The following is a 461373-nucleotide window of genomic DNA, read 5'->3' as shown; positions in this document are numbered from 1 at the left end:
CATCCCGCTACCCGCATGCTCTTCATACGGCTTGGCCATAAAGGTGGCGTGCATTTTGTGTTTCTCGGCCACCAGTCGCACCAGACGTTTCAGCGCCAGCGCATCGTCGCAGGCGTCGAGCACGTTATCGGTGTGATAAAGGTTGATTTCAAACTGGCCGGGGGAGGCTTCAGCCACCGCGCCGTCGGCGGGGATCATCTGCAGACGCGCCAGATCGTCGATATCGGTCAGCACATCGGCAAAGTGGTTAAGGTTATCAACGGAGTAAACCTGGCTTTGCATGTTGCGATCGTCGGTGCCCGGGGCGCACGGCGGCTGGAGATAGCCCTCTGAATCACGCTGACGATCGAGTAAATAGAACTCCAGCTCTACCGCTACCACGGGGAACAGGCCGCGCTGGCGCAGTTTCTGCCAGAGCCGGTTAAGCACGTTCCGCGGCTCAACGTCAAAGGGAGCGCCATCTTCATCAAGCATGGTCAGCATCATCTGGCCGATAAATTCCGGATCGGCTGCCGACGGGGTTAAGGTGCCGGGCACCGGTACGCAGGTGCGATCCGGTTCGCCGAGCTCCTGGCCTAACCCCGCCTCTTCAACAACGTTGCCCAGAATGTCCATCGCGAATACCGATGCCGGGAAGTAGCACCCCTTCTCTACTTTACGCAGCCCGGTGACCGGAATGCGTTTGCCGCGAAAGCAGCCGTTGAGGTCCGTTAACAGCACATCGACATACTGCGTGTTCGGGTAACGTTCCAGATACTGCGTCACTTCGCGCGCAAACGCGCTACTTCGTCTCTCTTCGGACTGCTGAACAAAGTTCTCAACTTCTACGATATTGGTTTCCATGATTCACCGCCGTTGCTTTGGATGACGATCTGCGACTCGACCGTTAAATATAATGTCCACTCTTCGACTCTGGATGCAAACAATTTGTTTGTCAAATGTTAAATTGAGTTTGCAAGAAGGTTATTCCACTGCTAGATTGAGAAAATATTGAACGGAATTGCACAACATGGAATCGTTTGGCAATAATTTAGTCCAAAACGTGAGGTCGATCATGGGCAATATATTTGACAAGCCGGTTATTGGTGTCGTGATGTGTAGGAACAGGCTTAAGGGTCATTTGACCCAGACTCTGCAAGAGAAGTACCTGAATGCCGTATTGAATGCCGGCGGATTGCCAATCGCCCTTCCCCATGCGCTGGCGGAGCCTGAACTGCTGAACGCGCTATTACCGAAACTTGACGGCATCTTTTTGCCAGGAAGCCCCAGCAATGTGCAGCCGCACCTCTATGGTGAAAACGGCGATGAGCCTGACGCCGATCCCGGGCGTGATCTTCTGAGCATGGCGCTAATCGCCGCCGGGCTCGAAAGGCGCATCCCCATTTTCGCCATCTGCCGGGGTTTACAGGAATTAGTTGTCGCCACCGGCGGGACTCTGTATCGTCGCCTGTGCGATCACGCTGAGTTCCTGGAACATCGTGAAGATTCGGAGCTCCCGGTGGAGCAGCAGTACGCGCCATCACATGAAGTCCAGGTCCTGGAGGGGGGATTGCTGTCTCAGTTAATACCAGGTTGCAACACGTTTTGGGTTAACTCCTTACACGGTCAGGGCGCAAAAACCCTTGGCCCGCTGTTGCGCGTGGAAGCGCGGGCACAGGATGGGCTGGTGGAGGCCGTCAGCGTTCACAACCATCCGTTCGCCCTCGGCGTGCAGTGGCACCCGGAATGGAACAGTAGCGAATACGCCCTGTCGCGTTTGTTGCTTGAAGGTTTTATCACCGCGTGTCAGAACCACCTCGCTGAAAAACAGCGACTCTGACCACTACTGTTAAGGAAATGCCATTATGAGCGATGACGGCCTGGCGCCGGGTAAACGTCTGTCGGAGATCCGCCAACAGCTGGGTCTTTCGCAGCGTCGTGCCGCCGAACTGTCTGGATTAACGCATAGCGCCATCAGCACCATCGAGCAGGACAAAGTCAGTCCTGCCATCAGCACCCTGCAAAAGCTGCTGAAAGTTTATGGGCTGTCGCTCTCCGAGTTCTTTGCCGAACCGGAAAAACCTGACGAACCACAGGTGGTTATCAATCAGGACGAGCTGATTGAGATCGGGAGTCAGGGGGTATCAATGAAACTGATTCACAACGGAAACCCGAACCGTACGCTGGCGATGATATTTGAAACCTATCAGCCAGGCACCACGACCGGGGAGAGGATTAAGCACCAGGGTGAAGAGATTGGGACAATACTGGAAGGTGAAGTGATGCTGACTATCAACGGTCAAACGTATCACCTCGTTGAAGGACAAAGCTATGCCATTAACACCGGCATACCGCACAGCTTCAGCAACACCTCGGCAGGCATTTGCCGCATCATTAGCGCCCACACGCCAACGACATTCTAATTAATACCGGCCTGAGTTTCTCAGGCCTTCTTAAAAACGCGAATTAACAGGGGATATCCCTGGAGCGTCGTGCAGCCTGATTTTGCCTGAAGACGATGAGTAAGGTTATTTATCCGATTGAAATATAAGGGGTAGCTATGAACTTTCAGAATCTGAAATATTGGCGGGAGAAAGCCAGTCATTATTCGCCGGAGACGCGTTTATTTATTAACGGCGAATATTGCGCCGCCGCCGATAACGACACCTTTATTACGCTTGACCCGGCGGGGCAGCGACCGCTTGCTAAAGTCGCCCGCGGCAATAAGGCCGATGTCGATAGCGCGGTGAAAGCCGCCCGGGCGGTGTTTGAGCGCGGCGACTGGTCGCAGGCGTCGCCTGCGCAACGCAAAGCGGTACTGAATATGCTCGCCGATTTAATGGAACAGCATCACGAGGAGCTGGCGCTGCTGGAAACGCTCGATACCGGCAAGCCTGTTCGCCATAGCCTGCGTGATGATATTCCTGGCGCGACCCGCGCCATCCGCTGGTACGCCGAAGCCATTGATAAGGTGTATGGCGAAGTCGCCAGCACCTCGGTAAACGACCTGGCGCTGATCGTCCGCGAACCGGTGGGCGTTGTCGCCGCCGTGGTGCCGTGGAACTTCCCGCTGCTGCTGGCCTGCTGGAAACTCGGCCCGGCGCTGGCGGCGGGCAACAGCGTTATCCTGAAACCGTCGGAGAAATCGCCGCTGACGGCGATCCGCCTGGCGGGGCTGGCGAAAGAGGCCGGGCTGCCGGACGGCGTGCTCAACGTCATCAGCGGGTATGGCCACGAAGCGGGCCAGGCGCTGTCGCAGCACCCGGACGTCGACGTCATCACCTTTACCGGCTCCACCCGCACCGGCAAGCAGCTGCTTAAGGACGCGGGCGACAGCAACATGAAGCGCGTCTGGCTGGAAGCGGGCGGCAAAAGCGCCAACATTGTGTTCGCCGACTGCCCGGACCTGCAAAAAGCCGCCGCCACCACCGCAGCCGGGATCTTCTACAACCAGGGCCAGGTCTGTATCGCCGGTACGCGCCTGCTGCTGGAAGAGAGCATTGCCGATGAGTTTATCGCGCTGCTGAAAGAACAGGCGAAAAGCTGGCAGCCGGGCAACCCGCTCGACCCGGCGACGACGATGGGGACGCTTATCGATAGCGCCCACGCCGATACCGTCCACGGTTTTATCCGCGACGGCGAAACCCAGGGAACCCTGGTGCTGGACGGCCGCAGCCACGTGCATCCGGCCGCCATCGGCCCGACCATTTTTGTCGATACCGCCCCGCAGGCGCGCGTCGGCCGCGACGAAATTTTCGGCCCGGTGCTGGTCATTACCCGCTTTAACAGCGAAGCCGAGGCGCTGGCGCTGGCTAACGACAGCGACTACGGCCTCGGCGCCGCGGTCTGGACCCGGGACCTCTCCCGCGCGCACCGCATGAGCCGCCGCCTGAAGGCCGGGTCGGTCTTCGTCAACAACTACAACGACGGCGACATGACCGTACCGTTCGGCGGCTATAAGCAAAGCGGCAACGGTCGCGATAAGTCCTTGCACGCGCTGGAAAAATTTAGCGAACTGAAAACCATCTGGATTGCCCTGGAGCCTTAATCATGACTGAACATACCACCAGTTATTACGCCGCGAGCGCCAATCAGTACGAACCGTTTCCTGTCCTTACCGAATCGGTCACCTGCGATGTGTGCGTGGTCGGCGGCGGCTATACCGGGCTCTCCTCCGCGCTGCACCTGGCCGAGCTCGGCTATGACGTCGTGCTGCTGGAGTCGGCGCGCATCGGTTTTGGCGCCAGCGGACGCAACGGCGGACAGCTGGTTAACTCCTACAGCCGCGATATCGACGTCATTGAAAGCAGCTACGGCCCGGACGCCGCCCGAATGCTCGGCAGCATGATGTTTGAAGGCGGCAACATTATTCGCGAGCGCATCCAGCGCTACCAGATTGAGTGCGACTACCGCCCGGGCGGGCTGTTTGTGGCGCTGAACCACAAGCAGATGGAGACCCTGGAAGAGCAAAAGGCCAACTGGGAGCGCTACGGCAACACCCAGCTTGAGCTGCTGGACAGCAGCGAGATCCGCCGCGAAGTCAGCAGCGACCGCTACGTCGGCGCCCTGCTCGACCACAGCGGCGGCCATATCCACCCGCTGAACCTCGCCATCGGCGAAGCGAACGCCATTCGTCTCAACGGCGGGCGCGTTTTTGAGCAGTCGCCGGTCACCCGCATTCAGCACACCACACCGGCGGTGGTAAGCACGGCGAAGGGCCAGGTCACCGCGCGCTACGTGATCGTCGCGGGCAATGCCTACCTCGGCGATAAGGTCGAGCCGGAGCTGGCCAAACGCAGTATGCCGTGCGGCACGCAGGTGCTGACCACCGCGCCGCTCTCCGCCGAGGTGGCCCGTTCGCTGATCCCGCGAAACTACTGCGTGGAGGACTGCAACTATCTGCTGGATTACTACCGCCTGACCGGCGATAACCGCCTGCTGTACGGCGGCGGCGTGGTCTACGGCGCCCGTGACCCGGACGATATCGAGCGCCTGATTATGCCGAAGCTGCTGAAGACTTTCCCGCAGCTGAAAGGGGTGAAGATTGATTACCGCTGGACGGGCAATTTCCTGCTGACGCTGTCGCGCATGCCGCAGTTCGGCCGCCTCGACACCAACATTTATTACATGCAGGGCTACAGCGGCCACGGGGTGACCTGTACCCACCTGGCCGGACGGCTGATTTCCGAACTGCTGCGCGGCGACGCCGAGCGTTTCGACGCCTTTGCCAACCTGCCGCACTACCCGTTCCCGGGTGGCCGCAGCCTGCGCATTCCGTTTACCGCGATGGGCGCGGCTTACTACAGTTTACGCGATCGTCTTGGGGTTTAACGTCTTCTGGTAATAAACCCGACGCACAGGGCGATCCCCCCTGTGCGTTTTTTTATTCCCGTTTGACCCGCGGATATTTCCACAGCCAGCGTCCGCTGACCATCCGCCAGTAGAACAGCGCGCCGCGCACCGCCCAGTCGAGAACCATCCCGAGCCACACCCCGACCACGCCCATCCCCAGCATGATGCCGAGCACGTAGCCCGCCACCACCCGACAGCCCCACATGCTGAACATCGACACCCACATGGCGAACCGCGCGTCGCGCGCGCCCTTCAGCCCGGAAGGCAGCACCCACGACGCCGCCCAGATAGGCATAAACGCCGCGTTAAGCCACAGCAGTACTTTGACTACCTCTTTCACGTTCTCCTCGTGGGTATAGAACGAGGCAAACAGCCCGGCGAGCGGCGCGGTGCCCCAGGCGATGATCGTCAGGATGATGGTCGACATCCAGAACACATGGCGCAGTTGCCGCTCCGCCTGGCCTATCTGACCTTTCCCCAGCCGCTTGCCGGTGATGATGGTCGACGCCGACCCGAGCGCGTTGCCCGGCAGGTTGATCAGCGACGCCACCGAGAAAGCGATAAAGTTGCCGGCGATCACGTCGGTTCCCATTCCGGCGACGAACATCTGCGTCAGCAGCTTACCGCCGTTAAACAGCACCGACTCAATGCTTGCCGGAATGCCGATGCCCATCACCTCCCAGATGATGGCGACGTTAAGCGGCTTGAGATAGCTTTTCAGCGGGATGCGCAGCGCCGGGTTAAAGCCGACGGTCAGCACGAACAGAATCGCCGCCGCACCGATGTAGCGGGAGATGGTCAGCCCCAGCCCGGCGCCGATAAACCCGAGGCCGGGCCAGGAAAACGCGCCGTAAATCAGGACGCTGCTGATAATAATGTTGAGGATGTTCATCCCGCCGTTGATCAGCAGCGGTATTTTCGTGTTGCCGGCGCCGCGCAGCGCCCCGCTGCCGATAAGCGCGATGGCCGCCGCCGGGTAGCTCAGCACCGTCAGCTCAAGATAGCTGAGCGCCAGCGCTTTGACGTTCGCCGTGGCGTCCCCCGCCACTACGTCAATGATTTCCCGGCCAAAGTAGTGGATAACGGCGGCGAGGATCACCGCGAAAATCGTCATGATAACCAGCGACTGCCGGGCCGCCGACCTCGCCCGCCGCCTGTCGCGCCTGCCGAGGCTGAAGGCCACCACCACCGTCGTTCCGAGATCAATCGCCGCGAAAAACGCCATCACCACCATGTTGAAGCTGTCCGCCAGCCCGACCCCGGCCATCGCCTCCGCGCCGAGCCAGCTGACGAGGAAAGTGCTCAGCACCCCCATCAGCAGTACGCAGGTATTCTCCATAAAGATGGGTACGGCAAGCGGGGTGATTTCACGCCAGAAAAGAACACGATAGCTTTTGCGTTTTCGATACCAGGGCGTGCGGGCGACGGCCTGACGGACAGCGGCGGAGACGTTCAAGGGGTACCTTAGGAAAAAAGTTGAAACCACATTTCAAATAATGATTGAGAAACCGGGATACTGCAAAACCTTTTTCCTGAATAATTGTGCTTAAATACAACAAATTGTTGACAGAAACGTCAGTCGCGCGCGAAGGCAAGAAATGAGGTTTGACAAAATTTTTTTCGCCGCTAAGATAAGCCTCCACACGATTCCTCTGTAGTTCAGTCGGTAGAACGGCGGACTGTTAATCCGTATGTCACTGGTTCGAGTCCAGTCAGAGGAGCCACATTCTGAAAAGCCTGCTTTCGAGCAGGCTTTTTGCTTTTCCGTATTCCGGAACCAACGACCGTCAGGTCAGGATGGTCGCCAGTCTTGCCAGCACGTCGTTGATGATCCCGTCAGGCAGACGCTCAAGCCGCTTACCGTGTCTGGCCGCCATATCAATGGTTCTCGGCTGATCGCAGCGAATGACGCCCGTTGTTTTCGTTCCCGCCCCATCCAGAGACACGGCGAACCCCGCAGTACGGGCAAAGTTCCCACCCGTTGTTATCGGAAGAACCACGGGTAACCGCGTGATTTGGTTAAACGCAGCCGGAGAAACGATAAGCACCGGGCGTTTTCCGCTTTGCTCATGTCCGGCGGTAGGATCAAGCGAAACGAGCCAGACCTCTCCTCTCTCCATTTACAGAAGCTCCCTCCCGGCGGCAGGCGAGTCAACCCATTCTCGCTCTTCATCGCTGATTTCAGCCTGCGGATCGCACTGCGCCAGCAGCTCCGCCAGCGAATACTGAGGCCGCTTTTGCGGTTCAATAATGATGCGACCATTATCAATGGTCATGCCGACTTCGCTGTCTGCCGACAGCGCCAGCGTTTTCAGCACGGCGGGCGGGACGGCCAGCATGACGGATCCGCCGACCTTTTTCAGGCGAGTGGTATACATAGAGCACCTCCAAATATTATATTTTAATATAACATCAACAGCGGTTGGTGCGCAATTTTTGGTCAGACTCATGGTGGCTGGTTTCCTTAGCGTAACGACGCGTGAAGCATTTCGTACAGTCGGGAGCGTAATGTGCGACAAAGAAAGCCGATAATAGAAAGCTGCCTTTGCGGTTCAAAGGAATATGACGGTTTGGATAGACAAAATGCGGCGCAGCTTCCGTATTCGGAGTGCGCCGGAGGGATATCAGCTATAGCTGGAAAACCAGTCTGATTGCATCATATCTACACCTCGCCGATAGATTTCACGCCGTCGGTAGTACGCAGCCAGCGCGGGGCTTTCAGCCCTTCGACAAAGTACCAGACCAGCTCACACAACAATCCAGTCAGGGTTTGTTCTGTCTTCGGCTCCATCGCGCGTTCCATCAAGAGCTGGAGCAACGCGAGGCTGTATTCGCACAACAAATCAGGCTCGGGATCAACGTGTTGCGGCGCAGCGGGAGGTGTGTCAACGGTCAGGCTTTCCATCAGATGCGGTGGGATGGGATCGTTGAGCGTGGGTTGCAGCAGCGCAAGGCTGGCGTGCAGCCGCCCGCAGAGCGCCAGCCGCAGCGCGGGTTCGTCGGTTTCTATCAGGGCTTCAGCGAAGCGGGCGCAGTAGTCGGCAAGGACGGTGAAGTCCGTGGCGGCGCTGAAGGGAACGGACAATAAATCGAGTAAATCGCAGTCAGGGGTGAGGATTGTAGCCACAGGGCAACCTCCACTAAGTGGTATTTGAATACCGCCAGCGGAGAGGTCAATCTCACGGGTGGCGGAACCGGACGGGGTTGACCTTACCGGCCTTAGTGACACCGGCGCGTCTTGCGACGCCCCCGCCCGGCCCGCCATTGAGGTGCAGCCGTGCGCACGACACAAAAAAAAGCGCAGACGCGCCATTGTGTCGTCACTAAGAGGTTCAGGAGGTCAAGCCCGACGCCTGATTTTGCAGGCGCGGGGGAAGGATACTGCGATTGGGGATGAGCGGCAAGGGGTGTTTGTGTACGACGGCCATTACGATTTACGGCTTGTTTCACCTCATGAATTTTCCAGCAGATTTATCCCTTCATTTTTTATGTCTTTGTTTTATTATCGAACTGTTCATAAAATAAGAACCAGCAGCAATAACGCCAGTGCATTCGCACTGCATTCATTATACGAAGGTGGAACTTGTCTGATACGAATCTGAACGGTCCCGCAAATGGTGGGGGAGCAGCAACCAGTGGCGGTATTTTATTTGAGCAAAAACTGGGCGCTCACTTTGCTGCTCAGATACTGTCTGGTAGCCGACTGGATGCACGATTAGGATTGGGCGAGGCTTCTCCCGTCTGGCTGCGTTTTGAAACCGAAGCGCCGGTTGACGATATATTGGTCGCCACATCCGCAGAGGGTTTTATCGCTGTTCAGGCGAAAACAACGCTTTCACTTTCAGATGATAAAGCAAGTCCTTTTTACCGGACTGTGGAGCAGTTTGTCCGGCACTGGCTAACATGCCGGGATGGTAATGGTTCTCTGGAATGGAACCGGCCTCTTGATTCCAGTAAAGATCGTCTGGTTTTAGCCGTAAGTACCAGAGCACCAGCTTCAATTCGGGAAGATCTTCCTGCTGCCTTATCTCTTTTTTCTCAGCACGGCTGCGGAGCAATGAATCAACAGCAGGTAAAGGTGTTCAGCATTTTTGAGAACTGTATTTCCACGGTCTGGAACAGCATAACGTCTGATCCCCAGCCTCCTCATCTTGCTTCTGAACTTTGCCGCCTGGTTGTTGTTTTGATTGTAGATGCGGGAAATATGACGTCACCGGCCTGTTTACAGCTTGCTCAGAGTCTTGCTGAAGGTTCAGATGCAGCGACAGCATTCAGTATTTTTACCGACATTTGCGGAGAAATGATGTCCCGTCGCGGCGGCGGCGATCTGTCAGTATTTCGCAACGGACTTGCGGGAAAAGGGATCAAACTCGCTGCGTCTCCTCGATACAAGAATGATATTGCCCGACTACAGCAGCATTCTCAGGAGATTGCTGATTCCCTTAACCGATATGAGGCCATTGAAAGTCAGATAGGTCAACCCGTTACCCTTCGCAGAGAATGCCAGAGTGACGTTGAGCAAGCCGTACAGTCAGGTTCACTATTGATCATTGGTGAACCGGGGGCCGGTAAAAGCGGAGTGTTGAATGCGCTGGCCCGCAACCTGCGCAATCGCGGGGACGATGTTCTTGAACTGGCAGTCGATCACTATTCGGTTGAGTCACTCGAAGGACTGAGCCGTGAGCTCCGGCTTGACCATAGCCTGACGGATGTACTGGAAGCATGGGATGGCACTTCTGACGGCTGGCTGATTATTGATGCACTGGATGCGACCCGTGGAGGCAAAGGTGAGGCCGTTTTTCGTCCTCTGATTGAACAAGTACTGAATCAAAAGGGGCGATGGCGTGTTATTGCCTCTATTCGCAGTTTCGATTTACGTATGGGAAGGAAACTTCGCGATCTGTTTAAAGGTCATCCTCCAGTGGCCGAACGTGCCGATATGCAGTTTTCTTCGGTTCGCCATATTGTTATTCCACCACGCTGGTCAGATAAGGAATTCAGCCGGTTACTGGAACAATCAGCGGCGCTGGCAACAGCACTGGGTCAAACTTCTGACAGGCTTCACGATTTAGCGAAAGTACCGTTTAATACACGATTGCTGGCAGACCTGGTTTCGCAATATGCGGATATTAATCTGAGTCGTATTTCATCCCAGAGCGAATTATTAAAACTCTACTGGCAGTACCGCGTTGATCAATATGGGCTGAATGCCCAACAGTGTCTTAAGGTACTGGTTGATCACATGATTGGTACGCGTTCACTCAGGGCACCCTCCCTGTTGACGGAAGCGGATGCTGACATGATTGATACACTCTCTCGTGAAGGCGTTGTCGTCAGGGATGCTAACGATCGCTGGGTGCAGTTTCGTCATCATCTGCTCTTTGACTATGCAGCGGCAAAAGTTTCATTCGATCCCGACGCACTCATTGCGGGAACCTTGCGTTTCCCTAAACAGCAGGCGCAGGGATTGATGCTTTCTCCCGCATTGGGTTTTGTGCTTCAGGAAATTTGGGATTATGACGAAAATCATCACAGTTTCTGGCAGGCTGTAAGTCATCTGGTTAATGATAACGATGGCGATCCGATTATCCGTAGTTCAACAGGCCGGATTGCGGCTGAATATCCTGTTGCACAAAACGACCTGCTCTGGCTTGCTGAACGTGTGGCAATGGACGATCAGAACGTTATTTCCACGCTCGGCCATCTCTGCGGTGCTCTGGCAATACGATTTGAAGATGAAAAAGAAGTGGCCCTACTTCCATGGGTACATCTGGTATCGGCTTTAACGCCTGAAATCGATAAGGTTGCCGAGACGTTGCGATTTTTGCTGCACCCGCTGACTAAGCGGGTGACTGCTCCTGATTTACGCAATATGCTGGGTACAGCCAGTCGAACAGTGCTTTCTTATGGCTTTAAGCAGAGTGAGCCGGGCTATTTTGTCAGAAGTGCTATCCCCTACGTTGCAGATACGATCAATACCGATGTTGATGCATCTTGTTGTTTACTGGAACAGATTATTTCCGTCGAACGTCTCCAGCATTTTGGTTCAGAAGAAGTTCCTGTACTCTGTTACAATATCAAAAAAATAGCAGATCGTGCGCCTGCGTTTGTTGCCAAAGTATTCGGGTTTGTCTATAGCTACGATGTCACCGAAGAACGGGAAACAACGCTGGGAAACAGTCGAATTCTGCCTCTGAGATCAAATGCCCGACAGGACTATGAATCGGCACGCTATTCACTCGGTGAGTATTTCTCCCGTTTTCTCGAACAACACCCCGATCAGGCTATTGATGCCGCCGTCAGTGCTTTAAATGGATATGTTGCCCGGCGTCATCCTGTCGATTCCCCTGTGATGCTTTTATCCATTTCCGGGAATGATATATCTCTTAAAGCCGATCACAGCCACATCTGGGCGTACAATCCTACAGGCGAACACGCGCATGACGGAGAAGTACTGGTTAAGAAACTATTTCAGCATTTGAAAAGTACGACTGAAGCAGACGTGTTAGTTCTCGCACAACTTATTCGTCAAAAAGCCTCACTGGCAATCTTCTGGGCCAGGCTCTTTCTGGCAGCAAATGAACGTAATGATAGCCTAGTTGATTTTCTCTGGTCCATTGCAGCGCAGGAAGCGTTTATCCGGAACGAAGATACTCGTAAAGATGCTATCGATTTGGTCAGCAAAGGAATTGCCCGGCGTCCAGTGGAGGAACGGCAAATGCTGGAGAATACAGCATTCCAGTATAATTTCTCTGGCTATATTTACCCGGAAGAAGCAAAGGAACGACTGTTATATCGCCTGTTCAACGCGATTGGCGCAGATAATCTTTCTACTGAAGCAGCCCGGGAATTTCTGAAAAATACGCGGGGGGATAATGACACATCAGGCAATAAAAGACTTTTCGATGTTTCCCCGGTCAGTGTTAGTACGGATATACCTTATGATTTTATCGAAGGTTTGGATCGAAATGAACCAGCCAATGCTATGCTTATCAATGCTGTCAAAACAACAAAAGCTGCGCTGGGGCTAACAGCGAATAATACACTTTCGTCTGAATTATTGCTGGAAGATGTTTTTGGCATTCTCGAGCAGCTTCGCGAACAGCTCAACTCTGCAAGTATTCATCCCTATGTACGCACAACCGCAGAGGATGTTATTGTTCAGGCCTGCTCAGCTGTTGTTGGACAAAAATTATTACCGCTTGTAAATGCTAACCGGGCAGATGAACTAACCTCTCATTTTTTGGCTCTATTACATATGACCTCGCGTGCAATATCTCCAACGGTCAATGAAGATACCGAGGATGATTTTGCAAACAGCGTCAGTTGGGGCTCTCCTGCACCGAGGATTGATGCTGCACAAGTTTTTCTGGATGTTATTCCTTTACGTCCCGATTTGTACGACCGACTGAAACCTGATATCGAAAGGGTACTGATTGACCCTCACCCGGCCGTTCGCCTTCAGGCATCAATACGCCTGTTACGGTTGTGGGATATTGATCCAGATGGCGTATGGCGCTATCTGAATGAACGCGTGGAGCAGGAAATCAATACCGGCATAATAGAGCATATGGTTGGGTATGGGATAAGATATCTGTTATATACCGACCCGATGCGCTCTTTCTGCCTTATTCAGAAACTGCTGGGACGCTTTAGTCACGATCCTGAACGTCAGAAACGTATTCGCAAGATAGTTAGCATCGATCTGGTAATTCTCTGGGTAAACCATGAAAACAGAGAAGCACACGATATTCTTCAGTGCTGGATCGCCGCTCCCACTGTTTATAGTGATGAGCTTAATCAAATCTTGTTTACATTAAGGGATAGATTCGTTCTTGGTTTTGCCGAACAGAGTACGCAGAAGGATATCGGAATCAGACGCCGGGCGTTAGATATGGCCTATAGCATCATTGATGCTGCCGGGAAAAAACTGGAAGAGTACGTCCCACGTACTGACCTGACAGAGACTAACCAGGAAGAAGTAAGACGCTGTTTTGCAATTATAGATGGAGCATGTCTACAACTTCGCTTTGCTTGTGAAGGAAAACATAATCCTGCCAAGCCATTAGTAGAACATGAAGAACTTAAGCAATTTATAAACGAAACTGAATTGCACATGCGGCGCATTGGTGATTGCAGCACGCCACAGACCATTTACTACCTTCTGGAATTGCTTGAAACACTGGTTCCTGTCGATCCAGCCAAGTGTTTTGATCTGATGGCTCATGCATTACATCACGGAACAAAATTTGGTTTCCAGAATGAGCATATGGGGATGGTACAACTGGTAAAAATGATGGGTGTCTTTCTTGCTGACTATAAAACTATTTTTGAAGATGAGCACCGACGCGCCCGCTTGATAGAAAGTCTGGATATTTTTATGGATGCTGGCTGGCCCGCTGCCAGACGTCTGCTTTACCGGTTACCGGAATTGATCCAATGAACGAGCAGCAACTGCGTAACTCGTTTAAGCATGCTCTGAGTAACTTAATTAATGAAGTCACTCAGAGTATTGATAGTGGGGAGTCTGACCCCTATGAAAAATCACGTGCCGATACATTACATGAGCATAACACTCGCATTCTATTTTTCGATCGTCTAATGACGCTTCTGGGTTGGAGTTTGGGCCCGAAAGGTAATGTGGCTGAAGAAGTAAGAATAAAAGCAGAAACTATGCGCTTCATGGATTATGTTGGTCTAAACGAAGATACTAAAGCACCTTTAATTATTTTTGAGGCAAAGGCGTGGGATAAACCTTTTGTTTCTGCACGAAAATCTGAAGAAAGATCTACAGATGACGATCTTATAGTTGCTGCAATCCGTCATATCCTTAATGATGGACCAGATAATGAATCACCTGTATTAAATCAATGGCACGACTATCTTAAACAAGTTATGGGTTATGTCCGTACCATGAAAACAGAATATAATCATGATACTCCTTGTGCCGTTCTGTCTAGTGGGAAATGGACTGTTATATTTACAAACCCTGTTTTAACATTTGTTAACGGAAGAGTAAGTACAAGTAATATTAAAATATTTAGACTTGAAACATACAATAACGATGCTGATATTTTATTTGATCTTCTGCACCATTCGGTTTTAGCGAATGACATTCCTTTTCTTTCACGGCCTACACAAATAAGAGAATATCTTGAAATTGATTCAATTACAGCTACATTTTATGGTTTACATGTTCATTATGAAGAAACAGGGAGCAAGTTTTTTGGCCCTAAACCAAGAGTGTTAATTTATCCAATATTAATTCTCCAACGGATGGATGGTGTTTTTGCATTCATATCAAATCATGGGAAAAATAGCCCTCTTGAATATACGAGAAATAACGACTCACATCCAGAAAACCTTACAGAACATTTAGATTCTATTATCTCCTGTATTGATGAACTTCATCATAACTGTGAAAAAGAATTAAACAGTAAATTAACAATTCAACCTGTTGAAGATTTCCCCGGTTTTCCATCAACATCCTCTATGAATCACTCACTGCTAATGGTGAAACCCATAAAAAATGCCCCTAACGCATGGTTCGTAGTTACTGGAACAGAAAAGCATTACCTACGTAATACAACAATAATCAAGTCATGTCGTTTTCACGCATGGGCGGACTGCCATGCTGAAGGCTGCGCCAATGGGACATCAGCCATTAGCATTCGCTCAACAGACCCTCGGGTTATCTTTATCGACAAGGAAATACACCACTGTGCTAACCAAACGGTATACGATCGTAAGAAGAAAAATTGTCATATTCTGTCGATAGATGAAAGGGTCTGCTGTCAAACATGCAACTACTTTAACTTGTGCTGGACACAGGCAGAGCAAGATAAATTGCCTTGTGGAAAATAATGGTGTTTATACGCATCTGTCGTGCCAACCAAATTCACCCAAGATATAAAATATTAATAGTGAAGGAGGAGTCCATAATGTTACCACTTGATAAAAAAATCACTTAAAAGAACCCGTTCCTATTACAATTATAAATGACGACTCTTTACAAGACCCGATTTTTCATCCGGGATGATCCTAGAAGCCTTGCATGGAAATGCTGATAACAATACAGCATCGCAATATCAAGGTATTCTATCAGTTTGGAGAAATATGATAGGTTATTTTAATAAGTCGCAAAGTGAACATGGATATGTTCAGAAGCTTCAATTAAAATCTGGAATTTGCGAACTAAAAACTCTATTAGATATACTCCCTCAGATGCAAAAAATAATTGCTAGCCATCCAATATATGACAAAGGTGGTTTAAGGCCATATATATCAATTACACAATCGGAATTAGATGAAGCAGGAATATTTTATAAAAAGATAAACATTGAAAAAAACAAAACAGCAAACAACATTCAAAAAAACAAGAAATAATACAGGTTCTCATTTCTCTGATGCACAAATTGCTAGGACAATTTCTAGCAAAAAGATGGATAAGCGTTCATCCAGAGATGAAAATATCTGACCCTGACCCGAAATCCTGCGCCATTCAGAAACAGAATTCCGGCATGATCTACACTCCCTGAACGGAGGTGGTGCCGATGAAAAAATCACGATTCACCGAAGAGCAGATTGTCTTTGCCCTGAAGCAGGCTGAACTGGGGACGTCCGTGCCGGACGTCTGTCGCAAACTGGGCATCTCCGATGCCACGTTTTACACCTGGCGCAAGAAATACGGTGGAATTTCCCCTTCGGAGCTGAAGCATATGCGGCAGCTTGAGGAAGAGAACCTCAGGCTGAAGAAGCTGGTTGCTGATCTCAGCCTCGACAAAGCCATGCTGCAGGATGTACTGGCAAAAAAGAACTGACGCTGGCACGCCTGCGTGAATGGGTCCGGGACCTGCAGGCACGCTACGGGGCCAGCGAGCGGCAGGTCTGTTTTGCGCTACGGATCAGCCGCAGCTCTTTCCGCTACCGTTCTGTGGCGGCAGACGACAGCGCGATCCGCCTTCGTATCAGGGAGATCACCGAAACCCGGGTCCACTATGGCTACCGCAGGGTTCACGTCATGCTCAGGCGGGAGGGCTGGCGGGATAATCATAAACGCATTTACCGGCTCTACCGCGAGCAGGGCCTGTCCCTGCGTCTCAAACGCCCACGCCGGAATAAATCGGCCCAGCGGCGACAACCCCAGCCTCAGGGGCTGTATCCGAATCATGTCTGGGGCATGGATTTTGTTTCTGACGCCCTATTTGACGGGCGTCGGTTACGCCTGCTGACGGTCATTGACCTCTACACGCGCGAATGTCTGGGGATCTGCGTGGGCCAGAATCTGCGCTCAACGGAGGTTGCCGAAATGCTGAACATCATTGCGCTCAGACGGCCCTTACCGCAGTTACTGAAAACCGATAACGGCTCTGAATTTGCAGGGAAAATGCTGGACAAATGGGTGTATGAACGAGGGATCCGAATAGACTTCTCACGGCCGGGAACACCGACGGACAATGCCACGGTGGAGTCGTTCAACGGCAGGCTGCGACAGGAATGTCTGAACGAGAACTGGTTCATGTCCCTGGAGGACGCACGGTGCAAAATCGAGGCCTGGCGCATACACTATAACCAGAGGCGTCCCCATTCTGCGCTGGGATGGATGACCCCGTCCGAATTTGCAGAAAAATCTGTCGGTTGCCAGAATATGCAGCCAACATGAAGCCGGTTATTCCTGATTATGACTGGAGCATATTCGGGGTCAGGATCATATGAAGACATTACTAACATCGGGGTGTACTAATCAACGGGGAGCAGGTCAATCATGGAATGAAGTTATTCTTTTATGGCAGTCATTAGAATTAAATAATTTCATAAATCTGATCACATCTATACACATTTAGATTTCATTAATATTCTACCAATCTATGAATGGTATCGATATGAAGAAAATGGAACAGTAAGAACCCATGTACCTCACATCGGGATAATTGATGAATCAGGCAAAGAAATTATCTGCATATTGCGTGAAAACATGCGAATAACATTATCAATAGACTTATCTAAGTGACCTTTGTAGAAGGTGGTCAGTCTGGCGGTCTTGACAAATTCGTTTTTTGTTTTAGTTTACCAATCAGCCAGCTAATGGCTACCGCGATCTCACTCAGAGGAGCCACATTCTGAAAAGCCTGCTTTCGAGCAGGCTTTTTGCTTTTCACTGCCATATCCATGTCTATCTCTCCCCTTTTGTGAAAACTAACCTCGCGTACTAACGCCTGCAGATATGCCGCCTTTACCCTGAGTAAGGCTGTTCTGCGCAAAAAGCGAATGCTATGCTGCAAGCAGCTCTCGCTGTCTGGATTGTCAGCGACGATTCAGAGAGCGCTATCGTAAAATTCTCTTTTTGTAACAGGTAACCCCGGCAATGGCTCTGATCCCCAAAAACTACGCGCGGCTGGAAAGCGGCTACCGCGAGAAAGCACTAAAAATCTATCCATGGGTATGCGGGCGCTGCTCGCGAGAGTTTGTTTATTCAAACCTGCGTGAGTTAACGGTTCACCATATCGATCACGACCATACCAATAACCCGGAAGATGGCAGTAACTGGGAGCTGTTGTGCCTGTTTTGCCATGACCACGAGCACTCGAAGTACACGGAGGCCGACCAGTACGGCACCACCGTAGTGGCCGGGGAAGATGCGCAAAAAGATGTTGGCGCCGCAACCTATAATCCCTTTGCCGACCTGAAGTCGATGCTGAATAAGAAGAAGTAGTATCAGGCGTTGCCCGGCACGGGAGATGGGCAATTAACAGCGAAAAGGTGTCTGAGTAAAATATGACAAATAAACAGTTTTACCCGATCGGTACGCCGGGGCAGCCCTGGACTGAACGAGAGAAGCAGCTGTGGCAACAGAGTCAGACGCGTTCGCGGAGCTATAAGAACGATGTCCTCGACGTACTCGAACAGCTAAAACACCGCTATGAGATCGTTCAATATGGCGAGCTGCGCTACGGTGACGATCGCTATCCGCTGATGGCCGCGAAATCAAAAAACTGGGACGATAATCTGCCCGTCGCGCTCATTACCGGCGGCGTTCACGGTTATGAAACCAGCGGCGTTATGGGCGCGCTGAGTTTTTTAACGGAATGCCGCAGTGAGTACGAGGGTAAATTAAATTTACTTGTCGCCCCCTGCGTCAGCCCGTGGGCATATGAACGCATCGCCCGGTGGAACTACGATGCGGTTGATCCTAACCGGCAATTTTTCGCGCAAGGCAAGGCGGAAGAGTCCCGGGCGCTGATGAAGTTCACCGCGCCGCTGAAAGGCCAGTTTGCGGTTCACGTCGATTTGCATGAAACGACGGATACGGACGAAAGTGAATTTAGCCCGGCCCTCGCGGCCAGAGACGGGCTGCAGCCTGAGCCGACGCGTGTCCCTGACGGCTTCTACCTGGTCAGCGACGAGCAGAATTCAAGGCTGGACTTCCAGAGCGCCATCATAGCCGCCGTTGCGCACGTGACGCATATTGCCCCTGCGGAAGAGGACGGCACCATGCTGGGTTTTCCCGTCGTGAGCCCCGGCATTGTTGAGTATGACAATAACGCCTGGCATTTATGCTCGACGATGACCGGCGCGCCGTTTACGACAACCACTGAAGTTTATCCCGATAGCGCTGAAACCACCCCGGAAGACTGTATAAGAGCCCAGGTTGTCACCGTCCGCCGGGCTATTGATTTCGCTTTATCGAACTGATCCATCAGACCGGGCTTCTTCGCCCGGCCTGCCTTTTCGCGGGCTTTCTTCCTTCAGTGCGCCCGGTTCAGTGCGTCGTCATCGCCGTCCGGCCTTTCGCCTCCTGCAGCGCCATCCGCAGATGTTCGTTATTGTCAGCCAGCAGATCCCGCGCGTGCCAGGCGTCCAGCCCGGTCAGCAGCATCAGGATGGCGGTACGGCAGCTGTGGTTGCAGCTTTCCAGCGCCCGCTTCGCCTCGGCGCGCGGGCACTGCGCGGCCTCCATCACGATGGCAATTTGCCGCTCCGCCCAGTGGGTATCCGCCGCGTTAATATCGACCCGCAGGTTGCTGTAGACGCGGCCGGTGCGCACGGCTAAGGCGGTGGAGAGCATATTGAGGATCTGCCGCTGCGCCAGCCGCGCTTTCGGGTTGGCGAACCCGACCACCACTTCCGGCCCGGTCTGCGGCGCGATGACGATATCCGCGAGCTGCGCCACCTCGCTGGCGGCGTTTTGCGTAATCGTCGCCACCGTCGCGCCAAGCGACCCGGCGTAACGCAGCGCGCCCCATACCCACGGGGTTTTTCCGCTGACGGAAAGCCCCAGCAGCATGTCGTTGCTGTTGAAATCGAGAGTTTGCAGGTCGTTGATACCGCGCTCATAGTCGCTGGCCGCCGCCTCGCGCGCCTGTAGCAGCGCGTCGGCGCCGCCGGCAATCAGGCCAATCACCGCGTGGTGCGCTTCCGGGGCATATTCGCATGCGGCCTGCATCGCCGCGCGCCCGGAGGCGCCGGCGCCGACGATAACCAGACGTCCGCCCCGGCTAAGGGTGGCGATCGCGTTGTCGACTAAGCGGGTGATGTCCGGCAGGCAGACGGCAATGGCATCGGCGATCGCCCTGTCGTCTTGCAGGATCGTCGCCAGCATATCTTCAGTGGAGAGTTTGTCGATATTCTCCGTACAGGTATTACGTCGTTCCATCATTGAACCGGTAGCTTTACTGCTCATACAAACCTCCATTTATGTGCTTCCTTACATACTATAAGGTTATCCAGCGTCGCCTCCTGCGAGTAAGGTCACGCTTCATCGCCTGAATGGTTAGTTTTCCTGTCATTACGTGGCTTTATGAAACGCCCCTCATCTGCGATAATCAGCGCTTCCGCCGTTACACTCCGGGATCGTCATGAACGTTTTATCGCCCGCTCGTAAGCGCCCAATGAAACTCAGCACCACGGTGACGCTTATGATCTGCAGTGTGATCGGCACTGTACTGCTGCTGATGTTTACCCTGTGGTTCTCGCAAATCAGCAACGCCACCCGCGATGGCGTTAAAGACATGGCGCTGGCGGTGGCACGAACCCTCGCGGATAACCCTGAAATTAAGCGCGGCCTGACCCTGCCGCCGGACAGCAACATCATTCAGCCGCTGGCGCTGGCCGTCGCCAAACGCAACCACCTGCTGTTTGTGGTGGTGACCGATATCAACGGCAACCGCTATTCCCATCCCAACAGCCAGCTTATCGGCCTGCACTACATCGGCGATGACATCAACCCGACGCTAAAAGGCAAAGAAAACGTCGCCATTAACCACGGCATGCTCGGATATGCGCTGCGCGTCTACACCCCGGTGTTTAACGATAAGCGCCAGCAAATCGGCGTGGTCGCTATCGGCATTGCGCTGACCAAAGTCAACGATGAGCTCGCCCGCAGCCGCATCGATGTGCTGCTCACCATTTTGTTCAGCGCTCTGGTGTGCGCCGCAGGCACCTGGAGCCTGGTGCGGGTACTTAAGCGCGCGCTGCTGGGGCTGGAGCCGCACGAAATCTCGGCAAAGCTCAAACAGCGCCAGGCCATGCTGCACTCGTTAAAAGAGGGCGTGATCGCCGTGGACCAGAACGGCCAGGTCACGCTGATTAATCCGGCGGCGAAAAAAATGCTGCAATCGTCCGACAGCGATGAGACGGACGATGGTCCGCTGCTGGCCGAGCTCAAAGAGGTCCTGCAGCGCGATGAACCCATCTACGATCGCGAGATCAGCTGTAACGGGCTACTGCTTATCAGCAACACCGTGCCGATTCACTGGCAGGGCGTCATCGTCGGGGCGATCAGCACGTTCCGTGATAAAACCGAGGTCAGCCAGCTGCTGCAGCGGCTGGACGGTATGGTGAACTACGTCGATGCGCTGCGCACCACTTCGCACGAGTTCATGAACAAACTGCACGTGATCCTCGGCCTGCTGAATATGAAAAGCTATGACAAACTGGAAGAGTATGTGCTGCAAACCGCGCAGAACTACCAGACGGATATCGGCGCAATTCAGCAGCAGATCAAATCGCCGGTAGTGGCAGGCTTTTTGTTAGGCAAGATTCACCGCGCTCAGGAGCTGGGCTTTACCCTGACGCTGGCGGAAGAGAGCCGGGTGCCGGACAACCCCAGTGAGAAGCAGGTCACCGTGCTGGTCACCGCGCTGGGCAACTTAATAGAAAACGCGCTGGACGCCATGCGCGGGCAGCCGGAGGGTGAGGTCAGCGTACTGCTGCACTACCATAACGGCTGGCTGAGCGGCGAAGTCAGCGACGACGGGCCGGGTATCGCGCAGGTCAATATCGACGCCATCTTTGCTAAAGGCTTCTCAACGAAGGGCGATAACCGCGGCGTTGGGCTGTTCCTGGCGCGCCAGCAGCTGAGCGCGCTGGGCGGCAGCATCAGCGTTGAATCCGAGCCTGGCGTGTATACCCAATTTTTTGTTCATCTTCCCTGGGATAGTAAAAGGACGACGGCGTGATAAATGTACTGATTGTTGATGATGATGCCATGGTAGCCGAGCTTAACCGCATGTACGTCGCCAGAGTGCCTGGCTTTCGCTGCTGCGGTACGGCCTCTACCCTGCATCAGGCCAGGGAAATGGTTAACAACCCGCTGCTTGAGATTAACCTGGTGCTGCTGGATGTTTATATGCAGCAGGACAGCGGGCTGGATCTGCTGCCGACGATCCGCGCCAGCGGGCGGCCAATCGACGTCATCATGATAACCTCGGCGGCCGACGCGGCAACGGTGCAGACGTCGATGCACTACGGCGTGGTGGATTATCTGATTAAACCGTTTCAGTTTCCGCGGTTTGAAGAGGCGCTTAACGCCTGGCGTGAGAAACATAAGCTGATGACCGCTCAGCCGTATTATGAGCAGTCGGAAGTGGACCGTCTGCTGCACGGTGCCAGCCCGGAGGTTGCCGACGACCGCCGCCTGCCGAAAGGACTGACGGCGCAGACCTTACGCACCATCTGCCAGTGGATTGACAATCATCCCGGGTCGGAGTTTTCGACCGATGAACTGGCGACGGCGGTGAACATCTCCCGCGTCTCCTGCCGCAAGTATTTGATCTGGCTTGCGCAGATCAACATTCTGTATACCAGCATTCACTACGGCGCCACCGGCCGGCCGGTCTATCGCTACCGGCTGGTCGCCGAGCAGTACAACCTGCTCAAGCAGTACAGTCAGTAAGCCGGTAATCGGCGTCGAGGAGCGAAAAGCGAAACCGGCGCTGTGAAGAGAGGATAACGTCGCGGTTTTTGGTCACGAAAATCGCTTCGATATCCTCACGCTGGCGCAGTATGGCGCAGCCTTTTTCTACCCCCAGGCCGTACAGCAACGTGGTCCAGATATCGCCGTCCAGCGAGTCCGCTGAGATGACCGTCACGCTTTGCAGCGCATTGTCCAGCGGATATCCGCTGCGCGGGTCGAGAATATGGTGCCAGCGCCTGCCGTCCTGCTCAAAATAGCGCTCATACACGCCGGAGGTCACCACCGACTGTCCGTCGACCGCCATCACGCCCACCAGCGCGTCGTCAGCGGCGAACGGTTTTTTGAGCCCAACCGACCAGCGGCCCAGCGTGTGCACGTTGCCGCCGAGGTTAATCAACGCCTCGTCTGTCCCCTGCTGGCGCAGATAATCGCGCACCCTGTCGGCGATGTAGCCCTTGGCGATAGCGCCAAGGTCGATCTCCATACCCGGCTGCGTTAAAAACACGCTGGCGGCCGCATCGTCGAGCGCCACGTCCTGCGGGCGCGTCAGCGCCAGCCGGGCGGCTATCTCCGCCCCGGACGGCACGCGGCTGCCCTGAAAGCCGATGCGCCACAGCTTCACCAGCGGGCCGATCGCCAGATTGAACGCGCTGTCCTGCGCCAGGCTCGCAGCCTTCGCGCATTTGATAAGCTGGTACACAGGGCGGCTGACGGCGACCGGATGCCGTCCGGCGGCGCGGTTGATATCCATCACCTGCGATGACGCCCGGTTAACGGTCAGCAGATCCTCATAGCGCTTAATCAGTTGAAAAACCCGGGAGGCCAGCGCCTCATCATGGCGGGGGAGTTTAAGCAGGATCGGCGAGCCCATCAGGACGGTGGAATAGCGATACAGGCAGCGTTCATCAGACATCATGCGGTCTCCTGTGTGACGGCCCCGGCGAAAAATTGCCGGGGCCGATGCGCGGCGTTAGCCTCTGGCGCGTTTTGCCGCCTGCTGGCCTGCCAGTGTACCGAAGATAATGATGTCCGCCACCGCGTTACCGCCGATGCGGTTGCCGCCGTGGATACCGCCGGCGACCTCACCCGCCGCATAGGCGCCAGGGATCGGCTGCTGGTCGGTATTCAGCACCGCCGCGTCGGTATTGATAGTCACGCCGCCCATGGTGTGGTGCACGCCAGGCGCGATACGGATGGCGTGGAACGGGCCTTCGTTGATCGGCGCGCGCAGCGCGGTGGTGCGGCCAAAGTCTTCATCGTGCTGGCGCTCCACAAAGCCGTTGTAGCGCTCAAGCGTGGCGAGAAACGCGTGATAATCCATCCCCAGCTTCTCCGCCAGCGCGCGCGGCGAGCTGGCGCTGGTCACCAGCCCTTTGGCGATGTACTCGTCCGCGGCTTTGTTTTTCGCCCGCACGTGTTCATCAAAGACGATGTAAGCGTAATGCTCCGGCAGCGCGATGATCGACGCGGAGACCTTATCGCGGGTCTCCAGCTCGTTAAAGAAGCGGTTGCCCTGCTGGTTGACGAGAATAGCCCCGCCGCCGCGGATCGACTCCGACACCAGATAGGAGGTTTTCTGCTCCACCGTCGGGTGGATCTGGATTTCGCCCATATCCACCGTTCCGGCGCCGATGCGCTCCAGTAGCGCTATTCCGCCCCCGGTCGCCCCTTTGTGGTTGGTGGTGACAAAGCCGTCGAGATCGGGACGGTATTTCACCACCATCGCGCTGTTGGCGCTGAAGCCGCCGGTCGCCACCACGACGCTACGGGTCTGCACTACGACGGTTTCGTTCTCTTCGGTCAACAGGCGCACGCCGCTGACTTCATCGTTTTCCATCAGGATCTCATCGACGGCGGTATCGAGCATCACCTCAATGCCGCGTCGGGTGAGATTACGCACCAGGCCGCTTATCAGGTAACCGCCGACTGCCGACCCGTCGCGCGGACGATGGGTACGATCGATGCTCATCCCGCCGGTGGTGGTGATGTCATTAAGCATGATGCCGCGGTCAGCCAGCCATTCGATGGCCTGCGGCGCATTATCGACAAAACGGCGCAGCAGCTGCGGGTCATTCCTGTTTTTCCCGCCTTTCAGGCTTTCCTGATAAAACAGCTCTTTGCTGTCCTGAATCCCCTTCACCCGCTGGAAGCGGGTTTCCGCGGCGTTCATCCCGGCGGACGCTTTGATGGTGTTACCGCCGAGGGTCGGCATTTTTTCCACCACCAGCACCCGGGCGCCCTCATCGTGTGCCTGAATCGCCGCCGCCAGGCCTGCGCCGCCGCTGCCGACCACCACCACGTCATACGCTTTCGCGGTCGCCGCGTCGCCGCCCTCTTCCGCCGCCAGCGCCTTGCTGGATTTCAGCATGGCTTTGGCGACGGCTTTTTTCACCGCTTCGCTCTGGCTGGTGGCGCCGGAGATGGCGTCAACGTGCGGCGTGTTGGCGGTTAAGATGCGCTCACGGATCTCTTCAAAGCTGGTAGTAAACTCGACGCTGTCCACCGGGCTTGCCGCAAGCGCAATGTCGGCGATGCGATCGTTTTCCAGTCTTACGTTAATGACCAGCTCGCTGGCGTCATCCTGGACGGTTTCGACGAACATTCCCGGTTTGAAGCGGGCGTCGCCCATGCTCATGTCGCGGATCATCGCCTCCACCAGCGAGAAGCGCCACAGCGGCTCAGGAATATGCAGGGCTTCGCGGCAGGTGCTGTCGATAAAGAGCTCCAGACGCTCGCCGCTGGCGATGCGCGCCGTCCAGTCCGGGTAAGCGATACAGGCCCGGCCGACCGCCATCAGATCGTACCCGTGGTCCAGCCCCTGCTCGACATCCCCGGCATTCACTACCCCGCCCACGCCCATCACCGGCACCTGCGCCAGCGTTGTGCTGCGCATGGCGCAGTATTTTTCAATCAGCGGCGTGGGATCGGTCGTCTCGACGATTGACGGGCGCAGCGATGCTCCCAGCGAAAAGTGCAGGTAGTCCAGACCGCGCGCGGCAAGCTTCTCCAACAGGTACAGAGTGTCCTCAAAGCGGATGCCAGGAACCTCCAGCTCCTCCGGCGAAAAACGATAGCCGATGATAAACGCGTCATCGGCGTACTGACGGGCCATTTTATGGGTGATCTCCAGCACCGCCAGCGGGAACGTCACACGCTTGTCGCGGCTGCCGCCCCATTCGTCGTCGCGCTGGTTGGAGTTCGGCGAGTAGAACTGCTGGATAAGGTAGGTATTGGCGCCGTGAATTTCTACGCCGTCAAAACCGGCCAGGATCGCGCGACGTACGCCGTCGCCGAATTTATTCACCATTCCCTGCACTTCGTCAGCGCTCAGCGCTCGCGGGGTGGTGGCGCCGTCACGCGGCGCCGCCAGGGCGCTTGGCGCAACCGGCGTACGCCCGCCGATAAGCTGCGGGTCCACCATCCGGCCGCCGTGATAAATTTGCAGGATAGCTCTGGAGCCTTCACCTTTGATGGCCTCCGCTATCTTCGCCAGCCCGGCGATTTTGTCATCGTTGTCGATACCTATCGCGCCAGGGAATGCCAGGCCATGGTCGTCGATAAAACAGCACTCCACAATGACGGCCCCAATGCTGCCCGCGCGAACCCGGTAATACTCGACCAGCTCCTGGGTGACGGTACCGTCATAATATCCGGTACAGGTCGTCATCGGCGCCATGAGCAGGCGGTTTTTAAGCTCAGTTCCATTCGGCAAAGTAAACGGACGAAAAATGCGTTCGCTACTGGTCATAATAACACTCCAGATTTCAAATATTAAAAATTTCAGAATAAGGTGACGGAATGTCTTTTATTTATGGTTATTTATTCCTGTAAAGTCATACCAACAATATAACGCTTTTTTTAGTTACCAAACCAATTACGTTAGTTAATAAACTATTTAACCACCGCAATAGCGCCCACCCGCCATTGGTATTAGTTGATTTAAATATTAAATTTACAAAATCGATAAATATCATAACAATTAGCATACACTTGTTAATTGTTTTAAACTCAACAAAACACATAAAAATCAAATAAATAAAACAAGATCAAACGCCAGCCAGCAGAGATAGACGTTAACATTTAACGCGTTTCTGAGCATAAAATCGCCTCATCCTTTAGGGTTACTTAAAATAATAACAAAAGGTTTATTTGGTCGTTTTTGTTGATCTCAATCAATAGTCACCTGCGACGAATACGCAATATATAAATAACCAGCAAATTCTATTTAGCGCATTCCTCATCGCGTTAAATTATCGCCGTAAGAATAATCAAAACTGGATATTAATAACTAAAGAAAGTTTTGAAACTAAAAAAAGCAAACGATTATTCCAGGCGCAACCGTATTTTTAACTACTTGCAGATACTCACTATGACAGAGAAAAAAACACCCCCACTGCCTGCTGGCGCAGCAGGCGCCAAAGCGGTGGATACACGCCGCCTGCTGATGATGGCGCTGCCCATTATCGTCGCCGTGCTGCTGCTGTTTGTGCCGGTGCCGGAGGGGCTTCCTCCTTATGCCTGGCACTATTTCGCCATCTTTGTCGGCGTCATCGTCGGTTTGATCTTCGAACCGCTGCCCGGCGCCGTTATCGGGATAACCGGCGTGGTGGCCATCGCCCTGTGCAGCCAGTGGCTGCTGTTCAGCCCTGAGCAGCTGGCCGACCCGAAATTTAAGCTTGCCGGACAGTCCTTCAAGTGGGCGGTGAGCGGCTTTGGCAACTCTACGGTGTGGCTGATTTTCGGCGCCTTTATGTTTGCCGCAGGCTACGATAAAACCCAGTTCGGCCGCCGTCTGGCGCTGATCCTGGTGAAATATCTCGGCCGCCGCAGCCTGACGCTCGGCTATGCCATCGCCTTCGCCGACCTGCTACTGGCGCCGTTTACTCCTTCCAACACCGCGCGCAGCGGCGGGACCATCTACCCGATCATCGCCAACCTGCCGCCGCTGTATGGTTCAAAACCGAACGATCCGAGCGCGCGCCGCATCGGCTCCTATCTGATGTGGGTGGCGATCACCGCCGCCTGTATCACCAGCTCCATGTTCCTCTCGGCGCTGGCGCCGAACCTGCTGGCGCTGGCGCTGGTGAAAAGCACCGTCGGCATCACCATCTCCTGGGGCACCTGGTTCCTCGCCTTCCTGCCGCTGGGCATCCTGCTGATCCTGACCATGCCGCTGCTCGCCTACTGGTTCTACCCACCGGAGGTGAAGGTCAACAACGAGGTTCCGCTGTGGGCGACCCGCGAGCTGGAAAAACTGGGCAAACTGTCGCGTAACGAAATCCTGCTGCTGGTCTTCGTCTGCTGCGCGCTGATGATGTGGATCTTCGCCGCCGACTGGATTGAGCCGGCCATGGCCGCGCTGCTGATCATCGTCCTGATGCTGTGGACGGGCGTACTGTCCTGGACTGATATCACCGGCAACAAGGCCGCGTGGAACACCTTCGTCTGGTTCGCCACCCTCGTGGCCCTCGCCGACGGCCTTTCCACAACAGGCTTTATCGCCTGGCTTGGCAAGGAAGGCGGCGCGCTGATGCACGGTATTTCGCCAGGCGTCGCCACCATCGTGCTACTGCTGGCGTTTTACCTGCTGCACTATCTGTTTGCCAGCACCACCGCGCACACCACCGCGCTCCTGCCCGCCATGCTGACGATTGCCGCCACCATCCCGGGTATGAACATGAACGTTTTTGTTCTGCTGATGGTGACCTCGCTGGGGGTGATGGGGATCATCACGCCATACGGCACCGGCCCAAGTCCTATCTACTACGGCAGCGGCTATTTGCCGACCAAGGACTACTGGCGCCTCGGCAGCATCTTCGGCGCGATATTCCTCGCCGCCCTGCTGCTGATTGGTTATCCCTGGATGTCCATGATGTTCTGATTCATCACCGCCGGAAGCTCGCTTCCGGCGGTTTTATCTTTATGGAGAAAGTGAACGATGTCGACCAAACCCTTTACCTATCAACCCCCCTTCCCGCTGGCAAAAGACGAAACCGAATATTATCTACTCAGCCGTGACCACGTCTCCGTCGCCGAGTTTGACGGCCAGGAAGTCCTTAAAGTGGCCCCCGACGCGCTGACCCTGCTGGCGCAGCAGGCGTTCCACGACGCGGCGTTTATGCTGCGCGCCTCCCACCAGCAGCAGGTTGCCGCTATCCTGCGCGACCCGCAGGCCAGCGAAAACGACAAATACGTCGCCCTGCAGTTTCTGCGTAACTCGGACATCGCCGCCAAAGGCGTGCTGCCGACCTGCCAGGACACCGGCACCGCCATCATTATGGGGAAAAAAGGCCAGCGCGTATGGACCGGCGGGGGCGATGAGGCCGCGCTCGCCCGCGGCGTCTACAACACCTACACCGAGGATAACCTGCGCTACTCGCAGAACGCGCCGCTGGATATGTATAACGAGGTCAACACCGGCACTAACCTGCCGGCGCAGATCGACCTCTACAGCCTCGACGGCGACGAGTACACGTTTCTGTGCATCGCCAAAGGCGGCGGTTCCGCCAACAAAACCTACCTGTATCAGGAAACCAAAGCGCTTATCACCCCGGCGAAGCTGAAAAACTATCTGCTGGAGAAAATGCGCACGCTCGGGACTGCGGCCTGCCCGCCGTACCATATCGCTTTCGTGATTGGCGGCACCTCGGCGGAGGCGACCCTGAAAACCGTCAAGCTCGCCTCAACCCGCTACTATGACGGCCTGCCGACGGAAGGCAACGCCCACGGCCAGGCGTTCCGCGACGTTAAGCTGGAGCAGGAATTGCTGCAGGAAGCGCAGAATCTCGGCCTCGGCGCGCAGTTTGGCGGGAAATACTTCGCCCACGATATCCGCGTCATCCGCCTGCCGCGCCACGGCGCCTCCTGCCCGATCGGTATGGGCGTCTCCTGCTCCGCCGACCGCAACATCAAGGCGAAAATTAATCGCGATGGCATCTGGATTGAAAAACTGGAAAGCAATCCCGGCCAGTACATTCCCGAAGCGCTGCGCCAGCAGGGCGAAGGCGATGCGGTCCGGATTGACCTGAACCAGCCGATGAGCGCGATCCTGTCCCAGCTGTCAGCCTTCCCGGTTTCCACCCGGCTGAGCCTCAACGGCACCATTATCGTGGCGCGCGATATTGCCCATGCGAAGCTCAAGGCGCTGCTGGATAACGGCGAGCCGCTGCCGCAGTACGTTAAGGACCACCCGATCTACTACGCCGGCCCGGCCAAAACGCCGGAAGGATATGCGTCCGGTTCGCTTGGCCCGACCACCGCGGGACGTATGGATTCCTATGTCGACCTGCTGCAATCGCACGGCGCCAGCATGGTGATGCTGGCGAAAGGCAATCGCAGCCAGCAGGTGACGGATGCCTGCCACAAGCACGGCGGCTTTTACCTCGGCAGCATCGGCGGCCCGGCGGCGGTGCTGGCCCAGGAGAGCATCAAAAGCCTTGAGTGCGTGGCATGGCCGGAGCTTGGGATGGAGGCTGTCTGGAAAATCGAGGTCGAAGACTTCCCGGCGTTCATTCTGGTGGACGATAAAGGTAATGACTTCTTCCAGCAGATCCTTGCCTCTTCCTGCGCGGGCTGCAGCCAGCACGGCTAATTCCTTTCGCCCGGCGAACGAATCGCCGGGCAGCGTTATCCGCCAAAACAAAAAACCGCTTCCATCATGGAATAATGCCGATCAGTTAAGCAAAATAATGAATTTTTATTCATTATTTTACTTTAAAAGCCCGTATGAAAACGCAGTGGAATCGTTCTGTTCACTGAACCTCCTCTGCTTCCTGTCGGTTTCACTGCGGTGAACGTGTAAAGGGCGTTCACCGCCACGCCCTTTACAATCCCGGCTCCCGTTCCCTCCGGCTTCTTCTCCGCCTGCATGGGGCACGGGTGTTGAGTCCCCGCTGAAATCGGCGAACCGGAGACCGGATGACAAGGTCTGGACGCCAGGGAAGGCGGCCAGAGGCGACATGAGACAGGATGTCGAATGGAGCCGACCGCAGGCAGACGGTCGGGAGGTGAGCGTAGTGCGAAGCACCGATTTCGCCGCGGGGCCACGGGGATTGACAAGGGGGCCGTGGTGGCCCCCTTGTCCCGTTCACAGGATGTGAAGTCTCAGCGTCTGCAGGTCATCAGGTGAACGGAACAACCTGCAGTGCTTAACTGACAAGCATTACTTCTATCATGGAAGCGGTTTTTTTATCGCCTGAATATTACAGCGGCGCCCGCTTATACGCGGTGTAGCTGGCTTTCCAGTACGTTTTCTCGATGCTGATGAGCAGCTCTTCCTTGCTCATCACCGGTGCAACGCCGTCCTGCTGGGCGGTGCGGGCCACCTCAAAGGCGATTGCCCGGGAGAGCGGTTCAATCGCATCAACCGGGGGCAGCAGCCCGCCTTTTTCGGTGGTGGCCAGCGGCGAGTGCGCGGCAAGCGTTTTGCTGGCCGCCATCAGCATGTTCTCCGTCACCCGGGAAGCCCTTCCCGCCAGTACGCCAAGCCCGAGCCCCGGGAACACATAGGCGTTATTGCACTGCGCGATTTCGTACTCCTGTCCCTGATAAAAGACCGGCGCAAACGGGCTTCCCGTCGCGACCAGCGCCGCCCCTTGCGTCCACTCAATCACATCCTGCGGCTGCGCCTCCGCCCGGGATGTGGGGTTAGACAGCGGCATCACGATCGGCCGCGGGCAGTGGCGGTGCATCTCTTTAATCACCGCCTCACTGAACAGCCCAGGCTGCCCGGAGACGCCGATCATGACCGTAGGATGGGCGTTACGCACCACGTCCAGCAGCGAGAGGTTGGCGGCGTCTACGTCCCAGTGGCGAATGTTGTCCCGGGCGGTCACCAGGTTCTGCTGGAAATCGAGCAGATTCGGCATTTCGTCCGTCAGCAGACCAAAGCGGTCGACCATGAACACGCGGCTGCGGGCTTCGCTTTCGGTCAGGCCGTCATCCACCATCAGGGTGATGATTTTCTCGGCAATGCCGCAGCCCGCCGAGCCGCCGCCGAGGAACACCACGCGCTGATCGCGGATGCGCGTTCCCGCGGTTTTCGCGGCGGCGAGCAGGGTTCCGGCGGTAACGGCGGCGGTCCCCTGAATGTCATCGTTAAAGCAGCACAGCGCATTCCGGTAGCGGTTCAGCAGGCGAGTGGCGTTCTTTTGCGCAAAATCTTCAAACTGCAGCAGAACGTCCGGCCAGCGGCTCTGCACCGCCTCCACGAACATGTCCATAAACTCAAGATACTGCTCGTCGCTGATCCTCGGGTGGCGCCACCCCATGTACAGCGGGTCCTCAAGGTGCTTCGTATTGTTGGTTCCCACGTCCAGCATAATCGGCAGCGTGGACGCCGGATGGATCCCTCCGCAGGCGGTGTACAGCGACAGCTTGCCGATGGGGATACCCATTCCGCCCACGCCCTGGTCGCCGAGCCCGAGAATACGCTCGCCGTCGGTAACGACGATCACGCGGATATCGTGGCGGGAGAAGCTTTGCAGCATTTCATCAATATGATGGCGGTTAGGCCAGGAGATAAATAATCCTCTGGCGCGACGGTATATCTCGGAAAAATGCTCGCAGGCCTCGCCGACCGTCGGCGTATAGATGATCGGCAACGTGTCTTTCATATGCGTGCGCAGCAGGTTATAGAACAGCGTCTCGTTGGTATCCTGAATATTCCGCAAATAGATATGCCGCGAGATGTCACGCTTAAACTGGCAAAATTGCTCCCACGCCCTGTCGGTCTGTTCCTGAATCGTCTCAACGTTATGCGGCAGCAGGCCGTTAAGATTAAACGCCAGACGTTCGCTTTCCGTAAACGCCAGACCTTTATTTAACAGCGGGTTTTCTAATAATACAGCGCCACTGTATGGTGTATACAGCGTTTCCTTAATTAACATACATACTCCTGAACAGATCTCTTATGAAACCAAATAAATCATTAAGCCTTCAGTCACCACGCCAAGCGCAGTGCCGATTAAAATGGAGGACGAAGCGCTTTCAATATAGGTATCGCTACGTAACGCAAACATACCTGCGGCAATCGCCGAAGGCGTCGCGCCGATAATAATCACCTGCTGCATTAAGGTATGACTTAAACCAAACGCCAGGCCGGCGGCCGCCATCAGCCCTGGCTGAATCAAATTCTTAATGCTGATATTGGTAAAGGTCTGCACATTGAGCGTCGGGCGCTCGCCGTAGAACAGCAAACCCAGGGCGAACAGCGAGAGACCGCCCGCGACCTTCCCGACCATCTCGATAGGCGAGCTCAGCAGATGCGGCAGCTGTACGCCCGCGAGGCTTAACAGCACGCCGGAAATGGGGATCCAGACAATCGGATTTCTGACGGCTTTCAGCAGATTTTGCATGACCAGCCTGGCGGGATGCAGATCGTCGTGGGCGCCTCCTGACTTATCTCCCATACGAATCAGGATGATAGTCAGCGGAATCATGAACACGCTGGTGACTAAGTTGCCGATCAGCACCCCGAGAAAACCTTCAGGACCAATCAGCACCGCCAGCACCGGCGCGCCAAAGTAGGCCATATCCGGGAAGGCGCATACCAGCGACTGTACCGCGCTGGTTTTAATGTCATGGCGGAACACGTAGCGTGAAATAAGCAGCGTCAGGAAATAAGAGCCCATCAGCCCTATCACCAGCACGGCCATAAACGAAAAGTTTTTGATTTTATCCGGGTTAGTATTCAACGCGCCGATAAACAGATGAAACGGCAGCGCAAAGCGGATCACCACGGTGGCTAAGACCGAGGCATCCTCACGACGTGTGTAACCTAATTTTCCGCTTAACCATCCAAGTAACATAATAAAGACTAAAGGAAACAGAGATTGTAATAGTAATGAGGGCATGAAAACTCCTGACAGTATAATAAGACAGGGATATAGCATTGTGTCGGTGGCTAATTTAACGATCACCCACAAACCTTGTGGTGACTAAACTCACATTTATCCCTGTTTAAATACTTTCACTGCAGCTACTTTACTTACAAATATCGACACCCGCCCTTTCAATAACTTTAATTACAAAATAAAGAATTAAGTTATTTAAATAGAACATTACGCAGTGGTCACAAAATCGGCACAAAGAAAATTAACAGACCTTTTTAATGATAATCGCCTGTGTTAGTTTTTCCACGCTGCCTTTGCATGGTTCATCTCTGACAACTTTGTTCTTATTTTATATCGCTTTATTTTTAGTTATTCCCTACGTTTTTATTAATATAATCAGGTAACATAAATGGAAAATAATTCACTACATCATACCGTTGAGAAATCTGCTCCCGGCGGACAACCGCTGAGACTTTTGGGTAATATTGAAGTCGGTTCCGTACCGCTGGCGCTGTTTATTACCATCGCCGCTATCGTTGCCGCCTCCGGCGCGGCAGGTTTACTGCCGAAGAATATGATAGGCGGCCTCGCGGTCATCATGACCTTAGGCTTTGCGCTGGCGAAAATTGGCCGCATGATCCCCGTGCTGAGAGAGATTGGCGGCCCGGCGATCCTCTGTCTGATGGTGCCGTCGGTACTGGTCTATTTTGACGTGTTCCAGGCGCATACCATGGCGACCGTCCACCTGCTGATGAAAGAAGCGAATCTGCTCTATTTCGTGATTGCCTGCCTGGTGGTCGGCAGTATTCTGGGCATGAACCGGACTATCCTTATTCAGGGGATGATACGTATGTTTGTACCGTTAGTCGTCGGCACCGGGGCGGCTATCCTCAGCGGCCTGCTGGTGGGCTCCCTGTTCGGCTACAGTATTTATCACACCTTTTTCTTCATCATTGTGCCGATTATCGGCGGCGGTATCGGCGAAGGCATTTTACCGCTCTCTCTGGCCTACTCCGCTATCCTTGGACAAACCCCGGACGTCTACGTCGCCCAGCTGGCGCCTGCCGCCGTCGTTGGCAACATTTTCGCCATCATCTGCGCCGGGGTGCTGGCGCGTATGGGAAGCCGCCGTCCGTCGCTTTCCGGCAACGGGATGCTGATTCGCAGCCGCGAAGACAACAGCGTATTTACCCAGACTCAGAGCGTGCAGCAGACCGATTTCCAGCTGATGGGCGCCGGTTTACTGATGATTTGCGCCTTCTTCATCGTCGGCGGCCTGTTCGAAAAGCTGGTGCATATTCCCGGTCCGGTACTGATGATCCTCGCGGCGGTATTTTGTAAATACGCCAAAGTGATCCCGTCGTCGATGGAGATGGGCGCGCACAGCTGCTACAAGTTTGTATCAGCCGCGCTGGTGTGGCCGCTGATGATTGGCCTTGGCATGCTGTATGTACCGCTGGAGAGCGTGGTGGCGGTATTTTCCGTCGGCTATGTGGTGGTCTGCGGGTCGGTGGTGATCGCCATGACGCTGAGCGGCTTTTTCATTGCTTCACGGCTCAATATGTACCCGGTAGAGGCAGCTATCGTCACCTGCTGCCATAGCGGTCTCGGCGGAACGGGCGATGTCGCCATCCTGTCGGCGTCCAACCGGATGTCGCTGATGCCGTTCGCGCAGATCGCCACGCGCATCGGCGGCGCCTCGACGGTGATCGCCGCCACGCTGCTGCTGGGCTGGGTGGTTTAAGCCCGCGTGCAGGCAAAAAAAACGGTGAAAGCGCCAGGCTTTCACCGTCTTACTGAAGGGACAGGTAATTACTCAGCGGTTTTCTGCTCGCCCATCACTTTCAGCTTTTTGGAGATGTCGCGACGCTCTTTGGACAGCTCAGCGTTTTTGATGATGTAGTCATCAACGCGGTCTTCATAGTCGGTCTTCATGCTGACGATGATGCCCTGGATCGCCTCAACGCTCATCCCAGGCTTGATGTAGTCACTCAGGTTGTCGAGCAGCAGAACACGTTTCTGGTTGTCACGGATCTTTTTCTCAACGTCCTGAATTTCACGCTGCAGCTTGTTCTTACGGCGGAACAGACGAACAAACTCCAGTACGTCCTGGAACGAAGGTTTGGTTGTTTCCATTTTTACACCCCTAATGATTGAGATTCGGATTCGTAAAGCCATCGCGTAGGGTAAACATAACTGTTCGCGGCGGCTGATGACAATGGTTTTTGCTTTGGGTTTATCATAACCCTAAATACAGCTGAATCGAAACAAGCAGACGGTAAACCGCAGCCATATGAGCGTTATTTGCGCAACGCCCGGCAAATCAGATGCGACAGCAGCTCCAGCTGCCGCGCCAGCTCCATACTTAGCCATACGTAGCCGTGGATCGGCGTCTCGGACAGATTATCTCCCTGATACTCCCCCACCAGCTGGCGCAGCTCGGCGACAATCTCATTGAGCTTTTCATTGTTCGCCAGAATCGGCTGCGGGTTGCCTTCATACAGCGCATGGGCGATGGTCAGCAGCGTCTGCTGGGTCATCTGCTGCATATCGCGCAGCGTCTGGGCGTTGAGCATCACGTAGTGGCTGCCGCGCGACGCCCAGTAGGCGTTGATTTGCAGCTCCAGCATACAGACCAGGTTGCGGCTGACGGTTTGAATTCCCTCGAAAATTGCCTTCTGGATGTGCGTCTCTTTGCTGGCCGGGGTGATAAACCCGCGCATTTTCACCACGTCATTGAGGGCTTTCTGGATATATCGCTCCAGGCGCGGGCGCTCAAGCAGGTTGGGCGAAAAGCCCGCCTGGTACAGGCGGTTCAGTTCAGTGACGTAGCTCGCCATCTGGATGCGCCAGTGCAGAAACGCGCGCTGCGGCCAGATGCCGGTAAACAGCATCGCCAGCAGCGAACCGAAAATCACGTCGCCGGAGCGCCACAGCGCGGTGTGCATATCCCCCGCTGGCGCCCCCACCACCACCGCCAGAGTAATGCCGATCAGCAGCGCCTGATAGGGCTTTTTGCCGAGCGCCAGCCAGCCGCAGAGAAACATCGCCACGGCGCACCAGACGATCATCAGCGGCAGGGAAATCAGTTCGAGTTTTAGCGCCACCAGCCCGAGCGCGGAGCCGAGGATCGTCCCGCCGATACGCTCGAAGGCGCGCGGCACCACGTTGCCCCAGAACGAAATAGGCCCCATGATCACGACAATCGTGATCAGGGGCCACGTCCCTTCCGGAACATCAAGCAGGCGAATCAGTAAAAATGTCAGAACGAACGCCAGCGCAATGCGCACCCCGTGAACCACACGGTAGTGGCGATACAAGCGAATTTCAAAAGGACTGAGTGATTTATCGGCGCGCACACCCACTCTCCGGCCGGACTAAAAGCACAATTGTATCCGTTTTTCTGCTACACGGATCACGTGAGTGTAAATAACCATTAAATACCAATGGCTATTGGCGTTACCCCGCCCGACGGGACACCGCGATATACATTTCGATATCCCAGTAGCCGTCCTGATTACCGTCATTCAGATAGCGCTCAAAGCACGGTTTTGCCGCCATCTCCCAGGCCGTATCCGCAAGCACGCTGCCGAAGAACTGGTACCATGGGGTGGCGAAATCATGATTCACGACCCGCGCGCTGGCGACCGCATACTCGCCGCCGGACACCTGCGTCAGCATCACGCCCTCGCTGTTGGCCGGGATCTGAAAACCGGGTTCTACGGTCACCACCGTGTCGCAGCGCAGTTTTTCCGCCGGCACCTCGTCGGGGTTATCGTAATAGACCGCCAGCCACTCTTTCGCCGGAATGTCCCGGCCGTCAACCCACATCATTAGCTGTTCAAAACCTTGTTTTACCGTCTGTTCCCATGGGCCAACCATGTGAAAACCGGCCACGACACGCTGTTGTTCCTGTCTGATGCTGTATTCCATAAAGCCTCCGCATGTGAAGATTACTGTATAAATATACATATGAAATGTAGCAAAGCCATGTCAATGTAGTATGTGCGGTATTTCACAGAACGGAAAAGGGAAACGCCCCAAAAAAAGGGGCGTTTCGTCAGGCGCTGTGGTGCAGCCAGTCGCTAAAGCGGGAGAAAATGCCGCCTTTATTGACGCTTTCCAGCGTCACCAGCGGCCAGTGGGCGACCACCTTATCGCGATCGTACAGCTGGATTTCGCCCACGCGCTGATGCGCGGCGATGGGAGCATCAAGCTCTTTCGCGTCGAGGACATATTTAGCTTTGATGTTCGGCACTTCGGCTTTCGGCAACGCCAGCCAGAAATCCTGATCGGTGCCGAGGCGGATCTGCTCTTTGTCGCCGTACCAGATGCGCTCGCTGCCGACCTGTTTGCCGCTGTGCAGGATCTGGACGGTGTCGAAGTTCTGCTGGCCCCAGTGCAGCAGCTTGCGCGCCTGCTCTTCGCGGCCTTTTGCGCTTTCCGCGCCCATGACCACCGCGATCAGGCGGCGCTCGCCGTCTACCGCCGAAGCGATCAGGTTAAAGCCCGCTCCCGACGTGTGGCCGGTCTTCAGCCCGTCCACGTTCATGGTTTTATCCCACAGCAGGCCATTACGGTTTTGCTGGGTGATGCCGTTCCAGGTCAGGCTCTTTTCGCTGTACATGTGGTAGAAATCAGGCTCGCCGTGGATGATCGCGCGGGAAAGCACCGCCAGATCGTAGGCGGAGCTGTGCTGCCCCGGCGCATCAAGACCGTGCACCGTTTCAAAGTGGGTATCCTTCAGCCCCAGCTTCTGCACATAGCCGTTCATCAGCTGCACAAACTGCGGCTGGCCGCCCGCGACGTAATCCGCCAGCGCCACGCAGGCGTCGTTGCCGGAGTCAACGATAAGCCCGCGGCTCAGGTCGCGCACCGTCAGGCGATCGCCGGGTTTGAGGAACATCAGCGACGAGCCGTCAAACACCGGGTTCCCTTTCGCCCAGGCGTCGTGCCCTACGGTCACCATATCGTCCGGCGTGATTTTGCGGCTGTCGATAGCGCGATCGACCACGTAGCCGGTCATCAGCTTGGTTAAGCTGGCGGGATTGCGCTGCTGGTGTTCGTTGCCTGCCGTTAAGATTTGGCCGGTAGTGTAATCCATCAGCACCCATGCCCCAGCCTGAATGGCCGGCGGCGATACCGTGATGGGAAGCGCGTCTGCGGCAAATGCGCAGGAAATGCCCGAAGCGAGCAAAGATACAGCAATAAACATACGGCCTTTCAACAGCATATCCTCAACTTTCATCAATTCGCCGTCCTTTTTACGGGACTTACGCTTTACTGACAGCGTTAAATTGCAAGAAAGTATGACAACTCCTGCCGCAGGCGGCAGCGGAATCACCGCCTTACCCTTCTGATGGCGCGCCAAATCGTTTACCATGCTGGGTTCACGCGCATACGGATGACTGACAGACAATGCAAGAGACGCAATCGCCGCCTGGATTCCTTTTCCACGACTACGAAACCTTCGGCACCAGCCCGTCGCTGGACCGCCCCGCCCAGTTCGCCGCCCTTCGCACCGACGGTGATTTCAACGTCATCGGCGAGCCGGAAGTGTTCTACTGCAAACCGGCGGATGACTACCTGCCGCAGCCGCAGGCGGTGCTGATAACCGGCATTACGCCGCAGGAGGCGCTGGCCAAAGGGGAAAACGAAGCGGCCTTCGCCCGTCGCATTCATGCGCTGTTCACGGTGCCGAAAACCTGCGTTGTCGGCTACAACAACGTGCGCTTTGACGACGAAGTCACCCGCAATATCTTCTACCGCAATTTTTACGATCCTTACGCCTGGAGCTGGCAGAACCATAACTCGCGCTGGGACCTGCTGGACGTGATGCGCGCCTGCTACGCCCTGCGTCCGGAAGGGATCAACTGGCCGGAAAATGAGGACGGGCTGCCGAGCTTTCGCCTTGAGCACCTGACCCGCGCCAACGGCATTGAGCACAGCAACGCCCACGATGCGATGGCCGACGTATACGCCACCATCGCCATGGCGCAGCTGGTGAAATCGCGCCAGCCGCGGCTGTTTGACTACCTCTATACGTATCGCAATAAGAACAAGCTGGCGACGCTGATTGACGTGCCGCAGATGAAGCCGCTGGTGCATGTCTCCGGTATGTTTGGCGCATGGCGCGGGAATACCAGCTGGATAGCGCCGCTGGCCTGGCATCCGGATAACCGCAACGCGGTGATTGTGGTCGATCTGGCGGGCGACATGTCGCCGCTGCTTGAGCTGACGGCGGACGAGCTGCGCGATCGTCTGTATACCGCGAAGGCCAGTCTCGGCGATCTCGCCGCCGTACCGGTCAAGCTGGTGCACCTCAACAAATGCCCGGTGCTGGCCCAGGCGAATACCCTGCGCCCGGAAGATGCCGACCGTCTGGGCATTAACCGCCAGCAGTGTCTCGATAACCTGAAGCTGCTGCGAGACAACCCGCAGGTCCGCGACAAAGTGGTGGCGATTTTCGCCGACGCGGCGCCGTTTGTACCGTCGCAGAACGTGGATGCGCAGCTCTACAACGGCTTTTTCAGCGATGCGGATCGCGCGGCGATGAAAATCCTGCTGGAAACCGAACCGCGCAATCTGCCGGCGCTGGATTTGACCTTTGCCGATACGCGTATTGAAAAGCTGCTGTTCAACTACCGGGCGCGCAACTTCCCGGGCACCCTTGACGACGCCGAGCAGCAGCGCTGGCTGCAGCATCGCCGCGAGGTGTTCACCCCCGAGTTTTTACAGGCCTACGCCGATGAGCTGCAGCTGCTCAGCCAGCAGTATGCAGAGGATAAGGCGAAGCTCGCGCTGCTGAAAACGCTGTGGCAGTACGCGCAGGATATTGTCTGAGACAGGAGTATGTCCGGGCGGCGTCCCTGCTGCCCGGAGAAGGCGTTACGCTTTCGCGCGGCTGGCGATGATCGCCTCCGCCACAGTGCGCGGCGCTTCAGCATAGTGATGAAACTCCATGCTGTAGGTCGCCCGGCCCTGGGACATGGAACGTAGCGTGGTGGAGTAGCCAAACATCTCGGCAAGCGGCACGTCAGCGCGAATAATCTGGCTGCCGTAGCGCTCCTCCATGCCCTGCACCATCCCGCGACGCGACGAAAGATCGCCCATAATGTTGCCGGCATACGCCTCCGGCGTTTCCACTTCCACATGCATCACCGGCTCGAGAATCACCGGTTCGGCCCTGCGCGCCCCCTCCTTGAAGCCGAAAATCGCCGCCATGCGGAACGCCATTTCCGACGAGTCGACGTCGTGGTATGAGCCAAAGGTCAGCGTCGCCTTGACGTCGACGACCGGGTAGCCAGCCAGCACGCCGGTGCCCATCGCCTCACGCAGCCCTTTTTCCACCGACGGAATGTACTCGCGCGGCACCACGCCGCCCTTGGTGGCGTCCTCAAACGCAAAGCCGCTGCCAGGCTCCCGCGGCTCAAGGGTCAGCACCACGTGGCCGTACTGCCCTTTACCGCCGGACTGACGGACGAATTTCCCCTCGATGTCCCTGACGGTCTTACGCAGCGTTTCGCGATAGGTGACCTGCGGGCGGCCAATATTGGCCTCCACGCCAAACTCGCGCTTCATGCGGTCGACGATGATTTCTAGATGCAGCTCGCCCATCCCGGAAATAATGGTCTGCCCGGACTCCTCATCGGTATGCAGGCGGAACGACGGGTCCTCCGACGCCAGCCGCTGCAGAGCAATGCCCATTTTCTCCTGATCCGCTTTGGTTTTCGGCTCAATGGCGAGCGAAATCACCGGCTCCGGAAACTCCATCCGTTCAAGCGTTATCACCGCATTCGGATCGCACAGGGTGTCGCCGGTGGTCACATCCTTCAGGCCAACGCAGGCGGCGATATCCCCGGCGTGCAGCTCCTCCACGTCGTGCCTGTCGTTGGCGTGCATCAGCACGATGCGCCCGATACGCTCCTTCTTCTCCTTAACCGGGTTATACACCGCATCGCCTTTTTTCAGCACGCCGGAGTAGACGCGGATAAAGGTCAGCTGGCCGACGTAGGGATCGGTCATCAGCTTGAACGCCAGCGCCGAAAACGGCTCTTCATCGCCGGGATGACGCTCGTCGGGCCGCCCTTTCTCGTCCACGCCGTCGATGGCCGGAATATCGCGCGGCGAGGGCATCAGCTCAACCACCGCATCGAGCATGCGCTGCACGCCTTTATTCTTAAACGCGCTGCCGCACAGGACCGGCTGGATCTCGCCGCCGACGGTGCGCTTACGCAGCCCCGCGACGATTTCCTCCTCGCTCAGGTCGCCGGTTTCCAGATATTTATCCATCAGCGCGTCGCTGGCCTCCGCCGCCGCCGAGACCATTTTCTCCCGCCACTGCTGCGCGGTGGCGAGCAGCGCGTCCGGCACCGGCGCGTAGCTGAAGGTCATCCCCTGGGTGGCGTCGTCCCAGTAAATAGCGCGCATGCGGGCAAGATCCACCACGCCGACGAAATGCTCCTCGCTGCCGATTGGAATCACAATCGGTACCGGGTTGGCCTTCAGACGGTCAATCATCATCTGCACGACGCGGAAAAAATCGGCGCCGGGGCGGTCCATTTTATTGACGAACGCCAGCCGGGGAACATGGTACTTGTTGGCCTGACGCCACACGGTTTCCGATTGCGGCTGCACGCCGCCCACGGAGTCGTACACCATCACCGCGCCGTCCAGCACGCGCATGGATCGCTCCACCTCAATGGTGAAATCCACGTGGCCGGGGGTATCGATAATGTTGATGCGGTGCGGCTCAAAGCTCCGGTCCATGCCGGGCCAGAAGCAGCTGACCGCCGCCGAGGTGATGGTGATTCCACGCTCCTGCTCCTGCGCCATCCAGTCGGTCGTTGCAGCGCCATCGTGTACTTCGCCCATCTTGTGGCTCATTCCGGTGTAAAACAGAATGCGCTCAGTGGTCGTGGTTTTACCGGCATCGATATGCGCGGAGATACCGATGTTGCGATAACGTTCGAGAGGGATGGGTCGGGGCATGATGCGTCCTTAGTCGTTTTGACTGTCAGTTAACGGCCATAATGTGCCGTGGTTTATGTAACGGCATCTATCATAGTACAACTGTACGAGTATATTCGAACTATTTTTGCTATCGTTACTATTGATCAAGCCGCGACGGCGCGCGTAGCGCGGGAAAAGCAGTTTGGGTATAGTAGCGGCCAGCCGCCGATTTGGACTGCTGCCCGCAAACGCAGAGCACTCGCCGACACAGGAATAGTATGATCGCCAATCACCCCGAACGTGAACAAATTCGCCTTGAAAATGTCCTTTCCGCTCTCGGAAACCCTCTGCGGCTGGAAATTATCAGAGCGCTTGCCGACGGCAGCGAGCTGAGCTGCAACGCCCTGCGCCAGGACGATATCGCCAAATCGACCATGACCCACCACTGGCGGGTGCTGCGCGACAGCGGCGTTATCTGGCAACGCCCGCAGGGGCGGGAGAATATGATTTCGCTGCGCCGGGAGGACCTGGACGCGCGCTTTCCCGGGCTGCTGGATACCCTGCTGAAGGTGATGCAACAGGCCGAATGAAATGAAGAGAAGCAGAAACAAAAAAGCCGGAGGATAACGCCTCCGGCTTTTCTTATCGTATCACGCGATCAGGCAATATCTTCGTACTGCGGAACCGGGTTGCGGAAGCTCTTCGTCACGCAGGCCAGGTACACCAGGCCGATACCGCCCCAGATGAGGCCCAGAATCATGGAGCTCTCTTCGAGGTTAATCCACAGCGCGCCGACGGTCAGCGCGCCGCATACCGGTAGCACCAGGTAGTTGAAGTGGTCTTTCAGCGTTTTGTTGCGCTTCTCACGGATCCAGAACTGCGAGATAACCGAGAGGTTAACGAAGGTGAAAGCCACCAGCGCGCCAAAGTTGATCAGCGCCGTTGCGGTCACCAGGTCGAAGTTAATCGCCAGCAGCGCGATGGCGCCAACCAGCAGCACGTTCCACGCCGGCGTGCGCCATTTCGGGTGCACATAGCCGAAGAAACGGGTCGGGAACACGCCGTCACGGCCCATCACGTACATCAGGCGGGAAACGCCCGCATGCGCCGCCATGCCGGAGGCCAGTACGGTCACGCTGGAGAAAATCAGCACGCCCCACTGGAAGGTTTTACCGGCAACATACAGCATGATTTCCGGCTGAGACGCGTCCGGATCCTTAAAGCGGGAGATATCCGGGAAATACAGCTGCAGGAAATAGGAGGCGCCGATAAAGATAAGCCCGCCGATCAGCGCGGTCAGGAAAATCGCCCGCGGGATCACGCGCTCGGCGTCTTTGGTCTCTTCAGACAGCGAAGAGATACCGTCAAAGCCGAGGAACGAGAAGCACAGGATGGTCGCCCCGGTGATCATCGGCACGACGTGCGCGCCTTCGGACCAGAACGGACGGGTGCTGGTCAGCGTACCCGCGCCTTCGCCGTGCGATACGCCGTAGATGATCAGGCCGACGATAACCGCCACAATCCCCATCTGCAGAATAACGATCAGGGTATTGAAGTTCGCCACGGTCTTAATGCTGCGCAGGTTAGAGATGGTCATAAAGGCCACCAGCGCCACCACGAAGATCCACGACGGTACGGAAGGCACCAGCGCTTCAAAGTAAATTTTCGCCAGCAGGATGTTGATCATCGGCATGAACAGGTAGTCCAGCAGGGATGACCAACCCACCATAAAGCCAACCGCCGGGCTAATGGATTTCTGGGCATAGGTATATGCAGAGCCAGCGGACGGGAAACGGCGAACCAGCTTGCCGTAGCTCAGCGCTGTAAAGAGAATCGCGATCAGCGCGAAGGCATACGCCGTCGCTACGTGACCGTCGGTGAGGCCTGATACGATACCGAATGTATCGAACAGCGTCATTGGCTGCATATAGGCAAGACCCATCATGACAACCGGAATCAGCGTAAGCGTTTTACGCAATTCCACGCGAGAGGTGTTTGGAGTAACGTTATGCGACATGATCATTCTCCTTCACGGCGAATGCCGTCGCGTAAGCAAAAAATTGCCCCATTTTTTACGGATTCCTCAGCGACAACAACTGTCGGTTTTTAGTAAATATCTATCCGGTACGAAGCCCGGCCTCTTGGTTTTGAATGACGTTTCTTTGTTGCAAAAAAATAACCGACGCGTTAATAAACGTCGGTTAATCTCTATTTTGCAGGGGGCGTATTGTGCCCTCTTCCCCTGGCAAAAACAAGAGAATGAGAGCCCCATCAAATAAATGCCTGATCTAAATGTCTGATTAGTCATCATTATTAGAGGTATACACCGCAGCAATAGCACTATTTGCTAAAATATTATCTCGCCACCAGGTGCTGGCAAGGCCTGAGGTCTGCTCATTCCAGCCGATCCATACCGCATCGAAGGGTAAATGGGCCGCAACCTGTTTTTCCACCAGCGCACCACGTTCAATATGCCGCTGCGCCAGATACCGCGGCAAATAGCCGCATCCGAGCCCGCTGATGTGCAGCTCCAGTTTAGTCTTAAAATCAAAAACCGTGAGCGCTTCCTGATCCTCAAGCAGCTGCTGAAACGCTGAGCACCCCAGCGCGGCGTCATCGCCCACGATCACGGCGCGAAATCGCTTAATGGTGCGGCGGCTCAGCGGCTCCGGCTCCCGTGCCAGCGGATGCTGCGGCGCCACCACGAAAATTTGCTCCAGAAAGCCAAGCGGCGAGAAACCAAAACCGCTCAGCGGCGGCGGGTCGCGCAGCGCGCCGACGACGATATCGGCCCGCCCGCTCGCCAGCGCCTCCCAGGAGTCGCCCAGCACGCCGCGAATGAACTTGAGGCGGGTGACGTTATGCTGCTGGTAAAAATCCTCAATCAGCGGCGTTAATAATAAGAAAGGAAAGGTGTCGTCAACGGCGATCACCAGATTGTTTTCCCAGCCCTCGTGCAGCTTAACGGCCTGCTTTTCCAGCTCACGCACCGTATGCAGCACTTCGCGGCCTTTTTCCAGCAGCATTTGTCCTGTGCGGGTGAAGGTCGCGCGATGGCCGCTGCGATCGAGCAGCTGGATATTGAGGTCGCTTTCCAGTTTGTGCACGGTATAGCTGAGCGCCGACGGTGTTTTGAAGAGCTTTGCCGACGCTGCGGCAAAGCTCCCTTCTTTATCGAGCGCATCAAGAATGATGAGAACGTCCAGCAGTGGCTTCATCGTCGCCCCCTTGCGGTACGCGATTTCAGCGCTGGCAGTTTATTCCATTGGCATGACCAGCGGATCGGGGTACTGATACTCAAACCCCAACTCATGGCAGATTCGGCTGCCGTCTATCGTTTTGCCCTTACCGCCGCTGTCACTAAACACCGGCGGCGCAAGGCCGAGCTCACGCGCCATCAGCGGATAAAACGTCGCCCGGGACGGGTGCTGCGGCGCGCAGAGGTTATAAATACGCCCGCCCTTTGGCGCCTGCAGCAGCAGGGTGATCGCGGCAACCGCATCCTCCAGGTGCACCAGGTTAACGCCATGCTGGCCGTCCGGCGCGGATTTCCCGGCAAAAAAGCGTCCCGGATGCCGCCCCGGCCCCACCAGGCCGGAGAGACGCACGATGTCCACCGAGGTCCCCGGCAGGTTGTGCAGCCAGTCTTCCAGCTCTTTAAGCACCAGGCCGCTGGTGGTCACCGGCACCCGCGGCGTATTCTCCTTCACCACACCCTGAACGTCGCCGTAGACCGACGTCGAGCTGGTGAACACAATGCGCGGGATACGATGCGCCAGCGCGCTGTCGACGATTTCCTGGACCGCCCGCAGGTAGAAGTCCTCTCCCTGGCCGGTACGACGCGCCGGCAGCGTGATGACCAGCGCGTCGACGTTCATTAGCGCGTCCAGGTCGTCCGTTTCGCAATCAAGCTGCGGTTCAAGGCGCAGCGGATAGCTTTCAATACCGCACATTCTCGCCGCTTCGACGCCGTCCTGAGTGGTTTTGCTGCCGGTGACGTCCCAGCCGCGGGCCATCAGCGAAAGGGCCAGCGGCATACCCAGCCATCCTAACCCTACAATTGCGACCTTTTTCATCTTTGTCTCCTGCGTCGTTGGCGCTCCTTTATTAAGGCTACGCCAGGGCGCGGCAACTGACAATTTATCTGGTGAATATGAAATGAATTAAAGTTCAAAAAAAGCCCTTGCTTTCCGTGTCGGAAGTGGTTTAGGTTAAAGGACATCAAGTGCATAGGCATTCAACGAGAATTTTATGAACCGCGTTCAATTTAAACACCACCATCATCACCATCACCCTGACTAGTCTTTCAGGCGATGTGTGCTGGAAGACAGTTAGATCTTCCAGTGGTGCAGAACGCAAGAGAGAGCCCCCGGAAGATCGTCTTCCGGGGGCTTTTTTTTGGACCGGATTCACCGCGATTCAGACAGGAATACAGAGGATAAGAGCATGTTAGATAACAACCGTTTACGCATAGCTATGCAGAAATCGGGCCGTCTTAGCGATGATTCACGCGAATTACTGGCCCGCTGCGGGATAAAAATCAACCTTCACACCCAGCGCCTGATCGCCATGGCGGAGAATATGCCTATCGATATTCTGCGCGTGCGTGATGACGATATCCCGGGTCTGGTGATGGACGGTGTTGTCGACCTCGGCATTATCGGCGAGAACGTGCTGGAAGAAGAGCTGCTGAGCCGCCGCGCCCAGGGCGAGGACCCGCGCTACTTTACCCTGCGCCGCCTTGACTTCGGCGGCTGCCGCCTGTCGCTGGCGACGCCGGTCGATGAGGTCTGGGACGGTCTGGCGGCGCTCGACGGCAAACGTATCGCCACCTCTTACCCGCACCTGCTCAAGCGTTATCTCGATCAAAAAGGCATCAGCTTTAAATCCTGTCTGCTCAACGGTTCTGTGGAAGTGGCGCCGCGCGCGGGTCTTGCCGACGCGATATGCGACCTGGTGTCGACCGGCGCTACGCTTGAGGCCAACGGCCTGCGCGAAACAGAGGTTATCTACCGTTCCAAAGCCTGCCTTATCCAGCGCGACGGCGAGATGCCGGAGGCCAAGCAGCAGCTTATCGACCGCCTGCTGACCCGCATCCAGGGCGTGATTCAGGCCCGTGAATCCAAATACATCATGATGCATGCGCCGACCGAGCGTCTGGACGAGGTCGTCGCCCTGCTGCCGGGTGCCGAGCGCCCGACGATTCTGCCGCTGGCAGGCGATCAGCAGCGCGTGGCGATGCACATGGTCAGCAGCGAAACGCTGTTCTGGGAAACCATGGAAAAACTGAAGGCCCTGGGCGCCAGCTCTATTCTGGTGCTGCCGATTGAGAAGATGATGGAGTAAGCCATGAGCTTTAATACCGTAATCGACTGGAACACCTGTAGCCCCCAGCAGCAGCGCGCGCTGCTGCTGCGCCCGGCCATTGGTGCCTCAGAGAGCATCAGCCGCACCGTGAGCGACATCCTCGACAACGTTCGCGCCCGCGGCGATGCAGCGCTGCGCGAGTACAGCGCGAAGTTCGATAAAACCGAGGTCGGCGCGCTGAAGGTTACCGCGCAGGAGATAGACGACGCCAGCGCGCGCCTGAGCCCGGCGCTGAAGCAGGCGATGGCCGTCGCGGTGAAAAACATTGAAACCTTCCACACCGCGCAACAGCTGCCGGGCGTGGACGTAGAGACCCAGCCCGGCGTGCGCTGCCAGCAGGTCACCCGTCCGGTCGCATCCGTCGGGCTGTATATTCCAGGCGGTTCGGCTCCGCTCTTTTCCACCGTGCTGATGCTGGCGACGCCCGCCCGCATCGCCGGCTGCCGGCAGGTGGTGCTGTGCTCGCCGCCGCCGATCGCCGACGAAATTCTCTATGCCGCCCGCCTGTGCGGCGTGCAGGACGTGTATAAGGCTGGCGGCGCGCAGGCGATTGCCGCGATGGCGTTCGGCAGCGAATCGGTGCCGAAGGTCGACAAAATTTTCGGGCCGGGCAACGCCTTCGTCACCGAAGCGAAGCGCCAGGTCAGCCAGCGTCTTGACGGCGCGGCGATCGACATGCCCGCAGGCCCGTCGGAGGTGCTGGTGATCGCCGACAGCGGCGCAACGCCGGATTTCGTCGCCTCGGACCTGCTCTCGCAGGCGGAGCACGGCCCGGACTCACAGGTGATCCTGCTGACGCCGGATGCGCAGATGGCCGCCCGCGTCGCCGAGGCCGTCGAGCGCCAGCTCGCCGAACTGCCGCGCGCCGATACCGCCCGCCAGGCACTCTCGGCAAGCCGCCTGATTGTCGCCCGCGATATCGGGCAGTGCATCAGCATCTCCAACCAGTACGGGCCGGAGCACCTGATTATCCAGACGCGTAACGCCCGGGAGCTGGTCGAACGCATCACCAACGCCGGTTCGGTGTTTCTTGGCGACTGGTCGCCGGAATCCGCTGGCGATTACGCCTCCGGCACCAACCATGTGCTGCCGACCTACGGCTATACCGCAACCTGCTCAAGCCTCGGGCTTGCCGATTTCCAGAAGCGGATGACGGTACAGGAGCTGTCCCGCGACGGTTTCGCGTCGCTGGCGGCTACCATTGAAACGCTGGCTACGGCCGAACGTCTGACTGCCCACAAAAACGCCGTTACGCTGCGCGTTGCAGCCCTTAAGGAGCAAGCATGAGCATCGAAGAGTTAGCCCGCAAGAACGTCCGCGACCTGACGCCGTATCAGTCCGCCCGCCGCCTCGGCGGTAAAGGCGACGTCTGGCTGAACGCCAACGAGTATCCGACCCCGGTCGCCTATGCGCTTACCCAGCAGACGCTCAACCGCTACCCGGAATGCCAGCCGAAAATGGTGATCGACCGCTATGCGCAGTATGCCGGGCTGAAGCCGGAGCAGGTGCTGGTCAGCCGCGGCGCCGATGAAGGTATTGAGCTGCTGATCCGCGCGTTCTGCGAGCCGGGCCAGGACGCTATCCTGTTCTGCCCGCCGACCTACGGCATGTACAGCGTCAGCGCGGAAACCTTCGGCGTCGAGTGCCGTACCGTCCAGGCGCTGGAGGACTGGCAGCTCAACCTGCCGGCGATTGCCGAACAGCTTGCGGGGGTGAAGGTGGTGTACGTGTGCAGCCCCAACAACCCGACCGGGCAGATAATCAATCCTCAGGACATGCGCACGCTGCTGGAAATGACCCGCGGCAAGGCGCTGGTGGTCGCGGATGAAGCCTACATCGAGTTCTGCTCGCAGGCGACGCTTACCGGCTGGCTGGCCGACTATCCGCACCTGGTGGTGCTGCGTACCTTATCCAAAGCCTTTGCGCTGGCCGGGCTGCGCTGCGGCTTTACGCTCGCGAGCGAAGAAGTCATCGCCCTGCTGCTGAAGGTGATTGCCCCCTACCCGCTGTCGACTCCGGTCGCCGATATCGCCGCCCAGGCGCTGAGCCCGCAGGGCATCGTCGCGATGCGCGAGCGCGTGGCGCAAATCCTCGACGAGCGCGCGTATCTGGTCAGCAACCTGCGCGATATCGCCTGCGTCGAGCAGGTTTTTGACTCAGAAACCAACTACATTCTGGTGCGGTTCACTGCCTCAAGCACAGTATTTAAATCTCTGTGGGATCAGGGCATTATCTTACGTGACCAGAACAAACAACCTTCTTTAAGCGGCTGCCTGCGTATTACCATCGGCACCCGCGCAGAGAGCCAGCGCGTCATTGACGCCCTTCGAGCGGAGAACGTATGACTCAGAAGTTCCTCTTTATTGATCGTGATGGCACGCTGATTGCTGAGCCTCCGAGCGATTTCCAGGTAGACCGTTTCGATAAGCTGGCCTTCGAGCCGGAGGTGATCCCCTCCCTGCTGAAGCTGCAGCAGGCCGGGTTTCGTCTGGTGATGATCACCAATCAGGACGGTCTGGGCACCAGCAGCTTCCCGCAGGCGGATTTCGACGGCCCGCACGACCTGATGATGCAAATTCTCACCTCCCAGGGCGTGAACTTCGACGATGTGCTGATTTGCCCGCACCTCCCGCAGGACAACTGCGACTGCCGCAAACCGAAAATGAAGCTGGTGTCGCGCTGGCTGGAAAGCGGCGTGATGGACGCAGCGAACAGCTACGTCATCGGCGATCGCGCGACCGACGTGACCCTCGGCGACAACATGGGCATCACCGGCCTGCTGTATAACCGCGATACGCTGGGCTGGAAAGCGATTACCGCGCAGCTCACGCAGCGCGACCGCTACGCCCACGTCGAGCGCAATACCCGTGAAACCCAGGTTGACGTTAAGGTCTGGCTGGACCGCGAAGGCGGCAGCAGGATCAACACCGGCGTCGGTTTCTTCGATCATATGCTCGACCAGATCGCCACCCACGGCGGTTTTCGCCTGGAGGTGACGGTCAAAGGCGACCTCTATATTGACGATCACCACACCGTTGAGGATACCGGCCTGGCGCTCGGCGAGGCCCTGAAGCTGGCGCTGGGCGATAAGCGCGGCATCAACCGTTTCGGCTTTGTGCTGCCGATGGACGAATGCCTCGCGCGCTGCGCGCTGGACATTTCCGGGCGCCCGCACCTTGAGTATCGCGCCGAATTCACCTATCAACGCGTCGGCGACCTGAGCACCGAGATGATTGAGCACTTCTTCCGCTCGCTCTCCTACACCATGGGCGTGACGCTGCACCTGCGAACCAAAGGCAAGAACGATCACCATCGCGTCGAAAGCCTGTTTAAGGCCTTTGGCCGCACGCTGCGCCAGGCCATTCGCGTAGAAGGTGACGCTCTTCCCTCCTCGAAAGGAGTGCTGTGATGAACGTGGTGATCCTCGATACCGGCTGCGCCAACCTGCATTCAGTGACTTCCGCCATCCGGCGTCACGGCTATGAGCCGGTGATTAGCCGCGATCCCGACGTCGTGCTGCGCGCCGATAAGCTGTTTTTACCCGGCGTCGGCACCGCGCAGGCGGCTATGGACCAGCTTCGCGAGCGCGAGCTTATCGGGCTGATTAAAGCCTGCACCCAGCCGGTGCTGGGGATCTGCCTTGGCATGCAGCTGCTCGGACGCCACAGCGAGGAGACCAACGGCGTCGACCTGTTGGGCATTATCGATCAGGACGTGCCGAAAATGCCCGATACCGGCCTGCCGCTGCCGCACATGGGCTGGAACCGCGTCTACGCCAAAGCGGGCGACCGGCTGTTTCGCGGCATCGAGGACGGCGCGTACTTTTACTTTGTGCACAGCTATGCCATGCCGGTAAACCCCAACACCATTGCCCAGTGCAATTACGGTGAGCCGTTCACCGCCGCCGTACAACAAGAGAATTTCTATGGCGTGCAGTTTCACCCGGAGCGCTCCGGCGCCGCGGGCGCGCAGCTGCTGAAAAACTTTCTGGAGATGTGATGATTATTCCGGCTTTGGATTTAATTGACGGTACCGTCGTACGCCTCCATCAGGGCGATTACGGCCAGCAGCGCGACTACGGCAACGACCCGCTGCCCCGGCTGCAGGAGTATGCCGCGCAGGGCGCGCAGGTGCTGCACCTCGTGGATTTGACCGGCGCGAAAGATCCGGCCAGACGGCAAATCGCGCTGCTGAAAACGCTGGTGGCCGGTGTCGATGTGCCGGTGCAGGTCGGCGGCGGCATCCGCACCGAAGAGGACGTTGCCGCGCTGCTTGACGCCGGGGTCTCCCGCGTGGTGGTCGGCTCGACGGCGGTAAAATCGCCGGAGGTAGTGAAAGGCTGGTTCATGCGCTTTGGCGCGGAAAAGCTGGTATTGGCGCTGGATGTGCGCATTGACGACGCGGGCAGCAAACAGGTGGCGGTCAGCGGCTGGCAGGAGAACTCCGGCGTTACGCTGGAGGCGCTGGTCGAGACCTACCTGCCGGTGGGCCTGCAGCACGTGCTGTGTACCGATATCTCCCGCGACGGCACGCTGGCGGGGTCTAACGTCTCGCTGTATCAGGAGGTGTGCGCCCGCTATCCGCAGGTGGCGTTTCAGTCTTCTGGCGGCATTGGCGATATTAACGACGTGGCCGCGCTTCGCGGAACCGGCGTGCGCGGCGTTATCGTCGGCCGCGCCCTGCTGGAAGGTAAATTTAACGTAGCGGAGGCAATCGAATGCTGGCAAAACGGATAATCCCCTGTCTTGACGTGCGCGACGGACAGGTGGTGAAAGGCGTGCAGTTCCGCAACCACGAAATTATCGGCGACATCGTCCCGCTGGCGAAGCGCTATGCCGAAGAGGGCGCGGATGAGCTGGTATTTTACGATATTACCGCCTCCAGCGACGGCCGCGTGGTCGACAAGAGCTGGGTTACCCGCGTGGCCGAAGTTATCGATATTCCCTTCTGCGTCGCAGGGGGCATTAAGTCGGTGGAAGACGCCGCGCAGATCCTCTCCTTCGGCGCCGATAAAATTTCGGTAAATTCGCCGGCGCTGGCGGACCCGACGCTGATTACCCGCCTGGCGGACCGCTTTGGCGTGCAGTGCATTGTGGTCGGTATCGACACCTGGTATGACGGCGCGAGCGGCAAATACCACGTGAACCAGTATACCGGCGACGAAAGCCGGACCCGCGTCACCCGGTGGGAAACCCTCGACTGGGTGCAGGAGGTGCAAAAACGCGGCGCCGGAGAGATTGTACTGAACATGATGAACCAGGACGGCGTGCGCAACGGCTACGACCTTGAGCAGCTGCGCAAAGTGCGCGGCGTCTGCCACGTGCCGCTCATCGCCTCCGGCGGCGCGGGCACCATGGCGCACTTCCTCGAGGCATTCCGCGACGCCAACGTCGACGGCGCGCTGGCGGCCTCCGTGTTCCACAAACAGATAATTAATATTGGCGAATTAAAAGCGTACCTGGCGGCACAGGGCGTGGAGATAAGGGTATGTTGACAGAACTTCTGGACTGGGAAAAAACCGATGGGCTGATGCCTGCGGTGATCCAGCACGCGGTGTCCGGCGAGGTGCTGATGTTGGGCTATATGAACCAGGACGCGCTGGCGAAAACGCAGGAAACCGGCAAGGTGACCTTCTTTTCGCGCACCAAACAGCGCCTGTGGACCAAGGGGGAAACCTCGGGCCATTTTCTCAACGTGGTCAGCATCGCGCCGGACTGCGATAACGACACGCTGCTTGTGCTGGTGAATCCGATTGGCCCAACCTGCCATAAGGGCACGTCAAGCTGCTTTGGCGACAGCAGCCATCAGTGGCTGTTCCTCTGGCAGCTCGAGCAGCTGCTGGCCTCGCGCAAAACCGCCGACCCGGCAAGCTCGTATACGGCAAAGCTGTACGCCAGCGGCACCAAGCGTATCGCGCAGAAAGTGGGTGAAGAAGGCGTCGAAACGGCGCTTGCCGCCACCGTGCATGACCGCGAGGAGCTGACCAACGAAGCGTCAGACCTGATGTACCACCTGCTGGTCCTGCTGCAGGACCAGAATCTGGACCTGACGACCGTCATTGAGAATCTTCGCCGTCGCCACAGGTAAATCTGCCCGGGGGGCCATTCCGGCTCCCTGCTAACCCTCTGATACACATTCCCGACATTAACAGGTATCATCTGCGCACCCATCTGCGTAAAAGATTCATTGCAGATACTGGATGACTATAATTCGAGGTTTAAGATGAAATTTCTGGTCACTGGCGCCGCCGGCTTTATCGGCTATCACGTATGCGATCGCCTGCTCAAGGCAGGACATCAGGTTGTTGGTATTGATAATCTGAATGATTACTACGATGTCAGCCTGAAACAAGCGCGACTGGATCTCCTGAGCTCGCCAGATTTCACTTTTCATAAAATCGATCTGGCTGACCGTGTCGCCATGCCCGCGCTTTTTGCGGAAGAAAAATTCGACCGCGTCATTCATCTGGCAGCACAGGCAGGCGTACGCTACTCGCTGGAAAACCCGCATGTCTACGCGGATGCCAACCTGATTGGCCACCTCAACGTGCTTGAGGGTTGCCGCCATAATAAGGTGCAGCACCTGCTGTATGCGTCATCAAGCTCCGTGTACGGCCTGAACCGCAAGATGCCGTTCTCTACCGATGACCCTGTCGATCACCCGGTATCGCTGTACGCCGCCACCAAAAAAGCCAACGAGCTGATGGCGCATACCTATTCGCACCTGTATAACCTACCGACTACCGGCCTGCGTTTCTTTACGGTCTACGGCCCGTGGGGTCGCCCGGATATGGCGCTGTTCAAGTTCACCAAAGCGATGCTCGAAGGTAAGAGCATCGACGTATATAACTACGGCAAGATGAAGCGTGATTTCACCTACGTCGACGACATTGTCGAAGCTATCATCCGTATGCAGGACGTTATCCCGCAGCCGAACCCGGAGTGGACCGTGGAAACCGGCTCCCCGGCGACCAGCTCCGCGCCTTATCACGTGTACAATATCGGCAACAGCGCGCCGGTCGAGCTGATGGATTACATCACCGCCCTCGAAGAGGCCCTGGGTATTGAAGCGAAGAAAAACATGATGCCGCTGCAGGCTGGCGACGTGCTGGAGACCAGCGCCGACACCAAACCGCTGTTTGAGGTCTGCGGCTTTAAACCGCAAACGTCGGTCAAAGACGGCGTGAAGAACTTTGTTGACTGGTATCGCGGGTACTATAACAAATAGTAAAAAGGCCCTCAATTTGAGGGCCTTTTTACTGTAGTCTGCAAGGCTTAATCATTGCCAAACAGGTCGCGGGTATAAACTTTATCCGCAACGTCCGCCAGCTCTTCCGCCATACGGTTGGAGATGATAACGTCCGACTCCTTCTTGAACGCTTCCAGGTCGCGTACCACGCGGGAACGGAAGAACTCATCTTCCTGCATTACCGGTTCGTAAATAATAACCTGTACGCCTTTCGCCTTGATACGCTTCATGATCCCCTGAATAGAGGAAGCGCGGAAGTTATCAGAACCGCTCTTCATGATAAGACGATACACGCCGACCACTTTGGGCTGACGTGAAAGAATGGAGTCAGCGATGAAATCCTTACGCGTACGGTTAGCATCCACAATGGCCGAAATAATGTTGTTCGGCACCGACTGGTAGTTCGCCAGCAGCTGCTTGGTGTCTTTCGGCAGGCAGTAGCCGCCGTAGCCAAATGACGGGTTGTTGTAATGATTGCCAATACGCGGGTCAAGGCAGACACCTTCGATAATCTGGCGGCTATTCAGGCCCAGACTTTCCGCGTAGCTGTCCAGCTCGTTGAAGTACGCCACACGCATCGCCAGATAGGTGTTGGCGAACAGCTTGATAGCTTCAGCTTCTGTAGAATCGGTGAACAGCGTCGGGATCTCTTTTTTGATTGCCCCTTCCTGCAGCAGCGCGGCAAAACGCTCGGCGCGCTCGGAGCGCTCGCCAATTACGATACGCGACGGGTGCAGGTTGTCATACAGCGCACGCCCTTCGCGCAGGAATTCCGGCGAGAAGATGACGTTATCAATACCGTATTTTTCCTTCACAGACTGGGTAAAACCCACCGGAATGGTCGATTTGATGATCATCACCGCCTTCGGGTTGATCTCCGTGACGTCGCGGATTACCGATTCCACGCTGGTGGTATTGAAGTAGTTGGTTTTCGGGTCGTAATCGGTCGGTGTGGCGATTATCACATAGTCCGCGTTGCGATAGGCGTCCTGTTTGTCCGTCGTGGCGCGGAAGTTGAGCGGCTTCGTTGCCAGGTACTCTTCAATCTCTTTATCCACAATCGGGGAGCGCTTCTGGTTGAGCATGTCCACTTTGGCCTGCACGATGTCCAGCGCCACAACCTCATGGTTTTGGGCAATCAGAATGCCGTTGGAGAGACCTACGTAACCTGTACCGGAAATTGTTATTTTCATTCGCTAATGACTTCTGTGAGTTAACTGTAGAGATGGTAGCTTTACCATCACGATAATCAATAACTGTTGGGCTTTTTACCTCTGACTCCCAGGGCTGTCAAGGCGCAGACGGTCAATCACTGCTCCGTTGAACCGACATTCAGACTACTTCGAGCTCCAAAAGCCGTTTTGCGATAAAAAAAAGCCCGGAGCGAACCCCGGGCCTGGTGTTACGGAAGGCTAAATCAGATTAGTCCAGCCATTCGGTGTGGAAGACACCGTCTTTATCCGTACGCTTATATGTGTGCGCGCCAAAGTAATCGCGCTGGGCCTGGATCAGGTTCGCCGGCAGCACCGCAGAACGGTAGCTGTCATAGTAAGCGACGGCCGCGGAGAACGTTGGCACCGGAATGCCGTTCTGCACGGCATAGGCGACAACATCACGCAGCGCCTGCTGGTAGTCGTCGGCAATTTTCTTGAAGTACGGCGCCAGCAGCAGGTTGGCGATGCCCGCATTTTCAGCATAGGCATCGGTGATCTTCTGCAGGAACTGCGCGCGAATGATGCAGCCCGCACGGAAGATTTTCGCGATTTCGCCGTAGTTCAGATCCCAGTTGTTCTCATCGGAAGCCGCGCGCAGCTGAGAGAAGCCCTGAGCATAGGAGACTATCTTGCCTAGGTACAGCGCGCGACGCACCTTCTCGATAAATTCAACTTTATCGCCAGCCGGTTTCGCCTGCGGGCCGCTCAACACTTTAGAGGCGGCGACACGCTGCTCTTTGAGTGAAGAGATGTAGCGCGCAAAAACGGACTCCGTGATCAGAGAGAGCGGTTCGCCGAGGTCCAGAGAGCTCTGGCTGGTCCATTTACCGGTGCCTTTGTTTGCCGCTTCATCCAGGATCACATCGACCAGGTATTTACCCTCTTCATCTTTTTTGGTGAAGATGTCTTTAGTGATGTCGATGAGGTAGCTGTTCAGCTCGCCTTTGTTCCACTCGGTGAAAGTTTCAGCGAGTTCTTCATTGGAGAGGTTCAGGCCGCCTTTCAGCAGGGCATAAGCTTCAGCAATCAGCTGCATGTCGCCGTATTCGATGCCGTTGTGAACCATCTTCACATAATGGCCTGCACCGTCTGCACCGATATAGGTTACGCACGGTTCGCCATCTTCAGCCACGGCTGCGATTTTGGTCAGGATAGGCGCAACCAGTTCGTACGCATCTTTCTGACCGCCAGGCATAATAGAAGGGCCTTTCAGCGCGCCCTCTTCACCACCGGAAACACCGGTGCCGATGAAGTTGAAGCCTTCAGCAGACAGCTCACGGTTACGACGAATGGTGTCCTGGAAGAAGGTGTTACCGCCATCAATGATGATGTCGCCTTTATCAAGGTACGGCTTCAGGGAGTCGATAGCTGCATCTGTACCAGCGCCCGCCTTCACCATCAACAGGATACGACGCGGTGTTTCAAGAGACTCGACGAACTCCTGCACCGTGTAGTAAGGAACCAGTTTTTTGCCCGGGTTTTCGGCAATAACTTCTTCAGTCTTTTCACGGGAGCGGTTGAAGATGGAGACGGTATAACCACGGCTTTCAATGTTGAGCGCCAGGTTGCGCCCCATCACTGCCATACCGACGACGCCGATTTGTTGCTTGGACATTTTTTACTCCTACATACGGGGAAACTGTTGCGGCCTCTAATGTAGCGCAAATGTATGCTTTATTAAAACGATTCATTTAATGAAGCACAACAAGATAAACTTGCTCTGGCAGTATCAAATGTGCAGGAGCAGAGTTATCGATACTAGATTTAAAGTGATAACATGAATGCAAGCAAGCTTATCACTGGCACACATCTATATTTTTCACCATAAAGACACTTTAACAATTTTTTGTAATTAGTCACACAACCGAAAATATGAACAGCACATGCTCCTATTACTCTTAAATAAGCAATCTTATCTTAAATTGACTCATACGCCCCCCACCACAGAAAGAGCTTTCAGCAGCCAAAAAGTTTCAAAAAAGAATGATAAACATTCATTAAAATTATAAAATACGGTTGCCTAAACTCTCCACATGAAGGTATTATGAACAAATTATTTTCATTACTCAGTCACAGTAAGTGTGCCAGATATGATTTTTTTAAGCATTATCAACCATAATCATGATCATCTGATAGTCGCTAACACCACTCTGCCGCTGATTGCACAAAGCAACCCGGTTATCATTAAGTCAAATACACCTGCGTCCGATGCGCTTAAAAATTTTGCAACTCGTTACAAGATAACGTTGCTTAACTGTGACTATGGGCTAGGTTTTGGAGAAAATAATAATTACGTATTTCAATATTTGGTGAATAACAACTTAATCACTGACGCTGATTATTTTCTAGTTATCAACCCAGATGTTGTTATTGAGAGTCATGAGTTCAAAAAATTAGATGACGCTATTAAGACTTATAAATCAGATATATTTACCATCAATCTTTTTCATGACCAATATTATACTAAACCAGAACTGTCGGTGCGCCGTTTTCCAAAGCTAACAGGTCCATTGAAAGGATTACTAAGCAAGGAGTCGCGTTCTGATGCCTACGATAAAAAATCAATAACACAGCCTTTAGAAGTAGATTGGGCCGCTGGTTCCTTTTTATTATTTAAGAAAAGTGCTTATGAGATACTTGGGGGATTCGACACAAAATACTTTATGTACTTTGAGGACGTCGATATTTGTCGAAGGGCAAAAAAAATGGAAATGCCCCTTATGTACTTACCAAATATTCAAGCTATACATAAAGGGGCCTTTAATAATAGAAAACTTTACTCCAGGCACTTTAGATGGTACCTAATCAGCTACCTGACGTATCATTTTCTTAGTTAAGCATTGAGAGAAGTGATTATGGCATCAGCGATCCGTGCTGACGCTTTACCATCACCATATGGATTATGTGCAAAACTCATTGCTTCATACTCTGACTGGTCGGACAGAAGCGCAGCAACCGTATCAAATATGCGCTTCTCATCTGTACCAACGAGTTTTACGGTACCCGCAGCTACAGCTTCCGGTCTTTCTGTCGTATCACGCATAACAAGAACGGGTTTACCAAGTGATGGCGCCTCCTCCTGTATACCACCAGAATCGGTCAGTATAATACTCGATGCATCCATCAAAAACACAAACGGCAGATAATCTAGAGGCTCAATAAGATAAATATTATCTTGTCCAAGAAGTACAGTGTTAACCACACCACGTACGTTTGGGTTTAAGTGCACAGGATAAACAAAATCCACGTTAGGGAATGCTTTCGCCAATTTCAAAATTGCATTGCAGATTCTTTCAAAGCCACCACCAAAGCTTTCACGGCGATGACCAGTAATTAACACAATACGCCGTTTCTGGTCGATAAATTCGAATTTTTTCTTTAACTCGCTGGTTAACACAGGATCGTTAGCCAATTTTTCTTTTACCATAAGCAGAGCATCTATAACCGTATTTCCAGTGACAACAATATTGTTCTGCGGAATATTTTCCAAGCGTAAGTTTTCAGCGGAAGTCGATGTAGGTGCAAAATGCAAATTAGCCAATGCTCCGGTTATTTTTCTGTTGCCTTCTTCTGGCCATGGAGAATAAATATTATTCGTTCTGAGACCTGCCTCAACATGACCAACCTTAATCTGTTGATAATAGCTAGCAAGAGTCGCTGACAATGTAGTAGCAGTATCCCCATGTACTAATACATAATCAGGCTTAAATTCCTGGAGAACAGTACGTAACCCGACAAGAATAGCAGATGTTACATCCGTTAAATCCTGACCAGGCTTCATAATATTGAGATCAAAGTCAGGAGAAATATTAAATAATTGTAAGACCTGGTCAAGCATTTCTCTGTGTTGAGCAGTAACACATACTTTACTTTCGAATCGGCAATCGCCCTTTAAGCACTCAACTACGGGTGCCATTTTGATTGCTTCAGGTCGGGTTCCGAAAATAGATAATACTTTAATCACGCTTATGATCTCTCTCGTAAATTAATCATATTGAATCTCACTGCCACTGAGGCAATACTGGGAATAATTTTTGCTCTTGTCAATTGAGTTATAGGCTTTTCAACACAATGCCACGAAAAAAAAGCAGCCGCAGCTGTTGCAATACAAATAAATGAAAAATAAGCAAAAAAGCCAGTCTGGCCAAACAGCGAAAAACTCATTTGGGATATTGGATAAGCATATAGATAAAAACCGTATGAGTAATCATGCTTGAGTTTTAAAAATCTTATCATCCCAAATGCATAGCCCGCTGAAATTACAACATATCCGATTAAAAATGGCATTACTTGTGGATTTATTTTCGCCCTATAAAAGAATAAAACGCTCGCAATAACAACACACAAAAATGGAGAAATAGGTATGTATTGCCTGTTAATATATAAAGCTCCTCCAATACAGAAGAAGTAAAACAAACCAACAGCGCCAGGAATTGGAAGTAATGACTGTACAAAACCTGGATGAATCGAATTAATAATTAATACAATGAAAAGACAAGCATTATATCTTCCAGGTGTTGATGTTATCCCTATAACGACAACAATCACGGCCATTATATATGCACGCACCTCAACAGGCAGTGTCCAAAGGGAGCCATTAATTGCATGATCTGGGTTATTTGAGAAAATATCAGGAAGAGTAAATACGAGAGAATCCAACAATGAATTTACTTTAATATAAGTCCATGAAGAATCCGAAAATACGAATGAAAAAAAGTTGACTTCTGATGATATCGGTATTATGAAAAAAATTGTTACTATATTTGCGATAACCAATGCAGGGAATATTCTTGTCACCCTGGCGATCGTATATTCATAAATAGTTCTTTTAATTGCACTTTGGAAAATAAAAAAACCACTTATCGTAAAAAAAATATAGACAGCTAATGTTCCAGAATAGATTCCAACCTTACTTGATAGTGGGTCCGCACCTAAACCGAATATATGATATGAATGTGCATACATAACAAGTAATGCAGCAAAAAGTCTAACAAAAGAAAAAATATCAGACTTCGAATTTATAGCCTCATCAAGGGAGATGATGTTGAAAAAACGATTATTACTTCTCATCACTTACCCCTGTCAATTTAACTCTACCATCAACATCTAGAAAAAGGTTGCACACTCTTTTATGATCCATTGTATTTAATACATTTTTGTTGAAAATAATGTCTTTTGGTAATGTCAAGTCATCAATGGTTTTACGAAATGATATTGCTCGTATCGCGATCCATACTTTACTACCAAATGCTGGTTCAATAAGATACTGGCAATGTTCATTTTTGGTACTACTTATAACTGAGTATAGTGTATTTACAAAATTATTTTGATAGCTACCAGAATCTACATAGTTTTTTTGCAGGTAAACACTATGGGTAAATAGGAGAGAAAAGAATACTACACTGAGTAGCCTATCGATACCATTACGGTAATAAAGAACGGCAATACCAAAAGCAAGAACAAAGCCGGATGTGTAGATATAATGTGGTAAGCTCATATCTAATATGAGAACAGGTATTGCCCCTACATAATAAAGTGCGATATAAAACAAATACTTTAAAAAAGAACCACGGCAGAGCAAAACGATAAAGAAGACATGAAGCGCAGCAGAAATAATGAGTTGGGTTCTATCATACTGCTCAAATAATCCGTGAATTTCTATATTGTCAAGTAAAAATGGAAATATAAAATATTCTAAAGCTCTACCTGGAAAATTACTTAACGATGTACCATAGCCACCTTGTTTAGGAAATAAATATTCAAATCGTAATACAAGATAAGTAATAACAACCAAAGAACACACTAAAAAAAAATTGACTCCCCAACGGTCTAAAATGTAACGCTTGTCACTGTTTAATAGAAAATTATACGCGAGGGATAAAAATATAACCGCTGGGTAGATAACCGCAGTTTCTTTAAACATTAATGAAACTATAAAAAATATAGATGCACTTATAAAAAATAGATATTTACTATTATTCCGACTGGCATTTGATGCTAAAAACAAGAAAAATGAGAGACTGCAGCACATAAACCAAAATATATCAGCAATCGTGCCAATCCAACCATTAACAAAAACAATAGATGGCATTACTGTACTGATCATTGCACTGAGAAATGCTACATTTTCATAAGCGAAATATTTGATAATAAAATAAAAAAGAATTGCATTAACTAAGCCACACAAAAGTAAGAAAAAATGAAACAGTTGAGGCACTTCATAAAGATAATAACTAGATGCTAGCCATATATTAAAATTTAGAGGGCGGTAGTGAAATTTATTATAGTCAAGCAAATGGAAATACTTTATCTCCATTAGATTGTTAGCTGAGATAGCTCTTATCCCCCAACCTATTTCATCATGACTGAAATAGCCAGCGTTCATGAACAAACCAATATTTGCTATTATGCCAAAAGCAATGATAATTGCAATTTTATTTACTGGCATCATTCTTCTCATCCTGATTACGGATTATATTTCTAATAATAAATTTTGGCCTTTGCTTACTTTCCATGTAACAACGCCCGAGATACTCACCCAAGACACCTATTCCAATCAATTGGATGCCACCCAAAAATAAAATAGCAACCATAATTGATGGATAGCCAGCAACTGGGTTCCCAAAAAACAGTTTTGATATTATTAAATTAGCGGCATAAAGAAAAGAGAATAAAGATATCGCCGCACCTAAGTAAATCCAAACTTTCAGTGGTGCTATACTAAATGAAGTAATGCCTTCAACTGCTAAATTCCAAAGCTTCCAACTATTGAATTTGCTATTTCCAGCAACTCGCGAACATCGTTTGTATTCTACAATTCCGGCTCTAAATCCTACCCAAGAGAATATTCCTTTCATGAAAAGCTGAGATTCAGACATTTTCGTAATTGATTGAACAACCTGCTTCCGCATTATCCGAAAATCACCTACATTTGCCTCGAGTTTTACATCCGATAGCTTATTATGTGTTTTGTAGAATAGCTCAGCGGTTTTCCTTTTAAGAAAAGAATCACTGCTCCTGTCAGATCGTTTAGCAAGAATAATGTCAAAGGATCCGTCCAACAACATATCAAACATGACTTCGATTAATTCAATGGGATCCTGGAGGTCAACATCAATTGGTACAATGAAATCAGCATCAACGGTACATAGACCTGCAAACAGGGCCTTCTCCTTGCCAAAATTGCGAGATAAATTCACCAATACTATACGATTATCATTTGAAATAATCTGACGAGCTATGTCCTCAGTCGCATCAGTGCTACCATCATTGACAAACATGATTTCAATGTTCATCTTTGACAAAAATTCATCACTTCTTATTGCCTGATAGAAAAGCGGAATTGCATCTTCTTCATTAAAAACAGGAACAATCAATGATGTTTTTTTCATAATTATTTGAACACTATATATTTTGAGTAGATAAAGCCCAGAATTAAACTCACACCAGAAAAAATAACTAAAGTAATAATTTTATTTATGAGAAACGTATCTGCCAAGGCACCTATTAAGAAACTGATCGAGCCTAGCCCCAGAATGAACAAAAAGTACCCGACCCTATTTGCTTTTTTCTTAAAATTGAACGTAGAGTTCATAAAATAGGAAAATGTGGAGGCAATAGCAAATGCAACCAAATTGCTATATGCCTGTAAAAGGCCTAAACTTCCACAGAGAAAAAAAATAATCCAATGTAATCCAGTATTTATAATCCCTATTACTGAATAAATCTTAAAATTTTTTAACACCCAAATATCCTTCAGTTAGAATGTTGAATCTATCCTCCCAAAAGATTGGCCTTTCTACTAGAGGTTCAACACCAGCTAAATGCTGTTCGAGAGTAACAGCAAGTCCGCTTTCAACCCTCCACCTCATCTCTCCAAATTTAGTGGAGATAACAGGTATGCCCGCTGCTACATATTCATAATATTTCACGGGATCTACAGATTCTGTAAGTTCATTAGTATGGAACGGAATGAGTCCATAAGTAAATGTACTCATTAGCTGGGGAACATCTTTATGGTCAATGGCTGGTCTAATGACTACATTATCCGGAATGTAATCAGGTCGTACATACAGTGGACCGACAATAACGATTCTGGCATCTGGTCGATTCTCAGCAAGGGTTGATATAAATTCCCAGTCAAACCACTTTGCAACACTACCAATATAGCCATAAGTTATGCCACTTTCAATGCCATTGCACTTTGTATCTCTAATCTTCCGCATATTGGAATAAAAACTCTCTGAACATGCGTTTCTGACCAGACAGGTTTCTTTAGCGCTAGCTCCAAATTTATTAAGCAGCCCTTCAGAGGAAAACATAGAAACGTTAGCCTTACTTAATAACATATTTAGAAGATGGGAGACGCTCTTTCTGGTACTCCCTGTAAAGAAATGTGGATAATCATCCATCACATCAGCAATAATACAGTTAAACTTAATATGGCGAATAACCTCAAGGCTTAACACGCTTGGCTTTCCAACTACTAAAATAGTATTATGCTTACCAATTATTTGCTTTAATTTCTTTATAAATCCATATATAGTTAACCAGTTTATAACCTTATATAGAATATTTAATGGCTCAATAGGTATAACATTACCAACTCTTATAACATCAATTTTATCATGTTTTAGAATACTCTTTGATTCCACACCAATGATTTTGGTTCTGATATCAGAGTACTTTGGAAATCTGGAAGGAAGGGGATCAACCCAGACTACCTTTTCCACATCACGCCCAGCCATGAAATCTGCAAAAAAATGAGGCCGCTGTGCAATGCTATCCCAATTAACAGGTGATAAGTAAACCACTATCATTCTTAATACACCCCTGGTCTATAGCTATGCGGTTTCCATTTTCCCCACTTGCTTTCAAAGACCGCTTGATTTTTTTGCATCAGCAACTCTTTTTGATTATTTTTAAGCTTGTTAAAGCTTGCAGAAAGGTGATGATGTACAAAAGAATCTTCTACCGCTGCCATACCCCAACCGGCTTGATCAACACGTTTGCAGTAATCATCATCCTCAAAGAACCCCAACCCATAGTCGAGAGAAAGGCCCCCAACCTTCTCATAAACTTCTCTTCGCATTGCCGCGCAGAAAAATGCGAGACAAGCCATTGGATAAATTTCATTTGCATGACTAGTAATATATCTAAGAGATTTGACTTGCATCTCCGACCAGCTCTGGTAGCTAATCTTAATCTTTGACTCGTTTCCGATGTTATTCGTAACAGGTCCCAGAAGCCCCATATCGGGGTACCGTTTAAATGCCTTAACTAACGCTCCCAGCCAGAATGGTGAAACGTAGGTATCATTGTTCAGCACAACCAGTATTTGGCCCGTTGCGTACTCAAGACCGACATTATTTCCTGCAGCAAAACCGACGTTATCGTCATTCAGTATAACTTTATAGCCTTTCTTACCCTCATAATGCTGCTGCAGATATGCCCTAGTATTATCTGTTGAAAGATTATCAACGATAATAACTTCGTAATTATCGTACTCAGTATTTCTCTCAATACTAAATAGGCACTCTTTAGTGAGATGAAGATTATTGAATGTAAGAACAATAATACTAACTTTTGGCTTCTTGATATCAAGCTTTATGATTTCATTGAGAAGTTGTTGAGCTCGACTTCTCCAGTCATGATTCTTTGCCCATGCTTTTCGAGCATCACAGAGTTTATCATTTTTTGATTCATCCATTGCTACGTTGATAAGTTCAATAAACTCCATTGACGAATCAGCAACGTGAACAACATCATTGATAGCTTTCACTTCCGGCATAGCCGTACAAACCACCGGTTTACCTGCAGCAAGATATTCATATACCTTTACCGGGTTGGTGCAAAGCGTTAACTCTATAAGCTTGAAAGGAATTAAGCAAACATCGAAATCCTGGAGGTAAGAGGTAAGCTGCTCATACGGAATCTCACCTAAAAAGTGAATATTCTCAACTTTTTTAGCCAGAGAAACATCACATGTTTCAGCACCAATCATTACAAAATCGTAATTTGGATATGCATTTGCTGCCTCAATCAGCAAATCCAGATCAAACCATTCAGCTATCGCACCATAATAGCCGACAACAGGTCTCTTTTTCTCAATAAAATGGAGAGAGGTTTTCCTGGAAAAAAATTCCACTTCGCAGCCATTTCTTATAATCACATTTTCGCGATGTTCCGATATTGTTTCAGATAAGCGCTGCGCCGTAGTGACTACCAAATCGGACGACTTAAGGAGGGTTTCTTCCTCCCGCAACATATCAGGATCATTATTTTCAAACCCAGCATGATGATCCATGCAATCATAAATAATATGGTTTGATGAACAAGACTCTGCTACTTTCCGCCAAAAAGGTAGATTAATAATAGAGCTGGTATAACCAAATCCAAATGCTTGTCTAGCCAGACAAACACCTTGAGTCAAAAAGGCGATTTGTTTATCTGACAATTTATCTTTATAAATATTAACATTATTATCATTAATATGCAGTTTGCATATCACAACATTTTCACAAGGGCTTCGCACTATGGAAAAACCAGGATGAGTGCTTACATGGAAGGTGGTCGTAAAATAAATAACTCGAGAACCAAGCGCCCCTAATTCTCTGGCCAAATGCTGTGGCCTCTGGACTCGAAACTCCCAATCAATTACCGGAAAAATTAACAGATCATGCCCATCCTTGCTACGCTTCATTTGATGCAGACATGAAATATCACCTCTTACAACTGGTTGTATCTTACTTTCAGATTCAGCGCTCGGGTCATCTAACTTGATTCCGCGAGCGAATTGATACGCTTTTTTTACCCTATCACGTGATTTTGGTGACATTTTATAGTAGATAGGGCGAAGCGTATTTTTTATTTTGGCCTTCATCATATTTTTCCTACAATTCTTCATTTTTTAAAAAACGCATTTCTAATAGCAGCTATTTTCCGTGTAAGTGGATTGTTAAATATCCGCTCATACTTTTGAAGTTTCGTATTCAGCATCTGCGCCCACTCTGAAACCTCGATAGCCCTCCGCTCAGTTTCTTTTAATTGCTCAACCCAAGCTTCATAATTCCGAATAGTGTTCTGAAGGACTTTATTTTGATATCTATTAACCTGAATCTCCCTATCTTTAAAATAAGAACCACTATCGAAAAAGTATTGAGTGCCGGAGAAATGATTTATTTTTTGCAGTAAATGCCGACGAATATGAAACTCTGCGTTAAAGAATTTTTGTTCTGAGAGAAAGTAGTTATGATATGTAAGATATACAAACTTATGCAGCAAGTCGGGATCAATTCTCTTTTCTTCGATGACAGGGATCATTGAATCCTCTTCGAACGCTGAGAAATCATTCACTAAATCATCAACACAGTATGGTGCGTTGCCAAATGTAAATATTGTTTTTCCAGCTAGCAATGCTTCAAAACCAACAGAAGAGTTAATCGTGAATACATGATCTGAGATGGCTATCAATTCACATGTAGAAAACTCATCAACAACTATTGGATAATCTTTGACATATAAACTGCAATTTTTATCGCCGGGATGTTTCTTAATAATAAACTGCAGGTCATCGCGCTTAAATCGTAAACAGAGGTCAACAAATTGCTGCATTGACGTGAATTTTGAGCCCGCAACTATATTTGAATCATCTTCTACTTGCAATGCTATCAATACGGTTTTCTTATTCGATAAAGAAAGCGCTTTATGTATTTCCGCTTTTCTTTCATCGCGAATTACATAATTAGCCTTTACCTCTCCTAAAGTTAACCGCGCTATTGTTTTTTCATTCTCAGACAATGTAAAATTATTAAACTGTCGCCAAAAGTTTTTCAGGTTACTAGTGGCATTTACTCCAGAGGCGTCGCTGTAGTAAATAAGTGGATTGGGTGACCGTGATAATCCCAATTCATTGAAGTATGCCGCTATAGCTTTTTCACTACAAATATTCTTTAGAATCCCATCGAAATTCCAACAAAAAACAATTTCAGGATTAATATCTTCAAGTATGTTAGTGACAAATAAGCTATGCATTTCATCATACTGAGTTAGGAGAGTTCTCTTCCACCGTTCGAACCAAATCCCATCATCATATGAGATATTGTAGGCTTGTGGGGAGATCGTAAACCAACCATCATTAGATATTTTTTTTGCTAACTCATCGGTAGCTACAAAAACAATATTCCAATCTTGTGCCGCAAAAGATGCAGCTAAAATCCTATATTTTTCATAGATGCATTCAAATGTTAAAGCGCTGCCTCGTATCATAAACGGAAGTAAATAGAATAATACTGTATTCTTTTTAATTTTTTCTATAACTACAGTAGAACCAGCCTTTATAATTGTATTAGGAGGAATATTTTCTTTTACTACCACACCAGCCCCAATCACGGAATTATCACCAATGACAACACCTTCTAGGATCGAAACATTGCTACCAATCCAGACATTTGAACCAATAGTAACTTTCTTGAAAGACATCCCTTGTTCAGAAACTGGAACATTATCCTTAAAATGATGCGATGATGACGTAATAATAGTGTTTGCACCAATTAGCGTATCCGAGCCAATTTCAATATCACCCGTTGCATTTAGCCAACAGTTGTATCCTATTACTGTATTTTTCCCAATAACAAGTCTCCCACGATTATGGTTTTCCAGAACAGCGTTGTCCCGAATTTGGACACCATCGCTAAAGATATAAATTCCATCATTAAACGTTGGTTTATAAATAACACTTTCTGCAACTTGTGCTGATATAGAAATAGATGACTGAAATCCATTATCATTCATTATACAAGTCTCATATTTTGTCTCGTGAGGTTTGCTATAATTATCAGGTAGGTTACTTCTAATAGGATATTGGCAAATAGCAATTACATTACCCCATTCAATAGGGTCATCCGTGCGATGAAAGAGCTCTTGATTTTGAATATAAATATCAAGATGATAAAAGTGTTGTTTAAGTAGTAAAGTAACTGCGCTATCGGTTGCGAATGATATTATTAGCTGTCCATCGCTTTTTAATAACTTTGCTAATTCAGGGATTAATCGATTGAGCAAAGATTGATGATATTGCTCTAAATTTAATAGAACTATTGCGTCAGGACTAATAATGTCAGTAGGGAAGTTTACATTATCTCCGCATTCAGTAAAATCTGGGACGTAGTCAAAAATCTTTTCACAGCAAGAGGATAAGTAGTTATGTCCTACTCCCGAAGCATCACCACAGTTCAATACTGTCATATCTTTTGTTAATTGCCGGGAAGCAAATTGATATCGAGACATTAAACTATGGATAAAATTGTCGTCAATCGAAGTTTTCTTAATAACTAAATCTTCAGCTTTTGGATAAATTAGTGTATCACTCTTAGTCGTCATTAATCGAATCCTCATACTGGAGTATTCTTGGATTCATATTTATAAAGCCAAATGTTTTAGTGCTACCGACTACGCTAAGAATTTTCATACCCCAACGATGGTCGTGCTCTTCATATGAACTATTGTGAAGAGTATCAGCCAAGCCAGCATTGATCGTATATGCCCCAACAGCTAAATGATTGGGTACCTTGACGGTAATGGTTCGCTTTCCTTTTCCAGGGCTAATGCTTAACCCCATATTTTTGTTATTGAACCCCCAAACGTCAATCCCTGAAGTATTTCTTAATGCCAGTGTGAATATTGGATTATTAAATTCAATTGTTAATTCCAGAGTGATTTTAAAGATGAGATCCTCACCAGCGTTAACTTCAGCAACATCATCAGCGTTTTCCGTACACACGATGACTTCACTAACCTTCCCTCCTCCAGTACCAAACCGATATTCCGAACGTAATATATCCTGACTTTTGAGCCATTGTATTTCCTTTGTTTTCATCAATTCCATATACGAATTAACAACAACATCAGGTTTATCATCTAGTAAGAGACATCCTTTATCGATGAGAATTGCACGATCGCACGTATTCCGTACAGCAGTTAAATCGTGCGATACAAATAGTACTGTCCCTCCTCTTTCCTGAAAGAGTTCAAATGCTCTATGGCATTTAGTCTGGAACAGGTAATCACCTACAGATAATGCCTCATCTACGATCAATATATCTGGATTAACGTTAATCGCAACAGAAAATGCAAGGCGAACAAACATTCCGCTAGAATATGTTTTAACTGGGCGCTGGATGAAATCACCAATTTCTGCAAAATTGCAGATATCATCAATGCGGGTTTTAATAACATCCTTGTCAATACCCAGGAGCGAAGCATAAAGAAATATATTCTCCATGCCTGTAAACTCTGGATTAAAGCCGGCACCAAGCTCCAGCAAAGCAGCAACTCGGCCATTAACGTTAATGGTTCCTCTTGTTGCTTTTAATGTTCCGGCGATAAGTTGAAGTATAGTAGATTTACCTGCACCATTAGCGCCAACGATTCCAACCCTTTCACCTTTTTTGATTGTAAAACTGACATTATTGACAGCTGTAAATTTCCCAATTTCTGCGTTATTAGTATTAGTCAGTAAACTATAGACATTATGAAATGGGGATTTGTACTGGAAAAACTCTTTTGTAAGATTGTCTATTTCAATTAAGTTTTCACACGACATCAGCGAACCCTCTGCTTAATCTGTTAAATACCCAACGTCCCAAAAGGAAAATTACAAAAGCTGCTGTACAATATGCTGCATATCCGTAGACGGAGAAAGATTCCACATGAAATGCAATAGCACGATACTCTATGACAACTAATGAGACGGGGTTCAGATAGACAATCCATTTCACCACATCAGGAAAGACACTCATGGGAAACAGAATTGGACTCACAAATAGAAACAAAGTCGAGGCCAAGTTGACAACATGAGTAATATCTTTAATAAATGCTCCAAGAGAACTAAAAAGATATGATATTCCCAAAGTTAAAATCATAAACGGAGGTAACACTATCACTAATGCGAAGATCACCTTAAATATATTCCCACCAGTAACAAGAACTGCAATCGATAAAAGTGCCGCTCCAATAAGTAAATTAAAAATTTGTGAAAGAAAATTTGATATAACAAGAACTTCTAGCGGGAATACAACTTTTTTTACATAGTTAGCATTACCGCTGATTAACTGACTACTCGAGGATAGTAATTCAATAATAAAAAAATGAAATATCAAACCAGAAAAAAGAATAATGGGATAGCTTGCCAGCGACTCTCCACCCCATTTTGTTTTGAAGGCAAATCCAAAAATGAAAGTGTATACTGCGAGAAGAAACAAGGGGTTTAAAAAGCTCCAAAAAACCCCAAGAATAGATCCCTTATATTTTAAATATATATTTCTTTTTGCTATCTGAAAAACCAAATCTTTTACATTCGTGCTGCTCATACACAAGCCTTATAATTCTAAAAACATCTTTAATGTAACACCATTCATGTCTTTTTCAGACAGTATCAAAGGTACTGTTTCATCAAGCGGCCAATCAACTCCGATAGCAGGGTCATTCCAAATGATGGAATGTTCAGCTTTAGGATTATAAAAATCTGTGCACTTATAAATAAACTCTGCTGTATCGCTTAATACATAAAAACCGTGAGCAAATCCTTCAGGAACCCACAACTGTCTTTTGTTTTCAGCCGATAGCTCAACCCCCACCCATTTACCTAATGTAGGTGAGTTTTTACGGACGTCAACGGCCACATCAAATACGGCACCAACACCGACACGGACAAGCTTACCTTGGGTATTTTCGCTTTGAAAATGTAACCCACGTAAGATTCCTTTCTTAGACTTTGAATGATTATCTTGTACAAATTTTGTGGAAACACCATTAGTCACCAGTTCTTCAAATTTTTTCTGGTTCCAGGTCTCCATAAAGAACCCGCGATCATCACCAAAAACGGTGGGTTCAATAATTTTGACTTCTTCAAGCTGCGTATTAATTACTTTCATTTGAATTTAACTCTTATAATCTGCAATTGAATTCAATGCGATCTGCCAATCGCTGGCCTGAATATCAAACTCTTGAGTAATCCGCTCCGTATTTAATTTCGAATTTTTCGGACGCTGTGCAGGTGTCGGATAATCGGTAGTCGCAATATCAATTACTTGGGGTATATCAGCAAGCACATTTTTATCTTTTGCTTTATTAAATATTTCTCTGGCAAAATCACTCCATGTGACATGCGGTAGTCCAGAATAGTGATACAGACCATAGGCTACGGTCTCCTCCTTCATGAACTTAACAGCGATTGCTACAATTGCTTTTGCGATATCGCCTGCGTAGGTTGGTCCACCCTGCTGATCGGAGACCACTTTCAATTGTTTATTTGTTTTGGCGAGCCGTAACATAGTTTTTACAAAATTATGTCCATGCTCTCCAAAAACCCAAGCAGTTCGGATGATAATATATTTTGCGCATGAGGCTATTATTGCATTTTCACCATCAAGTTTACTTCTTCCATATACTGAAACGGGCCCAGTCTGGTCAGACTCAGTATAGAGACCTTCTTTTGTACCCGGAAAAACGTAATCCGTAGAGATGTGAATTAATAGTGCACCTACTTTTGTAGCCGCTTCAGCAAGATTCTTCGCACCAATATGATTTATAGAATATGCCAACTGTGATTCTGCTTCTGCTTTATCAACAGCAGTATATGCGGCAGCATTGATGATTATGTCTGGTTTTTTTTCTGAAACAATATTGTTGACCTGTTCTGTGTCAACAATGTCCAATTGCTCTTTATCAAATGCCAAAAGCTCAACATTGGATATTTTTTTTAATTGCTCAGCTAAGCAATAACCTACCTGACCGTTACAACCTGTTAGTAAAACTTTCATTACTTTTTCCTAACTTCATCAGCAACCAAGTTTATTAAATATTGGCCATAATCATTCTTTTTCATTGTAAGACCAAATTCTTTTACTTGCTCAGCGCTCAACCAACCATTACGCCATGCAATCTCCTCAAGACACGCAACTTTCAGTCCCTGAACATTTTCGATTGTTTGCACGAATGAAGACGCCTCATGCAAACTTTCATGTGTTCCTGTATCCAACCAGGCAAATCCGCGCCCCAAAATCTCGACATGCAACGACCCATCTTTGAGGTACATGTCGTTTATGGACGTAATTTCTAACTCTCCACGCTCGGATGGTTTTACTTTTTTAGCAAACTCCACAACTCGATTATCATAAAAATATAATCCTGTTACTGCATAATTCGATTTAGGTTTAGCTGGTTTTTCCTCAATCGAAACGGCACACATTTGCGAATCAAATTCGACAACACCAAACCTCTCAGGGTCTTTCACCTGATAGCCAAAAACGGTAGCACCATAGGTTTTCATTGCCGCTTGAGATAGAGATTTGCTAAACGACTGGCCATAGAAAATATTATCACCTAAAACCAGGCACACATTGTCCTTGCCAATAAATTTCTCGCCAATCAAAAATGCTTGTGCCAACCCGTCCGGACTTGGCTGGATCTCATATTGAAGATTAACTCCAAAATGGCTACCATCTCCGAGCAAACGTTTGAATGACTCGTTATCCTCAGGGGTTGTGATAATCAAAATATCTTTGACCCCAGCCAACATTAATGTTGAGAGAGGATAATAAATCATTGGCTTATCATAAATTGGCAATAATTGCTTTGAAATCCCTCGAGTAATAGGATATAAACGAGTACCAGAGCCACCAGCTAAAACTATACCTTTCATCATATATCCTTAATTACTCTGCCAGTCCATTATGCCCACTGCTGTAGGAGCCATCCATTACTCGTTGCCACCATTCTTTATTATTTAGATACCAAACCACAGTTTTTTCGATCCCAGTTTCAAACGTTTCAAGCGGTATCCAACCTAATTCATTTTTAATTTTGCTTGCATCAATAGCATATCTCAGGTCGTGACCAGGACGATCAGTCACATGCGTAATTAATTGAGAAAAACTATTTATTCCATTTGGTTTGTTGCTGATAATTTTATCCAGAATAGCGCATATGGTATTTACTACATCAATGTTACGACGCTCATTGTGCCCACCTATATTGTAGGTTTCGCCATTTACACCCTCCGTCACTACCTTATACAATGCTCGGGCATGATCTTCGACATACAACCAATCACGGATTTGTGTGCCATTGCCGTATACCGGCAGAGGTTTTCCGGCTAAAGCGTTAAGAATAGTAACTGGAATTAGTTTCTCAGGGAAATGATAAGGGCCATAATTATTTGAGCAATTAGTTACAACGATAGGTAAGTTGTAGGTACGATGCCATGCACGGACGAGATGGTCGCTGGATGCTTTTGAAGATGAATAAGGGCTGCTCGGCGCGTATGCGGTTTGTTCCGTGAACAACGGTAAAGTCTCGCCCTCAGCTATCTCATCCGGATGGGGTAAGTCACCATAAACCTCATCCGTAGAAATATGATGAAAACGAAATGCTGATTTTCTTGCCCCCTCCAGAGTAGACCAATAGTTTCTGGCAACCTCAAGCAAATTATAAGTGCCTATTATATTTGTCTCGATAAAAACAGCAGAGCCTGTAATTGAACGGTCTACATGACTTTCCGCAGCCAGATGCATTATGGCATCTGGCTGGTATTCATTAAATACTCGTTCCATCTCAGCTCTATCACAGATATCAACTTGTTCAAAGCCATAGCGTTCACTATTCTCGATTTCTGTGAGAGATTCCAAATTACCTGCGTAGGTCAGTTTATCAACATTGATTACTGTATCAGTTGTATTTTTTATAATATGTCGAACAACTGCAGATCCAATAAAGCCTGCGCCACCAGTTACAAGTATTTTCACGATATCTTCCACTATTAATCTATAAAGACACACATTGAAGAGAATATGCTGCAAGAATTTTACTTCGAATATACCTGAAAAGCATGCATGCTACCGCCCCTGGCTCTACAGCTACCAGTGTACTGCTTGCTGCAATCAGAGACGTCAGCATCCGTATTTATCTGGGCACAACCGATATCGATTGATTTTCGAGTAATACCGCGAGCTATTTTCTTCTTAAACGCCCTTGAAAACAAGGAAAAATCTTATAACTTTCATCGAGATTCAACCTTCCTGAAAGAGCGTTACTAATTGATTTATCGCTAAAAATAAAAAATGGCAGTGAGAAAAATCTTATGCACCGCGTGCATACCTTCGTTCCCAACTGCCATTCGTTGTAATTTTATTTAAGTCTTATGTCCGCGACTCAGACAACAGCTTTTCGATGCTCTTCCTGAACTTCGCGCCTTCCTTCAGGTTGCGTAACCCATACTGCACGAAGGCCTGCATGTAGCCCATCTTCTTACCGCAGTCGTACGCTTCGCCGGTCATCAGCATCGCATCAACGGACTGCTTTTTCGCCAGCTCGGCAATCGCGTCGGTCAGCTGAATGCGGCCCCAGGCGCCCGGTTCGGTGCGCTCAAGCTCTGCCCAGATATCGCCGGAGAGCACGTAGCGGCCCACCGCCATCAGGTCGGAATCCAGCGTCTGCGGCTGGTCCGGTTTTTCGATAAACTCGACGATACGGCTCACTTTCCCTTCATTATCCAGCGGCTCTTTGGTCTGGATAACCGAGTATTCGGTCAGGTCTCCCGGCATATGCTTCGCCAGCACCTGGCTGCGGCCGGTTTCGTGGAAACGCGCCACCATGGCCGCCAGGTTATAGCGCAGCGGGTCGGCGGTCGCGCCGTCGATAACGATATCCGGCAGCGCCACCACGAACGGGTTATCCCCGACGATCGGACGCGCGCACAGAATAGAGTGCCCCAGCCCCAGGGGTTGCGCCTGGCGAACGTTCATAATCGTCACGCCCGGCGGGCAGATAGACTTTACTTCAGCAAGCAGCTGGCGTTTTACGCGCTGCTCCAGCAGAGATTCAAGTTCATATGAGGTGTCGAAGTGGTTCTCAACCGCGTTTTTGGAAGAGTGAGTAACCAGGACGATTTCTTTGATCCCTGCAGCAACCACTTCGTCGACGATGTACTGAATCATCGGCTTGTCGACGATCGGTAGCATCTCCTTCGGGATGGCCTTGGTGGCAGGGAGTAAGTGCATCCCCAGGCCTGCTACCGGGATAACTGCTTTCAAATTAATCATGTTCATATCCACCTATGAATGGTTGAGGAATTATAGCCAGTTGAAATGTTTTATCCAGCATGTTTTTTTCATGATACCCACCAGAATTAGGGAAAACTTCAGGTCAAATCTGAGAGTTACGTCATAGCCTCAGGAATAGTCGTAAATTATTTTCCCGGCAGGTGGAAATTTATCCGACTGGCGTTCACCGTCTGCTGGTCTACCCGGTCGATATCGACGGAATATTGACCGCTTTCATTCACCGCACTGATGTCAACCATCGACAGCAGCGTATCCTCGCGCGCCATGAACTTGCCGCGAACGTCCTTGCGCAGGTCAAAGTTCATCGACAGCGCCGGGCCGCGGCTGGCGTCCTGCATCACCCTGATGTTGCGCATAAAAAGATGCTGGGGTTTGTTATGCAGTTCCAAAGAGGCGCGCTTCAGCTCCAGATTGATGAGCGAAACGAACGACGGCGTATTGCCGGATGAAATCTGAATTCCACGCAGCCGGGCCGGCGTTGCAGTATTATCAAGATGAATATCGCTTAAGGTGAAATTCTGCGGTATAGACAAATAGTTACCTTTGATAACACCATAGCCAATAAGCATCCCCGCACTATTAACCATATTTACATTAGCAATAACGAAATTATCACATCCATATATCGCCACCGTGGCGTTATCAATACCGGCCTTTTTACTGTAATCCGGAGTAATATCTTTTGCCGTTATATTACGAATAATAAAGTGTTTACCATTTTCAACGTGAACCAGCTGACGGCAGCGGCTGCCGGTGATATTGGCCACCACAAAGTTCTTCACCGCCTGATGCTCCGGATAGCCGTTATCGTAGGTGCTGCCCGCCAGCCCAATGCCTATCCCCCAGTTCGTTTTACCGTTCGTGCAGTCGATGTTGTCGATCACATGGTCAGAGATAAGGATATTGTTATCATTAACAGCCACGTTCCACTCAATGGCGTCGCCCTGCAGGTCGCTGAAGCGGCCGTTGGTGATGCGCACGCCGTCGAGCGCATTGTGAAATCCCTGGCGCAGAATGGCGTAGTTGGCGTTGGAAACGGTAATCCTGTCGATAGTCAGGTTGCGCAGCGCCGCGCTATTGTCTTTGCCGCCGATAAAGATCTGCGCCACCGGGCCGTAGCCGCTCATGCTCACGCCGGAGATAACGCAGTCCGAGCCGCGCACATCGAGGCAGATATTATACAGGCTCCCACCTTCGCCAATGACCCGGCAGCCATCCTGCAGCGCAAAACGCCCGCGGCCGTTGCCTTTCAGCGCGCCGGCAATCCGCAGCGTTTTTCCCGGGGGAATGATAATGCCGGTATTGATGTTTTCACACACCACCTCCGCCGGCACATCGACCACATCGCCCTCGGCAAAGGCCCGGTTAAAGGCCTGGATGACGTCGACGTCGGGACGGTAGCTGCGGATGTCCACGCGGGTGCTACGCCCGAGGGCCCGGGCCGCGGGCGCCTGAAGAAGCGGTAGCGCGGCCAGCGCCGAACCCGCGGCAATAAAGGAACGTCGGGTGAGATAACGCGTTTTTTTCTGCATATAGCTCCTTACAGCGCCTGCAGCAGGCAGGCCAGCCGCCGGTTAATCACCTGCTGGTTAAACTCCGCCTCCACTTTTTCCCGCGCGCGCTGCACGACAGGCCCCAGCCCGGAAACGTCGGCGGTGCTGAGTTCGCTAAGCTGACGGGCAAGCGCGGCGGCGTCGCTCTCTGCCACCAGCCAGCCGGACACGCCGGAGTCGATAAGCTCCGGAATACCGCTGTGTCGGGTGGAAACCACCGGGATCCCCACCGCCATCGCCTCCATCAGCGCCACCGGGATCCCCTCCATATCGCCATCGGCCCCGGTTATCGACGGTAGCAGGAACACGTCCGCCGCCTCCAGCATCGCCTTCACTTCGTGGCTCGGCCGGAATCCCGGCATCTCCACCACCTCTTCCAACTGGTACTGTTCGATAAGCGTACGTAAGCGCCGCTCCCACGGTCCCAGCCCCAGAATGCGGTAGTGAAACCGTACGCCCTGCGCCTTCAGCTGCCGACAGGCGTCGATCGCCACGTGCAGCCCCTTTTTCTCCGTCAGGCGCGCGACGGAGATAATCTGCAGCGTCTCGCCCGGCGCCCTCAACGGGCGCTGCGCGAAGTTATCCATATTCACGCCCATCCGGGAAACCGCCACTTTGCTCTCCGGGCAGCCCATAGCGCGCAGTCGCGCCGCCCACAGGTCGCTGATGGGCAGCATCATGTCGCCGCGACGAAACAGCTGCTGGTACTCCGCGGTATAGCGGCGCAGCACATCGCGGCTTGAGATATCAATCCCATGAAAAACCGTGGCGAGTTTGCCGCGGACCGCGCCAAGCTCGCGCAGTTTGGCGGCCGTCACCCCGGCCGGGCCAAAGTGGGCGATAAACACGTCGGCCGTCAGCGGCGCGCCGAGGCTGGCGCAAATCGACGACAGGATCAGGTTGCGGGCCTCATCGCCGTAACGGCTGATGCTCAGCGCCCGCCAGGTGGATCGCCGCCCAAGCCCCCGGAGCGTCGCAAACGCCCGCCGACGCAGTTTTGCCGCTTTTCCGGCAGGCTCATCCTGCAGCCAGCGCGTTTTCTCTGCCAGAGCATAGCGGGTAAAAGCCTCATGGGTATGGGTCAAATCGCCTTTTTGCAGGGCGACAATCTCCACCTCGTGCCCCATCTCGATAAACGCCACAATCTGGTTCAGCACGAAGGTTTCCGAGGCGAGAGGGAATTTCAGCAGAAAGAAGCCGACCTTCATTGCCCCTCCCCGACCCGGCGCAGCACCGAACTTACCATCTGCATACCATTTTCTCGCTCGGCCTTCACCGCAGCGCGCAGGCGGTCGTTAATCGCCGGCAGCTGCCCCAGCGTATCCGTCACCATGTCGCTCAGGCTGCCATCCAGCAGATGGTGAATGTCGATCGCCATCTCCGGCATGCCGAGCTGCTGCATAATCCCGGCGGACTTGTGCTCATAGTTAATGGCGATGGCCGGCGTGCCGAAGTTCATCGAGATAATAGCCGAATGCAGACGCGTGCCGACCGTCAGGCAGCAGGCGCCAAGAATTTTGCCCATCTCCAGATCGTTAAGCTCATCCATCACCACGTGATACTGCGCCGGGTCGTTCAGGTACTGGCGCAGGCTGAGCGCCACCATGCGGTCATCTTTGTTATAGCTGTCGATGCCGGTGCAGGTTGACAGGACTATCGCCTGGTAGCCCGCCGCAATAATCCGGTTCACAACCTCCGCGAACGCCTGCTCGTAGGCCTGCTGCGTCGTACCCAACCGCTTATCAAACGGCGCCAGCTCGCGCAGGGTGATCGCCACGCTTTTGCGCTTCGCAATCTGCTGCAGCCAGTGGTTCACCGCATAGCTGGCGACAAAATCACCGTCGTGGTGGTCGACAAGCCAGGCCGTATCCACCCCCTGCTCAACCCGCCGGGTGGTAATGTCGCTGCGCTGCATCAGGTTCAGGCTGACCGATTCGCGCAAAATCAGCGCCTCGCACTGGCCAAACACATAGTTCGCCAGCTGGTTAAACTGCGGCTCCTGGAACGGTCCGACGCTATGGCCAATCATGTACAGCGGTTTTTTCGCCATAAACGCGCACAGGGCATGCTCAAACTGCGGCACGCCGTAGAGATCGACAAAGAACGAACCGCCGACCTGGATAATGGCGTCGTAGCGGCTGAGCAGACGAACAAAATCGGTAAACCCCTGGGCGATGGCGATATTGCGCAGCTTGCCGGTGTCGGTCACCCGCGACAGCAGCACCTGGTGCTGATAGCGGCGGCGCAGCGCCTTCTTCACGCGCCCCATCACGCCCGCGGCGGTATTGTGCCGCTTCATCTGCGCATACAGCGGGTCGCCCATCACCGGGCGGTTCAACAGCCAGGAGGAGCTCACCGGATAGCGGCTCATGACGTCGACGTCGGCGTCCGGCTCAAGCGTATGAATGGCATCCAGCAGGCCGCGCAAAATGGCGCTGTCGCCGCGGTTTCCGCAGGTATGGTTGCCAAGAATCAATAATTTCATAATAACCTCTTGAAAGGGGTTTGCAGGCACGGGGGCGGCGGCTAGCCTGCCCGCAATAGCGTTTTCATCTTCTCGCTGCGGCACAGCTGGCACTTTATCTCCACCACCAGCGGGTGGCGCGACAGCACTATCGTCAGCGCGAACGCCAGCGCGCCGGCGGCAATCTGCGCCGCCAGCAGCGCGCCGAGCGGCAGATAGCCTCTCAGCGCCATTCCCAGCGCCTGGCTGACCGCGAGGGTCGGCAGCGACAGGTAAAGCGGCAGCCACAGGCTCAGAATGTATTCACGGTAGCTGGAGCCGAGCACCGGCTTTATCATCACGAAGTAGCTCAGGATGGTGTTGATTATCTGCACCAGCAGGAAGCCGAGCGTCACGCCGATGGCCCCGCCCTGCTGGCCGCCGACGATAATCGCCGGAATAAACAGGCAGGTTTTGAAGACGTTGAATTTAAAGCTGATATCGACGCGGGCTTTCGCCATCAGCAGCGAACCAATCGGGTTGCCGACGGCGCGCAGCAGTCCGACCACGCACAGCAGCTTCAGCACGGGGATGATGCTGCGCCATTTTTCGCCAAACACCAGCGGCACCACGTTATCGCTCACCACCATCAGCCCCAGCAGCAGCGGGAAATTGATAATGCCGACCACCGACAGCAGCTTGTAAAAATTCGCCCGCAGCTTCTGCGTATCGTCCTGGATGCGGGCAAACGCCGGGAACAGCACGCGGGTGATGATCGGGTTGAGCTTCATCGGCGGCACCACCGCCACGTTATAGGCCAGGTTATAGCCCCCGGCGACGCTGGCGCCGAGGATCCGCGCCAGCACCAGCGTGGACAGGTTGGTATTAACGTAGTTAATGATGCTGTCCGCCGTCAGCCACGCGCCAAAGCGCAGGTTCGCTAAGACCGAGTGCAGCGAAAACGAGAATCCCGGACGATAAATCTTGCGGCCAAACCAGCCGAACAGCAGCGTACGGACGGCGCTGTTGACCAGATAACCGAGGATCGCCGTCATCGCCACCGGCCAGAAATGGGCGCTGACCACGGTGAAGGTAAACCCCGCCAGCACCGCGGAGGTCTCAATCATGCCAATCCTGTTGAATTCGAGCTCTTTTTGCATCAACGCGCGAAACTGCTGGCCGTGCGGGATAACCACAAAGGCAAACGCGAGGGCGCGCATCAGCGGCGCCAGATCCGGGTTATGCAGCGCCGCGGCGGCAGCATCGCTCAGCAAAAATACCGCCGCGAACACCGCCACGCCCAGCCCCACGTTCAGCCAGTAGAGCGTGGTAAGCTCCAGCTGGCCGATGTCTTTACGCTGGATAATCGAATTGGCGATGCCAAAATCAGATAGCGTATCCGCCAGCGCGATGATCGTCAGCGAGACGGTCAGCAGGCCGAACTGGTGATTGTCGATAATGCGGGCCAGCACCGTCATCTGCGCCAGCCCCAGGCTGATGATGACAAGCGTCGCCATAGCGGACCACTTCGCGCCGCTGATGGTTTTTTCTCTCAGGCTCATGGTGTGTCCTCAGTACGCCGCTTTGTTGACAAAGCCTTTGAAAATCGTCAGGAAAACAATGCGGATATCGAACCACAGGCTCCACTCGCGGATGTACTCGAGGTCAAACTCGACGCGTTTTTCCATTTTCTCCAGGGTGTCGGTCTCGCCGCGCCAGCCGTTGATCTGCGCCCAGCCGGTAATGCCCGGCTTCACCTTATGGCGCAGCATGTAGCCTTCGATCAGCTGCCGGTACTGCTCGTTGTGCGCCACCGCGTGCGGACGCGGTCCGACGATAGACATCCCGCCGGTCAGCACGTTGATAAACTGCGGCAGCTCGTCAAGAGAGGTGCGGCGCAGGAAGCTGCCGACCCGGGTAACGCGCGGGTCGTTTTGCGTCGCCTGCGTCACCACCCTGTCGTTTTCCATCACCCGCATCGAGCGAAACTTCCACACCATGATCGGTTTACCGTCCATGCCGTAGCGGGTCTGGCGGAAAATAACCGGTCCGGGCGACGTGAGCCTGACCGCCAGCGCGATACAGACCAGCACCGGCGAGATCAGCAGCAGAATGAACGACGACAGCACGATATCTTCGAGGCGCTTGATCACCCGGTTGATCCCCGACAGCGGCGTGTCGTACAGCGGCACCACCGGTACGCCGTTTACCTCATCGATGCGGGAGTGGAGAATGTTGAAGGTGAAGACATCCGGGATAAGAATGACCGAGCAGGTGGTATCCGCCAGCTCGCGGACCAGCGTTCTGATGCAGGCTTCCTCCTTCATCGACAGCGCGATATACACGTTATGGATTTTCCCCGCCCGGGCGTCATCGATAAGCTGCTGATAATCGCCCACCGCCTTCGCGCCCGGGGTATCGTGATAAACCCCCACCACCTCATAGCCTAGCCACGGCTGGTTACGAAAGCTTTCCAGCAGCATCTGCCCGGCGGGCAAATTTCCGGCGACGGCGACGCGGCGGGTGTTGTAGCCGCGGTTACGCAGCCAGCCGGCGGTAGAGCGGATAAAGATGCGGCATCCCACCATCCCGCAGGTGCTGAGGGCATACCAGGCAAGCCACACCGTCGCGCTGTTGTTAAAATCGTCGTTAAACGCCAGCAGCCCGGCGCTGAAAATCAGCGCCAGGGTCCAGTTCTGCAGCAGCAAAAGCAGTTCGGTATTAATGCGCACACCGCGCCAGGAGCGGTAAAAATCCGTCATCCCGCCAATCATCTGAAAGACCACCAGCGTCAGCAGGGCCATCAGCAGATGCAGGTATAAGAACGGTAACTCAGCGCCCTTGCAGACCACCCACAGCCCACCGAACATAATGGTAATGTCGGAAAATCGCTGCACCATGGAGATTAACGATGCGTTCGTTTTGGCTCGTTCGCGCGTTGTCAGAGTCGTCATCGTGGTTCCTGTGTTAGGTCAATCCGCCCGGTTGAGCAGCGCCAGGATGTCCTGTGTTCGGGCTTCCATCAGCGGCACATCGCCGCGCGACTCAACGTTGAGGCGCACCACCGGTTCGGTATTGGAAGAACGCAGGTTAAAACGCCAGTCGTCCCAGGAGAGGCTGATGCCGTCGGTGCGATCGACGTCGAGCGCGTGCGGCGCGAAGTGCTGTTCCACACGGGCAATCGCCCGCGCCGGTTCCGCCAGCGTGCTGTTGATTTCACCGCTCGCCGGAAACGCCGCCATCCGGTCGCGAACCAGCTCGCCGAGAGTTTTCCCCTTCAGGCACAGCAGCTCCGCCACCAGCAGCCACGGGATCATGCCGCTGTCGCAGTAGGCAAAATCGCGGAAATAGTGATGCGCGCTCATTTCCCCGCCGTAGACGGCATCTTCCTCGCGCATGCGCTCTTTGATAAACGCATGTCCGGTCTTCGACATCACCGGCGTTCCGCCCGCGCGCCGCACGACGTCGACGGTGTTCCATGACAGACGCGGGTCGTGAATAATGCGCTCGCCGGGCTGCTTTTCGAGGAAGGCCTCGGCCAGCAGGCCGACGATGTAATACCCCTCGATAAACTGTCCGGTTTCGTCAAACAGAAAACAGCGGTCAAAATCGCCGTCAAAGGCGATGCCCATATCGGCGCCGTGTTCGATAACCGCGTTGCGGGTATCGTCGCGACGCTCCGGCAGCAGCGGGTTAGGAATGCCGTTGGGGAAAGTGCCGTCCGGCGCGTTGTGCACCTTCACGAGGGTTACCGGCACGCGGTGCGCCTTAAAGCGCGCCTCCAGCGCGTCCACCACCGGACCGGCGGCGCCGTTACCGGCGTTAATCACCAGCTTCAGCGGCTTCAGGTTGCCGAGGCTGATATAGCCCAGCAGATGGTCGATATAGGCGTCGCGCAGCGCCAGCGTCCGGTAGCTGCCGCGCGCCGCGTTATCCACCGGCGGGAAGTCGTTGGCTTCCGCCAGGCGCTGGATATCCCGCAGCCCGGTATCGCCGCTGATCGGCCGCGCCCCCTTACGCACCAGCTTCATGCCGTTATAATCCATCGGGTTGTGGCTGGCCGTAACCTCGATACCGCCGTCCACGCCGAGGTGGAAGGTCGCGAAGTAGATTTCCTCGGTGCCGCACATGCCGAGATCCAGCACGTCGACGCCGCCGTCGCGCAGCCCGTCCGCCAGCGCCGCCTTCAGCGCATCGCTGGTCAGGCGAACGTCGCCGCCCAGCACCACGGTTTGCGGCTTCAGCAATGCGGCGTAAGCGCGCCCGATTCGCCGGGCGATGTCTTCATTCAGCTCAACCCCGAGCTTGCCGCGGATGTCATAGGCTTTAAAACAGGTTAATTTTTCCACGTTATCCCCTTCTTCAGGCAGCAGTCGGCCCTGACCCGCTGCCGAGGCCATAATTGGTGTTTTTTTCATCAGAAACTAAAGGCGGCCGTAGCGGTCCGCAAAACGCACAACGTCGTCTTCTTCGAGATACGACCCGGAACGGACTTCGATCAGGTCGAGCGGGATTTTGCCGGGGTTCTCCAGGCAGTGCGTCGCGCCAAGCGGAATGTAAATCGACTCATTCTCCCCCAGCAGCTTCACCTCATCGCTGATGGTGACTTTGGCGGTACCGGCAACCACGATCCAGTGCTCGGCGCGGTGATGGTGCATCTGCAGCGAAAGCCCTTCCCCCGGCTTCACGGTGATGCGTTTAACCTGGTAGCGTTCGCCGGAATCGATGGAGTCATATTTCCCCCACGGCCGGTACACTTCACGATGAACGTGATGCTCATGGCGGCCGTCGGCTTTGATGCGCTCCACCACTTTTTTGACATCCTGCACCGCATGCCGGTCGGCAATCAGCACCGCGTCTTTGGTCTGCACCACCACCAGATCTTTCACCCCAACGGTGGTCACCAGCCCCGACTCGGCGTACACATAGCTGTTTTCGCTTTTGTGGCTTATGACATCGCCGTGGTGCACATTGCCTTCCGCCGTATGGTTGCTGATTTCCCACAGCGACGACCAGGAGCCGACATCGCTCCAGCCCGCGTCCATCGGCACCATTACCGCATCGGCGGTGCGCTCCATCACCGCATAGTCCACCGACTCCTCCGGACAGGCGAGAAACGCCGCCTCGTCCACGCGGATAAAATCCAGGTCCGGATCGACCACGCTCATCGCCTGCTGGCAGGCGGAGAAAATGTCCGGGCGGAACTTGTTCAGCTCTTCCAGATAGCGACCGGCGCGGAACAGGAACATCCCGCTGTTCCAGTAATATTCGCCGCTGGAGACATAGCCCTGCGCCGTTTCCAGATTCGGTTTTTCGACAAACTGCGCCACCTCAAAGGCCAGCGCGTCGTTTTCTCCGGGGCACGCCTGGCCGCGGCGGATATAGCCATAGCCGGTCTCCGGCAGGTCCGGTACGATGCCGAAGGTCACCAGCTTGCCGCTCTCAGCGAAGGCAACCGCCTCGCGCACCGCGCGGCGAAACGCCGCCTCGTCCTGAATGACGTGATCCGCCGCCAGCACCAGCATCAGCGGGTCGCTGTCCGGGCTGCGGCGCTTCGCCGCCAGCGCCGCCAGGGCAATGGCCGGTGCGGTATTGCGCCCGGCGGGCTCCAGGATGATGTTCTCGGTCAGCTTATTGAGCTTGCGCAGCTGTTCGGCGACGATAAAGCGGTGCTGCTCGTTGCAGATAACCACCGGGCTTTCGCACTCCACGCCGTTCAGGCGGTTCACCGTCGCCTGCAGCATGGTCAGATCGCCCTTCAGGCACAAAAACTGCTTGGGATAGAGTACCCGGGACAGCGGCCACAAACGGCTGCCGGAGCCTCCGGCCATTACTACCGGGAATAATTGTGATTGACTCATGTTCTAACCCCGAATATCAGCAATAAATTGTTTCAGCACGCTCTCTTTTTCGAGCGTGCTCCGGGCATACTCGTGCGCCAGCCGGTTTTCGCGCGGCAGCGCCAGCGCGGCATCAATACCTGCGACCAGCGCCGCGACCGACTCCGGCGCCACGCAGACCGCAATGCCCGGGCGGTCGGCGCAAAGCTGGCCGAGCTCGGTCTGCGGCTCGGCGGTGATCACCGCGTTGCCGCCCACGGCGAGGATGTTGGTCAGCTTCGAAGGCAGCACGGCGTCCGCCGCGCCGCGCTTCTGGATAACCAGGTGGCAGTCGCCCAGTTTCAGCAGCGCGGGCAGCGCGTCATACGGCTGCAGCGGGAAGAACAACACGTTGCGTAACCCCCGCTCGCTGACCATTTTTTCAAGACGCGCCTTACCGCCGCCCTGGCCGACAATCACGAACAGCCACGGCTGATGCTGTAGCAAAGCGGCGGCATCGACGACGTTTTCCAGCCCCTGCTTTTCCCCGATGTTGCCCGAATAGAGGACGATTTTTTTCTCCTCGGGCAGCCCCAGCCGGGCGCGCAGCGCCGTGACCTGGCCAGCGCTGACCTCGCGAAAGCGGGCCACTTCGGACCAGTTGGGGAAGAAAATCAGCTTCTCCGCCGCCACCCCTTTTTCCTGCGCCTTTTTCATCATCGAGCGCGAAATGGTGGAGACGTTGTCGACGTTGTGCAGTCCGCTGCGCTCAAACGCCGCGGCCAGCTTCGCAAACCTGCCGCCTTTATCTGCCCCCGCCATGCCGAGACCCAGCATGGCGTCTACTTCGTAGTCCTGGATATGCAGCAGGGTACGGGCGCCGGAAAGCTTCGCCAGCAGGCGCATCCCCGGCGTACAAAACAGGGTTGGCACCACGCCGATGATGCGATCCGGCTTCCAGCGACGCTGGGCCATCAGCGGGAAAAAGCTGCTCAACGCAAAGCTGCCTAAGTGGATCAGCCGTTTGAGCGTCGACGGCCGTTTCGGTACGTACAGCGGGCAGCGCCAGACGGTCGCCGCTCCGTCCTCCCGGCGGTAGCGCCAGGCGCTGTAGCGCTCGCCCACCGCCCATTCCGGGTAGTAAGGCGGCGCGGCGATCACCCGCACCTCGTGACCTTCCCGCGCCAGCCACTCGACCATTTCGCCGGTATACTTGCCGATGCCGGTCAGCTCAGGCGCGTAGTTGATACCGTAGACCAGGATCTTCATAGGCCAGGCGCCTCTGCGCGCTGCTCCGCCTGGAAGTAGGCGCGGCTGTTATCGTGCACCTGCTCCGCCGCCAGCAGCGCCTGCGGCGTAAGCCAGCGGTAGTCGTTGTGCTGTGCGTCCGGCAGCGCCAGCGCCTGCGCGTTCACCCGCAGGCGAAACCCCAGCACCACGTAGTGGGTGGAGAATGCGTCGCCGGAAAAGTTATCGTCATAAAAGTGCTGCCAGACGCCGTGGAAGCGGGCGGCTGACATCGGCAGACGCAGCCCCAGCTCTGCCTCCGTCAGGCGGGCAAAAGCCGCAGAGAGCGGTTCGTCTTTCTGAATACGCCCGCCCGGCACGAACCAGTAGCCCTGCGCCGGACGGTTGTTGCGCTTTCCGAGCAGAAATTCGCCCGCCTCGTTCTCTACGATCAAATCGATGGCAACAAGCGGAGTGGTACGAACCACGGCGGCAAAATCCTCTGGCGTCAGAAACATGGTTACCCCCGGAAACGGTGCTGGTTCTCAAGGAACCACCGGTAGCTGCTGGCGAGCCCGGCTTCGAGCGTCACCTCGTGGTACCAGCCAAGCTGGTGCAGACGCGACACGTCCAGCAGCTTGCGCGGCGTACCGTCGGGTTTTGAGGCGTCAAACACCACCCGGCCCTTAAAGCCCACCACCTTCGCAATGGTCTGCGCCAGCTCGCGAATGGTGCAGTCCACACCGCTGCCGACGTTAATATGCGACAGCATCGGCTGGGTATTTTCCTGCCACACCTCGCGATCAAGCTCCATGACGTGAATGCTTGCCGCCGCCATATCGTCGACATGGAGGAACTCGCGCATCGGCGTGCCGCTGCCCCACACCACCACGTCGGCGGCGTTATTCTGCGCCGCCTCGTGAAAGCGGCGCAGCAGCGCCGGGATCACATGCGAGTTGCTCGGATGGAAATTGTCGTGCGGGCCGTACAGGTTGGTCGGCATCACCGAACGGTAATCGCGGCCGTACTGACGGTTATAGGACTCGCACAGCTTGATACCGGCAATTTTGGCGATGGCGTACGGCTCGTTGGTCGGCTCCAGGGTGCCCTGCAGCAGCGCGCTCTCCGCCATCGGCTGCAACGCCTGCTTCGGGTAGATGCACGACGAGCCGAGAAACAGCAGCTTATTCACGTTGTTCATATGCGCCGCGTGAATGATGTTGCACTCGATGGTCATGTTCTCGTAGATGAAGTCCGCCGGGTAGGTGTTGTTGGCGACGATCCCCCCTACTTTTGCCGCCGCCAGATACACCTGGTCGAAGCGCTGTTCGGCGAAAAAGGCGTTCACCGCGCTGGCGTCAAGCAGGTTGAGCTGCTCGCGGCTGCGCAGGACCAGCTCAACGTCATCGCGTTGTTCAAGCTGGCGGACGATGGCCGAGCCCACCATGCCCCGGTGGCCCGCCACAAAAATACGTTGTCTGGTCATGAATTAAGACTCCAGCGCGATGGCCACCTCGTAGCCGTGGGATTTGAGCAGCGAGTGTTTTTTCGCCGCCTCAAGGTCTTTTGCCACCATTTCGCTGACCATCTCCTGGAGCGTGATTTCCGGCTTCCAGCCCAGCTTTTCGTGCGCTTTGGTCGGATCGCCAAGCAGCGTTTCCACCTCCGCCGGACGGAAATAGCGCGGGTCGACCGCCACCATCACATCGCCCGGCTTCACCCCCGGCGCGTCATGACCGGTCACCGACACCACAATGCCCTTTTCGTCCACGCCTGTGCCTTCAAAACGCAGCTTAATGCCCAGCTGCGCCGCCGCCATCGTTACAAACTGGCGTACGGAGTACTGCACGCCGGTGGCGATAACGAAATCCTCCGGCTGCGCCTGCTGTAGCATCATCCACTGCATTTTTACGTAATCTTTGGCATGGCCCCAGTCGCGCAGGGAGTCCATGTTGCCGAGGTACAGGCGCTTCTCCAGCCCCTGGGCGATATTGGCGATAGCGCGGGTTATCTTGCGGGTCACGAAGGTTTCGCCGCGGCGCGGCGACTCATGGTTGAACAGAATGCCGTTGCAGGCGTACATCCCGTAGGACTCGCGGTAGTTGACGGTTATCCAGTAGGCGTACAGCTTGGCGACGGCATACGGTGAGCGCGGGTAAAACGGCGTGGTTTCTTTCTGCGGAATTTCCTGCACCAGACCGTACAGCTCGGAGGTCGAGGCCTGGTAGAAGCGGGTTTTCTTCTCCAGCCCCAGGAAGCGGATCGCCTCCAGCAGACGCAGGGTGCCGATGGCATCAACGTCCGCGGTATACTCCGGTGACTCAAAGGAGACCGCCACATGGCTCATCGCGCCCAGGTTGTACACCTCATCCGGCTGCACTTCGCGCAAAATACGCGTCAGGTTGGAGGTATCGGTCAGGTCGCCGTAGTGCAGGTGAAACTTCGGGTTGCTGGTATGCGGATCCTGATAAATGTGGTCCACGCGCTCAGTGTTGAACGAGGAGGCGCGACGCTTAATACCGTGAACTTCATACCCTTTTTCCAGCAGCAGTTCTGCCAGGTAGGAGCCATCCTGTCCGGTTACGCCGGTGATGAGAGCGACTTTAGTCATGTTTCTGTTCCTCAATGTTTACGGATTCCACGCGTTCGCGCGTCACCACTGCGGGATTACCCCGGCAAATCGCGTTTGCCGGTAACGATGTAAATACGCTGCTGCGCGCGCCGACCACTGTGCCATCGCCAATCGTGACCCCGGGCGCGACAAAAACATCGGTCGCCAGCCAGCATTTATCGCCAATAACAATCGGCGCAGCGGTAATATCAAAATGCGCACTGCGGTAGTCGTGGCTGCCGGTACACAAATAACACTGCTGCGACACCACGGAATTACGGCCAATGGTGATATCGCCTAAAGAATATAAAACGGCGTGATCCCCCACCCACGCATAATCGCCAAGCGTTAACTTCCATGGGTAGGTAATTTTGACCGATGGGCGGATCACCACATTTTTTCCCAGCTGCGCGCCGAACAGGCGTAATAAAAAAGCGCGCCAGCGGTACAGTATTTGTGGCGACCAGGCAAATAAGGTTGCCTGCACCGCCCACCATAGCTGTACTTTAATACCCCCAGCGCCCCGAAACCCTTTGGGCACCGAGAATCCGCTTAATTCCTGCATAATCCACTCGTATATTCAGGCTTTGTTGTATAAGGTTTTTGCTTTACCGGTAGTACGTAAACGTAATAAATAAGACAATTCCGTTAACAGCCCGGGCATACGTAAAATATTACGCTGCACGGCTCTGGCATCCTGGCACAGCTGTAGATTATTGGAGGTTGATACGCCGCCCATGGAAAATTCCGAAACCAGGCCTTTAATACGCGTGAAGCGATACCCTGACTTATACATTCTGGCCGCCAGCGCATAATCAGAAGAAACGCGGTAGCGCAGATCGTATGGATATTTTCTGATCCCACTGAGCGGGAAAAAGATAGCCTGATGGCTGGCCGGCAGGCTGTGATAAATATACCAGCCGTGTTTTGCCTTCCGGCGGCGTTTATGGCCATCGCCAAAATCCAGCAGCGCATCGGCAATCACCATCGTGCGGTTATTTTTCGCCGCCAGCTGCGACACCACCTGCGCCGCATCCGGATGGAACACGTCCCCGGAGTTGAGGAACAGCGCAAAGCGGCCCTGGGCCATCGCGATACCTTTATTCATGGCGTCGTAGATGCCGCTATCCTTCTCACAGACGTAGCGTAGACGGTACTCGCCGCCGCATCCTTGCAGAAATTCCTCGGTACCGTCGCCCGACGCGCCGTCGACGACAATCCACTCAAACTCGATACGCGGATCGCGCGCCAGATGGGCCAGCGATTGCCAGGTTTTTACCACGCCGTCATAATTACGAAATGCAACGGTAATCACGCTTAGCAGCATTTTCCACCTCATTCGCTGTGCGTTATCTTCAGCGCTTTACGCAGAATAAACGGACAGACAATTAAAAAAGCATATTCTGGGCTAAAAATAGAACCGGTAAAGAACAGCGACACCGGAAAAAACAAATACAGCTGCACACCAAAATTCTGGTTATTGCCAAACGCGTTAATTGTCATCTTCGCCACTTTCAACAGATACCACAGCGTAAGCAATACGGCGAACCATGAGAAATAGATAATTAACAGATACAGTCCATTATCTATAGTTTTACCGACGTCGGCACCGTTAAAAATTCCGAATGACGCAACATATTCATACAGCGAGCCAAAGCGCACCACCCCGTCAATATGGGTTAACGAATAACCCACCATCACCAGCGGACCAATAATTCGGTAGTACGATGATGATCCTTCCGTACCGAGGTCGCCAAGCCGCTCAGAAATATACGGAAAGGCAAACACCACGCCGACTAAAAAAACCGCAAATGAGATAATTGCCAACGGCAGCTTTTTCCTGATCGCCTCCTTATTCAAATACTGAAAGGCCCACTCCAGCAAATAAAATAAGATAAAGGTCATTACTCCGGAAAAGGAACCCGACAGTATTATCCCTGCCAGAATCATACCATCGGTTTTCGCTGTTTTGATACCGAACTGTTTGATACTGAGCCAAATTGAGATTAACGCCAGAGCGAAGAACGCCGGCTCGAAATAAAGCGCGGTGGTTCGCTTGCCGCCAAACTTGATAAAGTTGAGCACATAGCTGTTGCTGTAAATCAGAAACTTCGAAATCGTTTCCATCAGGCTGCTGCCGCCGCTAAGGATAATCTGCGCCATTTCGGCTGCCGCCAGCATCACCACCAGCGCGACCACCGCATAGAAAAAGCGCAGGATTTTACGGTGGTTATGCGGCGAAATGGTCTTAAAGCGAATGCTCCACACCATCCCGATAATTATCACGATATAGACAAACAGCATCGTCGACGTGACGTACTTACCGGCGTCAAGCGACTTGCCGAAAACGTAGTTAAACAGCGTCAGCCCGCCGCCGACGCCGAGCGCAATCATCAGCTTTTTCAGGTTGATGCGCTCGACGTACAGCAGCAGCAGCACCGGCAGAAAGGTCACGATAGTGATGGGAAAACTTTCCCCCAGCTGAGCGATTTTGACGTTAACCAGCAGGTAGATTAACGGCAGCAGCAGATAGCTACAGATTCTGATAGAACGAGACATACTCCTCCAGCATCTGCTGTCCGCTGTAGGCCTGGCGGCTGCGCTGATGAAACGCCGCCAGCGTGGTGTCGAAGACGGCCTGCGCAATCTGCGCTTTCGGCAGCTGCGCCAGCGCCAGCACCTCCTCGCGCGCCACCGTACGGCCGCCGGATTTCTCCAGCACCTCCCGCGCGGCATCGCTCGGCGTGGCAAGCACCGGCACCCCAATGGAGAGCGCTTCGCAGAGGATAAGCGGGTAGTTATCGACCCGGGAACTGAACAGCAGCGCGTCCATCGGGTTCAGCGCATTCATCAGCTGGCGTTTGTCGGTCAGAAAACCGTGATTCACCACGTTGCGGCCGGTAAACGGCGAAAACTTGCCGAAGGTATGCACCTCCACCGCCTCGCCCAGCGCGATAATATCCCGCACCAGCTGCTGGTCAGTTTTACCGTCGTAGCGCAGGTCATGAGCCACAACGGCGATTTTCGGCGTCTGGCCCGTCGCGGCCTGCGGCGACAGCTCGCTTAAAATCGCCTCGGTCGCCACGTCGATACCGTTATTCACAATCTGGCAGTGCCCTTCGCCGTAAAGGCGGTTAAAGGCCTGCGCCACGTGCTGGCTCGGCGAAATAAACCGGCAGCCCAGCGCCAGCATCTCGCGAAACAGCTGGCGTTTTCCGCCCACCTGCTGACGCGCGCGATCGATGCGGACCGGCGGATAGTTGCTCAGCGTCGGGCACTTCATGCAGCCGCTTTGCCAGCCGTCGCAGCCGTCGAGAAACGCGCAGCGCCCGGTCACGCTCCAGTGGTCGTGCAGGGTCCAGACAAAGCGGACATCGTCCCGCTGCGCCCGCAGGCGATGGCAAAACTCCACCACCTCATCGAGGTTCAGCCAGTAGCTGTGCAGCACATGAAAATGCAGCACCAGCGGTCCTGGCGTGCGGGCGACGGTCCGCCACAGGCCGTTGAGATTGCCGAACAGATCGCGGTTAAACAGCCGAAACAGCGCCAGATTCGCCATTGAGGTCGCCCGCGCGGTATGTTTGATAACGTGCGGATAGCGGTCGTGGCTGACGCTTTTGCCGCCGCCTTTGCCGTAGCCGTACACAAAGCGCGATGACAGCCCGTGCTGCAGCGCCCGCTGATGCAGGTCAAGCGCCACGCCTGCCGCCCCGCCCTCCGCCAGGCGGACGTTAAATTGCAGAATATTCATTTCATCACCTTCACTCGCGCTTTCTCTCCCACCACCAGCGCATTGTCCGGTACGCTGTCCAGCACCACGCTGCCCGCGCCGACGCAGACGTTATGGCCGATACGAATATCGCCAATCATCACCACGTTGGCGCCCAGTTCGACGCTGTTGCCGATAACCGGGCAGGCCAGATTCCCCGCCCCGCGGTTGCCGATAGTCACGCCGTGGCGGATAACAAAATCATCTCCGGCCACCACGTTCTTATTGATCACCACGGCGTAGCCGTGATGGATAACGAAGCGGCGGCCGATGGTCGCGGCGGCCTGAATCTCATAGCCGAACAGACACTCCGTCACCAGCCGGTACAGCACCAGCAGCGGCGCGGCCCACAGGTTGTTGAGGATATTTTTCTTGCGCCGCACGGAGCAAAAATGGGCGATACGGTAAGCCATCACCATGCAGCAGGGCCGCAGGCTCCAGCGGTTGGCGCGTAAATCGTCGAGCATCATTTCCCCCGCAGGCCGTCGGCCAGCCGCTTGCCGTTACGCAGCGAAAGCAGCGTCAGCAGCGTGCGCCAGTTCATGCGCTTGTTGCGGATCTGGTAGAGCGTAAACAGCTGGTACTTTTTGCTGGCGCGGTCGAATTTGGCTTTGTGTTTGCGATAAAACTGAAAGTAGCCGGAGAACTTTTTCGGCGACGACGTTATCTGCATCTCGCCGTGGTTAATGTGCAGAATTTGCGTCGCCTCCTCAACTTTCCACGGTTCGCCGTAGGCCACCACCATCCGCAGGAAAATGTCATAGTCCTGGGCGGCCTTAAGCTCGGTATCAAACAGGCTTTCCTTGAAGCGCCACGCCCAGCTAAAGACCTGGTTGCCGATGATGTTGCGCTTGTAGAACAGCTGGCGCGAATAGGGTGATTTCGGGTACAGCGGCAGGCTCGCGGGCTGCGAATAGACCTCCCCTTCGCAGACGTAGTCATTGGCATACAGGAACGCGTGGTGCTGGAGCTGCTGGCGGTGCGCCAGGAACACCGACAGGCGGTTCGGCGTCCACTCGTCGTCATCGTCAATGCCGGTAATAAACTGGCCGGAGGCCTGCAAAATCGCCTGATTGCGCACCGCGCAGGCACCGCCGTTGCGGGTGTTGCGGGTATAGCGCACGCGCGCATCGTTAAGCCCATCGATAAACTGCCGCAGCTGCTCCCAGGCGGTGGAGCAGTCGTCCACCACCCACAGTTCCCAGTGCGGGTAGTCCTGGCGCAATACGGATTTAATCGCGCGAATGGCCAGCTGCTGTCGGTTCCACGTGGGCATATAGATGGAAATCAGCGGATGTTCGTGAGTTACCATAGGAGACCTTCCGTCATTATTGGCTGTCAGACCTGTATTCGTACTCGTAATAACCGTAATCCTGATAGCCGGAGGCACGGCGGAAGATAGAGTTGAGGATCACGCCTTTTACCGGGATGCCGTTCTGCTCAAAGCGGCTCAGGCTGGTTTCCACCTCTTTGAGGGTGTTCACCGCGTAGCGCGCCACCATCAGCGTGGTGCCGGCATGACGCCCGACGATGCCGGCATCGGTGACCGCCAGAATCGGCGGGGTATCGATAAGCACCAGGTCATAGCGTTCGCTGGCCCACGTCACCAGTTCGGCGAAACGCCCGCTCATCAGCAGCTCGGAGGGATTCGGCGGGATCTGCCCGCGCGGCACGAGGTCAACATTGTTGACCGAGGTCGGCCTGACGCTTTGGGCTATCTCCGCTTTCCCGACCAGCACCTCCGCCAGCCCGTTGTCATTGTCCGTGCCGAGCAGCTCGTGGGTGTAGCCCTTGCGCATATCGCAGTCGATCAGCAGCACGCGCTTGCCGGTCTGGCCGATGACGGCCGCCAGGTTGGCGCAGACAAAGGTTTTGCCGATCGACGGGCTGACCCCGGTCATCATCAGCACGTTGTTGGCGGCCTGCATCATGGCGAAGTGCAGGCTGGTGCGCAGGCTGCGCACCGCCTCAATGGCGAGGTCGGTCGGGTTGCCGACCGCCAGCAGCTGGCTCTGCTTATAGCGCTTCACGCCCTTCACGGTTTTCACCTGATCGCGCTTCTTCTGCCATTCCGAGAGCGGAATGCTGGCGTAGACGTTAATGCCCTGCTCTTCGAGCACCTGCGGGCTTTCAATGCCGCGGTTGAGCAGCGAACGCAGCAGCACGCCGACAATCGACAGCATCAGGCCGAGAATCATGCCGCCGAGGATAATCAGCGCCTTCTTCGGCTTCAGCACGCCCGGCTGGGTGATGGCCTGGTCGACAATACGCACGTCACCCACCGTGCTCGCCTCCTGAATCTTCAGCTCCTGCTGCTTATTCAGCAGCTGCATATAGACCTGCTGGCCGGACTCCACGTCCCGCGTCAGGCGCACAATTTCCTGCTGGGTTTGCGGCATGGCGGTAACGCGTTTAGCAAGCCTGGCTTTTTCTTCTTCCAGGGTGCGGCGCTTTTCCAGCAGCGTGCGGTAGGCCGGGTGAATTTTGGTGTACAGCTTGGAAATTTCCGCTTCGCTGAAGGTCAGCTGGTTAAGCTGGGCGTCGATGTTGACCATCGAATCAAGCACCGACTTCGCCTCCAGCGACATATCGACCGAGTCCTTCTGCTGGCGGTAGGCGTTAAGTTTGTTCTCAGCGATATCCAGACGGCTGCGCACTTCCGGCAGCTGTCTGGCGAGAAAGGCCAGGCTTTTCGCCGCCTCTTCCGATTTGCGCTCGACGTTTTGCGCAAGGTAGTTGCGGGTAATGCTGTTGAGTATCTCGCGGATCTGGTCCCTGTCCTCCCCGGTATAGGTCAGGTTCAGCACCCCGGTATCCTTGCCGTTTTCCGTCACGGTGAGGTTATTTTGCAGGGTATTTATCATGCCGAGCGTCGAGTATTTGGTCACGATGAACTCACCGCCCTCCCGGGCGTTAATGGCGCCGACCAGCAGAGCAACGCCGCTTTTGTTCAGCACCTGGCCGACCTGGCCGCGGGCGCTAAAGCCGCCGTCGCTGGTGAGCTGATACTGCGTCGGCCCCAGAACCTCGAGGGTAAAGATCTGGTCCTTCATTCCGGCGGGCAGCGTGAAGCCCGTAACGGTCACGGACTCGTTCGCCCGCCCCATCAGCCGCTCCCACCCGGCCCCGAGCAGCGGCAAGGTTTTTTTGGTCACCGCGATGTCAAGGTTGAGGTCTTCTACCGTTTTCCCGAGCACCATCCGCGACTGGATTAGCTGAATCTCCGCATCTGCGGCCGGCGGCTTGTTGCTGAGCGCCGAGCTCAGATCCTGTACCAGCGAGCTGCTGGTGTTCTGCTCAATTTGCACCAGCGCGTCCGCGCTGTAGATGGGCGTGGCGAACAGTACATAGATGACCGACAGCGCAGCCGCCGCCGCGGTGATGCCAAGCACCCACCATTTCGCCTCGATTACCGTGCCGAGCAGGCGGCCAATATCGATTTCATCACCGCCCGCGGCAGGTGAGACCATCGGTTTTACGTTATCTGTCATTGTTATCCCTGCTGCACTTTCAGCGCCTGCGCCCAGCGGAGCGCGGACTGATCGAGTAAGTGGTAAACGGCTTCAAAAGCGTCGCGGCTTTTACGATACGGATCGGGGATCTCGCGCTCATCGTCCCAGTGGCCGAACAGCATGACCTTCCCGCGCATCTCCGGCGCCAGCTCGCACAGCCTGGCGATATGGCGTTTCTCCATCGTCAGGATGAGGTCGTATTCGCGGCACATCGTTTTGGAGACCTGCCTGGCGCAGTGCCCTTCAAGCGACAGGTTGTGGGTCGCCGCGACGCGCATCGCGCTGTCGTCGGCGCTTTTACCCACCAGCGCCCCCAGCCCGGCCGATTCGACGGTCAGCGACGGAAGATAGTTTTTCAGCAGCCGCTCCGCGGTTGGGGAGCGGCAGATATTGCCAACGCAAACCACAAGAATTTTGTTAAACATGGCGTGTTACCAGGTATGGATTTCTTTCGCCGTGTCCGTCATGTAGCGAACGCCACTGATGGTCGGCAGCAGTTGGTTGATAAGACGGTTCCAGCGCGTCACCGGCGCGGTGGTCACATACACCACGTCATACGGCTGCAGCACAAAGTTGGTCGCCATCACCAGCGAAGTCGCATCGGACATGTTCAGCTGGTAAACGTCGGCAATCTTGCCGCTCTTGTCGTCATGTTTGATCGGACGGATCACGAAGATGCCGCTGGCGTCGGAGGCCGTCAGGTCGATGCCTTCCGCCTGTCCCAGCGCCTCGGTCAGCGTCATACCGCTGAAGTCCATCTTGAGGGTGCTCTGCTTTTTCACCTCGCCCATGACGAAGACCTTCAGATCGTCATTGCGCGGCACGAACAGAATGTCGCCCGGATACAGCAGGCGGTTCTGGCTGAGATCGCCGTTTTGCATCAGCGCCTGCAAAGAGATGCGCTGCTCGCGGCCATCGTGGGTCAGCACCACATTGCGCCAGTCGGCAAGATCGGTCAGGCCGCCCGCCGCGTTGATGGCGTCGAGTACCGTCAGCGGCACGTTGGTGATCGGCTGCTGGCCGGATTTGTTGACCTGGCCTGAGACATAGGCTTTTTGCGAGCGGAAGGCGGCGACGTTGACGTCGACCTGCGGGTCGGTGATGTACGCCGCCAGGCGGCCGGTAATGGCGCTGCGGATTTCCCCCAGCGTCTTGCCGGCGACCGGCACGCGGCCGATGTAGGGATAGAAAATCGAGCCATCCGGCTGCACCCAGTTGCCGGTATCGCTGGAGCTGCGGTACTGGCCTGCGGGGGTCGTCAGCTCCGGGTGATCCCAGACCGTCACGCTCAGCACATCCCCAGGCCCCACGCGATACTGATAATTGCTTAACGCCTGATCCAGCGACGCGTTCGGCTGCGCCACATTCGGGCGCGGGCGCAGTTGTTCAATCAGTCGCGGGGTCAGCGGATAAACATTCACCATTCGGTCAATGTCGAAATCAGCGTCCTGCTGTTTCACCACATCTTTGCCGAAGGTCGACATATTGCTGCCAGGCAGAACCGTGCAGCCACTCATCAGGGCGGCAGACACCAATAATGGCATCAATTTGAGTTTGGATTTCATCATTGACTATTTATCACTTTGGCAGAGAAATTATCCTGAACGAATAAAATAGAATCATATTCCTCCAGGGTATTTACATTGAGCATGCCGTTAATCTCCGCATAATATAACTGGCATCAGTCCTAAAAATTATTCATTCATCGACAGGCTATTGACAGAATAATCGGGCTTATTATTACGCCTGCAGGCACGCTACCGCCCCTGGCTCTCAGCTACCAGCGTACTGTCTCATCATTGAGTGACAGGTGAACCACGCAGACTATGGCGCGCAAGGCATTCAGCACGAATGACGATTCATTATTTATTGCGCCGTACGACGGCTATTTAATTTTGGATTGCGAAAGGATTGTTGCAGCTAAGAGAATGACAGGCAAGTTGGCAAACCGTATGCCATGTACTTTTAAGAATAATATTAGCAGTCACACGACATTGATTTTAGGAGTTTCTTTATATTGACATGCAACGCAGGCATGAAATTTCAAATAATTAACCAAGCGATGTCGCCAGGAATAATACATCACGGGGAAATAAGACAGATAATTACGCCACGGGATATTTATGAGATAATCCTTAGGCAAGGATTAATATTACTCCCGTGTATTCCGTAATTAAATTATGATATTTAGCGGCGGCAGGCAATAAAAAGCCGGGCGGTATACATCCGCCCGGCAAAAGACAGTGGCGCGTCAGAGCTTATCCAGCAGCTTTTTCAGATCCTTACTGTTCTGGTCGTTCTGGTTGCGGTCGGCCCACTGGTTAAGACGGCGCTTCATCTCATCCTGAAGCTGTTTACGCAACACCTGGTCTACCTGCAGGCTGTAGCTCAGCGACTCCCACGGGCCATAAACCCGCAGCGGAACCGCCGTCTTCTTCAGCACGGCGACCAGGTTGCTGTCGCCCTCCCAGCCCTCCAGCACGCGCACGTTAAAGCGCATATCGCCCTGCTCTTTTATCAGATCGAGCGAACCGGCGCCGTCGAGGGCCAGCATTGAAGACTGCCCCGTCATGTTATTCAGGTCGAGCACGCCGCCGTCGAGAGACATATCGCAGGCGAACAGATCCAGCCGGGTGGCGCTGTCAAAGCTCTCTTTGGCCTTCACGTTGGTGCTGCGTTCAACCGCCTGCTGCACCAGCTGCTGGAAGTTAAGCCCTTCCGCCCGGGAGTCGCGCAGCTCAAGATGCGCCTGCCCCTGCCAGTCGCGACGGAAACTGTCGGCATCGATTTTCTGACCGGAAAAATCGCCGCTCAGCGACAGCCTGCCGGTCAGATTGATAGGGTAATCGAAGGCCTTAAGGATAGCGCCGATTTCAACGTTATCCAGCTTCGGCTGGAAGTTTGCCGCAGGTTCAGCGCCCCGGGCGTCCAGCGTGCCGGGCAGCGACATCTGGCCGCCGTCAAGCGCCCCCTGCAGCTGGCTTATCGTCAGCAGACCAAACTGGTTGCTGGCCTGCGCGCTGACGTTGCTGAAATTCATACCGCGCCAGGTAACCTGACCGGCTTTCAGCAGCAGATCGGCGCTGAAGCCCCGCAGGTTGCTGTAGTCTGGCCGGGTGTCGTTATCCGCAATCACCGGGCTTTGCTGGCGCGGCGGCGGGGTCTGCCCCTGCGGGCTGGCCGCCGCGGCGGCCGCAGGCGCGTCCTGCCCCAGCAGGTTATCGAGATCGAGCCTGTCGGCCTGCAGATTCAGCGTCCACTGCGGCTGCGTATCACCCAGCAGCACATGGCCTTCGCCGCGCAGCACGCTGTCGTTGGCCGTCAGCGCAAGCTGGCTGAAGCTTAACGTCTTCTGCGCTTCTTTCCAGGCGGCCTCGAAGCTGGCCTGACCGCTGATACCCTGCGCAGGAAGCCCCGCGCCCTGCAGCGTCCAGTTCATCTTGCTAAAGGTTGCGGAGAGGTTATCCGGGTAACGGCTGCCGTCGACCAGGGCGGTGAATGACAGCGCCCAGTCGCGCTGATCGCGGTTCATCCTGCCGCTGAACTCAACGGTGGCCTGGTGCTGCGCATCCTGTTCCATTTGCAGACGGATATTGCGCACGGTCACCAGCTCATCGTTCGCATGCTGGAACACCAGCACGCTGTCGGCCACCTGCAGACGGGAAATATCAAACGACCAGCCGCCGCCGGTGTTGACGCGCGGCAGATCGCTGTCCTTCGGCCCGACCGGCGCCGCGCTGTCTTTCACCGCTTCGGTCTGCGGCGTCAGCTCGACGACCGCGCCTTTGAGCATCACTTTGTCGACCTGCAGCTTGTGCGAAAGCAGCGGCAGCAGCGCAACGTCGAGGCGCATATTGTCGGCCCGCACCAGCGGCGCGCTGGCGCCCGGTTCGGTCAGCGTCATACGCCCGGAAAGAATGCTCAGCTGCGGCCAGACGTGCCAGCGCAACGGACCGTCCAGCCTGAGCTGGTAGCCGCTGCGGGACGCCACCTGTTTGACCATTCCATCGCGAAATTCGTTCGGATTGACCAGCAGCACCAACGCCGAGAGGCCGGCAACAATGACCACCAGCAAAATCATCAGCGTCGTCAGAAATCGTCTCATGGCACCCTCGACGTCAGTCCACTCAGTCTTTATCGATACGGCTGGCAACCGCGCCCTGCTGATCGCGGTATTTCGCGTCTTCACGGCGGTTGTAGGGACGCGCCGCCGGACCGGAGAGCGGCTCGAAGCTCAGCGCGCCGATAAGCATTCCCGGGCGCAGCGCCAGCGGCAGCTTGCCGGAGTTGTAAAACTCGAGCACGATGCAGCCGGACCAGCCGGGGTCAATACGGTGCGCGGTAACGTGTACCATCAGCCCAAGACGCGCCAGCGAAGAGCGGCCGTCCAGCCAGCCGACCAGATCCGCCGGCAGCGTGACCGATTCATAGGTCACCGCCAGCGCCAGCTCGCCCGGGTGAAGATAGAAGGCGTCGCCGTCGGCGAGCACGATCTCTTCGCTCATCACCCGATCCAGCGCCGCGCTGACCTCGGCTTTTGGCCCGCTCAGATCGATAAACGCCGCTGTGTGGCCGCTGAAGGTGCGAAATTTATTACCAAGGCGAACGTCCACCGTCGCCCCGTTAATACGCTCCACCGGGGGGCGTGGGGTAATCGTCAGACGGCCTTCATCCAGCCAGGCTTCAATATCTCGGTCACACAGACGCATGCGCTTTCTCCTTATTATGCACCACGCTCGCGCGCCATCAGGCGGCAAGCCGTGTTTGCACAGTACCTAATTCAGGGAAATTATTCAAAAAACTGACTAATCTTAGCTTTCAGGATATCGATAGCGATACGGTTTTTACCGCCGCGCGGCACGATAATATCGGCGTACTGCTTCGAAGGCTCAATAAACTGCAGGAACATCGGACGCACCGTTTTCTGGTATTGCGACATCACTGAATCCATCGAGCGCCCGCGTTCGTTAACGTCGCGCTTAATACGGCGCATCAGGCAGATATCCAGAGGGGTGTCGACAAAAATAGAGAAATTCATCTCTTCGCGCAGACGCGCATCCGTCAGCAGCAGGATCCCTTCGAGGATAATGACCTTCTTTGGCTCGATGTGCACGGTTTCCTGCGTGCGGGTGTGTTCAACGTAGCTGTAGACCGGCAGCTCAATCGCCTCGCCGCGCTTGAGCATCTGCAGGTGCTGAAACAGCAGGCTGTGGTCCATGGCGCTCGGGTGGTCGTAGTTGGTTTTAACCCGATCTTCCATCGACAGATGGCCCTGGTCTTTGTAATAGCTGTCTTCAGGGATCACACCAATGTGTGCATCGCCGACCTGTTCACGTAATTCGCGGTAAAGCGTACTGGCGATGAGACTTTTACCTGAAGCCGATGCGCCGGCAATACCTATAATGACGCACTGATGGGACTTATCAGTCATAAATTTTTGCGACCTGATTAACCTGGATGAGTAGGAAGGGTGACGCCGGAGCGTCAAACGCGGCAATTATAGGGATTTCGGCTCGCCGATACCAGTCGAATGCAACGGCCGCGGCGGTCATTTTTCCCGACATTAAGTCAAATTTTAATCGTCAGCAGGCGTTAATGTCTCAGGGTTGTTAAATAATGCCCAGTCGTCATAGGAAATGAAAATTGTTTGTACTAGCATAATCCCACTTAATACCTCATCATTTCAGGCAAGCTCCTGGCAGGAAAGACTTTGCGGAAAGTGGTACATGAAAACAACTGAACACGCTGTGTTGGCAACGCCCCCTTATCCTGTGCTGCGATTCGTCGGCCTCGGGCTTTTGACGTTTGTTTTTACCCTTTTCTGCCTCGAACTCACGCGTTTTGGCGGCGTTCTTTCGCCAATGTGGTTTCCCACCACCATTATGATGGTCGCCTTCTACCGCCATGCGGGGAAAAGCTGGCCATCAATTACCGTCATCTGCGTGCTGGGGAGCGTGCTGGCCTCTGCGCTGTATTATCCTGTTCAAAAGCTGAATTTTATTTACACGTCGATCAACGTTATTGAGGCGGTGGTCGGCGCGCTGCTGCTGCGTAAATTGCTGCCGCAGTATAATCCGCTGCAAAACCTGCATGACTGGGTGCGTATGGCTCTCGCCAGCGCCGTCGTCCCGCCGCTGCTCGGCGGCTTTCTGGTGCTGCTGTTCGCCCCGGGCGACAGGCCGCTGCAGACCTTTCTGGTGTGGGTGCTGTCGGAGTCCGTCGGCGCGCTGGCGCTGGTGCCGCTTGGGCTGCTGTTTAAATCCCGTTATTTACAGCGCCACCGCAACCCGATGCTGCTGCTGGAAACCCTGCTGACGCTGGCGCTGACGCTCGCATTCAGCGCGATGGCGATGCTCTGGCTGCCGTGGCCGTTTACCTTTGTGATTGTTCTGCTGATGTGGAGCGCCGTGCGCCTGCCCCGTCTGGAGGCCTTCACCGTTTTCCTCAGCACCGCCATGATGCTGTCGCTGATGATGGCGGTGAACCCCTCTGCGCTGATGACGCCACATGTCAATCTGATGGGTAACGCCCCCTGGCTGCCGTTTCTGCTGATGCTGCTGCCCGCCAGCGTCATGACCATGGTGATGTACGCCTTTCGCGCCGAACGCAAGCACATCTCCGAAAGCGAAGAGCGGTTTCGCAACGCCATGGAGTATTCCGCCATCGGCATGGCGCTGGTCGGTACCGAGGGACAGTGGCTACAGGTGAATAAAGCCCTGTGCAAGTTCCTCGGCTACAGCCAGAACGAGCTGCGCACCATGACCTTCCAGCAGCTTACCTGGCCTGAAGATCTCAACAGCGACCTCGAGCAGCTCGAGCAGCTGGTACGCGGCGAAATCAATAGCTACTCGATGGAAAAACGCTACTACACCCGCAAAGGCGACGTTGTCTGGGCGCTGCTGGCGGTATCGTTAGTACGTCACGCCGACGGCAGCCCGCTGTACTTCATCGCCCAGGTTGAAGATATTAACGATCTCAAACAGACCGAGTGGGTCAACAAGCGGCTGATGGAGCGTATTACGCTTGCCAATGAGGCGGGCGGCATCGGCATCTGGGAGTGGGAGCTGGCGCCGGACATCATCTCCTGGGATAAGCGGATGTTCGAGCTGTACGAAATCCCCTCGCATATGAAGCCGACCTGGAACCTCTGGTACAGCTGTGTACTGGACGAGGATAAAGAGCACGCTGAGCGGGTTATCCGCAACGCCCTTCACGCCCGCTCGCCGTTTAAGCTTGAGTTTCGCATTCACGTCAAAGACGGGATCCGCCATATCCGCTCGCTGGCTAACCGCGTGCTGAACAAGCAGGGCGAGGTTGAACGTCTGCTTGGCATCAACATGGATATGACCGAGGTGAAAAAGCTCAACGAAGCGCTGTTCCAGGAAAAAGAACGCCTGCATATCACCCTCGACTCCATCGGCGAAGCGGTGCTGTGTACCGATGTCGATATGAACGTCACCTTTATGAATCCGGTGGCGGAAAAAATGAGCGGCTGGACCCAACCAGAGGCGATAAAACAGCCGCTGCTCAACGTGCTGCGCATTACCTTCGGCGATAACGGGCCGCTGATGGAAAATATTCATAGCGGCGATATTTCCCGTACCGATATCGAACAGGACGTGGTCCTTCACTGCCGCAACGGCGGTAAATACGATATCCACTACAGCATTACGCCGCTCAGCACCCTCGACGGGCAAAATATTGGCTCCGTACTGGTCATACAGGACGTCACCGAGTCGCGCAAAATGCTGCGCCAGCTGAGCTACAGCGCCTCCCACGACGCCCTGACCCATCTGGCGAACCGGGTAAGTTTTGAAAATAACCTGAAACGTCTGCTGCAAACCGTGCAGGAAACCCGCCAGCGCCATGTGCTGGTCTTTATCGATCTCGACCGCTTCAAAGCCGTCAACGACACCGCCGGCCATGCCGCAGGCGATGTGCTGCTGCGCGAGCTGTCATCATTAATGCTAAGCCAGCTCAGGACCAGCGACATTCTGGCCCGCCTTGGCGGGGATGAGTTCGGCCTGCTGCTGCCGGACTGCAATATCGAGAGCGCGCGCTATATCACCACCCGCATTATTGATGCGATCAACGACTACAGGTTTATGTGGGAGGGGCAGGTTCATCGCATCGGCGCCAGCGCCGGGATCACGGTTATCGATGAACACAACTGCCAGTCCTCTGAGGTCATGTCGCAGGCCGACATCGCCTGCTATGCCTCAAAAAATAACGGGCGCGGCATTGTGACCGTGTATGAGCCGCAGCAGGAAGGTCTGCTGCCGTCGCGCAGCATGATGACGCTGGATGAGCAGTGGCGCATCATTAAGGATAACCACCTGGTGCTGATGGCCCGCGGCGTCGCGTCCCCTCGCGTGCCGGAAGCCAGCCATTTCTGGCTACTGTCGCTGCGGCTGTGGAACAGCGAAGGCGAAATGCTCGAGGAGCAGGCGTTTCGCAAGGGGCTGTCCGAACCGGAGCTGATTCACGCGCTGGACCGCCGCATCTACCAGGCCTTCTTCCGCGACGGGGCCGCAGAGGTCGCCGCGCGCGGCATCAGCGTCACGCTGCCGCTCTCCGCGGTGGGGCTGGCAAGCCCGACGCTGGTCGACGAGCTGCTGGAAGGCCTTGAGCAACACGCGGTGCCGCCGCGCCTGCTGCATTTGATTATGCATGCCGACAGCCTGCCGCAGGCCGGGGTGCAGGACGGCATCGCGCGTCTGCGCGCGGCAGGCTGCAAAATCATCCTCAGCCACGTCGGCCAGGATATGGATCTGTTCAACCACCTGACGCCGGGTCAGGTGGACTACGTGATGCTTGACCCGGAGATCATCAGCAACGTGCACGTTAACCTGATGGACGAAATGATGGTGACGATTGTGCAGGGCCACGCGCAGCGTCTGGGAATGAAAACCATCGCCGGGCCGACAAACCAGGCGCTGATGATGGATACCCTCTCCGGCATCGGCGTGGATCTCATCTATGGCGATCTTATCGCCCACAATCAGCCCATTGAGCTGATGCTCAACACCAGCTACTTCGCCATTAACTGACCTCCCTGCTCCGCTTAGCGGCGGAGCGGACTCTCCCTCCAGTTCTGTTTCATTAAGACGCTACTATTTACAAAATCTAACCATTAACCTGCTAACTAACCTATCTTTACATGTAATATACAAATGCATAACAAAAACACCTCGCTTGGTTGACAGGAACTGTCGCTCTTCTTGCCAGCGTAAAGCCTGATCACCGTTCGCTGCCTGACGCGCAGCTATTATCAGGACACCGATTATGACAACAATCCGTAACTGGACCTCTACCCAAAAACACGTCGCCGTCGCCAGTTTTTCCAGCTGGATGCTCGACGCTTTCGACTTTTTCATTCTGGTCTTCGTATTAAGCGATCTGGCTAACTGGTTTCACTCCTCCGTTTCGGAGGTTTCCATCGCCATCATGCTGACCCTGGCGGTACGCCCCATCGGCGCGCTGCTGTTTGGCCGCCTGGCGGAAAAATTCGGCCGCCGCCCGATCCTGATGCTCAATATTCTGTTCTTCAGCATCTTTGAACTGCTCTCGGCCTGGTCGCCAAGCTTCGGCATCTTTCTCGGCTTGCGTCTGCTCTACGGCATCGCGATGGGCGGGATCTGGGGCGTGGCCTCGTCGCTGGCGATGGAAACCATCCCTGACCGCTCGCGCGGGCTGATGTCGGGAATTTTCCAGGCCGGATATCCGTGCGGCTACCTGCTGGCGTCGGTGATTTTCGGCCTGTTTTACAGCACCGTGGGCTGGCGCGGGATGTTCCTTATCGGCGCGCTGCCCATCTTCCTGCTGCCCTACATCTGGCTGAAAGTACCGGAATCCCCGGTATGGATCGCGGCGCGCGAGCGTAAAGAGAGCACGGCGCTGCTGCCGGTGCTGCGCAGCCACTGGAAGCTGTGCCTGTATCTGGTGCTGCTGATGGCCTGCTTTAACTTCTTCAGCCACGGCACCCAGGATCTCTATCCAACGTTCCTGAAAGTGCAGCACGGTTTTGATCCGCATACCGTCAGCCTGATCGCCATCGGCTATAACATCGCCGCGATGATGGGAGGCGTCTTCTTCGGTTCGATGTCAGAGCGCATCGGGCGCAAAAAAGCGATGATGATCGCCGCCTTCCTTGCGCTGCCGGTGCTGCCCCTGTGGGCGTTCTCGACCGGCTCGTTCAACATCGGCCTCGGGGCGTTTCTGATGCAGTTCATGGTACAGGGCGCATGGGGCGTGGTGCCGACCTACCTCAACGAGCTGGTGCCCGCCAACGCGCGCGCGGTGCTGCCCGGCTTCGTCTACCAGTTAGGCAATCTGCTGGCCTCGGTGAACGCCACCCTGCAGGCGCGGATCGCCGAAGCGAACGGCGGCAACTACGGAATGGCGATGGCGATGGTCGCCGGAACGGTCGCTGTGCTGATTTGCCTGTTCGTCGCCTTTGGTCGCGAGACACAGGGGGTGGTGATTTCCGGCCAGGGCGCCGACCAGCCGGATAAGACCGCCCGGCAGCGCCAGCATACGCACTAAACGGGCTGGAACTGGTCGCTATACCAGATGTGCAGCAGCGCATACGAACGCCACGGCTGCCAGCGCTCGGCATAGCGACGGATCTGCGCGGGCGTCATGCCGGGAAAACGCTGCTTAATCAGATAATCGTCCGGCAGGAAGACGTCCTTCGCCTGCCAGCCGCGCAGGGCGAAATAGCTGGCCGTCCAGCGGCCGATGCCCGGGAAGGTTTGCAGCGTCTTCATGGCCTGTTCGACATCGTCCGGCGGCGTCAGCGGCAGCTCGCCGGAGACGGCCGCCCGGGCAAGATGCACCAGCGCCTCGCCGCGCTTCACCGGCATTCCTAAGCGTTTGAGCTGCAGCGGGTCGGCCAGCAGCAGCTGCTCCGGCGTGGGAAAGCAGTAATAGCCCGGCGCATCGGCAAGCGGCGTCCCGTAGGCCATCGCCACCCGGCCGGTGAGTTTTGCCGCCATCGACACGCTCACCAGCTGCCCCAGAATGGCCCGCACGCCCTGCTCGAACGCATCCACAGAGCCAGGAAGCCGAAGCCCCGGGCGTCCCGCCGCCAGTTCGCCGAGCGCGCCCGCCACCGCGTGAGGGTCGCAGCGCAGATCGAACAGCCGCTCCAGCCGGGCGAGACATACCGGCGCCACCGCCAGCAGCCCGTCGGAAAGGGTCACCTTCAGCGCCCGGGCGTCCGTATCCGGTGTGACCTGCATCAGCCCGCAGTGCCCTTCCCAGGCAAAGCTTCGGGTGTAGCGGTTATCGTCAAAGCGCTCGACGCCGGTCACGGCACGGGCGGCAAGAAAGCCAAACATCCAGGACCAGTCATAGGGCGGCTGCCAGGGCAAACTAAACATGTCTTCTCCTTCGTTAACCCTTACAGGATAACCGCTGGCGGTATTTTGCGCCTTGCTTTCATATTCCGGTTGTCGCCCGGGCAACATTGGGCTAAAGTCGCCCCCCTTCTTCACTGGCATGGGGAAATAACAGGTGTTTATTGGATTTGACTATGGGACGGCGAACTGCTCGGTCGCCGTCATGCGCAACGGCGCGCCGCAGCTGCTGAAGCTGGAAAACGGCAGCACCCTGCTGCCGTCGATGCTGTGCGCGCCGACCCGCGAAGCGGTAAGCGAATGGCTGTACCGTCATCATGACGTTCCGGCAAACGGCGACGAAAACGAAGCGCTGCTGCGCCGGGCGCTGAAGTTTAATCGCGAAGAAGATATCGACGTGCTGGATAACAGCGTGCAGTTCGGGCTTTCGTCGCTGCAGCACTATATTGACGACCCGCAAGAGGTCTACTTCGTTAAATCGCCGAAATCCTTCCTCGGCGCCAGCGGCCTGAAGCCGCAGCAGGTGGCGCTGTTTGAAGATCTGGTCTGCGCGATGATGCTGCATATCAAACAGCAGGCGGAGGCCCAGCTGCCGCAGAGTATTACCCAGGCGGTCATCGGCCGTCCGATCAACTTCCAGGGGCTTGGCGGCGATGAGGCCAACGCCCAGGCGCAGGGGATCCTCGCCCGCGCCGCCGGGCGCGCCGGTTTTCGCGACGTTATCTTCCAGTACGAGCCGGTCGCCGCCGGGCTGGATTTTGAAGCCACCCTCAGCGCGGAAAAACGTGTGCTGGTGGTGGATATCGGCGGCGGCACCACCGACTGCTCGCTGCTGCTGATGGGCCCGCAGTGGCGCGCCCGCCGCGACCGTCAGGAGAGCCTGCTTGGCCACAGCGGCTGCCGCGTCGGCGGTAACGATCTGGACATCGCGCTGGCGTTCAAATGCCTGATGCCGCTGCTTGGCATGGGCGGCGAAACGGAAAAAGGTATCGCCCTGCCGGTGCTGCCGTGGTGGAACGCCGTCGCCATCAACGACGTGCCGGCGCAAACCGACTTCTACAGCAGCGCCAACGGCCGCCTGCTGCGGGATCTGGTCCGCGACGCGCGCGACGCCGAGAAGGTCGCCCTGCTGCTGAAGGTGTGGCAGCAGCGCCTGAGCTATCGGCTGGTGCGCAGCGCCGAGGAGAGCAAAATCGCCCTTTCCGGGCAGACGACCTGCTCCGCCGCGCTACCGTTTATCAGCGACTCGCTGGCCGCCGCCATTAACCAGGACGGGCTGGAAGCGGCGCTGAACCAGCCGCTGGCGCGGATCCTTGAGCAGGTGCAGCTGGCGCTCGACAACGGCCGCGAAACGCCGGACGTTATCTATCTGACCGGGGGCAGCGCCCGCTCGCCGCTGATTAAAAAAGCGCTGGCCGAGCAGCTGCCGGGCATCGCTATCGCCGGCGGCGATGACTTCGGCTCGGTCACCGCCGGGCTTGCCCGCTGGGCGCAGGTGATGTTCGCCTGACGCCGCTTTACCACGCCGGTATCGCCCAGCAGATCCGGCGTTTTCATTGTTCACCGTTTCTCCTCTATTCAGACGTTTCCCGACAGTCTTTCATATTTCCTCCATTTTTCCGGCGTGTTCGCTTACTAAACTAGTATCATTCGGTGAAAGGTTTCAGGATGAGATACGTAGAACAATGAAAGGCAGTCAAAAAACGCGCTGGATGATGGCGCTGGGCGTGGTGGTTATCGCGGGCGCCGCAATCGGATTCTGGCACAGCCGCAGCAGCACTGTGGAGAGCTCCGCAGCGGGCGCCGCTGCGCCCGCCGGGCAGCAGGCGGCGGGCGGCGGCCGTCACGGCGGACGCTTTGGCGGCGCGCTGGCGCCGGTGCAGGCCGCGACGGCGACCAGCGAATCCGTACCACGCTATCTGACGGGCCTTGGCACCATTACCGCGGCGAACACCGTGACGGTTCGCAGCCGCGTCGACGGTCAGCTGCTCAGCATCAACTTCCAGGAGGGCCAGCAGGTGAAGGCCGGCGCCCTGCTGGCGCAGATCGACCCGAGCCAGTTTAAGGTCGCGCTGGCCCAGGCTCAGGGACAGCTGGCGAAAGACAACGCCACCCTCGCCAACGCGCGCCGCGATCTGGCGCGCTACCAGCAGCTGGTCAAAACCAACCTGATCTCGCGCCAGGACCTGGACACCCAGGCGGCGCTGGTGACGGAAACCGAAGGCACCGTAAAAGCCGATCAGGCCGCGGTAGCCAGCGCCCAGCTGCAGCTCGACTGGACCCGCATCACGGCGCCGATTGACGGCCGCGTCGGCCTCAAGCAGGTGGACATCGGCAACCAGATCTCCACCAGCGACACCACCGGCATTGTGGTGCTGACGCAAACGCACCCTATCGACCTGGTCTTTACCCTGCCGGAAAATGACATCGCCACCGTGGTGCAGGCGCAGAAAGCCGGTCAGCCGCTGACGGTCGAAGCCTGGGACCGGACCAATAAACAAAAGCTCAGCAGCGGCGCGCTGCTGAGCCTCGATAACCAGATTGACGCCACCACCGGCACCATCAAGCTGAAAGCGCGTTTTAACAACATGGACGACGCGCTGTTCCCGAACCAGTTCGTCAACGCGCGCCTGCTGGTGGATACCGAGCAAAACGCGGTGGTTATCCCGACCGCCGCGCTGCAGATGGGCAACGAAGGCAACTTCGTCTGGGTGCTGGGCGCGGACAACAAGGTCAGCAAACACACGGTGGTGCCAGGTATTCAGGACAGCCAGAAGGTGGTCATCAGCGCCGGGCTTTCCGCGGGCGAGCGGGTCGTTACCGACGGTATCGACCGTCTGACCGACGGAGCCAAAGTGGAGGTGGTGGAAGCGCACGGCGCGACCACGGAAACACCGGCCGCCCAGCACGGTGGTAAGAAAGGAGCTCGCTCCTGATGGAAGTGTTACCTCCAGGCAATACGGGCGGGCCGTCCCGCCTGTTTATCCTGCGTCCGGTCGCCACCACGCTGATGATGGTGGCCATCCTGCTTGCCGGGATCATCGGCTACCGTTTTCTGCCGGTTTCCGCGCTTCCTGAGGTGGACTACCCCACCATCCAGGTCATTACCCTCTACCCCGGCGCCAGCCCGGACGTGGTGACGTCGTCGATCACCGCGCCGCTGGAGCGGCAGTTCGGCCAGATGTCGGGGCTCAAACAGATGTCGTCGCAAAGCGCGGGCGGCGCGTCGGTGGTGACGCTGCAGTTCCAGCTGGCGCTGTCGCTGGACGTCGCCGAGCAGGAGGTACAGGCCGCCATCAACGCCGCCACTAACCTGCTGCCGGGCGACCTGCCGAACCCGCCGGTCTACAGCAAGGTCAACCCGGCGGACCCGCCGATCATGACCCTGGCCGTGACCTCTTCCGCCCTGCCGATGACCCAGGTTGAGGACATGGTGGAAACGCGCGTGGCGCAGAAAATTTCACAGGTCTCCGGCGTCGGTCTGGTGACGCTTGCGGGCGGGCAGCGCCCGGCGGTACGCGTGAAGCTTAACGCCCAGGCCATTGCAGCGCTCGGACTCACCAGCGAAACCATCCGCACCGCCATCACTAACGCCAACGTTAATTCGGCGAAAGGGAGCCTTGACGGCCCGGCGCGCGCCATCACGCTCTCCGCCAACGACCAGATGCAGTCCGCCGAGGAGTACCGCAACCTGGTCGTCGCTTACCAGAACGGCGCGCCGGTGCGGCTTGGCAGCGTCGCGACCATTGAACAGGGCGCGGAAAACAGCTGGCTGGGCGCCTGGGCCAACAAGCAGCAGGCGGTTGTGATGAACGTCCAGCGCCAGCCCGGCGCCAACATTATCGCCACCGCCGACAGCATCCGCCAGATGCTGCCGCAGCTGACCAGCAGCCTGCCGAAATCGGTGAAGGTGCAGGTGCTCTCCGACCGCACCACCAATATCCGCGCCTCGGTCAGCGACACCCAGTTTGAGCTGATGCTGGCGATCGCGCTGGTGGTGATGATCATCTACCTGTTCCTGCGCAACGTACCGGCGACGATCATCCCCGGCGTGGCGGTGCCGCTGTCGCTGGTCGGGACGTTTGCCGCGATGGTGTTCCTCGATTTTTCAATCAACAACCTGACGCTGATGGCCCTGACCATCGCCACCGGTTTTGTGGTCGACGATGCTATCGTGGTGATTGAAAACATCTCCCGCTATATCGAAAAAGGCGAAAAACCGCTGACCGCAGCGCTGAAAGGCGCAGGCGAGATTGGCTTTACCATTATCTCCCTGACCTTTTCGCTTATCGCCGTGCTGATCCCGCTGCTGTTTATGGGCGACATCGTGGGCCGGTTATTTCGCGAGTTCGCCATCACCCTTGCGGTAGCGATCCTGATTTCAGCGGTGGTATCGCTGACGCTGACGCCGATGATGTGCGCCCGCATGCTGAGCCACGAATCGTTGCGCAAACAGAACCGCTTTTCCCGGGCGAGCGAGCGTTTCTTCGAGCAGGTGATCGCCGCCTATGGCCGCCTGCTTGCCAGGGTGCTGAATCACCCGTGGCTGACGCTTAGCGTGGCGCTGGCGACGCTCGCGCTGTCGATCATGCTGTGGGTGTTTATCCCCAAAGGCTTTTTCCCGATTCAGGATAACGGCATTATTCAGGGCACGCTGCAGGCGCCGCAGTCCGCCTCGTTCGCCAGCATGTCCCAGCGCCAGCAGCAGGTTTCCGAGATCCTGCTGAAAGACCCGGCGGTACAAAGCCTGACGTCGTTTGTCGGCGTCGACGGCACCAACCCGTCGCTTAACAGCGCGCGCCTGCAGATAAACCTCAAACCGCTGAGCGAGCGCGACGACCGCGTGCAGGCGGTGATCCAGCGCCTGCAAAACGCCGCCGACCGGGTGCCCGGCGTGACGCTGTACCTGCAGCCCGCGCAGGATCTCACTATCGATACTACCGTCAGCCGCACCCAGTATCAGTTCACCCTGCAGGCCAACTCGCTGGACGCGCTCAGCGAATGGGTGCCGAAGCTGATGGCGCAGCTGCAAACCCTGCCGCAGCTGGCGGACGTCAGCAGCGACTGGCAGGACAAAGGGCTGGCGGCCTTTATTAACGTCGACCGCGACAGCGCCAGCCGTCTCGGCATTACCATGGCGGATGTCGATAACGCGCTGTACAACGCCTTCGGTCAGCGGTTGATTTCCACGATTTACACCCAGTCAAACCAGTATCGCGTCGTGCTGGAAAACGACATCAGCGAAACGCCCGGGCTCTCGGCGCTGGATAATATCCGCATCACCAGCAGCGGCGGCGGCATTGTGCCGCTGAACGCCATCGCCAAAGTGGAAGAGCGCTTTACGCCGCTGGCGGTTAACCATCTGGATCAGTTCCCGTCGACCACCATCTCGTTTAACGTGGCGCAGGGCTCCTCGCTCGGCGACGCGGTGCAGGCGATTCAGGACGCGGAAAAAACGCTCAGCTTCCCGGCGGATATCCGCACCCAGTTCCAGGGCAGCTCGCTGGCCTTCCAGTCCGCGCTCAGCAGCACCGTCTGGCTGGTCGTGGCGGCCGTGGTGGCGATGTATATCGTGCTGGGGATTCTGTACGAGAGCTTTATCCACCCGATAACCATTCTCTCAACGCTGCCGACCGCAGGCGTCGGCGCGCTGCTGGCGCTGTGGGTCTCCGGCAGCGAGCTCGACGTGATAGCGATAATCGGCATTATCCTGCTTATCGGCATCGTCAAGAAAAACGCCATCATGATGATCGACTTTGCGCTGGCCGCCGAGCGCGAGCAGCATATGCCGCCGCGTGAGGCGATTTATCAGGCCTGCCTGCTGCGCTTTCGCCCGATCCTGATGACCACCCTCGCCGCCCTGCTCGGCGCGCTGCCGCTGATGCTCAGTACCGGCGTCGGCGCGGAGCTGCGCCGCCCGCTGGGGATCGGCATGGTGGGCGGCCTGCTGGTAAGCCAGGTGCTGACGCTGTTCACCACTCCGGTGATTTATCTGCTGTTCGACCGCCTGTCGCTGTACCTGAAAAGCCGCCTGCCCGCGCGTGAAGAGGAGGCGTAAATGAAGTTTTTCGCCCTCTTCATTTACCGCCCGGTGGCGACAATCCTGATTTCGCTTGCCATCACTCTGTGCGGCGTACTGGGCTTCCGGCTGCTGCCGGTGGCCCCGCTGCCGCAGGTCGACTACCCGGTTATCATGGTCAGCGCCTCGCTGCCCGGCGCCTCGCCGGAGACCATGGCCTCATCCATCGCCACGCCCCTTGAGCGATCGCTGGGACGGATTTCCGGGGTCAATGAAATGACCTCGATGAGCTCGCTTGGCAGCACGCGCATTATTTTGCAGTTCGACTTCAGCCGCGATATCAACGGCGCCGCCCGCGACGTGCAGGCGGCGATCAACGCCGCGCAGAGCCTGCTGCCGTCCGGCATGCCGAGCCGTCCGACCTACCGCAAGGCCAACCCGTCGGACGCGCCGATCATGATCCTGACGCTCACCTCGGACACCTACTCCCAGGGCGAGCTGTACGACTTTGCCTCCACCCAGCTGGCGCAGACTCTCTCGCAGATTGACGGCGTCGGCGATGTCGATATCGGCGGCAGCTCGCTGCCCGCGGTCAGGGTCGACCTCAACCCCCAGGCGCTGTTCAACCAGGGAGTGTCGCTGGACAATGTCCGCACCGCGATAACCAACGCCAACGTGCGTAACCCACAGGGCGCTATCGACGACAAAACCCACCGCTGGCAGCTCGCCACCAACGACGAGCTGAAAACCGCCGCCGAGTACAGGCCGCTTATCGTCCACTACAACAACGGCGCGGCGGTGCGGCTGAGCGATGTCGCGAAGGTGACCGATTCGGTACAGGACGTGCGTAACGCCGGGATGACCAACGCCAAACCGGCTATCCTGCTGATGATCCGCAAGCTGCCGGAGGCGAACATCATCCAGACGGTAGACAGCATTCGCGCCCGTCTGCCGGCGCTGCGCCAGACCATTCCGGCGGCTATCGACCTGCAAATCGCCCAGGATCGCTCGCCGACCATCCGCGCCTCTCTCGAAGAAGTCGAACAGACACTGGTCATCTCGGTGGCGCTGGTTATTCTGGTGGTATTCCTGTTTTTACGCTCCGGACGGGCGACGATTATCCCCGCCGTGGCGGTACCGGTGTCGCTTATCGGCACCTTTGCCGCCATGTACCTGTGCGGCTTTAGCCTGAACAACCTGTCGCTCATGGCGCTGACCATCGCCACCGGCTTCGTCGTCGATGACGCTATCGTGGTGCTGGAGAACATCTCCCACCACCTCGAGGCCGGCATGAAGCCGCTGCAGGCGGCGCTACAGGGCAGCCGCGAAGTGGGCTTCACCGTGCTGTCGATGAGCCTGTCGCTGGTGGCGGTGTTCCTGCCGCTGCTGCTGATGGGCGGCCTGCCGGGACGCCTGCTGCGCGAATTTGCGGTGACGCTGTCGGTGGCTATCGGTATTTCGCTGGCGGTGTCGTTAACCCTGACGCCGATGATGTGCGGCTGGATGCTGAAATCCTCCCGCGGTCATGCGCCGACCCGCATCCGGGGGTTCGGCCGCGTGCTGGTCGCCATGCAGCGGGGATACGGTTCATCGCTGAAATGGGTGCTGAACCACGTCCGGCTGGTGGGCCTGGTGCTGCTCGGCACCATCGCCCTCAACGTCTGGCTCTATATCTCGATCCCCAAAACCTTCTTCCCGGAGCAGGACACCGGGGTGGTGATGGGCAATATTCAGGCGGACCAGAGCATTTCGTTCCAGGCCATGCGCGGCAAGCTGCAGGATTTCATGAAGATTATCCGCGAAGATAAGGCCGTGGATAACGTCACCGGCTTTACCGGCGGTTCGCGGGTCAACAGCGGCATGATGTTTATTACCCTCAAACCCCGCGACGTACGCAATGAAACGGCGCAGCAGGTGATTGACCGGCTGCGCAAAAAGCTGGCGAAAGAGCCGGGCGCCAACCTGTTTTTGATGGCCGTACAGGATATTCGCGTCGGCGGCCGCCAGGCCAACGCCAGCTATCAGTACACCCTGCTGTCGGATGACCTGGCCGACCTGCGCAGCTGGACGCCGAAAATCACGAAGGCGCTGGCAAAACTGCCGCAGCTGGCCGACGTTAACTCCGACCAACAGGACAACGGCGCCGAGATGGACCTGGTGTACGATCGCGACACCATGTCGCGGCTCGGCATCAGCGTCGAGGCGGCCAACAGCTTGCTCAACAACGCCTTTGGCCAGCGCCAGATCTCCACCATCTACCAGCCGCTGAACCAGTACAAAGTGGTGATGGAGGTCGATCCGGTTTACACCCAGGATATCAGCGCCCTGAACCAGATGTTCGTTATCAACAGCGCGGGTAAGGCGATTCCCCTCTCTTACTTCGCCAAATGGCAGCCCGCCAACGCGCCGCTGTCGGTGAACCATCAGGGGCTGTCGGCGGCGTCGACCATTTCCTTTAACCTGCCGACCGGGAAATCGCTGTCGGAAGCCAGCGACGCCATCGACCGGACGATGACCCAGCTCGGCGTTCCGTCCAGCATCCGCGGCAGCTTTGCCGGTACCGCTCAGGTGTTCCAGCAGACCATGAACTCTCAGGTCATTTTGATCCTCGCGGCCATTGCCACGGTCTATATCGTGCTGGGGATGCTGTATGAAAGCTATGTGCACCCGCTGACCATTCTCTCGACGCTGCCGTCGGCGGGGGTCGGGGCGCTGCTGGCGCTGGAGCTGTTCAATGCCCCGTTCAGCCTAATCGCCCTTATCGGCATCATGCTATTAATTGGCATTGTGAAGAAAAACGCCATCATGATGGTCGACTTCGCCCTGGAGGCGCAGCGCAACGGCAACCTGCCGCCGGAAGAGGCCATCTTCCAGGCCTGCCTGCTGCGTTTTCGGCCAATCATGATGACCACGCTCGCCGCCCTGTTCGGCGCGCTGCCGCTGGTGCTGTCCGGCGGCGATGGCTCTGAGCTGCGCCAGCCGCTGGGGATTACCATCGTCGGCGGCCTGGTGATGAGCCAGCTATTGACGCTGTATACCACCCCGGTGGTGTATCTGTTTTTTGACCGTCTGCGTCTGCGCTTTGCCCGCAAGCCGCGACAACCGGTAACTGAGTAAAAATGGAAGAGCTACCCGCCAGCGTCCGCTGGCAGCTATGGATAGTGGCATTCGGCTTTTTTATGCAGACGCTGGATACCACTATCGTCAATACCGCCCTGCCCTCGATGGCGAAAAGCCTCGGGGAGAGCCCGCTGCATATGCACATGGTTATCGTCTCCTACGTGCTGACGGTGGCGCTGATGCTGCCCGCCAGCGGCTGGCTGGCGGACCGGGTCGGGGTGCGAAACGTCTTCTTTACGGCGATTGTGCTGTTCACCGTCGGCTCGCTGTTTTGCGCTCAGGCCAATACCCTTAACCAGCTGGTCATGGCCCGCGTGCTGCAAGGGGTCGGCGGCGCGATGATGGTGCCCGTCGGGCGGCTGACGGTAATGAAAATCGTCCCCCGGGATCAGTACATGGCGGCGATGACCTTCGTGACGCTGCCGGGCCAGATCGGGCCGCTGCTCGGCCCGGCGCTGGGGGGCATTCTGGTGGAGTACGCCTCCTGGCACTGGATTTTTCTCATCAATATTCCGGTCGGGATCGTCGGCGCTATCGCCACCCTGTGGCTGATGCCGAACTACACCATGCAGACGCGGCGTTTTGATATTTCAGGCTTTATTCTGCTGGCGCTGGGGATGGCGACGCTGACGCTGGCGCTGGACGGGCAAAAAGGGCTGGGCATTTCGTCGTCGATGCTGGCGCTGCTGGTGGCGGTCGGCCTGCTGTCTGTCCTGCTCTATCTGTGGCACGCCAAAGGCAGCGACAGCGCGCTCTTTAGCCTGAAGCTCTTTCACACCCACACCTTTTCGCTGGGGCTGGCCGGCAGCTTTGCCGGGCGCATCGGCAGCGGCATGCTGCCGTTCATGACGCCGGTGTTCCTGCAAATCGGCCTTGGCTTCTCTCCGTTTCATGCGGGCCTGATGATGATCCCGATGGTTATCGGCAGTATGGGGATGAAGCGTATGGTGGTGCAGGTGGTCAACCGCTTCGGCTACCGCCGGGTGCTGGTCGGCGCGACGCTTGGGCTGGCGCTGGTGAGCCTGCTGTTTATGACCACCGCGCTGCTGGGCTGGTACTGGCTGCTGCCGCCGGTGCTGTTCCTGCAGGGGATGGTCAACTCCAGCCGGTTCTCGTCAATGAACACCCTGACGCTCAAGGACCTGCCGGACGAGCTCGCCAGCAGCGGCAACAGCCTGCTGTCGATGATTATGCAGCTGTCGATGAGTATTGGCGTAACCGTCGCCGGGCTGCTGCTCGGCCTGTACGGCCAGCACCATATCGGCGTCGACAGCACCGTTTCACATCAGGTCTTCCTGTATACCTGGCTCAGCATGGCGGCTATCATCGCGCTCCCGGCGCTGCTCTTCGCCCGCGTGCCGGATGACGTCAGTAAGAACGTGGTGATTTCCCGACGCAGAAGGAGCGAGCCGTGAAAATCTGGCGCCCAGGCATTACCGCAAAGCTGTTTCTGGCTATTCTCACTACCTGTATCGTGCTGCTTATCAGCATGCACTGGGCAGTGCGTTTAAGCTTTGAGCACGGCTTTATCGATTACATCAAGCGCGGCAACGAGCAGCGCCTGCAGCTGCTGAGCGAAGCGCTGGCGGAACAGTACGCCACCCACGGCAACTGGCTTTTTCTGCGCAATAACGACCGTTTCGTGTTTCAGATCCTGCGATCGCTTGAGCATGACAGCAGCGACGATCGCCCCGGCCCCGGCATGCCGCCGCACGGCTGGCGCACCCAGTTCTGGGTGGTGGATCAGAACGCCCAGGTGCTGGTTGGCCCGCGCGCGCCCATCCCGCCGGACGGCACCCGGCGCGGCATTATGGTCAACGGCATGGAGGTCGGCGCGGTGATCGCCTCGCCGGTTGAGCGCCTGACCCGCAACACCGATATCAATTTCGACCGTCAGCAGAAACGCACCAGTTGGCTTATCGTCGGCCTGGCGACGCTGCTGACGGCGCTGGCGACCTTCCCGCTGGCGCGCGGCCTGCTGGCACCGGTCAAGCGGCTGGTGGAGGGGACGCACAAGCTGGCGGCGGGCGATTTCTCCACCCGCGTGGCGGCGACCGACGCCGACGAACTCGGCAGGCTGGCGCAGGATTTTAACCAGCTCGCCAGCACCCTTGAGCGCAACCAGCAGATGCGGCGCGACTTTATGGCCGATATCTCCCACGAGCTGCGCACGCCGCTGGCGGTGCTGCGCGGTGAGCTGGAGGCGATTCAGGACGGCGTGCGTAAATTTACGCCGGAATCGGTCGCGTCGCTGCAGGCGGAGGTCGCCACCCTGACCAAGCTGGTGGATGACCTGCACCAGCTGTCGATGTCCGACGAAGGCGCGCTGGCCTATCAGAAATCGCCGACCGACGTGGTCTCGCTGCTGGAGATGGCGGCGGGCGCGTTTCGCGAGCGCTTTGCCCAGCGCGGGCTGACGCTGACGCTGCGGCTGCCGGAAAGCGCCACCGTTTTTGGCGATCGCGACCGCCTGATGCAGCTGTTCAACAACCTGCTGGAAAACAGCCTGCGCTACACCGATGCCGGCGGTCAGCTGCTGATCGGCGCGGAGAAGAGCGCCGGCCTGCTGACCCTGCAGTTTGCCGACAGCGCGCCGGGCGTCACGGACAAACAGCTGGCCATGCTCTGCGAGCGTTTCTACCGCGCCGAAGGTTCGCGCAACCGCGCCAGCGGCGGCTCCGGACTGGGGCTTGCCATTTGCGTCAACATCGTCGCCGCGCACGGCGGCCAGCTTCACGCCGCGCATTCGCCTTTTGGCGGGGTTAGCATTAAAGTAGAATTACCGTTGGATCGCGATGTATCGAGAGACGTATGACCGTATTACCTGTTGATGAAAACGCCCCGCGCATACTGATAGTTGAAGATGAGCCCAAGCTTGGGCAGCTGCTGATCGATTACCTGCTGGCGGCGAACTATGCGCCGACGCTGATTAGCCATGGCGACAAAGTGCTGCCCTATGTGCACCAGTCGCCTCCGGCGCTGATCCTGCTCGACCTGATGCTGCCCGGCACCGACGGCCTGACGCTGTGCCGCGAAATCCGCCGCTTCTCCGACGTGCCGATTGTGATGGTCACCGCCAAGATAGAGGAAATCGACCGCCTGCTGGGGCTGGAGATTGGCGCGGATGACTATATCTGTAAGCCCTACAGCCCCCGTGAAGTGGTGGCGCGCGTCAAGACCATCCTGCGCCGCTGCCGCCCGCATCGCGAGCTGCAGGCGATGGACGCCGAAAGCCCGCTTATCGTCGACGAGAGCCGCTTTCAGGCCTCCTGGCGCAACAAGCTGCTGGACCTCACTCCGGCGGAATTCCGCCTGCTGAAAACGCTGTCGCAGGAGCCGGGAAAAGTTTTCTCCCGCGAGCAGCTGTTAAACCATCTGTATGATGACTATCGCGTGGTGACCGACCGCACCATCGACAGCCATATCAAAAACCTGCGCCGCAAGCTGGAGGCGCTCGACGCCGAGCAGTCGTTTATCCGCGCCGTGTACGGCGTAGGCTATCGCTGGGAGGCGGACGCCTACCGGACGGCCTGATAACGCCGCGCCCTCTTCCTTCGCCGGGCGCGGGTAAAGGTTTACTCCCCTGCCCTGCGGCGCTACAATGCCCGCCCTTAATGCAGGGGCTCTCCCCTAACCGTCTCATCAGGTGAGACGAGTCTGACCTGTCATCAGAACGAGAACATCATGTTTAAACCGGAACTCCTTTCCCCGGCGGGAACGCTGAAAAATATGCGTTACGCTTTCGCCTATGGCGCTGACGCCGTTTATGCGGGCCAGCCGCGCTATTCGCTGCGCGTGCGCAATAACGAATTCAACCACGAAAACCTGCAGCAGGGGATCAATGAAGCCCACGCGCTGGGAAAAAAATTCTACGTGGTGGTCAACATTGCGCCGCATAACGCCAAGCTGAAAACCTTCATTCGCGACCTGAAGCCGGTTGTGGAAATGGGTCCCGACGCGCTTATCATGTCCGACCCGGGGCTGATTATGCTGGTGCGCGAGCACTTCCCGGAAATGGATATCCATCTTTCGGTGCAGGCGAACGCCGTCAACTGGGCAACGGTGAAATTCTGGCAACAGATGGGGCTGACCCGCGTGATCCTCTCCCGCGAGCTGTCGCTGGAAGAAATTGAAGAGATTCGCCAGCAGGTGCCGGAAATGGAAATCGAGATTTTCGTCCACGGCGCGCTGTGCATGGCCTACTCTGGCCGCTGCCTGCTTTCCGGCTACATCAACAAGCGCGATCCGAACCAGGGGACCTGCACCAACGCCTGCCGCTGGGAATATAACGTGCAGGAAGGCAAAGAGGACGCTATCGGCAACATCGTCCACAAATATGAGCCTATCCCGGTGCAAAACGTCGAGCCGACGCTTGGCGAAGGCGCGCCGACGGATAAAGTGTTCATGATTGAAGAAGCGCAGCGTCCGGGCGAATACATGACCGCCTTTGAAGACGAGCACGGCACCTACATCATGAACTCGAAAGATCTGCGCGCCATTGCGCACGTCGAGCGTCTGACGCAGATGGGCGTTCACTCGCTGAAAATTGAAGGCCGCACCAAGTCCTTCTACTACTGCGCGCGCACCGCTCAGGTCTACCGCAAAGCCATTGACGACGCCGCCGCCGGTAAGCCGTTCGATACCTCGCTGCTGGAGACTCTGGAAGGCCTGGCGCACCGCGGCTACACCGAAGGCTTCCTGCGCCGTCACACCCACGACAGCTACCAGAACTACGAATACGGCTATTCCGTCTCCGAGCGCCAGCAGTTTGTCGGCGAATTTACCGGCGAGCGTAACGGCCACCTGGCCGCCGTGGCGGTGAAGAACAAGTTCGCTATCGGCGACAGCCTTGAGCTGATGACCCCGCAGGGCAACGTCAACTTCACGCTGGAGCACATGGAAAACGCCAAAGGCGAAACTATGAGCGTCGCACCGGGCGACGGCTACACAGTATGGTTGCCTGTACCCGAGGAGATGGCGCTGGATTATGCGCTGCTGATGCGCAATTTCACTGGACAGACCACGCGTAATCCTCACGGTAAGTAGTTAATCTGGGTTATTTTTTCGATACGGAAGATTCTTAGAAACGGATCACATACCGTCTCGCTTAATGCGGGTATTATTCGAGGCGCTGAAAAACATAACCCATAAATGCTAGTTGTACCAGGAACCACCTCCTTAGCCTGCGTAATCTCCCTTACGCAGGCTTATTTTTTTGGCCTAACAAAATGAAATAAAAGGATTTATTTGAGGTCATGTCCACACATTGACCACATCGATAAAAAAAGCCCCGCGATTACGGGGTTTTTCATCTACATCCAATGTATTGATTGTTGACCATCTGGTGTCGGATGGGGTACCCCCACCTCACACAACGTCCTCAGCGCCACGACACGCCGCCGCACCTCGTTCTACAACGCAACAGGGACGCTCTCAGGCGCTGAATTAATAAATTAAATACCCGCCTCAGCGCGCAATGCTTATCCCGCCTCGCCTGCCATCTTTATCGGTCGGTTTTAATGCAGTTGCATGACCACTCAGGATCCCCGCCAGCTCTGGCTGCGCACACCCACAACGAGTCCCCCTGACGCATGCAAAACAATGCATCTGTTGCATGCATGGCTAAAAAACGGGGAAATTGCGGAAAAATGACATAAAAAAACTGGCATTCGAGGGGCCGGTTTAGGGGAAGTTCTATTGTGATTACTGGCGCGTAATGCGCCAATGATACTGAGTAGGCACATGCTGCCGACAATCATCAGAAAAATCGTCGCCCACGGATTTTCATAAATGAGAGATAACATATTGATATAGATCCTTTTATTCGTGCATTCTGATGTGATTTAGTAGGTCTTTGATGACCTGACCGAGCTCAACCTCGCTCGCATGCTCAACCAACTTGTCGGTAGGTGTCAATCTCACGTGAGCTAAGGTCACTATTCTGCACCAGACAGGTAATGTGTTTCGACCAATGCTTAAGCCACTCACCATCAAAAGAAATGGAATTTTGCATGTCTAAAAACCTCGATTTATTTAACCAGCAAACGGCAGAAATCTTCGCGATGTTATGGGAAAATTTTCCTGTGCCGCAGATGATTAAATACGAAAAATTTAACGCCGCACTACCCGATGACTACTTTGACCAACTTAACTCACCGGAAATGAAAGCGTTAGACCAGTTACGAAGTGTGGTTGAAGGCACATTCACTTTTCTTGGTGAGAATAGGTACATCCACTACAAAACCAATCACCAGTCACATTTCGGGGATGTCAGACTGACTGAAAAAGCACTTGTAGTGCTCAACAAAAAGCCCGAAGCGCTCAATAGCAATGAAACGATGGGCGATAAAATTATCGATGCGGTGAAAGATGGGAAGCCTGCAGTCATTACAGGTGCGGTGACCAATCTACTTACCCTAGGCTTAAACTTGGCGACCACAAGTATTTAATTAACGCTTATTTAAACATTTGTAACATAAAATCATTAACTGTGTGAGATGTTAAAATGGAACTTAAACTAAAAAACATAACTAGTTACCGAAAAGATCAATTTACAACAATCAACCTCAGTAAAAAGATTAATATTTTTTATGGCCAAAATGGCTCTGGAAAATCCACAATATCTAATTTCTTCTATAACATGAATGATGAGTCTTTTAATGAATGCGAATGTTCACTCATTGAAAACTATCGCCCCTTTGTATACAACACTAAATTTATTGAGGAGAATTTTTATAATACCAGCGAACAAAAAGGAGTTTTTACCCTTAGCAAAGAGAATGCTGACATTGAAAAAGAAATTAATGAAAAAGAGTTACTAAAGCAGAACCTCACTGAACAATACAAAGAAAAAAAATCATTCCGTGATAGATTAGTAAATAATGATAATCAAGCGGAAAGTAAATGCATAGATTCAGTATGGGAGAAAACTGAAAACCTAAGAACATCATCTTTAAAACCATTAATGAAAGGTTCGCTAGGTAGTAAAAAATCCTTTTATGATAATTTAAAAAAAGCAACAGAAGCCCTCAATATAGACCTTAACAGCTTAGCCCGTGAATATGATGAATTGCTAAAACACAGAAACATCGAGTGCCCGACTATAACACTACCAATAAAAGATTTCTTGCTACCTCATGAACATGAATTATTAGCAACACCTATAATTGACCTCAGTAACAGCTATCTTTCAGAAAATATAAAAAAATTGCAAAATCTTGATTGGGTAAAAGCCGGTAAGGAATTATACCTAAATGATGATTATTGCCCATTCTGCCAAGAGAAGACAATCACAGCTAATTTTATTAAAGCCATAGAGTCAATTTTTGATGAGAGCTATAGCAGCAAAACAGATCAAATTAATACAATCCGAGAGAAATTAATTCATAACATGCGGAGTCACTTACAACAACTTGAACATGAAGTAATGCAATGTTCCATTCTAAGTGATGAAGAAAAAGAAAAATCCATAGCCTATATTGCGTTATTAGGTCGCACTCTTGATAAAAATGCTTCATTATTGAATGAAAAAGTAAAAAACCCATCTATATCCATTACATTACATGTCGATGATGAGTCACACACAAATATATATACTGAGATCGCAAAACACAATAAAAAAATCAACGACATAAATCAAAAAGCTAAAAGTTTCAAAAAAAGTGAAATGTCTATTAAAGAAAAAATATGGGCTGGAGTCCAATATTTTTGTCACACTGATTTGGAGATCCTAAGAGCCGAAAAGGAAAAAAACAAAACAGAGTTAGAAACAACAGACAAAGATATTGAGCACATAACAAAATCAGGTAAAGAAACCAGCAACAAAATCCAAGAATTACGAGCAAATGTTTCAAACATAGACACAACAATCGACTCAATAAATAATAGACTTAAAAATTTAGGAATTGATAACTTCAACATTAAAAAGCATACAAAAGGTGAAGATAAATATGTCATCGCACGTACTGAAAATCCTGAGGGAGAAAATGTGTATCGCTCCCTTAGTGAAGGAGAAAAAACACTCATAACTTTTCTTTATTTTGTTGAGTACTGCAAAGGAAAGACCGACAAATCCGACACTGACAATAGAGAACCACTCATAGTTATTGATGACCCAATCTCCAGTCTCTCACAAAACTATATATATGATATTGCATCAATGGTTCACTTTGAAATATTCGAGACACCAGCTTCTAAAAAAGTAATAGTACTGACACACAACCTATATTTTTTCCACGAATTAGTCAAGCTGGTACCAAAAAGCAAGAATGATAAAATATACAAGAGAGACTATCACTTAGGAAAGATAAGTAAAAACACACACAGCACCTTTACAGAAATAGATAAAAGCAGCCTGAAGAATGAATATCAATCCTTGTGGCAAATACTAAAAGATGCACAACATGGAAAGATTAACAAAATAATCATACCAAACATCATGAGAAATATCCTAGAATATTATTTTGCATTTGTGCATAAAACCGACGCACTTCAAACGGAATTAATAAAACTAGCTCAAAATGAAGAGAATGGGAATTTCAGAGCGTTCTATCGATTTATTAATAGAGGATCACACTCAGACTCTGTAAACATATCTGACATGGGAGAAATTTCACCCGATAAATATATGGAACAACTAAGAAAAATATTTTCAATGACAGGTGACGAGCAACATTATCTAAAAATGATGGACGAGACTGAGGATGAGGCTGTTACCGCTTAGGTCGCACATCATCGTGTTGGGTATGAACGGCGGTGTTTACACACCGTCTCCCAACGCCCAAAACGATAGCGATTGTACTGACGCACATTCACTAGTTTTAACATGAGATCATCTCCATGCCAGCACTATTGTTGCCAATAGCAGCCTTTACACCCTTTGTATAAAGCAAATACTAAGAGTAATGCAGGATTGATATCCCAAGCGGTAACGTAGGTATTCTACGGCAGCTACTGCAAAAGATCAAAACCTCAATTGAACCCAAACCACTCATCATTAATGAGATATGAGAACTTCCTCCCCTCAAATGTCATAGTCGTACCTCGTGCCAGAACCTGAAGTTCCCACCATTGCGGTGTGATACCTTGCAGTGCCAACTCGAAGCGGATGCGAGGGATCTGGGTCCGCTCCGCTTTAGTCATTCGCCCTGAGCGATGATATACAGATCAAATTCCCCCCTCATCTGCAGCAGCTCGCGCGGCCTCGACCCTGTCGTCAAACTCGTTGGCAATACTCACCTCGCGCGGCAATTTGCGCAGTTCTCGGTAAGCCACATAGTCGGGAGACCAATCGGTTTAAACTGAGGGATACGCCATGTAGACGCCTATGCGGTCACGGCTGCTGCCGTATCTTTCAGAGGCTGGACATATTGCCTCCATCGATCTTCACGCATGTTTCATACGTTCATTGAGCGTTTCAATGATATAAGCATTTACCGACGTTTCGTGCTCCGCGGCGGCCTGGGTTAAACGCTCTCCAAATGATTCTGGATAACGTAGCGTGAAGGTTTTAATTTTCTCCTGATGCGTGTAGGCCTCAATACCTGCTGCTTTACAATCATCAAGGTACTCGCGCAGTGAGATCTCACCTTCTTTTTTCAGACCCTGGATACTGTCGGAGACGAAGTCGCAATATCCCGTCAGGCCGAGGAACTTACCGCGAAAAGCGCCAAGTTCTGGAACATAGCTAATCACTGCAGGCTGCCCCGCTATCTCAATCGTGTTTGGCGTTGATGCCTTGCTCATGGCTTTACTCCTGTACTCTCCAGCCAGTCACGCAGGTTGGCTACTGCGCCTTTATCGGTATCCGGTGATGTATGAGGTCGATGGAAACTGGCAATACTACCGTTCAGCAGAAATTTGCAGCGTGAACCTCGACCCTCTTTCACCTCACCGCCTAAGGCCTTGATCATGGATTCTATATCAGCCCACTTAATGCCAGATTGAGCGGGTGATTTAAATATTTGTTCCAGCGTACTTTTTTGTTTCTTCCGTAGTAATGAAACGCGCTCTTTCATTCCCTTGCCTCTCGAAGTCGCCTTATGAAGTCATTATTGCCATCGGCAGGATGAAGTCAAGTTGTGCAGTCACTCACCTCTGACTTTCCTCTCATCGACCAGCCATAGCCCACCCGCAGGCGCTGATTAACGACGGCAGAATATCGAGGGCGAGCGGCTGGTGTAAAACTGCCAGGTGTCGCTGTTGAGACGGACGATGCTCAGGTAAAACGGCGTGTTCGCCCGCAGATAGAAATCCGGTAGCGTATCCAGCAGCAGCGGCGAGACGGTTTTCTCGCCGGTGCTTGATACCGCCGTCTGTGAATGCAAAAAATAGTCGTTTCCCTTGCGCGTGAAGGTAAACCAGACGTTTTGGTTAACTGCTTCAGTTCGCCCGTCGGCGGTGGTAATTTCTCCCCGCAGCAGCGCCACACCCCGCGAACCGTCAAAGGAATAACGGATAGAAATATTGCTGTTGCTGTCCGGATATTGCACCAGTAAATCACCGGTACAATCAAAATGGGAACGTTGCCAGTTTTGTAATAACCAGGTGGCGAGCACCGACAACACTACCAAAAAACAAATAAAAATTAACCATTTAATATTATATTGCCGCATCACGTGGCCCCCGAATATAATAATGGGTTACACATTCATTATTTCCCCAACGGGTGTATTGCTCGCGACAGGTCAGTGCCGATATCCGAGGGAAATTAGGGTACACTGTTAAATATACCCATGGGTAATTTTCACATTCCAGTGCATTTTCTTTAATAAACTGCTGGTGTTTATTAAAATGAATAACATCCTGATTCGCAAACCAATGACAGCCGTGAGCATCCGCCAGCGGCACATAGCGGGTAAGCCGCGTATCGAACTCCAGCCGCCAGGTTACCACCGAGGCGAAAAGACAGCTCAGCATCGCCGTCAGCACCCACCAGACCGTCGTCATGCCGCGGGAAGGCGCAGGCAGCGGCATCGTTCTCTCACGCTCAGGCTTCGCGTCAACCTCAGTTGCCACGGGCTCAACATCCAGCTCCTGCACCTGTAGCGACGCCTCAAGACGGATGCCGACGCGCGGCACAGTAACGATCAGATCCTCGTTCAACCCGAGCTCTTTAAATGCCCGTCGCAGCAGAGAAATGTTTTGGTAAAAGGTATTATTCGTTACCTGCGCGCCATTATTCGTCCAGACCTGCTGGAAGAAATAATCCCGCTCGATAACCTGGCCATGATGTTGTAGTAGCAATAATAAACAACGACTTGCCGGATTACTTAGGGATAAGCGTTTTGTTTCATCAGAGATTACGTACAATACGTTTCTCTCATGCCAGAAAGCAACAATACCCTCCAGCAAAAATATTTTTGCCATCATAGTCCTTGAATTTGGATTTATGTAAATTCAGCTGAAGTTCATTCAACAATTGTTAATTTACTTCAGTAGTAAATCCCCAATGATTTCCTTCATCATTAATCACCACAAAGTTTATCTTATTATTCCCCACAGATGGAGGGGAGGTATTAAAAATCTGCCGCGCAGAATACGGAGGGATCACTATTCCAGTTATGGAATAATTGCCAAAATGAACCTCTGACAGTGATATACTCCACGAACCTTGATTGCTGGCGTAAATTCCACCATTACGATAGCTAAAACTCAGAAGATTGATGGATTTTTCAGTCAGCACCCCTATGTTTACTGGCCTCCATAGCACTTTAAGTTGATTTCTAAGGGCCAGACGCACTTTTTCACCGATTTGTTCGTTTTTTACACCCGGCGGTATCTGGTAGATGTTGAGCCAGTACAGCGATTCCCGGTCGGTTGGCAGGCCGCGCCCGGAGGTCAGCATGCGCAGTTCGCGCCGCTCGCCCGGCAGCATTTTGAGTACCGGCGGGATCACCACGAACGGCGCCTGGGCCTGCGAAGGCCCCTTGTCCGGAGCGCCGTCATCCACCCAGCTTTGTACCACCACCGGGTACTCGCCGTCATTTACCAGCGAGATAGTGCGCTGATACTCGCCGTGATTAAACACCACCCGGGTGACGTTAACGTTAACCGCCGCGTGCAGGCTAAACGCCAGCCACCACAGGCTACTGAATACGCAGCAATACTTGCGCATATGATGAATAACTCCCCGCAGTGACGTCGTCGGCGCCGAAGCTCGCCAGGCGCGCTTCAAAGCTCTCGCTGTAGTAATTTACGCCATTCTGGCTACCGTTTTGCTGGGTATTGTTCCCCAACACCGGCATCCAGCCGCCGCTGGCGCCGGTACCCGCCGCCGAGGAGGTCAGAAAACCGATGGCCGTTTGCCCGCGATAAACCTGTACGCCGACGCCTCGGGCGTGGCCGGGCGCGCCGTAGGCGCTATCCAGCAGCCAGCTGATGGCGCTGCCGCTCGTCAGGCCAAACTGCTGCGCGCTGGCGACGCTGCTTTCCGGCGCTAAAAACCCCAGCGCCACGTTGCTTTTCCCGGTCGCCACCCCGGAGATAACCGTGGATTCGCAAGAAAACGCTATCTGAAACGGCGCAGAGGAATACTCCTTGCGCCGAAGCTGCGCCGCCGAAATCGGCGGCAGGCGTACTACCGGCGTAAAATCCGTGACCTGGCACATCGCCGCGCGCTTTACGGTGATACCGTTGCCGTAAAGGCTTATCACCGACGGCCAATCGTTTGCCCACCCGGCCCAGTTGCCGCCCCGGTGCGGCTGGCCGACCCGAATATCCCAGGAAGCAGTGCCCGGCCCGCGAAACACCAGATAGGCGTTGGGGTTAACATAGCTGTTGTAGGTTGCCGACTGCGCCTGATTGGCGAAATAGCGCACGTCCAGCGTTTTAATCAGCTCCACGCTGATGGTGGAAAAGTTTTTGGCTTTAATCAGGAAATTTCCATCCGTATCGGTATCCAGATTCTCCAGCGGACGCTGCTGCCAGCTGTCGGTAAAGGTGCTGCCGCTGGCGTCGTGCGTCAGCCGCAGCGCCACGTTTTTCATCAGCGTTAAATAGGCGCCCGGCACATCGCTGGCCTCATACCACCCCGCATAGGCGTCATCGCCGTTCGTAGACCACGCCTCAAACAGCTGTCCGGCGGTGTCCGGCGTGCAGCGGAAAAAGACCTGCTCGGGATCGTAACCGCCGTTTTTATGCGCGTAAGTGGTAAACGGGATCCCGCCGCTGGCGGTCAGCAGTGTCCCGGCGGGCTGAAAACTGCCGTTGCTGCTGATATCAATGGATTTACTCAACCCCGGCAGCAGGCCGTTCCAGGCATCGTTTCCCCCGCCGCTGCGCCAGTCATTGGCGATACCGTCGGTCGCCGCGCTCAGCCGGTGGCTGCCAGCCGCGCTGTTCGATCCCGCTTTATAGGGATAAATAATGTATTCGCAGGCCGCCTGTCCCCACAGCGGAACGGCCGTCAGCAGCAATAATAGTGTTTTCATTCCAATCCTTGCGGCTGGCACGCCAGCGTTAATGCAATCAACGGCTGTTCGCGCTGCGCGTCGTTCAACGTCCACGGCAGCACGCAGCGGCTGCCCTCAAGCGTAAGCCGCCCTTTTTCCGTACCGACCCGGGCATACAGCTGGTTGCCCTGCGCCGACATCCCCACGACGTTCCCATGCTCATCCCGCACCGCCAGACCGGGCGGAAAAGGCGCGGCGTCGCGGACCGAAATCAGCAGTGGAAACCCCGACAGCGTGGAGAACCGCAGCTTTACGGCGGCCCCCGCCAGCGGCGCCACGCGGCGCTGGCTTTCCTGCAGTTCCACCTGGCTTGTCATTTCCTGGCCGTCCAGGGTGACGGTGTTATAACGGTAGGGCGTCAGCGACGGCACCAGCGCGTAGCCCTGGTCATTCACCCGCGCCCCCTGCCCGCCGCCGACCCGCGCGCCGCTGGCGCCGGGGGCCTCCACCAGCGCAAAAGTATCGCCGACCCACGGCCCGGCCACCACGCCGTGGGAATGCACCACCACCGCGCCGCGCACGCCGCCCGCCCACTGCTGGTACTGCGGCGCCTGCGAGACGCTGCCGTTGAGCGTGCCGAAGGCGGTGTTTTTTTGCAGCGTACCGCTCCAGTCCTGTCGGCTCTGCGCGCCGCCGCTTCCCTGCTGCCAGCCGGTGGAGACGGCATAGTTCAGCGTTTCCTCTGCATCCAGCGACCCGGACAGCGCCATCTGCGCACTGCTTCCGGCCTGTCGTGAGCGGCTACCTGAGAGCGACAGCGTATGTTCGCGATCGGCGACGGCCAGCGGCAGCGAGATCGTCAGCGTCGCCACATCCTCCTGCTGACGCCGGGAGACGGCGAGGCCGTTGCGCCACCAGGTATCCTGGCGGCTGAGGGCCAGCCCCAGCGTCACGCGTCCCACGGTGGTGTTGTAACCGGCCTGCAGCTGGGAGCTGCTTCCCCGGTTGCCGTAGTAATCCATCATCGATCCGGAGAGCCACAGGTTGCCGAGACCGCCCAGCGTCTGGTTTACCGTCGCCGTAAACTGGTTGCGCTGGCGCAGCGTATCTGAACGCCAGGCGCGCCCTTTTTGCGCCGCTCCGCGCTCGCCCAGCACATCGCCGTAGTCGCGGTAGCCCTGCGTCGAATAGCGGTATCCCGCCAGCGCTACGTGCGTGCCGGTGCCGGTAAAGGTGCGGCTCCAGTTGCTCTGCATCCGCCAGCCGCGCAGGTCGTCGACGCCGGTGCGGGCGTGCGACCCGGTCACATCCGCGCCAAAGGCCCCCAGACGCGTCGCCAGAACGCCGCCAATCAGCAGCGCCTGATAACCGTCGCCGATCCGCACCGCGCCATTGGCCGTCAGAATATTGGCGACGCCGCGCTCCAGCGTAAAATCGGCAAACAGGCTGTCGGAAGCGTGGTAATCGCGCGTTTTCCCCACCACCGCGCCATAGCGCCAGACGCCGGGGCGCAGGGAGAACGGTACGCTGGCGTAGGGCACGGTATAGCCGCTTTTTTTACCATCCGCGCCGGTTATCTCGACCTGTAAATCGCCGTCCCAGGCCGTATTGGGCAAATCATCGAGGATGAACGGCCCCTGGGGCACGCTGGTTTCGTACAGCGTACGGCCATTCTGCGTGACCACTACGCGCGATGGCGTTGACGCGGTACCGCGGATTTCCGGGGCATAGCCGCGCCGCGACTGCGGCCACATCCGCTGATCGGTTTCCAGCTTGACGCCCGTGAACGCCATGCTGCCCAGAAGATTTCCCGGCGTATAGCTTTCGCCAACGGTCAGCAGGCTTCCCAGACCGGCAATGGGCCGCTGCAGCCAGGTCTGTAGCGCATCCCACTGCTGCGACTCTCTGCCGTTTTCCCGCCGCCAGTTTGCCGAGGATTGCTGGCGAAATTGCCATGTTCCAAGGTTGATGCCGCTGTTCAGCCCCAGCCAGCCGTAATCGCTCTCGCGCCCGGCATTTTTGTTGTGATAAACGTTCAGGTTGTAATTACTGAACACGACGTTTTCGCCGCTCTGCCACTGCGCGGGCGGCACATAGTCGACAGGCGTGCGCTTAAGCGCCGCCTGCGGGACGCTGAGCTGCAAACGCAGCGCCCCCTGGTCAAACTGCCAGTCGCCGCCGCTCACCCGCTCCCGGGGCGTCAGGCACGCCTCGCCCTGCTCGTCCGCCGACGTCAGCCCCTGCGCCTGCCAGAAGTCAGCCGGTAAGCAGGGCGCGACATCGCCGGCGCTGTCCTTGCGAAACAGCACGTCCCGCCGCTCGACAAACTGGCCGTTCAGCCAGACGTCCACGCTGTAGCGCCCTTCGGCAATGGCGTTCTGCTGATTAAACCGCGCCAGGCTGTTTTCGTAGCCGCTGCCCAGGAACAGCGACGCATCAAAGGTATATTCTGTCGCTGCGATCGTGCCTGCGGACAACAGCAGCCAGCCCCAGCAACCCCTAGCGGCGGACGTCATCCTGATACCCTACTGCAACCCGGTGGCTAAGCGTTGCGCCCTGATCGTTAATCCAGCGCAGCGTCGCCTGTGAAATTGTCGTCACCCGCGCCGGCCATGAAACCGTGGCCCACGGCGCGACGGTTTCGCTCTGCACCCGCTGCGTGCCGTTGCCCGACACCTCAAGCGCCGAGAGCGCCAGGTAATAGCCGCTGTTGTTACGTAAAAAGAGCCTGCCGTCACGCAGCCAGACGCGGCTGGTGTTCGCCATCTCCAGCGGAGAGCCCGTCAGCCCGCGCGGACGATAGAGCACCTTCACCCGGCTGCGCACCATCACCAGCAGCTGGTTATCCTGCTGCCCGGCCTGCACCGGCGGAATATGAATAAAATTGAGCCACCACAGCGATTCTCTGTCCTGCGGGGCGGGCCCGCCCACATAGCGCAGGCGTACGGTTTGCCCCGTTTTCGCCGCCAGCCGAAACACCGGCGGCGTAGTGACGAAAGGCGCTTTCGCCGTTTGCGGCGTGGACTGCGGATCGCCATCATCCACCCACACCTGCACCACGCCGGGAAAATCATCATGATTGGTGAGCTGAACGCTCACCTCACGGCCGTCGGCGGGGTAAATCACGCGGCTGCCGGTCATCACGACGCCCGCCTGCGCGCTCGCGCACATCAGCATCCCGACCAGGGCAAGAGTCAATCCTTTCATCACCTGCGGCCCGCTTAGAGGTACGTGACGGCGTATTGCACCGTACCCACGACCGTACCGGCGGTCGCGCCGCCGTTCGGGCTGTAATACTGCACGGCGTAATCATGCTCGCCCGACGTACTGCCAGCGGCGACGGTGATTCCGGCCACCGGCGTCGGGTCGCGCAGATCGATAACCGTCGTTCCCGTCGCATCGGTTAAAAGCTGCAGCTCCACGTTTTGCGCCGTACCGGTATTCGCCAGGTTGCCGAGCGCGGTCATGTTATTGGCGACAAACACCGTTTTGATATCCAGGGCGTTGGTGTCAGCGGTACAGCCGGTTACCCCCAGCGTAAAGGTGGTTAACCCCGCAGAGGACGACGCCGACGTCAGTTCGCTTTTCGCCACGGAAGGCAGCAGCACGACCGGACGCGCATTCACCCCGTTAACGGTCACTTCACAGGTTTGTTCCGTGACCTCGCCTTTGAACGTAATGGTATTGGCTGAATCCGCCATCGCCATATTGCTCAATAACAATGTCATGCCGCCCGTAATGCCAATATGCAGCGCACTGAAATATTTTAATTTCATAGAATTGTCCCTTATAAATAATAACGCTGACATCCTGCTAAGGCGCACCCGTCCCACCGTCTAAAAAAGATGGGCTATAATGCTTGCTAGCAAATTAATGGAGGCCAGTAATATTCGATCGCATCATAGGATTAACCCTACGATGACTGTTAGTTTAAGAATAATCCTGAAAAGTAAAACCTTTATTTTCTCAAATGCGCAAAAGGGACTTCTTAAATAAGAAAATCCGCCTTAAATGCAATCTTAATGCATTGATATTGCTAACAATAAGAAAAATACAGTCATAATAATATATTTTATCTTAAGGCCATTTAAGAGTCAGAACTTACGAATTATCTGGCGATAGCTCTAAAAAGCGAGGTTAATGAATATTAATTTATCGGCTTGTTTAGTGAAAGCCTCGAGGAATGGACAAGAAAATAACACGTCCTCCTCGCGATGAGGAGGACGAAAGCATCAGGCGATTGTCACCTTGCCATCCAGATACACATCCTGTACGGCGTTAATTAATTTAACGCCATCAGCCATCGATTTTTTAAACGCTTTACGTCCGAGAATAAGCCCCATTCCGCCAGCGCGTTTATTAATTACCGCCGTGCGTACCGCATCGGCCATATCGTTGTCGCCCGCCGCGCCGCCGGAGTTAATCAGCCCCGCGCGTCCCATATAGCAGTTCGCCAGCTGATAGCGCACCAGATCGATCGGGTTATCGGTGGTCAGCTTGCTGTACACCCGTTCGTCGGTGTAGCCGTAGTTCACCGCCCTATAGCCGCCGTTGTTTTCCGCCATTTTTTGCTTGACGATATCCGCGCCGATCGTGGCGGCCAGATGGTTGGCCTGGCCGGTTAAGTCGGCGGAAACATGGTAGTCCACGCCGTCCTTCTTAAAGGCCGAGTTACGCAAGTAGGCCCACAGCACGGTGACCATCCCCAGCTCATGCGCGCGCTCAAAGGCCGCCGATATTTCTTCAATCTGGCGGCGGGATTCTTCTGAGCCGAAGTAGATAGTCGCGCCGACGGCGACCGCCCCCATGTTGAAGGCCTGCTCGACGCTGGCGTACAGCGTCTGGTCAAAGGTGTTGGGGTAGCTCAGGGTTTCGTTATGGTTCAGTTTGACGAGAAACGGAATGCGGTGCGCATAGCGGCGCGACACGGAGGCCAGCACGCCATAGGTTGAGGCCACGCAGTTGCATCCGGCCTCAATCGCCAGCTCGACGATGTTCCTGGGATCAAAATAAAGCGGATTAGCGGCAAAGGAGGCGCCGGCGGAGTGCTCAACGCCCTGGTCTACCGGTAATATAGAAAGGTAGCCGGTTCCTGCAAGACGCCCGGTGTTGTACAGCGTCTGCATATTGCGTAATACCGCAGGGGGACGATCATTATCTATCATCACCCGCGAAACGTAATCCGCCCCGGGGAGATAGAGCTGGTCTGCCGGAATGGTCATACAACGATGCTGTAAAAGGCCGTCGGCGTCTTTGCCAAGTAGCTGCGCAATATCAGTCATAGTGATAACTCCCGTAAGAGCCAACCTGCGTTGGCCATGAATTGTCCTGGGCCAGTTTTTTGGCCAGCCATAAGCCTGGTATGCGACCGCCGGAATTTCCAGCCGATTTGTGCGCTTTTCAGGCTCATCGGCTGACACGATTCACTGAAGAGTAAACTGTTAAGTCGCTCAAAGAATCACCTCAAAGGTATTTAAAAGGTATTATTAAATGGTATTGTTCAGGCGTACCTTACCTGTCATGAAGGATTTACTTATGAAAACTACAGTCAAACTGTCGTTCATGATGTTCGTTGAATGGTTTATCTGGGGCGCCTGGTTTGTTCCGCTGTGGCTTTGGCTTAACAAAAGCGGCTTCAGCGCCGGGGAGATCGGCTGGTCCTACGCCTGTACCGCTATCGCCGCCATCCTGTCGCCTATTCTCGTCGGCTCGCTGACGGACCGCTTCTTCTCCGCGCAAAAAGTGCTGGCGGTGCTGATGTTCGCCGGCGCCATCCTGATGTACTTCGCCGCGCAGCAGACCACCTTCAGCGGCTTCTTCCCGCTGCTGCTGGCCTACTCGCTGACCTATATGCCGACGATTGCGCTGACCAACAGCATCGCTTTTGCCAACGTCCCCGACGTCGAGCTCGACTTCCCGCGCATCCGCGTGATGGGGACTATCGGCTGGATAGGCTCCGGGCTGGTCTGCGGCTTCTTGCCGCAGATGATGGGCTTTGCCGATATTTCGCCCACCAACGTACCGCTGCTGATCACCGCCGCAAGCTCGCTGGTGCTTGGGGTGTTCGCCTTCTTCCTGCCGGATACGCCGCCGAAGAGTACCGGCAAGCTCGACCTGAAGGTGATGCTCGGTCTGGACGCGCTGGTGCTGCTGCGCGATAAGAACTTTCTTGTCTTCTTTGTCTGCTCATTCCTGTTCGCTATGCCGCTGGCGTTCTACTACATCTTCGCTAACGGCTATCTGACCGAAGTGGGGATGAAAAACGCCACGGGCTGGATGACGCTCGGCCAGTTCTCCGAAATCTTCTTTATGCTGGCGCTGCCGTTCTTCACTAAGCGCTTTGGTATTAAAAAGGTTCTATTACTTGGTCTTATCACCGCGGCCATCCGCTATGGCTTCTTCGTTTACGGCGGCGCAGAGCAATACTTCACCTATGGCCTGCTGTTCCTCGGTATCCTGCTGCACGGCGTGAGCTACGATTTCTACTACGTCACGGCGTACATTTATGTCGATAAAAAGGCGCCGGTTCATATGCGCACCGCCGCGCAGGGGCTGATTACGCTGTGCTGCCAGGGCTTCGGCAGCCTGCTGGGCTACCGCCTGGGCGGCGTGATGATGGAAAAAATGTTTGCATATAAAGAGCCGGTGAACGGACTGACCTTTAACTGGGCGGGAATGTGGACCTTCGGCGCGGTGATGATTGCCGTTATCGCCGTCCTGTTCATGCTGCTGTTCCGCGAATCGGATAAAGAGATTGTGGCGATCAATGACGCTACGCTGGCACAAGGGGAAGCAAAATGAAGGAACAACGAATTCTGGGTGCCTTATACGGTCAGGCGCTTGGCGACGCGCTGGGGATGCCATCGGAGCTATGGCCAAGAGCGCGGGTGAAGGCCCACTTCGGCTGGATAGACCGCTTTTTGCCCGGCCCGGCGGAGAACACGGCGGCCTGCTACTTTGGCCGCGCGGAGTTCACCGACGACACCTCAATGGCGCTGTGCCTTGCCGATGCGCTGATTGAGTGCGACGGCAACATCGTCCCGGACGTCATTGGCCGCCATATCCTGAAATGGGCGCAGGGATTCGACGCCTTTAACAAAAACGTGCTCGGCCCGACTTCGAAAATTGCGCTCAACGCCATCCGCGACGGTAAACCGGTGCGCGAGCTTGAGAACAACGGCGTGACCAACGGCGCGGCGATGCGCGTATCGCCGCTCGGCTGCATGCTGCCGACCGGGGATCTCGACGCCTTCATCGACGCCGTTGCGCTGGCCTCCAGCCCGACGCACAAATCCGATCTCGCCGTGGCGGGCGCGGTCGTCATCGCCTGGGCGGTATCGCGCGCGGTTGACGGCGCGGGCTGGCAGGAGATTGTCGACGCGCTGCCCGCCGTCGCCCGCCACGCTCAGGAAAAACGGATTACTACCTTTAGCGCCTCGCTGGCGCTGCGCATTGAGCTGGCCATCAAAACCGTACGCGAGGCCAACGGCGTAGAGTCCGCCTGCGAGCAGCTGTATCAGCTTGTCGGCGCGGGCACCAGCACCCTGGAGTCCGTCGCCTGCGCGGTGGCGCTGGTCGACCTTGCCGGTACCGACCCGAACCGCTGCGCCATCCTGTGCGCCAACCTCGGCGGCGACACCGATACCATTGGCGCCATGGCGACCGCCATCTGCGGCGCGCTCCACGGTATTGCCGGGATCAATCCCGAATTTAAGCAGGAGCTGGATGCGGTCAATCAGCTGGACTTCCAGCGCTATGCCGCCGCCCTGCTCCACTTCCGTCAGCAGCGGGAGGCGGTATGTTAGCCGGGAAACTCGCCCACCTGCGCCAGCAGCGCCCGGTGACGGTGATCGGCTCGGCGGTGATCGACGTCATCGCCGATGCTTACGCGCTGCCGTGGCGGGGCTGCGATATCGAACTCCAGCAGCAGAGCGTGAACATCGGCGGCTGCGCGCTCAACGTGGCGGTGGCGCTCAGGCGTCTTGGCATCAGCGCCTGCAACGCCCTGCCGCTCGGCCAGGGCGTCTGGGCGGATATTGTGCGCCACAACCTCGCCCGTCAGGGCATTGAAAGCGTGATTGAGACCGACGCCGGCGACAACGGCTGGTGTCTGGCGCTGGTCGAGCCTGACGGCGAGCGGACGTTTATGTCCTTTACCGGAGTGGAAAACGCCTGGTGCGACGACTGGCTGGCGCGCCTGCCCGAGGCCAGCGACGGGCTGGTGTATCTGTCCGGTTACCAGCTTACGGCGGCCTGCGCGCCGCTGCTGGTCGGCTGGCTGGAGTCGCACCCCGGCATGACCGCGCTTATCGATTTCGGCCCGCGGATTGCGGATATTTCCCCGGCGCTGTTCGCCCGGATTATGGCCTGCCGACCGATCGTCACGCTGAATCGCCAGGAAGCGGAGATTGTCGCCGAACGCGAGCAGCTGCCCGCCGGGACAACCGCCTTTGGTCGGGCGTGGCTGGCGCGCTTTGCGGCGCCGGTCATCGTGCGTCAGGATAAAGACGGCGCATGGTACTTCAGCGAACACGAGGAGGGGCTCGCCGCGCCGTTCGCCACTACGGTTGTGGATACCATCGGCGCAGGAGACAGCCATGCCGGAGGGGTACTGGCAGGGCTTGCCGCCGGGTGGACGCTTGCCGATGCGGTAACGCTCGGCAACGCGGTGGCATCCTGGGTGGTCAGCCGCCGCGGCGGCGACTGCGCGCCCACGCGCGAGGAGCTACTCCTCGCACACGAACACGTATAAATCGCTGCGGCAGTAGCTGATGCTGTATTCAATGGGTCGCTGCTGCTGATCGAGCGCGACCTGTTTTATCACCAGCACCGGGATTTTTTCATCCATTTTGATGTGCGACTGAAACTCCGCATCCGGCATCCGCGCGCTCACCCTTGAGCGCGTGCGCTGCGGGTAAATATGCTGGCTGCGAAAATAGTCATACAGCGAGATGCCGATAGCCTCCGCATCGGCAATCAGGTGCGCCGGCACCCACGACTCTTCAATCGATACCGCCTCTTCATCCACATAGCGAATACGCTTGAGCAGGAACACCTCGCTGCGCGGCGCGACGGCCAGCTGTTCCGCCACCTCCGCCGGGCATTCCACCACCCGTTTATTCACCCACAGGGTATCGGGCTTTTTACCGCGCAGCACCACCTGCTGCGAAAAACCCCGCGCCTCTTTCAGCGAATACTCGAAGATATTGTTGATCTGCGTGCCGTACCCGCGCGCGCGGGTGACCACGCCTTCATCCTCAAGCGTCTGCATCGCTTTGCGCACGGTGATGCGCGAGACGCCCGTCAGTTGGCTGAGATCGCGCTCGCCGGGCAGGATGTTGCCGTGCTCCAGCCAGCCGCTGCGCACGGCGTTTTTCACCGTTTCGGCAAACTTAAGGTACAGCGGCGTGTTGTCCGCCGCCGCAATGCGCTCGTTCAGTTGGCTGATAAGCCGGGTATGCGCTTGTTCCATCGGGTCTTTTCCTGGCAAGATTCTCCTGCCAGTATACTACCACCACGCGTGGAAATGGTGCACAGGGCCAATACCGTGACCGACCTCAAGGGTATCCGCCTGCGCCAGCGCGGCAGAGAGCCAGGCCTTGGCCTCCGGCACCGTTTCCTGCCAGCTGCGATAGCGCGGACGCAGCGCCGCCAGCGCCGCCGACAGCGTGCAACCGGTGCCGTGGGTGTTTTTGGTCGGCACGCGCGGCGCGGTGAACCGGTATTCGCCCTGCGGCGTAAACAGCCAGTCGGGACTTTCGGCATCCTCCAGATGACCGCCCTTCATCAGCACGGCGCCGCAGCCGAACCCGAGCAGCGCGCGCCCCTGCTCCAGCATCTCCTGCTCGCTGCGGGCGTGCGGCGCCGCCAGCAGCGCCGCCGCCTCCGGCAGGTTCGGCGTAATCAGCGACACCTGCGGCAGCAGACGGCGGCGCAGGGTCTCCACGGCGGAGGCGGAAAGCAGCGGATCGCCGCTTTTAGCCAGCATCACCGTATCCAGCACCACGTTACGGATCTGATAACGGGCAAGACGCTCCGCCACGACCTCGACGATATCCGTTTCTGCCAGCATGCCGATTTTGGTGGTATCGATGCGCACGTCGCTCAGCACTGAATCCAGCTGCGCGGCGACAAAATCGGGTTCGATACGGTATACCGACTGCACGCCGCGGGTATTTTGCGCCACCAGCGCGGTGATCGCCGAGCAGCCGTAGGCCCCCAGCGCCGAAAAGGTTTTCAGATCCGCCTGGATACCGGCGCCGCCGCTGGGGTCCGTACCGGCGATGGTCAGGGCATTAATGCGCGTCATGCCTGCACCTCCGCATACAGTGCGTCGACAAACGCGGCGACGAAGCTTCCCGGCCCGCGACCGTTTGCCGTCGCCACGCTCCCCGCCTGCTTCATCATGCCGCAGGCGGCGGCAACGTTATCCAGACGGTCGCCCGGCAGCGCAAGGCTTGCGGCCACCACGGCGGACAGAGCGCAGCCGGTGCCGACCACCCGGGTCATCAGCGGGTCACCGCCGGTCACCCTCGTCGTACGCGCGCCGTCGGTGATGTAATCCGCCTCGCCGGTAACGACGACGGTCGTCACCCACTGACGCGCCAGCGCCTGCGCCGCCGGTAGCGCGGTTGCCGCTTCATCGGTGGTATCCACCCCGCGCCCGCCGCGGCTCATCCCCGCCAGCGCCAGAATTTCCGAAGCGTTGCCGCGAATGGCCGCCGGCTTCAGGGCCAGCAGCTCACGGCAAAAATCGCTGCGTAGCGTTAGCGCCCCGACCGCCACCGGGTCAAGCACCCAGGGTTTGCCCTGAGCGTACGCGCTGTTCACCGCCGCACGCATCGCCTGCGCCCGGTCCCGGGTAAGCGTACCGACGTTTATCAGCAGCGCGTCGGCAACGGCGGCGAACTGCGCGGCTTCGTCATCATCGATAACCATCGCCGGCGAAGCGCCGATCGCCAGCAGCACGTTAGCGGTAAAGGTTTGCACCACGTCGTTAGTCATGCAGTGAACGAGCGGCGAATGGGTGTGAAACAGATGGCGGACGTGCGCGAGTTGCGCGGGACTAAGCAGGTCAGCTTGCATGGTTTGCTCCTGCCAGGCCGTGAAGAAGCGATAACCATGTGTTGGTCTCTGACTTCCCTACGCTGGCATTATCCAGATCAGGTGGTACGGGTATTTCTCAGCCTTCACAAGGAAGGGCACCCCGAGTCATCATGGGATTTGTTATCCCGCAGGCAGAGTACGGGAAGCAGTCAGGGATTACAAGCGCGGTTCAGGGCCGTCGCATCACGCTTAACAATCCACCTCAAAATAGCGCCTGAACGCCAGTTGACCGACTGAAGTGATGCGCACTTCGCGATATCCGGGCGTACGGGCGATCCAGCCCTTTTGTTCGACGTGCAGCAATAGCGCCGCACCGGCCATTCCGCCAAGATGAAAACGGCGCTCGCTCCAGTCCAGACAGGCTGAACACGGTTTGCGTCGCACGCTCTCGCTGAGCGTCACGCCCATCCGGGTAAACCCCGCCACGCCTTTGGGGGTTAACGCCTCGCCGTCGTCGGCGACCCACGCCTCGCGCAGCAAAAAATCAAAAATGGCCACCGCGACTTCACCGGCAAGATGATCGTAACAGGTACGCGCTTTGCGTAACGAAACGGGCGTGCTGCAATGCGCTGTCGCCTGCCATGTCAGCCCCATCATTTGCTCCAGCAAACCGGCAACGTCGCGGCCGGTAAGCCGAAAATAGCGGTGTCGGCCCTGCGAAAGACCGACGATGAGGCGGCTGTCGACGAGTTTACACAGGTGCGCGCTGGCCGTTGAGGGCGCAATATCCGCCGCTACGGCAAGCTCCGTCGCGGTCCACGCCCTGCCGTCCATCAGCGCGCACAGCATTTTCATCCGAGAGACGTCAGACATGGCAAAAGCGAGCCCGGCGAGCGCGCGCTCCTGTGATACCTGGGATTCAACGTCATCGGAATGCTTATGCATAATTATTGGTCCACGCTGGCCCAGCGCTGAGTCACCTCGCGGGCTTTCTGCACATTGTCGGTGATAAGAATAAGGTGATTTGCATGATCGCTGTACTGCGTCAGGATATTAACACCGTTTTTTGCAAGCACTGCGGCAATTTCGCCAAGCTCTCCCGGACGCGCTTGCCGAAGTTTGCGGATAATCGGCTCACAAACCGCGATGACCTCAACCCCGGCGGCCATAAGCACCTCGCGCGCTTTCATCCCGTCCTCAACGAGAAAATGCGCATGAGATACCTCGCCGACGCTAAACACGCCGCCGCCTTCAAGACCGACCCCATGAGCGCCGAGGGTTGTTCCCAGCAGCGCCAGCTGCCCCGGGCTGTTTTTCAGTATCACATGGACATCATACATCGCTTATTCTCCCCCCATAGCTGACTGATATTCTCTGAGTACCGTTGCAATACGAATGCGATAGCGCGTAAAAAGCGTGCGCTTTCCCTCTTCCTGCGCCGCTTTATGCAGAACGTTCTCCCGCCACGTCACCACGGCCTGTTCGTCCCGCCACCAGGAAAGCGACAGGATTTTCCCCGGCGTGGTCAGGCTCTGAAAGCGTTCAATGGCGATAAAGCCCTCCACGTCAGAGAGCAGGGGCTTAAGCTCTGCGGCCAGCGACAGATAGCGGGCCTGATTTGACGCATTGACCTCGGCTTCAAAAAGTACAGCGATCATTGTTTACTTCCTCCGGCAATGGGTGATGTAAACAAAGCATAATGGCCGCAGAAAACGATACTTCGTCAGCCGACGAAGTATCGCCCCGCTCAGTACAGCGACCTGCCGGCGAAAACGCGGTGATACGCTATCCGAGGCGCGCCGACGTCGGAATCGGGGTGTTCAAGAGCGGTACGAAACGCCTGATACCACCAGTGATTATCCTGTCGCCTGAGCGTTTCCAGTAGCTTCAGATGACGACGCTTACGCTCATGCAGCGGCATGGTCAACGCCGAGTGCAGCGCCTGCGCTGTTTCATCGGCATCATACGGATTGACGATCACCGCATCGCGCAGCTGCTGCGAGGTGCCGGAGAACTGCGACAGCACCAGCACGCCGGGATTTTCCGGGTTTTGTGCCAGCACAAAGGCTTTTGCCCCAAGGTTCATCCCCTCCGAGAGCGAGGTAAACATCCCCACCTCCGCCCTTGCGTAGAGCGAATACATCGTCTCCCGCGAGCAGAGATCGTTATGGATATAGTTCACCGGATACCAGCTGAAATCTCCGTATTGTCCGTTCAGCTCCCCGCAAAAGCGCTCGAGCTTATGGTGCAAGTCGTGGCTGGAATGCGGATGCTCCTGCGCCGGGTCGGAAATCTGCAGCAGGCTGACGTCGCGCATATATTGCGGCCAGTGGTTCAAAAACCGGCGCATCGCCTCCAGCCGGTAATGAATGCCGCTCATATCCGTCACGGTGTCGTTGCTGATAATAATACGGCGGCGATAGTCCGCCAGCGCGCTGCTCGCCCTCTTCGGCTCCGGTCGCGTTCCGGCAATCCCGCAGGGAAAAACGCCGACAGACACCAGATGACCGTTAACGTTGATTATCCTATCGCTGAGCCGCTCGGTGCGGTAATAGCGGCACAGGTAGGAGATAAAGTGACTGGCGTCGGCTGCGGACTGAAAGCCTATCAGGTCGTAATGGCACAGAGCCTGAATCATCCAGTCGTGCTCGGGCAGAGAGCGGAACACGTCGCCCGGCGGAAACGGCTGCTGGAAAAAGAAGCCGCAGCGGTTTAAATATCCATCCTCTTTAAGCCGCTGCCCGACGGCAATATGATGGTAATCCAGCACCCAGACCGCATCTTCATCACAGAGTTGTTCCGCCAGCATGTCGGCGACCGCCTGGTTATAATTTTTATAGGTAATAAAGTACTCTTTGCGATATACCGCAAGATCCGGTCGGTTATGAAATATTGGCCACATCGTTTTATGGACATAGCCGTGATAATAGTTGTCGTATTCGTTAGGCGATATATCCCAGCTACAGAACGTTGAGCCATTATCCTGATACTGGCTGCAGCCGCGCTTCTTTTTCCCCGGATTAATTTTTCCGTTCCAGCCCATTTTTACGCCGGGGTGTTTACGTAATATATCGTTAATCGCGTCGTCAAGAAGATCGCACGCATCCGTTTTTTCAGCCGCGCAGCGGCTGGCAAGCATAATCAGACGTGACATACCGTTTCCTCACTGGCCAATATCGTATTCGAGGGGAGTCACCTGGCGCTCAAACTGCGCGAGCTCGCGGCTGCGGCAGGCCAGCCACAGCTGCGAAAAAGCCTCCCCGAGACCGGCGGTGAGGTATTCGCACTGCCGGAACTGCTGCATCGCCTGCAGCGGAAAGAGCGGCAGGGAAGATTGCGCCGCGGGCGGCGCCTCCGCGCTGTCGTTATCGAGTCCGTACAGCACGCCGAGCAGAATGACCGCCACCACCAGATAGGGATTAGCGTCGGCCCCCGCCAGCCGGTATTCAATCCGGCGGCTGGCGTCGCTGGAGCAGGGAATGCGCAGCGCCGCATTGCGGGTGTTGTAGCCCCAGTCGTTAAACAGCGCCTCGGTTAAACTTTTACGCAGGCGGCGAAAGGAGTTCACGTGCGGCGCCACAATCGTCATGCTGGCCGGCATGAGCGTAAGCAGCCCGGCCAGGCTGCGGCGCAGCGTCAGGTTTGGGGCATTCGTCGGCGAACAAAACAAATTGTGACCGCGCGCATCGTTAAGGCTGACGTGGAAATGCATGCCGCTTCCCGCCTGCGCCGAAAAAGGTTTAGCCATAAAGCTGGCCTTCAGCGCCTGCTTCTCCGCCAGCAGCCGCGTCATACGTCTGAGCGTGAGCACGTTATCGCAGACCTTCACGACCTCATCGCTATGGGCAAGGTTGAGCTCGAACTGGTCGCTTTCCGCCTCGGCAACCAGCCCCGTGACCTCCAGATGCTGCGACCGGCTCAGCTGTTCAAGCGCATCGATGAATCGCTGATGCTGCTGCGGCATATCCAGATGGAAGCCGCCGCTATGGTGCGCCCCCTGCCGCACGGAGGTAAGGTAAAACTCCATCTCGGCGGCAATGACCGGATAGATGTCGCGGGCGTGCAGCAGCCCGAGGATGCGCGACAGGATGGCCCGCGGTTCCAGCTGGCAGGGCGAGCCGTCGGTCTGCTTCATCGTCAGCAGCAGCTGCGCGTGATGCTCGGGTTCGCGGGCGCAGGGCCGCAGTGAGCCCTTCACCGGCAGACACAGGCAGTCCGGCTCTTCGCTCATTCCGGCGGCTTCGCTGAAGTTCACCACGCCGCCGTCGCTGTCCATGGCGTACACGGACAGCGGGAAATAGCAGCCGCTCCCCAGCGACGCCAGCGCATCGCGGGTAACCCTTTTCCCCCGGACATTCCCGTTGATGTCATGCAAATAAATATCGATATAACGCGTGGCCGGATACTTTTTTAAATAGTCTTTCACTTCCTGCTGGAAATCATTATGGCTCACCGCAATACCCCCCGCTGCCAGCCATATTTTCTGACCATCATCGAGGAGCTCATCATTATTTCCATGCAAAACGCGAGGGGTATTTTTAAAAAAAGAAGAGCGCTGTATCGGGTTCATGTCATCATCTTTTGGTATGCCTGACGGCGATATCAAAATGCTATAGCAAAGCGCGCCGATGAAGTGTAAAAATCACATATAGATTACGCTGGCGCTTATAAATAAGCCGTAAATAATACCCGCCGGATTGATAACCCGGCGCGGTGGGTTCACACTATCCTTATATCCGGTAATGGCGTTTGCACACGAGGTTCATATGCCCGTCTATCACCACGCTTTAGTCCTCATCAACAACAGCCTCGACGGCATCCCGCTGCTGGCCCACGCCGCGCGTCTGGCGCAGCAAAACCCGATGACGATCACCGTCGCGCACGTCAGCACCGACTACCGCGCCATGAACTATATCTCCGACAGCCTGATGGATGATGTGGTTTCTGAGGATGTCATCAGCGCCAAAGCGCTGCTGAGCGAGCTTGTCGCCTCCGTCGATGTGCCGGTACAAACGCTGGATCTGGTCACCACCCGCCGCTTTGACGACGTCGAAAAATGCGTGCGGCAGCGGCAGATCGATCTGGTGATCGCCGGGCACCACAACCGCCTGCTGGGCGTGCTGGCATCGCACTCGATGGACTATATCAACCACCTGTCGGTGGATGTGCTGATAAAGCACCTGCCCTAAAGCGCGCCCCGCAGCGACTGGCGCAGCAGGTCGAAGCAGGCCTCAATCATCGGCGGCAGGGGCTGGGGGCTGCGCATCAGCGCCACCGTGCGCATCATCGCGGGCTGCTGGAGCTGCACCACCCTGAGCTGCGGGTCGCACAGGTGGGTGGTATAGAGCTGCGGCAGAATCGCCACCGCCAGCCGGGAGCGCACCAGCCCGTACAGGGTTTCGATATAATCCACATGGTAGCGGATATCCAGCGTCAGCCGCTGGCTCTGCGCCAGCGAGGCCACCAGACGCTGGATATTGCCTTTGGAGAACACCGCCAGCTCGCGACCGCTCAGTTGTTTCCACTGCAGGTGCGCCGACGATGCGGCGGGATCGTCGCGGTGCATCACCGCCACGAAAGGATCTTCCTGCAGCGGCCAGGTCTGCAGCGACGGCGGCACCGCGCTATCGAGGGCGCCGATGCCGAAGTCGATTTGCCCGTTCAGCAGGCGCGCAATCAGCGTATCGTTGGTGTGATCGTGGAACTCAAGGCGCAGGCGGGGAAACGCGTCCGCCAGCTGCTCCGGCAGCGACGGGAACAGCAGCGAGCTCACCGACGGGATCAGGCCGATGCGCACCGTACCGTCGCCGCCGGCCGCCACTATCTGCTGCATATCGCTGAACGCATGCTGCGCAATGCTCAACACCCGCTCGGCGTGCGGCAAAATGGCCACGCCAAGCTCGGTGAGCGTCACCGCGGACGCCGTACGGTTAACCAGCTTTCCCCCCAGCACGCTTTCGGTCTGGCGCAGGGCGCTGCTCAGCGCGGGCTGGCTTATCGCCAGCCGGTTGGCGGTATCGGTAAAATGCCGCAGCTGCGCCAGGGTGACGAAATACTGTAACTGCTTGAGAGAAAGCGCGGGCAGCCGCTGCCAGGGTTCCATCATCATGCTTTTTACCGTCCTGGCGTCACGCAGAATAACGCCGTCTTATGGGTTGATAAATTTATTCATCTGGGCAAACGTTTGCCAGCCCCCTAGAGTAACGCCATTACCGTTGTCCGGAAAGCTACTATGACCGTCACTCCCGCCATCCGCCGCCGCGCGGTTCAGGCCGCCCGGGGCGAGCTGCCCTTTGACCTGCTGTTAACCGAGACCCGAGTGGTGGATATGGCCACCGGCGAAATTCGCCATGCGGACGTCGGTATCGTCGGCGCGCTTATCGCCAGCGTGCATCCGCGCGGCGCACGCAGCGATGCGCGGGAAACCCACGCGCTCAACGGCGCGTATCTGTCGCCGGGGCTGATGGATACCCACGTCCATCTTGAAAGCTCGCACCTGCCGCCGGCCCGCTACGCGGAAATTGTGCTGGCGCAGGGCACCACCGCCGTCTTCTGGGACCCGCACGAGCTGGCGAACGTCCTCGGCGTGCCCGGCGTGCGCTATGCCATCGACGCCAGCCGCAATCTGCCGCTGCAGGTGATGGTCGCGGCCCCCTCCAGCGTACCGTCGACGCCAGGTCTGGAGATGTCCGGGGCGGACTTTGCCGGTGAAGAGATGAGCACCCTGCTCGCCTGGCCGGAGGTGCGCGGCGTCGCGGAAGTGATGGACATGCATGGCGTGCTGCACGGCAGCGATCGCATGCTTGAAATCCTACAGGCGGGTCTTGAAAGCGGCAAGCTTATCGAGGGCCACGCGCGCGGGCTGAGCGGCGCCGACCTGCAGGCCTATCTGGCCGCAGGCGTCACCTCCGATCACGAGCTGACCTCCGCGCAGGACGCGCTGGAAAAACTGCGCGCGGGCCTGACGCTGGAAATTCGCGGCTCGCACCCGTACCTGCTGCCGGATATCGTCGCGGCGCTCAAAACGCTGCCGCACCTCTCGTCGCAGATAACCGTCTGCACCGACGACGTACCGCCGGATATCCTGCTGGAAAAAGGCGGGATCGTCGCCCTGCTCAACCTGCTGATCGAGCATGGTCTGCCCGCCACCGACGCGCTGCGCTTTGCCACGCTCAACGCCTCGCTGCGCCTGCAGCGACCGGACCTGGGGCTTATCGCCGCCGGGCGCCGCGCCGATCTGGTGGTGTTCGACTCGCTGGAAAAACTCCGCGCCCGCCGGGTCTACGTCGCCGGAAAAATGATTGCCGATAACGGCGCGCTGCTCGCCCCTGTCGCCGATGATGGCGCAGTGCAGGCGCCGCGCAACACTCTGCAGCTGCCGCCGCTTCGCGACGACGACTTCGCCATGCGCATTGGCGCTATCCGGCACGGCACCGCGCGGCTGCGGCACATACGCGGCGCGCGCTTCACCCAATGGGGAGAAGTGGACGTAGAGATCCGCGACGGCAAGGTGCAGGTGCCGGACGGCTTTAGCCTTATCTGGGTCCAGCACCGCCACGGCCGCCATGCCGCCGAACCGCAAATCGCGCTGCTGGAGGGCTGGGGAGAGCTGCGCGGGGCGATCGCCACCAGCTATTCCCACGACGCCCATAACCTGGTGGTTCTTGGCCGCGACGCCCGGCAGATGGCGCTGGCGGCAAACCAGCTTATCGCCAGCAGCGGCGGGATGGCGCTGGCGCAACACGGCAGGATAACGGCCCACGTCGCGATGCCGATTGCCGGTATGCTATCCGACCTCCCGGCCCCTGAGCTTGCCCGCCAGTTTCGCGAGCTGCGCGAACGCAGCGGCGATATTGCCGACTGGGAGCCGCCGTACCGGGTGTTTAAGGCCATTGAGGGCACCTGCCTTGCCTGTAACGCCGGCCCGCATTTGACCGACCTTGGGCTGACGGACGGCTCGACCCGCCGCATCGTCGACCCCGTTATTCACTGCCGGGAAACACCGGCGGACACGCAGCATAACAAGACCACAGGAGAGCCGGATAATGGCCGACAATACCGTTAATTCGCCAGCACCAGGGAGCTGGCTGGAACGGCGCTTTGCCCTTCGCGAGCGGGGCAGCAGCGTAAAAACCGAGTGCCTCGCCGGGGTGACGGGGTTTCTCGCCGCCGCCTATTTGCTGGTGGTGATCCCAGGGCTGCTGGCCGTCGGCGGGATGGACAAAGGCGCTGCGACCACTGGCACCATTCTGGTGTTTGTCCTCGGCACGCTGCTGATGGCCTTCTACGCCAACCTGCCGTTTATCGTCGGCCCCGGCATCGGCGGCTCGGTGCTGGTCGGGGTGACCCTGGCCGGCAGCGAGGGCATCGGCTGGGAGGTCGGTCTGGGCATCGCCTGCTGGTCGGGGATCCTCTTTTTCCTGCTGACCCGTTTTGGCCTGCGTGAGGTGGTCACCCGTTCGGTACCGCAGTCTATCAAGCTCGGCCTGACCGCTTCCATCGGTCTGTTCGTCGCCGTCCTCGGCTTTCGCAACGCCGGTCTGGTGCTGGCGAATGCTAAAACCAACGCGCTGATGCTGGGGGATTTTCTCTCCCCCGGCGCGCTGGTGGCGCTATGCGGGCTGTTTCTGGCGATAGCCCTGCAGGCGCGCCGCATCCCCGGCGCGATTCTGTGGGCCATTTTGTTCGCCACGTTGGTGGGGATCCCGGCAGGCGTCACGCATCTGCCCGCCAGCGTTATCGATATGCCGCACTCGCTGGCGCCGGTGCTGGGGAAAATCGATCTGCTGGGCGCGCTGAACATCGCATTTCTGCCGTTTCTGTTTGTGTTTTTCGCCTCGGAGTTTTTCTCGACGATGGGCACCACGCTTGCCGTCGGCGGCGAGGCCGGTCTGCTGGATAGCGACGGCAATATGCCGCAGATTAACCGCCCGTTTATGGTCGACTCCATCGCGGCGGCGCTGGGCCCCTGGGTCGGTATTCCGGCCGCGACGGCGCTGATTGAGTCCTCGGCGGCGGCAGAAGCAGGCGGCAAGACCGGCATCACGGCGCTGGCGGCGGCGGTGATGTTCCTGCTGATGCTGCTGTTCACGCCAGTGGCGCTGATGATCCCCAAAGAGGCCACGGCCCCGGCGCTTATCCTGATCGGCCTGAACATGTTCAGCGGGCTGCGCAAAGTGGACCTTGGCAATTTTACCGACGGTCTGCCGGTGCTGATGATGGTGATGATTACGCTTATCGCCAACAGTTTCGGCACCGGGATCGCCGGCGGCCTGCTGTTCTACATCGTCATTAAGGCGATTGCCGGCAAATGGCGGGAAATTCCTGTCGGGCTGTGGATCCTCGCCGTCCCGCTGGTCTATTACTTCGCCACGCTGGTCAGACACTAGGCGGCGTCCCGAAGGGTCAGACGCTCCCTTCGGGCATCTGCGCAAGCAGCGCGGCGCATTTCTCCCGCACCGCGTCGTACAGCAGGCGCACCGCGGTGGAAAGCTGCTTGCGATGCGGGCAAATCATGTTAAGCGGCACGCTGTCGCCCTGATACTGCGGCAGCAGGATCTTCAGCCGCCCTTCCCGAATATCGTCGCTGACGTCAAGCCAGGACTTATTCGCCACGCCCTCCCCGGCGATCGCCAGACGGCGGATCACCTCGGCGTCATCGCTCATAATGGCGCTGTTCATCTGCACCTCATGCACACGACCGTCGCGCAGCAGCGTCCAGCGGTCATACAGCCTGCCGCGCAGCACGTAGGTCAGAGCCGGGTGTCCCGCCAGCTCCTGCGGCGTATGCGGTTCGCCGTGGGCGGCAAGCCACGCGGACGAGGCCACCAGCACCCGGCGGTTCTGCGGCGCGACCGGCAGCGAGATAAACGAGGCATCGTCGTTATTGCCGTAGCGGAACGCCACGTCCACCGGATCTTTAAAGACGTCGGTCAGGTGATCGGAAAAGAGGATCCGCAGCCGCAGCGCCGGGTAGCGCCTGCGGAAATCTTGCATCACCGACAGCAGCAGGTTGCGCCCCAGATCGGACGGAACGGCAACCTGCAGCGTGCCGCGCACCTCATCATCCGGGGTCTGGATTTTTTGCAGCCCGGCCTGCAGCGTGTCGAGCATCTGGGTGGCGTACGGCAGCCAGGTTTCCCCTTCCGGCGTCAGGCGCAGGCTGCGCGTCGAACGGGCGAACAGGCGGATATTGAGCGTCGTCTCCAGGCGCTTAATCGCCGAACTGACCTGCGCCGGAGGTAGTCCGGCCTCGCGCGCCGCCACGCTGAAGCTCCCCAGCGCCGCCGCGCGGACAAACAGCGTCAGATCTTCCAGCCTGAGCATTTTCACTTCTCCAGGAATCGTTTTTTGCACTGTTTACCATTCCTGGCCGCTTTAGGAAAGTCTTCACGGGCGGGTTTGCTTACACTTTTTTGCCGTTTCGCCTATTGCCATCGCGCCCATCCTTCGGGAATGATACGGGGCTGCAAAGAGAATCCAGACCAGGTGGAAAAATATGCGTAAAACAAAAATGATGCTTCTGGGCGTACTACTGGCAACAGCGGGTGCAACCTGGGCTGCCCCGGCGACCGTGTCGACCGGCATTCAGAAATATGAGCTGAAGGAATTCAACGCCGACTTCACGCACTTTACTATCGGCGATACCGTACCGGAGTTGTACCGTACGCAAGAGTACAACATCAAGCAATGGCAGCTGCGCAACCTCCCGGCGCCGGTCGCGGGCAGCCACTGGACCTATATGGGCGGCAACTACGTGCTGATTACCGACGCGGAAGGGAAAGTGCTCAAGATCTACGACGGCGAGATCTTCTATCATCGTTAAACCACAGATAGCTGCGGGCGCGTCCGCGCTCGCGGTATTTTCCCTCTCAGCGCCGGAGCGCTCATGCTGATACGTCCTGGGGCCGATACCGATCGCCCTGCTCTGCGTACGCTGTTTCTCAACACCCGCCGGGCAAGCTGGGCGTGGCTTCAGGGTGAAAACTGGCGGCTGGAGGATTTCGACGCCGTAACCCAGGATGAGCAAATTTGGGTCGCGGAAATAGACGGTCAGCTTGCCGGTTTCGCCGCCGTCTGGACCCGGGATAACTTTCTGCACCACCTGTTTGTGTCGCCTGACTGGCAGGGGCACGGCGTCGGCAGCGCGCTGCTGGACAAGGTGCAGTCCGAACTGACCGACACCGGTTCGCTCAAATGTCTGGTGCAAAACGCCCGGGCGCTGCGGTTTTACCAGCGCCACGGCTGGCGAACCACCGCCCGGGGCACCTCGCCGGACGGCGAGTACTGGCTGATGCACTACCCGGTTCTCTGAATACAGACATTTTCATCACAATTTGCGACACGGATTCCGGGAATAGCGCTTGTTCCACCGTCACCCGGGCGTACACTTTCTCACGCCTGAGCGAAAAACTGACGGAGGCTTCATCGATGGAATCGACACCGGTCTGGGCACAGACTATCCCCTGCGTATCCACTGACCCGGATACCGACTTTACCGACACCATACGCCAGTGCGAGCACCTCGCAGCGGTCGCGCTGGAAACTGAACACGCCAGCAGCCAGCGGGAAATGTACCAGCGCCTGCACCACGGGCTGAGCGAGCTGCTGCCGGGGCTTAACGACCCGGTTCCCGCGCACATGGTGGACCGGCTCACCGTGGAGACGCCCCCGACGCGTTTCCCGACGCTGGATTCAGAAAGCGACCTGCTGTGCGAGTACTGCATCGCGTTAAGCCACCTGCTTTCCGGCGGCAAGATGTCGGTTACCGAGGAAGAGACGCTGCAGGGGCTGCTTTATGAGCTGACCGCCTATCTGGCGGATATCATGAACGCGCCGCGCTGGCTGCGAACCCCGAACGGGCTGCAGCACATCGCGCCGTAGCGGCCGCCGGTAAGGCACAAAAAAAGCTGCCCGCAGGCAGCTTTTCATCATCAGGGCGTATGCCGTACTCAGACCGCGCGAAACGCGATATCGCCCGGGATCACTTCGCCCTGCCAGTACATCTGCGCCGCCACCCGCCCTGCCAGCTGGCGGTAGAGGGTGGTGAATTCGCTGTCCGGTCGGGCAATCACCGTCGGCGTGCCGCGGTCGAGGTCTTCGCGCAGGTTGATATGCAGCGGCATCTGCCCCAGCAGCTGCGTATGGTACTGCTGCGCCAGACGCTCGGCGCCGCCGGTACCGAAAATAGGCTCATGATGGCCGCAGTTGCTGCAGATATGCATGCTCATGTTTTCCACGATGCCCAGCACCGGCACTTCCACCTTCTCAAACATCACGATGCCTTTTTTGGCGTCGATCAGCGCAACGTCCTGCGGCGTGGTCACCACCAGCGCGCCGGTCACCGGAATGTTCTGCGCCAGCGTCAGCTGAATATCCCCGGTGCCCGGCGGCATGTCCAGCACCAGATAGTCAAGATCCGGCCACAGGGTCTCCTGAAGCATCTGCATCAGCGCCTTGCTGGCCATCGGGCCGCGCCACACCATGGCGTTATCGTCGGTCACCAGGTAGCCGATGGAATTGGTCGCCAGACCATATTTCATGATCGGCGCCATATGGGTGCCGTCCGGCGAGGTCGGGCGGCTGCCTTCCGCGCCCAGCATCATCGGGATGGATGGGCCGTAGATGTCGGCGTCAAGAATGCCGACCTTCGCCCCTTCCGCCGCCAGCGCCAGCGCCAGGTTTACCGCCGTCGATGATTTACCGACGCCGCCCTTACCGGAGCTCACCGCGATGATATTCTTCACGCCGTTTACGCCAGGCTGGTTCTTCACGCGCTTGAGCGTGGCGATGCTGTGCGTCAGGCGCCAGTCGATGGCGCTCGCGCCGGTGATGCGCAGCAGGTCGGCGCTGCACTGCTCCTTGAGCTCTTCAAAGGCGCTGTGCCAGGCAAACGGCATCTGGAGCTCAATGTGTACCGTGTCGTCGAGCCAGGCGACGTGATGCAGCGCCTTGAGCGCGGTGAGGTTATGTTTCAGCGTGGGGTGCTGAAAATTGGCCAGCGTCCCGGCGACCATTGCTCGTAAGACGTCCGGTGATTTGGCCTGGGATTGAGAACTCATCCCGACTCCTTTGTTCTTGTGAATAAGACCTTAGGTGAACAAGTTTACCTGAAAGGCCGCGGTTTGTGCTTACTTAATAATGCCCCTTTTGGTAATATCAAAAACCCTTTTCACAGTTAAAAGAAGCAATGCCTACTATGACTCAAGTCGCGAAAAAAATTCTGGTAACGTGCGCGCTGCCGTACGCTAACGGCTCTATTCACCTCGGTCATATGCTGGAGCATATCCAGGCGGATGTCTGGGTCCGTTACCAGCGAATGCGCGGCCACCAGGTCAACTTCATCTGCGCCGATGACGCTCACGGCACGCCGATTATGCTGAAAGCCCAGCAGCTTGGCATCACGCCGGAGCAGATGATTGCCGAAATGAGTCAGGAACATCAGGCGGACTTCGCCGGTTTCGACATCAGCTACGACAACTACCACTCCACGCACAGCGATGAGAACCGCGAGCTGTCAGAGCTTATCTACGGCCGTCTGAAAGAGAACGGTTTTATTAAAAACCGCACCATCTCTCAGCTCTACGATCCGGAAAAAGGCATGTTCCTGCCGGACCGTTTCGTGAAAGGCACCTGCCCCAAATGCAAGTCTCCGGACCAGTACGGCGATAACTGCGAAGTGTGCGGCGCAACCTACAGCCCAACCGAGCTTATCGACCCGAAATCCGTGGTGTCCGGCGCTACGCCGGTCATGCGTGAATCCGAGCACTTCTTCTTCGACCTGCCGTCGTTTAGCGAAATGCTGCAGGCGTGGACCCGCAGCGGCGCGCTGCAGGAGCAGGTGGCGAATAAAATGCAGGAGTGGTTCGAGCACGGCCTGCAGCAGTGGGACATCTCCCGCGACGCGCCGTATTTCGGCTTTGAAATTCCGAACGCGCCGGGCAAATACTTCTACGTCTGGCTGGATGCGCCTATCGGCTATATGGGCTCCTTCAAGAACCTGTGCGACAAGCGCGGCGACGTAACCAGCTTCGACGAATACTGGAAAAAAGATTCCGACGCCGAGCTGTACCACTTTATCGGCAAGGATATTGTCTACTTCCACAGCCTGTTCTGGCCTGCGATGCTGGAAGGCAGCGGCTTTCGCAAGCCGACCAACCTGTTCGTCCACGGCTATGTGACCGTTAACGGCGCGAAGATGTCCAAGTCCCGCGGCACCTTCATTAAGGCCAGCACCTGGCTGAACCATCTCGACGCCGACAGCCTGCGCTATTACTACACCGCCAAGCTCTCTTCCCGCATCGATGACATCGACCTTAACCTGGAAGATTTCATTCAGCGCGTGAACGCCGATATCGTCAACAAGGTCGTCAACCTCGCCTCCCGTAACGCCGGGTTTATCGCCAAGCGTTTCGACGGCGTGCTGGCGGCTGAGCTGGCCGATCCGGCGCTGTACCAGACCTTCACCGACGCCGCCGGGGCGATCGGCGAGGCGTGGGAAAGCCGCGAGTTCGGTAAAGCCATTCGTGAAATCATGGCGCTGGCCGATGTGGCAAACCGCTATGTCGACGAGCAGGCGCCGTGGGTTGTTGCGAAACAGGAAGGCCGCGATGCCGACCTGCAGGCCATCTGCTCAATGGGTATCAACCTGTTCCGCGTGCTGATGACCTACCTGAAGCCGGTGCTGCCGCAGCTGGCGGAGCGCACCGAGGCCTTCCTCAACAGCGAACTGCGCTGGGACGCAATCGCCTCGCCGCTGCTCGGCCACAAGGTGAACACCTTTAAGGCGCTGTACAACCGCATCGACATGAAGCAGGTCGAAGCGCTGATTGAAGCGTCAAAAGAGGAAGTGAAAGCGGCAGCCGCGCCGGTCAGCGGCCCGCTGGCTGACGATCCGATTCAGGAAACCATCACTTTTGATGATTTCGCCAAAGTCGATCTGCGCGTGGCGCTGATTGAAAACGCGGAATTTGTCGATGGCTCCGACAAGCTGCTGCGCCTGACGCTGGATCTGGGCGGCGAGAAGCGCAACGTCTTCTCCGGCATCCGCTCCGCGTATCCGGACCCGCAGGTGCTGATTGGCCGCCAGACGGTGATGGTCGCCAACCTGGCGCCGCGCAAAATGCGCTTCGGCATCTCTGAAGGGATGGTGATGGCCGCAGGCCCTGGCGGGAAAGATATCTTCCTGTTAAGCCCTGACGAAGGCGCAAAACCGGGTCAGCAGGTGAAATAACAAAAAAGCCGGAGATAATCTCCGGCTTTTTTTATGGCATTTTTTGCCGGGTGACGGCTTCGCCTTACCCGGCCTACAAACTCCGTAGACCCTGCAAGCGCAGCGCCACTAGGCAAATCACGCCTTTGTGCTATGCAGCCGATGGGTCAACCCGCGCAGGAAATTACGCATAAACTGGTCGCCGCACTCACGGTAGTTTTTGTGGTCCGGCGCACGCATCATGGCGGTGATTTCCGGTATCGAGACGCGGAATTTCTGCTCGGTCATGATCGCCAGGATATCGTCAGTTTTCAGTGAAAACGCAATCCGCAGCTTTTTCAGCACCGTGTTGTTATTGACGCGACGCTCCAGCGCCAGCTCCGGCGCAGACTCATCTTTACCGCGCTTGTCGTAAATAAGACCGTTCAGGAAACCCGACAGGACGATGTCCGGACAGCGAACGAACCCCTCTTCGTCTTCTTTGGTCATCCAGGTGTCAAAACCGGCCGACGTAGACTCCATGTCGGAAAGCGCAAGAATGCGCACCATGTCGTTATTGTTCGCTTTCAGGGTGTAGCGCAGGCTACGGAGAATATCGTTACTTAGCATAGAGCCTTCGAATGTCGATGATGCAATGGCGCGCAGTGTACCAGCTTTACAGCCCAATCGCCTCTTTCAAACTCTTCAGATAGCGACGGCTGACCGGCACCGTCTGCCCGGCGCGCAGCACCAGCTCGGCCTGGCCGTTTTCCTCAAGGCGGATCTCCTTAATCTGCGCCAGATTCACCAGATGCTGACGATGGCAGCGCAGCAGCGGCGTACGGCTCTCCAGGGTGCGCAGCGTCAGCTCGGTAAACCCTTCCTTGCCTTCGCGGTCGGTGACGTATACCCCGCTCATGCGGCTGCTGACGAACGCGACGTCCTCCATTTGCAGCAGCCAGATCCGGCTGTGGCCGGTACAGGGGATAAATTTCAGCGCCTGCTGGCTTTCGCCGAGCAGCGATATGTCCTGCTGGCTGCGCTCCTGGCGCAGGCGGGCGAGCGTTTTTTCCAGCCGACTCGCCTCAATCGGTTTGAGCAGATAATCGAACGCATGCTCTTCAAAGGCTTTCACCGCATACTCATCAAAAGCGGTCAGGAACACAATCCAGGGGCGATGCTCCGGGTCGAGCATACCGACCATCTCCAGCCCGCTGATGCGCGGCATCTGGATATCCAGAAACAGTACGTCCGGGCGCAGCTTGTGCACCGCGCCAATCCCCTCGATGGCGTTGGCGCATTCGCCGACCACCTCAATATCGTGCTGCTCCTCCAGCAGAATACGCAGGTTCTCCCGCGCTAAAGGTTCATCATCGACAATAAGCACTTTTAGCATGCAGTCTCCTCCAGAGGCAGTCGCAGAGTGATACGGGTAAAGCGCTCCGGCTCGCAGGTCACGGTAATGCCGCAGTCGTCGCCAAAGCGGGCGCGCAGCCGTTTGTCCACCAGGCTCATACCGAGTCCCCCGGACTGCGATGTCGGCTGGTACAGGCCGGCGTTGTCTTCAATATCCAGCACCAGATGATCGTTCAAGCGGCTGGCGGTGATACTGATTTCGCCCGTCCCCAGCAGCTGCGAGGTGCCGTGCTTGATGGCATTTTCGACGATCGGCTGCAGGGTAAACGCCGGCAGCTTATGATGGGCGAGCGCATCCGGCACAAACAGCGACACCTGCAGGCGCGACTGAAAGCGCGCTTTCTCAATCTGCAGATAGGCATTCACGTGCTCAAGCTCATCCGCGAGGGTGACGATTTCCGACGGGCGTTTGAGGTTCTTGCGAAAAAAGGTCGAGAGGTACTGCACCAGCTGTCCGGCCTGCTCGCTGTCGCGGCGGATCACCGCCATCAGCGTATTCAGGGCGTTGAACAGAAAATGGGGGTTCACCTGGGCGTGCAGCAGCTTGATCTCCGACTGCGTCAGCAGCGCCTTTTGCCGCTCGTACTGCCCGGCGAGGATCTGCGCCGACAGCAGCTGCGCAATCCCCTCGCCCAGCGTGCGGTTGATAGAGCTGAACAGGCGGTTTTTCGCCTCATAGAGCTTGATGGTACCAATCACCTTCTGGTTTTCACCGCGCAGCGGGATAACCAGCGTCGAGCCCAGCTTGCAGTTGGGGTGAATAGAGCAGCGGTACGGCATTTCGTTGCCGTCGGCGTACACCACCTCGCCGCTGTCGATGGCTTTCTGCGTATAGCGCGAGGAGATGGGCTTACCGGGCAGATGGTGATCGTCGCCGATGCCGGTAAACGCCAGCAGCTTTTCCCGGTCGGTTATCGCCACCGCGCCGATGTCCAGCTCCTGGATCAGCACCTGGGCGACCTTCATGCTGTTTTCTTCGTTAAACCCCTGGCGCAGTATCCCCTCCGTCGAGGCCGCCACCTTCAGCGCGGTGGCGGAGAACGCCGAGGTGTACTTCTCAAACATCGCCCGCTTATCGAGCAGGATGCGCATAAACAGGGCCGCGCCGACGGTATTGGTCACCATCATCGGCGCGGCGATGCTCTGCACCAGATGCAGGGCGTCGTGAAACGGCCGGGCGATAAGCAAAATGATCAGCATCTGCACCAGCTCCGCCACAAAGGTGATGGCGCCTGCGGTCAGCGGGTTGAACACCTTGTCGCTGCGGCCGCGACGCACCAGCACGCTGTGCACCAGGCCGCCCAGCAGCCCTTCGACAATGGTGGAGATCATGCAGCTCAGGGCGGTCATACCGCCCATCGAGTAACGGTGAAGCCCGCCGGTAAGCCCAACCAGCCCGCCGACGACCGGGCCGCCGAGCAGCCCGCCCATTACCGCGCCGATAGCCCGGGTATTGGCGATGGAGTCTTCAATATGCAAACCAAACCAGGTTCCCATAATGCAAAAAATGGAAAATACGACATAGCAGAGGAATTTATGCGGCAGCCGGACGGTCACCTGCATCAGCGGGATGAACAGCCGCGTTTTGCTCATCAGCCAGGCAATAACCAAAAACACGCACATCTGCTGAAGCAGCAGCAGCACCAGATTAAACTCGTACATACCCACACAACCACACGGCTTATGAAAGGGCGTAACATACACCGTCGCCGGTTTACTTTCTTTGACGTCCCGGGCAAAACCAGAAAAACCTGCGAACGATCACAAATCTCTCCCTTCATCGCCCGTTGAATAGCGCAAAAAACAAGCGATTTTTCCGATTTCCGCCATCTGCGACTACCCTTAAACTCAGGACACGTCTGTTAAGGTGAAAGAATGGCGCTTTACACCATCGGCGAAGTGGCTCTGCTTTGCGATATCAACCCGGTTACCCTCCGCGCCTGGCAACGGCGCTACGGGCTGCTGAAACCGCAGCGTACGGACGGCGGGCACCGCCTGTTCAACGAACACGATATCGACAGGATCCAGGAAATTAAGCGCTGGATCGGCACCGGCGTGCAGGTCAGTAAGGTAAAAAACCTGCTGAGCGAAGGGGGCGGCGAACACCATGGCGGCTGGCGCGAGCATCAGGAAACGCTGCTGCATTTCCTGCACACCGGCAACCTCAACCGTCTGCGGATGTGGATCAAAGAGCGCAGCCGCGATTATCCCGCCCAGACGCTGGTGCCTCACCTGTTCAACCCGCTGCGCCTGCGGCTGCAAAGCCCGCAGCCCACCCTTCAGGCGCTGCTCGGCGTACTGGACGGCGTGCTGATTAACGCGGTATCGCAGCACCTCGCCGCCGCGCGAAAACGGCCGGGCAACGACGCGCTGGTGGTCGGCTGGAATATCACCGACACCACCCGCCTGTGGCTTGAAGGCTGGATTGCCTGCGAGCAGGGATGGCGCGTTGACATCCTGGCGCACCCCGTGTGCCAGCTGCGCCCGGAGCTGTTCGTCGGTCAGACGCTGCTGGTATGGTGCGGCGACGTTCCTGCCGCCGGGCAGCAGGAGCAGCTGCAGCAGTGGCATGACCAGGGGATGAACGTCTGGGATCTCAGAAATTAAGTTTCATTAACAAGCGTGCTTCACGATATAATCGCCAGATTAACAAAAGGAGCACATCATGAAACCTGCCAAAGCGGCTGTGATCACCCTGTTCGTTCTGATGGCCATCGGCGGCATCAGCGGCGTGATGCTCGCGGGCTATTCCTTTATTGTTCGCGGTGGTGTCGGCTGAAGACCCGGGCGAGCCGTTCAAACAGCCGATCGACCACGATAGCGGCTAGCGCCACCAGTACCGCCCCCTGGATAACATAGGCGGTATTAAACCCGCTCAGACCGATAATGATCGGCGTCCCGAGGGTGTTCGCCCCGACGGTAGAGGCAATGGTCGCCGTGCCGATATTAATGATCACCGACGTTCTCACCCCGGCGATAATCACCGGGGCCGCCAGCGGCAGCTCGACTTTCGTCAGCCGCTGCCAGCCGTTCATCCCCATACCCTGCGCCACCGCCACCGCACCGGCGGGCACGGACACCAGTCCGGCCAGCGTGCCCTGCAGTATCGGCAGCACGCCGTAGAGGATAAGCGCGATGATCGCCGGCTCCTGCCCGAACCCCATCACCGGCACGGCGATAGCCAGCACCGCGACCGGCGGAAACGTCTGCCCCATCGCGGCAATGGTCCCCACCAGCGTACGAAATTCACGCCCGGCGTCACGGGTCACCAGAATGCCCGCCCCGACGCCCACCAGCAGCGCAATCGCGCTGGAAACGCCCACCAACCAGAAATGCGCCAGCGTCAGCGACCAGAAGCTTTGCTGCTGGTACAGCGGGCGCGGCAGCTGGGGGAATAATGCGCTGAACAGCGGCGCGCTGTAGGGCATGGCGAAAACCAGAAAGACAAACAGCGCCAGCAGCCACGCCAGCGGATCGCGGATTATCTTCACGCGCCGGCCTCCTCGCGCAGCAGATCGGCAAAGTGCAGCGTCCCGCACGGCGTCCCGGCATCATCCAGCACCGGCAGCCGCTGGCTGCGGGTTTCAACAAACTTCGACAGCGCATCGCGCAGCGACATTGACGCCCGCAGCGGCTCCCCGGCGCACAGCTCGTTCTCGCGGACAAAGCCGCGTACGTCCCGCAGGGAGAGCAGCCGCACGCCAAGCTCGCTCTGCCCGAAGAAGGCGCGGACAAAGTCGTTTTTCGGCGCGGTCAGCATCGACAGCGGCGTGCCCTGCTGCACCACTTCGCCGTCGTTCATCAGCACCAGGTGGTCGGCCAGACGCAGGGCTTCGTCAATGTCGTGAGTGACCAGCACAATGGTGCGCCCGAGAAGCTGGTGAATACGCCGCATCTCCTGCTGCAGGGCGCCGCGGGTGACCGGGTCTAGCGCGCCGAACGGCTCGTCCATCAGCAGCACCTCCGGGTTGGCCGCCAGCGCGCGCGCCACCCCGACGCGCTGCTGCTGCCCGCCGGAAAGCTGGTGCGGATAGCGCTCGCGCAGCTGCGGGTCGAGATTCAGCAGCGCCATCAGCTCGTCGATACGATCGCGAATTTTTTGCCGCGACCATTTTTGCAGCTGCGGCACCGTGGCGATATTCTGCGCCACCGTCCAGTGCGGAAACAGGCCGATAGACTGTATGGCGTACCCCATCCGGCGGCGCAGCGCCAGCACCGGCAGCTGGCGGATATCCTCTCCGGCAAAACGCAGCACGCCGCTGTCGTGCTCCTCGAGCCGGTTGATCATTTTAAGCGTCGTCGACTTCCCTGAACCGGACGTGCCAATGAGCACTGAAAATGCGCCTTCCCGCAGGTGCAGGTCGAGATTTTTTACCGCCGCCTGTCCGCCGAAGCGCTTCGTTACCTGGTGAAATTCAATCATGGGTATCCCCTTTTAGCAGCGCCAGCCACAGGCTGAACAGCGCATCAACCACCACCGCCAGCGCGATCACCGGAATGACCCCCAACAGCACCAGATCCAGCGCGCTGCTGAGTAAGCCCTGAAACACCAGCGCGCCAAAACCGCCCGCGCCGATAAGCGCGGCGACCACCGCCATCCCAACCGTTTGTACCGTCACCACCCGCAGGCTGCGCAGCAGCACCGGCATCGCCAGCGGCAGCTGCACGCGCCAGAAGCGCTGGCGATGGCTCATACCCATGGCGGAGGCGCTTTCCAGTACGTCCGCCGCCACCTGCTGCAGACCGGCCACCACGCCGCGCACCAGCGGCAGCAGCGCGTACAGCACCAGCGCTATCAGCGCCGGGGTCAGACCGGTGCCGCCAATGCCTGCCGCCCCAAGCCAGGGAAAGTGCCTGACCAGCCCCGCCAGCGGGGCGATCAGCAGGCCGAACAGCGCCACCGACGGTATCGTCTGGATAGCGTTGAGCAGCGTAAACGTACGGGCCTGACGCACCGGATGCTGCCAGCACCACAGGCCGACGGGCACGCCGATAAGCAGCCCCGGCAGCAGGGTGCCGAACAGCAGGATCAGATGCTGCTGCAGGGCGGCGTCAAACACATCCTGACGGTTAGCGTACTCGCGCAGCAGCGACAGATCGTTCAGCGTCCCGGCGCCGAGCAGCACCAGCGGCAGGATCCAAATCTGCGCGTTCAGCAGCCAGCGCCAGAGCGCGGACGACGTCAGGCGACGGATGGCGTCGCTACAGGCCAGCAGCGCCAGCGCCAGCCACAGCCACAGACCGCTGCCCGCCGACGTACGCGCCAGCGAACTGCCGTTCTGCGCCAGCAGCGTGGCGGCTTTTCCCCCGCCCCACATCAGCAGAATAAAAAGCCCCTGGGTAAACAGCAGAGTGGCAACCAGCCCAGGCCGGCCCGGTACCGCGCTCAGCGCAATAAGGACCAGCGGGATGAGCGCCAGCAGCGCCGGAGGAAAAGACCAGATCTGCCAGAGGGCGCGGCTTTCGCCAGAGACCAGCCGGTTAGGCGCATAGTTCACGAACGGCAGGAGGGCGGCCGCCAGCGCGATAAGCGCCAGCAGCAGCAATACTCGATTATGACAATGAAATCTCACGCGTTAGCCCGACTTACTTTGCAAGCCCTTGCTGTTTCAGCCAGTCCGCTGCGACTTTCTTCGCATCCAGCCCTTCGACCGCAATGCTGGCGTTCAGCTTTTGCAGCGTCTTTTCATCCAGCCCTTCAAACACCGGCTTCAGCCACTCGGCTATCTGCGGATATTCCTTCAGCACCGCCTCCCGCACGACCGGCGTTGGCGCGTAGATGGGCTGTACGCCTTTCGGATCGCTCAGGGTTTGCAGGCCGAGCGCCGCTACCGGGCCGTCAGTGCCGTAGGCCATGGCGGCGTTAACGCCGGAGGTCTGCTGCGCCGCCGCTTTGATGGTCACCGCCGTATCGCCGCCCGCCAGCGACAGCAGCTGCCCCTGATCGAGCCTGAAGCCATAGGCTTTCTCAAACGCGGGCAGCGCGTCCGGGCGTTCGATAAACTCCGCCGAGGCCGCCAGTTTGAAGGTCCCGCCCTGCTTCAGATAACCGCTGAGATCCGCCAGAGAGACCAGCTTGTTCTTTTGCGCCAGGTCCTGACGTACGGCAATGGTCCAGGTGTTGTTGGCCGGCGCCGGCGTCAGCCAGATCAGCTTATTTTGCTCAGCATCGAGCTTTTTCACTTTTTCGTATCCCTGCTGCGCGTTTTTCCACGCCGGATCGCTTTCGTCTTTAAAGAAAAACGCGCCGTTGCCGGTATATTCCGGGTAGATATCCAGTTCGCCCGACGTGATCGCGCCGCGCACTACCGGCGTGGTGCCAAGCTGCACCTTGTTGACCGTTTTCACGCCGTGGCTTTCCAGCACCTGCAAAATGATATTGCCAAGCAGAGCCCCTTCGGTATCAATCTTCGAACCGACCTTCACCGGCTCTGCCGCCTGGGCGGTGGCGGCAAGCAGTAGCGCCCCCGCAATACTCCACGTTTTGGCTGTCATGCTTATTCCTCTTCTGATGTGTATTTTCAGGGCGTTAGACTAAAAAGATAGTCCAGGAATAGGGATTCCGAAATCTCAAAAATGGAATTGGATAGTTGCCAGAAAGCGAAGCGGCGTCTGACGAAAAGAAAAAGGCCGGTTACCCGGCCTTTGCACATTGAACGTAAATCACTGCAGTTCAAACTCGCCCTGCTTCACGCGGGCGGAGTCAACGCCGATAAAGACGTTGAACTTGCCCGGCTCGGCGGCATATTTCATCCGCTGGTTCCAGAATTTCAGCGCCTCGACGTCTATCGGGAAGCTGACGGTTTGCGTCTCACCCGGTTTGAGGTTCACCTTCTTAAAGCCGCGCAGCTGCTTCACCGGACGGCTCATGGAGGCGGTAACGTCCTGCAGATAGAGCTGGATAACCGTCGCACCTTCGCGTTTGCCAGTGTTGGTGACATCGACGCTGGCGGTCTCGCTGCCGTCAGGTTTCATGGTCGGCGCGGACATCTTCACGTCGGAGACGCTAAAGGTGGTGTAGCTCAGACCATAGCCGAACGGATACAGCGGACCGTTGGCTTCGTCAAAATAGTGCGAGGTGTACTTATTGGGCTTCTCCGGGTTATACGGACGGCCGGTGTTGAGGTGGCTGTAATAGGTCGGGATCTGCCCTACCGAGCGCGGGAAAGACATCGGCAGCTTGCCGGACGGGTTATAGTCGCCGAACAGTACGTCGGCGATAGCGTTACCGCCTTCGGTACCGGCAAACCAGGTTTCCAGAATCGCGTCGGCCTGCCTGTCCTCTTCCACCAGCGTCAGCGGACGGCCGTTCATCAGCACCAGCACCAGCGGTTTACCCGTGGCCTTCAGGGCGCTTATCAGGTCGCGCTGGCTTTGCGGGATGTTCAGCTCGGTCCGGCTGGAGGCTTCATGCGCCATGCCCTGCGCTTCGCCGACTACGGCAACCACCACGTCGGACTGCTTCGCCGCGGCAACGGCTTCGTCAATCATCGCCTGCGGCGAGCGCGGGTCAACCTGTACCGCTTTCTCATACTGGTTGAGGAACTCGATAATGTCTTTTTCATTAGAGACGTTGGCGCCTTTGGCGTAAACCACCTTCGCGTTATCGCCGACGGCGTTTTTAATCCCGGTCAGTACGGTGACGGACTGGTCGGCTACGCCCGCGGCGGACCAGCTGCCCATGACGTCGCGTTTGCTGTCGGCCAGCGGGCCCACCACCGCAATGGTGCCGGATTTTTTCAGCGGCAGGGTTTCAAGACGGTTTTTCAACAGCACCAGGCTTTCGCGGGCCACTTCGCGCGCCTGCGTACGGTGCAGACGACTTTCGGCGTTGGTGTCCTGCGGATCGGTATTTTTCGCTCCAAGGTGGCTGTACGGATCGTTAAACAGCCCCATGTCATACTTCACGTTCAGCACATGGCGGGCGGCGTCATCCAGCTCCGCCATCGTCACCTTACCGCTTTTGATAAGGCCCGGCAGGTATTTGCTGTAGTACTCATCGCTCATGCTCATATTGATGCCGGACCTGAGCGCGACGCGCACCGCATCCTCCGGGTCGGACGCCGTACCGTGCCTGATAAGCTCTTTGATTGCGCCATGGTCGGAAATGGTAATGCCCTTAAAGCCCCACTCGTCGCGCAGCAGATCTTTCAGCAGCCAGGAATCCGACGACGCCGGGGTGCCGTTAAGCGAGTTCAGCGCCACCATCACCCCGCCGCTGCCGGCGTCCAGAGCGGCTTTGTACGGCGGCATATAGTCGTTAAACAGGCGCTGGGTGCTCATATCGACGGTGTTGTACTCCTTCCCGCCCTCCACCGCGCCGTAGGCGGCAAAGTGCTTCACGCTGGTCATCACCGAGTAGCGGTCCGCCGGGCTTTTGCCCTGCATGGCCTCCACCATGGTTTTGCCCATGGTGGCGGTCAGATATGTATCTTCGCCGAAGCCTTCAGAGACGCGGCCCCAGCGCGGATCGCGCGAAACGTCGACCATCGGCGCCCAGGTCATGTTCAGACCGTCGTCGGCGGCTTCATACGCGGATACGCGGCCCACCGTGCGTACGGCATCAAGGTTAAAGGACGACGCCAGGCCCAGGCTTATCGGGAATACCGTACGCTGACCGTGCACCACGTCATAGGCAAAAAACAGCGGGATTTTCAGGCGGCTAAGCTGCATCACCTGGTCCTGCATGGCGCGGATATCCTTACGGGTGACGGTATTAAAGATAGCTCCCACCTGCCCGCCTTTGATCATCTCGCGAATGGCTTCTTTCGGGTTATCCGGCCCGACGCTTATCAGGCGCAGCTGGCCGATTTTCTCATCAACGGTCATTTTCTTGAGCAAGTCGGTGACGAACGCATCCCGCGCCTGCGGCGTCAGCGGATGGTTGCCGAACAGATCGTCAGCTAACGCTGGCTGTAGCGCAAGACTGACGGCAACACCTACAGAGCAAAGCCATTTCATCGTTATGTGTACTCTCTTTAAACCAGACCAGAGGCTTCTAAAGCCTAAGAAAAACCGCAGTTTGCCATAACCCCGGCAGGAATTCTCCGGATATTCTCCGATATTGCGCGACATTCTTTCGCCATATTGTCATACAAAGCGCTATTCTTAGTGACGACAAATTTGCCTCACCACAAGGAGTGGAAAAATGTCCACTATAACGATAACTGACAACGCGACCCTGCTCGCAGAACTGGCTCGCCTGGTCGGCCCCTCTCACCTGCTGACCGATCCGGCCAAAACCGCCCGCTATCGCAAGGGCTTCCGCTCGGGTAACGGCGAGGCGCTGGCGGTGGTGTTCCCCGGCTCGCTGCTTGAGCTGTGGCGCGTGCTCAACGCCTGCGTCAATGCCGACAAAATCATCCTGATGCAGGCGGCAAACACCGGACTGACCGAAGGCTCAACGCCGAGCGGCAACGATTACGATCGCGATATCGTTATTATCAGCACCCTGCGGCTGGACAAGCTGCACCTGCTGGATAAGGGTGAACAGGTGCTGGCCTACCCGGGCACCACGCTCTATTCGCTGGAAAAAGCGCTGAAGCCGCTGGGGCGCGAGCCGCACTCGGTGATTGGCTCATCCTGTATTGGCGCATCGGTTGTCGGCGGTATCTGCAACAACTCCGGCGGCTCGCTGGTCCAGCGCGGCCCTGCCTATACCGAAATGTCCCTGTTTGCCCGCATCAACGACGACGGCAAGCTGCAGCTTGTCAACCACCTGGGGATTGATCTTGGCACGACGCCGGAGCAGATCCTCAGCAAGCTTGACGATGAGCGGGTCACCGACGCCGACGTGCAGCACGACGGCCGTCACGCCCACGATCACGACTACGTCAGCCGCGTACGCGACGTGGACGCCGACACCCCGGCCCGCTATAACGCGGATCCGGACCGTCTGTTCGAATCCTCCGGCTGCGCCGGTAAGCTTGCGGTGTTCGCCGTACGCCTCGATACCTTCCCGGCGGAAAAACGCCAGCAGGTGTTTTATATCGGCACCAACCAGCCGCAGGTGCTGACGGAGATCCGTCGCCACATTCTGGCCGAGTTCGAGCATCTGCCGGTGGCGGGCGAATATATGCACCGCGATATCTACGACATCGCCGAAAAATACGGTAAAGACACCTTCCTGATGATCGACAAGCTCGGCACCGACAAAATGCCGTTCTTTTTCACCCTGAAGGGGCGTACGGATGCAATGCTGGAAAAAGTGTCGCTGTTTAAGCCCCACTTCACCGACCGCTTTATGCAGAAGGTCGGCCACGCTTTCCCGGCGCATCTGCCGGAGCGCATGAAGGTCTGGCGCGATAAGTACGAACACCACCTGCTGCTGAAAATGGCGGGCAACGGTATCGACGAGGCCGAAGCCTGGCTCAAGCGCTATTTCGCCGATGCGCAGGGGGATTTCTTCGTCTGTACCGCCGAAGAGGGCAGCAAAGCGTTTCTCCACCGCTTTGCGGCGGCGGGCGCGGCGATTCGCTATCAGGCGGTACATGCCGATGAGGTGGAAGACATTCTGGCGCTGGATATCGCCCTGCGCCGCAACGATACCGAGTGGTTTGAACAGCTGCCGGCGGACATCGACAGCCAGCTGGTGCACAAACTCTATTACGGCCATTTTATGTGCCACGTATTCCACCAGGACTATATCGTCAAAAAAGGGGTGGATGCCCATGCGCTGAAGGAGCAAATGCTGGCCCTGCTTCGCGAGCGCGGCGCGCAGTATCCGGCGGAACATAACGTCGGCCATCTCTATGAAGCCGCAGATACGTTAAAACGGTTTTATCGCGAGAATGATCCGACCAACAGCATGAATCCCGGCATCGGCAAAACCAGCAAGCAGAAATATTGGGGCGAGGCGCATTCAGCAGAACAAGAGTGAGGCGTAACTGTGGGCTATTACCCCCTGAAGTAAGGGGGGAATAGTGTAATCGCGTTAAACTCCGTTATACAGTAAGACGGGTGGCCAGAGAAACGTTTCTCTGGCCTGTCAAACTAAGGAGTTAACCTCATGTCTGCGGTTGATGCCGAATTAGGTGCCGAGATAGAGATCCGGGATGCCGTACCTGATGATGCCCATGCCATTGCGGCGCTGTACGCCTGGCATGTGCTGAACGGTCGGGCCTCCTTTGAAGAAGTCCCCCCTTCCGTCGACGAAATGCGCACACGAATGAAAAAAATCACCCGCGACGGGTTTCCGTGGCTGGTGGCGCTGTATCGCGGCATTATCGTCGGCTACTGCTATGCCAGCCCCTACCGGCCTCGTCCGGCCTATCGCTACACCCTGGAAGAGTCTATTTACGTGGATGCCAGTATGGCCGGTCGCGGCCTGGGCAGCGCGCTCCTCGCCCGCCTGATAGACATATGCGAGCAGGGCCCGTGGCGGCAGATGGTGGCGGTCATTGGCGATGGCAATAACAACACCGGATCGCTACGGCTGCATAAAAAGCACGGTTTCGATGTCGTCGGACAGCTGCGCAGCGTGGGCTATAAGCTGGGCGACTGGCGGGATACGGTGATTATGCAGCGTCCACTCAACGACGGTGACTGGACGCTGCCGGAGTAGCGTTAGTCGGCCTGGGTGGCCGGCTGCGCGTTGAGGATGGCATTCGCCATCTGCGCTTCTTTCTGCTTTTTATAGCTCAGCGCCGCGGGCGGCACCGGCATCACTTTACCGGTTTCAACCCACGTACGCAGGCGGCTGGCGTCGGCGAAATGGGTGTATTTACCAAACGCATCCATCACCACCATCGCCACCGGACGGTTGTTCATCACCGTACGCATCACCAGGCAGTGCCCCGCCGCATTGGTAAAGCCGGTTTTGGTCAGCTGGATGTTCCAGTTGTCGCGGTAGACCAGGTGGTTGGTGTTGCGAAACGGCAGCGTGTACGCCGGGTTGCGGAAGGTCGCGGTATCTTCCTTCGTGGTGCTGAGCTGACCGATCAGCGGATACTGCTTCGTGGCGATCAGCAGTTTCGTCAGGTCGCGGGCGGTCGAGACGTTATGAATCGACAGCCCGGTCGGCTCAACGTAGCGCGTATGAGTCATACCCAGCGCTTTCGCCTTGGCGTTCATCGCGCGGATAAAGGCGTCATAGCCGCCCGGATAGTGGTGCGCAAGGCTCGCCGCAGCGCGGTTTTCTGAAGACATCAGCGCCAGCAGCAGCATGTTTTTACGGCTGATTTCGCTGTTAAGGCGCACGCGGGAATACACGCCCTTCATCTCCGGCGTCTGGCTAATATCAACCTTCAGCATTTCGTCCAGCGGCAGGTGCGCATCCAGCACGACCATCGCGGTCATCAGCTTCGTGATGGAGGCCATTGGACGCACCAGATCCGGGTCGCTGGCGTAGATAACCTGGTTGGTGTTCAAATCAACAATCATTGCACTACCGGAAGCAATATCCGGCTTAGACGCCGTCGTCGTCGCAGCGGGTTTAGCGATCGCCTGGGGCGCAAAAGGGACAGCCAGCATCAGCGCAAGGCTGAGCAGGGAAACTCGAAATTTCAGCATGGTGGTGAGCAGTCTGGTAGTTATTTGTGCGAATTATGTTGTACCGGACGTTGAGTTCCGAAAGGAATAACGCGGCTTCCGGCATCATACCCTGCCGGGCCTCGTTTTTGCCACCAGATAATCGTGAGTAAATGCTGCATTGCTGGCGCTTAAAACATCAGCGCCAGCAATGCCTGAACTCAGAACAAGCGGTAACCATAGCCCCACAGAATCACGGTCATCGCCAGAAGCACCTCAAGGACCAGCACGCCGATGGCGAGCGTAGAGCTGGCAAAGCTCAGCCCCTCTTCGCGGCTAATGCTCAGGAAGGTCGGAATCCCCAGATAGAGCAGATAACCGGTGTAGCACAGCGCTATCGTCCCCACCAGGGCGCAAAGCCAGACCAGCGGATACAGCGCAATGATGCCGCTCATGAACATGGGCGTCGCAATATAACCGGCGAACACCATGCAGCGTTTCAGCGACGGACGCAGCGGATAGTTCCGCGCCATCCACCAGATTATGCGTCCCATTACCGCCACCCCGGCCAGCATCAGCGCATAAAACATTATCGCCAGCACAAACCCGGTGAGCATGGACAACTTGATAACCACGCCGTCACCAAAGCTCCAGCCAATCTGCGTCGTCCCGAGGAAGGCGCAAACGACCGGCACTGCCGCCATCACCAGCACGTGATGCGTGTAGTGATGCGACACGGTTTCATTTTCATCCTTAATGACGTGTATTTCCCGATCGGGATGAGAGAAAAGTCCCCAGACATGGTTCATAGAGCCCCCTCGTTACGGCTTCGTAGAACACATACTTAGTATAATGCAGGCTGGAGATTATTTTTTGTACGCGCCGAAAAAGAGTACCGCCCTGCGGTACAGGGAAACTGCTTATTGCCCGTCCTGCGTGTATGCTTAACGTTGTTCTGATGCAGGGAGATACGTATTTCGTATGGATATCAATAGTCTCATAAGCCACTATGGCTATGCGGCGCTGCTGGTTGGCGCAGTGGCCGAAGGCGAAACCATTACGCTGCTGGGCGGCGTGGCGGCGCATCAGGGGCTGCTGCGCTTCTGGCTGGTGGTCGCCTCCGTCGCGCTTGGCGGCATGATTGGCGATCAGGTGCTGTTCCTGCTGGGGCGTCACTTCGGCGGGCGGGTGCTGAGGCGCTTTTCCCGCTATAAGCGCAAAATCCGCTCCGCGCAGCGGCTGATCCAGCGCCATCCCTACCTGTTTGTGATAGGCACCCGCTTTATGTACGGATTTCGCGTCGTCGGCCCGGTGCTGATCGGCGCCAGCAAACTGCCGCCGAAGATCTTTTTCCCGCTCAATATCTTCGGCGCTATCGTCTGGGCGCTGCTGTTTACTACCCTGGGCTATCTGGGCGGCGAGGTGATTGGACCGTGGCTGCACCATCTCGATCAGCATATTAAGCGCTGGGCATGGCTGATTATCGTGGTGGTGGCGGTGGTGGCCGTGAGGATATGGCTTAAGCGTCGCGACAGGCGCAAAGCCGATGACGATGAGACGCCCTGAGCGGCCTCCCGAACGGAAGGCCGCGATGATCCGCGTTACGACTGCGGGTGGTGGTAGCCGCCGCCTAACGCCGAGGTCAGTTGGATGCTGGCATCCACCCATTGCCCCTGCAGCTGCAGCGCGTTGATCTGCTCCTGCAGCGACGGCAGTTTCACCATGCTGACCTCCGCGCCGGAAAGAATCCCGGCCTGCATGCGCGACTGCGCCTGCGATACCACGCGGCCAGCATCCTTCAGCACCAGCTGCTGCTGCTGGTTTTTCTCCATCAGCGTTTCCACCTGGCTTGCGGTTTTCGCGACCTGGTTAACCGCATCAACCACCGCCTTGTTGTAGCTCGCGACCGACAGATCGCGCTGGGCGTCGGCGATATCGAGGTTGGCATTCAGGCGGCCGCTGTCAAAAATCGGCAGCGTTAAGCCGGCGGTCACCCCCATCTGCTGCGCCGAATTGCGGAACAGATCGCTTAAGTGCAGCGCATCCTGCTGCAGGAATGCCATCAGGTTGATATCCGGGTAGAACGCCGCTTTCGCCGCGTCGACTTCACTCATCGACGACTGAATATACCAGTGCGCCTCCTGCAGATCCGGGCGGCGGGCGAGCAGCTCGTAGCCGAGGCTTGCCGGCATCTGCGTCTTCACCGCCGGCAGCGATGCCTGGCGCAGATTGAGCGAGGCCCCCTGCTTATTCACCAGCGCCATCAGACGGGCCTCTATTTCCTTCATATTGCCGGAGACCTGGGTCAGCTGCTGCTCGGTTTTGCTGATATTGATGTCGTTTCTCGCCCCTTCAACCGACGAGGTAATGCCGCGGGAATAGAGCGCCTTGTCCACGGAGACAATATTGTTCTGCTCGCTCTTCACCTGCAGCAGAACCTGTTTTACCGCCGCTTCGGTCTGCCATTCCCAGTAGAGTCGCGCCACGCTGCTTGCAAGCAGCTGGCGGGTTTGCGCCATCTCCGCCGAGCGGGCTTTCACCACGCCGATGCGCGACTGCACTTGCGCGCGGTTTTTTCCCCACAGGTCAAGATCCCACCCCGCCGTCAGGCCAAAGGTGCCGTTGGTGTACCACGGGCCGGTGGTTCCCTGCGCCGGGTCGGTGGCGGCAAACGGTCCCATCAGGCCTTCCGCCGACATTTTTTGCCGCTCGATATCCGCGCCGAAGTCCACCTCCGGGCCGCCCTGGGCCTGGGTCATGCGCGCCTGCGCCTCCGCCAGCTTAATTCTCTGCATCGCCACCTGCATATCCGGCGCGTTGCGAAGAGCCTGCTCAATAAGTCCGTTTAACTGCGCGTCATGATAATCCTGCCACCAGCTGCTTTGCGGCCAGCCGTTTTGCAGCGCCGTCGGCAAACGGTTATCAACATGCGATGCGGGAAGTTGTTGTGATAAAGGCGCCCCCGTCTCATGAGACGGCGCGCACGCAGAGAGCAAGGCGGTCAGCGACAGGCCGATCGCCGCAGCAAGAATAACGTTATGTTTCATTTCGCAAATCTGTTAACGGAAAGAATAAGCATCATATAGTGAACACGCGATTTATTGTTTAGTAAAGCGTGGCACCAATAAATAGTAACAGCCTGACATACTCAATCATTTTTTCCACAATATAGACATAAATATTATTTACTTTTGTATTTTCACTCCTTCATTCATCATACGGATTTATACGAATGCGGTTATTAACGACAATATCCCGCGGAGGAAACGATGACGCAGAATATTTACGACGACCCTCAATTTTTTGCCGGTTATGCCTCGCTCGAGCGCTCGGTAAAAGGGCTCGACGGCGCCCCGGAATGGCCGACACTGCGAACCCTGCTTCCGGAAATACGCGACAAGCAGATTATAGATTTAGGCTGCGGCTATGGCTGGTTTTGCCGCTGGGCGAGCGACCAGGGCGCCGCGCGGGTGCTGGGGGTGGATGTCTCTGAGAAGATGCTTGCCCGCGCGCAGGCCATGACGCAGGCAGACAATATCGAGTATCGGCGCGGCGACCTGTCCACGCTTACGCTACCGGCGCACAGCCTGGATCTGGCCTACAGTTCGCTGGCGCTGCACTATCTGGAAAAGGTGGATGGGCTATTTTCCTGCTTGTTCCGCGCTCTGAAGCCCGGTGGCATGCTGGTCTTTTCGGCAGAGCATCCGGTGTATACCGCGCCGCTGGTTCAGGGCTGGAGCGTCGGGCGCGACGGGCAAAAAAGCTGGCCGGTCAGCCATTATCAACAGGAGGGAGAGCGCATCAGCAGCTGGTTCGCCGAGGGGGTGAAAAAGCAGCACCGCAAGCTCGCCACCTGGATAAACCAGCTTATTGCCGCCGGTTTCGAGATCGTTCACGTCGATGAGTGGGGCCCGGATGCTGACCAGATAGCGGCCAATCCGGTGCTTGATGAAGAAAAAGAGCGCCCGATGATCTTTCTGCTCAGCGCCCGTAAACCCGCCTGAACTCTATCGCCTTACTCCTGCGCGTGTACGGTTCTGGCATACTGCCCGATAGCCTGGGCTATCGACGCTGAATCCCCCAGCGTGCGGATAGTGGTGAACAGCGCAGTGGCCTGCGCATACTCTTTACGCAAATACCCCAGCCACTGCTTGATGCGGGCCACGTGGTACAGACCGGTGTCCCCCTGCTTTTCCAGGCGGCTGTATTTCTGCAGCAGCGTCATCACCTCAGGCCAGGGCATACGCGGCGCGTTGTACTTCACGACCCGGCTGAGGTTCGGAATATTGAGCGCGCCGCGGCCGATCATCACCGCATCGCAGCCGGTCGCCGCCATACAGTCCTGCGCGCTCTGCCAGTCCCAGATTTCTCCGTTTGCCACTACAGGAATCGACAGCCGCCGACGGATGTCGCCAATGGCCTGCCAGTTGATGCGTTCGGCCCTGTAGCCGTCTTCCTTGGTGCGGCCATGCACCACCAGCTCCGTCGCCCCGGCCTGCTGGACGGCGTCGGCGATTTCAAACCTCTTATCGCCGCTGTCCCAGCCCAGACGAACTTTCACCGTCACCGGCAAATGCGCAGGTACCGCTTCGCGCATCGCTTTCGCCCCCTGATAGATAAGCTCAGGATCTTTCAGCAGCGTCGCCCCGCCGCCGCTGCCGTTAACCATTTTTGACGGACAGCCGCAGTTGAGATCCACGCCGTACGAGCCCAGCTCAACGGCGCGGGCGGCATTTTCGGCGAGCCACTGCGGGTACTGCCCCAGCAGCTGAACGCGCACCAGAGTGCCGGAAGGCGTCCGGCTGTTGTGATGCAGTTCCGGGCAGAGTCGATGAAACACTTTTACCGGCAGGAGCTGATCCACCACGCGCACAAACTCGGTGATGCACAGATCGTAGTCATTCACTTCTGTCAGAAGCTCGCGCACCAGTGAGTCGAGCACGCCTTCCATCGGCGCCAGTAAAACACGCATGTCAAACCCCGGAGAAAAAAGAGGCGCTATGGTAGCGTTGTTATGCTCAGGAATGAAGCCTTTCCGGACTATACCCGTCATACTTCAAGTTGCCGGAAGGAATAATAAGTATGCCCAGAATTCATGATGTGATCGGTGGCACATTTCCGACTTTAATTGTATGATAAATCCGTTCCATCAAGGATAATCACCATGATCAAATCACTGAACATTCTCTGGCAGTACGTCCGCGCGTTCGTTCTGATTTACGCGTGCCTGTATGCCGGTATCTTCCTCGCCTCCCTGCTGCCGATCACCATTCCCGGCAGTATCATCGGGATGCTGATTCTGTTTGTACTGCTGGCGCTGCAAATTCTGCCGGCTAAATGGGTAAACCCGGGCTGCTACGTGCTGATTCGCTATATGGCCCTGCTGTTTGTCCCTATCGGCGTCGGCGTAATGCAATATTTCGATCTTCTGCGCGCGCAGTTCGGCCCGGTTATCGTCTCCTGCGCCGTCAGCACGCTGATCGTCTTTCTGGTCGTTAGCTGGAGTTCCCACCTGGTCCACGGAGAACGTAAAGTGGTTGGTCAAAAAGGGACAAAACAATGATGCAGTATATCTGGTGGTCCTTACCGTTAACGCTACTGGTCTTTTTCGCTGCCCGCAGGCTGGCCGCGCGCTTCAAAATGCCGCTGCTCAACCCGCTGCTGGTGGCGATGGTGGTCATTATTCCTTTTCTGCTGCTGACCGGCATTCCGTACGACCACTATTTCCAGGGCAGCAAAATCCTCAACGATCTGCTGCAGCCCGCGGTGGTGGCGCTGGCCTATCCTTTATATGAGCAGCTGCACCAGATCCGCGCCCGCTGGAAGTCGATTATTACCATCTGCTTTTTTGGCAGCGTGGTGGCGATGGTCACGGGCACGACCGTGGCGCTGCTGATGGGCGCATCGCCGCAGATTGCGGCGTCAATTCTGCCAAAATCGGTGACCACGCCGATTGCCATGGCCGTCGGCGGCAGCATCGGCGGGATCCCGGCAGTAAGCGCCGTGTGCGTGATTTTCGTCGGTATTCTCGGCGCCGTGTTTGGTCACACCCTGCTGAACCTGATGCGCATCCGGACGAAGGCCGCGCGCGGTCTGGCGATGGGTACCGCGTCGCACGCGCTGGGCACCGCCCGCTGTGCGGAGCTGGACTATCAGGAAGGGGCGTTCAGCTCGCTGGCGCTGGTCATCTGCGGGATCATTACCTCGCTGGTGGCGCCGTTTCTGTTTCCGCTCATTCTGGCGGCGGTGGGATAACGCGACACATCACACATTTTTCATATAATTTTCATGAGTTGCATTATCAGTGAGATTTGGATCACATAATGATGTGAGATCGGTCCGTAAACTACGGTTCCTTACACTGCTATGAGGCAATGCCATGCATCCACGTTTTCAAGCTGCTTTCACGCAACTCAGTGCGGAACTGCAATCAGCCCTCGCTCCCGCGCTGGCCGATCGTCATTTCCCCGCTATGTTAAGCGTAGGCCAGGTCTCGCAACTGCAAACGGCAACGGGGCTGGACGAAGACGCGCTGGCCTTCGCGCTGCTGCCCCTGGCGGCGGCCTGCGCCCGCGCCGACCTGTCGCATTTTAACGTCGGCGCTATCGCCCGCGGCGTCAGCGGCGCCTGGTATTTTGGCGGCAATATGGAATTTATCGGCGCCACCATGCAGCAGACCGTCCACGCCGAGCAGAGCGCCATCAGCCATGCCTGGCTGCGCGGTGAAACGTCGCTGAAAGCGATCACCGTCAACTACACCCCCTGCGGCCACTGCCGTCAGTTTATGAATGAGCTGAACAGCGGACTGGCGCTGCGCATTAACCTGCCGGGCCGCGCGCCGCATACGCTACAGGACTATCTGCCGGACGCCTTCGGCCCGAAAGATCTGGAGATCAAAACGCTGCTGATGGACCCGCAGGACCACGGCTATGCGCTGAAAGGCGATGCCCTCACCCAGGCGGCGATCGGCGCGGCGAACAAGAGCCACATGCCGTACAGCAAGTCGCCGTCAGGCGTAGCGCTGGAGTGTCGCGACGGCACTATCTTTACCGGCAGCTACGCGGAAAACGCGGCGTTCAACCCGACGCTGCCGCCGCTGCAGGGCGCGCTGAATCTGCTGAGCCTCAACGGTTACGACTATTCGGATATTCAGCGCGCCGTTCTGGCGGAACGCGCCGATGCCCCGCTTATCCAGTGGGATGCCACCGCAGCGACGCTGAAAGCGCTGGGTTGCCATAACATCAACCGCACGCTGCTGTCCTGATGTTTCAGGCGGGTCGCCCGGCCCGCCTGATGAAAAACCCCGCAATTAGCCCACTGTTTCTTGCTCTTGCCCGACGGGTAAAGTAGCCTGAATACATTCTCTTCCGCCACCGAGTCAAGTTCATGTTAAAGCGCGTGTTATACAGCCTGTTAGTCCTCACCGGCCTGCTGCTGTTGACCGTTCTTGGCCTGGACCGCTGGATGAGCTGGAAAACCGCGCCCTATATCTATGACGAGCTGCAGGACCTGCCCTACCGTCAGGTTGGCGTGGTGCTGGGTACCGCCAAGTACTACCGCACCGGCGTGATTAACCAGTATTACCGCTACCGTATTCAGGGAGCGCTGAACGCCTACAACAGCGGTAAGGTGAACTATCTGCTGCTGAGCGGCGACAACGCGCTGCAGAGCTATAACGAGCCGATGACCATGCGTAAGGATCTGATCGCCGCCGGCGTCGACCCCGCCGATATCGTGCTCGACTACGCGGGTTTCCGCACGCTCGACTCTATCGTTCGCACGCGCAAGGTCTTCGATACCAACGATTTCATCATCATTACCCAGCGGTTCCACTGCGAGCGCGCGCTGTTTATCGCCCTGCACATGGGCATTCAGGCCCAGTGCTACGCAGTACCTTCGCCAAAAGATATGCTGAGCGTACGTATCCGCGAGTTCGGCGCCCGTTTTGGCGCGCTGGCGGATCTCTACCTGTTCAAGCGCGAACCCCGCTTCCTCGGACCGCTGGTGCCGATTCCGGCCCAGCATGAGGTGCCTGACGACGCGCAGGGTTACCCGGCCGTGACGCCGGAACAGGTGCTGGAGCTGCAGAAGAAAAAGCCCGCCTCCGACGCCAGCGAATAGCTTCCGTCGCCGCGCGCAGATAAAAATCGCTAATGAATTCTTATTGCGTAAATGGTTGTTATTTGCGTCTTAGGGATTCTTGCTATCGCCCATAAACCACAGTAACCGAATGGTTATATGTGAGTATTTTCACAGTTCCCCCCCCTGCTTCGCCATAGCCTTCAAGTCAGTTTTCGTCATGTCGTACCTGCCTTAATTACCCTAATCATTAAGGAATGCACTATGTCGCAAAAAAACTATCAGGATGAGCTCATTCCCGCTTTTACGCCGCTGTTGGCGATCAAAGAGGCTTCCCGCTGTTTACTCTGCCATGACGCGCCGTGCAGCCAGTCCTGCCCGGCGCAAACCGACCCTGGAAAATTTATCCGTTCTATTTATTTTCGTAATTTTAAAGGCGCCGCCGAAACCATTCGTGAGAATAATGCGCTGGGCGCCGTCTGCGCCCGCGTCTGTCCGACGGAAAAACTGTGCCAGCGCGGCTGCACCCGTTCAGGAATCGATAAACCGATTGATATCGCGCGGTTGCAGCGTTTTGTGACCGATTTTGAGCAACAGACGGCAATGCGTATCTATCAGCCTGGCCGTAAAGATAAAGGCAAGGTGGCTATCGTCGGCGCTGGCCCCGCCGGGTTACAGGCGAGCGTTACCCTTTGCAACCTCGGCTATGAGGTCACCATTTTCGAAAAAGAGGCGCAGCCGGGCGGCTGGTTGCGCCACGGCATTCCAGAGTTTCGCCTGCCGCAGTCGGTGCTGGATCACGAGATCGCCCGCATCATTGCAATGGGGGTAAACATTCAGTGCCACAGCGAAGTAGGCACAACGCTGACGCTTGCGCAGCTGAAAGCGGAGTATCGCGCCGTCCTGCTGACCGTCGGTCTGTCGCAGGGGTTAACGCTGCCGCTGTTTAACGACGCCGGATCGGTCGAAATCGCCGTCGACTTTTTACAGCGCGCCAGCAAGGCCAACGGCAATATCGCGGTTCCACAAAGCGCCCTGATCGTCGGCGGCGGCGACGTGGCGATGGACGTCGCCAGCACGCTGAAGCTGCTGGGCTGTGAATCCGTTACCTGCGTGGCGCGCGAAGAGCTGGCGGCGTTCCCCGCCAGCGAGAAAGAGTTCGCCACCGCGCAGGCGCTGGGCGTATCCATCATTGACGGCTTCACGCCGATCGCCGTCACCGGAAATAAAGTCACGTTCAGGCACGTGCGTCTGCCCGGCGAACTGACGCTGGCCGCCGGGCACATTATCCTCGCCGTCGGCCAGCGCGCCGGACTGGAAGCATTTCCTGATATCACCTCGCAGCGCAATACCGTGGAAACGCAGCATTATCAGACCACCGACCCCGTCCTGTTTGCCGCAGGCGATATTATCCAGGGAGATAAAACCGTGGTTTACGCGGTAAAAACCGGGAAAGAAGCCGCTCAGTCCATTCATCACTATTTAGAGGAGGCTTGCTCATGTTAACGAAAGATCTGTCGATTACCTTTTGCGGCGTGAAATTCCCCAATCCGTTCTGCCTCTCCTCTTCTCCGGTCGGCAACTGCTATGAGATGTGCGCCAAAGCCTACGATACCGGCTGGGGCGGCGTGGTGTTTAAAACCATCGGTTTCTTTATCGCCAATGAAGTTTCTCCGCGCTTTGACCATCTGACAAAAGAAGACACCGGGTTTGTCGGCTTTAAGAATATGGAGCAGATAGCCGAACATCCGCTGGCGGAAAACCTGGCGGCGATCCGCCGGCTGAAACAGGACTACCCGGACAACGTGCTGATCGCCTCCATCATGGGGGAAAATGAGCAGCAGTGGCAGGAACTGGCGCATCTGGTGGAAGAAGCCGGCGCGGATATGATCGAATGCAACTTCTCCTGCCCGCAGATGACCTCGCACGCGATGGGCAGCGATGTCGGGCAAAGCCCGGAGCTGGTGGAAAAATACTGCCGGGCGGTAAAACGCGGCTCAACCCTGCCGATGCTCGCAAAAATGACGCCAAACATCGGCGACATGTGTGAGGTCGCGCTGGCGGCGAAACGCGGCGGCGCGGACGGTATTGCCGCCATTAACACCGTCAAATCGATTACCAATATCGACCTCAACCAGAAAACAGGCATGCCGATCGTCAACGGCAAATCCAGCATTTCCGGTTACTCCGGCAAAGCGGTGAAGCCTATCGCCCTGCGCTTTGTGCAGCAGCTGCGCACCCACCCGGAGCTGAAGGATTTCCCCATCAGCGGCATCGGCGGCATTGAGAACTGGGAAGACGCCGCCGAATTTTTACTGCTGGGCGCCGCTACGCTTCAGGTCACCACCGGCATCATGCAGTACGGCTACCGCATCGTAGAAGATATGATAAGCGGCCTGTCGCACTACCTTGCCGATCGCGGATATGCCGCGCTGGATGAGATGGTCGGCCTGGCGAATAGCAACATCGTTCCGGCCGAAGAACTGGATCGCAGCTATATCGTTTATCCGCAGATTCACCTGGATAAATGCGTGGGCTGCGGTCGCTGCTATATCTCCTGCTACGACGGCGGCCATCAGGCGATGGAGTGGAATGAGGACACCCGCACGCCGCACTGCAATACCGAAAAATGCGTGGGCTGTTTGCTGTGCGGGCACGTTTGTCCGGTTGCCTGCATCAGCCTCGGCAATATCGCGTTTAAACCCGGCGAAAAAGAGCACGCCGTCACCCTTTAACGCCTTACACGTTTCCGGCCCGCGCGGGCGGGCCGGAAGGACATCGCTATGAGTACTCTTGTCGCAATTGCACTGACCACTGGCATTTTATCCGGTATCTGGAGCTGGGTTGCCGTGACGCTGGGGTTACTCAGTTGGGCGGGTTTTCTTGGCTGTACCGCGTATTTTGCCTGCCCGCAGGGCGGCCTGAAGGGGCTGGGCATATCCTGCTGCACGCTGCTGAGCGGCGTCTTCTGGGCGGAGGTGATTATCTATGGCAGCGCCGCCGCCCCTGCGCTCACGGCGGTCGGCTATCTGTTGACCGCCATCGTGGCCTTCGTCATGTGCATTCAGGCCAAAAACGGATGGCTCTCTTTTGTCCCCGGCACGTTTATCGGCGCCTGCGCAACCTTCGCCAGCAACAGCAACTGGCAGGCGGTGCTGCCTTCGCTGCTGGTCGGCCTGTTTTTTGGCTACGCCATGAAAAACAGCGGACTGCTCATCGCCCGCAAACCATAAGACACAGCCCGGCGAATGCCGGGCTGTGTCTCTGCCTGATAAGCGGAATTACTTCTTACGCGCGTACTTCAGGGAATCCAGCGCCACCGCGAAGATAATGATGGCGCCTTTAATAATATACTGCCAGTACGGGTTCACGCCGATGTAGGTCAGACCGTAGTTGATAACGGTAAAGATGATAACACCGGTCACCACGCCGATAACCGTACCGACGCCGCCGCTAAAGGACACCCCGCCCACCACGCAGGCGGCAATCGCATCCAGTTCGTACATAAAGCCGAGGTTGTTGGTGGCTGAGCCGATACGACCCGCTTCCAGCATCCCGCCGAAGGCGTAGAACACGCCGGACAGGGCGTAAATCATCAGCAGGTTCAGCGCGACGTTAACGCCGGACACTTTCGCGGCTTCCGGGTTGCCGCCGATAGCGAAGATGTTTTTACCAAAACGGGTTTTATTCCACAGGATCCACACGAACACGATGGCGATAAGCGCATAGAAGGTGATGTAGGATAAGCGGAATCCGCCAAGCGCGATAAACCCTTGCGCAAAGGTCGAGAAGTGCGAATCAAACCCGGAGATAGGCGATGCGCCGACGAAGTCGTAGTACAGGGAGTTGATGCCGTACACGATAATCATCGTACCCAGGGTGGTGATAAACGGCGTCACGTTGAGGTAGGCGATGATAATGCCGTTAACCAGACCGATAATGGCGCCAATCGCGCAAACAATCAGGATGACCAGCGGAATCGGCATGGTCGCCATATCCGGGAATACCTTGTTTGCGTTATCCACGGACTGCAGCAGCGTAGCGGCGATAACCGCCGCCAGACCGACCTGACGACCAGCGGACAGGTCCGTCCCCTGGGTGACGATAAGACCGGCGACGCCCAGCGCGATAATAATACGCACTGACGACTGGGTCAGGATGTTACTCAAGTTCAGCAGACTTAAGAACGTGGGGTCCTGGAAAATAATAATGGCCAGTAACACTAAAAGAACAACGTAGATACCGCCTTCTTTCAGATAAGTGAGAAAACTTTTTTTATTTAACGCACTCATTTGGAGCCCCTGATCTTAAAGGTGCAAAGACGCAAGACGTAAAATTTCGTTCTGCGTTGTGGTTTTAGTTTCAACAATTCCAGCGACAAGGCCATTGCTCATTACCAGAATACGGTCAGTGATCCCAAGCAGCTCCGGCATTTCGGAGGAAATAATAATGATCCCTTTTCCTTTCTTCGCCAGTTCGGCGATGAGCTGATAAATTTCAAACTTGGCACCGACGTCAATACCGCGCGTCGGTTCGTCGAGCATCAGAATTTCCGGCTGGGTCAGCAGCCAGCGGCCGATGATCACCTTTTGCTGGTTACCGCCGGAAAGCGAACCGATTTGCGTACGGTGGCCCGGCGTTTTGACGCGCATGGAGTCAATCACCCACTGGGTGTCGCTCTTCATACGGGAGTTATCGAGTAATCCGATTTTGCCTTTGTAATTGCGAATATTAGAAATCAGCGAGTTAAAGCCGATATCAAGGTAGGCGTAAATCCCCGTTGAACGGCGCTCTTCGGTCACCAGCGCAAAGCCGTGGTTAATGGCTTCGTTGGCGTTATGGTTATTAATTTTTTTGCCGTGCAGCGTAATAGTGCCATCCGATTTTTCACGGATGCCGAACAGGGTTTCGACAATATCAGTGCGCTTCGCCCCCACCAGACCGGCGATACCCAGAATTTCGCCTTTATGCAGGTCAAAGGAGATATCGCGAATGGACGGCTGGCGCAGCGACGTCAGGTTACGCACTTCGAGAATCACTTCTCCGGGCGTGTTTTGTTTATCCGGGAAGCGCTGGTTCAGCGAGCGCCCTACCATCATGGCGATAATCTTATCCATATCCAGCCCTTCCAGCGGCTGTGTGGCAATCCACTGGCCGTCGCGCAGGATGGTAATTTCATCGCACAGCTGGAAGATCTCTTCCATCTTGTGGGAGATATAGACAATACCGCAGCCGCGCTCTTTCAGCTTACGGATAATTTTAAACAGATGGTTGACCTCTTTTTCCGTTAAGGACGAGGTCGGTTCATCCATAATAACGATTTTGGCGTTATAGGAGAACGCTTTCGCAATTTCGATCATCTGCATCTGCGAGACGGAAAGCGTACCGACGCGCGCCCGCGGGTCGATATCGATATCCAGCTCGTCAAAAATCGCTTTGGTGTCGCGGTACATTTTGTCCTGATCGACAAACATGCCTTTGGTGGGGTAGCGCCCCAGCCACATGTTGTCCATCACCGACCGCTGCAATACCAGGTTCAGCTCCTGGTGCACCATGGAAATCCCATTTTCCAGTGCTTCTTTCGCAGAATGAAAATCGATCTCTTTTCCCTGAAAAATAATACTACCGGAATCTTTTTGATAGATTCCAAACAGGCATTTTAATAACGTTGATTTACCGGCGCCGTTCTCCCCCATTAATGCGTGAATGGAGTGAGGACGCACCTTTAAATTAACATTATCGAGCGCTTTTACGCCGGGAAATGATTTGTTGATGTTGCTCATTTCCAACAAGAATTCGCCGGACGATTCTGTGTTATTGCTGACCATAGTTAACCCTGGCTGCGCGAGTGTTGCCCGTGCTGAACATCCAGCACGGGGTTAAGTCATTATTACATTACGACGGGCGCCAGGACGGCGCCCTGATAATTACTTACCGATGAACTGCGCCAGGTTGTCTTTATCAACGCCGACGTAAGGAATACGGACAACCTTGTTCTCGATTTTCCACTGGGTTCCCGCCGCAGGCTCTTTACCCGCAGCCAGGTTTTTAGCCAGATCGAAGGTCGCTTTCGCCTGGTTGTTGGCATCGTTCAGCACGGTACCGGCCATAGCGCCGGATTTCACCAGCGCCAGCGCTTCCGGCAGGGCATCAACGCCAAACACAGGAATGCTGGACTTGTTGTGCGCTTTCAGCGCTTCTACAGCACCCATTGCCATCGCATCGTTGTTGGCGATAACCACTTCGATTTTGTTGGCGTTCGGACCGGAGAGCCAGGCATCCATTTTGTCTTTAGCCTGTGCGGTATCCCACATTGCGGTATCCATCTGCAGCTGCTCAGTCTTAATGCCTTTGTTGTTCAGCTCTTTGATAACGTAGGTGGTGCGCGCTTCCGCATCCGGATGGCCTGGTTCGCCTTTCAGCAGCACATACTGAATCTGACCGTCTTTGTTCAGATCCCAGTTCTTATTCGCTTCCCAGTGCTTGGCGATCAGGTCACCCTGGATAATACCGGATTCTTTAGAGTCGGTGCCCACGTAGAACGCTTTGTCGTAGCTGTCCAGCGCCTTACGAGCAGGCTCTTTGTTGAAAAAGACCACCGGTACGTTCTGCGCGCGGGCTTTTTCAATCACGGTGCCTGCGGCAGCCGGGTCAACCAGGTTGATGGCCAGCGCCTTCACGCCTTTCGCCAGCAGCACGTCAATCTGATCGTTCTGCTTGGACTGGTCGTTCTGGGAGTCGTTCATCAGCAGCTGTACGTCCGGGGAGGCTTTCGCGTCTTTCTCAATCGCCTTACGCACAACCGACATGAAGTTGTCGTCATATTTGTAAATAGTGACACCGATACGCGTGTCAGCAGCGTGTGCAGCGGCACCGAAAAACATGCTTGCCATCAGAGCAGACAGGGTTAACACCTTCTTATTCATGGTATCTCCGGTTTTATTATGCAGGGTAGTTTCTCGGCGGGCAAAACGTTAAAGGGTTGTTACTGACCGCCGAAGTAAATTTATAAAAATACGTTCTTCCGTGTTCGGTAACGCTCCCGAAGTGCGTTTAAATGATAGTTCAGCGCGCTGTCGTTATGGGAAAAGTGATTAATCACCGTTACATAGCGTTTCAGCCTTACAAACGCTGCCATCATAGCCAGCGCAATGTTAAGATACTGTGAATTTACTCACAGATTGAAAGCGGTTACATTCCGCCGTATCGTCAGTTAGTGATCGGCCCCACAGATTGCCGCTGGGCGACAGAATGGCGGCGTACCAGCGTCGGCATGAAGCAGTGGCTGGCGCTGGCATCCAGCGTGCCCGCCGCGCCCATCAGCGCCAGCTCTGTCGCCAGCTTTGCCATGGAAACGATGGGATAGCGCACGGTCGTCAGCTGCGGGTCGGTGTAACGGGCGATGGGAATATCGTCAAAGCCGATCAGCGACAAATGCTGCGGCACCGCAATCCCGTTATCCTTAAGCGTCGTCAACGCCCCGGCCGCCATATTGTCATTGTAGGCAAAGACTGCCGTGAGTCCCAGGTTGCGCCCAAGCAGCTCCACCATTGCCGCTTCGCCGCCCTGTAAGTCCGGCGTACCGGTGCCAACCCAGCTCTCAGGCGCGATAATCCCCTGCTCGCTGAGCGCCCGCTGCCAGCCCTCGCGCCGCATGGCGTCATCTTCAATGCGGTGGCTGGACGAGAGGTAGCCGATGCGCTGGTGCCCCTGGTTGAGCAGCATCCGGGTCGCCATCATCGCGCCGCTGATGTTGTCTAACCCAACGCAGCGATGGGCGTATCCCGGAACAATACGGTTAATCAGCACCATGCCAGGGATCTGCGCCATAAAGGCGGAAATCTCGGCGTCGCTTAGCGCTTTTGAATGAACAATCAAGGCGTTGCAGCGCTGGCGTATCAGCACTTCAATGGCGTTGCGCTCCTTCTCCGCCTCGTGATAGCTGTTGCCGATAAGCACATTTTTCTGAAACTGCTGGGCAACGGTATCCACCGCCTTCACCAGCGCGCCGAAGAAGGCATCGGAGACGTCCATCACCACCACGCCAATCGTATCGCTGACCTGCGTCGCCAGCGCCTGCGCATTGGCGTTTGGCCGGTAGCCCAGCGCGGATACGGCCTTCATGACCGTCTCGCGGGTTTCAGGGCTTACCAGCGGACTGTCGTTCAGTACTCTGGAGACGGTCGCGACGGAAACACCCGCCTGGCGCGCCACGTCACGAATGGTGATCATAGCCACCAGCCTGTTGAATATTGCAGTAACTCACGATCGCCCCCTGTGTTTAGCAAGGAGGCTATTCTGGCAGCGAGTCGGTATGCGCTACGTGAAGAAGCTCACAAGGATGGAAACGGTTACATCCGTTTTGTTAATGATTGTGATCCAGATCGTTATCTGGATGTTCTGGAAAGTGTTGCCCCGGCAGCATGCGCGGTTAGCTGCCGCCATACCCACTCCACGGGGCCCTGGCGCCAGTAGCGTAACCAGATAACCGAAAACAGCACGTTGACCAGCCACACGGCGGGAACGAAGGTCAATAGCGAGAAACGGTCAAATTTCATAAATAAATCAAACCGGTAAAACAGGGTTGTGCAAACTAATGACTGCAGCAGATAGTTGGACAGCGCCATGCGCCCCACGCAGGCGATAGCGCCAACAAGGCGCGAACCGCAGATCTGCGGCCAGAAACCGTAGGCCAGCGCGGCATAGCCAATCGTCTGAAACGGCGCGGAAAGCTCGCGCGGCGCCTGCAGCAGGAACGCGCACCAGCGGTAATCCCAGCCCAGCCGCCACTGGGCGACGATCGCCGGCAGGTTGATCAGCATCCCGATCGCCACCAGCAGCGCCCCCGTTTGCCGGTAATGGCGCAGGCTGAACTGACCTTTCAGCCAGCCGCTGCGCATCAGCGCCGCGCCCATCAGCATCATCCCGGCCAGCTGCCAGCCGTATTGAGCACCAAGCGCCAGCAGGTTATCGGAAAGCATGTCCGCGCGGTTGCTGATGGCCTCAACGCCGCCGGTGAATTTCCAGAACTGTTCATACTGCAAATTCGCAGCGTCCGGCACCCACGACCGGTTCGTCGCCGTACCGGAAATCATCCCTAACAGCAGCAGCACGCCAACGCCCATCAGGTACAGCAGCGCGCCGGTGTTGAACAGGGATTTCACGTTCTGCGCGTCGCGCACCATCCGCCAGCACACCAGCCCCACCAGCGCGTAGGCCAGCAGGATATCGCCATCCCAGAGGAACAGCGCATGGCAAAAACCGAGGATAGCCAGCAGCGAAAGCCGCGACTGGATCCAGCGCTTACCGCGCGCCAGCAGCATCTGCAGCCCGGCGCCAAACAGCAGCGCGAACAGGGTGAGGAATTTCACCTGCACAAGCAGGTCGAGGATAGCCCAGGTCCAGGCGTCGCGACGGGTGATGTCGCCGTACCAGGCCGGGTTGAGGTAGGCCGCCTTCGGCAAGCCGAAGGCGGTGATATTGAGCAGCAGGATCCCAAGAATCGCGACGCCGCGAACGAAATCGAGCGTGACGTTTCTTTCCATGTCTCCCCTGCCCGGCACGAAATTAGTTGTGGTGGCGTACAGCGCGCAGGAACTCCTGGCGAGTGTTCTGGCTCGATTTAAACAGCCCGCCCAGCGAGGTGGTGGTGGTTGCGCTGGTGGCATCGCGAATACCGCGCGCTTTCACGCAGTAATGCACCGCATCGATAGAGACCGCCACGTTGTTGGTACCAAGCAGCGTCTGCAGCGCTACCAGAATCTGCTGGGTCAGACGTTCCTGCACCTGCGGACGCTGGGCGAAGAACTGGACGATGCGGTTGATTTTCGACAGCCCGATAACGGACTCTTTCGGAATGTAGGCGACCGTCGCCTTACCGTCGATGGTGACAAAATGGTGTTCACAGGTGCTGGTAAGCGTGATATCCCGCACCGTGACCATTTCATCCACCTTCATTTTGTTTTCAATGACGGTGATTTTGGGGAAATTGGCATAATCGAGACCGGAGAAAATCTCATCGACGTACATTTTTGCGATGCGATGAGGGGTTTCCATCAGGCTATCGTCGCTGAGATCAAGATTCAGCAGTTGCATGATTTCGGTCATATGACCCGCAATCAGCCGTTTACGCGTTTCGTTATCCGCCTCAATGGCTGACGGGCGCAGCGGCGTTTCCAGGCCACGAGCAACCAGGGCCTCATGAACGAGTGCGGCTTCTTTACTCAGTGATGACATATTATTTTTCTCCTGCAGGTGTGGCGACCTCAGCTCTTCTGGGAGCAAAGTGTTTACTCATTGTGCGTGAGGCGGCGCACAGAATCCAGTATTCGCGTCGATAATTATTGTAATTGCTGCTGCCTTTCATCGGCTGGCCGCCAGACCAGCGCGCCGCCCGCCAGCAGGGCCAGCGCCGCGATCCCCAGCGCCGGTTCCAGACGCTGGGTCAGCCATGTCGACAGCGCCGAGGTCATCGGCCCCACCAGCTGTCCGATGGCATAGCCGGTGGTCAACAACCCGGCCATATAGCGGGTATGCTGCGGCGCCAGCTCGCGACCGTAAAGCAAGGAGAGCTGCACCGCGCACAGGAAGCCGCCGCCCACCAGCAGCGCGCCCGTTACCAGCCCGCTCATTCCCGGCATCAGCCAGGCGGCCAGAACCCCAGCCGCCTGCAGCCACAGTACGATAGCCAGCCGCTGGTAGCTGTGTCCGACGTGGCGCAGCGCGATGCTGAGCGCAATGCCGACCACCGCCGCCGCGCCGAAAATCGGCCAGACGAACTGGGCGAACGCGCTGCCGGGAAAACGCGCCGTCGCCATCTGCGATAAAAACGTCGCTGGCAGAATATAGCCATAGCCCGCCAGGCTGTAGCTCCAGACCAGACGCTTCAGGTTGCCGGTCAGGCGCAGCGGTACAGGCTTAACGTCGGGGCGGTGCAGGTCTCCCGGGCGCGGCAGCCAGCGAGAGATAAACGCGATCAGCGCCAGCGCCAGCAGGCCGTAAAGCAGCCATCCGGCGGAGGCGCTCAGGGCGTGCGCGTGGATATATACCGCCAGCAGGCCGCTCACGGCGATCCCGGCGCCCGGTCCGGCGAAAACCGCGGCGCTTAAGCCGGGTTTGCCGGCATGGGCCAGCTGTTCATTGGTCCAGGCCGCCGTCAGCACCATCGCCCACCCGCTCATGCAGCCGATCGCCAGGCGCAGCAGGCCGTGCAGCCAGGCGGTATCCACAACGGCAGAGAGCAGGGTCAGCGCCACGGCGCCGATAAGCCCGGCATACAGCCGCCCTTCCACCCCGCGATGCGCGCGCATCGCATCCCAGGCGCCAAACAGATAGCCAAAATAGTTCATCGCGGCAACCAGCCCCGCGGAGGTCAGCGTCAGCTGGCCGTCGGCGATCATCAGCGGCACCTGGGGGGTGAAGGCAAACCGGCCAATCCCCATGACCACCACCAGCATAATGAACCCGCAGAGCGCAATGCGCAGCGCCATGACAACCCCTGAGCGTTAACATAAAGTTATATTTATGATGCAACATGTAAACAAAATGCGGAAGTGAAAGTTACTCACCGCACATGAATTATCTGTATGATGAACCAACGCATTTTCACTCATCGAACCGGGAGCCATGCATGGAACTGCTCGAAGAGCACCGCTGTTTTGGAGGCTGGCAGCAACGCTGGCGGCACGACTCCACCACCCTGAACTGCGCCATGACGTTCAGCATTTTTTTACCGCCGCCGCGCGACGATAGCCCGCCGCCGGTGCTGTACTGGCTGTCCGGACTGACCTGCACTGACGAAAATTTCGCCACCAAGGCGGGCGCGCAGCGCGTCGCCGCAGAGCTGGGCATCGCGCTGGTGATGCCGGATACCAGCCCGCGCGGCGATGCGGTGGCCGACGATCCGGCTTACGATCTCGGCGCAGGCGCAGGCTTTTACCTCAATGCGACCGAAGCGCCGTGGGCCGCGCATTACCGGATGTATGACTATCTGCGCGACGAGCTGCCGCAGGTAGTGAACGCCAGCTTTACCGTCGCGCCGCGCTGCGCCATTTCGGGACATTCGATGGGCGGCCACGGCGCGCTGCTGCTGGCGCTGAAAAACCCTGGCCGCTATGCCAGCGTTTCCGCCTTCGCGCCGATCGTAAACCCGGCGCAGGTGCCCTGGGGACAGAAGGCGTTTCGCGCTTATCTCGGTGATGACCCTGACCGCTGGCTGGAATGGGACAGCTGCGCGCTGATGCGCGCAAGCCTGCCTGAGCACGCCATCGCAACGCTTATCGATCAAGGGGATAACGATCGGTTTTTGGCCGAGCAGCTGCAACCCGCGGTGCTTGCCGAAGCGGCGCGCCAGGCCCAGTGGCCGTTGACGCTGCGCATCCAGCCGGGCTACGACCACAGCTACTGGTTTATCGCGAGCTTTATTGAGGATCATCTCCGCTTCCATGCGGAGCATTTGCTGAAATAGTCCATTCTCCCTCTCCGGCAGCGGAGAGGGATTCACTCAGAAGCGATAGTCCAGCGCCATAAAGTAGCGACGCCCGTCTTCGGTGTAGCTGTAGTCGTCGCGGTTGAGATCTTTATCGGTCAAGTTCAGCACGCCCGCCCGCACCTTCACGCTTTTCGTCATCTGCCACGCGGCGCCGCTGTTCCAGAGAACGTAGCCGCCCGGCGTCGGGCCGCCGTCAACTTTCGCCCGCTGTTCGCCGGTGTAGTTGGCCTGGACGTAGAACGACCAGTCCTCGGTCGCCTGCCAGTCCACGGTGCCGTTGGCCGTGTGGAACGGCAATTCGGACAGCGGTTTGTTGCCGCCGTTGCTCAGATCGCGGCCATCGTTATAGGTGTAGTTCAGGGTCAGCTTCCAGTCCTCAGCCACCGGGACCTTCAGCTCGGTTTCCACGCCGCGAATGCGCGCTTTATTGACGTTGTAGTAGCGGAAAATCGGCTCGCCGTCGGCGTTGAGCCCTACGTAGTTCGGGTAGTTCTTCGCATCCTTGACCTTCGCCGTACGGCTGATGCTGATACGGTCATCCACGTTGTTCTGGAACGTGGTGATGCTGCCCTGTACGCCGTCCAGCCAGCCCTCTTCCCCGGCGTAGTACAGCCCCAGCTCATAGTTTTCGCTGGTTTCCGGCTTCAGGTTCGGGTTACCGACGATTTCACAGGCGCCGCGGCAGGAACCGGTGGTCCAGTCAGGGCTTAGCTCCAGCAGCGATGGCGCCTTAAACGCATTCGCCCAGCCGCCTTTCACCGTCAGCGTATCGGTGGCGTTATAGACGAGGTAAGCGCGCGGGCTCCAGTGGTCGCCGTAGGTTTCGTGATCGTCCATGCGCACGCCGGTGGTCAGCGCCAGCGGCTCGAAAATACGCCATTCATCCTCAAGGAACAGCGCATACTGGCTGGCGGAGGTGCTTCCGCTGCCCTGCAAATTCACCGGGTCTTTAAGCCTGTCGTGGCGCCACTCGCCGCCGAACGTCAGCAGTTGGTTAATCATCGCCAGCGGCAGGACATATTTACCGTCGACGGCGTTGCTTTCAGAGGTAATCGTACCGGCCTGCGACGGGTTTTTGTTATCCACTTTTTCGCCGTAGAACTTAAGCTCGCTGTTGCCGACGTCCCAGCGGCCGTTGTGCGACAGGGAGTAGTTCTGCCGCTCAAGGCGGTTTTTATCCAGCGAATCGGAGTCCCTGTCCTGGCGGTCAAAGCCGTAGCCCGCGGTGAAATCATGGTTCTCATTCGGCGTCCAGGCGAATTCGACGTTGGCGTCACGGCTGGTGAAGCCTTCGATGCGCGGGGTTTCGCCGGACGCGGCGGTGCTGGACGTCTGCTGATTGTCTTTTTCGCGCTTCGAGAGGTTGCCGTAGGCCTTCACGCCGAGCAGGCCGTCAATCAGCGGGCCGCTGGTGAAGAACTGGCCGTTCCAGGTATCGCCGCGGTCGCGGTGTTCCTGCACGGTGGCATCCGCCGTCATTGAACCGTGCCACTGCTGACCAATCTTTTTGGTGATGATGTTGACCACGCCGCCGAGAGCGTCGGAGCCGTACAGCGAGGACATCGGCCCGCGCACCACCTCAATACGTTCAATCGCGTCGACCGGGATCCAGTTCAGATCGAAATCGTTATGGCGGAATACCGCATTGCGCGAGTTCACGCGCTTACCGTCCACCAGAATCAGGGTGTAGCTGCTGTCGAGGCCGCGCAGGCTGACGCCTTTACGGTTATCGCCTTCGTTGGTGAGCTGTACGCCGGGAACGTCGCGCAGCACATCTTTCAAATTCTGCACCGGACGGCGCTGTAAATCCTGCTGCGTAATGACGCTGATGCTTGCAGGCGCGTCCTTCACACTCTGTTCCGTCGCGGCGGCGGTCACCACCATCGTATCGCTGTCGCCTGCCGCAGCGGCCGGTAGCGCCAGCGACATTGCGGATGCGCACAATCCGCCCCGAACCAAAGGGTTTAACCTGAACATTCCATATCTCCATGAGGTAAAAACAAACAAGAAAGAAAAAACTCACATGCTTATCCGCCCACCTTTTGCGGCAGACGTGGCTGTTTTAGGGTTATGCAGATGTGGCTGGTCACCCTTGTTCGTTGCATTCCTCGAACAAGATGCGGAGAGTGGCTTCATCCTGAAATTGGCAAAGATGATAAAGATAATGATAACAATTATCAATTTAATTGTCATAAAATATGTCTGATTTACAGTTCAGACATAAAAAAACCCTCTCGGCTGAGAGGGTTTTGCGGGAAAGTCGGTATGGCTTAGTGCTTAAAGCGTTCCGGGAAATGCATCTCGCTATAGCGAACGAAGCGGGTCCCTTTCACCAGCCGGTAGCCAAACCAGATAACCAGGAACAGCGGGATACCAATATAGGTTGCCGCGACGCCGCCCCAGTCGATGGTGTCCTTGAGGAACGCTTCGTAGTTCTGGCCGAGGGTGATAATCAGGCACAGCACGAAGGCGAAAATCGGCCCCAGCGGGAAGAACCCGGAGCGGTACGGCAGATTGTTCAGATCGTGCCCCTGCATCACGTAGCCGCGGCGGAAGCGATAATGACTGATAGCGATGCCCAGCCAGGCGATAAAGCCCGTCATCCCGGAAGTGTTCAGCAGCCACAGGTAGACGGTCTGGTTGCCGAACATCGAGGTCAGGAAGCACAGCATCGCAATGACCGTCGTGGCATACAGCGCGTTACGCGGTACGCCGCCGCGGGACAGTTTGGCGAAAATGCGCGGCGCTTTGCCGTCGCAGGCCAGGGTGTAGAGCATACGGGTAGACGCGTACATCCCGGAGTTACCCGCCGACAGCACCGCCGTCAGGATAACCGCATTCATCACCGCCGCCGCAGACAGCAGACCGGCATGCTGGAACACCAGGGTGAACGGACTGACGGAGATATCTTTGACGTCGTTGCGCAGCAGGCTCGGATCGGTATACGGAATGATCAGGCTGATAATCAGAATCGCGAACACATAGAACAGCAGGATTCGCCAGAACACCTGGCGCACCGCGCGCGGAATGTTCTTTTCCGGATCTTCGGATTCACCGGCGGCGATACCAATCAGTTCAGTGCCCTGGAAGGAGAAGCCGACGATCATCGCCACGCCTATCATCGCCGCAAAACCTCCGGCAAACGGCGCATCGCCTGTCGTCCAGTTGCTCCAGCCCACCGGCTGCGAGCCCTTAAAGATGCCGAAGATCATCATGACGCCGACGATGATGAAGATAATCACCGTCGCGACTTTAATCAGCGAGAACCAGTACTCCGCTTCGCCGAATCCCTTCACGGAGATGTAGTTCAGCAGGAAGATAAGGCCGAGGAACAGCGCACTCCAGATCCAGCCCGGGGTGTCAGGGAACCACCAGCTCATCACCAGCTGCGCGGCGACGAGGTCAACGGCGATGGTGACCGCCCAGTTGTACCAGTAATTCCAGCCCAGCGCGAAACCGAAACCCTCTTCAACGTAATTCTGTCCATAGGTCGCAAAAGAACCGGACACCGGCATAAATGCCGCCAGTTCGCCAAGGCTGGTCATCAGGAAGTACACCATCAGACCGATCAGAATATAAGAAAACAGCGCGCCGCCCGGGCCCGCCTGCGAAATGGTTGCCCCTGAGGCAACAAACAACCCTGTACCGATAGAACCGCCAATGGCGATCATCGTCAGGTGACGCGCCTTGAGTTCACGACGTAGCGTGGGCGCTTCTGTGGTTTTAATTTCGGAAACCATATAAAAATGCTGTCCATCCAAAAAATGAGGCGCGATTGTAGCAGACGAAAATCTATCCTTCCGGCAGAAATGCGCAGTTATAAGAGAGCTTCATGATAAAGCGCAAATTATAAGTGAACGCCTTACCAGTAACGTTAGTTTTGTGGTTTAAATGTTGCAATAGCGTAAAAAACGCTGCATGGCGTTCGAAACATGCTTTTGCCGATGGTGGATACACCACAGCATGCGCTTGAGACCGGGCAGCGGTACCTGTATCTCGGCCAGCGCCCCGCTGTCGAGCTGTTCCGCGATCACCCGCCGTGACAGACAGCTGATCCCAAGGCCGTGACGCACCGCATGTTTGATGGCCTCTGAATTGCCAAGCTCCATGCCCAGATGAAACTCCGGCAGGTGGGAAAGCAGAAGGTAATCAACGATTTCCCGCGTGCCGGAACCGCGCTCGCGCAGGATCCAGGGGGCCGCCGCCAGCCTTGCCAACGTCACCTCCCCTTCCAGTAGCGGCGATCCCGGCGCGGCAAACACCACCAGCTCATCCTCAAGCCAGGGCTCCGTCACGATTTCCGCCGCATGGCACGGCCCTTCGATCAAGCCGATATCAACCCGGAAATCCGCCACCGCATTGATAACGTCCTGGCTGTTGCCAACGCTCAGCTCCAGCGGCAGCGCCGGGAAATCACGGCGGTAGCGGGCGATAACCTCCGGCAGGATATAGTTGCCGATAGTGCTGCTGGCATAGACCCGCAGCGCGCCGTTGTCTTCACGAAACAGCTGCTCGATTTCATTGCCCTGCTCCAGCATCGCCAGCGCGCGCGGGTACAGCAGACGACCATGCTCATTCACCACCAGCCGTTTGCCGACGCGGTCGAAAAGCTGAACGCCGAGCTGACCTTCAAGATCGGTCAGCGCGGCGCTGACCGCCGACTGCGACAGCGCCAGCATCTGCGAGGCCTGCGTCGTCGAACCGCTTTTCAGCACTTCAGCAAAAACTTCCAGCTGCCGTAGCGTGATATGCATAGGGATACCCCAGAAAGTGAAGTGTGACAGATATATTACTTATTTCGATTGATTATAAACATATAATCAATTTTATATTTAAACCAGAGCGGCGTAACCTTTTACACAGCAAAGGAGAAGGTTATGACTGAACTCACCCTCAATAGACATCGACGTACACTCTGGCATTTTGTTCCCGGCCTTGCGCTGACTGCCGTTATCACCGGCGCCGCCCTGTGGGGCGGCAGCATTCCTGCGGTGGCTGGCGCAGGCTTCAGCGCCCTGACGCTGGCGATTCTGTTCGGCATGGTTATCGGCAACAGCGTCTATCCCAAAATCTGGCAGCCCTGCGACGGCGGGGTGCTGTTCGCCAAACAGCATTTGCTGCGTCTGGGCATCATTCTTTATGGCTTTCGCCTGACGTTCGCGCAAATTGCTGACGTTGGCGTCAGCGGCATCCTGATTGACGTGCTGACGCTCTCCAGCACCTTTATTCTGGCAAGCTTCCTCGGCCAGAAGGTGTTCGGCCTCGACAAGCACACCAGCTGGCTGATTGGCGCGGGCAGCAGCATCTGCGGCGCGGCGGCGGTGCTGGCGACGGAGCCGGTGGTGAAAGCCGAAGCCAGTAAGGTCACGGTCGCCGTGGCGACGGTGGTCATCTTCGGCACCATTGCCATCTTCCTGTACCCGGCGATGTATCCGCTGCTTGCCCACTGGTTCAGCCCGGAAACCTACGGCATTTACATGGGTTCCACCATGCATGAAGTGGCGCAGGTAGTGGCGGCAGGTCATGCGGTCAGCCCGGACGCGGAAAACGCGGCGGTGATCGCCAAAATGCTGCGCGTGATGATGCTGGCGCCGTTCCTGCTGATTCTGGCAGCCCGCGTGAAGCAGCTGGCGCCGGCCAACGGCGCCGAGAAAAGCAAAATCACCATCCCGTGGTTTGCCATTCTGTTCATCGTGGTGGCGATTTTCAACTCCTTCCACCTGCTGCCGAAAAGCATCGTGGATATGCTGGTCACGCTGGATACCATCCTGCTGGCGATGGCGATGGCGGCGCTGGGTCTGACCACCCACGTCAGCGCGCTGAAAAAGGCGGGCGCCAAACCGCTGCTGATGGCGCTGGTGCTGTTCGGCTGGCTGATTGTCGGCGGCGGTCTGATTAACGTCGTGGTCCACGCCATTCTGGCATAAACCGCTATATCCTCCTCCTGTTAACCCGCTATCATTAGCATTTCCCCTTTGGCGGGTTTAACAGGAGTCCTTATGAAATACATTGGAGCGCACGTCAGCGCCTCCGGCGGCCTTGCAAACGCCGCCATTCGCGCCGCCGAGATTGGCGCCACCGCCTTCGCCCTGTTCACCAAAAACCAACGCCAGTGGCGCGCCGCCCCGCTTACGCCGGAAATCATCGACGACTTCAAAGCGGCCTGCGAGAAGTATCACTATGGCCCCGGGCAGATCCTCCCTCACGACAGCTACCTGATAAACCTTGGCCATCCGGTGGAAGAGGCGCTGGAAAAATCCCGCGAGGCGTTTATTGATGAGATGACCCGCTGCCAGCAGCTGGGGCTTAAGCTTCTGAACTTCCACCCGGGCAGCCACCTGATGCAGATCGCGGAAGAGGAGTGCCTGGCGCGCATTGCGCAATCCATCAACATTGCGCTGGCGCAGACCGAGGGCGTGACCGCCGTTATCGAAAATACCGCCGGTCAGGGCAGCAACCTGGGCTTTAAGTTTGAACACCTGGCGGCGATCATCGACGGCGTGGAGGATAAATCCCGCGTCGGCGTCTGCATCGATACCTGCCACGCCTTCGCCGCAGGCTACGACCTGCGCAGCGCCGACGCCTGCGCAGCGACCTTCGCGGAGTTTGAGCGCATTGTCGGCTTCCAGTACCTGCGCGGCATGCACCTTAACGATGCGAAAAGCGCCTTCGGCAGCCGCGTCGACCGTCATCACAGCCTCGGCGAAGGCAATATCGGCCACGACGCCTTCCGCTGGATCATGCAGGACAAGCGCTTTGACGGTATTCCGCTGGTGCTGGAAACCATTAACCCGGATATCTGGGCGGAAGAAATCGCCTGGCTGAAAGCGCAGCAGACGGAAGAGGCGACGGCCTGAGATGAACGACAGGGAGAAGCGGATCCTCAATATTCTGCGCCGTAACCCGCTGATTCAGCAGCATGAGATTGCCGATATCCTGCAAATCAGCCGCTCGCGGGTGGCCGCGCATATCATGGATCTGATGCGCAAAGGCGCGATTAAGGGTAAAGGGTATATCCTCACCGAGCAGGAGTACTGCGTGGCGCTTGGCGCCATCAACATGGATATTCGCGGTATGGCCGACATCCACTACCCGCAGCCGGCGTCAAACCCGGGCAATATTCTCTGCTCGCCGGGCGGCGTTGCGCGCAACATCGCGCATAATCTGGCGCAGCTCGGGCGCGATGTGCACCTGATTTCCGCCGTCGGCAGCGACTTCTACGGCGAGACGCTGCTTGAGCAGACGCGCCAGGCGGGCGTCAATGTGCAGAGCTGCATTCGCCTGCACGGGCAGAATACCGCCACCTACCTGTCTATCGCCAACCCGCAGGAGGAGACCGTACTGGCGATCAACGATACCCATATTTTATCGTCGCTCACGCCGCAGCTGCTGAATCAGTCCCGGGATCTTCTGGCCCATGCGGGTGTGGTGCTCGTCGACTGCAACCTGACGGAACAGGCGCTGGAATGGGTGTTTACGCAGGCTCAGGCGCATGCCGCCCCGGTGTTTGTCGATACGGTCTCCGAGTTTAAAGCGCACAAAATCCGCCCGTGGCTTTCGCGCATCCATACCCTGAAGCCCACCCGTCAGGAGCTGCAAATCCTCTGGGGACAGCCTGTCGTCAGCGAGGAAGACCGTCTGGCCGCCGTACAGTGGCTGCACGAGCGGGGCACGCAGCGCGTTGTGGTGTGCCTCGACGACGACGCCGTTTTCTGTAGCGACATCAGCGGCGAACATTTCCAGCTCGCCCCGCCCGACCATACCGCCGTCGACAGCTTCGGGGCGGATGATGCGCTGATGGCAGGGCTGCTGTATGGGTATCTGGAAGGGAATGATTTTGCCGAGAGCGCGCGATTTGCGATGGCCTGCGCCGCTATCGCCCGCGCCAGCGACAGCATTAATAACCCGTCGCTGTCGGTGGAGAATGCGCAGGCGCTGCTGCCGGTTGCCTGACGCCGCGCACCGCCTGGGCGGTGCGCGGTGGGATTTACGCCAGGCCGATAAAGAACCCGGCGATGGTGGCGCTCATCAGGTTCGAGAGCGTTGCCGCCGCCAGCGCCCGCAGCCCCAGCTGGGCGATTTCCGGCGCACGCTTTGGCGAAATCGCGGAAAACGCCCCGACCACCACCCCGATGGAGCCAAAGTTGGCGAAACCGCACAGGGCGAACGAGATAATTGCAATGGTCTTCATATCCAGCGTTCCGCCCGCCTGCAGATACGGCGAGAAGTTGAGATAAGCCACGAATTCGTTAATCGCCAGCTTCTGCCCAATCAGGCTGCCCGCCAGGGTAGCTTCATGCCAGTCCACGCCCATAATCCAGGCCAGCGGCGCCAGAACCCAGCCGAAGATCCCTTCAAGCGTGGCGTGGCCATAGCCGAACCAGCCGCCAACGCCGCCGATAATGCCGTTGATCATCGCGATAATGGCGACAAACGCCATCACCACCGTCGCCACGCCGGCGGCGATTTTCAGGCCGGTCATCGCGCCGCTTGCCGCCGCTTCAATGATGCTTTTTGGCGGCGTTTCGGTAAAAGAGAGATTGTCGAACGTCACCTTTGATTCTTCCGTCGCCGGGCTCAGCATACGCGCGAACAGAATACCGCCGGGGATAGCCATCAGGGAGGCTGCCAGCAGATAATCAATCGGTACCCCCATCCCCGCATAACCAATCATCATCGACCCGGCAATAGAGGCCATCCCGCTACAAATAGCGGTAAACAGTTCGTTACGGTTAAGACGGTCAATAAACGGCTTCACGATGGCCGGAATTTCGTTTTGCCCGAGGAAGATAGTGGTAACTGCGACGAACGATTCAATTTTGCTGATGTTCAGCGCCTTCTGGAAAATACCGCCAAGCACGCGGATCAGCAGCCCCATGACGCCGATGTAGTAGAGCAGGCTGATAAGCGCCGTCACAAAGATGATGGCGGGCAGTACGCGGAAAGCGAAGATAAACCCGGCGCCGTCAAACAGTACATCCATTTTGGGCCCCACCAGCGAGCCGAAGATAAATGCGCTTCCCGCGTCGCTGTAGGACATCACCTTATGAACGCCAAGCGCCGCTTGCTCAACCAGCCATTTCCCCGGCGGGAAATAGAGCATGATCCCACCGATAGCAATTTGCAGAACCAGCGCCGCCCCGACGGTACGCAGGCTGATACGTTTTTTATTGACTGACAGCAGGAACGCGATTGCCAGCAGGACCAGCATACCCACAACACTTCTCATTATGTCCATAATGATTTTCCCTTCATGCCAGGAAACCCGGCGTAAACGCCAGGTTTTGGTATGGTTGCTATTCGCGGGCGACAGCTCTCTGCCCATGAGGTTTTATCACGCGAGGCGCTGATACTCCTTCGCGATCTCGCAGGCCAGTACGGCGTTGTTGAACACCAGCTGAATATTGGATTTCAGGCTGTCGCCGCCGGTGAGTTCCGCTACGCGCGCCAGCAGGAACGGCGTGCTCTCTTTCCCCACCACGCCCTGCTCTTCGGCTTCCTTCACGGCGCGATCGATAGCCGCGTTAATTTTCTCTTCCGCCATGGCAAACTGCTCGGGGATCGGGTTGGCCACAACCAGACCACCGTTCAGGCCGGCCTGCCACTTCACCGCCATCGCCCGGGCGATATCTTTCGCGCTGTCCAGACGAATGCTGACGTCATACGGACTGGTGCGACAGAAAAACGCCGGTAGCGCGTTGGTCTGATAACCAATGAGCGGCACGCCAAAGGTTTCCAGATATTCCGTGGTTAAGCCCAGGTCGAGAATAGATTTTGCACCAGCGCAAACCACCGTGACATTGGTATGCGCCAGCTCCTGCAGGTCAGCGGAAATATCAAACGTGTGTTCCGCTCCGCGATGTACGCCGCCAATCCCGCCGGTAGCAAATACCTTAATTCCGGCCAGCGCGGCGATAATCATGGTGGATGCCACCGTAGTGGCGCCATTTTTTCCGGCGGCCACCACAAACGGTAAATCGCGACGGCTGACTTTTGTCACATTATGCCCTTCGCGACCCAGAAGCTCTATTTCCTCGCGGCTTAAGCCGACCTTCATTACGCCGTGAATAATGGCAATCGTCGCCGGAACCGCCCCGTGACGGCGAATAGTTTCTTCAACCTCAAGGGCCGTCTGCGCATTTTCCGGAAACGGCATACCGTGAGAAATAATAGTGGACTCGAGCGCGACGACCGGCTGATTATTCTTCAGCGCCTGCTGTACTTCTTCAGAAACCTGTAATAACTCAGGGGAAATTGTCAATTCAGGCATGATTGTTCTCCACTAATTCGTTAACTTTTGCATAAGATAACTCAGGGTTATTTGTAAATTCGGACGACAGCGCGAGCGATGAACAGCCCTGCGCAAACCGTACCGCATGTGAAAATGAGCTGCCGTCGACCCAGCAGGCGGCAAGGCCAGCCATCATGGCGTCACCGGCGCCGGTCACGTTGACGACATGGGTTTTCAGCGGCGGCGACCAGCCGCGCTCGCCCCCTTTTTCGCTGTAATAAACGCCGTCGCCGCCCATGCTCAGCACCAGGCGTCGCAGGCCATGCAGGTGGAACCAGTCCGCAACCTTACTGACCTCGCTGCTGCCGGACAGCGAGATCCCGCTCAGCGTTTCCGCCTCAAGTCGATTTGGCTTCAGCGTGTGAATGCGCCCCAGATGCTGGCGAATTTTGACGCATTTCCAGGCCGACACCGGGTCGACAAACACGGGCGTCTGGCCCACATTGCCCATCAACCAGGCGAGCGCGTCTTCACTGATGTTGCAGTCCACGACGATCACCGTGGCCCCGCGAATAAAGGCGAGATGCTGCTGTAAAAACGCTGGCGTAATATGTTCCGTAATACTCATATCGTTAATAGCGACCAGCATCTCCCCGGTATTATCGAGCAGCGACAAATAGCTCGAGGTTCCTTCCCCGGGAACGACCTGACATTTATCGACATGCACGCCGGATGTTGCCGTTTGCGCTAATAGCGATTGACCATAAAAATCATCACCAACCACCGACAGCAGCCACGAGTCTTTATTTAACAGCGCCAGGTTCTGAGCGATATTCCGCCCTACGCCGCCCGGCGTATATTTTATTTTTCCCGGATTGGAGTCGGCATAATTTAATGACGCGTGAGAATATCCGGCCACGTCCATATTTGCTGAACCAATGGTAACGATGTACTTATTTTCAGGCATAGAAATACCCTCTGGCATACAAAACGCCCGGACAAAGGAATGTTCAAGTAAATCTCAATCGTGTTCTGTCGCTAACCCACCCCTTACAAACACATGTTCATATGTGAACATGTGTTTAATCTATAGCGGACAAAAACAAAGTAAAGGGATCACCGGCAGGATTGTGAAATGAATATGAACAGAATCACAATTTTTTACCGATACAGTTTGTTCTCAGCAAAAAAATTGGGATGGAAAGCACATTAAGGGGGGAAATAAAAAAGGGCAGAGTCAACTCTGCCCCTGGTGATACGGAGGATGAACTCAGGCCGCTTTCGCTACAGCCTCTTCTTCCGGACGCTTCAGCACCGCATAGGAGAGACCGGCAACCAGCGTACCGGCAATAATAGCCAGCAGGTAACCGAGCACCGGAGTAATCGCGCCCGGGATCAGCAGAACAAACAGGCCGCCGTGCGGCGCCATCAGCTTCGCGCCAATCGCCATGGAGATGGCGCCCGTTACCGCGCCGCCGACGATACAGCAGGGCAGAACGCGCATAGGGTCACGCGCCGCAAACGGAATCGCCCCTTCGGTGATAAAGCACAGGCCCAGCACCAGCGCGGCTTTACCGCCTTCCTGCTGCGCTTTGTCGAACTTACGACGCGCGACGATAGTCGCCAGCCCCAACGCCAGCGGCGGCACCATACCGGCGCCCATGATGGCCGCCATCGGTGCGTACGTTTGCGTACTCAGCAGGCCGACGCCAAACGCATAGGCGGCTTTATTCACCGGCCCCCCCATATCGGTACACATCATACCGCCGAGGATAGCGCCCAGCAGGACGGCGTTTGCCGTACCCATAGTCTGCAGCCAGTGGGTCAGGCCTTCGAGGATCCCGGCGACCGGTTTACCGATAAGGTAAATCATCGCCAGTCCCACGATAAGACTTGAAAACAGCGGAATGATCAGGATGGGCTTCAGCGCCTCCATGCTAGGCGGCAGCTTCACTTTGGTGCTGATCATTTTTGCGACGTAGCCCGCAAGGAAGCCCGCGATAATCCCGCCGATAAATCCGGAACCGGTGCTCACCGCCAGCATACCGCCGATAAGACCTGGCGTCAGACCCGGACGATCGGCAATGGAGAAGGCGATATAGCCCGCCAGCGCCGGCACCATCAGCGCGAATGCGGAACCGCCGCCGATCTGCATCAGCGCCGCCGCCAGCGTCCCCGGCTCTTTAAACGCCTGGATGCCAAAGGCAAAGGAAAGCGCGATACACAGACCGCCCGCCACCACCATCGGCAGCATATAGGAGACGCCGGTCAGCAGATGGCGATAGGCGCCGCCCGCCTCTTTTTTGCCCTCTTTCGCCGCCTGCGCGTTACCGGACGGCTGATACGGCGCGGCTTCCACCAGCGCTTTCTCAAACTCCTGCGCCGTTTTCTTCAGCGCCAGGCCGGTGGAAGTGCGGTACATCGGTTTACCGGCGAACTTGGCCAGATCGACCTCAATGTCCGCCGCGACGATCACCAGATCGGCCTGAGCGACCTCTTCCGGCGTAATCGCATTCCCCGCGCCCACGGAGCCGCGGGTTTCAACTTTCACCCACCAGCCGCGTTTTTTCGCTTCGGTTTCAATCGCTTCTGCCGCCATGAAGGTATGCGCAACGCCCGTCGGGCAGGCGGTGACGGCCACAATACGTTTTGGACCGTTTCCGCCGGCTGGCCGCGCGGCGACCGCAACCGGCGCGCTGTACACCGCGGCATGGGATTTCGCTTCGCTCAGGAACAGCTCCGGGTGCGCGACGGCGCGATTAATATCGCCGAGATACACCTGTTTGCCGTTCAGCGCGCTGTCCGCAGGCAGCGCCGTGCCCAGCACGATAGCCAGTTCGGCATCGTTTGGGTTATCGGTCATTTCAAGGCGCGCTTTATGCGCAGCCGCACCCAGCAGGGTCTTCGCCATATAGGCGCGTGCCTGGCCGAGCCCGGCATCGATAATCAGCAGCGTTTTCATTATGCCTCTCCTGCTGTCAGTTGAAGGGTTGTAAGTCAACACGCGCCATCATCGCGGCCAACTGGGTACGATCGGTAATACCAACGTTACTCTGGCTCACGGCCAGTGCCGCCACCGCGGTCGCCAGACGTAACGTATGTTCACTGGATTCGCGCATCAGCAGGCCGTAGATCAGGCCGCCAACCATTGAATCCCCTGCGCCTACGGTGCTCACGACCTCAACCGACGGCGGTTTGGCGATCCATTCGCCGGACGCGTTCACCCACAGCGCGCCTTCTGCGCCCAGCGAGATGACCACGTGCGCGATGCCCTGCTCACGCAGCGCATGGGCGGCATCAATCACATCCTTCATTTCCGGCAGCTTACGGCCTGCCCAGATCTCCAGCTCGCGACGGTTCGGCTTCACCAGCCACGGCGCAGCTTTCAGACCGGCCACCAGCGCTTCGCGGCTGCTGTCGAAAATGATGCACGGGCACTGGCTGCGCAGGCGGGTCATCCAGTCGGTAAAGGCTTCCGGGCTGACGCCTGCCGGCAGACTGCCGCTGACGCAGACCATATCGAACTGCCCAAGCCAGGTCAGAGAGTCATTAACAAAGCGCTCCCAGTCCGCGGCGGTGACGTCAAAACCGGAGAAGTTAAAGTCGGTGACTTCACCGTCTTTCTCCGTCAGCTTGACGTTGATGCGCGTACGGCCCTGCACCACCTGAAAACGGTTGGCGATGCCCAACTCGCTGAACAGCTGCTGAAATCCGTCCTGGTTATCTTTACCGAGGAAACCGCCCACGGTAACGTCAATCCCTAAATCCTTCAGCACCTTCGCCACGTTGATGCCTTTACCCGCCGCGTGCAGACCGGTGGTACGCACCAGGTTCACTTCGCCGCGCTCAATTTCCGGGGTGAACCCAACAAGATCATAGGCCGGATTAAGCGTAATAGTAGCTACACGTCTGCTCATTACGCGCCCTCCCCAAGACCAGAGGCGATGGCTTCGCCAATCGCGTTCAGCGCGCGTTCAGCATCGTCGCCCTGCGCGGTAAAGCGCAGGCGGTGCCCTTTCTTGACGCCCAGCGCCACAACCTTCATCAGGCTGCGCCCGTTGGCCGGTTTGCCGCTGCCGTCAAGGTTGGTGACGGTGACGTCGCTGTTGAACTGTTTAATCGTGTTGACCAGCATGGTGCCCGGACGGGCGTGCAGACCGTGCTCATTGCGCACGACAAACTCCGCGCTCAGCACATCGTCCGTCGGAACATCATCGCCGCTCAGCAGCGCCAGCAGCGTTGCCGCATCCGCCTTCAGCAGGCGTTCAGCTTTATTGTCCAGCAGCAGCGCGCTCAGGCGGTTCAGCACCGTCACCGGCTGGCTGTCGGCCATCGCCACCGTCACCAGCAGCGATGCCGGTTGACCGTCAACGTCAAATGCGCCTGCGGCGCGGCTGACGGCAATGGCGCTACGCAGGTTGCCCTGCGCGCTGTCGTTCAGCCAGATGCCCTGCCCCAGATTCAGCGGCCGCTCGGTGATGGCGCTGGCGACAAACGCGGCATCGACCGCGCCCGCCTCTTTCAGACGTCCGGCGTTCAGCGCCTGCAGCGTCACCAGATCGCTGGCGACAACGTCAAGGGTCAGCGTGTCGTTATCCAGCTTCAGCGCCTCGCTCTGCTTTTCGCCCATCAGCAGCGCGCGCAGTTCTTCCGCGGTGACGGCGGTTTTCAGCTGTTCAGCAACGGCATCATCGCTCAGCACGTGCGTCAGCTGACGCAGCAGGCCAAGGTGCTCATCGGAGCTTGCGGCGATGCCGATCGCGACATACGCGGTCTGCCCTTCGCCCCAGGCGACACCCTGCGGAAACTGGTAAACCTGCACGCCGGTTTTCAGCACCTGATCGCGGGTCTCGGTGGTGCCATGAGGGATTGCAATACCGTTGCCAAGAAAGGTGGAGGTTTGCTGCTCGCGAGCCAGCATACCGGCCAGATAGCCTTCGGCGACGTTGCCGGCGCTCACCAGCGCTGACGCCACCTGGCGAATCGCCTCTTCTTTATTCCCGGCCTGCTGACCGGGGTGAATGTCCTGCACAGATAACTGGAACATGGTTCTCCTCTCTCGCTGAATTGAATCGTTTCAGCCAACATGAGAAAAAAAGCGCCACCTTCATGTATGGACAATATGCCGATGACGCTGAAACGTTTCAAGAAGTCTGTGACTTATTCGTACGATGTGCAAGAAAAGTTGATTTTTTGATTACAGAAGTTAGATGTACTGCACATTTTGTTATCAGCCCCATGCGCATTGCTGACGCTTAAGGCAAATTCAGCCGCCTCGTTCAGCAGCTTCAGCTAAACGGTAATTTATTATGAAATGCTATTTTGATTTTTTTGTGCGGATATTGATATGAACAACTGTTTATTTGCAGACGGCCAGCGTACACTCCAGCCTCTTTCTGAGTGACTGATTCATCGACATGCCTAACACAACCGCTGCCGCCTCCCCGCGTGGGTTTGATCTAACGTCAACGGCGTTTTTAATCGTGGCTTTTCTGACCGGCATCGCCGGGGCGCTACAGACGCCGACGTTAAGCCTGTTCCTGACCAATGAAGTGCATGTCCGCCCGGCGATGGTCGGCTTTTTCTTCACCGGCAGCGCCATCATCGGCATTCTGGTCAGCCAGTTTCTGGCCGGACGTTCCGACCGCCAGGGCGACCGCAAGCACCTTATCGTCTTCTGCTGCCTGCTCGGCGTATTCGCCTGCATCCTGTTTGCCTGGAACCGCAGCTATTTTGTTCTGCTGTTCGTCGGCGTCTTTCTGAGCAGCTTCGGCTCTACCGCCAACCCGCAGATGTTTGCGCTGGCCCGCGAACATGCGGATAAAACCGGCCGCGAAGCGGTGATGTTCAGCTCAATTCTGCGTGCGCAGGTTTCCCTTGCGTGGGTGATTGGCCCGCCGCTGGCCTACGCGCTGGCGATGGGGTTCGGTTTTACGGTGATGTACCTGAGCGCGGCGGTCGCGTTTGTGGTGTGCGGCGCGATGGTATGGATGTTCCTGCCCAGTATGCGCAAAACGCCCGCGGCGACGGCCAGACATCTTGAAGCGCCGCGCACCAACCGTCGCGATGCCCTGCTGCTGTTTATCATCTGCACGCTGATGTGGGGCACCAACAGTCTGTACATCATCAATATGCCGCTGTTTATCATTAACGAGCTGCACCTGCCGGAGAAGCTGGCGGGGATGATGATGGGCACCGCGGCCGGTCTGGAAATTCCGACCATGCTCATCGCCGGGTATTATGCAAAACGCTTTGGTAAGCGCTTTCTGATGCGTATCGCCGTGGTGGCGGGGCTGTTTTTCTATATCGGCATGCTGACGGTGCATACCCCGGCCCTGCTGCTGGCTATGCAGGCGCTCAACGCCATCTATATAGGGATCCTCGCCGGGATCGGCATGCTCTATTTTCAGGATCTGATGCCGGGCCAGGCCGGGGCCGCGACAACGTTATATACTAATACCACCCGCGTCGGCTGGATAATCGCCGGGTCGCTGGCGGGCGTCGTGGCCGAAATCTGGAGCTATCATGCGGTGTTCTGGATTGCGCTGGCGATGTGCGTTTTCACCAGCGTCGGTTTACTGCGGATCAAGGACGTTTAGGGCGTCGTCAGCCGTTCGAGGTGAATAAGGAACGCCATCGCCTGCTGACGCGACGCGCCGCACATGTCCGCTGACGGCTGAAGCCCGGCGCAGACCTTTGGCCGCAGCGGCGAGCCGAATATCCGGCAGCGCTGCTGCGCATCAAGCTGAATGCAGGGCGTGTTTGCCGGTTTGCCGTTGGGCATTCCCGGAATCGGGCTGGAGATTGAAGGCGCGGTACAGCAGGCGCCACAGTCCGGGCGACAATCCATGATGGGTCTCTCGTCAGTCAGGCAGAGCACCTTATCACCTTTTCGCAAAACCCGCGAATTCCGCTTGCCTGAAAGGGCCGGCGCGAGTACTTTGACGCGATATTTTTGACTTCTGTTAAACAGGATTACTGCAATGCCAAGAGCGAACGAAATTAAAAAAGGTATGGTACTGAATTACAACGGCAAGCTGCTGATTGTTAAAGATATTGATATTCAGTCCCCGAGCGCCCGCGGCGCAGCAACGCTGTACAAAATGCGTTTTTCCGATGTCCGTACCGGGCTGAAAGTGGAAGAGCGTTTTAAAGGCGACGATATCCTTGATACCGTGACCCTGACCCGCCGTTTCGTCGATTTCTCCTACGTTGACGGCAACGAATACGTGTTCATGGATAAAGAAGACTATACGCCGTATACCTTCACCAAAGACCAGATTGAAGAAGAGCTGCAGTTCATCCCGGAAGGCGGGATGCCGGACATGCAGGTGCTGACCTGGGACGGCCAGCTGCTGGCGCTCGAACTGCCGCAGACCGTTGATCTCGAAATCGTCGAAACCGCGCCGGGCATTAAGGGCGCTTCCGCAAGCTCCCGCACCAAACCGGCGACCCTGACCACCGGCCTGGTGATCCAGGTTCCGGAATACCTGACCACTGGCGAGAAGATTCGCATCCATATTGAAGAGAAGCGCTATATGGGACGTGCGGACTGATAAAAAGCCAAAAGGACGGCGCATGCCGTCCTTTTTTATTCCCGCCGGATAGCCGCCGTGGTTACAGCAGATCCGGGAATTTGGTCATCTTCAGCGCCAGCTCCACGCCTCGCACTTCCGCAAGCCCTTTCAGACGGCCAATCGCCGAATAGCCCGGGTTGGTTTTTTTCTTCAGATCGTCAAGCATCTGGTGCCCGTGATCCGGACGCATCGGGATCGGACGCAGGTCGCCTGTGTTCTTCCGGCGCTGCTCTTCGGTCAGGATGGCATTCACCACCGCCACCATGTTGACATCGCCCGTCAGATGCGCCGCCTCATGGAAGGTTTTTGGGTTGTCTTCACGGCAGGTCGCGCGCAGGTGGGTGAAGTGAATACGATCGCCAAAGGTCTCAATCATCTTCACCAGGTCGTTATCCGCACGTACGCCGTAAGAGCCGGTGCACATGGTGAACCCGTTGTTGATGCTGTCGACGGTCTCCTTCAGCCACTGCATATCCTCAATGGTTGAGACAATGCGCGGCAGGCCGAGGATCGGGCGCGGCGGATCGTCGGGATGCACCGCCAAGCGTACGCCCACTTCTTCAGCGACCGGCACAATCGCCCGCAGGAACACCGCCATGTTTTCGCGCAGCTGATCTTTGCTGATGTTGTCATACTCCGCAAGACGCTGGCGGAACTGATCCAGCGTGTAGCCCTCTTCTGCGCCCGGCAGACCGGCAATAATGTTGCGGGTCAGTTTTTCAATTTCGGCGGCGCTTGCGGCGTTGAAGTACTCCAGCGCCTGACGCTGCTCCTGCTCCGTATAATCCGCCTGCGCCCCTTCGCGCTTGAGAATATGCAGCTCGAACGCGGCAAAGGCGATTTGATCGAAACGCAGCGCTTTTGAGCCGTCCGGCAGCTGATACTCCAGATCGGTGCGCGTCCAGTCGAGGATCGGCATGAAGTTGTAGCACACGGTGTCAATGCCGCACTCGGCCAGATTGCGAATGCTCTGCTGATAGTTGGCAATCCAGATCTGATAGTCGCCGGAACGGGTCTTGATCTCTTCGTGCACCGGAATGCTCTCAACCACCGACCAGGTCAGCCCCTTTTCCGCCAGCAGCGCCTGGCGTTTTTTAATCTCGTCAACCGGCCAGACCTGGCCGTTAGGGATATGGTGCAGTGCAGTGACAACACCGGTCGCGCCAGCCTGACGCACATCATCAAGAGACACCGGATCGTTCGGTCCGTACCAACGCCAGGTTTGTTCCATCGCCACACCTCTTAAGTTGTTATACCAATAATAGCGAACTTTATGACGACTACCATACATGCTTCTGCGTAATGGTCAAACAGCCCCGCCACATTGATTGATCCAGCTCACATTACCCGGATAAATACGGCACACCAATTTAATTTGTTGTCATATAACTTTACACTGACATTGTTAATTAATGGTTATATAGGTGTTTATATAATGAAGACTATCGCCACCGCCGCCCTGCCGGATACCGTTCAGTTGCCGCAGTATGACCGCCAACGGCTGCGCTCGCGCATTGTGCACTTCGGCTTCGGCGCCTTCCACCGCGCCCACCAGGCGCTGTTGACGGACCGGGTACTCAACGCCGCGGGCGGCGACTGGGGATTGTGCGAAATCAGCCTGTTCAGCGGCGATGTACTGATGAGCCAGCTGCGCCAGCAGGACCACCTGTATACCGTGCTGGAAAAAGGCGCCGACGGTAACCGGGCGATTGTGGTCGGCGCCGTGCACGAGTGCCTGAACGCAAAGCTCGACTCGCTGGCCGCCATTATTGAAAAATTCTGCGAGCCGCAGGTCGCCATCGTCTCGCTGACCATCACCGAAAAAGGCTACTGCATCGACCCGGCCACCGGCCAGCTGGACGCCACGCAGCCGCGCATCCTTCACGATCTCGAAAACCCGACGATGCCAGGCTCCGCACCGGGAATTCTGGTGGAAGCGCTGGCCCGCCGCCGTGAACGCGGTCTGCCGCCGTTCACCGTCCTGTCCTGCGATAACATTCCCGATAACGGCCATGTGGTTAAAAACGCCGTTCTCGGCATGGCGGCAAAGCGCTCGCCGGAGCTGGCGCAGTGGATAGCCGCGCACGCCAGCTTTCCCGGCACCATGGTCGACCGCATTGTGCCTGCGGCAACGCCGGAATCGCTCGCTGAAATCGCGCAGGTCCTTGGCGTGGAGGACCCCTGCGCGGTGAGCTGCGAGCCGTTTATTCAGTGGGTGGTTGAGGACAACTTCGTCGCCGGACGCCCGGCGTGGGAAACCGCCGGCGTACAGATGGTGAAAGACGTCCTGCCCTGGGAGCAGATGAAGCTGCGAATGCTCAACGGCAGCCATTCATTTCTGGCGTATCTGGGCTACCTGGCGGGCTATGAGCACATCAGCGACTGTATGCAGGATGATGACTTCCGCCGCGCCGCCCAGCGTCTGATGATGCAGGAACAGGCGCCGACGCTTGATATCAAAGACGTCAACCTCAGCGACTATGCCGACAGCCTCATCGCCCGCTTCTCCAACCCGGCGCTTAAGCACCGGACCTGGCAAATTGCCATGGACGGCAGCCAGAAGCTGCCGCAGCGCATGCTGGAGAGTATCCGGATTCACCTGCGGCGCGGCAGCGACTGGCCGCTGCTGGCGCTGGGCGTCGCGGGCTGGATGCGCTACGTCAGCGGGGTGGACGAACGCGGCGACGCCATTGACGTGCGCGATCCGCTGGTCGAAAAAATCCGCCAGCGGGTGGCGGCCAGCCAGCCCGAGGACCGCGTGGCCGCCCTGCTGTCGTTGACGGAAATTTTCGGCGCTGACCTTGCGCAGAACGCCGACTTCACCGCCGCCGTGCAGCGCGCCTGGGCTATGCTGACCCGCAACGGCGCCCGCCGGGCGGTGAGCGGCGCCCTGAATTCTTAACAATTCCTGCCGTTTAGCGGACAGATTCCCTCTCTGTCCGCATTAAAAACTTCTCTTTTCTCCCTTTTTTCGTCAGGATAGGTCACACCTGTTACATTATTACAATTACCTCATCGGGAGTTTCCGTGACGCTCACTAACCTGATTACCGGCTTTCTTGGCAGCGGCAAAACCACCTCCATTTTGCATTTACTGGCGACAAAACCGGCTAATGAAAAGTGGGCGGTGCTGGTGAATGAGTTCGGTGAGGTCGGCATCGACGGCGCCCTGCTGGCCGATAGCGGCGCGCTGCTCAAAGAGATCCCCGGCGGCTGTATGTGCTGCGTCAACGGCCTGCCGATGCAGGTGGGTCTGAACACGCTGCTACGTCAGGGCAAGCCCGATCGCCTGCTGATCGAGCCTACCGGGCTTGGGCATCCGAAACAAATTCTCGATATCCTGACCGCGCCGGTCTACGAACCGTGGATCGACCTGCGCGCCACGCTGTGCGTTCTCGACCCGCGCCAGCTGCTGGATGAAAAAATCGTCAGCAATGACAATTTCCGCGATCAGCTTGCCGCCGCCGACGTCATCGTCGCCAACAAGCAGGATAAAGCGACGGCGGAAAGCCAGCAGGCGTTCGCGCAGTGGTGGCAAACCTACGGCGGCGAACGCCTGCGCGTGGAGGCGACCCAGGGCAATATTGACGGCGGGTTGCTGAATCTTCCGCGCCGCAACCTCGCGCCGCTGCCGGAAAGCGCCGCCCACGCCCACGGCCATCCGTCGAACAGGGGACTGGCGGCGTTAAGCCTGCCGGGCCACCAGCGCTGGCGACGCAGCGTTAACCGTGGTCAGGGCTACGTTGCCTGCGGCTGGATTTTCGACGCCGATACCCAGTTTGACACCATCGGCCTGCTTGAATGGGCGCGGCTGGCGCCGGTTTCACGGGTAAAAGGCGTTATGCGTATTGCGGAAGGCCTGGTGCGAATTAACCGCCAGGGAATGGATCTGCATATCGAAACGCAAAATGTCGCGCCGCCTGACAGCCGAATTGAACTGATTAACGACGGCGATACCGACTGGAATATGCTGCAAGCCGCGCTGTTGAAACTGCGGGTCAGCTGACAGCAAGGGGCGCTTAATTGCGCCCTCTTTATCTGCTGATATTTTGACCATCAGATATTTCTTGTTTCCCTGATTATTTTTGTGGTTTTTGCATTTTTGCCCCAGACTCCCGGTATAGCGTGGATACTGACGACGCCGTTGAGCGACGGCATTATCACCCTGCTCGATCGTTTCTCGCCGCAATCAGCAACAAAAATCAAACAATCACCCAACACAAATTAACAGTATCCATCAGGGATAGTTTTCTTTCGCTGAACTATCTCTGCCGTTTTTTTATTCGTTTCGTCATCTTCCTGACACAATGATCGCGTTAGATTTTAAAGGATTGGCTAATTTCCGCGCGAAATTGACGCTATTTTGGGCTTTGCCGTTTTGTCACTTTCTGTATCACATTTTCTTATAAAAAAACGCGGAAAAGCGCTCGCCAAGCCAGCATCGATCGGGTAACCTCGTTCTCGTTTTGCCTGACAGAGTTAAATTATTCGAAGGGTAAATAAATTTGTGCGATGGTGCACAATTTTGAACCTAAGCAATTGTCTCATTGTGGGCAGGTATTTAGTCTCGTCACGTTTGGCATTTTTATAACGGTGTTTATCGTTAAGGACTTCAAGGGAAAATAAATAAAATGGTCAAATCTCAACCAATTTTGAGATACGTCTTGCGGGCAATTCCCGCAATAGCAGTAGCGGTACTGCTTTCTGCATGTAGTTCTACCAATACCGCAAAGAATATGCATTCTGAGACGCATGCTGTGGGAATGGATGATCCTTCTTCACTGCAAGCCTCTCAGGATGAATTTGAATCCATGGTGCGTAATCTCGACGTGAAATCGCGCCTGATGGAACAATATGCGAGCTGGAAAGGCGTTCGTTACCGTCTCGGCGGCGACACCAGACGCGGCATCGACTGTTCAGCTTTCGTACAGCGCACCTTCCGTGACCAGTTTGGCATGGAACTGCCGCGCTCTACCTCTGAGCAGCAGGAAATGGGGCGTTCAATTAAGCGAACCCAGCTGCGTACCGGTGATTTAGTGCTGTTCCGCGCCGGGTCAACCGGGCGTCATGTCGGCATCTACATTGGTAATAACCAGTTTGTTCATGCCTCCACCAGCAGCGGTGTGACGATCTCAAGTATGGACGAGCCGTACTGGAACAAGCGCTATAACGAAGCGCGTCGCGTACTGAGCCGTTCCTGATGCATATCTTGCCGTCGGTTTTCCCTTGGCTGACGGCATGATTCAGAATAAAAGCACTGCCTGCGCAGTGCTTTTTTTTGCCTTTCATCCTGCGCCATCCCCACTATGGCCGTTCGCCAGGCTATGCTGGAAGATAATATAAATTGCCCTCTGGCCGTTAATTTAAGCGTTAAATATCACGGATAAGACACCTGTATGTTCACCCGCTACTTCTCTGTTGGCCGTCGCATTCTTTTTCTTAGCCTGGCGCTGGGGATCGCCATCGCGTTTCTGGCCAGTAGCGTGCAGTTTATGATCTCTCACCATAAGCGAACCGAGCAGTTCGATACGATTACGCACGACCTGCAGAAGTACCTTGACGGCTATTTTGGCGAACTGCTGACGACGATTGATACGCTCCAGCCGCTGACCATGAGCCCATGCGAGCAGGTTTCGGCGGAGCTTACCTCCCGGGCGGCGTTTAGCCTTAACGTGCGCGCGTTCCTGCTGGTGAGCGACGGCCACGCCGTCTGCTCCTCCGCCACGGGCAAAATGGACGTTCCGCTGAAGGAGCTGGTGCCCCAGATTGACGCCAGCAAGGCGCTGGATCTGCGTATCGTACCCGGAACGCCGATGATGCCGAACCGCCCCGCCTTTCTGCTTTGGGTTCGCAGCCCGCTGCTGGAAAACCGCGGTATTCTGACCTCAATTAACGCCAACCTGATGCCGGTCATCCTGTACTCCTCGCGTCTGAATCAGTTTAGCGGCATCTCGCTGGTGGCCAACGGCACCGCGATATCGACCTACAGCACCCGTCCGGTCGACGTCAAAACGCTGCGTGCCTCACCCGTTCGCAGCGCCCAGGTCAGCGGCATCCCTCTGACGCTCAACGTTTATGGCGATGAGTGGTCCATCGATAATATCCAGTACGCGCTGCTGCTGGGCGCCGTGTGCGGCCTGCTCGCCGGACTGCTGTGCTACTACGTGCTGACGGTTCGCCTGCGCCCGGGCAAAGAGATTACGCTGGCCATTAAGCGCGGCCAGTTTTATGTGGTGTACCAGCCGGTGGTGGAATCCGAAACCATGAAGATTCGCGGCGTTGAGGTCCTAATGCGCTGGAACCATCCGACCGCCGGGGAGATCCCGCCAGACGCATTTATCAACTTTGCCGAAGCGCAGCAGCTTATCGTGCCGCTAACGCGCCACCTGTTTGAGCTTATCGCCAGGGACGCGCCGGCGCTGAAAAAAATGCTGCCCCCTGGCGCCAAGCTTGGCATCAACATCGCCCCGGCCCACCTGCACGCCGAGAGTTTTCAGCAGGATCTGCGCGATTTTTCCGCGATGCTGCCCGCCAACTATTTCCAGCTGGTGCTCGAAATTACCGAACGCGACATGCTGAACCAGCATCTGGCCATGAAGCTGTTCGAGTGGATGCATCACGAAGGGTATGAGATTGCCATCGACGACTTCGGTACCGGCCACAGCGCGCTTATCTACCTGGAGCGCTACGCCTTTGACTACATCAAAATCGATCGCGGCTTTATTAACGCCATCGGCACCGAAACCGTCACGTCGCCGGTGCTTGACGCGGTGCTGACCCTCGCCAGACGCATGAAGCTGGTCACCGTCGCCGAGGGCGTTGAAACACCTGAACAGGCGGCCTGGCTGCGCGAGCATGGGGTTAATTTCTTGCAGGGATACTGGATAAGCCGCCCGCTGACGCTGGAAAAGCTGCAGCAAGCGCACCGCGAACCTGCGAAATATTTCCCAACGACCTGAGCCTCCCTTATTATTCAGAACATCGGGGCCGCCAGCCGGACATGACAACAGAAGGAACGCATCCTGAAGATTTTTGCGCGCGTAGGTTTGCTGATGGTTGCGCTGTTCAGCGCAGCGGGACACGCACAGACTATCAAAGAAAGTTATGCCTTTTCGGTCATCGGCGAGCCGAAGTACGCGTATAACTTCAACCATTACGACTATGTGAACCCGGCCGCGCCCAAAGGCGGTAGCGTGACGCTCGCGGCTATCGGCACCTTCGATAACTTTAACCGCTTTGCCCTGCGCGGCAATGCGGCCGTTCGTACCGAATCGCTCTACGACTCGCTGTTTACCACCTCCGACGATGAGCCCGGCAGCTACTATCCGCTGATTGCCGACAGGGCGCGGTACGCCGCTGATTTTTCCTGGGCGGAAGTGACCATCAACCCGCGCGCGCGTTTCCACGACGGTACGCCGATTACCGCCAGCGATGTCGCCTTTACGTTTCACAAATTTATGACCGAGGGCGTACCGCAGTTTCGCCTGATTTTTAAAGGCGCCACGATGAAGCCCATTGCGCCGCTGACCGTGCGTATTGAGCTTGCGAAACCCAGCAAAGAAGACATGCTGAGCCTGTTTTCTTTACCGGTGATGCCGGAGAAGTACTGGCGCAACCACAAGCTTAGCGATCCGCTCTCCACCCCGCCGCTGGCGAACGGCCCTTATAAAATCACCCGCTGGAAGATGGGTCAGTACGTCATTTATTCCCGGGTGAAGGACTACTGGGCCGCCGATTTGCCGGTAAACCGCGGGCGCTGGAATTTCGACACCCTCCGCTATGACTACTATCTGGACGATAACGTCGCGTTCGAAGCGTTTAAAGCCGGGGCGTTTGATTTTCGCACCGAAAGCAGCCCCAAAAACTGGGCCACGCGCTATATCGGTAAAAACTTCAGCAACCACTTTATCGTGAAAGAAGAAGAGAAAAGCCAGTCGGCGCAGGATACGCGCTGGCTGACGTTCAACATTCAGCGCCCGGTGTTCGCCGACCGTAACGTACGCAAAGCCATCGGGCTGGCGTTTGATTTCGAATGGATGAATAAGGCGCTGTTTTACGGCGCCTACAGCCGCGCCGACAGCTATTTTCAGAACACGGAATACGCGGCGCGCAGCTACCCGGATGCCGACGAGCTCACCCTGCTGGCGCCAATGAAAAAGGATCTGCCGCCGGAGGTCTTTACCTCTGTTTATCAGCCGCCGGTCTCCAGCGGCAACGGCTTTGACCGCGACAATCTGCTCGAAGCCGACAGGCTGCTGACGGCGGCGGGCTGGGTGCTGAAGGGCCAACAGCGGGTTAACGTCAGCACTGGCAAACCGCTGCGTTTTGAGCTGCTGTTGCCTTCTGCCGGGAATAACCAGTGGGTGATGCCGTTTCAGCACAACCTGAAGCGTATCGGGGTGACGATGGATATTCGTCAGGTAGATATCTCTCAGCTCACCAACCGGATGCGCAGCCGGGATTACGACATGATGCCGACCCTGTGGCGCGCCATGCCGTGGCCCAGCGGCTCCGACCTGCAAATTTCGTGGTCCTCGGCCTATATCAACTCGTCTTACAACGCCCCGGGAGTCAGCAGCCCGGTCATCGATAATCTGATCGCGCAGATGATCCATTGGCAGGGCAATAAGGCGAAGCTGCTGCCGCTCGGACGGGCGCTGGACCGCGTGCTAACCTGGAACTATTACCAGCTGCCGATGTGGTATATGGCCGCAGACCGCATGGCATACTGGGATAAATTCTCCCACCCCGCCGTGCGGCCCATCTACTCTCTCGGCTTTGATAACTGGTGGTATGACGTCAACAAAGCGGCGAAGCTGCCTGCGGACAAGCGTTAAGGAGTGAACATGGGCGCTTACCTGATTCGTCGACTTCTGCTGGTGATCCCAACGCTGTGGGCCATTATCACCATCAACTTTTTTATCGTCCAGATAGCCCCCGGCGGCCCGGTCGACCAGGCGATTGCCGCCATCGAATTCGGCAATAAAGGCAGCCTGCCCGGCGCGGGTGTCGAAGGGATGGGCGCATCGCACGCCAGAACCGGTGTCGGCAACATCAGCGAAAGCCAGTACCGCGGCGGCCGCGGGCTGGATCCGGAGGTGATCGCCGAAATCACCCACCGCTACGGCTTTGATAAACCGATTCACGAGCGGTACGTCACCATGCTGTGGGACTACCTGCGGTTTGATTTTGGCGACAGCCTGTTTCGCAGCGCCAGCGTGCTGCAGCTGATTAAAGAGAGTCTGCCGGTCTCCATTACGCTAGGACTCTGGAGCACGCTGATTATCTATCTGGTCTCCATTCCGCTTGGCATACGTAAGGCGGTGTCTAACGGCAGCCGCTTTGATACCTGGAGCAGCGCGTTCATCATTATCGGCTATGCCATTCCGGCGTTCCTGTTCGCCATCGTGCTGATTGTGGTTTTTGCCGGCGGCAGCTATTACGATCTCTTTCCCCTGCGCGGGCTGGTGTCGGCGAATTTCGCCACCCTGCCCTGGTATCAAAAAATCACCGACTACCTGTGGCACATCACCCTGCCCGTGCTGGCGACGGTGATTGGCGGCTTTGCGGCGCTCACCATGCTGACCAAGAACTCTTTTCTTGATGAGATCCGCAAGCAGTATGTTGTCACCGCGCGGGCAAAAGGGGTCAGTGAGAAAAATATACTCTGGCGGCACATTTTCCGTAACGCCATGCTGCTGGTCATCGCCGGTTTTCCCGCCACCTTCATCAGTATGTTTTTCAGCGGATCGCTGCTCATTGAGGTGATGTTTTCCCTGAACGGCCTCGGGCTGCTCGGCTATGAAGCGACCGTCTCCCGCGACTACCCGGTGATGTTCGGCACGCTGTACATTTTCACCCTGATTGGCCTGCTGCTGAATATCCTCAGCGATATTTGCTATACGCTTGTCGATCCGCGCATCGATTTTGAGGGCCGCTGATGATTCGCTTAAGCTCCGTCAACCAGGCCCGCTGGGCGCGTTTTCGCCATAACCGCCGCGGCTACTGGTCGCTTATTCTCTTTCTGCTGATTTTTGTCTGTAGCCTCTTTTCCGAGCTTATCGCCAACGATCGCCCGCTGCTGGTGCAGTACCACGGCAGCCTCTACTTTCCGGCGCTGAAAACCTATAGCGAAAAAACCTTCGGCGGCGAGTTTGCCACCGCCGCTGACTATCAGGATCCGTGGCTGCAAAAACAGCTGAACGACAACGGCTGGGTGCTTTGGGCGCCCGTCCGCTTTGGCGCCACCGCCATTAACTTCGCCACCGACCGCCCCTTCCCGTCACCGCCGTCGCGGCAAAACTGGCTCGGGACGGATGCCAACGGCGGCGACGTGCTGGCGCGCATCCTCTATGGCACGCGGATCTCACTGCTGTTCGGCCTGATGCTGACGCTGTTTTCCAGCGTGATGGGCGTCATGGCGGGCGCGATTCAGGGCTACTACGGCGGTAAGATAGATCTCTGGGGGCAGCGCTTTATCGAAGTCTGGTCGGGAATGCCCACCCTGTTTTTGATTATTCTGCTCTCAAGCGTGGTGCAGCCCAACTTCTGGTGGCTGCTGGCGATTACGGTCATTTTTGGCTGGATGGCGCTGGTTGGCGTGGTGCGCGCTGAGTTTCTGCGCACCCGTAACTTCGACTATATTCGCGCCGCCCAGGCGCTCGGCGTCAACGATCGGGGCATTATTTTCCGCCATATGCTGCCCAACGCCATGGTGGCGACGCTGACCTTTCTGCCTTTTATTTTGTGCAGTTCGATAACCACCCTGACCTCGCTCGACTTTCTCGGCTTTGGTTTACCGCTCGGATCGCCGTCGCTGGGCGAACTGCTGCTGCAGGGGAAGAACAACCTCCAGGCGCCCTGGCTGGGTATCGCCGCCTTTTTATCCGTTGCGGTACTGCTGTCGCTGCTGATCTTCATCGGCGAAGCGGTGCGCGACGCCTTTGACCCCAGTAAGGCGGTATAAGATGACCCAGCCACTGCTCGCTATTGATAACCTGTCTGTCGCGTTTACCGCCCAGGGGCAGCAGCGCATTGTGGTCAGCGACCTTTCGCTGCAGGTCGACGCCGGTGAAACGCTGGCGCTGGTCGGCGAGTCCGGCTCCGGCAAAAGCGTGTCGGCGCTGTCGGTCCTGCGCCTGCTGCCGTCGCCGCCGGTCAGCTACCCGGGCGGCGACATCCGCTTTCACGGACAGTCGCTGCTGCAGGCGGACGAACGCACCCTGCGCGGTATTCGCGGCAACCGCATCGCCATGATTTTCCAGGAGCCGATGGTTTCCCTCAACCCGCTGCATAACCTTGAAAAGCAGCTGTACGAAGTGCTGTCGCTGCATCGCGGCATGCGCAAGGAAGCGGCGCGCGCGGAGATCCTCGACTGCCTCGATCGCGTCGGCATCCGCCGCGCCCGGGAGCGGCTGACGGACTACCCGCACCAGCTTTCAGGCGGCGAGCGCCAGCGCGTGATGATCGCCATGGCGCTGCTCACCCGGCCGGAGCTGCTCATTGCCGATGAGCCGACCACCGCGCTGGATGTTTCCGTGCAGGCGCAGATTCTGCAGCTGCTGGGCGAGCTCAAGCGCGAGCTGAATATGGGGCTGCTGTTTATCACCCATAACCTCAGCATTGTCCGTCGTCTGGCGGACAACGTCGCGGTGATGCAAAACGGTCGTCGCGTCGAGCAGAACCGCGCCAGCGCGCTGTTCGCCAGCCCGCAGCATCCTTATACCGTGAAGCTGCTGAACAGCGAGCCTTCGGGCGACCCGGTGCCGCTTACGGATAACAGCGCTCCGCTGCTGCGGGTGGAAAATCTGCAGGTATCGTTTCCGGTACGTCGGGGCATTCTGCGTCGCATTGTGGATAACAACCTGGTGGTGAAAAACCTGAGCTTTACCCTGCGGGCAGGAGAAACGCTGGGGCTGGTCGGCGAGTCCGGGTCGGGAAAAAGCACCACCGGGCTTGCTCTGCTGCGCCTGATTGCCTCTCAGGGCGAGATGGTCTTCGACGGCGAACCGCTGCAGGGGCGCAACCGCCAGCAGATGCTGCCGCTGCGCCACCGCATCCAGGTCGTGTTTCAGGATCCTAACTCGTCGCTTAACCCGCGCCTGAACGTACTGCAAATCGTTGAGGAAGGCCTGCGCGTGCACCAGCCGACGCTAACGCCGGCCCAGCGCGAAGCAGAGGTGGTGCGCGTGATGCAGGAGGTGGGGCTCGACCCCGAAACCCGCTGGCGTTACCCGGCGGAATTCTCCGGCGGACAGCGCCAGCGCATCGCCATCGCCCGGGCGCTGATCCTCAAACCGCAGCTAATTGTACTGGATGAGCCGACCTCGTCGCTTGACCGCACCGTGCAGGCGCAGATCCTCACGCTACTGAAGACGCTGCAGCAAAAGCACCGTCTGGCCTACATTTTCATTAGCCACGATCTGCATGTGGTGCGTTCGCTGTGCCATCAGGTCATTGTGCTGCGCCAGGGAGAGGTGGTGGAACAGGGCGATTGTCGGCGCGTGTTTGATTCACCGGCGCAGGCTTACACTCGCCAGTTACTGGAGTTGAGCTGACGGTCAGAAAGGGTTATTGCCGGAAAACGGTTCCGCAATCGCCACGCCGCAGTTTTTCAGGCGGCAGGTTGCCGCAAATTCGTCCTGACGGTTGACGAACAGGCACGGTTCGCCCTCGCACTCCAGCACCGAGCTATCAACAGCGATATCGCTGAGCGCCTGGCTGAGTTTCTGCATGACCGGCCATGCGCTATCGCCGTCCGGACTCAACAGTTTAAGCGCCACCAGGCTGTTATCACCGTCAGCGCCGTTTTGCGGAATCGGTTCAACTCTTGAACCTGCAAAACCCGCCAACCAGCGATAGTTCTGCGGCAGTCGGTGAACGATGGAAAGTTGTAATGTACTCACGCTTTTTCCCCGGAAGCAAAGTGCTTCACAATTATTTCACATCCATATTAACACATTGTTGACAAATCGTCCTGCATCCAGAAAAGAAACGCCGAAACTCCGGGTCGTATGGGTAAATAGAGCCAATTTATTGCGACAAGACAAACGCCAATGATGCACGATGGCGCTATATGTACCCGTTTCTGTGATCTAAAACAATCTTTTTATCTACAATAGTGTGACTTTTTACACTAATTGAATTTACATTATAGAAACATATAGTAGCCGTACGACGTTTTTCCCGGTTGACGTGCATCAAAAAAGGGCTGATTTTGCCCCTTTTTTGCTGACTAATTCGCGACTTTTCGCCGCCTGCTGGCGTAGAGGTAGAACAGAATTGAGCAGCTGGCGCAAAACGCGATAGAAAGTAGCATTGGCCAGGCGGTAGTAAACGTCGCCATCGACAGCAGCGCGCCAACAATCGCCCCGATGCCGAAACGAAACGTCCCGGCAAGGGACGAGGCCGTCCCCGCCATATGCGGAAACTCATCAAGAATGACCGCCATCGCGTTCGAAGAAACCATCGACACGCAGCCGACAAAGGCCGCAACCCCCAGCACCAGCGACCAGAAGCCGACGCCCAGCAGCGCGCAGACCACCATCCATCCGGCCATCGCAAACTGAATCCACAGCCCGGCGCGGAACATGTTCAGCGCCCCGACGCGACGGACAAAGCGGCTGTTAATTATGGTCATGATGAACAAAAACACGATGTTCAGCGCGAAGTAGTAGCCAAAGTGCTGCGGCGAAACGTGGTTTAACTCGATGTACACAAACGGCCCGGCGCTCAAAAACGAGAACATCCCGGCAAAGCTGAAACCGCTCGCCAGCATATAGCTCAACACGCGCTTATGGCGAAACAGCGAGGAGAAGTTGCCAAGCGTGGTACGGATATGGAATTTCTGTCGGCGCTCCGGCGGCAGCGTCTCCTGAATAAAGAAGAAGATCATGGTCGATGCCAGCAGCGCAGCGCCCGCGAGGATCCAGAAAATGGTATGCCAGCTGAACCAGACCAGCACCGCCCCGCCCGCCATCGGCGCGACCAGCGGCGCAATGGTCGTCACCAGCATGACAAAGGACATCATGCGCGAGAACTCTTCTTTGGGGTAGATATCGCGCATCAGGGCGTTGATCACCACGCTGGCGGCGGCCGCAGCGAGGCCGTGGAAAAAGCGCATGACGATCAGATGCTCAATGGTCTGCGACAGCGCGCAGGCCACCGCCGCCGCTGCGAACACCAGCGTGCCGCCGAGGATAACCGGCTTGCGTCCCAGGCTATCGGCCATCGGTCCGTACAGCAGTTGCCCGAGCGCAAAACCCAGAATGTAGGTGCTGAGCGTCATCTGCGCGCTACCGGCCGGTACGCCAAACTGCGCGGAAATCACCGGCAGCGCGGGCAGATACATATCAATAGAAAGCGGCATCAGCATGGCCAACAGGCCAAGAATAAAGACGATACTCAACGACGAGTGCTGCCTGTTGGTCACAGTTAACTCCTGAAATTAGCGCATCGGCAAGCCAACGCTTGCGATCTCATCTTCCGTCAGCGGACGGTACCCGCCCGGCTCGAGCTCGGGGTCAAGCGCGATGGCCCCGATACGCTCGCGGTGCAGCCCAACCACATGGTTGCCCACCGCGGCGAACATCCGTTTGACCTGATGGTAGCGGCCTTCGCTGATGGTCAGGCGCACTTCGGTGGCGGTGATAACCTCAAGCTGCGCCGGTTTGGTCAGCGCTTTTTCATTATGCAGCTGAATGCCGTGGGCGAATTGTTCCGCCGTGTCCTCGGCAAGCGGCGACTCCAGCGTCACCCGGTAGGTCTTTTCACAATGATGGCGCGGCGACGTAATGCGGTGCGACCACTGCCCATCATCCGTCATCAGCACCAGGCCTGTGGTATCAATATCCAGACGCCCCGCGGCGTGCAGCTTATGGGCGACCGGTTCATCAAGGAAATAGAGTACCGTCGGATGATCCGGGTCATCCGTGGAGCAAACGTACCCCTGCGGTTTGTTGAGCATAAAGTAGCGCGGGCCGGTTTGCTGAACCAGCGAGTTGCCATCATAGGCCACATCGTGTTCTGGCTGGAGTTTAAACGCGGTATCTTTGACGATGTCGCCATCCACGGTAACGCGGCTGGCGCGAATTTCACGCCCGGCAATGGCACGGCTGACGCCGAGTTGCTGAGCGATAAACTTATCGAGTCGCATGAAATTTTTTAGCCTGTAAGAGTGCGGGTGTCGGGACGGGCCCGAAAAAGAAGCAATAACAACGTTTAAGTATAACGGCCTGACGATACCACTCAAGCGAAAAGATTCATGGCATACTATTTGCGAGTTAATGAATACACCAAGGCTATGACTTTTACACTTCGCCCCTATCAGCAGGAAGCCGTTGACGCCACCCTCGCCCACTTCCGCCAGCATCAGCAGCCCGCGGTGATTGTGCTGCCCACCGGCGCAGGCAAAAGCCTGGTGATTGCCGAGCTGGCAAGATTAGCGCGCGGGCGCGTGCTGGTGCTCGCCCATGTTAAAGAACTGGTTGCGCAAAACCATGCCAAATACCTGGCGCTGGGGCTGGAGGCGGATATTTTCGCCGCCGGGCTTAAGCGCAAGGAGAGCCACAGTAAGGTGGTGTTCGGCAGCGTGCAGTCCGTGGCGCGCAATCTGGCGCATTTTGAGTCGGCGTTTTCCCTGCTGATCGTCGATGAGTGTCACCGCATCAGCGATGACGACGACAGCCAGTACCAGCAAATTCTCGCCCATCTGCGACAGGCGAACCCGGGGCTGCGCCTGCTCGGGCTGACCGCCACGCCGTTTCGCCTCGGCAAAGGCTGGATTTACCGCTTCCATTATCACGGCATGGTGCGCGGCGACGAGAAGGCGCTGTTTCGCGACTGCATCTACGAGCTGCCGCTGCGCTACATGATTAAGCACGGCTATCTGACCCCGCCGGAGCGGCTGGACATGCCGGTGGTGCAGTACGATTTCAGCCGCCTGCAGGCGCAGAGCAACGGCCTGTTCAGCGAAGCCGACCTTAACCGCGAGCTGAAAAAGCAGCAGCGCGTGACGCCGCATATCGTCAGCCAGATAGTGGAGTTCGCCCAAACGCGTAAAGGCGTCATGATTTTTGCCGCCACCGTCGAGCACGCGCGGGAGATAACCGGCCTGCTGCCTGCCGGAGAAGCGGCGCTGATCACCGGCGAAACGCCCGGGGTCGAGCGCGATCGGCTGATTGAACAGTTTAAAGCACAGGTGTTTCGCTATCTGGTCAACGTGGCGGTGTTAACAACGGGTTTTGACGCCCCTCACGTCGATCTTATCGCCATCCTGCGCCCGACGGAGTCCATCAGCCTTTACCAGCAAATCGTCGGCCGCGGCCTGCGCCTGGCACCGGGCAAAACCGACTGCCTGATCCTCGACTATGCCGGAAACCCGCACGATCTCTACGCCCCGGAAGTCGGCGCGCCAAAGGGAAAAAGCGACAACGTGCCGGTGCAGGTTTTCTGCCCCTCCTGCGGTTTTGCCAATACCTTCTGGGGCAAAACCACCGCCGACGGCACGCTGATCGAACACTTCGGCCGACGCTGTCAGGGGTGGCTTGAGGATGACGACGGCCACCGCGAGCAGTGCGATTTTCGCTTTCGTTTTAAAAACTGCCCGCAGTGCAACGCGGAAAACGATATCGCCGCCCGCCGCTGCCGCGAGTGCGATACCGTGCTGGTCGACCCGGACGACATGCTGAAAGCGGCGCTCAGGCTGAAGGACGCGCTGGTGCTGCGCTGCAGCGGTATGACGCTTGAGCATGGCGAGGATGAAAAAGGCGGCTGGCTCAAAATCACCTACTATGATGAAGACGGCGCCGACGTCAGCGAGCGCTTTCGCCTGCACACTCCGGCGCAGCGCACCGCCTTCGAGCAGCTGTTTATCCGCCCGCACACCCGTACGCCCGGCATTCCCCTGCGCTGGATAACCCCCGCCGATATCCTTCGCCAGCAGGCGCTGCTGCGGCATCCGGATTTCGTGGTCGCCCGGCAAAAAGGCCAGTTCTGGCAGGTGCGGGAAAAAGTGTTTGATTACGAGGGGCGCTTTCGCCGGGCGAATGAATTACGCGGATAGACCCGCTTTTCATTGCCCTGCCCTGCAATGAGGGCTATAATGCCGCCCGCTTTTGCATGTGCAAAGCAGAACACTTACCTGTTGCTGGGTCGCCTGTAACAGGATTTACTTTAAAGAGAGACTTCAATGTTTACTTTTGATGTAGCAGTACGTAAAGAGCAGGGTAAGGGTGCGAGCCGCCGCCTGCGCGCAGCTAACAAAGTTCCGGCTATCATTTACGGTGGCGCAGCTGCTCCGGTATCTGTCGAACTGGATCACGACAAAGTATTTAACGCTCAGGCTAAAACTGAGTTCTACTCTGACGTTCTGACCCTGGTTATCGACGGTAAAGAAGAGAAAGTGAAAGTGCAGGCCGTACAGCGTCACGCGTACAAGCCGAAAGTCACGCACATCGACTTCGTTCGCGCTTAATCGCCGACCGGTCAAAAAACCCCGCTCCGGCGGGGTTTTTTTTGCTTATTTTCCGCTGGTGCGGCGCGAAAGCTGGTCGCGCAGATTCGGCGGCGTACCTTTGATCGTCAGCGTATCCGTCGCCGGATCCCAGAAAATCCGCTCGCCAAGCAGCATGGCATCAAAGTTGATGGTCAACCCGCCGCCGCTGCCGGCGTATTTGGTCAGCTGGCGCAGCGTGCTGCGATCCGCCGGGAAGCTCTCTTCCAGCTCGTAGCCTTTATCGGCGGTAAAGTCCTGGAAGCTGACCTCGCTGACGCCTGACAGCTCTTTCGACAGCGACTCAAGCTCAATCTCCTCACCGGCCTGCAGCTGCTCGTTGCAGTAGGCATATACCTGCTGGCGAACGTTCTGGCGTTCAGATTTATCCAGCTGCGCTTCGGCGGTAAAGTCGTCCACCGCCTGCAGCAGGCCGCGGTTCTGCGCTTTGGCGTTGAGACCTTCGCTGGCGCCGAGGAAATCCATAAAAAAGTCAGACACTTTACGCCCTACCCGTCCTTTCAGGAAGGTCAGGTAACGGCTGGATTCCGGGTTGGTTTCCCATTCGGTGATATCGATGCGCGCCACGATATCCGCATGGTTGATATCCAGATAATGGGTCGAGCTGATATCCAGGTTTTCGTTCACCCGCATGCTGCTGAGGTTATTGAGCACCGCCACCAGCAGATACTCCACCGCCAGATAGCGGTAATGGCAGAACAGCACCACGCCGCCGTCGGCAAACGGGTACTTCGCCAGCTCATCGCGCAGACGCCCCGTGGCGGCGCGGCTGAACGCCAGGAAATCCTCTTCGCCCTGACGGTGCAGGCGCAGCGCCTGCGCCAGCTCGCTTTCTTCGTTAAACAGGCCGTAGGCTTTGTTTTTCGCGCTGTAGACCCGATGCAGCTCAGCCATCATCTCTTCGACCGTCGCCGTCGGCTCCAGCAAGGTATCGCGCAGCACCAGTTCAAGATTTTGCTCATCGCGTTTGATCAGCTGATGCAGGGCAATCTGGTTGATATCCAGACTCATGTTAAACTCTCCTTTTAGACCGGGCGGTATTCAACCACCGCTGACGCGACTGTGTAAAGTCGAAAAAAAGCGGAAAAAAAGATGCTGCTACGGTAATATGTTGCCCTTTCATGAACAAACAGATTTTGATTTATGCCGCAACTCTCCCGCTATAGTGATGAACATGTTGAACAGCTGCTCAGTGAGCTGGTAAACGTACTGGAAAAACATAAGGCACCGACCGACCTGTCGCTGATGGTGTTGGGCAATATGGTGACCAACCTGATCAATACCAGCGTTGCGCCAGCGCAGCGTCAGGCGATTGCGCGCTCCTTTGCTCAGGCGCTGCAGTCATCCATCAGCGACGATCCGGCACACTAAGGAAGACGTACAACAGTTTATGGTGACTCATCGTCAGCCCTATCGTGAGAAAGTGTCCCAGATGGTCAGTTGGGGGCACTGGTTCGCCCTGTTCAACATCCTGTTGGCCACGGTCCTCGGTAGCCGCTATCTGTTTGTCACCGACTGGCCGACAACGCTCGCCGGTCGCCTGTATTCGTATATCAGCCTTGTCGGCCACTTCAGCTTTCTGGTGTTCGCCACCTATTTGCTGATCCTGTTCCCTCTTACCTTTGTCGTTATCTCGCAGCGGCTGATGCGCTTCTTGTCCGCCATTCTGGCCACCGCCGGAATGACGCTGCTGCTAATCGACAGCGAAGTCTTTACCCGTTTTCACCTGCACCTCAATCCCGTCGTCTGGGAGCTGGTCATTAACCCCGACCAGAACGAGATGGCCCGCGACTGGCAGCTGATGTTTATCAGTGTGCCGGTCATTTTGCTTATTGAGATGCTGTTCGCCACCTGGAGCTGGCAAAAGCTGCGCAGCCTGACGCGCCGCCGCCACTACGCCCGGCCGGTTGCCTGGGTTTTCTTTATCGCGTTTATCGCCACCCACGTGATGTACATCTGGGCCGATGCGAACTTCTATCGCCCGATTACCATGCAGCGCGCCAACCTGCCGCTCTCCTACCCGATGACCGCACGCCGCTTTCTGGAGAAGCATGGCCTGCTGGACGCGCAGGACTACCAGCGTCGTTTGGTGGAGCAAGGCGATCCTGAAGCGGTGAGCGTTCAGTATCCGCTAAGCGATTTGCGCTACAGCGATATGGGTACAGGACAAAACGTTCTGCTGATCACCGTCGATAATCTGAACTACTCGCGCTACGAGAAGCTCATGCCTTCTCTGGCAAGCTTTGCGCAGAAAAACGTGAATTTCACCCAGCATATGAGCACGGGTAACGCCGCGGACAACGGTATTTTCGGCCTGTTCTACGGCATTTCGCCGAGCTATATGGACGGCGTGCTCTCCGCGCGCGTTCCAGCGGCGCTGATTTCTGCGCTTAATCAGCAGGGCTACCAGCTGGGTCTGTTCTCGTCTGACGGCTTTGCAAGCCCAATGTATCGCCAGGCGCTGCTGTCCGATTTCTCGCTGCCGCCGTCAAAAGCCCAGAGCGACGCCCAGACCGCCAGCCAGTGGATAAACTGGCTTGGCAGCTACAATCAGGATGAAAACCGCTGGTTCTCATGGGTTTCCTTTAACGGTACGACCCTTGACGAAAGCCAGCAGCAGAACTTCACTCGCCGCTATAGCCGCGCCGCGGCAGCGGTGGACGTACAGATTGGCCGCGTGCTGTCCGCGCTGGAAGAGTCCGGCAAGCTGGATAACACCGTGGTGATTATCACCGCTGCGCACGGCGAACCGCTGGACGCACAGCGTAAGCTGTTCGACTGGTCGCGCCCGCAGCTACAGGTGCCGCTGATTATCCACTGGCCGGGCACTCCGGCGCAGCAGATTAACACGCTGACCGACCATAAGGACGTGATGACCACGCTAATGCAGCGTCTGCTGCACGTCAGCACGTCGGCAAGCGAGTATTCCCAGGGGCAGGATCTGTTCAGCGCGACGCGCCGCCATTACTGGGTCAGCGCCGCCAACGGCAATACGCTGGCCATCACCACGCCTCAGGTGACGGTGGTTCTTGACCATAACGGCAGCTACCGGACATGGGACAGCGACGGCCAAAAGGTAAAAGACAGGAAGCCGCAGCTGAGCCTGCTGCTGCAGGTGCTGACGGACGAAAAACGCTTCATTGCTAACTGATTGATTATTTATGAATCAGTCAGTGAGGTTGCGTCTTGCAATCAGCGCTGAAAACGGTAGTATTGCCTCCACGCGTCGGCACGTAGCGCAGCCTGGTAGCGCACCGTCATGGGGTGTCGGGGGTCGGAGGTTCAAATCCTCTCGTGCCGACCAAAAACCCTTAAGAACCAGCCTTTTATGGCTGGTTTTTTTATGCCTGTAATTTGATGGGGGAGAAACTGGGGAATAACTGCCGACATTATTGCTGTCATACCTCGTCTTCTCAATCCTGAGCCGTCAGATTCCTTTCCCTTGATACTGCGTAGTTACAGAGTCGGATATTAAGCCTTCTTTTTATTACAGTGATCGCGCTCAAAAAAGGGGGAATGGGAACGGGTTCTTATATGAAAGTTAAGGTAAGGATGATTTCCAGAGTCTGAAAATGAAAACCCCGGCAATAACCAGGGTCAGAGATTCTTAGAAAATTTATTGCATTACAATCAGAAATTGTATTTCACACCTAAGCGATAGCGCATTTCCATTGCATCGCTTTCATGATCTGCATTGTAGCGTGGTACATAACCAATTTCGGTATACGGAGTCCAGTTTTTATCGATTTTGTAGCTTGCGACAATGTTATACAACCAATAATAATTGTGACCATTATAGTCTTCATAATTAGTTGTACGATATTCCAGATCACCAATTACACTGATCTGCTCACCTGTATAGCCAAACTCCCAGTTGAATTGGTTGTAATTTTTATTATCAGTGCCAGACTGTTCGCTCACTTCAATACCTGGCCGCCAACGAAAGGTCGTCATCCATGTATCGGAAATTTTATAAATAGCTTTGATCTGCGCACGATAGCCAACATATGTATCACCGATATCCAGATTCACAGCCGGAGCGAGAGTTAGATCATCAGTAATTTTATAGTTACGGCCAAACTCCCACTCGCTACCACTACCGCTGTAATGGCCATTGCTTTCCTTAAATCCATCTGATTGAGTTGTCGTTCCTTCTGCCAACTTACCTTCTACGCTTGCAAAGTACCCAGACTCTGAAGTATGGCTAATTTTCAGACGGTCTGCATTGGTTTTACTATCGGATTTATATTCATGCCTATAGTCAAGACTTACAGCTCCGACAGAAAAAGAAAATAAACAAAAAGACAACGTACTGATTTTAAATAAATGCGTCATAAAAAATCCATTAATATGATGTTTTAAGAATTAAATTTTAGGTGTTATAGGCACCACTAGAAACGGCGCTGATATTTACAGTTCCTGAAGAAATTGTCTCCGAATTTAATGCCTAAAAATAAATTATATTTGACAAATAAAATATTAATAAAAACGTCATAATACTGAAATAACAACATGCGCTATCTATATAATGCAAAGTACAGTTATTATAATCTCAGTAATATAACAACCTCTTTACAAAACTTAATGTTTAGTTTTTTTAACGCATTTTATTGGATCGAACAATATCGAAAATCACTGAATTGTGCTACTCATTAACAGATCTGACCACTCATTCACTTATGCTCGTGACAGGAAATTTTTTGACAATAGATTAAAATATTCATTGATACGTCGCTGCCAGTGTACAAGCCTGACTAATAGAAATGACGTAAATAAGCATGGATATTTTTAATAAAATGCACATGGAATATCATAGTGTTAACTGTATGGAAGTTGCTAACCTTTCCACCCAGAAGGTACCCATATGAAAATAATATTCACTGCAATTATGATTGCTACATTAGCGGGATGCTCTACAGGGACAAGTACATATTTTGCACAAAAGGACATAGACTCGATAAAAAAGGGGGTAACCTCTGAAAGATCAGTGCTGTCAATGTTTGGCACTCCAACATCACAATCTGTTGATTCCCAAGGTAACAAAAAATACCGTTGGGATTACGATTATGATTCTGGAGCTGGTGACGACCAGGTTGAAGTAAAAACTGTAGATGTCACTATTAACAAACACGGTCTTGTTGATTCTTATGATTCATACCTCAGGCAATGAAGTCAGGAGAATTGGACAACGACATAGTAGTGACAACGGCCTGACTTTTTTATCACCCGGCCGCCTGGGTTGCATTTGCCACGTCTGCGAACGACAGAAACCCGCCCTGCGGCGGGTTTCTTATTGCTCTACTAACAGAGCGTATTTTCGCTAAATTTTTCACTTAAAAACATAAGAATATAACCGTCTGTCGCTACCAGCCATATGCCATACCTGCGCCTAGCGTCGCGCCGCCGTATGAACCCGCGCTCACGGCAGCTTTAGTCACAATATGGTTTGTGAGACGAGCAGAGAATCCAACCGCAACAGCCTCATCGCTGTCATTCGTACCCAGACCCGCGCCTATACTGAACGTCTGGCTTTCTGTTACCTGGGGGATATTCGCCATGGCAGCGACGCCCGCAACGCCAACAGAGGCGCGTTTACGATTGCTGTCTACTTCACTGTTCAGTGAACTCAATCCCTTTTCAAGACTGCTGATCCTTTGCTCATGGTTCACAAGGTCCACTGCATTTTCAGAAGCGCTCATCGTAGGCTGTGGGTTCGTTTCTGGCGTTCCTGCTCCCGTGGCTACCGTTGGTTGGGGATCAACTACAGTGGTATTTTCTTTAACTGTTACTGTGTAACCGCTACGTTGCGAATCCCCTGCATAAGGCGTTTTGTTAGTGCTTGAAGGTGGATTGTAGGTAGATGTTGGCACACCGACATTATAAGCAGAATGCTGATTCAACTGGTCATTAGACATATCCGTCGTTATTCTAATACCGTTTTTACGCTCCAGAGCATGGAGGTAATTTTGTTGCGCGACAGTAAGCGTTGTCCACTGCTGAAAAAATTCGTGAGAATTAATCCTCTGACTGACGGCATTTGAATATAAATCATCAACATTATCAGCATAAGCTAATGATATGGAGCAAATAAAATAAAAAACAAATCCTATCTTTACTGACTTACCATTCATTTTCGCTATCACCATGTAAAATAATTATTTTTTATCACCACTTAAAATGACACAAATAAAAGGCCACACTGACAGTACAAAGAAAAAACCTGACAGGGATAAGCCAACTATTGAACCGTGATCGTTAGTAGCACTTGAGTTCAGAACAAAAAAGCAAAATGAAATAAACAGAGAAACCATTTGCAGGCAAATTATTTGCAAGTTACTGAACATTTTTATTACCTCTGGCTAATAGGTATTCCATTAAAAATTAAGGAAACCGGGAGACATGTCGCCTCCCTTGCGATTTACGGGTTTCTGTTAATAATGGAAACCACCGCCATAACCACTGTGATCGTGAAACGCTGACGCATGAGCATTATCACTACCATTCCCCGAATGATGGTTAGCGGACCCGTTCACGTCATGATTGTTTCCACCGTGCTTAACCGTTCGATGAAAAGCGCTGTCATAAGCAACCGCTACCTGAGTGCTGCCAGGCAATGAACCAGCCGTAACAATGCCCTGATTAGTTTTAACTTTTGTCGAGGGATTAAGCGTTGATGCGGCTACATTAATGGAGCTCCGCGTAGCTTGAGAATTTGCCTGGACCATTTCCGCGCTTCTTAAGTCAGAATAGGCCTGAGCACGCCTCACCGCAGCTGCATTAAGATTCTTTTCAGCATCAGAAGCCACAACACCAGATCCTAATGTAACTGCTTCTTTTTCATAGTTTGCTAATGCCGATGAATAACGTCTCTCAGCATGAACGACCGCCTTATTCGCCTTAGACACACTCATGGCATTTGCCGAAAAAGACACAGCAGCGATCAGCACTAAAATGATATTTTTCATTTTGCATACCCCTTAAATACGCCTGAGGTATCGGTTACGCCAATCTTGCCATTTGAATACACAACGTAGTTAAAAAGCCCTTGCTGATATACCTTTGCCTGTGGTTCTTTCTCAATAATTGTCGCGGGTTTACCATCAACTATAAGCCCGGTAGACGTCATGACTAAATGCATTCCTTCCCACTGCCATGTCTTCTTTGCCGCCAAAACCTGTGAAGAGCACACGGCCATTAATATTACTGCCGTACATGCAAACATCTTATTAACGTTCATCTCACCATCACCATATAAATCAAACAATTTAAAATTATTAAACAATTAGCGATTTGGATAATAGACCGGACTTATTGCGCATTACGAATTAATAATTCTGATGAATGGTTATTTATTGACTCATATCAATTTAATTATCACGTATGGTTATCGATTATGGAAATAATATTTCATTTGAAAGACAGGCAGCAATCAAAAGAAAGAAGCAGCACTTTATAAAAAAATAAATTAATTGATAATTATGTTCAAAATGTATTTAAATTTCGCAGCCTGTGTTTACGAAATGTGGAAAATCAACCGTATTTCGCTGTTTGTCGCGGTAAATCCCCACTCACGTCTCATCTGACAGTATTTATGCTGAATAATGAGTGCATGAAAAGTCATGGAATCCAGAAAAACAACAACCATCAGGATATATAACCATCAAATATGAAAAATTAAGTAAATAATCCATAAAAAAATCTTAAGTGGTGATACTATTATCTGGTTGATAACTGCTCAAAAGGATTAACAGTGAAAAACACCATTACACTTGCTGCTGCACTGACCCTCGCCTGCATCTCCGGCGCGGCCTTTGCCAATACTCAGCCGCTGGAAAAAATTGCACCCTATCCGCAAGCGGAAAAAGGGATGAAGCGTCAAGTGATTACGCTGCCGGAGCAGAAAGACGAAGGCGCGTATAAAGTTGAGCTGCTGATTGGTCAGAACCTGGAGGTCGATTGCAATCAGCACCGTCTGGGCGGTCAACTGGAAAGTAAGACCCTTGAAGGTTGGGGCTATAACTACTACGTTTTTGATAAGGTTACCGCCCCGGTCTCCACAATGATGGCCTGCCCTGACGGCAAGAAGACCAAGAAATTTGTGATGGCCGGACTCGGTGATGCCGGGTTTCTGCGTTACAACAGCAAACTACCTGTCGTGGTCTACACCCCCGAAGATGTCGACGTGAAATATCGTATCTGGAAAGCGGAAGACGATATCCACAACGCGCAGACCCGTTAAGACAAAAAGCCCCGCAGTGCGGGGCTTTTCGTTATAACGCGATGTCTGCCACCGGTTTGAGCTCTACCTTAGGAGGGGTAAATTGGGCCTTTGGCGCGATATCCGCAGTCACCTGCGGTTCGTAGCGCAGCCCAAGCACTTCGCTGGTGTACGCCAGCGCCTGTTGAATCACTTGAGGGTCACGATTCATACGGCTACCGTAGGTGGGTACAACCTGGTGTAGTTTCGCCTGCCATGCAGGCGACGCAAACTTCGCTTTAAACACCGTCTCCATCAGTTGCAGCATGATGGGCGCAGCGGTTGACGCGCCAGGCGAGGCGCCGAGCAGGGCCGCGACGGTGCCTTCATCATCGCTGACCACCTCTGTCCCCAGCCGCAGGACGCCGCCCTTTTGCGCGTCACGCTTGATGATTTGCACACGCTGCCCCGCCTGCCACAGCCGCCAGTCGCTTTTCTTCGCCTGCGGGTAATACGCCTGCAGCGCCGCCAGCCGATCCTTATCCTTTTGCATCACCTGACCGACCAGATACTTCACCAGATCGAAGTTATCCAGACCTACGCTGAGCATCGGCCCGATATTGGCGGTATTGGTGGAGCTGAGCAGATCCCATAGCGAGCCATTTTTCAGGAACCGGGTGGAGAAGGTCGCGAACGGTCCAAACAGCACCACACGCTTGCCGTCGATGATGCGCGTGTCAATGTGCGGCACCGACATTGGCGGCGCACCCACCGATGCCTGCCCGTAGACCTTCGCCAGATGATGGTTAACCACCTGCGGATTTTCGCAGACCAGAAACTGTCCGCCGACCGGGAAACCCGCGTAGGCTTTCGCCTGCGGAATGCCGGTTTGTTGCAGAAGCTTCAGCGCCGCGCCGCCCGCGCCGATAAAGATAAATTTCGCGCGGATGGTCCGTCGAATATGACGATTACCGGCATCCGCTACCGTCACCGTCCAGCTGTTGTCGGCGTTGCGTTTGAAGCGGCGAACCACCGTATTCAGCTGGAGGGAGAAGTTGCGGCGTTTTTTCAGCGCGGCGATGAGCTGGCGGGTGATTTCGCCATAGTTCACGTCAGTCCCGATTTCAGTACGCGTCGCCGCCACTTTCTGCTGCGGATCGCGCCCTTCCATCACCAGCGGGGCCCATTTTTTAATCTGCGCGGCATCTTCCGAATAGCGCATACCGCGAAACTGCGCGCTGCCCTGTAGCGCCGCATAGCGGGCGCGGAGGAAATTCACATTTTCCTCTCCCCAGACAAAGCTCATATGCGGCACGGTGTTAATAAAGGTTTTTGGCTGCTTCAGCACGCCGCGGGTAACCTGATGCGCCCAGAACTGGCGCGATATCTGAAAGGCGTTGTTAATCTCGATAGCTTTGTCGATGCTGACGGAACCGTCCGCCTGCTGCGGGGTATAGTTCAGTTCCATCAGGGCGGCATGGCCGGTCCCGGCGTTGTTCCAGCCGTTGGAGCTCTCCTCGGCGACGCTTTCCATGCGCTCTACCATGGTAATAGACCACTCCGGCTCCAGTTCCTGAAGCCAGGTTCCCAGCGTGGCACTCATGATGCCCCCGCCAATCAACAATACATCCGTCTCATGCTCATGATGGGCGTTGACAGGGTCTGACTCAACCCCTGGCGCCGCTGAGCTGCGTACGGCCATCTTTTTTTTCATCGTCAATGAGCCTTACTGTACTCGCGTTCTTATTTTGCGCAGGTGAAACGATTCGGGAAGGTCACGTTATCACTGACGGTTAAAGATTTAAATATTGTTTAAAGTTTAAGTTCAATTTTGAGATCTGTTATAAAAATGTTTAATAAATGTGGCAACAAAATAAGGTTTGAGACTAGTAAAGTGTGACGCTTAGCGCTAATATCCCCGATTCCGTGACGATTGTCACAGCCAATAGTTCATCAAAACCCGGTTATTCATAACCTCTGTTTCACCCCCTTGCTACAGCAGAAACAGCGTCGCCAGCCCCAGAAAAATAAAGAAGCCGCCGGTGTCGGTAAGCGCGGTAATCATGACGCTGGAGCCCACCGCCGGGTCTCGTCCCATGCGGGTCATCATCATCGGGATCAGTACCCCCATCAGGGAAGCCACCAGCAGGTTCAGCACCATCGCCAGCATCATCACGCCCCCCAGCTGTGGGTCATCGTACAGCCACCACGTGACGGCCCCCATAATGCCGCCCCAGACGATGCCGTTGATCAGCGCGACGCCCATTTCGCGCAGGATGAGAAACGAGAAGTTCCCCGGCTGGATTTGCTGAAGCGCCAGCGCGCGCACGATCATAGTGATGGTCTGGTTGCCGGTATTGCCGCCGATCCCGGCGACGATGGGCATCAGCGACGCCAGCGCCACCAGCTGCGAAATGGTGTGCTCAAAGCCATCAATCACCCTCGATGCGATAAACGCCGTGCACAGGTTGATGGCCAGCCAGGCCCAGCGGTTTTTCACCGCCTTCGTCACCGGCGCAAACACATCCTCTTCGCTGCTCAGGCCGCTCATCTGGCGGATATCGTTGTCGGTTTCTTCATAGACCACATCGACTATCTCATCGATGGTCAGACGGCCCAGCAGCTTCCCGTCTTCATCCACGACCGCTGCGCTAAGCAGGTCGTCACGCTCAAAGGTGCGGGCCACCTTTTCCGCCTCTTCCTGCGGCTGAAAGGTTACCGGTTCGGACTCCATCACGTCCGCCACGCGGAGATGGGCGGCATTGAGCAAAATGGTCTGCAGCTCCAGCTCGCCCAGCAGGGTCTTATCACGCGCGGTCACGAAGAGCTTGTCGGTGTTCTCCGGCATTTTCCCCAGACGCCGGAGATAGCGCTGGACGGCGCCAAGCGTGACGTCCGGGCGAATCGTAATGACCTCAAACTCCATGATGGCGCCAACGCTGTCATCGGCATAGTTCATCACCTGGCGCACGCGGGCGCGCTCTTCCGCCGGCAGGCTGGCCAGCAGGCGTCCGGTCAGATCGCGCGGCAGGTGCTGTACCAGATAGATTTGCTCATCAATATCCAGAGCCTGTAGCGCGTCCAGCAGCGCCCTGTCGCTCATGCCGTCGATCAGGTCATCCCAGACGTTTTCCGACGCCTCCAGCAGCACGTTGCCGCGCTTACCGTCCTCCACGAGGTTCCACAGCGCGTGGCGCTCGTCGGAAGGCAGCGCCTCCAGGGTGTCGGCAAGGTCAGGCGCCGGAAGGTGCGCCACCAGCGCCCCTACTTCCGCAATATCGTCCACCAGCTGCCCTTCGTCGTACTGCTCCGCCAGGGTCAGCTTTCCGGATAACGCGGAGGTGATGGATTTATCGGTGGTCAGTAGCCAGATAAGGCGCGCGCGTTCTTCGTCACGCAGTCTGGCGCTGTTTTTGTTGAAAACGGGCATAGCCTGGCGGTCCTTGAGAGGGTAAGCGGAAATTCTGCCCCTAAGCATAGCGCGGGGCTATGTAAAAAATAATAAACCGGCCGCGCAAGCGCTGAAAAATCCACCGACGGCCCCTGTCGGAAGGGGCCATGAGGTTCAGGCGGTGCGGGAGACCGCGTCGCGCGTCGCGGCATGGCGCTCCTCGCCCGTCAGCTCCGTGAGCTTACCGCTGCGCATCTCCAGCAGGCGATCGGCGTGCATGAAGTAGTGGTCGTCGTGGCTGATGGCAAAAACGGTTTTCCCCATCTGCTGCATCAGCGGCAGCAGCACCTGGTAGAATTCGCGACGGAAGTGCGGGTCCTGATCGGCGGCCCATTCATCAAGCAGGATGATGTCACGCGCCTCCGCCAGCGCCAGCAGCAGCGCGACACGCTTTTTCTGCCCTTTCGATAGCCGCAAATCGAGGATCGTCCCGTTTTCCAGCGTAACCTTCCCGGTCATCTTAAGAAGCGACAACCATTTATCCGTCAGCCTCGGGTCCGCCTCCTGTCCTGCGGGGCCGAGCAGCTTGTCAAACAGCCAGACGTCAGTAAATACCGCAGAAAATAGCCTGCGGTAATCCTCCGGGCGCTCCGCCGCCAGCGGTTTACCATCCACCAGAATCTGCCCGGAAACCGGCTGGTAGAGGCCGGTCAGCAGCATCGCCAGCGTCGACTTGCCGCTTCCGTTGCCGCCGATCAGGAATACCAGCTCGCCGCGCGCAAGCGTCAGGTTTATCGGCCCTATGCCAAAGGTATTGTCCTGGTAGTGGAAGGTCACGTCGCGCAGCTCCAGCGTTTGCCAGTCCGGCCGGTCGCTGGCGTTCGCAAACTCCGCCCGGAACGGCGCCAGCGAAAACTGCCTGAGCTTATTAAACGCCACCTGGGCGCTCAGCAGCGTCGGCAGCGCGCCGATGGCGGAAAGCAGCGGCGTGCGCAGGAACAGCAGCGTCAGCGAAAAGGTCGCCGCTACGTTGGTATCCGCCCATCCCAGGCCGTTGGCCATCCAGAATGCCAGGCCAATAGCGCCCAGCATCATAATATTTGACCAGTTCACCGCGCTCAGGTGGAAGGTATCGGCGCGGATAATATGGTGGCGATACTCACGGGCGTGCGGGACATACTGCTGATTGAAAAGATATTCCGCGCGCTCGCGGTTAAGCGTCAGCTCCTTGCGCCCCTCCAGCACCGCCTGGTAGTCGTTGTACAGCTGGTCTTCGGTTTCCCGCAGCGACGCCATATGCCGGTACACCCGGGCCACCAGCACAAAGCCGACCCAGATGGTCACAGCCACCCACACGGCGGCCACCGCCAGCATTTTGCCTGACAGACAGCCCAGATAAGCCGCAGAACCCAGCGTCAGAATCACCCCCTGCACCAGCTCCGGCAGACGTACGAAGGCGGTGGTGATATTGCGCACATCGCTGGTCAGCCCCGCCAGCAGCGCGGCGCTGCCCAGCTTTTCGATACGCTCGACCTGGGTATCGAGGATCCGCTTGATAAACTCGCCGCGCAGGCGATAAACGAAATGGTGGCCCAGCGAGGTGAGCGCCAGCTGGGAGCCCAGCGTGACCGCCATCAACAGCAGCAGCAGGCCGAGAAACTCCGGTAATACCGCGAGAGAGAAATCGACGTTTTCAATAAGCCGCAGGTTGATAAAAGCAATCAGCCCAATGCCGAGCGCGGCGCTCAGCAGGCTCAGCGCCATGACCGCGATGAATGACCAGCGATACTGTCGCCAGACCAGCAGAAGAAGTTCCATAACAACCTTTCAGGACAACATAAACAGCCAGCAGTTTAAACGGCCCGCCATTCACATCAAGAATAATTCTTATTTTTATTGTCGTTTCCTGTCAGACGAAAGGTCAGATTATAGCGATACGCGCCGGTGGCCGGATGATGCCCCGATTTGAGCGGCTGAATGCCATGATAGAACAGGCGCGACGCCCCGCCCCAGACCACGACATCGCCGTGCTCAAGCAGCACCCGACGCAGGGGGTCGTTACGCTTAGCACCGCCGAACTGGAACACGGCGGGTAGCCCCAGCGAGACGGAAACAATCGGCGCCCGCAGATCCTTCTCGTCTTTATCCTGGTGGAGCGACAGCTTTGCGCCCGGCGCGTAGCGGTTAATCAGACAGGCATCCGGCGTAAAATCCGCATAGCCCGCTTCTCCTGCGGCCTCCAGCGCGAAACGGCGAAACAGCGCAGGCATCGCGGGCCACGGATTGCCGGTCAGCGGATCGCCGGGCGCATAAAGGTAGCCGCCGGCATCGGTGGTCCAGCCCAGCTCGCCGCAGTTGGTCATCGCCACCGACATCGTATACCCGCCAGGGGTCACCATCTGCCGGAAGGGCGAGAGCTGCGCTATCTGGTGAATCGCCTCCAGCAGGCGCTCCGCGCAGCCCGCGGCGTAGCGCCGTAAAATCACCGCCCCTGGCGCCAACGGCTCCTGCCAGGGCGCGGCATCGGCAAAGAGATCCAGGCTCATGCCTCCTCCTGTTGCGTTTCCCGGCGCAGCAGCTGCGCTTTTCGCCCCTCTCCCCAGCGATAGCCGGATAGCGCCCCGCTCTGGCGCACAACGCGATGGCATGGAATGACGATCGCCAGCGTGTTTGCCGCGCAGGCGCTGGCGACGGCGCGCACCGCGCGGGGGTTGCCGATACTCTGCGCCACCTGCTGGTAGCTGCGCGTTTCGCCTGCCGGGATCTCCTGCAGCGCATGCCAGACCTGCTGCTGGAAAGCGGTACCGCGGATATCCAGCGGCAGCTGTAGCGCCGTATTCTGGCCGTTGATCGTCGCCAGCACCGTCTCAAGACGCGCATAGAAGCCCGCATCGCCCTCCTCCCGCTGCGCCTGCGGGAAAATAGTCTGCAGCTCGATAATCAAGCTGGCGTCATCATCCCCGAGCAGCACGGCGCAAATCCCCCTGGCGCTCTCCGCCACCAGACAGCGACCAAGATCGCACGCCGCCAGCGCGTAGCGTACCGTGACGTCGCTACCGCCGCGGCGATACTGCCGCGCCGTCATCCCCAGAGTGTTATCCGCCTCGCGGTAGTAGCTGCTGCTGGCCGGAAACCCCGCCGCCAGCACGGCTTGCGTTACCGGTTCGCCTTTTTCCAGCGCTGCGCGCAGACGCTTTGTGCGCCACGCCTGCTGCCAGGCCTTCGGCGTCATCCCGGTGACGGATTTAAACAAGCGATGAAAATGATACGGACTGACGCCCACTTCCCGGGCCAGCGCCTCAAGGCGGATCGTGGTGTCCTGCTCCAGCAGCCGGCAGGCTCTGGCGACTTTCGCGATGCGCTGCTGCTGCGGGTCGGCATTTTCCGGCTGGCAGCGCTTGCAGGGGCGAAACCCCGCGTCGCGCGCGGCGGCGGCATCAGCATAAAAGCGGACGTTCTGGCGCAGGGCGTGGCGCGCCCGGCAGGAGGGCCGGCAAAAAATACCGGTGGTCAGCACCGCAAAGACGAACTGACCGTCTGCCTGTGGATCGCGATCGAGCACCGCCTGCCAGCGGCGCTCGTCGTTCAGGTTAGTGTGTTTCATACAGCCTCCGCTCTCTGTTCAGGTTAGCCTGAGTCTGATGCAATCGCCGGAGGAAAAAACTGACAATCTTGCTTTTTAATTTTGTCCGCTGACGAGGAAGGTTTCAAACTGCGGCGACATCCAGGTTTTGAAGCCATCGCCCTCTTTGAAAATCATATACACCGCCAGCCCCTGCTCGCGCACAACCTGTTTGGCTTTTTCCGTCCCCAGCACCATCAGACCGGTATCCCAGCCGTCGGCTTCCAGCGCGGTTGGCGCAATCACCGTCACCGATACCAGCTTATGATCAATAGGATGGCCGGTTTGCGGATCGATAATGTGGGAGATACGCTTCCCGTCCAGCTCGTAGTAGTTGCGATAGCTGCCGGAGGTGCTGATGCCATGACCGTTGATATCGACGATCGCCTGTACCGCGTTTTCGCGATCGGTCGGTTTCTGAATAGCCACCCGCCACGGTTTTCCGTCCGCGTTCATACCCCGGCTCACCAGCGCTCCGCCGACCGAGACCAGATAACGGGAGATCCCCTCCTGCTCCATCAGCCGCGCCAGATGATCGGCGGCGTACCCTTCTCCGACGGTAGAAAGATCGACGAACAGATCGGCAATATCTTTTTGCAGATACTGGCCGCCGGATTTATTAATCACCGTCAGATGCTGCAGCCCTGTGCGCGCCCTCGCCGCATCGATCTGCGCCCGATCCGGCGTCTTCACCGGCTGTTTATCCGGGCCAAAGCCCCACAGGTTGACCAGCGGGCCGACGGTAATGTCCATCGCGCCCTGGGTTTTCGCGCCGATGCGCAAAGACGCCGTGACGATATCCGCCATCGCTTCGCTCACCGGCCACGGCGACAGGCTAGTGGAGTGGTTGAACTGCATCAGCGCGGAGTTATTTTTCCAGGTCGACAACAGCATGTCGTCCGCATCCAACTGAGCCTGCACCTTTTTGCGCAGTGCCTCGCTTTTGTCATTATCAAGATTGATGACGCTGACGCGCCAGAAAGTGCCCATTGTTTTACCTTCCAGCACCGTCGCAGAGGAAGCGGTTGCTGAAGGGGCACTGCTGTTATCACAACCAGCGATAAATACCACCATCGCCAGTAGCGCGGCGCGAAAAAAAGTAATGTCCATACGTTATTATCCTCTTGACCAGGCGCAAGGGTACATCAAAAACGCGAAAATTGTGCATAAAAAAAGGGTCCCGAAGGACCCTTTTTCAATATTAACAAACGATTAGAACTGGTAAACCAGACCGGTCGCGACGATGTTGTCGGTGCCGATACCGTTGTTTTTGTAGAAGTTATCGTTGCCGTCCAGCAGGTTGATTTTGTAGTCAACGTAGGTGGACATGTTTTTGTTGAAGTAGTAGGTAGCGCCGATATCCATGTATTTAACCAGATCTTTGTCGGAGTCGCCGCCAAAGGTGTTCAGGTTCTTACCTTTAGACTGCAGGTAGGAGATCGCCGGGCGCAGACCGAAATCGAACTGGTACTGAGCGGTAATTTCGAAGTTCTGAGTTTTGTCTGCAATGCCGCCGCCATCAAAGCTGGTAGTTTTACCGTACGGGGTCATATTGCGGGTTTCAGAATACATGGTCGCCAGGTAGACGTTGTTGGCGTCGTATTTCGCACCAACGGTCCATGCTTCAGCTTTGTTACCACCGGTGTACTGCTGATCGGTCAGGTTAGCGTTTTTCTGGTCGTTGGTACGGTTAGACGTGGTGTAGGCCGCACCAAAGCTGAAGCCTGCGCCGATGTCATAGGTAGAAGAAATACCGAAACCGTCGCCGTTAGCGTTACGGAAGCTACGATCGCCGTTGTTGGTGCCTTCGCCAGAACCTGGGTTCTCGTTTTTACCCTGGTACTGCAGGGCGAAGTTCAGGCCGTCAACCAGACCGAAGAAGTCGTTGTTACGGTAGGTTGCAACACCGTTCGCACGACCGGTCATGAAGTTGTCAGCTTTGGTGTAGGAGTCACCGCCGAATTCCGGCAGCATATCGGTCCAGCCTTCGATGTCGTACAGAACGCCGTAGTTACGGCCGTAGTCGAATGAACCGTATTGACCGAATTTCAGACCAGCAAACGCCAGACGAGTCCAGGCCTGGCTGTCAGATGCGCTTTCAGCGTTGTTCGCCTGGACGTTGTATTCCCACTGGCCGTAACCGGTCAGTTGATCGTTGATCTGGGTTTCGCCTTTGAAGCCGAAACGCAGGTAGGACTGGTCGCCGTCAGCACCGGAGTCGCTGGAGAAATAGTGCAGGCCGTCTACTTTACCGTACAGATCTAATTTGTTGCCGTCTTTGTTATAAATTTCAGCCGCGTTCGCTGCGCCTGCTACCAGCAGAGCCGGTACCAGGAGGGACAGTACTTTAACTTTCATGTTATTAACCCTCTGTTATATGCCTTTTTATTGCCACTGCTTACTGACTAAGAATCTAATCAGTCGGCAATTCCATTGTGCGATAAATTACAGAAATATCCAATAAGAAAATGATACGAGAACTTTTAAGGTGTTTCAAACCACCCGCAAGATGTTTCAAGATGTTAATATCGGGGAACTTTTTGATGCCACGAAAAGCTAAAAAATATAGCACCAATAATCAAAAAAATAATATATCACAACAAAAACAGCAACTTACGCAAAAATTAACATATAGCACTGAATGTCAAAACAAAACCTTCACCCGCAACTAGAATAGCTAACGCTATCATCATTAACTTTATTTATTACCGTCATTCAGTTCTGAATGTCTGTTTACCTGTATTTCAACCGGATGCCTCGCATCCGGTTTTTTTTTACCTTTCTTTACGTAACCCTCGTAATTTTGTGCTACCGCCGATAAATCATAACGACTATTAACTAATCATGTTACCTTGCAAAATTTCAGTTAGGAACTACTAATAAAATAATCTCTTGTTTATTCGTGCTATATTCAGCAGTTCAAAAGTAAATATTTGTACAGATAATGTAACAATGTACATATTCCCCGTTTCGCTTATCCCGGAATTATCAGCGCCAGCGCAATGCGATTGAGCGTATGGTAATTGCCGCGTTACCCTTTATACTGCCTGCTGGACTCTGCCTGGACTGATAGCATCATGGCGCCTGTGGCAGGCATCAACGAAAGGACTGCGGGCATGATGTCGTGTTGTTCTTCTGGGGATAGCCATCATGAATTACATACATACTTATGAGTCATTCTGACACGATGATCCCAAACAAGTTTTCACTGATACCCGGAAGCATTACCCGTTTCTTTCTGCTGCTGATTGTCGTCCTGCTGGTCACGATGGGCGTGATGATTCAAAGCGCGGTGAACGCCTGGCTGAAGGATAAAAGCTATCAGGTGGTCGATATGACCCACGCGATTCATAAACGTGTCGACACCTGGCGGTATGCCACGTGGCAGATCTACGACAACATTGCGGCATCCGCCTCCGGCACGTCGGGAAGCGACGGCCTGCAGGAAACCCGCCTTAAGCAGGACGTCTATTATCTGGAAAAACCTCGGCGCAAAACCGAAGCGCTGATTTTCGGCTCGCACGATGGTTCAACGCTGGATATGACGCAGAAGATGTCCACCTATCTGGATACGCTGTGGGGCGCCGAAACGGTGCCGTGGTCGATGTACTACCTCAACGGCCAGGACAATAGCCTGATTCTTATCTCAACGCTGCCGCTTAAAGATCTCTCCGCAGGTTTTAAAGAGTCGACCATCGGCAGTATCGTTGACTCCCGCCGTGCGGAAATGCTCCAGCAGGCCAATACGCTCGATGAGCGCGAAACCTTTTCGTCGCTGCGTCGCCTGGCGTGGCAAAACGGTCATTACTTCACCCTGCGCACCACCTTTAACCAGCCCGGGCATCTGGCGACCGTCGTCGCCTTCGATCTGCCGATTAACGACCTGATCCCCCCCGGTATGGCGCTGGACAGCTTCCGCCTTGAGCCTGATCCAACCCAGAACGTACGGCCGAATCAGGATAAAGAGCTTGCCGACAGCGTGAACGTTAACTTCAACAGTTCCCGCATTGAAATTACCTCTTCGGTGAACACAACCGGGATGCGCCTGGTCTGGCAGGTGCCCTTCGGCACCCTGCTGCTCGATACGCTGCAAAATATCCTGCTGCCGCTGCTGTTGAACATCGGCCTGCTGGCGCTGGCGCTATTCGGCTACACCACCTTCCGCCACCATTCCGGACGCCCGCGCAGCGAGCCCGGCGCGCCGTCCGCCGCCAACGGCGAGCTGCGGGCGCTGAAAGCCATTAATGAGGAGATCGTCGCGCTGCTGCCGCTCGGCCTGCTGGTGCACGACCAGGAATCCAACCGCACGGTGATCAGCAATAAAATCGCCGATCACCTGCTGCCGCACCTGAACCTGCAAAACATCACCAGCATGGCCGATCAGCATCAGGGCGTTATTCAGGCAACGATCAATAACGAGCAGTATGAGATTCGCCAGTTCCGCAGCCAGTTCTCCCCGCGGATGCAGATTTTTATTATTCGCGATCAGGATAAAGAAGTGCTGGTGAACAAAAAGCTCAAGCAGGCGCAGCGGCTGTATGAGAAAAACCAGCAGGGCCGCATCGCCTTTATGCAGAATATCGGGGAAGCGCTGAAACAGCCGGTAAAAACGCTGGCCCGCGAAGCCGCGGCTCTCGAGGGCAAAGAGAGCCAGCAGCTGGCGCACCGTGCCGACGCGCTGGTACAGCTGGTGGATGAGATCCAACTGGCGAACCTGCTGGAAAGCGACGGCTGGAAAGGCAACCCCGTGCTGTTTTCTATTCAGGAACTGATTGATGAAGTGGTGCCGGAGGTGCTGCCGGCCATTAAGCGTAAAGGTCTGCAGCTGCTTATCAATAACCATCTGGCGGCGAATGAGCAGCGCCATGGCGATCGCGAAGCGCTGAAGCGGATCCTGCTGCTGCTGATTCAGTATGCGGTCACCACGACGCCTATCGGCAGAATTACGCTTGAAGTCAGCACCGATGAGTCCGCGGACGATCGCCTGACGTTTCGGATTCTGGATACCGGCAACGGGATATCCAACAGTGAAATCGATAACCTGCACTTCCCGTTCCTCAATGAAACCCAGGGCGACCGCTTTGGTAAAGCCAACGCGCTGACCTTCTGGCTCTGCGATCAGCTGGCGCGCAAGCTCGGGGGACATCTCAACATTAAAGCCCGGGAACCGCTGGGTACGCGCTACTCCCTGCACGTAAAAATGGCCGCCCGCGCGCAGGAGAGTGAGGGGGAAGAGAAGCTGCTGGATGAGGTGGTCGCCATGATCGACATTACCTCTAACGAGATCCGCAGTATCGTCGTCAGACAGCTTGAAAACTGGGGCGCCAGCTGCATCACGCCCGACGAAAGGCTGACAAGTCAAGAATACGATCTCTTTTTGACAGATAATCCGTCTAATCTTACTGCCTCGGGCTTGCTTTTAAGCGATGATGAGGCTGGGATTCGCAAAATCGGCCCAGGCCAGCTGCGGGTTAACTTTAATATCAGTAATGCGATGCAGGAAGCGGTACTACAGCTGATAGAAGAGCAACTCGCTCAGGGAGAAATACAGGGGTCGCCGGCTGGCGTTAACGAAAACGCCGAGCTTCATGCCAGCGGCTATTACGCCCTGTTTGCCGACACGGTACCGGATGATGTTAAGAGGCTGTATACTGAAGCAGCGACAAGTGATTTTGCCGCGCTGGCCCAGACGGCCCACCGCCTTAAAGGGGTGTTTGCCATGCTCAACCTGATACCCGGCAAGCAGTTATGTGAAACGCTGGAGCATCTGATACGCGAGCAAGATGCGCCAGGAATAGAAAAATATATCAGCGACATTGACGTCTACGTCAAGAGCTTGCTGTAGCAAGGTAGCCTAATACATGAACAATATGAACGTTATTATTGCCGATGACCATCCGATTGTACTGTTCGGTATTCGCAAATCACTTGAGCAAATCGAGTGGGTGAATGTCGTCGGCGAATTTGAAGACTCCACTGCGCTTATCACTAATTTGCCAAAGCTGGATGCTCATGTCCTGATAACCGATCTCTCCATGCCTGGAGACAAATACGGTGACGGGATCACGCTTATCAAGTACATCAAGCGCCACTTCCCGGGGCTTTCGATTATCGTTCTGACGATGAACAACAACCCGGCTATCCTGAGCGCCGTACTGGATCTCGATATTGAAGGGATCGTGCTTAAACAAGGCGCGCCGACTGACCTGCCGAAAGCGCTGGCCGCCCTGCAAAAAGGGAAGAAATTCACCCCGGAAAGCGTCTCCCGCCTGCTGGAGAAAATCAGCGCTGGCGGCTATGGCGACAAGCGCCTGTCGCCGAAAGAGAGCGAAGTTCTGCGCCTGTTCGCCGAAGGGTTCCTGGTAACGGAAATCGCCAAGAAGCTGAACCGCAGCATCAAGACCATCAGCAGCCAGAAAAAATCGGCGATGATGAAGCTTGGCGTGGAAAACGATATCGCGCTGCTGAACTATCTCTCCTCGGTCACGCTGTCGCCTTCCGATAAAGAGTAACGCTCCCGCGTTGCCCGCATAAAAACCCCGCCGCTAACGCTGTCGGGGCTTTTTTATGCCCGCCCCTTACGCACGCTGGCCGCATAGACGGTCAGCGTTTGCTTCAGCACGTCGAGCGTCACCGGCTTCGACAGACAGCTGTCCATCCCCGATTCCAGGCAGCGCTGCTTCTCCTCGGCCAGCGCGTTGGCCGTCACGCCAATCACCGGCAGCGTCAGCCCCTGCTGGCGGATCCGCTGCGTCAGGCGGTAGCCGTCCATATTCGGCATGTTGACATCGCTCAGCACGATGTCGATCGCGTTCTTGCTGAGCACATTCAGCGCATCGACGCCGTCATTTGCCGTTTTGCACTGATAGCCGAGCGATCCCAGCTGATCGGCCAGCAGGCGGCGGTTAATCGGGTGATCGTCAACCACCAGGATCATCATATCGTCATTCGCCATGGTCGCGCTCTCCGGCGGCGGCAGCGCCGCGCTGGCGCTATCGACGTGATCGGACTCAATGCGGTATATCCGCGCCAGCAGCGGCATCAGCTCATGCGGCGAGGCGACGCTCTGGAACCACTCCCCCGTCGCGCGCTCCTGGGGAATACCGATGTGGCGACGGCAGAAAATAATCGACGCCCGTCCGGCCCACGCCTGCGGCGGCTCATCATCGGTGATCATCGTGTCATCGGCCTGCGGCGTTTGCCCCTCATACCGGCGTACCGTCACGCCGTAGCGCGCCAGCAGCGACTCGATATATTCGGCCAGCGAGGCATTGCGTACCGCCAGCCAGCAGCATTTGCCGCGCAGCCCGTCATAGGACGGCGCAACGGCGCGCTGCGCGCCATAGAGCGGAATGCGGATAGTAAACTGACTGCCCATTCCCGGCTCGGAGTCGACGGCAATATCGCCATCCATCATGTTGATAAGCTTTTCGCAAATCGCCAGCCCCAGCCCCGTCCCCTGGAAGTTGCGCTGCACGCCGGTTCCCACCTGGAAGAACGGGTCGAACAGCCGCACCACCTCTTTCGCCGGAATACCAACGCCGGTGTCGCGTACGCTGATGCTGAGATAGTCGCTGTCCTGCCGCAAATGCAGAATAATGCAGCCCATATCGGTGAACTTAATCGCGTTGCTGAGCAGGTTGGAAATCACCTGCTGCAGGCGCATCGGGTCGCCGACCATCTGCGGCGGAACGTCCGGGTCGATAAAGCAGTACAGCCCGAGCTGTTTACGCACCACCAGCGGCAGGTAGTTTGCCGTAATGTGGCTCATCACCTCGCGCGGCGAGAACTCGCGGGGCTCAATTTTCAGCTGTTCGGACTCAATTTTCGAGAAGTCGAGAATATCGCTGATGATTTTCAGCAGCAGGCTCGACGAGTTGCTCATGGCGGTAACGAGGCGGTCTACGCCCTTCGGCAGCTCTTTGGTATGCAGCAGATCGAGGTTGCCGATGATACCGTACAGCGGCGTGCGCAGCTCGTGGCTGACGGTCGCAAGGAACATCGATTTCGACTGGCTGGCCTGCTCTGCCGCCTGCGCCATTTCCTGCAGCGACTCCTCCATCTTCACGCGCGAGCTGACGTCGACCAGCACGCAAATCGCCACGTTTTCGTTACGGTAGCGGGAATGGACAAAGCTTATCTGCAGGTTGGTGTTGTTACTGGTCAATACGTCGACAAAGTTGACCTGCTGGCCGCAGATGATCTGCGTAAGCCGCTGGCGGTCTTCGTGCGTCAGCATATTGAGATAGTTGTGCGCCAGCTCGTTGCTCAGGATATTGGTGCCGTCCAGCGTGCGCAGAATACAGATCCCCACAGGCGCAGACGCCACGATTTTTCGGTTAAACTGCTCGTGCTCTTCCAGCCGCTGGGCATCGACCTCCGCGGGAATAAAAATGCGCCGCTCGTACATCCGCGCCATGGTAAACAGCGCAAGCCCGGTCAGCAGGTTGAGCAGCACCGCGTTGAGAATCAGCATGCGGATGCTTTCCAGCACAACGTCAACCGGTACCGAGTAGACGATGCTGAGCGACGACGGCGAGAGGTTCTTCTTCATCATCAGCTCGCGGTAACCGCCGGTATAGCCAAACCACTCGCGCTCCTGGATCCAGCGCGGCTCTACCTTCAGCTTGTTTTCCGGCCCCACCAGCGAGATCAGCGGCTGCCCGTTCTCATCCAGGATAGTCACGCTTACCGGCAGGCTGCCCGGCGTGAAGAAGTTTTCCATGCGAATGGTCTGCTCAATCCCCAGCAGCGCCTGCAGCCTGTTGGCGAGATAAACCGGCGTCAGGGCATAAAAATACCCCACGCCCGGGCGCGGTCCCTGGCTTATCCAGAACAGATTGTTGCCGCGCTCGTCGTGCGGCGCATTGCGGTATTTCATGATCCGCTCATGCAGCGTTTTCAGGGCCTGATCGCGCTCCATGGGCATATCGCGCAGGCCAAAGTTCGCCATGCACAGGTTGTCGCTGCCGATAAAAAACACGCGGTTGAGGTCATATGCCGCAGAGAAATTGTCGCGCCAGTAGCGCATAAACCAGGCCAGCGACTCCAGCGAGCTGCGCCAGGTGGTGCTCAGGGTTCCGCAGTCGGAATCAGGGAACAGCGGCTCAAACTCCGGCGCTTCCGCGCTGTCCTTCGCCGTTCTGGAAGAGAGCACGCCGTTATCCGCACTGAGGCGGTTTTCCGCGATGTACTTCAGCTCCTTCATCACATCGGAGGTACGCTGAATATAGCGCTGCGCCTGATCGAAGCTTAAGTTGAACTCCTGGTGAATCTCCGACTCTTTGCTGTGCAGCGCGTTCACGATGTAGAACACGGTGATAAATGCAATCAACAGCCACAGCAATAGCGCCAGCGCCCGAAACAGGTAACGAGAGACTTTCAGGGTGGTACGGAAGGAGACAAGGTATTTCAACGAGGACAGGGCTCCACCAGCAGGATCAGAAAGTATGTGATTAAGGTAGCGATAAAAGACATAAGCCGCAACGCTCCCAGTTTACCGGAATATGATGCAGCACCGGGAAAGCGACGCATGATATCAGGATAATCTCGATGACTGAGGAATGGCACGGATGTCAGTATGCGTTATATAGAATGGTTTGCCCACAGAATCTACCCCCGGCGCCTGCGCAATCAAATGATTCTGATGGCTATCCTGATGGTCATTGTACCAACACTCTCTATTGGTTATATCGTAGAAACCGAGGGCCGGGCAGCGGTCTTATCCGAAAAAGAGCAGAAATTATCCGCTGTCGTGCATTTGCTTGACGACGCGCTGGGTGAGCGTTTCAGCCATTACAGCACACTATCGCGCGATGAGCGTATCCGCAAGCTGAATGCAGAATTAGCCCCAATCACTGAACGTATCACCCGCGCGTTCCCCGGGATTGGCGCCGGCTATTACAATAAGGCGCTTGACGCGATTATCACATACTCCCCTTCGGCTCTGTACCAAAACAACGTGGGTGTCACTATCGCCGACGACCATCCAGGGCGAGAAGTTATGCGCACCAACGCGCCGGTAGTATTTTCCGGCAGGCAGGTACGCGGCGATATTCTTAATTCCATGATCCCAATAACCCGCCGTGGTGAGGTTATCGGCTATATCTGGGCCAATGAGCTGACGGAAGATATCCGCAGACAAGCATGGAAAATGGATATCCGTATCATTGCCGTTCTGGCCGCGGGCCTCCTCTGCAGCCTGTTGCTGATTGTTCTCTTCTCGCGCCGTCTTAGCGCAAATATCGATATCATTACCGACGGCTTGCCTACGCTGGCGCAAAAGACCCCTGCGCAACTGCCAGATTTGCCAGGCGAACTGGGACAAATCAGCCGCAGCGTCAATGCGCTGGCGCAGACATTGCAGGAAACCAAAACGCTTAACGACCTGATCATTGAAAACGCAGCGGACGGCGTCATTGCGGTCGACAGGCAGGGCGATGTCACGACCATGAATCCGGCTGCGGAAGCGATTACCGGTTATACGCTGGATGAACTGGTAGGGCAGCCTTATGCAACATTGTTCGCCGATACCCACTTCTCCAGTCCGATTCTCGACACGCTGGCGCACGGTACCGAACATCTGGCGCAGGAAGTCAGCTTCCCTGGGCGTGACCGAACCATTGAGCTTAGCGTCACTACCAGCCGTATTCATAACGCCAGCGGTGAACTGATTGGCGCGCTGGTGATTTTCTCCGATTTAACCGCCCGTAAAGAGACGCAGCGCCGTCTGGCGCAAACGGAAAGACTCGCCACGCTGGGAGAATTAATGGCGGGCGTGGCGCATGAGGTTCGCAACCCTCTCACCGCCATTCGGGGCTACGTCCAGATTATCCGCCAGCAAACCACACTGCCCGCGCATCAAGAGTATCTGTCCGTCGTCCTTAACGAAATCGACTCTATCAACAAAGTCATCCAACAGCTGTTGGATTTTTCCCGCCCGCGGCAAAGTCAGTGGCAGCAGGTTCAGCTCAATGCGCTCATCGGAGAAGCGCTGATTCTGGTGCAAACCTCCGGGGTTCAGGCAAGGATTGACTTTAATACGGAGCTCGATGCCGATCTGCCCACGATCGTCGCCGATCGCGAACTGCTCAAACAGGTGCTCCTGAATATACTCATCAACGCGGTACAGGCGATAGGCGCGCGGGGTTCAATCCGCATCCGAACCTGGCGCGAGACGGCAACACACCTGGCGATCGCCATTGAAGATAATGGCGGTGGTATTGATATCGCCCTGCAAAAGAAAATTTTTGATCCGTTCTTTACCACCAAAGCGTCAGGAACCGGTCTCGGGCTGGCGCTCAGCCAGCGCATTATTAACGCGCACCAGGGAGACATACGCGTCACCAGTACGCCAGGATGCGGCGCGACCTTTACCCTTATTTTACCGATTAACCCGCAGGAAACCTCGTCAGAATGAAAACCCGCTACCGTATTCTCATCGTCGATGACGAAGATAACGTTCGCCGCATGCTTGCCACTGCATTTTCGCTGCAGGGACATGAAACCCACTGCGCCAGTAACGGTCGGACAGCACTAGAACATTTTGCCGACACCCCGCCAGATGTGGTGCTTATGGATATCCGCATGCCGGAAATGAATGGGATCGACACGCTGAAAGTGATGCGTGCTCAGCAGCCTCGTATCCCCATCATTCTGATGACCGCCTACGCTGAAGTGGAAACAGCTGTAGAAGCCCTACGCAGCGGCGCATTCGATTATGTAATCAAGCCCTTCGACCTGGATGAACTTAACTTATTAATACAACGCGCTATGCAGATGCAGGCAATGAAACAGGAGATCTGTAGTCTGCATCAGGCCCTGAGCACCTGCTGGCAGTGGGGACATATCCTGACCAACAGTCCACGGATGATGGACATCTGCAAGGACACAGCGAAAATTGCGCTTTCACAGGCAAACGTGCTCATTAGCGGTGAAAGCGGTACGGGGAAAGAGCTGATTGCCCGCGCCATTCACTACAACTCGCGCCGGGCAAATGGCCCCTTCATCAAGATAAACTGTGCGGCGCTGCCTGAATCACTGCTAGAGAGTGAGCTGTTTGGCCACGAGAAAGGCGCTTTCACCGGCGCGCAGGCGTTGCGCCAGGGACTGTTTGAACGCGCGCATCAGGGAACGCTTCTGCTGGATGAGATTGGCGAAATGCCGCTGGTACTGCAGGCTAAACTGCTGCGCATCCTGCAGGAAAGAGAGTTTGAGCGCATTGGCGGACACCAGACCATTCAGGTTGATATCCGCATCGTTGCGGCTACCAACCGAAATCTACAAGAAATGGTGAAAGAAGGCGCTTTCCGCGAAGATCTGTTCTATCGGCTGAACGTGATTCATCTGATGCTGCCGCCCCTGCGCGAGCGTCGGGAGGATATTGCCCTGCTGGCTAACCACTTTTTGCAAAAATTCAGCGCCGAGAACCAGCGGGATATTATTGAAATCGACCCGGCGGCCATGTCGCTGCTCAACGCCTGGCCCTGGCCGGGCAATATTCGCGAATTATCCAATGTGATCGAGCGCGCAGTGGTGATGAATACCGGCGCGGTGATTTTCGCAGAAGATCTCCCCGCTCCGTTTCGCCAGTCGCTAAGTCACGCTGCCGAAGTAAAACCGACGCAGCCGGGTGAGCGGAACCTGAAAGAAGAGATTAAGCGGGAAGAGCGACGAATCATTATGGAAGTGCTGGAGCAGCAGGAAGGCAACCGTACGCGCAGCGCATTGATGCTAGGCATCAGCCGACGCGCGCTGATGTACAAATTGCAGGAATACGGTATCGATCCGGCAGGTCTCTGATACCAGAATTTGCTATGCAGAATTTTGCGCACTGTGCAAAATTCTGCATACTTTCCCACCGATGGCATCTCGCGCGATAGCGTAAATAATACTTAATATTCAGTGTATTAATTAATTTCCCCCTCCGTTTAGTCATCCTGGCACCCTGCTTGCTATTCCCTTTGCGTACCCAAAATGGAGTATGCAAAAGGGAAACATAATGAAAACAAAACTGATTACCTTACGAAACGCCTCAGGCTTCTTTCGCGACGGCATGACCATCATGGTCGGCGGGTTTATGGGAGTAGGCACCCCGCCTCGCCTTGTTGAAGCCTTGCTGGACTCAGGCGTCAGGGACCTGACGCTTATTGCCAACGATACCGCATTTGTCGACACAGGAATCGGCCCGCTCATCGTGAATGGCCGCGTCAGCAAGGTTATCGCCTCGCATATCGGCACAAACCCGGAAACCGGTCGGCGCATGATAGCCAAAGAGATGGAGGTTCAACTGGTTCCGCAAGGCACCCTGATTGAACAAATCCGCTGCGGCGGCGCAGGACTGGGCGGTTTTCTGACCCCAACCGGCGTTGGCACCGTCGTTGAAGACGGAAAGCAGACGCTGCAGCTTGATGGCAAAACCTGGCTACTGGAGCGCCCGCTACGCGCGGATTTAGCGCTGATCCGCGCCCATCGCGCCGACCCGCTCGGCAACCTGACCTACCAGCTCAGCGCCCGCAATTTTAACCCCCTCATCGCTCTCGCCGCCGACATTACCCTGGCGGAGCCCGACGAAATGGTTGCGACAGGCGAGCTGCTGCCCGATCACATCGTCACCCCTGGCGCCGTTATCGACCACATCGTCATCCCACAGGAGAGCAACTAATGGACGCTAAACAACGTATTGCGCGCCGCGTGGCGCAAGAGCTGCATGATGGCGACGTCGTTAACTTAGGTATTGGCCTGCCGACGATGGTCGCAAATTATCTGCCGGACGGTATCCACATCACGCTGCAGTCTGAGAACGGCTTTCTGGGGCTGGGCCCCGTCACGACCGCTCACCCGGATCTGGTGAACGCGGGCGGACAGCCCTGCGGCATTTTGCCCGGCGCGGCAATGTTCGACAGCGCCATGTCGTTTGCCTTGATTCGCGGCGGTCACGTTGACGCCTGCGTGCTCGGCGGGCTGCAGGTGGATGAGCAGGCAAATCTCGCGAACTGGGTGGTTCCCGGAAAAATGGTCCCCGGTATGGGCGGCGCAATGGATCTGGTTACCGGCGCACGCAAAGTGATTATTGCGATGGAGCATTGCGCAAAAGACGGCTCAGCGAAGATCCTGCGCCGGTGCACCATGCCGCTAACCGCCCAGCACGCGGTGCATATGCTGGTCACCGAGCTGGCAGTGTTCCGTTTTCGCGACGGTAAAATGTGGCTGACTGAGATCGTCGAAGGGTGTGACCTTGACGCTTTACGTGCGAAAACCGAAGCGCATTTCGACGTTGCAGATAATCTGGTGATCCAGCGGGGTGACGCATGATTGGCCGAATCTCACGCTTTATGACGCGTATCGTCAGCCGCTGGCTTCCCGATCCGCTGATCTTCGCGATGCTGTTAACCCTGCTCACGTTCGGAATTGCCCTCTGGCTGACGCCACAAACGCCGGTCAGTATGGTGAGATTCTGGGGCGACGGTTTCTGGAACCTGCTGGCATTCGGCATGCAGATGGCGCTTATCATCGTAACGGGCCACGCGCTGGCCAGCTCCGGTCCGGTAAAAAGCCTGTTGCGCACTGCCGCTTCCGCCGCTAAAACGCCGACACAGGGCGTCATGCTGGTAACCTTCTTTGGGTCAGTCGCCTGCGTGATCAACTGGGGCTTTGGTCTGGTGGTCGGGGCGATGTTTGCCCGTGAGGTTGCTCGTCGCGTGCCGGGCTCCGATTATCCGCTGCTCATCGCCTGCGCCTATATCGGTTTTCTCACCTGGGGCGGCGGTTTCTCCGGCTCCATGCCTCTGCTGGCAGCAACGCCGGGCAACCCGGTCGAACACATCGCCGGTTTAATTCCCGTCAGCGATACCCTGTTCACCGGATTCAATATTTTCATCACCCTCGGCCTTATCATAGTGATGCCCTTTATCACCCGGATGATGACGCCAAAACCGTCTGATGTCGTCAGCGTAGACCCCAAACTACTGCTGGAAGAGGCTGATTTTCAGAAGAAGCTGCCGGCTGACGCCCCGCCGTCGGAAAAACTGGAAGAGAGCCGCATCCTCGCGCTGATCGTTGGCGTATTAGGAATTGCTTATCTGGGGATCTACTTCGCTGAAAAGGGATTCAACATCACCATTAACACCGTCAATCTGATGTTTATGATTGCCGGTCTGCTGCTGCACAAAACACCGATGGCCTATATGCGCGCTATCAGCGCCGCCGCGCGCAGCACCGCCGGTATTCTGGTGCAATTCCCCTTCTACGCCGGGATCCAGCTGATGATGGAGCACTCCGGCCTCGGTGGTCTTATCACTGAATTCTTCATCAACGTCGCCAACAAAGACACCTTCCCGGTGATGACCTTCTTCAGCTCCGCGCTGATTAACTTTGCCGTACCGTCGGGCGGCGGCCACTGGGTTATTCAGGGGCCGTTCGTGATGCCTGCCGCGCAGGCGCTGGGGGCGGACCTCGGCAAATCGGTCATGGCGATCGCCTATGGCGAGCAGTGGATGAACATGGCGCAGCCGTTCTGGGCGCTGCCCGCGCTGGCCATCGCCGGTCTCGGCGTCCGCGACATCATGGGCTATTGCATTACCGCCCTGCTCTTTTCCGGGATCATTTTTGTCATTGGGTTGACCTTGTTCTGACGACAACCCCTCACTTTTAAGGAACAGAAGATGAAAAACTGTGTCATCGTCAGCGCGGCACGTACCGCAATAGGCAGCTTTAACGGCGCGCTGGCGACCACCAGCGCCATCGACCTCGGCGCAATCGTGATTAAGGCAGCGCTTGAGCGCGCACAGCTCGATCCCCAGCGCGTGGATGAAGTGATCATGGGTAACGTGCTGCAGGCCGGTCTTGGGCAAAACCCGGCTCGTCAGGCGCTGCTCAAAAGCGGCCTCGCGGAGACGGTCTGCGGCTTTACCGTTAACAAAGTGTGCGGCTCCGGCCTCAAAAGCGTAGCGCTTGCCGCGCAGGCGATTCAGGCCGGGCAGGCGCAGGCGCTTGTCGCCGGCGGTATGGAAAATATGAGCCAGGCGCCCTATCTGCTGGATGCTAAAGCCCGTTGGGGCTATCGTCTCGGCGACGGACAGCTGTCTGACGTGATTCTTCGCGACGGCCTTATCTGCGCCACTCACGGCTACCATATGGGGATCACCGCAGAAAACGTCGCCCGTGAGTATGGAATCAGCCGGGAGATGCAGGACGAGCTGGCGCTACTCTCACAGCGCAAAGCGGTTGCCGCCCTTGATTCCGGCGCATTCCAGGCTGAAATTGTGCCGGTCAGCGTCACATCCCGTAAGAAAACCATCGTTTTTGAGCGCGACGAGTTTCCCAAAGCCGATTCCACGGCGGAAGGTCTGGCCGCATTGCGTCCGGCCTTCGATAAGGCCGGCACGGTAACGGCCGGAAATGCCTCAGGGATCAATGACGGCGCAGCGGCGCTGGTGGTGATGGAGGAATCCGCAGCGCTGGCGGCAGGGCTAAAACCGTTGGCGCGGATCAACGCTTATGCCAGCGGCGGCGTGGCTCCGGCATTGATGGGCATGGGGCCGGTTCCTGCCACGCAGAAGGCGCTGCAACTGAGCGGGTTACAGCTTTCGGATATCGATCTCATCGAAGCCAACGAGGCGTTTGCCGCGCAGTTCCTTGCCGTGGGTAAGACGCTCGGTTTCGATCCGCTGAAGGTGAACGTCAACGGCGGCGCTATCGCGCTCGGGCACCCTATCGGCGCCAGCGGTGCGCGTATTCTGGTGACGCTGCTACACGCGCTCTCCGCGCGGGATAAAACGTTCGGGCTGGCCACGCTGTGCATCGGCGGCGGTCAGGGGATTGCAATGATAGTGGAAAGGATGAATTAAAATGTTAAGCCGGATGAGCGATCATCCGGCTTAATTTATGGGCGAGGCGCAAAAACACCCTCCCCCTACCCAGAGGCAACTTGAAGGAAAAAGTGTATATGTCATAATAAACAAAATCGAGGGATCTCAATGAACATTATCGAACAACTTCAGTCACTAGTAGAAACAGGCTCGCATGCCGAGAAAACTATTAGCCGCTACATTCTGGCTACATTATCGACAGCGGAAAAACTGACGTCGACGGCAATATCAAGAAACACCCATATCAGCCAACCCTCGATCGTTCGTTTTGCCCAGTCTCTTGGTTATACCGGTTTTACCCCCTTTAAATATGATTTAATTAAATGTCTGCGTAGTCAATCAGAAGTACTGTTCCCCACCCAGGTAACCAAAAGCAATTTCATTCTTGGCGAGTTTATTAATAACAATAACCCTGCAGCGCTCAATACATTTTTTGAGATTATCAAATCCAGCCGCAATCTTTATTTTTGCCATCCACGAAAGCTGAACTCATTTCTCAACAATATCATTCAGGATTATGGTGACATTGGTAAAATATGCATTCCCGTTGAGTATCAAAATGCCCATTCGCTGCTGGCAAACAGCCTGACGGATTGTGATTCCGTTATTCTGTTGCCGGGGATAAAAGACGAACCAGATAATCAGTTGATTACATTAATTCGCGAGCACGAAGCAGCCTCGCTGGCAGTCACCGACCATCAGAGCGGAGCAACGCTGGCTGATGTTACCTTGTATACCCCTCAACTCAGCGCCAGCCCCTTAAGCTTCGCCGCGTTGAAAATGTCATTGCACACGCTTTTTTTTCATGCGTTGCAATACTGCTATTTGAATATAAATAATGAAAAAACGTCTCATAAGCGATGATCATCAACCAGGGTGCGGGGGAAAAAACACCCTGCCTTAATCAGAAAAATTAAAGCTAAAAAAATGCTTTGAGACGTAGAGTTGATACTAATTACAGATGAACAACACTTCCTGTCGATAATGAATTATGCACCGCTTCACAAATTAATGTTGCCTGCAACCCATCCTCTGCGGTTGCCAGATATGGGATGTCAAACAATATATGCTCGACAAAATCATGTATTGGTTGAATACCGTATCCGCTGGCCCTATTATTGACATAATTAATAAAATTATAATTTGGTGTTGCGCTACGTTGCGGTGTAAACATTTCATAACCCCGTAACTGCGCATCGGCGCGATAATAGTTATTCTCGGTTATCACAAAACTACGGCCATCATTAGCTTTTGGAAATGAGTGGGGTAAGCACCATCCCACTTCCACGGTCCATTGTGCACCGTTGTCAAACGTGACAAAAGACTGGATTGTGTCCCAGGAATCGATACCTTCCGCGACCAGTTTTTTCTTTTGCCCTATTGCATACACGCTTACGGCATTGGCTCCGTTCATATAATACCTAATTAAATCAAAGCAATGGGTGCCAAGGAAATGGACGGGAGAACTCACATTTGCCCACGATAGCCAGTTTTTCGGCACATCAATTATGTCGTCCATGCTCATGTAGCCACGCAGTACCTGACCGGTTTCGGGCTTCAGTAGCTCATGATGGATACTCTGCGCCATCCCATCCCAACGTTTGTGGTAATCGACACCAATTTTCACGCCCCGCTCCGCGGCGCAGCGAATGATTTCCCTACATTCTGCTGACGTCGTCGCCATTGGTTTTTCAATCAGCACATGTTTACCAGCGTTGATTGACTCAATAGTAGCATCAAAATGGAAAGGGTCCGGCGTGGCAACCGACACCAAATCAACGTCCACCGCGGCAAACAATTCTGCAAGCGAGGCGTAGCCGGGAACCTGAAATTCCGACTCGACCTTTGCGCGGATCTCCGGATTTATTTCGCAAAAACCCACCAGATTCACCCACGGATTAAAGTGATAGGCGTTGATATGGTGTTTACCGTAAATACCTGCTCCAATCACCGCAGCATTAATTTTGTTCATTACACAGTCCCTCAATTAAACAAGCCAAAAGAAAACAGATAACCGATGGCAACTGCCAGAGGAGCCGTGATCATCCGTGACAACAGGAAAGAAGGAACGCCAAGACGTATGGTCTTCTCCTTCGCCTCCTGCATGGAAAGCCCGACGGGGATGAAATCGGCACCAACCTGTACGTTGATCGCGAACAGGGCAGGCAAGGCCATCAATGGCGAAACGGCCCCGCTGCCAATTAACGTTCCAACCAGTACGCCTACGACCTGCGCAATCGCTGCACCAGGTGCCAGAATGGGGGAGATAAAAGGAAGGCCGCAGATAATCGCAATAACAAACAGACCAGTTAACGATCCGGCAAGCGGCGACAGCGCATTCCCTGTCCACTGACCAATCGCAGTCTCCTGAACCAGGGCAATCAGTACCGAAATAAACGCCATGAATGGAATAACGTTTTTAATACACAGCTCGACCGATTCACGCGCAGAAGCGTAAAGCAGGCTGACAAAGTTACCTATACTGGTTGCAAAACGCGTCATTAACTCCAGTGCCGTGTTGGTCACTGAACTGCGCGGTTTAGCACCTGGGTCTTTGCTGGCAGAGGCAGTAGCCGAAGCGTCACCTGCGGGTAATGGCTCAACGAGCTCAACGGCTTCATCCGTTTCTATGGACTGGTGGATAGTTTCTATCAGCGAAAGTGATTCATTGCTGACATCAGAAATGTAGATATCCTCAGTAATGTACTTCGCCAGCGGCCCCATTGCTCCGGTGGGGAGCACATTGATGGTCTTGATTCTCTTTTGCGGATAGATTCCGCAACGTAATGAACCACCGCAGTTGATCACCACACAAAGGATTTTCTTGTCATCGGGCATAGCGTCAAAACCATTGACAATCGGCATATCCAACATTTCACTCAGTTTTTTCGCAACGGGATCAATGGATTTCCCCGTCAGCGACAGTATTACTTTGCTGGTGTCACGATATAAATACATATCGTCGCCAATTCCGGAATGACCTTTTTTAATAAGAACTGTTTTCATTGGTTTTCCTCATTATTTTCAATGGGCCAATTAATTCATTAACGGATGGAGGACAATGGCTATTTACGTGCAATGAACCATAGGCTAGCGGTTTTTTCGCTCCATCAAATACCACCGTCATATGACCTAGTTCGCATAAATTTTGCCATGCGGCCTCACCCCAGCAAGTTATAATCCACGTCTGGTTATTAATCTGTAAAACATAGTCTGCTGTTTTTTGTAACGGGGCAGCATCGTAAACAATATCTTTAATCACTAGCACATAGTCAAGATAGTCTTCCGGAGCACGATCACTAAACGTAATTAACATGCCATTAAGCAGCCCCTCTTCCACTTTCCTTCCAGCTTTTACTACCTCAGCAGAAAATAGTACTTTCATTGTTTTCCCTTATACCTGATTAAGTTCGCGTTTTTCCAGACGAGTGAAGATATATTCTGTAAGAAAACCACGAATAAAGCCCAACAGAATACCAGCCGCGATGTAGCGCAATGCCAGGTCGGCAACGGATAAGTCGAGTCGAGTAATACCTGCCGCAACCCCCAACCAGATAAAGAGCTCCGACGGTACAATGTGAGGGAATAATGAGGTCAGCGGGTGTACGGTGCTGCCCAGCGCATCCTGGTAAGCCGGTTTACAACGTTCAGGTAAAAATTTACCCATTGTCAGTGCGCCAGGACTACTGAGGAAGAACCAGGCGAAACTGGGCAAAATGCCATAGGTCAATATTTTAGATTTTCCCATCAGGGTTGCGACCTTTTCCATTCGCTGTTGACCAATTAGCTTCATAATGAAATTAACAGTCAGAATTAAGGTTATCAACATTGGAATAGTACTGACGATCATCCCTGAGAATATCTTGCCAGCACTCTGGAAAAGATGGATAAAGCCTTCCGCTATTTCAACTATCATAGTTAACCCCCAACACCCAGGTAAAAGTATATTCAGCCGTCAGGAACGTACTGACAGATGAAGGCATACAACGCATTACTCTTTAAAGACTCAGATATTTTTATTAAAAAATTTTCAGTTCTCCTGTTAACAACGGGTCACGATAATCTGTTTTCTGCCAATAGAAAGTTAACGGTAAAAGACTGAACAAACAGTGAGCACCCTCACAAACACATAACTATTCATTTAGTTTTGTATTTTTATACGCAAAATATACTGGTATGCAAACTGGGTTCTCAAAAGGAGGGGAAAGGTGATATTCAGGATGTAAAAAAGGGAGGCAAAGCCTCCCTTCTGTGCGGTATTTAAAGTAGCGTATTACTCGTCAGCGTCATCCGCAACATCGTCGTCGCTGTCGGTTTCCGGCGCGATTTCATCATCGCCTTCCGCCGCGCTGCCGTCGATAGCGTCGAGCTCTTCGTCATCCACTGGCTCAGCCACGCGCTGCAGCCCCACCACGTGCTCATCTTCCGCAGTACGGATAAGGATCACGCCCTGGGTATTACGCCCTACCACGCTGATTTCCGACACGCGGGTACGCACCAGCGTACCGGCATCGGTGATCATCATGATCTGGTCGCAGTCGTCAACCTGCACCGCGCCCACCACGGAGCCGTTACGCTCGGTGACCTTGATGGAGATAACGCCCTGGGTGCCGCGAGACTTGGTCGGATATTCACCTTCCGCCGTACGTTTACCGTAACCATTCTGCGTTACGGTGAGGATGGCCCCTTCGCCGCGCGGAATAATCAGGGAAACGACGCTGTCTTCGCCCGCCAGTTTGATGCCGCGCACGCCGGTCGCCGTACGGCCCATGGCGCGCACGGCGTTCTCTTTAAAGCGCACCACTTTACCGGCGGCAGAGAACAGCATGACCTCGTCAGAACCGGAGGTCAGGTCGACGCCGATCAGCTCGTCGCCCTCGTTCAGGTTAACGGCGATAATCCCGGCAGAACGCGGACGGCTGAACTCGGTCAGCGCCGTTTTCTTCACGGTACCGCTGGCGGTCGCCATAAAGACGTTCACGCCCTCTTCGTACTCGCGTACCGGCAGAATCGCGGTGATACGTTCATCGGCTTCCAGCGGCAGCAGGTTGACGATCGGACGGCCACGCGCGCCGCGGCTGGCTTCCGGCAGCTGATACACCTTCATCCAGTACAGACGACCACGGCTGGAGAAGCAGAGGATCGTGTCATGGGTGTTGGCCACCAGCAGACGGTCGATAAAGTCTTCTTCTTTGATACGCGCCGCCGATTTCCCTTTCCCGCCGCGACGCTGCGCTTCGTAATCGGTTAACGGCTGATACTTCACGTAACCCTGGTGAGACAGGGTCACCACAACGTCTTCCTGGTTGATCAGGTCTTCGATGTTGATATCGGCGCTGTTGGCGGTGATCTCGGTACGACGCTCGTCGCCGAACTGTTCGCGAATAAGCTCCAGCTCTTCGCGGATCACTTCCATCAGGCGATCGGCGCTGCCGAGGATGTGCAGCAGCTCGGCAATCTGCTCCAGCAGCTCTTTGTACTCGTCGAGCAGTTTTTCATGCTCAAGGCCGGTCAGCTTCTGTAAACGCAGATCCAGAATCGCCTGCGCCTGCTGCTCGGTCAGGAAGTATTTGCCGTCATGGATACCGAACTGCGGCTCCAGCCACTCCGGACGCGCGGCGTCATCACCGGCACGCTCGAGCATGGCGGACACGTTGCCGAGATCCCAGGACCGGGCGATCAGCGCCGCTTTCGCTTCCGCCGGGGTCGGCGCGCGGCGAATCAGCTCGATGATCGGGTCGATGTTGGCCAGCGCAATCGCCAGCGCTTCAAGGATGTGCGCACGGTCGCGCGCTTTACGCAGTTCAAAAATCGTACGACGCGTCACCACTTCGCGGCGGTGGCGGACGAACGCTTCGAGGATCTCTTTCAGGTTCATGATCTTCGGCTGACCATGGTGCAGCGCGACCATGTTGATGCCGAAAGAAACCTGCAGTTGGGTCTGCGAGTAGAGGTTGTTAAGCACCACTTCGCCAACCGCATCGCGTTTGACTTCAATGACGATGCGCATACCGTCTTTATCAGACTCGTCGCGCAGCGCGCTGATGCCTTCAACGCGTTTGTCTTTCACCAGCTCGGCGATTTTCTCGATCAGGCGAGCTTTGTTCACCTGATACGGGATTTCGTGCACGATGATGGTTTCACGGCCGGTTTTGGCGTCCGCTTCCACTTCCGCGCGGGCGCGAATGTACACTTTGCCGCGACCGGTGCGGTAGGCTTCTTCAATACCGCGGCGACCGTTGATGATCGCCGCCGTCGGGAAGTCTGGCCCCGGGATATGCGCCATCAGCCCTTCAATGCTGATGTTTTCATCGTCGATATAGGCCAGGCAGCCGTTGATCACTTCCGTCAGGTTGTGCGGCGGAATGTTGGTCGCCATCCCTACGGCAATACCGGACGAACCGTTGACCAGCAGGTTAGGGATTTTGGTCGGCATGACGTCAGGAATTTTTTCCGTGCCGTCATAGTTATCCACGAAATCAACGGTCTCTTTTTCCAGATCGGCCATCAGCTCATGGGCAATTTTCGCCAGACGGATTTCCGTATAACGCATTGCCGCAGCAGAGTCGCCGTCAATAGAACCAAAGTTACCCTGACCATCGACCAGCATGTAGCGCAGCGAGAACGGCTGCGCCATACGGACGATGGTGTCATACACCGCGGAATCACCGTGGGGATGGTATTTACCGATGACGTCGCCAACGACGCGGGCAGATTTTTTGTAGGCTTTGTTCCAGTCATTGCCCAGTACGTTCATGGCGTAAAGTACGCGACGGTGTACCGGCTTTAAGCCATCTCGGACATCCGGCAGCGCGCGGCCAACAATGACCGACATCGCATAGTCCAGATAAGAGTTCTTCAGCTCTTCCTCAATGTTGACCGGTGTAATTTCTCTCGCAAGGTCGCTCATCTAACCGCTATCCCTCTACATGTTTCCCGGATTCAAAGGTCGCAAATTATAACACAGCCGCAGGAATAGAGGGAAACCAATACAGTTTATTCGCGCCTGTCACCTGATATACTCGCAGGCCTGAATAAAAAAGGAGTAATAGCGTCCATGAATGCCGAAAAACCGCCGGTGGCAAACGTCGATCGTGACGAAATCGCCAAATTTGAAGCCGTCGCCTCACGCTGGTGGGACCTGGAAGGTGAATTTAAACCTCTGCACCGCATCAATCCGCTGCGCCTGGGCTACATCGCCAGCCGCGCCGAGGGTTTGTTTGGCAAAAAGGTGCTGGACGTCGGCTGCGGCGGCGGGATCCTTGCCGAAAGCATGGCGCGCGAAGGCGCGACCGTCACCGGGCTGGATATGGGGTTCGAACCGCTCCAGGTGGCGCGACTGCACGCGCTGGAAACCGGTATTCAGGTCGACTACGTTCAGGAAACCGTGGAGGCCCATGCGGCGCAGCATCCGCATCAGTATGACGTGGTGACCTGCATGGAAATGCTTGAGCACGTCCCGGATCCGGAGTCAGTAGTGAAAGCCTGCGCGCAGCTGGTAAAACCCGGCGGCCACGTCTTTTTCTCGACGCTGAACCGCAACGGCAAGTCGTGGCTGATGGCGGTCGTCGGCGCAGAGTACATCCTGCGCATGGTGCCGAAAGGTACGCATGACGTGAAGAAGTTCATTAAGCCAGCCGAACTGCTGGGCTGGGTCGACCGCACCGTGCTGCGCGAACAGCATATGACGGGCCTGCACTACAATCCTCTGACCGACCGCTTTAAGCTCGCGCCGGGGGTTGATGTTAATTATATGTTGCATACTAAGGCCAAAAACGACTAACGTCATAGAATATTCTTATAAAGATTGCGCGGCATTCTGCTGCGCAATTCCCCACTGCGTTGAAGAAATCAGCACTCGATCAAATTTTCATTTTTTTTCTTCGAATATTGACAATCCGTCCAGGCCTTATGGTACGTGGACTTAGCGTTTATTACGCTTTGGCAACCTCAATTTAACGTCAAAATCAACCCTTGTACTCAAAAGAATCCTTACTAGAATACTCACCATATAGCGTCTAACTTATCAAACAACCCCTACATATAGTATTTATCCACAGAGTTAGTCACAACGGTGTCCTGTGGATAAACGGGGGATATTTTTCTTTTCACGGACAGGTAAAAGCACATGAATCAGAGTCTGCTGGTGACAAAGCGTGATGGCCGGACTGAGCGCATCAATCTCGACAAAATTCATCGAGTGCTGGATTGGGCGGCTGAGGGGCTGAACAACGTTTCCATTTCTCAGGTTGAACTGCGTTCGCATATTCAGTTCTATGACGGCATCAAAACCGCCGACATCCATGAGACCATCATCAAAGCCGCCGCGGACCTGATTTCCCGCGAAGCGCCTGACTATCAGTACCTGGCCGCGCGCCTGGCGATTTTCCACCTGCGTAAAAAAGCTTACGGCCAGTTTGAGCCGCCGGCGCTGTACGACCACGTGGTTAAAATGGTTGAGCTCGGCAAATACGATAATCATCTGCTGGAAGACTACACGGAAGAAGAGTTCAAGCAGATGGATGGTTTTATCGACCACTGGCGCGATATGAACTTCTCCTACGCGGCGGTGAAGCAGCTGGAAGGTAAATACCTGGTCCAGAACCGCGTTACCGGCGAAATCTACGAGAGCGCGCAGTTCCTCTATATTCTGGTCGCCGCATGCCTGTTCTCCAACTACCCGCGTGAGACCCGTCTGGACTACGTTAAGCGTTTCTATGACGCGGTATCGACGTTCAAAATTTCGCTGCCGACGCCTATTATGTCCGGCGTGCGTACCCCAACCCGCCAGTTCAGCTCCTGCGTGCTGATCGAGTGCGGCGACAGCCTGGACTCCATCAACGCCACCTCCAGCGCCATTGTGAAATACGTTTCGCAGCGTGCCGGTATCGGCATCAACGCGGGCCGTATCCGCGCGCTGGGCAGCCCGATTCGCGGCGGCGAGGCGTTCCACACCGGCTGTATCCCGTTCTATAAGCATTTCCAGACCGCGGTGAAGTCCTGCTCCCAGGGCGGCGTACGCGGCGGCGCGGCGACGCTCTTCTACCCGATGTGGCATCTGGAAGTTGAAAGCCTGCTGGTGCTGAAAAACAACCGCGGCACCGACGCTAACCGCGTTCGCCACATGGACTACGGCGTGCAGATCAACAAGCTGATGTACACCCGCCTGCTGAAAGGCGAAGACATCACCCTGTTCAGCCCGTCGGACGTCCCGGGGCTGTACGACGCGTTCTTCGCCGACCAGGACGAGTTCGAGCGTCTGTACACCAAATACGAGCAGGATACCAGCATCCGTCAGCAGCGCATCAAGGCCGTCGAGCTGTTCTCGCTGATGATGCAGGAGCGCGCCTCTACGGGCCGTATCTATATTCAGAACGTTGACCACTGCAACACCCACAGCCCGTTCGACCCGGCGGTAGCGCCGGTGCGTCAGTCCAACCTGTGCCTGGAAATCGCGCTGCCGACCAAACCGCTGGAAGACGTTAACGACGAAAGCGGCGAAATTGCGCTGTGTACGCTGTCGGCGTTCAACCTTGGCGCCATCTCTGGCCTCGACGAGCTCGAAGATCTGGCGGTGCTGGCGGTTCGCGCGCTGGATGCGCTGCTGGATTATCAGGACTACCCGATCCCGGCGGCGAAACGCGGCGCGATGGGCCGTCGTACCCTGGGCATCGGCGTGATTAACTTCGCCTACTATCTGGCGAAGCACGGCAAACGCTACTCCGACGGCAGCGCCAACAACCTGACGCACAAAACGTTTGAAGCAATTCAGTACTATCTGCTGAAAGCCTCCAACGAGCTGGCGAAAGAGCAAGGCGCGTGCCCGTGGTTTAACGAAACCACCTACGCCAAAGGCATCATGCCGATCGACACCTACAAGAAAGATCTGGATGCCGTGGTTAACGAGCCGCTGCACTACGACTGGGACGGACTGCGTGAAGCCATCAAAACCCACGGGCTGCGCAACTCCACGCTGTCCGCGCTGATGCCGTCTGAGACCTCGTCGCAGATCTCCAACGCCACCAACGGCATTGAGCCGCCGCGCGGCCACGTCAGCATCAAGGCGTCGAAAGACGGTATTCTGCGCCAGGTGGTGCCGGATTATGAAAACCTGCAGAACGCCTACGAGCTGCTGTGGGAAATGCCGAGCAACGACGGCTATCTGCAGCTGGTCGGCATTATGCAGAAATTTATCGATCAGTCGATTTCCGCCAACACCAACTACGATCCGACGCGCTTCCCGTCAGGAAAAGTGCCGATGCAGCAGCTGCTGAAAGATCTGCTCAACGCCTATAAATTTGGCGTGAAGACGCTGTACTATCACAACACCCGTGATGGCGCAGAAGACGCGCAGGACGATCTGGCGCCGTCCATTCAGGACGACGGCTGCGAAAGCGGCGCATGTAAGATTTAAGTACTTCGCCGGGTGGCGCTACGCTTACCCGGCCTACGGTTTTGTAGGCCCGGCAAACGCAGTGCCGCCGGGCAATAAAATCTCAACAGGACTCACCTCAATGGCATACACCACTTTTTCACAGACGAAAAACGACCAGCTCAAAGAGCCGATGTTCTTCGGCCAGCCGGTCAACGTGGCGCGCTACGATCAGCAAAAATATGACATTTTCGAAAAGCTGATCGAGAAACAGCTTTCCTTCTTCTGGCGTCCGGAAGAGGTTGACGTTTCCCGCGACCGCATTGACTACCAGGCGCTGCCTGAGCATGAAAAGCATATTTTCATCAGCAACCTGAAGTACCAGACGCTGCTGGACTCCATTCAGGGCCGCAGCCCGAACGTTGCCCTGCTGCCGCTGATTTCGATTCCGGAGCTGGAAACCTGGGTGGAAACCTGGGCGTTCTCCGAGACCATCCATTCCCGTTCCTATACCCATATCATCCGCAATATCGTAAACGATCCGGCGACGGTGTTTGACGATATCGTGACCAACGAGCAGATCCAAAAACGCGCGGAAGGCATCTCGCAGTATTACGATACGCTGATCGAGCTGACCAGCTACTGGCATCTGCTGGGCGAAGGGACGCACAGCGTTAACGGTAAAACCATCACCGTTAATCTGCGCGATCTGAAGAAGAAGCTGTATCTGTGCCTGATGAGCGTCAACGCGCTGGAGGCGATCCGCTTCTACGTGAGCTTCGCCTGCTCCTTCGCCTTCGCTGAACGCAAGCTGATGGAAGGCAACGCGAAAATTATTCGTCTTATCGCCCGCGACGAAGCCCTGCATCTGACCGGCACCCAGCACATGCTGAACCTGCTGCGCTCCGGCTCTGATGACCCGGAGATGGCGGAGATCGCCGAAGAGTGCAAACAGGAGTGCTATGACCTGTTCGTCCAGGCGGCGCAGCAGGAAAAAGAGTGGGCGGATTACCTGTTCCGCGACGGCTCGATGATCGGCCTGAACAAAGACATTCTGTGCCAGTACGTCGAGTACATCACCAACATCCGCATGCAGGCCGTGGGGCTCGATCTGCCGTTCCAGACGCGCTCTAACCCGATTCCGTGGATCAACACCTGGCTTGTCTCCGACAACGTCCAGGTGGCGCCGCAGGAAGTGGAGGTCAGCTCCTACCTGGTCGGCCAGATCGATGCGGAAGTCGATACTGACGACCTGAGCAGCTTCCAGCTCTGATGAGCCGCGTTACCCTTCGCCTCTCCGGCACGCAGGTATTGTGCCGGGAAGAGCACCCGTCGCTGCTGGCGGCGCTGGAATCGCATAACATCGAGGTGGAATACCAGTGCCGCGAAGGCTACTGCGGTTCCTGCCGCTGCCGACTGGTGACAGGACAGGTGGACTGGCTGACCGAGCCGCTGGCCTTTATCAATGACGGGGAAATTTTGCCCTGCTGCTGCAGGGCAAAAGGCGATATAGAGATCGACATATAATCTTCAGACTGACTCACGTTGCATTTAGCCCGCTAAACCTCAACACTCGCACCTTGTCCTGCGCAAAAATGACCACCAGCGCCAGCCTAGTGCACTTCATGCGCGGATACAAACCTGACGGTACCGCGTTTTTTCATCTGAACCACATATAAAACGCCCGCAAACACCACTAGCACAGCGCCCACCAGATAGATTGCCCGATACCCTACACCTCCCACCATCAGGCCCATAATAAAGGCACCGAGAGCCAGTCCTGCGTCCATAGCATTAAAAAATAGCGAATTCGCCACGCCCATTTTATGCGGCGCCACTGAACTGATAATCTGCGTCTGAAAAATCGGAGTAACAGATCCGTAGCCAATACCGATCAGCGCGCCGGAGACGATCATCATCACGCTACCGTGGGCGTATCCCAACACAATTAAACCGAGGGTAAAGGCCAGCAGACAGGGGTACACCACATATTTGGGACCCTTTTTATCACAGACATTCCCCGTAAAGGCCCGGCAAACCATCAGACATATGGCATAACACAGCAGAAAATTACTCGCTGCCGCCAATAGCCCCAGCTCCCGCGCATAAAGGGCCAAAAAGGCGGAAACGCCAGCATACGAAAAGGTCATGAAAAATGTCACCGTCGCAAACGGCAGCGCTGCGCGATCGAACATCGCAGCAAAACCGAATTTAGGTTTTGAGCCATCGGCATGGCGAATGATAGGCGGTACTTTCACAATCAACGCGAGTAAAATGCCAAGGGCTGCAACGGCCGTACACAGCCAGAATGCCGGAATAAATGCACCATGCCGCGCCATGTTCAAGCCAATCCATGGCCCGACAACCATCGCCAGCCCCATCGCCAGAGAGAAAAAACTGATGCCTTCTCCACGTCGGGAGGCCGGTATTAACCGCGCGGAAATCGTCCCTTTCACCGTCGTTATCACACCGAAGGTAATACCATGAAGCACTCGTACACACAGCAGCACTTCAACGGAATGACATAAAGGATACAGCGCGGTAATGACCAAAAAGGCCAGAGAAGAAAGCATCAGAATCCATTTATTCGAATATTTTCCCACCCACTGCCCGGCGAAAGGGCGAATGATAATGGCGGCAATCAAAAAAAACGTCACCAACAGCCCGGCCTGGTCGGCTGCGGCATGTAAATTATCGGCAATATAGAGTGGAAGGAGCGTTAACAGAACGTAAAAGACAAAAAAGATGATGAAGCTAATTATCGTAATTGCCCAAAAGTCCTTAGTCCATAATTTTTCTTTCATTGAAAACAACCTGTTGGTACAGCGCGAGCAATTATTTACTAAAAATATAAAGAAAACAAAACTCATAATTCATATAAATAATAACGCACACTTTTTTGTAATTTAGCACGAAGAGAAGAGTATCCTGCGCTCAGGCATTAGTAAAATTACTCATTTTAATCTTATCAATTAGTGATTACTTATGACATTAACACAAATCAGCGTCCTGCTCGCCGTGGTCGATTCCGGTAGTTTTACCGTCGCAGGCAAGCAACGCTTTATGAGCCAATCCGCCGTCAGCCAGGCGATTGCGGCGCTGGAAGAGGAATTAGGCATCCCTCTTTTGCAACGAGAACGCCGCAAAGAGGCCTGCCTGACACCCGTCGGGGAGCGCATTGTGACCAGAATGCGGGCCATTCTTCATGAGGTCAACGCGGTGAAAGAACTGGCCGAACAGGAAAAGCGCTTGCCTGCGCGCCAGTTGCGGGTCGGGAGCTTTCCCAGCGTTTGCGCCAGCATTCTGCCCTATGTGGTACGTTATTTTGAAATGCATCATCCGCAGGTAAAAATAATTCCACACGAAGCAAATAGCGCTGAAATCATCGACGCGGTACGCTCACAACAGCTGGATGCCGGATTTGTCCATTTTCCGGTACGGGAAATGTACTCATTTCCGGTTTATAAGGATAAGTTCACCGCCGTAGTCCCTGATAATCACCTCTTCTCTCAGCGTACATCCCTTCAATTAGAGGATTTATTTGAAGAAGCGCTAATTATTAGCAAAGGACGTTATGAGATGAGCATTATGTCGTTATTTGCAGAGCAGAATATCACCCCAAAAATAAAATATGAATTTGACCACCCGACAACAGCGATGAGTTTTATTCATCAGGGTCTTGGAATCGCATTGCTGCCTGAATTAACGCTTAAAACGCTGGCCCAACCGTTACGCTCAGTAGCCCTTGAGCCTGCGTTTTACCGTCACATTTCGCTTATCGCCAGCGAACCGCCTGTGGAAGGCAGCCCGCTGGCGCTGCTTGAAGAGTGTCTGCGCCAACTCACGCAAACCGTGTTGCGCTAACCGGATAAGCGATTAGCGGTATTCACCCTTTTTTTGCATGAACTGCACCGCTTTGTCCGGGAAATCGGTAAACAGTCCGTCCACGCCCGCCTGGTTATACAATACGTCGTAAAGCTGATTCACATCCGTGGCATATTCCGGCAGCTTATCGGCGCGCACGGTATACGGGTGCACCTGCATCTTGCTGGCGTGCGCCTCCTTCACCATATCCGTCAGCGTGATGTGTCCCGGCGTCGACCCTTCGGTCACCAGCATGTGGTAGTCCGGCCCGACACCGTCGGCGTACTGGGCGATTTGCTTCATCGCACCCGGTTTGAACATCCAGTCGTAGCTGTAATTTACCCACGTACCGTCAGGACGTTTCTCCTGGGTTTCATTCCAGTCGGTATAGGCGATAAGCTGTACCAGGTTGAGGTTCATGCCCATCTTCGGTTCGAGATCATTTTTGATGCGCTTGAGCTCGTTGACGTCAAAGCACTGTAAATAGACACGATCCGACTTGCTGGTGTAACCGTATTTTTTCAGCACCTCCAGTGTTTTCGCGGCAATGTCTTTGCCTTCCTGATGGTGGAACCACGGCGCTTTAATTTCAGGATAGATACCGATATTTTTCCCCGTCGAATGGTTCAGTCCCTGAACAAATTCAATTTCCTCTTCAAAGGTATGAATGCGGAAATCAGATTTACCCATCGGGAATCGGCCAGGGAACGTCTGCACCTTTTTGCCGTTTTCAATCTCAAAGCCTTCGGTAAACTTCAGCGAACGGATTTCGTCGAGCGTAAAATCGATGGCGTAGAAACGCCCGTCCTTACGGGCGTGGTCTGGAAAACGTTCCGCGACGTCGGTGACCCGGTCAAGATAGTGATCGTGCAAGACGACCAGCCGGTCATCCTTCGTCATCACCAGATCCTGCTCCAGATAGTCCGCTCCCTGCGCATAAGCCATGGCCTTCGCCGGTAGCGTATGTTCCGGTAGATAACCGCTGGCGCCGCGATGCGCAATAACGATTTTATCCGTCGCCAGCGCCTGGCTTGCCAGGGCGCCTGCCAGCAGCAGGCCGGTTGCGATTCGGGTCAATGTGCTTTTCATTTCTGCGCTCCTTCCTGACGTTTTGCCAGCACTTCCGCGTGGTGGCGTTTTTCGCCAAACATCACGACCACCAGCAGCAGTACCGCCAGAATGCTGCCGCCGATCATCACCATGAAGCCGCCGTCCCAGCCGAAGAAGTCGACGGTGTAGCCGACAATGGCGCTGGCCGCGACGGAACCGCCGAGGTAGCCGAACAGCCCGGTAAACCCGGCGGCGGTCCCGGCCGCTTTCTTCGGCGCCAGCTCAAGCGCGTGCAGGCCAATCAGCATCACCGGTCCGTAGATAAGGAAGCCGATCACTATCATACAAATCATATCGACCGTCGGGTTGCCCGGCGGGTTGAGCCAGTAAACGATGGTGGCAATCGTGACCAGGGTCATAAAGAAGACCCCCGTCGCACCGCGGTTGCCCCTGAACACTTTGTCCGACATCCAACCGCAAATCAGCGTCCCCGGGATCCCGGCATATTCGTACAGGAAATAGGCCCAGGAGGATTTATCCAGCGCGAAGTGCTTCACCTCTTTGAGGTAGGTCGGCGACCAGTCGAGAATGCCGTAGCGCAGCAGATAAACGAAAACGTTCGCCACGGCGATATACCACAGCAGCTTGTTGGGCAGTATGTACTGCATGAAGATCTGTTTTGCCGTCAGCTCCTCTTCATGCTTCGCGTTGTAATCATCCGGATAGTCGTTTTTGTACTCTTCAATCGGCGGCAGGCCGCAGGACTGCGGGGTATCGCGCATCAGCGCGAAAGCGAAAATCGCCACCAGAATGGCGCCAAAGGCCGGCATATAGAGCGCCGCATGCCAGTCATTAAACCAGGCCATCCCGAGCAGGAACAGCAGCGGCGGGATGCCGCCGCCCACGTTATGCGCGCAGTTCCACACCGAAACGATGCCGCCGCGCTCCTTCTGCGACCACCAGTGAACCATGGTGCGCCCGCACGGCGGCCACCCCATGCCCTGGAACCAGCCGCAGAGGAACAGCAGCACAAACATCACCATGATGCTTGATGTCGCCCACGGCACGAAGCCCATAAACAACATCACTAGCGCCGCCATGATCAGGCCCGCGGGCAGGAAAATGCGCGGATTCGAGCGGTCGGACACCGAGCCCATGATGAATTTCGAAAAGCCGTAGGCGATAGAAATCCCGGACAGCGCAAAGCCTAAATCGCCGCGGGAGAACCCCTGCTCAACGAGGTAAGGCATTGCCAGCGCAAAGTTTTTACGCACCAGATAATAGGCCGCATAGCCAAAAAAGATCCCGAGGAAAATTTGCCAGCGCAAACGCTTATAGAGGGGGTCTATTTCTGCGTCCGGCAACCGCGCTTTATGGGGTGCAGGTTTGAAAATACTCAACATATTCAGCCTCCGTGGCCACAGGTATTAACCGTCGTCTTAACGACGACATCAAATAAACTTCCGATTTCTCATATTAAGGGCGGGATGGTAGGGAAATGGTTGCTCTCATACTGTGAAACATCGCACAGAATGTTACAGATTTATGACAATGTGTTCCATAGTGAGCACGAAATCACGTTTCATTTTCCATTTATGCGCGAATATGCTCGAAATCAAACAATCCATACGATTTATATGGCTAAATGGAAGAAAACGAAAATAGAGGGAATGTCATGACCTTCAGCCAGAAACATGAAAGCGATGTGATTATTATCGGCGGCGGTGCGACCGGCGCGGGCATTGCCCGCGATTGCGCGCTGCGGGGGCTCAGCGTCATTCTTGTTGAACGTGATGACATTGCCACCGGCGCGACCGGACGTAACCACGGCCTGCTGCACAGCGGCGCGCGCTATGCCGTGACCGACGGCGAATCCGCCCGGGAATGTATCGCGGAAAACCAGATCCTCAAGCGCATCGCCCGCCACTGCATCGAACCCACCGACGGCCTGTTTATCACCCTGCCGGAAGACAGCATGGCCTGGCAAAGCCAGTTCATTGACGCCTGCCGGAACGCCGGTATCAGCGCGGAACCGCTGACGGCGCAGGAGGCGCTGCGTCTTGAACCGTCCGTTAACCCGTCGCTGCTGGGCGCGGTCAGGGTGCCGGACGGCACCGTTGATCCCTTCCGCCTGACGGCCGCCAACATGCTGGACGCCCGCGAACATGGCGCCACCATCCTCACCGGCTGCGAAGTCACCGGCCTTATCCGCCAGAAGGACCGCGTCGTCGGCGTGACGGTTTTCGACAGAACCCACGGCGAGCAAAAAGATCTCTACGCACAGATGGTGGTCAACGCGGGCGGAATCTGGGGCCAGCGCATCGCGGAATATGCCGATCTGCGTATTCGTATGTTCCCGGCGAAAGGGTCGCTGCTGATTTTCGATCACCGCATCAACCGGCACGTCATCAACCGCTGCCGCAAACCGGCGGATGCCGATATTCTGGTGCCCGGCGACACTATTTCACTTATTGGCACTACCTCCACCCATATTGACTATCGCGATATCGATGATAACCGGGTGACGGCGGCGGAGGTCGACACGCTGCTGCGCGAAGGCGAGAAGCTGTCGCCCATCATGGCGCAGACGCGGATTTTACGCGCCTACTGCGGCGTTCGCCCTCTGGTCGCCAGCGACGACGACCCCAGCGGCCGCAACGTCAGCCGCGGAATTGTGCTGCTTGACCACGCGGAGCGCGACGGGCTGGAAGGCTTTATCACCATTACCGGCGGAAAGCTGATGACCTACCGCCTGATGGCCGAGTGGGCCACCGATGCGGTCTGCCGCAAGCTTGACCATGCCGCGACCTGTTCGACGGCCGACACGCCGCTGCCGGGGTCCCGGGAGCCGACGGAAAAAACGCTGCATAAGGTTATCTCATTACCGGCGCCGCTGCGGGGCTCCGCCGTGTATCGCCACGGCGACAGAACGCCCGCCTGGCTCGGCGATACCCGCCTGCACCGCAGTCTGGTGTGCGAATGTGAAGCCGTAACGGCGGGCGAAGTACAGTACGCGGTTGAGAATCTGGCGGTGAAGAACCTGCTAGACCTGCGGCGCAGAACCCGCGTCGGCATGGGCACCTGCCAGGGCGAGCTGTGCGCCTGCCGCGCCGCGGCCCTGCTCAACCGCTACCAGGTCACCACGCCGGCGCAGTCGTTGAATCAACTCTCGGAATTTCTTAACGAGCGCTGGAAAGGCGTCCAGCCGATCGCGTGGGGGGATGCGCTGCGTGAAAGCGAATTTACCCGCTGGGTATGGCAGGGGTTATGCGGATTAGAAAAGGAGTATCCACATGAACTTTGATACGGTCATCATCGGCGGCGGGCTTGCGGGCCTGGTATGCGGCCTGGCGTTACAGCAGCACGGGCAGCGCTGCGCGATAATCAGCCGCGGCCAGAGCGCGCTGCACTTCTCTTCCGGCTCGCTGGATCTGCTAAGCCATCTGCCCGACGGCCGCCAGGTCAGCGATGTTGTTCAAAGCCTCGCCGAGCTGCCTCGCCAGGCGCCGCAGCACCCCTATTCCCGGCTTGGGGCCGAGCAGGTTCTGCGCTATGCCCGCGATGCGGAACAGCTGCTACGACAGTGCAACGCCCGCATGAAAGGGGTCGTAGAGTCGACGCATTCGCGCCTGACGCCGCTGGGCACAAGGCGGCTGGCATGGCTAAGCCCGCAGGAGGTCCCGGTCGCCGAGCAGCTGGCGCCGCGCGTTGGCGTTATCGGCATCAGCGGATTCCCGGATTTCCAGCCTCAGCTGGCGGTCGCCTCGCTCAACCACGGCGGCACCCAGGCACAGGCGGAAGATCTGGCCCTCCCGCAGCTCGACGTACTGCGCGATAACCCGTCCGAATTTCGCGCCGTTACCATTGCCCGCTTCCTTGACGATGAGGCCCAGTGGCCCGCCCTGCTCGCCGCGCTTCGCCCCGTCGCCGGACGCTACGATATGCTGCTGCTTCCCGCCTGCTTTGGCCTGCAAGACGACAGGCTCTGGCGCTGGCTGAACGAGCAGCTCCCCTGCCCGCTCTTTTTACTGCCGACGCTGCCGCCCTCCGTGCCGGGCATGCGGCTGCACAACCAGCTGCAGCGGCAGTTCGTGAAGACGGGCGGCACCTGGTTTGCCGGCGATGAGGTCGTGCAGGTCGATGAAGAGGATCGGCATATTCGCGCCATCCGCACCCGCAATCACGGGGATATTCAGCTGCGCACGCGCTTTGCGGTGCTGGCCAGCGGCAGCTTCTTCAGCAACGGGCTGATCGCCAGCCGCGACGGTATTCAGGAGCCGGTACTCGGTCTCGACGTCATGCAGTCCACCTCCCGCGACGACTGGTATAAGGCCGACTTTTTCTCTCCCCAGCCCTGGCAGCAGTTTGGGGTGATAACCGACGATACGCTGCGCCCGCAGAGAAAGGGGCAGCGCCTTCACAATCTGTTCGCCATCGGCGCGGTGCTTGGCGGCTATGACCCGATAGCGCAAGGGTGCGGCGGCGGCGTCAGCGTCGTTACCGCCCTGCACGCTGCCCACCAGATAGCCGAATGCGCAGGAGATCAGTGATGAACGATACCCGTTTTGAAAGCTGCATCAAATGTACGGTGTGCACTACCGCCTGCCCGGTGAGCCGCGTCAACCCGCGCTATCCCGGCCCGAAACAGGCCGGTCCCGACGGCGAGCGCCTGCGTCTGAAAGACGGCGCGCTGTACGACGAGGCGCTGAAATACTGCATTAACTGCAAGCGCTGCGAGGTCGCCTGCCCGTCCGATGTGAAGATTGGCGATATCATCCAGCGGGCGCGGGCGGACTACAGTACCGCCAGGCCGACCCTGCGCGACGCTATCCTCAGCCACACCGACCTGATGGGAACGCTGTCCACGCCGTTTGCGCCGGTAATCAATGCCACAACCGGTCTGAAACCAGTGCGCCAGCTGCTGGACTTTGCGCTGAAAATCGACCACCGCCGCACGCTGCCGAAATACGGCTTCGGCACCTTTCGCCGCTGGTATCGCAGCGTAGCGGCGCAGCAGGCGCAGTTTCCGCAGCAGGTGGCGTATTTCCACGGCTGCTATGTGAATTACAACAACCCGCAGTTGGGCAAGGACCTGATTCGCGTCCTGAACGCAATGGGTATCGGCGTACAGCTGCTGGAGAAAGAAAAATGCTGCGGCGTACCGCTGATTGCCAATGGCTTTATAGACAAAGCCCGCAAGCAGGCGCAGAGCAATACCGCCGCGATCCGCACCGCCGTGGAGGAGAAAAAGCTGCCGGTGATCGCCACGTCATCAACCTGCGCCTTCACGCTGCGCGATGAGTATCCGCACCTGCTGGATGTCGATAACGCCGGACTGCGCGACAATATTGAGCTTGTCACCCGCTGGCTATGGCGACAGCTGGACGCCGGGAAGACGCTGCCGATGCGCCGGATGCCGATGAAGGTGGTCTATCACACCCCGTGCCATATGGAAAAAATGGGCTGGGCGATTTATACGCTGGAGCTGCTGCGCAAAATCCCCGAGCTGGAGGTTATCGTTCTGGATTCTCAGTGCTGCGGTATTGCCGGTACCTACGGCTTTAAATCCGAAAATTACCCCACCTCTCAGGCCATCGGCGCGCCGCTGTTCCGCCAGATTGAAGAGAGCGGCGCTGACATGGTGATAACCGACTGCGAAACCTGCAAATGGCAGATTGAGATGTCCACCAGCCTGAGCTGTGAACACCCCATTACGCTGTTAGCACGAGCGCTAAGTTAACGTTACCGCCCGGTGGCGCGATGCTTACCGGGCCCCTGTTTCGAAAGCAGGCCGGATAAGCCCAGCGCCATCCGGCGTTGACTTAATAACTACTTTTCACACTCTTCCCGGGCGAGACCGGCTTAAACATCGCCAACCTGCGATCCAGCGCTTCCGTATACAGCATGGTATCGACGCCTACGGCGACAAAATTCGCCCCCCATTGCAGACATTTTTGCGCCATCGCCGGATCGACCGCGAGAAAACCGGCCGCTTTTCCGGCATCGCGGATGCGGCGAATGCTCTCTTCGATGATCCTCTGCACTTCCGGGTGCCCGGCGTTATCCGGATACCCCAGGGAAGCCGAGAGATCCGCCGGACCAATAAAGACGCCGTCTATACCTTCAACCTCCAGGATCGCATCCAGATTATCCAGCGCCGTTTTGCTCTCGACCTGCACCAGCAGGCAGAGTGACTCATTGGCCAGCGCCATATAATTGCTGATGCGCCCCCAGCGCGCCGCACGCGCCACGCTGGCGCCGACGCCGCGCTCGCCAAGCGGGGGATAACGAGTGGCAGAGACCACCTGACGGGCCTGCTCTGCGCTGTCGACCATAGGGATCAGCAGCGTCTTCGCGCCAATATCCAGCGCCTGCTTAATCAATGCCTTACTGCCTTCAACAGGACGAACCACCGGCTGGCTGGCATAGGGCGCTATCGCCTGAAGCTGGCGATAAAGATCCTGCACCGTATTTGGCGCATGTTCACCATCAATCAACAACCAGTCATAGCCCGAGGTTGCCGCAATCTCGGCCATATAGGAGGTGGTCGAACTGAGCCACAGGCCGATCTGGACTTCCCCTTTGCGTAATCCTTCTTTGAAGGGGTTTGCTAACAATGCGTTCATAGCGATCCTTACAACGTAGATAAGATTAGTGATGCGCAGCGCCCGTTGGTGAAACCGCGCGGTTCACGCTCAGCGTGAGGATAATCAGCGAACCGAGAATGGCGACCCCGGACAGAGTCAGCAGACCTGCCGCATCGCTGGCAAACAACGTTTCGGCCTTCACGCGCAGGATGGGGGCAATAAAGCCGCCTACGGCGCCAAACAGGTTCACGAAGCCAATCCCCGCGGCCAGCGCCGTCCCCGAGAGCAGCTGGGTCGGCATGGTCCAGAACACCGGCTGTACGGCGATAAAACCAACGGCCGCCACGCACAGCGCCACGATCGCCAGTACTGGTGAAACCAGCCCGGACAGACCAATACCAATCCCTGCTGCCAGCAGCGTCAGCGCGGCAACATTACGCCGCTCGCCGGTACGATCGGAGTAACGCGGAATTAGCCAGGTGCCAAACAGCGCCGCTACCCACGGAATCGCCGTCACGACCGAAGCGGTAAAACCCACTTTGGTGCCGAGCAGCGCGGCAACCTGGGTAGGCAGGAAGAAGATCAGCCCATATACCGCCACCTGAATCGTCAGATAGACAATCGCCAGCTGCCAGACCCGGCCATTACGCAGCGCATCCGACAGGCGCGAAGTGACCTTTGTCTCTTCTTCGCTCGCCAGCTGACTGATGAGCGCCGCCTTTTCATCACGGGTGAGAAAACGCGCCTGCTGCGGCGTGTCATCAAGCCAGAAGAAGGTGAAAACGCCCGCGCCTACCGCCAGTAAACCTTCGATAACGAACATCCAGAACCACCCCGGATGGCCCATAAAACCGTGCATCTCCAGCAGCGCGCCTGAAAGCGGCGAACCCAGCGTCAATGCCAGCGGCGCTCCCATATAAAACAGCCCCATGATGCTGGCGCGGTTGCGCTGTGGAAACCACTGCGACGTCAGGTAGATCATGCCTGGGAAGAAGCCCGCCTCAGCGGCGCCCAGTAGGGTGCGGACGATCAGGAATTTCGCCTCGGTATCCGCCCACGCCATCGCCGCAGAGAGGAATCCCCACAGCAATGTAGTGGCGCCAATCCAGGTTCTGGCGCCAAATTTACGCATCAACAGGTTGGCGGGTACGCCCAGAAAGGCATAAACCACAAAGAAAATCCCGGCCCCCAGCGCATAAGCTTCATTGCTCAGGCCGGTATCAATCTGATAGGTCTCTTTGGCAAAACCGATGTTCGAACGGTCAAGAAACGCCAGCACATACAGCGCTAACATGAATGGAATCAAACGGGCGCGGTTTTTCTTCACCACGTCATCAAGTAAATGAGTACTCATCGCAAGCTCCTCAACGAAATGAGGGCGCTGCCATTACACCGGCAACGCACAGGTCATTAGTGGCTGTAAGGGCGTTTCAGATTGCAGTCACGGTTAAGCTCGACGCCAAATCCTGGTTTATCAAGAACTGACTTATGAATACGGCCATTGACCGGCACTGGCTCATCCAGCAGGATGGGGTCAAACTGCGGACGCATCGTTGAACAATCCGGGCTGGTCATCAGGAACTCGCTGAACGGCGTGTTGGTGAAGGTAATCACCGCATGGTGCGAGTAGACCGATGAGCCATGTGGCACCACCAGTTGCCCACGCGATTTGGCGATGGCGGCGATCTCCACCAGCGTGGTTAGCCCGCCGCACCAGCCAACGTCCGGCTGCATAATGTCAATACCGGTTTCTGACAGCGTGCGGAAGGACTGCAGCGTCCCGTGATGTTCACCGCTGGTCACCATCATGCCCGCTGGCGCGTTACGTTTCAGTTCACGGTAGCCTTCATACTGCTGCGGCGGCAGACACTCTTCGATCCACTTCAGATTGTACGGCGCGCAGGCATGGGCCAGCTTAGTGGCGTAGTTCACGTCCTGGCTCATCCAGCAATCGAGCATTAGCCAGAAGTCCGGACCGCACTTCTCGCGCATATCAGCCACCATGGCAGCATCTTTGCGGATCCCCGCGTCCCCGTCGTGCGGCCCCCAGTGGGTTGGCATTTTTCCGCCGATAAACCCCATCTCTTGCGCCAGATCCGGACGTGCGCCGGTGGCATAAAACTGAATCTCATCGCGCACCGCGCCACCCAGCAGTTTGTAGACCGGCAACCCAACCACTTTGCCAAACAGATCCCATAGCGCCAGATCCACGCAGGAGATGGTGTTCATGACCAGACCACCGGAGCCAGAGTAGTACATCGTTGCGCCCAGCATCTGATCGTGAATGAGCTTAATATCGCTAACGCATTTCCCTTCGATAAAACGATTGAGATGCTTTTCCACAATAAAGCAGCCCATCTCCCCTGCCGTGGAAACGGCAAAACCGGTCTGTCCGTTGTCGGCTTCCACTTCAACAATCAGCGTCCCTAGCACATTGATGCCGAAAGACTGGCGCGACTGTTCATATTCACGGTATTTACTCATCGGCGTGGCAATGTGATCGTCAATCCAGTGGTTGGCGCCCTGATCGTGATAATCGCCGCCGCCAGCCCCTTTATCCGCCGTAGCGCCGCCGGTAAACCAGGCGCGAACGTGTTTAATTTTGGGTAGAGTCATGATGTTCTCCTTTTTATGATGCGAGTGAGTCGAAGGGGCTTTTCCATCCCAGCAGACGTGAAATATCTTTGGCGCAGGCAATGGCTTTACCCGCCAGATAGTCACGGTTCTCTTCGTTGATTTGTAAACGGGTGCCGACCACCGAAATGGCAGCGGTTAAACTGTTGCTGGCGTTAAAAACCGGTGCCGCAACGCAGCGAACATCGGGATAATCTTCACCATTATCGAAGCTCCATCCACGTTGACGGATCCGTTCCAGCTCACCCTCTAACTGCTGTGGACTGGTAATGGTGGTGGGTGTTGCCTGTTCCCATGTCAATTGTTCAATAATGGATTTACGTACGGCTGCCGGCTGCCACGCCAGCAGGCATTTGCCGATACCAGAGCGGTACAGCGAAAGGCTTTTACCTTCATGAGAACGCACGCTGATAGTGGAGAGAGATTCCACCTTCAGGATGTAATACGCGTTTTCGTGGTCGATAATCCCCAGATGGCAGAGCAACCCGCTCTCATCCATGAGCTTTGTCAGACGCGGCCGCGCCAGTTCACGTAAATCCATCTTGCTCAGCGCATGCCCCGACAGCTCGACCAGCTTGGTCCACAGACAGTAGTTTTCCTGGTGATCGATACTGATAAAACGCTGACGCTTCAGTTCACTTAGCAACAGATAGGCGGTACTTTTGGGAATACCCAGCGTTTCAATGATCGTGACGGCGCTACAGGGGCCAATACGCGCAATGAGGTTAAGAATATCGATCGCCCTGGTGAGGGCAGGCACTTTACTTGATTCCAACATACTGGACTCCAGTCTGAGATACTGGAATCAGTGTGATCGGCTCACGAAGGTGAAATTGTGAAGTCCGTCAAATCCGCCCATTCTTCCAGAGTTCTGGAGAAAGAACGGGCAGAATTGAGAAATAAATCACGGATTTTTTTGCGTGGAGTACAACAGGTTGGACTGATAGCGGGAAGATCAGGAGATCTTCCCGCTAAAGGCTATAACGTCAGCGACTCGACGACGTTAATCCAGCCGTGCTCGCTGGCGAGCGGTTTTCCGGCCAGCCAGCGACGCAGGATATTCAGCGCCATCATGGCGCAAACCTCCTGACGGACCTGCAGGCTGTGGCGGGTGGCGCTGAAGGTCACCCGCAGGGCGTATGTGCCCTGCGGCGTGGACAGCGCGAAGTTCAGACAATCGTCCTCGAACCCGCTTACTGCCAGCGCCAGTCCGGCGAAATGCTTCCCCCGGCGCTCGGCGGTCCAGTGGGCCGTCTGCGCCAGCGTCTCCTCCTGGGAAGGCACCACTTCGCTTGCCAGCAGCGGTGCGCCCGCCCGCGACAGCTGTAGCGCAATCAGCCCGGCGGTAAACTGCTCGCTCAGCGTCAGACCGAGTTTTCTTTCCTGAAGCGCAGCCGCCAGTTGCGCCGGTAATCCCTGAGTGCCTTCAAAAATCAGACTTTCGCCCGCCACGCGCTGCACCTCCGGCCACAGCCTGCGCATCGCTTCGCTTTCAGAGGCCGGTCCGGTCAGCTTCAGCTCAATAATCGGCATCGAGGAGCGATAACCCATGGTCACGCCCGGCGGTAACGTCAGGTGATCCAGGCTTTGCGCCAGATCGCTCTCAGAGCGCCCAAACGTAGTCAGCCGCAGGCACAACGGCGGCTCCGGTAGGGTAAAGCGCGCGCGCAGGCGCGGCAGAATCTGCTGTTCCACCATCACTTTAAACTCGGAGGGCACGCCGGGAGTGAAGAACATCAGGCAACGGTTGAGCTGTACGGCGAACCCGCAGGCGGTGCCCACCGGGTTATCGATAAACTCCGCGCTGGCGGGAATTTCCGCCTGCTTGCGGTTACTCGGCGCCATCACCCGCCCACGCTCGCTGAAGAAGCGCTCCATTTGGGCGAGCCACGGCTCATGCAGCGTCAGCGCTTCCCCTTTCGCGGTCGCCGCCGCCAGCGCGCTGAGGTCGTCGCTGGTCGGTCCCAGTCCGCCGTTGACGATAATGACGTCGGCGTGCTGGCTGCGCTCGCGCAGAATAGCCACTAAATCATCAAGATTATCGCCGACGGTGTTGCGTCGGGATAACGGTAATCCCTGATTAAAAAAGAAATCGGCAAGCCACGCGGCATTGGTATCAATAATTTGCCCGTGCAGAACTTCATCGCCAGTGGACAGCATCTCCACGTTTATCATCGTTTTCTCCAGCCTAAGAGGACGATGTACTATACACAAAATAGCTGACGCTGTTGCAATGTTCAGGAGGCCAGTCTGTTCAGCGGCCAGGGCAGCGATTCGCGGTACGCTTTGCGACTCCGCCGATATATTATATTGCCTCATATTGGTGAGCTATATTTTTACCTGTTGATTACAATGGCTATTTGGCAATTACTTAATTGCAAGTAAAAATCATTAGTCACCGCCCATACTACGAAAAATTCATGAGTATTTAAAAGCTCATAAAATTAGCAACATAAAATAATTTACAAAAATAATTAAAATATATTCGCATGGAATCAGCTCATTATAGGTAACAATAAAAAATACCGTATCGAGATCTGTATCACAGTTCAACGACAAAGAAAAAAAAGCACATCCAATATTTCCTGTTTGCCTCTATAAATTTTTAGGTGGGAAACGACTCCCCACGATAATCACCAAACAACATGTCAAGAGAATCATATCGTTCTTGTCTTAACATCAAGATATATTTAATTACATTAGAGGTGTTTTATGAATCCTGAGCACAATAAAGGCAAAGCTGTTGCGGAGTTTGATTCAAAGAGCAGCGCCGAAGTCGTTAAAACCAAAATGGTCGAATGCACCACACGCTTTAAATTTTATCTTCCGAAGGTGGAAAATAATACAGTTGTATTTGGCTTTGGTATTGAAAGTAATTGTGTTGATGCGCCTCGCGACTTTAAAGATTTATTTAATTCATGGCTCAACAGAAAAGATGCCGACTTCGCATCCGGTGGTTCATGTAAAAATGTAGACATTATTCAATGCGGTGCGCCACGGAGTTTGGCCGAGCTGGAGCCCCACGAATTACAAGGCGATACATACACCGTGTATGTCGTCAACAAATCGGCAAGTAAAGAAACATTTTGGCTATTCCTTGATAAGCCACAGCAATTAAATGTTGGCTCTACGATCTATGCAAATTCGGCAGCCAATCTGACCATTGCCGCCAACTCAGATCCGGAAGCTAAATTTGGTATCCCTGTTCAATATAAATTGGGCGCAAAATCAACTAACGATGCTGTTGGTTTAAACGTAGTTGTCTCTACATCGCAATTAAAAAATGTCAATATGGGCGACGACTGGAAGGCCACTTTCTATGATGGCCCGGAACATCAGGCTCCGGACCTGGATAAATCAGACGGCCCTGTCAATCCAAATGAAATTGGGTATTCTGACAATCCATTTAACCCTGATAAAGTTATATTAAACGAATGGTATCCAAGCCAAACCTTTGGTATCGAAACGAAAAATGGTTTTGTGGGAATGACCTGGAGCGCCAGACCTAATAAAGCTGTGGCCATCGCGCCAAAACTTAAATTCTTTGTTACTACAGGAGATTTTTCGTCAAATACTCTGGCAGACTATACCACGGTATCTAATAGCGCCCAGGCCATTGAGCTTTCTGATTTTCTGGGATACGCGGTAACCGTAACGTATACCAGTGAGGGTGAATGGATACTGAAAAAAGGACGCCCGTCGTAGGGTATCATTGCGACCCACAGTGAGCGCTCTAAAATGCGCAGCCCGCTTCAGGCTGCGCTTTTTTTTCGCCTGTGTCAGCTGTCAGCGACGCCGACCAGGCCATCAGCAGGCGCGCAGGCTCAGAAGCTGGCGGAAACGCCGACATAAGGGCCGTCGGCAATGGTGTTATCACGATTGCCGTCTTTACCCGCCAGGTTCAGGTAACGATAACCGGCCTCAATGCTGATCGGGCGCATGATGGTCCAGCGACCACCGGCATTGGCTTCTTCATAGCTTTCGATACCGCTGGAGAGTGAATCCGGAGAGTAGTAGTACTCGCCGAACAGGCGGAAGCTGTCGCCGATTTTCCACTGCAGACCGCCGCCCACCGCGGCCGCATAGCCGCTGTCGCCGTTTTTCGGATCGGTGTAAACGCCTTTACCGCCAACGGTGGCGATAAACGGTCCCAGCGGGATGTTAAGGCCAAGACCCAGACCGGCGACGTCGCCGTCGTTATCGCTGTGCGTCCAGTTACCGCTGAGCGCAAGGCCCGTGCTCTCCGTTCCAAAACCGACGCCCAGGTTGGTGTAATGCTCACCTGCCTGGCCGCTGACGCTAATCGCGTTTGCCGCTGCGGATACCAACATCAGCCCGGACAAACCTAACAATACGCTTTTTTTCATTTTTTAACGTTCCAGCAAACACAAATTAATAAAAGACCCAAAACGGCAAAATTGTACTGCCGTTTCTCGTGGAATCAATGCTCAATTGCGACATTCAGATACAGGATTGTAACCAGTTACTACGCGGCAACGCCATGATTCATTGAATATTTACAGTCATGGATGTTGGTAATTGTTGTAATTTATGGGTTATATATTGCTTATATAAATAGATACCCAAATTTTACACAACCAGAAACCGGACGCTGACCCGTAAGCCGCCCAGACTCTGGCTACGCATCAGCTGCGGATGGGTACGGTGCAGACGCGCAATGTCATTAACCAGCGCAAGGCCAATGCCCGCGCCCGCGACATCGCCCGCATTGTCGAGCCGCTGAAAAGGCTGTAGCGCCTGATTTATCAGCGCGTCATCAATGCCTGGCCCGCTGTCCTCAACCTCCAGCAGCACGGCATCCCTCTCCCGCCGCAGGCTGACCGTCACCGTGCCACGGCGCGGCGTATACTTCAGCGCGTTGTCGAGCAGATTCGCGCACAGCTCGCTCAGCAACAGGGCATCCCCCGCCACCGGTACGCTCGCCTGCTCTCCTTCATAACCCAGATCAATGTGTTTGCTTCTGGCCTGCGTCAGGCGGGAGAAGCAGCTCTGCTGGACGATATCGAGAAGATCGACCGGCGAAAACTGGCGCTCCCCTTGTTCCTGGCGCTTCACGGCGGAGAGCTGCAGCAGACGTTCCGTCAGTTGGATAGTGTTATCAAGGGTGTGGCTCATCGCCTCCAGGCTCTCTCGCCAGGCCTGCGGCTGAGGGCTCGTCAGCGCCACCGACGCCTGCGTTTTAAGGATCGCCAGCGGCGTTTTAAGCTGGTGCGAGGCGTCGGCGCTAAAGCGCTCCTGGCGCGAAATCAGCAGTCTCAGGCGGTCAATGTAGCGGTTAAAGGCCACGATCAGCAGCCGCGTTTCCGACCACGGCAGCAGTTCGGGGATCGGCGTCAGTACGCCCGGCTCGCGGCGTACCATGATCCCGGAAAGCTGGCGCATGGGCCGCAGCACCCGCCGCAGCAGCCACGCCGCCAGCACCAGGGTAAACAGCACCAGAAAACCCTGGGTAAACAGCGAAGACAGCAGCAGCTGGCGCGCCAGATAGCGCCGCGACTGCAGGGTTTCCGCAACGTAAATTTCTGCCATGCCGCTAATACCGCCCTCGTTAATGGGCTGCAGCAGGCGCGCGACGCGAATGGCCTCCCCGCGAAACTGGGTGTGGTAAAACCATGCCAGCGCCGGATAGAGTCTGGTTGGCGAGGTGGCGGGCGGCATCGCGGGCAAATCGTCATAACCGGAGATCACCGCGCCCGTCGGGTCGATCACCTTGTAGTACAGGCGATCGTTCATGTTGAGCTCAAAGCTGTCGAGCACCACCCACGGCACATTGACCTGCAGCCTGCCCTCACGCACCTCAAAGCGTTCGGAAATCGTTCTCGCCGAAGAGAGCAGCGTGCGATCGTAGGCCTGCGTCGCCGCCTGCAGCGCGCTGACGTAGCCGCTGAAGGACGACAGCCCCCACAGCAGCATCAGCGGCAGCCCGAGATAGAGCAGCAGCTGGGCGAACAGCGACTGCGGTTTACGCCATTTCATCGCGGCGCTCCAGCACGTAGCCTAACCCGCGCAGCGTGGTAATGCGTACGTTGCTGTCCTGCAGCTTTTTGCGTAAACGGTGGATATAAAGCTCGATACTCTCCGGGCTCACGTCGTCGCTGAGGCTGAAAACCTGTTCAAACAGCTGCTGGCGGGATACCGGCCGTAAACGCCGGTACATCAGCACCGTCAGGAGCGCGTGTTCGCGCGGCGTAAGCGCCAGGTTTTTTCCCTGCAGTAAAAAATAGCCTTCATCGTGAAACGCTAATTCGCCCAGCTGCTGCATTTCCTGCACCTGCCCTTCAGCGCGGCGCAGCAGCGCGCGCAGCCTGGCGTCGAGCTCTTCCAGCTCGAACGGTTTGGGCAAATAGTCGTCGGCGCCCGCATTCAGCCCGACCACCCGGTCGGCCACGGCGCTACGGGCGGTAAGCAGCAGGACGGGCAGCGTTTGCCCGCGCCTGCGCAGGCGCTGAACCACCTCCAGGCCGTCCAGCCCCGGCATGCCGATATCCAGCACCGCCAGCGCATATTTTTCGCTTTGCAGCAGGTGGTCAGCCGCGCGCCCGTCGCTAACGGCGTCTACGGCAAAACCGCCCTGCACAAGGGCTTTTTCCAGCCAGTGAGCCAGCTCACGGTTATCTTCCGCTAATAAGAGACGCATATCACATCCTGTAAAGTTTCTGCCGTAGTGAAAGGGAATTGAAAGGTTATTGTTTTAACAATCACGCAACTGAACCGCTACATAGCGCTTCACATAATCACAAAAAACCTCTGAATCCGATCAACAACGTCATCCCGGCGTGAGGACTGATAATGAAAAAAACGCTCCTGCAAACCGTCATCGCTACCGCACTACTGATGAGCACCGCCGCCTTCGCCGTCGAGGCGCCTGGCCGTACCGAATGTATCGCCCCCGCGAAGCCCGGCGGCGGCTTTGACCTCACCTGTAAGCTGATTCAGGTCAGCCTGCAGGAAACCGGCGCCATTGAGAAACCCATGCGCGTGACCTATATGCCCGGCGGCGTAGGCGCGGTGGCCTATAACGCCATCGTCGCCCAGCGTCCGGCGGAAGCGGGTACCGTTGTCGCCTTCTCCGGCGGCTCTCTGCTGAACCTGTCGCAGGGCAAGTTCGGCCGTTATGGCGTCGATGATGTGCGCTGGCTGGCAAGCGTCGGCACCGACTACGGCATGATCGCGGTCCGCGCGGACTCGCCGTGGAAATCGCTGAAAGACCTGCTTACCGCCATGGAAAAAGATCCTAACAGCGTGGTGATTGGCGCAGGCGCCTCCATCGGCAGCCAGGACTGGATGAAAGCGGCCAAACTGGCGCAGCAGGCAAAAGTCGATCCGCACAAGATGCGCTATGTCGCCTTTGAGGGCGGCGGCGAGCCGGTCACGGCGCTGATGGGCAATCATGTGCAGGCGGTATCGGGCGATCTCAGCGAGATGGTGCCCTACCTGCAGGGAGACAAAATCCGCGTCCTGGCGGTATTTGCTGAAAACCGCCTGCCGGGCCAGTTAGCCAACGTGCCAACCGCCAAAGAGCAGGGCTACGACCTCGTATGGCCGATTATCCGCGGGTTCTACCTCGGTCCGAAGGTCAGCGACGACGAGTACAACTGGTGGGTGGAGACCTTCCAGAAGCTCCAGCAGACCGACGAATTCAAGAAACAGCGCGAGCTGCGCGGCCTGTTTGAATTCAACATGAACGGTAAAGCCCTTGATGAATACGTCAAGAAGCAGGTGACCGACTACCGCGAGCAGGCCAAAAGCTTCGGCCTGGCGAAGTGATCCCGGAGGCCAACATGAGCGATCGTATTTTTGCCGGGATCTGGCTGTTGCTGTGCGTTGGCGGCCTGATGGTCGCCTGGCAAATTCACAGCGAATACAGCTACGAACCCGTCGGCCCCCGCCCGTTTCCGGTGGGGATCCTGGGCCTGATGCTGTTTTGCTCCGTCGCGCTGCTGCTGCGTAAACCCGATGCGGTGCAGTGGCCGCACCGCCGCGTGCTGCAGCGCTTACTGGTGATGGTTATCGTGCTGTTGATGTACGCCTGGGGGTTCGAATGGCTCGGTTTCCCGCTGGCGACCGCAGTCCTCACCGCCATCATCGGCACCCTGTTTGGCGCCACGATCCCTGCCGCCGGTATGTCCGGCGCGGCGATGGGTATTTTGCTGTGGTACGCCTTCGACCGTCTGCTTGACGTCACCCTGCCGCTGGGTGCCTGGCTGAACTAACGGAGATTCACATGGATACCTGGATTTATCTCTCACAGGGGTTTGCCGTGGCGATGACCCCGGAAAACCTGGTGATTGCCCTGATTGGCTGCTTCGTCGGCACCATCGTCGGGCTGCTGCCGGGCCTTGGCCCGATCAACGGCGTGGCGATTCTGCTGCCGCTGGCCTTCGCCCTGCACCTGCCTGCAGAATCCGCGCTGATCCTGCTGGCGACGGTGTATATCGGCTGTGAATACGGCGGACGCATTTCATCCATCCTACTGAACGTTCCCGGCGATGCGGCGGCGATCATGACCGCCCTTGACGGCTATCCGATGGCGCAACAAGGGCGCGGCGGCGTGGCGCTGTCAATCTCCGCCGTTAGCTCCTTCTTCGGTTCGCTGATTGCCATTTTCGGCATTATTCTCTTCGCGCCGATGCTGGCGGAATGGTCGCTGGCCTTTGGTCCGGCCGAATATTTCGCCCTGATGGTGTTTGCCATTGCCTGCCTCGGCAGCATGATGGCGCAAAATCCGCTGAAGTCGTTTCTGGCGGCGTTGATCGGACTGGGCCTGGCGACGGTAGGCGTTGATGCCAACACCGGGGTATACCGCTTTACCTTCGACAGCGTCCATTTGTCCGACGGCGTGCAGTTTATCGTGGTGGTGATTGGCCTGTTCTCGGTCTCCGAAATCCTGCTGATGCTGGAAAGCACCAGCAGCGGGCAAACGCTGGTGCGTAAAACCGGACGTATGCTGTTTAACGGCAAAGAAGCGGTACAGTGCGCGGGCGCTACGCTGCGCTCCTCGGTCATCGGCTTTTTCGTCGGCGTTCTGCCGGGAGCGGGAGCGACCATCGCCAGCGCCATCACCTACATGACCGAAAAGAAGATCAGCGGCAACAGCGACAGCTTCGGTAAAGGCGACATTCGCGGCGTGGCGGCGCCGGAGGCGGCGAACAACGCGTCAGCCTGCGGCTCGTTCATCCCGATGCTGACCCTGGGGGTGCCAGGCTCCGGCACCACCGCGGTGATGATGGGCGCGCTGACGCTGTACAACATCACCCCGGGTCCGGCGATGTTTACCGAGCAGCCGGACATCGTCTGGGGGCTGATTGCGGCGCTGCTTATCGCCAACGTGATGCTGCTTATCATGAACATCCCGCTGATCGGCCTGTTCACCCGCATGCTGACCATCCCGCTGTGGTTCCTCGTGCCGGCGATTGCCGCGGTCTCCGCCGTGGGGGTCTATGCGGTGCACAGCACCACCTTTGACCTGGTACTGATGGTGGCGCTGGGCGTGCTGGGCTACATATTGCGTAAGATGCACTTTCCAATGTCGCCGCTGATCCTCGGCTTCGTGCTGGGCGAGATGCTTGAGCAGAACCTGCGCCGCGCCCTGTCGATCAGCAACGGCAGCATGAATATTTTGTGGGGAAGCGGCGTGGCGAAAACGCTGCTGGTGATGGCGGTCGTGGTCATCGTGGTGCCGCCGGTGCTGCGCCTCCTGCGCAAGCGCCAGCGTAAAGCGACCGTAGAAGCAGGTTAACCTTTCAGCGTTTCATTAACCCATTGCGTCAGCGCCCGGCGGGAGATCTTTATCCCGCCGGTTTTCACGCTGGCGGGCAGCATCAGCCAGCGCACCGGCTGCTGAAAACGCGCCAGCTTATCGCTCGCCCAGCCGGGCAGCGACGCCACGACCAGCCCTTCGCGTCCATCAATCACCGCCACCGGCCGCTGGCCGTATTCACGGTCAGCCAGCGGCACAATGAACACCTGTTCAACCAGCGGATGGCGAGCAATCACCCGCTCAACCTCTTCCGGTTGGATACCTTCCCCACCGCAAAAAAAGAGGTTATCCATCCGGCCAATCACCGTCAGTCGGCCATCATGAAGTTCGCCACGATCGCGGGTTGCAAACCAGCCCTGCGCATTAACCAGCGGCGTCAGCGCGCCGTCACGCCAGTAACCTGCAGCCTGGCTTGTGGCGCGCAGCCAGATCTCACCGTCCACGATGCGCACTTCGCGCCCCGGCAGCGGATACCCGACGTCAGCCTGGCCGTCGGTCTCTTTGGCGCACACGGTGGAGGCGAACTCGGTGAGCCCATAGCCGCAGAAGGTGCGGATCCCGCGCGCACGCGACTGCTCCGCCAGCTCAACCGCAATCGCCGCGCCGCCCAGCAGGACGCTTTTCAGCGACAGCGGCGCGCTGTCGTTGAGCAAACGCCAGAGCTGGGTCGGCACCAGCGAGGCGTGCGTGCAGCCCTGCAGCGCCTGCGCCAGCGGCTGACGCTCGCGCACGGTCATCCGCGCGCCCGCCAACAGCCAGCGCCAGAGGATCCCCTGGCCGGACACGTGAAACAGCGGCAGCGACAGCAGCCAGTCATCCTCATCGCCATACGGTATCAGCGCCAGCACGCCTTCGGCGCTGGCCAGATGCGCGCCTGGCGTGTGCACCGCCGCTTTCGGCAGACCGCTGGAGCCGGAGGTGAAGGTCATGGTGGCGAGTCTGTCCGCCCGCCACGGCGCGGCAAACGCACCCTCCGCCTCGCGAAGCCCCAGCGCAGCAAGCCCCGCAAAACCCGGCTCGTCGGTCAGCAGCAGCGCAAAGCGCAGCGACAATGACGGCAGCAGCGTGGACACCAGCTCGCGCGGCAGCTGGGGATTCACCGGCACGACCCGCGCCCCGCATTGCAGAAGCGCCAGCCACGCCAGCAGGGTCTGCGGATGGTTGTACGCCCGCAGCAGCACCCCGTCGCCGGTCTGCAGCCGCTGGCGCGCAAAACCGGCGGCCAGACGGTCTACCTGCTGACAAAGCTGCCGCCAGTTCAGGGTCTGGTCGCCCAGCCGCAGCGCCTGGGCCTGCGGGCGCTCATCGCGCCAGCGGCGCCACGGCCAGTCGTCGAAGGTCATAGCAGCGGTTCCAGACCGTCCAGCGCGATACAGGGTAATTCGCTGTGCGGCCAGCGGCGAACCAGCTGCGCCTGCATCAGGTTCAGCGTATCGAGCCCCGGAATGGTCTGCGGCGTCAGCCATGCGGCAATCCGCGCCAGCTGGGTCAGCCCGAGGCTTGACTCTATCGAAGAGCTGATCACCGCCGTCAGCCCCAGCGCATGCGCGGCGGCGACCTGTTCGCGCACCTTTTGCAGGCTGCCGGTCAGCATCGGTTTAATCACCACCGCGCTGACGCCCGGCTCGGCGGCAAAGGTGAAATCCGCCTCGCGCAGGCTTTCATCCCAGGCGATCGCGATGCCGGTTTCACGGGCAAAGGTGCGGGAATCATCCCGCGTGCGGCAGGGTTCTTCCAGAAACGCAATGCGCGAGCGGTACGCCGGGTTGACGTATTTGGCGAACTGCTGCGCCTTCAGCGGCGTCCACGCGCGGTTGGCGTCAAGGCGCAGCTGTAGATCGGGGATGGCTTCCAGCAGCAGGTTGACCACCATGCCGTCGCGCACCGCCTCCCATAGCCCGACCTTCACCTTCGCCACTTTCTCCCCCGGCATCTGCTGGAGGACAGCGAACAGCTCATCCGGGTCGCCGGTACACAGCGGCGCGGCGCGGTAATCGGCCGCATCGGGCAATTCGTCGTGAAGCTCGGCCAGCGCGCAGCTGACGCCAAACGCGGCGGACGGCAGGGTCGGCAGCGCGGCGTCATCGCCGTTCTGCCAGCCCTGCGCCCAGCCCACCGCCTCAGCCTGCGCCTGCTCCAGGCTTTCGACGCTGAATCCGGGCAAGGGAGAGATCTCGCCCCAGCCCTCGCGTTCGCCCTGACGCAGCCAGAGCAGTAAACCATCGCGGGTTTTCAGGCGCCGCTCGCGCAGCACCACGCCCGCATCCATCGGGATCTGCCAGCGGTAGACCCGGGCACGACGCTCAGGCGCTGTCATTACGGGTTCCGTTTGAATTTGCTGAAATCAGGCTGACGCTTCTGGTTGAACGCGTTGCGGCCTTCCTGTCCTTCTTCGGTCATATAGAACAGCATGGTAGCGTTACCCGCCAGCTCCTGCAGCCCCGCCTGACCGTCGCAGTCGGCGTTCAGCGCCGCCTTCAGGCAGCGCAGCGCCATTGGGCTGTTCTGCAGCATTTCGCGACACCAGCGGACGGTTTCTCTTTCCAGCTCCGCCAGCGGCACGACGGTATTCACCAGGCCCATATCCAGCGCTTCCTGGGCGTTGTACTGACGGCACAGGAACCAGATTTCGCGCGCTTTTTTCTGCCCGACGATACGCGCCATGTAGGACGCGCCCCAGCCGCCGTCAAAGGAGCCGACCTTCGGACCGGTCTGGCCGAAGATGGCGTTTTCCGCGGCAATGGTCAGGTCGCACATCATGTGCAGCACATGGCCGCCGCCGATGGAGTAACCCGCGACCATCGCGACCACCGGCTTCGGGCAGGTGCGGATCTGGCGCTGGAAATCGAGCACGTTGAGGTGATGCACGCCGGTGTCATCCTGATAACCGCCGTAGTCGCCGCGAACCTTCTGGTCGCCGCCGGAGCAAAACGCCTTCTCGCCTTCCCCGGTCAGCACGATAACGCCGATGTTATCGTCATAGCGGGCGTCGGCCAGCGCCTGAATCATCTCTTTCACCGTCAGCGGACGAAAGGCATTACGCACCTGCGGACGGTTGATGGTGATTTTCGCAATGCCGTCAGCCGACTTGTGATAGCGAATATCTTCGAAACCGTCGGAGCAGTCCTGCCAGTCAACCGGCGCGTAGAGCATGTTTTCATCAGGATGGATCATAATGGGTCCTTTAATCAGAAATGCACAATCTGCGCCAGACGCTCCGCCACTTCACCGGGGTTTTCCCGGTGCGCGTTGTGTCCGGCGTGTGAAATTAAATGGCATGACGCGCCAAGCTGCTGCGCAATAGCGCGAAACTTCAGGTCACGTTCGCCACAGAGGTACCAGAAAGCATAGTCGCGGGCCGCCAGCGCCGCCCGCAGGTCGGGCTGTACGGCAAGCGAGGTGGCCAGCAGCATCTCCGCCAGCCGCGGGCCGCTGTTGCGCGCGCGCAGCTGCACCAGCGCCTGACGCTGCGCCTCGTCGAGCGAGGCGAAAACAGGCTGGCGATACCAGGCGTCAAAAACGTCTGCCAGCGGTTCGCAGGCAAAACGCTGCGCCCACCGTTCATCGGAGGCCAGCCGCGCCCGCCGCTGCGCGTCATCCTGCAATCCGGGATGACCGCCTTCGACGACGATACCGTTGAGCCCGGTATGGGCTTCATGACCGGCGAAATACATCGCCACCCGGCCGCCGAGCGAATAGCCCACCAGCCAGTAATTCAGAATATGGTAATGCTGAAGCGTACTTTGCAGCTGCGCGCAGACCGCCGCAAAGCCGTGGGCCGCCACATCGCCCGAGGCGCCGTGGCCGGGCAGATTCACATACAGCCGCGAATAGTCGCCGAGGGTTTCTCCCACCGCCTGCCATTCGCGGTCATCACCGGAGAAACCGTGCAGGAACACCAGCCAGCAGTCGGCGTTTTTCCCCGCTCGGGCGACGGCCTGCAGGGTCACAGGTGGCTTACCTGCGCCAGCAGATGCTGCAGCATCTGCGCGCCGTCCGTGTCGTTGACCACCAGCTCAATTACCGTCGCGGCAGGCTGGCGCCAGGCGTTGCTCATCACCTCGTCCAGCTGCGCCCAGCTCTGCGGCCGGGCATAGCGCAGACCAAACATCTGCGCGGCGTGATCGAAATGTACGTCCTGCGGCATGGCGTAAAAACGCGACCTTACCGCCTCCGGCGTCGGCAGCAGCGAGAAAATCTGCCCGCCGTTGTTGTTGACCACGATCAGCACAAACGGCGCCGACACCTGACGCAGCAGCGCCAGCGCGTTGAGATCGTACAGCGCCGAGAGATCGCCCACGATAGCCAGCGTCGATTTTGCGCTGCCGCGCTGCACCCCGGCGGCGGTTGAAATCAGGCCGTCAATGCCGCTCGCTCCGCGGTTGCTGTAGACCGGATATCCGGCGGGCAGCTGTCCCAGGGCGTCGATCAGGCGCACCACCAGGCTGTTGCCGACAAACAGCTGCCCCTGCTCGGGTAAATAGTCGCGGATGCGGTGCGCCAGCTGCGCTTCGCCGAACGCGTCGCGCTGCGCGACGGCCGCCTGCCAGGCCTGCTCAGATAAACGCGGGATGTCCACGCACCAGGCCTTACGTTTTTCCGCCGGATGCAGCTCCAGCCAGCGCTCGATATCGCAGACCAGACGACGCCCGCGATGCTGCGCCGGATCCAGACGCCCCGGCAGGTTGTCCACCAGCCAGTACTCATCCGGCTCGCAGGCGGCCTGCCACTGCAAAAGGCGCTTGCCGGTCAGGCTGCTGCCGAGCTGCACCACGATTTGCGCCTGCTCAAGCTCGGCGGCCGCCCGGGCGTTGCCGAGCCACAGATCAGCGCACGGCAGCGGCTGCCCGGTTTGCGACAGCACGTCGCCAATCAGCGGCCAGCCGAGGGTATTCGCCCATTCGGCCGCTTTTTTTCCTGCCGCCGCGCTCATCCGCCCGGCGACGATAACGCCGCGCTTTTGTCGCCAGAAAAACCAGTCCCGCTGTTTTTCGCTCTCCAGATGCAGCGCTTCGCGCAGCCAGGGCTTATCGCCCTGCCACCAGTTGCCCAGCGCCTGCTGCCACGCCAGCCCGGTATCGTCCATATCGCCATACAGCGGCTCGGCGAACGGGCAGTTGATATGAACGCCCCCCGCGTGCAGCTGCCCCATGGCGTTATCGATGGACGACACCAGCCAGCGCGCAGGAATATCTTCGCTCGGGCGCGGCAGCGACAGGGTTTGCGACGGATGGCTGGCGAACATGCCCGGCTGGCGGATAGCCTGATTTGCGCCGCAGTCGATAAGCTCAGGCGGCCGGTCGGCGGTCAGCAGAACCAGCTTTTCCCCGGTAAGTCCGGCCTCAATCAGCGCCGGATACAGATTCGCCACCGCCGTACCGGAGGTCACAATCACGGCCACCGGCTGCCTGCTTACTTTTGCCAGCCCCAGGGCCAGATGCCCCAGTCCGCGCTCATCAAAATGGGTATGATGAATTAAGGCGCTGTGCTCTGCGGCCGCCAGCGTCAGCGGCGTCGAGCGCGACCCCGGCGCAATACAGACATGCTGCACGCCGTGGCGGGTTAAAGCTTCAAGGATCACCGCCGCCCAGCGTCGGTTAAATGCGCTTACTGACATGAGATTGTCCGGTATCAATTTTGCGACGTAGTATAGATAATATCGGCTGACAGGTTATTGATATGAGTCGGTAATGTTTTAATCGTCGAGGACTAATGACCGTAATCCCGCCGCTTTATTGGTGATTTCCTGCCACTCCTGCTCAGGGTCCGAACCGCGGACAATCCCGGCGCCGGCGTAGAGACGCAGGGTATCGCCCGTGACTTTCGCCGAGCGCAGCGCCACGCAGAACTCGCTACGCTCGCGGCTGAGATAGCCCGCCGACCCGGCATACCACTCCCGGACAAACGGTTCATGATGCTCGATAAACCGTCGCGCGACGTCGCGCGGCAGCCCGGCGACCGCCGCCGTTGGCTGCAGCTGCAGCAGGCAGCGCGCATCGTCAGGGGACGTCAGCGTCGTCCAGATGCAGCGGCGCAGATGCTGTACTTTACGCAAACGCACCACCTGCGGCGGCAGCACCTCCAGCGCCTGTACATCATCCTGAAGACGCTGACAGATATCTTCCACCACCAGCATATTTTCCCGCTGGTTTTTGTCGTCGTACATCAGCCAGTTCGCCAGATGCTGCGCCTGACGCTCGTCGGGATGGCTGGCGACCGTCCCCGCCAGCGCTTCGGTGCGCAGCAGATTGCCCCGCCGCCGCCACAGGCGCTCCGGCGAGGAGCCAAGAAAGGCGCTGTCCGCGTCAAACGCCATATAAAAATGGTAACAGTGCAGGTTCACCCGACGGCTGGCGGCCATGATGGCCCCAGCGCAGAGCGGTTGGCTAAAGCGCAAATCCGTGGCCCGCGCCAGCACCACTTTATCCAGCTCGCCGGCGGCAATGGCATCCGTCGCCTGGGCGATGAGGCGAAACCAGCCAGCGCGATCGGGGTGGTGCCGCTCGCTCTTCAGCGACAGCGACAGCTCAGGCAGCGCGCCGCCCGGCAAAAGCTGCGACAGCATATCCCGCGCCCGTTGGGCGTCCTGGCGCAATGAGGTATCGCTGGAAAGCGTCAGGCGCAGCGAGGCTTTTCCGGCGCTGCGACGCCATTCGAGACGGGGAAGAAACAGCGCGCCCTGCTCCGGCGCAAAGGCGTTCAGTCCCCAGACGCGTAAATCCGCCGCGGCGGGCTGCTGCAGAAAATGGTCCGCCTGCGGCAATGCGGCGAAACGGCGCACCGCGCCAAGGGCGGCGACCTCTTCATCGCCATTGCGCTGCTGCCAGTAAAACTGCGGCCACACCGGCTGGCAACACAGCCATGCGAGGGGATCGAAAGCGTCGTTTAACGCAAAAGGGATATCAACAAATCGCGTTCCGGGTGCATCAGGAAGCTCATCAGACAGAAAACCCTGCAGGCTTTCCAGCGCAACGGAAATGGACAGCACGCGAACCTCCCCCGGATAAAAACCACATATTATAGAGGGTACTGCCGGGAAAAAGCAGTACCTAAGATGAGGGATCCGCGTTCTTACTTAGCGCCGCGCCAGCAGCAGACCCACCACCAGCCCTACCGCCGCGCCCACGCCAATACCCTGCCAGGGGCGTTCGCGCACATAGCCGTCGGCGCGGCACACCGCGCGCTTGACGCGATAGTAGCCGGTATCCGATGCCCTGCTGAGGCGATCCCTGACCTCATCCAGCACGCTTTCCGCCCGCAGCTTCAGCTCAATGTATTTCTGATCCGCAGGATCGCCCGACGATGCCAGAATCTCCTCCAGCGTATCGCTCAACAGGGACAGGTCATCATCAAGCCGGGAGTCATAGGTATGATATGTCATGCGTTATCTCCTTGTTTGCCAGACTTAACTATAGCCAACCCTCATCGGCTACGCCTCGCGGGCCATACCGATATGGGGGATGCCGTCTTCGTCATAAATTTCCGTGACCGGGGAAAACCCGAAGTGGGCGTAGAACGCCTGAAGGTGCGCCTGCGCGCCGAGGTACAGCGCCTTGTGAGGCCAGTGGCGACGGCAGCTTGCCAGCGTCTGCTCCATCAGCTGATAGCCCAGCTTTTCACCGCGCGCCAGCGCGCTGATAATCACCCGGCCAATGACCACCGGCTCAACGTCATTGTCACTTTTCAGAATTCTCGCATACGCCACCAGCTCGCCGTCTCGCCAGCCGAGGATATGGCGGTTTTCGCCGATAAGGTCATCGCCATCCACATCCTGGTAGGGACAGGTTTGCTCCACCACAAACACCTCGCAGCGCAGCCTGAGCAGCGCGTAAAGCTGGGGAACCGTAAGCTCGCTATGATGCAGATCGTGCCACTCAATCATCCTGGACTCCGTTATACTAGGCTCTGTTTTAGGCGGTGAGGTAAATGCGTTATGGAATTGATTTTTCTCGGGACATCCGCCGGTGTGCCGACCCGTACCCGTAATATGACGTCGATACTGCTCAATTTGCAACAACCGACGCACGCGGCCATGTGGCTATTCGACTGTGGGGAAGGCACCCAGCATCAGTTTCTGAAAACAGAACATCATCCGGGCAAGCTCGATAAAATCTTCATTACCCACCTGCACGGCGACCACCTGTTTGGCCTGCCGGGCCTGCTGTGCAGCCGCTCCATGCAGGGCAACCCGGCGGCGTTAACCATCTATGGCCCCAAAGGCATCCGCGAGTTCGTCGAGATGGCGCTGCGCCTCAGCGGCTCCTGGACCGACTATCCGCTGACCATTGAAGAGGTTTCTCCGGGGCTGCTGTTTGACGACGGGCGCTATCGCGTGCTGGCGTATCCGCTGAACCATCCGGTTGAGTGCTACGGCTACCGCATCGAAGAGCATGATAAGCCGGGCACCCTGAACGCCGCCGCCCTGGTTGCCGACGGCATCCGGCCCGGGCCGCTGTTCCAGCAGCTTAAGCAGGGGCTGACCGTGACCCTGCCCGATGGCCGCCTTATCGACGGCAGCCGCTATCTCGGCCCGGCGACGCCGGGGCTGAAGCTGGCTATTTTCGGCGATACGGCGCCCTGCCCGCAGGCGTTTGAGCTGGCCCGCGGGGTAGATGTGATGGTGCATGAAACCACGCTTGAGGATGCGATGGCGGAAAAAGCCAACGGTCGCGGGCACTCCTCGACGCGCCAGACCGCCGCGCTTGCCCGGGAAGCGGGCGCCAGACGGCTCATCATCACCCACGTCAGCTCGCGCTACGACCGCGAAGGCTGTCGTCGGCTGCTCGCCGAGTGTCGCGAGGTGTTCACAGACTGCGAACTGGCGGAGGACTTCAGCGTCTTCAGTCTGGCATAACGTTTTGCCCGCAGATGCCGATAACGCAAATTAAGGCTCGGCAACTTTCTCACTCTGAGGGCAACATGGATAATTTCCAGAAAGACATTGATGACAGGGCGAACCTGACCCTGTCTAACCGCTTTGAACTGCTGCTTTTCCGCCTTGGCTCTTCGGCGGACGACAGCAAATCCGAACTGTTCGGCATCAACGTTTTCAAGCTGCGTGAAATCGTGCCGATGCCGGGCTACACCAAACCCGCCGGAATTAAGCCGCCGGTCATGGGAATGGTGAATATTCGCGATCAAATTATCCCGGTTATCGACCTGCCCTCTGTGCTGGGCTGCAAAGCGGAAAACGGCCTGAGCATTCTGCTGATCACCGAATACGCCCGCAGCGTTCAGGCATTCGCCGTCGAGTCGGTGGAAAACATCATCCGTCTCGACTGGACGCAGGTGCATACCGCCGAGAAGGCCGTCAACGGTCAGTACATCACCAGCATCGCCTGCCTGGATAACGAGCAGGACAGCAATAACCTGGCGATGGTTATCGACGTTGAGCAAATTCTGTATGACATCGTGCCTGCCGACCACGACCTGCACGCCACCCGTCTGAAAGATACCCGCAAGCTGCAGATCAAACCCGGCGCCACCACCATCGTGGCGGAAGATTCCAAAGTCGCGCGCGCAATGCTGGAAAAAGGGCTGAAAGCGATGGATATTCCGGCGCAGATGCACGTCACCGGGCAGCAGGCGTGGGAAAAAATTGAAAAGCTGGCGAAGGAGGCGCAGGCGGAAGGCGTACCGGTGACCGATAAAATCGCGCTGGTTCTGACCGACCTGGAGATGCCGGAAATGGACGGCTTCACGCTGACCCGCAAGATCAAAACCGATCCGCGGCTGAAGAACATTCCGGTGGTTATCCACTCTTCGCTGTCCGGCAACGCCAACGAAGACCATATCCGTAAGGTCAAGGCGGACGGCTACGTTGCGAAATTTGAGATCAACGAGCTGTCGTCGGTGATTCAAGAAGTGCTGGAGCGCGCCGAGCGCCGTGAGGAAGGCCCGCTGATTAGCCGTCTGCATTCAGCGTAAGCTTACGCTGCTGAAAAAAAACCCGCCGAAGCGGGTTTTTTTATTGTTACATCATCGGCATCGCCAGCTGGACGATACTGATAAGCGGCTGCGGATAGATACCGAGAATCAGCACCAGCAGGGCGGAAATCAGTACCACGATACCGCCTGCGCTGTACTGCCAGTTGGTCGGCGCATTGCGGTTCAGCTGCTGCGGCGCGCTCAGATAGAGGCTCACCGCCACGCGCAGGTAGTAGTAGAGGCCGATGGCCGAACCAATAACAACCGCGCCCACCAGCCACCACAGGTGCGCATTCACACCGACGGCCAGCACGTAGAACTTACCGATAAAGCCCAGCGTCAACGGGATACCCGCCAGCGACAGCATCATCACGGTCATGACCGCAGACAGAATCGGACGGTGCCAGAACAGGCCGCGGTAGGAGAACAGCGAATCCGCATCCGGGCCGCGATACGGGCTGGACATCAGGCTCACCACGCCGAACGCGCCGAGGCTGCTGAACAGATAACCGGCCAGGTACACGCCGACGGCTTCCATCGACACTTCGCCGCTGTGCAGCGCGATCAGCGCCACCATCAGATAGCCAAGATGAGAGATGGAGGAGTAGCCGAGCAGACGCTTAATGTTGGTCTGGCTCAGCGCCATCAGGTTACCGAAGATGATGGAAACGAAGGCGATAACGCCAAGCACCACGCGTACCGCTTCGCTGTTGCCCACCGGCGCGTACAGGAACAGACGCATCACCACGCCGAAGATAGCGATTTTGCTCGCGGTCGCCAGGAAGGTGGAGACCGGCGCAGGCGCGCCCTGATAGACGTCCGGCGTCCACAGGTGGAACGGCACCAGAGAGAGTTTGAAGCCAAGGCCGACGATCATCAGGCCCAGACCCGCCAGCAGCAGCGGCTCGTGCAGCATGTTGTCAGACAGCGCTTTGCCCAGCTCGACAAACGACAGGTTGCCGGAGTTCGCATACACCAGCGCCATACCGAACAGCAGGAACGATGACGCCGCTGCGGACAGGATGGTGTACTTGATGCTGGCTTCCAGTGAGCGTTTCTGGCGGAAGGCATAGCCAATCAGGCCGAACAGCGGCAGCGAAATCAGTTCGATACCCAGGAACAGCGCCGCCAGGTGGTTGGCGTTCGCCAGCAGAATACCGCCGAGGGCGGCAATCAGCACCAGCAGATAAAACTCTTCCTTGTTGTCCTGATAACCCTCAAGCCACGGGTAGGCAAAGGTACAGGTGGCGAGGCTCGCCAGCAGCACCAGCCCGGTGTACAGCATCGCATAGCCGTCGACGCGCATCAGCGGCGTGACGTCCATGGCGCCCGCCTGGCCGACAAACCAGAGGGAGACAAGCGCGGCGTTCAGTCCGACGACCGCCAGCGTGGCATTGAGGAAGTGATTGCGTCGCCACGCAATGGAGAGCATCACAACCACCACCGTCAATCCGACGATCAGCAGCGGTAGCAGCGCGATCAGTTGTTGTGGAGTTATTGTCATGGCGAATTACGGCCTTGTAGTAGAAACGGAATTAACAAACCACTGCTGGATATTGCCCATCGCGGAATGCGAGGTATCCAGAATCGGCTGCGGATAAAAGCCCAGCAGCACCAGCAGTACGACCAGCAGCAGGATGATGAACAGCTCGCGCAGCGACATCCCCGGCATCTCTTGCGCCGCAATCTCGCTTTTCGCTTTACCGAAGTAAGCGCGATGCAGCATCGCCAGCGAGTAAACGGACGCGAATACCAGACCAAACGTGGAGATGACCGTAATCATCGGCACCACTTTGAAGCTGCCGAACAGGATCATGAACTCGCCGACGAAGTTACCGGTACCCGGCATCCCGAGCGTGGCCACCGCAAAGAACATGGACAGCGCAGGCAGCCATTTCATTTTGCCCCACAGGCCGCCCATCATACGCATGTCGCGGGTATGCAAACGTTCGTACAGCTGGCCGCACAGGATAAAGAGACCGGCAGCGGAGAGACCGTGGGCAATCATCTGGATCACCGCGCCCTGGTAAGCGAGCTGGCTGCCGGTATAGATAGCAATCAGCACGAAGCCCATGTGAGAAACGGAGGTATAGGCAATCAGACGCTTGATGTCGTACTGCGCGAACGCCATCCATGCGCCGTAGAAGATACCGATGACGCCAAGCCACATGGCGATCGGCGCAAACTCGGCGGAAGCGTTCGGGAACAGCGGCAGCGCAAAGCGCAGCAGACCGTAGGCCGCGGTTTTCAGCAAGATGCCCGCGAGGTCAACGGAACCTGCGGTCGGCGCCTGAGAGTGCGCGTCCGGCAGCCAGCCGTGCAGCGGCACCACCGGCATTTTCACCGCAAAGGCGACGAAGAAGCCGAGCATCAGCAGATATTCCACGTTGTGGGACATCGGCGTTTTCAGCAGCTGTTCATAGCTGAAGGTCCACACGCCGGTGGCGTTGTAGTGCACAAACACCAGCGCCAGGATGGCTATCAGCATCACCAGACCGCTCGCCTGGGTATAGATGAAGAACTTGGTGGCCGCCGTGATACGCGTTTTACCGTCAGAGGCTTTGTGGCCCCACAGCGCGATCAGGAAGTACATCGGCACCAGCATCATCTCCCAGAAGAAGAAGAACAGGAACATGTCGATGGCAAGGAACACGCCGATAACGCCGCCCAGAATCCACATCAGGTTGAGGTGGAAGAAGCCCTGGTATTTTTCGATTTCGTTCCAGGAACAGAGCACCGCCAGCACGCCGAGCAGGCCGGTCAGCACCACCATCAGCAGCGACAGACCGTCGATAGCCAGATGAATGGTGATGCCGAAGCGCGGGATCCACGGCAGGATGAACTCAGACTGCCATTGCGGTATGCCTGCAGATTGCGTCAGAGAATAGCCGCCCTGCAACCACAGTTGCAGACCAAGCGCGAGGGTCAGTCCCATCGTGATAAGCGCGATCCAGCGCGGCACCTTTACGCCAAAGCGTTCGGTCTGCCAGCAGAGGAAACCGCCGATAAAGGGAATCAGTATTAGCCAGGGTAATAACATGGCAATTCATTTCCTTATTAAGCTATCCGGTAACGGCAAGCGTCAGCCAGAACAGGAAAACAGCACAACATTTCTCTACTGGGGAGGAAAATCCTCCCCAACGTATCAACGCAATACCATCAGCAATGCCAGCACGACAACCGCACCGATGCTCATGGAGGCAACGTACCAGCGCAGGTATCCGTTCTCGCTAAACAGCAGACCTTTGCCTGCAAAGCGGGACAGAATCGCCGGCACGTTCATCAGCGCATTCAGCGGGTCGCGCTTAAGCAGCCACGCCACGCCGAGGAACGGCTTAACGAACACTTTGTCATACAGCCAGTCGAAGCCCCAGGCATTGAACCACCAGGTGCCCAGCAGACGGCCCGGCGCGCTGTTGGCAATCGAAGTCACCAACGCGCGTTGACCCAGCCACAGCCATGCGGCAATCAGGATCCCGGCAATCGCGACAACGCCAGACGTTATTTCCAGAGTCATCACACGACCGTGCTCAAGTTCGGTTGTCTGCGGCAGTACGCCCTGCAGCGGCGGCACAATCATCGCGCCCACGAAGGTGGACAGGATCAGCAGCACGATCAGCGGCAGGTGATGGGTAATCCCCTTCCCTGCATGCGCGTGGATCTGCTCTTTACCGTGGAAGACGATAAAGATCATGCGGAAGGTGTAGAGCGAGGTCATAAAGGCCCCGACCAGACCGGCAATCATCAGGTTGATGTGGCCGTTGGCCATCGCGCCTGCCAGAATTTCGTCTTTACTGAAGAAGCCCGCGGTAATCAGCGGCAGCGCGGACAGCGCGGCGCCGCCCACCAGGAAGCAGACATAAACCAGCGGAATAGACTTACGCAGGCCGCCCATCTTGAAGATGTTCTGCTCGTGATGGCAGGCGAGAATCACCGAACCGGATGCCAGGAACAGCAGCGCCTTGAAGAACGCATGGGTCATCAGGTGGAAAATCGCCGCATCCCACGCCTGGACGCCAAGCGCCAGGAACATGTAGCCAATCTGGCTCATGGTGGAGTACGCCAGCACGCGTTTGATATCGGTCTGCACCAGCGCGGCGAAACCTGCCAGCACCAGCGTGACCGCACCCACGATACCGACCAGATGCAGAATTTCCGGCGTCATCAGGAACAGGCCATGGGTACGGGCGATCAGGTACACGCCCGCGGTAACCATGGTTGCCGCGTGGATCAGCGCAGAAACCGGCGTTGGGCCCGCCATCGCGTCCGCAAGCCAGGTCTGCAACGGTAGCTGCGCCGATTTACCGACCGCGCCGCCCAGCAGCAGCAGCGTCGCCCACTGCAGCATGGTGCTGCCGTTAGCAAAGTGCGCTGGCGCCAGTTCAACCATTTCGCGGAAGTTCAGGGTGCCGAGCTCGTTGTAGAGAATGAACAGAGCGAAAGCGAGGAATACGTCACCCACGCGGGTCACGATGAACGCTTTCATCGCTGCGGCGCCGTTTTTCGGATCGGTATAGTAGAAGCCGATCAGCAGGTAGGAGCACAGGCCCACGCCTTCCCAGCCGAGATACATCAGCAGCAGGTTGTCCGCCAGCACCAGTACCACCATGCTCGCGATGAACAGGTTGGTGTAAGCGAAGAAACGGGAATAGCCCTCTTCACCGCGCATGTACCAGGAGGCGAACATGTGGATCAGGAAGCCCACGCCGGTGACCACGGAGAGCATGGTCAGCGACAGGCCGTCGAGCACCAGGTTGACGCCGATGTTGAAATCACCGACCGACATCCAGGTCCACAGCGGCTGGCTGATTGCCTGTTTGCCGTTAGCGAAGAAATCAACGCCGACAAACGCCGTCACCAGCGCCGCCAGGCCCACAGACCCTACGCCGACGGTCGCGGAAAGGTTTTCCGACCAGCGGCCGCGGGAGAAGGCCAGCAGAACAAAGCCAATCAATGGCAGAAGAATGGTTAAGGCAAGCATGTTCATCCACGCAACTCACTTACTGAATCGATGTTCAGGTTCTGGCGGCGACGATGGAGCTGCAGCAACAGCGCCAGGCCAATACTCGCCTCGGCAGCCGCAAGGCTGATAGCGAGGATATACATCACCTGACCGTCGGTCTGGCCCCAGTAGCTGCCGGCGACCACAAAGGCCAGCGCAGCGGCGTTGATCATGATTTCCAGGCCGATCAGCATAAACAGCAGATTGCGGCGGATAACCAGACCGGTTAACCCCAGGACGAATAAGACAGCCGCGAGGATCAGTCCATGTGTTAAGGGGATCATGCGTGCTCCTCCGTTTTTCTTTTCGCGCTGTCGTTAGAGCGGTTGCTCAGCACTTCGCCCTGACGTTCTTCACGTCCGAGGTGGAAGGCGACGACCAGACCCGCCAGCAGCAGCATGGAAGCCAGTTCCACCGCCAGTACGTACGGACCAAACAGGGCGATACCGACTTCTTTCGCGCCGATAGCGTTGCCGTCGATACCCTGATCGTTCAGACCAATGATGCCGTAGACGATAACCGCCAGCAGAACGACCGACAGGATGCCCGGACCAATCCACACCTGCGGCTTCAGCCACTGGCGCTCCTGCTCAATTTCAGAGCCGCCCAGGTTCAGCATCATCACGACGAAGACGAACAGCACCATAATCGCCCCGGCGTAGACGATGATCTCCAGCGCACCGGCGAAGTACGCGCCGAGCGAGAAGAACACCCCGGCGATCGCCAGCAGGGAGATGATCAGGTACAGCAGCGCATGCACCGGATTGGTGTGCGTGATGACCCGCAGGGTGGCCAGGATGGCGATGAGGCCACAGATATAAAAAGCGAATTCCATTGCCCCTCTCCTTACGGTAACAGGCTCTTGACGTCGATAGGTTTAGCTTCGTTTTCCGCTTCGCCCTTATCTTTGCCGTCGATTGCCATACCCGCCATCCGGTAGAAGTTATATTCCGGGTATTTGCCCGGACCGGAAATCAGCAGATCCTCTTTCTCGTACACCAGATCCTGACGCTTGTACTCGCCCAGCTCGAAGTCCGGGGTCAACTGAATCGCCGTGGTCGGGCACGCTTCTTCGCACAGGCCGCAGAAAATGCAGCGTGAGAAGTTAATGCGGAAGAACTCCGGATACCAGCGGCCGTCCTGCATCTCTGCTTTCTGCAAAGAGATACAGCCGACCGGACAGGCTACCGCGCACAGGTTACAGGCAACGCAGCGCTCGGAACCGTCCGGATCGCGCGTCAGCACGATACGGCCACGGTAGCGCGGCGGCAGATATACCGGCTCTTCCGGATACATCTGGGTTTCGCGTTTGGCAAACGCGTGCAGGCCGATCATCCAGATGCTGCGTACCTGGGTGCCGAAGCCTACCAATATTTCTTTTAAGGTCATGGTCTTTTAGCCCCTTATTGCGCCTGCCAGAGAATGACAGCCGCAGTTACCAGCAGATTGATGAGCGTCAGCGGCAGGCATACTTTCCAGCCGAAGGACATTACCTGGTCATAACGCGGACGCGGTAATGAGGCGCGAATCAAAATGAACATCATCATGAAGAACGCGGTTTTCAGCGCGAACCAGATGAACGGCGGTAAGAACGGGCCGTGCCAGCCACCGAAGAACAGCGTCACGATAAGCGCTGATACGGTGACGATACCGATGTACTCGCCCACGAAGAACAGACCGAACTTCATGCCGGAATATTCAATGTGGTAACCATCAGCCAGCTCCTGCTCCGCTTCCGGCTGGTCAAACGGGTGGCGGTGACAGACCGCAACGCCCGCGATAGCGAAAGTCACGAAGCCGAAGAACTGCGGGATGATGTTCCACAGGTGAGCCTGGTTGTTGACGATGTCGGTCATATTGAATGAACCGGCCTGCGCCACAACGCCCATCAGGGAAAGACCAAGGAACACTTCGTAGCTGAGCGTCTGCGCAGACGCGCGCATCGCACCCAGCAGCGAGTATTTGTTGTTGCTCGACCAGCCGGCGAACAGCACGGCATACACCGCGAGACCCGCCATCATCAGGAAGAACAGGATCCCGATGTTGAGATCCGCCACCACCCAGCTCGGGCTGACCGGCACAATGGCAAAGGCCAGCAGCAGCGAGGTAAATGCGATCATCGGCGCCAGCGTAAAGATCACGCGATCGGAGAAGCGCGGGATCCAGTCTTCTTTAAAGAACATCTTGATCATGTCCGCGACCAGCTGGAGTGAGCCCCCCCAGCCTACGCGGTTCGGTCCGTAACGGTTCTGGAACAGACCGAGCAGACGACGTTCGCCAAAGCTCATAAACGCGCCGCAGGTGACCACCACCAGCAGAATGACAACCGCTTTCAGGATACTTAACAGAATGTCGATAAGATCCGGCGTCAACCAACTCATGCTTGTGCCTCCTGCAGATTGTCAAGACGTGCGCCCGCCAGAACCGGCGCAATGCCCGGTAAGCCCATCGGCAGACCCACCTGCCCTGCCGTCAGCCCATCAGACAGGATAAGCGGCAGGCTGATGGTCTGGCCGTCGAAGCTAAAGGCCAGCTTCGCGCCCGCGTTCACGCCAAGCTTCGCGGCATCCGTCGGGTTAAGCGTGATGTACGGCTGCGGCATGCGGCTCTGGAACACCGGTGAGCGCTGGGACATCTCGTCGCTACCGAACAGATGGTAGTACGGCGCGATACGCCAGCTGCCGTCCTGCGCCTGGAAGCTCGCCGGAACGTGGGTGTAGTAATCAAGACCCGAGGCCGACGCTTCGATCAGACGTACGCCCGGATCGCCGTGACGCAGATGGCCGCCCACTTCGGTCTGGAACTTGTTCCATGCCTGCGGGGAGTTCCAGCCCGGCGCCCAGGCGAACGGAATCTGTGAACGCGGCGCTGACGGCTGGTTGTTCCCTTCCATTGAGAAGGCGAACATGGTGTCTTTATCCTGCGGCTGACGCGGCTCGTGCACGCTGATGTTAGCGCGCATAGCGGTACGGCCGCTGTAGCGATGCGGTTCACGCGCCAGCTTCTGACCGCGAATACGGAACGACGCATCCGGCGCGGCATCTTTAATGCCCGCCAGCTGCGGCAGCTTCTCGACGGCGGCGTCAATCACGTGATCAAGCTGCGTCCAGTCCACTTCGCGGTTTTCGACGGTGCTGTGCAGCGAATGCAGCCAGCGCCAGCTTTCCAGCATGATGGTCTTGCTGTCGTAGTAAGCCGGGTCGTAAACCTGGAAGAAACGCTGAGCGCGGCCTTCGTTGTTGATAACGGTACCGTCGCTTTCGGCAAAGCTTGCGGCGGAGAGCACCAGATGGGCTTTCTCCATAATTGCGGTGCGCTGATGGTCGATAACCATCACCAGCGGCGCCTTCGCCAGCGCCGCGTCAACGCGGGCGGCGGAAGCGTGACGATGCAGATCGTTTTCCAGAACCACGACCGCATCTGCCGCGCCGGTTTCCAGCTCGTTCAGCGCTTCGTCAAGCGAGCCGCCGCCAATCATGCCAAGGCCAACGCTGTTGACCGCGCGGGCAATCATGGTCACGCCGACGTCTGAACCGCGGGCCTTCAGCGCTTTCGCGACGTTCGCCGCAGCGTGCAGTACGTCAAGGCTGCCGGCGTTGGTGCCGGACACGATCAGCGGTTTCTTCGCCCCTGCCAGCGCCTGCACGATAACGTCCACTTTGCCTTTCAGGTCGTTGCTTAACCCCTCGACAGCCGGCGCGGTAGCATCCAGGCCGTGGGCGATGGCGAAACCTAAGCGCGCCTGATCTTCAACCGGCGCGCAGTAGGTCCACGCAGCGACATCGTCCAGACGGGTGTTATCGACGTTGGTCACGAACAGCGGATGCTTCGCGCGCTGGCCGATGTTGAGGATTGCCGCAATCTGCCAGTCAGCCACTTTCTGTGCCGCCGCCATCTCACGCGCTTTGCCTTTCACCGCCTGGCGAACCGCCAGCGCAACGCGGGCGCCGGTCTGCGTGATATCTTCACCCAGCACCAGTACCGCATCGTAAGATTCGATTTCACGCAGCGCTGGGGTGTGGATACCGCCTTCGCGCAGCACTTTCAGCGCCAGCTGCAGACGTTCCTGCTCGCCTTTCGCGATGCCGGTATAGAAGTTTTCCGCCCCGACCAGCTCGCGCAGCGCAAAGTTGCTTTCTACGCTGGCGCGCGGGGAGCCGATGCCGATCACTTTCTTCGACTGGCGCAGAATATCCGCCGCGCCCTGCATCGCCTGCTCGGCGTTGAGGGCGATCAGGTCATCGCCACGGCGCTGAACCGGCTGACGCGGACGGTCTTTCAGGTTCACATAGCCATAGCCGAAACGACCGCGGTCGCACAGGAAGTAGTGGTTAACGGTACCGTTGTAACGGTTTTCGATACGACGCAGTTCGCCATAGCGTTCGCCCGGGCTGGTGTTGCAGCCGATGGAGCACTGCTGGCAGATGCTCGGCGCAAACTGCATATCCCATTTACGGTTGTAGCGCTCGGAGTGGGTCTTATCGGTGAAGACGCCGGTCGGGCAGATTTCCACCAGGTTGCCGGAGAATTCGCTCTCCAGCACCCCGTCCTCCGGGCGACCGAAGTAGACGTTATCGTGCGCGCCGTAGACGCCAAGATCGGTACCGTCAGCATAGTCTTTGTAGTAACGCACACAGCGATAGCAGGCGATGCAGCGGTTCATTTCGTGAGAGATGAACGGCCCCAGATCCTGGTTGCGGTGGGTACGCTTGGTGAAACGATAGCGACGGAAGCTATGACCGGTCATCACGGTCATATCCTGCAGGTGGCAGTTGCCGCCCTCTTCGCAGACCGGACAGTCGTGCGGGTGGTTGGTCATCAACCACTCGACCACGCTTTCGCGGAACTGCTTCGCTTCTTCGTCATCAATAGAAATAAAGGTGCCGTCGGATGCCGGGGTCATACAGGACATCACCAGGCGGCCACGCGTGTCTTCCGCGTTTTGATATTGCTTCACCGCACACTGGCGGCAGGCGCCAACGCTTCCCAGCGCCGGATGCCAGCAAAAGTATGGAATATCAAGGCCTAAGGAAAGACAAGCCTCTAGCAGGTTGTCCGCCCCGTTGACCTCATATTCTTTGCCGTCTACATGAATCGTAGCCATTAGCGTGCTTCCAAAAATAAATAATTCTTTAGATTACCAGCGCGTTTTAAGCAGGTTCGGCTGAATACCGTCAATTAAATGGGTATTGCTGAACTGCTGCTTAATGCCAGCCTCGAATTCGTCGCGGAAATATTTAATCGCGCTCTGCAGCGGTTCGACCGCGCCTGGCGCATGCGCACAGAAGGTCTTGCCCGGGCCGAGGAAGCGGCACAGCTGCTCAAGCGTTTCGATATCCCCCGGCTGGCCTTCGCCGCGCTCCAGCGCACGCAGGATCTTCACGCTCCACGGCAAACCGTCGCGGCATGGCGTACACCAGCCGCAGGATTCGCGGGCGAAGAACTCTTCCAGGTTACGCACCAGCGATACCATGCCTATCTCGTGGTCGACGGCCATCGCCAGCGCCGTACCCAGACGGCTGCCTGCTTTACCAATGCTTTCAAACTCCATCGGCAGGTCGAGGTGCGCTTCGGTCAGGAAGTCGGTCCCCGCGCCGCCCGGCTGCCAGGCTTTGAACTTCAGGCCATCGCGCATGCCGCCCGCGTAATCTTCGAGGATCTCGCGCGCGGTGGTGCCAAACGGCAGCTCCCACAGGCCCGGGTTCTTCACGCGGCCGGAGAAGCCCATCAGCTTGGTGCCCGCATCTTTGCTTTTCGAAATGTTCTGGTACCACTCCACGCCGTTGGCGAGGATGGCCGGCACGTTGCACAGGGTTTCAACGTTGTTGACGCAGGTCGGCTTGCCCCAGGCGCCAGAGCTTGCCGGGAACGGCGGCTTGGAGCGCGGGTTCGCGCGGCGGCCTTCCAGAGAGTTAATCAGCGCGGTTTCTTCACCGCAGATGTAACGCCCTGCCCCGGTGTGCACGAACAGCTCGAAGTCAAAGCCGGTGCCGAGGATGTTTTTCCCCAGCAGGCCGGCTTCGGTTGCTTCAGCGATAGCGCGACGCAGGTTCTGCGCCGCTTCAATGTATTCACCGCGCAGGAAGATGTAGCCGCGGTACGCTTTCAGCGCAAACGCGGAAATCAGCATACCTTCCACCAGCAGGTGCGGCAGCTGCTCCATCAGCAGACGGTCTTTATAGGTGCCCGGCTCCATTTCATCGGCGTTACACAGCAGGTAACGGATGTTCATGGATTCGTCTTTCGGCATCAGGCTCCACTTCAGACCGGTGGAGAAGCCCGCGCCGCCGCGCCCTTTCAGGCCAGAGTCTTTGACCGCGCTGACGATGTCATCCGGCGCCATCCCGGAGAGCGCCTTACGCGCGCCGGCATAGCCGTTTTTCGCCTGATACTCATCCAGCCATACCGGCTGTTGGTCATCGCGCAGACGCCAGGTCAGCGGATGCGTTTCGGGAGTCAGAATAATGTTCTTCATTTATACTGCTCCAGCAGATCGGGGATGGCTTCCGGCGTCAGATGGCTGTGAGTATCCTCATCAATCATCATGGTCGGCCCCTTGTCGCAGTTGCCGAGGCAGCAGGTCGGCAGCAGAGTGAAGCGGCCATCAAACGTGGTTTGACCCGGCTTGATGTTGAGCTTCTGCTCAATCGCAGACTGAATGCCCTGATAGCCGGTGATATGGCATACCACGCTGTCGCAGTAACGAATAACGTGGCGGCCAACCGGCTGGCGGAAAATCTGGCTGTAGAACGTTGCCACGCCTTCGACATCGCTTGCCGGGATACCCAGCACGTCGGCAATGGCGTAGATAGCGCCGTCCGGCACCCAGCCGCGCTGCTTTTGAACAATCTTCAGCGCTTCAATGGACGCCGCACGCGGGTCTTCGTAGTGGTGCTTTTCGTGCTCAATTGCCTCACGCTCTGCCGCACTCAGCTCAAAAGCCTCGGTTTGTGGTTGTTGATTCTCGTGCATAATTAGCGGTCCACATCTGACATAACAAAATCGATACTACCCAGATATACGATCAGGTCGGATACCAGGCTACCGCGAATCGCCGCCGGGATCTGCTGCAGGTGCGCATAGCTCGGGGTGCGAATACGGGTACGGTAGCTCATGGTGCTGCCGTCGCTGGTCAGGTAGTAACTGTTAATACCCTTGGTCGCCTCAACCATCTGGAAGGATTCGTTGGCCGGCATGACCGGGCCCCAGGAAACCTGCAGGAAGTGGGTGATCAGAGTTTCGATATGCTGCAGCGTGCGCTCTTTCGGCGGCGGCGTGGTCAGCGGGTGATCCGCTTTGAACGGGCCTTCCGGCATGTTGTCAAGGCACTGCTGAAGGATACGCAGGCTCTGGCGCAGTTCTTCCACTTTCAGCATCACGCGGGTATAGCAGTCGGACACGCCGCCGCCGGTCGGGATTTCGAAGTCGAAGTTTTCATAGCCAGAGTAAGGACGCCATTTACGCACGTCAAAACCGATACCGGTAGCGCGCAGGCCCGCGCCGGTGGTACCCCATTCCAGCGCTTCTTTTGCGGTATAGGCGGCGACGCCCACGGAGCGGCCTTTCAGAATCGTGTTGCGCAGCGCGGCTTTCTCGTAGGAATCCAGACGCTTCGGCATCCACTCAAGGAATTCACGCAGCAGGCGATCCCATCCGCGCGGCAGATCGTGCGCCACGCCGCCGATACGGAACCAGGCCGGGTGCATACGGAAGCCGGTGATCGCTTCCACCAGATCGTAGATTTTCTGACGATCGGTAAAGGCGAAGAAAACCGGGGTCATCGCGCCGACGTCCTGGATGAACGTCGAGATATACAGCAGGTGGCTGTTGATGCGGAACAGTTCGGAAAGCATCACGCGAATCACGTTAACGCGATCCGGAACGGTGATCCCGGCCAGTTTCTCAACGGCCAGCACGTACGGCATTTCGTTCACGCAGCCGCCGAGGTATTCGATACGGTCGGTATACGGAATGTAGCTGTGCCAGGACTGACGCTCGCCCATCTTCTCAGCGCCACGGTGGTGGTAGCCGATATCCGGTACGCAGTCGACAATCTCTTCGCCGTCGAGCTGGAGAATAATGCGGAATGCGCCGTGCGCGGACGGGTGGTTCGGCCCGAGGTTGAGGAACATAAAGTCCTCGTTTTCGGTGCCGCGCTTCATGCCCCACTCTTCCGGCTTGAAGGTCAGCGCTTCCATTTCGAGATCCTGCTTGGCTTTGGTCAGCTCAAACGGATCGAATTCGGTGGCGCGCGCCGGGTAGTCTTTACGCAGCGGATGGCCTTCCCAGGTCTTCGGCATCATGATGCGCGTCAGATTCGGGTGGCCGTTAAAGGTGATGCCAAACATCTCCCAGGTCTCACGCTCATACCAGTTGGCGTTCGGGAAAAGTTTGGTAAACGTCGGCACGTTCAGGTCGTTTTCAGACAATGCCACCTTGAGCATGATATCGCGATTGCGGTCTATTGAGATCAGGTGGTAGAAAACGGAAAAATCCGCGGCGGGTAACCCGTCACGGTGTGTGCGCAGACGCTCGTCCATGCCGTGTAAATCAAACAGCATGACGTAAGGTTTCGGCAGTTTCTTCAGGAAATCGCCAACTTCCAGTAACTGTTCGCGCTTAACCCAAACAACGGGTACCCCCGTACGGGTCGGCTGAACGGTAAAGGCATCCGGCCCAAAACGGTTGCGCAGTTCGCCAATCACCGGATCGTCAAGATGATCACGGGTTTGCCATACTGGCAGGGCGTCATGCGCGGTTAAATCGGTCATATTGTTCACCATTGCAAAAGGTCCGTGGTGACTGCCGGGCGTGGCTCCGCGCTATTGATTTTGATATACGAAGGCTCAGTCCACTGCCCGCAGGCGCAAATTAAATCTCGTCAGGTGTCCGCAGATTCGTCACCGCAATACGTTCGCCGCGTTTACGCTCGCGTTCCGATTGCATATTGGCGCGATACACGCCCTGATCGCCAACCACCCAGGAAAGCGGGCGACGCTCTTTGCCGATAGACTCCTGCAGCAGCATCAGCGCCTGCATGTAGGCCTCCGGACGCGGCGGGCAACCGGGAATGTAAACGTCGACCGGGATAAACTTATCGACGCCCTGCACAACGGAATAAATGTCGTACATGCCGCCGGAGTTTGCACAGGCGCCCATGGAAATGACCCATTTCGGCTCCAGCATCTGATCGTACAAACGCTGAATAACCGGCGCCATTTTGGTAAAGCAGGTACCGGCAACCACCATCAGGTCAGCCTGACGCGGGGACGCACGCAGTACTTCCGCGCCAAAACGCGCAACGTCATGCACCGCAGTGAATGACGTCACCATTTCCACGTAGCAGCAGGAGAGACCGAAGTTGTAAGGCCAGATTGAGTTCTTACGGCCCCAGTTCACCATGTCGTGCAAAGCGTGTTCAAGTTTGCCCATGTACACGCTTTTGTTCACCTCCTGCTCCAGGGGGTCGGTTACGATCTCCTGTTTTTGCAGGGGGTAACGGTCGTTCTCACCGTTAGGATCTATGCGGGTGAGCGTATAATCCATCTTATTGCCTCGCTTTTACTGCGTATGACGATTAGTAATACTGTCGTTTTCCGGGTTCGCCAGCTTGCGTTGAGAACGCGCAGGCGTCCAGTCCAGTGCGCCGATGCGAACGAGATAAACCAGTCCCGCCAGTAACACTAAAATGAAAATTGCGGCTTCCACAAAGCCAACCCAGCCGCTCTCGCGGATAGAGGTTGACCATGCGTAGAGATAAAGGGCTTCCACGTCGAAGATGACGAAGAACATGGCGACTAAATAGAACTTCGCAGAAAGGCGTAAGCGGGCCGACCCTACCGAGTCGATACCGGACTCAAACGGGGTGTTTTTGCTACGCGCGCGCGCGCGACCGCCAAGGAACCAACCGCCAACCAGCATGAAACAGCAGAGGCCAATGGCAACAATGAGAAATATAGCGAATGCCCAGTGATGGGCGATGACTTCAGTGGATGTTGACATACGCAAAGCTTTACCAAAATAAGTAGCGTTTAGACCTCTGCTCTTGCTGACAGATGCACGCCACATGATTCATGGGGAGGAACAAAAAACCACAAAAAATGTGCCTTTATCAGGCTTAAACATCTAAATGATGCGGTTTTTTACTCCTTTCTATAACCTTTTGTCAACTTTAACAAAAGTTTCCTCACATTAGTTTACATCGACCACGTGTCATTAACATTAAATGCCCTTTGCTTCGATTATGCCGATCGCAGCATCAGGTTTTTACCGTTGTTGAATCGTGTCCGTCTGAGGCGCAAGCAAGGATTACCCGTCTATTTTGACAGGATTTGCGCACGATTCCTCCCCCTAATGAGGAGTATTTTCTTGATCTGAGACACGCTTCTGTTAATTGGCACATGAAAACAGCAACAATACAGCCGTTTTTTTAACATTAGCAGGACGCGGCGGCGCCGGGAGGGAAAGCGGGAAAACACGGGCGAAATAACACCCAAGAAGATGAAAAATAAAAGGTAATTTTCACCAGCGAAAAGAGAAGATGATTATTTATACAAAAAAATAGCCACTGGATGAAATTTGCGCTCCGGTGGCCTTTTTTTACATTTACATTTTGTTACCAGATAACCCTGTGAACGGTCACTCAAAATCCCGTTCGGCGATCGCTGAACCGTCTCCCCCTTCGGAGGTATAGGCGCGGTACTGGTACCAGGGATTGTTGTAATTTTCCATCGACTGGAAAATGGCCTGCACCAGCTCGCTGGGATTTTGCGCATTGCAGCTCAGCAAATATTCGGTATCCGGCATCACCGGCAGGCCGTCCACTTTACCTAAAACGCGCAGATCCGGGCTCATCATTTCAACCGGCCGCGCGGTTATCCCAAGCCCCGCCTTCACCGCCGCGCGGACGGCAGACAGCGTGGACGCGACATAGGCCAGCCGCCACGGAATACGCGCGGCATTCAGCGTCTCAATGATCATATCGCGAAACGGGCTCGGGTCATCGAGCAGCACCAGCGGCACGGCTTCGCCTGGCGGCAGCAGATAATCTGCCGCGCAGTACCACAGCGTCGGCGATGTCCGCAGCGGTATCGCATTAAAATTTTCCAGCCGGTGCGTGGTGAGGACGAGATCAACCTCGTTCGCCTGCAGCATTTCCGCCATCTCCACATGGCGCTTCACCCGCACATCAAGCGCGAGCTTGGGGTAAACCGAGCTAATGCGGTTAAGTAAAAACGGTAAAATGGTGTCGGCAGACTCATCAGAAGAACCGATAGTCAACATCCCCTGCAGGGAACTAAACATTAACGATGTGCATGCTTCATCATTAAAACGCAGGATCTTTCTGGCATAGCCCAGCAGCTGTATACCATGCTCAGTGAGCAATTTGTTACGGCCATGCCGGGCAAACAGCTCCTTTCCCACTAATTGCTCCAGACGCTGCATCTGCTGACTCACCGCCGATTGGGTACGACAAACGGCGGTAGCCGCCGCAGCAAAGGTATTAAGATCGGCGACCGCGACAAACGTTCTCAGCAGATCGAGGTCGAGATTCAGTATCGGACGATTTGCATTTATCATAATTTTTTCACTTATCAGGCTGCTGTTGCCGCCCTGTGCCTGGTTGATGCTGTGCTCTAAATAATCAGGCAATTCCCTTTGAATCATATCCTCCAGCCCGGTAAGCCGGACGATGGCCTGAAAGAGCGTTATTGCATTAAATTTGCCTGCTGTTCGTAACGAACAGATCCCTTAGCTATATTTCTGCTTCCGTCGACCTGCAATTTATTATTTTCAACTCTTTTATGTGAGGTTATTCAAAAAAAACAATCACAAACCACGTGCTGCTTTGAGAACATTCACATTAAAGGTAGATTTTGCAAGTAATTTCCAGAAAACAAAAACACAAGCAATAACATAAAGTTATATAGTATTTGAACAACGAAAACATCAGTATCTGATGAGTATCGTCATCCAGCAACTCCTGTATCCTAACCTAAAACCATTATATTTATAAGTGTTAGATGAGTATAATCTTACACTCTTTTTCTCTGTAAAATCAGAGTTCTTTAAATAATTAACAATTTAAAAAGACAACTTTGCAATTAATGAAAAAATATTAATTGTTTAAATATTCTTTCATTAACAAACCTTAACAATGCATTCACAGTCAAATAGTATTATTCCTAATACGCTAACGCGTATAATCGCCTAATGCCCTGTCGTCTCCCCCCGGCCCATCAGCATCGTCTGTCTCATCGCTCATCGCGCCGTTTTGACCAGTATAAAAATCGGCACAATCGCTCATTTAATGACATTTATAACTAATGTTCCGCTTAACCGCAGGGCAATCGCAAATCAAGCGGACGAATTAGCAGTCTAACAGATCATGTCACTGACGGGCATTCTACAAAATCTTCTACTGTAGAGGCTTCAAAATACCCGGGATGGGGAGTACATTGTTCCGTGCTGACTTCCACGGCAGGGAGTGGCAACAACAGCTAAAAGGTCGAGATTCATGTCCCCCATCGAAAAATCCAGCAAATTAGATAATGTCTGTTATGACATCCGTGGCCCGGTACTTAAAGAAGCTAAACGTCTTGAAGAAGAAGGCAATAAGGTACTCAAGCTCAACATTGGCAACCCGGCGCCTTTCGGCTTTGACGCCCCGGATGAAATCCTCGTTGATGTGATCCGCAATCTGCCGACCGCCCAGGGCTATTGCGATTCAAAAGGCCTCTATACCGCGCGTAAAGCCATCATGCAGCATTATCAGGCTCGCGATATGCGCGATGTGACGGTCGAAGATATCTATATCGGCAACGGCGTGTCTGAGCTCATCGTGCAGGCGATGCAGGCGCTGCTGAACAGCGGCGATGAGATGCTGGTGCCGGCGCCGGACTACCCGCTGTGGACCGCTGCGGTGTCGCTTTCCAGTGGTAAAGCCGTACATTATCTTTGCGACGAATCCTCTGACTGGTTCCCGGATCTCGACGATATTCGCGCCAAAATCACCCCGCGCACCCGCGGCATTGTGATCATTAACCCGAACAACCCTACCGGCGCGGTCTACTCCAAAGAGCTGCTGCTGGAGATCGTCGAAATTGCGCGTCAGCACAACCTAATCATTTTCGCCGACGAAATCTACGACAAAATTCTCTATGACGAGTCGCAGCACCATTCCATCGCCGCGCTGGCGCCAGACCTGCTGACCGTCACCTTCAACGGCCTGTCGAAAACCTACCGCGTTGCCGGGTTCCGCCAGGGCTGGATGGTATTAAACGGGCCGAAAAAGCACGCCAAAGGCTATATTGAAGGGCTGGAAATGCTGGCCTCCATGCGCCTGTGCGCGAACGTTCCCGCGCAGCACGCCATCCAGACCGCGCTCGGCGGCTACCAGAGCATCAGCGAGTTTATCGTCCCCGGCGGGCGCCTGTACGAACAGCGTAACCGCGCATGGGAGCTGATTAACGATATTCCCGGCGTGAGCTGCGTGAAGCCCAACGGCGCGCTCTATATGTTCCCGAAAATCGACGCGAAGCGCTTCAATATTCATGACGACCAGAAGATGGTGCTCGACTTCCTGCTGCAGGAAAAAGTGCTGCTGGTACAGGGCACCGCGTTTAACTGGCCGTGGCCGGATCACGTGCGTATCGTCACCCTTCCGCGGATTGACGACCTCGAAATGTCCATCAGCCGCTTTGGCCGCTTCCTGAGCGGTTATCATCAGTAACGCCTCATCGGGCTGCCGCCGGCAGCCCGATTTGCATCCTGGCCCGCCTGCCCGCACAATACACTTCCGTGCTGTATCAGACGAAAGGTATCCCATGAGTCAGAGCCATTTTTTTGCCCACCTCTCCCGTTTAAAGCTGATTAACCGCTGGCCGCTGATGCGCAATGTGCGCACCGAAAACGTCTCTGAACACAGCCTGCAGGTTGCGATGGTCGCCCATGCGCTGGCGGCGATTAAGAACCGTAAATTTCACGGGCAGGTAAACCCGGAGCGCATCGCGCTGCTGGCGATGTACCACGACGCCTCCGAAGTCTTGACCGGCGATCTCCCGACGCCGGTGAAATACTTCAATTCGCAGATTGCCCAGGAGTACAAAGCCATCGAAAAAATCGCCCAGCAGAAGCTGGTGGAGATGGTGCCGGACGATTTGCGCGATATCTTCGCCCCGCTGATTGATGAACATCACTACAGTGAGGAGGAGCGTTCTCTGGTCAAGCAGGCGGATGCGCTGTGCGCTTATCTTAAGTGCCTGGAAGAGCTGTCTGCCGGAAATAATGAGTTCCTGTTAGCCAAAACGCGGCTGGAGAAAACCCTCGAGTCGCGCCGCAGCGAAGAGATGGACTATTTCATGCAGGTGTTTGTCCCGAGCTTTCAGCTGTCTCTGGACGAAATTAGTCAGGATTCGCCGCTGTAGCGGTTTCGCCCGGCGGCGAAGCGGTTAAAATGGAAACAACAGCGGGATGAGCACCACGCACACCAGCATGACCAACAGGGTGAAAGGCACGCCGATTTTAACGAAATCGCTGAACCGGTATTTACCCGGCCCCAGCACCAGCGTGTTTACCGGTGACGATACCGGCGTCATAAAGGCGGCCGATGCCGCCATCGCCACCATCATGGCGAACGGGTAAGGCGACACGCCCATCGACTTCGCCGCCGCCAGCGCAATCGGCGCCATCAGCACCGCCGTCGCGGTATTCGAGATAAAAAGCCCGATCGTGGCGCACATGACAAACAGGCAGATGAGCATCAGGTACGGCCCCTGCCCGCCGCCCACATCCATCAGCCCTTTCACCACCAGATCGACGCCGCCGGTTTTTTGCAGCGCCAGCGCAAAGGGCATCATGCCGACGATCAAAATAATGCTCGGCCAGTGAATGGCCTTATAGGCGCTTTCCGCATTGATGCAGCGAAACTTGCCCATTAGCAGGCAGGCGATCAGCGCGGCAATAGGGTTAGGAATTTCATCGGTCAGCATCAGTGCGACCATCAGCACCAGACAAAAAATCGCGTGCGGCGCCTGGCTGTGCGCGGGCGACGCCTCGTTCACCTCAACCGGCATATTGAGCACCACGAAGTCCCGCCCCTGCCGGGCGAGCTGGCCAATAAGCTTCCAGTTGCCTACCACCAGCAGAATATCGCCAAGCTCAATGGACTCGTCGACCACCGCGCCGTCCAGCGCTTTGCCGCTGCGCTTAAGGCCGACGACGTTCAGGCCGAAACGGGTACGAAATCCCATCTCGCGCACGGTTTTCCCCACCAGCTCGGAATCCGGGATAAGCGACACCTCCGCCATGCCGACATCGAGCGCCTGATCGGCAAAATACTCGCCGCGCAGCACCATCGGCTCAAGCATCTGCTCGCTGCAAAACTCCCGGAGATCCACCTCGGCGGCGGACATGTCGATCAAAAGGACGTCGCGAGCGCGGAACTCAGAAACCCCGTTCACGTTGACGATAACCCGGCGAAAGCGCCGCCAGCGCTCAACCCCGATAACGTTAGCGCCGTAGCGTTCGCGCAGCTTCAGGTCGTCAAGACGCTGGCCGATCATCGGTGACCCGGGGCGAATCGCCAGGCGGCGCGCCCGTCCGGTCAGACGGTACTCTTTAATCAAATCGCGAAAGGAGCGCAGCTTATCGTGCTTGTGCCCGGGGTCTTCACCGCGCAGCATAAAACGCATCATCAGCATATAGACAATGCCCAGCAGCAGAACCACCAGGCCAATCGGGGTGACGCTAAAGAAGCTAAAACCGTTAAGCCCTTCGCGGATAAGCTCACTGTTGATGACCAGGTTGGGCGGCGTCGCGACGAGGGTCATCATGCCGCTGATAAGCCCGGCAAAGCTCAGCGGCATCATCAGGCGAGATGGCGAGGTGTTCATGCGCATGCAGACGCTCAGCACCACCGGGATAAAAATTGCCACGACCCCGGTCGAGCTCATAAACGCCCCAAGCCCGGCAACCGTCAGCATCAGACAGATCAGCATCCTGGTTTCGCTGTTGCCCGCCACCTTCACCAGCCAGGTGCCCATGCTGGTCGCAACGCCGGTGCGCACCAGGCCGTCGCCGATGATAAACAGCGCGGCGATCAGAATAACGTTGGGATCGCTGAAGCCGGAAAAGGCTTCGCTCAGGGTCAGCGTGCCGCTCAGGACAAACGCGACAATCACCAGCAGCGCAACCGCATCCATGCGCACTTTGCCGGTTGCAAAGAGGATAACCGCTGCCGCCAGCAGACAAAGCACCCAAATCAGTTCACTGTTCACAACATATCCTTGTCTGAAGAGAGAATGGAAGTGTGGCATAAAAAAGCCCCGACAACGCGGGGCTACATCATGACTCAGGCGTTCAGTGACACATTCACCCAGCCATCGCACCGTTTGTTAATCGCCAGCTGTTCCAGCGATGACAGCACAATGTCGACATCACCGAGGCAAGGCGCGTCGGCCGGGACATTCGCCGCGATAACGCGACATCCCGCCGCCAGCCCGGACAACACGCCCGCGACCGCATCCTCCACCACCGCGCAGTCCTGCGGCGCAAGGCCCAGCAGCTCCGCCCCGAGGAGATAAGCATCCGGCTCCGGCTTCCCGCGCTTGACGCGTTCCGCCGTCACGAAGACTTTCGCCTCCGGCAGCCCGGCCGCGCGATGGCGGGCATGAGCGACCGGCACCGATCCCGACGTAACAATCGCCCACGGAATACCGGCCTCATCGAGGTGGTTAAGCAGCGCTACCGCTCCGGGCAGCGCGGCGATGCCGTCGATATCGCTGGACTCAATGCCTTCAAGAAGACGAAATTCGGCCTGAATTTCCTCTTCAGAACGACCGGGAAGGAAGTGACGCAGTGAGGTTATCGCCTGCTTGCCGTGAATAAAATTCAGCACATCCTGATGATCAAGCCCGTGGCGATCCGCCCAACGGCACCATGAACGCTCGACGACCGGGAGCGAATCAACCAGCGTGCCATCAAGATCGAATAAAAAACCTTTGCACTGCACAGCGCACCCTCCGTCAGGCGTTGATGATCTGGTTAATTTCGTTATCGCTCAGATGATACTGGCGCGGGCAGGCATGCCAGGCGTGCAGCATGCGCTGGTACTTCTCCCACATTGGGGTTTGCGCGTTGAAGCCGTGAGTACCGGCGTCGAAGTGGGCGTAGCGTCCCTCTACGTTCACCATAAAACGCACGTAGCCGAGGTAGCGGGCTTCTGTTGCGACGTCAAAACCCAGGAACGTCACGCGGCGTTCGTCGATGCTGCTGCTGTCTTTCAGGTTGCTCCAGGAGACATGCAGGGCGTGGTACATCTCCATGATGTCAATGATGGTGCGGCAGGTCTCTTCGGTCAGTTGACCAAACTCGCGATCCAGTTCGCGCATCTGCAGGCCGTAGCCACGCTCGACAATCGTCTGCAGGCGGCGATAACGCTCGGCGTTGTCCGGGTCCAGCATGGTCATCATTTTGTACTGATTCGACAAAATCAGACGTTGAGCGTTAGTCATTTCCATTTTTCTACTCCTGTTGCGCTTTGCAGCATAAAAAAAGACACACACTGTGTGCCTTCTTTTATATGCGTTTTATGGGGTTAATTACAAATCATCAAGGAAAGTTTTATCGAGTTGTTTGAAGGCGCGCTTAAGCGTGTCAGCTAATGCCTGATAATCGGGCTTGCCTTCGACAGGCGCCAGCGCCTGCCCCGCTTCCTGCAGCCTGCCGCGCACTTCATAAAACCAGTGTAAAACAGAAGGCGGCAGCGGCGTTACCGAGCGTTTGCCTAACCACCAAAGCCCCTGCATCGGCAGGCTCAGGGCGAAGAGCGCGGTGGCGACCGCCGGGCCAAGCTGTCCGCCGAGGGCGATTTGCCAGCACAGGGTAAAGACAGCAACGGGCGGCATAAAGCGGATGGCCTGGCGGGTGGCGCGGATTACGCGGTTTTCCACAAACACAGGCGCAAGGCGTTTTTCCAGGGGCCACGTCTTTGCATAATGCTGCCCGCGGCGAAACAAACTGAAAAAGTTTACCGGGCGATTCTCGGATGTCGACATGGCGTTACCTCAACTTCACATATAAAAAATCAAAAATATTCGTAAAACAACAACTGTGCATGACATCGTTCAAAAGATTTTGGCAATGAATGCGGCAATCAGGTATCCTGTGCCAGCCTGACCAGGGCATAGACCCTGATTCACGATTCGTCAAATTATCGCACATTCTGCCATTGGCTGAAAATTGCGCAAAATGGCATAGAATCAATAGATATTTCTTTCGTTATGCCTGAAAAAAGTATCAGGCATGATGTTAATCATAAATGTCAGCGTCATCATGCGCTACGCTCTGTGACTCACTGACGTTTTTTTAGCCACGTATCATAAATAGGTACTTCCATGTCGAGTAAGTTAGTACTGGTTCTGAACTGCGGTAGCTCCTCACTGAAATTCGCCATCATCGATGCGCTCAACGGTGACGAGTACCTTTCTGGTTTGGCCGAATGTTTCCATCTTCCTGAAGCGCGTATCAAGTGGAAAATGGACGGCAGCAAACAAGAAGCGGCTTTAGGTGCAGGCGCCGCTCACAGTGAAGCGCTGAACTTTATCGTTAACACTATTCTGGCACAAAAACCAGAACTGTCTGCTCAGCTGACCGCAATTGGTCACCGTATCGTACACGGCGGCGAGAAGTACACCAGTTCTGTCGTTATCGATGATTCCGTGATTCAGGGTATTAAAGATGCGGCCTCTTTTGCGCCGCTGCACAACCCGGCTCACCTGATCGGTATCGCCGAAGCGCTGAAATCCTTCCCGAATCTGAAAGACAAAAACGTGGCGGTATTCGACACGGCGTTTCATCAGACCATGCCGGAAGAATCTTACCTGTATGCCCTGCCGTACAGCCTGTACAAAGAGCACGGCATCCGCCGCTACGGCGCGCACGGCACCAGCCACTTCTACGTCACTCAGGAAGCCGCTAAGGTTCTGAACAAGCCGGTTGAAGAGCTGAACATCATCACCTGCCACCTGGGCAACGGTGGTTCTGTTTCCGCCATCCGCAACGGCCAGTGCGTTGACACCTCCATGGGTCTGACCCCGCTGGAAGGCCTGGTGATGGGTACCCGCTCCGGCGACATCGATCCGGCTATCGTTTTCCACCTGCACGACACGCTGGGTATGAGCGTTGACGCGATCAACAAGCTGCTGACCAAAGAGTCCGGCCTGCTGGGTCTGACCGAAGTCACCAGCGACTGCCGCTATGTTGAAGACAACTACGCCACCAAAGAAGACGCGAAACGCGCCATGGACGTTTACTGCCACCGTCTGGCGAAGTACATCGGTTCCTATACCGCGCTGATGGACGGCCGTCTGGACGCAGTCATTTTCACCGGCGGCATCGGTGAAAACGCGGCGATGGTTCGCGAACTGTCCCTGGGCAAACTGGGCGTTCTGGGCTTCGAAGTTGATCACGAACGTAACCTGGCTGCCCGTTTCGGCAAGTCCGGCTTCATCAACAAAGAAGGCACCCGTCCTGCGGTGGTTATCCCAACCAACGAAGAACTGGTCATCGCGCAAGACGCAGCCCGTCTGACTGCCTGATTCCACACCGCCAGCCAACGCTGGCGGTGCTGTTTTGTATCCCGCCCTGTGCGGCGGTAACCAAAAGAGGATAAACCGTGTCCCGTACTATTATGCTGATCCCTACCGGTACCAGCGTCGGCCTGACCAGCGTCAGCCTTGGCGTTATCCGTGCTATGGAACGCAAAGGCGTTCGTCTGAGCGTCTTCAAACCTATCGCCCAGCCGCGTGCCGGTGGCGATGCGCCAGACCAGACCACCTCCATTGTGCGCAAAAACTCCAATCTGCCGACGGCTGAGCCGCTGAAGATGAGCCACGTTGAGTCTCTGCTCTCCAGCAACCAGAAAGACGTGCTGATGGAAGAGATCATCGCCAACTACCACGCCAGCACGACCGATGCTGAAGTGGTACTGGTAGAAGGCCTGGTGCCGACCCGTAAACACCAGTTTGCGCAGTCGCTGAACTTCGAAATCGCCAAAACGCTGAACGCGGAAATCGTGTTCGTGATGTCTCAGGGCACCGATACGCCGGAGCAGCTGAACGAACGTATCGAACTGACCCGCAGCAGCTTCGGCGGCGCGAAAAACACCAGCATCACCGGCGTTATCGTCAACAAACTGAACGCGCCGGTTGATGAACAGGGCCGTACCCGCCCTGACCTGTCCGAAATCTTTGACGACTCCTCCAGAGCGAAAGTTATCAAAGTCGATCCGGCTAAACTGCAGGAATCCAGCCCGCTGCCGGTTCTGGGCGCGGTACCGTGGAGCTTCGATCTGATCGCGACCCGCGCTATCGATATGGCTCGCCACCTGAACGCCACCGTGATCAACGAAGGCGATATCAATACTCGCCGCGTGAAGTCCGTGACCTTCTGCGCGCGCAGCATCCCGCACATGCTGGAGCACTTCCGCGCAGGCTCCCTGCTGGTGACCTCCGCAGACCGTCCTGACGTGCTGGTTGCCGCATGCCTGGCCGCGATGAACGGCGTGGATATCGGCGCCATCCTGCTGACCGGCGGCTACGAAATGGATGAGCGCATCAACAAGCTGTGCGAGCGCGCCTTTGCCACCGGCCTGCCGGTATTCATGGTGAACACCAACACCTGGCAGACCTCGCTGAGCCTGCAGAGCTTCAACCTGGAAGTACCGGTTGACGACCACGAGCGCATCGAAAAAGTTCAGGAATATGTCGCCAGCCATATCAGCAGCGACTGGATCGAATCCCTGACCGCGACCTCCGAGCGCAGCCGTCGCCTGTCCCCGCCGGCGTTCCGCTACCAGCTGACCGAGCTGGCGCGCAAAGCGGGCAAACGCGTGGTTCTGCCGGAAGGCGACGAGCCGCGTACCGTTAAAGCCGCTGCGATCTGCGCAGAGCGCGGCATCGCGACCTGTGTGCTGCTGGGCAACCCGGACGAGATCAACCGCGTAGCGGCGTCTCAGGGCGTTGAACTGGGCGCGGGCATCGAAATCGTTGACCCTGAAGTGGTTCGCGAAAGCTACGTTGCGCGTCTGGTTGAGCTGCGTAAGAGCAAGGGCATGACCGAAGCCGTCGCGCGCGAGCAGCTGGAAGACAACGTGGTGCTCGGCACGCTGATGCTGGAGCAGGACGAAGTCGACGGCCTGGTTTCAGGCGCGGTTCATACCACCGCGAACACCATCCGTCCGCCGCTGCAGCTGATCAAAACCGCTCCGGGCAGCTCTCTGGTGTCCTCCGTGTTCTTCATGCTGCTGCCGGAACAGGTTTACGTTTACGGCGACTGCGCGATCAACCCGGATCCAACCGCAGAGCAGCTGGCTGAAATCGCGATTCAGTCTGCGGACTCCGCGATTGCCTTCGGCATCGAACCGCGCGTGGCGATGCTCTCCTACTCCACCGGCACCTCTGGCGCAGGTAGCGATGTAGAGAAAGTACGTGAGGCGACGCGTCTGGCGCAGGAAAAACGTCCTGACCTGATGATCGACGGCCCGCTGCAGTATGACGCCGCGGTGATGGCTGACGTTGCGAAATCCAAAGCGCCGAACTCTCCGGTTGCCGGTCGCGCTACCGTGTTCATCTTCCCGGATCTGAACACCGGTAACACCACCTACAAAGCGGTACAGCGTTCTGCCGACCTGATCTCCATCGGGCCGATGCTGCAGGGTATGCGCAAGCCGGTGAACGACCTGTCCCGTGGCGCGCTGGTTGACGATATCGTCTACACCATCGCCCTGACCGCGATTCAGTCTTCACAGCAGCAGTAATGTTTTGCCGGATGGCGCTTCGCTTATCCGGCCTGTAAAACCGTAGGCCCGGTAAGCGCTAGCGCCGCCGGGCAACAAAAAGGCGACCCCTTAACGGGTCGCCTTTTTTATTTACAGCAGCTCCCGCGCCGCCGACACAATGTCATGCGCCGTCAGGCCATACTCCTTCTGCAGAAAATCCTGCGTCCCCACCTGGCCATACCGCTCCTTCACGCCGACGCGGCGCATCGGCACCGGGCAGTTTTCGACAAGAGCCTCCGCCACCGCCGACCCCAGCCCGTTGTGAATGCTGTGGTTTTCACAGGTGACGATACGCCCGGTTTTCTCGGCGTAGTTTTTCACCAGCATGCGGTCAATGGGCTTGAGGGTAAACATGTCGATCACGGCGGCGCTGACCCCCTCCTGCTCCAGCTGGCGCGCCGCCTCCAGCGCCTCCGTCACCATGATGCCGTTGGCTATCAGGGTGATATCAGCGCCTTCACGCAGCACGTTGCCTTTGCCGATGGTAAACGTCGTGCCGGGCGCATAAACGCTCGGCGCCTGCTTACGGATGGTGCGTACCCAATAAAAACCTTCGAGGTCAATAAGCTGGCGCAGCACGTCTTCAAACATCACCGCGTCGGTCACCTCCAGCACCACCGAATGCGCCAGCCCGCGCACAATCCCCATATCCTCAAACGACATGTGCGTACCGCCGTTGTGACAGGCGGTGATACCCGCATCCGAGGCGATAACCTTCACGTTATTGCGCTGGTAGTCGAGCGACATAAACAGCTGATCGAAACAGCGCCGGCTGGCGAACGCCGTAAAGGTATGCACGAACGGTTTACGCCCGGTCAGCGACAGCCCGGCGGCGGTGCCGATGACGTTGGCCTCCATAATGCCGCAGTTGATCACGTGCTGCGGGTAATCCCGCGCCACGCCGTCCATTGCCATCGAGCTCATCAGGTCGGCCTCCAGCGCGATAATACCGCTGCCAGCCTCAATCTGCCGGGCGACAAAACCGGCGTACACCTTACGCATCTCTACCGCATCTTTTTGCCCTGCGGGTGCAAGCTTAATCATCTGCGGCCTCCAGTTGGCGAATCGCGTTATTGAGGATCTCTTTCGTCTCTTCCGTCAGACGCAGGTGGTGCGAATTACCCAGCTGCTCCAGATACGCCACCCCCTGGCCTTTTACGCTGTCGAGGATGATTAGCTTCGGACGGGCATTGGGCGCTACAACAGGTTTCACCTCCGCCAGCAAGCTGGCGATGTCGTCGCCTTTGACCGTCGCCACATCAAAACCGAAGGCGCGGAACTTCTCGTCGAGATCGAACGGCTGGATGATGTCATCCAGCTCGCCGTCGAGCTGCTGCTTGTTCCAGTCGACGAACACCGTCAGGTTGTTCAACCGGTGGTGGGCGATAAACTGAAACGCCTCCCAGCACTGCCCTTCGTTCAGCTCGCCATCGCCGACGATACAGAAAACCCGGTTCGGACGTCCGGCCAGCTTGTGCGACAGCGCCATGCCGCCGGCGATGGAAATCCCCTGCCCCAGCGAACCGGTGGTGGCATCGACGCCGCGGGTTTTTAACCGGTCAGGATGGCTCGGCAGGCGGGTGCCGTTCTGGTTAAGGGTATTCAGCTCCTCCACCGGGAAGTAGCCTTTGATAGCCAAAGTGCTGTATAGCGCGGGGCCTGCATGGCCTTTGGACAGCACAAAGTCATCGCGCTCCGGCCAGTCCGGGTCGGCGGGATCGATTTTCATCACCTCGCCGTACAGCACCGCAAGCGTTTCCACCACTGACATGCTGCCGCCGTAGTGGCCAAAGCCGAGCCGGGTCAGCGATTTCAGCGTGGCGACGCGAATATCCCGCGCCAGGTGAGTCAGTTCAGCAAGCGTGCTCATGATTTCGCCCCCGAGTTTTGCGGCTCAGCTTTGCCTTTTGTCAGATAGTTAAACAGCACCAGCAGCGCGAACAGCGCGACCACCAGTCCGGTAATGACCATCGGCGACAGGTAGCGCGCAAGGTTGCCGAGCACGATACCGACCGCGCCGAAATCGGCATCCGAGAAGGTCGTATTGGCAAAGCCCAGCGCCCCCAGTACCGGCAGCAGCAGCACCGGCAGAAAGGTAATCAGCAGGCCGTTAGCAAAGGCGCCGATCATCGCCCCGCGCCGCCCGCCGGTCGCGTTGCCGAATACGCCAGCCGTCGCGCCGGTAAAGAAGTGGGGAACCACGCCCGGCAGAATCAGCACCAGCTTGAACTGTCCGAGCAAGAACAGCCCTACCAGCCCGCCAAGGAAGCTGAACAGGAAGCCGATCAGCACCGCATTGGGCGCATAGGGGTAAACCACCGGGCAGTCCAGCGCCGGGCGGGCATTGGGCACCAGCTTCTCCGAAAAACCGGTAAAGGCCGGAACAATCTCCGCCAGAATCAGACGCACGCCCTGCAGAATAATGAACACGCCCGCCGCGAAGGTGATCGCCATGATGATGGCGTACACGAGATAGTTCTGCCCGCTGCTGAGCTGGCTTTCGACATACTCGCGCCCCGCGCACACCGCCAGGATCAAATAGATAATCATCATGGTCAGCGAAATCGAGATCGAACTGTCGCGCAGGAAGCTCAGGTTTTTCGGCAGGTTCATCTCTTCGGTGGAACGCGAGCCTTTACCGCACCGGCTGCCAATCCAGCCCGAGAGCACATAGCCCAGGGTGCCGAAATGACCAAAAGCGATATCGTCCGTGCCGGTGATACGTTTCATATAGCGCTGGGCGATCGCCGGGAAGAAGGCCATCACCAGCCCAAGGATGAGCGAGCCGGTAAACACCAGCCCCACCCCCTCAAAACCCGCCACGGTCAGGATTACGCCAATCATGCAGGCCATATAGAAAGTGTGATGCCCGGTGAGGAAAATGTATTTCAGGCGGGTAAAGCGGGCGACAACGATATTCGCCACCATTCCAAAAGCCATAATCAGCGCCGTTGCCGCGCCGTATTTTTCCAGCGCGATAGAGACAATCGCTTCGTTATTCGGAATGATCCCCTGAATGTTAAATGCATGCTCAAACATGCCGCCCAGCGGATTTAATGAACCAACCAGTACGCCTGCTCCGCCGCCGAGAACAATAAATCCCAGGATGGTTTTTACCGTTCCTTTGACGACATCAGAAAATGATTTTTTCTGTGCGACCAGGCCTATTAAGGCAATTAAGCCAACAAGCACCGAAGGTACTTTAAGTATATCTACCACAAAATTAAGCGTTTCGAGGATAAACATAGCTGCCCCTCACTCATTGCGGATTAATGGTTGGCGAAATAAGCGCTGAGCTTAGATTCCAGTTCGTTGATATCGATAATATTGTTGATCACCAGCAGCTGGCCTTCCGGCACGCTGGCGCTCTCGGCAATGTCCTTTGCCATCACGAAAAGGTCGGCAGCGCCCGGCGTTGCCGACGAGAGGTCGGAATGCTCGACGTCAGCCTCAATATTCAGTTTCTTCAGTACCTTTTTAATATTCATCTCGACCATAAAACTGCTGCCGAGGCCAGACCCGCATATCGCCATAATTTTCATTATCGTCACCTTTTTTAGACAAAATAAACCTGCATCTTACCCGGAGGTAAAATGTCAAAAGCCAGGGTATAAAATAGCTATCAGAAGCGGCTAATGATGTTTTTTATCTCCTCAACGGTTGTCGCCTGATGTAATTCCCGCATAGCCTCGTCGCTGGAAAATAATTCCGCCAGCGCGGCTATCATATCGATGTGGCTGTGCTTATCCGGTGCCGCCAGCAGTATAATCAGATCCACCGGATCGTTATCTTCTGAGCCGAAGGCAACGCCGTGCTGTAATTTGAGCAGGGAAAGACCTAACCCCTTAGCCCCCTCTTCCGGCCGCGCGTGCGGCATCGCTAAGCCCGGTGCCAGCACGTAGTACGGGCCGAGCCTGCGGTGCTGCGTCATTATCGCGGTGATGTAGTCCGGTGTGATGATGCCTGCCTCCAGCAGCGGCGTTGCGCACAGCTCCAGCGCCTGCGGCCAGTTTTCTACCCTCTCCTGTAACCTGATGGTGCCGTCATGGATCCATGTCCTGAGCATGTCATTCTCCTTTCAGTGGGAAGGTGAACAAACTTTATGCAAGGCCATCGCCTCTGACTGTGATGATAATCACAAAGATAGCGCTACCAAAATGAAGCGTATGAAAAGTGTGATAGCGCTATCAAAATGTAATCATGCTGTAATAACTCAGCAAAACCAGTGATTTCCGGCGTATACTGCTTGCACTTTATGTTGAGATTTCAATCAGGAAGAAACATGTCTCTGACCCGAAAACGCCGCAGTACCGGTAAGGTCACGCTGGCGGATGTCGCCCAGCTTGCCGGGGTTGGTACGATGACCGTTTCCCGCGCATTGCGTACCCCTGAGCAGGTATCCGACAAGCTGCGCGAAAAAATTGAGGCCGCCGTTCAGGAGCTGGGCTACATGCCAAACCTGGCGGCGAGCGCGCTGGCCTCCGCCTCCTCATGGACCATCGGGATGGTGGTGCCCAGCCTTAGCGAAGCGGGATGTTCAGAGATGTTCGCCGGGCTACAGCAGGTGCTGCAGCCGGCCGGGTATCAAATCATGCTGGCGGAATCGCGTCATCATCTGGAGCAGGAAGAAAAGCTGCTGGAAACGCTGATGGCGTCAAACATTGCGGCGGCGATCCTGCTCAGCGTGGAGCACAGCGATACCGTGCGTCAGTGGCTGTCGAGCGGTAATCTCCCGGTCATGGAGATTGGCGCAGTACGCTCGGACCCGCTGGACATGAACATCGGTATCGACAACGTAGCGGCCATGTTTGAGCTCACGCAAATGCTGATTCAGCGCGGTTACCAGAACATCGGCCTGCTGTGCGCTAACCAGGAGCAGTGGATTTTCCAGCAGCATCTGCAGGGCTGGTACAAGGCGATGCTGCGCTACCACCTCTCGCCAAACCGGGTGATCAATGCCGCGGAGCCGCCCACCTTTTCAACCGGCGCAGCGCAGCTGCCGGAGTTTTTGCTGGCGTGGCCGGAGCTGGACGCGCTGGTCTGCGTCTCTGACGAACTGGCCTGCGGCGCGCTGTACGAATGCCAGCGCAGGCGTATTAAGGTGCCTGACGATCTGGCGATTGTGGGGTTTGGCGACAGCGACGTCAGCCGCGTATGCCAGCCGCCGCTGACGACGATTGCGGTACCGCACCGGCAGATTGGTATTGAAGCAGGCCGCGCGCTGCTGGCGCGCCTGAATGACGGAAACTGGCGTGAAAGCGCCCCGATAGCCGCGAAACTGTGCCAGCGGGACAGCTGCTGAGGCCTTATTCGGCCTCTTCGTCTTCCGGGATATCGTTGCCGGCGTTACGGCTCATCCACAGCGCCAGCGCTTTCAGGGAATCAGCGGTGAATTCATCGCAGCGCGCGGTGATTTCTTCCGGCGTTAGCCAGCACACTTCGCTGACCTCCGCTTCCTGTAGCGCAAACGGGCCGTGAGAAACGCAGCTAAAAAGACCGCCCCACACGCGGCAGTGCTTATCTTCAAAATAGAACTGGCCATGATCGGCGAACGGCACGCCGGCAATCCCCAGCTCTTCTTCCGCCTCGCGGCGGGCGGAATCAAGCATCTGCTCGTCGGCCTGCACGACGCCGCCCGCAGTAGCGTCCAGCATGCCCGGCATAAAGTCTTTGGTTTCGGTGCGGCGTTGCACCAGAATTTTGCCCATGCCGTCGTGAACCACAATATAGGTTGCCCGATGACGCAAGCACTGCGCGCGCATCTGTTCGCGGCTGGCCTGCGCAATCACCTCATTGTCTTCGTTGACAATATCCACCCATTCCGTGCTTGCCAAATGATTCTGCTCCACCATCAGAAAACCTTCTCTCTCATGCGCTCTTGCGGCGCGTTGTGCAGTTGACGGGTAAATTACGGGTTAATTGCCACCTCTGCAATAACCCGTTGATCATTGAGTGCTAAAACCTGCAATTTATTACCGTCCAGCAGGCCGAAACTGGCGGGGAATCCCCCTTTCGGGATGCTGACGGAACCGGGGTTAAAATGGAAGATATCGCCCCGTTTTTCGGCAACCGGAATATGAGTATGACCATAAACCAGCACATCGCCAGTCGCCAGCGGCGGCAGGTTGTCCGGGCCGAACAGATGTCCATGCGTCAGAAACAGCCGCTGATTCGGCGTCAGTACCTGCTGCCACGGCGCCGTCATGGGAAATTTCAGCAGCATCTGATCCACTTCGCTGTCGCAATTGCCGCGCACGGCGATAATACGAGCAGCCTGCGTGTTCAGACGTTCTGCGACCTCTGCGGGCGCATACCCGGGCAGCAGCGCATTACGCGGACCGTGGTTTAACACATCGCCCAGCACCACCAGATAACGCGCGCCGCTTTCCGCAAACAGGGACAGTACGCGTTCTGTGGCCGGCAGCGCGCCGTGAATATCCGATGCAAACATCAGTTTCATCAATCATTCCTCCACAAATAACCGCGCTATCATAGCGGATTACGCGGCTGGCTTCAGCCTGCGCGTGCCGCTGAAAGCGCCGCAAAACGCTGTACTGAAGCGCGCTGCCACTGGAACGCAGCATAATCCGCCAGACGTTCCGGCACGTCGTCGCCGTGCAGCATCAGCCGGTTAATCATCAGCGCAAGATCGGCATCGGCAATGCACCATTCGCCAAACAGATTCGGCTTGCCGTCCGCCAGCAGCGCCCCGGCGGTACTGAACAGTTTCGCCGCGCTCGCCTGCGCCGTCTGGCTCAGCGGCGGCAGCTTCGCGCCGCCAAAGATGACTGAGGTCGGGCGCTCTTCGCGAATCGGCATCAGGTCGCTTCTCAGCCAGGCCTGAACCTGCCGGGCCCGGGCGCGCTTTTCGAGATCGTGCGGATACAGGCGCTCCCACTGCGGCGGCGCAAAACGCTCATCAAGATATTCCGTAATCGCTGACGATTCGCTGAGTTCGAACGCATCCACTTCCAGCAGCGGCACGCGGCGCGTTTGCACGTAGCCTTTCCAGCTATCCTGCAGATGTTCGCCGCGATCGAGATCGACGGTTTTCACGCTAAAGTGCAGGCCTTTTTCCTGCAAAGCGACATAGACGGACATCACATACGGCGAATAAAACTGAGAATCAGACCACAGCGTAATCACAGGACGGCTCATAGCTTCCTCAACGGGCTAACGGGTGAATACTTCAACATATCGCGTCTTTTACAGGCTGTCACTTGATGAAAACTCACAGAGCGGTCTTCGCCGCCTATACTCGAAAAGCGGTGCCCACAACAATAACCACCTGAGCTCGGGAGTTAAGATGATTGATCTCTATTATGCTCCTACCCCAAACGGCCACAAAGTCACGCTGTTTCTCGAAGAGGCGCAGCTGGCTTATCGGCTGATACGTGTAGATATCAGTAAGGGCGACCAGTTCCGCCCGGAGTTCCTGTCGATTTCACCGAATAATAAAATCCCGGCCATCGTCGACCACGTTCCCGCGGACGGCGGCGCGCCGCTGGCCCTGTTTGAGTCAGGCGAAATATTGCTGTATCTGGCGGAAAAATCCGGAAAGCTGCTCAGCGGCGAGCTGCGCGAACGCCATGTTACCCTGCAGTGGCTGTTCTGGCAGGTGGGCGGGCTGGGGCCGATGCTTGGGCAAAACCATCATTTTAATCATTTTGCGCCTCAGCCGGTGCCGTACGCCATTGAGCGTTATCAGGTTGAGACCCTGCGGTTATACAACGTGCTGAATAAGCGCCTTGAGCGCTCGCCGTGGCTTGGCGGCGAGCACTACAGCATAGCGGATATCGCCTGCTGGCCGTGGATCAACGCCCACCAGCGCCAGCGTATCGACCTCGATAACTTCCCGGCGGTGAAGAACTGGTTTGAGCGCATCAGCCAGCGTCCGGCAACGGTTCTGGCGATGCAGAAGGCGCAAGCTTAATCACGCGCTTTTCATGTATTATGGCTGGGATAACAACAAGGAGGAAACCTGCAATGTCTATGTCCCAGCCAGATGCCGTCATCCGCATTAAAAACCTGCGTCTGCGTACCTTTATCGGTATTAAAGAAGAGGAAATCGCCAACCGACAGGATGTCGTTATCAACGTCGCCATCCACTACCCGGCCGAAAAAGCGCGCAGCAGCGAAGATATCAACGACGCGCTGAACTACCGCACCATCACCAAAACCATCATTCAGCATATTGAGAATAACCGCTTCTCTTTGCTGGAAAAATTAACTCAGGATGTGCTCAATATCGCATGCGAGCATCGCTGGGTCACTTATGCTGAAGTAGAGATCGATAAACTTCACGCGCTGCGGTATGCCGATTCGGTGTCGATGACCATGAGCTGGCGACGCTAGGCGCAACCCGGGAGGTTGCATGAAAATCCTGATTACCGGCGGTACGGGCCTGATTGGCCGTCATCTGATCCCGCGTCTGCTTGAGCTCGGCCACCAGATTATCGTGGTGACCCGTAGCCCGGAAAAAGCGCGCCAGCGGCTCGACGCACGCGTCGGGCTATGGAAAGGACTCGACGCCTGCCAGAATCTCGATGGTATTGATGCAGTCATTAACCTCGCCGGGGAGCCCATCGCCGACAAGCGCTGGACGGCGCAGCAAAAGCAGCGGTTGTGCGACAGCCGATGGCAGATAACCCAGAGGCTGGTCGATTTACTGCGGGCGGGCACCCGGCCCCCGGCGGTCTTTATCTCTGGCTCCGCGGCGGGCTATTATGGCGATCTCGGCGAAGTGGTCGTCACCGAAGACGAGCCGCCGCACAATGAATTTACCCATAAGCTTTGCGCCCGCTGGGAACAAATCGCCCAGCAGGCGCAAAGCGACGTCACCCGCGTCTGCCTGCTGCGCACCGGCGTGGTGCTTGCGCCCAGAGGCGGCATTCTGTCGAAAATGACGCCAGCGTTTAAGCTCGGCCTCGGCGGGCCTATTGGCAGCGGGCGCCAGTATCTGGCGTGGATCCACGTCGACGATATGGTTAACGGCATTCTCTGGCTGCTCGATAACCCCCTCAGCGGACCGTTTAATATGGTTTCGCCCTACCCGGTGCGTAATGAGCAGTTTGCCCACGCGCTGGGTCACGCCCTGAACCGTCCGGCCATCTTCCGCACGCCCGCCGCCGCCATACGGCTGCTGATGGGCGAATCCTCGGTACTGGTGCTGGGCGGGCAGCGGGCGCTGCCAAAACGTCTTGAAGACAGCGGCTTTGCGTTTCGCTGGTATGACTTAGAAGAAGCGCTGGCGGACGTGGTGAAATAATTCCGCCAGCAGCAGGCTGATAAACCCCGGTCACGCGCGTGACCGGGTGTACGCGGATTACTTCAGCGATCCTTTGAGGAACTGCTGCAGGCGCGGGCTTTTCGGGTTGCCGAACAGCTCGTCCGGGTGGCCCTCTTCTTCGATAAGTCCCTGGTGCAGGAAAATCACGTGTGAGGACACGTGGCGGGCAAAGCCCATCTCGTGCGTTACCACCACCATGGTTTTCCCCTCTTCCGCCAGCTTCTGCATGATGCGCAGCACTTCACCGACCAGCTCAGGGTCAAGCGCGGAGGTCGGTTCGTCAAACAGCAGCACCTCCGGCTCCATCGCCAGCGCGCGGGCGATGGACACACGCTGCTGCTGGCCGCCGGAGAGATGCACCGGATACTTAATCTGCTGGCGCTCATCGATACCCACTTTCGCCAGATATTTGACCGCGCGTTCACGGGCTTCCTGCTTGCTCAGGCCCAGCACCTGAATCGGCGCTTCCATGACGTTCTCCAGCACCGTCATATGGCTCCACAGGTTGAAGTGCTGGAACACCATCGTCAGGCGGGTGCGCAGCAGACGCAGCTGGTTTTTATCCGCCACCTTAAGCTGCCCGTCTTTATCACGCACCAGCGAGATATTCTGGCCGCTGACTACAATGTTGCCTTCGCTCGGCTTTTCGAGGAAGTTGATACAGCGCAGGAAGGTGCTCTTCCCCGACCCCGACGAGCCGATAATACTGATCACATCACCGGCGTTAGCCTTCAGTGACACCCCTTTCAGCACTTCATGTTCGCCGTAGCGCTTGTGCAGATCGATTACGTTTAATTTATTGTCAGGCATGATGTTCTCAGTGTGTCGAAGAGGGTTTCACATGTTGCAGCCAGCGTTTTTCCGCTTTGCGGAACAGGCTAATCAGCCCATAAGAGATAATCAGATACAGCACCGCGGCGATACCGAATGCCGTAAAGGGCTGATAGGTCGCCGAGTTAATATCGCGGGCTATCTTCAGCAAATCCGGTACCGTGGCCGTGAACGCCAGCGCCGTTGAGTGCAGCATCAGGATAACCTCATTGCTGTACGCCGGCAGCGCAATGCGCAGCGCGGAAGGCAGAATAATACAGCGATAGAGCTTCACGCTGGAGAAGCCGTACGCGCGAGCGGCTTCCACCTCTCCGGCCGGAACGGCGCGGATCGCACCGGCGAAAATCTCGGTGGTATAGGCGCAGGTGTTGAGGGTTAACGCCAGCACCGTACAGTTCAGCCCGCTGCGGAAGAAGGCGTTCAGCAACTCAGTGCCTTTCACGATTTCCAGCGTATACATCCCCGAGTAAAACACCAGCAGCTGAACGTACAGCGGCGTACCGCGGAAAATATAGGTAAACAACCAGATGGGGAACTGGATGTACTTGTTGCTCGAGACGCGGCCAATCGCCAGAAACAGCGCCAGCACGCCCCCCATCACCACGGAGGAGATCAGCAGCCACAGGGTAATGGCCACGCCGGTAAAGCGGTAGCCGTCGGTCCACAGCAGGGACTTCCAGTATTCCTGAATAATATCGATCACAGGTCGGCCCTCTTCACGCCCACGGAGTAACGACGCTCGAGCAGCAGCAGAACGCCGTTCGACACCGTCGTGAATACCAGATAAATAACGCCGCAGACGATAGCGAAGTAAAACGGCTCCCAGGTACTCTTACCGGCAAGCTGCGTCGCCTTCACCACATCCTCCAGCCCGAGCAGGGAGACCAGCGCCGTGGCTTTGAGAATGACCTGCCAGTTGTTGCCGATCCCCGGCAGCGCAAAGCGCATCATCGCCGGAAACAGGATACGTCGGAAGGTTTGACGGCTGGTAAAGCCGAAAGCGGTCGCGGCCTCAATGTGCCCTTTCGGCACCGCCAGAAACGCGCCGCGGAAGGTCTCGGTAAAATACGCGCCGTAGATAAAGCCGAGCGTGATGATACCGGCGATCATCGGGTCAATGTCGAACTGCGCCATCCCCATGGCGTCGGTTATTGTGTTCAGCGCAATCTGCAGCCCGTAAAAAATCAGCAGCATCAGCACCAGATCCGGCACACCGCGAATCAGCGTGGTATACCCTTCAAAAATCAGCGCCAGCCCGCGATTGCCAGAAAGCTTCGCCGCCGCACCCGCCAGGCCTATCAGCACCGCCAACACCACCGAGCTGATAGCCAGCTCAAGTGTGACAAGGGCTCCCTGGAAAATGACTTGTGAAAACCCGTACAGCATTCAGCCTGTCCTGTCTGTTCAGTACCGCCGCCTCTGGAAACGTCAGAAACGGCGGCTAATGCAGTGATTACTCACCGTATACGTTGAAATCGAAGTACTTCTTCGCCAACTTGTCGTAAGTGCCATCTGCACGCATTTGTGCAAAGGCTTTATTCAGCGCTTCACGCAGCTCATTATCTTCTTTGCGCAGGCCCATACCGGTGCCGACGCCGAACAGTTTCTCGTCCTTAATCGACGGGCCGCCGAACTGATAATCTTTACCGATAGGCTGTTTGAGGAAGCCTTCGCTGGCCGCGACTTCATCCTGGAATGCCGCATCGATACGACCTGCCGTCAGGTCAGAATAGATATTGTCCTGGCCCTGATAGGAGACGATTTCGATGCCTTTCGGCGCCCAGTGTTCGTTGCCGTAGGTTTCCTGCGTAGTGCCCTGCAGGACGCCGACGCGCTTGCCCTTCAGCGTGCTGAGCTCAGGCGTTACCGGGCTGCCTTTTTTCACCACCAGGCGAGAATCGGCTGCATAGAGCTTGTCGGTGAACGCAATCTCCTGCTGACGCTTTTCGGTGATCGACAGTGAAGACATAATGGCGTCGATCTTCTTCGCTTTTAACGATGGGATCAGCGCGTCCAGTGGGTTCTCAACGAAGGTACATTGCGTATTAATACGCTTACACAGCTCTTTCGCCAGATCGATGTCAAAACCGACCAGTTCGCCCTGCGCGTTTTTCGATTCGAAGGGAGCATAAGTCGGATCGGTACCGATACGGACTTTTTGCGGAATTGCTGCGAATACCGTGGAAACGCTGGAAAGTGCCAGCGCAAGAGAAAGCGTCAACGCCAGTTTTTTCATAACTATCCTCAACAGACTGTCATTTTTACGGGTTTAACAGAAGTATCTGAAACAGTTATCGTGCCACCTTTTAGGCGATTAAGGCAAAACTTTCCACCCGTTACGCAGCACTTTTTTGCACTATAAATGCTTAACTATGCACACCCTCACCAAAATGGTGCACTTTTTGCACCATAAAAGAGCAGGAAAAGGTTAATACACACCTGTATAGATCACTGTTTTGCCCGAAAGGCCCGGCAAGCCGGGCCTGTAGCGTCTTAGTTGCCGTAGACGTTAAAGTCGAAGTATTTCTTCGCCATCTTGTCGTAAGTACCGTCTTTGCGCAGATCGGCCAGCGCTTTATCAAACGCCGCTTTCAGCTCGACATCGTCCTTACGCAGGCCAACGCCGGTCCCATCGCCAAAGTACTTCTTGTCCTTAACGGAAGGGCCCGCAAACGCATAGTCCTTACCGGCTGGCTGCTTCAGGAAGCCTTCGCTGGCAGCGACTTCATCCTGGAATGCCGCATCAAGACGACCGGCCGCCAGATCGGAATAGATCAGATCCTGGTTCTGATAGGCCACAACATCCACACCTTTGGTACGCCAGTTCTCGTTGGCGTACGCTTCCTGAGTGGAGCCCTGCAGCACCCCAACGTGCTTGCCTTTCAGCGAGTCAATGGTAGGGACGATCGGCGAGCCTTTGGTCGCAATAAGACGCGAATCCGCCGCGTACAGCTTGTCAGAGAAGGCTATCTCCTGCTGGCGCTTTTCGGTGATTGAGAGGGAGGAAATAATGGCATCGATTTTCTTTGCCTTCAGCGAAGGGATCAGGGAATCGAAATCGCTGCCTACCCAGGTACACTTGATCTGCATGCGTTTGCACATCTCGTTACCCAGATCGATATCGAACCCGACAAAATCGCCTTTAGCATCTTTCGATGAGAACGGCGCATAGGTCGCATCAGTGCCGATACGAACGTTATGCGGCAGCGCCGCAAAAACGCTGGAAGCGCTGCTGATCCCAAGCAACAAAGAGAGAGCCAGAACTGTCTTCTTCATACATTACCCTTAAGTCTCGTGATGCCGTTGCGTGTGTTATGTTGTTTGTCGTGTTGTGTATTGCAATCCAGACCTGCACGTTTTATGCCACTCTGGACCCACGGCTGAAAACAACCGTTAGCGTGTTAATAAAACGTTGCAAATATGTCTCAAGAATGAAAGATACCAGCTATGGCAAATAAACCGCAGCGCTAAACAGCGAAAAAAGGGATTAAATGTTGAGGATTTGATCGGGGCTACAAAATCGCCCAATTCCAGGGCGAAGCGGCAACGCATGCACTATATTAGTGCAGTTAACGTGCACCCTGCCAGCGGGTAAAAAGGTCTTCGGAAAGGGTGATGTCGAACTGATCCAGCACTCGGTTAACGGTCTGATTAATCAGGTCATCAATCGACTGCGGACGGTGATAAAACGCCGGCACCGGCGGCATGATCGTCGCGCCGATTTCCGCCGCCTGGGTCATCAGCCGCAGATGGCCAAGATGCAGCGGCGTCTCGCGCACGCAAAGCACAAGTGGGCGACGCTCCTTCAGTACTACATCCGCCGCGCGGGTCAGCAGACCGTCGGTATAGCTGTTCACAATGCCGGACAGCGTTTTCATTGAACACGGTAAAATTACCATCCCTGCCGTTTTAAACGACCCGGAAGAGATAGCGGCGGCGATATCGCGGGCATCATGCACCACGTCGGCCAGCGCCTGCACCTCGCGCAGAGAAAAATCGGTTTCCAGGGTTAACGTCTGGCGGGCGGCCGGGCTTATCACCAGATGACTTTCCACTTCGGGAACATCGCGCAATACCTGCAGTAAACGTACGCCGTAAATTGCGCCGCTTGCGCCCGATATGCCCACAATGAGTCGTTTCATGATTTCGCCCCGCCATTCATCTGGGGCAGACTGTGCCGCATTTGTCGGGCAGTTGCAAGACGCAGTCCCCCGCTTTGTCACAAGCGGAGGACCGGAAGAGGTTAGCCTTCGTTATGCATCTCTAAGTTTTCCACTTCGTTCTGACGCAGCACCGCTTTGGCGTCGTCATTGCGCAGGGAATCCAGATAGTCGAGATACTGCTGATCGACATCCTTCGTCACGTACACGCCGTTGAACACCGAGCATTCAAACTGCTGGATGTCCGGGTTTTCGGCGCGTACCGCGTCGATCAGGTCGTCAAGATTCTGGAAGATCAGACCGTCTGCGCCGATAATCTGGCGGATCTCATCAACTTCGCGACCGTGGGCGATCAGTTCATTAGCGGTCGGCATATCGATGCCGTATACGTTCGGGAAGCGAATTTCCGGCGCGGCGGAAGCCAGATACACCTTCTTCGCCCCGGCCTCGCGCGCCATCTCAATAATCTGCTCCGAGGTGGTGCCGCGAACGATGGAGTCATCCACCAGCAGCACGTTCTTGTCGCGGAACTCGGCGCGGTTAGCATTAAGCTTGCGGCGTACGGACTTACGGCGCAGCTGCTGGCCCGGCATGATAAAGGTGCGGCCGACGTAGCGGTTTTTCACAAATCCCTGACGGTACGGCTTGCCCAGAATACGCGCAATTTCCAGCGCGATATCGCAGGAGGTTTCCGGAATCGGAATGACCACATCGATATCCAGATCTTCCCACTCGCGGGCGATTTTCTCGCCGAGCCGGGTGCCCATATTGACGCGTGCGCTGTAGACGGAAATTTTATCGATAAAGGAGTCCGGGCGCGCGAAGTAGACATACTCGAACAGGCACGGATTGCTGACCGGGTTATCCGCGCACTGGCGGGTAAACAGCTGGCCCTTTTCGGTAATGTAGATAGCTTCGCCAGGCGCTACGTCGCGCAGGAATTCAAAGCCCAGGGTATCCAGCGCCACGCTTTCCGACGCCACCATATATTCGGTACGACCGTCGCCGATATCGCGCTTGCCCAGCACCAGCGGGCGAATGCCGTTCGGGTCGCGGAAGGCCACCATACCGTGTCCGATAATCATCGCCACGCAGGCGTAAGCGCCGCGAATCTGGCGGTTGGTTGCCGCGATGGCGGCAAAAATGTTGTCGGCTTCAAGCGGATAGTGACGGAAGTTATCCAGCTCGCTGGCAAATACGTTGAGCAGGATTTCAGAATCAGACGTGGTGTTGATGTGACGACGTTTCTCTTCAAACAGCTTTTTACGCAGCTCATGCGCATTGGTCAGGTTGCCGTTGTGCGCAAGCGTAATGCCATAAGGGGAGTTGACGTAAAAAGGCTGCGCCTCGGACGCGCTGGAGCTGCCTGCCGTGGGATAACGAACATGGCCAATCCCCATATTGCCCTGCAGGCGCTGCATGTGGCGGGCTTCAAATACATCGCTCACCAGGCCGTTCGCTTTACGCAAGCGGAAGCCGTTGTTCGCATCAATCGTGATGATGCCCGCAGCATCCTGCCCACGGTGCTGCAGCACCGTTAACGCGTCATAAATCGACTGGTTGACCGGCATAACACCGGCGATACCGACAATACCGCACATACGTCTTTTCCTCGTTAAGCAACGACCCAAAGCTTATACTTTGGGCAAGAAACTTGACGAGCTTTGAAGGTATTCAAAAAACCATCTGATAACCGGCGAAAAATAGGGAATAAACTGCGACTGCTGCCAGTCTGCGCTTTTTGCCATACCGGTAAAGGTGTCGAGGAAAAACAGGATAGCGGCGATAATCAACACCCCACGCAATGCGCCGAAGCAGATCCCCAATACCCTGTCAGTACCCGACAAACCGGTTCTCTCCACCAGCTGACCTATCACGTAGTTGACGATAGCGCCGACGATGAGCGTCGCGATAAACAGCGCCGCAATAGCAATCCCATTTCGAACCCGTTCGTCTTCAAAGCCCGTAAACCAGACAGACAGGTCGGTGTAGTAATGGCTGGCCACGTAAAAAGCACAGCCCCACGTCACCAACGATAATGCTTCACGAACAAAGCCGCGGATAAGGCTCACCAGGCAAGAAAAACCCAGCACCGCAATAATGGCGTAATCAATCCAGACCATATGTGTCCCACGATGTTACGCCCTGTCGTCCGGTTCGGGGCGCATTCTAACAGAAAAAGAAAACGTTTGCGTAGGGATTTCCGTGCCCTACAAAAATAAAAAAAGCGCTGAAAAAACGTTCAGCGCCAGGTGCCGTAACGGCCTGTTTCCCTCGCGCAGACCCTCTCCTCTTGCGGGAGAGGGGTCAGCTTAAGGGCGAGTTAATTAGGCGTATATCCCATCACAACGCCGTTCAGCCCCGACAGCCGGTTCAGTTCACCCAGCGAACCTTTCAGCTTATCTTTCGATGCGTCCGGTCCCACCAGGATGCGGGTAATTTTACCCTGTGTCGGCGTGGAAGGCGATGTGTAAACCTTGAAGCCTGCACCGCGTAATTTGCCTACGATTTCATTGACTTTATCGGCATTCTTCAGCGCGCCCAGCTGTACGATATAGGCCTTGCCGACCGGCGCGGGCATGTTATCCGCGACCGGTTTCTGCGGCGCTGGCGCAGACTCTGTCGCCACCGCCAGCTGCTCGCTGGCGGTATCCCGCGCCGGCTTTGGCTGCGGCTGCGGTTTTTGCGCTACGGGCTTAGGTTTTGGCGGCGCCACCGGCTCTGGCGTCTGGTCAATATCGCTACCGCCGCTGTTAACCGCCATGCGCGATGCGTCCAGCGAAGGCGCGGCGGCGTCTCCGGCCCGCACCTCTTCCGCAGCACCTTCCGGCGGCTGCGACGGCAGCGCCTGCGTTGCGGCAGGCAGCATATCCGGCTCATCCTTATCGCCAGGCTTCGGTACCAGCGGGATTGCCGCAAACTCGTCCTGATAATGCTTTTTCTGGCCGTCAAGCAGCCCGGGGAGCACAATCACCCCGAGCGCTACCAGCGCAATGGTTCCGACTAAACGATTCTGAAACTTACTCGCCACCGGTTCTCCCCGCGTCCATCTCTTCCATTACATGGGCTACCGTGTGGAAGGACCCACACACCAGCACCGTATCTTCGGGGCGGGCATCGGCCATCGCCGTATGCCACGCCTGCGCTACAGTGGCATAGACTTCGCCATCGCGCAAATGTTCCACCAGCTGTTCCGCCGTCGCGCCTCGCGGCCCCTCAAGCGGCGCACAGTACCACCGATCGACAACTTCCGTCAGACACGCCAGCGTGCCCGCGATATCTTTATCATGAAGCATACCAATCACCGCCAGCGTGCGCCCGGTCTTTGGCAAGTTTTTGAGACGTCCGGCGAGGTACGCCGCCGCGTGCGGGTTGTGCGCCACGTCCAGAATAAGCCGCGGCGCGGCGCTGACTATCTGAAAGCGCCCAGGCAACGTCGCGCCGGCGATGCCGTCGCGGATCGCCTGCTCATCGACCGAAAGCCCGCTGGCGCGCAGCGCGGCAAGCGCGGTCGCGGCGTTAGGCTGCGGCACCTGCGGCAGCGGTAAACCGTTCAGCTCGCCCTGCTTATCGCTAAACCGCCAGCTGTCGTTTGCCACCTCAAAGCGCCAGTCGACGCCGCGACGCAGCAGCAGCGCCCCTTTTTCCACCGCCACCTCGGCAATCGTCTGCGGCATATCCGGCTCCCCGACCACCGCCGGTTTGCCCGCGCGGAAAATCCCCGCTTTTTCGCGGCCGATGCTTTCCCGGTCCGGCCCCAGCCAGTCAATATGATCGAGCGCGATGCTGGTCACCACCGCCACATCAGCATCAACGATGTTGGTCGCATCCAGACGGCCGCCGAGGCCCACCTCGAGGATAACCACGTCCAGCTGAGCGGCTTTAAACAGCCACAGCGCGGACAGCGTACCGAACTCAAAGTAGGTCAGCGACGTTTCGCCCCGTGCCGCTTCAATGGCGGCAAAGGAAGCCGTATGCGCCGATTCCGGCAGCTCTTCGCCCTGAATCCGTACCCGCTCGGTGTAGCGCACCAGATGCGGCGAGCTGTAGACGCCCACCTTTAAGCCTGCGGCCATCAGGATGGACTCCAGCGTCCGGCAGGTGGTGCCTTTACCGTTGGTACCCGCCACGGTGAAGACGAATGGCGCCGGTTTCTGCACCGCCATGCGCGTCGCCACGTCGCTCACGCGCGTTAACCCGAGATCGATCGTTTTTGTATGCAGATGTTCAAGATAAGAAAGCCACGTGGCCAGGGGCGACGTGGCGAGAGGAAGTTGGTCTTTTTCCATGATGCCCGCGATTGTTAACGGTGAAGAAAAGCAAAAAGGGCAGCGCCTGGTGGCCCTGCCCTTTGCATTATCAGGCCTCTGGTTCCTGATCCGGTACCGGCGGCACCACCACGCCTTCGCGCGGCGTATCCGGATTCGGCGCCGGGAGATTCATCAGCTTCGCCAGGACGCTGGCAAGCTTAAAGCGCATTTCCGGACGGCGAACAATCATGTCGATCGCGCCTTTTTCAATCAGGAATTCGCTGCGCTGGAAGCCCGGCGGCAATTTTTCACGCACGGTCTGCTCAATAACGCGAGGTCCGGCAAAGCCGATCAGCGCTTTCGGTTCGGCGATGTTGAGGTCGCCAAGCATCGCAAAGCTCGCGGACACGCCGCCCATGGTCGGGTCGGTCAGCACGGAGATGTACGGCAGACCCCGCTCCTGCATCTTCGCCAGCGCCGCAGAGGTTTTCGCCATCTGCATCAGCGACATCAGCGCTTCCTGCATGCGCGCGCCGCCGGAGGCGGAGAAGCACACCAGCGGGCAGTTATTTTCCAGCGCCTGCTCGACGGCACGGACAAAACGCGCGCCGACCACAGAGCCCATTGAGCCGCCCATAAAGGAGAACTCAAACGCCGCCGCGACCACAGGCATGCCGAACAGCGTGCCTTTCATCACGACCAGCGCGTCTTTCTCGCCGGTCTCTTTCTGCGCAGAGGCCAGACGGTCTTTGTATTTCTTGGAGTCACGAAACTTCAGCACGTCTTTCGGCTCAAGTTCGCTACCCAGTTCCACCAGAGTTCCTTCGTCCAGCAGGCTATGCAGGCGATTGCGCGCTGTCATACGCATGTGGTGATCGCACTTCGGGCAAACCTCCAGGTTGCGCTCCAGCTCTGCACGGTACAGAACCTGACCGCAGCTGTCGCACTTGGTCCATACCCCTTCCGGGATACTCGCCTTGCGGGTGGGGGTTATATTGCTTTTAATTCGTTCAATCCAGCTCATTGATAACCTTTCTGCCTGAACCTGGTCGATGCCAGTTTTGCCATAAGCGGCAAATAATGCCATTTTTACCGCTTACAGACCATGAAATGTTGCACATTAAAACATAAGAGCCAGAAACATGGGACAAAAAAGTGGTCTAACCCCTTTCTGTCCCCTGCTTTACTACGCTCGTGGCGTTATTTCACCTGTTTCGCCTGTTTTGCCGCCGCGCGCTTGTGACGGATGATTTCAATAACCCCCGGCAGCACCGACAGAACAATAATCGCGACAATCAGCAGCTTCAGGTTTTCCTGCACGATAGGCAGATCGCCGAACAGGTAGCCCGCATAGGTGAACAGCAGCACCCACAGCAGCGCGCCCACCACGTTATAGGCGGCAAAGTGGCGGTAGGACATATGCCCCATCCCGGCCACAAACGGCGCAAACGTACGGACGATAGGCACAAAACGCGCCAAAATGATGGTTTTCCCGCCGTGTTTTTCATAAAACGCGTGGGTCTTGTCGAGATAGCTGCGGCGGAAGATTTTCGAATTCGGATTGCTGAATAGCTTCTCGCCGAACACCCGGCCAATCGTATAGTTCAGCGCATCGCCGATAATCGCCGCGAGCACCATCAGCGCCACCATCAGGTGGACGTTCAGATCGTTCGTCGGCAGCGCGGAGAGCGCCCCGGCGACAAACAGCAGCGAATCGCCAGGCAGGAACGGCGTCACCACCAGGCCCGTTTCACAAAACAGGATCAAAAACAGAATGGCATACACCCAGACGCCGTAGTTGGCGACCAGTTCAGCCAGGTGAACATCAATATGCAGAATGAAATCAATTAAAAAGCGAATCAAATCCATAGTTGTCTAACCTTTAATGACTGCATGATTCAGTCCGCCAGAAACAGCGGCCCCATAGGCGGTTTTGGAAGGTCGAAACGCTCCGGATAATCCACCGAAACGAGATACAGCCCTTCCGCTTTTGCCGTTGCCGCCGCAAGCGTCCTGTCCTTCGCGGCCAACAGCTCTGCAATCCAGCTCTCCGGCTGGTTTCCGGCGCCTACTTCCATCAGGCTGCCCACAATATTCCGCACCATATGATGTACAAACGCGTTGGCTTTGATATCCACCACCACATACGCACCGTAACGCTCAACGTTAATGTGCATAACGTTTCGCCACGGCGTGCGCGACTGGCACTGCACCGCCCGAAACGACGTAAAATCATTCTCCCCCAGCAGGCACTGCGCAGCACGCTGCATCCGCGCGGCATCAAGCGGCTGGTGGTAATGCGTAACGCCCTGGCTTAGCACCGCCGGGCGCAGGCGATGATTATAGATGACATAGCGATAGCGACGCGCCGTTGCGCTGAAGCGCGCGTGAAAATCATCGGCGACATATTTCACCCAGCGCACCGCAATGTCACCAGGTAAATTCGCATTTACGCCCAGCGTCCACGCGGCGTCTTTACGCTCCGCGCGGGTTTCAAAATGAACAACCTGTCCGGTGCCGTGCACGCCGGCATCGGTACGTCCGGCGCAAAACACGGTTACCGGCTCGTTAGCCACCTGCGAGAGCGCTTTTTCCAGCTTTTCCTGCACGCTGCGCACTTCGTTCTGCCGCTGCCAGCCGTAATACTTGCTGCCGTCATATTCAATACCGAGGGCGATTTTATACACCGGCAGTTGTTCCGCTTCAGACATCAGTACAGATACTCCTGCACCAGCTTCTCAGCAATCTTCACCGCCATCAGCGCGCCGCCGAAGCGCACGTTATCGGCAACCGACCAGAACTGAATCTGTTCCGGCATGCCGTAATCGTTACGTACGCAGCCCACCGACAGATGCGCGCTGCCGGACGCATCGCCCACCTGGGTCGGAAATTCGTTTTCTTCCGACAGGACGATATCTTCGCCGCGGGCGAAAGCATCGCGCGCTTCCTCCGCCGCCAGCGGACGCAGCGCCTCGAAGCTCACCATCTGGGCGTGGCCGTAAAAGACCGGCGCGCGGACGCAGTGCGCGGAAATCATGACGCCTTCGTCCTGCAGAATCTTGCGGACCTCATCGACAATGCGGCGCTCTTCGCGCACGCTGCCTTCGCTATCCGGCAGCAGCGGCAGCATGTTGAACGCCAGCTGCTGACCAAAAAAGTCATCTTCATCGATGGGGATCCCGTTGAGCAGTTTCGCGCTCTGACCGGCCAGCGCATCAACCGCTTTTTTACCCTGCGCCGAGGCCGACAGCAGGTTGGTGACTGCAATGCGCGACAGTCCGCCCTCATCAATCAGCGGCTTCAGCGCGGCAAGCAGCTGGCTGGACAGGCTGCCCGGGACGGCAATGATGTTGCGGTTACGGTAGTCGGCCAGCACGAACGGGTTCACTTCCGGCACCACCAGCGGCACGTCAGGTTCGAGCGCGAACAGCCCGCTAAGATCGATAATCAGGCAGCCCGCGTTAACGGCTTCTTCGGCATACGTTGCAGAAGCCTCGGCGCCGGCGGCAAAAAACGCCAGCTGCGCCTGGGTCCAGTCAAACGCGGCGGCATCCTGAACCATGACGGATTTACCGCCAAAACGCAGGTGCTCACCGGCGCTGTCAGCACGCGCCAGCGCATAGATTTCCCCCACCGGGAACTGACGCTCAGCAAGTGTTTCGAGCAGGGCTTCACCGACGGCGCCCGTGGCGCCTAAAATGGCAATATTCCAGCCTTCAGACATGGTGGTTTACTCCAGAAATAAAATGACCGCCCCGCCAGCATAGTGACGGGGGAGTCTTAAGAAGACATTAACGGACGGAATGGTTGTGAGTATAAACTGCGTTAAATCCCAGCTTATGCAGCAGTTCGGCTGCCGCTTTATCGTCACACATAACGTATAGCGACGACCATTCACGTCGTTCGAGATAATTTTTACGCAATTTATCGAATTCACCCGGAATTCCCGCTACTTTTCGCAGCGGCGCATCATCGCGGCGCACATCATACACTAAATGCACCAGCCTTTTCAGCGTAGACTCGTCGAGCGCGCCGTGAAGCGTGACACGACCGAATTCCGGCGCGGGCAGCAGCGAGTCGAGCGCCACCTGCTGCGGATGCCCGATAAACTGGCTATAGGCTTCAAAGACCTGCGTGGTCCCGCGCGCTTTCCCTTCCAGCGTATAGCCCGCAATGTGCGCCGTACCGATATCTACCCGTTCGAGCAGCGCGGTATTGAGCTCCGGCTCCGGCTCCCACACGTCCAGCACTACGCTGAGCGGCTGGCCCGCCTGCAAGCGCGCCAGCAGCGCGGCGTTATCCACCACCGGGCCGCGGCAGGCGTTAATTAAAATCGTCCCCGGCTTCAGGCGGCGGATCAGGGCGTCATCCGCCAGATGCAGCGTCCGGTAGGGCCCGTCTTTAAACAGCGGCGTATGGAAGGTCAGGATATCCGCCTCCTGCACCAGCTCATCCAGCGTGCGGAAATCCTCATCGTCGCCCTTATCGGCGCGCGGCGGGTCGCACAGCAGCGTGCGGATCCCCAACGCCTCCAGGCGTTTTTGCAGACGCCCGCCGACGTTGCCGACGCCGACAATCCCCACGGTGCGATCCGCAAGGGAAAAGCCATCGCGTTCCGCCAGCATCAGCAGCGCGGAGAACACATACTCCACAACCGCAATGGCGTTACAGCCCGGCGCTGCCGAAAAACCGATTCCCGCCTGCGCAAGCCAGGCATCATCCACATGATCGGTACCTGCCGTTGCCGTACCGACAAATTTGACCGGTTTCCCGGCAAGCAGCGCTTCATTCACTTTAGTGACCGAACGCACCATTAACGCGTCCGCATCGTCCAGCTCATGCTGCGGAATTGGGCGTCCGGCAACGGCCTTTACCTCACCCAGGCGGCTGAACAGCTCGCGGGCGTAGGGCATATTTTCATCAACGAGGATTTTCACGGTACAGTACCTGTGTGAGACGAGAGTTAACCGGGGAAGTGTGCCATAATCTTGCCGCCAGGAACACAGACAACCTGGATGACACCGGTCGGACACACAGGATCCATCATGACGCAACCCATCTCTGGTATGCCCGCGCGCCCGCCTGCGGAAGGTCTTCCCCCCTCGGTACCTGGCGAACAGCCCCTATCCACCCAGCAGCGTACGGTGCTTGAACGGCTGGTAACCCGGTTGATCGCGCTCACCTCGCAGCAAAATGCGGAAGTGTGGGCCGGGGTTAAGCATGATTTGGGGCTCAAGGGAGATGCGCAACTGCTGTCGCGCCACTTCCCGGCGGCAGAGCAGAACCTTAACCATCGTCTGGAAAACGCCCAGCAAAACCTGAGCGTGCGCCAGACGCTTTCCCAGCTGACGGAGCTTCTGAGCCTTGGCAATAACCGTCAGGCGGTCAGCGATTTTATCCGCCAGCAGTATGGCCAGACGGCGCTCAGCCAGCTCACGCCGGAGCAGCTGCGCAACGTGCTGCAGCTGCTGCAAAACAACCAGCTGAACATTCCGCAGCCGCAGCAGCGCCCGGCAACCGCGCGCCCCCTGCTGCCCGCGGAGCACAACACGCTCAATCAGCTGGTGAATAAGGTGTCGGCCGCCACCGGGGAATCCAGCAAAATTATCTGGCAGTCAATGCTTGAGCTTTCCGGGGTAAAAACCGGCGAGCTGATTCCGGCGAAGCACTTCAACGCGCTGATGACCTGGCTGCAGGCGCGTCAGACGCTCAGTACGCAGAACGCCCCTACGCTCAATAGCGTGCAGGCTGCGCTCAAGCAGCCGATGGAGCCCCACGAGTGGCAGTCAATTCGCGACTATGCGCAGCAAAACTGGCAGGTCACGCCGCAGGCCATTCTGACCACCGCGCAGGTGCAGGACCTGCTCAACCAAATCTTCCTCAAGCGCGTCGAACAACATTCGCCGGATACGCTGGAAATTCGCAATATTCAGCCGATCTACAGCCCGTTTGCGCCACTGATTGACAACGTGAAGGCGCTGTCGGCGCGCCCGGGCCTGATGCTGATCGCTATCGTCGTCGCGCTTGCGCTTATCTGGCTGGTTCTCTGAGCGCCAGCAGGGTCACCAGAATACCGACGACGGCGGAAATCGCCCCGGCAAGGAAGACGGACGGATATCCCCAGGAGGTTGCCAGCAGCCCCGCCAGCGGACCGGTTACGCCGTAGGAGATGTCCTGAAACGCCGCATAGCCGCCCAACGCCGTACCGCGAACCTGCGGCGGAACCCGCTTCACCACCTCAACGCCGAGCGCCGGGAAAATCAGCGAACAGCCGGCGCCGGTCAGCGCCGCACCGGCCAGCGCGATCCAGGCCCCCGGCGCCTGCCAGAGCAGAATCAGACCGAGCGCCTCCACGAGCAGCGAGACAATGGCGACGTTTACGCCGCCAAAACGGTCAGGCATCCAGCCAAACAGAATTCGCATCAGTACAAACGCGCCGCCAAAGGCGGTTAGCGTGAACCCCGCCATGGGCCAGCCGTTACTCATAAAATAGAGCGAGACAAAGGTGCCTATCACGGCGAATCCCACGCCCTGCAGCGCCAGCCCAATCCCCGGTTTCCAGATAAGCCCGATAACGCTCCATAGCGACGGGCGCACCCCGGCATGGGCGGGTACTTTTCGCACGGTTCCATTAAACGCCCATGCCAGCAGCGGCAGCGCCATCGTGGCGGCCGACAGCGCGGCAAAGCCGTAATAGCTGTGAATCAGCAGCCCCAGCGGCGCCCCGGCCGCCAGCGCGCCGTAAATGGCCATGCCGTTCCACGACATGACCTTGCCAGAGCGGCCGGGCCCCACCAGCCCCATCCCCCAGGTCAATGTCCCGGTCAGCAGTTGGCTTTCGCCAAAACCAAGAATCAGCCGTCCGACGACAAGCAGCGCGAATTTATACATTGCCGCTACCGGCAGCAGCGCCGCCAGCAGCCACGCGCCCCCGGCCAGCGCGCAGGCAAGCATCCCCTGCAGCGCAGAGCGCTTAGCGCCATGCTGGTCGGCGAGCCGTCCGGCATAGCCGCGGGTCAGCACGGTCGCCAGAAACTGAATGCCCACCGCAATACCGACCAGGGTATTGCCGTAGCCCAGCTCCTGGTGCACAAACAGCGGGATCACCGGCAGCGGCAAGCCGACGGTCATATAGGTGAGGAAAACGGCAAACGCGATGCGGAATAATTCGGCGTTAGAACGGTTGCGCGGCGTCGTGGTAGCGTTCGGATTCATAACAGGAAAGTAAAACCAGAAAAAAAAGAAGGGAGCCATTCGGCTCCCTGGAGTGTCGGTTATTTTAGGCTTAAAGCTTACGCATCACCAGCGTGGCGTTGGTGCCGCCGAAACCGAAGCTGTTGGACATGACGGTGGTCAGCGTCGCGTCGGTCGGTTTGGTCACGATGTTCAGACCCTGAGCCTGCTCGTCCAGCTCTTCAACGTTGATGCTTGGGGCGATAAAGCCGTGTTCCAGCATCAGCAGAGAGTAGATGGCTTCCTGTACGCCAGCGGCGCCCAGGGAGTGACCGGTCATGGCTTTGGTCGCAGAGATGGCCGGGCTGTTGTCGCCGAAAACTTCACGGATAGCGCCGAGCTCTTTGACGTCGCCTACCGGCGTAGACGTGCCGTGGGAGTTCAGGTAGTCGATCGGCGTATCCACGCCGTGCATCGCCATCTGCATGCAGCGCACCGCGCCTTCGCCCGACGGCGCTACCATGTCTGCGCCATCAGAGGTTGCGCCGTAGCCAACGATTTCCGCGTAGATATGCGCGCCGCGCGCCAGAGCATGCTCCAGCTCCTCAACGACAACCATACCGCCGCCGCCTGCGATAACGAAGCCGTCACGGTTCGCATCATAGGTACGGGAGGCTTTTTCCGGAGTGTCGTTGTACTTGGTGGACAGCGCGCCCATCGCGTCGAACTCGCAGGCCATTTCCCAGCACAGCTCTTCGCCGCCGCCGGCAAACACGATGTCCTGTTTGCCCAGCTGAATCTGCTCTACCGCGTTACCGATGCAGTGTGCGGAGGTCGCACAGGCGGAGCTGATGGAGTAGTTGACGCCGTGGATTTTAAACGGCGTGGCGAGGCAGGCGGAAACGCCGGACGCCATCGCTTTGGTCACAACATAAGGGCCTACGGCTTTCAGACCGCGCGGGCTGCGCATGGCGTCTGCGCCAAAGACCTGGAATTTCGGGGAGCCGCCGCCGGAACCTGCAATCAGGCCAACGCGCGGGTTATTTTGATAAACCTCTGCAGAGAGACCAGCATCAGCAATCGCCTGCTCCATAGACAAGAAAGCATAAATGGATGCGTCGCTCATAAAGCGCACAACTTTACGGTCGATGAGGCCAGTGGTATCCAGTTTTACGTTGCCCCAGACGTGGCTACGCATGCCGGAATCTTTCAGCTCCTGAGAGAAAGTGATCCCAGAGCGTCCTTCACGCAGAGATGCCAGGACTTCCTGCTGGTTGTTACCGATGCTGGAAACAATGCCCAGGCCAGTAATCACTGCACGTTTCATTCAATACCTCTGTAAGTCGCACTATTTAACGTTTCGTGTCGCACGATAGCGTACACTTGTACGCCGAACAAGTCCGATCAGACAATTAATGCATAAATTTGCGCCGCTTCGCACACATCGTTAAGATCGTCCGATGCCTTGCTATGCGAGTAACTTACGTGAAACAAAACGCCATACAACCCGCCAACCTCGAATTTAACAGTGAGGGTACACCTGTTTCCCGAGATTTTGATGACGTCTACTTTTCTAATGATAACGGACTGGAAGAAACTCGATACGTTTTTCTTGGCGGAAATCAGCTTCCCGCACGCTTCGGCAAGCACCCACGCCCGCATTTTGTCGTCGCCGAAAGCGGCTTCGGCACCGGGCTTAACTTTCTGACGCTCTGGCAGGCGTTTGCGGCGTTTCGCGCCTCGCATCCTGACGCTACGCTACAAAGATTACATTTCGTCAGTTTTGAAAAATTCCCCCTGCGCGCGGACGACCTGCGCCTCGCCCACCAGCACTGGCCCGAGCTGGCGCCCTGGGCGGAGCAACTGCAGGCGCAGTGGCCGCTGCCGCTGCCCGGCTGCCATCGCCTGTTGCTCGACGACGGACGGGTCACGCTGGATCTGTGGTTCGGCGATATCAATACCCTTGTTGATACGCTCGACGATACCTTCAACCAGAAGGTGGACGCCTGGTTTCTGGACGGCTTCGCCCCCGCCAAAAACCCCGATATGTGGACGCCGGGGCTGTTTAACGCCATGGCGCGGCTGGCCCGCCCCGGCGGCACGCTGGCGACGTTTACCTCCGCCGGGTTCGTGCGCCGCGGGCTGCAGGAAGCCGGGTTTACCATGCGCAAGAGCAAAGGCTTTGGCCGCAAGCGCGAAATGCTGACTGGTGAAATGCCGGAAGGTGCGGAAAGCGCGCCGCGGACGCCGTGGTTTTCGCGTCGCGGCAGCTCGGCCCGCGAGGTCGCGGTCATCGGCGGCGGAATCGCGAGCGCGCTGCTTTCCCTCGCGCTGCTGCGCCGGGGCTGGCAGGTGACGCTGTATTGCGAGGATGCGCAGCCTGCTCAGGGCGCCTCGGGGAACCGTCAGGGCGCGCTCTACCCTCTGCTCAGCGCCCATGACCCGGCGCTGGCGCAGTTTTTCCCGGCGGCCTTTACCTTTGCCCGTCGGCTGTATGATGCGCTGCCGGTGCGGTTTGACCACGACTGGTGCGGCGTTACCCAGGCAGGCTTTGATGACAAGAGCCAGCAAAAGATAGCCCAGATGCTGTCGCTGGGGCTGCCGTCTGTCATCGCCCATGCCGTGAGCGCCGAAGACGTCGCCGCGCTGTGCGGCGTGGAAACCGGCTGCGGCGGCATCACCTACCCGCTCGGAGGCTGGCTCTGCCCGGCCGAACTGACCGCCACGGCGCTACAGCTTGCCTGCGAGCGCGGGCTGACCGTGCGCTGGCGCGCGGGCGTCGAACAGCTCACGCCTCTTGACCCGGGCTGGCTGGTGCAGTTGAGCCACGGCGAAACCCGCCCGCATGCCACCGTCGTGCTTGCCAACGGGCACCGCATTAATCAGTTCAGCCAGACGCAGCGGCTGCCGGTCTATCCGGTGGGCGGCCAGGTCAGCCATATCCCGACGACGCCATCACTATCTGCGCTGCGCCAGGTGCTGTGCTACGACGGTTATCTGACGCCGCAGAACCCCAATAATCACCAGCACTGCATCGGCGCCAGCTACCATCGCGGACAGACGGACGCTGCTTTTAGCGCAGCGGATCAGCAGCATAATCGCCAGCGGCTGATCGACTGCTTCCCGCAGGCCCGGTGGGCGCAGGAGGTCAACGTGAGCGATAACGACGCGCGATGCGGCGTACGTTGCGCCACCCGCGATCACCTGCCGATGCTGGGCGGCGTGCCGGACTATCACGAAACGCTGACGCAGTATGCCCATCTGGCGGATAACCCGCAGGATGCCGCGCAGGCGCCGGTTTATGAGGGGCTCTTTATGCTGGGCGCATTAGGCTCCCGCGGCCTGTGCTCGGCGCCGCTGGCGGCGGAGATTCTCGCCTCGCAGATGAGCGAAGAGCCGCTGCCGCTGGATGCTGAAACGCTGGCGGCGCTCAGCCCTAACCGGCTGTGGGTGCGGAAGCTGCTGAAAGGTAAAGCGGTGAAATGATGATGGCGTGAGGCGGGTACTGTCCTCTCCCGGTCGGGTTGAGGGCAGTACCGTCAGCGATTATTTGAATTTCGCCTGCTGAAACAGGGAGTCCCACATCCCCAGCACCAGCGACTGGTCGCGCGGCGACAGTTCACCGGCATGGATCGCATTTTCCAGGCTATGGGTGACTTTTTCATAGACGGCGTCCGGCGAGTGGTCATCGCCCGCTTCAAGTTCGGCGACCGCCAGCGTCAGATGGCCGCGCAGGTAGCCGCTGGCAAACAGCTCGTCGTCGCTGGCGTGCTCAACCATGTCATCAATTAACGCCAGAATGCGCGATTCAAATTCTGCGATCATCTTCTTTCCTCAATTTAGATCTTCCGGCCAGGGGAAGTGTTCCGCCGTCATCGTCGGCGTCTGATAATAATTTTGCAATGCCTGAATAAAACGCGCCGGGCGCGCCGGGATGCCCTCGTCCAGATACGCCATCACCTGCGCGTGGACCCGGCGTTGAAACGCGATGCGGTCGGGCTCGAAGTCCCCTTCCAGGTTGTCGCAGCTGACGTTAAACGGGAATCCCGCCGCCACGCAAAACAGCCAGTCAAAGGCCTGCGGTTTGACCTCCACGTCCTCAAACTGGCACTGGGTCATCGCGTCGCGCCCATCCGGGCAGTACCAGTAGCCAAAGTCCACCTGCTTGCGCCGTTCGGCACCGGCGATGCACCAGTGGGAAATTTCGTGCAGCGCGCTGGCGTAAAAGCCGTGGGCAAAAACGATGCGGTTATAGGGCGCATCGTCATCGGCAGGAAGATAAATGGGTTCGTCGTCGCCTTTAATCAGACGGGTGTTAAAATCGCGGGCAAAGCAGCCGTCGAAAATGTCGATCAGCTGCTGATAATGGTGTTGCTGTTGCATTAGTGAAGTCCCAGCCATTGCAGAATTTCCGCCCCGTGGCTGTCATAAAGTAGTTTAGAGCTCATCACCGCCGAGACGATAACGATCATCGGGCGAATCAGCGTTTGTCCTTTGCTCAGCACCAGACGGGAGCCCATCCGCGCGCCGAGAAACTGCCCGGCCATCATCACAAAGCCGGTGGCCCAGATAACCTTTCCTCCAAGAATGAACAGCAGCAGACCGCCAAGGTTCGAGGTGGCGTTCAGCAGCTTGGCATGCGCCGTGGATTTCGCCAGGTTATAGCCCGCCAGCGTCACAAACGCCAGCGCATAGAACGACCCGGCGCCCGGGCCGAAAAAGCCGTCATAAAACCCAACGCAGCCCCCGGCCACCAACGCAAACGGCAGGCCGTACAAGCGGCGCTGACGGTCGTTTTCGCCAAGCTTTGGCATCAGCAGGAAATAGAGGCCGATGCCAATCACCAGCAGCGGCAGGATCTGGCGCAGAATGTCGGATTGCACATGCTGCACCAGCAGCGCCCCGCTCGTTGAGCCGAGAAAGGTCATCAGGATATTGAGCTTCTGGTCGCCGAGGTTCACCACCTTGCGGCGGATAAAATAGAGAGAGGCGGAAACCGACCCGCCGCAGGCCTGCAGCTTGTTGGTCGCCAGCGCCTGGGCGGGCGACATCCCCACCGCCATCAGCGCCGGGATGGTCAACAGACCGCCGCCGCCGGCGATTGAATCAATAAAACCCGCCAATAACGCGATGAAAAAAAGCGTCGCCAGCAAAAGCGGCGAAACCATAAAGATATCGACAAAGCTGTCCATTAGAGTGCGTGCTCATCCAGTAGCGCCTGGCAGGAAGGCGGCAGCGGAGGCGGCGTCTTCTTCTCAGGTTTCGTTGAGCCAGGCTTAGGCGGTTCGAACCAGCTTTGCAGCTCGGCGCCGCACCCGTCGCCAGGCGGTGGTGGAGCCTGTTCTTCGCATTCCAGGCTGCCCGCCGGGCAACGCAGGCGCACATGCATATGCGCACGATGCTGGAACCATGGCCGTACTTTATGCAGCCAGTCGCGATCCGTACCGGCATCCAGGCACAGCTGCTGTTTGATAGCCGGGTTGACGAAAATCCGCGTAACGTCGTCATCCTGAGCGGCAAGCTTAATCAGGCTGGTTATCTGCGGGGACCACAGCGACGGCACCACGTGCTTGCCGTCGGCCGCGACCAGATCCAGCGCCTGCGGCTTCAGCAGCTGCGCGGAGGTCCAGCGCGCTTTCGGCAGCTGCAGGAAGATATCCACATCCAGACCCGTCTGGTGGCTGGCGTGACCGCCGTTGAAACGACCTCCCGCCGGCATTCCCATATCGCCAATCAGCAGCGTGCCGAGCCCGTGGTTATGCACCTGGCCGCTCAGCCGCTGGATAAACGCGATCAGGTCCGGATGGCCAAAATAGCGACGCTGATCGGTACGCATGACCTGATAATCATCTGACTGAATCGGCAGCGCGTGCGCCCCAACGATACAGCCGTTGGAGAAGGCGCCAATCGACTGGGCCGATCCGGCGATCGGCTGAGAGATTTTCTGCCACGGCGTCGCCGCGAGGCTAGCGCCGCTGGCAAGCAGAGCCAGCAGCGCGATGGCTGTTTTTTTCATGTTTACCAGCGTGGAATAGAGGTCATCACATCCGCATTCTGCGCGCGCTGGCGCAGCAGGTGGTCCATTAATACAATCGCCAGCATCGCCTCGGCGATAGGCACCGCGCGAATACCGACGCACGGATCGTGGCGGCCTTTCGTAATCATTTCAACGTCTTCGCCAAAGCGATTGATCGTCCGCCCCGGTACGGTGATGCTTGACGTCGGCTTCAGCGCCATATGGGCGACAATCTGCTGCCCGCTGCTGATCCCGCCCAGAATCCCACCGGCGTGGTTGCTCTGGAAACCGGCGTGGGTGATTTCATCGCGGTTTTCGCTGCCGCGCAGGCTGACGACGCCAAACCCGTCGCCGATCTCCACGCCTTTGACCGCATTGATGCTCATTAAGGCATGCGCGATATCGGCGTCCAGACGGTCAAATACCGGCTCTCCCAGTCCCGGCGGTACGCCGTCGGCCACCACAGTGACTTTCGCGCCGATGGAGTCGCCCTCTTTTTTCAGGCCGCGCATCAGCGCATCCAGCGCGTCGATTTTCTCCGGATCCGGACAGAAGAACGGGTTCTGCTCGACCGCCGACCAGTCTTTGATCGCCAGCGGAATATCGCCCATCTGCGTCAGGCAACCGCGGACAACGACGCCGAATTTTGTCGCAAGGTATTTCTTAGCGATAGCCCCCGCCGCCACGCGCATGGCGGTTTCACGCGCCGAGGAGCGTCCGCCGCCGCGGTAGTCGCGCAGGCCATACTTCTGCTCGTAGGTATAGTCAGCGTGGCCCGGACGGAATACGTCTTTAATCGCGCTGTAGTCCTGGGAACGCTGATCGGTATTTTCAATCAGCAGGCCAATGCTGGTCCCGGTCGTGACGCCTTCGAAAACGCCGGAGAGGATCTTTACCTGATCCGGTTCGCGGCGCTGAGTGGTGTAACGAGAGGTCCCTGGACGGCGACGGTCAAGATCGTGCTGTAAATCGGCTTCGGTCAGCGGAATGCCCGGCGGTACGCCGTCGACGATGCAGCCAAGCGCGACGCCGTGCGATTCGCCGAAGGTCGTTACGCGAAAGAGTTGCCCAATTGTATTTCCTGCCATCACAGCTCCGATCGAAAGTGTTATTAGTCTTTGTAAATACTGAAGTGTTCGCGGGCAGCCAGCAGCTGCGCTTTCGTGAGCATAAAGACGCCATCCCCGCCGTTATCAAACTCAAGCCAGGTGAATGGGACATCAGGATACTGCTCCATCAGATGTACCATGCTGTTACCTACTTCACAAATCAGAATACCGTCGTCGGAGAGGTAATCCGGCGCGCAGGCAAGAATGCGGCGGGTCAGCTTCAGACCGTCGGTGCCGGAGGCCAGCCCCAGCTCAGGCTCATGGCGATACTCGCCCGGCAGGTCGGCCATGTCTTCGGCATCAACGTACGGCGGATTGGTCACGATCAGATCGTATTGCACCTGCGGCAGGTCGCGGAACAGATCGGAGCGAATCGGCGTCACGTTATGAATGAGGCCATGCTCTTCAATATTGCGCTCCGCTACCGCCAGGGCGTCAGGAGAGATATCGACGCCGTCGACTTCCGCCTCCGGGAAGGCGTAAGCGCAGGCAATCGCGATGCATCCGCTGCCGGTGCACATATCGAGAATATGCTGCGGCTGGTGGTGGATAAGCCCGGCAAAGCGGCTGTTGATAAGCTCGCCAATCGGCGAACGCGGCACCAGCACGCGCTCGTCCACGTAAAACTCATGGCCGCAGAACCAGGCCTTATTGGTCAGGTACGCCACCGGAATGCGCTCGTTTACGCGGCGAATAACGCGCTCGACGATCCGGTGCTTCTCGCTGGAGGTCAGACGGGCAAGACGCATGTCTTCAGGAATATCCAGCGGCAGGTACAGGGAAGGCAGAACCAGCTGGACGGCCTCATCCCACGGGTTATCCGTACCGTGGCCGTACCAGATGCCCGCCGCGCTGAAGCGGCTGACCGCCCAGCGCAACATGTCCTGAATGGTATGCAGTTCATTGACTGCTTCATCAACAAAAATTTTATCCATACTCGCCTCCAGGGCATGTCTTGCTCAAATTCGGCGGCTAGTGTGCCATGATGTCCGCGATAAATCAGCACTCTTGCATCACCGGAGGGGAAAAATGCGTTTTCCCTGCCCGCAACGCCAGTGAGTCGGGTAAACTGTCGCAAAGCGATACAGAGAAGATGAGATGAAGAAGAAAAACCCGCTCAGCGAGGAGGATCAGGCGCTGTTCCGCCAGCTGATGACCGGCACCCGCCAAATCAAACAGGATACGATAGTCCACCGGCCAACACGTAAAAAAACCCATGAAGTGCCGGAAAAACGTCTGATTCAGGAGCAGGCCGATAACAGCCACTATTTTTCTGATGAATTCCAGCCGCTGCTGAATACGGAAGGAGCGACAAAGTACGTACGCGACGGCGTCAGCCATTTTGAGCTCAAGAAGCTGCGTCGGGGCGATTACTCGCCGGAGCTGTTTCTCGATTTGCACGGTTTAACCCAGATGCAGGCGAAACAGGAGCTCGGCGCGCTGATTGCCGCCTGTCGGCGGGAGCACATCTTTTGCACCTGCGTGATGCACGGACACGGCAAACATATTCTCAAGCAGCAGACGCCGCTATGGCTGGCCCAGCATCCGCACGTGATGGCGTTTCATCAGGCGCCGAAAGAGTACGGCGGCGATGCGGCGCTGCTGGTGCTGATTGAGGTCGAGGAGTGGCAGCCGCCCGAGCTGCCCTAAAAAAATGGCGGGCGCTGTGCCCGCCTTTCGGCTCAGATGGCTTTCGCCATCTTCAGATTGCAGGGACTCATCTGCCAGTTGAACACCCCTTGCCCGCTGGCATCCAGGGTAACATTGGCAATCGCAGAAGTTGCGAACATCGGCGGGGTTTCGCCAGGGCACAGCTCTGACACCAGGTAGCCGACCAGCGGCAGGTGGGACACCACCAGCACCGACGCAATACCTTCGTTGGTCAGCGCCTGCAGATACGCACTGACCAGCCCCACATCGCCACAGGGCGTAAGCTCCGGCAGGACATCGATCTCTTTGGGCAGGGTCATGCACTCCCCGACCACATCCAGCGTCTGCTCCGCCCGCAGAAAAGGGCTGACCAGTACGCGCTCAATATCCACTTTTTGACCTTTCAGCCAGGTAGCCATCTGTCGGGACTCATCGCAACCACAGGTGGTTAATGGACGAACCGAGTCGCTAGCTGCTTCAAGGGCAGCGTCGCCGTGACGCATGATAAAAACTTGCATATTGCACCGCTTTTGTTAACCAGAAGCACCAAAGTAAGCCGACCACAAACAACGTCGTTTACCCGGCGGTCGGGCATTGTGCCTTATCCATCCAATGAATGAAACGCTGTTTTTTACCTTAATGGCGTAAGTATAGTCAATCTTTGTTTACAAATTAACCACTCAGCAGCATCATCGTTTGTGTGGATTTACCTTTCTTTGACCTTAATTTAACGCCTCAGTTTCGTCCTTCGGCCAGAAGGAGAGACGTTGTTCAGCCATATTGACGACTCCCTCGCACGGCGCAAACCGTGCGCCATATTGGGTAGCCAGGCGTTGCAGCGTCGCCACCACATTTCCCGCCCCGAGGGTATCCATATAGCGGAACGGGCCTCCAAGGAACGGAGGGAAACCAATGCCGAATACGGCGCCGATGTCGCCATCGCGCGCGCTGCGCACAACCTGTTCATCAAAACAGCGCGCCGATTCGTTGAGCATCATCATCACGCAGCGCTCAGCGATCTGCTGGTCGGTAAGCGACGATTTTTGCCCGTTGCCGATCAGGTTATAGATAGCCGGATCGGGCCGTTTTTTGCTTTTACGCCCTTTTGCGCCATAAAGATAGAAACCGCGACCATTTTTTCTCCCTTTGCGATCGTCGTTCAAAATCGCGCTAATGATATTTGCTGGCGCGCTAAAACGTTCTCCATAAGCGTTTTCCAGCACTGGGATAATTTTAGTTCCGGTGTCGATGCCAACCTCATCCAAAAGTTGGATTGGCCCCACCGGAAAACCAAACTTCACCAGCGCATTATCGATTTGCTCAATGCTGACGCCCTCGGTCAGCATGCGCATGGCCTCATTAATGTAGGGCGCCAGAATGCGGTTAACGTAGAACCCGGCCTTGTCCGCCACCACGATCGGCGTTTTGCCCATCTGCCTGGCAAGCCTGACGACCGTGGCGACCGTCGCGTCTGAAGTCCCCGCATGCGGGATAACCTCCACCAGCGGCATTTTTTCTACCGGGCTGAAGAAGTGCAGGCCGATGACCTGTTCCGCACGCGCGGCATGGGCGGCAATATCGCCAATCGGCAGCGACGAGGTATTGGAGGCAAAAATCGTGTGCGGCGCGAACTGCCGTTCGACGTCAGCGACCATCTGCTGCTTGAGCGCTAAATCCTCAAACACCGCTTCGATAACCACATCGCGATGCGCGAAGCCGCGATAGTCCGTGGTGCCGGAAATTAGCGCCATCTGGCTATCCCGTTCAGCGGCTTTGAGGTGGCGACGGCGCACCTTCGCATCCAGCAGCTCCCAGCTGTATTTCAGCGCATGGTTGATGCCCAGGCTGTTAATATCCTTGATGCGCACCGGAAGCTGCGCTTTGCTGGCGAGCGCAAACGCAATTCCGCCGCCCATTAAGCCGCCGCCCAGTACCGCCGCTGAGCGCAGCGGCAGCGCCTCGACCGGCGCGCCGGGATCCTTCTTCACGTCGGTACTGGCAAAAAAGATACCGCGCAGGGCCTTCGACTGCGGCGTCATCGCCAGCTCGCCGAACGCGCGCGCTTCGGCCTCATACCCGCTGCTGATGCCGTGGCTTAATCCGGTTTCAATAACCTGCAGGATTTTCCCCGTTGCCGGGTAGTTGCCCTGCGTTTTTTGCTCCGTCTTTTTACCGACCAGGCTAAACAGCACATTGCGCGCCAGCGGGCCGGCGAGAAGGCGCTCGCGCACCGGCAGCCGACGGCTGGCCGGGCGTTCCTTTTTTGCCATCTCTACGGCGGCGTCCAGCAAAATACTGTGCGGAACCACCTCGTCCACCAGCCCGGCCCTCAGCGCCTGGCGGGCGCGAAGCTGCTTACCGGTCAGGATCATCTCCAGCGCCGTACTGACCCCGACCAGACGCGGCAGACGCTGCGTACCGCCGGAACCCGGCAGCAGGCCAAGCTGAACCTCCGGCAGGCCGAGCACCGTTTTCGCATCGTCGGTACAAATGCGCCCATGGCAGGCCAGCGCCAGCTCAAGACCGCCGCCAAGGCAGGCGCCGTGAATAGCGGCAATGACCGGCACCGACAGCGCATGGATTTCCGCCATGATCTGCTGGCCCTGCCGCGCCAGCGCTTCGGCCTCCTGCGCCGTGCGGCAGCCGCCGATCATGTTGATATCCGCACCGGCGATAAAGTTATCCGGCTTCGCCGAGATAAGCACCACGCCGCGCAGCGATCGGTTGTCGCGAACCTGCTTCAGGATGGCCCTCACCTGCGCGCCAAACTCCGCTTTGAGGGTATTCATCTTTTCGCCCGGCACATCGATGGCGATCACCGCAACGTTGTCAGGCCGTTCCGTGAGCGTAAACGCAGACATCATCTCCATTATTCAGCCTCCAGGACCATGGCAGCGCCAAGCCCGCCCGCCGCGCAGGCGGTGACCAGACCAAAACCGCCGCCGCGGCGACGCAGCTCGTTTAACGTTTGTGTGATCATCCGCGCGCCGGTCGCGGCAAACGGATGGCCGTAGGCGATGGAGCCCCCCAGCACGTTGAACTTGCTCTCATCCACCTCGCCGGTTGCCTGCGAACGCCCCAAAACCTCGCGGGCGAAGCGATCGCTTGCCAGCAGCTTCAGGTTTGCCAGCGTCTGCGCCGCAAAGGCTTCGTGCATATCAAACAGCGTTAAATCCGCCAGGGAAATGCCCGCCCGCTCCAGCGCCAGCGGCGTTGACCACGCGGGGCCAAGCAGCATGTCCTGCCAGACGTCAATGGCGGTAAAGGCGTAGCTGCGCAGATAGCCAAGCGGCGTAAGGCCCAGCTCTTTGGCGCGGGATTCGGTCATCAGGATCACGGCGGCGGCGCCGTCCGTTAGCGGCGTACTGTTGGCCGCCGTCACGCTGCCATGCTGGCGATCGAACGCCGGACGCAGCCTGGCGTAGTCGGCAAGCGTCGAGGCGCCGCGAATATTGTTATCCTGCCCGAAAGGCTCGCGAAACGGCGCGGCATACGCAGTCATCACCTCGTCGGTAAGCTTACCTTCCGCCCAGGCCTGCGCCGCAAGCTGGTGTGAACGGTGCGCCAGCGCGTCCTGCTGTTCACGGCTGATGCCCCAGCTCTTTGCCATCTGTTCGGCAGTATCGCCCATACGTAAACCGGTAGAATACTCCGCCACCGCGGGCGGTACCGGCATCAGGTCGCGTAAGCGCAGGCGAGAAAAAAGCTTGAGGCGCTGCCCCAGGGTGCGGGCCTTGTTGGCATCCACCAGCATACGCGCCAGCTTCTTACTGACGCCAATCGGCAGCACCGAGGAAGAGTCGGCGCCGCCGGCAATACCGGCGCGGATATTTCCCGCCATCAGGCTTTCGGCAACGTTCGCTACCGCCTGGAAGCTGGTGGCGCAGGCGCGGCTGACGCTGTAGGCATCGGTATGAACGCTCATTCCCGTTCCCAGCACAATTTCGCGGGCGATATTGGGGGCCTCCGGCATCTGCACCACCTGGCCAAACACCAGCTGTTCGATAGCGTCAGGGGGAATTTCACTACGCGCCATCATCTCAGCAACGACCATTTTTCCGAGATCCACCGCCGGAACGCCGTGGAATGCCGTCGCCTGGCGGGCAAATGGCGTACGTAATCCGCTGACGATAGCAATGCGATCACCCTGACGGGTAATGAGCGGTGATGCCTGACTCATATCACTCCCCTGTTAAACGTAAAATAAGTGGTCTGACCTGATAACAGTCTTAACTAATTTTTTACATTTAGCCAATCGGAGAAACGAAAAAGTGGGAGCTAAAACACATGGCGGAGAAAAAGAAAACGCCCCGGAAAGGGGCGTTTCAGGCAGGCATTAACGCAGGCCGAGCTGGAAAATCAGCGTTTCAGCTTCACAGCAGAAAACAAAGTCGATATCCAGCTGTACGCCACCGTCAACCTCTTTAAAGGTCGGGGTGATTTTGCACGGCTCAGACTCGACGCCGCGAGCCTTCGCGCTCAGCGCGTCGAGGGTCGCTTCTGCGTCCGCGCGGTTAGCGAAAACGCGGCTGTAGGACGCGGTGCAATCCGTGTTGTCCATGATGGTGCCAACATCCATACAGCAGCAAACCGGGGTTTCATCAGCACTGCATTTACTCATCGTAGATTTCCTCTGTATATGCACCCAGGGTGCCAGACAAATAATGTACTTATTTTACGCCCCGGCGTGACCTGTCTCCAGTTGTTAATTCAGTGAACCGCGGTAAGTGACCAAAATCACAATTAAAAATGATCTAAAACAAAAATCACCCAAATTGGCGATTCATCCTGGCCGCATTTTTGCCAGCTGGATCGCGTTTCTAAGATCACATTTGAAAAAACTTATAAACAAACTTGCAACATTACAGCTGGTCAGACCTATACTCTCGGCACTGGTCTGATTTCTCTGATGTAACACAGACCCTACACTTCGCGCTTCTGTTACGGCATGTAACAAATTTTGAATAAAAATAACTCAATGAGGTTATGGTCATGAGCCAGAAAACCCGCTTTACAAAGTCTGCTCTCGCAGTCGCAGTGGCACTCGTTTCCACCCACGCCTGGTCAGCAGGCTTTCAATTAAACGAATTTTCTTCCTCAGGCTTAGGCCGCGCGTACTCTGGTGAAGGCGCTATCGCTGACGATGCGGGTAACGCCAGCCGTAACCCTGCGCTGATTATGATGTTCGACCGCCCGACCTTCTCCGCCGGTGCGGTTTATATCGATCCTGATGTCAATATCTCTGGCAAATCGCCGTCCGGTAAGAGCCTGGATGCGAACAACATCGCCCCGAGCGCCTGGGTTCCTAACGTACATTTTGTTGCACCTATTAACGATCAGTTTGGTTGGGGGGCGTCCATTACCTCTAACTTTGGTCTGGCGACAGAGTATGGCGATAACTATGCAGCGGGCACGATGGGCGGTAAAACCGACCTGACCACCGTTAACCTGAACCTGAGCGGCGCTTACCGTCTGAATGACAGCTGGAGCTTTGGTCTGGGTTTTGATGCGGTCTATGCCGATGCGAAAATCGAGCGCTATGCGGGTGATGCCGGCATGCTGGCCGCCGGTCAGATTATGGCCCAGGTGCCAAGCCTGCCAGCGCCAGCCCGTGCAGCCGCTGTCGCTAAAGCGCAGCAGCTGGCCGCTATCCCAGCCGATACCCAGATCGCGCGCCTGAAAGGCAGCGAGTGGGGCTATGGCTGGAACGCCGGTATCCTGTATGAGCTGGATAAGAACAACCGCTGGGGTTTAACCTACCGCTCAGAAGTTAAAATCGACTTCGACGGCAATTACAACAGCAACATGAGCGCCGCAGTTCCGGGCTTCCCGTATCCAACCGGCGGTAAGACTATCCCGGGCTCCCTGACGCTCAATCTGCCAGAAATGTGGGAAATATCTGGTTACAACCGCGTTGCACCGCAGTGGGCGGTTCACTACAGCATGGCTTACACCAGCTGGAGCCAGTTCCAGGAGCTGAAAGCTACCGGCTCGAACGGCCAGACGCTGTTCTATAAGGATGAGAGCTTCAAAGATTCGATGCGTATCGCGCTGGGTACCACCTACTACTACGACGATAACTGGACCTTCCGTACCGGTATCGCCTTCGATGATAGCCCGGTTCCTGCTCAGACCCGCTCTATTTCCATCCCGGATCAGGACCGTTTCTGGCTGAGCGCGGGCGCCACTTATGCGTTCAACAAAGATGCTTCTGTTGACGTCGGCGCTTCCTATATGCACGGCCAGAACGTGACCATCAAAGAAGGTCCGTACGAGTTCCGTTCTGAAGGTAAAGCCTGGCTGTTCGGCACCAACTTTAACTACCGCTTCTGATAGCACAGGCGCATTAAAAAAGGTGAGCATTGCTCACCTTTTTCTTTTCTCACGCCGGGTTACTGCGAGTCGATATCTTTCAGATCGCCCTCAATTGCTTTCGCATTCGGGTTTTCTTCCGGCTTCAGCTTGCCGCCGTTGGCGATGAAGTCATGCTGCTGGAAGTAGGCTTCTCGCACCATGATGTACGGATCGGCAGACTGACGCAGCAGGCCATCGGAATCCAGCAGCTGCGCCCGGGTTTCGATACCTTCAACGGCCCATTTGCCGATCGACATCGGCCATGTCAGCCACGACAGTACCGGGTAAAGGGTATCCGCGGCATCACCGCCTTCATCACGCAGCGTAAAGCTGCCGTAGAACGGCAACTGCAGATACGGACCATAGCCTACGCCGTAACGACCTAGCGTACTGCCAAAACGGTGCGGCTGGACGCGCTGCAGCTTCTGATTCGCCATTCCCGCGACATCAATAAAGCCGCCCATCCCCAGAAGGGTGTTCAGGAAGAAACGGGTAAAGTGCACCATCCCCTGATACGGATCGCCCTGCAGGAACATGTTGACCATGATCGCAGGTTCTTCAAGGTTGCTGGTAAAGTTACCAATTCCGTTTCGGGCTGGCTGGGGCACATAATCGCGCCAGGCAACCGCAACCGGACGAATGACATAAGGATCCAACACGTCAAAGTTGAAGCTGTACATCGTACGGTTAAAGCCTTCAAACGGATCCGAACGCCCCTGCTGTTGTTCACCCGTACTGGCGCACCCCACCAGCAATGTCGCGCCTAGAGCTAACGCTGACAGGCGAAAGTTCATAAAAGTCTCCCTGTAAACATAACAATGCTTCTACTCCTGATTTTATACATATTTTGAAATAGCAGCATCGCTATTCATGTCATTCCCTGAAAAATAGGAGTATCACCGCAATAAGGGATGACAGCAGGCAGATGAAATACGGGCTGGAAAAGAACAAATTCAGCACATTATGGCGACACTTTAAGCAGTCAGTGGGCTATACGCTTAACGCACAGTTAAAAAAAGGCTATACTTCTGCCGCTTCTCGTCCCCTTAGTTAAATGGATATAACGAGCCCCTCCTAAGGGCTAGTTGCAGGTTCGATTCCTGCAGGGGACATTCCGAACGTGAATACCCCCTTCTTCACAACTCCATCAAAACCGCACCAGACAAGGCTTATAGCCTAATTTCATGTCTAACCATTTCCAGCGAATCGCACCTCAAGCTACAATCAAAGGTATCTCTTTTTGTTACTCTCACTCTGTTAGAACTTCGGGAGAGATACTCCGTGACACTTACTACACTTCAGATTAAAAATTGAAGTGGTCAACAAAAACTGGCCACCGCGTTAGAGTTTTTCCAGTATCGGTTTTCCGATTCGTTTGGTGTGTAGTGGATCACAAAATCAGGACACCGGGATAACCTGTTTCCACTTTTCTTCATGTAAGCAAGGCGGTAAACCACCGTTGTTCGTGTGAGGTCGATAAACGTTGTAATAACCATTAATCCACTGGTTTATATCGCGTACCGCATGGCTAAAATCACCATAACCACCTTTCGGAAGCCATTCACTTTTAAGGCTGCGAAAGACTCTTTCCATCGGCGAATTATCCAGGCAATTCCCTCTGCGACTCATACTTTGCATTACCCCATAACGCCAGAGTAACTTTCTGTATTTATTGCTTTTATACTGAACACCTTGATCTGAATGAAACAGCAGGCGGCCATCACGCGGTCGTGTTTCCAGTGCATTACGCAAAGCCCTGCACACCAACTCAGCATCAGCGGTTAATGAGAGGGCTGAACCGATAATCCGCCGTGAATATAAATCAACAACGAGCGCGAGATAACACCATTTGTCCTGCAGGCGAATAAAACGGATGTCGCCGCACCAGACGCGGTTTGGTGCGGCGGGGTTAAATTGCCGGTTCAGTAAATTTGGCAATGGCGGACTGTTGTCTTCGTTTACCCGGTAGTGATGTTTAACCGGCTGTCGACTTGTCAGCCCGCATTCCCACATCAGTCGTCGTGCCAGCCACCGGCCTGCATCAACGCCACTCTGGCGCAACATCTGACTGATTGCCTGGCTACCGGCTGCGCCACGAATGAGAGCATGGAAAGCCCTCACCCGACTTCGTAATTCAATTCTTTGCACATTAACAGGACGCTTCACCTGCGCGTAATAAACGCTACGGTGAATACCGAACAGATGACAAAGAACCCGCACTGGCCACTTTGCTTTCAGCCGTGTGATTAGCGCGACAGCTTCCCGGGGATTTCGCTCATCAGCACGGCAGCCTGCTTTAGTATTTCTTTTTCCATCTCAAGGCGCTTTATCTGCGCTTTAAGCTGCTGAATTTCGCGTTGTTCAGGGGTAATAGCATTACCAGCGGGCTCAATACCCTGAAGTTCCTGCTTATACAACCGTATCCATTTGCGCAAATGGTCAGGGTTGAGCTCGAGTGCCAGCGCGACTTCTCTGACATCACGCTGGTATTTAACCACCTGCCCGATAGCTTCAAGCTTGAACTCCGGGGAAAAGGTGCGTTTAGTCCGACGAGTTTTGATCATGCATCACCTCATTTTCACTGTTTTAACATTAACAGGATTTCGAGGTGTCCTGAATTACCGATCCACTACACCCTGAGTTTCCCGATTATCGAGAACTGTTCAGGGAGTCTGACATCAAGAGCGCGGTAGCCTTTTTTAATATTTCGTTTTCTATTTCAATACGTTGTAGCTTTTTCTTCAGTTCACGTATTTCGATTTGTTCCGGTGTTATCGGAGAGGCTTTTGGTGTTTTTCCCTGACGCTCTTCACGCAGTTGCTTGACCCATTTTGTCATCGTGGAAAGACCGACATTCATAGCCTTAGCGGCATCAGAGACGGTGTAGTTTTGATCAACAACCAGCTGAGCGGATTCGCGTTTGAATTCAGGACTAAAATTTCTTCGTTTCATTGGTGCACCTGTATTGTTCTGATGTGAGCATATCACCTCTGTTCAGGTGGCCAAATTTAGTAAACCACTTCACTTCGGCATTCCAGACGTTTTCGGTCAGACGCATATCGATGTACTCCATAAAAGGGCGGAGTTTTTCCATTCGCAGTCGAGCCTTACGCGCCGGCGGTGACGGATAGGATCATGCGACGTCTGCGGCAGCTGGAAGATGAAAACCAGCGGCTGAAGAAACTGGTAGCCGACCTGAGTCTGGACAAGGAGATGCTCAGGAGGTGCTGAAGCAAAAGTTCTGAGGCCGGCTCAGAAGCGCCAGGCGGTGCTTTTCTGCAGGAGACCATGACCATCTTTGGCCGTACTCCCGTCCTCTCAGCAGGGTTGAAAAAAACCGGTAACCTATCCCTGGCCAGATGATCAGACCCCTCTTCAATGAAGAAGGCAAAACATCCACTCAAGGTGTATAATCATCGATAAAATCGTTTCATTAATTACATAAATGTTTTCATTATAAAACAAGGCATTATTCATTTTCCGTATCAACTTCACATATATTCATCATTCAACCATCTATTTTTTACCCTCAGGTTAATCATTGATTTATTTTCAAAACAGCACTCAATGATAAATAATCAACACTCAAGACCCTTCACAATATAATAATCAGATTATTCATCGACAGATGAAAGGTATGTCCGAAATGGCGCGTAAGTTTAAATTAACTAATATATTTAATTTTCCCAAACATAGTTTGCAGAAGTTTACAGCAATATCCATACTTGTCTTTACCATACTACAAACCTTAGCCGAAAATACTATCCAGAATACTGTATCCATCGCGCCAGTACTTCTGCCAATTATTACAATTACTTTACTTATATCCTACATAATCATATCAATACTGATGATATTAAAATACCTGAGCGATAAACAGTGTCTATTTTTAGTACCCGTCATATGTGCATTTACTGGCTCAGTAGTACTGAATATGTATTACTTTTCAAGTTATCCTGAAGGATTTATATATAAAATAATAACAATCTCTAATTACAATGATTATCTGATTGGCTATTTTTATCGCAATATTATGCTGATGATTACTATTCTTATGTCAGCGTTGCTCTATGGACTCCGTAAACACAGGTTACTCTCTCCAGAAAACAACATCATTACCGTATGGGTCATAATAAATGCATCGATTATTATGGTTGCACTATCATGGCTATCATCAAGTTATTACATAAAAACAAATATCGATCTAACCCATCAAAAAATAAGTGACTTCTTCCCATTTTGGCGACCTGGCGTTATGTTTGTCGCGTGGTGTGTGATATTGATTATTGCAATAATTACAACCAGATTCAGGAATATGTACTGGACTGGCATTTACTTTGTATGTATTTCCTATATGCTGATGTCATTCCAATTGATAACATCAGAATACTCTACAGACAATATGCTTTATCGCACACGAATGCTTGAAGTGTTATCAACGTTAGTATTTGTGTTTATCCTATTTATAAACTCATTTATTTTATACAAAAACTCAAATACTAAATACAAAAATGCTTATCAAAACTCGATCCGCGATCATCTCACCATGTTATATAATCGACGTTACTTTTATGATGCGTTGATGAAACTGATTCCCTGCATAACAGTCAAGAATCCTCTTTCCATCATTGTATGTGATATCGATTTTTTCAAAAGCATCAACGATAAATATGGTCATCAACATGGTGATAAAGTAATTCAATTTATCGCCATAAAAATACAGAGCCTTCTACGCCAGAATGATATTCTTGCCAGGATTGGGGGGGAAGAGTTCGCTCTGCTACTGCCCGGAGTGAATGAAGAAAATGCAAAAATAATCGCCGAACGAATTTGCCACGCGGTAAGTCAACACGATAGTAAAAACACCGATATCCACCAGTCAGAACGCATCACCATCAGTATGGGAATATACTCCGCAACGGACAACACAATGACTGAAGATGTGTATATCAGTCGGGCAGATGATGCAATGTATAAGGCGAAACATGCAGGGCGTAATTGTGTCAAAGTCTGGCAACAATAGTCGTGTGGCGATGTGATCTTACCCACGTAATGTAGACACAGCCCTAAGCGAGGTTCTGGTTTTCAAACTGTTCCGGACTGAGACCGCCACAGGTACTGTGACGACGCCAGCGATTGTAATCGCACTCGATATAATTAAATACCGTCGTCCGCATGATCTCCCGACTGATAAAGCGTTCACCGTGGATGCATTCGACTTTCAGTGAGTGGAAGAAGCTTTCCGCACAGGTATTATCGTAGCAACAGCCCTTTGCACTCATGCTCCCGCGCAGATTATACCGCTTCAGCAAAGCCTGATAATCCGCTGAACAATACTGGCCCCCGCGATCCGTGTGAACGATGACATTTTGTGGTCGCTTACACCGCCACAGCGCCATCTGTAGCGCATCGCAGGCAAGCTGTGCCGTCATCCGTGACGACATCGACCAGCCGATAACAGCACGTGACCACAGGTCAATGACGACAGATAGAGCCAGCCCTCATCAGTGCGCAGATATGTGATGTCTCCCGACCACTTCTGATTCGGGCCACTGGCGTAAAAATCCTGCTTCAGCAGATTCTCCGACACCGGCAAACCATGCTCACGGTAACTTACCGGGCTGAACTTCCGCGAGGCCTTCGCCCGCAGTCCCTGACGACAAAGACTGGCTGCCACGGTTTTCACGCTAAGTGGTAACCCTGAGCATGCAGTTCATCTGTCAGACGTGGGGGCGCCGTAGCGCTGTTTTGCCTGAGTAAAAGCCTCGCGTACAACGCTGTCGCAGCTCAGACGAAACTGCTGACGTGAATTTATCCTCACACGCCGGTGACACCAGGCATACCAGCCACTGCGGGCAACCCGAAGAACACGGCACATGGCTTTAATGCTGAATTCAGCCTGATGTATTTCGATAAAGACATACTTCATTTCAGGCGCTTCGCGAAGTATGTCGCGGCCTTTTGGAGAATGGCCAGTTCCTCTGCCTGCTCCGCCAACTGGCGTTTGAGGCGGGCATTTTCAGCAGCCAGTTCACTTTCACGTTATGACGATGTCATTTGCTGTTGCTGCCTGCTTCGCCAGGCATAGAGCTGGGATTCATATATTGGTGGGTAGGATCAATGAGCTCCCCTTACATGTAAAAGATCACTCCTGCTTTAACCGCCGCCAGAGGGTGGTACGGCTGATCCCCAGATACCGCGCGGCGGCCATTTTATCGCCATGAAACCGGGCGAGAACTTGATGTACCGTGGCCGGGGATTGTTCCGGGAAGGCAGAAGGTGACTCCTCAGCGGTTATCGCCAGCTCCGGTGACAGGTGTTGCAGTAAATGCGTGCTCAGATTGGGCATCGGTTCGACGCTTAAAAACAACGCCAGACGCTCCATCATATTGCGCAGCTCACGAATGTTTCCCGGCCAGCCATAGTTGAGTAGTAACGATTGGTTTTGCGCTAATCCATCACGCATCATTTCGGAAAACGGCGCGTCTAATGCCGTCAGCGATTGCTGTAAAAACTCTTCCGCCAGTGGCAGAATATCGGCCTGCCGCTCACGCAGCGGTGGGAGATCGAGACGCAGAATACTGAGACGGTAAAACAGATCGGCACGAAACTGCCCCCGGTTCATCGCCTGCTTCAGATTGCAGTGGGTGGCGCTAATCACCCGCACGTCGACCGGGATCGGCTGGTGACTGCCCACTCGGGTCACCGCTTTTTCCTCCAGTACGCGCAGCAGCCGGGTCTGTAACGGTAGCGGCATTTCGCCAATCTCATCAAGAAACAGCGTCCCGCCGTGGGCGATTTCAAACAATCCGGCGCGCCCTCCCCGCCGCGAGCCGGTAAATGCGCCCTCTTCATAACCGAACAGCTCCGCTTCCAGCAGCGACTCGACGATTGCCCCGCAGTTGACGGCGACAAACGGCGGCGAACGCTTGTCGCCGCGGCTACCCTGGCGGGTGAAATATTCGCGATGAATGGCCTGCGCCGCCAGTTCTTTACCTGTACCGGTTTCGCCCTGAATCAAAACCGCCGCGCCTGAGCGGGCGTACAGCATAATCGCGTGACGGACCTGCTCCAGCGACGCCGAGTGGCCGTGCATATCGCTGAGTTCATAGCGGGGGCGCAACGTGCTGCCGGAAGGATGCTGACGGTTACGCTGCAAAGTGACCTGCGTCAGCCGGGTCATGTCGAGGGCATCATTAAACGCCTGACGTATGGTCGCCGCGGAGTAGATAAAGATGCCGATCAGCCCGGCCTCTTCCGCCAGATCGGTAATCAACCCGGCACCGACCACCGCTTTAATGCCGCTGGCCTTTAACTCGCTTATCTGCCCACGCGCATCCTCTTCGGTGATATAGCTGCGCTGCTCCAGGCGCAGACTGAAGGTCTTCTGAAAGGCGATCAGCGCAGGGATCGTTTCCTGATAGGTCACAACGCCAATGGAAGAGGTCAGTTTACCGGCCTTCGCCAGCGCCTGCAGAACATCGAAGCCGCTGGGTTTTACCAGGATAACCGGCACGGATAAACGGCTTTTTAAATATGCGCCGTTGGAGCCCGCCGCGATGATCGCATCGCAACGCTCGGTCGCCAGCTTCTTGCGGATATAGGTCACCGCCTTTTCAAAACCAAGCTGGATGGGGGTGATGGTCGCAAGGTGATCGAACTCCAGGCTGATATCACGAAACAGCTCGAAAAGACGAGTGACCGAAACCGTCCAGATAACCGGCTTGTCGTGATTGTCGCGCTGAACGTCGTGCGTATTTGCCATAAGTCTCGGGCTCTGTTTAAAGGGTCGAGCTTTTGGTTTAGTCGTGTTTCATCAATGTTTCAATGAAACATCTAGTTTGTTTCATGAAACGTTAGCTGACACGCTTTTGTCCATGTGAAAAACGATGCGATATTTTTTTCATCATCTAATCAATTGAATTATCAGAGTTAACGACAAAATAGCTTAACAATACTCGTCTCTGGCATAGCCCTTGCTTTATGTTAATCGACCTAAGTAACAAGTTGATAACAAAAGGACGAACTATGTCGCAACTTTCTCCGGGCCAGGCGTTTCGCGCGGCGCTCACCAAAGAAAACCCGTTACAAATCGTCGGCACCATCAATGCCAACCATGCTCTGCTGGCGCAGCGGGCCGGATATCAGGCGATTTACCTCTCCGGCGGCGGCGTGGCGGCAGGATCGCTGGGGCTTCCGGACCTGGGGATCTCCACCCTGGACGACGTATTGACTGATATTCGCCGCATTACCGACGTTTGCCCGCTGCCGCTGCTGGTGGATGCCGATATCGGTTTTGGCGCCTCCGCGTTCAACGTCGCGCGTACCGTGAAATCGATGATCAAAGCCGGGGCGGCCGCGCTGCATATTGAAGACCAGGTTGGCGCCAAGCGCTGCGGGCATCGCCCGAATAAAGCGATCGTATCCAAAGAAGAGATGGTTGATCGCATTCACGCGGCGGTGGATGCCCGTACCGATCCTGATTTTGTGATCATGGCGCGTACCGATGCGCTGGCGGTGGAAGGGCTGGACGCGGCCATCGATCGTGCGCGGGCCTATATCGAAGCCGGGGCCGACATGCTGTTCCCGGAGGCGATCACCGAGCTTGCGATGTACCGCCAGTTTGCCGACGCGGTGCAGGTGCCGATCCTCGCCAACATTACCGAATTCGGCGCCACCCCGCTGTTCACCACCGATGAACTGCGCAGCGCCAGCGTAGCGATGGCGCTCTACCCGCTCTCAGCATTTCGCGCGATGAACCGTGCCGCAGAAAAGGTCTACAACGTGCTGCGCCAGGAAGGAACGCAAAAGAGCGTTATCGACATCATGCAGACGCGCAACGAGCTGTACGAAAGCATCAATTACTACCAGTACGAAGAGAGGCTCGACGCGCTGTATACCAAAAAGTAGGCCGGATAAACGTAGTGCCATCCGGCATTGCCTGATGGCGACTGCGCCTTATCAGGCCTACGAAACGTACCCCCTCAGTACCCTACACATTAAAATAATGACGAGGACAATATGAACGACACAACCACCCTGCAAAACAATATCCCGGTCATGAAGCCAAAAAAGTCCGTCGCGCTGTCCGGCGTGCCTGCGGGAAATACCGCCCTGTGCACCGTGGGCAAAAGCGGCAACGATCTGCACTACCGCGGCTATGATATTCTCGACCTTGCGCGGCACTGCGAATTTGAAGAAGTCGCGCATTTACTGATTCACGGCAAGCTGCCGAACCGCGACGAGCTTCAGGCCTACAAAATCAAGCTGAAAGCGCTGCGCGGCTTGCCGGCAAATGTGCGTACGGTACTGGAAGCGCTGCCCGCGGCGTCGCATCCGATGGACGTAATGCGCACTGGCGTCTCGGCGCTGGGCTGTACGCTGCCAGAAAAAGAAGGACATACCGTCTCCGGCGCCCGCGATATCGCCGACAGGCTGCTGGCCTCGCTCAGCTCCATCCTCCTCTACTGGTATCACTACAGCCACAACGGCGAGCGCATCCAGCCGGAAACCGACGATGACTCCATCGGCGGCCACTTTCTGCACCTGCTGCACGGTGAAAAACCGTCGTCCAGTTGGGAAAAGGCCATGCACATTTCGCTGGTGCTGTATGCCGAGCATGAGTTCAACGCTTCAACCTTCACCAGCCGGGTGATTGCGGGTACCGGCTCTGACATGTATTCAGCGATTATCGGCGCGATTGGCGCGCTGCGCGGGCCGAAACACGGCGGCGCTAACGAAGTGTCGCTGGAAATCCAGCAGCGTTATGAAACCCCGGAAGAGGCTGAAGCGGATATCCGCAAACGCATTGAAAATAAAGAGGTCGTGATTGGCTTTGGCCACCCGGTCTACACCATTGCCGACCCGCGCCATCAGGTGATCAAGCGCGTGGCTAAGCAGCTTTCCCAGGAAGGCGGTTCGCTGAAGATGTACAACATCGCCGATCGTCTGGAGACGGTCATGTGGGAGTCGAAAAAAATGTTCCCCAACCTCGACTGGTTCTCAGCGGTCTCCTACAACATGATGGGCGTCCCGACCGAAATGTTTACCCCGCTGTTCGTCATCGCCCGGGTCACTGGCTGGGCGGCGCACATCATCGAACAGCGTCAGGACAATAAAATCATCCGCCCTTCCGCTAATTACACCGGCCCGGAAGACCGCGCCTTCATCCCTCTGGATCAACGCAAATAAAAAAGGAAACCGACCCTATGTCCGCTCAAATTATGAATACGCGTCCGGAATTCGACCGCGAGATCGTTGATATCGTTGACTATGTTATGAACTATAGCATCACGTCGAAAGTGGCGTACGACACCGCCCACTATTGTCTCCTCGACACCCTGGGCTGCGGTCTGGAAGCGCTGGAATATCCGGCCTGTAAAAAACTGCTGGGGCCAATTGTGCCGGGAACCGTGGTGCCAAACGGCGTCCGCGTACCGGGAACGCAGTTTCAGCTCGATCCTGTGCAGGCGGCATTTAACATTGGCGCGATGATTCGCTGGCTCGATTTCAACGACACCTGGCTGGCGGCCGAGTGGGGCCATCCGTCCGATAACCTTGGCGGTATTCTGGCGACGGCGGACTGGCTGTCGCGTAACGCCGTCGCCGCCGGAAAAGCGCCGTTGACCATGAAGCAGGTGCTGACCGGTATGATTAAAGCCCATGAAATTCAGGGCTGTATTGCGCTGGAGAATGCCTTCAACCGCGTGGGACTCGACCATGTGCTGCTGGTCAAAGTGGCCTCAACGGCGGTGGTGGCCGAAATGCTGGGGCTCACCCGCGACGAAATCCTTAATGCCGTGTCTCTGGCCTGGGTCGACGGGCAGTCTCTGCGCACCTATCGCCATGCGCCGAACACCGGGACGCGTAAGTCCTGGGCGGCGGGCGATGCCACCTCCCGCGCGGTACGTCTGGCGCTGATGGCGAAAACCGGCGAGATGGGCTATCCGTCGGCGCTGACCGCGAAAACCTGGGGTTTTTACGATGTCTCTTTCAAAGGCGAGTCGTTCCGCTTCCAGCGTCCGTACGGTTCTTACGTCATGGAAAACGTGCTGTTCAAAATCTCCTTCCCGGCGGAGTTTCACTCGCAGACGGCGGTTGAAGCCGCAATGACGCTTTATCAGAAAATGCAGGCAGCGGGTAAAACCGCCGCAGATATTGAGAAAGTGACCATTCGCACTCACGAAGCCTGCATTCGTATCATCGACAAGAAAGGCCCACTGAACAACCCGGCCGACCGCGACCACTGCATTCAGTACATGGTGGCGATCCCGTTGCTGTTCGGACGCCTGACGGCGGCGGATTATGAAGACGGCGTGGCGCAGGACAAGCGTATCGATGCCCTGCGCGAGAAGATGAGCTGCTGCGAAGATCCGGCCTTCACCGCCGACTATCACGACCCGGAAAAACGCGCCATCGCGAACGCCATCACCCTGACGTTTACCGACGGAACGCGCTTTGACGAAGTGGTCGTGGAATACCCGATCGGCCACGCGCGCCGTCGTAAAGACGGTATTCCGAAGCTTATCGAGAAATTCAAAATCAACCTGGCGCGCCAGTTCCCGTCCCGTCAGCAGCAGCGCATTCTGGAGGTCTCTCTGGACAGAAGCCGTCTTGAGCAGATGCCGGTCAATGAGTATATGGACCTCTATGTCATCTAAAGCGGCGTGCGATGAGGCGTAGGTTCACCAGGAGAACATCATGTCTTTTAGCGAATTTTATCAGCGTTCCATTGCGCAGCCGTCATCATTCTGGGCCGAACAGGCCCAGCGTATTGACTGGCAGCAGCCGTTTACACAGGCGCTTGATCACCATCATCCGCCGTTTGCCCGCTGGTTTTGCGGCGGTACGACCAATCTGTGCCACAACGCCATCGACCGCTGGCTGGATAAACAGCCGGATGCGCTGGCGCTGATCGCCGTCTCTTCTGAAACCGAAGAGGAGCGGACGTTTACCTTCCGTCAGCTGCATAATGAAGTGAATGTGGTGGCGTCGATGCTGCTGTCGCTGGGCGTGAAGCGCGGCGACCGGGTGTTGGTTTATATGCCGATGATTGCTGAGGCGCACATTACGCTGCTGGCCTGCGCACGCATTGGCGCTATCCACTCGGTGGTATTCGGCGGTTTTGCCTCGCACAGCGTGGCGGCGCGGATTGACGATGCCAGGCCGGTGCTGATTGTCTCGGCGGATGCCGGGGTTCGCGGCGGCAAAACCCTGCCGTACAAGACGCTGCTTGATGACGCCATCGCCCAGGCGCAGTATCCGCCGCGCCACGTACTGCTGGTGGATCGCGGGCTGGCGAAAATGCCGCGGGTTGCCGGGCGCGATCTCGATTTCGCCACCCTGTACCTGCAGCACCTCGGCGCGCAGGTACCGGTGACCTGGCTTGAGTCTAACGAAACCTCCTGCATTCTCTACACCTCCGGCACCACCGGAAAACCCAAGGGGGTCCAGCGCGACGTCGGCGGCTACGCGGTGGCGCTGGCCACCTCCATGGACACCATTTTTGGCGGCAAAGCCGGTGGGGTGTTCTTTTGCGCCTCGGATATCGGCTGGGTTGTTGGGCACTCCTATATTGTCTACGCCCCGCTGCTGGCGGGGATGGCGACCATTGTTTACGAGGGCCTGCCGACCTACCCTGACTGCAGCGTGTGGTGGAAAATCGTGGAGAAATATCAGGTCAACCGGATGTTCTCCGCGCCGACCGCCATCCGGATACTGAAGAAGTTCCCGACGGCGCAGATCCGCAACTACGATCTCTCCTCGCTGGAGGCGCTGTATCTGGCGGGAGAACCGCTGGATGAGCCCACCGCATCGTGGGTAACGCAGACGCTGGACGTTCCGGTTATCGACAACTACTGGCAGACCGAATCCGGCTGGCCAATTATGGCGATCGCCCGTGGGCTGGATGACAGGCCGTCGCGCCTTGGGAGCCCCGGCGTACCGATGTACGGTTACAACGTGCAGCTGCTCAATGAGGCGACCGGCGCGCCCTGCGGCGTCAACGAGAAAGGAATGCTGGCCATCGAAGGACCTCTCCCCCCCGGCTGTATTCAGACCATCTGGGGGGATGATTCACGTTTCATCAATACCTACTGGTCGCAGTTTTCACGCCAGATGTATGCCACTTTTGACTGGGGGATCCGCGACGCCGACGGCTATTACTTTATCCTCGGCCGCACGGATGATGTGATTAATGTCGCCGGACATCGGTTGGGTACGCGGGAGATAGAGGAGAGTATCTCCAGCCATCCGAATGTGGCTGAAGTGGCGGTCGTTGGGGTGAAAGACGTACTGAAGGGGCAAGTGGCGGTCGCGTTTGTCATCCCCAAACAGAGCGATACCCTGGAGGATAGCGATGTCGCGCACAGTGAAGAGCGCGCGATCATGGCGCTGGTGGATAGCCAGATAGGCCACTTTGGTCGCCCCGCTCACGTCTGGTTCGTCTCACAGCTGCCGAAAACGCGCTCCGGGAAAATGCTCCGGCGAACGATCCAGGCTATCTGCGAAGGCCGCGACCCTGGCGATCTGACCACCCTCGACGATCCCGCTTCGTTGCAGCAGATTCGTCAGGTAATTGCACCCACGGAATAAACCTGAACACAGCTCGTCCGGTGAGCGTACGCTCACCGGCGAGAACATGATCACCAGCGCAGTATGGGGCAGCCGGTGGCGGCCTGCAGCGCCTCAAACTCGACGCCGGGAGCCATCTCCACCAGACGCAGGCCATCGGAGGTGATATCCAGCACCGCGAGATCGCTGATGATGCGATCCACCACCCCGACTCCGGTCAGCGGCAAATCGCAGTTCGCCAGGATCTTGTGCGCCCCGTCCCTGGCGCAGTGCTCCATCAGCACCACCACCCGCTTGACGCCCGCCACCAGATCCATGGCGCCGCCCATGCCCTTGACCATCTTGCCCGGAATCATCCAGTTCGCCAGATCGCCCCGCGCCGAAACCTGCATCGCGCCGAGCAGCGCCAGGTCAATACGGCCGCCGCGGATCATGGCGAAGCTCTCGGCGCTGTCGAAGAAGCTGCTGCCGGGCAAGGTGGTGATGGTCTGCTTGCCGGCGTTGATAAGATCCGGATCCAGCTCGTCTTCGTCGGGGAAGGGGCCGATGCCGAGCAGGCCGTTTTCGCTCTGCAGCCAGACCTCCATACCATCAGGAATATGGTTGCCCACCAGGGTCGGCAAGCCGATCCCCAGGTTAACATAGAAGCCGTCCTGCAGCTCCAGAGCGGCGCGTTGCGCCATTTGTTCACGGTTCCAGGCCATATTATCCGTCCTTTCTCACTGTTCGCACTTCGATATTCTTCTCTGGATGAGGGTTCAGGACGAGCCGCTGCACATAGATACCGGGCAGATGGATCTCGTCCGGCGCCAGTTCGCCGACCTCGACTATCTCCTCCACCTCGGCCACGCAGACCCGCCCCGCCCTGGCGCAGAGCGGGTTGAAGTTGCGCGCCGTCTTGTTGAACATCAGGTTGCCCGCCTTGTCTGCCCTGGCGCCTTTGATCAGCGCCAGATCGGCGGTCAGGGACAGCTCCATCACATACCATTCGCCGTCGAACTGACGGGTCTCCTTGCCCTCGGCTACCAGGGTGCCGTAGCCGGTGCGGGTGAAGAAGGCGGGGATCCCCGCCCCGCCCGCCCGCAGCTTCTCGGCCAGGGTGCCCTGGGGGGTGAACTCCAGCGCCAGCTCGCCGGCCAGGTACTGACGTTCGAACTCCTTGTTTCCCCCCACGTAGGAGGAGATCATCTTTTTGATCTGACGGCTGTACAGCAGCGGCCCCAGACCAAACTCATCCACCCCGCAGTTGTTGCTGATAATGGTAAAACCCTGCTTGCCCGTCTCGCGTAGCGCCTTGATCAGCAGCTCGGGGATGCCGCACAGGCCGAATCCGCCCGAGGCGATGGTGATACCGTCCTGTACCAGATCCGCGAGGGCCGCGTGGGCATTGGGATAAACCTTGTTCATTGATGCCTCTCCTGTGGTTCGTCTACTTGCCCGACAGTCATCGTGCGGTTCCTTTCATCATTCGGTTCATGTCCGCGCCTGCGTGGTGTGGGTACCGACGCCAGGTTCGCGCACAGCAGGCAGCGGTGAATCACTCTCCAGCCTGGCTATGTCTTTGTGATAGTGGCGCCTGGCATAGAAGAAGACGGCGGCCACCACGATGCTGACCAGCGGCACCAGCCGGAAGGCGTTATTCAGGCCGATGAGGTCGGAGACCCGTCCGGTGATGAAGGGGCCGGGGGCCAGCCCGAGCAGGTTGTTGGCCAGGGTCAGGGTGGCAAAAGCCGTGCCGTGCACGCTGGCGCGGGTCAGGTTGGCGACCATCGCGCCCGCCGGGCCCGAGGTGCCGGTGGCGATGAACATGCCGAGGCAGATAAGGATCAGCTGCAGCATGCCGGTCGGCAGGGCGAATGCCAGCGACAGCAGAGCGCAACTGCTGAGGCTGTAGAAGATGGCCAGGCTTATCTTGCGATCCGGCCGATCCCGGCACAGCCTGTCGCTCAGGACGCCGCAGAGGATCATCCCGGCGCCGCTGCACAGCACGATGACGGCGGCTACGCTCCCCGCCTTATCCGTGCCCATGTCGTAATAGCGGTTGAGGTAGCTCGGCATCCAGACGATGACGGTCCCGCCGACAAACAGCTGCAAGCCGCTGCCAATATAGGCCGAAATCACGGAGCGGCTGGAATAGAGGGTACGCAGCGACTTGCTGTAGACCTCGGGGGCAGGACGCGCTACGCCCCCCACCGGCGAAATGCGCGCTTCCTTGACGATAATGGGATAGAGCGCCGCCAGCAGCAGGCCGAACAGCGCCATGCCAGCAAAGGCCAGCCGCCAGCCCAGCAGAGAGGCCAGCACGCCCCCGGAAGCCATGCCCAGCACAGAGCCAAACATGCCGCCGGAGATAAAAGCGGCTGACAGGGTAGCCCGCATATCCCGCGGGAAGACGGAGACCACCACGGCGATCCCGACGCTGCCATAGGCGGCCTCCCCTACGCCGACCAGGAAGCGGGCGGCGAACATCTGTTCGTAGCTCTGGGCCACGGCGCAGCCCAGGGTCGCCAGGCTCCACAGCATGGCCATCAGCGTCAGGCTCTTCACCCGGCCGAAGCGATCCGCCAGCAGGGAGAGCGGGAAGGTCAACAACCCGACCATCAGCGCCACTATGCCGCTGAGCAGGCCAAGCTGAGTATCCGTGAGCGCCCATTCGCCCTTGAGCATGGGGAAGACGGCGTTGAGCACCTGACGCGACATATAGTCGGAGATCAGCAGCCCAAAGGTCAGCGCAAAGACGACCCAGGCATAACGGCGCGAAACGGTAACGTTGCTTGCTTCGTCATCGTTGTTGATATGATACGTAGCCATAAAGCCCCTTATTCATCTACCTGCGGCGCATAGCGCTCAGGACAACGACCTTTTTGCGAACCGTGCCCGTCAGGCCGCCCCATCCGCTGTGGTGGGGCGGCACGCCTCGTTTAGCCGCGTTGCGGCACGCCTTTCTCGCCAGCCCTGCGGTTCGGCGCCATGCCGTTGGCCTGCAGGGTCTGTTCGATACTGTCGTACTGAACGCCGATACGATAGATGGCGCGCGCCTCCTTGCCGTTCGCCACCTCGCGACCCAGCTCGTGCGCTACCCGCACGCACTGCTGGATCTGCTCGACCGAGCTCATGCGCTGACCGTGCTGGCCAATGATGGTGTCCTCGATGCCGCAGCGCGGGTGCAGACCCATGGCCATGGCCATCATGTTGAACGGCAGCACGTTCTTGAGCAGGGATTCTGCGGTCAGAGTGCAGCCATCAGGCGCCCGCTGGACGAAGTTCATGAAGTTGTACGGATTGGGGCCATCGAAACCGCCGCCGATGCCGATCCAGGTCAGGTTAAGCGGGCCCATATAGATACCCTTGCGCACCAGTCGCTCCAGGGTTTCGAAGGCGTGCATACCGGTCAACTGGAAGTGCGGCTGGATGCCATGGGCCTGCAGACGTCTGAGGTGCTCTGCCACCCAGGCCGGACCCGCCGGCACCGTCATCTCGCTGTAAGCGGCCTGCAAGCCCGGGTTGGCCAGGGAGGTGCCTTCCAGGTATTCCGGGTAGAGCAGCTCCATAATGTTCATCTGGGTGGTGTTAATGGCGACCGTGACCTGATCCGGCTTCGGCGTCAGCTCGGCCAGCATGTGGCGGGTGTCGTCCGACAGCCACTTGGCCGCCTCGCCCTCGCTTTCCGGGGCGAAGGAAATGGAGCCGCCGACCTGGATTATCATGTCCGGCACGGCCTTGCGCACCCCGGCTATCAGCTCGTTGAACTTGGACAGGCGCTTGGAGCCTGTACCGTCCAGTTCACGCACATGCAGGTGCAGCACGGTCGCGCCAGCTTCGTAGCAGTCCACCGCCTTCTGGATCTGCTCCCCCATGGTGACCGGGATGTCTTCCGGGAAGTCTTCCGGCGCCCACTCCGGGCCGTAAGGGGCCACGGTGATCACGATCTTTTCCATGTTCTCCGGGTGCAGGGAATCGTCAAAAAATTGCATCTATTCTCTCCTTGCAAGGGTCTTGATGAGTCGTTGGTCCACCCGGACCGCTTCGCCCGGAGTGGAGGTTCACTTTAGAAGGGCCTGTCGCCCATGATCCCAGCCCGCTCCATCTTGCGGTGGCAGGCCGGGTAGTCCATGGCGGCATAGTGCTGGGTGCTGCGGTTGTCCCAGATGGCTATGCTGCCGGGCTGCCAGCGCCAGCGCACCTGGTATTCAGGAAGGTAGGCCTGGCTTATCAGATAGCGCAGCAGGTCGCTGCTGCCCATGTTGTAGTCCTGCCCGTAGCGAATATGCTCCGGGGTATGGTAGTTGCTGAAGTGCGTAGTGAAGGCGTTGACGAACAGGATCTTCTCATCCGTGTCCGGGTGGGTACGCACCACCGGGTGCTCCGCGTCGGGGAACTGCGCCTTGAGCGCCAGCCGCTGCTCGATGGGTTTGACCGCCCCGAAGCTGGCCTCCAGACTATGGTAGGCGCGCAAGCCTGCTATCTTCTGTTTGACCTCCTCCGGCAGGTTCTGGTAGGCCACCACCATGTTGGCCCAGAGCGTATCTCCCCCCACCTGCGGGCTTTCGACGCAGCGCAACACGCACCCCATCGGAGGTTTTTCGCGCCAGGTCGCATCGGTGTGCCAGGCATTTTCATAGCGCTCATTCACCACGTCCGGCGTTTTGTAGATACGCACCAGACCGGGGTGGTCCGGATCGCTGCCCACCACCGGATGATCCTCCAGCTCGCCGAACAATCGGGCAAAGGCGACGTGTTCGGCACGGCTGATCTCCTGCTGGCGCAGGAACAGGACCCGGTGTTTGAGCAGCTGCGCGCGGATCTCGGTAAACAGGCCCGCATCGTGAATGGCGTCGGCCAGACGAACACCGCTCAGCTCAGCGCCGATATGGCAGGTCAGTTGTTCTACACGCATGTCATGCCCCCTGGATGACAAAGATCGATGAGCCCGTGGTCTTGCGCGATTCGAGATCGCTGTGGGCCTTCACCGCGTCCTGCAGTGCGTATTTTTGGTTGATATCAATCCGGATCCGCCCGCTGCCGACGTGGTCGAACAGCTCGGCGGCCAGGGCCGCCTTCTCGGCCGGATCGGCGATGTAGTCGGCCAGCGCCGGGCGGGTCAGATGGAGCGACCCCTTCATCGCCAGCAGCACAGGATCGAACGGCGGGATGGGGCCGGACGCGGTGCCGACGCAGACCATCAGGCCGCGACGCCTGAGCGAGTCCAGCGAGCCCATGAAGGTATTCTTACCGACGCTGTCGAACACCACGTTGACGCCGGCGCCTTCGGTCAGGGTACGCACGCGCTGGGCCACATCTTCATGGCTGTAGTTGATGGTGTAATCACAGCCATGGGCGCGGGCCACCTCGGCTTTCGCCTCGCTTGAGACGGTGCCGATCACGGTCAGGCCGAGCAGCCTGGCCCACTGAGCCACAATAAGGCCGACGCCCCCGGCGGCGGCGTGCAATAAGATGCTGTCGCCGGGCCTGAAGTTATAGATACGGCGCAGCAGATAGGCAGAGGTCAGCCCGCGCATGGTCATGGCGGCGGCCGTCTCGAAGGTGATGTCGTCGGGCAGCTTGATGAGCGGAGCGGCCGGGATCAGCCGCTCAGTCGCATAGGCGCCGAGGGTATTGAGGAACCCTGTGTAGGTGACACGATCGCCTACCGCCACGTTCGTCACCCCCGCGCCGATAGCCTCCACGACCCCGGCCGCCTCGACGCCCATGCCGCTCGGCAACGGAATCGGATAGGTGCCATTGCGGAAATAGGTGTCGGCATAGTTCAGACCGACGGCGACCTGACGCAGGCGAACCTCGCCCGGGCCTGGCTCTCCGACCGTGACGTCTTCGTAGCGCAGTACCTGCGGCCCCCCGGTCTCATAAAAGCGTATGGCTTTGGCCATCTCTGTTCTCCAACTCGTCTTCGATGTGAGCAAAATGCCTCGTACCGAATTGAATCTAGGAGGTTACGTAAACCTGCGCTTTTCATCGGGCGACAGCCGCTTTTCATCTCGTGACGATAGCTGCGCATTCATTGCTTTAGCCGGGATAACGACCGTCAGAATGTCTGTTTATAAAATGACAATCAGTTGAATTTAATGAAAAAAAATCGGCGGGGTCATGCAATGACCCGCACCGATTCATTGGTGGCGGAAGGTATTGATTCTGCAGGCGCTGACCTTATCCGGTTAATGCGGCAGCCCCCCTCAGAGGTCCTCGCCCCTGTTGCTGATTTCGATTTCCCGGATCAGCCGCTTGTTGATCTTGCCGACGCTGGTTTTGGGAATTTCCGGGACAATCCGGATCTGCCGGGGAATAGCCCATTTATTGATGTGGCCGCTGTCGACGAACCCTTGCAGATGCGCCGCAACGGCCTGCGGCTCCAGGAACGCCCCCTCCTTACAAACCACCAGCGCCAGGGGGCGTTCGCCCCACTGCTCGTCCGGGATCCCGACGACGGCCACCGACCTGACCGCCGGGTGCGAGCTGATGAGGCTCTCCAGCGTCAGCGAGCTAATCCACTCCCCGCCCGTCTTGATAACGTCCTTGATGCGATCTTTGATCTCCACTATCCCAGAGGGATCGATGGACGCCATGTCGCCGGTGTGCAGCCAGCTGCCGCTCCATAGCTCGGCCCCTTTTTCGGGCTCCTTCAGATAGCCCTGGGTCAGCCAGGGCGCCCGCACCACAATCTCGCCCAGGGTCTCGCCATCCTGCGCCACCTCCCGGCCTTCGCCATCGACGATGCGCAGATCCACCAGCGGGACGGGCAGACCGGTCCGGATCCGCAGGGGCAGCTGCTCGTCCATGGGCAGGGCCAGCTCTGCATCGCTCAGGTGGGTCAGACAGAGCAGCGGGCAGGTCTCCGACATGCCGTACCCGGCGTGGATGCGAATCCCCCTGCGGTGTGCCTGTGTCGCAAGCCCAAGGGACAGCGAGCTGCCGCCCAGCAGCATCTTCCATCCCGACAGGTCGGTCCGCGCGGCTTCGCCGCATTCGAGGATCATCTGCAGGATGGTCGGCACGCAGTGCGAAAAGGTCACCCCTTCGTCGCGATAGAGCCGCACCAGCTTGTCGGGCTCATAGCGGCCAGGGTAGACCTGCTTCACCCCCAGCATCGTCGCCACATAGGGAACGCCCCAGGCGTGGACGTGGAACATGGGAGTGATCGGCATGTAGACATCATTCGAACGCAGCAGCGACTGCCCGTCGTGGGCCGCCAGCAGGCCCAGCTCGTTGAGGGTGTGCAGCACCAGCTGGCGATGGCTGAAGTAGACCCCTTTGGGGTTGCCCGTGGTGCCCGTGGTGTAGAACAGGGTAGCCATCGAGTTTTCATCGAAATCAGGGAAATCGAAGCGATCCTCCGCCGCGGCCAGCAGAGTCTCATACTCCCCCAGCACCGGCAGGCGGGTCGCCTTCCCGCCGTCGTCGCTGAGCTGGATATAGCCCCGGACGGTGGTCAGCGTCTCCTCCAGCGATTCGATCACCGGCAGGAAGTCGTCGTGCACCAGCACCAGGTGATCCTCGGCATGATTCATGGTGTAGGCGATTTGATCCGCCGAAAAGCGGACGTTGACCGTGTGCAGAACGGCGCCCAGCATGGGCACGGCGAAGAAGCATTCGAGGGCGCGATGGCTGTCCCAGTCCAGCAGGGCGACGGTGTCGCCGGGCCTGACGCCAGCTGCCGTCAGCATGTTTGCCAGGCGGTGGATGCGCTGCCTGAGAGTGCGATAGTCGTAACGCAGCCTGTCGGCGTAGACGATTTCTCCCCCTGGGTGATAACGCCCGCCCGACAGCAGCAGGCTCTTGATCAGCAGCGGATAAGCATGAGCTCCCTGCGCTGACGGTATGATTCTGGTCTTCACCATGCAGGTTCCTCTTTGACTTATTGTTTGCCCGGTATGACGTCCATAGCGTCGAGACGCCGCACCAGCTCCAGCCCCTGAGGCCAGGGTCCGAAGCCGCTCGCCGGATTGAGGTGGCCGACGGCGCCCAGCTCGACAAGCTCGCTGCCCCAGCCGGTGGCCATGGCGCGCACCGCGTCGGCGCTGGCCAGGGGATCGTTGCTGCTGACGGCCACCAGGCTTCGAAACGGCAACCGCGTGCGCGGCAGCGGGTACCAGCCGCCGGCCTGCAGGGTCTCCTGGCTCGGGTACTGGGCCGGCCAGCTGGCGTAAAGATCCGGAGGGGTGACCAGCAGGGCCCCTTTGATTTGGTGCTGATGCTGCTGCGCCCAGTGCACCGTCATCAGTACACCGGCGCTGTGCGCAACCAGGATCACCGGACCGTCGATCTGCGCCAGCGCCTGGGCAATGGCCTCAACGCGAGCCCGGCAATTGAGCTTGTCCTCGGTCAGGGGAGGCACTGAACGCACTCTGGCCAGGCTGGCCGCCAGATGCGTCTGCCAATGTTCTGCCACATGATCGCGCAATCCGGGAACGATCAGCACTGTAGCCTTGGTATGCAATTTATCCATGTGACTTTCCTTGCTCTCCAGACGGCCCGGCTAAAGGCCAGCGCCTCAAGCGCAACAGTAAAGCCCCAACATTCAGGCCGCTTAACTTTTGACGCCATCGATTTGTCATTTTACGACACGGGCAGGCAAAACTAAGGCCCGCGCCAGCCCTACCCCACCGCCTGAAAAAAGGGAAGCACCAATGTTGCAAAACGAAGATAAAATACTTTCCATTTTGTTACATGACTGCTAATTAAATGTTAATCGATTATTTGCGACACAGATTAATCACCTAAGGAAGCTGCACGATGACTGTCTTAGCCAGAGCCGCCATCCTCACCAATTATCTGGACGTCACCCGTCAACTCGGCCTTAATACCCAGCACTTATTAGCGCAGGTGGGGCTCAGTACTTCTATCCTGGATATGCCTAATCAGCGCATCCCTGTCTCCACCGCCATTAAGCTTATCGAGCATTCTGCCCTCATCAGCGGGTGCGATACCCTGGGCCTGCGGATGGCGGAACATCGTCAGCTGTCGGATTTTGGCGAGATAAGCCTGCTGCTCAGTCACCTGCCCACCCTGCGCGATGCGCTGCAGGGAATAGTGCAGTATCGCCACCTGTGCAATGACTCGCTGGCCATCTTCATTGAGGAAGCGGGTAAGACGGTCATCATTCGCGAGGAGGTGATCACCGATCTTCCCACCTCGTCACGCCATGCCGCCGAGCTGGCGGTCGGCGTCATGTACCGCTTCTGCGCCGCTCAGGTCGGCGTTGGCGCAAACTGGCGCCCCATCAGCGTCCACTTCACCCACCCTGCGCCGACGGATCTTTCCGTCCACAAACGCCTGTTCGGCTGCAAGGTGGAGTTTGGCAGCGAATTTAATGGCATTGTCTGTCAGGCTGCCGATCTGGACATTGCCAACCCGCTGGCCAACCCGGCCATGGCGCGCCACGCGCGCAACTACCTCGACTCCCTGCTGGTGGAAAGCCGCCAGTCCCTGATGTTCGACGTGCGCAAGTCGCTCTACCTGCGCCTGCCCATGGGCCGCGCCACCATAGAGCAGATCTCCCTCACCCTGGGGATGAATGTGCGTACCCTGCAACGCCATCTGGAGGAGAGCGGCGCCACCTTCAGCGAACTTATCAATGAGGTACGGCGCGATCTGGTGATCCGTTACCTGCAAAATCCAGGCTACTCCCTTGGCCACATCGCCGACATGCTCGGCTACTCCATGCCCAGCTCCTTCACCCGCTGGTTCAGCGCCCAGTTCGGTATGCCGCCCGCGACCTGGCGCTCCCGCCACAGCATCGTGCCGCGGGTCGTCCAGACAGCAACGGGAGCTTTATATTTGACACCTGAATAACAGGGAGCGGAGATTAATGAAAAGTGAAGATGACCGAATGGTCCGGTCTGATGGGTTTTGAGCGTGCAGATAACGCCCTATCCGGTGCCGTATGTCTGATTTATGCGTTGCCAGACTTAGCGAAGCCACACGGATGTCATCCTTATTTAGCAACAAATGGATGCTAGCCGGAATATCATTACGTCAATCCTTATCCACTCTGCACACCCGATTTCGCCCCTCTCGTTTAGCGCGATACAACCCCCGGTCTGCCCTATCAAGGGCAACTTTGATACCGTCACTGACATCCAGTTCGTCGGGCATTATTTGAGTAAGGCCAAAGCTCGCGGTGAACTGAATCTTGCGACCATGAAAATCAATGCTCTGATTAGCGAAACTGGCACGGATATGCTCGGCCACTACACCAGCCTCCTCAAGTTCTGTGGATAGCATAACCACCACAAACTCCTCCCCTCCCACTCGTGCGATAATATCCCCTTCCCTGACCAACCCCGGTAATAGTTGCCCTATACACCTGAGCACTTCATCCCCAACGCTATGACCATAATAGTCATTAATCCTTTTGAAATGGTCCAGATCGATGCTTAAAACACTCAAAGGTTGTCGCTTGCGCTGTGCTGTACGACAAGCCCACTGCACACGTTCATTAAAATGACGGCGATTGGCCAACCCCGTCAGCGCATCATACATAGCTTCCTGAATAAGCTGCTGGCGTTGTAAGAAGTTGGTATGCATATAATTCAACAAGAGCCATTGCGTCGTCGCCATAACGACCAGCGCTATAATCGAGCACAGGACCTGAATATACCAACCGTACAGGATTTCGTGCTCAGCCAACCCTACAGCCATCACCCATTCATGATTGCTTAAATTGAGAAATACGCCCATGCGTGGGGTACCATCAACTGGTGATCTGTATTCATGCGCCCGGGCCGAATCGGCGGCATATTGCATTACCTGGCTGAGATAAGGATTGAAATGGGGTAACTCCTGATCGGTACCTGCCCCCACCCGAGTCAGTTGAATTCTATTACTACGATCGAGTACCGCCATTGCCCCACCAGCGCCGAGATAAAAACCTTTGCGCTCAAGTTTGCGAAACATCTCAATCATTGACCGAGAGTCAAAATACCCGAGGACGCCCCCCAGAAAACGTCCTGTAAGGTCGCGTACTGCATGGTACATCACAAACCCATGCATATTTAGATCGGTACCTTTACTTTGCCAATATAGCAGACGATCATTTTCCTCCTTGAGTCGTAGGTTTTTGAATAAAGGCCGCTCCCGAAAGCTGAGCTCAGCGAGCGTGGTTTCGCTGAACACCTTTTTAAGCGGAAAAAGAGCACAACTGGCAACAAAATCACCTTTATCATTAAACACTACCACACCATCCAACCACTCACGCTTTAGCTCTTCTTCAAGGAACGATGTTGCATTTTCTGGCGTGACTGTATGGTTCAACAGAATAGCATTGCCGATGACGCGTATCTGATAACGCATTGCATCCTGAGTAATTTCAAAGTTTTCTGCTTCCAGCAACGTGGTATTACGTAATATGCGAGCAGCTTCGCCTTTAATATAGGTATATTGATAAACAAGATAACCGACAAGAAGCATGGCTTGTAAAATAACAAGAATCAAAAGCAAACCCTGTTTTGCTCTTAAACTCAAGCGATTGTAGAAGGAGATATTTTTTTCGCCCAGCACACTTTTCCTGCCTTATTTAATTCACATAATTGACGGCATGGCTTTTTTCACGCACATCAAAAAATCACTAATAAACATAAATATGTTTTTTGCTCTACGAAATAAATAATCTATCTTTATGATAAACGCACTGGATAATTAATATCTCTTGCTGCTCACTCATCATGTTACCAGCAACAGATTAAGGGGGGGAATATAGGTCCCATTCACCTCCATCAGCACTAGGCTTCTGGCGATAAAGTCCAATCCAACAAATGTAAAGGCGCTGTCAAATTTCACAGATGATAACATGCACACCCCCTCACATAAATATTACTAACCATTACCACCATTCCTAGTCAGATTCAACATGGATAAAATAGAGTAAAATATCACGAACAAATAAAAAAGCAGCATAAGATAAACAAAAGAACGATACAAAATTTATAAAAAATCAACCTAAGACATTAAGAACGCATTATACATCAATTGTTATGCAATAATAAAATATTCATAATTCGCAAACAGTGACAACCATAGGCTATGTGATTAACGACCTCAAATATACATTTTAGTGATATAAATTGATTGCTATATTCATGGGGGGGGTTATTAATTAAATCCAACATCGATTAAACCACTCCCTGCTGATAGATTTTCAGGTACCTCCCCCCTCTGTAAGTACACCCGTTTTAGTTCCACGCACTTTTTGAGATTTCCGGATTTTCGGCCATCAGTCGGTACTCTTCCGGCGTTAGATTATTCAGGGATTCATGAGGCCGCTCACTGTTATATTCAGCCAGCCAGCGCTCTGTGATTTCCCGCGCTTCATTCAGGGTCCTGAACAGATAAAAATACAGGATTTCTGTCCGGTACGTCCGATTGAACCGCTCAATAAACGCATTCTGCGTATGTTTACCCGGCCTGATAAATTCCAGCATCACCCCGTGTTCCTCCGCCCACTGAGCCAGAGCCAGCGATACCCGTTCTGGCCCGTTATCCATTCGCATCTTCAGTGGATATCCGCGATTCGCCACTCTCCTCTCGAGCACTCTCACGACTCGCTGCGCCGGGATATTCAGGTCGATTTCTATTGCAAGAGCCTCGCGGTTAAAGTCATCCACCACATTGAAGGTCCGGAAGCGTCTGCCACACACCAGCGCATCGTGCATAAAATCGATGGACCAGCTCTGATTAAGTGCCTCAGGTGTTGCCAGCGGCGTAGGGTTTCGTACCGGCAGACGCTGCTTGCCTTTGCGGCGAAAATTCAGTTTAAGCAGGCAGTAAATCCGGTGAACACGCTTATGATTCCAGGCGTTACCCTGCCTGCGCAGCACCTGAAACAGTTTCTTAAAACCGTATCGCGGATAGCGTTCTGCCAGTTCAGTCAACGCCAGGATCACCGGTTCATCGCGCCGGGTATCGGGCTGATAAAAATACACCGTCCTGCTCAGCGATAATGTCCTGCATGCCTGGCGGACGCTCATAGCAAACTGTGCCGTCAGATAGCTGACGAGTTCCCGCTTTACCGCTGGTTTTAAAGCTTTTTTTTCGATAACGTCTTTCAGTGCCCGACATTCAAGGCTGAGATCGGCAAATATCTGCTTCAGACGACGATTTTCGTCCTCAAGAGCTTTTATTTTTTTGATATCAGCGGCTTCCATCCCACCATATTTCGCCTTCCAGTTGTAGTAGCTGGCTTCCGAAATAGCGGCCTCGCGACACACATCTTTGACAATCCTGCCAGCTTCGACGGACTTCAGGACGGCGATGATCTGGTGCTCGGTGAAACGGATCTTACGCATAGCGATCTCCTCAGGGGACATATTCAGTATGTCGGAAGATCTCTAAAAGTGAATGGCACGATTATGCGGGATACTTACAGTCGTTAACCTCTACAGAGAGCCACAATGAAAAAACAACTGATTCCGTTACTGTTTACGCTGATCTCAGTCTCAGGCGCATCGTTTGCCGGTAGCATTACCGAGATCCGCTTTGGCGTCGACCCGACTTTTCCGCCATTTGAATCGAAAACCACCGATGGACATATCGTCGGTTTCGATATTGATCTCGGCAACGCCATCTGCCAAAAGCTGCAGGCTAAATGCAGTTGGGTAGAAAGTAATTTTGATGGCATCATCCCGGCGCTGAAGGCAAAAAAATTTGATGCCATTTTGTCGGCAATGTACGTTACCGAGAAGAGAAAAGAACAATTAACCTTCAGCGATAAGATTTATAGCGGTCCGATATTTGTCGTCGCCCGCAAAAATACCATTACGGCAACCGATGCCGGGGCGTTAAAGAACAAAACAATCGGTGTTGAACAGGGCTCGGTCCAGGAGACCTATGCCAATAAATACTGGAGAAATGCAGGGGTAAATGTTGTTGCCTACCAGGGGGCAGATCAGATTATTCCCGACCTCGAGTCCGGCCGTATTGATGCTGCCGCTCTGGCTGGCGTGATGGCAGAATACAGCTTCTTAAACAAAGAGCAGGGCAAAGACTTTACCTTTGTCGGCAATGCGTTACAGGATAAAACATTATTTACCAACGGCGACGCCATCGGCTTGAGAAAAGAAGACACCGAGCTTCAGCAGGCGATCAATGGCGCTATCGCACAAATAATTGCAGATGGCACGTATAAAAAACTAGCCGCTAAGTATTTTACGTTTGATATTTATGCCGGAAGCTGATTCCCGGAGGGCTTTGCTGGCTAAAGCGACAGGCTACCCATTAGCAGAAAACGACGCTACGATAGAAAAAGGGTAGCCGATAACGCCGATTAGCCGCAAAGCCCTCGCGCCATTCATTCGCCAGCTGTTGCATTCTCCCACCGCATCTCACCGATTTTCACCGACATTTTTTGCGACAGCAGATACAATGTCGCCACGGCGTTATCTCCTATTGCATTGATCCACCCACTCTCACGATATCAGGCAACTTACATGAAACAAATCACCCTCAGTGACCTGCAGCAACAGAGCGAAGCGGCGGCCAACGCGCCCCGTTTACGCGCACACCGTAATTTTCACCCGGACCTGAGCGACCCCGTCCAGCGTCTGGCGATCGCGATGGAACCTGGCACCTATATTCGCCCCCACCGCCATCCGCACACGTTCGAGCTGCTGATCCCGCTCAGCGGGCGCTTTGTGGTGCTGAATTTCGATGATAACGGCAACGTTACCCGCCGCGTCGTGCTGGGCGAAGAGTGCATGGCGCTGGAGATGGATGCCGGAACCTGGCACGCCGTCCTGTCGTTAGACCACGGCGGGGTGATTTTCGAAGTTAAGCACGGCGGCTATCAGCCGGTGACCGAGCCGGATTCCGCCCCGTGGGCGCCTGCAGAGGGTGAAGCCGGAACGGCTGAACTGATGGCATGGTATGCCAGAGCGCAGGTTGGCGACGGCGGCTTTACGCTCTAGTTTTACCGACGCGCCCGACGATAAAAGTGCCAGCGATCGAGGCTGGCACTTTCATTTTCCGGTCTAGCGCCTGCCGTCCCCAACCATAAAGCGCATAATCAACCCGCAGGCTGGCGCCAGGAAAAGGAACAGCCCCGTGACCATTTCCGCGCCGCCGGTCAGCCACGTAGTGAAATAATAGATAAACGCGACAAGGACGCTCATGCCGATAAAAGAAGTGACGGCTGACGCCACGCCCAGTACCTGACCTGTATAACCGCTTACGGAGAGAATACTGATTGAGAGAAAAACCCACAGGTAAATCATGGTCTTTACTCCTCTTTGCTGTAAGATTTCTCGTAAGCTCTTACACGCCTTGCTGTTTATATTTTAAGACAATTCCCAGACCGCTACCATTTTTCGACGCCGCTTCGCTGCCCGTCCGTCCCCTGCCGCTGGCACGCTTTTTCTCTCTTACCCTTTCTGTTAAAGCGGAAATTAACCCTAGTTTCAATAAGGTAATCGTATGAAGTTAACCCGGCGAATGGCGTTAGCCAGAGGCGAATTTATTACCCCCTGAAATTAATGTGTCGCCGAATCACGACACTCATAAGTAACTAAAAATTAATAAAAAAATCCCTCTTGCCTCGCCATTTTTTTAAGCGTACATTAGCGCCATCTGGAGCACAGAACGCACAGAATTCTGGGGTGATGCCAGCGCTGATAAAGGGGAGTTTCCTGACTCAATGCTGCAGGTGTCAGCCCGTAATGCTCGGTCAGAGCAAAGTTCGTTAGAGCGTATTAACAGATACGTGGAGTGGTGAGACGTGAAATATTTCTTTATGGGCATCTCTTTTATGGTCATCGTCTGGGCCGGTACCTTCGCCCTGATGATCTAACCCTGAGCATGCAAAAAAAAACAGGAGCCATTCGGCTCCTGTTTGCGTTTCCGGTCAGCGCTTTCCGCCGTAGGCTTATGGCAGCAGGCCGTCGGCGCGGAACATCGTTTTAATACCGCGCACGGCCTGACGAATACGGTCACGGTTTTCGATCAGCGCAAAACGCACATGCGTGTCGCCGTAGTCGCCAAAGCCAATCCCCGGCGATACGCAGACTTTTGCATCCTGCAGCAGCTTTTTCGCAAACTCCAGCGAGCCCATGGCGGCATACGGCTCGGGAATTTTCGCCCAGACGTACATGGACGCTTTCGGCATCTCAACCATCCAGCCCGCTTCATGCAGCCCCTTGACCAGCACGTCGCGTCGACGTTTGTACTGCGCGGCGATATCGTGCACGCACTGCTGGTCGCCTTCCAGCGCCGCAATCGCCGCCACCTGCAGCGGCGTAAAGGTGCCGTAGTCGTGGTAGCTCTTGATGCGCGCCAGCGCGTTAACCAGCACCGGGTTGCCGACCATAAAGCCGATACGCCAACCGGCCATATTGTAGCTTTTCGAGAGCGTGAAAAATTCAACCGCCACATCCCGCGCGCCGGGCACCTGCATAATAGAAGGCGCTTTCCAGCCGTCATACACGATGTCGGCGTAGGCCAGATCGTGAACCACCAGCACATCGTAACGTTTTGCCAGCGCCACCACCTTCTCAAAGAAATCCAGCTCGACGCACTGCGCGGTGGGGTTGGACGGAAAACCTAAGATCATCATCTTAGGCTTGGGGTAGCTTTCGCGTATCGCGCGCTCCAGCTCGTTGAAAAAATCAACGCCTTCGACCAGCGGAACGGAACGCACCTGCGCGCCGGCTATCACCGCGCCGTAAATATGGATGGGATAGCTTGGGTTTGGCACCAGAACGGTATCGCCATGATCGAGCGTTGCCAGCATCAGGTGCGCCAGTCCCTCTTTCGAACCGATAGTCACAATGGCTTCGGTTTCCGGATCGATATCGACCTCATAGCGGTCTTTATACCAGCGGGAAATAGCGCGACGCAGGCGCGGGATCCCACGCGATGTCGAATAACCGTGCGTATCAGGACGCTGGGCGACGGTGCAGAGCTTTTCCACAATATGCGGCGGCGTCGCGCCATCAGGGTTGCCCATACTGAAATCAATGATGTCTTCGCCGCGCCGACGCGCAGCCATCTTAAGTTCAGCCGTGATATTAAACACATAGGGAGGGAGGCGATCGATACGGGTAAAACGGCGTTCAGAGCTGAAGTCAGCCATAGGTTCCTCGACATTACGTTAGCGCCCGGACCGTCCGAGCGACGCTACCACATCGTGTGGCATGTCCAGAAAATAACCTGAAAAATTTCCTGCTGTCGAGAGGTAATCTGAAAAATAATTCACTGGCCTAAAAAGAGGAAGAACAGAAAGCGCGCTGCGCTGGTGAACAACCGATTATTGGTTTAAATTAACCAATTAAATAACATAATGATATCTTTTGGCTTACGAGAAAACCCTGACACATTCCATGACCCACACTGCCACGGTGAAAAGCTTTACAATCCCCTTTTAAAAACAGGGTTTATCCCTATTCCGTTGACGGCAGGTTAACTGGTGATCTGACGCAAGGTTTTTTATCATAGCCTTTTCTGCGATACCCACGGCGCCTCTATGCACGAAACCTTTGATATGCTGCTGGCAGTGTTCGACCGAGCGGCCCTGATGCTGATCTGCCTGTTCTTTTTGATCCGCATCCGGTTGTTCCGCGAGCTGCTGCACAAAACGGCCCACACGCCAAAAGAACTGCTGGCGGTGACCGCCATTTTTTCGATGTTCGCCCTCTTCAGTACCTGGTCCGGCGTTCCCGTCGAAGGCTCGCTGGTCAACGTGCGCATTATCGCCGTAATGTCCGGCGGCATTCTTTTCGGCCCCTGGGTGGGTATCATTACCGGCATTATCGCCGGGGTGCACCGCTATCTGATTGATATCGGCGGCGTCACCGCGATCCCCTGCTTTATCACCAGCATCATCGCCGGCGTGCTCTCCGGCTGGATCAACCGCAAAATTCCCAAACCCCAGCACTGGCGCGTCGGGATACTGGCCGGAATGCTGTGCGAAACCCTGACCATGATCCTCGTGGTGGTCTGGGCGCCGACCACGGCGCTGGGTCTTGATATCGTGTCGAAGATAGGTATCCCCATGATCCTCGGCAGCGTCTGTATCGGTTTTATTGTCCTGCTGGTGCAAAGCGTAGAAGGTGAAAAAGAGGCCAGCGCCGCGCGGCAGGCGAAGCTTGCGCTCGATATCGCCAATAAAACGCTACCGCTGTTTCGCCACGTCAACGCCGAGTCGCTGCGCCAGGTCTGCGATATTATCCGTCGCGATATCCACGCCGATGCGGTCGCTATCACCAATATTGACCACGTTCTTGCCTATGTCGGCGTCGGGGAGCTCAACTACCGCGACAATGACGATATCATCAGCCCCACCACGCGCCAGGCCATTGATAGCGGAAATATCATTATAAAAAATAATGATGAAGCGCACCGGACGCCGGAAATTCACTCCATGCTGGTGATCCCGCTGTGGGAAAAAGGCATCGTCACCGGAACGCTGAAAATCTACTACTGCCACGCGCACCAGATAACCTCTTCCCTGCAGGAGATGGCGATCGGCCTGTCGCAGATTATCTCCACCCAACTGGAGGTCTCCCGCGCGGAACAGCTGCGCGAAATGGCAAATAAGGCAGAGCTGCGGGCGCTGCAAAGTAAAATTAATCCCCATTTTTTGTTTAACGCCCTGAACGCCATTTCGTCGTCAATCCGCCTGAATCCGGATACCGCCCGCCAGCTGATTTTTAACCTGTCGCGCTATCTGCGCTATAACATTGAATTAAACGATGACGAGCAGATAGATATCCGCAAGGAGCTGTACCAAATCAAGGATTACATCACCATCGAGCAGGCAAGATTCGGTGATAAGCTGACCGTTATCTACGATATCGACGACGAGGTGAACTGCATGATCCCAAGCCTGCTTATCCAGCCGCTGGTGGAGAATGCTATTGTCCACGGTATTCAACCCTGTAAAGGCAAAGGCGTTGTCACCATCAGCATCACGGAAAGCGGCAACCGGGTGCGCATCAGCGTGCGCGATACCGGCAACGGCATCGACCCCAACGTGATCGCCCGCGTGGAGGCTGACGAAATGCCCGGCAACAAAATTGGCTTGCTCAACGTCCACCACCGGGTGAAGCTGCTGTACGGCGAAGGGCTGCACATCCGTCGGCTGGAGCCGGGCACCGAGATTGCGTTTTACGTCCCTAACCAGCGCGCGCCGGTCGCCGCCCCGGCCACCCTGCTGTCATAACCGGAGTCATTATGAAAGTCATCATTGTCGAAGACGAGGTTCTGGCCCAGCAGGAGCTGACGTGGCTGATTAAAGCCCATAGCCAGATGGAGATCGTGGGTACCTTTGAGGACGGTCTGGACGTGCTGAAATTTCTCCAGCACAACAAAGTCGACGCCATTTTCCTCGATATCAACATCCCGTCGCTGGACGGCGTACTGCTGGCGCAAAACATCAGCCAGTTCGCCCATAAGCCGTTTATCGTGTTTATCACCGCATGGAAGGAGCACGCCGTCGAGGCCTTCGAGCTGGAGGCGTTTGACTATATCCTCAAACCTTACCAGGAATCGCGGATTATCAGCATGCTGCAAAAGCTCGAGGCCGCGTGGCAGCAGCAGTCAGGCAACGTCAGTCCGGGGAGTCAGGGGAGCCCGGCGCGGGAAAGCGATACTATCAACCTTATCAAGGATGAGCGGATCATCGTGACCAGCATCAACGATATTTATTATGCGGAAGCGCATGAAAAGATGACCTTTGTGTATACAAAGCGCGAGTCATACGTGATGCCGATGAATATCACCGAATTCTGCAGCAAGCTGCCCGCCTCGCACTTTTTCCGCTGCCACCGCTCCTACTGCGTGAACCTGAATAAAATTCGCGAAATCGAACCCTGGTTTAACAACACCTATATTCTGCGCCTGCGCGACCTTGATTTTCAGGTACCGGTCAGCCGCAGTAAGGTCAAAGAGTTTCGCCAGCTTATGCACCTGTAAAAAAGGCGCCGTCGGCGCCTTTTTTCAGAGGATGTGTCCCAGCGTCTGGCGCAGATGCGCGCCGGAACCGAGCAGCCCTGGATTATCGTGGACTATCAAAAATACCGGGATATCCTGCACGTAGGCCTTAAAGCGACCCTTATCTTCAAACCCGCCGCGAAACCCTGAGGATTTAAAGAACTCCAGGAAGCGCGGGACGATCCCGCCGGCGATATAAACGCCGCCGAAGGTGCCGAGCGTCAGCGCCAGGTTGCCGCCAAAACGCCCCATGATCGCGCAGAACAGGGATAACGCGCGGCGACAGTCGGTGCAGCTGTCGGCCAGCGCGCGCTCGGTCACATCTTTTGGCTGCAGATTTTCCGGCAGACGTCCGTCGGCTCGGACAATTGCGCGATAAAGATTAACCAGACCCGGGCCGGACAGCACCCGCTCGGCAGAGACGTGCCCCAGTTCGGCGCGCAGCTCTTCCAGGATAATGCCCTCTTCTTCGCTGTTCGGCGCGAAGTCGACGTGGCCGCCCTCGCCCGGCAGGCTGACCCAGCGTTTGTCCACATGCACCAGATGGGCAACGCCCAGCCCCGTGCCCGCGCCGTAGACGGCAATCGGTTTTCCTTCAACCGGCCCGGCGCCGCCGAACTGAATCAAATGCTCTTTTTGCAGCATCGGTATCGCCATGGAGACGGCGGTAAAATCGTTGATTATCTCAAGATGCGCAAAGCCGAGGTTTTTCTTCATTTCGGCGATGGAAAACGCCCATGTATGGTTCGTCATCGCCACCCAGTCGCCGGTAATCGGGCAGGCAATGGCGATACAGCCGTCGTTGACGTCCACGTTCCGCTCTTTCAGGTAGACCTGAACGACGGCCTCGAGACTCGGGTAATCAAGACCAGAATAGGTTTTGGCCTGTGAAATCTCGCCCGTCGCGACTTCACATAACGCCAGACGCGCATTTGTGCCGCCGACGTCACCTACTAAAGCAAACTTTGTCATTCTGTTACGGCTCCGCTAAAGTCAAAATACATCTTCGGCACACTGTAAATTCATGACGCCATAACAACAATGAGCAATACGCCAGTGCCCCTGATTTATCGATCCCGCTCACACATTAACTTTACCGTTTCAGCACCAATTGCACTGACGGTTTAGTCTGTTACGGGCAAAGTGTTGCGCGCTTATCGTCAAAAGGAAATCATCATGCTCCACCCGCGAGCCAGAACCATGCTGCTGCTCTCCGTTCCCGCACTGATTATCGGTGTGGTCTCCAGCCTTATCCTGGTGGTGGTGATGAAAATCGCCGCGGTACTGCAAAACATTCTCTGGACAGCGCTGCCCGCAAGCATAGGCCTGCCGTTCGATTCCGGCACCTGGGTCGTTTTTATGCTGACGGCAACCGGTATCGCCGTTGGGCTGGTGATTCGCTTTAGCCCAGGACACGCCGGGCCGGATCCAGCAACCGAACCCCTGATTGGCACGCCGATGTCCCCTTCGGCGCTACCGGGGCTTATCATCGCCCTGATCCTCGGCCTGGCGGGCGGCGTCAGCCTGGGCCCTGAGCACCCGATTATGTCCGTTAATATCGCGCTGGCGGTAGCGCTCGGCGCGCGCCTCTTTCCCCGCGTAGGGGCGCTTGACTGGACTATCCTCGCCGCCTCCGGCACCATCGGCGCGCTGTTCGGCACCCCGGTCGCCGCCGCGCTGATCTTCTCGCAGACGCTAAACAGCAACAACGACGTGCCGCTGTGGGACCGGCTTTTCGCCCCGATGATTTCCGCCGCGGCGGGCGCGCTGACCACCAGCCTGTTCTTTCATCCACAGTTTTCGCTGCCCATTGCCCACTACCATCAGATGCGGCTGGTCGATATCCTGAGCGGCGCGGTCGTTGCGGCGATCGCCATCGCCCTCGGCATGATTGCCGTCTGGTGCCTGCCGCGCCTGCACGCGCTGATGCACCGACTTAAGCATCCGGTCCTGGTTCTGGGCCTTGGCGGATTTTTTCTGGGGATAATCGGCGCGCTGGGCGGGCATATCACGCTGTTTAAGGGGCTTGATGAAATGCACCAGCTGGCGTTCAGCCAGACGCTGAGCGCGACGGACCTGCTGTTTATCGCCTTAATGAAGCTCGCGGCGCTGGTCGTCGCTTCGGCCAGCGGTTTTCGCGGCGGGCGTATTTTCCCGGCGGTCTTTGTGGCGGTGGCGCTTGGGCTAATGCTGCATGCCCACGTTGATGCGGTTCCGGCGGCAATTACCGTTTCCTGCGCCATTTTAGGCCTGGTGCTGGTCGTTACCCGTGACGGCTGGCTGAGCCTGTTTATGGCGGCCGTCGTGGTGCCGGACTCAACGCTGCTGCCCCTGCTGTGTATTGTGATGCTGCCCGCCTGGCTCCTGCTGGCGGGCAAACCGATGATGATGGCAAAACCGCATCAGTGAACGTTGTTACGGGCTTCCAGCGCCTGCGTGATGGCGTGCAGTAACGCGGGAACCTCCTGCTTCGGCAGCACCACTTCCACCAGCGTCAGGCGCTGACGACCGGCGGCAAGCGCCAGAACATCCCTGAACTGGACCGTTTCGGTCACCCGCCAGCTCTGCGCCTGACACTCCAGGCTCAGGGCCTGCGGCAGCTGCGTCCAGTTCCACAACGCAATGTCGTTATAGCGCTGTTCCGGACCATGAATTGCCCGCTCAACGGTATACCCTTCATTATTGAGTAGCAGAATCAGCGGACGCTGTTCATCCCGGAGCATCGACCCCAGCTCCTGAATGGTCAACTGCGCCGCGCCATCGCCGATGATCAGCACCACGCGACGCTCCGGAGCCGCCGTCTGCGCGCCGAAAGCGGCCGGAAGCGTAAAGCCTATCGACCCCCACAGCGGCTGCACAATCAGCATCGCATCGGACGGTAGCCTCAGCGCCGCGGCGCCAAAGGCGGCGGTGCCCTGATCGGCCAGCAGAATATCGCCGGGTTGCAAAAAGGCCTGCAGCGTTCGCCAGAACCGCGGTTGCGTCAACGCGCCGTCGACGCCGTCGTCAGCCTCTTGGCTATAGGCGGCAAAGCGCGCCCAGCCGACGGACAGTTCAGCGCAAAGCTGCTTCAGCGCGCGAGCCGCCTGACCAATCGGCAGATCGCTAAACCAGCGCACGCCGACCCGGGCGGAGAACGGCTGTAGCTCAATCGTTTTCTCCAGCGGCAGCTGCTGGGTAAATCCAGCGGTAATGGTGTCGGTGAAACGGGTTCCGACGCACAGCGTCACGTCCGCCCCCTCTATCGCCTCCCGGGTTTGCCGGGCGCTTGCCGCGCCGCTATAGGTGCCGACAAACCCCGGCTGCTGTTCATCAAATAGTCCTTTGCCCATCAGCATGGTCGCATGCGCCAGGGGCTGCGTCGCCACCCACTCCCGCATCATCGGCTGCAACCCGTAACGCTGGGCGAGGAAATCCGCGAGCAGCGACACCCGACGGCAGCCGATAAGCATCTGCCGCGACGCCTGAAGGAATTCCGCCATGGCGTTGTCATCCGCCGCCATCTCCCCCAGGGATAGCGCGCTGACCGGCGCCGTCGCGGGCGCTTTTGCAACATCGGCAGGCAGCAGCAGGTACGCCGGGCGGCGATGCAGCAGCATTTCACGCAGCACCCGGTCAATTTCCTGGCAGGCGTTGCTGGCAGTCAGCTTTGCCCGGGCGACGGTCACCTGTTCGCTCATCAGATAAAAATGGCTGAAATCGCCGTCGCCAAGGGTATGGTGAACCAGCTCGCCGCGCTGCTGGCTCTGCGTACCCGGCGCACCGACGATATGCAGCACCGGCACAAACTCCGCGTAGCTGCCTGCGACGCCGTTGAGCGCGCTCAGCTCACCCACGCCGTAGGTCGTCAGCAGAGCGCCGGCGCCCTGCGTCCTGGCGTAGCCGTCGGCAGCGTAAGCGGCATTAAGCTCATTGGCGCAACCAACCCAGCAAATCGTAGGGTGCTCAATGACGTGATCGAGGAACTGCAGGTTGTAGTCGCCCGGTACACCAAACAGATGTTTGATACCGCAATTTGTCAGACGATCCAGCAGATAATCTGCAATGGTATAGGTCGGTTGCATAGCCATCATCCCCTTGCTGCGTTGTTTCTCTGAGTATTGGAGAACGCTGACGGCTGTCCAGAACGGTCAAAAAAATCACACTGGAAAGAAAGCTGTACACATTGCATTTTAACAAAAAGTGCTATTTACCGTACTTTAGGAGTTGCTCCGATGCTTAGGGTCTTTACCGACTCGTAAGATGCGCTGACAGGCCACTTACGGCCACGATCGTATGTAGCAAGGAGACAACAATGTTCAGGTCACTGATTCTGGCCGCGGTACTAGTCGCTTCAGCCCCATTGGTGGCAAATGCTGGCGAAATCACCCTGCTGCCATCTATAAAATTACAAATTGGCGATCGTGATAATTACGGTAACTACTGGGACGGCGATCGCTGGCGCGACCGCGATTACTGGCATCGCAATTATGAATGGCGCAGAGATCGCTGGTGGCACCATGACAATGGCTGGCACCGCGGTTGGGATAAACACAAAGCCTATGAGCGCGGCTATCGCGCCGGCTGGGACGATCGCGACGATCGCCGCGACTGGGAACGCGGGCGCGGACATGGTCACCACCACTAACCCACATGAAAAAGCAGCCGGAAGGCTGCTTTTTCATCTTTAGACGTTACGCGGGTTTTACAGACCGAGCACAGTACCGACCACCAGCCAGCCGTTCAGCGCCACCACCAGCACCACAATCGTCCAGCCAGCGCGTTTTACCAGCGTCGAGTTAACCAGCTCGCCCATCAAGGAAGCATCGCTGGTAAAGCGCAGCAGCGGCACCAGCGCCAGGGCGATACCAAAGCTCAGCAGCACCTGGCTCATCACCAGTATCCGGGTCGGATCGAGCCCCATCAGGATAACGATAAACGACGGCAGCATCGTGACCGTCCGGCGAAACCACAGCGGAATGTGGAAGCGGATAAACCCCTGCATCACCACCTGCCCCGCAAGCGTCCCCACCACCGTCGAGGACAGCCCGGCCGCAATGAGGCTCAAGCCGAAGATAGTCGCCGCCGCGTGGTTCAACAGCGGCTCCAGCGTCAGATAGGCCTGATCGAGGTCGGCAACGCCGGTATGGCCGTTGAAGTGAAATGCCGCCGCCGCAGTCGCCATCATCGCCAGGTTGACAAACCCGGCAATGGTCATGGCGATAGCCACATCCCAGCGCGTCGCGTTGTAGCGCTCTTTGCGCGTCCCCTCATGCAGGTGCTGGGTGAGCGATGAGTGCAGATAAATCACGTGCGGCATAATCGTCGCGCCGAGCACCCCGGCGGCCAGGAAAACGGCTTCCGACGTCGGCAGAGAAGGCAAAATCATGCCTTTTGCCAGCGGCGCCAGCGCGGGCTGCGAGAAAATCAGCTCGACGATATAGGCGGCTGCCACAAACAGCAGCAGACCACCAATGACTTTTTCCAGCGGCTTCTGTCCCCGGCGTTGCAGCATCAGGATCAGGAACGTCGCAATCCCGGTCAGCACCGCGCCCTGCAGTAAAGAGATGCCGAGAATGAGCTTAAAGCCGATCGCCGCGCCGATAAACTCCGCCAGGTCGGTCGCCATCGCGATAATCTCCGCCTGCACCCAGTAGAACCAGACTAACGGGCGCGGATAGCGATCGCGAATCTGTTCTGCGAGGTTTTTGCCGGTCGCAATGCCCAGTTTGGCGGACAGCACCTGAATCAGCATCGCCATCAGGTTGGCCCATACGACCACCCACAGCAGCTGGTAGCCGAAGCTGGCCCCGGCCTGAATGTTGGTGGCGAAGTTGCCTGGATCGATGTAGCCGATGGCAGCAATGAATGCAGGTCCCATTAATGCGAGCCTCATCTTGCGCGCTGCGCGACCGCTGCTACTCTCAACGCGACTGTTTGTCATTTTCTGCCTCGGAAATATAGCCTTTGCTATGTTTCATGCTATCAAAGTGAGAATGATTATCAAGTTCATTTAATGCGGAGATAATGATTTCACTGATAGGCAGGAACGATAGCGGGCCAGAATGTCAGCCATGTTGTCAGGATTGGATCGGTGCGTACTATCCTTTCATCAGGCTAGTACATTAACGCAACTTTAGATACCTTTACATAACATAACAGATTTGTATGCTTGATCACCTTTTTTGAGATTGCTCACAGGTTCTTACTATAGTGCGGCGAAGATCTCGTTTTCTTTTACCCTGTTGCATAGAATGTGCAAGGAAATTTAACCTGCCTCATATTTGGAGCAAATATGGACCGCGTTTTTCACTTTGTCCTCGCGCTTGTCGTGGTGACCATTCTGGCGTTACTGGTCAGCCATGACCGTAAAAAAATTCGTATTCGTTATGTCGTTCAACTGCTTGTTATTGAAGTCTTGCTGGCGTGGTTCTTCCTGAACTCAGATATCGGTCTGGGCTTTGTGAAAGGCTTCTCCGAGATGTTCGAGAAACTGCTCGGCTTCGCTAATGAGGGGACAAACTTCGTCTTCGGTAAGATGAATGATCAAGGTCTGGCGTTCTTCTTCCTGAAGGTCCTGTGCCCAATCGTCTTTATCTCCGCGCTGATCGGTATCCTGCAGCACATCCGCGTTCTGCCTGTGGTGATTCGCGCGATTGGTACCGTACTGTCCAAAGTCAACGGCATGGGCAAACTGGAGTCGTTCAACGCCGTCAGCTCCCTGATTCTGGGCCAGTCTGAAAACTTCATCGCCTATAAAGATATTCTCGGCAAGATGTCGCGCAACCGCATGTACACCATGGCGGCCACCGCAATGTCCACCGTGTCGATGTCTATCGTCGGCGCGTACATGACCATGCTGCAGCCGAAATACGTCGTTGCTGCGCTGGTGCTTAACATGTTCAGCACCTTTATTGTGCTGTCCATCATCAACCCGTACCGCGTTGAGCAGAGCGAAGAGAACCTGCAGATGTCCAATCTGCACGAAGGTCAGAGCTTCTTTGAAATGCTGGGTGAGTACATCCTTGCGGGCTTCAAAGTTGCGATTATCGTTGCCGCCATGCTGATCGGCTTCATCGCGCTGATTTCAGGTCTGAACGCGCTGTTCGCCGCCGTACTGGGCATCTCCTTCCAGGGCATCCTCGGCTACATCTTCTACCCGGTGGCCTGGGTGATGGGCGTTCCGGCAAGCGAAGCGCTGCAGGTCGGCAGCATCATGGCGACCAAACTGGTGTCGAACGAATTCGTGGCTATGATGGATCTGCAGAAAATCGCCAGCACGCTCTCTCCGCGCGCGGAAGGCATTATCTCTATCTTCCTGGTGTCCTTCGCTAACTTCTCGTCCATCGGTATCATCGCCGGTGCGATTAAAGGCCTGAACGAAGAACAGGGCAACGTGGTCTCCCGTTTCGGCCTGAAACTGGTCTATGGCTCCACGCTGGTGAGCGTACTCTCTGCGTCTATCGCCGCACTGGTACTGTAAATCGTAAGCAGCGAAAGCCGGGGCAACCCGGCTTTTTTTATCTCCGCAGTTCCGCCAGAGGCCGCGGTTTCCCCAGCAAATATCCCTGCAGATAGTCCACGCCAAGCTGATACAGCAGCGCCCGCTGGGCGTCGGTTTCAACAAATTCCGCCACCAGGGTCAGGTTCTTCACCCGCGCCATCTCGCAGATAGATTTGACGATCATCGCATCCATCGCGTCCTCCATGATGTCATGAACGAAGCAGCCATCTATCTTGACAATATCCGCCTGCAGCCGCTTCAGACGCTCAAAATTCGCATAGCCGGTGCCAAAGTCATCGATGGCGATAAGGCAGCCAAAATCGCGCAGCCGCTGAATGTTCACCAGACTTACCTCTGAATCAGAGAAGGCCTGCTCCTCGGTTATCTCCAGCACGATCGACTGTGGCGATATCCTATACTGCTGAAACAGCGCAATAATTTCGTTCGCGCTCTCGTTTTGCATCAGCGTAAACGGCATCAGGTTGACGGAGAAACGCTCATTGGGGAACGCTTCCATGGCCCGAAACAGCATTTCGACAACCTGCATATCAAAACGTTTGCTGAGGTTGAACTGGGCAACCACCGGAATAAACCGGTCCGGCATGATGATTTCGCCGTCACAGGTTAAGCGGGTCAGAATTTCATGGTAAACATCCCCGCTTTCGCTCACGATAGGCTGCGCATAGAGGCATATTTCGCCGAGATCCAGCGCCCTCTTCACCCGATTAAGCTGGTGGAGGCGCTCGGTGGTATTGTCTGAAACGGTTTCAAGACTGCAGTCCAGCGCCAGCACTTTCCGCGCCGCGCAGGCCTGCTCGGAAAGCCAGCTTAGCTGCCCAAGCGTATGGTGCAACGCCTCGCCTTCTCCCTGGATTCCTCCCCAGGAAGCGCCAAACTCCAGCACCAGCTCGTTGTTGTGCCAGTGATATTTGCGGCTATTGAGGAAATCGATCATCGCACTGAGCCTGTCCGCCGTTTCTTCACCATGCAACACCAGCAGCAGCTCGCTGCCCGGAAGCTGAAACAGTTGCTCATTTTTATACAGCAGCGGCTGCAGGTCCTGCGCGATCATCCGCTTACAGTACACGCGCATCATCATGCCGTAATGACGGCTCAGAAACTCGAGGTTATCCATACGCAGGCAGCAAACGCGCCCCTCCGGAAACCGCGCCAGATAGCACTCCAGCGCGCGCAGATTAGGCAGCCCGGTGAGAGGATCCTCCATCGCCCGGTTATGCCATTTACGCCGCAGCACGTTGCTGCGCGAGTAAATCTGCGACATGTACAGCATGCTTATCGTAAATGAAATTAAGACAGATAAGACAAACGACAGAGAATATTCTGAACTGACGCCCTGCAGAAAATTTTGGTTATAGATAACCAGCAGCAGGGCGGAAGCCGCCCACAGCACGCAAAGCAGCTGATAGCGGAACCGGCTGATCCCAAAAAAGAAAAGAATGAATATTAGCGGCACCAGGTAACCGGCAATCAGCGTTGAGCGATACGGAGAACAGAGTATCAGTAATATAATACCGAGCGCGACTAGCCAGTTAATTGTAAACAGACGCTGCTGCCGACACAGCGCTGGCTGAATATTGTAGCGCCAGAATTTTCTCGCAAAATTAGGATTAACTATCATCCTTAACGGATAATAAAACAGTATTGTAAATATTAACGCCGCGCTAATAAGACTTTGTATATCAACAACGTTATAAAACACCGAACCGGAGCCAAAATAGCTTGAAACCGACAGCGGAAAATCGAGGAAATACCCGGCCAGGTACATCGTCGCTTTCAGCACCAGCGGTGCGAAGAAGTAGGCCCAGAAGATGCGTACGCCCATATGCTTGCTGGGCAGGCCGTAGCGCCAGCGCTTGCCCAAAATATAGCGCAAAATGGCGCAGGACAAGAAGACGGCAAATAGCTGACAAAACAGCAGCACCGAGGCCTGCAAGCCCGGCAGATTAAGCATCCACTCGTTGGTCAACGCAAAAGCGGCAATAAGCGGCAGGACGGCATATCGCCCAAACAGCAATATCATTGAAAGCATTACGCTGAGCGGCAACCACGCCAGATATATCTCATTGCCATCAATAATCGTACGGGGTGAAATAAATCTGGCAAAGGGGATAGCGATAAGACTTAACGACAGCGCCAGCACAAATTTCTTTGTAGAGGTGTTAAATTTAAACATCATTGTAGTTAATAAACTTTTAATCGGGCATAAACTGCATTCCCGGCATAATATGTTTATTAATTGAGCCAATCAAGTTTTACGCTAATATTTATCTTATTATTACTATGGCGTAAAACGGCAAGAAACAGTTTGACGAAAACTGATAAATACTGACACAGGCTGCAAAAAAACAAAAACCCCCGCCGAAGCGAGGGTTTGAATTTTGGTGGAGCTAAGCGGGATCGAACCGCTGACCTCTTGCATGCCATGCAAGCGCTCTCCCAGCTGAGCTATAGCCCCACAGTCATCTTTACGAACCAAACCTGATGGGAACAGGATTTGGTGGAGCTAAGCGGGATCGAACCGCTGACCTCTTGCATGCCATGCAAGCGCTCTCCCAGCTGAGCTATAGCCCCGTAACGTAAAGCGTGTCGTGTTGACGGGCGGCATAATATGAATTCCCTCGCCAGGTGTCAACGGCAAAATGGTCCCCTTTATTTCAATCGCTGAAAAAGCAAACAACTGAATGACATTGCGAAGCTTCTCGCAAGCAGGAGTTAAACGCATCACGTTTTCACCTAAAATGATGCTATAACATGAATCACTAATTCCCACACTGGCACTCAGGAAATAGCATGCTCAAGGAACGAATGACCCCGGAGGAACTCGCTCACCTTACCGGTTATAGCCGGCAAACCATCAATAAATGGGTGCGTAAGGAAGGCTGGCAGACCTCGCCCCGTCCTGGCGTGCAGGGAGGCAAGGCGCGTCTGGTTCATGTTAATGAACAGGTCCGTGCGTTTATTCATAGCGCGCAAAGAGCGTCAGAAGCCGGGAGACCTCTGCATAATATCGTGGTTGATGACAGTTTCGACGCCTTACTGCTGACGCTTGCCAAAGAGATGACCGCCAGTGAGCAAAAGCAGCTCACTTCCCTGCTGCTACGTGAGGGAATTTCGGGACTACTTCTCCGTCTGGGTATTCGGGCATAAACCACGATGAAAATACTTCACAGCAAGATGACCACCCAGGAACTGGCGCACTGTGTTGGCATGGCGAAACAGACGATCAACCGCTGGATCCGCGAGCAGGGCTGGGTCACTGAACCTATTCCGGGCGTTAAAGGCGGACGTGCCAGGCTTATCCATATCGACCAGAACGTCAGGGAATTCTTATCGACAACGCCCAAACTGCGCCATCTTTCGCTCTCATGGCAGTTAGCGGAGCCGGAGCCGCACTATGCGTCCCCTGAACTGGAACCCGTCTGGCGGAAAATTACCGATACGCTGTCAATGATGACGCCGGACGAACAGCAGCATCTCCACCTGTTACTGGTTCGCGAAGGGCTAAGCGGCTTTTTACGCCGCCTTGAGATAGCCGACGAGAACGCATAAAAAAAGCGGCAGGTTCTCACCTGCCGCCGTTATCAACGCCTGATTTCAGCAATTACTGCTGGTTTTCGCGCTCTGCAATAAACGCCAGCGCGTTGTTGATGCGCGCGATGCTGCGGCTCTTGCCGATAGCATGTACGGTGACATCAAGCGCCGGCGACTGGCCCGCGCCGGTGACCGCGACGCGCAACGGCATTCCCACTTTACCCATGCCGACTTCCAGCTCATCCGCGGTTGCCTGAATGGCGTGGTGCACGTTCTCCGCGGTCCACTCAGTGATAGCAGCGATTTTATCACGCACCACTTCCAGCGGCTGACGAGCGACCGGACGCAGATGCTTCTTCGCGGCATCGGCATCAAACTCAGTAAACTCTTCATAGAAGTAACGGCAGCTTGCCGCCATCTCTTTCAGCGTCTTGCAGCGCTCGCCCAGTAGCGTCACCAGTTCAGACAGCTGCGGCCCGGTGCGGGTGTCGATATTTTCCTGCTCGATGTGCCACTGCAGGTGAGTCGCGACGTACTCCGGCGCCAGGGTATTAATATAGTGATGGTTCAGCCACAGCAGCTTGTCGGTATTGAACGCGCTGGCTGATTTGCTGACCGCTCCGAGAGAGAACAGCTTGATCATCTCTTCACGGCTGAAAATTTCCTGGTCGCCGCTGGACCAGCCCAGACGCACCAGATAGTTAAGCAGCGCTTCCGGCAGGTAGCCGTCATCACGATACTGCATAACGCTGACCGCGCCGTGACGCTTGGACAGCTTTTTACCGTCGTCGCCGTTGATCATGGAAACGTGCGCGTAGACCGGTACCGGCGCATTCAGCGCTTTCAGGATGTTAATCTGACGCGGCGTATTGTTGATATGGTCTTCGCCACGGATCACGTGGGTGATTTCCATATCCCAGTCATCCACCACGACGCAGAAGTTGTAGGTCGGCGAGCCGTCGGTACGGCGGATGATCAGATCGTCCAGCTCCTGGTTGCTAAACTCGATCGGGCCGCGAATCTGGTCGTCAAAAATAACGGAACCTTCCTGCGGGTTAGCGAAACGCACCACGCAAGGTTCATCAGCCACATGCTCGCTGTGGTCATGGCGGCAACGGCCGTCATAGCGCGGCTTTTCACCGTTCGCCATCTGCTCTTCGCGCAGTGCGTCCAGACGCTCTTTCGAGCAATAGCATTTATAGGCGGTACCCGCTTCCAGCATCTCATCAATAACCGCGTTGTAGCGATCGAAACGTTTGGTCTGGAAATACGGGCCTTCGTCCCATTCCAGATTCAGCCAGTTCATACCATCCATGATGGCTTCGATAGCTTCCGGTGTAGAACGTTCAAGATCGGTGTCTTCAATACGCAGCACGAACTCACCGTCGTGGTTACGAGCAAAAAGCCAGGAATAGAGAGCAGTACGCGCACCACCGACGTGCAGATAGCCGGTTGGGCTTGGCGCGAAGCGAGTTTTGATTTTCATTAAATGGCCTTACGTTATAAAGATGCCGACAACCGGCAAATGCTGGAAAAAATGAACGGCAACATTCTATCACTCCCGCCTGAATCCTCAATGTTGTTGCCCCCGAAACACGTTTTTGTTTAGAAATCATGCGCTATCGCCTGTTTCACGATCGTTTTGTTTAATTTTACGACGAACAAACAAAAACTTTAGAAAAGGCGTTGACTCATTTTCAACTCTCCCTATAATGCGACTCCACACAGCGGGGGTGATTAGCTCAGCTGGGAGAGCACCTCCCTTACAAGGAGGGGGTCGGCGGTTCGATCCCGTCATCACCCACCAACTACTTTATGTAGTCTCCGCCGTGTAGCAAGAAATTGAGAAGTGGGTGATTAGCTCAGCTGGGAGAGCACCTCCCTTACAAGGAGGGGGTCGGCGGTTCGATCCCGTCATCACCCACCACTTTCTCGCCAGCTGGATTTCTTGCAAAAATGTGAAGTACCGAAGTGGGTGATTAGCTCAGCTGGGAGAGCACCTCCCTTACAAGGAGGGGGTCGGCGGTTCGATCCCGTCATCACCCACCACTTCGGGTCGTTAGCTCAGTTGGTAGAGCAGTTGACTTTTAATCAATTGGTCGCAGGTTCGAATCCTGCACGACCCACCAATGTAAAAAAGCGCCCTAAAGGCGCTTTTTTGCTATCTGCGATTTACTCATGTCGCTATTCAAGACTTCCGCGCTCATGCCGATAACTCTATTTTCTGGATTGAAAGGAGTTCACCATGGCGACAATTTCACTGCCCTCTTCGTCTGCGCCTGGGTTACAAAGCACCAGCAGCGCTGCAGAACCGCAGGGTAACGATATTGGTTCCCAAATCATCCGTATAACCCAGCAAATCGTCAAATTGACTCAGCAGCTAAAAAACATTGCCAGCGGCAGCGGAAGTGCAGAGGAAAAACAGAAACAGGCAGAGTTAATTCAGGACCAGATAACCATGCTGGAAGCTCAACTGGCGCAGCTCCAGCGCCAGCAGGCGGAAAAAGATCAGGAACAGCAGACGCAAAGCGCCTTCAACGCTACGGGGGTAAAATCCGCGTCCGCCGACCACCAGATAGACGTCTATATCTGATACAGCGGATCGTCGACGCGAGCGGCAGTCAACTGCTGCGCCTGCTCGCGTACGACCTCCCATAGCGCCCCGGCAGCGGCGGAAAGCGATCGGTTTTTACGCCGCACCAGCATAAGCTGCCGCTCAACAACCGGCGTCAACCGCTTCACAGACAGCCTGCTTCCCTGGGGCATTGGGAGCGCCAGCGCGGGTAAAATACTGATGCCGATGCCGGACTCCACCATCGGGAAAAGGGTCGCCGGATGGCCTATTTCCTGCACGATGACGGCCTCAATATCCTGCCGCGCCAGCGCCGCATCAATCAGTGGACGGCTTCCCGACGCGTAGTCCTGAAGCACCAGTTTTTCACCCTGCAGCGCCTGCCACGCCACGCTCGGCGCCCGGGCAAAGGCATGATCGCTACGACACAGCAGAAAAAACGGCTCAGAGAGCACCGTTTCGCACTGCAGATCGCTTACCGCTCCCGGATCGATAACGATCCCGAAATCCACATCCCCCTTACGGATGCTCTCCAGCACCCACTGCTGAGGCCTGTCGTGCAGCACAAAATCTATCTCCGGATAGCGCTGATTGCTGTACGCAATGCACTGCGGAATCAGGTGCGCCGAGATAGTCTGGCTCGCGGCGATCCGCACCGTGCCGCTGAGCTGCTGGCCGACGCGCCCGGCCTCCCGCAGCGTACCGTTGAGCTCATCAAGCAATCGCTCCAGCCTCACCGCCAGCTGCTCTCCCGCGGGCGTCAGGACCACCTCGCGGGTGGTCCTGTCCAGCAGTTTTACCCCCGTCTGATACTCCAGCTCCTTCACGCTATGGCTGACCGCCGACTGGCTAAGGCCGATTATCTCCCCCGCCCGACTGAAGCTTTTCGCCCGGGCGACGGTAATGAAGACCTTTAGCTGACGCAGAGAATAATTCATCTTTTCAATTCATGAATGGATGCAATAAATCAATTTTATTTCTCAAACCGGACAACGCACAATAGCAATATCGTTTTACTGGAGTCTCTATGAAACTGTTGCGCATTCTTGACCCTTTTACGCTTACGCTGATCACCACCGTTCTGCTGGCCTCGCTGTTCCCGGCGCGCGGCAGTTTTGTCCCGTTCTTTGAAGGTCTCACCACCGCGGCTATCGCCCTGCTGTTTTTTATGCACGGCGCCAAGCTGTCCAGAGAGGCGATTATCGCCGGCGGCAGCCACTGGCGGCTGCATTTATGGGTGATGTGCAGCACGTTCGTGCTGTTTCCGGTACTGGGCGTGCTGTTTGCCCGCTGGGCGCCGGTCAACGTCGACCCGATGCTGTACAGCGGCTTCCTCTACCTCTGCATTCTGCCCGCCACCGTGCAGTCCGCCATTGCGTTTACCTCCCTTGCCGGCGGCAACGTCGCCGCCGCCGTCTGCTCGGCATCCGCCTCCAGCCTGCTGGGGATTTTCATCTCCCCTTTGCTGGTTGGGCTGTTAATGCACCTGCACGGCGCCGGAGGCAGCCTTGAGCAGGTCGGGAAAATCATGCTGCAGCTGCTGCTGCCGTTTGTGCTTGGGCATCTTTCGCGTCCGTGGATCGGCGCATGGGTCGCGCGTCACAAGAAGTGGATCGGCAAAACGGACCAGACCTCTATTCTGCTGGTGGTTTATTCCGCCTTCAGCGAGGCGGTGGTGAACGGCATCTGGCATAAGGTGGGCGTCGGCTCGCTGCTGTTTATCGTCGTGGTGAGTCTGGTGCTGCTGGCCATCGTGATTGCGATTAACGTTTTTGTGGCGCGCCGCTGCGGTTTCAGTAAAGCCGATGAAATCACGATTGTGTTCTGCGGTTCGAAAAAGAGCCTGGCAAACGGGATACCGATGGCCAATATTCTGTTTCCAGTGTCAGTGCTCGGAATGATGGTGCTGCCGCTGATGATCTTTCACCAGATCCAGCTGATGGTGTGTGCGGTACTGGCGCGTCGCTACAAGCGCCAGACCGAACAGCTGCAGGCAAAAGACGCCGCCCGCGAGGCGAAAGCTTAACGCCGACGTTTCAGGGGCTGAACCAGATGGCTCAGCCCCTCGGTTTTGATAAGCAGGGCAACGGCCATCAGCTCGCCGAGCTTACCGGCAGGAAACTGGTCCTTACGGGCAAACCACAGCAGGTACTCTTCCGGCAAATCAATCAGCACCCGGCCCTTGTATTTACCGAAGGGCATCTCCGTATTGGCTATCTCAATCAGCTGCTCTTTTTCCACGTTATTCCCCCAGAAGACGCAGCATCTCCGCCTCATCGATAACGGCAATCCCCAGCTCCTGGGCCTTTGCAAGCTTCGACCCCGCCGCCTCTCCGGCAATCACCAGATCGGTTTTCTTCGAGACGCTGCCCGCCACTTTCGCCCCCAGCGCGGCCAGACGCGCCTTCGCATCGTCACGGGACATCAGGCTCAGGCTGCCGGTCAGCACCACCGTTTTTCCGGCGAACGGGCTGTCAATTTCTTCCGCCTTCACCACCACCGGCGCGGGCCAGTGGATGCCTTCAGCGAGCAGCTGCTGAATCACCTCGCGGTTGCTCTCTTCGGCAAAGAAGTTGAACACGTGGGTCGCCACCACGATGCCGACGTCCGGCACCGTTTGCAGATCGTCAATGCTGGCGGCAATCAGCGCCTCAAGGCTGCCGTAGTGCGCCGCCAGACCGGCGGCCGTCGCCTCGCCGACTTCGCGGATCCCCAGCGCGTAAAGGAAGCGGGCAAAGGAGGTCTCTTTCGCCTTCTCCAGCGCGTTCACCACGTTTTGCGCGGATTTCGGTCCCATGCGATCGAGGCCGGTCAGTTTGCCTGCCGTCAGGCGGAAAAGGTCCGCCGGTGTGAGCACATACTCTTTTTCCACCAGTTGGTCGATTATCTTATCGCCCATCCCCTCGACGTCCAGCGCGCGACGCGAGACAAAATGCTTGAGCGACTCTTTACGCTGGGCGCCGCAGATAAGACCGCCCGTACAGCGAGCCACCGCTTCGCCCTCCACGCGCTCAACGTCTGAGCCGCATACCGGGCAATGCGCCGGAAATTCAATCTCCCGGGTGTCGTCCGGACGTTCGGAAAGCACGACGTTCACCACCTGCGGGATAACGTCGCCCGCGCGGCGAATCACTACCTTATCGCCGATCCGCAGCCCCAGACGCTCGATTTCATCGGCATTGTGCAGCGTCGCGTTGCTCACCAGCACGCCGGCCACCTGTACCGGCTCAAGACGGGCAACCGGCGTAATGGCGCCGGTCCGGCCAACCTGAAACTCCACGTCGCGCACAAAGGTCATCTGCTCCTGGGCGGGGAATTTAAACGCCACAGCCCAGCGCGGCGCGCGGGCGACAAACCCCAGCTGCTCCTGCAGCTCCAGGGAGTCGACTTTGATGACCACGCCGTCAATATCGAAACCGAGCGTCGGGCGGTCCTCTTCCACCTTGCGATAGTAAGCAAGCACTTCCTCCGGGCTATTGCACAGCGTCACCCGGCTGCTGACCGGCAACCCCCACGATTTAAACTGCCGCAAGCGACCAAGATGGCTGGCGGGCAGCTCCCCGCCTTCCAGAACGCCGACGCCATAGCAAAAGAACGTCAGCGGCCGCTTTGCGGTGATGCGCGGGTCGAGCTGGCGCAGCGAGCCCGCCGCCGCGTTACGCGGGTTAGCAAACACTTTACCGCCGGTACGGCGGGCTTCATCGTTAATTTTCTCAAAACCGGCCTGCGGTAAAAATACCTCGCCGCGGACTTCGACCCGGGCCGGAACATCGTCGCCGCGCAGCTTCAGCGGGATAGCGCGGATGGTGCGGACGTTAGCGGTGATATCCTCTCCGGTCGTCCCGTCGCCGCGGGTTGCCGCCCGCACCAGCAGGCCGTTTTCGTACAGAATGCTTACCGCCAGGCCGTCCAGCTTCAGCTCGCAGCACCAGGTCAGCTTATCGCTACTTTTCAGCCGATCCTGCACGCGCTTGTTGAACGCCAGAAAGCTCTCTTCATCAAAGACGTTATCGAGCGACAGCATCGGGATTTCATGGCGAACCTGGCTGAATGCACCCAGCGGCTCCGCGCCTACGCGCTGGGTCGGCGAATCGGGGGTTATCAGCTCGGGGTGTTTTGCTTCAAGCTCACGCAGCTCGCGCATCAGGCGGTCATATTCCGCATCCGGGAGCTCCGGCGCGTCCATGACGTGGTAGAGGTATTCGTGATGGCGAAGCGTGGCTCGCAGCGCAGTTAGTTGTTGTTCGATTGGTTCCATATCCCACCATCAGTGATAAAAAACCCCCGACAGGCGGGGGTTCAGGAAACGTGGCGACAATCCAGCACGATCAGGCGTTGGCGTCTTTCACTTCACGGATGCGATCCTGATATTCACGCACCTTCTGCGGGGTGATCATCCGGCGCTGATCGTCAAGCACCACGCCGCCGACTTCATCCGCGATGTACTGCGCCGATTGCAGCATCAGCTTAAAGTTTTGCAGCTCATCACCGTATGACGGTACCTGCATAAAGATAGTTACGCCCGGCGTCGCCATATCGGCCATATTTTCCGGGTCGAACGTGCCGGGTTTCACCATATTCGCCAGGCTGAACAGCGCAGGACCGCCGCCGCCAGGGCTCAGATGGCGATGATAAATATTCATATCGCCAAAGGTAAAACCTGCCTGCTCGATGCTGTTGCGCAGCAGTTCGCCGTTAATCTGCGACCCCTGATGCGCGGCAACGCTCAACACGATGACGGTTTCTTTGCGCTCAGGCTTCTCTGTCTGGGGCTCAGGCGCTGCGGTCTGCGCTGGCGCGACGACCGGCTGAGGCTGAGCAACCGGCTGCTGCGGAGCGGCAGGCTGCGCGGCGACAGGTTGCTGCACCGGCTGGTGAACCGGCTGCGGCTGAGCGGATGGCTGCTGATACTGCGGCTGCGGCGCGACAGGCTGGGCTGGCGCATGCTGCTGCGGCTGACGCACCGGCTGCTGCGCAGGCTGTACCGGCGCCTGACGCTGCGCGGGCTCCTCCTGAGGAGGGCGCGCTGGCTGCTGTACCTGACGCTCATAGGGCGGCTGGTACTGGTGCTGCGGCGCCTGGCGGGGAGCATCATGCTCTCCGGAGGGTGCGTTATGGGCAGGAGTCACCCGGTGAACGCGAACCTCACCTACGCCTTCAACATCGTCATCAAAGTCGCCCTCGTCATCCGACTCATCGTCGTCGCGCGACTTCATGCGTTTCAGTGGGCGATCGCGGAACATAGAAGAACGTTCTTTGCGGCTGGTCCAGAAACCGTGAACCAGTAATGCAATTATGGCGATCGCGCCAACAATGATTAATATCAGACGCAAATCCTGCATCATTATATTCTCTGTTGTTCTAACACCTTGCCACCACGGCAAACATTTACTCACTAAGAGTATTTGCCCATTACGTCAAGTGCAAGTGCGTACCGGGGATTCAGACAATAAAGATGAACCAAATCGTGCTTTTTGCTGTTTTTTCGAACATTTCTGAACTGGCGATCGGCTGACAACCCGATAATATAGTCAGCTGATTGCCAGGGCCTTCACAAAAGGAGCATCGCCTTAACATGGTTTCATCTTCCGCACCTGCTGCACGTAGTGGCGTTTATTATTTTTCTCAGGGCTGGAAACTGATCGGCTTGCCGGGTATCCGCCGTTACGTTTTTCTGCCGCTGCTGGTCAACGTCATACTGATGGGCGGAGCATTCTGGTGGCTGTTCACAAAACTCGAAAGCTGGATCCCGTCGTTAATGAACCACGTCCCTGGCTGGCTGCAGTGGCTGAACTACCTGCTGTGGCCGGTTGCGGTTCTTTCGGTGCTGCTGGTGTTTGGCTACTTCTTTTCGACGATAGCCAACTGGATAGCCGCGCCGTTTAGCGGGCTACTCGCCGAACAGCTGGAAGCGCGTCTGACCGGCGCCACGCCGCCGGATACCGGCGTTTTCGGCATCATGAAGGATGTGCCGCGGATCATGAAGCGCGAATGGCAGAAGCTGGCGTGGTACCTGCCGCGCGCCGTTGTTCTGCTGGTGCTGTTTTTCATCCCGGGCATTGGGCAGACCGTGGCGCCGGTGCTGTGGTTCCTGTTCAGCGCCTGGATGCTGGCCATTCAGTACTGTGATTACCCGTTCGACAACCACAAAGTGCCGTTTAAAACCATGCGCGAAGCCCTGCGTACGCGAAAGGTCACCAACATGCAGTTCGGCGCGCTGGTCAGCCTGTTTACCATGATTCCGGTGCTCAACCTGGTTATCCTGCCCGTCGCTATCTGCGGCGCGACCGCCATGTGGGTGGACTGCTACCGCGGTAAGCACGCCATGTGGAAGTAGCGTTTTTCCGTATATAAATGTAATAAAGGTAAAAGAGGGGTGGCTTATGCTGCCCCTTATTCCATACTGATAACCTTTATTTCACATCAGCATATCGATATGCAAAAACCTTACTTCCCCCTACCCGCTCAGCAGGTATGCTGGGGCGGTATCCCAATTTCATACAGTTAAGGACAGGCCATGAGTAAGATTTATGAAGACAACTCGCTGACTATCGGTCACACGCCGCTGGTTCGACTGAACCGTATCGGTAATGGACGCATTCTGGCGAAGGTAGAGTCACGCAACCCGAGCTTCAGCGTTAAATGCCGCATCGGTGCCAACATGATTTGGGATGCAGAGAAACGCGGCGTGCTTAAAGCAGGCATTGAGCTGGTTGAGCCGACCAGCGGCAACACCGGCATCGCGCTGGCGTACGTTGCCGCCGCGCGTGGCTACAAGCTGACGCTGACCATGCCGGAAACCATGAGTATCGAGCGCCGTAAGCTGCTCAAAGCCCTGGGCGCCAACCTGGTACTGACCGAAGGCGCGAAAGGCATGAAAGGCGCCATTCAGAAAGCAGAAGAAATCGTCGCCAGCGATCCGGCGAAATACCTGCTGCTTCAACAGTTCAGCAACCCGGCCAACCCGGAAATCCACGAAAAAACCACCGGCCCGGAAATCTGGGAAGATACCGACGGTCAGGTTGATGTGTTTATCTCCGGCGTGGGTACCGGCGGTACGCTGACGGGCGTCAGCCGCTATATTAAAGGCACAAAAGGTAAAAACGACCTGATCACCGTCGCCGTCGAACCGACCGATTCGCCGGTCATCACCCAGGCGCTGGCGGGTGAAGAGCTCAAACCGGGCCCGCATAAAATTCAGGGCATCGGCGCCGGATTCATTCCGGGCAACCTCGATCTGAAGCTTATCGATAAAGTGGTGACCATCACCAACGATGAGGCTATCTCTACCGCCCGCCGTTTGATGGAAGAAGAAGGTATTCTGGCAGGGATCTCCTCTGGCGCCGCGGTTGCCGCCGCGCTGAAGCTGCAGGAAGATGAGGGCTTTACCAATAAGAATATTGTGGTTATCCTACCCTCTTCGGGTGAGCGCTATCTGAGCACTGCACTGTTTGCCGATCTCTTCACTGAGAAAGAACTGCAACAGTAATGCCAGTTTGTGAAATTTGCGTAAAAAAGCACTCTCCCGAGTGCTTTTTTTGTGGAGCACGTCAAAGTTTCACCCCTGTTATCATTGATTCATCCCGTCAGGTCTGGTATTTAACCATCACATTTATTTCGATGCGCGAAATTATTCGAAACAGGATTTACGCGTGCTGAATCGATTTTATGATTTGGTTCAAGTCTCGCTTTCGCTGCATAATGTTTAATGACGAGCTATACGTCGACGGCCAGAAATGTCTGCATCGGATTGCGTTTAACAGGCGACTGTGCCGTAACCGTAACACCGGCGCTAACAATACAGGCTAAAGTCTGGCCGCCAGGCTAGACTTTAGTTCCACAACACTAAACCTATAAGTTGGGGAAATATAATGTTCCAGCAAGAAGTTACCATTACCGCTCCGAACGGTCTTCACACCCGCCCTGCTGCTCAGTTTGTCAAAGAAGCGAAAGGCTTCACTTCCGATATCACTGTGACCTCCAACGGCAAAAGCGCCAGCGCAAAAAGCCTGTTTAAACTGCAAACTCTGGGCCTGACTCAGGGTACCGTAGTGAGTATCTCTGCTGAAGGCGAAGACGAGCAGAAAGCAGTTGAGCATCTGGTTAAGCTGATGGCTGAACTCGAGTAAGTTCGCGAGTTCTTTTAAAAATCAGTCACAAGTAAGGTAGGGTTATGATTTCAGGCATTTTAGCATCCCCGGGTATCGCTTTCGGCAAAGCACTGCTGCTGAAAGAAGATGAAATTGTCATCGACCGGAAGAAAATTTCTGCCGAGAACGTCGAACAGGAAGTTGAACGTTTTCTGAACGGCCGTTCCAAAGCGTCTGCGCAGCTGGAAGCCATTAAAACCAAAGCTGGCGAGACGTTCGGCGAGGAAAAAGAAGCTATCTTCGAAGGCCACATCATGTTGCTCGAAGATGAGGAGCTGGAGCAGGAAATCATAGCCCTGATTAAAGATAAGCACATGACTGCTGACGCAGCGGCTCATGAGGTTATCGAAGGTCAGGCGACTGCCCTGGAAGAACTGGATGACGAATACCTGAAAGAGCGTGCGGCTGACGTACGCGACATCGGTAAGCGCCTGCTGCGCAACATCCTGGGTCTGGCCATCATCGATCTGAGCTCGATTCAGAATGAAGTTATCCTGGTTGCCGCTGACCTGACGCCGTCCGAAACCGCACAGCTGAACCTGAAAAAAGTGCTGGGTTTCATCACCGATGCGGGTGGCCGTACGTCCCACACCTCAATTATGGCGCGTTCCCTTGAACTGCCTGCCATCGTGGGTACCGGTAGCATCACCTCTCAGGTGAAAAACGACGATTATCTGATTCTGGATGCCGTAAACAACCAGGTTTACGTCAACCCGACCAACGAGGTTATCGAGCAGCTGCGCGCCGTTCAGGAGCAGGTTGCGACTGAGAAAGCGGAGCTCGCCAAGCTGAAAGACCTGCCGGCTATCACGCTGGATGGCCACCAGGTTGAAGTGTGCGCTAACATCGGTACCGTTCGTGACGTTGAAGGCGCTGAGCGCAACGGCGCGGAAGGCGTTGGCCTGTACCGTACCGAATTCCTGTTCATGGACCGCGACGCCCTGCCGACCGAAGAAGAGCAGTTCCAGGCGTACAAAGCCGTTGCCGAAGCCTGCGGCTCTCAGGCGGTCATCGTGCGCACCATGGATATCGGCGGCGACAAAGAGCTGCCGTACATGAACTTCCCGAAAGAAGAGAACCCGTTCCTGGGCTGGCGTGCCGTGCGTATCGCCATGGATCGCAAAGAGATCCTGCGCGACCAGGTCCGCGCTATCCTGCGCGCCTCCGCGTTCGGCAAGCTGCGCATCATGTTCCCGATGATCATCTCTGTTGAAGAAGTGCGCGCGCTGAAGAAAGAGATCGAGATTTACAAGCAGGAACTGCGTGACGAAGGTAAAGCCTTTGACGAATCCATTGAGATCGGCGTGATGGTGGAAACACCGGCTGCGGCGACCATTGCGCGTCATCTGGCCAAAGAAGTTGACTTCTTTAGTATCGGAACCAATGATTTAACGCAATATACTCTGGCAGTTGACCGTGGTAATGATATGATTTCACATCTTTACCAGCCGATGTCTCCGTCTGTCCTGAACTTGATCAAGCAAGTTATTGATGCTTCTCATGCTGAAGGTAAGTGGACTGGCATGTGCGGTGAGCTTGCGGGCGACGAACGTGCTACACTTCTGTTGCTGGGGATGGGCCTTGACGAATTCTCGATGAGTGCCATTTCTATCCCACGCATTAAGAAGATTATTCGTAACACGAACTTCGAAGATGCGAAGGTGTTAGCAGAGCAGGCTCTTGCTCAACCGACAACGGACGAGTTAATGACGCTGGTTAACAAGTTCATTGAAGAAAAAACAATCTGCTAATCCAAGAGATGCGGCCCAAATTACTGCTTAGGAGAAGATCATGGGTTTGTTCGATAAACTGAAATCTCTGGTTTCTGATGATAAAAAAGACACCGGAACTATTGAGATTGTTGCTCCGCTCTCTGGCGAGATCGTCAACATCGAAGACGTGCCGGATGTTGTATTTGCTGAGAAAATTGTTGGTGACGGTATCGCTATCAAACCGACCGGCAACAAAATGGTTGCGCCTGTTGACGGCACCATCGGCAAAATCTTTGAAACCAACCATGCGTTCTCTATTGAGTCCGACAGTGGTATTGAGCTGTTCGTTCACTTCGGTATCGACACCGTTGAGCTGAAAGGCGAAGGTTTCAAACGTATCGCCGAAGAAGGCCAGCGTGTGAAAGTGGGCGACCCGGTTATCGAATTCGATCTGCCGTTGCTGGAAGAAAAAGCCAAGTCTACCCTGACTCCGGTGGTTATCTCCAACATGGACGAAATCAAAGAACTGATCAAACTGTCCGGTAGCGTAACCGTGGGCGAAACCCCGGTTATCCGCATCAAGAAGTAATTCTTGCCGCACAAAAATGGCGCCTCAGGGCGCCATTTTGTTTTTAAGCCTGCGGCAGCATCAGCTCGTCATAGCCCAGCTGCTGGGTATAACGCATCACCTCCACCACCCGCTTTCCGGCCGCCTCTACCGCGTCAAAGAGCGCGCTCCCCTGCACGATACGGCTGATAAGCTCCGAGCAGAACAGATCCCCGGTCCCTTTTAGCTCCGCCTTAACGCGCGGCCAGGCGCTGATACGCACCGCATCGGCGGTGACCAGCACCACATGAATATTTTCGCCATCATCATCAACCGGCGCGCTGGTGATTGCGACCCAGCGCAGCGTCGGCGTCAGCAGGCTCTTTGCCGCATCGATAGCCGCGGATAAGTCGCGACACGGGCGGCCCGACAGCACCTCCAGCTCAAATACGTTGGGCGTAATGCCCTGCGCCAGCGGCAATAACAGTTGCCGGTAGGCCTGCGGCAGCTCCGCTTTAACGTAGATACCGCTGTCGGTATCGCCAATCACCGGGTCGACCAGAACCACCATCCCGGGATGTTTCTCCTGCTGTACCGCCAGCCATTTCGCCAGAATCTCAATCTGGCTGGCGGTGCCCATATAGCCCGTCGTTACGGCTTTCAGCTGGCCCAGCGCCCCGCGCTCGTCCAGCGCCTGCAGATAGCCGCTAAACCAGTCATCGGGGATCACGCCGCCATAAAAGGTATCGTAGTGCGGCGTATTGCTGAACAGCACCGTCGGCACCGCCAGGACGTTAAGATGATGCTGGCGGATATTCGGTACCGCCACGCTGTTGCCCACGCTGCCATAAACGACCTGCGACTGTACGGCGACAATATCCGCCTGCTGCACCCTGTTTTTATCGTGAAAGAGCACGGACTGAATATCGCTCTTGTTGGTCATCTTTTTTCCTCACTGGACAGTCTGCCGTTTGCTCATTATTATCGCCCTATGCTAAAACTGACATTGTCATAGGTCAATAATGATTGACGGGAAAACGGCGAACGAAATTTTTGATAGCGTACGCCTTCATGTACAGTCTGGCGAGCTCCAGCCCGGCGATACGCTGCCTCCGGTGCGTGAGCTGGCGGTGTCGCTGGCCATCAACCGGAATACGGTTGCGGCGGCGTATAAGCGTCTCGTCACCTCCGGGCTGGCGCAAAGCCTGGGCCGCAACGGTACGGTCATCGCCGCGCCCAACTTCCGGCCCGCCCGCGAGGGCAATGCGCCGCAGACCCGGCTTCTCGATATCTCCGGCGGAAATCCGGCCCCGGCCCGTCTTCCCGACGTCCGTCGCTATTTTACCGCGATAGACGCCACCCCGCGCCTGTACGGCGATGCCGCTGTCGACGCGCGTCTGGGCGTATGGGCGGAAAACTGGATGGCCGGTGACCATCCGGCAGGCGGCGAGATAAATCTCGCCAGCGGCGCGGTGGATGCCGTTGAGCGCCTGCTCAGTGCCCAGCTGCTGCCGGGCGACAGCGTCGCCGTTGAAGATCCCTGCTTCCTGAGCAGCATCAATATGCTGCGCTACGCCGGTTTCTCTCCCGCGCCGGTGGCCGTTGACCACGAGGGCATGCAGGTCGATGCGCTGGAGGCGGCCCTGCTTAACGGCGCCCGCGCGGCGATCGTCACGCCCCGCGCCCATAATCCCACCGGCTGCTGCCTGAGCGCGGCCCGCGCCGCCGCCCTGCGCGAAGTGCTGGCCCGCTATCCGCAGGTGATGGTTATCGTGGATGACCACTTCGCGCTGCTCTCGGCCGCCGACTACCATTCGGTGATTCCGGATACCACCCGCCGCTGGGCGCTGGTGCGATCTATGTCCAAAGCCCTCGGCCCTGATATGCGCATGGCGCTGATCGCCTGCGATACCGTCACCTCCGCCCACCTGCGCCTGCGGCTGAACCCCGGCAGCCAGTGGGTCAGCCATCTGCTCCAGGATCTGGTGTTCGCCTGTCTGACCGACGATCGCTTCCGGGAGAGGCTGGATGACAACCGGCGCTTTTACACCAGCCAGCAGTGCAAGATGGCCGCAGCGCTGCACGCCCGCGGCGTGAACCATGTCCTGCCCGGCGACGGCCTCAACCTGTGGCTGCCGCTAGCCGGCCCCTCGCAGCCCCTGGCGTTCCAGTTAGCCCAGGCGGGATGGCTGGTTCGCGAAGGGGAGCCGTTTGGCATCCAGACGCCGGCGCACGGCCTGCGCCTTTCGCTTTCTACGCTGAATGACGGCGATATTGCCCGGCTGGCGGACGACATTCAGTACGCATTGCAACAACACAACCAGGAGTAATACCCATGCGCATCCATTTTATCGTCCATGCACATTTCGAATCGCCTGGCGCGTATCTCCCCTGGGCGCAGCAGCATGGTTATGCGGTCTCATGGTCCCGCGTCTATGCCGACGAACCGTTGCCGCAGGACGCTCACGGCATCGATATGCTGGTCGTGCTCGGCGGTCCGCAGTCCCCGCAAACCACCAAAGAAGAGTGCCCCTGGTTCGACTCCCGCGCCGAGCAGGAGTTTATCGCGCAGGCCATTGCTGCGGGGTGCATCGTTATCGGCGTTTGTCTTGGCTCTCAGCTTATCGGCGAGGCGCTGGGCGCGCCGGTGCACCATAGTCCGGAAAAAGAGATCGGGCATTATCCGATTACCCTGACCACGGCCGGTTTACAGGACGACAACCTCGCCCACTTCGGCCCGTCGCTGGTGGTCGGGCACTGGCATAACGACATGCCGGGATTAACCCCGATGGCGAAGGTGCTGGCCAGCAGCGAGGGCTGCCCGCGGCAGATTGTGAAATACGGCGACAGCGTCTACGGCTTCCAGTGCCATATGGAATTTACCCGCGAGGTGGTCGAGCGGCTGATAACGCACTCGCAGCAGGAGCTGGAGGAGGCCCGGGGGAAACGCTTTATTCGCCCGGTACAGGAGATGCGCGAGTGGAACTATCAGGAAATGAACGAGAAGCTGTGGGGCTTCCTCGACAGGCTGCTGGCCGCTCACCAGAAATAAACGCGCCGCCCCGACATTGCGGCCAGGGCGGTTTGCCTCAGATACCGGCGCCCTGCGCGTAGCTCTCTTCGCCGAAAACGCCGGTCGACAGATAACGATCGCCGCGATCGCAGATAATCGCCACTACGACCGCGCCCGGGTGGCTTTTCGCCACGCGCAGCGCGCCCGCCACGGCGCCGCCAGAGCTCACGCCGCAGAAAATCCCTTCCCGCACCGCCAGCTCGCGCATGGTGTTTTCCGCCTCGCGCTGGTGAATATCCAGAATGCTGTCGACCAGCGAGGCGTTAAATATTCCCGGCATATACTCCGCAGGCCAGCGGCGAATGCCCGGAATACTGCTGCCCTCTTCCGGCTGCAGGCCGACGATGGCGACCTTTTTCTCCTGCTCGCGCAGAAACCGGGACACGCCGGTGATGGTGCCCGTCGTCCCCATGCTGGAGACAAAATGGCTGATGCGCCCGGAGGTCTGCCGCCAGATTTCCGGGCCGGTGGTGGTATAGTGCGCGTAGGGGTTGTCCGGGTTGTTAAACTGATCGAGCAGCTTCCCTTCCCCACGGGACGCCATCGCCGCCGCCAGATCGCGCGCGCCCTCCATGCCCTGCTCTTTACTCACCAGGATAAGCTCCGCGCCGTAGGCCCGCATCGCCGCGCGACGCTCCTGGCTCATGTTGTCCGGCATCAGCAGCTTCATCCGGTAGCCTTTCAGCGCCGCAATCATCGCCAGCGCAATGCCGGTATTGCCGCTGGTCGCTTCGATCAGCACATCGCCGGGCGTAATTTCGCCGCGCTTTTCCGCCTGCACAATCATCGACAACGCCGCCCGGTCCTTAACCGAACCTGCCGGATTGTTCCCCTCCAGTTTGACCCAGATTTCACTGCCGTTGTCCGGCCCCATGCGCTGCAGTTTAACCAGAGGCGTGTTGCCGATCGTTTGTTCTAATGTATTCACAAGCCCAGTCCAATAAAAAGCCCGGTAAGCGCAACGCCACCGGGCGATAAACATACAAATTAACCTATCAGGCGCTTTGCGCCAGAGCAAGCGTCTCTCGCGCCTCGATACGTTCGCTGTCGTTATATAAACGGGCGTGCTGCAGCCCGACGAACAGCCGCTCGCCGCGCTGCGGCACGTCGTCGCGCATCACCACGGTAAGCGGTTCGTCATACCAGCCGATCGGCTGAACCACCAGCTGGGTGTAATGGCCTTTCGGGCTGGATTCCAGCACCTGTACCGGCAGGGGCGAGTCCAGGCTGGTGCGGCGGCTGACGTCAACCTCCCACGGGCGCAGGAACAGGTCGACATCGCCCTGGTGCGCCGGGGTATAGCCCAGCGGCCAGCGGTGCGCGCCGACGTGAAACTGCCCGCCGCGCACCACGCCTTTCAGGCGGTTCACTTCGCCCATAAACTCCAGCACGAAGCGGGTGGCGGGCTCGCGCCATACCTGCTCCGGCGCATCGACCTGCTCGATATGCCCCTGGCTCATCACCACCACGCGATCGGCCACTTCCATCGCCTCTTCCTGATCGTGGGTGACGAACACGCTGGTGAACTTAAGCTCTTCATGCAGCTGACGCAGCCAGCGGCGAAGCTCTTTACGCACCTGAGCATCCAGCGCGCCGAACGGTTCATCCAGCAGCAGAATTTGCGGCTCTACCGCCAGCGCGCGCGCCAGCGCCACGCGCTGCTTCTGCCCGCCGGATAACTGCGCGGGGAAACGGTCGGCATACGCGCTAAGCTGCACCATCTCCAGCAGCTTCGTCACCTTTTGTTTGATGGCCGCAGCGTCAGGGCGCTCGCGACGCGGCAGCACCGTCAGACCGAAGGCGATATTGTCAAACACCGTCATATGGCGAAACAGCGCGTAGTGCTGAAAAACAAAGCCGACTTTACGATCGCGGGCATGCAAACGGCTAACGTCGGTGCCGTGAAAGCGAATCTGTCCGCTGGTCTGATGCTCAAGCCCGGCGATGATTCGCAGCAGGGTGGTTTTTCCTGAACCGGACGGGCCAAGCAGCGCCACCATCTGGCCAGACGGAATATCCAGGGAGATATCGTTCAGCACCTGGGTGCGCCCGAACGACTTCTTAATGCTGGCAATCTCAATGCTCATGCTGTCTCTCCTGTTGCGCGCGTTTTTCCTGATTTTCCAGCCGCCACTGCAACATACTCTTCAAAAACAGGGTCAAAATAGCCATTAGCGTCAGCAGGGCCGCGGCGGTAAACGAACCGACGGTGTTGTAGTCCTGCTCAAGCAGCTCAATCTGTAGCGGCAGAGAAAGGGTCTCGCCGCGAATAGAACCCGACACCACCGACACCGCGCCAAACTCGCCGATCGCGCGGGCGTTGGTCAGCACCACGCCGTACAGCAGCGCCCAGCGAATATTCGGCAGCGTTACGCGGCGGAACATCTGCCAGCCGGATGCGCCCAGCAGCACGGCGGCCTCATCCTCATTGCTGCCCTGGCTCAACATCACCGGCACCAGCTCGCGCACCACGAACGGGCAGGTGACAAAGATAGTCGCCAGCACCATGCCCGGCCAGGCAAACATCACCTGCAGGTTGTTGGCCTCAAGCCAGCCGCCCAGCGGACCGTTGGAGCCATAAAACAGCAGATACACCAACCCCGCCACCACCGGCGACACCGCAAAGGGAATATCCAGCAGCGTCAGCAGCAGCTGGCGCCCCGGGAAGTTAAAGCGCGTCACCAGCCAGGCCAGCAGCGTACCGAACACCAGATTTACCGGGACGGTAATCAGCGCAATCATCACCGTCAGCCAGATAGCGTGCAGCATGTCCGGGTCGGCGAGATTGTGCAGCACCGGCATCAGCCCTTTGCTGAACGCCTGTACGAAGATGTAGATCATCGGCACCAGCAGGATGAAGGCGGAAACCAGCATCCCGGCGCCGATCAGAACCCATTTTCCCCAGTTAATACGGGGAGCGTCATAGCGCTTTAATTGCGTAACTTCCGCCATTAGTGACCTACCACCCGTCGACCGAAGCGACTTTGCAAGGTATTGATGGAAAACAGCAGCAGCAGCGACGCCGCCAGAATCACGGAGGCAATGGCGCTCGCCGCCGGGTAGTCAAACTCCTGCAGGCGCACAAAAATCATCAGCGATGTGACTTCCGTTTTCCACGCAATGTTGCCGGCGATAAAAATAACCGCGCCGAACTCGCCGAGGCTGCGGGTAAACGACAGCGCCACGCCCGCCAGCAGCGCCGGAGAGAGCTCCGGCAGCACCACTTTGCGAAAGCTCTGCAGGCGCGTCGCCCCCAGCGTTTCCGCCGCTTCTTCGTACTCCGGCCCTAATTCCTCCAGCACCGGCTGCACGGTACGCACCACGAAGGGAATACTGGTAAACGCCATCGCCACCGCAATGCCGAGCCAGGTATAGGTGACTTTAATATCGAACTTCGCCAGCCACTCGCCGTAAAAACCATTGACCGAGAACAGAGAGGCCAGCGTCAGGCCCGCCACGGCGGTCGGTAGCGCGAACGGCAGATCCATCAGCGCGTCGAGCAGCGTACGGCCCGGGAAACGATAGCGCGTCAGGATCCACGCCATCAGCAGGCCAAACACGCCGTTAAAGATTGAGGCCACAAAAGCCGACAGCAGCGTCACTTTATACGCGGCTACCACCTGCGGGTTGGTAATGACGTCCCAGTACTGCGCCCAGCTCATCTGCGACAGCTGGATAACCAGCGCGCTGAGCGGCAGCAGTAAAATCAGGCAGACAAACAGCAGGCTGGTGCCAAGGCTTAAGCTAAAGCCCGGCAACACGCGTTTCGTCGAAGCGGCAAACATTAGCGACGTCCCGCCGCCAGTAGTTTGTCCAGCTCGCCGCCGCTGGCGAAATGGGTTTTCATCACCTCAGCCCAGCTGCCAAACTTATCCTCCACCCGGAACAGCGTCGTCTGCGGGAACTTGTCCTTCTGCTGCGCCATCACTTCCGGGTTGTTCACCCGGTAGTAGTAGTCGGTAATAATGGTCTGCGCCTGCGGGCTATAGAGCCAGCTGAGGTACGCTTTTGCCGCCTTCTCGGTGCCGTTGGCCTTGACGTTTTTGTCGACCCAGGCCACCGGGAACTCCGCCAGAATATTGGTCTTCGGCACCACCACCTCGTAGCCCTGCGCTTCATACTGCTTGCGGATGTTATTGACCTCCGACTCGAAGCTTATCAGCACGTCGCCCAGACCGCGTTCGGCAAAGGTGGTGGTCGCGCCGCGTCCGCCGGTATCAAATACCTCAACGTTTTTCAGGAACTGAGTCATGAACTGTTCGGTTTTCGCCCTGTCGCCGCCGTCGGCTTTGTCCGCAGCGCCCCATGCCGCCAGATACGTGTAACGGGCATTACCGGACGTTTTCGGGTTCGGGAAAATCAGCTTCACGTCGGATCGCACCAGGTCGCTCCAGTCGTGGATATTTTTGGGATTTCCTTTACGCACCAGGAACGCCATGGTGGAGTAAAACGGCGAACTGTTGTTCGGCAGACGGGTTTGCCAGTCAGCCGGAATGAGGTTGCCTTTGTCATGCAGGATCTGCACGTCGGTGACCTGGTTATAAGTTACAACGTCGGCTTTTAAGCCCTGCAGAATGGCCAGCGCCTGTTTAGACGAACCGGCATGCGACTGTTTAATCGTCAGCTTATCGCCGCCGTTATCTTTCGCCCACTGCTGTTCAAACGGCGGGTTGAGGGCGGCGAAAAGCTCGCGGGAAACGTCATAGGAGCTATTCAACAGCTCGGTCGCCTGCGCCTGCGCGACCAGCAATACCGACGCCGCCAGCGCCAGATATCCTTTTTTCAGTGAGTTAACGGCCATTACGCCCCCTTATAAACAGGTTGATTCTCTTATCGCCAGTTTATTTATAACGGGTGGCAAACATATAACGGTTTTATATACCGTTTAGCGATTTGGAAGTTTAAAAGGGAATAAGCGGCGGCCAGGATTTTTTTACGCGCTATTTTGGTACCCTTATCCCCAACACCTTCCCTTCACCTAAAAAGGAACACCACATGCGTCAACGGACGATCGTCTGCCCGATTATTCAGAACAACGGTGACTATCTGCTGTGTAAAATGGCCGACGACAGGGGCGTCTTCCCCGGACAGTGGGCCATCTCCGGCGGCGGTATGGAGCCTGGCGAAACGATGGAGCAGGCGCTGCTGCGCGAAATCGGCGAGGAGCTGGGCGAGAAGCTGGACATTACCCGGATTACGCCCTGGCATTTTCGCGACGACGTGCGGATGAAAACCTACGCCGACGGTACGCAGGAGGAGATCTACATGATCTATCTGATGTTCGACTGCGAAAGCCGCAACCGTGACGTGACCTTCAATGAAGAGTTTCAGGAGGTGGCCTGGGTCAGCCCGCAGGATCTGCATCGCTACGATCTTAACGTCGCCACCCGCCAGACCTTTATCGATAAAGGGCTGCTGTAGACGATGCAGAGAACAAAAAAGGCAGCCGTGCGGCTGCCTTTTGCCTCTCCCGGCGGTTACAGCGCCAGCAGTTTATCCAGCGACGGCGCGAAATAGTAGCCGCCCGTTACCGGCTTCGTGAAGCGCAGCATCGCATCCCGCTTCCCGTCGGTATCGCCGAACATGCTCAGCAGCTGCTGCTCAATGTTGTACAGGCGAGCGCAGTAGGCGCAGAAGTAGAGGCCATGCGTTCCGCTGGCGGTGCCGTACGGCAGGCTCTGGCGCACAATTTTCAGCCCTTTACCGTTCTCTTTGAGGTCCACGCGGGTCAGGTGCGACGTTTCAGGACGCTCGTCGCCATCAATCTCCTCGTTGGCGACCTTGGTGCGGCCAATCATCATTTCCTGATCGTGAACGCTCATGCGGTTAAGCTGCTTCAGGTTATGCTCCCAGCGCTGCACGAACACGTAGCTGCCGCCTGCGTCCACGCCATCTTTGATCACCGCCACCTCGCGGCGCGTCTCCTCGCCCGCCGGGTTTTCGGTACCGTCAACGAAGCCGCTGAGGTCGCGCTCTTCCACCCAGCGGAAGCCGTGGATCTCTTCTTTCACCTCAACGGCGTCACCAAACGCCGCCATTGCCGCCTGGGCGACGGAGAAGTTCACATCGTGACGCAGCGACAAAATGTGGATCAGCACATCGTACTGCGTCGCCGGCGCGAGGCCTTTACCGTATGGCGTGAAGTCTTTCAGCTCTTCGGCCCCCACGCCGCCGCTGAGCGCGCGCCAGGTATCGTGGCCGAACGCCACCACGGCGCCCAGATGGGCGTCAGGGAACTGCGCTTCAAAACCGGCCAGCTTATCGGCAAACACCTTGCTGCATTCACGCAGGGCGTTTACGTCCCCTTTCACATTGGCTTCAATCCAAATCGCCGCACGGCAATGTTCCGGCAAAATGCCGCTCTGAACCTGAGACATCGCTCCTCCTGAAAAAAGATGCCACGACATCGTGGCATGAATACGTCGTAGTCTACCCGCTTTTTACGCGCCGGGGTTTGTTCCCGGGCAAATTAACGGCGCCAGATAATTTTGCTGACTTTCCAGTTTTTCAGCGCGTCATCCGGTGGCATCAGCTCAACCGGGCCGCTCCAGCTGCCGGTGAACAGGTAGCTGATATGCTGGCTGTCTTTCGCTTTACACTCAACGCCTGCGGCATCATCGCCGCTGCCTTTCTGGCAATTGCCGAACGCTTTGCTGTAAATCGCGCTAAACGGCGTACCGACGTTGACGCCTTCCGGCGCGGGCACCTTGCTGTCCAGCACGTCAATACGGCTCACGCTGCCCGCATCGCCGTTAATCACCAGCGCCACGGTGTCGCCTTTCATCGCTTCAAAATAGCGCACCACGGCGCCGTTATTCGTTTTCATACCGCTACGCAGGCGATAGTCGCCGCCAAGCGCGTCGCTGATGGCCTTTTCGTCAAGCGGCGTCGAACCGTTCAGGTCGCCTACGCCTTTTTCGCTCACTGCGGCAGAAGACCCAAACCAGTTCCACGGGTACGCCGCGGACCAGTTAATCGCGCTGAGCGTAGAACAGCCGGTCAGCGCCAGCGGTAGCGCGCATGCCAGTATACGTATCGATTTCATTCCAGATCCTTTCATATCAAAGCAACGCCTGTTGGAGTGCAAATCTGAAAAAAAGTGCACTTTGAATGCCGATGTTACTGAAAACAGGCGCGTAAACGGCGGCTGCTCAGGAGCCACCACAGGGCAAAACCGTCAAGCATCACCAGCGTCACGCCGATGCCGGAGAGCGGATCGCCTGCCAGCCACAGCAGCGGCTGCCAGAGCAGCAGCGCGGCCTGGGCCGCCACCAGCAGCCAGCGCATCAGCGCCCACAGGCGGGAGAAAAAGTGGCGTCGTCCGCTCAGCAAAAATGCCGCCACCGCCGGAATGCCGGGCAGCAGGCCGAGCCAGAACATATCGTGGTCGGGATAGAACAGATTCAGCAGCGTGTCGCCCTGCTGGCGCGACGCGGCGGCCATAACGAACAGCACCCAGGTTCGCGCCTGGAGCAGCAAAATGCACCAGAACAAAACGGGCAACCGCAGCCGACCGAAATTATCGTAATCGTCAGGATAAAATTCAGTATTCTTCATCTTCAATCAGGCGTTTGCCCAGCACGTCAACGTCTGAATGCTCATAGCCGAGGCGCTCGTACATCCCCTGCACAATGTCGTTATCTTCGCGAACCATAATTTGAATTTTCGGGCAACCGCGCGCGATAAGCTTTTTCTCCAGCCGGTTAAGCAGCGCGTTGGCAATACCGCGGCCCCGGTATTCCGGATGTACGCCGAGATAGTACGCCGACCCGCGATGGCCGTCATAGCCGCCCATCACCGTCCCGACCACCACGCCGTTGACCTCGGCCACCAGGAACAGGCTGACGTCGTGATTCACTTTACGTTCGATATCCATTTCGGGGTCATTCCACGGGCGCAGCAGGTCGCAACGTTCCCACAGCGTGACAACCTCTTCAAAATCGGACTGGCGAAAAACGCGTATCTCCATGGTATTGCCCATCTTTTCAGGTTTAAAAACAGTGATTATGGCGCGATCGTCCTAATTATCCAACATCCCGCGCGCCAGCGCGAAAAAAATGGCATAATGTTGTATTGTCACGTATTGAAATGAAAAGTAAAACAATTCTCATCCTGAATATGTCGTCACGGAATACGCGATACGATATAACACAACACACGGACTCCCACTTTTTACAACTCAGGCCGCATGAGCACTTTTAAACCCTTAAAAATACTTGCTTCGCGCCGCCAGGTGCTGAAAGCCGGACTGGCCGCACTGACGTTGTCAGGAATGTCGAACGCCATCGCAAAAGAAGAAACGCTGAAAACCAGCAACGGCCACAGCAAACCTGCCGCTAAAAAGGCCGGGGCAAAACGCATCGTCATGCTCGACCCGGGGCATGGCGGTATTGATACCGGCGCTATCGGGCATAACGGCTCGAAAGAGAAACACGTGGTGCTGGCCATCGCCAAAAACGTCCGGTCTATTCTGCGCAACAACGGTATCGACGCGCGCCTGACGCGCACCGGTGATACCTTTATCCCGCTGTACGATCGCGTGGAAATCGCCCACCAGCACGGCGCCGACCTGTTTATGTCGATTCACGCCGATGGCTTTACCAACCCGAGCGCCGCGGGCGCTTCGGTGTTTGCGCTGTCCAACCGCGGCGCCAGTAGCGCCATGGCGAAATACCTTTCTGATAAAGAAAACGCCGTTGACGAGCTGGCGGGAAAAAAAGCGCTTGATAAGGATCACCTGTTGCAGCAAGTGCTGTTCGACCTGGTGCAAACGGATACCATAAAGAACAGCCTGACGCTGGGCTCGCATATCCTCAAACAGATTAAACCGGTCCACAAGCTGCACAGCCGCAGCACCGAACAGGCCGCGTTTGTGGTGCTGAAATCGCCGTCCATCCCTTCGGTGCTGGTGGAAACCTCGTTTATCACCAACCCGGGCGAAGAGAAGCTGTTAGGCACGACGGCGTTCCGCCAGAAGATAGCCAATGCTATCGCCTCAGGCATCATCAGCTATTTCCACTGGTTCGATAACCAGAAAGCGCACGTGAAGAGACGTTAATGAAACCCGATGCCCAACAGGTAAAAACGTTCCTGCTCGCCTTGCAGGACAGTATCTGCCAGCAGCTGGCGGCCGTTGACGGCCAGACCTTTAGCGAAGACAACTGGCAGCGTGACGGCGGCGGCGGCGGACGCAGCCGCGTGCTGCGCAACGGCGGGGTTTTCGAGCAGGCGGGCGTCAACTTCTCGCACGTCCACGGCGACGCCATGCCCGCCTCCGCCACCGCGCATCGCCCCGAGCTTGCCGGGCGCAGTTTTGAAGCCATGGGCGTCTCGCTGGTCGTTCACCCGCACAATCCGTACGTGCCGACCAGCCACGCCAACGTGCGTTTCTTTATCGCCGAAAAACCGGGCGCGGACCCGGTCTGGTGGTTCGGCGGCGGGTTTGATTTAACGCCCTATTACGGCTTTGAAGAAGACGCCGTTCACTGGCACCGCACGGCGCGGGACCTGTGCCTGCCTTTTGGCGAGGACGTCTACCCGCGCTATAAAAAGTGGTGCGACGACTACTTTTACCTCAGGCATCGCCAGGAGCAGCGCGGTATCGGCGGCCTGTTTTTTGACGATCTGAACACGCCGGATTTCGACCGCTGCTTCGCCTTTATGCAGGCGGTAGGCAACGGCTACACCGACGCGTATCTGCCGATTGTTGAGCGCCGCAAAGCGATGGCTTTCGGCGAGCGCGAGCGCGACTTCCAGCTTTACCGTCGCGGTCGCTACGTGGAGTTCAATCTGGTGTGGGATCGCGGTACGCTGTTCGGTCTGCAAACCGGCGGCCGTACGGAGTCGATTCTGATGTCGATGCCGCCGCTGGTGCGCTGGGAATATGATTACCAGCCGGAAGATGGCAGCCCGGAAGCCGCATTGAGCGAATTTATTCGGGTGCGCGATTGGGTGTGATGATGAATTGCCGGATGGCGCGATGCTCGTAGGCCGGATAAGGCGCGAAAGCGCCGCCATCCGGCGTTGGTGCTGCATCATTGCCTGATGGCGCTACGCTTATCAGGCCTACGGATCACGCAACCGCCATACAAATCACACCCACTGCCGCATTCTCTGGTGCAGCGTCAGCGACGGCTTTTCCGCAAACAGCTGCTGATAGTCGGTAGCAAACTGGCCAAGATGCCAGAATCCCCACTGCATCGCTGCATCTTTCACCGTGGCGCTTTGCGACCACGGGCTGATGAGCTCCCGGCGCACGGCGTTCAGACGGATCCTCTTCAGCCACGCATTCGGGCCAATTCCCAGAATGGCGTGAAAGGCGTTTTGCAGCGTGCGGCGGCTGACGTGCAGCTGATTGCACAGATCGAGCACCGTCAGCGGCTCCGACATATTTTCCAGCACATATTCGCGGGCGCGCGACAGCAGGCGACGGTAGCTCTGGTGGCTGATGCTCTCGGCGGTGACCATCGGCTGGGCGTCTTCCAGCATCGTCCCCATCGCCAGCAGCAGGTTATCCCCCAGCACCTTACGCACTGCGCCTTGATGAAGGTTTTCCGGATTTTCGCTGAACGTCGCCAGCGCTTCCTGAACGAAGCGCCACAGCGCCGCTTTATGCTGCTCCTTAACCTCCAGCGCCGACTGGTTGCGCAGCATATGCAGCACCCTTTCCGGGTTATGTAAGAAGTTTGCCTGACGCGAAATCACATCCTCAGAAATCACCACGCCAAGGATGGTGTAATCATCCGGCGTGCTCAGTTCGAACTCGGTTCCGCCCGGACGGGTGGCTATCTCGGCGCTGCCCAGGCACTGGGTGCCGATAAACCCCTGCTCGCCGCGGCTTGCCGGAATGCCGAACCAGAACGAGTTTGGCCATACCAGGCACGACTGGCGCAGCGCCAGCCCGGTATATTCGCGGAACACCTGAATATCATCGAGCAGGATCTCCGTAAACTCGCCATGAAATTTGCCAGGATGCAGCTGGTCGTAAATCTGCTGCCAGGCGGTGATCGTCAGGGCGTGTTCATAAACATCCGTTGTTCGCCGCTGATGAACGTTATCCACCTCCACCTTCGGCGTAAGCTTAACGTCTTCGGGTAATGCTTCATGATAAAGATGGTGCAAATTTGCTGTACGGGTCTTTTTCATGATCTTTTAAGCCGGGCGCTCTGCCACGCCCGGCACCTCCGACAGGTTAATTTTTTAAGCGATAGCGACTGCTGCGTTTACGCAACGCTCCGTCAGAAAAGAGCTGTTCCAGCGTCTGCCTGGCTTTTTCCAGCGACCAGCCAAAGTGCGCCGCCACCTCCCCTGCCGTCATTCCCTGACGTACGGATGCCAGCAGCGCCAGCAGCGCTTCGCCAGCCCCGGATACTACCGGGTCCGGCGCCGCTGCGGGCCGTGCCGACGCGCGCTTAAAACCGCCGATCAGCCACTGGGTGTCGTCTTCCGGCCGACCGATTTCTTTGCGGCTGATGACGCGACCGGTGCGCTGCGCGGCGGCGCTTCCGGCATCCAGCGCCGCACGACACGCCGCCAGATCGCCCTCCACCACCAGCGTCAAGCGGCCCGGGTCGAGCACTTCATGACTGAGCAGACGCACATCGGCCGCTTTCAGCATGGCGTCCGCCGCATCGACCGCAGCGACCATACCGTCCACTTCCAGTAACCCCAGTGCATTGATCATCGCGACCTCCGTTACGCTCGCTGGACCGGATTACGGGCGATATCAAGCACGGCATCGGTAAAGGCGTTGCAGGCGGCTTTACAGGCGGCCTGGCTACCGGTCAGAAACGCGGCTGAATAGTTAGTTTCCGACGGCGGCGGCACGTAGGTCACCAGCTGGACGTCAGCGGATTTCATCGCCGCATCGATGCCAAACGTCGCCTCCAGCGGCGGCGCCACCAGATAGGCGATCGGGTCACCCAGCGCAATGCCTGCCGTTGAGGAAAGATACGAACCGGTCCGTGACACCACGTGCGCCAGAAACGCCGTGTCCTGCGCATCGTTGGCCCACTGGAACGCCGCGCCGCTTTCGATATGCGCGACCATCGAGTCCAGACCAGCGCGCACTTCCGCCGGGTTCGGGCCGCCCAGCATAATCAGCACTTCACCGGCGGTTGGCGACGGCCCGTGGGCCGCCCCGGCGTACAGCGAGCGGCCATACACCACTTCCACCATCGCCTGTTTTGTCGCCTCGTCTGCGGCAATATACGTGACGTCATCAGAATCTGCCGTGATGAGACCAAGGCTACGTATATGCGGCGGTAATTTAAGCTCGCGCGCAAATCCGTCATTCACCGAGGCAATCACGCGCATTGCGGTGACCGAGGGTCGAATTAAATCTAATGCTGGCATGATGCCTCCTTAACGGGTCATGTTGATGCCGGACGCCTTCTGCTCCAGCATGCGTTTGGCTAAATCCACGATCACGGCCGCAGCCTCTACCGGCGGCGTACCGCCCTGGTGGATGTTGGAGATACAGGTACGGTCGGCCTCAACGGTAGTCGCCACGCGCGGCGAGTACACGGCGTAGCAGGAGAGGCTTTCCGACTGCCCCAGCCCCGGGCGCTCGCCGACCAGCAGAATCACCACCTTCGCGCCGAGAACCTCGCCGATCTGGTCTTCAATTTTCACGCGTCCATAGCGCACGAAAAACGGCGTTCCGACCTTCAGCCCCGCCTGCTTCAGACCCGAGAGCAGCGGCGGCAGGATCTCTTCGTAGTTGGCGGTAATCGCGTCCGTAGACAGACCGTCGGACACCACCACCTGCACATCCGGGCTCATGACGCACTGCGATTTCAGCGCCTCAATGGCCTCCTGGCTCAGGCGACGGCCCATATCCGGGCGCGTCAGGTAGCGGTTTTTGTCGCTGATTTCCGAACGGACTTCCAGCAGACCCTGCGCCTTCACCCACGCTTCCGGCACCTCTTTCAATACGGTGTCTTTCGAGCGAGAGTGATCCGCCAGAAAGCGCAGCAGCGCCTGGGTGCGCGGGCGCGGCCCGGCGCGGCCGGTACAGACGCGCGCCGCGGTGCTGCGGCGCAGTTCGGTCAGCACCTCCGCGCGGTGCGGATTTTCGACGCCAATCCAGGCTTTCGCCTCCGCCGATCCCAAATCCAGCGCGCAGCTTTCGGCAGCTGACGGCGCTGCGCACGGTTTCGTTTCACCTGCAGGCGTTGACGCTGCGGGGGCCTGCGGCTGCGGTTGTCCCATTGACGCCATCACACTGCGTACAATTTCTTCAATCTGTTTTTGATCCATGGTTTGTCATCCCCGCGTCATCAGAAGAACAGTGACGGATCGCCCGCCCGTTTGGTCAGACGACCGTTTGCCATAATGCCCATCGTTTCCAGCCAGCGCTCAAACTCCGGCGACGGACGCAGGTTCAGCAGCTGACGCACGGTCGCGGTATCGTGGAAGGCGGTGGTCTGGTAGTTGAGCATGATGTCGTCGCCGAGCGGCATGCCCATGATGTAGTTACAGCCTGCGGTGGCGAGCAGAATCATCAGGTTTTCGTTGAGGTTCTGGTCGGCATCGGCGTGGTTGGTGTAGCAGCAGTCGCAGCCCATCGAGATGCCGCTCAGCTTGCCCATAAAGTGGTCTTCCAGACCGGCGCGAATGATCTGCCGGTCATTGTAGAGATACTCCGGCCCGATAAAGCCCACCACGGTGTTGACCAGGAACGGATCGTAGTGGCGCGCCAGCCCGTAGTTACGCGCCTCCATCGTCACCTGATCGGCGCCGAAGTTAGCGCCTGCCGAAAGCGCGGAGCCCTGCCCGGTTTCAAAGTACAGGCAGTTTTCCCCGGCGATGCGGTTGAACTCCGCGCCGACGGCGCGGGCCTCGTCCAGCATGGCCAGCTCGACGCCGAACTCTTTTAATCCCTTTTCGCTGCCGCAGATGCTCTGGAAAATCAGCCCGCCCGGCGCGCCGCGGCGTATGGCTTCAATCTGGGTGGTGACGTGCGCCAGCACGCAGCCCTGGGTCGGAATGTTGAACTTGTCGATCACGCCATAAACGGTATCCAGTACGCGGCTGAGGTTCTCCACATCGTCGGTCACCGGGTTGACGCCGATCACCGCATCGCCCGCCCCGAAAGAGAGCCCTTCGTAGATTTGCGCGGCGATACTCTGCACGTCGTCACGGGTGTCGTTCGGCTGCAGGCGGCAGCTGAAGGTGCCCGGAATACCGATGGTGGTGTTGGCCTTTTTGATCACCGGCATTTTCTTGCCGCCGTAGATAAGATCTGCGTTGGAGCAGATCTTCGCCACCGCCGCCACGACCTCCGAGGTCAGCCCCTTACGCGTAAAGGCAATATCATCAACGGTGGTTTCATCGCTCAGCACGTATTCGCGCAGCTCGCTGATGCTCCAGTTTTTGATACGGCTATAGGCCGTTTCGTTGACGTCGTCCTGAATCAGGCGCGTGACGCAGTCCTCCTCATAGGAAATGACCGGGTTGTTGCGAATATCCGCCACCGTCATTTCCGACAGCACCTGCTTCGCCGCGACGCGCTCCTGCGAGCTTTGTGCCGCGACGCCCGCCAGCACATCCCCCGAACGCAGCTCGTTGGCCTTGGCCAGCACCTCTTTTACATCCTTAAACTGATAAACATTGCCGAACAATGTGGTCTTTAGTTTCATAAGTCGTTCCCTCAGGAAGGAAATGCGAGTGATTTCACCGTCACCGGCACAACCGAGCCGCCAAAAAGAGGCGTACCAATGTCGATATAGTCCCCCGCCCGGACGGATACTTCGTCAATGACCGCCAGCGGGAGTTGCGGTAACTGCGGGCGCAACAGCATGCCCAGGGCCTTACCAAAATCCTGTTCGGCCACCAGCAGCAGGGGATGCGGGTTAGGAAAACGCGCGACGAACGCCCGCAGCGCGTCGATGACCGAAAGTAATGCGGCGTAGCGCACGGGCAGCGAGGCGGGCAGCGCCAGCACGTACGCGTCAGTCTGTGGATCCAGGTCGAGCTGCATCAGCGCCTGCCGCCAGGCGCTGACCAGGTCCGACGCGTCCGCCGGGATCGCCACCGGCAGATTGCGCAGCGGCAGCTGAACGTTCTCCAGCCAGATGGTGCTGCCCGACAGCGACAGGGTATGCGCCCCGGCGCCAATCACCGTGGCGCGTACGGTTTGCGCCGGAAACTGCACGTTCATCTCGCGCAGGCGCGGATGTTCATGCAGCGCAGTGGCCAGCAGCGGCCCGATATCGGAATAACAGAACGGGTCGGCAGGCTGATGGCGGTAGCACTCGCCGACGCCGCCGGAAAGGGTGATCACCTCCGGCTTCACGCCCGCCGGGAGCAATCCGGTTTGCATCAGCGCTTGCGCCAGCGGCGAGAGCGAACCGTCGATAACCTCAACGATGAGGCTCGCCATCCGGCGCGCCACCTGCGCCAGCTGCGCCGCAGTCAACGCGCGGGCGTCGGTACCTGCGCCGAACACCGCATCGACAATCATCTGCCCGGGCCGATGGGCGTAAACCACGCGCCCCTGGCCGTCGGTCTCCAGCAGGCGGCCGCCGACGTTCAGACAGGCGGTGCCGCTAATTTTTCCTGCTTCAAACAGGGCGTAGTTGGCAGTGCCGCCGCCGATATCGATGTTCAGCACCCGACACATCCGCTGCTGCGACAGGGGCTGCGCCCCGGCGCCGTGCCCGGCAATCACCGATTCGAGGTGCGGACCGGCGCTGGCGACGACAAAATCCCCCAGCGACTGCGACAGCGCCATCACGGCCGCCCTGGCGTTGCGGGTTTTCGCGCTCTCGCCGGTGATAATGATCGCCCCGGAGTCCACGGCTTCAGGGGCCATGCCTGCCGCCTGATACTGCGCCAGAATCAGCGCCTTAAGTTCCGCCTCCTTCAGCCCGCCCTGCCTGTCGACAGGGGTGAAGAAGACCGGGCTTTGCCAGCTAATTTCGCGTTTGATGAACTCGTAGCGCGGCACCTGCGACACTGCCGCGCGGTTCACCAGCTCCAGGCGCGAGAAGATAACCTGAGTGGTGGTGGTGCCGATATCGATACCGACGCTGAGTAGCTGGCGCGTGTTCACGGTTGCGCCTCCGCCTGCGCTTTCGCGGGGATGTTTTCCTCTTTTGGCACCAGCAGCATCGCCACGCCAATCGCCGTCACGCCGCCAACCAGCTTGCCGACGATCATCGGGAAGATCATGGCGTTCATGTTGGCCGCCGCGAAGCCCAGGTGATCGCCCAGCGCGAAGGCGGCAGACACGGCGAAGGCGCAGTTAATCACTTTGCCGCGGGTGTCCATCTGCTTCATCATGCCGAACATCGGGATATTGTTCGCCAGCGTGGCGACCATACCGCCTGCGGCCATATTGTTGATTTTCAGCACACCGCCGACGCGCATCAGCGGCTTTTCAAACCAGCGGGTCAGCAGCAGCACCATCGGGTAGGCCCCGAGCAGTACGCAGGAGATAGAGCCGATCACCTCAATGGCGCGCATCACCTCGCCTGGCTTGTCGCCAGGGGCCATAAAGATCGGGTCGAGCCCGGGGATCAGATCCCAGCCCAGCAGGAATTTCACCACCGCCGCCGCCAGACCGATGGTGATCAGCGCCACGAGAAACTTGGCGAAGATCTGAAAGCCATTAATCATTTTTTCCGGGATAAACTTTAGCCCCAGCGCCACCAGTACGGCGACGATGATCACCGGGATCATGTTCATCAGGATCAGCGCGAAGGTGAACTCCACCGGCTGGCCGTTGATCTCGACGCCGGAGTACATCGCCACTAAGCCCCCCGCAATACAGCCGACGGGGATGGTGACGATGCCCGCCAGCACGCCGAGCGCCAGATAGCGGCGGTCGGACGGCTCAATAATGCCGAGCGCCACCGGAATGGAGAATACGATGGTTGGCCCCATCATCGCGCCGAGGATCAGGCCGGAGTAGAGCCACGCGGCAACGTCGCCGCCCGCCAGCTCTTTGGCGAGGAAGAAGCCGCCCATATCGCACGCCAGCAGCGTACCGGCAAACATCGACGGGTTAGCGCCCAGCATTTCATACAGCGGTATAATCACCGGCCCGAGCAGCTTCGCCAGTACCGGCGCCAGCGCGGTCATCCCGACCATCGCCAGTCCCAGCGCGCCCATCGCCATAAACCCTTCTTCAAACTGGCCGCCGGATCCCTCGATGCTTTTGCCAAATTTACCGAGGAAGCGCGCCGACCCGCCGAACTGCGACAGGATCCTGTCCACGGCGGCAATCAGCATAAAGAACATCATGATGTACATGATGATTTCGTTAATTCCCATAGCCCTTCTCCCTGCCTGTTGTTATGGGTCGCCTCATTGCCGGATGGCGGCGTAACCGCCTTATCCGGCCTACATTTCCTGTGCTCGTAGGCCTGATAAGCGCAGCGCCATCAGGCAATGCGGCGACGGGTATGCTTTATTGCGCCGCCGCGTACAGGTCGATAACCTGCTCCTGCGAGGCGGTGCGTGGGTTGCTGCGTATACAAATATCAGTCAGCGCGGCCTGCGCCCAGGCGCCGTAGTGGTCTGCTTTTGCGCCAACATCCGCCAGCCGTTTGCTCTGGCCCACCTCAGCAATCAACTCACTGACTGCATTGATGGCATCGCGATCGTCAGATTTCCTGTTGGTTAACGCCCGCCCGATGTGGCTAAAGCGTTCGCGGCAGACCATGCGGTTAAAGCCCATCACCGTCGGCAGCAGCATGGCGTTCGCCTGCCCGTGCGGAATGTGCAATGCGGCGCCCGGCTGATGCGCCATGGCATGGCACAGCCCCAGCCCGGCGCTGGAAAACGCCATCCCCGCCATGCAGGAGGCGAGCAGCATGCTCTCCCGCGCGGCAAGATCATGACCGTAGCCCACCGCTTTCGGCAGCGACTTGCCGATCATCGCTATCGCGCCAATCGCCAGGCTGTCGGTAAACGGCGTCGCGTTGAGGGCGCTGTAGGCCTCGACGGCGTGGGTCAGGGCGTCAATCCCGGTCATCGCTGTCACGTGCGGCGGTACCCCTTCCGTCAGCGCGGCGTCGAGAATCGCCAGATCCGGCATCAGAGACGCGTGCGCCAGCACCTGCTTGCGCCCGCTCACCGCATCGATAATCACCGTCACGTTGGTGGTTTCTGAACCGGTTCCGGCGGTAGTGGGTATCGCAATCAGCGGCAGGCGCGGACGCAGTACGCTCCGCTCCGTCATTTCAGCCAGCGTCCGGTCAGGGTTGGTCACCAACAGCGCGACCGCTTTCGCCGCATCCAGCACCGAACCGCCGCCGAAAGCCGCCACGCCGTCGCACTTCGACTCGCGCAGCTGCGCCACCGCCGCGCAGACGTCGGTAATGCAGGGCTCGCCCACCGGGCACGGCCACACCGTCATCGCCACGCCCTTCATCGCCAGGCTGCGCTCAAGCCCAGCGGTCATTCCCGCCTGGTGCAGGAAGCTGTCGACCATCACGAACAGATGGCTTAAGCCGCGCGTTTGCGCCTGCGGGCCGCAGGCGCTGAGCGCGCCGAGACCGCACAGCGTCACCGGCGGAACGCTGAAGGTCTTCAGGTGCTGCAGATTCAGGGTATCGAAGGCCTGAAACAGCGCCGTCTGCAGTTCAGCTTGCATAGATTCCCTCCGCTTTCTCTTTCCCGCTGTTGGCTATCGCCAGCGGCGTCATAAACAGGCTGTGCTGCGGCAGATGCACCGCTAAGTCCGGGAAGCGCTGACGAAACAGCGCCTCCACGCCCGGCTGCATACAGGCGCCGCCCGCCAGCCATAAATCCGCGATCCCTTACCCTTCAATATGACGGGCGACAATCTCCGCCATCTTTTCGTACACCGGTTTTACCACCGGCCAAATGTCGCGCGCGTTGCTGCGTTTGAACTGTTCCGCCTCTTCCAGCGGCATGCGGCGGTTTCCGGCCAGGGTCAGGGAAATGTGGTGACCGCCGGTCGCTTCATCCGCCGAATACGTCACCTTGCCCCGCTTAACGATGGCGATCCCGGTGGTGCCGCCGCCGATGTCCACGACGCCCGCGTTGTCGAGCGCCAGCAATTCCGCCACCGCAGTCGGCTCATCCAGCACATGGCTCACGTTCAGCCCGGCAGACTCCAGCACATTGATGGAGATACGCGGGTCGGTGCCCGGCGGAAACGAGGTCGCCGCATGGGTAAAGCGCCGGCCGAGCTGCCGTTCGAGGGTATCGAGATGGCGGCGCACGATAGTGACGGCGCCGAAGAAATCCCAGACGATGCCGTCACGCACGACGTCGGCCCAGTCAAGGCACACCGCCACCGGCTGGCCGTCGCTGTCGACAACCATCGACACCACGTCGCAGGTGCCCAAATCAACCCCCAGCCACAGCGGTGATTCGCTGGCGGCGGGAGGCTGATTGCACAGATCCGCCGCGTTTTGCAGCCTGGGGGTGAGCCAGCGTTGTTCGTCGCGCGCCATTTCTCTCTCCTTAGACGATGCGGAATGCATCCACCAGTACGCAGCGACGCAGACGTACAAAAGTGCGCGCGCTGGTTACCCCTTCCCCGGTAGGCGTGGTAATCGTCATGGTGGTCCAGCCTTCGCCGCCCAGCCCCAGCCCGGCGATGCACGGCCCGTTTTTGACAAAAATGCTGGTATCAATGGCATTCGCCATCTGGTTCATATTGTCGATATTGCGCGAGTGCATTGCCGCCGTGTGGTGGCAGCCGCCTTCGAGCCGGACCGCCAGCGCGATAGCCTCTTCAACGTTAGCCGCCCGCACGACCGGGAGAACCGGCATCATCAGTTCGGTGACGGCAAACGGATGGTCGGCGGCGGTTTCGACGAACAGCAGACGCGTTTGCTCTGGCACCGGAAGATTTATCGCCGCGGCGATTTTGCCCGCATCGCGGCCGACCCAGTCGCGGCTGACGGCGCCTTTGCCGCGCTCATCGATATTCTTCAGCAGCACTGGCTGGAGCGCTTCGGCCTGGTCAGCGGTAAGCCTGACGGCCTGCTGGCCTTCCATCAGGCGCATCAGCTCGTCGGCGACGCTATCCACCACGATCAGCACCTTCTCGTCGGCGCAGATAATGTTGTTATCAAACGACGCGCCTTTGACGATAGACTGCGCCGCGCGCGCCAGATCGGCGGTCTCATCGACCACCACCGGCGGGTTACCGGCGCCAGCGGCAATCAGACGTTTGTTGGTGTGCTTACGCGCCGCCTCAACCACCGCCTCGCCGCCGGTCACCACCAGCAGGCCAATACCGGGGTACTTAAACAGGCGCTGGGCGGTTTCGATATCCGGGTTCGCCACAGTCACCAGCAGGTTTTCCGGTCCGCCAGCTGCCACCACCGCCTGGTTGAGCAGCGTGATTGCCCGCTGGGAAACGCCTTTCGCCGCCGGATGGGGAGCGAACACGACGCTGTTGCCCGCGGCAATCAGGCTGATGGCGTTGTTAATCACCGTCGCCGCCGGGTTGGTGGACGGGGTCACCGAAGCCACCACGCCCCACGGCGCGTTTTCAATCAGCGTCAGGCCGTTATCGCCGGTCAGCACCTGCGGGGACAGGCACTCCACGCCCGGCGTGCCGCGCGCCTGCGCCACGTTTTTGGCAAATTTATCGTCGACGCGTCCCATGCCGGTTTCGGCAACGGCAAGTTCCGCTAATTCTCTGGCGTGCTTTTCGCCTGCTTCACGGATAGCGTGAATGGCCAGCTGGCGCATGGCCACGCTCTTCAGCCCCTGCTGCGCCGCTTTTGCCGCCGCGACCGCGTCATCCAGGGAGGCGAAGACGCCCATTTCATGAACGGCGCAGGCGGGCTGGCTGCTGTCTTTCATCTTCAGCAGCACCGCTTTCACCACCTGTTCAATATCCTGTTGATTCATGATGTTCAGTCCTATTTGTGGAAAATCACCTGACCGCCAGCCACCGCTTCATCAACGATGCCAATCACGCACAGGTCGACAGGCGACGATTCGCGCTCGTACGCCTGACGCGCGGAGCTGCCGCTGACCAGCAGCACCCACTCACCGGCGCCCGCCCCGATGCTGTCGATAGCGACGGCGCACTGCCCGTCGGGATTTCCCTGGGCATCGATCATTTCCACCATCAGCAATTTGTCATGCGCCAGCCCCTGATGGCGTACGGTACAAACGATTTGTCCAGTGACGACTGCCAGTTTCATACCCGCCTCCGTGGGTGAGATTTGCCGGAGGGTGCTTCGCTTATCCGGCCTACGATGAATGCGTACCCGTAGGCCGGATAAGGCGTTTACGCCGCCTTCCGGCACCGATGCGGCATTGAGCCATTACATGTTGCTGCTGTCGCCTTTGAAGCTGATCGGGAACACTTCTTCCAGATCGCCGTGCGGACGCGGGATCACGTGCACGGAAACCAGCTCGCCGATACGCTGCGCCGCGGCGGCGCCTGCGTCGGTTGCCGCTTTGCAGGCCGCGACGTCGCCGCGAACCATCGCGGTAACCAGACCGCCGCCAATCTGCTTCACGCCAACCAGCTTCACGCGTGCGGCTTTCACCATCGCATCAGAGGCCTCAATCAGCGCAACCAGGCCCCGGGTTTCAATCATTCCTAATGCTTCCATTGTGTTTTCCTCTTAATCAAAGGGGGTCCAGAACGGGACCTATACAACCAGTGTGTGCGAGTCGCATTCGCGGCTCACGTCAGTCTGGCGCGGCACTGCTGCCACCAACGCCAGTTCGATAATTTCCTGTACGCTACAGCCCCGGGAGAGGTCGTGAAGCGGCGCGGCAAGCCCCTGAATCAGCGGGCCAACGGCGCGATACCCCCCCATACGCTGGGCGATTTTGTAACCAATGTTGCCCGCCTCCAGCGAGGGGAAGACCATCACGTTGGCCTTGCCCTGCAGCGGGCTGTCGGGCGCTTTTTGCGCGGCGACGTCCGGGACGAAGGCGGCGTCAAACTGCAGTTCGCCATCGACGACAAGCTGCGGCGCGCGCTCGCGAACGATAGTCAAAGCCTGCTGCACGTTGGCGACGCAGGGATGGCGGGCGCTGCCGTTGCTGGAAAACGACAGCATCGCCACGCGCGGCTCAACGCCGGTAATGGCCCGCCAGGTGTCGGCGCTGGCGATGGCGATATCCGCCAGCTGCGCCGCCGTCGGCTGCGGCACCACGCTGCAATCGGCAAAACCCAGCGCCGTTCCGGCGTACTGCGGCAGCATCAGGAAAATTGACGACAGCGTTTTGCAGCCCGGCTGCAGGCCGATAATGCGCAACCCGGCGCGCAGCACGTTGGCCGTTGAGGAGAGGTTGCCGGCAATGCAGACATCCGCCTGACCTGCGCTCACCATCGCCGCGGCGAACATCAGCGGGTCGTTTAGCTTCTCAACGGCGTCCGGCGGCGTTTTTTCTCCGGCGCGCGCGCGCCAGCGCCCGGCGAACGCCTCGCGCAGCTGCCGGTTGCTGTGCGGGTCAATGATCTGAATGCCGTCCATCGCCATGCGGTGGCTTAAGGCAAACTGGCGCAGCGCGAACGGGCTGGCGACCAGAATAGGGCGCGCCAGCGCGTGCTGCTGCAGGTAGTGCGCCGCTTTCAGTACGCGTTCGTCCAGCGCATCCGGAAAGACCACTCTGCCGGGTGCGCGTAAAGCCAGCTCTCGGGCGCGTTCGATGATCATCGCTCACCTCCCAGGCGCTGCTGCATCTGGGCAACGGTGAGCGGATGCTTCGCAACGCACAAAATCATCATCACGTAGACCGCGCTCGAAAGGCGGTTCAGCGCCTGCAAAATATCCGGACGCTGCACGTCAAAATGGCGGGAGATAAACGCCTGCGCGGCGAGGGTTTCCGTCTCACGCACTTTGGTGCGCAGCAGGTTCAGCAGCGCGGCATCGCGGCCGTGGCTGGCTTCCGGCACCAGATGATCGTGGTCAAGATAGCGCAGCGGCTGATGGGAAAGCCGGTGCAGCTCGTCTTCGTTAAGCCCGACGATGGACTGCGCCGCCAGCGGCTCATCCATCGCGTCGGCGCGCATAATGTTGCCCAGACGCGAGCGAATATCCGCAAGCCACGGCTGCCAGGGTTCCGCCAGTTCGATTTGCAGCCACACCGCCAGGGCGATGGTGCCGTCGAGCGCGGCGCGAAATCCCAGCCGCGGGTCGCTTTTGGCGACCATTTTGTCGGCGGTCAGATGGGTCATCGCGTCCGGCTTTTTCGTGACCGCCTGGCGGCACAGCTCGCAGCAGGCTTCAGGATGCGTATCGCTGCTGGTCAAACCGTGCACCGGCTGCGGCTGCTGCTGTTCGTCGTCAACAAACAGGCTTCCCTGTTCATCCAGAAACTTGATGCGCAGATGACGGCTTTCCAGCAGCTCCCGGGCCGAGGGCGTCAGGCGGCTATCCGCCGGAAGATGAATCTCCGCCCCTTCGCTGAGCGTGTGGTTCGCTCTGAGCCAGGCTTCGGTAATGAAATCTTTCATAAAGATTGCCAGTTTGCAGGCCAGGCCACGTACAGGAAGCGCACGGTCGACGGCGTGCCGAATTCGATGCTGGAACCTTTGGGGATAAACATCACGTCCCCGGCTTTGGCAATCAGGGTTTCGCCTTCATGCCGCACGTGCAGCTCGCCGTCGAGCACCATGTCGATTTCGTCGTAGTTCAGCGTCCACGGGAAAAAGGCGTTGTCCCACTGCATGAACCCGGCGGCCATGCTGCTGCCGTCCTGCCCGGTAATCAGATCCGTTAAGCCGACGCAGTGCGGTTCGGCGCCGTCAAAGCGGCCAAACCTGACGCTGCTGCCGTCAATCACCTTCACGCCGCCTTTCCCGGTTACCGATGTAAAACCCGGCTGCATGCCGCCCTGCTCCAGCGACTTTTTCTCCTGCATCACCTTGTCCATCAGTTGCGCCACCAGGCTTTCGGTAAACTGCCCTTCCGGCAGCTGCGCGATGATGGTCTCGCGGATGCGCTGGCTTTCGGTTTTGGCGTCTTCCACCGCTGCCGTCGCCGGGGCCGACTCCTCGCATTCGGTGATGGCGAACCCCAGCAGCTCCGCGACCTCGCGCGCTTCCGGGGTAATGATGCTGGCGCGCAGTACAACCGACATCTCCTGTTCGCCGCGTGCGTGGGCCGCACGAATATCGTTAGCTGTAATGAGTTTCTTCACCTGCCCCTTCCTCCTGTTCGCTAAGTGCTGCCAGATAGTCCGCCAGCTGCTGTACGCTTTGCGGGTCCTGGCTGTTGAGCGCGAAAATCGGCTCCCCGAACCCCATCCTGCGCAGCAGCTGTCGCACGGCGGCGACGTCGGCATCCGGCATGTCCGTTTTGCTGATCGCCGCGATATGTCGTTTACTGGAACCGATATCCAGCAGCCCGGCAGGTAAGCGGCTTTCCAGGTCATTCGCCGCGTGGACATAAATCAGCGTATCCACGTCCTGCAGCGTGGTAATTAAGGCGTGATACCAGCGGGGATGGCTAAAATATTCCCCGGGTGTATCAATATCGCCGCTATCATTAAATTCCACGGCCTGCGTTTTTCTGGCGAGGGAATAATTCCCCTGTAGCGCATTAAAAAGCGTTGTTTTTCCTGCGCCAACGGCGCCGACAAAAGCAATACGTTTCATCGCCGCCTCCAATTAACTTTTCGTTAACTCACAGAGGGTGAAATTTAATAATCGCCCCAGCCCGCCGACCGTCTGCAATAACGCCTCTTCCACGGCGCCGACGGAGCCGTAAATCACCAGCGCGCCGCTGAATCTGTCGAGAAAACCGATATGTACATCGGCGGCCTTTGTCGCCAGATCCCCGGCAATCATCGCGGTTTCGCCCGGCGTCAGCGTCATAATGCCGATAGCGCCCGCATCAGGAACGCCGATCTTTTTAGCCAGTTCCCCGCCGGGGTGCGCAATAAGATGCGCCAGCGTGACCTGTTTTCCCGGCACGAATTCCTGAATGATGCGTTCTTTATCCATTGCCTGACACCTCCGCTGAAACTGTCCTCATCGTGACAATTTTTTGTCGGGGTAAATAACAAAATTCGGCAAGGTGATTTAAAAGGTGAGGTAGCTCACTAAGAAAGGAAATAAAAAGGCGCGGGAGAAACCCGCGCCGGAATTAATTAAAAATAAATTACAGCGGCTGGGTCTGCGCTTCGACCACCGCCAGCGCCACCATATTGACGATACGGCGAACCGAGGCGATCGGCGTCAGCACGTGTACCGGCTTCGCCACCCCCATCAGCACCGGCCCTACGGTGACCCCTTCAGAGCTGGAGACGCGCAGCAGGTTATAGCTGATGCGCGCGGCCTCCATATTCGGCATCACCAGAATATTGGCGGCGCCTTTCAGCGGGCTGTCCGGCATCCGGTCGAGGCGAATGCTCTCCACCAGCGCGGCGTCGCCGTGCATCTCGCCGTCAATCATCAGCTCCGGATCGCGCTCGCGCACCAGCGCCAGCGTGGTGCGCATTTTGGTCGCCGCCGGGCAGTTGGAGGAGCCAAAGTTGGAGTGCGACAGCAGCGCCACGCGCGGCTCAATGCCAAAACGACGTACGGTTTCCGCCGCCATCAGGGTAATGTCCGCCAGCTGCTCCGCCGTCGGATCGTCGTTGACGTAGGTATCGGCGATAAAGGTGTTGCCGCTCGGCAGCAGCAGCGCGTTCATGGCGCCGGCGGTATGCACGCCGTCACGGTAGCCAAACAGCGGCTGGATAACGTTGAAGTGCTCGTGATAGTCGCCAACGGTACCGCAAATCAGCGCATCCGCTTCGCCGCGCTGCACCATGATGGCGCCGATAACCGTGGTGTTGCTGATCACATGACGCTGCGCCTGCTCCTGGGTGATGCCGCGGCGCTTCATAATGTGATAGTACTCGCTCCAGTACTCTTTAAAGCGCGGGTCCGACTCGTTGTTGACGATTTCAAAATCCACGCCCGGCTTGATCTGCAGACCCAGCTTCTGGATGCGCATTTCAATCACGTTCGGACGGCCGATAAGAATCGGTTTCGCCAGCCCCAGGGTAATCAGCTCCTGGGTGGCGTGCAGAACGCGGGTATCTTCCCCTTCCGCCAGCACCACGCGTTTGGGCTCTTTACGCGCCTGGGAGAAAATCGGCTTCATGAACAGATTGGTTTTATAAACAAACTCGCTCAGCTTGTCTTCGTAAGCGCTAAAGTCTCCGATAGGACGCGTCGCCACGCCGGACTCCATTGCCGCTTTGGCGACCGCGGGCGCAATCTTCACGATAAGGCGCGGATCGAACGGTTTTGGAATGATGTATTCCGGGCCAAAGCTCAGATCCTGATCGCCATAGGCCGAGGCCACGACCTCGCTCTGCTCGGCGTGCGCCAGCTCGGCGATCGCGTGCACGGCGGCAAGCTTCATCTCTTCGTTGATCGCCGTCGCGCCAACGTCCAGCGCCCCGCGGAAAATGAACGGGAAGCACAGCACGTTGTTTACCTGGTTCGGGTAGTCGGAGCGGCCGGTGCAGATAATCGCGTCCGGGCGAACCGCTTTCGCCAGCGGCGGCAGAATCTCCGGCTCCGGGTTCGCCAGCGCCAGAATCATCGGCGCGCGCGCCATTTTCTTCACCATCTCCGGAGTCAGCACCTTCGGACCGGAGCAGCCGAGGAAAATATCGGCGCCATCAATCACGTCGTCCAGCGTGCGCTTGCCGTCATCGACCACCGCATAGGCCGCTTTCGTCTCCACCATATTGGGCTCGCGGCCCTGGTAGATAACGCCTTTCGAGTCGCAGACCACGATATTGCGCTTCTGCATGCCCAGCGCCACCAGCAGGTTCATACAGGCAATCGCCGCCGCTCCCGCGCCGGATACCACCATCCGGACGTCGGAAATGGTCTTTTCGACAACGCGCAGGCCGTTGAGGATAGCGGCGGTGCTGATGATCGCCGTCCCGTGCTGGTCGTCGTGGAAGACCGGAATATTCATACGCTCGCGCAGCTTCTGCTCAATGTAGAAGCACTCAGGCGCCTTAATGTCTTCAAGGTTGATGCCGCCGAACGTCGGCTCAAGGGCGGCGACCACGTCGATAAGCTTATCCGGATCGTGCTCATCGACCTCGATATCGAACACGTCGATACCGGCGAACTTCTTAAACAGCACCCCTTTACCTTCCATTACCGGCTTACCGGCCAGCGCGCCGATGTTGCCAAGGCCAAGCACCGCCGTACCGTTAGACACCACCGCCACCAGGTTGCCGCGCGCGGTGTATTTGTAGGCCGCCAGGGGATCTTTTTCGATTTCGAGACACGGTGCGGCAACGCCAGGCGAATAGGCCAGCGCCAGATCGCGCTGCGTCGCCAGGGGCTTGGTTGGCGAGACCTGGATTTTCCCTGGGATCGGGAATTCGTGGAAGTCGAGGGCACTTTGTTTTAACTGGTCATCCATCTGATGTTCCTTTCACGTATCGTTCTATAGGTAGAAATGCGTTTTAGCGTCTCCTGGTGCTAACCATTGAGTATCGCCGTTGAGCGCGGCATAAACTTTGAAGGCCGCCATATTCCCGGCATCACAGCCGCTTTTTTGTTATCAATTTTTAACGTCCATGTTACCGGGTATCGAAAGCAACACCATCCCCGTCTGCTATGCTTTTTTGTTATGCACGTCATGACTTTTCCAGAAACGCGAGCGCAAAAGCTCCGCTTTTAAGGAGTCTTTTTCATGAACCAGCTAGACGGTATTAAACAATACACCACGGTCGTCGCCGACAGCGGCGACATCGAGTCGATTCGGCATTATCAGCCGGAAGATGCCACCACCAACCCCTCCCTGCTGCTGAAAGCCGTCGGGCTTGCGCAGTACGCCCCGCTCATTGACGACGCCGTGGCCTGGGCGAAACAGCAGAGCAGCAACCGCGAGCAGCGCGTGATCGACGCCTGCGACAAGCTGGCTGTCAACGTCGGCATCGAAATCCTCAAAAGCATCCCCGGTCGCGTTTCAACGGAAGTGGACGCCCGCCTGTCTTTCGATAAAGAACAAAGCATCAAGAAAGCCCAGCGGCTGATCGCGCTGTACGCCGCCCAGGGAATTGATAAATCGCGGGTGCTGATTAAGCTTGCCTCCACCTGGGAAGGGATCCGCGCCGCCGAGACGCTGGAAAAAGAGGGGATCCGCTGCAACCTGACGCTGCTGTTCTCCTTTGCCCAGGCCCGCGCCTGCGCCGAAGCGGGGGTATTTCTGATCTCGCCGTTCGTCGGGCGCATCTACGACTGGTATCAGCAGCGTGAGCCGATGGTCCCGTACGTGGCGGACCAGGATCCCGGCGTCAAATCCGTGCGCAATATTTACGATTATTTCAAACAGCACCGCTACGACACTATCGTCATGGGCGCCAGCTTCCGCCGTACCGAACAGATTCTGGCGCTGGCTGGCTGCGATCGCCTGACCATCGCCCCCGCGCTGCTGCAATCGCTACAGGAGAGCGATGCGCCGGTCATCCGCAAACTGGTGCCGCCTTCGCTGTACTTTCAACACCCTGCCGTAATGCAGGAGGCCGAATTCCGCTGGGAGCATAACCAGGACGCCATGGCGGTAGATAAGCTGGCGGAGGGTATCCGCCTGTTTGCCGTCGATCAGCGCAAACTGGAAGATCTGCTTGCGGCCAAACTGTAACTTTTGCCACGGAGTTAACTATGTCCCGAAGAGAGCTTGCTAACGCGATTCGCGCCCTGAGTATGGATGCCGTGCAAAAAGCCAACTCCGGCCACCCCGGCGCGCCGATGGGCATGGCGGATATCGCCGAAGTGCTGTGGAACGATTTCCTCAAACACAACCCGAACGATCCCCACTGGTTCGACCGCGACCGCTTTATTTTATCCAACGGCCACGCCTCGATGCTGCTCTACAGCCTGCTGCACCTGAGCGGCTACGACCTGCCTGTCTCCGAGCTGAAAAACTTCCGCCAGCTGCACTCCAGAACGCCGGGGCACCCGGAAATCGGCTATACGCCCGGCGTAGAGACCACCACCGGGCCGCTGGGCCAGGGGCTGGCGAATGCGGTCGGCATGGCCATCGCCGAACGAACGCTGGCCGCGCAGTTCAATCAGCCGGGTCATGACGTCGTCGATCACTACACCTGGGTATTTATGGGCGACGGCTGTCTGATGGAGGGCATTTCCCACGAGGCCTGCTCGCTGGCGGGAACGCTGGGGCTCGGGAAGCTTATCGGCTTTTACGATCACAACGGCATCTCTATCGACGGAGAGACCAAAGGCTGGTTTACCGATGATACCGCCAGACGCTTTGAAGCCTATCACTGGCACGTGATTCATGACATCGACGGCCACGACCCGCAGGCGGTGAAGCAGGCCATTGAAGAAGCGCAGCGCGTGACGGATAAGCCATCGCTTATCATGTGCCGGACCATTATCGGCTTCGGCTCGCCGAACAAAGCCGGTAAGGAGGAAGCTCACGGCGCGGCGCTGGGCGAAGAAGAGGTGGCGCTGGCGCGCCAGCAGCTCGGCTGGAAGTATCCGCCGTTTGAGATCCCAAAAGAAATCTACAGCGCCTGGGATGCGCGGGACAAAGGCCAAAAAGCGCAGCACAGCTGGAACGAGAAGTTCGCCGCCTACCAGAAAGCGCATCCGCAGCTGGCGGCGGAGTTCGGCCGCCGCATGCGCGGCGAGCTGCCCGCCGACTGGCAGCAGGTGACCCACGACTGGATCGCGAAAATGCAGTCGGAACCGGCGAAAATCGCCACCCGCAAAGCCTCGCAAAACACCCTTAACGCCTATGGCCCCGACTTGCCGGAGCTGCTCGGCGGCTCG

General features: G+C 56.7%; 403 protein-coding genes, 9 tRNA genes, 7 pseudogenes, 1 riboswitch and 1 other annotated feature (2 of these 421 only partly in view). Of the genes and pseudogenes, 156 read left to right on the top strand and 263 right to left on the bottom strand.

Features of this window, described 5'->3' with window-relative positions; all coding sequences use genetic code 11:
- A protein-coding gene (locus tag ENTCL_RS08515; RefSeq protein ID WP_013365712.1) for a glutamine synthetase family protein crosses the window boundary here: on the bottom strand, nucleotides 1-843 show its 5' portion. The gene continues 576 nt to the left of window position 1, outside the view; 843 of the gene's 1419 nt are visible here — the first part of the coding sequence; the start codon lies at nucleotides 841-843; its stop codon lies off the left edge, out of view.
- A 211-nt stretch (nucleotides 844-1054) separates the two neighbouring features.
- Here ENTCL_RS08515 and puuD point away from each other — a divergent pair, with 211 nt between their 5' ends.
- The 4 genes from puuD to ENTCL_RS08495 all read left to right on the top strand — a co-directional run bounded on the left by puuD (nucleotide 1055) and on the right by ENTCL_RS08495 (nucleotide 5310).
- Complete coding sequence (gene puuD, locus ENTCL_RS08510) at nucleotides 1055-1819, top strand: gamma-glutamyl-gamma-aminobutyrate hydrolase (protein ID WP_013365711.1); 765 nt, start codon at nucleotides 1055-1057, stop codon at nucleotides 1817-1819.
- Nucleotides 1820-1844: 25 nt separating this feature from the next.
- Nucleotides 1845-2402, top strand: a complete 558-nt coding sequence (gene puuR / locus ENTCL_RS08505) for an HTH-type transcriptional regulator PuuR (RefSeq protein WP_013365710.1) — start codon at nucleotides 1845-1847, stop codon at nucleotides 2400-2402.
- 137 nt (nucleotides 2403-2539) lie between these two features.
- Complete coding sequence (puuC, locus tag ENTCL_RS08500) at nucleotides 2540-4027, top strand: aldehyde dehydrogenase PuuC (RefSeq protein WP_013365709.1); 1488 nt, start codon at nucleotides 2540-2542, stop codon at nucleotides 4025-4027.
- Between the two features lie 2 nt (nucleotides 4028-4029).
- The gene (locus tag ENTCL_RS08495) at nucleotides 4030-5310 is read left to right on the top strand and encodes an NAD(P)/FAD-dependent oxidoreductase (RefSeq protein WP_013365708.1); all 1281 of its coding nucleotides are present in this window, start codon (nucleotides 4030-4032) and stop codon (nucleotides 5308-5310) included.
- A gap of 52 nt (nucleotides 5311-5362) precedes the next feature.
- On the opposite strand, the pseudogene ENTCL_RS08490 reads toward ENTCL_RS08495, so the two are convergent.
- Both ENTCL_RS08490 and ENTCL_RS24125 read right to left on the bottom strand, forming a co-directional pair.
- Nucleotides 5363-6819, bottom strand: a pseudogene (locus tag ENTCL_RS08490) (EmmdR/YeeO family multidrug/toxin efflux MATE transporter).
- A 92-nt stretch (nucleotides 6820-6911) separates the two neighbouring features.
- Nucleotides 6912-6974, bottom strand: a pseudogene (locus tag ENTCL_RS24125) (DUF5951 family protein); the annotation flags it as partial.
- Between the two features lie 5 nt (nucleotides 6975-6979).
- Between ENTCL_RS24125 and ENTCL_RS08485 the strand changes: the two are divergent.
- A tRNA-Asn gene (locus ENTCL_RS08485) sits at nucleotides 6980-7055 on the top strand.
- Between the two features lie 63 nt (nucleotides 7056-7118).
- Here ENTCL_RS08485 and ENTCL_RS08480 read toward each other — a convergent pair.
- From ENTCL_RS08480 to ENTCL_RS08470, 3 genes are all read right to left on the bottom strand, one after another.
- On the bottom strand, nucleotides 7119-7451 hold the full coding sequence (locus tag ENTCL_RS08480) for a type II toxin-antitoxin system PemK/MazF family toxin (protein ID WP_013365706.1): 333 nt from the start codon (nucleotides 7449-7451) through the stop codon (nucleotides 7119-7121).
- Nucleotides 7452-7709 carry an AbrB/MazE/SpoVT family DNA-binding domain-containing protein gene (locus tag ENTCL_RS08475; RefSeq protein WP_013365705.1) on the bottom strand — a complete coding sequence of 86 codons (258 nt, stop codon included), beginning with the start codon at nucleotides 7707-7709 and terminating at the stop codon, nucleotides 7452-7454.
- Between the two features lie 284 nt (nucleotides 7710-7993).
- The gene (locus ENTCL_RS08470; protein ID WP_013365704.1) at nucleotides 7994-8458 is read right to left on the bottom strand and encodes a hypothetical protein; all 465 of its coding nucleotides are present in this window, start codon (nucleotides 8456-8458) and stop codon (nucleotides 7994-7996) included.
- A 456-nt stretch (nucleotides 8459-8914) separates the two neighbouring features.
- Here ENTCL_RS08470 and ENTCL_RS08465 point away from each other — a divergent pair, with 456 nt between their 5' ends.
- The 6 genes from ENTCL_RS08465 (at nucleotide 8915) to ENTCL_RS08440 (ending at nucleotide 19023) form a co-directional block, all read left to right on the top strand.
- Nucleotides 8915-13774, top strand: coding sequence for an NACHT domain-containing protein (locus ENTCL_RS08465; RefSeq protein ID WP_013365703.1), 4860 nt, complete (start codon nucleotides 8915-8917; stop codon nucleotides 13772-13774).
- Nucleotides 13771-15195, top strand: a complete 1425-nt coding sequence (locus ENTCL_RS22860; RefSeq protein WP_013365702.1) for a hypothetical protein — start codon at nucleotides 13771-13773, stop codon at nucleotides 15193-15195. Before ENTCL_RS08465 ends, ENTCL_RS22860 begins: the two co-directional genes overlap by 4 nt.
- 171 nt (nucleotides 15196-15366) lie before the next feature.
- Nucleotides 15367-15717, top strand: a complete 351-nt coding sequence (locus ENTCL_RS23635) for a hypothetical protein (protein WP_157865534.1) — start codon at nucleotides 15367-15369, stop codon at nucleotides 15715-15717.
- Between the two features lie 167 nt (nucleotides 15718-15884).
- A protein-coding gene (locus ENTCL_RS08455; RefSeq protein WP_157865533.1) for an IS3 family transposase occupies nucleotides 15885-16993 on the top strand; the annotation gives its coding sequence in 2 pieces (ribosomal slippage) (nucleotides 15885-16146 and nucleotides 16146-16993; 1110 coding nt in all).
- Nucleotides 16994-17695: 702 nt separating this feature from the next.
- A complete protein-coding gene (gene yajD / locus ENTCL_RS08445; RefSeq protein ID WP_013365700.1) occupies nucleotides 17696-18043 on the top strand; it encodes an HNH nuclease YajD in 348 nt (115 codons plus the stop codon).
- 62 nt (nucleotides 18044-18105) lie between these two features.
- The gene (locus ENTCL_RS08440; protein WP_013365699.1) at nucleotides 18106-19023 is read left to right on the top strand and encodes a M14 family metallopeptidase; all 918 of its coding nucleotides are present in this window, start codon (nucleotides 18106-18108) and stop codon (nucleotides 19021-19023) included.
- Nucleotides 19024-19090: 67 nt separating this feature from the next.
- Here the strand turns inward: ENTCL_RS08440 and ENTCL_RS08435 are convergent, their stop codons facing one another.
- A complete protein-coding gene (locus ENTCL_RS08435) occupies nucleotides 19091-20011 on the bottom strand; it encodes an N-acetylmuramic acid 6-phosphate etherase (protein WP_044611924.1) in 921 nt (306 codons plus the stop codon).
- Nucleotides 20012-20186: 175 nt separating this feature from the next.
- Between ENTCL_RS08435 and ENTCL_RS08430 the strand changes: the two genes are divergently transcribed.
- Nucleotides 20187-21788, top strand: coding sequence for a sensor histidine kinase (locus tag ENTCL_RS08430; RefSeq protein ID WP_013365697.1), 1602 nt, complete (start codon nucleotides 20187-20189; stop codon nucleotides 21786-21788).
- Entirely contained in the window at nucleotides 21785-22504 is a 720-nt protein-coding gene (dcuR, locus tag ENTCL_RS08425; RefSeq protein ID WP_013365696.1) for a two-component system response regulator DcuR, read from the top strand. The genes ENTCL_RS08430 and dcuR overlap by 4 nt, the downstream gene beginning before the upstream one ends.
- Here dcuR and ENTCL_RS08420 read toward each other — a convergent pair.
- Together ENTCL_RS08420 and ENTCL_RS08415 are read right to left on the bottom strand one after the other, a co-directional pair.
- Nucleotides 22485-23438, bottom strand: a complete 954-nt coding sequence (locus ENTCL_RS08420) for an FAD:protein FMN transferase (protein ID WP_013365695.1) — start codon at nucleotides 23436-23438, stop codon at nucleotides 22485-22487. The two genes, dcuR and ENTCL_RS08420, sit on opposite strands and share 20 nt — an antisense overlap.
- Nucleotides 23439-23495: 57 nt before the next feature.
- A complete protein-coding gene (locus ENTCL_RS08415; protein ID WP_013365694.1) occupies nucleotides 23496-26273 on the bottom strand; it encodes a flavocytochrome c in 2778 nt (925 codons plus the stop codon).
- A gap of 621 nt (nucleotides 26274-26894) precedes the next feature.
- Here ENTCL_RS08415 and ENTCL_RS08410 point away from each other — a divergent pair.
- Both ENTCL_RS08410 and fumA read left to right on the top strand, forming a co-directional pair.
- On the top strand, nucleotides 26895-28406 hold the full coding sequence (locus ENTCL_RS08410; RefSeq protein WP_071841387.1) for an anion permease: 1512 nt from the start codon (nucleotides 26895-26897) through the stop codon (nucleotides 28404-28406).
- Between the two features lie 57 nt (nucleotides 28407-28463).
- Nucleotides 28464-30116, top strand: a complete 1653-nt coding sequence (gene fumA, locus ENTCL_RS08405) for a class I fumarate hydratase FumA (protein ID WP_013365692.1) — start codon at nucleotides 28464-28466, stop codon at nucleotides 30114-30116.
- Between the two features lie 610 nt (nucleotides 30117-30726).
- Here fumA and ENTCL_RS08400 read toward each other — a convergent pair.
- Both ENTCL_RS08400 and ENTCL_RS08395 read right to left on the bottom strand, forming a co-directional pair.
- Nucleotides 30727-32412, bottom strand: coding sequence for an NAD-dependent malic enzyme (locus tag ENTCL_RS08400; RefSeq protein ID WP_013365691.1), 1686 nt, complete (start codon nucleotides 32410-32412; stop codon nucleotides 30727-30729).
- Between the two features lie 21 nt (nucleotides 32413-32433).
- A complete protein-coding gene (locus ENTCL_RS08395; RefSeq protein ID WP_013365690.1) occupies nucleotides 32434-33378 on the bottom strand; it encodes an AEC family transporter in 945 nt (314 codons plus the stop codon).
- A 388-nt stretch (nucleotides 33379-33766) separates the two neighbouring features.
- Between ENTCL_RS08395 and ENTCL_RS08390 the strand changes: the two genes are divergently transcribed.
- Nucleotides 33767-35101 (top strand): 2-hydroxycarboxylate transporter family protein, encoded by a 1335-nt coding sequence (locus ENTCL_RS08390; RefSeq protein ID WP_013365689.1) that lies wholly within the window; start codon nucleotides 33767-33769, stop codon nucleotides 35099-35101.
- 68 nt (nucleotides 35102-35169) lie between these two features.
- On the opposite strand, the gene ENTCL_RS08385 is transcribed toward ENTCL_RS08390, so the two are convergent.
- The 4 genes from ENTCL_RS08385 to dacD form a co-directional block, all read right to left on the bottom strand.
- On the bottom strand, nucleotides 35170-35493 hold the full coding sequence (locus ENTCL_RS08385; RefSeq protein ID WP_013365688.1) for a DUF496 family protein: 324 nt from the start codon (nucleotides 35491-35493) through the stop codon (nucleotides 35170-35172).
- Between the two features lie 164 nt (nucleotides 35494-35657).
- A complete protein-coding gene (locus ENTCL_RS08380) occupies nucleotides 35658-36716 on the bottom strand; it encodes an FUSC family protein (protein WP_013365687.1) in 1059 nt (352 codons plus the stop codon).
- Between the two features lie 100 nt (nucleotides 36717-36816).
- On the bottom strand, nucleotides 36817-37290 hold the full coding sequence (sbmC, locus tag ENTCL_RS08375) for a DNA gyrase inhibitor SbmC (RefSeq protein WP_013365686.1): 474 nt from the start codon (nucleotides 37288-37290) through the stop codon (nucleotides 36817-36819).
- Nucleotides 37291-37417: 127 nt separating this feature from the next.
- Complete coding sequence (gene dacD / locus ENTCL_RS08370; RefSeq protein WP_203415274.1) at nucleotides 37418-38590, bottom strand: serine-type D-Ala-D-Ala carboxypeptidase DacD; 1173 nt, start codon at nucleotides 38588-38590, stop codon at nucleotides 37418-37420.
- A gap of 185 nt (nucleotides 38591-38775) precedes the next feature.
- Between dacD and sbcB the strand changes: the two genes are divergently transcribed.
- Nucleotides 38776-40200 (top strand): exodeoxyribonuclease I, encoded by a 1425-nt coding sequence (gene sbcB, locus ENTCL_RS08365; protein ID WP_013365684.1) that lies wholly within the window; start codon nucleotides 38776-38778, stop codon nucleotides 40198-40200.
- Nucleotides 40201-40245: 45 nt separating this feature from the next.
- On the opposite strand, the gene fusA is transcribed toward sbcB, so the two are convergent.
- Nucleotides 40246-42348: an elongation factor G gene (gene fusA / locus ENTCL_RS08360; protein ID WP_013365683.1), complete on the bottom strand. Its 2103-nt coding sequence runs from the start codon at nucleotides 42346-42348 to the stop codon at nucleotides 40246-40248.
- A 239-nt stretch (nucleotides 42349-42587) separates the two neighbouring features.
- On the opposite strand from fusA, the gene ENTCL_RS08355 reads away from it, so the two are divergent.
- Nucleotides 42588-42899, top strand: a complete 312-nt coding sequence (locus ENTCL_RS08355) for an ArsR/SmtB family transcription factor (protein ID WP_013365682.1) — start codon at nucleotides 42588-42590, stop codon at nucleotides 42897-42899.
- Between the two features lie 68 nt (nucleotides 42900-42967).
- Here the strand turns inward: ENTCL_RS08355 and ENTCL_RS08350 are convergent, their stop codons facing one another.
- The 4 genes from ENTCL_RS08350 to ENTCL_RS08340 form a co-directional block, all read right to left on the bottom strand.
- Nucleotides 42968-44326, bottom strand: a complete 1359-nt coding sequence (locus ENTCL_RS08350; protein ID WP_013365681.1) for an APC family permease — start codon at nucleotides 44324-44326, stop codon at nucleotides 42968-42970.
- Nucleotides 44316-44378, bottom strand: a complete 63-nt coding sequence (yoeI, locus tag ENTCL_RS23630; protein WP_096335044.1) for a membrane protein YoeI — start codon at nucleotides 44376-44378, stop codon at nucleotides 44316-44318. Before yoeI ends, ENTCL_RS08350 begins: the two co-directional genes overlap by 11 nt.
- A 231-nt stretch (nucleotides 44379-44609) precedes the next feature.
- Complete coding sequence (locus ENTCL_RS08345) at nucleotides 44610-45527, bottom strand: LysR substrate-binding domain-containing protein (protein WP_013365680.1); 918 nt, start codon at nucleotides 45525-45527, stop codon at nucleotides 44610-44612.
- Nucleotides 45528-45566: 39 nt separating this feature from the next.
- Complete coding sequence (locus tag ENTCL_RS08340) at nucleotides 45567-46385, bottom strand: SDR family oxidoreductase (protein ID WP_013365679.1); 819 nt, start codon at nucleotides 46383-46385, stop codon at nucleotides 45567-45569.
- Between the two features lie 175 nt (nucleotides 46386-46560).
- On the opposite strand from ENTCL_RS08340, the gene hisL reads away from it, so the two are divergent.
- From hisL to ENTCL_RS08295, 10 genes are all read left to right on the top strand, one after another.
- Nucleotides 46561-46611: a his operon leader peptide gene (gene hisL, locus ENTCL_RS23625; RefSeq protein ID WP_004899375.1), complete on the top strand. Its 51-nt coding sequence runs from the start codon at nucleotides 46561-46563 to the stop codon at nucleotides 46609-46611.
- Nucleotides 46587-46709: a sequence feature (His leader region), on the top strand. It overlaps the preceding gene by 25 nt.
- Before the next feature lie 46 nt (nucleotides 46710-46755).
- Nucleotides 46756-47655, top strand: a complete 900-nt coding sequence (gene hisG, locus ENTCL_RS08335; protein ID WP_013365678.1) for an ATP phosphoribosyltransferase — start codon at nucleotides 46756-46758, stop codon at nucleotides 47653-47655.
- Nucleotides 47656-47658: 3 nt separating this feature from the next.
- Nucleotides 47659-48963 (top strand): histidinol dehydrogenase, encoded by a 1305-nt coding sequence (gene hisD / locus ENTCL_RS08330; RefSeq protein ID WP_013365677.1) that lies wholly within the window; start codon nucleotides 47659-47661, stop codon nucleotides 48961-48963.
- Nucleotides 48960-50021, top strand: a complete 1062-nt coding sequence (hisC, locus tag ENTCL_RS08325; RefSeq protein WP_013365676.1) for a histidinol-phosphate transaminase — start codon at nucleotides 48960-48962, stop codon at nucleotides 50019-50021. The genes hisD and hisC overlap by 4 nt, the downstream gene beginning before the upstream one ends.
- Entirely contained in the window at nucleotides 50018-51085 is a 1068-nt protein-coding gene (hisB, locus tag ENTCL_RS08320) for a bifunctional histidinol-phosphatase/imidazoleglycerol-phosphate dehydratase HisB (RefSeq protein ID WP_013365675.1), read from the top strand. The genes hisC and hisB overlap by 4 nt, the downstream gene beginning before the upstream one ends.
- Complete coding sequence (gene hisH / locus ENTCL_RS08315) at nucleotides 51085-51675, top strand: imidazole glycerol phosphate synthase subunit HisH (protein ID WP_013365674.1); 591 nt, start codon at nucleotides 51085-51087, stop codon at nucleotides 51673-51675. The genes hisB and hisH overlap by 1 nt, the downstream gene beginning before the upstream one ends.
- Nucleotides 51675-52412 (top strand): 1-(5-phosphoribosyl)-5-[(5-phosphoribosylamino)methylideneamino]imidazole-4-carboxamide isomerase, encoded by a 738-nt coding sequence (gene hisA / locus ENTCL_RS08310; RefSeq protein WP_013365673.1) that lies wholly within the window; start codon nucleotides 51675-51677, stop codon nucleotides 52410-52412. Before hisH ends, hisA begins: the two co-directional genes overlap by 1 nt.
- Complete coding sequence (gene hisF, locus ENTCL_RS08305; RefSeq protein WP_013365672.1) at nucleotides 52394-53170, top strand: imidazole glycerol phosphate synthase subunit HisF; 777 nt, start codon at nucleotides 52394-52396, stop codon at nucleotides 53168-53170. Before hisA ends, hisF begins: the two co-directional genes overlap by 19 nt.
- Nucleotides 53164-53763 (top strand): bifunctional phosphoribosyl-AMP cyclohydrolase/phosphoribosyl-ATP diphosphatase HisIE, encoded by a 600-nt coding sequence (hisIE, locus tag ENTCL_RS08300; RefSeq protein ID WP_013365671.1) that lies wholly within the window; start codon nucleotides 53164-53166, stop codon nucleotides 53761-53763. Before hisF ends, hisIE begins: the two co-directional genes overlap by 7 nt.
- 135 nt (nucleotides 53764-53898) lie before the next feature.
- Nucleotides 53899-54903, top strand: a complete 1005-nt coding sequence (locus ENTCL_RS08295; RefSeq protein ID WP_013365670.1) for an NAD-dependent epimerase — start codon at nucleotides 53899-53901, stop codon at nucleotides 54901-54903.
- Nucleotides 54904-54950: 47 nt separating this feature from the next.
- On the opposite strand, the gene ugd is transcribed toward ENTCL_RS08295, so the two are convergent.
- Complete coding sequence (ugd, locus tag ENTCL_RS08290) at nucleotides 54951-56117, bottom strand: UDP-glucose 6-dehydrogenase (protein WP_013365669.1); 1167 nt, start codon at nucleotides 56115-56117, stop codon at nucleotides 54951-54953.
- 229 nt (nucleotides 56118-56346) lie between these two features.
- A complete protein-coding gene (gene gndA / locus ENTCL_RS08285; protein WP_013365668.1) occupies nucleotides 56347-57753 on the bottom strand; it encodes an NADP-dependent phosphogluconate dehydrogenase in 1407 nt (468 codons plus the stop codon).
- Nucleotides 57754-58228: 475 nt separating this feature from the next.
- On the opposite strand from gndA, the gene ENTCL_RS08280 reads away from it, so the two are divergent.
- On the top strand, nucleotides 58229-58975 hold the full coding sequence (locus ENTCL_RS08280) for a glycosyltransferase family protein (RefSeq protein ID WP_013365667.1): 747 nt from the start codon (nucleotides 58229-58231) through the stop codon (nucleotides 58973-58975).
- Here the strand turns inward: ENTCL_RS08280 and wecB are convergent.
- The 38 genes from wecB to udk form a co-directional block, all read right to left on the bottom strand.
- Entirely contained in the window at nucleotides 58972-60099 is a 1128-nt protein-coding gene (gene wecB / locus ENTCL_RS08275) for a non-hydrolyzing UDP-N-acetylglucosamine 2-epimerase (RefSeq protein ID WP_275248998.1), read from the bottom strand. The two genes, ENTCL_RS08280 and wecB, sit on opposite strands and share 4 nt — an antisense overlap.
- Before the next feature lie 5 nt (nucleotides 60100-60104).
- Nucleotides 60105-61208 (bottom strand): acyltransferase family protein, encoded by a 1104-nt coding sequence (locus ENTCL_RS22850; RefSeq protein WP_013365665.1) that lies wholly within the window; start codon nucleotides 61206-61208, stop codon nucleotides 60105-60107.
- Nucleotides 61198-62589 (bottom strand): glycosyltransferase family 39 protein, encoded by a 1392-nt coding sequence (locus ENTCL_RS08270; protein WP_013365664.1) that lies wholly within the window; start codon nucleotides 62587-62589, stop codon nucleotides 61198-61200. The genes ENTCL_RS22850 and ENTCL_RS08270 overlap by 11 nt, the downstream gene beginning before the upstream one ends.
- On the bottom strand, nucleotides 62573-63529 hold the full coding sequence (locus ENTCL_RS08265) for a glycosyltransferase family 2 protein (protein WP_013365663.1): 957 nt from the start codon (nucleotides 63527-63529) through the stop codon (nucleotides 62573-62575). Before ENTCL_RS08265 ends, ENTCL_RS08270 begins: the two co-directional genes overlap by 17 nt.
- Before the next feature lie 2 nt (nucleotides 63530-63531).
- Entirely contained in the window at nucleotides 63532-63882 is a 351-nt protein-coding gene (locus ENTCL_RS08260) for a GtrA family protein (RefSeq protein WP_013365662.1), read from the bottom strand.
- A complete protein-coding gene (locus tag ENTCL_RS08255) occupies nucleotides 63866-64957 on the bottom strand; it encodes a glycosyltransferase family protein (protein ID WP_013365661.1) in 1092 nt (363 codons plus the stop codon). The genes ENTCL_RS08260 and ENTCL_RS08255 overlap by 17 nt, the downstream gene beginning before the upstream one ends.
- 2 nt (nucleotides 64958-64959) lie before the next feature.
- On the bottom strand, nucleotides 64960-67023 hold the full coding sequence (locus ENTCL_RS23885; protein ID WP_013365660.1) for a glycosyltransferase: 2064 nt from the start codon (nucleotides 67021-67023) through the stop codon (nucleotides 64960-64962).
- Nucleotides 67024-67040: 17 nt separating this feature from the next.
- Nucleotides 67041-69518, bottom strand: a complete 2478-nt coding sequence (locus ENTCL_RS24120) for a capsular polysaccharide export protein, LipB/KpsS family (protein WP_013365659.1) — start codon at nucleotides 69516-69518, stop codon at nucleotides 67041-67043.
- Complete coding sequence (locus ENTCL_RS08240) at nucleotides 69508-70740, bottom strand: ABC transporter ATP-binding protein (protein ID WP_013365658.1); 1233 nt, start codon at nucleotides 70738-70740, stop codon at nucleotides 69508-69510. Before ENTCL_RS08240 ends, ENTCL_RS24120 begins: the two co-directional genes overlap by 11 nt.
- Nucleotides 70730-71506: an ABC transporter permease gene (locus tag ENTCL_RS08235; protein WP_013365657.1), complete on the bottom strand. Its 777-nt coding sequence runs from the start codon at nucleotides 71504-71506 to the stop codon at nucleotides 70730-70732. Before ENTCL_RS08235 ends, ENTCL_RS08240 begins: the two co-directional genes overlap by 11 nt.
- 9 nt (nucleotides 71507-71515) lie before the next feature.
- A complete protein-coding gene (rfbC, locus tag ENTCL_RS08230; protein ID WP_013365656.1) occupies nucleotides 71516-72070 on the bottom strand; it encodes a dTDP-4-dehydrorhamnose 3,5-epimerase in 555 nt (184 codons plus the stop codon).
- A gap of 6 nt (nucleotides 72071-72076) precedes the next feature.
- On the bottom strand, nucleotides 72077-72958 hold the full coding sequence (rfbD, locus tag ENTCL_RS08225; protein WP_013365655.1) for a dTDP-4-dehydrorhamnose reductase: 882 nt from the start codon (nucleotides 72956-72958) through the stop codon (nucleotides 72077-72079).
- Entirely contained in the window at nucleotides 72958-73839 is an 882-nt protein-coding gene (gene rfbA / locus ENTCL_RS08220; RefSeq protein ID WP_013365654.1) for a glucose-1-phosphate thymidylyltransferase RfbA, read from the bottom strand. The genes rfbD and rfbA overlap by 1 nt, the downstream gene beginning before the upstream one ends.
- A gap of 13 nt (nucleotides 73840-73852) precedes the next feature.
- Nucleotides 73853-74941: a dTDP-glucose 4,6-dehydratase gene (gene rfbB / locus ENTCL_RS22845; protein ID WP_013365653.1), complete on the bottom strand. Its 1089-nt coding sequence runs from the start codon at nucleotides 74939-74941 to the stop codon at nucleotides 73853-73855.
- Between the two features lie 393 nt (nucleotides 74942-75334).
- Nucleotides 75335-76237, bottom strand: a complete 903-nt coding sequence (gene galF, locus ENTCL_RS08205) for a GalU regulator GalF (protein ID WP_044611922.1) — start codon at nucleotides 76235-76237, stop codon at nucleotides 75335-75337.
- Nucleotides 76238-76383: 146 nt separating this feature from the next.
- The gene (gene wcaM, locus ENTCL_RS08200; RefSeq protein WP_013365651.1) at nucleotides 76384-77790 is read right to left on the bottom strand and encodes a colanic acid biosynthesis protein WcaM; all 1407 of its coding nucleotides are present in this window, start codon (nucleotides 77788-77790) and stop codon (nucleotides 76384-76386) included.
- 8 nt (nucleotides 77791-77798) lie between these two features.
- Nucleotides 77799-79019, bottom strand: a complete 1221-nt coding sequence (gene wcaL / locus ENTCL_RS08195; RefSeq protein ID WP_013365650.1) for a colanic acid biosynthesis glycosyltransferase WcaL — start codon at nucleotides 79017-79019, stop codon at nucleotides 77799-77801.
- A complete protein-coding gene (wcaK, locus tag ENTCL_RS08190) occupies nucleotides 79016-80296 on the bottom strand; it encodes a colanic acid biosynthesis pyruvyl transferase WcaK (protein ID WP_013365649.1) in 1281 nt (426 codons plus the stop codon). The genes wcaL and wcaK overlap by 4 nt, the downstream gene beginning before the upstream one ends.
- Nucleotides 80297-80337: 41 nt before the next feature.
- Complete coding sequence (locus ENTCL_RS08185; protein WP_013365648.1) at nucleotides 80338-81816, bottom strand: MOP flippase family protein; 1479 nt, start codon at nucleotides 81814-81816, stop codon at nucleotides 80338-80340.
- Between the two features lie 9 nt (nucleotides 81817-81825).
- The gene (gene wcaJ, locus ENTCL_RS08180; RefSeq protein WP_013365647.1) at nucleotides 81826-83208 is read right to left on the bottom strand and encodes an undecaprenyl-phosphate glucose phosphotransferase; all 1383 of its coding nucleotides are present in this window, start codon (nucleotides 83206-83208) and stop codon (nucleotides 81826-81828) included.
- An 18-nt stretch (nucleotides 83209-83226) separates the two neighbouring features.
- The gene (cpsG, locus tag ENTCL_RS08175; RefSeq protein ID WP_044612092.1) at nucleotides 83227-84603 is read right to left on the bottom strand and encodes a phosphomannomutase CpsG; all 1377 of its coding nucleotides are present in this window, start codon (nucleotides 84601-84603) and stop codon (nucleotides 83227-83229) included.
- Between the two features lie 75 nt (nucleotides 84604-84678).
- Entirely contained in the window at nucleotides 84679-86115 is a 1437-nt protein-coding gene (cpsB, locus tag ENTCL_RS08170; RefSeq protein WP_013365645.1) for a mannose-1-phosphate guanyltransferase, read from the bottom strand.
- A 3-nt stretch (nucleotides 86116-86118) separates the two neighbouring features.
- Nucleotides 86119-87342 (bottom strand): colanic acid biosynthesis fucosyltransferase WcaI, encoded by a 1224-nt coding sequence (wcaI, locus tag ENTCL_RS08165; protein WP_013365644.1) that lies wholly within the window; start codon nucleotides 87340-87342, stop codon nucleotides 86119-86121.
- Nucleotides 87339-87818 carry a GDP-mannose mannosyl hydrolase gene (locus ENTCL_RS08160; RefSeq protein WP_013365643.1) on the bottom strand — a complete coding sequence of 160 codons (480 nt, stop codon included), beginning with the start codon at nucleotides 87816-87818 and terminating at the stop codon, nucleotides 87339-87341. The genes wcaI and ENTCL_RS08160 overlap by 4 nt, the downstream gene beginning before the upstream one ends.
- Before the next feature lie 2 nt (nucleotides 87819-87820).
- Nucleotides 87821-88786, bottom strand: coding sequence for a GDP-L-fucose synthase (fcl, locus tag ENTCL_RS08155; protein ID WP_013365642.1), 966 nt, complete (start codon nucleotides 88784-88786; stop codon nucleotides 87821-87823).
- Nucleotides 88787-88789: 3 nt separating this feature from the next.
- A complete protein-coding gene (gene gmd, locus ENTCL_RS08150; protein ID WP_013365641.1) occupies nucleotides 88790-89911 on the bottom strand; it encodes a GDP-mannose 4,6-dehydratase in 1122 nt (373 codons plus the stop codon).
- On the bottom strand, nucleotides 89904-90476 hold the full coding sequence (wcaF, locus tag ENTCL_RS08145) for a colanic acid biosynthesis acetyltransferase WcaF (protein WP_013365640.1): 573 nt from the start codon (nucleotides 90474-90476) through the stop codon (nucleotides 89904-89906). The genes gmd and wcaF overlap by 8 nt, the downstream gene beginning before the upstream one ends.
- Before the next feature lie 15 nt (nucleotides 90477-90491).
- A complete protein-coding gene (gene wcaE / locus ENTCL_RS08140) occupies nucleotides 90492-91238 on the bottom strand; it encodes a colanic acid biosynthesis glycosyltransferase WcaE (RefSeq protein ID WP_013365639.1) in 747 nt (248 codons plus the stop codon).
- Nucleotides 91239-91246: 8 nt separating this feature from the next.
- Nucleotides 91247-92470 (bottom strand): colanic acid polymerase WcaD, encoded by a 1224-nt coding sequence (wcaD, locus tag ENTCL_RS08135; RefSeq protein ID WP_013365638.1) that lies wholly within the window; start codon nucleotides 92468-92470, stop codon nucleotides 91247-91249.
- Nucleotides 92445-93662: a colanic acid biosynthesis glycosyltransferase WcaC gene (wcaC, locus tag ENTCL_RS08130; protein ID WP_013365637.1), complete on the bottom strand. Its 1218-nt coding sequence runs from the start codon at nucleotides 93660-93662 to the stop codon at nucleotides 92445-92447. The genes wcaD and wcaC overlap by 26 nt, the downstream gene beginning before the upstream one ends.
- Complete coding sequence (gene wcaB, locus ENTCL_RS08125; protein WP_125452128.1) at nucleotides 93659-94147, bottom strand: colanic acid biosynthesis acetyltransferase WcaB; 489 nt, start codon at nucleotides 94145-94147, stop codon at nucleotides 93659-93661. The genes wcaC and wcaB overlap by 4 nt, the downstream gene beginning before the upstream one ends.
- Complete coding sequence (gene wcaA / locus ENTCL_RS08120; RefSeq protein ID WP_013365635.1) at nucleotides 94147-94992, bottom strand: colanic acid biosynthesis glycosyltransferase WcaA; 846 nt, start codon at nucleotides 94990-94992, stop codon at nucleotides 94147-94149. Before wcaA ends, wcaB begins: the two co-directional genes overlap by 1 nt.
- A gap of 16 nt (nucleotides 94993-95008) precedes the next feature.
- Nucleotides 95009-97171 carry a tyrosine-protein kinase Wzc gene (wzc, locus tag ENTCL_RS08115; protein WP_013365634.1) on the bottom strand — a complete coding sequence of 721 codons (2163 nt, stop codon included), beginning with the start codon at nucleotides 97169-97171 and terminating at the stop codon, nucleotides 95009-95011.
- Between the two features lie 2 nt (nucleotides 97172-97173).
- Nucleotides 97174-97617, bottom strand: coding sequence for a low molecular weight protein-tyrosine-phosphatase Wzb (wzb, locus tag ENTCL_RS08110; RefSeq protein ID WP_013365633.1), 444 nt, complete (start codon nucleotides 97615-97617; stop codon nucleotides 97174-97176).
- Between the two features lie 6 nt (nucleotides 97618-97623).
- On the bottom strand, nucleotides 97624-98760 hold the full coding sequence (locus ENTCL_RS08105; RefSeq protein WP_013365632.1) for a polysaccharide export protein: 1137 nt from the start codon (nucleotides 98758-98760) through the stop codon (nucleotides 97624-97626).
- Nucleotides 98761-99443: 683 nt separating this feature from the next.
- Entirely contained in the window at nucleotides 99444-101297 is a 1854-nt protein-coding gene (asmA, locus tag ENTCL_RS08100; RefSeq protein WP_013365631.1) for an outer membrane assembly protein AsmA, read from the bottom strand.
- A gap of 22 nt (nucleotides 101298-101319) precedes the next feature.
- On the bottom strand, nucleotides 101320-101901 hold the full coding sequence (gene dcd, locus ENTCL_RS08095) for a dCTP deaminase (protein ID WP_013365630.1): 582 nt from the start codon (nucleotides 101899-101901) through the stop codon (nucleotides 101320-101322).
- Nucleotides 101902-101981: 80 nt separating this feature from the next.
- Entirely contained in the window at nucleotides 101982-102623 is a 642-nt protein-coding gene (gene udk, locus ENTCL_RS08090; protein ID WP_013365629.1) for a uridine kinase, read from the bottom strand.
- Nucleotides 102624-102918: 295 nt separating this feature from the next.
- On the opposite strand from udk, the gene ENTCL_RS08085 reads away from it, so the two are divergent.
- Entirely contained in the window at nucleotides 102919-106242 is a 3324-nt protein-coding gene (locus ENTCL_RS08085; RefSeq protein ID WP_013365628.1) for a diguanylate cyclase, read from the top strand.
- A 235-nt stretch (nucleotides 106243-106477) separates the two neighbouring features.
- A complete protein-coding gene (locus tag ENTCL_RS08080; protein WP_013365627.1) occupies nucleotides 106478-107737 on the top strand; it encodes an MFS transporter in 1260 nt (419 codons plus the stop codon).
- Here the strand turns inward: ENTCL_RS08080 and alkA are convergent.
- Nucleotides 107734-108576 carry a DNA-3-methyladenine glycosylase 2 gene (alkA, locus tag ENTCL_RS08075; protein ID WP_013365626.1) on the bottom strand — a complete coding sequence of 281 codons (843 nt, stop codon included), beginning with the start codon at nucleotides 108574-108576 and terminating at the stop codon, nucleotides 107734-107736. The genes ENTCL_RS08080 and alkA overlap by 4 nt on opposite strands.
- Before the next feature lie 133 nt (nucleotides 108577-108709).
- On the opposite strand from alkA, the gene yegD reads away from it, so the two are divergent.
- The 10 genes from yegD (at nucleotide 108710) to ENTCL_RS08025 (ending at nucleotide 126413) form a co-directional block, all read left to right on the top strand.
- Nucleotides 108710-110062, top strand: a complete 1353-nt coding sequence (yegD, locus tag ENTCL_RS08070; RefSeq protein ID WP_013365625.1) for a molecular chaperone — start codon at nucleotides 108710-108712, stop codon at nucleotides 110060-110062.
- 175 nt (nucleotides 110063-110237) lie between these two features.
- Nucleotides 110238-111488, top strand: a complete 1251-nt coding sequence (locus ENTCL_RS08065; RefSeq protein ID WP_044611921.1) for an MdtA/MuxA family multidrug efflux RND transporter periplasmic adaptor subunit — start codon at nucleotides 110238-110240, stop codon at nucleotides 111486-111488.
- Complete coding sequence (locus ENTCL_RS08060; protein ID WP_013365623.1) at nucleotides 111488-114610, top strand: MdtB/MuxB family multidrug efflux RND transporter permease subunit; 3123 nt, start codon at nucleotides 111488-111490, stop codon at nucleotides 114608-114610. Before ENTCL_RS08065 ends, ENTCL_RS08060 begins: the two co-directional genes overlap by 1 nt.
- Nucleotides 114611-117688: a multidrug efflux RND transporter permease subunit MdtC gene (mdtC, locus tag ENTCL_RS08055; protein ID WP_013365622.1), complete on the top strand. Its 3078-nt coding sequence runs from the start codon at nucleotides 114611-114613 to the stop codon at nucleotides 117686-117688.
- 2 nt (nucleotides 117689-117690) lie between these two features.
- The gene (gene mdtD / locus ENTCL_RS08050; protein ID WP_013365621.1) at nucleotides 117691-119106 is read left to right on the top strand and encodes an MFS transporter; all 1416 of its coding nucleotides are present in this window, start codon (nucleotides 117691-117693) and stop codon (nucleotides 119104-119106) included.
- The gene (baeS, locus tag ENTCL_RS08045; protein ID WP_013365620.1) at nucleotides 119103-120506 is read left to right on the top strand and encodes an envelope stress sensor histidine kinase BaeS; all 1404 of its coding nucleotides are present in this window, start codon (nucleotides 119103-119105) and stop codon (nucleotides 120504-120506) included. Before mdtD ends, baeS begins: the two co-directional genes overlap by 4 nt.
- Nucleotides 120503-121225: an envelope stress response regulator BaeR gene (baeR, locus tag ENTCL_RS08040; protein WP_013365619.1), complete on the top strand. Its 723-nt coding sequence runs from the start codon at nucleotides 120503-120505 to the stop codon at nucleotides 121223-121225. The genes baeS and baeR overlap by 4 nt, the downstream gene beginning before the upstream one ends.
- A gap of 150 nt (nucleotides 121226-121375) precedes the next feature.
- Complete coding sequence (gene trhP / locus ENTCL_RS08035; protein ID WP_013365618.1) at nucleotides 121376-122737, top strand: prephenate-dependent tRNA uridine(34) hydroxylase TrhP; 1362 nt, start codon at nucleotides 121376-121378, stop codon at nucleotides 122735-122737.
- Nucleotides 122738-123702: 965 nt separating this feature from the next.
- A complete protein-coding gene (locus ENTCL_RS08030; protein ID WP_013365617.1) occupies nucleotides 123703-124140 on the top strand; it encodes a hypothetical protein in 438 nt (145 codons plus the stop codon).
- A 56-nt stretch (nucleotides 124141-124196) separates the two neighbouring features.
- Nucleotides 124197-126413 carry an AAA family ATPase gene (locus ENTCL_RS08025; protein ID WP_013365616.1) on the top strand — a complete coding sequence of 739 codons (2217 nt, stop codon included), beginning with the start codon at nucleotides 124197-124199 and terminating at the stop codon, nucleotides 126411-126413.
- A 421-nt stretch (nucleotides 126414-126834) separates the two neighbouring features.
- On the opposite strand, the pseudogene ENTCL_RS24115 reads toward ENTCL_RS08025, so the two are convergent.
- The 11 genes and pseudogenes from ENTCL_RS24115 to fbaB form a co-directional block, all read right to left on the bottom strand.
- A pseudogene (locus tag ENTCL_RS24115) lies at nucleotides 126835-127053 on the bottom strand (replication endonuclease); the annotation flags it as partial.
- Between the two features lie 22 nt (nucleotides 127054-127075).
- Nucleotides 127076-127435, bottom strand: coding sequence for a type II toxin-antitoxin system HicB family antitoxin (locus tag ENTCL_RS08020; protein WP_013365615.1), 360 nt, complete (start codon nucleotides 127433-127435; stop codon nucleotides 127076-127078).
- Nucleotides 127432-127707, bottom strand: coding sequence for a type II toxin-antitoxin system HicA family toxin (locus ENTCL_RS22830; RefSeq protein WP_013365614.1), 276 nt, complete (start codon nucleotides 127705-127707; stop codon nucleotides 127432-127434). Before ENTCL_RS22830 ends, ENTCL_RS08020 begins: the two co-directional genes overlap by 4 nt.
- A gap of 126 nt (nucleotides 127708-127833) precedes the next feature.
- A complete protein-coding gene (locus ENTCL_RS08015; RefSeq protein ID WP_049940962.1) occupies nucleotides 127834-128181 on the bottom strand; it encodes a hypothetical protein in 348 nt (115 codons plus the stop codon).
- A 109-nt stretch (nucleotides 128182-128290) separates the two neighbouring features.
- Nucleotides 128291-129058: a winged helix-turn-helix domain-containing protein gene (locus ENTCL_RS08010; RefSeq protein ID WP_013365612.1), complete on the bottom strand. Its 768-nt coding sequence runs from the start codon at nucleotides 129056-129058 to the stop codon at nucleotides 128291-128293.
- 55 nt (nucleotides 129059-129113) lie between these two features.
- Nucleotides 129114-129806 carry a fimbria/pilus periplasmic chaperone gene (locus ENTCL_RS08005; protein WP_013365611.1) on the bottom strand — a complete coding sequence of 231 codons (693 nt, stop codon included), beginning with the start codon at nucleotides 129804-129806 and terminating at the stop codon, nucleotides 129114-129116.
- On the bottom strand, nucleotides 129778-131121 hold the full coding sequence (locus tag ENTCL_RS08000) for a fimbrial protein (protein WP_013365610.1): 1344 nt from the start codon (nucleotides 131119-131121) through the stop codon (nucleotides 129778-129780). Before ENTCL_RS08000 ends, ENTCL_RS08005 begins: the two co-directional genes overlap by 29 nt.
- Complete coding sequence (locus ENTCL_RS07995; protein ID WP_013365609.1) at nucleotides 131118-133598, bottom strand: fimbria/pilus outer membrane usher protein; 2481 nt, start codon at nucleotides 133596-133598, stop codon at nucleotides 131118-131120. Before ENTCL_RS07995 ends, ENTCL_RS08000 begins: the two co-directional genes overlap by 4 nt.
- Nucleotides 133582-134289, bottom strand: a complete 708-nt coding sequence (locus ENTCL_RS07990; RefSeq protein ID WP_013365608.1) for a fimbrial biogenesis chaperone — start codon at nucleotides 134287-134289, stop codon at nucleotides 133582-133584. The genes ENTCL_RS07995 and ENTCL_RS07990 overlap by 17 nt, the downstream gene beginning before the upstream one ends.
- A gap of 14 nt (nucleotides 134290-134303) precedes the next feature.
- A complete protein-coding gene (locus tag ENTCL_RS07985) occupies nucleotides 134304-134810 on the bottom strand; it encodes a fimbrial protein (RefSeq protein WP_044612090.1) in 507 nt (168 codons plus the stop codon).
- Between the two features lie 504 nt (nucleotides 134811-135314).
- Nucleotides 135315-136364, bottom strand: a complete 1050-nt coding sequence (gene fbaB, locus ENTCL_RS07980) for a class I fructose-bisphosphate aldolase (RefSeq protein WP_013365606.1) — start codon at nucleotides 136362-136364, stop codon at nucleotides 135315-135317.
- 253 nt (nucleotides 136365-136617) lie between these two features.
- Here fbaB and ENTCL_RS07975 point away from each other — a divergent pair, with 253 nt between their 5' ends.
- Genes ENTCL_RS07975 through ENTCL_RS07965 form a run of 3 tightly spaced genes read left to right on the top strand, consistent with a single transcriptional unit; the run spans nucleotide 136618 to nucleotide 139834 of the window.
- Nucleotides 136618-137883: a nucleoside permease gene (locus ENTCL_RS07975; protein WP_013365605.1), complete on the top strand. Its 1266-nt coding sequence runs from the start codon at nucleotides 136618-136620 to the stop codon at nucleotides 137881-137883.
- A complete protein-coding gene (locus ENTCL_RS07970) occupies nucleotides 137880-138887 on the top strand; it encodes an ADP-ribosylglycohydrolase family protein (protein ID WP_013365604.1) in 1008 nt (335 codons plus the stop codon). The genes ENTCL_RS07975 and ENTCL_RS07970 overlap by 4 nt, the downstream gene beginning before the upstream one ends.
- Nucleotides 138881-139834: a PfkB family carbohydrate kinase gene (locus ENTCL_RS07965; protein ID WP_013365603.1), complete on the top strand. Its 954-nt coding sequence runs from the start codon at nucleotides 138881-138883 to the stop codon at nucleotides 139832-139834. The genes ENTCL_RS07970 and ENTCL_RS07965 overlap by 7 nt, the downstream gene beginning before the upstream one ends.
- Here the strand turns inward: ENTCL_RS07965 and ENTCL_RS07960 are convergent.
- From ENTCL_RS07960 to ENTCL_RS07925, 8 genes are all read right to left on the bottom strand, one after another.
- Entirely contained in the window at nucleotides 139808-140554 is a 747-nt protein-coding gene (locus ENTCL_RS07960) for a GntR family transcriptional regulator (RefSeq protein ID WP_013365602.1), read from the bottom strand. The two genes, ENTCL_RS07965 and ENTCL_RS07960, sit on opposite strands and share 27 nt — an antisense overlap.
- Nucleotides 140555-140590: 36 nt before the next feature.
- Nucleotides 140591-141391, bottom strand: coding sequence for a bifunctional hydroxymethylpyrimidine kinase/phosphomethylpyrimidine kinase (gene thiD / locus ENTCL_RS07955; RefSeq protein WP_013365601.1), 801 nt, complete (start codon nucleotides 141389-141391; stop codon nucleotides 140591-140593).
- Nucleotides 141388-142167, bottom strand: a complete 780-nt coding sequence (gene thiM, locus ENTCL_RS07950) for a hydroxyethylthiazole kinase (RefSeq protein WP_013365600.1) — start codon at nucleotides 142165-142167, stop codon at nucleotides 141388-141390. The genes thiD and thiM overlap by 4 nt, the downstream gene beginning before the upstream one ends.
- 37 nt (nucleotides 142168-142204) lie before the next feature.
- Nucleotides 142205-142301, bottom strand: a riboswitch (TPP riboswitch).
- 76 nt (nucleotides 142302-142377) lie between these two features.
- Nucleotides 142378-143073: an ArsR/SmtB family transcription factor gene (locus tag ENTCL_RS07945; RefSeq protein WP_013365599.1), complete on the bottom strand. Its 696-nt coding sequence runs from the start codon at nucleotides 143071-143073 to the stop codon at nucleotides 142378-142380.
- Nucleotides 143074-143075: 2 nt separating this feature from the next.
- A complete protein-coding gene (locus tag ENTCL_RS07940; protein ID WP_013365598.1) occupies nucleotides 143076-143468 on the bottom strand; it encodes an amino acid-binding protein in 393 nt (130 codons plus the stop codon).
- 3 nt (nucleotides 143469-143471) lie between these two features.
- Nucleotides 143472-143786, bottom strand: a complete 315-nt coding sequence (locus ENTCL_RS07935; protein ID WP_013365597.1) for an antibiotic biosynthesis monooxygenase family protein — start codon at nucleotides 143784-143786, stop codon at nucleotides 143472-143474.
- A gap of 89 nt (nucleotides 143787-143875) precedes the next feature.
- The gene (locus tag ENTCL_RS07930; RefSeq protein ID WP_013365596.1) at nucleotides 143876-145282 is read right to left on the bottom strand and encodes an alpha,alpha-trehalose-phosphate synthase (UDP-forming); all 1407 of its coding nucleotides are present in this window, start codon (nucleotides 145280-145282) and stop codon (nucleotides 143876-143878) included.
- A gap of 9 nt (nucleotides 145283-145291) precedes the next feature.
- The gene (locus ENTCL_RS07925) at nucleotides 145292-146581 is read right to left on the bottom strand and encodes a glutamine synthetase family protein (protein WP_238981799.1); all 1290 of its coding nucleotides are present in this window, start codon (nucleotides 146579-146581) and stop codon (nucleotides 145292-145294) included.
- Nucleotides 146582-146894: 313 nt separating this feature from the next.
- On the opposite strand from ENTCL_RS07925, the gene ENTCL_RS07920 reads away from it, so the two are divergent.
- Nucleotides 146895-147317: a universal stress protein gene (locus ENTCL_RS07920; RefSeq protein WP_013365594.1), complete on the top strand. Its 423-nt coding sequence runs from the start codon at nucleotides 146895-146897 to the stop codon at nucleotides 147315-147317.
- Here ENTCL_RS07920 and ENTCL_RS07915 read toward each other — a convergent pair.
- Complete coding sequence (locus ENTCL_RS07915) at nucleotides 147314-148234, bottom strand: LysR family transcriptional regulator (protein ID WP_044612088.1); 921 nt, start codon at nucleotides 148232-148234, stop codon at nucleotides 147314-147316. The two genes, ENTCL_RS07920 and ENTCL_RS07915, sit on opposite strands and share 4 nt — an antisense overlap.
- 126 nt (nucleotides 148235-148360) lie before the next feature.
- On the opposite strand from ENTCL_RS07915, the gene ENTCL_RS07910 reads away from it, so the two are divergent.
- Nucleotides 148361-150193, top strand: a complete 1833-nt coding sequence (locus ENTCL_RS07910; protein ID WP_013365592.1) for an adenine deaminase — start codon at nucleotides 148361-148363, stop codon at nucleotides 150191-150193.
- Nucleotides 150174-151517 carry an NCS2 family permease gene (locus ENTCL_RS07905; protein ID WP_013365591.1) on the top strand — a complete coding sequence of 448 codons (1344 nt, stop codon included), beginning with the start codon at nucleotides 150174-150176 and terminating at the stop codon, nucleotides 151515-151517. Before ENTCL_RS07910 ends, ENTCL_RS07905 begins: the two co-directional genes overlap by 20 nt.
- Before the next feature lie 16 nt (nucleotides 151518-151533).
- Here the strand turns inward: ENTCL_RS07905 and ENTCL_RS07900 are convergent, their stop codons facing one another.
- On the bottom strand, nucleotides 151534-152454 hold the full coding sequence (locus ENTCL_RS07900; RefSeq protein ID WP_013365590.1) for a LysR family transcriptional regulator: 921 nt from the start codon (nucleotides 152452-152454) through the stop codon (nucleotides 151534-151536).
- Between the two features lie 172 nt (nucleotides 152455-152626).
- Here ENTCL_RS07900 and ENTCL_RS07895 point away from each other — a divergent pair, with 172 nt between their 5' ends.
- From ENTCL_RS07895 to ENTCL_RS07885, 3 genes are all read left to right on the top strand, one after another.
- Nucleotides 152627-152953: an RcnB family protein gene (locus ENTCL_RS07895; protein ID WP_013365589.1), complete on the top strand. Its 327-nt coding sequence runs from the start codon at nucleotides 152627-152629 to the stop codon at nucleotides 152951-152953.
- Between the two features lie 63 nt (nucleotides 152954-153016).
- Nucleotides 153017-153442 (top strand): GNAT family N-acetyltransferase, encoded by a 426-nt coding sequence (locus ENTCL_RS07890; protein ID WP_013365588.1) that lies wholly within the window; start codon nucleotides 153017-153019, stop codon nucleotides 153440-153442.
- 116 nt (nucleotides 153443-153558) lie between these two features.
- Nucleotides 153559-154011 (top strand): hypothetical protein, encoded by a 453-nt coding sequence (locus ENTCL_RS07885; RefSeq protein WP_013365587.1) that lies wholly within the window; start codon nucleotides 153559-153561, stop codon nucleotides 154009-154011.
- A 68-nt stretch (nucleotides 154012-154079) separates the two neighbouring features.
- Here ENTCL_RS07885 and apbC read toward each other — a convergent pair whose 3' ends face one another.
- Nucleotides 154080-155189: an iron-sulfur cluster carrier protein ApbC gene (gene apbC / locus ENTCL_RS07880; protein ID WP_013365586.1), complete on the bottom strand. Its 1110-nt coding sequence runs from the start codon at nucleotides 155187-155189 to the stop codon at nucleotides 154080-154082.
- Nucleotides 155190-155326: 137 nt separating this feature from the next.
- Between apbC and metG the strand changes: the two genes are divergently transcribed.
- Entirely contained in the window at nucleotides 155327-157360 is a 2034-nt protein-coding gene (gene metG, locus ENTCL_RS07875) for a methionine--tRNA ligase (RefSeq protein WP_013365585.1), read from the top strand.
- 117 nt (nucleotides 157361-157477) lie between these two features.
- Here metG and ENTCL_RS07870 read toward each other — a convergent pair whose 3' ends face one another.
- The 3 genes from ENTCL_RS07870 to ENTCL_RS07860 are packed head-to-tail and all read right to left on the bottom strand — an operon-like array spanning nucleotide 157478 to nucleotide 160396.
- Nucleotides 157478-157948, bottom strand: coding sequence for a YehS family protein (locus ENTCL_RS07870; RefSeq protein WP_013365584.1), 471 nt, complete (start codon nucleotides 157946-157948; stop codon nucleotides 157478-157480).
- Between the two features lie 46 nt (nucleotides 157949-157994).
- Nucleotides 157995-158714: a two-component system response regulator BtsR gene (gene btsR / locus ENTCL_RS07865; protein WP_013365583.1), complete on the bottom strand. Its 720-nt coding sequence runs from the start codon at nucleotides 158712-158714 to the stop codon at nucleotides 157995-157997.
- A complete protein-coding gene (locus ENTCL_RS07860) occupies nucleotides 158708-160396 on the bottom strand; it encodes a sensor histidine kinase (RefSeq protein WP_013365582.1) in 1689 nt (562 codons plus the stop codon). Before ENTCL_RS07860 ends, btsR begins: the two co-directional genes overlap by 7 nt.
- Nucleotides 160397-160609: 213 nt before the next feature.
- Between ENTCL_RS07860 and mlrA the strand changes: the two genes are divergently transcribed.
- Together mlrA and ENTCL_RS22825 are read left to right on the top strand one after the other, a co-directional pair.
- Entirely contained in the window at nucleotides 160610-161341 is a 732-nt protein-coding gene (gene mlrA, locus ENTCL_RS07855) for an HTH-type transcriptional regulator MlrA (RefSeq protein WP_013365581.1), read from the top strand.
- 58 nt (nucleotides 161342-161399) lie between these two features.
- Nucleotides 161400-161513: a protein YohO gene (locus ENTCL_RS22825; RefSeq protein WP_013365580.1), complete on the top strand. Its 114-nt coding sequence runs from the start codon at nucleotides 161400-161402 to the stop codon at nucleotides 161511-161513.
- On the opposite strand, the gene ENTCL_RS07850 is transcribed toward ENTCL_RS22825, so the two are convergent.
- The 5 genes from ENTCL_RS07850 to bglX all read right to left on the bottom strand — a co-directional run bounded on the left by ENTCL_RS07850 (nucleotide 161488) and on the right by bglX (nucleotide 167695).
- Complete coding sequence (locus ENTCL_RS07850) at nucleotides 161488-162225, bottom strand: ABC transporter permease (RefSeq protein ID WP_013365579.1); 738 nt, start codon at nucleotides 162223-162225, stop codon at nucleotides 161488-161490. The two genes, ENTCL_RS22825 and ENTCL_RS07850, sit on opposite strands and share 26 nt — an antisense overlap.
- Nucleotides 162222-163157: an ABC transporter ATP-binding protein gene (locus tag ENTCL_RS07845; RefSeq protein ID WP_013365578.1), complete on the bottom strand. Its 936-nt coding sequence runs from the start codon at nucleotides 163155-163157 to the stop codon at nucleotides 162222-162224. Before ENTCL_RS07845 ends, ENTCL_RS07850 begins: the two co-directional genes overlap by 4 nt.
- Entirely contained in the window at nucleotides 163150-164307 is a 1158-nt protein-coding gene (locus ENTCL_RS07840) for an ABC transporter permease (RefSeq protein WP_044611919.1), read from the bottom strand. The genes ENTCL_RS07845 and ENTCL_RS07840 overlap by 8 nt, the downstream gene beginning before the upstream one ends.
- A 13-nt stretch (nucleotides 164308-164320) precedes the next feature.
- Nucleotides 164321-165229 (bottom strand): glycine betaine ABC transporter substrate-binding protein OsmF, encoded by a 909-nt coding sequence (gene osmF / locus ENTCL_RS07835; protein ID WP_013365576.1) that lies wholly within the window; start codon nucleotides 165227-165229, stop codon nucleotides 164321-164323.
- 168 nt (nucleotides 165230-165397) lie between these two features.
- Nucleotides 165398-167695: a beta-glucosidase BglX gene (gene bglX / locus ENTCL_RS07830; protein WP_013365575.1), complete on the bottom strand. Its 2298-nt coding sequence runs from the start codon at nucleotides 167693-167695 to the stop codon at nucleotides 165398-165400.
- 187 nt (nucleotides 167696-167882) lie between these two features.
- Here bglX and dld point away from each other — a divergent pair, with 187 nt between their 5' ends.
- Nucleotides 167883-169613 (top strand): D-lactate dehydrogenase, encoded by a 1731-nt coding sequence (dld, locus tag ENTCL_RS07825; RefSeq protein WP_013365574.1) that lies wholly within the window; start codon nucleotides 167883-167885, stop codon nucleotides 169611-169613.
- A 129-nt stretch (nucleotides 169614-169742) separates the two neighbouring features.
- On the top strand, nucleotides 169743-170297 hold the full coding sequence (locus ENTCL_RS07820) for a GNAT family N-acetyltransferase (RefSeq protein ID WP_013365573.1): 555 nt from the start codon (nucleotides 169743-169745) through the stop codon (nucleotides 170295-170297).
- 2 nt (nucleotides 170298-170299) lie between these two features.
- Here ENTCL_RS07820 and pbpG read toward each other — a convergent pair whose 3' ends face one another.
- Together pbpG and ENTCL_RS07810 are read right to left on the bottom strand one after the other, a co-directional pair.
- Nucleotides 170300-171244 (bottom strand): D-alanyl-D-alanine endopeptidase, encoded by a 945-nt coding sequence (pbpG, locus tag ENTCL_RS07815; protein WP_013365572.1) that lies wholly within the window; start codon nucleotides 171242-171244, stop codon nucleotides 170300-170302.
- Between the two features lie 179 nt (nucleotides 171245-171423).
- Nucleotides 171424-172011, bottom strand: a complete 588-nt coding sequence (locus tag ENTCL_RS07810) for a Yip1 family protein (protein ID WP_013365571.1) — start codon at nucleotides 172009-172011, stop codon at nucleotides 171424-171426.
- 172 nt (nucleotides 172012-172183) lie between these two features.
- On the opposite strand from ENTCL_RS07810, the gene ENTCL_RS07805 reads away from it, so the two are divergent.
- Nucleotides 172184-172768 carry a DedA family protein gene (locus ENTCL_RS07805; protein ID WP_013365570.1) on the top strand — a complete coding sequence of 195 codons (585 nt, stop codon included), beginning with the start codon at nucleotides 172184-172186 and terminating at the stop codon, nucleotides 172766-172768.
- 35 nt (nucleotides 172769-172803) lie between these two features.
- Here the strand turns inward: ENTCL_RS07805 and mdtQ are convergent, their stop codons facing one another.
- The gene (mdtQ, locus tag ENTCL_RS07800; RefSeq protein WP_013365569.1) at nucleotides 172804-174249 is read right to left on the bottom strand and encodes a multidrug resistance outer membrane protein MdtQ; all 1446 of its coding nucleotides are present in this window, start codon (nucleotides 174247-174249) and stop codon (nucleotides 172804-172806) included.
- A 222-nt stretch (nucleotides 174250-174471) separates the two neighbouring features.
- Between mdtQ and ENTCL_RS07795 the strand changes: the two genes are divergently transcribed.
- The gene (locus tag ENTCL_RS07795; protein ID WP_013365568.1) at nucleotides 174472-175206 is read left to right on the top strand and encodes a class I SAM-dependent methyltransferase; all 735 of its coding nucleotides are present in this window, start codon (nucleotides 174472-174474) and stop codon (nucleotides 175204-175206) included.
- A gap of 11 nt (nucleotides 175207-175217) precedes the next feature.
- On the opposite strand, the gene dusC is transcribed toward ENTCL_RS07795, so the two are convergent.
- On the bottom strand, nucleotides 175218-176174 hold the full coding sequence (dusC, locus tag ENTCL_RS07790; protein WP_044611918.1) for a tRNA dihydrouridine(16) synthase DusC: 957 nt from the start codon (nucleotides 176172-176174) through the stop codon (nucleotides 175218-175220).
- Between the two features lie 192 nt (nucleotides 176175-176366).
- Between dusC and ENTCL_RS07785 the strand changes: the two genes are divergently transcribed.
- From ENTCL_RS07785 to ENTCL_RS07755, 7 genes are all read left to right on the top strand, one after another.
- On the top strand, nucleotides 176367-176765 hold the full coding sequence (locus tag ENTCL_RS07785) for a CidA/LrgA family protein (protein WP_013365566.1): 399 nt from the start codon (nucleotides 176367-176369) through the stop codon (nucleotides 176763-176765).
- Nucleotides 176762-177457, top strand: a complete 696-nt coding sequence (locus tag ENTCL_RS07780) for a CidB/LrgB family autolysis modulator (RefSeq protein WP_044611917.1) — start codon at nucleotides 176762-176764, stop codon at nucleotides 177455-177457. Before ENTCL_RS07785 ends, ENTCL_RS07780 begins: the two co-directional genes overlap by 4 nt.
- Before the next feature lie 124 nt (nucleotides 177458-177581).
- Nucleotides 177582-178466, top strand: a complete 885-nt coding sequence (gene cdd, locus ENTCL_RS07775; RefSeq protein WP_013365564.1) for a cytidine deaminase — start codon at nucleotides 177582-177584, stop codon at nucleotides 178464-178466.
- Between the two features lie 122 nt (nucleotides 178467-178588).
- Nucleotides 178589-179323: an outer membrane permeability protein SanA gene (gene sanA, locus ENTCL_RS07770; RefSeq protein WP_013365563.1), complete on the top strand. Its 735-nt coding sequence runs from the start codon at nucleotides 178589-178591 to the stop codon at nucleotides 179321-179323.
- A 222-nt stretch (nucleotides 179324-179545) separates the two neighbouring features.
- Entirely contained in the window at nucleotides 179546-180787 is a 1242-nt protein-coding gene (locus ENTCL_RS07765) for an NAD(P)-dependent oxidoreductase (protein ID WP_013365562.1), read from the top strand.
- Nucleotides 180781-182016: an NAD-dependent dihydropyrimidine dehydrogenase subunit PreA gene (gene preA / locus ENTCL_RS07760; RefSeq protein ID WP_013365561.1), complete on the top strand. Its 1236-nt coding sequence runs from the start codon at nucleotides 180781-180783 to the stop codon at nucleotides 182014-182016. The genes ENTCL_RS07765 and preA overlap by 7 nt, the downstream gene beginning before the upstream one ends.
- Before the next feature lie 48 nt (nucleotides 182017-182064).
- Nucleotides 182065-182514 carry a DUF1097 domain-containing protein gene (locus tag ENTCL_RS07755; protein WP_013365560.1) on the top strand — a complete coding sequence of 150 codons (450 nt, stop codon included), beginning with the start codon at nucleotides 182065-182067 and terminating at the stop codon, nucleotides 182512-182514.
- Nucleotides 182515-182562: 48 nt separating this feature from the next.
- Here the strand turns inward: ENTCL_RS07755 and mglC are convergent, their stop codons facing one another.
- The 7 genes from mglC to ENTCL_RS07720 form a co-directional block, all read right to left on the bottom strand.
- Complete coding sequence (gene mglC / locus ENTCL_RS07750; RefSeq protein ID WP_013365559.1) at nucleotides 182563-183573, bottom strand: galactose/methyl galactoside ABC transporter permease MglC; 1011 nt, start codon at nucleotides 183571-183573, stop codon at nucleotides 182563-182565.
- Between the two features lie 15 nt (nucleotides 183574-183588).
- Nucleotides 183589-185109 (bottom strand): galactose/methyl galactoside ABC transporter ATP-binding protein MglA, encoded by a 1521-nt coding sequence (gene mglA, locus ENTCL_RS07745; RefSeq protein WP_013365558.1) that lies wholly within the window; start codon nucleotides 185107-185109, stop codon nucleotides 183589-183591.
- A gap of 99 nt (nucleotides 185110-185208) precedes the next feature.
- Complete coding sequence (mglB, locus tag ENTCL_RS07740; protein ID WP_013365557.1) at nucleotides 185209-186207, bottom strand: galactose/glucose ABC transporter substrate-binding protein MglB; 999 nt, start codon at nucleotides 186205-186207, stop codon at nucleotides 185209-185211.
- Between the two features lie 283 nt (nucleotides 186208-186490).
- Nucleotides 186491-187513 (bottom strand): HTH-type transcriptional regulator GalS, encoded by a 1023-nt coding sequence (gene galS, locus ENTCL_RS07735; protein WP_013365556.1) that lies wholly within the window; start codon nucleotides 187511-187513, stop codon nucleotides 186491-186493.
- Between the two features lie 155 nt (nucleotides 187514-187668).
- Nucleotides 187669-188826, bottom strand: coding sequence for a DUF418 domain-containing protein YeiB (gene yeiB, locus ENTCL_RS07730; RefSeq protein ID WP_013365555.1), 1158 nt, complete (start codon nucleotides 188824-188826; stop codon nucleotides 187669-187671).
- Nucleotides 188827-188848: 22 nt separating this feature from the next.
- Nucleotides 188849-189517: a GTP cyclohydrolase I FolE gene (gene folE / locus ENTCL_RS07725; protein ID WP_013365554.1), complete on the bottom strand. Its 669-nt coding sequence runs from the start codon at nucleotides 189515-189517 to the stop codon at nucleotides 188849-188851.
- Nucleotides 189518-189621: 104 nt separating this feature from the next.
- A complete protein-coding gene (locus tag ENTCL_RS07720) occupies nucleotides 189622-190770 on the bottom strand; it encodes a YbfB/YjiJ family MFS transporter (RefSeq protein WP_013365553.1) in 1149 nt (382 codons plus the stop codon).
- A gap of 140 nt (nucleotides 190771-190910) precedes the next feature.
- Between ENTCL_RS07720 and fghA the strand changes: the two genes are divergently transcribed.
- Nucleotides 190911-191747, top strand: a complete 837-nt coding sequence (fghA, locus tag ENTCL_RS07715; protein ID WP_013365552.1) for an S-formylglutathione hydrolase — start codon at nucleotides 190911-190913, stop codon at nucleotides 191745-191747.
- 36 nt (nucleotides 191748-191783) lie between these two features.
- Here fghA and cirA read toward each other — a convergent pair whose 3' ends face one another.
- From cirA to yieE, 3 genes are all read right to left on the bottom strand, one after another.
- Complete coding sequence (gene cirA / locus ENTCL_RS07710) at nucleotides 191784-193748, bottom strand: catecholate siderophore receptor CirA (protein ID WP_013365551.1); 1965 nt, start codon at nucleotides 193746-193748, stop codon at nucleotides 191784-191786.
- A 293-nt stretch (nucleotides 193749-194041) separates the two neighbouring features.
- Nucleotides 194042-195511: a lysine-specific permease gene (gene lysP / locus ENTCL_RS07700; protein WP_013365550.1), complete on the bottom strand. Its 1470-nt coding sequence runs from the start codon at nucleotides 195509-195511 to the stop codon at nucleotides 194042-194044.
- 147 nt (nucleotides 195512-195658) lie between these two features.
- Complete coding sequence (yieE, locus tag ENTCL_RS07695; RefSeq protein ID WP_013365549.1) at nucleotides 195659-196525, bottom strand: DNA-binding transcriptional regulator YeiE; 867 nt, start codon at nucleotides 196523-196525, stop codon at nucleotides 195659-195661.
- Between the two features lie 123 nt (nucleotides 196526-196648).
- Between yieE and ENTCL_RS07690 the strand changes: the two genes are divergently transcribed.
- The 3 genes from ENTCL_RS07690 (at nucleotide 196649) to ENTCL_RS07680 (ending at nucleotide 199724) form a co-directional block, all read left to right on the top strand.
- Entirely contained in the window at nucleotides 196649-197698 is a 1050-nt protein-coding gene (locus tag ENTCL_RS07690; protein ID WP_013365548.1) for a YeiH family protein, read from the top strand.
- A gap of 72 nt (nucleotides 197699-197770) precedes the next feature.
- The gene (nfo, locus tag ENTCL_RS07685) at nucleotides 197771-198628 is read left to right on the top strand and encodes a deoxyribonuclease IV (protein ID WP_013365547.1); all 858 of its coding nucleotides are present in this window, start codon (nucleotides 197771-197773) and stop codon (nucleotides 198626-198628) included.
- Between the two features lies 1 nt (nucleotide 198629).
- The gene (locus ENTCL_RS07680; RefSeq protein WP_013365546.1) at nucleotides 198630-199724 is read left to right on the top strand and encodes a sugar kinase; all 1095 of its coding nucleotides are present in this window, start codon (nucleotides 198630-198632) and stop codon (nucleotides 199722-199724) included.
- 34 nt (nucleotides 199725-199758) lie between these two features.
- On the opposite strand, the gene ENTCL_RS07675 is transcribed toward ENTCL_RS07680, so the two are convergent.
- From ENTCL_RS07675 to fruB, 6 genes are all read right to left on the bottom strand, one after another.
- The gene (locus ENTCL_RS07675) at nucleotides 199759-201009 is read right to left on the bottom strand and encodes a NupC/NupG family nucleoside CNT transporter (RefSeq protein ID WP_013365545.1); all 1251 of its coding nucleotides are present in this window, start codon (nucleotides 201007-201009) and stop codon (nucleotides 199759-199761) included.
- 96 nt (nucleotides 201010-201105) lie between these two features.
- Nucleotides 201106-202041, bottom strand: a complete 936-nt coding sequence (locus ENTCL_RS07670; protein ID WP_013365544.1) for a pseudouridine-5'-phosphate glycosidase — start codon at nucleotides 202039-202041, stop codon at nucleotides 201106-201108.
- Nucleotides 202034-202969 (bottom strand): pseudouridine kinase, encoded by a 936-nt coding sequence (locus ENTCL_RS07665; RefSeq protein ID WP_013365543.1) that lies wholly within the window; start codon nucleotides 202967-202969, stop codon nucleotides 202034-202036. Before ENTCL_RS07665 ends, ENTCL_RS07670 begins: the two co-directional genes overlap by 8 nt.
- A gap of 303 nt (nucleotides 202970-203272) precedes the next feature.
- On the bottom strand, nucleotides 203273-204964 hold the full coding sequence (gene fruA, locus ENTCL_RS07660) for a PTS fructose transporter subunit IIBC (protein ID WP_013365542.1): 1692 nt from the start codon (nucleotides 204962-204964) through the stop codon (nucleotides 203273-203275).
- A 16-nt stretch (nucleotides 204965-204980) separates the two neighbouring features.
- Nucleotides 204981-205919, bottom strand: coding sequence for a 1-phosphofructokinase (gene fruK, locus ENTCL_RS07655; RefSeq protein ID WP_013365541.1), 939 nt, complete (start codon nucleotides 205917-205919; stop codon nucleotides 204981-204983).
- Nucleotides 205919-207049 (bottom strand): fused PTS fructose transporter subunit IIA/HPr protein, encoded by a 1131-nt coding sequence (gene fruB, locus ENTCL_RS07650; protein WP_013365540.1) that lies wholly within the window; start codon nucleotides 207047-207049, stop codon nucleotides 205919-205921. The genes fruK and fruB overlap by 1 nt, the downstream gene beginning before the upstream one ends.
- Nucleotides 207050-207419: 370 nt before the next feature.
- Between fruB and setB the strand changes: the two genes are divergently transcribed.
- Nucleotides 207420-208601, top strand: coding sequence for a sugar efflux transporter SetB (setB, locus tag ENTCL_RS07645; protein WP_013365539.1), 1182 nt, complete (start codon nucleotides 207420-207422; stop codon nucleotides 208599-208601).
- Here setB and ENTCL_RS07640 read toward each other — a convergent pair.
- Nucleotides 208598-208852: a YkgJ family cysteine cluster protein gene (locus tag ENTCL_RS07640; protein ID WP_013365538.1), complete on the bottom strand. Its 255-nt coding sequence runs from the start codon at nucleotides 208850-208852 to the stop codon at nucleotides 208598-208600. The genes setB and ENTCL_RS07640 overlap by 4 nt on opposite strands.
- Nucleotides 208853-208985: 133 nt before the next feature.
- Between ENTCL_RS07640 and yeiP the strand changes: the two genes are divergently transcribed.
- Nucleotides 208986-209558 carry an elongation factor P-like protein YeiP gene (yeiP, locus tag ENTCL_RS07635; protein WP_013365537.1) on the top strand — a complete coding sequence of 191 codons (573 nt, stop codon included), beginning with the start codon at nucleotides 208986-208988 and terminating at the stop codon, nucleotides 209556-209558.
- A gap of 61 nt (nucleotides 209559-209619) precedes the next feature.
- Here yeiP and uxuA read toward each other — a convergent pair whose 3' ends face one another.
- A complete protein-coding gene (gene uxuA / locus ENTCL_RS07630) occupies nucleotides 209620-210810 on the bottom strand; it encodes a mannonate dehydratase (RefSeq protein ID WP_013365536.1) in 1191 nt (396 codons plus the stop codon).
- A 204-nt stretch (nucleotides 210811-211014) separates the two neighbouring features.
- Between uxuA and ENTCL_RS07625 the strand changes: the two genes are divergently transcribed.
- The 8 genes from ENTCL_RS07625 to yejF all read left to right on the top strand — a co-directional run bounded on the left by ENTCL_RS07625 (nucleotide 211015) and on the right by yejF (nucleotide 222135).
- The gene (locus tag ENTCL_RS07625) at nucleotides 211015-212481 is read left to right on the top strand and encodes a mannitol dehydrogenase family protein (RefSeq protein ID WP_013365535.1); all 1467 of its coding nucleotides are present in this window, start codon (nucleotides 211015-211017) and stop codon (nucleotides 212479-212481) included.
- Between the two features lie 125 nt (nucleotides 212482-212606).
- Nucleotides 212607-213584 carry a CobW family GTP-binding protein gene (locus ENTCL_RS07620; RefSeq protein ID WP_013365534.1) on the top strand — a complete coding sequence of 326 codons (978 nt, stop codon included), beginning with the start codon at nucleotides 212607-212609 and terminating at the stop codon, nucleotides 213582-213584.
- A gap of 625 nt (nucleotides 213585-214209) precedes the next feature.
- Nucleotides 214210-214779, top strand: coding sequence for a bifunctional murein DD-endopeptidase/murein LD-carboxypeptidase (gene mepS / locus ENTCL_RS07615; RefSeq protein ID WP_013365533.1), 570 nt, complete (start codon nucleotides 214210-214212; stop codon nucleotides 214777-214779).
- Between the two features lie 195 nt (nucleotides 214780-214974).
- Complete coding sequence (locus ENTCL_RS07610) at nucleotides 214975-216537, top strand: cyclic di-GMP phosphodiesterase (protein WP_013365532.1); 1563 nt, start codon at nucleotides 214975-214977, stop codon at nucleotides 216535-216537.
- 69 nt (nucleotides 216538-216606) lie between these two features.
- The gene (locus tag ENTCL_RS07605; protein ID WP_125452004.1) at nucleotides 216607-218415 is read left to right on the top strand and encodes an extracellular solute-binding protein; all 1809 of its coding nucleotides are present in this window, start codon (nucleotides 216607-216609) and stop codon (nucleotides 218413-218415) included.
- A 9-nt stretch (nucleotides 218416-218424) separates the two neighbouring features.
- Complete coding sequence (locus ENTCL_RS07600) at nucleotides 218425-219519, top strand: microcin C ABC transporter permease YejB (protein WP_013365530.1); 1095 nt, start codon at nucleotides 218425-218427, stop codon at nucleotides 219517-219519.
- Entirely contained in the window at nucleotides 219519-220544 is a 1026-nt protein-coding gene (locus tag ENTCL_RS07595; RefSeq protein WP_013365529.1) for a microcin C ABC transporter permease, read from the top strand. The genes ENTCL_RS07600 and ENTCL_RS07595 overlap by 1 nt, the downstream gene beginning before the upstream one ends.
- A 1-nt stretch (nucleotide 220545) precedes the next feature.
- The gene (gene yejF / locus ENTCL_RS07590) at nucleotides 220546-222135 is read left to right on the top strand and encodes a microcin C ABC transporter ATP-binding protein YejF (RefSeq protein ID WP_013365528.1); all 1590 of its coding nucleotides are present in this window, start codon (nucleotides 220546-220548) and stop codon (nucleotides 222133-222135) included.
- Between the two features lie 3 nt (nucleotides 222136-222138).
- Here the strand turns inward: yejF and ENTCL_RS07585 are convergent, their stop codons facing one another.
- From ENTCL_RS07585 to rsuA, 3 genes are all read right to left on the bottom strand, one after another.
- Nucleotides 222139-222483, bottom strand: coding sequence for a YejG family protein (locus ENTCL_RS07585; RefSeq protein WP_013365527.1), 345 nt, complete (start codon nucleotides 222481-222483; stop codon nucleotides 222139-222141).
- Nucleotides 222484-222812: 329 nt separating this feature from the next.
- Nucleotides 222813-224009, bottom strand: coding sequence for a Bcr/CflA family multidrug efflux MFS transporter (locus tag ENTCL_RS07580; RefSeq protein ID WP_013365526.1), 1197 nt, complete (start codon nucleotides 224007-224009; stop codon nucleotides 222813-222815).
- Nucleotides 224010-224024: 15 nt separating this feature from the next.
- Nucleotides 224025-224732, bottom strand: coding sequence for a 16S rRNA pseudouridine(516) synthase RsuA (gene rsuA / locus ENTCL_RS07575; protein WP_013365525.1), 708 nt, complete (start codon nucleotides 224730-224732; stop codon nucleotides 224025-224027).
- Nucleotides 224733-224879: 147 nt separating this feature from the next.
- On the opposite strand from rsuA, the gene radD reads away from it, so the two are divergent.
- Nucleotides 224880-226640 (top strand): DNA repair helicase RadD, encoded by a 1761-nt coding sequence (gene radD, locus ENTCL_RS07570; protein ID WP_013365524.1) that lies wholly within the window; start codon nucleotides 224880-224882, stop codon nucleotides 226638-226640.
- 126 nt (nucleotides 226641-226766) lie between these two features.
- Entirely contained in the window at nucleotides 226767-227051 is a 285-nt protein-coding gene (gene rplY / locus ENTCL_RS07565; RefSeq protein WP_013365523.1) for a 50S ribosomal protein L25, read from the top strand.
- Nucleotides 227052-227096: 45 nt separating this feature from the next.
- Here rplY and yejK read toward each other — a convergent pair whose 3' ends face one another.
- A complete protein-coding gene (gene yejK / locus ENTCL_RS07560; protein WP_013365522.1) occupies nucleotides 227097-228101 on the bottom strand; it encodes a nucleoid-associated protein YejK in 1005 nt (334 codons plus the stop codon).
- Between the two features lie 132 nt (nucleotides 228102-228233).
- On the opposite strand from yejK, the gene ENTCL_RS07555 reads away from it, so the two are divergent.
- From ENTCL_RS07555 to ENTCL_RS07545, 3 genes are all read left to right on the top strand, one after another.
- A complete protein-coding gene (locus tag ENTCL_RS07555) occupies nucleotides 228234-228461 on the top strand; it encodes a YejL family protein (RefSeq protein WP_013365521.1) in 228 nt (75 codons plus the stop codon).
- 19 nt (nucleotides 228462-228480) lie between these two features.
- Nucleotides 228481-230241: an LPS biosynthesis-modulating metalloenzyme YejM gene (yejM, locus tag ENTCL_RS07550; protein WP_013365520.1), complete on the top strand. Its 1761-nt coding sequence runs from the start codon at nucleotides 228481-228483 to the stop codon at nucleotides 230239-230241.
- Between the two features lie 76 nt (nucleotides 230242-230317).
- Nucleotides 230318-230394 (top strand) — tRNA-Pro (locus ENTCL_RS07545).
- 326 nt (nucleotides 230395-230720) lie between these two features.
- Here ENTCL_RS07545 and ENTCL_RS22805 read toward each other — a convergent pair.
- Nucleotides 230721-231425, bottom strand: a complete 705-nt coding sequence (locus ENTCL_RS22805) for an oligogalacturonate-specific porin KdgM family protein (RefSeq protein ID WP_013365519.1) — start codon at nucleotides 231423-231425, stop codon at nucleotides 230721-230723.
- Nucleotides 231426-231954: 529 nt separating this feature from the next.
- Here ENTCL_RS22805 and bamE point away from each other — a divergent pair.
- Complete coding sequence (gene bamE, locus ENTCL_RS22800; protein WP_071841385.1) at nucleotides 231955-232260, top strand: outer membrane protein assembly factor BamE domain-containing protein; 306 nt, start codon at nucleotides 231955-231957, stop codon at nucleotides 232258-232260.
- Nucleotides 232261-232453: 193 nt separating this feature from the next.
- Here the strand turns inward: bamE and ENTCL_RS23440 are convergent, their stop codons facing one another.
- The 3 genes from ENTCL_RS23440 to ENTCL_RS07530 all read right to left on the bottom strand — a co-directional run bounded on the left by ENTCL_RS23440 (nucleotide 232454) and on the right by ENTCL_RS07530 (nucleotide 234327).
- Complete coding sequence (locus tag ENTCL_RS23440; protein ID WP_013365518.1) at nucleotides 232454-233221, bottom strand: YadA C-terminal domain-containing protein; 768 nt, start codon at nucleotides 233219-233221, stop codon at nucleotides 232454-232456.
- 300 nt (nucleotides 233222-233521) lie between these two features.
- A complete protein-coding gene (locus ENTCL_RS22795) occupies nucleotides 233522-234055 on the bottom strand; it encodes a hypothetical protein (protein ID WP_013365516.1) in 534 nt (177 codons plus the stop codon).
- Complete coding sequence (locus ENTCL_RS07530; protein WP_049940937.1) at nucleotides 234052-234327, bottom strand: hypothetical protein; 276 nt, start codon at nucleotides 234325-234327, stop codon at nucleotides 234052-234054. The genes ENTCL_RS22795 and ENTCL_RS07530 overlap by 4 nt, the downstream gene beginning before the upstream one ends.
- A gap of 513 nt (nucleotides 234328-234840) precedes the next feature.
- Between ENTCL_RS07530 and eco the strand changes: the two genes are divergently transcribed.
- Nucleotides 234841-235329, top strand: a complete 489-nt coding sequence (gene eco, locus ENTCL_RS07525) for a serine protease inhibitor ecotin (RefSeq protein WP_013365514.1) — start codon at nucleotides 234841-234843, stop codon at nucleotides 235327-235329.
- Between the two features lie 31 nt (nucleotides 235330-235360).
- Here the strand turns inward: eco and mqo are convergent, their stop codons facing one another.
- The 7 genes from mqo to ompC all read right to left on the bottom strand — a co-directional run bounded on the left by mqo (nucleotide 235361) and on the right by ompC (nucleotide 244658).
- Nucleotides 235361-237001, bottom strand: a complete 1641-nt coding sequence (gene mqo / locus ENTCL_RS07520) for a malate dehydrogenase (quinone) (protein ID WP_013365513.1) — start codon at nucleotides 236999-237001, stop codon at nucleotides 235361-235363.
- 279 nt (nucleotides 237002-237280) lie between these two features.
- Nucleotides 237281-238717 (bottom strand): magnesium transporter, encoded by a 1437-nt coding sequence (mgtE, locus tag ENTCL_RS07515; RefSeq protein ID WP_013365512.1) that lies wholly within the window; start codon nucleotides 238715-238717, stop codon nucleotides 237281-237283.
- A gap of 135 nt (nucleotides 238718-238852) precedes the next feature.
- Nucleotides 238853-240496: a multidrug ABC transporter permease/ATP-binding protein gene (locus ENTCL_RS07510; RefSeq protein WP_013365511.1), complete on the bottom strand. Its 1644-nt coding sequence runs from the start codon at nucleotides 240494-240496 to the stop codon at nucleotides 238853-238855.
- A 56-nt stretch (nucleotides 240497-240552) separates the two neighbouring features.
- Nucleotides 240553-241224, bottom strand: a complete 672-nt coding sequence (gene alkB / locus ENTCL_RS07505; RefSeq protein WP_013365510.1) for a DNA oxidative demethylase AlkB — start codon at nucleotides 241222-241224, stop codon at nucleotides 240553-240555.
- On the bottom strand, nucleotides 241221-242282 hold the full coding sequence (gene ada / locus ENTCL_RS07500) for a bifunctional DNA-binding transcriptional regulator/O6-methylguanine-DNA methyltransferase Ada (protein ID WP_013365509.1): 1062 nt from the start codon (nucleotides 242280-242282) through the stop codon (nucleotides 241221-241223). Before ada ends, alkB begins: the two co-directional genes overlap by 4 nt.
- Before the next feature lie 75 nt (nucleotides 242283-242357).
- Entirely contained in the window at nucleotides 242358-243410 is a 1053-nt protein-coding gene (gene apbE / locus ENTCL_RS07495) for an FAD:protein FMN transferase ApbE (RefSeq protein ID WP_013365508.1), read from the bottom strand.
- 102 nt (nucleotides 243411-243512) lie between these two features.
- The gene (ompC, locus tag ENTCL_RS07490; RefSeq protein ID WP_013365507.1) at nucleotides 243513-244658 is read right to left on the bottom strand and encodes a porin OmpC; all 1146 of its coding nucleotides are present in this window, start codon (nucleotides 244656-244658) and stop codon (nucleotides 243513-243515) included.
- A gap of 811 nt (nucleotides 244659-245469) precedes the next feature.
- On the opposite strand from ompC, the gene rcsD reads away from it, so the two are divergent.
- Nucleotides 245470-248145: a phosphotransferase RcsD gene (gene rcsD / locus ENTCL_RS07485; protein ID WP_157865531.1), complete on the top strand. Its 2676-nt coding sequence runs from the start codon at nucleotides 245470-245472 to the stop codon at nucleotides 248143-248145.
- A 16-nt stretch (nucleotides 248146-248161) separates the two neighbouring features.
- Complete coding sequence (rcsB, locus tag ENTCL_RS07480) at nucleotides 248162-248812, top strand: response regulator transcription factor RcsB (RefSeq protein WP_013365505.1); 651 nt, start codon at nucleotides 248162-248164, stop codon at nucleotides 248810-248812.
- A 53-nt stretch (nucleotides 248813-248865) separates the two neighbouring features.
- Here rcsB and rcsC read toward each other — a convergent pair whose 3' ends face one another.
- Nucleotides 248866-251715, bottom strand: a complete 2850-nt coding sequence (gene rcsC, locus ENTCL_RS07475) for a two-component system sensor histidine kinase RcsC (RefSeq protein WP_013365504.1) — start codon at nucleotides 251713-251715, stop codon at nucleotides 248866-248868.
- 165 nt (nucleotides 251716-251880) lie between these two features.
- On the opposite strand from rcsC, the gene atoS reads away from it, so the two are divergent.
- From atoS to ENTCL_RS07440, 7 genes are all read left to right on the top strand, one after another.
- A complete protein-coding gene (gene atoS, locus ENTCL_RS07470) occupies nucleotides 251881-253719 on the top strand; it encodes a two-component system sensor histidine kinase AtoS (protein ID WP_013365503.1) in 1839 nt (612 codons plus the stop codon).
- The gene (gene atoC, locus ENTCL_RS07465) at nucleotides 253716-255101 is read left to right on the top strand and encodes an acetoacetate metabolism transcriptional regulator AtoC (protein WP_013365502.1); all 1386 of its coding nucleotides are present in this window, start codon (nucleotides 253716-253718) and stop codon (nucleotides 255099-255101) included. The genes atoS and atoC overlap by 4 nt, the downstream gene beginning before the upstream one ends.
- A 199-nt stretch (nucleotides 255102-255300) precedes the next feature.
- Nucleotides 255301-255963 (top strand): acetate CoA-transferase subunit alpha, encoded by a 663-nt coding sequence (gene atoD, locus ENTCL_RS07460; RefSeq protein WP_013365501.1) that lies wholly within the window; start codon nucleotides 255301-255303, stop codon nucleotides 255961-255963.
- Nucleotides 255963-256613: a 3-oxoacid CoA-transferase subunit B gene (locus ENTCL_RS07455; protein ID WP_013365500.1), complete on the top strand. Its 651-nt coding sequence runs from the start codon at nucleotides 255963-255965 to the stop codon at nucleotides 256611-256613. Before atoD ends, ENTCL_RS07455 begins: the two co-directional genes overlap by 1 nt.
- A complete protein-coding gene (locus tag ENTCL_RS07450) occupies nucleotides 256610-257932 on the top strand; it encodes a TIGR00366 family protein (RefSeq protein ID WP_013365499.1) in 1323 nt (440 codons plus the stop codon). The genes ENTCL_RS07455 and ENTCL_RS07450 overlap by 4 nt, the downstream gene beginning before the upstream one ends.
- A 30-nt stretch (nucleotides 257933-257962) precedes the next feature.
- Entirely contained in the window at nucleotides 257963-259147 is a 1185-nt protein-coding gene (locus ENTCL_RS07445) for an acetyl-CoA C-acetyltransferase (RefSeq protein ID WP_013365498.1), read from the top strand.
- Nucleotides 259148-259276: 129 nt separating this feature from the next.
- Nucleotides 259277-260032 carry a MurR/RpiR family transcriptional regulator gene (locus tag ENTCL_RS07440; RefSeq protein WP_013365497.1) on the top strand — a complete coding sequence of 252 codons (756 nt, stop codon included), beginning with the start codon at nucleotides 259277-259279 and terminating at the stop codon, nucleotides 260030-260032.
- A 91-nt stretch (nucleotides 260033-260123) separates the two neighbouring features.
- Here the strand turns inward: ENTCL_RS07440 and ENTCL_RS07435 are convergent, their stop codons facing one another.
- From ENTCL_RS07435 to gyrA, 5 genes are all read right to left on the bottom strand, one after another.
- Nucleotides 260124-261140: a Gfo/Idh/MocA family protein gene (locus ENTCL_RS07435; protein WP_013365496.1), complete on the bottom strand. Its 1017-nt coding sequence runs from the start codon at nucleotides 261138-261140 to the stop codon at nucleotides 260124-260126.
- An 11-nt stretch (nucleotides 261141-261151) separates the two neighbouring features.
- Nucleotides 261152-262174 carry a PTS glucitol/sorbitol transporter subunit IIB gene (gene srlE / locus ENTCL_RS07430; RefSeq protein WP_013365495.1) on the bottom strand — a complete coding sequence of 341 codons (1023 nt, stop codon included), beginning with the start codon at nucleotides 262172-262174 and terminating at the stop codon, nucleotides 261152-261154.
- The gene (locus ENTCL_RS07425; RefSeq protein ID WP_013365494.1) at nucleotides 262155-262553 is read right to left on the bottom strand and encodes a PTS glucitol/sorbitol transporter subunit IIA; all 399 of its coding nucleotides are present in this window, start codon (nucleotides 262551-262553) and stop codon (nucleotides 262155-262157) included. The genes srlE and ENTCL_RS07425 overlap by 20 nt, the downstream gene beginning before the upstream one ends.
- Before the next feature lie 9 nt (nucleotides 262554-262562).
- Nucleotides 262563-263084, bottom strand: coding sequence for a PTS glucitol/sorbitol transporter subunit IIC (gene srlA, locus ENTCL_RS07420; RefSeq protein WP_013365493.1), 522 nt, complete (start codon nucleotides 263082-263084; stop codon nucleotides 262563-262565).
- 357 nt (nucleotides 263085-263441) lie between these two features.
- A complete protein-coding gene (gene gyrA / locus ENTCL_RS07415; RefSeq protein WP_013365492.1) occupies nucleotides 263442-266078 on the bottom strand; it encodes a DNA topoisomerase (ATP-hydrolyzing) subunit A in 2637 nt (878 codons plus the stop codon).
- Between the two features lie 147 nt (nucleotides 266079-266225).
- On the opposite strand from gyrA, the gene ubiG reads away from it, so the two are divergent.
- The 4 genes from ubiG to yfaE all read left to right on the top strand — a co-directional run bounded on the left by ubiG (nucleotide 266226) and on the right by yfaE (nucleotide 271067).
- Complete coding sequence (gene ubiG / locus ENTCL_RS07410; RefSeq protein WP_013365491.1) at nucleotides 266226-266951, top strand: bifunctional 2-polyprenyl-6-hydroxyphenol methylase/3-demethylubiquinol 3-O-methyltransferase UbiG; 726 nt, start codon at nucleotides 266226-266228, stop codon at nucleotides 266949-266951.
- Nucleotides 266952-267296: 345 nt separating this feature from the next.
- Nucleotides 267297-269582 (top strand): class 1a ribonucleoside-diphosphate reductase subunit alpha, encoded by a 2286-nt coding sequence (nrdA, locus tag ENTCL_RS07405; RefSeq protein WP_013365490.1) that lies wholly within the window; start codon nucleotides 267297-267299, stop codon nucleotides 269580-269582.
- A 100-nt stretch (nucleotides 269583-269682) separates the two neighbouring features.
- Nucleotides 269683-270813 carry a class Ia ribonucleoside-diphosphate reductase subunit beta gene (gene nrdB, locus ENTCL_RS07400; protein WP_013365489.1) on the top strand — a complete coding sequence of 377 codons (1131 nt, stop codon included), beginning with the start codon at nucleotides 269683-269685 and terminating at the stop codon, nucleotides 270811-270813.
- Nucleotides 270813-271067, top strand: coding sequence for a class I ribonucleotide reductase maintenance protein YfaE (gene yfaE, locus ENTCL_RS07395; protein ID WP_013365488.1), 255 nt, complete (start codon nucleotides 270813-270815; stop codon nucleotides 271065-271067). Before nrdB ends, yfaE begins: the two co-directional genes overlap by 1 nt.
- An 86-nt stretch (nucleotides 271068-271153) precedes the next feature.
- On the opposite strand, the gene ENTCL_RS07390 is transcribed toward yfaE, so the two are convergent.
- Entirely contained in the window at nucleotides 271154-272344 is a 1191-nt protein-coding gene (locus tag ENTCL_RS07390) for an MFS transporter (protein ID WP_013365487.1), read from the bottom strand.
- A 181-nt stretch (nucleotides 272345-272525) separates the two neighbouring features.
- Here ENTCL_RS07390 and ENTCL_RS07385 point away from each other — a divergent pair, with 181 nt between their 5' ends.
- Nucleotides 272526-273404: a LysR family transcriptional regulator gene (locus tag ENTCL_RS07385; protein WP_013365486.1), complete on the top strand. Its 879-nt coding sequence runs from the start codon at nucleotides 272526-272528 to the stop codon at nucleotides 273402-273404.
- Nucleotides 273405-273416: 12 nt separating this feature from the next.
- Here ENTCL_RS07385 and glpQ read toward each other — a convergent pair whose 3' ends face one another.
- Together glpQ and glpT are read right to left on the bottom strand one after the other, a co-directional pair.
- Nucleotides 273417-274493, bottom strand: coding sequence for a glycerophosphodiester phosphodiesterase (gene glpQ / locus ENTCL_RS07380; RefSeq protein ID WP_013365485.1), 1077 nt, complete (start codon nucleotides 274491-274493; stop codon nucleotides 273417-273419).
- The gene (glpT, locus tag ENTCL_RS07375; RefSeq protein ID WP_013365484.1) at nucleotides 274490-275857 is read right to left on the bottom strand and encodes a glycerol-3-phosphate transporter; all 1368 of its coding nucleotides are present in this window, start codon (nucleotides 275855-275857) and stop codon (nucleotides 274490-274492) included. The genes glpQ and glpT overlap by 4 nt, the downstream gene beginning before the upstream one ends.
- 272 nt (nucleotides 275858-276129) lie before the next feature.
- On the opposite strand from glpT, the gene glpA reads away from it, so the two are divergent.
- Genes glpA through glpC form a run of 3 tightly spaced genes read left to right on the top strand, consistent with a single transcriptional unit; the run spans nucleotide 276130 to nucleotide 280194 of the window.
- Nucleotides 276130-277758 carry an anaerobic glycerol-3-phosphate dehydrogenase subunit A gene (glpA, locus tag ENTCL_RS07370; RefSeq protein ID WP_013365483.1) on the top strand — a complete coding sequence of 543 codons (1629 nt, stop codon included), beginning with the start codon at nucleotides 276130-276132 and terminating at the stop codon, nucleotides 277756-277758.
- Entirely contained in the window at nucleotides 277748-279004 is a 1257-nt protein-coding gene (gene glpB, locus ENTCL_RS07365) for a glycerol-3-phosphate dehydrogenase subunit GlpB (RefSeq protein ID WP_013365482.1), read from the top strand. The genes glpA and glpB overlap by 11 nt, the downstream gene beginning before the upstream one ends.
- Nucleotides 279004-280194, top strand: a complete 1191-nt coding sequence (gene glpC / locus ENTCL_RS07360) for an anaerobic glycerol-3-phosphate dehydrogenase subunit GlpC (RefSeq protein WP_013365481.1) — start codon at nucleotides 279004-279006, stop codon at nucleotides 280192-280194. Before glpB ends, glpC begins: the two co-directional genes overlap by 1 nt.
- An 82-nt stretch (nucleotides 280195-280276) precedes the next feature.
- Here the strand turns inward: glpC and yfaU are convergent, their stop codons facing one another.
- The 5 genes from yfaU to ENTCL_RS07335 all read right to left on the bottom strand — a co-directional run bounded on the left by yfaU (nucleotide 280277) and on the right by ENTCL_RS07335 (nucleotide 285850).
- Nucleotides 280277-281080 carry a 2-keto-3-deoxy-L-rhamnonate aldolase gene (yfaU, locus tag ENTCL_RS07355; protein ID WP_013365480.1) on the bottom strand — a complete coding sequence of 268 codons (804 nt, stop codon included), beginning with the start codon at nucleotides 281078-281080 and terminating at the stop codon, nucleotides 280277-280279.
- A 25-nt stretch (nucleotides 281081-281105) separates the two neighbouring features.
- Nucleotides 281106-282395, bottom strand: a complete 1290-nt coding sequence (locus tag ENTCL_RS07350; protein ID WP_013365479.1) for an MFS transporter — start codon at nucleotides 282393-282395, stop codon at nucleotides 281106-281108.
- Between the two features lie 56 nt (nucleotides 282396-282451).
- The gene (gene rhmD / locus ENTCL_RS07345) at nucleotides 282452-283657 is read right to left on the bottom strand and encodes an L-rhamnonate dehydratase (RefSeq protein ID WP_013365478.1); all 1206 of its coding nucleotides are present in this window, start codon (nucleotides 283655-283657) and stop codon (nucleotides 282452-282454) included.
- Nucleotides 283658-283670: 13 nt separating this feature from the next.
- Nucleotides 283671-284453, bottom strand: coding sequence for an IclR family transcriptional regulator (locus ENTCL_RS07340; protein ID WP_013365477.1), 783 nt, complete (start codon nucleotides 284451-284453; stop codon nucleotides 283671-283673).
- 200 nt (nucleotides 284454-284653) lie between these two features.
- Nucleotides 284654-285850, bottom strand: a complete 1197-nt coding sequence (locus tag ENTCL_RS07335) for a nicotinamide mononucleotide deamidase-related protein YfaY (protein WP_013365476.1) — start codon at nucleotides 285848-285850, stop codon at nucleotides 284654-284656.
- Nucleotides 285851-286387: 537 nt separating this feature from the next.
- Here ENTCL_RS07335 and ENTCL_RS07330 point away from each other — a divergent pair.
- Nucleotides 286388-287380 (top strand): hypothetical protein, encoded by a 993-nt coding sequence (locus tag ENTCL_RS07330; protein ID WP_013365475.1) that lies wholly within the window; start codon nucleotides 286388-286390, stop codon nucleotides 287378-287380.
- 119 nt (nucleotides 287381-287499) lie between these two features.
- On the opposite strand, the gene ENTCL_RS07325 is transcribed toward ENTCL_RS07330, so the two are convergent.
- The 3 genes from ENTCL_RS07325 to tctD form a co-directional block, all read right to left on the bottom strand.
- On the bottom strand, nucleotides 287500-288042 hold the full coding sequence (locus tag ENTCL_RS07325) for a YfaZ family outer membrane protein (protein WP_013365474.1): 543 nt from the start codon (nucleotides 288040-288042) through the stop codon (nucleotides 287500-287502).
- A gap of 223 nt (nucleotides 288043-288265) precedes the next feature.
- Nucleotides 288266-289672 (bottom strand): sensor histidine kinase, encoded by a 1407-nt coding sequence (locus ENTCL_RS07320; RefSeq protein ID WP_013365473.1) that lies wholly within the window; start codon nucleotides 289670-289672, stop codon nucleotides 288266-288268.
- Complete coding sequence (tctD, locus tag ENTCL_RS07315; protein ID WP_013365472.1) at nucleotides 289659-290333, bottom strand: transcriptional regulator TctD; 675 nt, start codon at nucleotides 290331-290333, stop codon at nucleotides 289659-289661. Before tctD ends, ENTCL_RS07320 begins: the two co-directional genes overlap by 14 nt.
- 152 nt (nucleotides 290334-290485) lie before the next feature.
- Between tctD and ENTCL_RS07310 the strand changes: the two genes are divergently transcribed.
- The 3 genes from ENTCL_RS07310 to ENTCL_RS07300 are packed head-to-tail and all read left to right on the top strand — an operon-like array spanning nucleotide 290486 to nucleotide 293435.
- A complete protein-coding gene (locus tag ENTCL_RS07310) occupies nucleotides 290486-291463 on the top strand; it encodes a Bug family tripartite tricarboxylate transporter substrate binding protein (RefSeq protein WP_013365471.1) in 978 nt (325 codons plus the stop codon).
- Between the two features lie 14 nt (nucleotides 291464-291477).
- A complete protein-coding gene (locus tag ENTCL_RS07305) occupies nucleotides 291478-291909 on the top strand; it encodes a tripartite tricarboxylate transporter TctB family protein (protein WP_013365470.1) in 432 nt (143 codons plus the stop codon).
- 11 nt (nucleotides 291910-291920) lie between these two features.
- Entirely contained in the window at nucleotides 291921-293435 is a 1515-nt protein-coding gene (locus ENTCL_RS07300) for a tripartite tricarboxylate transporter permease (RefSeq protein ID WP_013365469.1), read from the top strand.
- On the opposite strand, the gene menE is transcribed toward ENTCL_RS07300, so the two are convergent.
- From menE to ENTCL_RS07260, 8 genes are all read right to left on the bottom strand, one after another.
- On the bottom strand, nucleotides 293432-294799 hold the full coding sequence (menE, locus tag ENTCL_RS07295) for an o-succinylbenzoate--CoA ligase (protein ID WP_013365468.1): 1368 nt from the start codon (nucleotides 294797-294799) through the stop codon (nucleotides 293432-293434). The two genes, ENTCL_RS07300 and menE, sit on opposite strands and share 4 nt — an antisense overlap.
- On the bottom strand, nucleotides 294796-295773 hold the full coding sequence (menC, locus tag ENTCL_RS07290; RefSeq protein ID WP_013365467.1) for an o-succinylbenzoate synthase: 978 nt from the start codon (nucleotides 295771-295773) through the stop codon (nucleotides 294796-294798). The genes menE and menC overlap by 4 nt, the downstream gene beginning before the upstream one ends.
- On the bottom strand, nucleotides 295773-296630 hold the full coding sequence (gene menB, locus ENTCL_RS07285; protein WP_013365466.1) for a 1,4-dihydroxy-2-naphthoyl-CoA synthase: 858 nt from the start codon (nucleotides 296628-296630) through the stop codon (nucleotides 295773-295775). Before menB ends, menC begins: the two co-directional genes overlap by 1 nt.
- A gap of 14 nt (nucleotides 296631-296644) precedes the next feature.
- The gene (menH, locus tag ENTCL_RS07280; RefSeq protein ID WP_013365465.1) at nucleotides 296645-297406 is read right to left on the bottom strand and encodes a 2-succinyl-6-hydroxy-2,4-cyclohexadiene-1-carboxylate synthase; all 762 of its coding nucleotides are present in this window, start codon (nucleotides 297404-297406) and stop codon (nucleotides 296645-296647) included.
- Complete coding sequence (menD, locus tag ENTCL_RS07275) at nucleotides 297403-299073, bottom strand: 2-succinyl-5-enolpyruvyl-6-hydroxy-3-cyclohexene-1-carboxylic-acid synthase (protein WP_013365464.1); 1671 nt, start codon at nucleotides 299071-299073, stop codon at nucleotides 297403-297405. The genes menH and menD overlap by 4 nt, the downstream gene beginning before the upstream one ends.
- Before the next feature lie 78 nt (nucleotides 299074-299151).
- Nucleotides 299152-300444 (bottom strand): isochorismate synthase MenF, encoded by a 1293-nt coding sequence (gene menF, locus ENTCL_RS07270; protein ID WP_013365463.1) that lies wholly within the window; start codon nucleotides 300442-300444, stop codon nucleotides 299152-299154.
- Nucleotides 300445-300531: 87 nt separating this feature from the next.
- Nucleotides 300532-300837: a stress response protein ElaB gene (gene elaB, locus ENTCL_RS07265; protein ID WP_013365462.1), complete on the bottom strand. Its 306-nt coding sequence runs from the start codon at nucleotides 300835-300837 to the stop codon at nucleotides 300532-300534.
- 48 nt (nucleotides 300838-300885) lie between these two features.
- Entirely contained in the window at nucleotides 300886-301338 is a 453-nt protein-coding gene (locus ENTCL_RS07260) for a GNAT family N-acetyltransferase (RefSeq protein WP_013365461.1), read from the bottom strand.
- 51 nt (nucleotides 301339-301389) lie between these two features.
- Between ENTCL_RS07260 and rnz the strand changes: the two genes are divergently transcribed.
- Nucleotides 301390-302310, top strand: a complete 921-nt coding sequence (gene rnz, locus ENTCL_RS07255; RefSeq protein WP_013365460.1) for a ribonuclease Z — start codon at nucleotides 301390-301392, stop codon at nucleotides 302308-302310.
- A gap of 65 nt (nucleotides 302311-302375) precedes the next feature.
- Nucleotides 302376-303383 (top strand): chemotaxis protein, encoded by a 1008-nt coding sequence (locus ENTCL_RS07250; protein WP_013365459.1) that lies wholly within the window; start codon nucleotides 302376-302378, stop codon nucleotides 303381-303383.
- 46 nt (nucleotides 303384-303429) lie between these two features.
- Here ENTCL_RS07250 and nuoN read toward each other — a convergent pair whose 3' ends face one another.
- From nuoN to lrhA, 14 genes are all read right to left on the bottom strand, one after another.
- The gene (gene nuoN, locus ENTCL_RS07245) at nucleotides 303430-304887 is read right to left on the bottom strand and encodes an NADH-quinone oxidoreductase subunit NuoN (RefSeq protein WP_013365458.1); all 1458 of its coding nucleotides are present in this window, start codon (nucleotides 304885-304887) and stop codon (nucleotides 303430-303432) included.
- 6 nt (nucleotides 304888-304893) lie between these two features.
- Nucleotides 304894-306423, bottom strand: coding sequence for an NADH-quinone oxidoreductase subunit M (gene nuoM / locus ENTCL_RS07240; RefSeq protein ID WP_013365457.1), 1530 nt, complete (start codon nucleotides 306421-306423; stop codon nucleotides 304894-304896).
- A gap of 105 nt (nucleotides 306424-306528) precedes the next feature.
- Nucleotides 306529-308370 carry an NADH-quinone oxidoreductase subunit L gene (nuoL, locus tag ENTCL_RS07235; protein WP_013365456.1) on the bottom strand — a complete coding sequence of 614 codons (1842 nt, stop codon included), beginning with the start codon at nucleotides 308368-308370 and terminating at the stop codon, nucleotides 306529-306531.
- Complete coding sequence (gene nuoK, locus ENTCL_RS07230; RefSeq protein WP_013365455.1) at nucleotides 308367-308669, bottom strand: NADH-quinone oxidoreductase subunit NuoK; 303 nt, start codon at nucleotides 308667-308669, stop codon at nucleotides 308367-308369. The genes nuoL and nuoK overlap by 4 nt, the downstream gene beginning before the upstream one ends.
- The gene (gene nuoJ, locus ENTCL_RS07225) at nucleotides 308666-309220 is read right to left on the bottom strand and encodes an NADH-quinone oxidoreductase subunit J (RefSeq protein WP_013365454.1); all 555 of its coding nucleotides are present in this window, start codon (nucleotides 309218-309220) and stop codon (nucleotides 308666-308668) included. The genes nuoK and nuoJ overlap by 4 nt, the downstream gene beginning before the upstream one ends.
- 11 nt (nucleotides 309221-309231) lie before the next feature.
- Nucleotides 309232-309774: an NADH-quinone oxidoreductase subunit NuoI gene (nuoI, locus tag ENTCL_RS07220; RefSeq protein WP_013365453.1), complete on the bottom strand. Its 543-nt coding sequence runs from the start codon at nucleotides 309772-309774 to the stop codon at nucleotides 309232-309234.
- A gap of 14 nt (nucleotides 309775-309788) precedes the next feature.
- Entirely contained in the window at nucleotides 309789-310766 is a 978-nt protein-coding gene (gene nuoH, locus ENTCL_RS07215) for an NADH-quinone oxidoreductase subunit NuoH (protein WP_013365452.1), read from the bottom strand.
- Nucleotides 310763-313489 carry an NADH-quinone oxidoreductase subunit NuoG gene (nuoG, locus tag ENTCL_RS07210; protein WP_013365451.1) on the bottom strand — a complete coding sequence of 909 codons (2727 nt, stop codon included), beginning with the start codon at nucleotides 313487-313489 and terminating at the stop codon, nucleotides 310763-310765. Before nuoG ends, nuoH begins: the two co-directional genes overlap by 4 nt.
- Before the next feature lie 33 nt (nucleotides 313490-313522).
- Entirely contained in the window at nucleotides 313523-314860 is a 1338-nt protein-coding gene (gene nuoF / locus ENTCL_RS07205; RefSeq protein WP_013365450.1) for an NADH-quinone oxidoreductase subunit NuoF, read from the bottom strand.
- A complete protein-coding gene (nuoE, locus tag ENTCL_RS07200; RefSeq protein ID WP_013365449.1) occupies nucleotides 314857-315357 on the bottom strand; it encodes an NADH-quinone oxidoreductase subunit NuoE in 501 nt (166 codons plus the stop codon). Before nuoE ends, nuoF begins: the two co-directional genes overlap by 4 nt.
- Nucleotides 315358-315359: 2 nt before the next feature.
- Entirely contained in the window at nucleotides 315360-317168 is a 1809-nt protein-coding gene (gene nuoC, locus ENTCL_RS07195) for an NADH-quinone oxidoreductase subunit C/D (protein ID WP_013365448.1), read from the bottom strand.
- A gap of 88 nt (nucleotides 317169-317256) precedes the next feature.
- The gene (gene nuoB, locus ENTCL_RS07190) at nucleotides 317257-317931 is read right to left on the bottom strand and encodes an NADH-quinone oxidoreductase subunit NuoB (RefSeq protein ID WP_002913178.1); all 675 of its coding nucleotides are present in this window, start codon (nucleotides 317929-317931) and stop codon (nucleotides 317257-317259) included.
- A gap of 15 nt (nucleotides 317932-317946) precedes the next feature.
- Nucleotides 317947-318393, bottom strand: a complete 447-nt coding sequence (nuoA, locus tag ENTCL_RS07185) for an NADH-quinone oxidoreductase subunit NuoA (RefSeq protein WP_013365447.1) — start codon at nucleotides 318391-318393, stop codon at nucleotides 317947-317949.
- Nucleotides 318394-319023: 630 nt separating this feature from the next.
- Nucleotides 319024-319965 (bottom strand): transcriptional regulator LrhA, encoded by a 942-nt coding sequence (gene lrhA, locus ENTCL_RS07180; RefSeq protein ID WP_013365446.1) that lies wholly within the window; start codon nucleotides 319963-319965, stop codon nucleotides 319024-319026.
- A 937-nt stretch (nucleotides 319966-320902) separates the two neighbouring features.
- Here lrhA and alaA point away from each other — a divergent pair.
- Nucleotides 320903-322117, top strand: a complete 1215-nt coding sequence (gene alaA / locus ENTCL_RS07175; RefSeq protein WP_013365445.1) for an alanine transaminase AlaA — start codon at nucleotides 320903-320905, stop codon at nucleotides 322115-322117.
- 94 nt (nucleotides 322118-322211) lie between these two features.
- Entirely contained in the window at nucleotides 322212-322811 is a 600-nt protein-coding gene (gene yfbR / locus ENTCL_RS07170; protein WP_013365444.1) for a 5'-deoxynucleotidase, read from the top strand.
- 24 nt (nucleotides 322812-322835) lie between these two features.
- Here the strand turns inward: yfbR and ENTCL_RS07165 are convergent, their stop codons facing one another.
- The 4 genes from ENTCL_RS07165 to yfbV form a co-directional block, all read right to left on the bottom strand.
- Complete coding sequence (locus tag ENTCL_RS07165; RefSeq protein WP_013365443.1) at nucleotides 322836-324662, bottom strand: SLC13 family permease; 1827 nt, start codon at nucleotides 324660-324662, stop codon at nucleotides 322836-322838.
- A 74-nt stretch (nucleotides 324663-324736) separates the two neighbouring features.
- The gene (locus ENTCL_RS07160) at nucleotides 324737-325396 is read right to left on the bottom strand and encodes a sugar phosphatase (RefSeq protein WP_013365442.1); all 660 of its coding nucleotides are present in this window, start codon (nucleotides 325394-325396) and stop codon (nucleotides 324737-324739) included.
- Between the two features lie 13 nt (nucleotides 325397-325409).
- Nucleotides 325410-325904, bottom strand: coding sequence for a YfbU family protein (locus ENTCL_RS07155; RefSeq protein ID WP_013365441.1), 495 nt, complete (start codon nucleotides 325902-325904; stop codon nucleotides 325410-325412).
- An 81-nt stretch (nucleotides 325905-325985) separates the two neighbouring features.
- Entirely contained in the window at nucleotides 325986-326441 is a 456-nt protein-coding gene (yfbV, locus tag ENTCL_RS07150) for a terminus macrodomain insulation protein YfbV (protein ID WP_013365440.1), read from the bottom strand.
- A 339-nt stretch (nucleotides 326442-326780) separates the two neighbouring features.
- Here yfbV and ackA point away from each other — a divergent pair, with 339 nt between their 5' ends.
- Entirely contained in the window at nucleotides 326781-327983 is a 1203-nt protein-coding gene (gene ackA / locus ENTCL_RS07145) for an acetate kinase (protein WP_013365439.1), read from the top strand.
- Nucleotides 327984-328060: 77 nt separating this feature from the next.
- A complete protein-coding gene (gene pta / locus ENTCL_RS07140; RefSeq protein WP_013365438.1) occupies nucleotides 328061-330202 on the top strand; it encodes a phosphate acetyltransferase in 2142 nt (713 codons plus the stop codon).
- 111 nt (nucleotides 330203-330313) lie between these two features.
- Here the strand turns inward: pta (ENTCL_RS07140) and ENTCL_RS07135 are convergent, their stop codons facing one another.
- The 5 genes from ENTCL_RS07135 to ENTCL_RS07115 all read right to left on the bottom strand — a co-directional run bounded on the left by ENTCL_RS07135 (nucleotide 330314) and on the right by ENTCL_RS07115 (nucleotide 334289).
- A complete protein-coding gene (locus ENTCL_RS07135; protein ID WP_013365437.1) occupies nucleotides 330314-331267 on the bottom strand; it encodes a transketolase family protein in 954 nt (317 codons plus the stop codon).
- Nucleotides 331260-332093: a transketolase gene (locus ENTCL_RS07130; protein ID WP_013365436.1), complete on the bottom strand. Its 834-nt coding sequence runs from the start codon at nucleotides 332091-332093 to the stop codon at nucleotides 331260-331262. The genes ENTCL_RS07135 and ENTCL_RS07130 overlap by 8 nt, the downstream gene beginning before the upstream one ends.
- The gene (locus tag ENTCL_RS07125) at nucleotides 332090-333469 is read right to left on the bottom strand and encodes a PTS ascorbate transporter subunit IIC (RefSeq protein WP_013365435.1); all 1380 of its coding nucleotides are present in this window, start codon (nucleotides 333467-333469) and stop codon (nucleotides 332090-332092) included. The genes ENTCL_RS07130 and ENTCL_RS07125 overlap by 4 nt, the downstream gene beginning before the upstream one ends.
- 23 nt (nucleotides 333470-333492) lie before the next feature.
- Nucleotides 333493-333765: a PTS sugar transporter subunit IIB gene (locus ENTCL_RS07120; protein WP_013365434.1), complete on the bottom strand. Its 273-nt coding sequence runs from the start codon at nucleotides 333763-333765 to the stop codon at nucleotides 333493-333495.
- A gap of 80 nt (nucleotides 333766-333845) precedes the next feature.
- Nucleotides 333846-334289, bottom strand: coding sequence for a PTS sugar transporter subunit IIA (locus ENTCL_RS07115; protein ID WP_013365433.1), 444 nt, complete (start codon nucleotides 334287-334289; stop codon nucleotides 333846-333848).
- 216 nt (nucleotides 334290-334505) lie between these two features.
- On the opposite strand from ENTCL_RS07115, the gene ENTCL_RS07110 reads away from it, so the two are divergent.
- Complete coding sequence (locus ENTCL_RS07110) at nucleotides 334506-335525, top strand: LacI family DNA-binding transcriptional regulator (protein ID WP_013365432.1); 1020 nt, start codon at nucleotides 334506-334508, stop codon at nucleotides 335523-335525.
- Nucleotides 335526-335529: 4 nt separating this feature from the next.
- Here ENTCL_RS07110 and yfcD read toward each other — a convergent pair whose 3' ends face one another.
- From yfcD to yfcF, 3 genes are read right to left on the bottom strand one after another with little or no spacing between them, the layout of a single operon-like run.
- Entirely contained in the window at nucleotides 335530-336075 is a 546-nt protein-coding gene (gene yfcD, locus ENTCL_RS07105; protein ID WP_013365431.1) for an NUDIX hydrolase YfcD, read from the bottom strand.
- A gap of 56 nt (nucleotides 336076-336131) precedes the next feature.
- Entirely contained in the window at nucleotides 336132-336683 is a 552-nt protein-coding gene (gene yfcE / locus ENTCL_RS07100; protein WP_013365430.1) for a phosphodiesterase, read from the bottom strand.
- A 53-nt stretch (nucleotides 336684-336736) separates the two neighbouring features.
- Nucleotides 336737-337381 (bottom strand): glutathione transferase, encoded by a 645-nt coding sequence (gene yfcF / locus ENTCL_RS07095; RefSeq protein ID WP_013365429.1) that lies wholly within the window; start codon nucleotides 337379-337381, stop codon nucleotides 336737-336739.
- Between the two features lie 148 nt (nucleotides 337382-337529).
- Between yfcF and yfcG the strand changes: the two genes are divergently transcribed.
- Genes yfcG through ENTCL_RS07080 form a run of 3 tightly spaced genes read left to right on the top strand, consistent with a single transcriptional unit; the run spans nucleotide 337530 to nucleotide 339491 of the window.
- Nucleotides 337530-338156 carry a GSH-dependent disulfide bond oxidoreductase gene (gene yfcG / locus ENTCL_RS07090; protein WP_013365428.1) on the top strand — a complete coding sequence of 209 codons (627 nt, stop codon included), beginning with the start codon at nucleotides 337530-337532 and terminating at the stop codon, nucleotides 338154-338156.
- Nucleotides 338157-338215: 59 nt separating this feature from the next.
- Nucleotides 338216-338578: a dihydroneopterin triphosphate 2'-epimerase gene (gene folX / locus ENTCL_RS07085; RefSeq protein WP_044612082.1), complete on the top strand. Its 363-nt coding sequence runs from the start codon at nucleotides 338216-338218 to the stop codon at nucleotides 338576-338578.
- Between the two features lie 19 nt (nucleotides 338579-338597).
- Complete coding sequence (locus ENTCL_RS07080; protein ID WP_013365426.1) at nucleotides 338598-339491, top strand: TIGR01777 family oxidoreductase; 894 nt, start codon at nucleotides 338598-338600, stop codon at nucleotides 339489-339491.
- A 57-nt stretch (nucleotides 339492-339548) separates the two neighbouring features.
- On the opposite strand, the gene hisP is transcribed toward ENTCL_RS07080, so the two are convergent.
- From hisP to pdxB, 15 genes are all read right to left on the bottom strand, one after another.
- A complete protein-coding gene (gene hisP / locus ENTCL_RS07075; RefSeq protein WP_013365425.1) occupies nucleotides 339549-340322 on the bottom strand; it encodes a histidine ABC transporter ATP-binding protein HisP in 774 nt (257 codons plus the stop codon).
- Nucleotides 340323-340329: 7 nt separating this feature from the next.
- Nucleotides 340330-341046 carry an ABC transporter permease gene (locus ENTCL_RS07070; protein WP_013365424.1) on the bottom strand — a complete coding sequence of 239 codons (717 nt, stop codon included), beginning with the start codon at nucleotides 341044-341046 and terminating at the stop codon, nucleotides 340330-340332.
- Nucleotides 341043-341729 (bottom strand): histidine ABC transporter permease HisQ, encoded by a 687-nt coding sequence (locus ENTCL_RS07065; RefSeq protein ID WP_013365423.1) that lies wholly within the window; start codon nucleotides 341727-341729, stop codon nucleotides 341043-341045. The genes ENTCL_RS07070 and ENTCL_RS07065 overlap by 4 nt, the downstream gene beginning before the upstream one ends.
- A 67-nt stretch (nucleotides 341730-341796) precedes the next feature.
- Nucleotides 341797-342579 (bottom strand): histidine ABC transporter substrate-binding protein HisJ, encoded by a 783-nt coding sequence (gene hisJ, locus ENTCL_RS07060; protein ID WP_013365422.1) that lies wholly within the window; start codon nucleotides 342577-342579, stop codon nucleotides 341797-341799.
- A gap of 257 nt (nucleotides 342580-342836) precedes the next feature.
- A complete protein-coding gene (gene argT, locus ENTCL_RS07055; RefSeq protein ID WP_013365421.1) occupies nucleotides 342837-343619 on the bottom strand; it encodes a lysine/arginine/ornithine ABC transporter substrate-binding protein ArgT in 783 nt (260 codons plus the stop codon).
- Nucleotides 343620-343912: 293 nt separating this feature from the next.
- Nucleotides 343913-344485 (bottom strand): UbiX family flavin prenyltransferase, encoded by a 573-nt coding sequence (locus ENTCL_RS07050; protein WP_013365420.1) that lies wholly within the window; start codon nucleotides 344483-344485, stop codon nucleotides 343913-343915.
- 101 nt (nucleotides 344486-344586) lie between these two features.
- Nucleotides 344587-346104 (bottom strand): amidophosphoribosyltransferase, encoded by a 1518-nt coding sequence (purF, locus tag ENTCL_RS07045; RefSeq protein ID WP_013365419.1) that lies wholly within the window; start codon nucleotides 346102-346104, stop codon nucleotides 344587-344589.
- A gap of 33 nt (nucleotides 346105-346137) precedes the next feature.
- The gene (gene cvpA / locus ENTCL_RS07040; RefSeq protein WP_013365418.1) at nucleotides 346138-346626 is read right to left on the bottom strand and encodes a colicin V production protein; all 489 of its coding nucleotides are present in this window, start codon (nucleotides 346624-346626) and stop codon (nucleotides 346138-346140) included.
- A gap of 200 nt (nucleotides 346627-346826) precedes the next feature.
- The gene (gene dedD, locus ENTCL_RS07035; RefSeq protein WP_013365417.1) at nucleotides 346827-347534 is read right to left on the bottom strand and encodes a cell division protein DedD; all 708 of its coding nucleotides are present in this window, start codon (nucleotides 347532-347534) and stop codon (nucleotides 346827-346829) included.
- On the bottom strand, nucleotides 347524-348792 hold the full coding sequence (folC, locus tag ENTCL_RS07030) for a bifunctional tetrahydrofolate synthase/dihydrofolate synthase (RefSeq protein WP_013365416.1): 1269 nt from the start codon (nucleotides 348790-348792) through the stop codon (nucleotides 347524-347526). The genes dedD and folC overlap by 11 nt, the downstream gene beginning before the upstream one ends.
- Nucleotides 348793-348862: 70 nt before the next feature.
- A complete protein-coding gene (gene accD, locus ENTCL_RS07025) occupies nucleotides 348863-349777 on the bottom strand; it encodes an acetyl-CoA carboxylase, carboxyltransferase subunit beta (protein ID WP_013365415.1) in 915 nt (304 codons plus the stop codon).
- Nucleotides 349778-349953: 176 nt separating this feature from the next.
- The gene (locus ENTCL_RS07020) at nucleotides 349954-350622 is read right to left on the bottom strand and encodes a DedA family protein (protein WP_013365414.1); all 669 of its coding nucleotides are present in this window, start codon (nucleotides 350620-350622) and stop codon (nucleotides 349954-349956) included.
- Between the two features lie 29 nt (nucleotides 350623-350651).
- The gene (gene truA, locus ENTCL_RS07015) at nucleotides 350652-351464 is read right to left on the bottom strand and encodes a tRNA pseudouridine(38-40) synthase TruA (RefSeq protein WP_013365413.1); all 813 of its coding nucleotides are present in this window, start codon (nucleotides 351462-351464) and stop codon (nucleotides 350652-350654) included.
- On the bottom strand, nucleotides 351464-352477 hold the full coding sequence (locus ENTCL_RS07010) for an aspartate-semialdehyde dehydrogenase (RefSeq protein WP_013365412.1): 1014 nt from the start codon (nucleotides 352475-352477) through the stop codon (nucleotides 351464-351466). The genes truA and ENTCL_RS07010 overlap by 1 nt, the downstream gene beginning before the upstream one ends.
- 67 nt (nucleotides 352478-352544) lie before the next feature.
- Nucleotides 352545-353690 (bottom strand): 4-phosphoerythronate dehydrogenase PdxB, encoded by a 1146-nt coding sequence (gene pdxB, locus ENTCL_RS07005; RefSeq protein ID WP_013365411.1) that lies wholly within the window; start codon nucleotides 353688-353690, stop codon nucleotides 352545-352547.
- A gap of 108 nt (nucleotides 353691-353798) precedes the next feature.
- Here pdxB and flk point away from each other — a divergent pair, with 108 nt between their 5' ends.
- Entirely contained in the window at nucleotides 353799-354803 is a 1005-nt protein-coding gene (gene flk, locus ENTCL_RS07000) for a flagella biosynthesis regulator Flk (protein WP_013365410.1), read from the top strand.
- Here the strand turns inward: flk and ENTCL_RS06995 are convergent.
- Together ENTCL_RS06995 and fabB are read right to left on the bottom strand one after the other, a co-directional pair.
- On the bottom strand, nucleotides 354784-355968 hold the full coding sequence (locus tag ENTCL_RS06995; RefSeq protein ID WP_044612081.1) for an MFS transporter: 1185 nt from the start codon (nucleotides 355966-355968) through the stop codon (nucleotides 354784-354786). The two genes, flk and ENTCL_RS06995, sit on opposite strands and share 20 nt — an antisense overlap.
- A gap of 70 nt (nucleotides 355969-356038) precedes the next feature.
- On the bottom strand, nucleotides 356039-357253 hold the full coding sequence (gene fabB / locus ENTCL_RS06990) for a beta-ketoacyl-ACP synthase I (protein ID WP_013365408.1): 1215 nt from the start codon (nucleotides 357251-357253) through the stop codon (nucleotides 356039-356041).
- A 158-nt stretch (nucleotides 357254-357411) separates the two neighbouring features.
- Between fabB and mnmC the strand changes: the two genes are divergently transcribed.
- Complete coding sequence (gene mnmC / locus ENTCL_RS06985; protein WP_044611913.1) at nucleotides 357412-359412, top strand: bifunctional tRNA (5-methylaminomethyl-2-thiouridine)(34)-methyltransferase MnmC2/FAD-dependent 5-carboxymethylaminomethyl-2-thiouridine(34) oxidoreductase MnmC1; 2001 nt, start codon at nucleotides 357412-357414, stop codon at nucleotides 359410-359412.
- 60 nt (nucleotides 359413-359472) lie between these two features.
- Here mnmC and ENTCL_RS06980 read toward each other — a convergent pair whose 3' ends face one another.
- Genes ENTCL_RS06980 through prmB form a run of 6 tightly spaced genes read right to left on the bottom strand, consistent with a single transcriptional unit; the run spans nucleotide 359473 to nucleotide 363986 of the window.
- On the bottom strand, nucleotides 359473-359751 hold the full coding sequence (locus ENTCL_RS06980) for a YfcL family protein (RefSeq protein WP_013365406.1): 279 nt from the start codon (nucleotides 359749-359751) through the stop codon (nucleotides 359473-359475).
- 9 nt (nucleotides 359752-359760) lie between these two features.
- Nucleotides 359761-360309 (bottom strand): elongation factor P hydroxylase, encoded by a 549-nt coding sequence (locus ENTCL_RS06975; RefSeq protein ID WP_013365405.1) that lies wholly within the window; start codon nucleotides 360307-360309, stop codon nucleotides 359761-359763.
- On the bottom strand, nucleotides 360309-361118 hold the full coding sequence (locus tag ENTCL_RS06970; RefSeq protein WP_013365404.1) for a sulfite exporter TauE/SafE family protein: 810 nt from the start codon (nucleotides 361116-361118) through the stop codon (nucleotides 360309-360311). Before ENTCL_RS06970 ends, ENTCL_RS06975 begins: the two co-directional genes overlap by 1 nt.
- A complete protein-coding gene (gene mepA / locus ENTCL_RS06965) occupies nucleotides 361118-361942 on the bottom strand; it encodes a penicillin-insensitive murein endopeptidase (protein WP_013365403.1) in 825 nt (274 codons plus the stop codon). Before mepA ends, ENTCL_RS06970 begins: the two co-directional genes overlap by 1 nt.
- A gap of 2 nt (nucleotides 361943-361944) precedes the next feature.
- Nucleotides 361945-363030 carry a chorismate synthase gene (gene aroC, locus ENTCL_RS06960; RefSeq protein WP_013365402.1) on the bottom strand — a complete coding sequence of 362 codons (1086 nt, stop codon included), beginning with the start codon at nucleotides 363028-363030 and terminating at the stop codon, nucleotides 361945-361947.
- A gap of 23 nt (nucleotides 363031-363053) precedes the next feature.
- On the bottom strand, nucleotides 363054-363986 hold the full coding sequence (prmB, locus tag ENTCL_RS06955) for a 50S ribosomal protein L3 N(5)-glutamine methyltransferase (RefSeq protein ID WP_013365401.1): 933 nt from the start codon (nucleotides 363984-363986) through the stop codon (nucleotides 363054-363056).
- A 163-nt stretch (nucleotides 363987-364149) separates the two neighbouring features.
- Here prmB and smrB point away from each other — a divergent pair, with 163 nt between their 5' ends.
- Entirely contained in the window at nucleotides 364150-364701 is a 552-nt protein-coding gene (gene smrB, locus ENTCL_RS06950; RefSeq protein ID WP_013365400.1) for an endonuclease SmrB, read from the top strand.
- Between the two features lie 32 nt (nucleotides 364702-364733).
- On the opposite strand, the gene sixA is transcribed toward smrB, so the two are convergent.
- The 4 genes from sixA to ENTCL_RS06930 form a co-directional block, all read right to left on the bottom strand.
- A complete protein-coding gene (gene sixA, locus ENTCL_RS06945) occupies nucleotides 364734-365219 on the bottom strand; it encodes a phosphohistidine phosphatase SixA (RefSeq protein WP_013365399.1) in 486 nt (161 codons plus the stop codon).
- Nucleotides 365220-365423: 204 nt separating this feature from the next.
- Nucleotides 365424-367571: a fatty acid oxidation complex subunit alpha FadJ gene (gene fadJ / locus ENTCL_RS06940; RefSeq protein WP_013365398.1), complete on the bottom strand. Its 2148-nt coding sequence runs from the start codon at nucleotides 367569-367571 to the stop codon at nucleotides 365424-365426.
- Complete coding sequence (fadI, locus tag ENTCL_RS06935) at nucleotides 367571-368881, bottom strand: acetyl-CoA C-acyltransferase FadI (protein ID WP_013365397.1); 1311 nt, start codon at nucleotides 368879-368881, stop codon at nucleotides 367571-367573. The genes fadJ and fadI overlap by 1 nt, the downstream gene beginning before the upstream one ends.
- A 156-nt stretch (nucleotides 368882-369037) precedes the next feature.
- Nucleotides 369038-369322, bottom strand: a complete 285-nt coding sequence (locus tag ENTCL_RS06930) for a YfcZ/YiiS family protein (RefSeq protein ID WP_013365396.1) — start codon at nucleotides 369320-369322, stop codon at nucleotides 369038-369040.
- A 371-nt stretch (nucleotides 369323-369693) separates the two neighbouring features.
- On the opposite strand from ENTCL_RS06930, the gene fadL reads away from it, so the two are divergent.
- Entirely contained in the window at nucleotides 369694-371034 is a 1341-nt protein-coding gene (gene fadL / locus ENTCL_RS06925; protein ID WP_013365395.1) for a long-chain fatty acid transporter FadL, read from the top strand.
- 59 nt (nucleotides 371035-371093) lie between these two features.
- On the opposite strand, the gene mlaA is transcribed toward fadL, so the two are convergent.
- The gene (mlaA, locus tag ENTCL_RS06920) at nucleotides 371094-371849 is read right to left on the bottom strand and encodes a phospholipid-binding lipoprotein MlaA (protein ID WP_013365394.1); all 756 of its coding nucleotides are present in this window, start codon (nucleotides 371847-371849) and stop codon (nucleotides 371094-371096) included.
- A gap of 246 nt (nucleotides 371850-372095) precedes the next feature.
- Here mlaA and ENTCL_RS06915 point away from each other — a divergent pair.
- A tRNA-Arg gene (locus tag ENTCL_RS06915) sits at nucleotides 372096-372167 on the top strand.
- A 286-nt stretch (nucleotides 372168-372453) separates the two neighbouring features.
- Here the strand turns inward: ENTCL_RS06915 and ENTCL_RS23615 are convergent.
- Nucleotides 372454-373619, bottom strand: a protein-coding gene (locus ENTCL_RS23615; RefSeq protein ID WP_157865529.1) for an IS3 family transposase whose coding sequence is annotated in 2 segments (ribosomal slippage) — nucleotides 372454-373355 and nucleotides 373355-373619 — 1167 coding nt in all. Because the reading frame shifts where the segments join, the coding sequence is not laid out codon by codon here.
- Nucleotides 373620-373690: 71 nt separating this feature from the next.
- Nucleotides 373691-374007 (bottom strand): annotated as a pseudogene (locus ENTCL_RS06905) (transposase); the annotation flags it as partial.
- Nucleotides 374008-374190: 183 nt separating this feature from the next.
- Between ENTCL_RS06905 and ENTCL_RS24110 the strand changes: the two are divergent.
- Nucleotides 374191-374326 (top strand): annotated as a pseudogene (locus ENTCL_RS24110) (IS3 family transposase); the annotation flags it as partial.
- A gap of 366 nt (nucleotides 374327-374692) precedes the next feature.
- Nucleotides 374693-376078 carry a sensor domain-containing diguanylate cyclase gene (locus ENTCL_RS06895; protein ID WP_049940935.1) on the top strand — a complete coding sequence of 462 codons (1386 nt, stop codon included), beginning with the start codon at nucleotides 374693-374695 and terminating at the stop codon, nucleotides 376076-376078.
- Nucleotides 376079-376121: 43 nt separating this feature from the next.
- Here the strand turns inward: ENTCL_RS06895 and ENTCL_RS22770 are convergent.
- Nucleotides 376122-377160, bottom strand: a pseudogene (locus ENTCL_RS22770) (IS3 family transposase); the annotation flags it as partial.
- A 40-nt stretch (nucleotides 377161-377200) separates the two neighbouring features.
- Nucleotides 377201-378820: a propionate catabolism operon regulatory protein PrpR gene (prpR, locus tag ENTCL_RS06890; RefSeq protein WP_013365390.1), complete on the bottom strand. Its 1620-nt coding sequence runs from the start codon at nucleotides 378818-378820 to the stop codon at nucleotides 377201-377203.
- Between the two features lie 263 nt (nucleotides 378821-379083).
- On the opposite strand from prpR, the gene prpB reads away from it, so the two are divergent.
- The 4 genes from prpB (at nucleotide 379084) to prpE (ending at nucleotide 384648) form a co-directional block, all read left to right on the top strand.
- Entirely contained in the window at nucleotides 379084-379965 is an 882-nt protein-coding gene (gene prpB, locus ENTCL_RS06885; RefSeq protein WP_013365389.1) for a methylisocitrate lyase, read from the top strand.
- Nucleotides 379966-380076: 111 nt separating this feature from the next.
- Nucleotides 380077-381246 carry a bifunctional 2-methylcitrate synthase/citrate synthase gene (gene prpC, locus ENTCL_RS06880; RefSeq protein WP_013365388.1) on the top strand — a complete coding sequence of 390 codons (1170 nt, stop codon included), beginning with the start codon at nucleotides 380077-380079 and terminating at the stop codon, nucleotides 381244-381246.
- 17 nt (nucleotides 381247-381263) lie between these two features.
- Nucleotides 381264-382715, top strand: a complete 1452-nt coding sequence (locus ENTCL_RS06875; RefSeq protein ID WP_013365387.1) for a bifunctional 2-methylcitrate dehydratase/aconitate hydratase — start codon at nucleotides 381264-381266, stop codon at nucleotides 382713-382715.
- Between the two features lie 40 nt (nucleotides 382716-382755).
- On the top strand, nucleotides 382756-384648 hold the full coding sequence (gene prpE, locus ENTCL_RS06870) for a propionate--CoA ligase (protein ID WP_013365386.1): 1893 nt from the start codon (nucleotides 382756-382758) through the stop codon (nucleotides 384646-384648).
- Nucleotides 384649-384698: 50 nt separating this feature from the next.
- Here prpE and ENTCL_RS06865 read toward each other — a convergent pair whose 3' ends face one another.
- The 8 genes from ENTCL_RS06865 to ENTCL_RS06830 form a co-directional block, all read right to left on the bottom strand.
- Nucleotides 384699-385331, bottom strand: coding sequence for a CoA transferase subunit B (locus tag ENTCL_RS06865; protein ID WP_013365385.1), 633 nt, complete (start codon nucleotides 385329-385331; stop codon nucleotides 384699-384701).
- A 1-nt stretch (nucleotide 385332) separates the two neighbouring features.
- Complete coding sequence (locus ENTCL_RS06860; RefSeq protein ID WP_013365384.1) at nucleotides 385333-386034, bottom strand: CoA transferase subunit A; 702 nt, start codon at nucleotides 386032-386034, stop codon at nucleotides 385333-385335.
- 66 nt (nucleotides 386035-386100) lie between these two features.
- Complete coding sequence (locus ENTCL_RS06855) at nucleotides 386101-387438, bottom strand: MFS transporter (protein WP_013365383.1); 1338 nt, start codon at nucleotides 387436-387438, stop codon at nucleotides 386101-386103.
- 110 nt (nucleotides 387439-387548) lie between these two features.
- On the bottom strand, nucleotides 387549-388601 hold the full coding sequence (locus ENTCL_RS06850; RefSeq protein WP_013365382.1) for a beta-keto acid cleavage family enzyme: 1053 nt from the start codon (nucleotides 388599-388601) through the stop codon (nucleotides 387549-387551).
- Nucleotides 388602-388675: 74 nt separating this feature from the next.
- Entirely contained in the window at nucleotides 388676-389524 is an 849-nt protein-coding gene (locus tag ENTCL_RS06845) for a TauD/TfdA dioxygenase family protein (RefSeq protein ID WP_013365381.1), read from the bottom strand.
- A gap of 1 nt (nucleotide 389525) precedes the next feature.
- A complete protein-coding gene (locus ENTCL_RS06840) occupies nucleotides 389526-390515 on the bottom strand; it encodes a quinone oxidoreductase family protein (protein ID WP_013365380.1) in 990 nt (329 codons plus the stop codon).
- A 303-nt stretch (nucleotides 390516-390818) separates the two neighbouring features.
- On the bottom strand, nucleotides 390819-392480 hold the full coding sequence (locus ENTCL_RS06835) for a fatty acid--CoA ligase (protein WP_013365379.1): 1662 nt from the start codon (nucleotides 392478-392480) through the stop codon (nucleotides 390819-390821).
- Nucleotides 392481-392497: 17 nt separating this feature from the next.
- Nucleotides 392498-393088 carry an RBBP9/YdeN family alpha/beta hydrolase gene (locus ENTCL_RS06830; protein ID WP_013365378.1) on the bottom strand — a complete coding sequence of 197 codons (591 nt, stop codon included), beginning with the start codon at nucleotides 393086-393088 and terminating at the stop codon, nucleotides 392498-392500.
- Nucleotides 393089-393375: 287 nt separating this feature from the next.
- On the opposite strand from ENTCL_RS06830, the gene ENTCL_RS06825 reads away from it, so the two are divergent.
- Complete coding sequence (locus ENTCL_RS06825; RefSeq protein WP_013365377.1) at nucleotides 393376-394434, top strand: AraC family transcriptional regulator; 1059 nt, start codon at nucleotides 393376-393378, stop codon at nucleotides 394432-394434.
- Nucleotides 394435-394617: 183 nt separating this feature from the next.
- Here the strand turns inward: ENTCL_RS06825 and ENTCL_RS06820 are convergent, their stop codons facing one another.
- The gene (locus ENTCL_RS06820; protein ID WP_013365376.1) at nucleotides 394618-396141 is read right to left on the bottom strand and encodes a sensor domain-containing diguanylate cyclase; all 1524 of its coding nucleotides are present in this window, start codon (nucleotides 396139-396141) and stop codon (nucleotides 394618-394620) included.
- A 671-nt stretch (nucleotides 396142-396812) separates the two neighbouring features.
- A complete protein-coding gene (locus ENTCL_RS06815) occupies nucleotides 396813-397925 on the bottom strand; it encodes an IS3 family transposase (RefSeq protein ID WP_013365374.1) in 1113 nt (370 codons plus the stop codon).
- Between the two features lie 105 nt (nucleotides 397926-398030).
- Between ENTCL_RS06815 and ENTCL_RS06810 the strand changes: the two genes are divergently transcribed.
- On the top strand, nucleotides 398031-398813 hold the full coding sequence (locus ENTCL_RS06810) for a transporter substrate-binding domain-containing protein (protein ID WP_013365373.1): 783 nt from the start codon (nucleotides 398031-398033) through the stop codon (nucleotides 398811-398813).
- A gap of 252 nt (nucleotides 398814-399065) precedes the next feature.
- Nucleotides 399066-399542, top strand: coding sequence for a WbuC family cupin fold metalloprotein (locus tag ENTCL_RS06805; protein ID WP_013365372.1), 477 nt, complete (start codon nucleotides 399066-399068; stop codon nucleotides 399540-399542).
- Between the two features lie 63 nt (nucleotides 399543-399605).
- Here the strand turns inward: ENTCL_RS06805 and ENTCL_RS06800 are convergent, their stop codons facing one another.
- Nucleotides 399606-399848, bottom strand: coding sequence for a YfdY family protein (locus tag ENTCL_RS06800; RefSeq protein WP_013365371.1), 243 nt, complete (start codon nucleotides 399846-399848; stop codon nucleotides 399606-399608).
- 500 nt (nucleotides 399849-400348) lie between these two features.
- On the opposite strand from ENTCL_RS06800, the gene ypdK reads away from it, so the two are divergent.
- On the top strand, nucleotides 400349-400420 hold the full coding sequence (gene ypdK / locus ENTCL_RS23605; RefSeq protein ID WP_010723117.1) for a membrane protein YpdK: 72 nt from the start codon (nucleotides 400349-400351) through the stop codon (nucleotides 400418-400420).
- Between the two features lie 75 nt (nucleotides 400421-400495).
- On the opposite strand, the gene alaC is transcribed toward ypdK, so the two are convergent.
- Nucleotides 400496-401701: an alanine transaminase gene (gene alaC / locus ENTCL_RS06795; RefSeq protein ID WP_013365370.1), complete on the bottom strand. Its 1206-nt coding sequence runs from the start codon at nucleotides 401699-401701 to the stop codon at nucleotides 400496-400498.
- A gap of 390 nt (nucleotides 401702-402091) precedes the next feature.
- On the opposite strand from alaC, the gene ENTCL_RS06790 reads away from it, so the two are divergent.
- Complete coding sequence (locus ENTCL_RS06790) at nucleotides 402092-403789, top strand: sensor histidine kinase (RefSeq protein ID WP_013365369.1); 1698 nt, start codon at nucleotides 402092-402094, stop codon at nucleotides 403787-403789.
- Nucleotides 403790-403800: 11 nt separating this feature from the next.
- Nucleotides 403801-404541 (top strand): LytR/AlgR family response regulator transcription factor, encoded by a 741-nt coding sequence (locus ENTCL_RS06785; RefSeq protein WP_013365368.1) that lies wholly within the window; start codon nucleotides 403801-403803, stop codon nucleotides 404539-404541.
- Nucleotides 404542-404565: 24 nt separating this feature from the next.
- Here ENTCL_RS06785 and glk read toward each other — a convergent pair whose 3' ends face one another.
- Nucleotides 404566-405531, bottom strand: a complete 966-nt coding sequence (glk, locus tag ENTCL_RS06780; RefSeq protein ID WP_013365367.1) for a glucokinase — start codon at nucleotides 405529-405531, stop codon at nucleotides 404566-404568.
- 204 nt (nucleotides 405532-405735) lie between these two features.
- Here glk and ENTCL_RS06775 point away from each other — a divergent pair, with 204 nt between their 5' ends.
- Nucleotides 405736-406968, top strand: a complete 1233-nt coding sequence (locus ENTCL_RS06775) for an ion channel protein (protein ID WP_013365366.1) — start codon at nucleotides 405736-405738, stop codon at nucleotides 406966-406968.
- Here the strand turns inward: ENTCL_RS06775 and ENTCL_RS06770 are convergent.
- A complete protein-coding gene (locus tag ENTCL_RS06770) occupies nucleotides 406962-408623 on the bottom strand; it encodes an alpha-keto acid decarboxylase family protein (protein ID WP_013365365.1) in 1662 nt (553 codons plus the stop codon). The two genes, ENTCL_RS06775 and ENTCL_RS06770, sit on opposite strands and share 7 nt — an antisense overlap.
- A 230-nt stretch (nucleotides 408624-408853) precedes the next feature.
- Here ENTCL_RS06770 and ENTCL_RS06765 point away from each other — a divergent pair, with 230 nt between their 5' ends.
- Entirely contained in the window at nucleotides 408854-409186 is a 333-nt protein-coding gene (locus ENTCL_RS06765) for a DUF2502 domain-containing protein (RefSeq protein WP_013365364.1), read from the top strand.
- 57 nt (nucleotides 409187-409243) lie between these two features.
- Here ENTCL_RS06765 and ENTCL_RS06760 read toward each other — a convergent pair whose 3' ends face one another.
- Both ENTCL_RS06760 and ENTCL_RS24105 read right to left on the bottom strand, forming a co-directional pair.
- Nucleotides 409244-410482, bottom strand: coding sequence for an Nramp family divalent metal transporter (locus ENTCL_RS06760; RefSeq protein WP_013365363.1), 1239 nt, complete (start codon nucleotides 410480-410482; stop codon nucleotides 409244-409246).
- Complete coding sequence (locus ENTCL_RS24105; RefSeq protein WP_420805094.1) at nucleotides 410463-410519, bottom strand: hypothetical protein; 57 nt, start codon at nucleotides 410517-410519, stop codon at nucleotides 410463-410465. Before ENTCL_RS24105 ends, ENTCL_RS06760 begins: the two co-directional genes overlap by 20 nt.
- A gap of 314 nt (nucleotides 410520-410833) precedes the next feature.
- On the opposite strand from ENTCL_RS24105, the gene ENTCL_RS06755 reads away from it, so the two are divergent.
- Nucleotides 410834-412021: a NupC/NupG family nucleoside CNT transporter gene (locus ENTCL_RS06755; RefSeq protein ID WP_013365362.1), complete on the top strand. Its 1188-nt coding sequence runs from the start codon at nucleotides 410834-410836 to the stop codon at nucleotides 412019-412021.
- A gap of 37 nt (nucleotides 412022-412058) precedes the next feature.
- Here the strand turns inward: ENTCL_RS06755 and ENTCL_RS06750 are convergent, their stop codons facing one another.
- From ENTCL_RS06750 to ENTCL_RS06740, 3 genes are all read right to left on the bottom strand, one after another.
- On the bottom strand, nucleotides 412059-414239 hold the full coding sequence (locus ENTCL_RS06750) for an EAL domain-containing protein (protein ID WP_013365361.1): 2181 nt from the start codon (nucleotides 414237-414239) through the stop codon (nucleotides 412059-412061).
- A 203-nt stretch (nucleotides 414240-414442) separates the two neighbouring features.
- Nucleotides 414443-414518, bottom strand: a tRNA-Ala gene (locus ENTCL_RS06745).
- Between the two features lie 40 nt (nucleotides 414519-414558).
- Nucleotides 414559-414634, bottom strand: a tRNA-Ala gene (locus ENTCL_RS06740).
- Between the two features lie 219 nt (nucleotides 414635-414853).
- On the opposite strand from ENTCL_RS06740, the gene ENTCL_RS06735 reads away from it, so the two are divergent.
- Both ENTCL_RS06735 and ENTCL_RS06730 read left to right on the top strand, forming a co-directional pair.
- Entirely contained in the window at nucleotides 414854-415210 is a 357-nt protein-coding gene (locus tag ENTCL_RS06735; protein WP_013365360.1) for a YfeC-like transcriptional regulator, read from the top strand.
- Between the two features lie 6 nt (nucleotides 415211-415216).
- The gene (locus ENTCL_RS06730; protein ID WP_013365359.1) at nucleotides 415217-415612 is read left to right on the top strand and encodes a YfeC-like transcriptional regulator; all 396 of its coding nucleotides are present in this window, start codon (nucleotides 415217-415219) and stop codon (nucleotides 415610-415612) included.
- A gap of 52 nt (nucleotides 415613-415664) precedes the next feature.
- Here the strand turns inward: ENTCL_RS06730 and gltX are convergent, their stop codons facing one another.
- Nucleotides 415665-417080 (bottom strand): glutamate--tRNA ligase, encoded by a 1416-nt coding sequence (gltX, locus tag ENTCL_RS06725; protein WP_013365358.1) that lies wholly within the window; start codon nucleotides 417078-417080, stop codon nucleotides 415665-415667.
- 245 nt (nucleotides 417081-417325) lie between these two features.
- Between gltX and ENTCL_RS06720 the strand changes: the two genes are divergently transcribed.
- The 5 genes from ENTCL_RS06720 to ENTCL_RS06700 all read left to right on the top strand — a co-directional run bounded on the left by ENTCL_RS06720 (nucleotide 417326) and on the right by ENTCL_RS06700 (nucleotide 418187).
- A tRNA-Val gene (locus ENTCL_RS06720) sits at nucleotides 417326-417401 on the top strand.
- A gap of 44 nt (nucleotides 417402-417445) precedes the next feature.
- Nucleotides 417446-417521 (top strand) — tRNA-Val (locus ENTCL_RS06715).
- A 46-nt stretch (nucleotides 417522-417567) separates the two neighbouring features.
- Nucleotides 417568-417643: transfer RNA gene (locus ENTCL_RS06710), tRNA-Val, on the top strand.
- Nucleotides 417644-417647: 4 nt separating this feature from the next.
- Nucleotides 417648-417723: transfer RNA gene (locus tag ENTCL_RS06705), tRNA-Lys, on the top strand.
- Between the two features lie 116 nt (nucleotides 417724-417839).
- Complete coding sequence (locus tag ENTCL_RS06700) at nucleotides 417840-418187, top strand: FlxA-like family protein (protein WP_013365357.1); 348 nt, start codon at nucleotides 417840-417842, stop codon at nucleotides 418185-418187.
- Here ENTCL_RS06700 and ENTCL_RS06695 read toward each other — a convergent pair.
- Complete coding sequence (locus ENTCL_RS06695; RefSeq protein WP_013365356.1) at nucleotides 418178-419104, bottom strand: LysR family transcriptional regulator; 927 nt, start codon at nucleotides 419102-419104, stop codon at nucleotides 418178-418180. The two genes, ENTCL_RS06700 and ENTCL_RS06695, sit on opposite strands and share 10 nt — an antisense overlap.
- A gap of 89 nt (nucleotides 419105-419193) precedes the next feature.
- Between ENTCL_RS06695 and ENTCL_RS06690 the strand changes: the two genes are divergently transcribed.
- The gene (locus ENTCL_RS06690; protein WP_013365355.1) at nucleotides 419194-420192 is read left to right on the top strand and encodes a bile acid:sodium symporter family protein; all 999 of its coding nucleotides are present in this window, start codon (nucleotides 419194-419196) and stop codon (nucleotides 420190-420192) included.
- Here the strand turns inward: ENTCL_RS06690 and ENTCL_RS06685 are convergent.
- The 3 genes from ENTCL_RS06685 to zipA all read right to left on the bottom strand — a co-directional run bounded on the left by ENTCL_RS06685 (nucleotide 420189) and on the right by zipA (nucleotide 423511).
- Nucleotides 420189-420407, bottom strand: a complete 219-nt coding sequence (locus tag ENTCL_RS06685; protein WP_013365354.1) for a DUF3820 family protein — start codon at nucleotides 420405-420407, stop codon at nucleotides 420189-420191. The genes ENTCL_RS06690 and ENTCL_RS06685 overlap by 4 nt on opposite strands.
- Before the next feature lies 1 nt (nucleotide 420408).
- Nucleotides 420409-422424, bottom strand: a complete 2016-nt coding sequence (gene ligA / locus ENTCL_RS06680) for an NAD-dependent DNA ligase LigA (RefSeq protein WP_013365353.1) — start codon at nucleotides 422422-422424, stop codon at nucleotides 420409-420411.
- Between the two features lie 70 nt (nucleotides 422425-422494).
- Nucleotides 422495-423511: a cell division protein ZipA gene (zipA, locus tag ENTCL_RS06675; RefSeq protein WP_013365352.1), complete on the bottom strand. Its 1017-nt coding sequence runs from the start codon at nucleotides 423509-423511 to the stop codon at nucleotides 422495-422497.
- A 230-nt stretch (nucleotides 423512-423741) separates the two neighbouring features.
- Here zipA and cysZ point away from each other — a divergent pair, with 230 nt between their 5' ends.
- From cysZ to crr, 5 genes are all read left to right on the top strand, one after another.
- Nucleotides 423742-424503 carry a sulfate transporter CysZ gene (cysZ, locus tag ENTCL_RS06670; RefSeq protein ID WP_013365351.1) on the top strand — a complete coding sequence of 254 codons (762 nt, stop codon included), beginning with the start codon at nucleotides 423742-423744 and terminating at the stop codon, nucleotides 424501-424503.
- 180 nt (nucleotides 424504-424683) lie between these two features.
- Nucleotides 424684-425655, top strand: coding sequence for a cysteine synthase A (cysK, locus tag ENTCL_RS06665; RefSeq protein ID WP_013365350.1), 972 nt, complete (start codon nucleotides 424684-424686; stop codon nucleotides 425653-425655).
- Between the two features lie 382 nt (nucleotides 425656-426037).
- On the top strand, nucleotides 426038-426295 hold the full coding sequence (ptsH, locus tag ENTCL_RS06660; RefSeq protein WP_002463574.1) for a phosphocarrier protein Hpr: 258 nt from the start codon (nucleotides 426038-426040) through the stop codon (nucleotides 426293-426295).
- Nucleotides 426296-426339: 44 nt separating this feature from the next.
- Nucleotides 426340-428067 carry a phosphoenolpyruvate-protein phosphotransferase PtsI gene (gene ptsI / locus ENTCL_RS06655; RefSeq protein ID WP_013365349.1) on the top strand — a complete coding sequence of 576 codons (1728 nt, stop codon included), beginning with the start codon at nucleotides 426340-426342 and terminating at the stop codon, nucleotides 428065-428067.
- A gap of 40 nt (nucleotides 428068-428107) precedes the next feature.
- Nucleotides 428108-428617: a PTS glucose transporter subunit IIA gene (crr, locus tag ENTCL_RS06650; RefSeq protein ID WP_000522253.1), complete on the top strand. Its 510-nt coding sequence runs from the start codon at nucleotides 428108-428110 to the stop codon at nucleotides 428615-428617.
- Nucleotides 428618-428660: 43 nt separating this feature from the next.
- Here crr and pdxK read toward each other — a convergent pair whose 3' ends face one another.
- A complete protein-coding gene (gene pdxK / locus ENTCL_RS06645; RefSeq protein WP_013365348.1) occupies nucleotides 428661-429518 on the bottom strand; it encodes a pyridoxine/pyridoxal/pyridoxamine kinase in 858 nt (285 codons plus the stop codon).
- A gap of 79 nt (nucleotides 429519-429597) precedes the next feature.
- Here pdxK and ptsJ point away from each other — a divergent pair, with 79 nt between their 5' ends.
- Nucleotides 429598-430905: a MocR-like B6 salvage transcription factor PtsJ gene (ptsJ, locus tag ENTCL_RS06640; RefSeq protein WP_013365347.1), complete on the top strand. Its 1308-nt coding sequence runs from the start codon at nucleotides 429598-429600 to the stop codon at nucleotides 430903-430905.
- 5 nt (nucleotides 430906-430910) lie between these two features.
- Complete coding sequence (locus tag ENTCL_RS06635) at nucleotides 430911-431627, top strand: type 1 glutamine amidotransferase (RefSeq protein ID WP_013365346.1); 717 nt, start codon at nucleotides 430911-430913, stop codon at nucleotides 431625-431627.
- Nucleotides 431628-431664: 37 nt separating this feature from the next.
- Here the strand turns inward: ENTCL_RS06635 and cysM are convergent, their stop codons facing one another.
- The 5 genes from cysM to ENTCL_RS06610 all read right to left on the bottom strand — a co-directional run bounded on the left by cysM (nucleotide 431665) and on the right by ENTCL_RS06610 (nucleotide 436449).
- The gene (gene cysM / locus ENTCL_RS06630) at nucleotides 431665-432576 is read right to left on the bottom strand and encodes a cysteine synthase CysM (RefSeq protein WP_013365345.1); all 912 of its coding nucleotides are present in this window, start codon (nucleotides 432574-432576) and stop codon (nucleotides 431665-431667) included.
- A 67-nt stretch (nucleotides 432577-432643) separates the two neighbouring features.
- Nucleotides 432644-433735, bottom strand: a complete 1092-nt coding sequence (gene cysA / locus ENTCL_RS06625; protein WP_013365344.1) for a sulfate/thiosulfate ABC transporter ATP-binding protein CysA — start codon at nucleotides 433733-433735, stop codon at nucleotides 432644-432646.
- Entirely contained in the window at nucleotides 433725-434600 is an 876-nt protein-coding gene (cysW, locus tag ENTCL_RS06620; RefSeq protein WP_013365343.1) for a sulfate/thiosulfate ABC transporter permease CysW, read from the bottom strand. Before cysW ends, cysA begins: the two co-directional genes overlap by 11 nt.
- The gene (gene cysT, locus ENTCL_RS06615) at nucleotides 434600-435433 is read right to left on the bottom strand and encodes a sulfate/thiosulfate ABC transporter permease CysT (RefSeq protein ID WP_013365342.1); all 834 of its coding nucleotides are present in this window, start codon (nucleotides 435431-435433) and stop codon (nucleotides 434600-434602) included. Before cysT ends, cysW begins: the two co-directional genes overlap by 1 nt.
- Nucleotides 435433-436449: a sulfate ABC transporter substrate-binding protein gene (locus ENTCL_RS06610; protein ID WP_013365341.1), complete on the bottom strand. Its 1017-nt coding sequence runs from the start codon at nucleotides 436447-436449 to the stop codon at nucleotides 435433-435435. Before ENTCL_RS06610 ends, cysT begins: the two co-directional genes overlap by 1 nt.
- A gap of 194 nt (nucleotides 436450-436643) precedes the next feature.
- Here ENTCL_RS06610 and nudI point away from each other — a divergent pair, with 194 nt between their 5' ends.
- On the top strand, nucleotides 436644-437069 hold the full coding sequence (nudI, locus tag ENTCL_RS06605) for a nucleoside triphosphatase NudI (RefSeq protein ID WP_013365340.1): 426 nt from the start codon (nucleotides 436644-436646) through the stop codon (nucleotides 437067-437069).
- Between the two features lie 56 nt (nucleotides 437070-437125).
- Here nudI and ENTCL_RS06600 read toward each other — a convergent pair whose 3' ends face one another.
- The 4 genes from ENTCL_RS06600 to ENTCL_RS06585 all read right to left on the bottom strand — a co-directional run bounded on the left by ENTCL_RS06600 (nucleotide 437126) and on the right by ENTCL_RS06585 (nucleotide 439617).
- Nucleotides 437126-438025 (bottom strand): Dyp-type peroxidase, encoded by a 900-nt coding sequence (locus ENTCL_RS06600; protein ID WP_013365339.1) that lies wholly within the window; start codon nucleotides 438023-438025, stop codon nucleotides 437126-437128.
- 92 nt (nucleotides 438026-438117) lie between these two features.
- A complete protein-coding gene (locus ENTCL_RS06595) occupies nucleotides 438118-438693 on the bottom strand; it encodes an RpoE-regulated lipoprotein (RefSeq protein WP_013365338.1) in 576 nt (191 codons plus the stop codon).
- Between the two features lie 74 nt (nucleotides 438694-438767).
- Nucleotides 438768-439205, bottom strand: coding sequence for a DUF2919 domain-containing protein (locus ENTCL_RS06590; RefSeq protein ID WP_013365337.1), 438 nt, complete (start codon nucleotides 439203-439205; stop codon nucleotides 438768-438770).
- Nucleotides 439192-439617 carry a GNAT family acetyltransferase gene (locus ENTCL_RS06585; protein WP_044612077.1) on the bottom strand — a complete coding sequence of 142 codons (426 nt, stop codon included), beginning with the start codon at nucleotides 439615-439617 and terminating at the stop codon, nucleotides 439192-439194. Before ENTCL_RS06585 ends, ENTCL_RS06590 begins: the two co-directional genes overlap by 14 nt.
- Before the next feature lie 219 nt (nucleotides 439618-439836).
- Here ENTCL_RS06585 and amiA point away from each other — a divergent pair, with 219 nt between their 5' ends.
- Together amiA and hemF are read left to right on the top strand one after the other, a co-directional pair.
- Complete coding sequence (gene amiA, locus ENTCL_RS06580; protein ID WP_013365335.1) at nucleotides 439837-440706, top strand: N-acetylmuramoyl-L-alanine amidase AmiA; 870 nt, start codon at nucleotides 439837-439839, stop codon at nucleotides 440704-440706.
- Nucleotides 440706-441605, top strand: a complete 900-nt coding sequence (hemF, locus tag ENTCL_RS06575) for an oxygen-dependent coproporphyrinogen oxidase (protein ID WP_013365334.1) — start codon at nucleotides 440706-440708, stop codon at nucleotides 441603-441605. The genes amiA and hemF overlap by 1 nt, the downstream gene beginning before the upstream one ends.
- A gap of 135 nt (nucleotides 441606-441740) precedes the next feature.
- On the opposite strand, the gene eutR is transcribed toward hemF, so the two are convergent.
- The 18 genes and pseudogenes from eutR to maeB all read right to left on the bottom strand — a co-directional run bounded on the left by eutR (nucleotide 441741) and on the right by maeB (nucleotide 458995).
- Nucleotides 441741-442793, bottom strand: coding sequence for an HTH-type transcriptional regulator EutR (eutR, locus tag ENTCL_RS06570; protein ID WP_013365333.1), 1053 nt, complete (start codon nucleotides 442791-442793; stop codon nucleotides 441741-441743).
- A gap of 46 nt (nucleotides 442794-442839) precedes the next feature.
- Nucleotides 442840-443331 (bottom strand): ethanolamine utilization microcompartment protein EutK, encoded by a 492-nt coding sequence (gene eutK, locus ENTCL_RS06565; RefSeq protein ID WP_013365332.1) that lies wholly within the window; start codon nucleotides 443329-443331, stop codon nucleotides 442840-442842.
- An 11-nt stretch (nucleotides 443332-443342) separates the two neighbouring features.
- On the bottom strand, nucleotides 443343-444002 hold the full coding sequence (gene eutL / locus ENTCL_RS06560) for an ethanolamine utilization microcompartment protein EutL (protein ID WP_013365331.1): 660 nt from the start codon (nucleotides 444000-444002) through the stop codon (nucleotides 443343-443345).
- 9 nt (nucleotides 444003-444011) lie between these two features.
- Complete coding sequence (eutC, locus tag ENTCL_RS06555) at nucleotides 444012-444908, bottom strand: ethanolamine ammonia-lyase subunit EutC (protein ID WP_013365330.1); 897 nt, start codon at nucleotides 444906-444908, stop codon at nucleotides 444012-444014.
- A 20-nt stretch (nucleotides 444909-444928) separates the two neighbouring features.
- A complete protein-coding gene (gene eutB, locus ENTCL_RS06550; RefSeq protein ID WP_013365329.1) occupies nucleotides 444929-446290 on the bottom strand; it encodes an ethanolamine ammonia-lyase subunit alpha in 1362 nt (453 codons plus the stop codon).
- Nucleotides 446291-446301: 11 nt separating this feature from the next.
- The gene (eutA, locus tag ENTCL_RS06545) at nucleotides 446302-447705 is read right to left on the bottom strand and encodes an ethanolamine ammonia-lyase reactivating factor EutA (RefSeq protein WP_013365328.1); all 1404 of its coding nucleotides are present in this window, start codon (nucleotides 447703-447705) and stop codon (nucleotides 446302-446304) included.
- Nucleotides 447702-448928, bottom strand: a complete 1227-nt coding sequence (gene eutH, locus ENTCL_RS06540; protein WP_013365327.1) for an ethanolamine utilization protein EutH — start codon at nucleotides 448926-448928, stop codon at nucleotides 447702-447704. Before eutH ends, eutA begins: the two co-directional genes overlap by 4 nt.
- Before the next feature lie 136 nt (nucleotides 448929-449064).
- Nucleotides 449065-450252 (bottom strand): ethanolamine utilization ethanol dehydrogenase EutG, encoded by a 1188-nt coding sequence (eutG, locus tag ENTCL_RS06535; RefSeq protein ID WP_013365326.1) that lies wholly within the window; start codon nucleotides 450250-450252, stop codon nucleotides 449065-449067.
- Nucleotides 450242-451081, bottom strand: a pseudogene (gene eutJ / locus ENTCL_RS06530) (ethanolamine utilization protein EutJ). The gene eutG and the pseudogene eutJ overlap by 11 nt, the downstream one beginning before the upstream one ends.
- 10 nt (nucleotides 451082-451091) lie before the next feature.
- Nucleotides 451092-452495: an aldehyde dehydrogenase family protein gene (locus ENTCL_RS06525; RefSeq protein WP_013365325.1), complete on the bottom strand. Its 1404-nt coding sequence runs from the start codon at nucleotides 452493-452495 to the stop codon at nucleotides 451092-451094.
- 11 nt (nucleotides 452496-452506) lie between these two features.
- Nucleotides 452507-452794: an ethanolamine utilization microcompartment protein EutN gene (gene eutN, locus ENTCL_RS06520; RefSeq protein ID WP_013365324.1), complete on the bottom strand. Its 288-nt coding sequence runs from the start codon at nucleotides 452792-452794 to the stop codon at nucleotides 452507-452509.
- A gap of 123 nt (nucleotides 452795-452917) precedes the next feature.
- Nucleotides 452918-453211: an ethanolamine utilization microcompartment protein EutM gene (eutM, locus tag ENTCL_RS06515; protein WP_013365323.1), complete on the bottom strand. Its 294-nt coding sequence runs from the start codon at nucleotides 453209-453211 to the stop codon at nucleotides 452918-452920.
- 39 nt (nucleotides 453212-453250) lie between these two features.
- Nucleotides 453251-454267, bottom strand: coding sequence for a phosphate acetyltransferase (gene pta, locus ENTCL_RS06510; protein ID WP_013365322.1), 1017 nt, complete (start codon nucleotides 454265-454267; stop codon nucleotides 453251-453253).
- On the bottom strand, nucleotides 454264-455067 hold the full coding sequence (gene eutT / locus ENTCL_RS06505) for an ethanolamine utilization cob(I)yrinic acid a,c-diamide adenosyltransferase EutT (protein ID WP_013365321.1): 804 nt from the start codon (nucleotides 455065-455067) through the stop codon (nucleotides 454264-454266). Before eutT ends, pta (ENTCL_RS06510) begins: the two co-directional genes overlap by 4 nt.
- On the bottom strand, nucleotides 455064-455753 hold the full coding sequence (gene eutQ / locus ENTCL_RS06500) for an ethanolamine utilization acetate kinase EutQ (RefSeq protein WP_013365320.1): 690 nt from the start codon (nucleotides 455751-455753) through the stop codon (nucleotides 455064-455066). Before eutQ ends, eutT begins: the two co-directional genes overlap by 4 nt.
- Nucleotides 455731-456210 carry an ethanolamine utilization acetate kinase EutP gene (gene eutP, locus ENTCL_RS06495; RefSeq protein WP_013365319.1) on the bottom strand — a complete coding sequence of 160 codons (480 nt, stop codon included), beginning with the start codon at nucleotides 456208-456210 and terminating at the stop codon, nucleotides 455731-455733. The genes eutQ and eutP overlap by 23 nt, the downstream gene beginning before the upstream one ends.
- Before the next feature lie 12 nt (nucleotides 456211-456222).
- Nucleotides 456223-456558: an ethanolamine utilization microcompartment protein EutS gene (eutS, locus tag ENTCL_RS06490; RefSeq protein ID WP_013365318.1), complete on the bottom strand. Its 336-nt coding sequence runs from the start codon at nucleotides 456556-456558 to the stop codon at nucleotides 456223-456225.
- 157 nt (nucleotides 456559-456715) lie between these two features.
- A complete protein-coding gene (gene maeB / locus ENTCL_RS06485; protein WP_013365317.1) occupies nucleotides 456716-458995 on the bottom strand; it encodes an NADP-dependent oxaloacetate-decarboxylating malate dehydrogenase in 2280 nt (759 codons plus the stop codon).
- Nucleotides 458996-459268: 273 nt separating this feature from the next.
- On the opposite strand from maeB, the gene tal reads away from it, so the two are divergent.
- Nucleotides 459269-460219 carry a transaldolase gene (tal, locus tag ENTCL_RS06480; protein ID WP_013365316.1) on the top strand — a complete coding sequence of 317 codons (951 nt, stop codon included), beginning with the start codon at nucleotides 459269-459271 and terminating at the stop codon, nucleotides 460217-460219.
- Nucleotides 460220-460239: 20 nt separating this feature from the next.
- On the top strand, nucleotides 460240-461373 hold the 5' portion of the coding sequence (tkt, locus tag ENTCL_RS06475; protein ID WP_013365315.1) for a transketolase. The gene runs 861 nt beyond the window's last position; the window shows 1134 of its 1995 coding nt (coding positions 1-1134); it begins with the start codon at nucleotides 460240-460242; its stop codon lies off the right edge, out of view.

The organism is [Enterobacter] lignolyticus SCF1 (assembly GCF_000164865.1).
Taxonomy (GTDB): domain Bacteria; phylum Pseudomonadota; class Gammaproteobacteria; order Enterobacterales; family Enterobacteriaceae; genus Enterobacter_B; species Enterobacter_B lignolyticus.
Note: the sequence above shows the minus strand (reverse complement) of the source record. Positions and strands in the feature narration are given on the sequence as shown.

What these genes read in the sequence shown, in the direction of transcription:
- puuD (WP_013365711.1), top strand. Translation starts at nt 1,055, where the DNA reads ATGGGCAATATATTTGACAAGCCGGTTATTGGTGTCGTGATGTGTAGG.
- puuR (WP_013365710.1), top strand. Translation starts at nt 1,845, where the DNA reads ATGAGCGATGACGGCCTGGCGCCGGGTAAACGTCTGTCGGAGATCCGC.
- puuC (WP_013365709.1), top strand. Translation starts at nt 2,540, where the DNA reads ATGAACTTTCAGAATCTGAAATATTGGCGGGAGAAAGCCAGTCATTAT.
- ENTCL_RS08495 (WP_013365708.1), top strand. Translation starts at nt 4,030, where the DNA reads ATGACTGAACATACCACCAGTTATTACGCCGCGAGCGCCAATCAGTAC.
- ENTCL_RS08480 (WP_013365706.1), bottom strand. Translation starts at nt 7,451, where the DNA reads ATGGAGAGAGGAGAGGTCTGGCTCGTTTCGCTTGATCCTACCGCCGGA.
- ENTCL_RS08475 (WP_013365705.1), bottom strand. Translation starts at nt 7,709, where the DNA reads ATGTATACCACTCGCCTGAAAAAGGTCGGCGGATCCGTCATGCTGGCC.
- ENTCL_RS22860 (WP_013365702.1), top strand. Translation starts at nt 13,771, where the DNA reads ATGAACGAGCAGCAACTGCGTAACTCGTTTAAGCATGCTCTGAGTAAC.
- ENTCL_RS23635 (WP_157865534.1), top strand. Translation starts at nt 15,367, where the DNA reads ATGATCCTAGAAGCCTTGCATGGAAATGCTGATAACAATACAGCATCG.
- yajD (WP_013365700.1), top strand. Translation starts at nt 17,696, where the DNA reads ATGGCTCTGATCCCCAAAAACTACGCGCGGCTGGAAAGCGGCTACCGC.
- ENTCL_RS08440 (WP_013365699.1), top strand. Translation starts at nt 18,106, where the DNA reads ATGACAAATAAACAGTTTTACCCGATCGGTACGCCGGGGCAGCCCTGG.
- ENTCL_RS08435 (WP_044611924.1), bottom strand. Translation starts at nt 20,011, where the DNA reads ATGAGCAGTAAAGCTACCGGTTCAATGATGGAACGACGTAATACCTGT.
- ENTCL_RS08430 (WP_013365697.1), top strand. Translation starts at nt 20,187, where the DNA reads ATGAACGTTTTATCGCCCGCTCGTAAGCGCCCAATGAAACTCAGCACC.
- ENTCL_RS08420 (WP_013365695.1), bottom strand. Translation starts at nt 23,438, where the DNA reads ATGTCTGATGAACGCTGCCTGTATCGCTATTCCACCGTCCTGATGGGC.
- ENTCL_RS08415 (WP_013365694.1), bottom strand. Translation starts at nt 26,273, where the DNA reads ATGACCAGTAGCGAACGCATTTTTCGTCCGTTTACTTTGCCGAATGGA.
- ENTCL_RS08410 (WP_071841387.1), top strand. Translation starts at nt 26,895, where the DNA reads ATGACAGAGAAAAAAACACCCCCACTGCCTGCTGGCGCAGCAGGCGCC.
- fumA (WP_013365692.1), top strand. Translation starts at nt 28,464, where the DNA reads ATGTCGACCAAACCCTTTACCTATCAACCCCCCTTCCCGCTGGCAAAA.
- ENTCL_RS08400 (WP_013365691.1), bottom strand. Translation starts at nt 32,412, where the DNA reads ATGTTAATTAAGGAAACGCTGTATACACCATACAGTGGCGCTGTATTA.
- ENTCL_RS08395 (WP_013365690.1), bottom strand. Translation starts at nt 33,378, where the DNA reads ATGCCCTCATTACTATTACAATCTCTGTTTCCTTTAGTCTTTATTATG.
- ENTCL_RS08390 (WP_013365689.1), top strand. Translation starts at nt 33,767, where the DNA reads ATGGAAAATAATTCACTACATCATACCGTTGAGAAATCTGCTCCCGGC.
- ENTCL_RS08385 (WP_013365688.1), bottom strand. Translation starts at nt 35,493, where the DNA reads ATGGAAACAACCAAACCTTCGTTCCAGGACGTACTGGAGTTTGTTCGT.
- sbmC (WP_013365686.1), bottom strand. Translation starts at nt 37,290, where the DNA reads ATGGAATACAGCATCAGACAGGAACAACAGCGTGTCGTGGCCGGTTTT.
- dacD (WP_203415274.1), bottom strand. Translation starts at nt 38,590, where the DNA reads ATGCTGTTGAAAGGCCGTATGTTTATTGCTGTATCTTTGCTCGCTTCG.
- sbcB (WP_013365684.1), top strand. Translation starts at nt 38,776, where the DNA reads ATGCAAGAGACGCAATCGCCGCCTGGATTCCTTTTCCACGACTACGAA.
- fusA (WP_013365683.1), bottom strand. Translation starts at nt 42,348, where the DNA reads ATGCCCCGACCCATCCCTCTCGAACGTTATCGCAACATCGGTATCTCC.
- ENTCL_RS08355 (WP_013365682.1), top strand. Translation starts at nt 42,588, where the DNA reads ATGATCGCCAATCACCCCGAACGTGAACAAATTCGCCTTGAAAATGTC.
- ENTCL_RS08350 (WP_013365681.1), bottom strand. Translation starts at nt 44,326, where the DNA reads ATGTCGCATAACGTTACTCCAAACACCTCTCGCGTGGAATTGCGTAAA.
- ENTCL_RS08345 (WP_013365680.1), bottom strand. Translation starts at nt 45,527, where the DNA reads ATGAAGCCACTGCTGGACGTTCTCATCATTCTTGATGCGCTCGATAAA.
- ENTCL_RS08340 (WP_013365679.1), bottom strand. Translation starts at nt 46,385, where the DNA reads ATGAAAAAGGTCGCAATTGTAGGGTTAGGATGGCTGGGTATGCCGCTG.
- hisG (WP_013365678.1), top strand. Translation starts at nt 46,756, where the DNA reads ATGTTAGATAACAACCGTTTACGCATAGCTATGCAGAAATCGGGCCGT.
- hisD (WP_013365677.1), top strand. Translation starts at nt 47,659, where the DNA reads ATGAGCTTTAATACCGTAATCGACTGGAACACCTGTAGCCCCCAGCAG.
- hisC (WP_013365676.1), top strand. Translation starts at nt 48,960, where the DNA reads ATGAGCATCGAAGAGTTAGCCCGCAAGAACGTCCGCGACCTGACGCCG.
- hisB (WP_013365675.1), top strand. Translation starts at nt 50,018, where the DNA reads ATGACTCAGAAGTTCCTCTTTATTGATCGTGATGGCACGCTGATTGCT.
- hisH (WP_013365674.1), top strand. Translation starts at nt 51,085, where the DNA reads ATGAACGTGGTGATCCTCGATACCGGCTGCGCCAACCTGCATTCAGTG.
- hisA (WP_013365673.1), top strand. Translation starts at nt 51,675, where the DNA reads ATGATTATTCCGGCTTTGGATTTAATTGACGGTACCGTCGTACGCCTC.
- hisF (WP_013365672.1), top strand. Translation starts at nt 52,394, where the DNA reads ATGCTGGCAAAACGGATAATCCCCTGTCTTGACGTGCGCGACGGACAG.
- hisIE (WP_013365671.1), top strand. Translation starts at nt 53,164, where the DNA reads ATGTTGACAGAACTTCTGGACTGGGAAAAAACCGATGGGCTGATGCCT.
- ENTCL_RS08295 (WP_013365670.1), top strand. Translation starts at nt 53,899, where the DNA reads ATGAAATTTCTGGTCACTGGCGCCGCCGGCTTTATCGGCTATCACGTA.
- ugd (WP_013365669.1), bottom strand. Translation starts at nt 56,117, where the DNA reads ATGAAAATAACAATTTCCGGTACAGGTTACGTAGGTCTCTCCAACGGC.
- gndA (WP_013365668.1), bottom strand. Translation starts at nt 57,753, where the DNA reads ATGTCCAAGCAACAAATCGGCGTCGTCGGTATGGCAGTGATGGGGCGC.
- ENTCL_RS08280 (WP_013365667.1), top strand. Translation starts at nt 58,229, where the DNA reads ATGATTTTTTTAAGCATTATCAACCATAATCATGATCATCTGATAGTC.
- ENTCL_RS22850 (WP_013365665.1), bottom strand. Translation starts at nt 61,208, where the DNA reads ATGAGAAGTAATAATCGTTTTTTCAACATCATCTCCCTTGATGAGGCT.
- ENTCL_RS08270 (WP_013365664.1), bottom strand. Translation starts at nt 62,589, where the DNA reads ATGATGCCAGTAAATAAAATTGCAATTATCATTGCTTTTGGCATAATA.
- ENTCL_RS08265 (WP_013365663.1), bottom strand. Translation starts at nt 63,529, where the DNA reads ATGAAAAAAACATCATTGATTGTTCCTGTTTTTAATGAAGAAGATGCA.
- ENTCL_RS08255 (WP_013365661.1), bottom strand. Translation starts at nt 64,957, where the DNA reads ATGATAGTGGTTTACTTATCACCTGTTAATTGGGATAGCATTGCACAG.
- ENTCL_RS23885 (WP_013365660.1), bottom strand. Translation starts at nt 67,023, where the DNA reads ATGATGAAGGCCAAAATAAAAAATACGCTTCGCCCTATCTACTATAAA.
- ENTCL_RS24120 (WP_013365659.1), bottom strand. Translation starts at nt 69,518, where the DNA reads ATGACGACTAAGAGTGATACACTAATTTATCCAAAAGCTGAAGATTTA.
- ENTCL_RS08240 (WP_013365658.1), bottom strand. Translation starts at nt 70,740, where the DNA reads ATGTCGTGTGAAAACTTAATTGAAATAGACAATCTTACAAAAGAGTTT.
- ENTCL_RS08235 (WP_013365657.1), bottom strand. Translation starts at nt 71,506, where the DNA reads ATGAGCAGCACGAATGTAAAAGATTTGGTTTTTCAGATAGCAAAAAGA.
- rfbC (WP_013365656.1), bottom strand. Translation starts at nt 72,070, where the DNA reads ATGAAAGTAATTAATACGCAGCTTGAAGAAGTCAAAATTATTGAACCC.
- rfbD (WP_013365655.1), bottom strand. Translation starts at nt 72,958, where the DNA reads ATGAAAGTTTTACTAACAGGTTGTAACGGTCAGGTAGGTTATTGCTTA.
- rfbA (WP_013365654.1), bottom strand. Translation starts at nt 73,839, where the DNA reads ATGAAAGGTATAGTTTTAGCTGGTGGCTCTGGTACTCGTTTATATCCT.
- galF (WP_044611922.1), bottom strand. Translation starts at nt 76,237, where the DNA reads ATGATTAATTTGAAAGCAGTTATCCCGGTAGCAGGCCTGGGGATGCAC.
- wcaM (WP_013365651.1), bottom strand. Translation starts at nt 77,790, where the DNA reads ATGCAGAAAAAAACGCGTTATCTCACCCGACGTTCCTTTATTGCCGCG.
- wcaL (WP_013365650.1), bottom strand. Translation starts at nt 79,019, where the DNA reads ATGAAGGTCGGCTTCTTTCTGCTGAAATTCCCTCTCGCCTCGGAAACC.
- wcaK (WP_013365649.1), bottom strand. Translation starts at nt 80,296, where the DNA reads ATGAAATTATTGATTCTTGGCAACCATACCTGCGGAAACCGCGGCGAC.
- ENTCL_RS08185 (WP_013365648.1), bottom strand. Translation starts at nt 81,816, where the DNA reads ATGAGCCTGAGAGAAAAAACCATCAGCGGCGCGAAGTGGTCCGCTATG.
- wcaJ (WP_013365647.1), bottom strand. Translation starts at nt 83,208, where the DNA reads ATGACGACTCTGACAACGCGCGAACGAGCCAAAACGAACGCATCGTTA.
- cpsB (WP_013365645.1), bottom strand. Translation starts at nt 86,115, where the DNA reads ATGAGTCAATCACAATTATTCCCGGTAGTAATGGCCGGAGGCTCCGGC.
- wcaI (WP_013365644.1), bottom strand. Translation starts at nt 87,342, where the DNA reads ATGAAGATCCTGGTCTACGGTATCAACTACGCGCCTGAGCTGACCGGC.
- ENTCL_RS08160 (WP_013365643.1), bottom strand. Translation starts at nt 87,818, where the DNA reads ATGTTTCTGACGCCAGAGGATTTTGCCGCCGTGGTTCGTACCACTCCG.
- fcl (WP_013365642.1), bottom strand. Translation starts at nt 88,786, where the DNA reads ATGACCAGACAACGTATTTTTGTGGCGGGCCACCGGGGCATGGTGGGC.
- gmd (WP_013365641.1), bottom strand. Translation starts at nt 89,911, where the DNA reads ATGACTAAAGTCGCTCTCATCACCGGCGTAACCGGACAGGATGGCTCC.
- wcaF (WP_013365640.1), bottom strand. Translation starts at nt 90,476, where the DNA reads ATGCAGGAATTAAGCGGATTCTCGGTGCCCAAAGGGTTTCGGGGCGCT.
- wcaE (WP_013365639.1), bottom strand. Translation starts at nt 91,238, where the DNA reads ATGCTGCTAAGCGTGATTACCGTTGCATTTCGTAATTATGACGGCGTG.
- wcaD (WP_013365638.1), bottom strand. Translation starts at nt 92,470, where the DNA reads ATGTCTCGTTCTATCAGAATCTGTAGCTATCTGCTGCTGCCGTTAATC.
- wcaC (WP_013365637.1), bottom strand. Translation starts at nt 93,662, where the DNA reads ATGAATATTCTGCAATTTAACGTCCGCCTGGCGGAGGGCGGGGCGGCA.
- wcaB (WP_125452128.1), bottom strand. Translation starts at nt 94,147, where the DNA reads ATGCTCGACGATTTACGCGCCAACCGCTGGAGCCTGCGGCCCTGCTGC.
- wcaA (WP_013365635.1), bottom strand. Translation starts at nt 94,992, where the DNA reads ATGGTAACTCACGAACATCCGCTGATTTCCATCTATATGCCCACGTGG.
- wzc (WP_013365634.1), bottom strand. Translation starts at nt 97,171, where the DNA reads ATGACAGATAACGTAAAACCGATGGTCTCACCTGCCGCGGGCGGTGAT.
- wzb (WP_013365633.1), bottom strand. Translation starts at nt 97,617, where the DNA reads ATGTTTAACAAAATTCTTGTGGTTTGCGTTGGCAATATCTGCCGCTCC.
- ENTCL_RS08105 (WP_013365632.1), bottom strand. Translation starts at nt 98,760, where the DNA reads ATGATGAAATCCAAACTCAAATTGATGCCATTATTGGTGTCTGCCGCC.
- asmA (WP_013365631.1), bottom strand. Translation starts at nt 101,297, where the DNA reads ATGAGACGATTTCTGACGACGCTGATGATTTTGCTGGTGGTCATTGTT.
- dcd (WP_013365630.1), bottom strand. Translation starts at nt 101,901, where the DNA reads ATGCGTCTGTGTGACCGAGATATTGAAGCCTGGCTGGATGAAGGCCGT.
- udk (WP_013365629.1), bottom strand. Translation starts at nt 102,623, where the DNA reads ATGACTGATAAGTCCCATCAGTGCGTCATTATAGGTATTGCCGGCGCA.
- ENTCL_RS08085 (WP_013365628.1), top strand. Translation starts at nt 102,919, where the DNA reads ATGAAAACAACTGAACACGCTGTGTTGGCAACGCCCCCTTATCCTGTG.
- ENTCL_RS08080 (WP_013365627.1), top strand. Translation starts at nt 106,478, where the DNA reads ATGACAACAATCCGTAACTGGACCTCTACCCAAAAACACGTCGCCGTC.
- alkA (WP_013365626.1), bottom strand. Translation starts at nt 108,576, where the DNA reads ATGTTTAGTTTGCCCTGGCAGCCGCCCTATGACTGGTCCTGGATGTTT.
- ENTCL_RS08065 (WP_044611921.1), top strand. Translation starts at nt 110,238, where the DNA reads ATGAAAGGCAGTCAAAAAACGCGCTGGATGATGGCGCTGGGCGTGGTG.
- ENTCL_RS08060 (WP_013365623.1), top strand. Translation starts at nt 111,488, where the DNA reads ATGGAAGTGTTACCTCCAGGCAATACGGGCGGGCCGTCCCGCCTGTTT.
- mdtC (WP_013365622.1), top strand. Translation starts at nt 114,611, where the DNA reads ATGAAGTTTTTCGCCCTCTTCATTTACCGCCCGGTGGCGACAATCCTG.
- mdtD (WP_013365621.1), top strand. Translation starts at nt 117,691, where the DNA reads ATGGAAGAGCTACCCGCCAGCGTCCGCTGGCAGCTATGGATAGTGGCA.
- baeR (WP_013365619.1), top strand. Translation starts at nt 120,503, where the DNA reads ATGACCGTATTACCTGTTGATGAAAACGCCCCGCGCATACTGATAGTT.
- trhP (WP_013365618.1), top strand. Translation starts at nt 121,376, where the DNA reads ATGTTTAAACCGGAACTCCTTTCCCCGGCGGGAACGCTGAAAAATATG.
- ENTCL_RS08030 (WP_013365617.1), top strand. Translation starts at nt 123,703, where the DNA reads ATGTCTAAAAACCTCGATTTATTTAACCAGCAAACGGCAGAAATCTTC.
- ENTCL_RS08025 (WP_013365616.1), top strand. Translation starts at nt 124,197, where the DNA reads ATGGAACTTAAACTAAAAAACATAACTAGTTACCGAAAAGATCAATTT.
- ENTCL_RS08020 (WP_013365615.1), bottom strand. Translation starts at nt 127,435, where the DNA reads ATGAGCAAGGCATCAACGCCAAACACGATTGAGATAGCGGGGCAGCCT.
- ENTCL_RS22830 (WP_013365614.1), bottom strand. Translation starts at nt 127,707, where the DNA reads ATGAAAGAGCGCGTTTCATTACTACGGAAGAAACAAAAAAGTACGCTG.
- ENTCL_RS08010 (WP_013365612.1), bottom strand. Translation starts at nt 129,058, where the DNA reads ATGGCAAAAATATTTTTGCTGGAGGGTATTGTTGCTTTCTGGCATGAG.
- ENTCL_RS08005 (WP_013365611.1), bottom strand. Translation starts at nt 129,806, where the DNA reads ATGCGCAAGTATTGCTGCGTATTCAGTAGCCTGTGGTGGCTGGCGTTT.
- ENTCL_RS08000 (WP_013365610.1), bottom strand. Translation starts at nt 131,121, where the DNA reads ATGAAAACACTATTATTGCTGCTGACGGCCGTTCCGCTGTGGGGACAG.
- ENTCL_RS07995 (WP_013365609.1), bottom strand. Translation starts at nt 133,598, where the DNA reads ATGACGTCCGCCGCTAGGGGTTGCTGGGGCTGGCTGCTGTTGTCCGCA.
- ENTCL_RS07990 (WP_013365608.1), bottom strand. Translation starts at nt 134,289, where the DNA reads ATGAAAGGATTGACTCTTGCCCTGGTCGGGATGCTGATGTGCGCGAGC.
- ENTCL_RS07985 (WP_044612090.1), bottom strand. Translation starts at nt 134,810, where the DNA reads ATGACATTGTTATTGAGCAATATGGCGATGGCGGATTCAGCCAATACC.
- fbaB (WP_013365606.1), bottom strand. Translation starts at nt 136,364, where the DNA reads ATGACTGATATTGCGCAGCTACTTGGCAAAGACGCCGACGGCCTTTTA.
- ENTCL_RS07975 (WP_013365605.1), top strand. Translation starts at nt 136,618, where the DNA reads ATGAAAACTACAGTCAAACTGTCGTTCATGATGTTCGTTGAATGGTTT.
- ENTCL_RS07970 (WP_013365604.1), top strand. Translation starts at nt 137,880, where the DNA reads ATGAAGGAACAACGAATTCTGGGTGCCTTATACGGTCAGGCGCTTGGC.
- ENTCL_RS07965 (WP_013365603.1), top strand. Translation starts at nt 138,881, where the DNA reads ATGTTAGCCGGGAAACTCGCCCACCTGCGCCAGCAGCGCCCGGTGACG.
- ENTCL_RS07960 (WP_013365602.1), bottom strand. Translation starts at nt 140,554, where the DNA reads ATGGAACAAGCGCATACCCGGCTTATCAGCCAACTGAACGAGCGCATT.
- thiD (WP_013365601.1), bottom strand. Translation starts at nt 141,391, where the DNA reads ATGACGCGCATTAATGCCCTGACCATCGCCGGTACGGACCCCAGCGGC.
- thiM (WP_013365600.1), bottom strand. Translation starts at nt 142,167, where the DNA reads ATGCAAGCTGACCTGCTTAGTCCCGCGCAACTCGCGCACGTCCGCCAT.
- ENTCL_RS07945 (WP_013365599.1), bottom strand. Translation starts at nt 143,073, where the DNA reads ATGCATAAGCATTCCGATGACGTTGAATCCCAGGTATCACAGGAGCGC.
- ENTCL_RS07940 (WP_013365598.1), bottom strand. Translation starts at nt 143,468, where the DNA reads ATGTATGATGTCCATGTGATACTGAAAAACAGCCCGGGGCAGCTGGCG.
- ENTCL_RS07935 (WP_013365597.1), bottom strand. Translation starts at nt 143,786, where the DNA reads ATGATCGCTGTACTTTTTGAAGCCGAGGTCAATGCGTCAAATCAGGCC.
- ENTCL_RS07930 (WP_013365596.1), bottom strand. Translation starts at nt 145,282, where the DNA reads ATGTCACGTCTGATTATGCTTGCCAGCCGCTGCGCGGCTGAAAAAACG.
- ENTCL_RS07920 (WP_013365594.1), top strand. Translation starts at nt 146,895, where the DNA reads ATGCCCGTCTATCACCACGCTTTAGTCCTCATCAACAACAGCCTCGAC.
- ENTCL_RS07915 (WP_044612088.1), bottom strand. Translation starts at nt 148,234, where the DNA reads ATGATGGAACCCTGGCAGCGGCTGCCCGCGCTTTCTCTCAAGCAGTTA.
- ENTCL_RS07910 (WP_013365592.1), top strand. Translation starts at nt 148,361, where the DNA reads ATGACCGTCACTCCCGCCATCCGCCGCCGCGCGGTTCAGGCCGCCCGG.
- ENTCL_RS07905 (WP_013365591.1), top strand. Translation starts at nt 150,174, where the DNA reads ATGGCCGACAATACCGTTAATTCGCCAGCACCAGGGAGCTGGCTGGAA.
- ENTCL_RS07900 (WP_013365590.1), bottom strand. Translation starts at nt 152,454, where the DNA reads ATGCTCAGGCTGGAAGATCTGACGCTGTTTGTCCGCGCGGCGGCGCTG.
- ENTCL_RS07895 (WP_013365589.1), top strand. Translation starts at nt 152,627, where the DNA reads ATGCGTAAAACAAAAATGATGCTTCTGGGCGTACTACTGGCAACAGCG.
- ENTCL_RS07890 (WP_013365588.1), top strand. Translation starts at nt 153,017, where the DNA reads ATGCTGATACGTCCTGGGGCCGATACCGATCGCCCTGCTCTGCGTACG.
- ENTCL_RS07885 (WP_013365587.1), top strand. Translation starts at nt 153,559, where the DNA reads ATGGAATCGACACCGGTCTGGGCACAGACTATCCCCTGCGTATCCACT.
- apbC (WP_013365586.1), bottom strand. Translation starts at nt 155,189, where the DNA reads ATGAGTTCTCAATCCCAGGCCAAATCACCGGACGTCTTACGAGCAATG.
- metG (WP_013365585.1), top strand. Translation starts at nt 155,327, where the DNA reads ATGACTCAAGTCGCGAAAAAAATTCTGGTAACGTGCGCGCTGCCGTAC.
- ENTCL_RS07870 (WP_013365584.1), bottom strand. Translation starts at nt 157,948, where the DNA reads ATGCTAAGTAACGATATTCTCCGTAGCCTGCGCTACACCCTGAAAGCG.
- btsR (WP_013365583.1), bottom strand. Translation starts at nt 158,714, where the DNA reads ATGCTAAAAGTGCTTATTGTCGATGATGAACCTTTAGCGCGGGAGAAC.
- ENTCL_RS07860 (WP_013365582.1), bottom strand. Translation starts at nt 160,396, where the DNA reads ATGTACGAGTTTAATCTGGTGCTGCTGCTGCTTCAGCAGATGTGCGTG.
- mlrA (WP_013365581.1), top strand. Translation starts at nt 160,610, where the DNA reads ATGGCGCTTTACACCATCGGCGAAGTGGCTCTGCTTTGCGATATCAAC.
- ENTCL_RS22825 (WP_013365580.1), top strand. Translation starts at nt 161,400, where the DNA reads ATGAAACCTGCCAAAGCGGCTGTGATCACCCTGTTCGTTCTGATGGCC.
- ENTCL_RS07845 (WP_013365578.1), bottom strand. Translation starts at nt 163,157, where the DNA reads ATGATTGAATTTCACCAGGTAACGAAGCGCTTCGGCGGACAGGCGGCG.
- osmF (WP_013365576.1), bottom strand. Translation starts at nt 165,229, where the DNA reads ATGACAGCCAAAACGTGGAGTATTGCGGGGGCGCTACTGCTTGCCGCC.
- bglX (WP_013365575.1), bottom strand. Translation starts at nt 167,695, where the DNA reads ATGAAATGGCTTTGCTCTGTAGGTGTTGCCGTCAGTCTTGCGCTACAG.
- dld (WP_013365574.1), top strand. Translation starts at nt 167,883, where the DNA reads ATGTCCACTATAACGATAACTGACAACGCGACCCTGCTCGCAGAACTG.
- ENTCL_RS07820 (WP_013365573.1), top strand. Translation starts at nt 169,743, where the DNA reads ATGTCTGCGGTTGATGCCGAATTAGGTGCCGAGATAGAGATCCGGGAT.
- pbpG (WP_013365572.1), bottom strand. Translation starts at nt 171,244, where the DNA reads ATGCTGAAATTTCGAGTTTCCCTGCTCAGCCTTGCGCTGATGCTGGCT.
- ENTCL_RS07810 (WP_013365571.1), bottom strand. Translation starts at nt 172,011, where the DNA reads ATGAACCATGTCTGGGGACTTTTCTCTCATCCCGATCGGGAAATACAC.
- ENTCL_RS07805 (WP_013365570.1), top strand. Translation starts at nt 172,184, where the DNA reads ATGGATATCAATAGTCTCATAAGCCACTATGGCTATGCGGCGCTGCTG.
- mdtQ (WP_013365569.1), bottom strand. Translation starts at nt 174,249, where the DNA reads ATGAAACATAACGTTATTCTTGCTGCGGCGATCGGCCTGTCGCTGACC.
- ENTCL_RS07795 (WP_013365568.1), top strand. Translation starts at nt 174,472, where the DNA reads ATGACGCAGAATATTTACGACGACCCTCAATTTTTTGCCGGTTATGCC.
- dusC (WP_044611918.1), bottom strand. Translation starts at nt 176,174, where the DNA reads ATGCGTGTTTTACTGGCGCCGATGGAAGGCGTGCTCGACTCACTGGTG.
- ENTCL_RS07785 (WP_013365566.1), top strand. Translation starts at nt 176,367, where the DNA reads ATGATCAAATCACTGAACATTCTCTGGCAGTACGTCCGCGCGTTCGTT.
- ENTCL_RS07780 (WP_044611917.1), top strand. Translation starts at nt 176,762, where the DNA reads ATGATGCAGTATATCTGGTGGTCCTTACCGTTAACGCTACTGGTCTTT.
- cdd (WP_013365564.1), top strand. Translation starts at nt 177,582, where the DNA reads ATGCATCCACGTTTTCAAGCTGCTTTCACGCAACTCAGTGCGGAACTG.
- sanA (WP_013365563.1), top strand. Translation starts at nt 178,589, where the DNA reads ATGTTAAAGCGCGTGTTATACAGCCTGTTAGTCCTCACCGGCCTGCTG.
- ENTCL_RS07765 (WP_013365562.1), top strand. Translation starts at nt 179,546, where the DNA reads ATGTCGCAAAAAAACTATCAGGATGAGCTCATTCCCGCTTTTACGCCG.
- preA (WP_013365561.1), top strand. Translation starts at nt 180,781, where the DNA reads ATGTTAACGAAAGATCTGTCGATTACCTTTTGCGGCGTGAAATTCCCC.
- ENTCL_RS07755 (WP_013365560.1), top strand. Translation starts at nt 182,065, where the DNA reads ATGAGTACTCTTGTCGCAATTGCACTGACCACTGGCATTTTATCCGGT.
- mglC (WP_013365559.1), bottom strand. Translation starts at nt 183,573, where the DNA reads ATGAGTGCGTTAAATAAAAAAAGTTTTCTCACTTATCTGAAAGAAGGC.
- mglA (WP_013365558.1), bottom strand. Translation starts at nt 185,109, where the DNA reads ATGGTCAGCAATAACACAGAATCGTCCGGCGAATTCTTGTTGGAAATG.
- mglB (WP_013365557.1), bottom strand. Translation starts at nt 186,207, where the DNA reads ATGAATAAGAAGGTGTTAACCCTGTCTGCTCTGATGGCAAGCATGTTT.
- galS (WP_013365556.1), bottom strand. Translation starts at nt 187,513, where the DNA reads ATGATCACCATTCGTGACGTGGCGCGCCAGGCGGGTGTTTCCGTCGCG.
- yeiB (WP_013365555.1), bottom strand. Translation starts at nt 188,826, where the DNA reads ATGGAAAGAAACGTCACGCTCGATTTCGTTCGCGGCGTCGCGATTCTT.
- folE (WP_013365554.1), bottom strand. Translation starts at nt 189,517, where the DNA reads ATGTCATCACTGAGTAAAGAAGCCGCACTCGTTCATGAGGCCCTGGTT.
- ENTCL_RS07720 (WP_013365553.1), bottom strand. Translation starts at nt 190,770, where the DNA reads ATGGCGCTGCGCATTGCGCTCTGCGGGTTCATTATGCTGGTGGTGGTC.
- fghA (WP_013365552.1), top strand. Translation starts at nt 190,911, where the DNA reads ATGGAACTGCTCGAAGAGCACCGCTGTTTTGGAGGCTGGCAGCAACGC.
- cirA (WP_013365551.1), bottom strand. Translation starts at nt 193,748, where the DNA reads ATGTTCAGGTTAAACCCTTTGGTTCGGGGCGGATTGTGCGCATCCGCA.
- lysP (WP_013365550.1), bottom strand. Translation starts at nt 195,511, where the DNA reads ATGGTTTCCGAAATTAAAACCACAGAAGCGCCCACGCTACGTCGTGAA.
- yieE (WP_013365549.1), bottom strand. Translation starts at nt 196,525, where the DNA reads ATGCATATCACGCTACGGCAGCTGGAAGTTTTTGCTGAAGTGCTGAAA.
- ENTCL_RS07690 (WP_013365548.1), top strand. Translation starts at nt 196,649, where the DNA reads ATGACTGAACTCACCCTCAATAGACATCGACGTACACTCTGGCATTTT.
- nfo (WP_013365547.1), top strand. Translation starts at nt 197,771, where the DNA reads ATGAAATACATTGGAGCGCACGTCAGCGCCTCCGGCGGCCTTGCAAAC.
- ENTCL_RS07680 (WP_013365546.1), top strand. Translation starts at nt 198,630, where the DNA reads ATGAACGACAGGGAGAAGCGGATCCTCAATATTCTGCGCCGTAACCCG.
- ENTCL_RS07675 (WP_013365545.1), bottom strand. Translation starts at nt 201,009, where the DNA reads ATGGACATAATGAGAAGTGTTGTGGGTATGCTGGTCCTGCTGGCAATC.
- ENTCL_RS07670 (WP_013365544.1), bottom strand. Translation starts at nt 202,041, where the DNA reads ATGCCTGAATTGACAATTTCCCCTGAGTTATTACAGGTTTCTGAAGAA.
- ENTCL_RS07665 (WP_013365543.1), bottom strand. Translation starts at nt 202,969, where the DNA reads ATGCCTGAAAATAAGTACATCGTTACCATTGGTTCAGCAAATATGGAC.
- fruA (WP_013365542.1), bottom strand. Translation starts at nt 204,964, where the DNA reads ATGAAAACGCTGCTGATTATCGATGCCGGGCTCGGCCAGGCACGCGCC.
- fruK (WP_013365541.1), bottom strand. Translation starts at nt 205,919, where the DNA reads ATGAGCAGACGTGTAGCTACTATTACGCTTAATCCGGCCTATGATCTT.
- fruB (WP_013365540.1), bottom strand. Translation starts at nt 207,049, where the DNA reads ATGTTCCAGTTATCTGTGCAGGACATTCACCCCGGTCAGCAGGCCGGG.
- setB (WP_013365539.1), top strand. Translation starts at nt 207,420, where the DNA reads ATGCCTAACACAACCGCTGCCGCCTCCCCGCGTGGGTTTGATCTAACG.
- ENTCL_RS07640 (WP_013365538.1), bottom strand. Translation starts at nt 208,852, where the DNA reads ATGGATTGTCGCCCGGACTGTGGCGCCTGCTGTACCGCGCCTTCAATC.
- yeiP (WP_013365537.1), top strand. Translation starts at nt 208,986, where the DNA reads ATGCCAAGAGCGAACGAAATTAAAAAAGGTATGGTACTGAATTACAAC.
- uxuA (WP_013365536.1), bottom strand. Translation starts at nt 210,810, where the DNA reads ATGGAACAAACCTGGCGTTGGTACGGACCGAACGATCCGGTGTCTCTT.
- ENTCL_RS07625 (WP_013365535.1), top strand. Translation starts at nt 211,015, where the DNA reads ATGAAGACTATCGCCACCGCCGCCCTGCCGGATACCGTTCAGTTGCCG.
- mepS (WP_013365533.1), top strand. Translation starts at nt 214,210, where the DNA reads ATGGTCAAATCTCAACCAATTTTGAGATACGTCTTGCGGGCAATTCCC.
- ENTCL_RS07610 (WP_013365532.1), top strand. Translation starts at nt 214,975, where the DNA reads ATGTTCACCCGCTACTTCTCTGTTGGCCGTCGCATTCTTTTTCTTAGC.
- ENTCL_RS07600 (WP_013365530.1), top strand. Translation starts at nt 218,425, where the DNA reads ATGGGCGCTTACCTGATTCGTCGACTTCTGCTGGTGATCCCAACGCTG.
- ENTCL_RS07595 (WP_013365529.1), top strand. Translation starts at nt 219,519, where the DNA reads ATGATTCGCTTAAGCTCCGTCAACCAGGCCCGCTGGGCGCGTTTTCGC.
- yejF (WP_013365528.1), top strand. Translation starts at nt 220,546, where the DNA reads ATGACCCAGCCACTGCTCGCTATTGATAACCTGTCTGTCGCGTTTACC.
- rsuA (WP_013365525.1), bottom strand. Translation starts at nt 224,732, where the DNA reads ATGCGACTCGATAAGTTTATCGCTCAGCAACTCGGCGTCAGCCGTGCC.
- radD (WP_013365524.1), top strand. Translation starts at nt 224,880, where the DNA reads ATGACTTTTACACTTCGCCCCTATCAGCAGGAAGCCGTTGACGCCACC.
- rplY (WP_013365523.1), top strand. Translation starts at nt 226,767, where the DNA reads ATGTTTACTTTTGATGTAGCAGTACGTAAAGAGCAGGGTAAGGGTGCG.
- yejK (WP_013365522.1), bottom strand. Translation starts at nt 228,101, where the DNA reads ATGAGTCTGGATATCAACCAGATTGCCCTGCATCAGCTGATCAAACGC.
- ENTCL_RS07555 (WP_013365521.1), top strand. Translation starts at nt 228,234, where the DNA reads ATGCCGCAACTCTCCCGCTATAGTGATGAACATGTTGAACAGCTGCTC.
- yejM (WP_013365520.1), top strand. Translation starts at nt 228,481, where the DNA reads ATGGTGACTCATCGTCAGCCCTATCGTGAGAAAGTGTCCCAGATGGTC.
- ENTCL_RS22805 (WP_013365519.1), bottom strand. Translation starts at nt 231,425, where the DNA reads ATGACGCATTTATTTAAAATCAGTACGTTGTCTTTTTGTTTATTTTCT.
- bamE (WP_071841385.1), top strand. Translation starts at nt 231,955, where the DNA reads ATGAAAATAATATTCACTGCAATTATGATTGCTACATTAGCGGGATGC.
- ENTCL_RS23440 (WP_013365518.1), bottom strand. Translation starts at nt 233,221, where the DNA reads ATGAATGGTAAGTCAGTAAAGATAGGATTTGTTTTTTATTTTATTTGC.
- ENTCL_RS22795 (WP_013365516.1), bottom strand. Translation starts at nt 234,055, where the DNA reads ATGAAAAATATCATTTTAGTGCTGATCGCTGCTGTGTCTTTTTCGGCA.
- ENTCL_RS07530 (WP_049940937.1), bottom strand. Translation starts at nt 234,327, where the DNA reads ATGAACGTTAATAAGATGTTTGCATGTACGGCAGTAATATTAATGGCC.
- mqo (WP_013365513.1), bottom strand. Translation starts at nt 237,001, where the DNA reads ATGAAAAAAAAGATGGCCGTACGCAGCTCAGCGGCGCCAGGGGTTGAG.
- mgtE (WP_013365512.1), bottom strand. Translation starts at nt 238,717, where the DNA reads ATGCCCGTTTTCAACAAAAACAGCGCCAGACTGCGTGACGAAGAACGC.
- ENTCL_RS07510 (WP_013365511.1), bottom strand. Translation starts at nt 240,496, where the DNA reads ATGGAACTTCTTCTGCTGGTCTGGCGACAGTATCGCTGGTCATTCATC.
- alkB (WP_013365510.1), bottom strand. Translation starts at nt 241,224, where the DNA reads ATGAGCCTGGATCTCTTTGCCGATGCCGCGCCCTGGCAGGAGCCGTTG.
- ada (WP_013365509.1), bottom strand. Translation starts at nt 242,282, where the DNA reads ATGAAACACACTAACCTGAACGACGAGCGCCGCTGGCAGGCGGTGCTC.
- apbE (WP_013365508.1), bottom strand. Translation starts at nt 243,410, where the DNA reads ATGGACATTACTTTTTTTCGCGCCGCGCTACTGGCGATGGTGGTATTT.
- ompC (WP_013365507.1), bottom strand. Translation starts at nt 244,658, where the DNA reads ATGAAAGTTAAAGTACTGTCCCTCCTGGTACCGGCTCTGCTGGTAGCA.
- rcsD (WP_157865531.1), top strand. Translation starts at nt 245,470, where the DNA reads ATGAGTCATTCTGACACGATGATCCCAAACAAGTTTTCACTGATACCC.
- rcsB (WP_013365505.1), top strand. Translation starts at nt 248,162, where the DNA reads ATGAACAATATGAACGTTATTATTGCCGATGACCATCCGATTGTACTG.
- atoS (WP_013365503.1), top strand. Translation starts at nt 251,881, where the DNA reads ATGCGTTATATAGAATGGTTTGCCCACAGAATCTACCCCCGGCGCCTG.
- atoC (WP_013365502.1), top strand. Translation starts at nt 253,716, where the DNA reads ATGAAAACCCGCTACCGTATTCTCATCGTCGATGACGAAGATAACGTT.
- atoD (WP_013365501.1), top strand. Translation starts at nt 255,301, where the DNA reads ATGAAAACAAAACTGATTACCTTACGAAACGCCTCAGGCTTCTTTCGC.
- ENTCL_RS07455 (WP_013365500.1), top strand. Translation starts at nt 255,963, where the DNA reads ATGGACGCTAAACAACGTATTGCGCGCCGCGTGGCGCAAGAGCTGCAT.
- ENTCL_RS07450 (WP_013365499.1), top strand. Translation starts at nt 256,610, where the DNA reads ATGATTGGCCGAATCTCACGCTTTATGACGCGTATCGTCAGCCGCTGG.
- ENTCL_RS07445 (WP_013365498.1), top strand. Translation starts at nt 257,963, where the DNA reads ATGAAAAACTGTGTCATCGTCAGCGCGGCACGTACCGCAATAGGCAGC.
- ENTCL_RS07440 (WP_013365497.1), top strand. Translation starts at nt 259,277, where the DNA reads ATGAACATTATCGAACAACTTCAGTCACTAGTAGAAACAGGCTCGCAT.
- ENTCL_RS07435 (WP_013365496.1), bottom strand. Translation starts at nt 261,140, where the DNA reads ATGAACAAAATTAATGCTGCGGTGATTGGAGCAGGTATTTACGGTAAA.
- srlE (WP_013365495.1), bottom strand. Translation starts at nt 262,174, where the DNA reads ATGAAAACAGTTCTTATTAAAAAAGGTCATTCCGGAATTGGCGACGAT.
- ENTCL_RS07425 (WP_013365494.1), bottom strand. Translation starts at nt 262,553, where the DNA reads ATGAAAGTACTATTTTCTGCTGAGGTAGTAAAAGCTGGAAGGAAAGTG.
- srlA (WP_013365493.1), bottom strand. Translation starts at nt 263,084, where the DNA reads ATGATAGTTGAAATAGCGGAAGGCTTTATCCATCTTTTCCAGAGTGCT.
- gyrA (WP_013365492.1), bottom strand. Translation starts at nt 266,078, where the DNA reads ATGAGCGACCTTGCGAGAGAAATTACACCGGTCAACATTGAGGAAGAG.
- ubiG (WP_013365491.1), top strand. Translation starts at nt 266,226, where the DNA reads ATGAATGCCGAAAAACCGCCGGTGGCAAACGTCGATCGTGACGAAATC.
- nrdA (WP_013365490.1), top strand. Translation starts at nt 267,297, where the DNA reads ATGAATCAGAGTCTGCTGGTGACAAAGCGTGATGGCCGGACTGAGCGC.
- nrdB (WP_013365489.1), top strand. Translation starts at nt 269,683, where the DNA reads ATGGCATACACCACTTTTTCACAGACGAAAAACGACCAGCTCAAAGAG.
- yfaE (WP_013365488.1), top strand. Translation starts at nt 270,813, where the DNA reads ATGAGCCGCGTTACCCTTCGCCTCTCCGGCACGCAGGTATTGTGCCGG.
- ENTCL_RS07390 (WP_013365487.1), bottom strand. Translation starts at nt 272,344, where the DNA reads ATGAAAGAAAAATTATGGACTAAGGACTTTTGGGCAATTACGATAATT.
- ENTCL_RS07385 (WP_013365486.1), top strand. Translation starts at nt 272,526, where the DNA reads ATGACATTAACACAAATCAGCGTCCTGCTCGCCGTGGTCGATTCCGGT.
- glpQ (WP_013365485.1), bottom strand. Translation starts at nt 274,493, where the DNA reads ATGAAAAGCACATTGACCCGAATCGCAACCGGCCTGCTGCTGGCAGGC.
- glpT (WP_013365484.1), bottom strand. Translation starts at nt 275,857, where the DNA reads ATGTTGAGTATTTTCAAACCTGCACCCCATAAAGCGCGGTTGCCGGAC.
- glpA (WP_013365483.1), top strand. Translation starts at nt 276,130, where the DNA reads ATGACCTTCAGCCAGAAACATGAAAGCGATGTGATTATTATCGGCGGC.
- glpB (WP_013365482.1), top strand. Translation starts at nt 277,748, where the DNA reads ATGAACTTTGATACGGTCATCATCGGCGGCGGGCTTGCGGGCCTGGTA.
- glpC (WP_013365481.1), top strand. Translation starts at nt 279,004, where the DNA reads ATGAACGATACCCGTTTTGAAAGCTGCATCAAATGTACGGTGTGCACT.
- yfaU (WP_013365480.1), bottom strand. Translation starts at nt 281,080, where the DNA reads ATGAACGCATTGTTAGCAAACCCCTTCAAAGAAGGATTACGCAAAGGG.
- ENTCL_RS07350 (WP_013365479.1), bottom strand. Translation starts at nt 282,395, where the DNA reads ATGAGTACTCATTTACTTGATGACGTGGTGAAGAAAAACCGCGCCCGT.
- rhmD (WP_013365478.1), bottom strand. Translation starts at nt 283,657, where the DNA reads ATGACTCTACCCAAAATTAAACACGTTCGCGCCTGGTTTACCGGCGGC.
- ENTCL_RS07340 (WP_013365477.1), bottom strand. Translation starts at nt 284,453, where the DNA reads ATGTTGGAATCAAGTAAAGTGCCTGCCCTCACCAGGGCGATCGATATT.
- ENTCL_RS07335 (WP_013365476.1), bottom strand. Translation starts at nt 285,850, where the DNA reads ATGATAAACGTGGAGATGCTGTCCACTGGCGATGAAGTTCTGCACGGG.
- ENTCL_RS07330 (WP_013365475.1), top strand. Translation starts at nt 286,388, where the DNA reads ATGAATCCTGAGCACAATAAAGGCAAAGCTGTTGCGGAGTTTGATTCA.
- ENTCL_RS07325 (WP_013365474.1), bottom strand. Translation starts at nt 288,042, where the DNA reads ATGAAAAAAAGCGTATTGTTAGGTTTGTCCGGGCTGATGTTGGTATCC.
- ENTCL_RS07320 (WP_013365473.1), bottom strand. Translation starts at nt 289,672, where the DNA reads ATGAAATGGCGTAAACCGCAGTCGCTGTTCGCCCAGCTGCTGCTCTAT.
- tctD (WP_013365472.1), bottom strand. Translation starts at nt 290,333, where the DNA reads ATGCGTCTCTTATTAGCGGAAGATAACCGTGAGCTGGCTCACTGGCTG.
- ENTCL_RS07310 (WP_013365471.1), top strand. Translation starts at nt 290,486, where the DNA reads ATGAAAAAAACGCTCCTGCAAACCGTCATCGCTACCGCACTACTGATG.
- ENTCL_RS07305 (WP_013365470.1), top strand. Translation starts at nt 291,478, where the DNA reads ATGAGCGATCGTATTTTTGCCGGGATCTGGCTGTTGCTGTGCGTTGGC.
- ENTCL_RS07300 (WP_013365469.1), top strand. Translation starts at nt 291,921, where the DNA reads ATGGATACCTGGATTTATCTCTCACAGGGGTTTGCCGTGGCGATGACC.
- menE (WP_013365468.1), bottom strand. Translation starts at nt 294,799, where the DNA reads ATGACCTTCGACGACTGGCCGTGGCGCCGCTGGCGCGATGAGCGCCCG.
- menC (WP_013365467.1), bottom strand. Translation starts at nt 295,773, where the DNA reads ATGACAGCGCCTGAGCGTCGTGCCCGGGTCTACCGCTGGCAGATCCCG.
- menB (WP_013365466.1), bottom strand. Translation starts at nt 296,630, where the DNA reads ATGATCCATCCTGATGAAAACATGCTCTACGCGCCGGTTGACTGGCAG.
- menD (WP_013365464.1), bottom strand. Translation starts at nt 299,073, where the DNA reads ATGTCAGTAAGCGCATTTAACCGACGCTGGGCGGCGGTGATCCTTGAA.
- elaB (WP_013365462.1), bottom strand. Translation starts at nt 300,837, where the DNA reads ATGACATATCATACCTATGACTCCCGGCTTGATGATGACCTGTCCCTG.
- ENTCL_RS07260 (WP_013365461.1), bottom strand. Translation starts at nt 301,338, where the DNA reads ATGATTGAGTGGCACGATCTGCATCATAGCGAGCTTACGGTTCCCCAG.
- rnz (WP_013365460.1), top strand. Translation starts at nt 301,390, where the DNA reads ATGGAATTGATTTTTCTCGGGACATCCGCCGGTGTGCCGACCCGTACC.
- ENTCL_RS07250 (WP_013365459.1), top strand. Translation starts at nt 302,376, where the DNA reads ATGGATAATTTCCAGAAAGACATTGATGACAGGGCGAACCTGACCCTG.
- nuoN (WP_013365458.1), bottom strand. Translation starts at nt 304,887, where the DNA reads ATGACAATAACTCCACAACAACTGATCGCGCTGCTACCGCTGCTGATC.
- nuoM (WP_013365457.1), bottom strand. Translation starts at nt 306,423, where the DNA reads ATGTTATTACCCTGGCTAATACTGATTCCCTTTATCGGCGGTTTCCTC.
- nuoL (WP_013365456.1), bottom strand. Translation starts at nt 308,370, where the DNA reads ATGAACATGCTTGCCTTAACCATTCTTCTGCCATTGATTGGCTTTGTT.
- nuoK (WP_013365455.1), bottom strand. Translation starts at nt 308,669, where the DNA reads ATGATCCCCTTAACACATGGACTGATCCTCGCGGCTGTCTTATTCGTC.
- nuoJ (WP_013365454.1), bottom strand. Translation starts at nt 309,220, where the DNA reads ATGGAATTCGCTTTTTATATCTGTGGCCTCATCGCCATCCTGGCCACC.
- nuoI (WP_013365453.1), bottom strand. Translation starts at nt 309,774, where the DNA reads ATGACCTTAAAAGAAATATTGGTAGGCTTCGGCACCCAGGTACGCAGC.
- nuoH (WP_013365452.1), bottom strand. Translation starts at nt 310,766, where the DNA reads ATGAGTTGGTTGACGCCGGATCTTATCGACATTCTGTTAAGTATCCTG.
- nuoG (WP_013365451.1), bottom strand. Translation starts at nt 313,489, where the DNA reads ATGGCTACGATTCATGTAGACGGCAAAGAATATGAGGTCAACGGGGCG.
- nuoF (WP_013365450.1), bottom strand. Translation starts at nt 314,860, where the DNA reads ATGAAGAACATTATTCTGACTCCCGAAACGCATCCGCTGACCTGGCGT.
- nuoE (WP_013365449.1), bottom strand. Translation starts at nt 315,357, where the DNA reads ATGCACGAGAATCAACAACCACAAACCGAGGCTTTTGAGCTGAGTGCG.
- nuoC (WP_013365448.1), bottom strand. Translation starts at nt 317,168, where the DNA reads ATGGTGAACAATATGACCGATTTAACCGCGCATGACGCCCTGCCAGTA.
- nuoB (WP_002913178.1), bottom strand. Translation starts at nt 317,931, where the DNA reads ATGGATTATACGCTCACCCGCATAGATCCTAACGGTGAGAACGACCGT.
- lrhA (WP_013365446.1), bottom strand. Translation starts at nt 319,965, where the DNA reads ATGATAAATGCAAATCGTCCGATACTGAATCTCGACCTCGATCTGCTG.
- alaA (WP_013365445.1), top strand. Translation starts at nt 320,903, where the DNA reads ATGTCCCCCATCGAAAAATCCAGCAAATTAGATAATGTCTGTTATGAC.
- yfbR (WP_013365444.1), top strand. Translation starts at nt 322,212, where the DNA reads ATGAGTCAGAGCCATTTTTTTGCCCACCTCTCCCGTTTAAAGCTGATT.
- ENTCL_RS07155 (WP_013365441.1), bottom strand. Translation starts at nt 325,904, where the DNA reads ATGGAAATGACTAACGCTCAACGTCTGATTTTGTCGAATCAGTACAAA.
- yfbV (WP_013365440.1), bottom strand. Translation starts at nt 326,441, where the DNA reads ATGTCGACATCCGAGAATCGCCCGGTAAACTTTTTCAGTTTGTTTCGC.
- ackA (WP_013365439.1), top strand. Translation starts at nt 326,781, where the DNA reads ATGTCGAGTAAGTTAGTACTGGTTCTGAACTGCGGTAGCTCCTCACTG.
- ENTCL_RS07135 (WP_013365437.1), bottom strand. Translation starts at nt 331,267, where the DNA reads ATGATTAAGCTTGCACCCGCAGGGCAAAAAGATGCGGTAGAGATGCGT.
- ENTCL_RS07130 (WP_013365436.1), bottom strand. Translation starts at nt 332,093, where the DNA reads ATGAGCACGCTTGCTGAACTGACTCACCTGGCGCGGGATATTCGCGTC.
- ENTCL_RS07125 (WP_013365435.1), bottom strand. Translation starts at nt 333,469, where the DNA reads ATGTTTATCCTCGAAACGCTTAATTTTGTGGTAGATATACTTAAAGTA.
- ENTCL_RS07120 (WP_013365434.1), bottom strand. Translation starts at nt 333,765, where the DNA reads ATGAAAATTATGGCGATATGCGGGTCTGGCCTCGGCAGCAGTTTTATG.
- ENTCL_RS07115 (WP_013365433.1), bottom strand. Translation starts at nt 334,289, where the DNA reads ATGCTCAGGACATGGATCCATGACGGCACCATCAGGTTACAGGAGAGG.
- ENTCL_RS07110 (WP_013365432.1), top strand. Translation starts at nt 334,506, where the DNA reads ATGTCTCTGACCCGAAAACGCCGCAGTACCGGTAAGGTCACGCTGGCG.
- yfcD (WP_013365431.1), bottom strand. Translation starts at nt 336,075, where the DNA reads ATGGTGGAGCAGAATCATTTGGCAAGCACGGAATGGGTGGATATTGTC.
- yfcE (WP_013365430.1), bottom strand. Translation starts at nt 336,683, where the DNA reads ATGAAACTGATGTTTGCATCGGATATTCACGGCGCGCTGCCGGCCACA.
- yfcF (WP_013365429.1), bottom strand. Translation starts at nt 337,381, where the DNA reads ATGAGCCGTCCTGTGATTACGCTGTGGTCTGATTCTCAGTTTTATTCG.
- yfcG (WP_013365428.1), top strand. Translation starts at nt 337,530, where the DNA reads ATGATTGATCTCTATTATGCTCCTACCCCAAACGGCCACAAAGTCACG.
- folX (WP_044612082.1), top strand. Translation starts at nt 338,216, where the DNA reads ATGTCCCAGCCAGATGCCGTCATCCGCATTAAAAACCTGCGTCTGCGT.
- ENTCL_RS07080 (WP_013365426.1), top strand. Translation starts at nt 338,598, where the DNA reads ATGAAAATCCTGATTACCGGCGGTACGGGCCTGATTGGCCGTCATCTG.
- hisP (WP_013365425.1), bottom strand. Translation starts at nt 340,322, where the DNA reads ATGCCTGACAATAAATTAAACGTAATCGATCTGCACAAGCGCTACGGC.
- ENTCL_RS07065 (WP_013365423.1), bottom strand. Translation starts at nt 341,729, where the DNA reads ATGCTGTACGGGTTTTCACAAGTCATTTTCCAGGGAGCCCTTGTCACA.
- hisJ (WP_013365422.1), bottom strand. Translation starts at nt 342,579, where the DNA reads ATGAAAAAACTGGCGTTGACGCTTTCTCTTGCGCTGGCACTTTCCAGC.
- argT (WP_013365421.1), bottom strand. Translation starts at nt 343,619, where the DNA reads ATGAAGAAGACAGTTCTGGCTCTCTCTTTGTTGCTTGGGATCAGCAGC.
- ENTCL_RS07050 (WP_013365420.1), bottom strand. Translation starts at nt 344,485, where the DNA reads ATGAAACGACTCATTGTGGGCATATCGGGCGCAAGCGGCGCAATTTAC.
- purF (WP_013365419.1), bottom strand. Translation starts at nt 346,104, where the DNA reads ATGTGCGGTATTGTCGGTATCGCCGGTGTTATGCCGGTCAACCAGTCG.
- cvpA (WP_013365418.1), bottom strand. Translation starts at nt 346,626, where the DNA reads ATGGTCTGGATTGATTACGCCATTATTGCGGTGCTGGGTTTTTCTTGC.
- folC (WP_013365416.1), bottom strand. Translation starts at nt 348,792, where the DNA reads ATGGAAAAAGACCAACTTCCTCTCGCCACGTCGCCCCTGGCCACGTGG.
- accD (WP_013365415.1), bottom strand. Translation starts at nt 349,777, where the DNA reads ATGAGCTGGATTGAACGAATTAAAAGCAATATAACCCCCACCCGCAAG.
- ENTCL_RS07020 (WP_013365414.1), bottom strand. Translation starts at nt 350,622, where the DNA reads ATGGATTTGATTCGCTTTTTAATTGATTTCATTCTGCATATTGATGTT.
- truA (WP_013365413.1), bottom strand. Translation starts at nt 351,464, where the DNA reads ATGTCTGAAGCGGAACAACTGCCGGTGTATAAAATCGCCCTCGGTATT.
- ENTCL_RS07010 (WP_013365412.1), bottom strand. Translation starts at nt 352,477, where the DNA reads ATGTCTGAAGGCTGGAATATTGCCATTTTAGGCGCCACGGGCGCCGTC.
- flk (WP_013365410.1), top strand. Translation starts at nt 353,799, where the DNA reads ATGACGCAACCCATCTCTGGTATGCCCGCGCGCCCGCCTGCGGAAGGT.
- ENTCL_RS06995 (WP_044612081.1), bottom strand. Translation starts at nt 355,968, where the DNA reads ATGAATCCGAACGCTACCACGACGCCGCGCAACCGTTCTAACGCCGAA.
- fabB (WP_013365408.1), bottom strand. Translation starts at nt 357,253, where the DNA reads ATGAAACGTGCAGTGATTACTGGCCTGGGCATTGTTTCCAGCATCGGT.
- ENTCL_RS06980 (WP_013365406.1), bottom strand. Translation starts at nt 359,751, where the DNA reads ATGATCGCAGAATTTGAATCGCGCATTCTGGCGTTAATTGATGACATG.
- ENTCL_RS06975 (WP_013365405.1), bottom strand. Translation starts at nt 360,309, where the DNA reads ATGCAACAGCAACACCATTATCAGCAGCTGATCGACATTTTCGACGGC.
- ENTCL_RS06970 (WP_013365404.1), bottom strand. Translation starts at nt 361,118, where the DNA reads ATGGACAGCTTTGTCGATATCTTTATGGTTTCGCCGCTTTTGCTGGCG.
- mepA (WP_013365403.1), bottom strand. Translation starts at nt 361,942, where the DNA reads ATGAAAAAAACAGCCATCGCGCTGCTGGCTCTGCTTGCCAGCGGCGCT.
- aroC (WP_013365402.1), bottom strand. Translation starts at nt 363,030, where the DNA reads ATGGCAGGAAATACAATTGGGCAACTCTTTCGCGTAACGACCTTCGGC.
- prmB (WP_013365401.1), bottom strand. Translation starts at nt 363,986, where the DNA reads ATGGATAAAATTTTTGTTGATGAAGCAGTCAATGAACTGCATACCATT.
- smrB (WP_013365400.1), top strand. Translation starts at nt 364,150, where the DNA reads ATGAAGAAGAAAAACCCGCTCAGCGAGGAGGATCAGGCGCTGTTCCGC.
- sixA (WP_013365399.1), bottom strand. Translation starts at nt 365,219, where the DNA reads ATGCAAGTTTTTATCATGCGTCACGGCGACGCTGCCCTTGAAGCAGCT.
- fadJ (WP_013365398.1), bottom strand. Translation starts at nt 367,571, where the DNA reads ATGGAGATGATGTCTGCGTTTACGCTCACGGAACGGCCTGACAACGTT.
- fadI (WP_013365397.1), bottom strand. Translation starts at nt 368,881, where the DNA reads ATGAGTCAGGCATCACCGCTCATTACCCGTCAGGGTGATCGCATTGCT.
- ENTCL_RS06930 (WP_013365396.1), bottom strand. Translation starts at nt 369,322, where the DNA reads ATGAGTAAATGCAGTGCTGATGAAACCCCGGTTTGCTGCTGTATGGAT.
- fadL (WP_013365395.1), top strand. Translation starts at nt 369,694, where the DNA reads ATGAGCCAGAAAACCCGCTTTACAAAGTCTGCTCTCGCAGTCGCAGTG.
- mlaA (WP_013365394.1), bottom strand. Translation starts at nt 371,849, where the DNA reads ATGAACTTTCGCCTGTCAGCGTTAGCTCTAGGCGCGACATTGCTGGTG.
- ENTCL_RS06895 (WP_049940935.1), top strand. Translation starts at nt 374,693, where the DNA reads ATGTCCGAAATGGCGCGTAAGTTTAAATTAACTAATATATTTAATTTT.
- prpR (WP_013365390.1), bottom strand. Translation starts at nt 378,820, where the DNA reads ATGGCAAATACGCACGACGTTCAGCGCGACAATCACGACAAGCCGGTT.
- prpB (WP_013365389.1), top strand. Translation starts at nt 379,084, where the DNA reads ATGTCGCAACTTTCTCCGGGCCAGGCGTTTCGCGCGGCGCTCACCAAA.
- prpC (WP_013365388.1), top strand. Translation starts at nt 380,077, where the DNA reads ATGAACGACACAACCACCCTGCAAAACAATATCCCGGTCATGAAGCCA.
- ENTCL_RS06875 (WP_013365387.1), top strand. Translation starts at nt 381,264, where the DNA reads ATGTCCGCTCAAATTATGAATACGCGTCCGGAATTCGACCGCGAGATC.
- prpE (WP_013365386.1), top strand. Translation starts at nt 382,756, where the DNA reads ATGTCTTTTAGCGAATTTTATCAGCGTTCCATTGCGCAGCCGTCATCA.
- ENTCL_RS06865 (WP_013365385.1), bottom strand. Translation starts at nt 385,331, where the DNA reads ATGGCCTGGAACCGTGAACAAATGGCGCAACGCGCCGCTCTGGAGCTG.
- ENTCL_RS06860 (WP_013365384.1), bottom strand. Translation starts at nt 386,034, where the DNA reads ATGAACAAGGTTTATCCCAATGCCCACGCGGCCCTCGCGGATCTGGTA.
- ENTCL_RS06855 (WP_013365383.1), bottom strand. Translation starts at nt 387,438, where the DNA reads ATGGCTACGTATCATATCAACAACGATGACGAAGCAAGCAACGTTACC.
- ENTCL_RS06850 (WP_013365382.1), bottom strand. Translation starts at nt 388,601, where the DNA reads ATGCAATTTTTTGACGATTCCCTGCACCCGGAGAACATGGAAAAGATC.
- ENTCL_RS06845 (WP_013365381.1), bottom strand. Translation starts at nt 389,524, where the DNA reads ATGCGTGTAGAACAACTGACCTGCCATATCGGCGCTGAGCTGAGCGGT.
- ENTCL_RS06840 (WP_013365380.1), bottom strand. Translation starts at nt 390,515, where the DNA reads ATGGCCAAAGCCATACGCTTTTATGAGACCGGGGGGCCGCAGGTACTG.
- ENTCL_RS06835 (WP_013365379.1), bottom strand. Translation starts at nt 392,480, where the DNA reads ATGGTGAAGACCAGAATCATACCGTCAGCGCAGGGAGCTCATGCTTAT.
- ENTCL_RS06830 (WP_013365378.1), bottom strand. Translation starts at nt 393,088, where the DNA reads ATGGATAAATTGCATACCAAGGCTACAGTGCTGATCGTTCCCGGATTG.
- ENTCL_RS06825 (WP_013365377.1), top strand. Translation starts at nt 393,376, where the DNA reads ATGACTGTCTTAGCCAGAGCCGCCATCCTCACCAATTATCTGGACGTC.
- ENTCL_RS06815 (WP_013365374.1), bottom strand. Translation starts at nt 397,925, where the DNA reads ATGCGTAAGATCCGTTTCACCGAGCACCAGATCATCGCCGTCCTGAAG.
- ENTCL_RS06810 (WP_013365373.1), top strand. Translation starts at nt 398,031, where the DNA reads ATGAAAAAACAACTGATTCCGTTACTGTTTACGCTGATCTCAGTCTCA.
- ENTCL_RS06805 (WP_013365372.1), top strand. Translation starts at nt 399,066, where the DNA reads ATGAAACAAATCACCCTCAGTGACCTGCAGCAACAGAGCGAAGCGGCG.
- ENTCL_RS06800 (WP_013365371.1), bottom strand. Translation starts at nt 399,848, where the DNA reads ATGATTTACCTGTGGGTTTTTCTCTCAATCAGTATTCTCTCCGTAAGC.
- alaC (WP_013365370.1), bottom strand. Translation starts at nt 401,701, where the DNA reads ATGGCTGACTTCAGCTCTGAACGCCGTTTTACCCGTATCGATCGCCTC.
- ENTCL_RS06790 (WP_013365369.1), top strand. Translation starts at nt 402,092, where the DNA reads ATGCACGAAACCTTTGATATGCTGCTGGCAGTGTTCGACCGAGCGGCC.
- ENTCL_RS06785 (WP_013365368.1), top strand. Translation starts at nt 403,801, where the DNA reads ATGAAAGTCATCATTGTCGAAGACGAGGTTCTGGCCCAGCAGGAGCTG.
- glk (WP_013365367.1), bottom strand. Translation starts at nt 405,531, where the DNA reads ATGACAAAGTTTGCTTTAGTAGGTGACGTCGGCGGCACAAATGCGCGT.
- ENTCL_RS06775 (WP_013365366.1), top strand. Translation starts at nt 405,736, where the DNA reads ATGCTCCACCCGCGAGCCAGAACCATGCTGCTGCTCTCCGTTCCCGCA.
- ENTCL_RS06770 (WP_013365365.1), bottom strand. Translation starts at nt 408,623, where the DNA reads ATGCAACCGACCTATACCATTGCAGATTATCTGCTGGATCGTCTGACA.
- ENTCL_RS06765 (WP_013365364.1), top strand. Translation starts at nt 408,854, where the DNA reads ATGTTCAGGTCACTGATTCTGGCCGCGGTACTAGTCGCTTCAGCCCCA.
- ENTCL_RS06760 (WP_013365363.1), bottom strand. Translation starts at nt 410,482, where the DNA reads ATGACAAACAGTCGCGTTGAGAGTAGCAGCGGTCGCGCAGCGCGCAAG.
- ENTCL_RS06755 (WP_013365362.1), top strand. Translation starts at nt 410,834, where the DNA reads ATGGACCGCGTTTTTCACTTTGTCCTCGCGCTTGTCGTGGTGACCATT.
- ENTCL_RS06750 (WP_013365361.1), bottom strand. Translation starts at nt 414,239, where the DNA reads ATGATGTTTAAATTTAACACCTCTACAAAGAAATTTGTGCTGGCGCTG.
- ENTCL_RS06735 (WP_013365360.1), top strand. Translation starts at nt 414,854, where the DNA reads ATGCTCAAGGAACGAATGACCCCGGAGGAACTCGCTCACCTTACCGGT.
- ENTCL_RS06730 (WP_013365359.1), top strand. Translation starts at nt 415,217, where the DNA reads ATGAAAATACTTCACAGCAAGATGACCACCCAGGAACTGGCGCACTGT.
- gltX (WP_013365358.1), bottom strand. Translation starts at nt 417,080, where the DNA reads ATGAAAATCAAAACTCGCTTCGCGCCAAGCCCAACCGGCTATCTGCAC.
- ENTCL_RS06700 (WP_013365357.1), top strand. Translation starts at nt 417,840, where the DNA reads ATGGCGACAATTTCACTGCCCTCTTCGTCTGCGCCTGGGTTACAAAGC.
- ENTCL_RS06695 (WP_013365356.1), bottom strand. Translation starts at nt 419,104, where the DNA reads ATGAATTATTCTCTGCGTCAGCTAAAGGTCTTCATTACCGTCGCCCGG.
- ENTCL_RS06690 (WP_013365355.1), top strand. Translation starts at nt 419,194, where the DNA reads ATGAAACTGTTGCGCATTCTTGACCCTTTTACGCTTACGCTGATCACC.
- ligA (WP_013365353.1), bottom strand. Translation starts at nt 422,424, where the DNA reads ATGGAACCAATCGAACAACAACTAACTGCGCTGCGAGCCACGCTTCGC.
- zipA (WP_013365352.1), bottom strand. Translation starts at nt 423,511, where the DNA reads ATGATGCAGGATTTGCGTCTGATATTAATCATTGTTGGCGCGATCGCC.
- cysZ (WP_013365351.1), top strand. Translation starts at nt 423,742, where the DNA reads ATGGTTTCATCTTCCGCACCTGCTGCACGTAGTGGCGTTTATTATTTT.
- cysK (WP_013365350.1), top strand. Translation starts at nt 424,684, where the DNA reads ATGAGTAAGATTTATGAAGACAACTCGCTGACTATCGGTCACACGCCG.
- ptsH (WP_002463574.1), top strand. Translation starts at nt 426,038, where the DNA reads ATGTTCCAGCAAGAAGTTACCATTACCGCTCCGAACGGTCTTCACACC.
- ptsI (WP_013365349.1), top strand. Translation starts at nt 426,340, where the DNA reads ATGATTTCAGGCATTTTAGCATCCCCGGGTATCGCTTTCGGCAAAGCA.
- crr (WP_000522253.1), top strand. Translation starts at nt 428,108, where the DNA reads ATGGGTTTGTTCGATAAACTGAAATCTCTGGTTTCTGATGATAAAAAA.
- pdxK (WP_013365348.1), bottom strand. Translation starts at nt 429,518, where the DNA reads ATGACCAACAAGAGCGATATTCAGTCCGTGCTCTTTCACGATAAAAAC.
- ptsJ (WP_013365347.1), top strand. Translation starts at nt 429,598, where the DNA reads ATGATTGACGGGAAAACGGCGAACGAAATTTTTGATAGCGTACGCCTT.
- ENTCL_RS06635 (WP_013365346.1), top strand. Translation starts at nt 430,911, where the DNA reads ATGCGCATCCATTTTATCGTCCATGCACATTTCGAATCGCCTGGCGCG.
- cysA (WP_013365344.1), bottom strand. Translation starts at nt 433,735, where the DNA reads ATGAGCATTGAGATTGCCAGCATTAAGAAGTCGTTCGGGCGCACCCAG.
- cysW (WP_013365343.1), bottom strand. Translation starts at nt 434,600, where the DNA reads ATGGCGGAAGTTACGCAATTAAAGCGCTATGACGCTCCCCGTATTAAC.
- cysT (WP_013365342.1), bottom strand. Translation starts at nt 435,433, where the DNA reads ATGTTTGCCGCTTCGACGAAACGCGTGTTGCCGGGCTTTAGCTTAAGC.
- ENTCL_RS06610 (WP_013365341.1), bottom strand. Translation starts at nt 436,449, where the DNA reads ATGGCCGTTAACTCACTGAAAAAAGGATATCTGGCGCTGGCGGCGTCG.
- nudI (WP_013365340.1), top strand. Translation starts at nt 436,644, where the DNA reads ATGCGTCAACGGACGATCGTCTGCCCGATTATTCAGAACAACGGTGAC.
- ENTCL_RS06600 (WP_013365339.1), bottom strand. Translation starts at nt 438,025, where the DNA reads ATGTCTCAGGTTCAGAGCGGCATTTTGCCGGAACATTGCCGTGCGGCG.
- ENTCL_RS06595 (WP_013365338.1), bottom strand. Translation starts at nt 438,693, where the DNA reads ATGAAATCGATACGTATACTGGCATGCGCGCTACCGCTGGCGCTGACC.
- ENTCL_RS06590 (WP_013365337.1), bottom strand. Translation starts at nt 439,205, where the DNA reads ATGAAGAATACTGAATTTTATCCTGACGATTACGATAATTTCGGTCGG.
- ENTCL_RS06585 (WP_044612077.1), bottom strand. Translation starts at nt 439,617, where the DNA reads ATGGAGATACGCGTTTTTCGCCAGTCCGATTTTGAAGAGGTTGTCACG.
- amiA (WP_013365335.1), top strand. Translation starts at nt 439,837, where the DNA reads ATGAGCACTTTTAAACCCTTAAAAATACTTGCTTCGCGCCGCCAGGTG.
- hemF (WP_013365334.1), top strand. Translation starts at nt 440,706, where the DNA reads ATGAAACCCGATGCCCAACAGGTAAAAACGTTCCTGCTCGCCTTGCAG.
- eutR (WP_013365333.1), bottom strand. Translation starts at nt 442,793, where the DNA reads ATGAAAAAGACCCGTACAGCAAATTTGCACCATCTTTATCATGAAGCA.
- eutK (WP_013365332.1), bottom strand. Translation starts at nt 443,331, where the DNA reads ATGATCAATGCACTGGGGTTACTGGAAGTGGACGGTATGGTCGCTGCG.
- eutL (WP_013365331.1), bottom strand. Translation starts at nt 444,002, where the DNA reads ATGCCAGCATTAGATTTAATTCGACCCTCGGTCACCGCAATGCGCGTG.
- eutC (WP_013365330.1), bottom strand. Translation starts at nt 444,908, where the DNA reads ATGGATCAAAAACAGATTGAAGAAATTGTACGCAGTGTGATGGCGTCA.
- eutB (WP_013365329.1), bottom strand. Translation starts at nt 446,290, where the DNA reads ATGAAACTAAAGACCACATTGTTCGGCAATGTTTATCAGTTTAAGGAT.
- eutH (WP_013365327.1), bottom strand. Translation starts at nt 448,928, where the DNA reads ATGGGAATTAACGAAATCATCATGTACATCATGATGTTCTTTATGCTG.
- eutG (WP_013365326.1), bottom strand. Translation starts at nt 450,252, where the DNA reads ATGCAAGCTGAACTGCAGACGGCGCTGTTTCAGGCCTTCGATACCCTG.
- ENTCL_RS06525 (WP_013365325.1), bottom strand. Translation starts at nt 452,495, where the DNA reads ATGAATCAACAGGATATTGAACAGGTGGTGAAAGCGGTGCTGCTGAAG.
- eutN (WP_013365324.1), bottom strand. Translation starts at nt 452,794, where the DNA reads ATGAAACTGGCAGTCGTCACTGGACAAATCGTTTGTACCGTACGCCAT.
- eutM (WP_013365323.1), bottom strand. Translation starts at nt 453,211, where the DNA reads ATGGAAGCATTAGGAATGATTGAAACCCGGGGCCTGGTTGCGCTGATT.
- pta (WP_013365322.1), bottom strand. Translation starts at nt 454,267, where the DNA reads ATGATCATCGAACGCGCCCGAGAGCTGGCTTTACGCGCACCCGGCAGA.
- eutT (WP_013365321.1), bottom strand. Translation starts at nt 455,067, where the DNA reads ATGAAAGATTTCATTACCGAAGCCTGGCTCAGAGCGAACCACACGCTC.
- eutP (WP_013365319.1), bottom strand. Translation starts at nt 456,210, where the DNA reads ATGAAACGTATTGCTTTTGTCGGCGCCGTTGGCGCAGGAAAAACAACG.
- eutS (WP_013365318.1), bottom strand. Translation starts at nt 456,558, where the DNA reads ATGGATAAAGAACGCATCATTCAGGAATTCGTGCCGGGAAAACAGGTC.
- maeB (WP_013365317.1), bottom strand. Translation starts at nt 458,995, where the DNA reads ATGGATGACCAGTTAAAACAAAGTGCCCTCGACTTCCACGAATTCCCG.
- tal (WP_013365316.1), top strand. Translation starts at nt 459,269, where the DNA reads ATGAACCAGCTAGACGGTATTAAACAATACACCACGGTCGTCGCCGAC.